At 70.5% G+C, this 458,874-nt stretch carries 414 protein-coding genes, 4 tRNA genes, 3 rRNA genes, 10 pseudogenes and 1 riboswitch (2 of these 432 cut by a window edge); of the genes and pseudogenes, 282 read left to right on the top strand and 149 right to left on the bottom strand.

Annotation, left to right across the window (positions count from 1 at the left end; translation table 11 throughout):
* Both AC6F7H_RS11525 and AC6F7H_RS11520 read right to left on the bottom strand, forming a co-directional pair.
* Positions 1-1,659, bottom strand: the 5' portion of a protein-coding gene (locus tag AC6F7H_RS11525; protein ID WP_500756886.1) for a bifunctional 3'-5' exonuclease/DNA polymerase. Its footprint begins 48 nt before the window's first position; the window shows 1,659 of its 1,707 coding nt (coding positions 1-1,659); its start codon is at positions 1,657-1,659; its stop codon lies off the left edge, out of view.
* 75 nt (positions 1,660-1,734) lie between these two features.
* Complete coding sequence (locus tag AC6F7H_RS11520; protein ID WP_500756885.1) at positions 1,735-2,508, bottom strand: Clp protease N-terminal domain-containing protein; 774 nt, start codon at positions 2,506-2,508, stop codon at positions 1,735-1,737.
* Positions 2,509-2,614: 106 nt separating this feature from the next.
* Between AC6F7H_RS11520 and AC6F7H_RS11515 the strand changes: the two genes are divergently transcribed.
* Complete coding sequence (locus tag AC6F7H_RS11515; protein ID WP_500756884.1) at positions 2,615-3,805, top strand: DUF2786 domain-containing protein; 1,191 nt, start codon at positions 2,615-2,617, stop codon at positions 3,803-3,805.
* Between the two features lie 27 nt (positions 3,806-3,832).
* On the opposite strand, the gene AC6F7H_RS11510 is transcribed toward AC6F7H_RS11515, so the two are convergent.
* Both AC6F7H_RS11510 and AC6F7H_RS11505 read right to left on the bottom strand, forming a co-directional pair.
* Positions 3,833-4,381 (bottom strand): DUF4232 domain-containing protein, encoded by a 549-nt coding sequence (locus AC6F7H_RS11510; protein ID WP_500756883.1) that lies wholly within the window; start codon positions 4,379-4,381, stop codon positions 3,833-3,835.
* Positions 4,382-4,477: 96 nt separating this feature from the next.
* A complete protein-coding gene (locus AC6F7H_RS11505) occupies positions 4,478-4,972 on the bottom strand; it encodes a hypothetical protein (RefSeq protein WP_500761761.1) in 495 nt (164 codons plus the stop codon).
* Positions 4,973-5,418: 446 nt separating this feature from the next.
* Here AC6F7H_RS11505 and AC6F7H_RS11500 point away from each other — a divergent pair, with 446 nt between their 5' ends.
* Positions 5,419-5,718, top strand: a complete 300-nt coding sequence (locus tag AC6F7H_RS11500; protein WP_500756882.1) for a DUF397 domain-containing protein — start codon at positions 5,419-5,421, stop codon at positions 5,716-5,718.
* 99 nt (positions 5,719-5,817) lie between these two features.
* Here the strand turns inward: AC6F7H_RS11500 and AC6F7H_RS11495 are convergent, their stop codons facing one another.
* Positions 5,818-6,306 carry an ATP-binding protein gene (locus AC6F7H_RS11495; RefSeq protein WP_500756881.1) on the bottom strand — a complete coding sequence of 163 codons (489 nt, stop codon included), beginning with the start codon at positions 6,304-6,306 and terminating at the stop codon, positions 5,818-5,820.
* A 363-nt stretch (positions 6,307-6,669) separates the two neighbouring features.
* Here AC6F7H_RS11495 and AC6F7H_RS11490 point away from each other — a divergent pair, with 363 nt between their 5' ends.
* The 6 genes from AC6F7H_RS11490 (at position 6,670) to AC6F7H_RS11465 (ending at position 12,242) form a co-directional block, all read left to right on the top strand.
* Positions 6,670-7,506, top strand: coding sequence for a Sco1979 family transcriptional regulator (locus tag AC6F7H_RS11490; RefSeq protein WP_500761759.1), 837 nt, complete (start codon positions 6,670-6,672; stop codon positions 7,504-7,506).
* Positions 7,507-7,597: 91 nt separating this feature from the next.
* Positions 7,598-9,058, top strand: a complete 1,461-nt coding sequence (locus tag AC6F7H_RS11485; protein WP_500756880.1) for an aldehyde dehydrogenase family protein — start codon at positions 7,598-7,600, stop codon at positions 9,056-9,058.
* Positions 9,059-9,183: 125 nt separating this feature from the next.
* Positions 9,184-9,732, top strand: a complete 549-nt coding sequence (locus AC6F7H_RS11480; RefSeq protein WP_500756879.1) for a DinB family protein — start codon at positions 9,184-9,186, stop codon at positions 9,730-9,732.
* Positions 9,733-9,757: 25 nt separating this feature from the next.
* Entirely contained in the window at positions 9,758-10,399 is a 642-nt protein-coding gene (locus tag AC6F7H_RS11475) for a PadR family transcriptional regulator (RefSeq protein ID WP_500756878.1), read from the top strand.
* Positions 10,400-10,473: 74 nt separating this feature from the next.
* Positions 10,474-11,478 carry an ATP-binding cassette domain-containing protein gene (locus tag AC6F7H_RS11470; protein WP_500756877.1) on the top strand — a complete coding sequence of 335 codons (1,005 nt, stop codon included), beginning with the start codon at positions 10,474-10,476 and terminating at the stop codon, positions 11,476-11,478.
* Between the two features lie 35 nt (positions 11,479-11,513).
* Positions 11,514-12,242 carry an ABC transporter permease gene (locus tag AC6F7H_RS11465; protein WP_500761757.1) on the top strand — a complete coding sequence of 243 codons (729 nt, stop codon included), beginning with the start codon at positions 11,514-11,516 and terminating at the stop codon, positions 12,240-12,242.
* Here the strand turns inward: AC6F7H_RS11465 and gad are convergent.
* Positions 12,239-13,648: a glutamate decarboxylase gene (gene gad / locus AC6F7H_RS11460; RefSeq protein ID WP_500756876.1), complete on the bottom strand. Its 1,410-nt coding sequence runs from the start codon at positions 13,646-13,648 to the stop codon at positions 12,239-12,241. The two genes, AC6F7H_RS11465 and gad, sit on opposite strands and share 4 nt — an antisense overlap.
* A 62-nt stretch (positions 13,649-13,710) precedes the next feature.
* Positions 13,711-14,997, bottom strand: a complete 1,287-nt coding sequence (locus AC6F7H_RS11455) for an ion channel protein (protein WP_500756875.1) — start codon at positions 14,995-14,997, stop codon at positions 13,711-13,713.
* A gap of 130 nt (positions 14,998-15,127) precedes the next feature.
* Between AC6F7H_RS11455 and AC6F7H_RS11450 the strand changes: the two genes are divergently transcribed.
* Positions 15,128-15,898: a MerR family transcriptional regulator gene (locus tag AC6F7H_RS11450; protein WP_500756874.1), complete on the top strand. Its 771-nt coding sequence runs from the start codon at positions 15,128-15,130 to the stop codon at positions 15,896-15,898.
* A gap of 61 nt (positions 15,899-15,959) precedes the next feature.
* On the opposite strand, the gene AC6F7H_RS11445 is transcribed toward AC6F7H_RS11450, so the two are convergent.
* The gene (locus tag AC6F7H_RS11445) at positions 15,960-16,325 is read right to left on the bottom strand and encodes a YbjQ family protein (protein ID WP_457460503.1); all 366 of its coding nucleotides are present in this window, start codon (positions 16,323-16,325) and stop codon (positions 15,960-15,962) included.
* Between the two features lie 136 nt (positions 16,326-16,461).
* Here AC6F7H_RS11445 and AC6F7H_RS11440 point away from each other — a divergent pair, with 136 nt between their 5' ends.
* Positions 16,462-17,421, top strand: a complete 960-nt coding sequence (locus AC6F7H_RS11440; RefSeq protein ID WP_500756873.1) for a DedA family protein — start codon at positions 16,462-16,464, stop codon at positions 17,419-17,421.
* A gap of 59 nt (positions 17,422-17,480) precedes the next feature.
* On the opposite strand, the gene AC6F7H_RS11435 is transcribed toward AC6F7H_RS11440, so the two are convergent.
* Together AC6F7H_RS11435 and AC6F7H_RS11430 are read right to left on the bottom strand one after the other, a co-directional pair.
* On the bottom strand, positions 17,481-19,172 hold the full coding sequence (locus AC6F7H_RS11435; RefSeq protein ID WP_500756872.1) for a threonine/serine exporter family protein: 1,692 nt from the start codon (positions 19,170-19,172) through the stop codon (positions 17,481-17,483).
* A 160-nt stretch (positions 19,173-19,332) separates the two neighbouring features.
* On the bottom strand, positions 19,333-19,824 hold the full coding sequence (locus AC6F7H_RS11430) for an inorganic diphosphatase (RefSeq protein WP_064731883.1): 492 nt from the start codon (positions 19,822-19,824) through the stop codon (positions 19,333-19,335).
* 127 nt (positions 19,825-19,951) lie between these two features.
* Between AC6F7H_RS11430 and dacB the strand changes: the two genes are divergently transcribed.
* The 6 genes from dacB to folE all read left to right on the top strand — a co-directional run bounded on the left by dacB (position 19,952) and on the right by folE (position 27,662).
* The gene (gene dacB / locus AC6F7H_RS11425) at positions 19,952-21,514 is read left to right on the top strand and encodes a D-alanyl-D-alanine carboxypeptidase/D-alanyl-D-alanine endopeptidase (protein ID WP_500756871.1); all 1,563 of its coding nucleotides are present in this window, start codon (positions 19,952-19,954) and stop codon (positions 21,512-21,514) included.
* Positions 21,515-21,584: 70 nt separating this feature from the next.
* Positions 21,585-22,742, top strand: coding sequence for a zinc-dependent metalloprotease (locus tag AC6F7H_RS11420; protein WP_500756870.1), 1,158 nt, complete (start codon positions 21,585-21,587; stop codon positions 22,740-22,742).
* A 244-nt stretch (positions 22,743-22,986) separates the two neighbouring features.
* Positions 22,987-24,069 (top strand): tRNA lysidine(34) synthetase TilS, encoded by a 1,083-nt coding sequence (gene tilS / locus AC6F7H_RS11415; RefSeq protein WP_500756869.1) that lies wholly within the window; start codon positions 22,987-22,989, stop codon positions 24,067-24,069.
* Positions 24,070-24,130: 61 nt separating this feature from the next.
* The gene (gene hpt / locus AC6F7H_RS11410) at positions 24,131-24,691 is read left to right on the top strand and encodes a hypoxanthine phosphoribosyltransferase (RefSeq protein ID WP_109377267.1); all 561 of its coding nucleotides are present in this window, start codon (positions 24,131-24,133) and stop codon (positions 24,689-24,691) included.
* A 187-nt stretch (positions 24,692-24,878) separates the two neighbouring features.
* Complete coding sequence (gene ftsH / locus AC6F7H_RS11405) at positions 24,879-26,918, top strand: ATP-dependent zinc metalloprotease FtsH (RefSeq protein WP_500756868.1); 2,040 nt, start codon at positions 24,879-24,881, stop codon at positions 26,916-26,918.
* 138 nt (positions 26,919-27,056) lie between these two features.
* Positions 27,057-27,662 carry a GTP cyclohydrolase I FolE gene (gene folE, locus AC6F7H_RS11400; RefSeq protein ID WP_500756867.1) on the top strand — a complete coding sequence of 202 codons (606 nt, stop codon included), beginning with the start codon at positions 27,057-27,059 and terminating at the stop codon, positions 27,660-27,662.
* Positions 27,663-27,731: 69 nt separating this feature from the next.
* On the opposite strand, the gene AC6F7H_RS11395 is transcribed toward folE, so the two are convergent.
* From AC6F7H_RS11395 to folP, 5 genes are all read right to left on the bottom strand, one after another.
* Positions 27,732-28,226, bottom strand: a complete 495-nt coding sequence (locus AC6F7H_RS11395) for a DUF3180 domain-containing protein (RefSeq protein WP_500756866.1) — start codon at positions 28,224-28,226, stop codon at positions 27,732-27,734.
* 55 nt (positions 28,227-28,281) lie between these two features.
* Positions 28,282-28,893, bottom strand: a complete 612-nt coding sequence (gene folK / locus AC6F7H_RS11390; protein WP_500756865.1) for a 2-amino-4-hydroxy-6-hydroxymethyldihydropteridine diphosphokinase — start codon at positions 28,891-28,893, stop codon at positions 28,282-28,284.
* Positions 28,890-29,249 carry a dihydroneopterin aldolase gene (folB, locus tag AC6F7H_RS11385; protein WP_500756864.1) on the bottom strand — a complete coding sequence of 120 codons (360 nt, stop codon included), beginning with the start codon at positions 29,247-29,249 and terminating at the stop codon, positions 28,890-28,892. Before folB ends, folK begins: the two co-directional genes overlap by 4 nt.
* 297 nt (positions 29,250-29,546) lie before the next feature.
* Complete coding sequence (locus AC6F7H_RS11380; protein ID WP_500756863.1) at positions 29,547-30,077, bottom strand: nuclear transport factor 2 family protein; 531 nt, start codon at positions 30,075-30,077, stop codon at positions 29,547-29,549.
* Entirely contained in the window at positions 30,074-30,988 is a 915-nt protein-coding gene (gene folP, locus AC6F7H_RS11375; RefSeq protein WP_500756862.1) for a dihydropteroate synthase, read from the bottom strand. Before folP ends, AC6F7H_RS11380 begins: the two co-directional genes overlap by 4 nt.
* 337 nt (positions 30,989-31,325) lie before the next feature.
* Here folP and AC6F7H_RS11370 point away from each other — a divergent pair, with 337 nt between their 5' ends.
* Complete coding sequence (locus tag AC6F7H_RS11370) at positions 31,326-32,639, top strand: hypothetical protein (protein ID WP_500756861.1); 1,314 nt, start codon at positions 31,326-31,328, stop codon at positions 32,637-32,639.
* A 47-nt stretch (positions 32,640-32,686) separates the two neighbouring features.
* Here AC6F7H_RS11370 and AC6F7H_RS11365 read toward each other — a convergent pair whose 3' ends face one another.
* Complete coding sequence (locus AC6F7H_RS11365; protein ID WP_500756860.1) at positions 32,687-34,021, bottom strand: PH domain-containing protein; 1,335 nt, start codon at positions 34,019-34,021, stop codon at positions 32,687-32,689.
* Positions 34,018-34,539 carry a PH domain-containing protein gene (locus AC6F7H_RS11360; protein WP_500756859.1) on the bottom strand — a complete coding sequence of 174 codons (522 nt, stop codon included), beginning with the start codon at positions 34,537-34,539 and terminating at the stop codon, positions 34,018-34,020. Before AC6F7H_RS11360 ends, AC6F7H_RS11365 begins: the two co-directional genes overlap by 4 nt.
* A 63-nt stretch (positions 34,540-34,602) precedes the next feature.
* Here AC6F7H_RS11360 and AC6F7H_RS11355 point away from each other — a divergent pair, with 63 nt between their 5' ends.
* Positions 34,603-35,754, top strand: a complete 1,152-nt coding sequence (locus tag AC6F7H_RS11355; RefSeq protein WP_109377278.1) for an NADH-quinone oxidoreductase subunit D — start codon at positions 34,603-34,605, stop codon at positions 35,752-35,754.
* 29 nt (positions 35,755-35,783) lie between these two features.
* Here AC6F7H_RS11355 and AC6F7H_RS11350 read toward each other — a convergent pair whose 3' ends face one another.
* Positions 35,784-36,785 (bottom strand): SAM-dependent methyltransferase, encoded by a 1,002-nt coding sequence (locus AC6F7H_RS11350; protein WP_500756858.1) that lies wholly within the window; start codon positions 36,783-36,785, stop codon positions 35,784-35,786.
* A 118-nt stretch (positions 36,786-36,903) separates the two neighbouring features.
* Between AC6F7H_RS11350 and AC6F7H_RS11345 the strand changes: the two genes are divergently transcribed.
* The 3 genes from AC6F7H_RS11345 to AC6F7H_RS11335 all read left to right on the top strand — a co-directional run bounded on the left by AC6F7H_RS11345 (position 36,904) and on the right by AC6F7H_RS11335 (position 39,515).
* Positions 36,904-38,106, top strand: a complete 1,203-nt coding sequence (locus AC6F7H_RS11345; protein ID WP_500756857.1) for a sensor histidine kinase — start codon at positions 36,904-36,906, stop codon at positions 38,104-38,106.
* Positions 38,107-38,179: 73 nt separating this feature from the next.
* Positions 38,180-38,851: a response regulator gene (locus tag AC6F7H_RS11340; RefSeq protein ID WP_500756856.1), complete on the top strand. Its 672-nt coding sequence runs from the start codon at positions 38,180-38,182 to the stop codon at positions 38,849-38,851.
* A 31-nt stretch (positions 38,852-38,882) separates the two neighbouring features.
* Positions 38,883-39,515, top strand: coding sequence for an AAA family ATPase (locus AC6F7H_RS11335; RefSeq protein ID WP_500756855.1), 633 nt, complete (start codon positions 38,883-38,885; stop codon positions 39,513-39,515).
* Positions 39,516-39,546: 31 nt separating this feature from the next.
* On the opposite strand, the gene AC6F7H_RS11330 is transcribed toward AC6F7H_RS11335, so the two are convergent.
* A complete protein-coding gene (locus AC6F7H_RS11330) occupies positions 39,547-40,794 on the bottom strand; it encodes a threonine aldolase family protein (protein ID WP_500756854.1) in 1,248 nt (415 codons plus the stop codon).
* A gap of 226 nt (positions 40,795-41,020) precedes the next feature.
* Here AC6F7H_RS11330 and AC6F7H_RS11325 point away from each other — a divergent pair, with 226 nt between their 5' ends.
* From AC6F7H_RS11325 to AC6F7H_RS11280, 10 genes are all read left to right on the top strand, one after another.
* The gene (locus AC6F7H_RS11325; RefSeq protein ID WP_500756853.1) at positions 41,021-41,986 is read left to right on the top strand and encodes a Rossmann-like and DUF2520 domain-containing protein; all 966 of its coding nucleotides are present in this window, start codon (positions 41,021-41,023) and stop codon (positions 41,984-41,986) included.
* Positions 41,983-42,978: a pantoate--beta-alanine ligase gene (gene panC / locus AC6F7H_RS11320; RefSeq protein ID WP_500756852.1), complete on the top strand. Its 996-nt coding sequence runs from the start codon at positions 41,983-41,985 to the stop codon at positions 42,976-42,978. Before AC6F7H_RS11325 ends, panC begins: the two co-directional genes overlap by 4 nt.
* Positions 42,975-44,696, top strand: coding sequence for an L-aspartate oxidase (locus AC6F7H_RS11315; protein WP_500756851.1), 1,722 nt, complete (start codon positions 42,975-42,977; stop codon positions 44,694-44,696). Before panC ends, AC6F7H_RS11315 begins: the two co-directional genes overlap by 4 nt.
* Positions 44,697-44,701: 5 nt before the next feature.
* On the top strand, positions 44,702-45,694 hold the full coding sequence (gene nadC / locus AC6F7H_RS11310; RefSeq protein ID WP_500756850.1) for a carboxylating nicotinate-nucleotide diphosphorylase: 993 nt from the start codon (positions 44,702-44,704) through the stop codon (positions 45,692-45,694).
* A gap of 9 nt (positions 45,695-45,703) precedes the next feature.
* Entirely contained in the window at positions 45,704-46,501 is a 798-nt protein-coding gene (locus AC6F7H_RS11305; protein ID WP_500756849.1) for a type III pantothenate kinase, read from the top strand.
* 123 nt (positions 46,502-46,624) lie between these two features.
* The gene (locus AC6F7H_RS11300) at positions 46,625-47,329 is read left to right on the top strand and encodes a hypothetical protein (protein WP_500761755.1); all 705 of its coding nucleotides are present in this window, start codon (positions 46,625-46,627) and stop codon (positions 47,327-47,329) included.
* A gap of 64 nt (positions 47,330-47,393) precedes the next feature.
* On the top strand, positions 47,394-47,573 hold the full coding sequence (locus AC6F7H_RS11295) for a hypothetical protein (RefSeq protein WP_109377289.1): 180 nt from the start codon (positions 47,394-47,396) through the stop codon (positions 47,571-47,573).
* 236 nt (positions 47,574-47,809) lie between these two features.
* The gene (locus tag AC6F7H_RS11290) at positions 47,810-48,247 is read left to right on the top strand and encodes a BlaI/MecI/CopY family transcriptional regulator (RefSeq protein ID WP_109377290.1); all 438 of its coding nucleotides are present in this window, start codon (positions 47,810-47,812) and stop codon (positions 48,245-48,247) included.
* Between the two features lie 9 nt (positions 48,248-48,256).
* Positions 48,257-48,790, top strand: a complete 534-nt coding sequence (locus AC6F7H_RS11285; protein WP_109377291.1) for an amino-acid N-acetyltransferase — start codon at positions 48,257-48,259, stop codon at positions 48,788-48,790.
* A 287-nt stretch (positions 48,791-49,077) separates the two neighbouring features.
* Entirely contained in the window at positions 49,078-49,413 is a 336-nt protein-coding gene (locus AC6F7H_RS11280; RefSeq protein ID WP_109377292.1) for a histone-like nucleoid-structuring protein Lsr2, read from the top strand.
* Here AC6F7H_RS11280 and AC6F7H_RS11275 read toward each other — a convergent pair.
* On the bottom strand, positions 49,392-50,030 hold the full coding sequence (locus AC6F7H_RS11275) for an SCO3374 family protein (protein WP_500756848.1): 639 nt from the start codon (positions 50,028-50,030) through the stop codon (positions 49,392-49,394). The two genes, AC6F7H_RS11280 and AC6F7H_RS11275, sit on opposite strands and share 22 nt — an antisense overlap.
* Before the next feature lie 430 nt (positions 50,031-50,460).
* Between AC6F7H_RS11275 and AC6F7H_RS11270 the strand changes: the two genes are divergently transcribed.
* Positions 50,461-52,986, top strand: coding sequence for an ATP-dependent Clp protease ATP-binding subunit (locus tag AC6F7H_RS11270; protein ID WP_361460001.1), 2,526 nt, complete (start codon positions 50,461-50,463; stop codon positions 52,984-52,986).
* Between the two features lie 75 nt (positions 52,987-53,061).
* On the opposite strand, the gene AC6F7H_RS11265 is transcribed toward AC6F7H_RS11270, so the two are convergent.
* The gene (locus AC6F7H_RS11265) at positions 53,062-53,736 is read right to left on the bottom strand and encodes an HAD family acid phosphatase (protein ID WP_500756847.1); all 675 of its coding nucleotides are present in this window, start codon (positions 53,734-53,736) and stop codon (positions 53,062-53,064) included.
* Between the two features lie 443 nt (positions 53,737-54,179).
* Between AC6F7H_RS11265 and AC6F7H_RS11260 the strand changes: the two genes are divergently transcribed.
* Complete coding sequence (locus AC6F7H_RS11260; RefSeq protein ID WP_500756846.1) at positions 54,180-54,890, top strand: M23 family metallopeptidase; 711 nt, start codon at positions 54,180-54,182, stop codon at positions 54,888-54,890.
* A gap of 228 nt (positions 54,891-55,118) precedes the next feature.
* Here AC6F7H_RS11260 and cseC read toward each other — a convergent pair whose 3' ends face one another.
* The 5 genes from cseC to AC6F7H_RS11235 form a co-directional block, all read right to left on the bottom strand.
* Positions 55,119-56,585, bottom strand: a complete 1,467-nt coding sequence (cseC, locus tag AC6F7H_RS11255; RefSeq protein WP_500756845.1) for a two-component system sensor histidine kinase CseC — start codon at positions 56,583-56,585, stop codon at positions 55,119-55,121.
* A complete protein-coding gene (gene cseB, locus AC6F7H_RS11250; RefSeq protein WP_500756844.1) occupies positions 56,474-57,172 on the bottom strand; it encodes a two-component system response regulator CseB in 699 nt (232 codons plus the stop codon). Before cseB ends, cseC begins: the two co-directional genes overlap by 112 nt.
* An 11-nt stretch (positions 57,173-57,183) precedes the next feature.
* Positions 57,184-57,852, bottom strand: coding sequence for a hypothetical protein (locus tag AC6F7H_RS11245; RefSeq protein WP_500756843.1), 669 nt, complete (start codon positions 57,850-57,852; stop codon positions 57,184-57,186).
* Positions 57,840-58,379 carry a SigE family RNA polymerase sigma factor gene (locus AC6F7H_RS11240; RefSeq protein WP_279334609.1) on the bottom strand — a complete coding sequence of 180 codons (540 nt, stop codon included), beginning with the start codon at positions 58,377-58,379 and terminating at the stop codon, positions 57,840-57,842. The genes AC6F7H_RS11245 and AC6F7H_RS11240 overlap by 13 nt, the downstream gene beginning before the upstream one ends.
* Positions 58,380-58,673: 294 nt before the next feature.
* On the bottom strand, positions 58,674-59,642 hold the full coding sequence (locus tag AC6F7H_RS11235) for an iron-sulfur binding domain-containing protein (RefSeq protein ID WP_500756842.1): 969 nt from the start codon (positions 59,640-59,642) through the stop codon (positions 58,674-58,676).
* 334 nt (positions 59,643-59,976) lie between these two features.
* On the opposite strand from AC6F7H_RS11235, the gene AC6F7H_RS11230 reads away from it, so the two are divergent.
* On the top strand, positions 59,977-60,849 hold the full coding sequence (locus tag AC6F7H_RS11230) for a hypothetical protein (protein WP_500756841.1): 873 nt from the start codon (positions 59,977-59,979) through the stop codon (positions 60,847-60,849).
* 70 nt (positions 60,850-60,919) lie between these two features.
* Here the strand turns inward: AC6F7H_RS11230 and disA are convergent, their stop codons facing one another.
* Both disA and radA read right to left on the bottom strand, forming a co-directional pair.
* Entirely contained in the window at positions 60,920-62,044 is a 1,125-nt protein-coding gene (gene disA / locus AC6F7H_RS11225) for a DNA integrity scanning diadenylate cyclase DisA (RefSeq protein WP_457460540.1), read from the bottom strand.
* An 81-nt stretch (positions 62,045-62,125) separates the two neighbouring features.
* Positions 62,126-63,535 (bottom strand): DNA repair protein RadA, encoded by a 1,410-nt coding sequence (gene radA / locus AC6F7H_RS11220; protein ID WP_500756840.1) that lies wholly within the window; start codon positions 63,533-63,535, stop codon positions 62,126-62,128.
* Between the two features lie 174 nt (positions 63,536-63,709).
* On the opposite strand from radA, the gene AC6F7H_RS11215 reads away from it, so the two are divergent.
* Entirely contained in the window at positions 63,710-65,518 is a 1,809-nt protein-coding gene (locus AC6F7H_RS11215) for a BACON domain-containing protein (protein WP_500756839.1), read from the top strand.
* A gap of 96 nt (positions 65,519-65,614) precedes the next feature.
* Here AC6F7H_RS11215 and AC6F7H_RS11210 read toward each other — a convergent pair whose 3' ends face one another.
* Positions 65,615-66,472 (bottom strand): DUF3109 family protein, encoded by an 858-nt coding sequence (locus tag AC6F7H_RS11210; RefSeq protein ID WP_500756838.1) that lies wholly within the window; start codon positions 66,470-66,472, stop codon positions 65,615-65,617.
* 95 nt (positions 66,473-66,567) lie between these two features.
* Between AC6F7H_RS11210 and AC6F7H_RS11205 the strand changes: the two genes are divergently transcribed.
* The 4 genes from AC6F7H_RS11205 to ilvD all read left to right on the top strand — a co-directional run bounded on the left by AC6F7H_RS11205 (position 66,568) and on the right by ilvD (position 71,220).
* Positions 66,568-67,500 carry a Ppx/GppA family phosphatase gene (locus AC6F7H_RS11205; RefSeq protein ID WP_500756837.1) on the top strand — a complete coding sequence of 311 codons (933 nt, stop codon included), beginning with the start codon at positions 66,568-66,570 and terminating at the stop codon, positions 67,498-67,500.
* Positions 67,501-67,701: 201 nt separating this feature from the next.
* Positions 67,702-68,562 (top strand): sugar phosphate isomerase/epimerase family protein, encoded by an 861-nt coding sequence (locus AC6F7H_RS11200; protein WP_500756836.1) that lies wholly within the window; start codon positions 67,702-67,704, stop codon positions 68,560-68,562.
* Positions 68,559-69,206 (top strand): TetR/AcrR family transcriptional regulator, encoded by a 648-nt coding sequence (locus AC6F7H_RS11195; protein ID WP_500756835.1) that lies wholly within the window; start codon positions 68,559-68,561, stop codon positions 69,204-69,206. Before AC6F7H_RS11200 ends, AC6F7H_RS11195 begins: the two co-directional genes overlap by 4 nt.
* A 160-nt stretch (positions 69,207-69,366) precedes the next feature.
* Positions 69,367-71,220 (top strand): dihydroxy-acid dehydratase, encoded by a 1,854-nt coding sequence (gene ilvD, locus AC6F7H_RS11190; protein WP_500756834.1) that lies wholly within the window; start codon positions 69,367-69,369, stop codon positions 71,218-71,220.
* A gap of 69 nt (positions 71,221-71,289) precedes the next feature.
* Here the strand turns inward: ilvD and AC6F7H_RS11185 are convergent, their stop codons facing one another.
* Positions 71,290-73,497: a serine/threonine-protein kinase gene (locus tag AC6F7H_RS11185; protein ID WP_500756833.1), complete on the bottom strand. Its 2,208-nt coding sequence runs from the start codon at positions 73,495-73,497 to the stop codon at positions 71,290-71,292.
* A gap of 182 nt (positions 73,498-73,679) precedes the next feature.
* Between AC6F7H_RS11185 and AC6F7H_RS11180 the strand changes: the two genes are divergently transcribed.
* The 5 genes from AC6F7H_RS11180 (at position 73,680) to proC (ending at position 77,333) form a co-directional block, all read left to right on the top strand.
* Complete coding sequence (locus AC6F7H_RS11180; protein ID WP_500756832.1) at positions 73,680-74,009, top strand: SH3 domain-containing protein; 330 nt, start codon at positions 73,680-73,682, stop codon at positions 74,007-74,009.
* A gap of 97 nt (positions 74,010-74,106) precedes the next feature.
* Positions 74,107-74,619 carry an EamA/RhaT family transporter gene (locus AC6F7H_RS11175; RefSeq protein WP_500756831.1) on the top strand — a complete coding sequence of 171 codons (513 nt, stop codon included), beginning with the start codon at positions 74,107-74,109 and terminating at the stop codon, positions 74,617-74,619.
* Positions 74,620-74,808: 189 nt separating this feature from the next.
* Positions 74,809-75,612: an ABC transporter ATP-binding protein gene (locus AC6F7H_RS11170; RefSeq protein WP_500756830.1), complete on the top strand. Its 804-nt coding sequence runs from the start codon at positions 74,809-74,811 to the stop codon at positions 75,610-75,612.
* Positions 75,609-76,394 (top strand): ABC transporter permease, encoded by a 786-nt coding sequence (locus tag AC6F7H_RS11165; RefSeq protein ID WP_500756829.1) that lies wholly within the window; start codon positions 75,609-75,611, stop codon positions 76,392-76,394. The genes AC6F7H_RS11170 and AC6F7H_RS11165 overlap by 4 nt, the downstream gene beginning before the upstream one ends.
* Positions 76,395-76,520: 126 nt before the next feature.
* On the top strand, positions 76,521-77,333 hold the full coding sequence (gene proC / locus AC6F7H_RS11160; protein WP_363041126.1) for a pyrroline-5-carboxylate reductase: 813 nt from the start codon (positions 76,521-76,523) through the stop codon (positions 77,331-77,333).
* Between the two features lie 111 nt (positions 77,334-77,444).
* Here proC and trpS read toward each other — a convergent pair whose 3' ends face one another.
* Positions 77,445-78,449, bottom strand: coding sequence for a tryptophan--tRNA ligase (gene trpS, locus AC6F7H_RS11155; protein ID WP_500756828.1), 1,005 nt, complete (start codon positions 78,447-78,449; stop codon positions 77,445-77,447).
* A gap of 856 nt (positions 78,450-79,305) precedes the next feature.
* Here trpS and AC6F7H_RS11150 point away from each other — a divergent pair.
* From AC6F7H_RS11150 to AC6F7H_RS11100, 11 genes and pseudogenes are all read left to right on the top strand, one after another.
* Positions 79,306-80,833, top strand: a 16S ribosomal RNA gene (locus tag AC6F7H_RS11150).
* A 321-nt stretch (positions 80,834-81,154) separates the two neighbouring features.
* Positions 81,155-84,275, top strand: a 23S ribosomal RNA gene (locus AC6F7H_RS11145).
* Positions 84,276-84,361: 86 nt separating this feature from the next.
* Positions 84,362-84,478, top strand: a 5S ribosomal RNA gene (gene rrf, locus AC6F7H_RS11140).
* The 16S, 23S and 5S rRNA genes sit together here, the layout of an rRNA operon.
* A 60-nt stretch (positions 84,479-84,538) precedes the next feature.
* On the top strand, positions 84,539-85,183 hold the full coding sequence (locus AC6F7H_RS11135) for an HAD family hydrolase (RefSeq protein ID WP_500756827.1): 645 nt from the start codon (positions 84,539-84,541) through the stop codon (positions 85,181-85,183).
* A gap of 81 nt (positions 85,184-85,264) precedes the next feature.
* Positions 85,265-86,498 (top strand): annotated as a pseudogene (locus AC6F7H_RS11130) (MFS transporter).
* Entirely contained in the window at positions 86,449-87,621 is a 1,173-nt protein-coding gene (locus AC6F7H_RS11125; protein ID WP_500756826.1) for an acetoin utilization protein AcuC, read from the top strand. The pseudogene AC6F7H_RS11130 and the gene AC6F7H_RS11125 overlap by 50 nt, the downstream one beginning before the upstream one ends.
* Before the next feature lie 125 nt (positions 87,622-87,746).
* Positions 87,747-88,589, top strand: a complete 843-nt coding sequence (locus tag AC6F7H_RS11120) for a phosphatase (protein ID WP_500756825.1) — start codon at positions 87,747-87,749, stop codon at positions 88,587-88,589.
* Between the two features lie 129 nt (positions 88,590-88,718).
* Entirely contained in the window at positions 88,719-88,931 is a 213-nt protein-coding gene (locus AC6F7H_RS11115) for a helix-turn-helix domain-containing protein (protein ID WP_157842153.1), read from the top strand.
* A 155-nt stretch (positions 88,932-89,086) separates the two neighbouring features.
* Entirely contained in the window at positions 89,087-89,185 is a 99-nt protein-coding gene (locus tag AC6F7H_RS11110; protein ID WP_003948845.1) for a 30S ribosomal protein bS22, read from the top strand.
* A 186-nt stretch (positions 89,186-89,371) separates the two neighbouring features.
* Positions 89,372-90,436, top strand: a complete 1,065-nt coding sequence (locus tag AC6F7H_RS11105; protein ID WP_500756824.1) for an NAD-dependent epimerase/dehydratase family protein — start codon at positions 89,372-89,374, stop codon at positions 90,434-90,436.
* A 14-nt stretch (positions 90,437-90,450) separates the two neighbouring features.
* The gene (locus tag AC6F7H_RS11100; protein ID WP_500756823.1) at positions 90,451-91,581 is read left to right on the top strand and encodes a lysophospholipid acyltransferase family protein; all 1,131 of its coding nucleotides are present in this window, start codon (positions 90,451-90,453) and stop codon (positions 91,579-91,581) included.
* 101 nt (positions 91,582-91,682) lie between these two features.
* On the opposite strand, the gene AC6F7H_RS11095 is transcribed toward AC6F7H_RS11100, so the two are convergent.
* From AC6F7H_RS11095 to AC6F7H_RS11085, 3 genes are all read right to left on the bottom strand, one after another.
* Entirely contained in the window at positions 91,683-92,930 is a 1,248-nt protein-coding gene (locus AC6F7H_RS11095; protein ID WP_500756822.1) for a DUF5667 domain-containing protein, read from the bottom strand.
* Between the two features lie 252 nt (positions 92,931-93,182).
* The gene (locus AC6F7H_RS11090) at positions 93,183-93,992 is read right to left on the bottom strand and encodes an ECF subfamily RNA polymerase sigma factor, BldN family (RefSeq protein ID WP_500756821.1); all 810 of its coding nucleotides are present in this window, start codon (positions 93,990-93,992) and stop codon (positions 93,183-93,185) included.
* 446 nt (positions 93,993-94,438) lie between these two features.
* A complete protein-coding gene (locus AC6F7H_RS11085) occupies positions 94,439-95,350 on the bottom strand; it encodes an HAD family hydrolase (RefSeq protein WP_500756820.1) in 912 nt (303 codons plus the stop codon).
* Between the two features lie 626 nt (positions 95,351-95,976).
* Between AC6F7H_RS11085 and AC6F7H_RS11080 the strand changes: the two genes are divergently transcribed.
* From AC6F7H_RS11080 to AC6F7H_RS11060, 5 genes are all read left to right on the top strand, one after another.
* The gene (locus AC6F7H_RS11080; protein WP_500756819.1) at positions 95,977-96,255 is read left to right on the top strand and encodes a glutaredoxin family protein; all 279 of its coding nucleotides are present in this window, start codon (positions 95,977-95,979) and stop codon (positions 96,253-96,255) included.
* 349 nt (positions 96,256-96,604) lie between these two features.
* Positions 96,605-97,405 carry a redox-sensing transcriptional repressor Rex gene (locus tag AC6F7H_RS11075; protein ID WP_500756818.1) on the top strand — a complete coding sequence of 267 codons (801 nt, stop codon included), beginning with the start codon at positions 96,605-96,607 and terminating at the stop codon, positions 97,403-97,405.
* The gene (locus AC6F7H_RS11070; RefSeq protein ID WP_500756817.1) at positions 97,402-99,228 is read left to right on the top strand and encodes a glutamyl-tRNA reductase; all 1,827 of its coding nucleotides are present in this window, start codon (positions 97,402-97,404) and stop codon (positions 99,226-99,228) included. Before AC6F7H_RS11075 ends, AC6F7H_RS11070 begins: the two co-directional genes overlap by 4 nt.
* The gene (gene hemC, locus AC6F7H_RS11065; RefSeq protein ID WP_500756816.1) at positions 99,225-100,223 is read left to right on the top strand and encodes a hydroxymethylbilane synthase; all 999 of its coding nucleotides are present in this window, start codon (positions 99,225-99,227) and stop codon (positions 100,221-100,223) included. The genes AC6F7H_RS11070 and hemC overlap by 4 nt, the downstream gene beginning before the upstream one ends.
* Positions 100,220-101,935 (top strand): bifunctional uroporphyrinogen-III C-methyltransferase/uroporphyrinogen-III synthase, encoded by a 1,716-nt coding sequence (locus AC6F7H_RS11060; RefSeq protein ID WP_500756815.1) that lies wholly within the window; start codon positions 100,220-100,222, stop codon positions 101,933-101,935. The genes hemC and AC6F7H_RS11060 overlap by 4 nt, the downstream gene beginning before the upstream one ends.
* 145 nt (positions 101,936-102,080) lie before the next feature.
* Here AC6F7H_RS11060 and AC6F7H_RS11055 read toward each other — a convergent pair whose 3' ends face one another.
* The 3 genes from AC6F7H_RS11055 to AC6F7H_RS11045 are packed head-to-tail and all read right to left on the bottom strand — an operon-like array spanning position 102,081 to position 103,792.
* Positions 102,081-102,686, bottom strand: coding sequence for a nucleotidyltransferase family protein (locus AC6F7H_RS11055; protein WP_500756814.1), 606 nt, complete (start codon positions 102,684-102,686; stop codon positions 102,081-102,083).
* 60 nt (positions 102,687-102,746) lie between these two features.
* Complete coding sequence (locus tag AC6F7H_RS11050) at positions 102,747-102,962, bottom strand: DUF397 domain-containing protein (protein ID WP_500756813.1); 216 nt, start codon at positions 102,960-102,962, stop codon at positions 102,747-102,749.
* Positions 102,959-103,792, bottom strand: coding sequence for a helix-turn-helix domain-containing protein (locus AC6F7H_RS11045; protein WP_500756812.1), 834 nt, complete (start codon positions 103,790-103,792; stop codon positions 102,959-102,961). Before AC6F7H_RS11045 ends, AC6F7H_RS11050 begins: the two co-directional genes overlap by 4 nt.
* Before the next feature lie 163 nt (positions 103,793-103,955).
* Between AC6F7H_RS11045 and AC6F7H_RS11040 the strand changes: the two genes are divergently transcribed.
* The 3 genes from AC6F7H_RS11040 (at position 103,956) to AC6F7H_RS11030 (ending at position 105,356) form a co-directional block, all read left to right on the top strand.
* A complete protein-coding gene (locus AC6F7H_RS11040) occupies positions 103,956-104,381 on the top strand; it encodes an ATP-binding protein (protein WP_500756811.1) in 426 nt (141 codons plus the stop codon).
* Between the two features lie 257 nt (positions 104,382-104,638).
* Positions 104,639-104,851 (top strand): helix-turn-helix transcriptional regulator, encoded by a 213-nt coding sequence (locus tag AC6F7H_RS11035; protein WP_500756810.1) that lies wholly within the window; start codon positions 104,639-104,641, stop codon positions 104,849-104,851.
* Positions 104,844-105,356: a hypothetical protein gene (locus tag AC6F7H_RS11030; RefSeq protein ID WP_500756809.1), complete on the top strand. Its 513-nt coding sequence runs from the start codon at positions 104,844-104,846 to the stop codon at positions 105,354-105,356. The genes AC6F7H_RS11035 and AC6F7H_RS11030 overlap by 8 nt, the downstream gene beginning before the upstream one ends.
* A gap of 391 nt (positions 105,357-105,747) precedes the next feature.
* Here AC6F7H_RS11030 and AC6F7H_RS11025 read toward each other — a convergent pair whose 3' ends face one another.
* From AC6F7H_RS11025 to helR, 3 genes are all read right to left on the bottom strand, one after another.
* The gene (locus tag AC6F7H_RS11025; RefSeq protein ID WP_500756808.1) at positions 105,748-106,275 is read right to left on the bottom strand and encodes an SMI1/KNR4 family protein; all 528 of its coding nucleotides are present in this window, start codon (positions 106,273-106,275) and stop codon (positions 105,748-105,750) included.
* 75 nt (positions 106,276-106,350) lie between these two features.
* Positions 106,351-106,965 (bottom strand): RraA family protein, encoded by a 615-nt coding sequence (locus AC6F7H_RS11020; RefSeq protein WP_500756807.1) that lies wholly within the window; start codon positions 106,963-106,965, stop codon positions 106,351-106,353.
* Between the two features lie 76 nt (positions 106,966-107,041).
* Positions 107,042-109,174 carry an RNA polymerase recycling motor ATPase HelR gene (gene helR / locus AC6F7H_RS11015; RefSeq protein WP_500761753.1) on the bottom strand — a complete coding sequence of 711 codons (2,133 nt, stop codon included), beginning with the start codon at positions 109,172-109,174 and terminating at the stop codon, positions 107,042-107,044.
* A gap of 593 nt (positions 109,175-109,767) precedes the next feature.
* Here helR and AC6F7H_RS11010 point away from each other — a divergent pair.
* Complete coding sequence (locus AC6F7H_RS11010; RefSeq protein WP_500756806.1) at positions 109,768-110,406, top strand: lamin tail domain-containing protein; 639 nt, start codon at positions 109,768-109,770, stop codon at positions 110,404-110,406.
* 81 nt (positions 110,407-110,487) lie between these two features.
* On the opposite strand, the gene AC6F7H_RS11005 is transcribed toward AC6F7H_RS11010, so the two are convergent.
* Positions 110,488-111,822, bottom strand: a complete 1,335-nt coding sequence (locus tag AC6F7H_RS11005; RefSeq protein WP_500756805.1) for an NAD-dependent succinate-semialdehyde dehydrogenase — start codon at positions 111,820-111,822, stop codon at positions 110,488-110,490.
* A 108-nt stretch (positions 111,823-111,930) separates the two neighbouring features.
* Between AC6F7H_RS11005 and AC6F7H_RS11000 the strand changes: the two genes are divergently transcribed.
* Both AC6F7H_RS11000 and hemB read left to right on the top strand, forming a co-directional pair.
* Positions 111,931-112,581, top strand: coding sequence for a TetR/AcrR family transcriptional regulator (locus tag AC6F7H_RS11000; protein ID WP_500756804.1), 651 nt, complete (start codon positions 111,931-111,933; stop codon positions 112,579-112,581).
* An 82-nt stretch (positions 112,582-112,663) separates the two neighbouring features.
* Complete coding sequence (gene hemB / locus AC6F7H_RS10995; RefSeq protein ID WP_500756803.1) at positions 112,664-113,659, top strand: porphobilinogen synthase; 996 nt, start codon at positions 112,664-112,666, stop codon at positions 113,657-113,659.
* 142 nt (positions 113,660-113,801) lie between these two features.
* Here the strand turns inward: hemB and argS are convergent, their stop codons facing one another.
* A complete protein-coding gene (argS, locus tag AC6F7H_RS10990; RefSeq protein WP_500756802.1) occupies positions 113,802-115,559 on the bottom strand; it encodes an arginine--tRNA ligase in 1,758 nt (585 codons plus the stop codon).
* Between the two features lie 243 nt (positions 115,560-115,802).
* On the opposite strand from argS, the gene lysS reads away from it, so the two are divergent.
* The gene (gene lysS, locus AC6F7H_RS10985; protein WP_500756801.1) at positions 115,803-117,548 is read left to right on the top strand and encodes a lysine--tRNA ligase; all 1,746 of its coding nucleotides are present in this window, start codon (positions 115,803-115,805) and stop codon (positions 117,546-117,548) included.
* A gap of 88 nt (positions 117,549-117,636) precedes the next feature.
* Here the strand turns inward: lysS and AC6F7H_RS10980 are convergent, their stop codons facing one another.
* The 3 genes from AC6F7H_RS10980 to AC6F7H_RS10970 all read right to left on the bottom strand — a co-directional run bounded on the left by AC6F7H_RS10980 (position 117,637) and on the right by AC6F7H_RS10970 (position 121,084).
* Positions 117,637-119,040 (bottom strand): DUF2637 domain-containing protein, encoded by a 1,404-nt coding sequence (locus AC6F7H_RS10980; protein WP_500756800.1) that lies wholly within the window; start codon positions 119,038-119,040, stop codon positions 117,637-117,639.
* Between the two features lie 149 nt (positions 119,041-119,189).
* A complete protein-coding gene (locus tag AC6F7H_RS10975; protein WP_500756799.1) occupies positions 119,190-120,032 on the bottom strand; it encodes a DUF3558 family protein in 843 nt (280 codons plus the stop codon).
* 143 nt (positions 120,033-120,175) lie between these two features.
* Positions 120,176-121,084, bottom strand: coding sequence for a DUF3558 domain-containing protein (locus AC6F7H_RS10970; RefSeq protein WP_500756798.1), 909 nt, complete (start codon positions 121,082-121,084; stop codon positions 120,176-120,178).
* A 215-nt stretch (positions 121,085-121,299) separates the two neighbouring features.
* On the opposite strand from AC6F7H_RS10970, the gene AC6F7H_RS10965 reads away from it, so the two are divergent.
* Complete coding sequence (locus tag AC6F7H_RS10965; RefSeq protein ID WP_500756797.1) at positions 121,300-122,493, top strand: RtcB family protein; 1,194 nt, start codon at positions 121,300-121,302, stop codon at positions 122,491-122,493.
* 48 nt (positions 122,494-122,541) lie between these two features.
* Here AC6F7H_RS10965 and AC6F7H_RS10960 read toward each other — a convergent pair whose 3' ends face one another.
* The gene (locus AC6F7H_RS10960; RefSeq protein ID WP_500756796.1) at positions 122,542-123,318 is read right to left on the bottom strand and encodes an SDR family NAD(P)-dependent oxidoreductase; all 777 of its coding nucleotides are present in this window, start codon (positions 123,316-123,318) and stop codon (positions 122,542-122,544) included.
* Between the two features lie 103 nt (positions 123,319-123,421).
* Complete coding sequence (locus tag AC6F7H_RS10955; RefSeq protein WP_500756795.1) at positions 123,422-123,757, bottom strand: YnfA family protein; 336 nt, start codon at positions 123,755-123,757, stop codon at positions 123,422-123,424.
* Between the two features lie 106 nt (positions 123,758-123,863).
* Between AC6F7H_RS10955 and AC6F7H_RS10950 the strand changes: the two genes are divergently transcribed.
* The 8 genes and pseudogenes from AC6F7H_RS10950 to AC6F7H_RS10915 all read left to right on the top strand — a co-directional run.
* Positions 123,864-124,949: an LLM class flavin-dependent oxidoreductase gene (locus AC6F7H_RS10950; protein WP_500756794.1), complete on the top strand. Its 1,086-nt coding sequence runs from the start codon at positions 123,864-123,866 to the stop codon at positions 124,947-124,949.
* 5 nt (positions 124,950-124,954) lie between these two features.
* The gene (locus tag AC6F7H_RS10945; protein WP_500761751.1) at positions 124,955-125,638 is read left to right on the top strand and encodes a CE1759 family FMN reductase; all 684 of its coding nucleotides are present in this window, start codon (positions 124,955-124,957) and stop codon (positions 125,636-125,638) included.
* 213 nt (positions 125,639-125,851) lie between these two features.
* Complete coding sequence (locus tag AC6F7H_RS10940; RefSeq protein ID WP_500756793.1) at positions 125,852-126,679, top strand: response regulator transcription factor; 828 nt, start codon at positions 125,852-125,854, stop codon at positions 126,677-126,679.
* 123 nt (positions 126,680-126,802) lie between these two features.
* Positions 126,803-128,212 (top strand): HAMP domain-containing sensor histidine kinase, encoded by a 1,410-nt coding sequence (locus tag AC6F7H_RS10935; RefSeq protein WP_500761749.1) that lies wholly within the window; start codon positions 126,803-126,805, stop codon positions 128,210-128,212.
* 142 nt (positions 128,213-128,354) lie between these two features.
* Entirely contained in the window at positions 128,355-129,623 is a 1,269-nt protein-coding gene (locus AC6F7H_RS10930; protein ID WP_500756792.1) for an ArgE/DapE family deacylase, read from the top strand.
* A gap of 106 nt (positions 129,624-129,729) precedes the next feature.
* Entirely contained in the window at positions 129,730-130,443 is a 714-nt protein-coding gene (locus AC6F7H_RS10925; protein WP_500756791.1) for a hypothetical protein, read from the top strand.
* Positions 130,444-130,675: 232 nt separating this feature from the next.
* Entirely contained in the window at positions 130,676-131,314 is a 639-nt protein-coding gene (locus AC6F7H_RS10920) for a sigma-70 family RNA polymerase sigma factor (protein ID WP_500756790.1), read from the top strand.
* Between the two features lie 269 nt (positions 131,315-131,583).
* Positions 131,584-132,057: pseudogene (locus AC6F7H_RS10915) on the top strand (IS30 family transposase); the annotation flags it as partial.
* Positions 132,058-132,119: 62 nt separating this feature from the next.
* Here AC6F7H_RS10915 and AC6F7H_RS10910 read toward each other — a convergent pair.
* Together AC6F7H_RS10910 and AC6F7H_RS10905 are read right to left on the bottom strand one after the other, a co-directional pair.
* A complete protein-coding gene (locus AC6F7H_RS10910) occupies positions 132,120-133,091 on the bottom strand; it encodes a ferritin family protein (protein WP_500756789.1) in 972 nt (323 codons plus the stop codon).
* A gap of 41 nt (positions 133,092-133,132) precedes the next feature.
* Entirely contained in the window at positions 133,133-133,747 is a 615-nt protein-coding gene (locus tag AC6F7H_RS10905; RefSeq protein ID WP_500756788.1) for a hypothetical protein, read from the bottom strand.
* Between the two features lie 299 nt (positions 133,748-134,046).
* On the opposite strand from AC6F7H_RS10905, the gene AC6F7H_RS10900 reads away from it, so the two are divergent.
* Complete coding sequence (locus AC6F7H_RS10900; RefSeq protein WP_500756787.1) at positions 134,047-135,246, top strand: MFS transporter; 1,200 nt, start codon at positions 134,047-134,049, stop codon at positions 135,244-135,246.
* Positions 135,247-135,411: 165 nt separating this feature from the next.
* On the opposite strand, the gene AC6F7H_RS10895 is transcribed toward AC6F7H_RS10900, so the two are convergent.
* Together AC6F7H_RS10895 and AC6F7H_RS10890 are read right to left on the bottom strand one after the other, a co-directional pair.
* Positions 135,412-135,729, bottom strand: a complete 318-nt coding sequence (locus AC6F7H_RS10895) for a winged helix-turn-helix domain-containing protein (RefSeq protein ID WP_500756786.1) — start codon at positions 135,727-135,729, stop codon at positions 135,412-135,414.
* Positions 135,726-136,190, bottom strand: coding sequence for a hypothetical protein (locus AC6F7H_RS10890; protein ID WP_500756785.1), 465 nt, complete (start codon positions 136,188-136,190; stop codon positions 135,726-135,728). Before AC6F7H_RS10890 ends, AC6F7H_RS10895 begins: the two co-directional genes overlap by 4 nt.
* Positions 136,191-136,778: 588 nt before the next feature.
* Here AC6F7H_RS10890 and AC6F7H_RS10885 point away from each other — a divergent pair.
* Both AC6F7H_RS10885 and AC6F7H_RS10880 read left to right on the top strand, forming a co-directional pair.
* Entirely contained in the window at positions 136,779-137,324 is a 546-nt protein-coding gene (locus AC6F7H_RS10885; protein WP_500756784.1) for a GNAT family N-acetyltransferase, read from the top strand.
* 152 nt (positions 137,325-137,476) lie between these two features.
* Positions 137,477-137,962, top strand: coding sequence for a nucleoside deaminase (locus tag AC6F7H_RS10880; protein ID WP_500756783.1), 486 nt, complete (start codon positions 137,477-137,479; stop codon positions 137,960-137,962).
* Between the two features lie 70 nt (positions 137,963-138,032).
* Here AC6F7H_RS10880 and ccsB read toward each other — a convergent pair whose 3' ends face one another.
* From ccsB to hemL, 7 genes are all read right to left on the bottom strand, one after another.
* Positions 138,033-139,181 (bottom strand): c-type cytochrome biogenesis protein CcsB, encoded by a 1,149-nt coding sequence (gene ccsB, locus AC6F7H_RS10875; RefSeq protein WP_500756782.1) that lies wholly within the window; start codon positions 139,179-139,181, stop codon positions 138,033-138,035.
* Positions 139,178-140,956, bottom strand: a complete 1,779-nt coding sequence (resB, locus tag AC6F7H_RS10870; protein WP_500756781.1) for a cytochrome c biogenesis protein ResB — start codon at positions 140,954-140,956, stop codon at positions 139,178-139,180. The genes ccsB and resB overlap by 4 nt, the downstream gene beginning before the upstream one ends.
* Positions 140,957-140,961: 5 nt before the next feature.
* A complete protein-coding gene (locus AC6F7H_RS10865) occupies positions 140,962-141,756 on the bottom strand; it encodes a cytochrome c biogenesis CcdA family protein (protein ID WP_500756780.1) in 795 nt (264 codons plus the stop codon).
* Between the two features lies 1 nt (position 141,757).
* On the bottom strand, positions 141,758-142,387 hold the full coding sequence (locus AC6F7H_RS10860; protein ID WP_500756779.1) for a TlpA family protein disulfide reductase: 630 nt from the start codon (positions 142,385-142,387) through the stop codon (positions 141,758-141,760).
* Between the two features lie 156 nt (positions 142,388-142,543).
* Positions 142,544-143,884: a polysaccharide deacetylase family protein gene (locus tag AC6F7H_RS10855; protein WP_500756778.1), complete on the bottom strand. Its 1,341-nt coding sequence runs from the start codon at positions 143,882-143,884 to the stop codon at positions 142,544-142,546.
* 123 nt (positions 143,885-144,007) lie between these two features.
* Positions 144,008-144,655 carry a histidine phosphatase family protein gene (locus AC6F7H_RS10850; protein WP_500761747.1) on the bottom strand — a complete coding sequence of 216 codons (648 nt, stop codon included), beginning with the start codon at positions 144,653-144,655 and terminating at the stop codon, positions 144,008-144,010.
* A gap of 53 nt (positions 144,656-144,708) precedes the next feature.
* The gene (gene hemL, locus AC6F7H_RS10845; RefSeq protein ID WP_500756777.1) at positions 144,709-146,025 is read right to left on the bottom strand and encodes a glutamate-1-semialdehyde 2,1-aminomutase; all 1,317 of its coding nucleotides are present in this window, start codon (positions 146,023-146,025) and stop codon (positions 144,709-144,711) included.
* A 483-nt stretch (positions 146,026-146,508) separates the two neighbouring features.
* Here hemL and AC6F7H_RS10840 point away from each other — a divergent pair, with 483 nt between their 5' ends.
* On the top strand, positions 146,509-147,123 hold the full coding sequence (locus AC6F7H_RS10840) for a hypothetical protein (RefSeq protein WP_500756776.1): 615 nt from the start codon (positions 146,509-146,511) through the stop codon (positions 147,121-147,123).
* A 67-nt stretch (positions 147,124-147,190) separates the two neighbouring features.
* On the opposite strand, the gene AC6F7H_RS10835 is transcribed toward AC6F7H_RS10840, so the two are convergent.
* The gene (locus AC6F7H_RS10835) at positions 147,191-148,516 is read right to left on the bottom strand and encodes a tyrosine-type recombinase/integrase (protein ID WP_500761745.1); all 1,326 of its coding nucleotides are present in this window, start codon (positions 148,514-148,516) and stop codon (positions 147,191-147,193) included.
* A 1-nt stretch (position 148,517) separates the two neighbouring features.
* Positions 148,518-148,838, bottom strand: a complete 321-nt coding sequence (locus AC6F7H_RS10830; protein ID WP_500756775.1) for a helix-turn-helix domain-containing protein — start codon at positions 148,836-148,838, stop codon at positions 148,518-148,520.
* 386 nt (positions 148,839-149,224) lie between these two features.
* On the opposite strand from AC6F7H_RS10830, the gene AC6F7H_RS10825 reads away from it, so the two are divergent.
* The 4 genes from AC6F7H_RS10825 to AC6F7H_RS10810 all read left to right on the top strand — a co-directional run bounded on the left by AC6F7H_RS10825 (position 149,225) and on the right by AC6F7H_RS10810 (position 153,977).
* Complete coding sequence (locus AC6F7H_RS10825; RefSeq protein WP_500756774.1) at positions 149,225-149,461, top strand: helix-turn-helix transcriptional regulator; 237 nt, start codon at positions 149,225-149,227, stop codon at positions 149,459-149,461.
* Positions 149,462-150,158: 697 nt separating this feature from the next.
* Positions 150,159-151,424 carry a DUF3631 domain-containing protein gene (locus AC6F7H_RS10820; RefSeq protein WP_500761743.1) on the top strand — a complete coding sequence of 422 codons (1,266 nt, stop codon included), beginning with the start codon at positions 150,159-150,161 and terminating at the stop codon, positions 151,422-151,424.
* Between the two features lie 319 nt (positions 151,425-151,743).
* Complete coding sequence (mobC, locus tag AC6F7H_RS10815; protein ID WP_500756773.1) at positions 151,744-152,262, top strand: plasmid mobilization relaxosome protein MobC; 519 nt, start codon at positions 151,744-151,746, stop codon at positions 152,260-152,262.
* Complete coding sequence (locus AC6F7H_RS10810) at positions 152,259-153,977, top strand: relaxase/mobilization nuclease domain-containing protein (RefSeq protein ID WP_500756772.1); 1,719 nt, start codon at positions 152,259-152,261, stop codon at positions 153,975-153,977. The genes mobC and AC6F7H_RS10810 overlap by 4 nt, the downstream gene beginning before the upstream one ends.
* Here the strand turns inward: AC6F7H_RS10810 and AC6F7H_RS10805 are convergent.
* The 4 genes and pseudogenes from AC6F7H_RS10805 to AC6F7H_RS10790 all read right to left on the bottom strand — a co-directional run bounded on the left by AC6F7H_RS10805 (position 153,978) and on the right by AC6F7H_RS10790 (position 156,586).
* Positions 153,978-154,261: pseudogene (locus AC6F7H_RS10805) on the bottom strand (hypothetical protein).
* 45 nt (positions 154,262-154,306) lie between these two features.
* Positions 154,307-154,537: a DUF397 domain-containing protein gene (locus AC6F7H_RS10800; RefSeq protein ID WP_500756771.1), complete on the bottom strand. Its 231-nt coding sequence runs from the start codon at positions 154,535-154,537 to the stop codon at positions 154,307-154,309.
* A pseudogene (locus AC6F7H_RS10795) lies at positions 154,534-154,707 on the bottom strand (Scr1 family TA system antitoxin-like transcriptional regulator); the annotation flags it as partial. The gene AC6F7H_RS10800 and the pseudogene AC6F7H_RS10795, both read right to left, overlap by 4 nt.
* A 97-nt stretch (positions 154,708-154,804) precedes the next feature.
* A complete protein-coding gene (locus AC6F7H_RS10790) occupies positions 154,805-156,586 on the bottom strand; it encodes a PucR family transcriptional regulator (RefSeq protein ID WP_500756770.1) in 1,782 nt (593 codons plus the stop codon).
* A 222-nt stretch (positions 156,587-156,808) separates the two neighbouring features.
* Between AC6F7H_RS10790 and AC6F7H_RS10785 the strand changes: the two genes are divergently transcribed.
* From AC6F7H_RS10785 to AC6F7H_RS10740, 10 genes are all read left to right on the top strand, one after another.
* Positions 156,809-157,291, top strand: coding sequence for a general stress protein (locus AC6F7H_RS10785; RefSeq protein ID WP_500756769.1), 483 nt, complete (start codon positions 156,809-156,811; stop codon positions 157,289-157,291).
* A gap of 51 nt (positions 157,292-157,342) precedes the next feature.
* The gene (dnaK, locus tag AC6F7H_RS10780) at positions 157,343-159,247 is read left to right on the top strand and encodes a molecular chaperone DnaK (protein ID WP_500756768.1); all 1,905 of its coding nucleotides are present in this window, start codon (positions 157,343-157,345) and stop codon (positions 159,245-159,247) included.
* A gap of 8 nt (positions 159,248-159,255) precedes the next feature.
* Positions 159,256-159,867, top strand: coding sequence for a nucleotide exchange factor GrpE (locus AC6F7H_RS10775; RefSeq protein WP_500756767.1), 612 nt, complete (start codon positions 159,256-159,258; stop codon positions 159,865-159,867).
* A gap of 6 nt (positions 159,868-159,873) precedes the next feature.
* Positions 159,874-160,827 carry a DnaJ C-terminal domain-containing protein gene (locus AC6F7H_RS10770; RefSeq protein WP_500756766.1) on the top strand — a complete coding sequence of 318 codons (954 nt, stop codon included), beginning with the start codon at positions 159,874-159,876 and terminating at the stop codon, positions 160,825-160,827.
* Positions 160,824-161,231 (top strand): chaperone modulator CbpM, encoded by a 408-nt coding sequence (locus tag AC6F7H_RS10765; protein WP_500756765.1) that lies wholly within the window; start codon positions 160,824-160,826, stop codon positions 161,229-161,231. The genes AC6F7H_RS10770 and AC6F7H_RS10765 overlap by 4 nt, the downstream gene beginning before the upstream one ends.
* Positions 161,222-163,861, top strand: coding sequence for an ATP-dependent chaperone ClpB (clpB, locus tag AC6F7H_RS10760; RefSeq protein ID WP_500756764.1), 2,640 nt, complete (start codon positions 161,222-161,224; stop codon positions 163,859-163,861). Before AC6F7H_RS10765 ends, clpB begins: the two co-directional genes overlap by 10 nt.
* On the top strand, positions 163,858-164,316 hold the full coding sequence (trxA, locus tag AC6F7H_RS10755) for a thioredoxin (protein ID WP_500756763.1): 459 nt from the start codon (positions 163,858-163,860) through the stop codon (positions 164,314-164,316). The genes clpB and trxA overlap by 4 nt, the downstream gene beginning before the upstream one ends.
* A gap of 5 nt (positions 164,317-164,321) precedes the next feature.
* Positions 164,322-164,531, top strand: coding sequence for a hypothetical protein (locus AC6F7H_RS10750; protein ID WP_500762196.1), 210 nt, complete (start codon positions 164,322-164,324; stop codon positions 164,529-164,531).
* 195 nt (positions 164,532-164,726) lie between these two features.
* On the top strand, positions 164,727-164,990 hold the full coding sequence (locus AC6F7H_RS10745) for a UBP-type zinc finger domain-containing protein (RefSeq protein WP_109377547.1): 264 nt from the start codon (positions 164,727-164,729) through the stop codon (positions 164,988-164,990).
* A complete protein-coding gene (locus AC6F7H_RS10740; protein ID WP_500756762.1) occupies positions 164,990-166,744 on the top strand; it encodes an FAD-dependent oxidoreductase in 1,755 nt (584 codons plus the stop codon). Before AC6F7H_RS10745 ends, AC6F7H_RS10740 begins: the two co-directional genes overlap by 1 nt.
* Before the next feature lie 95 nt (positions 166,745-166,839).
* Here the strand turns inward: AC6F7H_RS10740 and AC6F7H_RS10735 are convergent, their stop codons facing one another.
* From AC6F7H_RS10735 to AC6F7H_RS10725, 3 genes are all read right to left on the bottom strand, one after another.
* Positions 166,840-168,015 (bottom strand): zinc-dependent alcohol dehydrogenase, encoded by a 1,176-nt coding sequence (locus AC6F7H_RS10735; RefSeq protein ID WP_500756761.1) that lies wholly within the window; start codon positions 168,013-168,015, stop codon positions 166,840-166,842.
* On the bottom strand, positions 168,012-168,950 hold the full coding sequence (locus AC6F7H_RS10730; RefSeq protein ID WP_500756760.1) for an SRPBCC family protein: 939 nt from the start codon (positions 168,948-168,950) through the stop codon (positions 168,012-168,014). Before AC6F7H_RS10730 ends, AC6F7H_RS10735 begins: the two co-directional genes overlap by 4 nt.
* Before the next feature lie 447 nt (positions 168,951-169,397).
* Positions 169,398-170,573 carry a glutathione-independent formaldehyde dehydrogenase gene (locus AC6F7H_RS10725; protein ID WP_500756759.1) on the bottom strand — a complete coding sequence of 392 codons (1,176 nt, stop codon included), beginning with the start codon at positions 170,571-170,573 and terminating at the stop codon, positions 169,398-169,400.
* Positions 170,574-170,985: 412 nt separating this feature from the next.
* On the opposite strand from AC6F7H_RS10725, the gene AC6F7H_RS10720 reads away from it, so the two are divergent.
* Positions 170,986-172,584: an IS1634 family transposase gene (locus tag AC6F7H_RS10720; RefSeq protein WP_500754409.1), complete on the top strand. Its 1,599-nt coding sequence runs from the start codon at positions 170,986-170,988 to the stop codon at positions 172,582-172,584.
* Positions 172,585-172,608: 24 nt separating this feature from the next.
* On the opposite strand, the gene AC6F7H_RS10715 is transcribed toward AC6F7H_RS10720, so the two are convergent.
* Positions 172,609-173,730, bottom strand: a complete 1,122-nt coding sequence (locus AC6F7H_RS10715; protein ID WP_500756758.1) for a hypothetical protein — start codon at positions 173,728-173,730, stop codon at positions 172,609-172,611.
* 592 nt (positions 173,731-174,322) lie between these two features.
* On the opposite strand from AC6F7H_RS10715, the gene AC6F7H_RS10710 reads away from it, so the two are divergent.
* Together AC6F7H_RS10710 and AC6F7H_RS10705 are read left to right on the top strand one after the other, a co-directional pair.
* Positions 174,323-176,059 (top strand): IS1634 family transposase, encoded by a 1,737-nt coding sequence (locus AC6F7H_RS10710; protein ID WP_500754414.1) that lies wholly within the window; start codon positions 174,323-174,325, stop codon positions 176,057-176,059.
* A gap of 730 nt (positions 176,060-176,789) precedes the next feature.
* Positions 176,790-177,557: a CDP-alcohol phosphatidyltransferase family protein gene (locus tag AC6F7H_RS10705; RefSeq protein WP_500756757.1), complete on the top strand. Its 768-nt coding sequence runs from the start codon at positions 176,790-176,792 to the stop codon at positions 177,555-177,557.
* Positions 177,558-177,614: 57 nt separating this feature from the next.
* Here AC6F7H_RS10705 and AC6F7H_RS10700 read toward each other — a convergent pair whose 3' ends face one another.
* Both AC6F7H_RS10700 and AC6F7H_RS10695 read right to left on the bottom strand, forming a co-directional pair.
* Entirely contained in the window at positions 177,615-179,021 is a 1,407-nt protein-coding gene (locus AC6F7H_RS10700) for a condensation domain-containing protein (RefSeq protein WP_500756756.1), read from the bottom strand.
* 162 nt (positions 179,022-179,183) lie between these two features.
* Positions 179,184-179,543 (bottom strand): PLD nuclease N-terminal domain-containing protein, encoded by a 360-nt coding sequence (locus AC6F7H_RS10695; protein ID WP_500756755.1) that lies wholly within the window; start codon positions 179,541-179,543, stop codon positions 179,184-179,186.
* Positions 179,544-179,630: 87 nt separating this feature from the next.
* Here AC6F7H_RS10695 and AC6F7H_RS10690 point away from each other — a divergent pair, with 87 nt between their 5' ends.
* Both AC6F7H_RS10690 and mqnP read left to right on the top strand, forming a co-directional pair.
* Positions 179,631-181,082, top strand: coding sequence for a menaquinone biosynthesis decarboxylase (locus AC6F7H_RS10690; RefSeq protein WP_500756754.1), 1,452 nt, complete (start codon positions 179,631-179,633; stop codon positions 181,080-181,082).
* Positions 181,079-181,984 (top strand): menaquinone biosynthesis prenyltransferase MqnP, encoded by a 906-nt coding sequence (gene mqnP, locus AC6F7H_RS10685; RefSeq protein WP_500756753.1) that lies wholly within the window; start codon positions 181,079-181,081, stop codon positions 181,982-181,984. Before AC6F7H_RS10690 ends, mqnP begins: the two co-directional genes overlap by 4 nt.
* Before the next feature lie 199 nt (positions 181,985-182,183).
* Here mqnP and AC6F7H_RS10680 read toward each other — a convergent pair whose 3' ends face one another.
* Positions 182,184-182,789 (bottom strand): rhomboid family intramembrane serine protease, encoded by a 606-nt coding sequence (locus AC6F7H_RS10680; RefSeq protein ID WP_500756752.1) that lies wholly within the window; start codon positions 182,787-182,789, stop codon positions 182,184-182,186.
* A gap of 91 nt (positions 182,790-182,880) precedes the next feature.
* Between AC6F7H_RS10680 and AC6F7H_RS10675 the strand changes: the two genes are divergently transcribed.
* The 9 genes from AC6F7H_RS10675 (at position 182,881) to AC6F7H_RS10635 (ending at position 191,406) form a co-directional block, all read left to right on the top strand.
* On the top strand, positions 182,881-183,567 hold the full coding sequence (locus tag AC6F7H_RS10675) for a UbiX family flavin prenyltransferase (protein ID WP_500756751.1): 687 nt from the start codon (positions 182,881-182,883) through the stop codon (positions 183,565-183,567).
* Positions 183,568-183,728: 161 nt separating this feature from the next.
* Positions 183,729-184,187 carry an Lrp/AsnC family transcriptional regulator gene (locus AC6F7H_RS10670; protein WP_109377535.1) on the top strand — a complete coding sequence of 153 codons (459 nt, stop codon included), beginning with the start codon at positions 183,729-183,731 and terminating at the stop codon, positions 184,185-184,187.
* A 110-nt stretch (positions 184,188-184,297) separates the two neighbouring features.
* Entirely contained in the window at positions 184,298-185,461 is a 1,164-nt protein-coding gene (mqnE, locus tag AC6F7H_RS10665) for an aminofutalosine synthase MqnE (RefSeq protein ID WP_500756750.1), read from the top strand.
* 15 nt (positions 185,462-185,476) lie between these two features.
* Complete coding sequence (locus AC6F7H_RS10660; RefSeq protein ID WP_500756749.1) at positions 185,477-186,001, top strand: GNAT family N-acetyltransferase; 525 nt, start codon at positions 185,477-185,479, stop codon at positions 185,999-186,001.
* Positions 186,002-186,094: 93 nt separating this feature from the next.
* Positions 186,095-186,433, top strand: coding sequence for a DUF4229 domain-containing protein (locus AC6F7H_RS10655; protein ID WP_500756748.1), 339 nt, complete (start codon positions 186,095-186,097; stop codon positions 186,431-186,433).
* Positions 186,434-186,604: 171 nt separating this feature from the next.
* Positions 186,605-186,706 carry a putative leader peptide gene (locus AC6F7H_RS10650; RefSeq protein ID WP_375231937.1) on the top strand — a complete coding sequence of 34 codons (102 nt, stop codon included), beginning with the start codon at positions 186,605-186,607 and terminating at the stop codon, positions 186,704-186,706.
* A gap of 137 nt (positions 186,707-186,843) precedes the next feature.
* A complete protein-coding gene (locus AC6F7H_RS10645) occupies positions 186,844-188,166 on the top strand; it encodes a dicarboxylate/amino acid:cation symporter (protein WP_500756747.1) in 1,323 nt (440 codons plus the stop codon).
* A 119-nt stretch (positions 188,167-188,285) separates the two neighbouring features.
* The gene (locus AC6F7H_RS10640) at positions 188,286-189,020 is read left to right on the top strand and encodes a TetR/AcrR family transcriptional regulator (protein ID WP_500756746.1); all 735 of its coding nucleotides are present in this window, start codon (positions 188,286-188,288) and stop codon (positions 189,018-189,020) included.
* Positions 189,021-189,426: 406 nt separating this feature from the next.
* Entirely contained in the window at positions 189,427-191,406 is a 1,980-nt protein-coding gene (locus AC6F7H_RS10635; protein ID WP_500756745.1) for an AMP-dependent synthetase/ligase, read from the top strand.
* A gap of 29 nt (positions 191,407-191,435) precedes the next feature.
* On the opposite strand, the gene AC6F7H_RS10630 is transcribed toward AC6F7H_RS10635, so the two are convergent.
* Positions 191,436-192,080: a class I SAM-dependent DNA methyltransferase gene (locus tag AC6F7H_RS10630; RefSeq protein WP_500756744.1), complete on the bottom strand. Its 645-nt coding sequence runs from the start codon at positions 192,078-192,080 to the stop codon at positions 191,436-191,438.
* 142 nt (positions 192,081-192,222) lie between these two features.
* On the bottom strand, positions 192,223-192,426 hold the full coding sequence (locus AC6F7H_RS10625) for a cold-shock protein (protein ID WP_003992177.1): 204 nt from the start codon (positions 192,424-192,426) through the stop codon (positions 192,223-192,225).
* Positions 192,427-192,836: 410 nt separating this feature from the next.
* Between AC6F7H_RS10625 and AC6F7H_RS10620 the strand changes: the two genes are divergently transcribed.
* From AC6F7H_RS10620 to AC6F7H_RS10585, 8 genes are all read left to right on the top strand, one after another.
* Positions 192,837-193,685 (top strand): menaquinone biosynthetic enzyme MqnA/MqnD family protein, encoded by an 849-nt coding sequence (locus AC6F7H_RS10620; protein WP_500756743.1) that lies wholly within the window; start codon positions 192,837-192,839, stop codon positions 193,683-193,685.
* A gap of 81 nt (positions 193,686-193,766) precedes the next feature.
* Complete coding sequence (locus AC6F7H_RS10615; protein WP_500756742.1) at positions 193,767-195,530, top strand: serine/threonine-protein kinase; 1,764 nt, start codon at positions 193,767-193,769, stop codon at positions 195,528-195,530.
* Positions 195,531-195,661: 131 nt separating this feature from the next.
* Positions 195,662-196,252: a hypothetical protein gene (locus tag AC6F7H_RS10610; protein WP_500756741.1), complete on the top strand. Its 591-nt coding sequence runs from the start codon at positions 195,662-195,664 to the stop codon at positions 196,250-196,252.
* 356 nt (positions 196,253-196,608) lie between these two features.
* The gene (locus AC6F7H_RS10605; RefSeq protein ID WP_500756740.1) at positions 196,609-196,848 is read left to right on the top strand and encodes a hypothetical protein; all 240 of its coding nucleotides are present in this window, start codon (positions 196,609-196,611) and stop codon (positions 196,846-196,848) included.
* Between the two features lie 984 nt (positions 196,849-197,832).
* Positions 197,833-198,561, top strand: a complete 729-nt coding sequence (locus AC6F7H_RS10600) for a prepilin peptidase (protein ID WP_500756739.1) — start codon at positions 197,833-197,835, stop codon at positions 198,559-198,561.
* Positions 198,562-198,649: 88 nt separating this feature from the next.
* Complete coding sequence (mqnC, locus tag AC6F7H_RS10595) at positions 198,650-199,849, top strand: cyclic dehypoxanthinyl futalosine synthase (protein ID WP_500756738.1); 1,200 nt, start codon at positions 198,650-198,652, stop codon at positions 199,847-199,849.
* A 7-nt stretch (positions 199,850-199,856) separates the two neighbouring features.
* The gene (locus tag AC6F7H_RS10590; protein WP_500756737.1) at positions 199,857-200,456 is read left to right on the top strand and encodes a hypothetical protein; all 600 of its coding nucleotides are present in this window, start codon (positions 199,857-199,859) and stop codon (positions 200,454-200,456) included.
* Between the two features lie 136 nt (positions 200,457-200,592).
* A complete protein-coding gene (locus AC6F7H_RS10585) occupies positions 200,593-201,288 on the top strand; it encodes a demethylmenaquinone methyltransferase (RefSeq protein ID WP_500756736.1) in 696 nt (231 codons plus the stop codon).
* Here AC6F7H_RS10585 and AC6F7H_RS10580 read toward each other — a convergent pair.
* Both AC6F7H_RS10580 and AC6F7H_RS10575 read right to left on the bottom strand, forming a co-directional pair.
* On the bottom strand, positions 201,275-201,571 hold the full coding sequence (locus AC6F7H_RS10580) for a PASTA domain-containing protein (RefSeq protein WP_500761741.1): 297 nt from the start codon (positions 201,569-201,571) through the stop codon (positions 201,275-201,277). The genes AC6F7H_RS10585 and AC6F7H_RS10580 overlap by 14 nt on opposite strands.
* 298 nt (positions 201,572-201,869) lie before the next feature.
* Positions 201,870-202,376, bottom strand: coding sequence for a GNAT family N-acetyltransferase (locus AC6F7H_RS10575; protein WP_500756735.1), 507 nt, complete (start codon positions 202,374-202,376; stop codon positions 201,870-201,872).
* Positions 202,377-202,474: 98 nt separating this feature from the next.
* Between AC6F7H_RS10575 and AC6F7H_RS10570 the strand changes: the two genes are divergently transcribed.
* Positions 202,475-203,758 carry a geranylgeranyl reductase family protein gene (locus tag AC6F7H_RS10570; RefSeq protein WP_500756734.1) on the top strand — a complete coding sequence of 428 codons (1,284 nt, stop codon included), beginning with the start codon at positions 202,475-202,477 and terminating at the stop codon, positions 203,756-203,758.
* Positions 203,759-203,895: 137 nt separating this feature from the next.
* A complete protein-coding gene (locus tag AC6F7H_RS10565) occupies positions 203,896-205,590 on the top strand; it encodes a hypothetical protein (protein ID WP_500756733.1) in 1,695 nt (564 codons plus the stop codon).
* 298 nt (positions 205,591-205,888) lie between these two features.
* Here the strand turns inward: AC6F7H_RS10565 and AC6F7H_RS10560 are convergent, their stop codons facing one another.
* Positions 205,889-206,758 (bottom strand): C40 family peptidase, encoded by an 870-nt coding sequence (locus AC6F7H_RS10560; protein ID WP_500756732.1) that lies wholly within the window; start codon positions 206,756-206,758, stop codon positions 205,889-205,891.
* Positions 206,759-207,554: 796 nt separating this feature from the next.
* On the opposite strand from AC6F7H_RS10560, the gene AC6F7H_RS10555 reads away from it, so the two are divergent.
* From AC6F7H_RS10555 to recQ, 15 genes are all read left to right on the top strand, one after another.
* Complete coding sequence (locus AC6F7H_RS10555) at positions 207,555-207,914, top strand: NADH-quinone oxidoreductase subunit A (protein ID WP_055570452.1); 360 nt, start codon at positions 207,555-207,557, stop codon at positions 207,912-207,914.
* 13 nt (positions 207,915-207,927) lie between these two features.
* Entirely contained in the window at positions 207,928-208,482 is a 555-nt protein-coding gene (locus tag AC6F7H_RS10550; protein WP_363033953.1) for a NuoB/complex I 20 kDa subunit family protein, read from the top strand.
* On the top strand, positions 208,479-209,231 hold the full coding sequence (locus tag AC6F7H_RS10545; RefSeq protein WP_500756731.1) for an NADH-quinone oxidoreductase subunit C: 753 nt from the start codon (positions 208,479-208,481) through the stop codon (positions 209,229-209,231). The genes AC6F7H_RS10550 and AC6F7H_RS10545 overlap by 4 nt, the downstream gene beginning before the upstream one ends.
* The gene (locus tag AC6F7H_RS10540) at positions 209,228-210,577 is read left to right on the top strand and encodes an NADH-quinone oxidoreductase subunit D (protein WP_500756730.1); all 1,350 of its coding nucleotides are present in this window, start codon (positions 209,228-209,230) and stop codon (positions 210,575-210,577) included. The genes AC6F7H_RS10545 and AC6F7H_RS10540 overlap by 4 nt, the downstream gene beginning before the upstream one ends.
* A complete protein-coding gene (gene nuoE / locus AC6F7H_RS10535) occupies positions 210,574-211,434 on the top strand; it encodes an NADH-quinone oxidoreductase subunit NuoE (protein WP_500756729.1) in 861 nt (286 codons plus the stop codon). The genes AC6F7H_RS10540 and nuoE overlap by 4 nt, the downstream gene beginning before the upstream one ends.
* On the top strand, positions 211,431-212,783 hold the full coding sequence (gene nuoF, locus AC6F7H_RS10530) for an NADH-quinone oxidoreductase subunit NuoF (RefSeq protein ID WP_500756728.1): 1,353 nt from the start codon (positions 211,431-211,433) through the stop codon (positions 212,781-212,783). The genes nuoE and nuoF overlap by 4 nt, the downstream gene beginning before the upstream one ends.
* Entirely contained in the window at positions 212,780-215,305 is a 2,526-nt protein-coding gene (locus AC6F7H_RS10525; protein WP_500756727.1) for an NADH-quinone oxidoreductase subunit G, read from the top strand. Before nuoF ends, AC6F7H_RS10525 begins: the two co-directional genes overlap by 4 nt.
* Positions 215,302-216,675 carry an NADH-quinone oxidoreductase subunit NuoH gene (gene nuoH, locus AC6F7H_RS10520; RefSeq protein ID WP_500756726.1) on the top strand — a complete coding sequence of 458 codons (1,374 nt, stop codon included), beginning with the start codon at positions 215,302-215,304 and terminating at the stop codon, positions 216,673-216,675. Before AC6F7H_RS10525 ends, nuoH begins: the two co-directional genes overlap by 4 nt.
* Complete coding sequence (gene nuoI / locus AC6F7H_RS10515) at positions 216,668-217,318, top strand: NADH-quinone oxidoreductase subunit NuoI (RefSeq protein WP_500756725.1); 651 nt, start codon at positions 216,668-216,670, stop codon at positions 217,316-217,318. The genes nuoH and nuoI overlap by 8 nt, the downstream gene beginning before the upstream one ends.
* On the top strand, positions 217,315-218,184 hold the full coding sequence (locus AC6F7H_RS10510; protein WP_500756724.1) for an NADH-quinone oxidoreductase subunit J: 870 nt from the start codon (positions 217,315-217,317) through the stop codon (positions 218,182-218,184). Before nuoI ends, AC6F7H_RS10510 begins: the two co-directional genes overlap by 4 nt.
* Positions 218,181-218,480: an NADH-quinone oxidoreductase subunit NuoK gene (nuoK, locus tag AC6F7H_RS10505; RefSeq protein WP_003974374.1), complete on the top strand. Its 300-nt coding sequence runs from the start codon at positions 218,181-218,183 to the stop codon at positions 218,478-218,480. The genes AC6F7H_RS10510 and nuoK (AC6F7H_RS10505) overlap by 4 nt, the downstream gene beginning before the upstream one ends.
* A gap of 14 nt (positions 218,481-218,494) precedes the next feature.
* On the top strand, positions 218,495-220,468 hold the full coding sequence (nuoL, locus tag AC6F7H_RS10500; protein ID WP_500756723.1) for an NADH-quinone oxidoreductase subunit L: 1,974 nt from the start codon (positions 218,495-218,497) through the stop codon (positions 220,466-220,468).
* Between the two features lie 5 nt (positions 220,469-220,473).
* Positions 220,474-222,045, top strand: coding sequence for an NADH-quinone oxidoreductase subunit M (locus AC6F7H_RS10495; RefSeq protein WP_500756722.1), 1,572 nt, complete (start codon positions 220,474-220,476; stop codon positions 222,043-222,045).
* Positions 222,042-223,691, top strand: coding sequence for an NADH-quinone oxidoreductase subunit NuoN (nuoN, locus tag AC6F7H_RS10490; protein WP_500756721.1), 1,650 nt, complete (start codon positions 222,042-222,044; stop codon positions 223,689-223,691). Before AC6F7H_RS10495 ends, nuoN begins: the two co-directional genes overlap by 4 nt.
* A gap of 229 nt (positions 223,692-223,920) precedes the next feature.
* On the top strand, positions 223,921-225,897 hold the full coding sequence (gene recQ, locus AC6F7H_RS10485) for a DNA helicase RecQ (protein WP_500756720.1): 1,977 nt from the start codon (positions 223,921-223,923) through the stop codon (positions 225,895-225,897).
* Between the two features lie 29 nt (positions 225,898-225,926).
* Here the strand turns inward: recQ and AC6F7H_RS10480 are convergent, their stop codons facing one another.
* Together AC6F7H_RS10480 and fahA are read right to left on the bottom strand one after the other, a co-directional pair.
* On the bottom strand, positions 225,927-226,865 hold the full coding sequence (locus AC6F7H_RS10480) for a M56 family metallopeptidase (RefSeq protein WP_500756719.1): 939 nt from the start codon (positions 226,863-226,865) through the stop codon (positions 225,927-225,929).
* A gap of 229 nt (positions 226,866-227,094) precedes the next feature.
* Positions 227,095-228,309, bottom strand: a complete 1,215-nt coding sequence (gene fahA / locus AC6F7H_RS10475) for a fumarylacetoacetase (RefSeq protein WP_500756717.1) — start codon at positions 228,307-228,309, stop codon at positions 227,095-227,097.
* A 361-nt stretch (positions 228,310-228,670) separates the two neighbouring features.
* On the opposite strand from fahA, the gene AC6F7H_RS10470 reads away from it, so the two are divergent.
* From AC6F7H_RS10470 to AC6F7H_RS10450, 5 genes are all read left to right on the top strand, one after another.
* Positions 228,671-229,921 (top strand): DegT/DnrJ/EryC1/StrS family aminotransferase, encoded by a 1,251-nt coding sequence (locus AC6F7H_RS10470; protein ID WP_500761739.1) that lies wholly within the window; start codon positions 228,671-228,673, stop codon positions 229,919-229,921.
* The gene (locus AC6F7H_RS10465) at positions 229,914-232,445 is read left to right on the top strand and encodes a lipopolysaccharide biosynthesis protein (RefSeq protein WP_500756716.1); all 2,532 of its coding nucleotides are present in this window, start codon (positions 229,914-229,916) and stop codon (positions 232,443-232,445) included. The genes AC6F7H_RS10470 and AC6F7H_RS10465 overlap by 8 nt, the downstream gene beginning before the upstream one ends.
* A 223-nt stretch (positions 232,446-232,668) precedes the next feature.
* The gene (locus tag AC6F7H_RS10460; RefSeq protein ID WP_500756715.1) at positions 232,669-234,585 is read left to right on the top strand and encodes a glycosyltransferase; all 1,917 of its coding nucleotides are present in this window, start codon (positions 232,669-232,671) and stop codon (positions 234,583-234,585) included.
* Positions 234,582-235,007 carry a hypothetical protein gene (locus AC6F7H_RS10455; RefSeq protein WP_500756714.1) on the top strand — a complete coding sequence of 142 codons (426 nt, stop codon included), beginning with the start codon at positions 234,582-234,584 and terminating at the stop codon, positions 235,005-235,007. Before AC6F7H_RS10460 ends, AC6F7H_RS10455 begins: the two co-directional genes overlap by 4 nt.
* A complete protein-coding gene (locus AC6F7H_RS10450; RefSeq protein ID WP_500756713.1) occupies positions 235,004-236,209 on the top strand; it encodes a glycoside hydrolase family 26 protein in 1,206 nt (401 codons plus the stop codon). The genes AC6F7H_RS10455 and AC6F7H_RS10450 overlap by 4 nt, the downstream gene beginning before the upstream one ends.
* A 73-nt stretch (positions 236,210-236,282) precedes the next feature.
* Here AC6F7H_RS10450 and AC6F7H_RS10445 read toward each other — a convergent pair whose 3' ends face one another.
* The 3 genes from AC6F7H_RS10445 to AC6F7H_RS10435 form a co-directional block, all read right to left on the bottom strand.
* Positions 236,283-237,095 (bottom strand): polysaccharide deacetylase family protein, encoded by an 813-nt coding sequence (locus AC6F7H_RS10445; protein WP_500756712.1) that lies wholly within the window; start codon positions 237,093-237,095, stop codon positions 236,283-236,285.
* Positions 237,092-238,441 (bottom strand): glycosyltransferase family 2 protein, encoded by a 1,350-nt coding sequence (locus AC6F7H_RS10440; protein ID WP_500756711.1) that lies wholly within the window; start codon positions 238,439-238,441, stop codon positions 237,092-237,094. Before AC6F7H_RS10440 ends, AC6F7H_RS10445 begins: the two co-directional genes overlap by 4 nt.
* Before the next feature lie 68 nt (positions 238,442-238,509).
* A complete protein-coding gene (locus AC6F7H_RS10435) occupies positions 238,510-239,583 on the bottom strand; it encodes a GNAT family N-acetyltransferase (protein ID WP_500756710.1) in 1,074 nt (357 codons plus the stop codon).
* Between the two features lie 320 nt (positions 239,584-239,903).
* On the opposite strand from AC6F7H_RS10435, the gene AC6F7H_RS10430 reads away from it, so the two are divergent.
* Complete coding sequence (locus AC6F7H_RS10430; RefSeq protein WP_500756709.1) at positions 239,904-240,779, top strand: HAD family hydrolase; 876 nt, start codon at positions 239,904-239,906, stop codon at positions 240,777-240,779.
* 38 nt (positions 240,780-240,817) lie between these two features.
* Here AC6F7H_RS10430 and AC6F7H_RS10425 read toward each other — a convergent pair whose 3' ends face one another.
* Positions 240,818-241,309 (bottom strand): transglycosylase SLT domain-containing protein, encoded by a 492-nt coding sequence (locus AC6F7H_RS10425; RefSeq protein ID WP_109377639.1) that lies wholly within the window; start codon positions 241,307-241,309, stop codon positions 240,818-240,820.
* 12 nt (positions 241,310-241,321) lie between these two features.
* Positions 241,322-241,485, bottom strand: a riboswitch (cyclic di-AMP (ydaO/yuaA leader).
* Between the two features lie 630 nt (positions 241,486-242,115).
* On the opposite strand from AC6F7H_RS10425, the gene AC6F7H_RS10420 reads away from it, so the two are divergent.
* Positions 242,116-243,126, top strand: coding sequence for a polyprenyl synthetase family protein (locus AC6F7H_RS10420; protein ID WP_500756708.1), 1,011 nt, complete (start codon positions 242,116-242,118; stop codon positions 243,124-243,126).
* A gap of 235 nt (positions 243,127-243,361) precedes the next feature.
* Positions 243,362-244,590: pseudogene (locus AC6F7H_RS10415) on the top strand (LolA family protein).
* A gap of 77 nt (positions 244,591-244,667) precedes the next feature.
* On the opposite strand, the gene AC6F7H_RS10410 reads toward AC6F7H_RS10415, so the two are convergent.
* Entirely contained in the window at positions 244,668-245,939 is a 1,272-nt protein-coding gene (locus tag AC6F7H_RS10410; protein WP_500756706.1) for an amidase, read from the bottom strand.
* Positions 245,940-245,984: 45 nt separating this feature from the next.
* Here AC6F7H_RS10410 and AC6F7H_RS10405 point away from each other — a divergent pair, with 45 nt between their 5' ends.
* Positions 245,985-246,527: a MarR family winged helix-turn-helix transcriptional regulator gene (locus AC6F7H_RS10405; protein ID WP_500756704.1), complete on the top strand. Its 543-nt coding sequence runs from the start codon at positions 245,985-245,987 to the stop codon at positions 246,525-246,527.
* Positions 246,528-246,548: 21 nt separating this feature from the next.
* Here AC6F7H_RS10405 and AC6F7H_RS10400 read toward each other — a convergent pair whose 3' ends face one another.
* Entirely contained in the window at positions 246,549-246,902 is a 354-nt protein-coding gene (locus tag AC6F7H_RS10400; RefSeq protein WP_500756703.1) for a hypothetical protein, read from the bottom strand.
* 349 nt (positions 246,903-247,251) lie between these two features.
* Here AC6F7H_RS10400 and AC6F7H_RS10395 point away from each other — a divergent pair, with 349 nt between their 5' ends.
* Positions 247,252-248,532, top strand: coding sequence for a tetratricopeptide repeat protein (locus AC6F7H_RS10395; RefSeq protein ID WP_500756701.1), 1,281 nt, complete (start codon positions 247,252-247,254; stop codon positions 248,530-248,532).
* Positions 248,533-248,552: 20 nt separating this feature from the next.
* Here AC6F7H_RS10395 and rarD read toward each other — a convergent pair whose 3' ends face one another.
* Entirely contained in the window at positions 248,553-249,641 is a 1,089-nt protein-coding gene (gene rarD, locus AC6F7H_RS10390) for an EamA family transporter RarD (RefSeq protein WP_500756700.1), read from the bottom strand.
* A 153-nt stretch (positions 249,642-249,794) separates the two neighbouring features.
* Positions 249,795-250,649 carry an SDR family oxidoreductase gene (locus tag AC6F7H_RS10385; protein WP_500756699.1) on the bottom strand — a complete coding sequence of 285 codons (855 nt, stop codon included), beginning with the start codon at positions 250,647-250,649 and terminating at the stop codon, positions 249,795-249,797.
* A 90-nt stretch (positions 250,650-250,739) separates the two neighbouring features.
* Between AC6F7H_RS10385 and AC6F7H_RS10380 the strand changes: the two genes are divergently transcribed.
* Complete coding sequence (locus AC6F7H_RS10380; RefSeq protein ID WP_500756697.1) at positions 250,740-251,138, top strand: winged helix-turn-helix transcriptional regulator; 399 nt, start codon at positions 250,740-250,742, stop codon at positions 251,136-251,138.
* Between the two features lie 59 nt (positions 251,139-251,197).
* Here AC6F7H_RS10380 and AC6F7H_RS10375 read toward each other — a convergent pair whose 3' ends face one another.
* The 5 genes from AC6F7H_RS10375 to AC6F7H_RS10355 form a co-directional block, all read right to left on the bottom strand.
* Positions 251,198-252,277: a 2-oxoacid:ferredoxin oxidoreductase subunit beta gene (locus AC6F7H_RS10375; protein WP_500756695.1), complete on the bottom strand. Its 1,080-nt coding sequence runs from the start codon at positions 252,275-252,277 to the stop codon at positions 251,198-251,200.
* Positions 252,270-254,201 carry a 2-oxoacid:acceptor oxidoreductase subunit alpha gene (locus tag AC6F7H_RS10370; protein WP_500756694.1) on the bottom strand — a complete coding sequence of 644 codons (1,932 nt, stop codon included), beginning with the start codon at positions 254,199-254,201 and terminating at the stop codon, positions 252,270-252,272. Before AC6F7H_RS10370 ends, AC6F7H_RS10375 begins: the two co-directional genes overlap by 8 nt.
* Before the next feature lie 256 nt (positions 254,202-254,457).
* Positions 254,458-255,129, bottom strand: coding sequence for a response regulator transcription factor (locus tag AC6F7H_RS10365; protein WP_500756693.1), 672 nt, complete (start codon positions 255,127-255,129; stop codon positions 254,458-254,460).
* 253 nt (positions 255,130-255,382) lie between these two features.
* Positions 255,383-256,768, bottom strand: a complete 1,386-nt coding sequence (locus AC6F7H_RS10360) for a sensor histidine kinase (RefSeq protein ID WP_500756692.1) — start codon at positions 256,766-256,768, stop codon at positions 255,383-255,385.
* 144 nt (positions 256,769-256,912) lie between these two features.
* On the bottom strand, positions 256,913-258,118 hold the full coding sequence (locus AC6F7H_RS10355) for a sensor histidine kinase (RefSeq protein WP_500756691.1): 1,206 nt from the start codon (positions 258,116-258,118) through the stop codon (positions 256,913-256,915).
* A 165-nt stretch (positions 258,119-258,283) separates the two neighbouring features.
* Here AC6F7H_RS10355 and AC6F7H_RS10350 point away from each other — a divergent pair, with 165 nt between their 5' ends.
* The 13 genes from AC6F7H_RS10350 (at position 258,284) to AC6F7H_RS10290 (ending at position 270,493) form a co-directional block, all read left to right on the top strand.
* On the top strand, positions 258,284-258,706 hold the full coding sequence (locus tag AC6F7H_RS10350) for an NADH-quinone oxidoreductase subunit A (protein ID WP_500756690.1): 423 nt from the start codon (positions 258,284-258,286) through the stop codon (positions 258,704-258,706).
* Positions 258,697-259,428, top strand: a complete 732-nt coding sequence (locus AC6F7H_RS10345; RefSeq protein WP_500756688.1) for an NADH-quinone oxidoreductase subunit B — start codon at positions 258,697-258,699, stop codon at positions 259,426-259,428. Before AC6F7H_RS10350 ends, AC6F7H_RS10345 begins: the two co-directional genes overlap by 10 nt.
* Positions 259,425-260,621, top strand: coding sequence for an NADH-quinone oxidoreductase subunit C (locus tag AC6F7H_RS10340; RefSeq protein WP_500756686.1), 1,197 nt, complete (start codon positions 259,425-259,427; stop codon positions 260,619-260,621). Before AC6F7H_RS10345 ends, AC6F7H_RS10340 begins: the two co-directional genes overlap by 4 nt.
* Positions 260,621-261,589 (top strand): complex I subunit 1/NuoH family protein, encoded by a 969-nt coding sequence (locus AC6F7H_RS10335; protein WP_500756685.1) that lies wholly within the window; start codon positions 260,621-260,623, stop codon positions 261,587-261,589. Before AC6F7H_RS10340 ends, AC6F7H_RS10335 begins: the two co-directional genes overlap by 1 nt.
* A 2-nt stretch (positions 261,590-261,591) precedes the next feature.
* Positions 261,592-262,224 carry a NuoI/complex I 23 kDa subunit family protein gene (locus AC6F7H_RS10330; RefSeq protein WP_500756683.1) on the top strand — a complete coding sequence of 211 codons (633 nt, stop codon included), beginning with the start codon at positions 261,592-261,594 and terminating at the stop codon, positions 262,222-262,224.
* Complete coding sequence (locus AC6F7H_RS10325) at positions 262,221-262,802, top strand: NADH-quinone oxidoreductase subunit J family protein (RefSeq protein ID WP_500756682.1); 582 nt, start codon at positions 262,221-262,223, stop codon at positions 262,800-262,802. The genes AC6F7H_RS10330 and AC6F7H_RS10325 overlap by 4 nt, the downstream gene beginning before the upstream one ends.
* Complete coding sequence (gene nuoK / locus AC6F7H_RS10320) at positions 262,802-263,200, top strand: NADH-quinone oxidoreductase subunit NuoK (protein WP_109381559.1); 399 nt, start codon at positions 262,802-262,804, stop codon at positions 263,198-263,200. Before AC6F7H_RS10325 ends, nuoK (AC6F7H_RS10320) begins: the two co-directional genes overlap by 1 nt.
* Positions 263,197-265,191 carry an NADH-quinone oxidoreductase subunit 5 family protein gene (locus AC6F7H_RS10315; protein ID WP_500756681.1) on the top strand — a complete coding sequence of 665 codons (1,995 nt, stop codon included), beginning with the start codon at positions 263,197-263,199 and terminating at the stop codon, positions 265,189-265,191. The genes nuoK (AC6F7H_RS10320) and AC6F7H_RS10315 overlap by 4 nt, the downstream gene beginning before the upstream one ends.
* Positions 265,192-265,197: 6 nt before the next feature.
* Positions 265,198-266,796: a complex I subunit 4 family protein gene (locus AC6F7H_RS10310; protein ID WP_500756679.1), complete on the top strand. Its 1,599-nt coding sequence runs from the start codon at positions 265,198-265,200 to the stop codon at positions 266,794-266,796.
* On the top strand, positions 266,793-268,292 hold the full coding sequence (locus AC6F7H_RS10305) for an NADH-quinone oxidoreductase subunit N (RefSeq protein WP_500756678.1): 1,500 nt from the start codon (positions 266,793-266,795) through the stop codon (positions 268,290-268,292). Before AC6F7H_RS10310 ends, AC6F7H_RS10305 begins: the two co-directional genes overlap by 4 nt.
* A gap of 261 nt (positions 268,293-268,553) precedes the next feature.
* Positions 268,554-269,417, top strand: a complete 864-nt coding sequence (htpX, locus tag AC6F7H_RS10300) for a zinc metalloprotease HtpX (RefSeq protein ID WP_500756677.1) — start codon at positions 268,554-268,556, stop codon at positions 269,415-269,417.
* On the top strand, positions 269,414-269,809 hold the full coding sequence (locus AC6F7H_RS10295) for a YccF domain-containing protein (protein ID WP_500756676.1): 396 nt from the start codon (positions 269,414-269,416) through the stop codon (positions 269,807-269,809). The genes htpX and AC6F7H_RS10295 overlap by 4 nt, the downstream gene beginning before the upstream one ends.
* Positions 269,810-269,926: 117 nt before the next feature.
* Entirely contained in the window at positions 269,927-270,493 is a 567-nt protein-coding gene (locus AC6F7H_RS10290; RefSeq protein ID WP_500756675.1) for an SMI1/KNR4 family protein, read from the top strand.
* Positions 270,494-270,561: 68 nt separating this feature from the next.
* On the opposite strand, the gene AC6F7H_RS10285 is transcribed toward AC6F7H_RS10290, so the two are convergent.
* Positions 270,562-271,821 (bottom strand): APC family permease, encoded by a 1,260-nt coding sequence (locus AC6F7H_RS10285; protein ID WP_500756673.1) that lies wholly within the window; start codon positions 271,819-271,821, stop codon positions 270,562-270,564.
* Between the two features lie 137 nt (positions 271,822-271,958).
* On the opposite strand from AC6F7H_RS10285, the gene AC6F7H_RS10280 reads away from it, so the two are divergent.
* On the top strand, positions 271,959-272,225 hold the full coding sequence (locus AC6F7H_RS10280; RefSeq protein WP_109381552.1) for a GlsB/YeaQ/YmgE family stress response membrane protein: 267 nt from the start codon (positions 271,959-271,961) through the stop codon (positions 272,223-272,225).
* A gap of 151 nt (positions 272,226-272,376) precedes the next feature.
* Here the strand turns inward: AC6F7H_RS10280 and AC6F7H_RS10275 are convergent, their stop codons facing one another.
* Positions 272,377-272,865 (bottom strand): YajQ family cyclic di-GMP-binding protein, encoded by a 489-nt coding sequence (locus AC6F7H_RS10275; RefSeq protein WP_109381551.1) that lies wholly within the window; start codon positions 272,863-272,865, stop codon positions 272,377-272,379.
* A gap of 253 nt (positions 272,866-273,118) precedes the next feature.
* On the opposite strand from AC6F7H_RS10275, the gene AC6F7H_RS10270 reads away from it, so the two are divergent.
* Both AC6F7H_RS10270 and AC6F7H_RS10265 read left to right on the top strand, forming a co-directional pair.
* Positions 273,119-273,200 (top strand) — tRNA-Tyr (locus AC6F7H_RS10270).
* Between the two features lie 98 nt (positions 273,201-273,298).
* On the top strand, positions 273,299-273,511 hold the full coding sequence (locus AC6F7H_RS10265; protein ID WP_500756671.1) for a hypothetical protein: 213 nt from the start codon (positions 273,299-273,301) through the stop codon (positions 273,509-273,511).
* Positions 273,512-273,543: 32 nt separating this feature from the next.
* Here AC6F7H_RS10265 and AC6F7H_RS10260 read toward each other — a convergent pair whose 3' ends face one another.
* Both AC6F7H_RS10260 and AC6F7H_RS10255 read right to left on the bottom strand, forming a co-directional pair.
* A complete protein-coding gene (locus AC6F7H_RS10260) occupies positions 273,544-274,200 on the bottom strand; it encodes an NAD(P)H-binding protein (RefSeq protein ID WP_500756669.1) in 657 nt (218 codons plus the stop codon).
* An 87-nt stretch (positions 274,201-274,287) separates the two neighbouring features.
* A complete protein-coding gene (locus AC6F7H_RS10255) occupies positions 274,288-275,565 on the bottom strand; it encodes an amidohydrolase family protein (RefSeq protein ID WP_500756667.1) in 1,278 nt (425 codons plus the stop codon).
* A 241-nt stretch (positions 275,566-275,806) separates the two neighbouring features.
* On the opposite strand from AC6F7H_RS10255, the gene AC6F7H_RS10250 reads away from it, so the two are divergent.
* The 9 genes from AC6F7H_RS10250 (at position 275,807) to AC6F7H_RS10210 (ending at position 281,125) form a co-directional block, all read left to right on the top strand.
* A tRNA-Thr gene (locus AC6F7H_RS10250) sits at positions 275,807-275,879 on the top strand.
* A gap of 46 nt (positions 275,880-275,925) precedes the next feature.
* A tRNA-Met gene (locus AC6F7H_RS10245) sits at positions 275,926-275,998 on the top strand.
* Between the two features lie 87 nt (positions 275,999-276,085).
* On the top strand, positions 276,086-276,250 hold the full coding sequence (gene rpmG / locus AC6F7H_RS10240) for a 50S ribosomal protein L33 (RefSeq protein WP_003948671.1): 165 nt from the start codon (positions 276,086-276,088) through the stop codon (positions 276,248-276,250).
* 130 nt (positions 276,251-276,380) lie between these two features.
* On the top strand, positions 276,381-276,833 hold the full coding sequence (locus AC6F7H_RS10235; protein ID WP_500756666.1) for an FAS1-like dehydratase domain-containing protein: 453 nt from the start codon (positions 276,381-276,383) through the stop codon (positions 276,831-276,833).
* A gap of 8 nt (positions 276,834-276,841) precedes the next feature.
* A complete protein-coding gene (locus AC6F7H_RS10230) occupies positions 276,842-277,276 on the top strand; it encodes a MaoC family dehydratase (protein ID WP_500761736.1) in 435 nt (144 codons plus the stop codon).
* Between the two features lie 174 nt (positions 277,277-277,450).
* Entirely contained in the window at positions 277,451-278,020 is a 570-nt protein-coding gene (locus AC6F7H_RS10225; RefSeq protein ID WP_500756665.1) for a TetR/AcrR family transcriptional regulator, read from the top strand.
* A gap of 90 nt (positions 278,021-278,110) precedes the next feature.
* Positions 278,111-279,553 carry an MFS transporter gene (locus tag AC6F7H_RS10220; protein WP_500756663.1) on the top strand — a complete coding sequence of 481 codons (1,443 nt, stop codon included), beginning with the start codon at positions 278,111-278,113 and terminating at the stop codon, positions 279,551-279,553.
* Positions 279,554-279,615: 62 nt separating this feature from the next.
* Positions 279,616-279,996, top strand: coding sequence for a DUF3291 domain-containing protein (locus tag AC6F7H_RS10215; protein ID WP_500756661.1), 381 nt, complete (start codon positions 279,616-279,618; stop codon positions 279,994-279,996).
* A 73-nt stretch (positions 279,997-280,069) separates the two neighbouring features.
* Positions 280,070-281,125 (top strand): UDP-N-acetylmuramate dehydrogenase, encoded by a 1,056-nt coding sequence (locus AC6F7H_RS10210; RefSeq protein WP_500756660.1) that lies wholly within the window; start codon positions 280,070-280,072, stop codon positions 281,123-281,125.
* 35 nt (positions 281,126-281,160) lie between these two features.
* Here AC6F7H_RS10210 and AC6F7H_RS10205 read toward each other — a convergent pair whose 3' ends face one another.
* The gene (locus tag AC6F7H_RS10205) at positions 281,161-282,201 is read right to left on the bottom strand and encodes an adenosine deaminase (RefSeq protein WP_500756659.1); all 1,041 of its coding nucleotides are present in this window, start codon (positions 282,199-282,201) and stop codon (positions 281,161-281,163) included.
* A gap of 184 nt (positions 282,202-282,385) precedes the next feature.
* Positions 282,386-283,612 (bottom strand): pyridoxal phosphate-dependent aminotransferase, encoded by a 1,227-nt coding sequence (locus AC6F7H_RS10200; protein WP_363041013.1) that lies wholly within the window; start codon positions 283,610-283,612, stop codon positions 282,386-282,388.
* A gap of 270 nt (positions 283,613-283,882) precedes the next feature.
* Here AC6F7H_RS10200 and AC6F7H_RS10195 point away from each other — a divergent pair.
* The 17 genes from AC6F7H_RS10195 (at position 283,883) to AC6F7H_RS10115 (ending at position 304,850) form a co-directional block, all read left to right on the top strand.
* Positions 283,883-283,955 (top strand) — tRNA-Trp (locus AC6F7H_RS10195).
* A 108-nt stretch (positions 283,956-284,063) separates the two neighbouring features.
* Entirely contained in the window at positions 284,064-284,351 is a 288-nt protein-coding gene (secE, locus tag AC6F7H_RS10190) for a preprotein translocase subunit SecE (RefSeq protein WP_500756657.1), read from the top strand.
* Between the two features lie 81 nt (positions 284,352-284,432).
* Positions 284,433-285,242, top strand: a complete 810-nt coding sequence (gene nusG, locus AC6F7H_RS10185) for a transcription termination/antitermination protein NusG (protein WP_500756655.1) — start codon at positions 284,433-284,435, stop codon at positions 285,240-285,242.
* Between the two features lie 207 nt (positions 285,243-285,449).
* On the top strand, positions 285,450-285,884 hold the full coding sequence (rplK, locus tag AC6F7H_RS10180; RefSeq protein WP_006130605.1) for a 50S ribosomal protein L11: 435 nt from the start codon (positions 285,450-285,452) through the stop codon (positions 285,882-285,884).
* 84 nt (positions 285,885-285,968) lie between these two features.
* Positions 285,969-286,694, top strand: coding sequence for a 50S ribosomal protein L1 (gene rplA, locus AC6F7H_RS10175; protein ID WP_109381538.1), 726 nt, complete (start codon positions 285,969-285,971; stop codon positions 286,692-286,694).
* Positions 286,695-286,862: 168 nt separating this feature from the next.
* Positions 286,863-287,813, top strand: a complete 951-nt coding sequence (locus AC6F7H_RS10170; protein ID WP_500756654.1) for an SCO4651 family lipoprotein — start codon at positions 286,863-286,865, stop codon at positions 287,811-287,813.
* A gap of 136 nt (positions 287,814-287,949) precedes the next feature.
* Positions 287,950-288,783: an SCO4651 family lipoprotein gene (locus AC6F7H_RS10165; RefSeq protein WP_500756652.1), complete on the top strand. Its 834-nt coding sequence runs from the start codon at positions 287,950-287,952 to the stop codon at positions 288,781-288,783.
* Between the two features lie 324 nt (positions 288,784-289,107).
* Positions 289,108-289,638: a 50S ribosomal protein L10 gene (gene rplJ, locus AC6F7H_RS10160; protein WP_457460707.1), complete on the top strand. Its 531-nt coding sequence runs from the start codon at positions 289,108-289,110 to the stop codon at positions 289,636-289,638.
* 114 nt (positions 289,639-289,752) lie between these two features.
* The gene (rplL, locus tag AC6F7H_RS10155) at positions 289,753-290,139 is read left to right on the top strand and encodes a 50S ribosomal protein L7/L12 (RefSeq protein WP_363041002.1); all 387 of its coding nucleotides are present in this window, start codon (positions 289,753-289,755) and stop codon (positions 290,137-290,139) included.
* A gap of 626 nt (positions 290,140-290,765) precedes the next feature.
* Positions 290,766-294,251, top strand: coding sequence for a DNA-directed RNA polymerase subunit beta (rpoB, locus tag AC6F7H_RS10150; RefSeq protein WP_109381535.1), 3,486 nt, complete (start codon positions 290,766-290,768; stop codon positions 294,249-294,251).
* Between the two features lie 111 nt (positions 294,252-294,362).
* The gene (locus AC6F7H_RS10145; RefSeq protein WP_500756649.1) at positions 294,363-298,262 is read left to right on the top strand and encodes a DNA-directed RNA polymerase subunit beta'; all 3,900 of its coding nucleotides are present in this window, start codon (positions 294,363-294,365) and stop codon (positions 298,260-298,262) included.
* A gap of 227 nt (positions 298,263-298,489) precedes the next feature.
* The gene (locus tag AC6F7H_RS10140) at positions 298,490-299,062 is read left to right on the top strand and encodes a DUF1707 and DUF4190 domain-containing protein (RefSeq protein ID WP_109381566.1); all 573 of its coding nucleotides are present in this window, start codon (positions 298,490-298,492) and stop codon (positions 299,060-299,062) included.
* 328 nt (positions 299,063-299,390) lie between these two features.
* Positions 299,391-299,762 (top strand): 30S ribosomal protein S12, encoded by a 372-nt coding sequence (rpsL, locus tag AC6F7H_RS10135; protein ID WP_003948652.1) that lies wholly within the window; start codon positions 299,391-299,393, stop codon positions 299,760-299,762.
* Between the two features lie 2 nt (positions 299,763-299,764).
* Complete coding sequence (rpsG, locus tag AC6F7H_RS10130) at positions 299,765-300,235, top strand: 30S ribosomal protein S7 (protein WP_003992340.1); 471 nt, start codon at positions 299,765-299,767, stop codon at positions 300,233-300,235.
* A 39-nt stretch (positions 300,236-300,274) separates the two neighbouring features.
* Entirely contained in the window at positions 300,275-302,401 is a 2,127-nt protein-coding gene (gene fusA, locus AC6F7H_RS10125) for an elongation factor G (protein ID WP_500756647.1), read from the top strand.
* Between the two features lie 155 nt (positions 302,402-302,556).
* The gene (tuf, locus tag AC6F7H_RS10120; RefSeq protein WP_363040992.1) at positions 302,557-303,750 is read left to right on the top strand and encodes an elongation factor Tu; all 1,194 of its coding nucleotides are present in this window, start codon (positions 302,557-302,559) and stop codon (positions 303,748-303,750) included.
* 209 nt (positions 303,751-303,959) lie between these two features.
* Positions 303,960-304,850: a hypothetical protein gene (locus tag AC6F7H_RS10115; protein ID WP_500756646.1), complete on the top strand. Its 891-nt coding sequence runs from the start codon at positions 303,960-303,962 to the stop codon at positions 304,848-304,850.
* A gap of 41 nt (positions 304,851-304,891) precedes the next feature.
* On the opposite strand, the gene AC6F7H_RS10110 is transcribed toward AC6F7H_RS10115, so the two are convergent.
* The 3 genes from AC6F7H_RS10110 to AC6F7H_RS10100 form a co-directional block, all read right to left on the bottom strand.
* Complete coding sequence (locus AC6F7H_RS10110; protein WP_500756645.1) at positions 304,892-305,176, bottom strand: hypothetical protein; 285 nt, start codon at positions 305,174-305,176, stop codon at positions 304,892-304,894.
* Positions 305,177-305,441: 265 nt separating this feature from the next.
* Positions 305,442-306,473 carry a response regulator gene (locus tag AC6F7H_RS10105; protein ID WP_500756644.1) on the bottom strand — a complete coding sequence of 344 codons (1,032 nt, stop codon included), beginning with the start codon at positions 306,471-306,473 and terminating at the stop codon, positions 305,442-305,444.
* Positions 306,470-306,838 (bottom strand): PadR family transcriptional regulator, encoded by a 369-nt coding sequence (locus tag AC6F7H_RS10100; RefSeq protein ID WP_500756643.1) that lies wholly within the window; start codon positions 306,836-306,838, stop codon positions 306,470-306,472. Before AC6F7H_RS10100 ends, AC6F7H_RS10105 begins: the two co-directional genes overlap by 4 nt.
* 351 nt (positions 306,839-307,189) lie before the next feature.
* Here AC6F7H_RS10100 and AC6F7H_RS10095 point away from each other — a divergent pair, with 351 nt between their 5' ends.
* From AC6F7H_RS10095 to AC6F7H_RS10085, 3 genes are read left to right on the top strand one after another with little or no spacing between them, the layout of a single operon-like run.
* Positions 307,190-307,594: a GntR family transcriptional regulator gene (locus tag AC6F7H_RS10095; protein ID WP_500756642.1), complete on the top strand. Its 405-nt coding sequence runs from the start codon at positions 307,190-307,192 to the stop codon at positions 307,592-307,594.
* Positions 307,591-308,487, top strand: coding sequence for an ABC transporter ATP-binding protein (locus tag AC6F7H_RS10090; protein WP_500756641.1), 897 nt, complete (start codon positions 307,591-307,593; stop codon positions 308,485-308,487). The genes AC6F7H_RS10095 and AC6F7H_RS10090 overlap by 4 nt, the downstream gene beginning before the upstream one ends.
* A complete protein-coding gene (locus tag AC6F7H_RS10085; RefSeq protein WP_500756639.1) occupies positions 308,484-309,491 on the top strand; it encodes an ABC-2 membrane transporter-related protein in 1,008 nt (335 codons plus the stop codon). The genes AC6F7H_RS10090 and AC6F7H_RS10085 overlap by 4 nt, the downstream gene beginning before the upstream one ends.
* Before the next feature lie 91 nt (positions 309,492-309,582).
* Here the strand turns inward: AC6F7H_RS10085 and AC6F7H_RS10080 are convergent, their stop codons facing one another.
* On the bottom strand, positions 309,583-310,866 hold the full coding sequence (locus AC6F7H_RS10080) for an FAD-binding oxidoreductase (protein ID WP_500756638.1): 1,284 nt from the start codon (positions 310,864-310,866) through the stop codon (positions 309,583-309,585).
* Between the two features lie 453 nt (positions 310,867-311,319).
* Here AC6F7H_RS10080 and gdhA point away from each other — a divergent pair, with 453 nt between their 5' ends.
* Together gdhA and AC6F7H_RS10070 are read left to right on the top strand one after the other, a co-directional pair.
* Positions 311,320-312,678 (top strand): NADP-specific glutamate dehydrogenase, encoded by a 1,359-nt coding sequence (gene gdhA, locus AC6F7H_RS10075; protein WP_500756637.1) that lies wholly within the window; start codon positions 311,320-311,322, stop codon positions 312,676-312,678.
* A 111-nt stretch (positions 312,679-312,789) separates the two neighbouring features.
* On the top strand, positions 312,790-313,122 hold the full coding sequence (locus AC6F7H_RS10070) for a cupin domain-containing protein (protein WP_500756635.1): 333 nt from the start codon (positions 312,790-312,792) through the stop codon (positions 313,120-313,122).
* Positions 313,123-313,150: 28 nt separating this feature from the next.
* On the opposite strand, the gene AC6F7H_RS10065 is transcribed toward AC6F7H_RS10070, so the two are convergent.
* Positions 313,151-313,366 carry a hypothetical protein gene (locus AC6F7H_RS10065; protein ID WP_500756633.1) on the bottom strand — a complete coding sequence of 72 codons (216 nt, stop codon included), beginning with the start codon at positions 313,364-313,366 and terminating at the stop codon, positions 313,151-313,153.
* Between the two features lie 590 nt (positions 313,367-313,956).
* Here AC6F7H_RS10065 and rpsJ point away from each other — a divergent pair.
* The 31 genes from rpsJ to truA all read left to right on the top strand — a co-directional run bounded on the left by rpsJ (position 313,957) and on the right by truA (position 331,769).
* A complete protein-coding gene (gene rpsJ / locus AC6F7H_RS10060; protein WP_003948644.1) occupies positions 313,957-314,265 on the top strand; it encodes a 30S ribosomal protein S10 in 309 nt (102 codons plus the stop codon).
* Positions 314,266-314,283: 18 nt separating this feature from the next.
* The gene (gene rplC, locus AC6F7H_RS10055) at positions 314,284-314,928 is read left to right on the top strand and encodes a 50S ribosomal protein L3 (protein ID WP_500756631.1); all 645 of its coding nucleotides are present in this window, start codon (positions 314,284-314,286) and stop codon (positions 314,926-314,928) included.
* A gap of 7 nt (positions 314,929-314,935) precedes the next feature.
* Positions 314,936-315,595, top strand: coding sequence for a 50S ribosomal protein L4 (gene rplD, locus AC6F7H_RS10050; RefSeq protein WP_500756630.1), 660 nt, complete (start codon positions 314,936-314,938; stop codon positions 315,593-315,595).
* Complete coding sequence (rplW, locus tag AC6F7H_RS10045) at positions 315,595-316,014, top strand: 50S ribosomal protein L23 (protein WP_500756629.1); 420 nt, start codon at positions 315,595-315,597, stop codon at positions 316,012-316,014. Before rplD ends, rplW begins: the two co-directional genes overlap by 1 nt.
* Positions 316,015-316,066: 52 nt before the next feature.
* Positions 316,067-316,903 carry a 50S ribosomal protein L2 gene (rplB, locus tag AC6F7H_RS10040; protein WP_109381515.1) on the top strand — a complete coding sequence of 279 codons (837 nt, stop codon included), beginning with the start codon at positions 316,067-316,069 and terminating at the stop codon, positions 316,901-316,903.
* 12 nt (positions 316,904-316,915) lie between these two features.
* Positions 316,916-317,197, top strand: a complete 282-nt coding sequence (gene rpsS / locus AC6F7H_RS10035) for a 30S ribosomal protein S19 (protein ID WP_003948639.1) — start codon at positions 316,916-316,918, stop codon at positions 317,195-317,197.
* Between the two features lie 41 nt (positions 317,198-317,238).
* Positions 317,239-317,586: a 50S ribosomal protein L22 gene (gene rplV / locus AC6F7H_RS10030; RefSeq protein WP_363040971.1), complete on the top strand. Its 348-nt coding sequence runs from the start codon at positions 317,239-317,241 to the stop codon at positions 317,584-317,586.
* On the top strand, positions 317,586-318,413 hold the full coding sequence (gene rpsC, locus AC6F7H_RS10025; RefSeq protein ID WP_004927271.1) for a 30S ribosomal protein S3: 828 nt from the start codon (positions 317,586-317,588) through the stop codon (positions 318,411-318,413). The genes rplV and rpsC overlap by 1 nt, the downstream gene beginning before the upstream one ends.
* Positions 318,414-318,418: 5 nt before the next feature.
* Positions 318,419-318,838, top strand: coding sequence for a 50S ribosomal protein L16 (gene rplP / locus AC6F7H_RS10020; protein WP_406726006.1), 420 nt, complete (start codon positions 318,419-318,421; stop codon positions 318,836-318,838).
* Complete coding sequence (gene rpmC, locus AC6F7H_RS10015; protein WP_030831683.1) at positions 318,838-319,062, top strand: 50S ribosomal protein L29; 225 nt, start codon at positions 318,838-318,840, stop codon at positions 319,060-319,062. Before rplP ends, rpmC begins: the two co-directional genes overlap by 1 nt.
* Positions 319,062-319,349 (top strand): 30S ribosomal protein S17, encoded by a 288-nt coding sequence (rpsQ, locus tag AC6F7H_RS10010; protein WP_202275757.1) that lies wholly within the window; start codon positions 319,062-319,064, stop codon positions 319,347-319,349. Before rpmC ends, rpsQ begins: the two co-directional genes overlap by 1 nt.
* Positions 319,350-319,505: 156 nt before the next feature.
* The gene (gene rplN, locus AC6F7H_RS10005; RefSeq protein WP_003992364.1) at positions 319,506-319,874 is read left to right on the top strand and encodes a 50S ribosomal protein L14; all 369 of its coding nucleotides are present in this window, start codon (positions 319,506-319,508) and stop codon (positions 319,872-319,874) included.
* A gap of 2 nt (positions 319,875-319,876) precedes the next feature.
* Positions 319,877-320,200: a 50S ribosomal protein L24 gene (rplX, locus tag AC6F7H_RS10000; protein ID WP_109381511.1), complete on the top strand. Its 324-nt coding sequence runs from the start codon at positions 319,877-319,879 to the stop codon at positions 320,198-320,200.
* Positions 320,200-320,757 (top strand): 50S ribosomal protein L5, encoded by a 558-nt coding sequence (gene rplE, locus AC6F7H_RS09995; protein ID WP_109381510.1) that lies wholly within the window; start codon positions 320,200-320,202, stop codon positions 320,755-320,757. Before rplX ends, rplE begins: the two co-directional genes overlap by 1 nt.
* A gap of 5 nt (positions 320,758-320,762) precedes the next feature.
* The gene (locus AC6F7H_RS09990) at positions 320,763-320,948 is read left to right on the top strand and encodes a type Z 30S ribosomal protein S14 (protein WP_003948630.1); all 186 of its coding nucleotides are present in this window, start codon (positions 320,763-320,765) and stop codon (positions 320,946-320,948) included.
* A 239-nt stretch (positions 320,949-321,187) separates the two neighbouring features.
* Positions 321,188-321,586 carry a 30S ribosomal protein S8 gene (rpsH, locus tag AC6F7H_RS09985; RefSeq protein ID WP_055592171.1) on the top strand — a complete coding sequence of 133 codons (399 nt, stop codon included), beginning with the start codon at positions 321,188-321,190 and terminating at the stop codon, positions 321,584-321,586.
* A 24-nt stretch (positions 321,587-321,610) separates the two neighbouring features.
* Positions 321,611-322,150, top strand: coding sequence for a 50S ribosomal protein L6 (gene rplF / locus AC6F7H_RS09980; RefSeq protein WP_500756624.1), 540 nt, complete (start codon positions 321,611-321,613; stop codon positions 322,148-322,150).
* A gap of 3 nt (positions 322,151-322,153) precedes the next feature.
* Positions 322,154-322,537 carry a 50S ribosomal protein L18 gene (rplR, locus tag AC6F7H_RS09975; protein ID WP_109381508.1) on the top strand — a complete coding sequence of 128 codons (384 nt, stop codon included), beginning with the start codon at positions 322,154-322,156 and terminating at the stop codon, positions 322,535-322,537.
* A gap of 39 nt (positions 322,538-322,576) precedes the next feature.
* Entirely contained in the window at positions 322,577-323,182 is a 606-nt protein-coding gene (gene rpsE, locus AC6F7H_RS09970) for a 30S ribosomal protein S5 (protein ID WP_500756623.1), read from the top strand.
* Positions 323,183-323,184: 2 nt separating this feature from the next.
* A complete protein-coding gene (gene rpmD, locus AC6F7H_RS09965; protein WP_109381506.1) occupies positions 323,185-323,367 on the top strand; it encodes a 50S ribosomal protein L30 in 183 nt (60 codons plus the stop codon).
* A 2-nt stretch (positions 323,368-323,369) separates the two neighbouring features.
* Positions 323,370-323,825, top strand: a complete 456-nt coding sequence (gene rplO / locus AC6F7H_RS09960; RefSeq protein ID WP_109381505.1) for a 50S ribosomal protein L15 — start codon at positions 323,370-323,372, stop codon at positions 323,823-323,825.
* 241 nt (positions 323,826-324,066) lie between these two features.
* Entirely contained in the window at positions 324,067-325,380 is a 1,314-nt protein-coding gene (secY, locus tag AC6F7H_RS09955) for a preprotein translocase subunit SecY (protein WP_500756620.1), read from the top strand.
* Complete coding sequence (locus AC6F7H_RS09950) at positions 325,380-326,033, top strand: adenylate kinase (protein ID WP_361449922.1); 654 nt, start codon at positions 325,380-325,382, stop codon at positions 326,031-326,033. Before secY ends, AC6F7H_RS09950 begins: the two co-directional genes overlap by 1 nt.
* 132 nt (positions 326,034-326,165) lie before the next feature.
* Positions 326,166-327,002 (top strand): type I methionyl aminopeptidase, encoded by an 837-nt coding sequence (map, locus tag AC6F7H_RS09945; protein ID WP_500756618.1) that lies wholly within the window; start codon positions 326,166-326,168, stop codon positions 327,000-327,002.
* 361 nt (positions 327,003-327,363) lie between these two features.
* Positions 327,364-327,585: a translation initiation factor IF-1 gene (gene infA / locus AC6F7H_RS09940; RefSeq protein ID WP_004927214.1), complete on the top strand. Its 222-nt coding sequence runs from the start codon at positions 327,364-327,366 to the stop codon at positions 327,583-327,585.
* Positions 327,586-327,650: 65 nt separating this feature from the next.
* A complete protein-coding gene (gene rpmJ / locus AC6F7H_RS09935) occupies positions 327,651-327,764 on the top strand; it encodes a 50S ribosomal protein L36 (RefSeq protein ID WP_003974245.1) in 114 nt (37 codons plus the stop codon).
* 207 nt (positions 327,765-327,971) lie between these two features.
* Positions 327,972-328,352 carry a 30S ribosomal protein S13 gene (gene rpsM / locus AC6F7H_RS09930; protein ID WP_004927207.1) on the top strand — a complete coding sequence of 127 codons (381 nt, stop codon included), beginning with the start codon at positions 327,972-327,974 and terminating at the stop codon, positions 328,350-328,352.
* A 65-nt stretch (positions 328,353-328,417) separates the two neighbouring features.
* Entirely contained in the window at positions 328,418-328,822 is a 405-nt protein-coding gene (rpsK, locus tag AC6F7H_RS09925) for a 30S ribosomal protein S11 (protein WP_003948617.1), read from the top strand.
* Between the two features lie 273 nt (positions 328,823-329,095).
* On the top strand, positions 329,096-330,118 hold the full coding sequence (locus tag AC6F7H_RS09920; protein ID WP_202275769.1) for a DNA-directed RNA polymerase subunit alpha: 1,023 nt from the start codon (positions 329,096-329,098) through the stop codon (positions 330,116-330,118).
* A 185-nt stretch (positions 330,119-330,303) separates the two neighbouring features.
* Positions 330,304-330,831: a 50S ribosomal protein L17 gene (gene rplQ, locus AC6F7H_RS09915; RefSeq protein WP_109377684.1), complete on the top strand. Its 528-nt coding sequence runs from the start codon at positions 330,304-330,306 to the stop codon at positions 330,829-330,831.
* A gap of 77 nt (positions 330,832-330,908) precedes the next feature.
* On the top strand, positions 330,909-331,769 hold the full coding sequence (truA, locus tag AC6F7H_RS09910) for a tRNA pseudouridine(38-40) synthase TruA (protein ID WP_500756616.1): 861 nt from the start codon (positions 330,909-330,911) through the stop codon (positions 331,767-331,769).
* 24 nt (positions 331,770-331,793) lie between these two features.
* Here the strand turns inward: truA and AC6F7H_RS09905 are convergent, their stop codons facing one another.
* Positions 331,794-332,612, bottom strand: a complete 819-nt coding sequence (locus tag AC6F7H_RS09905; protein ID WP_500756615.1) for a hypothetical protein — start codon at positions 332,610-332,612, stop codon at positions 331,794-331,796.
* A 200-nt stretch (positions 332,613-332,812) separates the two neighbouring features.
* Between AC6F7H_RS09905 and AC6F7H_RS09900 the strand changes: the two genes are divergently transcribed.
* The 5 genes from AC6F7H_RS09900 (at position 332,813) to AC6F7H_RS09880 (ending at position 339,916) form a co-directional block, all read left to right on the top strand.
* The gene (locus AC6F7H_RS09900; RefSeq protein ID WP_500756614.1) at positions 332,813-333,988 is read left to right on the top strand and encodes a CapA family protein; all 1,176 of its coding nucleotides are present in this window, start codon (positions 332,813-332,815) and stop codon (positions 333,986-333,988) included.
* Positions 333,989-334,195: 207 nt separating this feature from the next.
* The gene (locus tag AC6F7H_RS09895; protein WP_500756612.1) at positions 334,196-336,490 is read left to right on the top strand and encodes a cache domain-containing protein; all 2,295 of its coding nucleotides are present in this window, start codon (positions 334,196-334,198) and stop codon (positions 336,488-336,490) included.
* A gap of 6 nt (positions 336,491-336,496) precedes the next feature.
* Positions 336,497-338,269 carry a poly-gamma-glutamate synthase PgsB gene (gene pgsB / locus AC6F7H_RS09890; RefSeq protein WP_500756610.1) on the top strand — a complete coding sequence of 591 codons (1,773 nt, stop codon included), beginning with the start codon at positions 336,497-336,499 and terminating at the stop codon, positions 338,267-338,269.
* Between the two features lie 54 nt (positions 338,270-338,323).
* Positions 338,324-338,806 carry a poly-gamma-glutamate biosynthesis protein PgsC/CapC gene (locus AC6F7H_RS09885; RefSeq protein WP_109377689.1) on the top strand — a complete coding sequence of 161 codons (483 nt, stop codon included), beginning with the start codon at positions 338,324-338,326 and terminating at the stop codon, positions 338,804-338,806.
* Between the two features lie 21 nt (positions 338,807-338,827).
* Positions 338,828-339,916 (top strand): C40 family peptidase, encoded by a 1,089-nt coding sequence (locus AC6F7H_RS09880; RefSeq protein ID WP_500756609.1) that lies wholly within the window; start codon positions 338,828-338,830, stop codon positions 339,914-339,916.
* A gap of 272 nt (positions 339,917-340,188) precedes the next feature.
* Here the strand turns inward: AC6F7H_RS09880 and AC6F7H_RS09875 are convergent, their stop codons facing one another.
* The gene (locus tag AC6F7H_RS09875; RefSeq protein WP_500756607.1) at positions 340,189-341,073 is read right to left on the bottom strand and encodes a hypothetical protein; all 885 of its coding nucleotides are present in this window, start codon (positions 341,071-341,073) and stop codon (positions 340,189-340,191) included.
* Between the two features lie 467 nt (positions 341,074-341,540).
* On the opposite strand from AC6F7H_RS09875, the gene rplM reads away from it, so the two are divergent.
* The 3 genes from rplM (at position 341,541) to glmM (ending at position 344,305) form a co-directional block, all read left to right on the top strand.
* Positions 341,541-341,984, top strand: coding sequence for a 50S ribosomal protein L13 (gene rplM, locus AC6F7H_RS09870; RefSeq protein WP_109377692.1), 444 nt, complete (start codon positions 341,541-341,543; stop codon positions 341,982-341,984).
* Positions 341,985-342,026: 42 nt separating this feature from the next.
* Positions 342,027-342,548: a 30S ribosomal protein S9 gene (gene rpsI, locus AC6F7H_RS09865; protein ID WP_500756606.1), complete on the top strand. Its 522-nt coding sequence runs from the start codon at positions 342,027-342,029 to the stop codon at positions 342,546-342,548.
* A 398-nt stretch (positions 342,549-342,946) separates the two neighbouring features.
* Complete coding sequence (gene glmM, locus AC6F7H_RS09860; protein ID WP_500756604.1) at positions 342,947-344,305, top strand: phosphoglucosamine mutase; 1,359 nt, start codon at positions 342,947-342,949, stop codon at positions 344,303-344,305.
* A gap of 396 nt (positions 344,306-344,701) precedes the next feature.
* On the opposite strand, the gene coaA is transcribed toward glmM, so the two are convergent.
* Positions 344,702-345,691 (bottom strand): type I pantothenate kinase, encoded by a 990-nt coding sequence (gene coaA, locus AC6F7H_RS09855; protein ID WP_500756603.1) that lies wholly within the window; start codon positions 345,689-345,691, stop codon positions 344,702-344,704.
* Between the two features lie 356 nt (positions 345,692-346,047).
* Here coaA and AC6F7H_RS09850 point away from each other — a divergent pair, with 356 nt between their 5' ends.
* The 9 genes from AC6F7H_RS09850 to AC6F7H_RS09810 all read left to right on the top strand — a co-directional run bounded on the left by AC6F7H_RS09850 (position 346,048) and on the right by AC6F7H_RS09810 (position 354,550).
* Positions 346,048-346,845 carry a hypothetical protein gene (locus AC6F7H_RS09850; protein WP_500756602.1) on the top strand — a complete coding sequence of 266 codons (798 nt, stop codon included), beginning with the start codon at positions 346,048-346,050 and terminating at the stop codon, positions 346,843-346,845.
* Between the two features lie 118 nt (positions 346,846-346,963).
* Positions 346,964-348,811 carry a glutamine--fructose-6-phosphate transaminase (isomerizing) gene (glmS, locus tag AC6F7H_RS09845; protein ID WP_500756601.1) on the top strand — a complete coding sequence of 616 codons (1,848 nt, stop codon included), beginning with the start codon at positions 346,964-346,966 and terminating at the stop codon, positions 348,809-348,811.
* 37 nt (positions 348,812-348,848) lie between these two features.
* Positions 348,849-349,220, top strand: coding sequence for a holo-ACP synthase (locus tag AC6F7H_RS09840; protein WP_109377859.1), 372 nt, complete (start codon positions 348,849-348,851; stop codon positions 349,218-349,220).
* Positions 349,221-349,222: 2 nt separating this feature from the next.
* A complete protein-coding gene (locus tag AC6F7H_RS09835; RefSeq protein ID WP_500756600.1) occupies positions 349,223-349,393 on the top strand; it encodes a hypothetical protein in 171 nt (56 codons plus the stop codon).
* A 159-nt stretch (positions 349,394-349,552) separates the two neighbouring features.
* Entirely contained in the window at positions 349,553-351,025 is a 1,473-nt protein-coding gene (locus AC6F7H_RS09830; protein WP_500756599.1) for an NAD(P)H-hydrate dehydratase, read from the top strand.
* A 127-nt stretch (positions 351,026-351,152) separates the two neighbouring features.
* On the top strand, positions 351,153-352,325 hold the full coding sequence (gene alr, locus AC6F7H_RS09825) for an alanine racemase (RefSeq protein ID WP_500756597.1): 1,173 nt from the start codon (positions 351,153-351,155) through the stop codon (positions 352,323-352,325).
* An 89-nt stretch (positions 352,326-352,414) separates the two neighbouring features.
* Positions 352,415-353,656 (top strand): alpha/beta fold hydrolase, encoded by a 1,242-nt coding sequence (locus tag AC6F7H_RS09820; RefSeq protein WP_500756596.1) that lies wholly within the window; start codon positions 352,415-352,417, stop codon positions 353,654-353,656.
* Entirely contained in the window at positions 353,622-354,182 is a 561-nt protein-coding gene (tsaE, locus tag AC6F7H_RS09815) for a tRNA (adenosine(37)-N6)-threonylcarbamoyltransferase complex ATPase subunit type 1 TsaE (protein WP_500756594.1), read from the top strand. The genes AC6F7H_RS09820 and tsaE overlap by 35 nt, the downstream gene beginning before the upstream one ends.
* A 179-nt stretch (positions 354,183-354,361) precedes the next feature.
* On the top strand, positions 354,362-354,550 hold the full coding sequence (locus AC6F7H_RS09810) for a hypothetical protein (RefSeq protein ID WP_500756592.1): 189 nt from the start codon (positions 354,362-354,364) through the stop codon (positions 354,548-354,550).
* Between the two features lie 41 nt (positions 354,551-354,591).
* On the opposite strand, the gene AC6F7H_RS09805 is transcribed toward AC6F7H_RS09810, so the two are convergent.
* Positions 354,592-355,176 carry a hypothetical protein gene (locus AC6F7H_RS09805; RefSeq protein WP_500756590.1) on the bottom strand — a complete coding sequence of 195 codons (585 nt, stop codon included), beginning with the start codon at positions 355,174-355,176 and terminating at the stop codon, positions 354,592-354,594.
* 152 nt (positions 355,177-355,328) lie between these two features.
* Between AC6F7H_RS09805 and tsaB the strand changes: the two genes are divergently transcribed.
* The 5 genes from tsaB to AC6F7H_RS09780 all read left to right on the top strand — a co-directional run bounded on the left by tsaB (position 355,329) and on the right by AC6F7H_RS09780 (position 359,205).
* Positions 355,329-355,982: a tRNA (adenosine(37)-N6)-threonylcarbamoyltransferase complex dimerization subunit type 1 TsaB gene (gene tsaB, locus AC6F7H_RS09800; RefSeq protein WP_500756589.1), complete on the top strand. Its 654-nt coding sequence runs from the start codon at positions 355,329-355,331 to the stop codon at positions 355,980-355,982.
* Between the two features lie 38 nt (positions 355,983-356,020).
* Complete coding sequence (locus AC6F7H_RS09795; RefSeq protein ID WP_500761734.1) at positions 356,021-356,605, top strand: GNAT family N-acetyltransferase; 585 nt, start codon at positions 356,021-356,023, stop codon at positions 356,603-356,605.
* Entirely contained in the window at positions 356,598-357,713 is a 1,116-nt protein-coding gene (tsaD, locus tag AC6F7H_RS09790) for a tRNA (adenosine(37)-N6)-threonylcarbamoyltransferase complex transferase subunit TsaD (protein ID WP_500756587.1), read from the top strand. The genes AC6F7H_RS09795 and tsaD overlap by 8 nt, the downstream gene beginning before the upstream one ends.
* Positions 357,710-357,970: a hypothetical protein gene (locus AC6F7H_RS09785; RefSeq protein WP_500756586.1), complete on the top strand. Its 261-nt coding sequence runs from the start codon at positions 357,710-357,712 to the stop codon at positions 357,968-357,970. The genes tsaD and AC6F7H_RS09785 overlap by 4 nt, the downstream gene beginning before the upstream one ends.
* 173 nt (positions 357,971-358,143) lie before the next feature.
* Positions 358,144-359,205, top strand: coding sequence for a LacI family DNA-binding transcriptional regulator (locus AC6F7H_RS09780; RefSeq protein ID WP_500756585.1), 1,062 nt, complete (start codon positions 358,144-358,146; stop codon positions 359,203-359,205).
* A gap of 27 nt (positions 359,206-359,232) precedes the next feature.
* On the opposite strand, the gene AC6F7H_RS09775 is transcribed toward AC6F7H_RS09780, so the two are convergent.
* A complete protein-coding gene (locus tag AC6F7H_RS09775) occupies positions 359,233-360,459 on the bottom strand; it encodes a class I SAM-dependent methyltransferase (protein ID WP_500756584.1) in 1,227 nt (408 codons plus the stop codon).
* 157 nt (positions 360,460-360,616) lie between these two features.
* Between AC6F7H_RS09775 and AC6F7H_RS09770 the strand changes: the two genes are divergently transcribed.
* From AC6F7H_RS09770 to groL, 3 genes are all read left to right on the top strand, one after another.
* Positions 360,617-361,504: a polysaccharide deacetylase family protein gene (locus AC6F7H_RS09770; protein WP_500756583.1), complete on the top strand. Its 888-nt coding sequence runs from the start codon at positions 360,617-360,619 to the stop codon at positions 361,502-361,504.
* Between the two features lie 310 nt (positions 361,505-361,814).
* Positions 361,815-362,123, top strand: coding sequence for a co-chaperone GroES (gene groES / locus AC6F7H_RS09765; protein WP_109377710.1), 309 nt, complete (start codon positions 361,815-361,817; stop codon positions 362,121-362,123).
* Positions 362,124-362,241: 118 nt separating this feature from the next.
* A complete protein-coding gene (groL, locus tag AC6F7H_RS09760; protein WP_500756581.1) occupies positions 362,242-363,861 on the top strand; it encodes a chaperonin GroEL in 1,620 nt (539 codons plus the stop codon).
* A gap of 76 nt (positions 363,862-363,937) precedes the next feature.
* On the opposite strand, the gene AC6F7H_RS09755 is transcribed toward groL, so the two are convergent.
* The 5 genes and pseudogenes from AC6F7H_RS09755 to AC6F7H_RS09735 form a co-directional block, all read right to left on the bottom strand.
* Positions 363,938-366,103 carry a DEAD/DEAH box helicase gene (locus AC6F7H_RS09755; protein WP_500756580.1) on the bottom strand — a complete coding sequence of 722 codons (2,166 nt, stop codon included), beginning with the start codon at positions 366,101-366,103 and terminating at the stop codon, positions 363,938-363,940.
* On the bottom strand, positions 366,100-367,455 hold the full coding sequence (brxD, locus tag AC6F7H_RS09750) for a BREX system ATP-binding protein BrxD (RefSeq protein ID WP_500756578.1): 1,356 nt from the start codon (positions 367,453-367,455) through the stop codon (positions 366,100-366,102). Before brxD ends, AC6F7H_RS09755 begins: the two co-directional genes overlap by 4 nt.
* A complete protein-coding gene (gene pglZ / locus AC6F7H_RS09745; protein WP_500756576.1) occupies positions 367,452-370,199 on the bottom strand; it encodes a BREX-2 system phosphatase PglZ in 2,748 nt (915 codons plus the stop codon). Before pglZ ends, brxD begins: the two co-directional genes overlap by 4 nt.
* Positions 370,199-374,230 carry a DUF6079 family protein gene (locus tag AC6F7H_RS09740; RefSeq protein ID WP_500756574.1) on the bottom strand — a complete coding sequence of 1,344 codons (4,032 nt, stop codon included), beginning with the start codon at positions 374,228-374,230 and terminating at the stop codon, positions 370,199-370,201. Before AC6F7H_RS09740 ends, pglZ begins: the two co-directional genes overlap by 1 nt.
* A 285-nt stretch (positions 374,231-374,515) precedes the next feature.
* Positions 374,516-374,968 (bottom strand): annotated as a pseudogene (locus tag AC6F7H_RS09735) (ATP-binding protein); the annotation flags it as partial.
* Positions 374,969-375,369: 401 nt separating this feature from the next.
* Between AC6F7H_RS09735 and AC6F7H_RS09730 the strand changes: the two are divergent.
* The gene (locus AC6F7H_RS09730) at positions 375,370-377,454 is read left to right on the top strand and encodes an FG-GAP repeat domain-containing protein (protein WP_500756572.1); all 2,085 of its coding nucleotides are present in this window, start codon (positions 375,370-375,372) and stop codon (positions 377,452-377,454) included.
* Positions 377,455-377,578: 124 nt separating this feature from the next.
* Here AC6F7H_RS09730 and AC6F7H_RS09725 read toward each other — a convergent pair whose 3' ends face one another.
* Together AC6F7H_RS09725 and AC6F7H_RS09720 are read right to left on the bottom strand one after the other, a co-directional pair.
* A complete protein-coding gene (locus tag AC6F7H_RS09725; RefSeq protein ID WP_500756571.1) occupies positions 377,579-378,610 on the bottom strand; it encodes a hypothetical protein in 1,032 nt (343 codons plus the stop codon).
* A 212-nt stretch (positions 378,611-378,822) separates the two neighbouring features.
* Complete coding sequence (locus AC6F7H_RS09720; RefSeq protein ID WP_500756570.1) at positions 378,823-379,590, bottom strand: BRCT domain-containing protein; 768 nt, start codon at positions 379,588-379,590, stop codon at positions 378,823-378,825.
* A gap of 129 nt (positions 379,591-379,719) precedes the next feature.
* Here AC6F7H_RS09720 and AC6F7H_RS09715 point away from each other — a divergent pair, with 129 nt between their 5' ends.
* The 3 genes from AC6F7H_RS09715 to AC6F7H_RS09705 all read left to right on the top strand — a co-directional run bounded on the left by AC6F7H_RS09715 (position 379,720) and on the right by AC6F7H_RS09705 (position 381,059).
* The gene (locus AC6F7H_RS09715) at positions 379,720-379,869 is read left to right on the top strand and encodes a hypothetical protein (RefSeq protein ID WP_500756569.1); all 150 of its coding nucleotides are present in this window, start codon (positions 379,720-379,722) and stop codon (positions 379,867-379,869) included.
* A 150-nt stretch (positions 379,870-380,019) separates the two neighbouring features.
* Positions 380,020-380,862 carry a helix-turn-helix domain-containing protein gene (locus AC6F7H_RS09710; RefSeq protein ID WP_500756568.1) on the top strand — a complete coding sequence of 281 codons (843 nt, stop codon included), beginning with the start codon at positions 380,020-380,022 and terminating at the stop codon, positions 380,860-380,862.
* Complete coding sequence (locus tag AC6F7H_RS09705) at positions 380,859-381,059, top strand: DUF397 domain-containing protein (protein WP_500756566.1); 201 nt, start codon at positions 380,859-380,861, stop codon at positions 381,057-381,059. Before AC6F7H_RS09710 ends, AC6F7H_RS09705 begins: the two co-directional genes overlap by 4 nt.
* Before the next feature lie 75 nt (positions 381,060-381,134).
* Here the strand turns inward: AC6F7H_RS09705 and pglX are convergent, their stop codons facing one another.
* A complete protein-coding gene (gene pglX / locus AC6F7H_RS09700) occupies positions 381,135-384,851 on the bottom strand; it encodes a BREX-2 system adenine-specific DNA-methyltransferase PglX (protein ID WP_500756565.1) in 3,717 nt (1,238 codons plus the stop codon).
* A 663-nt stretch (positions 384,852-385,514) separates the two neighbouring features.
* Here pglX and AC6F7H_RS09695 point away from each other — a divergent pair.
* The gene (locus AC6F7H_RS09695) at positions 385,515-386,366 is read left to right on the top strand and encodes an IS5 family transposase (protein WP_500756564.1); all 852 of its coding nucleotides are present in this window, start codon (positions 385,515-385,517) and stop codon (positions 386,364-386,366) included.
* A gap of 27 nt (positions 386,367-386,393) precedes the next feature.
* On the opposite strand, the gene AC6F7H_RS09690 is transcribed toward AC6F7H_RS09695, so the two are convergent.
* From AC6F7H_RS09690 to AC6F7H_RS09675, 4 genes are all read right to left on the bottom strand, one after another.
* Positions 386,394-387,208, bottom strand: a protein-coding gene (locus AC6F7H_RS09690) for an IS5 family transposase (RefSeq protein ID WP_500756563.1) whose coding sequence is annotated in 2 segments (ribosomal slippage) — positions 386,394-386,851 and positions 386,851-387,208 — 816 coding nt in all. Because the reading frame shifts where the segments join, the coding sequence is not laid out codon by codon here.
* Positions 387,209-387,434: 226 nt separating this feature from the next.
* The gene (locus AC6F7H_RS09685) at positions 387,435-388,709 is read right to left on the bottom strand and encodes an ISL3 family transposase (protein WP_500756561.1); all 1,275 of its coding nucleotides are present in this window, start codon (positions 388,707-388,709) and stop codon (positions 387,435-387,437) included.
* 145 nt (positions 388,710-388,854) lie between these two features.
* Positions 388,855-389,865, bottom strand: a complete 1,011-nt coding sequence (locus tag AC6F7H_RS09680; RefSeq protein WP_500756559.1) for an endonuclease/exonuclease/phosphatase family protein — start codon at positions 389,863-389,865, stop codon at positions 388,855-388,857.
* A gap of 67 nt (positions 389,866-389,932) precedes the next feature.
* Positions 389,933-391,252, bottom strand: a complete 1,320-nt coding sequence (locus AC6F7H_RS09675) for an ISL3 family transposase (protein WP_500756557.1) — start codon at positions 391,250-391,252, stop codon at positions 389,933-389,935.
* 309 nt (positions 391,253-391,561) lie between these two features.
* Here AC6F7H_RS09675 and AC6F7H_RS09670 point away from each other — a divergent pair, with 309 nt between their 5' ends.
* Positions 391,562-392,089 (top strand): SMI1/KNR4 family protein, encoded by a 528-nt coding sequence (locus AC6F7H_RS09670; RefSeq protein ID WP_500756556.1) that lies wholly within the window; start codon positions 391,562-391,564, stop codon positions 392,087-392,089.
* Positions 392,090-392,176: 87 nt separating this feature from the next.
* On the opposite strand, the gene AC6F7H_RS09665 is transcribed toward AC6F7H_RS09670, so the two are convergent.
* From AC6F7H_RS09665 to AC6F7H_RS09640, 6 genes are all read right to left on the bottom strand, one after another.
* Positions 392,177-393,088, bottom strand: coding sequence for a hypothetical protein (locus tag AC6F7H_RS09665; RefSeq protein ID WP_500756554.1), 912 nt, complete (start codon positions 393,086-393,088; stop codon positions 392,177-392,179).
* Between the two features lie 223 nt (positions 393,089-393,311).
* Positions 393,312-393,590 carry a GlsB/YeaQ/YmgE family stress response membrane protein gene (locus AC6F7H_RS09660; protein ID WP_500756552.1) on the bottom strand — a complete coding sequence of 93 codons (279 nt, stop codon included), beginning with the start codon at positions 393,588-393,590 and terminating at the stop codon, positions 393,312-393,314.
* 353 nt (positions 393,591-393,943) lie between these two features.
* Entirely contained in the window at positions 393,944-394,420 is a 477-nt protein-coding gene (locus AC6F7H_RS09655) for a hypothetical protein (protein WP_500756551.1), read from the bottom strand.
* 127 nt (positions 394,421-394,547) lie between these two features.
* Positions 394,548-394,862 (bottom strand): hypothetical protein, encoded by a 315-nt coding sequence (locus AC6F7H_RS09650; RefSeq protein WP_500756549.1) that lies wholly within the window; start codon positions 394,860-394,862, stop codon positions 394,548-394,550.
* A 291-nt stretch (positions 394,863-395,153) separates the two neighbouring features.
* Entirely contained in the window at positions 395,154-395,363 is a 210-nt protein-coding gene (locus AC6F7H_RS09645; protein ID WP_500756548.1) for a hypothetical protein, read from the bottom strand.
* Between the two features lie 14 nt (positions 395,364-395,377).
* On the bottom strand, positions 395,378-395,860 hold the full coding sequence (locus tag AC6F7H_RS09640; RefSeq protein WP_500756546.1) for a DUF3293 domain-containing protein: 483 nt from the start codon (positions 395,858-395,860) through the stop codon (positions 395,378-395,380).
* Positions 395,861-396,304: 444 nt separating this feature from the next.
* On the opposite strand from AC6F7H_RS09640, the pseudogene AC6F7H_RS09635 reads away from it, so the two are divergent.
* A pseudogene (locus tag AC6F7H_RS09635) lies at positions 396,305-396,898 on the top strand (IS3 family transposase); the annotation flags it as partial.
* A gap of 484 nt (positions 396,899-397,382) precedes the next feature.
* On the opposite strand, the gene AC6F7H_RS09630 reads toward AC6F7H_RS09635, so the two are convergent.
* Positions 397,383-397,766: a DoxX family protein gene (locus tag AC6F7H_RS09630; protein WP_500756544.1), complete on the bottom strand. Its 384-nt coding sequence runs from the start codon at positions 397,764-397,766 to the stop codon at positions 397,383-397,385.
* An 80-nt stretch (positions 397,767-397,846) separates the two neighbouring features.
* On the opposite strand from AC6F7H_RS09630, the gene AC6F7H_RS09625 reads away from it, so the two are divergent.
* Entirely contained in the window at positions 397,847-398,728 is an 882-nt protein-coding gene (locus tag AC6F7H_RS09625) for a sigma-70 family RNA polymerase sigma factor (protein WP_500756543.1), read from the top strand.
* Between the two features lie 16 nt (positions 398,729-398,744).
* Here AC6F7H_RS09625 and AC6F7H_RS09620 read toward each other — a convergent pair whose 3' ends face one another.
* Together AC6F7H_RS09620 and AC6F7H_RS09615 are read right to left on the bottom strand one after the other, a co-directional pair.
* On the bottom strand, positions 398,745-399,839 hold the full coding sequence (locus AC6F7H_RS09620) for an IS630 family transposase (protein ID WP_500756541.1): 1,095 nt from the start codon (positions 399,837-399,839) through the stop codon (positions 398,745-398,747).
* 217 nt (positions 399,840-400,056) lie between these two features.
* Positions 400,057-400,425, bottom strand: a pseudogene (locus AC6F7H_RS09615) (IS701 family transposase); the annotation flags it as partial.
* Positions 400,426-400,591: 166 nt separating this feature from the next.
* On the opposite strand from AC6F7H_RS09615, the gene AC6F7H_RS09610 reads away from it, so the two are divergent.
* Positions 400,592-400,996, top strand: coding sequence for a type II toxin-antitoxin system PemK/MazF family toxin (locus AC6F7H_RS09610; protein ID WP_376505212.1), 405 nt, complete (start codon positions 400,592-400,594; stop codon positions 400,994-400,996).
* Positions 400,997-401,111: 115 nt separating this feature from the next.
* Here AC6F7H_RS09610 and AC6F7H_RS09605 read toward each other — a convergent pair whose 3' ends face one another.
* The 3 genes from AC6F7H_RS09605 to AC6F7H_RS09595 form a co-directional block, all read right to left on the bottom strand.
* The gene (locus tag AC6F7H_RS09605) at positions 401,112-401,501 is read right to left on the bottom strand and encodes a hypothetical protein (RefSeq protein WP_500756539.1); all 390 of its coding nucleotides are present in this window, start codon (positions 401,499-401,501) and stop codon (positions 401,112-401,114) included.
* 105 nt (positions 401,502-401,606) lie between these two features.
* Complete coding sequence (locus AC6F7H_RS09600) at positions 401,607-402,137, bottom strand: RloB family protein (protein ID WP_500761732.1); 531 nt, start codon at positions 402,135-402,137, stop codon at positions 401,607-401,609.
* 55 nt (positions 402,138-402,192) lie between these two features.
* Complete coding sequence (locus tag AC6F7H_RS09595; RefSeq protein ID WP_500756538.1) at positions 402,193-403,560, bottom strand: AAA family ATPase; 1,368 nt, start codon at positions 403,558-403,560, stop codon at positions 402,193-402,195.
* Between the two features lie 825 nt (positions 403,561-404,385).
* Here AC6F7H_RS09595 and AC6F7H_RS09590 point away from each other — a divergent pair.
* A complete protein-coding gene (locus tag AC6F7H_RS09590) occupies positions 404,386-404,982 on the top strand; it encodes a hypothetical protein (RefSeq protein WP_500756536.1) in 597 nt (198 codons plus the stop codon).
* Between the two features lie 48 nt (positions 404,983-405,030).
* On the opposite strand, the gene AC6F7H_RS09585 is transcribed toward AC6F7H_RS09590, so the two are convergent.
* The 4 genes from AC6F7H_RS09585 to pglW all read right to left on the bottom strand — a co-directional run bounded on the left by AC6F7H_RS09585 (position 405,031) and on the right by pglW (position 411,707).
* Positions 405,031-406,278: a hypothetical protein gene (locus tag AC6F7H_RS09585; protein ID WP_500756534.1), complete on the bottom strand. Its 1,248-nt coding sequence runs from the start codon at positions 406,276-406,278 to the stop codon at positions 405,031-405,033.
* A 74-nt stretch (positions 406,279-406,352) separates the two neighbouring features.
* Positions 406,353-406,883: an RloB family protein gene (locus tag AC6F7H_RS09580; RefSeq protein WP_500756532.1), complete on the bottom strand. Its 531-nt coding sequence runs from the start codon at positions 406,881-406,883 to the stop codon at positions 406,353-406,355.
* A 55-nt stretch (positions 406,884-406,938) separates the two neighbouring features.
* A complete protein-coding gene (locus AC6F7H_RS09575; RefSeq protein ID WP_500756530.1) occupies positions 406,939-407,229 on the bottom strand; it encodes an AAA family ATPase in 291 nt (96 codons plus the stop codon).
* Positions 407,230-407,285: 56 nt separating this feature from the next.
* Positions 407,286-411,707, bottom strand: a complete 4,422-nt coding sequence (pglW, locus tag AC6F7H_RS09570; RefSeq protein ID WP_500756528.1) for a BREX system serine/threonine kinase PglW — start codon at positions 411,705-411,707, stop codon at positions 407,286-407,288.
* Positions 411,708-411,958: 251 nt separating this feature from the next.
* Here pglW and AC6F7H_RS09565 point away from each other — a divergent pair, with 251 nt between their 5' ends.
* Positions 411,959-412,408: an ankyrin repeat domain-containing protein gene (locus AC6F7H_RS09565; RefSeq protein ID WP_500756526.1), complete on the top strand. Its 450-nt coding sequence runs from the start codon at positions 411,959-411,961 to the stop codon at positions 412,406-412,408.
* 47 nt (positions 412,409-412,455) lie between these two features.
* Here AC6F7H_RS09565 and AC6F7H_RS09560 read toward each other — a convergent pair whose 3' ends face one another.
* The 3 genes from AC6F7H_RS09560 to AC6F7H_RS09550 all read right to left on the bottom strand — a co-directional run bounded on the left by AC6F7H_RS09560 (position 412,456) and on the right by AC6F7H_RS09550 (position 415,821).
* The gene (locus AC6F7H_RS09560) at positions 412,456-413,229 is read right to left on the bottom strand and encodes an SDR family NAD(P)-dependent oxidoreductase (protein WP_500756524.1); all 774 of its coding nucleotides are present in this window, start codon (positions 413,227-413,229) and stop codon (positions 412,456-412,458) included.
* 112 nt (positions 413,230-413,341) lie between these two features.
* Positions 413,342-414,928, bottom strand: coding sequence for a multicopper oxidase family protein (locus AC6F7H_RS09555; protein ID WP_500756523.1), 1,587 nt, complete (start codon positions 414,926-414,928; stop codon positions 413,342-413,344).
* Positions 414,929-415,140: 212 nt separating this feature from the next.
* Positions 415,141-415,821: an MOSC domain-containing protein gene (locus AC6F7H_RS09550; protein ID WP_500756521.1), complete on the bottom strand. Its 681-nt coding sequence runs from the start codon at positions 415,819-415,821 to the stop codon at positions 415,141-415,143.
* Positions 415,822-415,902: 81 nt separating this feature from the next.
* Between AC6F7H_RS09550 and AC6F7H_RS09545 the strand changes: the two genes are divergently transcribed.
* Positions 415,903-416,799: a LysR family transcriptional regulator gene (locus tag AC6F7H_RS09545; protein WP_500756520.1), complete on the top strand. Its 897-nt coding sequence runs from the start codon at positions 415,903-415,905 to the stop codon at positions 416,797-416,799.
* A 122-nt stretch (positions 416,800-416,921) separates the two neighbouring features.
* Here the strand turns inward: AC6F7H_RS09545 and AC6F7H_RS09540 are convergent, their stop codons facing one another.
* Entirely contained in the window at positions 416,922-417,338 is a 417-nt protein-coding gene (locus AC6F7H_RS09540) for a WhiB family transcriptional regulator (RefSeq protein ID WP_500756519.1), read from the bottom strand.
* A gap of 379 nt (positions 417,339-417,717) precedes the next feature.
* On the opposite strand from AC6F7H_RS09540, the gene AC6F7H_RS09535 reads away from it, so the two are divergent.
* From AC6F7H_RS09535 to AC6F7H_RS09520, 4 genes are all read left to right on the top strand, one after another.
* Positions 417,718-418,329, top strand: a complete 612-nt coding sequence (locus AC6F7H_RS09535) for a response regulator transcription factor (RefSeq protein ID WP_003948568.1) — start codon at positions 417,718-417,720, stop codon at positions 418,327-418,329.
* Between the two features lie 489 nt (positions 418,330-418,818).
* Entirely contained in the window at positions 418,819-419,406 is a 588-nt protein-coding gene (locus AC6F7H_RS09530) for a sigma-70 family RNA polymerase sigma factor (protein WP_279334388.1), read from the top strand.
* A 175-nt stretch (positions 419,407-419,581) separates the two neighbouring features.
* Positions 419,582-421,084 (top strand): IMP dehydrogenase, encoded by a 1,503-nt coding sequence (gene guaB, locus AC6F7H_RS09525; protein WP_500756518.1) that lies wholly within the window; start codon positions 419,582-419,584, stop codon positions 421,082-421,084.
* 127 nt (positions 421,085-421,211) lie between these two features.
* Positions 421,212-422,336, top strand: a complete 1,125-nt coding sequence (locus tag AC6F7H_RS09520) for a GuaB3 family IMP dehydrogenase-related protein (RefSeq protein ID WP_109377721.1) — start codon at positions 421,212-421,214, stop codon at positions 422,334-422,336.
* Positions 422,337-423,081: 745 nt separating this feature from the next.
* Here the strand turns inward: AC6F7H_RS09520 and AC6F7H_RS09515 are convergent.
* Positions 423,082-424,290 carry a nucleotide sugar dehydrogenase gene (locus AC6F7H_RS09515; protein ID WP_500756517.1) on the bottom strand — a complete coding sequence of 403 codons (1,209 nt, stop codon included), beginning with the start codon at positions 424,288-424,290 and terminating at the stop codon, positions 423,082-423,084.
* Positions 424,291-424,563: 273 nt separating this feature from the next.
* On the opposite strand from AC6F7H_RS09515, the gene AC6F7H_RS09510 reads away from it, so the two are divergent.
* Complete coding sequence (locus tag AC6F7H_RS09510; RefSeq protein WP_500756516.1) at positions 424,564-426,270, top strand: glycerol-3-phosphate dehydrogenase/oxidase; 1,707 nt, start codon at positions 424,564-424,566, stop codon at positions 426,268-426,270.
* Between the two features lie 87 nt (positions 426,271-426,357).
* On the opposite strand, the gene AC6F7H_RS09505 is transcribed toward AC6F7H_RS09510, so the two are convergent.
* Complete coding sequence (locus tag AC6F7H_RS09505) at positions 426,358-427,398, bottom strand: serine hydrolase domain-containing protein (RefSeq protein ID WP_500756515.1); 1,041 nt, start codon at positions 427,396-427,398, stop codon at positions 426,358-426,360.
* Positions 427,399-427,569: 171 nt separating this feature from the next.
* Here AC6F7H_RS09505 and AC6F7H_RS09500 point away from each other — a divergent pair, with 171 nt between their 5' ends.
* From AC6F7H_RS09500 to AC6F7H_RS09470, 7 genes and pseudogenes are all read left to right on the top strand, one after another.
* Positions 427,570-429,684 carry a serine/threonine-protein kinase gene (locus AC6F7H_RS09500; RefSeq protein WP_500756513.1) on the top strand — a complete coding sequence of 705 codons (2,115 nt, stop codon included), beginning with the start codon at positions 427,570-427,572 and terminating at the stop codon, positions 429,682-429,684.
* A gap of 152 nt (positions 429,685-429,836) precedes the next feature.
* A complete protein-coding gene (locus AC6F7H_RS09495) occupies positions 429,837-432,443 on the top strand; it encodes a serine/threonine kinase C-terminal domain-containing protein (protein ID WP_500756512.1) in 2,607 nt (868 codons plus the stop codon).
* A gap of 194 nt (positions 432,444-432,637) precedes the next feature.
* Positions 432,638-434,278, top strand: coding sequence for a serine/threonine-protein kinase (locus tag AC6F7H_RS09490; protein WP_500761730.1), 1,641 nt, complete (start codon positions 432,638-432,640; stop codon positions 434,276-434,278).
* Between the two features lie 63 nt (positions 434,279-434,341).
* Positions 434,342-435,703, top strand: a pseudogene (locus AC6F7H_RS09485) (serine/threonine-protein kinase); the annotation flags it as partial.
* A gap of 147 nt (positions 435,704-435,850) precedes the next feature.
* On the top strand, positions 435,851-437,650 hold the full coding sequence (locus AC6F7H_RS09480) for a serine/threonine-protein kinase (protein ID WP_500756511.1): 1,800 nt from the start codon (positions 435,851-435,853) through the stop codon (positions 437,648-437,650).
* Positions 437,651-437,771: 121 nt separating this feature from the next.
* Positions 437,772-439,388 carry a succinic semialdehyde dehydrogenase gene (locus AC6F7H_RS09475; protein WP_500756510.1) on the top strand — a complete coding sequence of 539 codons (1,617 nt, stop codon included), beginning with the start codon at positions 437,772-437,774 and terminating at the stop codon, positions 439,386-439,388.
* A 66-nt stretch (positions 439,389-439,454) separates the two neighbouring features.
* On the top strand, positions 439,455-441,332 hold the full coding sequence (locus AC6F7H_RS09470; RefSeq protein ID WP_500756509.1) for a GMC family oxidoreductase N-terminal domain-containing protein: 1,878 nt from the start codon (positions 439,455-439,457) through the stop codon (positions 441,330-441,332).
* Between the two features lie 138 nt (positions 441,333-441,470).
* Here the strand turns inward: AC6F7H_RS09470 and AC6F7H_RS09465 are convergent, their stop codons facing one another.
* Complete coding sequence (locus AC6F7H_RS09465; protein ID WP_500756507.1) at positions 441,471-442,589, bottom strand: LAETG motif-containing sortase-dependent surface protein; 1,119 nt, start codon at positions 442,587-442,589, stop codon at positions 441,471-441,473.
* Positions 442,590-442,902: 313 nt separating this feature from the next.
* Between AC6F7H_RS09465 and AC6F7H_RS09460 the strand changes: the two genes are divergently transcribed.
* On the top strand, positions 442,903-444,072 hold the full coding sequence (locus tag AC6F7H_RS09460; protein WP_500756505.1) for a hypothetical protein: 1,170 nt from the start codon (positions 442,903-442,905) through the stop codon (positions 444,070-444,072).
* A 342-nt stretch (positions 444,073-444,414) separates the two neighbouring features.
* On the opposite strand, the gene AC6F7H_RS09455 is transcribed toward AC6F7H_RS09460, so the two are convergent.
* Positions 444,415-444,714: a chorismate mutase gene (locus tag AC6F7H_RS09455; protein ID WP_500756503.1), complete on the bottom strand. Its 300-nt coding sequence runs from the start codon at positions 444,712-444,714 to the stop codon at positions 444,415-444,417.
* A gap of 349 nt (positions 444,715-445,063) precedes the next feature.
* Here AC6F7H_RS09455 and guaA point away from each other — a divergent pair, with 349 nt between their 5' ends.
* Complete coding sequence (guaA, locus tag AC6F7H_RS09450) at positions 445,064-446,644, top strand: glutamine-hydrolyzing GMP synthase (RefSeq protein ID WP_500756501.1); 1,581 nt, start codon at positions 445,064-445,066, stop codon at positions 446,642-446,644.
* 33 nt (positions 446,645-446,677) lie between these two features.
* On the opposite strand, the gene AC6F7H_RS09445 is transcribed toward guaA, so the two are convergent.
* Complete coding sequence (locus AC6F7H_RS09445; RefSeq protein WP_500756500.1) at positions 446,678-447,166, bottom strand: pyridoxamine 5'-phosphate oxidase family protein; 489 nt, start codon at positions 447,164-447,166, stop codon at positions 446,678-446,680.
* A 287-nt stretch (positions 447,167-447,453) separates the two neighbouring features.
* On the opposite strand from AC6F7H_RS09445, the gene AC6F7H_RS09440 reads away from it, so the two are divergent.
* Positions 447,454-448,746: a hypothetical protein gene (locus AC6F7H_RS09440; RefSeq protein ID WP_500756499.1), complete on the top strand. Its 1,293-nt coding sequence runs from the start codon at positions 447,454-447,456 to the stop codon at positions 448,744-448,746.
* A gap of 160 nt (positions 448,747-448,906) precedes the next feature.
* Positions 448,907-449,437 carry a DoxX family protein gene (locus AC6F7H_RS09435; protein WP_500756498.1) on the top strand — a complete coding sequence of 177 codons (531 nt, stop codon included), beginning with the start codon at positions 448,907-448,909 and terminating at the stop codon, positions 449,435-449,437.
* A gap of 51 nt (positions 449,438-449,488) precedes the next feature.
* On the opposite strand, the gene AC6F7H_RS09430 is transcribed toward AC6F7H_RS09435, so the two are convergent.
* Entirely contained in the window at positions 449,489-449,722 is a 234-nt protein-coding gene (locus tag AC6F7H_RS09430) for a hypothetical protein (RefSeq protein ID WP_500756496.1), read from the bottom strand.
* Positions 449,709-451,091, bottom strand: a complete 1,383-nt coding sequence (locus tag AC6F7H_RS09425; RefSeq protein ID WP_500756494.1) for a PspC domain-containing protein — start codon at positions 451,089-451,091, stop codon at positions 449,709-449,711. Before AC6F7H_RS09425 ends, AC6F7H_RS09430 begins: the two co-directional genes overlap by 14 nt.
* Before the next feature lie 178 nt (positions 451,092-451,269).
* On the opposite strand from AC6F7H_RS09425, the gene AC6F7H_RS09420 reads away from it, so the two are divergent.
* On the top strand, positions 451,270-452,562 hold the full coding sequence (locus AC6F7H_RS09420; protein WP_500756493.1) for an ATP-binding protein: 1,293 nt from the start codon (positions 451,270-451,272) through the stop codon (positions 452,560-452,562).
* Positions 452,559-453,281 carry a LuxR C-terminal-related transcriptional regulator gene (locus tag AC6F7H_RS09415; RefSeq protein WP_500756492.1) on the top strand — a complete coding sequence of 241 codons (723 nt, stop codon included), beginning with the start codon at positions 452,559-452,561 and terminating at the stop codon, positions 453,279-453,281. The genes AC6F7H_RS09420 and AC6F7H_RS09415 overlap by 4 nt, the downstream gene beginning before the upstream one ends.
* A 144-nt stretch (positions 453,282-453,425) precedes the next feature.
* On the opposite strand, the pseudogene AC6F7H_RS09410 reads toward AC6F7H_RS09415, so the two are convergent.
* Positions 453,426-453,824 (bottom strand): annotated as a pseudogene (locus AC6F7H_RS09410) (ATP-binding protein); the annotation flags it as partial.
* A 131-nt stretch (positions 453,825-453,955) separates the two neighbouring features.
* Between AC6F7H_RS09410 and AC6F7H_RS09405 the strand changes: the two are divergent.
* The 4 genes from AC6F7H_RS09405 (at position 453,956) to AC6F7H_RS09390 (ending at position 455,548) form a co-directional block, all read left to right on the top strand.
* Positions 453,956-454,117: a helix-turn-helix domain-containing protein gene (locus tag AC6F7H_RS09405; RefSeq protein ID WP_500756491.1), complete on the top strand. Its 162-nt coding sequence runs from the start codon at positions 453,956-453,958 to the stop codon at positions 454,115-454,117.
* 114 nt (positions 454,118-454,231) lie between these two features.
* Complete coding sequence (locus AC6F7H_RS09400) at positions 454,232-454,774, top strand: DUF5753 domain-containing protein (protein ID WP_500756490.1); 543 nt, start codon at positions 454,232-454,234, stop codon at positions 454,772-454,774.
* Positions 454,771-455,019, top strand: coding sequence for a DUF397 domain-containing protein (locus AC6F7H_RS09395; RefSeq protein ID WP_500756489.1), 249 nt, complete (start codon positions 454,771-454,773; stop codon positions 455,017-455,019). Before AC6F7H_RS09400 ends, AC6F7H_RS09395 begins: the two co-directional genes overlap by 4 nt.
* A gap of 175 nt (positions 455,020-455,194) precedes the next feature.
* Positions 455,195-455,548 (top strand): hypothetical protein, encoded by a 354-nt coding sequence (locus tag AC6F7H_RS09390; protein WP_109377742.1) that lies wholly within the window; start codon positions 455,195-455,197, stop codon positions 455,546-455,548.
* Here the strand turns inward: AC6F7H_RS09390 and AC6F7H_RS09385 are convergent.
* Positions 455,526-456,539, bottom strand: coding sequence for a tellurite resistance/C4-dicarboxylate transporter family protein (locus tag AC6F7H_RS09385; protein WP_500756487.1), 1,014 nt, complete (start codon positions 456,537-456,539; stop codon positions 455,526-455,528). The two genes, AC6F7H_RS09390 and AC6F7H_RS09385, sit on opposite strands and share 23 nt — an antisense overlap.
* A gap of 75 nt (positions 456,540-456,614) precedes the next feature.
* On the bottom strand, positions 456,615-457,820 hold the full coding sequence (locus tag AC6F7H_RS09380) for a C40 family peptidase (protein WP_500756486.1): 1,206 nt from the start codon (positions 457,818-457,820) through the stop codon (positions 456,615-456,617).
* A gap of 356 nt (positions 457,821-458,176) precedes the next feature.
* On the opposite strand from AC6F7H_RS09380, the gene pcrA reads away from it, so the two are divergent.
* Positions 458,177-458,874 carry the beginning of a DNA helicase PcrA gene (gene pcrA / locus AC6F7H_RS09375; RefSeq protein ID WP_500756484.1) on the top strand. 1,786 nt of this gene lie beyond the right edge of the window, so only the first 698 of its 2,484 coding nucleotides appear in the window; the start codon lies at positions 458,177-458,179; the stop codon falls past the right edge of the window.

Raw genomic sequence — 458,874 nt, 5'->3', positions numbered from 1 at the left:
CCGCACCGGTGTCCGCCCGAACGTCAGCCGGCCCGCCAGGGTGGCGGCGTCCCGGATCGCCGCCACCACCGTCTGCGCCTCCTGCTCGGGGCAGTGCACGATCACCTCGTCGTGCTGGAAGAAGACCAGTTCGGCGGCCATGTCCGTCAAGGTCTGCCGCAGTGCGGCGAGCAGCAGCAGGGTCCAGTCGGCGGCGCTGCCCTGGACGACGAAGTTGCGGGTGAAGCGGCCCCGCGCGCGGGCGTCGGTCGAGGCGTAACCCGGCACCCACTGCCGGGTGGCGTCGGGGTCCTCCTCCGTGGCCGGGGCGCCCGCCGCGACCGGGATGCCCGCCTCCTCCACCGCGTCGTCCGTCGCACGGGCCGCGGGCGGGCAGGTGCGGCCCAGCCAGGTCCGTACGAGCCTGCCCTCCTCGCCCGCGCGGGCGGCCTCGTCGACGTAGGCCACCGCCTTGGGGAAGCGGCGCCGGAGGGCGGCGAGGTTCTTCAGGCCGTCGCCGGAGGTCTGGCCGTAGACCGCGCCGAGGACGGCGAGCTTCGCCTGCGCGCGGTCGCCGGAGAAGACGCGGTCGGACACCGACTGGTAGAGGTCGGTCTCCCGGCCGGCCACCTCCATCAGCCCGGGATCGCGGGAGATCGCCGCCAGGACCCGTGGCTCCATCTGGGCGGCGTCGGCGACGACCAGCCGCCAGCCCGGGTCGGCGACCACCGCGCGGCGGATCACCTTGGGGATCTGCAGCGCGCCCCCGCCGTTGGTCACCCAACGGCCCGTCACCGTCCCGCCTGCCAGGAACTCGGGGCGGAAGCGGCCGTCGCGCACCCAGTCCTGGAGCCAGGACCAGCCGTGGGCGACCCGGATGCGGTACAGCTTCTTGTACTCGATCAGCGGCTCGACCGCCGGATGGTCGATCGACTCGAGCTCCCACCGGCGGGTCGAGGAGACCTTGATCCCGGCCTGCGCGAACGCCTTGACGACGTCGGCGGGCAGGTCGGGCCGCACCCGGCGGCCGAAGGCGGCGGACACCTCGTCGGCGAGTTCGACGAGTCTGCGCGGTTCGCCGCCGCCCGCGTACCGCTCGCCGAGGAGGTCGTGCAGGACCGCGCGGTGCACGTCCGCCCGCCAGGGCACCCCCGCGCGGTTCATCTCGGCGGCGACGAGCATCCCCGCCGACTCGGCGGCCACGAGCAGCCGCATCCTGTCCGGATGCGCGGTCGCCCCGATCCGGCGCTGCTGCTCGGCGTAGACCGCGACGAGGTCCTCCAGCGGTACGTGCGCGTCCCGGGGTTCGAAGAGGGACGGCTGCGCGCCCGGCTCGGCCGAGCGCTGCGGCGGATCGGGCGGTACGGGGCCGCCGCGCAACCGGGCCAGGGCGGCCGCGGCCGAACGGGGCTCCCCGTACCGCCCCTCGTGGCCGAGCAGGAGCGTCTCGGCGGTCTCGACGTCGTGGCACCGCGCCACTCGCACCCCCGCGGCGAGCAGGCGCGGATGGACCTCGGCGGTGGACCGCCACACCCACCGCGTGACGCCGGGACGGCTCCGCACGGCCTCGGCGGGATCCGCCTCCCGCCGCACCGGAGCGGCGGGCAGCCCGTCCGGGCCGAGGGGGGCGACGTCCACGCCCCCGTCCTCGGCCGGAGCGAGTGCCCACCGGTCGGCCATGCTGCGAGTGTGGCAGAGGGGTCTGACAACGGTCTGGCGACGCCCCTGTGCCCGGATGCCCTTCGGATGCCCGGGTCAGCCCTGGTCGGGCTCGGGCTTCGTGGGCCGGCCGTCCGCCGCCTCCGGTTCCCGGGTCTCCAGGAACTGCGCCAGCATCTCGGTGACGTACCGCTCGGTGGTGGTCTTGTCGATGCCGAGGCCGCTGAGGACGCCCTCGCCGTTCTCGTGCTCCAGCAGGGCGAGCAGGAGGTGTTCGGTGCCGACGTAGTTGTGGCCGAGGCGGAGGGCCTCGCGGAAGGTGAGTTCCAGGACCTTCTTGGCCGCCGCGCCGTACGGCACCAGCTCGGGGGCCTCTTCGACGGGCGGCGGGAGCAGCGCGGCCGCGGCCTCGCGGACCGCCTCCAGGGTGACGCCCTGCTCGGTGATCGCCTTCGCGGCCAGGCTGCCCGGCTCGGCCAGCAGGCCGAGGACCAGGTGCTCGGGCAGGCCCTCGGCGTTGCGCGCGGCCTTGGCCTCGTTGTGCGAGGCCATCACCACGTTGCGGGCGCGGGGCGTGTAGCGGTGGAAGCCCTCGTTCGGGTCGAGCGGGGCCGAGTCCTTCGTCACGAAACGCTTCTGGGCCGCCTGCCGGGTGACGCCCATGCTCTTGCCGATGTCCGTCCAGGAGGCGCCCGAGCGCCGGGCCTGGTCCACGAAGTGGCCGATCAGGTGGTCCGCCACGTCGCCGAGGTGCTCTCCCGCGAGCACCGCGTCCTGAAGCTGCCGGAGGGGCTCCTCGTGGACCTTCTTGATGGCCGCGATGAGGTCGTCGAGGCGTACGGATGACTTGATGCCGGGGTTCGTCGTCATGTGTCAACCGTAGGTTGACAGTAGGGGGGTGTCAACCGCGAGTTGACAAGCGGGTGCGTCAGGTCGTGGGTTCGGCGGGGAGAGGGGGGCATGGCACGATCGGCCCGTGAGCACGTCCAGCACCGTCGACCGCGCCTTCCGGGCCGCCCTGTACGCCACCACCGACGACGCCCTCGACACCGGCGCGTCCCTGCTCGCCTCCGATCCGGCGGCGGACGCCGAACTCGCGCGGCGGGGCGAGGAGTTCGTGGCGACGGCCTGGCGGCGCGGCTGGCAGCCCGCCGACGTCGTACGGATCGTCCGGCGAGAACTGGACGACGTACACGTACGGCTGGTCTCGGAGCTGATCCGCGCGCAGGCGCCGCACGACCGGCCCCGCGGCCCCCGCTGGCACGCCCAGCTCGGCGATCTCGGCGGTCGTCTCGGCGACCGCGGCGACCGGGAGGCCGCTGCCGCGCGGCGCGCCGACCGCTTCTCGCACGCCACCGCCGTACTGGAGCTGTACCGGCTGCTGCTGCGCCTGCCCGCCCTCGAACCCCTCGACGAGCCCGACGGGGACGCGGCGGGGAGCGAAAGAGCCGGGGGTGCGGGCTCGCCCGCGCGGGAACGGCACCCGGAGTCCCGCATGCTGGGCCGCATCCGCGCGCTGCTGGCCAAGGCGGAGGCGACCGGGTTCCCGGAGGAGGCGGAGGCCCTCACCGCCAAGGCGCAGGAGCTGATGGCACGGCACAGTGTCGACGAGGCGCTGCTCGCGGTGCGGGCCCCTTCGGCGACGGCTCCGGGCGCGTGCCGGATAGGGGTGGAGCCGCCGTACGAGCAGACCAAGGCCGTGCTGCTGGACGCGATCGCCACCGCGAACCACTGCCGGGCCGTGTGGAACGAGGCCCTCGGCTTCTCCACCGTGGTCGGCTTCGCCTCCGACCTGGAGGCGGTCGAACTCCTCCACACCTCAATGCTGGTGCAGGCCGGTACGGCCATGGCGAAGGCGGAGGCGGCTCAGCGGGCCGGGGGACGCAAGCGGACCAAAACCTTCCGGCAGTCCTTCCTCGCGGCGTACGTCCACCGTGTGGGCGCACGTCTCGCGGCTGCCGCCGAGAGCCAGTTGACGGACGACTCGCTCCCGGTGCTCGCCTCCCGCGACGTCGCGGTCACCGAGCGGCTGGACCGCCTGTTCCCGGAGACGACGACCACCCGGCTGCGCGGGGTGAGCGACGCGGCGGGGTGGGAGGAGGGCGCGCGGGCGGCGGACGCCGCCCAGGTCGAAGCGCGCGGACGGCTTCCCGGACGGCGTCCCTGAACCGGTGCCCGATCGGTCACCGCCCGCTCAGTCCCCCGACCGCTGGAAGGCGCTCACGGTCGCGTCGGCCGCGCCCGTCCCCGTTGCCGTGCCCTCGCCCTGGTTCGCCACCGGGCCGTACGACCAGCGGAATTCGCGGGTGGCGGAGTCGCCGGGGAGGCCGATCTCCAGGGTCTTCGCGTCCAGGCTCCGGCCGGCGCCCTCCGGTCCGCGCACGTAGGTGATCGTGAAGGAGGCGGACCCGCCCTCGGTCAGGGTCAGCTTCTGGGCCGTGGCACCGTCCGTCGGTGCCAGCGCGACGGGCTCGCCCCCTGCCGCCACCAGGCTCGCCGCGGGGAAGCCGTCCAGGATGCAGGAGGGGCCCTGGTTGACGAGGTTCACGGGGACCTCGCCGGTGTCACCGGCGGCCGGGGCCTCGCTCGCGGGGCCGACTTCCATGCTCACCGTCGCGGTCGAACAGGCCCCGCTCTCCTGCTTCGCGTCGTCCTTCGCCCCGTCACCACCGCCCTCGCCGCCGCAGGCGGTCAGCAGGAGGAGGGCGGTGACGGCGATGACGGTGGTCTGCATGGCGCGCATGAGGATTCCCCTGGGGTCGTGGAGCAGCCCCCAGATCATCACACCCCGGGAGGCCCTCTCGGCGCATCCGGAGGGCGGGGTCCCGCACGGCGGGTCCTATGCCGGCCCCGCGGTCGGCAGCCCCGCCGGCAGTCGGCCGCCCTCGGCCTTGGTGAACGTCTCGGTGCCGAGGGAGCTCTCCCAGGTGACCTTCAGGGTGGACCCGCTCACGGAGTCGACCGTGCCGCTGGCCCGGTCCGCCTTGCCGTCCGGGCACTTCAGACTGATCGTCGAGGCCCCGGCGCCCTCCCGCGCGGTGCCACTGCACACGGTGCCGCCCGTGGCGAAAAGGGCCGCCTGGTCGCCGGTGAACACCAGGGCCACGGCCTTGCCCCCGGCCGTGGTGAACCAGCTGCCCTCCAGCGTGCCCGCGGGGGCGCCGGTCGCGTCCGAGCCGCCGGACCCGGACCCGGTGCCGCCGCCGGACCCGGGGGCGGTCGTGGTGGACGGTGTGGCGCCGGTCGCGGAGTCGTCGCGGGAGTCGCCGTCACCGCCGCACCCGGCGAGCACCAGCGCGCCGGCCAGCCCCATGGCCGCGTACGCGATCCGCATGCGCCGGCCCGCCGCGGTGCACGCCCCCGCGATCCCCTGATCCACCGATGTCACCGCAAGCCCCCTAGATGTCACCGCAAGCCCCCTAGCCGTAGTCGGCAGCTGCAGTCGGCCCCGTCGGCCGGAACGGCCGGAGCCAGCTAACAGGACGTACCCGGCACCCCACCAGCCCCGGTGACACCGCGCACCGAAAAAAGAGACCGCTTGCAGGACCAAGTGGAGAACCGAAGGACACACGAAGGCACACGAGGGAACAGGAGAGCCCCCGTGTGCGTCTCACTTCCAGGCGGGGGTTCGGCGGACCCGGCGGCAATGCTGTAACCGCAGGAGCACCCCACGTGCACGTGCATCTGCCCATGCATTTGCACATGAACAAAGCTATGATCCGGATCAGTTGACCACTGCATCAATGGCCACACCAGCCAGTGCACACCGGGGAGCGACCTGTGGACCACGACGTGTACGACGGCGACGTGTACGAGGGGGACGTGTACGACGGCGCCGGCGCGTCCCGCGTGTACAACGGCATGGCGGCCACCGGGCTGGACGGCGTGGCCTGGCAGAAGAGCCGGCACAGCAACTCGCAGGGATCCTGCGTGGAGTTCGCCCGGCTGCCCGGGGGCGAGGTGGCGGTGCGCAACTCCCGCTTTCCCGAGGGGCCCGCGCTCGTCTACACCCGCGCGGAGATCGAGGCGATGCTGCTCGGCGTCAAGGACGGCGAGTTCGACCATCTCGTCGTCGGCTGACCCGGTGGCCTCCCGCACCCCGGTTCCGGGGCGGTGACGCGCGTAGAGAGAACGCGGTGCCCGCGCGCGGCACCGTGCCGCGTCACGTCGTACGTCATGTCACGTCATGTCGTACGACGGACCGCGGAGCCGGAACAGGGCCCAGACCACCTTGCCGCCGAGTGCCCCCCTCATCGGCTGCCAGCCCCAGCTGTCGCTGAACGATTCGACCAGCAGCAGTCCGCGGCCCGACTCGGCGGAGAAGTCGCCCGCCTCGCCGGTGACGGGACTGTCGTGGCCGGGGTCGCGCACCGCGCACACCAGCCGCCCGGTCCACCGCATCAGATGCAGCCGCACCGGCGGTTCCTGCCCCCTCGGCCGTGGCACTTCGGCCGGCAGGCCGTGCCGCAGGGCGTTGGTCACCAGCTCGGAGACGACCAGGCACACATCGTCGAAACGGTCGCCCACGTCCCACTGGTCACAGGTCTTCCGGGTGAACCGGCGGGCCTCGCGCACCGCTTCGTGGCGGGCCGGGAGGGAGCAGGATGCGGCGTCGGACACGGCCGCGGGGTCCAGCGGCGGAAGGCCCTGCCGTAACGGCTCGAGCATGGTTGATCCATTCGTCCCCATGCGAGGCACTCCCGGAATTCGCGGTCGTAGCGATACGGCGGTGGTGCGAAGGCCATGGTTTCCGATGCGCAAGGCAGATGCAAGGGCAGATGCACGTGCAGCTGACCGAAATCGTCCCGCCCGTACCGCTTGTTGGTCAATTTTTCCGTCACCTTTCCTTCGTCTTTCTGCCTCATCGGCCTCTCCTGTTGTCTGAACCGTGCTCCTTCCCGAGCGAAACCCCTGGCTCGATTCCGTTTCCGTAACCGGTCGAGTACTGCTCGGAGTGTTTTAGTGGCAGACTTCGGGCCCTGACAGACGTTGGGGAGGCTGGCGAACGTGAGCGCGGGAGAGCCGGGATCGGTGGTGCGGCGCATGCTGCTCGGATCACAACTCAGGCGACTGCGTGAGGCTCGGGGAATCACGCGAGAGGCCGCGGGTTATTCGATCCGCGCCTCCGAATCGAAGATCAGCCGGATGGAGCTGGGCCGGGTGAGCTTCAAGACCAGGGACGTGGAGGACCTGCTGACGCTGTACGGCATCGCGGACGAGCAGGAGCGCGCCTCGCTCCTCTCCCTGGCCCGGGAGGCCAATGTCGCGGGCTGGTGGCACAGTTACTCGGACGTGCTGCCCAGTTGGTTCCCCACCTACGTGGGCCTCGAGGGCGCCGCCGCGCTGATCAGGGCGTACGAGGTGCAGTTCGTGCACGGCCTGTTGCAGACCGAGGAATACGCGCGCGCGGTGGTCCGGCGCGGCATGCAGGGCGCGAGCGAGGCCGACGTCGAACGGCGGGTGGCGCTGCGCCTGGAGCGGCAGAAGTACCTGGTCTCCGAGAACGCCCCCGAGTTCCACGTCATCCTCGACGAGGCCGCGTTGCGCCGCCCGTACGGGGACCGCGAGGTGATGCGGGGCCAGCTCCAGCATCTGATCGAGGTGTCCGAACGGCCCCATGTCCGGCTGCAGGTCATGCCGTTCGGCCTCGGCGGCCATTCCGGCGAGTCCGGCGCGTTCACCATCCTCAGCTTCCCCGAGTCCGATCTGTCGGACGTCGTCTACCTGGAGCAGCTGACGAGCGCGCTGTACCTCGACAAGGCCGAGGACGTCGCCCAGTACGAGAAGGCGCTCAAGGAGCTCCAACAGGACAGTCCGGGGCCGTCGGAGAGCCGGGACCTTCTCCGTGGACTCATCCAACTCTCTTGAAACAGAAGTACGATGACGATCGATCAGAACCGTGGAGCCGGTCGGGGCGGGCCCGATCCGGCAGCGAGGGATCGAGGGGTTGAGGGATCACATGTCGTCGTACTTCACCGACCTGGCTCAGCAGTACATCGACGGTGAGTGGCGCCCGGGAACCGGTTCCTGGGACATCATCGACTTCAATCCGTACGACGGCGAGAAGCTGGCGTCGATCACGATAGCCACCGTCGACGAGGTCGACGAGGCGTACCGCGCGGCGGCCCGCGCGCAGAAGCAGTGGGCGGCGACCAACCCCTACGCCCGCCGTGCGGTGTTCGAGAAGGCGCTCAGACTGGTCGAGGAGCGCGAGGAGGAGATCTCCGACGCGATCGTCGCCGAACTCGGCGGTACGCGCCTGAAGGCCGCCTTCGAGCTGCACCTCGCCAAGGAGTTCCTGCGCGAGGCGGTGCACCTGGCGCTGCGCCCGGAGGGCCGGATCATCCCCTCGCCGGTGGACGGCAAGGAGAACCGTGTCTATCGCGTGCCCGTCGGCGTCGTGGGCGTGATCAGCCCCTTCAACTTCCCGTTCCTGCTGTCGCTGAAGTCGGTCGCCCCGGCGCTGGCGCTCGGCAACGGCGTGGTGCTCAAGCCCCACCAGAACACCCCGATCGTCGGCGGCTCGCTGATCGCCAGGATCTTCGAGGACGCCGGCCTGCCGGGCGGCCTGCTGAACGTCGTGATCACGGACATCGCGGAGATCGGCGACGCCTTCCTGGAGCACCCGGTCCCGAAGGTCATCTCCTTCACCGGCTCCGACAAGGTCGGCCGCCATGTCGCCACCGTCTGCGCCTCCCTGTTCAAGCGCTCGGTCCTCGAACTCGGCGGCAACAGCGCGCTCGTGGTCCTCGACGACGCGGACGTCGACTACGCCGTCGACGCGGCCGTCTTCAGCCGGTACGTCCACCAGGGGCAGGTCTGCATGGCCGCCAACCGGGTGCTGGTGGACCGCTCGGTGGCCGACGAGTTCACCGAGAAGTTCGTCGCCAAGGTCACGTCCCTCAAGGTCGGCGACCCGCGCGACCCCGAGACCGTCATCGGCCCGGTGATCAACTCGCAGCAGGCGGACGCCCTGGCCGGTGTCGTCGAGCAGGCGCTCGCCGAGGGCGCGACCGCGCTGGCGCACGGCACGCGGACCGACAACCTGCTCGAGCCGTCCGTGCTCACCGGTGTCCCCGCCGACTCGGCCCTGCTCCAGCAGGAGGTGTTCGGCCCGGTCGTCTTCCTGGTCCCCTTCGACGGGGAGGAGGAGGCCGTCCGCCTCGTCAACGACACCCCGTACGGCCTGAGCGGGGCCGTGCACACCGGTGACATCGAGCGCGGGGTGAACTTCGCCAAGCAGATCGACACCGGCATGTTCCACGTGAACGACGGCACCGTGCACGACGAGCCGATCGTCCCCTTCGGGGGCGAGAAGCACTCGGGCATCGGGCGGCTGAACGGCGACACGATGCTGGACGCGTTCACCACGACGAAGTGGATCTCGGTCCAGCACGGCAGGAGCGGCTTCCCGTTCTGACCCCCCTCTCCTTCCGCCCGGGCCGATGAGGACAGCTCCTGTCCTCGTCGGCCCGTAGCGTCGTCGGTGTCAGCCGGCAGGGGCCACCTGCGGCGGAACGACGGAACGACGGAAGGCAGCCGGTCATGGTCATTCACGTGGGTCCCGAGGAGCGGGGCGACGAGCGCGGAGCGCTCCTGGCCTTCATCGCCGAGCAGCGCGGTGGCGTCCGGCGGGCGCTGCTCGGCCTCACGGAGGAGCAGGCGTCCTCCCGCCCCAGTGCCAGTGAGCTGTCCCTGGCCGGACTGCTCAAGCACGTCGCCGAGGTCGAGCAGGGCTGGATCGCCCGGGCCAAGGGTGAACCGCCGGCCGTCCACCGGGACGAGTCGAACTGGCACGAGTGCTTCGTGCTGGTCGGCGACGAGACCGTGGAGTCCACTCTCGCGTCCTACGGGAAGGTGTCCGCCGAGACGGAGTCGTTCGTCCGCTCGGTGCCCAGCCTCGACGACACCTTCCTGCTGGCGAAGACGTCCTGGAACCCGAAGGACGAACGGCTCTCGATGCGCTGGCTGTGTCTGCACCTGATCCGCGAGACCGCCCGGCACGCCGGCCACGCCGACATCATCCGCGAATCCCTGGACGGGGCCACGGCCTTCGAACTGGCCGCCAAGGAGCAGGGCAGCTCCTGGGAGTGAGCCGCGGCGTCCTACGCTGGACCGCATGTCAGCGATCCGTCTCCTCGTGCTCGGCGCGGTGCGCCAGCACGGGCGGGCCCACGGCTACCAGGTGCGCAACGACCTGGAGTACTGGGGCGCGCACGAGTGGTCCAACGCCAAGCCCGGCTCGATCTACCACGCCCTGAAGCAGATGGCGAAGCAAGGACTGCTGCACGCGCACGAGATCGCGCCCTCGACGGCCGGCGGCCCCCCGCGCACCGAGTACGAGATCACCCCGGCGGGTGACGAGGAGTACTTCACGCTGCTGCGGGAGGCGCTCGTCGCCTACGACCAGAAGACGGACGTGAAGTCGGCGGCCATCGGCTTCGTCGTCGACCTGCCGCGGCAGGAGGCGACGGCGCTGCTCGAGGAGCGGACCCGGCGCATCGAGGAGTGGCGGGCCGCGGTCACCGAGCACTACGTGCCCGAGGGCGGACCCGAGCAGCTGGGGCACATCGGCGAGATCATGAACCTGTGGGTGCACACGGCCGACGCCGAGGCCGAGTGGACCAGGGGGCTGATCGGGCGGATCGAGGCCGGGGCCTACACCTTCGCCGGGGAGGGCGAGCCGTTCGTCGGCGTCCTGGCCGAGGACCAGGAGAACCCGTACGCGACGGGGGAGCGGCACCCCGGAGACTCTCGCTAATCAAGTTTGACCAATGGGCGGTCCGGTTGTACGGTCCGGGCTGCTAGTCAAGTTTGACTAGCAAGGGAGTTTCTGTGTCCGACGCGGCGATCACCGTCGAGGAAGCACGCAAGACATACAGGGGCGGCAGCAGTGGCCCCGCGCTGGACGGGCTCGACCTCACGGTCGCGCGCGGCACGGTGCACGGAGTGCTCGGCCCGAACGGCGCGGGCAAGACCACCCTGGTCCGGATCCTGGCCACCCTGCTGCGGCCCGACGCGGGCCGGATCGAGGTGGCGGGCCACGACGTGGTGCGCGAGGCGTACGCGGTACGCCTGCGCATCGGCCTGCTCGGCCAGCACGCGGCACTCGACGAGGAGCTCGGCGGCCGGCAGAACCTCGAACTGTTCGGCCGCCTGCACCACCTGGGCGCGCGACGCGCCCGCGCGCGGGCCGACGAACTCCTGGCGCGCTTCGACCTCGCCGACACCGGCAGCAAGGCGGTACGGCAGTACAGCGGAGGCATGCGGCGCCGACTGGACCTCGCCGCCTCCCTGATCACCGAACCGGAGGTGCTCTTCCTGGACGAACCGACCACCGGCCTGGACCCTCCCCCAAGCTCTCGGCTTCGCTCGAGCAGGGGGTACCCCCATGGCCGCGCGGAGGTGTGGGACTCGGTCCGTTCCCTGGTCGACGGCGGTACGACCGTCCTGCTCACCACCCAGTACCTGGAGGAGGCCGACCAGCTCGCCGACCGCGTCTCGGTCGTGGACGCCGGCCGGGTCATCGCCGGCGGCACGGCGGACGAGCTCAAGGCGGCCGTCGGCGGCGACCGCGTCGACGTCGTCCTGCGCGACGCCGGGCAGTTGGGCACGGCCGTCGCCCTGCTGCCCGTACCGAAGGACGCGGTCACCGTGGACACCGACCGGCGGCTGCTGAGCGCCCCGGCCACCGACCGCGCGGCGGCCCTGGCCGGGATCGTCCGCGCACTGGAGGAGGCGGGCGTCGAGGCCGAGGACATCGCCCTGCGCAGGCCCACGCTCGACGAGGTGTTCCTGCGCCTGACCGGCCGCGACGAGCGAGTGAAGGAGGCCGCGTGACCACCACGACGTACGCCCTGACCGACTCCTGGACCATGACCCGCCGTGAACTCGCCCGCTGGGGACGGCAGCCGGTGGCGGTGGTGGTGAACCTGGTCTTCCCGGTGATGCTGCTGCTGATGTTCGGCCACCTGGTCGGCGGCAGCCGGGGCGTGAGCGGCGACTACCTCGACTACCTGGTCCCCGGCATGCTGGCGCTCACCATGGCCTTCGGCCTGGAGGGCACGATGGTCGCCGTCACCCAGGACCTGAACAAGGGCGTCGTCGACCGCTTCCGCTCGATGCCGATGGCCGACGGCGCGGTCCTGGTGGGCCGTGCCGCCGCCGACATGCTCCAGTCGGCGATCGGCCTGGTGGTGCTCCTGGCCGTCGCCGCCGCGCTCGGCTGGCGCACCGACGGCGGCCCGGCCGGATTCCTGGGTGCCGTGGGACTGCTCCTGCTGTTCCGGTTCGCGATGCTGTGGATCGGCATCCACCTGGCGCTGGTGGCGGGGAAGCCCGAGCTGGTGCAGGCGGTGCAGATCCTGGTCTGGCCGGTCGGTTTCCTGTCCAACGCCTTCGCCGCGCCCGAGTCCATGCCCGGCTGGCTCGGCACGGTCGTCCAGTGGAACCCGATGTCCCACACCGCCACGGCCGTACGCGACCTGTTCGGCAGCCCCGGCGGCGAGCCGGGGCACGTGTGGGCGGCCGTCGCCTGGCCCCTGGCCCTGCTCGCCGTGTTCTTCCCGCTGGCGGTACGGAGGTTCGCACGGCTCAGCCGCTAGTGGTGGAAGCCGGTGGCCGCGTTCCTGTCGTGGGTGAGGGGGTGCGGCTGCCGGCGCAGCTCCGGGAGGATGCGGATCAGGTCCTGGGCGAACATGTCGGCGAGGTCCTCGGAGAAGCCGTTGCGGCACACCACCCGCAGCACCGACAGGTCCTCGCGGTTCGCCGGGAAGGTGTACGCGGGCACCAGCCAGCCGTTCTCCCGCATCCGCCGGGACACGTCGAAGACGTCGAACGCCGTCACCTCCGGCGCGGTCGTGAACGCGAACACCGGCAGCTCGTCGCCCCGGGTCAGCAACCGGAAGTCGCCGAGTGCCCCGATCCGGTCGGCGAGGGAGCGGGCCACGTCCCGCGCGGCCTGCTGCACGGCCCGGTAGCCGTCGCGGCCCAGCCGCAGGAAGGTGTAGTACTGCGCGACGACCTGGGCGCCCGGCCGGGAGAAGTTCAGCGCGAACGTGGGCATGTCGCCGCCCAGGTAGTTCACCCGGAAGACCAGTTCCTCGGGCAGGGCGTCCGCGTCCCGCCAGAGTGCCCAGCCGACGCCCGGGTAGACCAGCCCGTACTTGTGCCCCGAGGTGTTGATCGACGCCACGCGCGGGAGGCGGAAGTCCCACGCCAGGTCCTCGTCGAGGAAGGGCGCGATCATCGCGCCGGACGCCCCGTCGACGTGCACCGGGACGTCGAGGCCGGTGCGCTCCTGGAGTTCGTCCAGCGCCGCGCACAGGTCCGCGATCGGCTCGTAGGACCCGTCGAAGGTGGAGCCCAGGATGCCGACGACGCCGATGGTGTTCTCGTCGCACAGTTCGGCGGCGGCCCGCGGGTCGAGGTGGAACCGGTCACCCTCCATGGGCACCTGACGGGCCTCCACCTCCCAGAAGGAGCAGAACTTCTCCCAGCAGACCTGGACGTTGACGCCCATGACGAGGTTCGGCCGGGCGTCCTTCGACGGGTACCGGTCGGCGTTGTTCCGCGCCCAGCGGCGCTTGAGCGCCATTCCGGCGAGCATGCACGCCTCGCTCGAACCGGTCGTCGAACAGCCCACGGCGGCCGCCGGGTCGGGCGCGTGCCACAGCTCCGCGAGCATCGACACGCAGCGCCGCTCCAGTTCGGCGGTGCGCGGGTACTCATCCTTGTCGATCATGTTCTTGTCCCGGCACTCCGCCATCAGGGCGCCGGCCTCCGGCTCCATCCAGGTGGTGACGAAGGTGGCCAGGTTCAGCCGTGCGTTGCCGTCCAGCATCAGCTCGTCGTGCACCAGCTGGTACGCCGTCGAGGGCGCCATCGGCGCGTCGGGCATCCGGTGCTTGGGCGGCGCCTCGGTCATGTCCCCGACGGGGTTCGCCGCCCCCAGGAAGGGGTTGACGGACAAGGGGCGCTCGTCGCGCCGGGGTTCGGTGTGCAGCGGCATGGATGCCTCCGGGGGTCCGTGCGGTGGGGATGCGGGAAGCGGGGGAAACGCAGTGAGTGGGGTCATCGGACCGAGGTCCCGTCCGTCCGCAGCTGCATCAGGGGGCGTCCCGTCACCAGCAGCCAGGCCGGGAGCGACGCGATGCACAGGAGGGCGAGGACGCCCGGCGAGGCGACCAGGAGGGCGGCGACGAACAGGCTCACCCAGCCTTGGCGAGTGACGGCCAGCAGGACCCCCAGCACCCCTGCCGACACGCCGACCGCCGGATGCACACCGGGCACCAGGGCGTGTGCGCACAGCCCGAGCGCGGTGCCGACGAACACGGCCGGGAAGATCCGCCCACCCCGGAACCCGCAGGACGCGGCGACGAGCAGCGCGGCCAGCTTCACCACCGTCATCGTGGCGAACTGGCCCGCCGACCAGCCCCCGGGGTCGGCCGCCAGCTCGGCGAGCTCGTCGAGCCCCTTGAACAGCGTCAGATGCCCGCCCAGGGCCGCCAGCGCGCCCAGCACCACCCCACCGGCCGGAAGCATCAGCATGGGATGCCGCAGCCGCCGGAACGCCCCGTGGACGTACGGGAGGGCTCGGACGGCGCACATGCCGAGCAGTGCGCCCACCGAGGCGATGACGAGCGACGACAACAGGTCCGCCCAGCCGGGCCGGCCGAACGGCGGCAGGTGCAGGTCGAAGCTCGGCCGCGACACCAGGGTGACGGTGAGCGCACCGGCCCCCGCGGCGACCAGCGGCGCGAAGAGACTGTCCCAGAGCTGTCCCTTGATCCGTCGGCCCGCCAGCGCCTCGGAGACGACGAGCGCCGCGGCCACCGGCGTACCGAACAGCGCGCCGATCGTCGCCGCCTCCGCCAACACCACCCAGCCGCGCTCCGGGGTCCGGGGGAACGCCCTGGTGCCCAGCAGGACCGCCAGGGAGACGTTCACGGCGATGATCGGGTTCTCGGGCCCGAGGCTCGGCCCGCCGGCCAGCATCAGGGCGGTGGCCAGCAGCAGCCCCGGCAGCACCACGGGCGGCAGCACGGGGGCGTCGAGGCCGGTGGTCGCCGGATCGGGGCCGGCGTGACCCGGCACCTTCCACACCACCAGACCGACCGCGACCCCGGTGGCGACGAGCACGGCGAACATCCACGGCACGGAGTACCCGCCGACCCCGAGCGCGTCCGGCAGGTCCTGCCACAGCACGTCCTGGAGCTGCCCGGCCGCCGAGCTCACGCCCACCAGCAGCAGGCTCGCCACCACCCCCACGATCAGCGCGGGCACGACGGACGGCAGCAGGGTGCGTGCCCGGGGCGCCGGGGTGGCGGAGGGTTCCTGCTGCGCGCTGTCCTGGGCCACGCGCACACGATAGTCGGATAAAGCGTTCCCATATGGACAAAACGGTTGTGGCGCCAGAAGTGGGAAACCGGCTTGCACCTCACGTGGCGTGAGGTCCCAGGGTGGAGTGCGTACCGAGAAGGGAGCGGAAGTGAGCTACTCCGTGGGACAGGTCGCCGGTTTCGCCGGGGTCACGGTGCGTGCCCTGCACCACTACGACGGCATCGGCCTGCTCACCCCGAGCGAGCGCAACCGCGCGGGGCACCGGCGTTACAGCGACGCAGACCTCGACCGGCTGCAGCAGATCCTGTTCTACCGGGAGCTCGGCTTCCCGCTCGACGAGGTCGCCGCCCTGCTCGACGATCAGGCCACCGGAAAAGCAGACCCGCGCGCACACCTGCGCCGGCAGCACGACCTGCTGACCGCCCGGATCGAGAGGCTGCGGAAGATGGCGGCGGCCGTGGAGCACGCCATGGAGGCACGCGACATGGGCATCGATCTCACGCCCGAGGAGAAGTTCGAGGTGTTCGGGGACTTCGACCCGGACCAGTACGAGGACGAGGTGCGGGAGCGCTGGGGCGACACCGACGCCTACCGGCAGTCCCGGCAGCGGACCGCGTCCTACACCAAGGACGACTGGAAACGCGTCACCGAGGAGTTGAACGCCATCCATCTGCGCATGGCCGACCTGATGTCGGCCGGCACCCCGGCCGACGCCGAGGAGGCGATGGACACGGCGGAGGAGCACCGGCGGTTCATCACACGCGCGTACTACGACTGCGGGCACGAGATGCACACCTGCCTGGGCGAGATGTACGTCGCCGACCCGCGCTTCACCCGGACGTACGAGGACATCCGGCCCGGTCTGGCGGCCTACCTGCGCGACGCGATCGTCGCGAACGCGGCCCGGCACGGCGGCTGAGCCCGTACGGGTGCGGAGCACCGTCCGACTCCTGCCGGGGAGCGGGCGGTGTGCCGCGCGGTCATTCGCGGACGAGCACCACCGCGGTGCCGTACGCGCACACCTCGGTGCCCACGTCCGCCGCGTCCGTGACGTCGAAACGGAACGCCAGTACGCCGTTGGCGCCCCGTGCGCGGGCCTGCTCGATCAGGCGCTCCATGGCCTGGTTGCGGGTCTGCACGAGCGTCTTGGTCAGCCCCTTGAGCTCGCCGCCGACCATCGACTTCAGGCCGGCGCCGATCTGGCTGCCGATGTGCCGGGACCTGACGGTGAGGCCGAAGACCTCACCGATGACCTCCTGCACCCGGTGCCCCGGCACGTCGTTCGTCGTGACCACCAGGACGTCGGGCCCGGGGCCCTGCCCACCGCCGTACTCTTCGATGCCCATGGCCCCAGCTTCGCCGGGGAGGAGGCACGGTGCAATCCTGGATACGCCCCGTGGAACCTGGGCCGGGACGGCTGCGTTGATAAGTTTTGGCAGCCAGCCTCGCCCGTCCCCCTCAAGCAGCAGGAGCCACAATCCCGTGACCACCCTTGCGCTCGGCCCCGAGTGGCTGAGCCCGGACTATCTGATCGAGACCTTCAGCCTTACCGGCATCCTGCTGATCGTCTTCGCCGAGTCCGGATTCTTCGCGTTCCTGCCCGGCGACTCCCTGCTGTTCACGGCGGGCCTCTTCGTGGCGGAGGGCAACTACATCAGTCAGCCGCTGTGGCTGGTGTGCACGCTGATCGTGATCGCCGCCGTCCTGGGCGACCAGGTCGGCTTCATGATCGGCAAGTTCTTCGGACCCAAGATCTTCAATCGCCCCAACTCCAAGCTCTTCAAACAGGAGAACCTGGAGAAGGCCCACGAGTTCATGGAGAAGTACGGTCCCAAGGCGATCGTCCTGGCCCGCTTCGTGCCGATCGTGCGCACCTTCGCCCCCATCACGGCCGGCGCCGGCCGTATGAAGTACCGCACGTTCCTCACGTACAACGTCATCGGCGGCGTCGCCTGGGGCTCGGGCATCACGGTCGCCGGCTACTGGCTGGGCCAGATCTCCTTCATCAAGAACAACGTCGAGTCGATCCTCATCCTGATCGTCTTCCTCTCGGTGGTCCCGATCATCGTCGAGTACCTGCGGGAACGCGGCAAGAAGAAGCGTGCCGCCGCCGAGGACCCGGCCGCCCCGCAGCACCACCAGTACGACCGGCGGACCCCGTACGACCGGCCGCCGGTCATGGACGACGCCACGACCCAGCTGCGCCGCATCACCCCGGCCGGTCAGCCGCCGCAGCGGGCCCGGCAGCCCCAGCAGCCCTACGGCGACCAGGGCTACCCGCAGCAGCAGAACCCGCAGCCCCAGCGCCCCCAGCCGCCGTACGGCAACGGCCAGGGCGGCTACGACCCGTACTTCGACCAGCGGTACCCCCAGGGGCAGGGGCACCCCCAGGGCCACGGCCCGGACCACGACCAGCAGCAGCCCTACGACCGGGGCTACTGAGCCGCACCGCCGAGTCCGCTTCCGGATGCCCGGGTCCTCGAGGGCCCGGGCATCCGGCGTCAGAAGCCGCGGGTCCGCTTCGCCGCTCTGCGCTTCTCGGCGGAGCCGATCCGCAGGAACAGCCGGGAGATCTCCGAACCGAGGTTCACCCCGATCGCGATGGCCAGCGCGAGCGCCACGGCCTTCGAGAGGGACACCAGCCCCGCGTCCACCTTGTTCTGAGCGATCGCCAGCAGACCGAAGTACGTGGCGGAACCGGGCAGCAGGGGCCCGATGGCCGCCGTGGTGTAAGGCAGCGCCGAAGCGAACCGGTACCGGGCCAGCAACTGCCCGAACAGCCCCACGAGCCCCGCCGCCACGGCCGTGGAGGCCACCGGTGAGATGTCGCCCACGTTGTGCATCGCGCCGTACACCACCCAGGCCACCCCGCCGTTGAGGGTGACCAGCAGCACCGTGGACCGCTCCTGCTGGAGCAGCACCGCGAAGGCCAGCGACAGCCCGAGCGACGCGGCGATCTGCCACAGCGGCCGCTCGGTGAGGACGAGTGCCGCGTCGGGGCTCAGCTGGGCGCCCAGCTGAACCCCGAAGTAGAGCACCACCAGCACGCCGGTCACGATGCCCACGAAGAAGTACAGGACCTCCAGGAGCCGCGCGGAGGCGGTGATGTAGAAGCCGGTCAGACCGTCCTGCACACCCGCCACGAGGGCCCGCCCGGGCAGCAGGGCGAACAGCCCACCCGTGATCACCGCCGAGGCCTTCACGTCCGCGTGGGCCAGGGTCAGCGCGACACCCATCGCGGCCGGCGGCATCGCGGCCGCCGTGAACTGGTAGAACTCCGGCAGCCCGCGCTCGGCGAACAGCCAGGCCAGCCGGTCGCCGAGCATCGCGCCGACCGCGGCGGCGACGAACACCAGGAACCCACCGCCCACCAGCATCGAGGCCGAGCCCGCCAGCAGCCCGCTCGCCGCGTTCAGCACCCAGACGGGGTAGGGGTGCCGGTTGCGGCGTATCTCCGCGAGGCGCCGGTAGGACTCCTCCAGGGAGATGTGCGTCTCGTCGTCGCTGAGGTCGTCCACCAGCTGGTACACGGCCGCGAGGCGGGTGTAGTCGGTGCCGCGACGGCGCACCGTGCGCGACGCGGTCACCGGGTCCTCCACCAGGGACGGCTGATGGGAGATCGACAGCAGGGTGAAGGTGACGGTCGGTTCGCAGCGGTCCAGGCCGTAGGAGCGGCAGACGGCGAACATCGCCGCCTCCACGTCCTCCGCGCCCTCACCGCCCGCCAGCAGCAACTCCCCGATACGCAGCGTCAGGTCGAGTACGCGCGGCACGGCCGGCCCCGTGTCGTCGTGCCGCTGCACCTGCTCCGGTGCCGGACGCTCGGTCACCGGCATGCGCAGCATCGTGCGCATCCGGTCCTGCCAGGGCACGTCCCGGTGCAGGGCGACGGACGGCATCCCGCTGGGCGGGGTGAAAGCCGCCCGCCCCTGCTGGGCGCTGTACGTGCTCGGCGGGTTGAACGCCGACCCCTCCACCTCGGTCGGCTGCGGGGCGGTTTCCAGCCCTTCCGGGAGGGCGAACTCGGAGGTCGTCTCGGACTCCGTGCCGACCGGGGAGAAATCCAGTCCCTCCGGAACGGCGAACTCCGACGTCGCCGACTCCGTGTCGGCCGGAGCCGCCAGCCCGACGGGAGCGCTGAAGGCACTCCTCGCCTCGTCCGACTGCGGCTTGCGCTCCTCCGTGTCCCTCACCTGCGCTGCGCTCCCTGTACGACGCCGTCCGTGGGCCTTGCCTCCCCGTCGGGGCCCGGTGCACAGACCCACATACCCCAAGGGCCAGTATGCGCACGGAGACGCGCGACGGGGCGCACGCGTCCGCGTGCGCCCCGTCGCGCGTCTCGTGAGAACGGGCTCAGTGGCCGCCCTGCTCCTTGAAGCGCTTGTAGGACCGCTCGATCTCGATCTCGGCGTCGGTCCGGCCGACCCAGTTGGCGCCCTCCACCGACTTGCCCGGCTCCAGGTCCTTGTAGACCTCGAAGAAGTGCTGGATCTCCAGACGGTCGAACTCCGACACGTGATGGATGTCGCGCAGGTGCTCCACGCGCGGGTCCGTCGACGGGACGCACAGCAGCTTGTCGTCGCCGCCGGCCTCGTCGGTCATCCGGAACATGCCGATCGCGCGGCAGCGGATCAGGCAGCCGGGGAACGTCGGTTCGTCGAGAATGACCAGCGCGTCCAGCGGGTCGCCGTCCTCGCCGAGGGTGTTCTCGACGAAGCCGTAGTCGGTCGGGTAGGCGGTCGAGGTGAAGAGGCGACGGTCCAGGCGGATCCGACCCGTCTCGTGGTCCACCTCGTACTTGTTCCGCGAACCCTTCGGGATCTCGATCGTGACGTCGAACTCCACCGGTGGCTCCTCCATGATCAGCACATAGTTCTGGTGGTTAAGTGTCCCTCACGCAGGTGTGTGATCGCGAAAGGGGCTGGTGGTCGTGCCAGAGCTGAGGCCTTGGCGGGCCGCGAGACCGCATGTCGTGCGGGTCGCGGACGCCGTACGACCGCGTCTCGCACGGGCCGCGGCGACCGTACGGCCGCGTCTGGCGGGTGTCGCCACGGCCGCCGGGCCACGGATCGCGCGGCCGGCGGCCCGGCCGGGCACCTGGTCGAAGACCTGGCGGTTCACCGTGGTCGCGGCCGCCACCGGGATGGCACTGGCCGCCGGTGCGGTGACCGCCGCGGGTCCCTGGGACTCCACAGGCCAGCGTACGGCCGAGCGGGACCGGGCCGTGGCCCTGGAGTCCGCGCGTGGCACAGATCACGGCGGCACCCGCGGCAACGCCGGCACGCCGCCCCGTGGCCCCCGGGCGGCCCCCAGCGCCCCCTCCGTGCTCACCGGTCTCGGCGACGGCGCCACCACCGTGCGGTCGGCGCCCGGCGGCAAGGCCCTCGCGGGCACCCTCACCCCGCTGCTGAAGGCCCCGGAGCTCGGCCGCCACTCCGCCGCCGTGGTCGACGTGTCCACCGGCAGAAAGCTGTACGCCCACGGCTCCGGCGACGCGCTCACCCCCGCCTCCACCACGAAGATCGTCACCGCCGCGGCCGTACTCACCGCCCTGGGCCCCGACCACCGCCTGACCACCCGCACCACCTTCGAACCCGACACGAAAGAGGTCATCCTCGTCGGCGGCGGCGACCCCACCCTCACCGCCCGGAAGAAGAACGACACGGGCTCGGCGAGCCTGCGCGACCTCGCCGAGCGGACCGCCGCCGCCCTGGCCGAACGCGGCGTACGGGAGGTGACCCTGTCCTACGACACCACCCTCTACGCGGGCGGCGACAGGCACCCGATCGGGGTCAACCCCAACCTCGCCGCCGTCGTCCCCCTGATGGCCGACGAGGCCCGTGCCGACGACTCCGACAGCGGCCCCGCGGACCGCGTCGCCGACCCCGCGGCCGACGCCGCGCGGAAGTTCGGCGAGTTCCTGAAGGAACGCGGCATCAAGGCCACGCCGCCCGGCCCGTCGAAGTCCACGACCCGCGCCGGCACCCTCGCCACGGTGTCCTCGCCCCCGCTCGCCACCCTGGTCGAACGGATGCTCACCGACAGCGACAACGACCTCGCCGAGGCCCTCGCCCGCCAGACCGCGATCGCGACCGGCGAACGCGCCGACTTCGCGGGCGCCGCCGCCGCCCTCCGCACCCAGCTCGAGAAGCTCCGGGTCCCCCTGGAAGGGGCCGTGCTCAAGGACGGCAGCGGACTCAGTCGCGACAACCGGCTCACCGGCGACCTCCTCACCGCGCTGCTGGTGAAGTCCGGCGACCCCGCCCACCCCGAGCTGCGGTCCGTCCTCACCGGTCTGCCCGTCGCGGGCTTCACCGGCACCCTCACCGGCCGCTACGCCGACGGCGCGGCCGGCCTCGTCCGCGCCAAGACGGGCACCCTCACCGGCGTCAACGCCCTGGCGGGCACCGTCGTCGACAAGGAGGGGCGACTGCTCGCCTTCGCCTTCCTGGCGACCGGCACCAGCAGCCCCACGGCGGCCCAGACGGCCCTGGACAAGGCGGCCACGGCCCTGGCGGCGTGCGGCTGCCGGTGACCTGCGGGGCGGCCGGAACGGCCGCCCCGTCGCCCTGCCCCGCGCCGCCGTACTCACGTACCGTTGCAACATGACGAGTTTCGGTGGTGCTGCCTCTTCCGGGATGGTCGACTGGGATCTCGCGGTCGCGACCGCGACCCGGCTCATGCGGCCGGGCCCCGATGTGAGCCGGGACGACGCCAGGGCCGTGGTCTCGGAACTGCGCCGGCACGCGAAGGCGTCCGAGGAGCACGTCCGGGGCTTCACCCGGCTGGGCACCGAGGAGATCCACGACACCCCGGTCCTCGTCGTCGACCGCCCGGGCTGGGTGCGGGCCAACGTCGCAGGTTTCCGTGAACTCCTCAAACCGCTGCTCGACAAGATGCAGGAGCGGCGAGGCAGTTCCCCCGGAGGGGCGCTCCTGGGCACCGTCGGCGGCAAGGTCACCGGCGTCGAACTGGGCATGCTGCTGTCCTTCCTGGCCTCACGCGTCCTCGGCCAGTACGAGACCTTCGCCCCCGCCACCCGCGACCTGCCGGCCGGTGGCCCGGCCGACGCCCCGAACGGCGGCGGCCGGCTGCTGCTCGTAGCCCCCAACATCGTCCACGTCGAACGCGAGCTCGACGTGCACCCGCACGACTTCCGGCTGTGGGTGTGCCTGCACGAGGAGACGCACCGCACCCAGTTCTCCGCCGTGCCCTGGCTGCGCGACCATCTGGAGGGCGAGATCCAGTCGTTCCTGGCGGAGACCGACGTCGACCCGATGACCGTTCTGGAGCGCGTCCGCGAGGCCGTCCAGTCCTTCGCCGGAGGCCGGCCCGAGGGCGAGGAGGGCGAGGCGGCCGACGAGGGACGCTCCCTGGTCGAACTCGTGCAGACCCCCGCCCAGCGGGAGATCCTCGGCCGCCTCACGGCGGTGATGTCCCTGCTGGAGGGGCACGCCGACTTCGTGATGGACGGCGTCGGCCCCGAGGTCGTGCCGAGCGTCGCCGAGATCCGCGAGAAGTTCCAGCAGCGCCGCGCGAAGGGCGCCTCCCGCCTGGACCTGGCGCTGCGCAAACTGCTCGGCCTGGACGCCAAACTCCGCCAGTACCGCGACGGCGAACGCTTCGTCCGCGCGGTCGTCGACGAGGTCGGCATGGACGGCTTCAACCGGGTGTGGACCTCGCCCAACACCCTCCCCACCAAGGCGGAGATCGCCGAACCGGCGGAATGGATCACGCGTGTGCACCGCAAACCCGAGTCCTGAACCCGGCGCGCGCGCCCAGCGTGAAGTCGGCGCGCGCCCGGCATCGTGAAACCGGCGCGTGTCCACCATGAAGCCGATCCGGCCGACGGCAGACGGATGACCCTGTAATCACCCGTCCGAGGGACCGTGAGCGAAGAGTAAGCGTGCAATGCTCGGGTAACGGCCCGACTCTGTCACCATTTACACACTCTGAGTGACCGACTCGAGCCCACGCCCCCTGACAACTTCATGAAGGGAACCGGACATGGGTCCCCATCCTGCGGTCGCGGCGATACGCCTGGCGGTGCGCCGCGTACTCCACGACATCCTCGACGAACACAGCCGAATCCCCGACGAAGTCGGCCGCACTCCCGGTCGGCCCCCGCACGACCCCCGGCACGACTCCCCGCACGACTCCCCGCACGACCGAGAGTCGTCCCCCCTCGTGCTCGTGGCCTGCTCCGGCGGCGCCGACTCCATGGCCCTCGCCTCCGCCCTCGCCTTCGAGGCCCCACGGCTGGGCCTGCGGGCCGGCGGTGTCACCGTCGACCACGGCCTCCAGGCCGACTCCGATCTGCGCGCCGCCGAAGTGGTCCTGCGCCTGCGCGAACTGGGCCTCGCACCCGTGGAGTCCGTCGCCGTCAGCGTCGGCCGCGAGGGCGGCCCCGAGGCCGCCGCCCGCGACGCCCGCTACGCCGCCCTCGACGCCGCGGCCGAACGGCACGGGGCCGCCGCCGTCCTGCTCGGACACACCCGCGACGACCAGGCGGAAACCGTCCTGCTGGGCCTCGCCCGCGGCTCCGGCATCCGTTCCCTGTCCGGAATGGCCGCGGTCTCGGGGGCCGCCGGCCGTTACCGCAGGCCGTTCCTCCGGCTCGACCGGCAGACGGCCCGCAAGGCCTGCCTGGTCCAGTCCCTCCACGTCTGGGACGACCCGCACAACACCGACCCCACCTACACCCGTTCCCGGCTGCGCCACGAGGGCCTGCCCGCTCTGGAGAAGGCGCTCGGCAAGGGCGTCGTCGAGGCGCTCGCCCGGACGGCCCAGCTCTCCCGCGACGACGCCGACGCCCTCGACGCCTGGGCCGGCCGGGCCGAGGCCGGCGTCCGCGACGCGGACGGCCGCCTGGAGTGCGCCGGGCTCCACGCGCTTCCGCCCGCCGTGCGCCGCCGTGTGCTGCGCCGCGCCGCCATCGACGCGGGAGCCCCGGCCGGTTCGCTGTTCGCCCGGCACATCGAGGAGGTCGACCGGCTGATCACCGGCTGGCGCGGCCAGGGGGCCATCAATCTGCCCGGTCGGGTCGTCGCCCGTCGCCAGGGTGGCAGACTGGTGATTCGGCAAGGCTGAAAAACGTGCCCTCGGCAGCGCCGCGGACGGCACGGGACAGCCGCTGGGACGACCGAAAGTGATGCGGGTGGACGCGAAAGACATGGGTGCCGACCTCGAGAAGGTGCTCATCAACAAGGAAGAGATCGACGCCAAGCTGGCTGAGCTGGCCGCGAAGATCGACGCGGAGTACGCGGGCAAGGAACTGCTGATCGTCGGAGTCCTCAAGGGCGCCGTGATGGTCATGGCCGACCTCGCCCGGGCGCTGTCCACCCCCGTCACCATGGACTGGATGGCCGTATCCTCGTATGGGGCGGGCACCCAGTCCTCCGGTGTGGTGCGGATCCTCAAGGACCTCGACACCGACATCAAGGGCAAGCACGTCCTGATCGTCGAGGACATCATCGACTCCGGCCTGACCCTGTCGTGGCTGATCTCGAACCTCGGCTCGCGCGAGCCCGCCTCCCTCAAGGTGTGCACACTGCTGCGCAAGCCCGAGGCCGCCAAGGTCAACATCGATGTGGAATGGGTCGGTTTCGACATTCCCAACGAGTTCGTCGTCGGATATGGCCTCGACTACGCCGAGAAGTACCGCAACCTCCCGTTCGTCGGTACGCTCGCGCCTCACGTCTACGGCGGCTGAGTCACCCGGCCCGGAGCGCCGTATGTGATCGGGAACCCCGGCGGGTCCCGCTCCGTTGGAGCATGCGTGGACGCGATTGCCAGCAGTCCCACGCAGCTTCGGCGGGCGATGCTGGGGTACCGTCCGAAGAACAGTCTTTATCAAACTCACTATGGCAGGAGGGACGGGGCGACACCGCTCCGTATGGATGGACGTGAAGCGATACTTCCGTGGGCCGGTCATGTGGATCGTGCTGGCCGTCCTCGCCGTGGTCGTGTTGATGCAGGTCGTCGGCTCGTCCGGCGGCTACAAGACGGTGGACACCGGCCAGGTGGTCCAGGCGATCAACCAGAACAAAGTCGAGTCGGCCAAGCTGACCACCGGCGACGAGCAGATCATCAAGGTCGAGCTCAAGCCCGGTGAGAAGATCAAGGACAGCTCGAAGATCCAGGCGAGCTACATCGGTGACCAGGGCGTCACCATCGCCAACACGCTGCAGGACAAGTACCAGAACAAGCAGATTCCGGACGGTTACACGGTTTCGCCGTCCAAGCAGAACCCGTTCGTGAGCATTCTGCTGTCGCTGCTGCCCTTCGTCCTCATCGTCGTGGTCTTCCTGTTCCTGATGAATCAGATGCAGGGCGGCGGCTCCCGCGTCATGAACTTCGGCAAGTCCAAGGCGAAGCTCATCACCAAGGACACCCCGAAGACGACGTTCGCCGACGTCGCGGGATCGGACGAGGCGGTCGAGGAACTCCACGAGATCAAGGAGTTCCTGCAGGAGCCGGCGAAGTTCCAGGCCGTCGGGGCGAAGATCCCCAAGGGCGTGCTGCTGTACGGCCCGCCCGGAACCGGCAAGACCCTGCTCGCGCGTGCCGTCGCGGGCGAGGCCGGAGTCCCCTTCTACTCGATCTCCGGTTCCGACTTCGTCGAGATGTTCGTCGGTGTCGGTGCCTCCCGGGTCCGTGACCTGTTCGAGCAGGCCAAGGCCAACGCCCCGGCGATCGTCTTCGTCGACGAGATCGACGCGGTCGGCCGCCACCGCGGCGCCGGCCTCGGCGGTGGTCACGACGAGCGCGAGCAGACCCTGAACCAGCTCCTCGTCGAGATGGACGGCTTCGACGTCAAGGGCGGCGTGATCCTCATCGCCGCCACGAACCGCCCGGACATCCTCGACCCGGCCCTCCTGCGCCCCGGCCGCTTCGACCGCCAGATCGCGGTCGACCGCCCGGACATGCAGGGCCGGCTGGAGATCCTCAAGGTCCACCAGAAGGGCAAGCCGGTCGCCCCGGACGTCGACCTGGCGGCCGTCGCCCGCCGTACCCCCGGCATGACCGGTGCCGACCTGGCCAACGTGCTGAACGAGGCCGCGCTGCTGACCGCGCGCAGCGATCAGAAGCTGGTCGACAACCACATGCTGGACGAGGCGATCGACCGTGTGGTCGCGGGCCCGCAGAAGCGGAGCCGGATCATGTCGGACAAGGAGAAGAAGATCACCGCGTACCACGAGGGCGGACACGCCCTGGTCGCGGCGGCCTCACCGAACTCCGACCCCGTCCACAAGATCACGATCCTGTCCAGAGGCCGTGCCCTCGGCTACACGATGGTGCTGCCGGACGAGGACAAGTACTCGACCACGCGCAACGAGATGCTGGACCAGCTGGCCTACATGCTGGGTGGCCGGGCGGCCGAGGAGCTCGTCTTCCACGACCCGACCACCGGTGCGGCCAACGACATCGAGAAGGCCACCGGCCTGGCCCGCGCGATGGTCACGCAGTACGGCATGACCGAGCGTCTCGGCGCGATCAAGTTCGGCGGCGACAACTCCGAACCGTTCCTCGGACGTGAGATGGCTCACCAGCGCGACTACTCGGAGGAGATCGCCGCGCTGGTCGACGAAGAGGTCAAGAAGCTCATCGAGACCGCGCACAACGAGGCGTGGGAGATCCTGGTCGAGAACCGCGACGTGCTCGACAACCTGGTCCTCGCCCTCCTGGAGCGGGAGACGCTGGGCAAGGAGGAGATCGCCGAGATCTTCGCGCCGATCGTCAAGCGCCCGCCCAGGCCCGCCTGGACCGGTTCCTCCCGCCGTACGCCGTCCACCCGCCCGCCGGTGCTCTCCCCCAAGGAGCTGGCACTGACGAACGGGGCGAACGGCGCGACGCCGGCCATCTCCACCGTGAAGAGCACCGCCGCGGAATCCGCGCCGGCGCCCGAGCGGACCCCGGAGGACCGCCCCGAGAGCTGACCGGCTCTCCCGGTGGCCCCGCCGGGCCCGGAATGAACGCCGCGCCCCCCAGGTTCTAGCCTGGGGGGCGCGGCTTTTGTGTATCCGCAGTCGAGACGCGTACCCCTGACGCGCGCAGGCACAGGAACGAGGCACCACATGACCGACCCCGTGACGCTGGACGGCGAGTTCACCTTCGGCGAGTTCGACGAGAAGCGAGCCGAGAACGCCGTACGCGAGCTGCTGATCGCGGTCGGTGAGGACCCCGACCGGGAGGGGCTGCAGGAGACACCGGCCAGGGTGGCACGGGCGTACAAGGAGATATTCGCCGGCCTGTGGCAGAAGCCCGAGGACGTGCTGACGACCACGTTCGACATCGGTCACGACGAGATGGTGCTCGTGAAGGACATCGAGGTGTACTCGACGTGTGAGCACCATCTGGTGCCGTTCCGCGGCGTGGCCCACGTCGGCTACATCCCGGCCACCAGCGGCAAGATCACGGGGCTGTCGAAGCTGGCCCGGCTCGTGGACGTCTACGCCCGGCGACCGCAGGTGCAGGAACGGCTCACCACCCAGATCGCGGACTCCCTGATGGAGATACTGGAGCCGCGCGGAGTGATCGTGGTCGTGGAGTGCGAGCACATGTGCATGTCGATGCGGGGCATCCGCAAGCCCGGCGCGAAGACCCTCACGTCGGCCGTGCGCGGCCAGCTGCGGGACGCGGCGACGCGCAACGAGGCGATGAGCCTGATCATGGCGCGCTGACCGGGGACGGACCCGCGCGGGAACGGTCCCGGGGACCGCGGTCCCCGGAACCGGACCCTGGAATGCGTCTCAGGCCGCCGGGGCCGTGCCCCTGCCGTTGCGGTGGTCGTCGTCGTCCTCCGGGAGCCTGCAGACCCGCTCCAGGAAGAGGGCGGCCGCTATGACGGCGATCCCCGCCAGGACCGAGGCGCCGGCGTAGATGGCCTGGTCGCGGCGGGCCGGGATGTCGAGGGACTCCAGGAGGAAGACGCCGGTGCCGCCGTACATCCCGGCGACCAGGGCGGCGACCAGGGCGCTGGCCTGGCCGAAGACGACCGCGCGGGCCGCCATCATGGGGTCGACGCCCTTCGCTTCGGGACGGCGCTCGCGCTGGGCCTTGAGACGGGCGCGGAGAGAGAGCGCCGTGGCCGTGAGGACCACGGCGATCAGGGCGAGGACGATGGGCGCGGCCACCGGGACGCTCGGCAGCGTGCCGAAGGAGTTCCAGAGGCGGGCGACGGCCCAGGACAGGATCCCGGCCACGACGAAGACGCCGGCCAGCACCCTGATGCGCAGCTCTCTCACGGTGTCCCCTCGGTTCCCCCGGTGCCCCGGAATGCGGTCGTGTCGACCTTAACGGCTATTCGGGCAGCCGAAGTTCCAGGTCGGCCCGGGGCAGGACGCCTTCTCGGCCGACCGCGCCCAGCAGGGCGGCGACGGGGCCGCGTCCGGGGAGAACGGCCTCGGGGTCGACGTCGTGCCAGGGGGCCAGTACGAAGGCGCGCTCGTGGGCGCGGGGGTGGGGAAGGGTCAGCCGCGGGTCGTCGGACAGGAGGTCCGCGTAGGCGACGATGTCCACGTCCAGGGTGCGCGGACCCCAGCGCTCGTCGCGGACCCGGTGGAAGGCCTCCTCGATCGCGTGCGCCCGCTCCAGCAGGGAGGACGGGGGGAGGGTGGTCCTCAGGGCCACGACCGCGTTGAAGTACGAGGGCTGGCTGCCGGGCTCGACACCCCACGGCTCCGTCTCGTACACGGGGGACACCGCTTTGACGCGGACGCCCGGGGTGTCCTCCAGGGCGTCGACGGCCCCCTGAAGGGTCTCCAGCCGGTTGCCGAGGTTGGCGCCGAGGGCGATCACGGCCTGCTTCGGGTTCTGCAGGGTGCTGTCGGCGGCGTCGACCCGCTCCGTCACGGAGGCGGGGACCGGCTGAACGGTCGGGTCGGTGTGGCCCTGGGCGGAAGGCCTGGTCATACGCGGCTCCGGGTGATGGTGATGGTCACGTCGTCGAAGGGCACGGTGATCGGCGCGTCCGGCTTGTGGACGCGGACCTCGACCTCCCGGACCATGTCGTGCTCGAGGCAGACCCGGGCGATGCGCTCGGCGAGCGTCTCGATGAGGTTCACCGGCTCGCCCTCGACGACCGCCACGACCTCCTCCGCCACGATCCCGTAGTGCACGGTCTTCGTCAGGTCGTCGTCGGTCGCGGCCGGTCGGGTGTCCAGGCCGAGGACGAGGTCGACGACGAAGGTCTGGCCCTCCTCGCGTTCCTTGGGGAACACACCGTGGTGCCCACGGGCCTTCAGGCCGTGCAGCGCGACACGATCCACACGAATCCACTCCTGTAGTCGGTCAGTCGGTCAGTCGTCCAGCTCGTCGGTCCGCCGGTCGATGCCGTGCGGGCGGCACACCTGCCTCGGTCGAATCTACCTGCGGGCACCGACAGGACCGGCCATGAGGGGGCGCCGGTCCGGGCTGTACCAGGAGGATTCACCCTGTGTTTTCCCGGTTTTCCCGGGAAGACCCGGGGCTCACGGGTCGGTGGCGGCCCCTACCCGCACGGCCGTGATTCCGGCCACTTCCCGGTGGCCCCGGTCGTGAGTGGTGACCGGCTGCCTGCCGGGGCACTAGGCGGGGGAGTCGGTGTCGTCCGGGGTGTCGGTGTCGTCGGGGGGTTCGTCCTCGCCGTTCTCGGCGAGGACGGGGGAGGCGTGGTGGGACCAGAGCTTCCAGCCCGCGGGGGTACGCCGGTAGATGTTGGTGGCGACGACCAGCTGGCCGACCAGGGGGCCGAGCTCCTCGCCCACCTTCGGCGCGGGACCGCCGCTGAGGATGTTCTCGGTGCAGGTCACCAGGGCGGTGTCGCCGGTGACGGAGACATGCACGTCGGTGAGGAAGAACTGGATGTAGTCGGTGTTCGCCATGATCAGGGCGTACGACCGGAGCACCTCGCCGCGGCCGGTGAGCACCGGCCAGCCGGGGTGCACGCAGGAGACCACTCCGGTGTCCGCCGGGTCGTGGTAGGTCTCGTCGACACCCAGGTCGGCCGGGGTGAGCCAGAGCGACGCCACCTCCTCGAAGTCACCCTGCTCGAGTGCCTCGTAGAAGGCGGCGTTGGTGGCCTCGACCTGCTCGACGTCGGTGTGAGGCGCGCTCACCGGGCTCCTTCCGCACCGTGCGGGGCGGGCTCGGGGCGCGTGCCGTCCGGGGTGCGCGCCTGTTCGACGGCGCGTACGACCCGTACGGCGTCCGCGGTGGCGCGCACCTCGTGCACGCGGACTGCCCAGGCGCCGCCCTGCGCGGCGAGGGCGGAGACGGCGGCGGTGGCCGCGTCACGTTCCCGGGCGGGCGGGGGCGTGCCGTCGGGCCCGGCCAGGACCTGGCCGAGGAACCGCTTGCGGGACGCGGCCACGAGCAGCGGGTGACCGAGCGCCCGGAGGCGGTCGAGCCGGGCGAGGAGGGCGAGGTCGTGGCCGGTGTCCTTGGAGAAGCCGAGTCCGGGGTCGACGATCACGCGGTCGGCCGCGACGCCGGCCTCCAGCACCGCCGCCACGCGCGCGTGGAGCTCGTCGACGACCTCGGTGACGATGTCGTCGTACGCGCCCTTGACGTTGCCGCCCTCCAGCAGGCCGCGCCAGTGCATGACGACGAAGGGGGCGCCGGCGGCGGCGACGACACGGAGCATGTCGGGATCGGCGAGACCGCCGCTCACGTCGTTGACGAGCGCGGCGCCGGCCGTGAGGGACTGTTCGGCGACCGAGGCGCGCATGGTGTCGACGGAGATCGTGACGCCCTCGGCGGCGAGGCCGCGGACCACGGGGATGACGCGCTTGAGTTCCTCGGCCTCGTCGACGCGGGTGGCGCCGGGGCGGGTGGACTCGCCGCCGACGTCTATCAGGTCGGCACCCTGGGCAACCAGGTCGAGGCCGCGTTTGACGGCGGTCGTCGTGTCGAACCAGCGGCCACCGTCGGAGAAGGAGTCGGGGGTCACGTTCACCACGCCCATGACCGCGCAGCGGTCCCAGTGGGGAAGGCCCGCGACGTGGAGATGTCCGCTGCTGTTGCTCATATGTTCAGCGTATGCCCCGGGCGCGGCCCGGGAGACCCGGACCCTGGGGGACCTGGACCCGGAAGACCCGGAAGATCCGGAAGATCTGGAAGACCTTAAGGGGAGCGGGGCCCGTGCCTCCGTCCGAACCTCCGGCCGGTATTTCCTCAGCGGATCTCGTCGGTCTTCCCGGAAAGTGGTGACCCGCCCCTTCTCGCGAAAATGATCTTGCATATTCGCGTGCCGGGCCTATTCACGGTTCGGCGGAGTTCCCTGACGCCCTGTGAAAGCCTCGGTGTGGCTTTGTTTTTACGGGGCGGGGCTCCATCATTCGCCTACGCGCGGTAAGTTTCTGGCCATGCCACGTGGACGTCACCGCCATTCCCCGCCCCTGCACAGGATGCTGCCCCCGTCGGCGATCGCAGGCGTCTCCCTCGTCTGCGCCCTGGGGCCCTGGGTGTTCACACAACCGATGACGCTTCGCCTCCTGGCCGCCGCCGCGGCGGCCACGGCGATCATCGGTGCGGTCGTCATGCGGCACTGGGACATCCTGGCCGGCAAGCAGGTCGCCGACCTCACGCGCGCGCGGGCCGGTGACGAGTGGCGGTTCGAGGAGCGGATCGCCGAACTGGAGGCCGACCTCGACGAGTCGCGCGAACTGCGCGTCAAGCTGGAGCAGCGGCTGCGCGCCAAGCGCGCGGAGCTGGCCGGGCTGCGCAACGAGCACGCGGCACTGCTCCGGCGGTACGCCGCCGCGGAGACCGAGCGGGCGAGCGTTCTGGAGGAACGCCGGGTGCTCGAGATCGAGGCGGCGGTACCGGCCCGTGCGCTGCCGGCGGGGCCTTCGGCGCGGTCCGGTGACGAGACCGCCGGGACGGTGTCCGTGCCGGCGGCCAGGAGCGAGGATGGAACCGCGGGCGGGGCCGCGGTGCAGGAAGCGACCGGAGCGGAAGCGGTCGGGGCGGAGCCGACGGCTCCCGCGGTCTTCTCGCCCGAGGGCTCCAAGCTGTTCCTGCGGGCCGAGGCGGCGCTGGCCCGGCTCGGCGACGACGCACGGGAGGAGCACCACGACACTCCCGAGGGTGACGCCTCCGAGGACGACTCCCCCAAGGGCGACGGCCCCGAGCCCGCGAGGAAGCGGAAGCCGGAGCAGCCGCGGAAGGACGGGACGGAGGGGCAGCCGAGGGCGGTCGGCGAGCACGAGCGCGCGGCTTCCTCCGGCCCGGGTACCGACACCGGCACCGGCACCGCGCCCGAGGAGCCGTCCCAGCCCGAGCAGTCGGCTCCGTCGGCCCCGCCGGGCCGCTCGGTGCAGCCCTCCGGGCACTTCACCGTGCCGACCGCGGTCGCGGTCGTACCGCCGACGGAGCCCGTCCGGCGTCCGGTGACCGGCGGCGGGTTCGACTTCTTCGGTACGCAGAAGGACGAGGGACCCGGCCGGGAGGGCGTCCAGAACGAGGACCTCGCCGATGTCGTCGGCCAGGAGGCCCTGGCCCTGCACAAGCCCGAGGACGACGGAGAGTTCAAGCCGGCCGATGAGGACGCACGGGCCGTCGGCCAGGTCATTGATCTGACGGCGCACGACGAGCCGGAAGAGGACGGCACGGCCGGCCCGGACGGCACAGCCGACGCGGCGGTCGGCACCGAGGGACTGCGCAGCGCGGTCTCCTGAAGCACCGCACGCGTTTCCGGGGGTTTTCCGGGTTCCGGGGTTCGGAGTCAGGCCATCCAGCGGTCCGGGAGGGCGTCCCTGCGGCCGGTCCGGGAACGTTCCGCCTGGGACCGCAGCAGCTCCGCGGCCTCGCCGGCGTCCCGGAGCCGGGCCGTCACGGACTCGTCGGCCCCGGTGTCCACATGGACGTCCGCGACGCCCCGGGCGCGCTGCCAGGGCCCCTTGACCAGCCGTACGCTCTGCACCTTGGCGTGCGGCACCAGGGCGACGGTCCGGCTCAGCAGGCCGTGCCGCGCGGCGAACACGGCGTCGGTGACGGCGAGCCCGTAGCCGCGCCACCACACCGGCACGCACCACCGGGCGCGCCGCGGCGGCCGGGACAGTTCCGCGTGCGACGGCACGTGGACGCCGGGGAGCACGCGCGCGACGACGGACTCGGCGATCTCGCGCGGAGCGACCGGCAGCAGCAGGGAGTTGGACGAGCCGGCCACGTCGAGTTCGACCCGTACCCAGCCCAGGCGCCGCCACAGCAGCGGCTCCACGAGCCGCACGGTCTGCACCCGTCCCGGCGGCACCGTCTCGTGCGCCCGGTCCAGCAGCCCGTGGTCGATCCGCAGTCCGTCGGGCGACTCGCCCAGGGTCCAGTCGTACTCGGTGACGAACCGGCCGACGCTGCTCGCACCCGCCGCGCCGAACAGCGGTACCACGGCGGCGAGGACCGTCCACAGGCTGTGGGTGGCCATCCACAGCAGCGGCACCACGACGAGGGCGGCGATCAGCCAGACCCAGGTCGAGGCGGTCAGCACGAGGGAGAGGGCGAGGACGCCGGGCGGCACGCGCAACAGCTGCCGGGACGGCGCCTCGCCGACCTCATGTGCCGTCTCGGGTGCGAAACCCGCCGCCCGCGCGAGCAGTTCGGCGCGCAGTGCGCGGGCGTGATCGGCACCCAGGAAGGCCAGTTCGTCCTTCTTGTCGGTGCCGATGACGTCGAGTCTGAGTTTCGACACGCCCGCGATCCGCGCGAGCAGCGGCTGGGTGACGTCGATGGCCTGGATCCGCTCCAGCCGGATGTGCGCGGTGCGGCGGAACAACAGCCCGGTGCGGATGCGCAGTTCGCTGTCGGTCACCGCGAAATGGGTGAACCACCAGGTCAGGAAGCCGTAGAGGGCGGCGGCCGGGATGAGGACGCCGAGACCGATCAGCAGGGTCGTCGTGGTCAGCCGGGTCAGCTGACGCTGCGCCTGGTCCGGGTCGTGCAGCGCCCACCCGATGACGACCGCTATGGGTGCCCACGCCCGCCTGAGCGGCGTGACGGGGTGCAGCCGGCGCTCGATCACCGGGCGTCGCCCGCGTACGTCCTCGTGGACCTCCGGGGCCCTCACAGCCCCGCCGATCGGGCCTCGCCCAGCTCCGTGAGCCGGTCGCGCAGCCGTTCGGCCTCGGCCGGGTCGAGGCCGGGGATGGTGGCGTCGGTCGCCGCGGCCGCCGTGTGCAGCTGCACGCTGGCCAGCCCGAAGTGCCGTTCGACGGGACCGGAGGTGACCTCCACCAGCTGCATCCGCCCGTACGGCACGACCGTCTCCTCGCGCCACAGGACGCCCCGGCTGATCAGCAGGTCGTCGGCGCGCTCGGCGTACCGCCAGGAGCGCCAGTTGCGCTCCAGCATCACCCAGCCCCAGGCCAGCACGGCCAGCGGCAGCACGGCGAAGCCGGCCCAGCCGGGCCCGGCCAGCAGTCCCGGGACCAGCCCGGCGGCCAGGGCGAGCGACCCGAGCCACACCACGAGCATCAGCCGGCGCAGCTTCAACAGCCCCGGTGGCAGCGCGATCCACTGCGGTCCGTCGCCGGGGCTCACCGGCTCCACCGCTGTCCCCGTGTCGTGCGGGTTCCCCGTCTCCATGGGCCCAGCGTACGTAGGCCCCGGTGTGCGCAGGCCCCTGCGTGCGTGGGGGAGACTGTGGTCATGACTCCTACGACGGAGACCACGGTCGGCATCGGCGGCGCCGCGGAGAGCACCGACATGGTGCTCAACATCGGGCCCCAGCATCCGTCCACGCACGGCGTGCTGCGGCTCAAGCTCGTCCTGGACGGCGAGCTCATCAACCGCGCGGAGCCCGTGATCGGCTACATGCACCGGGGCGCGGAGAAGCTGTTCGAGGCGCGTGACTACCGCCAGATCATCATGCTGGCCAACCGTCACGACTGGCTGTCGGCGTTCTCCAACGAGCTGGGCGTGGTCCTCGGGGTGGAGCGGATGCTCGGCATGGAGGTCCCCGAGCGCGCGGTGTGGCTGCGCACGCTGCTCGCGGAGCTGAACCGGGTGCTCAACCACCTGATGTTCCTCGGTTCCTATCCGCTGGAGCTCGGCGGCATCACGCCGATCTTCTACGCCTTCCACGAGCGCGAGGAGCTCCAGCACGTCATGGAGGAGGTCTCCGGCGGCCGCATGCACTACATGTTCAACCGCGTGGGCGGCCTCAAGGAGGACCTTCCGGCGGGATGGACCACACGCGCGCGAGCCGCGGTCGCCGACGTGCGCTCCCGCATGGACCGCTTCGACGACCTGGTGCTCGGCAACGAGATCTTCCGGGGCCGCACCCGCGGGGTGGGCGTCCTCTCCGCGGACGTCGTGCACGCGTACGGCGTGAGCGGGCCGATCGCCCGTGCCTCGGGCGTCGACTTCGACCTGCGCCGCGACGAGCCGTATCTCGCCTACGGCGAACTGGGTGACGTCCTGAAGGTCGTGACCCGTGAGGAGGGCGACTGCCTCGCCCGCTTCGAGTGCCTCCTGGAGCAGACCTACAACTCCCTCGACCTCGCCGACGCCTGCCTCGACCGGCTCGCCGACCTGCCGCCGGGACCGGTCAACCAGCGGCTCCCGAAGGTCCTCAAGGCGCCCGAGGGGCACACCTACGCGTGGACCGAGAACCCGCTCGGCATCAACGGGTACTACCTGGTCAGCAAGGGCGAGAAGACGCCGTACCGGCTGAAGCTGCGCTCGGCGTCGTACAACAACATCCAGGCGCTCACCGAACTGCTGCCGGGGACGCTGGTCTCGGACATGGTGGCGATCCTGGGGTCGATGTTCTTCGTGGTGGGAGACATCGACAAATAGGTGTCGGTCCGCGGGGCCGGTCCGCGGGGTCACTCCGTGAGGACGTCCGGGATGCCCACGGGCTGCAGCAGCCAGCCGAAGTCGCCGAGTCCGCCCGTCGCGATGAGTTCGGCGGCCTGGGAGGCGCCCGCGAGGGCGCGTACGTAGCCGGCGGGGTCGGCGGACGCCAGAGTGAGCGGGGGGCGCGCGCCCGTGATGCCCAGGGAGCGCAGGGCCGCCCGCTGGGTGAGCAGGCGGGCGCCGGGGAGCGCGCAGGCCGCCGCGCAGGAGTCGAGGGCGACGTGCGCGGTGATGTCGCACGACCCGTCCGGTACGGGCGTCGTCTCCCGCCCTTCCCGGAACCCCGTGAGGGTCCCGAACGGCGGGCGCGCGTCCGCCGAGTGCGCGTAGTCCACGGCGACGGCGAGCCCCCGCTCGAGCGTCCCGACCGCCGACGCCCACGCCACGTCCCGGGGCAGCCCGATCTCCGCCCGCAGCCCCTCCCCGGCCGGCAACGGCCACCACCGGGCCAGCCACTCGGCCTCCGGGCCCGTGACCGGCGCCCCGAGCCGTTCCGTGCCGTCCTCCCGGACCAGTACCAGGCGCGAGGCGCCCGCCGGGTCCACCTCGGCGACCTCCAGGGGCACGTTGTCCAGCCACTCGTTGGCGAACAGCAGTCCGGTGATCCGTTCCGGGGGCTCGGTCCGCCACTCGATCCCGCGGTCGAGTCCGCCGGGACGGCCGGCGAGTTCGACGGCGTACGCACGCACGCGCGCCGCCACCTCGGCGGGCAGTGCGGCGAGCACCCCCGTGACCAGTTCGCCCCGGCCCGCCCCCATGTCCACGAAGTCGAGCACCGAGGGCCGCCCCAGCGCCTCGTCGACCCGGCACAGCAGCCGGGCCACGGCCCCCGCGAACAGCGGTGAGGCGTGCACCGACGTACGGAAGTGCCCGGCGGGGCCCTCCGGCCGACGGTAGAAGCCGTCCGGCCCGTACAGGGCGGTCCGGGCCGCCGCCCGCCAACCGCGCCACCCGCTCGTCGTCGCTGTCACGGGGCCAGGTTAAGGGCGCGGATATGCCGGGTCTCCACCTTGCGGAGTACGCGTGCCGACCGGGGATCGGCCCTCCGGTTGACCCCTGCACGCATTTTGCTTCCCTACGCTGGGTCACGTGCAGCGCTTCTATGATTTTCTCCGCAGACACCCGACAGGGGTCGACTGCTTCTGGGCCGTGGTCCTGTTCGGGATCTCGGTGCTGGGCGGAGCGAGCGCGCAGAAGGTCGAGGGGACCGATCTGCCGGCCCTGACCGTGCCGGTCATGCTGCTGCTGTCGCTGGTCGTGGCGCTGCGCCGGCGGATGCCGGAGCGGATGCTGGTCCTGGCCGTCGTGGTGGGCGTGCTCCAGGTGATCCTCGACGTGGCGACGATGCCCGCCGACTTCGCGCTGCTGGTGATCGTCTACACGGTCGCGACCGTCGGCGCCCGCCGGGCCTCCCGGCTGGCGCTGGCCGTCGGCCTGTGCGCGGCTCCCGTGGCGCAGGCGCGCTGGCCGGTCGAGGACGTGAGCGTGGCGGGCAACATCGCCATGGTGATATTCCAGACCGTGCCCTTCGCCCTCGCCTGGGTGCTCGGCGACTCCATGCGCACCCGGCGTGCCTACTTCGCCCAGCTGGAGGAGCGCGCCGCCCGGCTGGAGAAGGAGCGCGAGGCGCAGGCCAAGGTCGCGGTCGCCGCCGAACGCGCCCGCATAGCGCGTGAACTGCACGACGTCGTCGCCCACAACGTGTCGGTGATGGTGGTCCAGGCCGACGGCGCCGCCTACGTCCTCGACGCCGCGCCCGACCAGGCGAAGAAGGCCCTGGAGACCATCTCCTCCACCGGCCGCCAGGCCCTCGCCGAGATGCGCCGCCTGCTCGGCGTACTGCGCACCGGCGAGCACGAGGAGGCAGGCGAGTACGTGCCGCAGCCCGACGTGCAGCAGATCGAGGACCTCGTCGAGCAGTGCCGGGAGTCCGGACTGCCGGTGGACTTCAAGGTCGAGGGCACCCCGCGTCCGCTGCCCAGCGGCGTCGAACTCACCGCGTACCGCATCGTGCAGGAGGCGCTCACCAACACCCGCAAGCACGGCGGGCCCGACACGGGCGCCAGTGTGCGCCTGGTGTACTTCGACGACGGTCTCGGCCTGCTGGTCGAGGACGACGGCAAGGGCGCCCCGCACGAGCTGTACGAGGAGGGCGGGTACGACGGCCAGGGCCACGGTCTGATCGGCATGCGCGAGCGGGTCGGCATGGTCGGCGGCACCCTGGACGCGGGTCCGCGGCCGGGCGGAGGATTCCGCATCAGTGTCCTGCTGCCGCTCAAGCCCGGCCCCTGACACCCGGACGCTTGCGCACGCCCGTTGTTGATACCTGTAACACTGGCCTGGAACCGGACTGGAAGAGGACCCGATGGCGATCCGCGTGATGCTCGTCGACGACCAGGTGCTGCTGCGCACCGGGTTCCGGATGGTGCTCGACGCCCAGCCGGACATGGAGGTCGTGGCGGAGGCGGGCGACGGCGTGGAGGCCCTCCAGGTGCTGCGCGCCACCGCCGTCGACGTGGTGCTCATGGACGTCCGGATGCCGAAGCTGGACGGGGTGGAGACGACCCGCCGGATCTGCGCGGACACCGACCCGCCGAAGGTGCTGATCCTGACCACCTTCGACCTCGACGAGTACGCCTTCTCCGGGCTGAAGGCCGGCGCCTCCGGCTTCATGCTCAAGGACGTGCCCCCGGGCGAACTGCTCGCCGCGATCCGCGCGGTGCACAGCGGTGACGCCGTGGTCGCGCCGTCCACCACCCGCCGGCTCCTGGACCGCTTCGCCCCCATGCTGCCGTCCACCGCCGAGCAGCCCCGGCACAAGGGGCTGGAGCGGCTCACCGAGCGGGAGCGGGAGGTCATGGTGCTGGTCGCGCAGGGCCTGTCCAACGGCGAGATCGCGGCCCGGCTGGTGCTGTCGGAGGCGACGGTGAAGACGCACGTGGGCCGCATCCTGACCAAGCTGGGGCTGCGGGACCGGGTGCAGGTGGTGGTCCTCGCCTACGAGACGGGACTGGTGCGGGCCGGCGGACACGGCTGACCGTGGGCCCCGGCGTCGGTAGGGTCGGCGCATGCTGCTGTGGATCAACGGCCCTTTCGGGGGCGGTAAGACACAAACCGCGTACGAGATACACCGTCGTCTCCCGGGCAGCGTCGTCTGTGACCCGGAGCACGCCGGATTCGGGCTGCGCCGCATGCTGCCGCCCGAACTGCGGGGAGACTTCCGGGACCTGACCTCCTGGCGGCAGGGCGTCGTCGAGGTCCTCGACCTCGCCCTGACCCGGCACGACGGCGTCGTGATCGCGCCGATGACGGTCACGGACTCCGGTCACTTCGCCGAGACGGTCGGCCGGCTGCGCGAACTCGGCCACGGCGTACACCACTTCGCCCTCCTCGCCGAACGGGAGACGGTGCTGAGGCGGCTGCGCGAACGCGGCCTCGGACGCCTGCTGCGCTCCGCCGCCGGGAAGAACGCCGTTACCCGCCAAGAGAGTCGGGCCGTGCAGCAGCTCGACCACTGTCTGGAGCGGCTCGCCGGGCCGGAGTTCGCCGAGCATCTGTGGACGGACCACACCACCGTGCCGAAGACGGCGGACCGCATCGCCGTACTGGCGGGGCTGGAACTGCGCCCCAACCGTGAGGGCCCGCTGCGCACCCGGCTGCGGCAGGCGCGCGTCGGACTCCGGCACATCCGCTTCGACTGAGGCCCCGCCGAGGCTGCCGACCCCGCGGGCGCTACCGCCCGGCCGTCCTCGTCCCTGTCCCCGTCCCCGTCCCCGTTGCCGTTGCCGTCTCCGTCAGCCGGTTCACGAAGTCCGCGGCCGCCGTCCGCACGTCGTCGGGGGTCCACTCCAGGCCGGCCGCCCGCACGTACACCTCGGTGAGCGCCAGGCCCGGGCCCTGCTGATCCCAGCCGTTGGCGAACAGCATGGTTCCCGTCTCCTCGGCCGTGCGGATCGCCGCCTGTGCGAGGGCCTCCGCGTCGTACGGCAGCCACACCTGGAAGTCGTGGGTGTGCGGCACCTCGGGATGGACGCGGGCCCACGGCACCCCGGCCGCGGCCAGGCCCTCGCGCAGCGCGGCGGCCACCACGCGCGCGTGGGTGACGTACTCCGGCAGCCGGGGAAGCTCCCGCTCCAGGCCGATCAGGGCCGACAACGCGGTCGGGAACTGCTGGAAGGCGGTGCCGCCGTACCGGTGCCGCCAGGCCTTCGCCTCCGCCACCAGGGCCCCGGGACCGGCGAGGGCCGCGCCGCCGAAGCCGTCGAGCGACTTGTAGAACGACACGTAGACGCTGTCCGCCAGGCCGGCGATCTCGTCCAGTGGCCGGCCGAAGTGGACGGCGCACTCCCACAGCCGGGCCCCGTCGAAGTGCACCACGGCCTCGCGCTCCCGCGCGGCGTCCACCACCTCGGTGAGCTCCTCCCAGGTGGGCAGCAGGAAACCGGCGTCCCGAAGGGGAAGCTCCAGCATCAGCGCGCCGAAGGGCTCCTCGAAGTCCCGCACCTCGGCGGCGGTCGGCATCCTGGGCTCGCTCGTCACCCGCACCGGACGCAACCCGGCGACCCGGCTGAACGCGTTCCGCTCATGGACCTCGGGGTGGCTGAGCCCGTGCAGAGCGACGACGGGGTTGCCGGTACGGCCCGCCCAGCAGCGCAGAGCCACCTGCTGGGCCATCGTGCCGGTCGGGAAGAACGCTGCGGCCTCGGTGCCGAGGAGCCCGGCGACCCGCTCCTCCAGCGCCTCGACGACACCGTCGCCGTACAGGTCGGACGCCTCGTCCAGGTCGTACCGGCCGTCCGCCTCCGCCAGCAGTGCCAGCCGTTCCCGGAGCGTGCCCAGGAACCCGAGGCGGGCGAGGACGCGCGGAGCACCGCGATAGGCGGCGACCCGCCGTGCGCGCAGCTCCCGGCGCCCCTCCTCGCCGGTGCGCCGCTCGTCCTGTTCCGCTTCCGCCGTGCCGTTCCCCGCCGTATCGCTCATGCCCGGGATCATCCCCCGTGCGGGTGAGCGAGGGCATCGGAGTTTTCGTTCTGCGTTCTGCGTTCTGCGTTGCGCGTTCCGCACACGGCGGCGCAACGCGCAACGAAAAGGGCGCAGCGGGCACAACGGCGACGGCGTGACCGAACACCCGGAGAACCGATCGCGTTAGCATGACGAGAAATCGTCCGGTACCCCGAGCGGACTGGAACGGGAAGGCCGCCGTCGCGTGAACACAGCCCCACAGCCGGATCCCAGGGACCGCCCCGCGCGGCTCACCGTCGGCGTCGTCGGCGCCGGGCGCGTGGGCCCGGCCCTGGCCGCGTCCCTCCAACTCGCCGGACACCGCCCGGTGGCCGTCTCCGCCGTCTCCGCCGCGTCCAGGAGGCGCGCCGAGCAACTGCTCCCCGGCGTACCCGTGGTCCCGCCCGCCGAGGTGCTGGAGCGGGCCGAGCTGGTGCTGCTGACCGTCCCGGACGACGCGCTGCCCGAGCTGGTCTCCGGGCTCGCCGGGACGGGCGCGGTACGGCCGGGGCAACTCCTCGCACACACCTCCGGGCGGTACGGCGCGAAGGTGCTGGACCCCGCCCTGCGGGCCGGAGCGCTGCCGCTGGCCCTGCACCCGGCGATGACGTTCACCGGCACCCCCGTGGACGTGCAGCGGCTCGCCGGGTGCTCCTTCGGCGTCACCGCGCCCGAGGAGCTGCGGCTGGCCGCCGAGGCGCTGGTGATCGAGATGGGCGGCGAGCCGGAGTGGATCGCCGAGGAGAACCGCCCGCTCTACCACGCGGCCCTCGCCCTGGGCGCCAACCACCTGGTCACCCTGGTCGCGCAGTCCCTGGAACTGCTGCGCACCGCCGGGGTCGAGGCACCCGACCGGATGCTCGGCCCGCTGCTCGGCGCGGCCCTGGACAACGCCCTGCGCTCCGGCGACGCGGCCCTCACCGGCCCCGTCGCGCGCGGTGACGCCGGCACCGTCTCCGCGCACGTCGCCGAGTTGCGCCGGCACGCCCCGCAGGCCGTCGCCGGCTACCTGGCGATGGCCCGCGCGACCGCGGACCGCGCCCTCGCCCACGGCCTGCTGAAGCCGGAGCTCGCCGAGGACCTGCTCGGGGTACTCGCCGGCGGGACGACGGGCACCACCGGCGAAACAGGCGCCCCCGGCGAAGGCAAAGGCGAAGGGGAATCCCGATGACCACCACCCTGCTGCGCACCGCCGGGGAACTGCACGCACGCGCGCGTACGGGCCGCCGCGCCGTGGTGATGACCATGGGCGCCCTGCACGAGGGCCACGCCACCCTGATCCGCGCCGCACGCGACATCGCGGGCGCCGACGGCGAGGTGGTGGTCACCGTCTTCGTCAACCCGCTGCAGTTCGGCGAGGGCGAGGACCTCGACCGGTACCCGCGCACCCTGGACGCCGATCTCGACGTCGCCGGACAGGCGGGCGCCGACGCCGTCTTCGCCCCGTCGGCCGACGAGGTCTACCCGGGCGGCGAGCCCCAGGTCCGGATCAGCGCCGGACCCATGGGCGAACGCCTGGAGGGCGCCGCCCGCCCCGGTCACTTCGACGGCGTGCTCACCGTCGTCGCCAAACTGCTGCACCTCACGCGCCCCGACGTCGCCCTGTACGGCCAGAAGGACGCCCAGCAGCTCGCCCTGATCCGCCGCATGGTGCGCGACCTGAACTTCGGCGTCGACATCGTCGGTGTCCCCACCGTCCGCGAGGACGACGGACTGGCCCTGTCCAGCCGCAACCGCTACCTCTCCGCCGCGGAGCGGCGCACCGCCCTCGCACTGTCCGGCGCGCTGTTCGCCGGCCGGGACCGGCACGCCGCGCAGGAGGCGCTGCGCGCGCGGGCCCGCGAGGTGCCCTCCACGCGCGCGCGCGTCGAGGCGCTCAACGCGCTGGGCGAGTCCCGCGCGGCGGCCGACGCGCACGCCGTCGCCACGGCGGCCGGTCCGGCGGCCGTCCGTGCAGCCGCCCGCCAGGTCCTCGACGGAGCCGCCCGCCTCACCCCGCCGCTCACCCTGGACTACCTGGCCCTGGTCGACCCCTCGGACTTCACCGAGATCGGCGACGGCTTCACCGGCGAGGCCGTCCTCGCCGTGGCCGCCCGGGTCGGGACGACCCGCCTGATCGACAACATCCCCCTGACCTTCGGCACCCTCGGAGCCGCCTCGTGACCAGCACAGGCATACGACTGCACGCGCCCGCGCCCGGGTGGTCCATCGACGCGGACGTCGTGGTCGTCGGCTCCGGTGTCGCCGGACTGACCGCGGCGCTGCGCTGCGAGGCCGCCGGGCTGGCCACCGTCGTGGTCACCAAGGCCCGGCTCGACGACGGCTCCACCCGCTGGGCCCAGGGCGGCATCGCCGCGGCACTCGGCGAGGGCGACACCCCCGAGCAGCACCGGGACGACACCCTGGTGGCCGGCGCGGGCCTGTGCGACGAGGAAGCGGTCCGCATCCTCGTCACCGAGGGCCCCGACGCCGTACGCCGTCTCATCGCCACCGGCGCCCACTTCGACGAGACCTCCGAGGGCGGCCTGGAACTGACCCGTGAGGGCGGTCACCACCGGCGGCGCATCGCGCACGCGGGCGGGGACGCCACCGGCGCGGAGATCTCCCGCGCGCTGGTGGAGGCCGTGCGTACGCGCGGGATGCGCACCATCGAGAACGCGCTCGTCCTGGACCTGCTGACGGACGTCGAGGGCCGCACCGCGGGTGTGACCCTGCACGTCATGGGGGAGGGCCAGCACGACGGCGTGGGGGCCGTGCACGCCCCCGCGGTGGTGCTCGCGACCGGCGGCATGGGCCAGGTGTTCAGCGCGACCACGAACCCCTCCGTCTCCACCGGCGACGGTGTGGCGCTGGCCCTGCGCGCGGGCGCCGAGGTCAGCGACCTCGAGTTCGTCCAGTTCCACCCGACCGTCCTGTTCCTCGGCCCCGACGCGGAGGGCCAGCAGCCCCTGGTCTCCGAGGCGGTACGCGGCGAGGGCGCCCACCTGGTCGACGCCGACGGCGTGCGCTTCATGGTCGGGCAGCACGAGCTCGCCGAACTCGCCCCGCGCGACATCGTCGCCAAGGGCATCATGCGCCGGATGGGGGAGCGGGACGCCGAGCACATGTACCTCGACGCCCGCCACTTCGGCGCCGAGATGTGGGAGCACCGCTTCCCGACGATCCTCGCGGCCTGCCGCGCCCACGGCATCGACCCGGTCACCGAGCCCGTGCCGGTCGCCCCGGCCGCCCACTACGCCTCCGGCGGCGTCCGCACCGACTCCCGGGGCCGCACCACCGTCCCCGGTCTGTACGCGTGCGGGGAGGTCGCCTGCACCGGCGTGCACGGCGCCAACCGGCTCGCCTCCAACTCCCTCCTGGAGGGCCTGGTCTACGCCGAGCGCATCGCCGCCGACATCGCCGCGAGCCGGACCGGGGACACCCTCCACGCGCGCGTGCCGCAGCCCCTCCCGCAGGCCGACCGCCCCGGGCACCCCCTGCTCCCCCCGGAGGCCCGCTTCACCATCCAGCGGATCATGACCCGGGGAGCCGGCGTGCTGCGCTCCGCCGACTCGCTCGCCCAGGCCGCCGACGGGCTCCAGCGGCTGCACGCCGACGCCCGCGACGCCCTCGACGAGAACGGCAAGACCGCCGAGCCCGGCGTCGACACCTGGGAGGCCACCAACCTCCTGTGCGTGGCCCGCGTCCTGGTCGCCGCCGCGCGGCAGCGCGAGGAGACCCGCGGCTGCCACTGGCGCGAGGACCGGCCCGAGCGCGACGACACCGCCTGGCGCCGGCACATCGTCGTACGGCTGAACCCGGACCGCACGCTGGCGGCGCACACCACCGACGCCACAGACTTCCCCCCGACCCTCCCCCTTCAGGCCTCCCAGGAGCAGTGACTGCCGTGACCACCCCAGATCTTCCCCTCGTCCCGTCCGGTGGCTGCGGCGACGGCTGCGCCTGCGGCGCGGACTCCGACGGATACGACGGCTACGACGATTACACGGAGTGCGGCCTCGACCCCGCGCTCGCCCAGCTCCTGGCCGACGCCGGCCTGGACCCGGTGGAGGTCGAGGACATCGCCCAGGTCGCCATCCAGGAGGACCTGGCGGGCGGCGTGGACGTGACGACGGTCGCGACCATCCCGGAGGACGCCGTCGCCACCGCCGACTTCAGCGCGCGGGAAGCGGGCGTCGTGGCGGGCCTGAGGATCGCCGAGGCCGTCATGTCGGTGGTCTGCACGGCGGAGTTCGAGGTCGAACGACACGTGGAGGACGGCGACCGGGTGGAGGCCGGCGACACGCTGCTCTCCGTCACCGCCCGCACCCGGGACCTCCTCACGGCGGAACGCAGCGCCCTGAACCTCCTGTGCCGTCTGTCGGGCATCGCGACGGCCACGCGCGCGTGGGCGGACGTCCTGGAGGGCACCCGGGCCGAGGTCCGCGACACCCGCAAGACCACCCCGGGCCTGCGCTCCCTGGAGAAGTTCGCCGTGCGCTGCGGCGGCGGCGTCAACCACCGCATGTCGCTCTCCGACGCGGCCCTGGTCAAGGACAACCACGTCATCGCCGCGGGCGGTGTCGCCCAGGCCTTCCAGGCGGTCCGGGAACGCTTCCCCGACGTGCCGATCGAGGTCGAGGTCGACACCCTGCACCAGCTCCGTGAGGTCGTGGACGCCGGTGCCGACCTGATCCTGCTGGACAACTTCACGCCCGGTGAGTGCGAGGAGGCCGTGGCCGTCGTCGCCGGCCGGGCCGCGCTGGAGGCGTCCGGCCGGCTCACCCTCGGCAACGCCAAGGCGTACGCCGACACGGGAGTCGACTACCTCGCAGTGGGAGCCCTGACCCACTCCTCGCCGATCCTGGACATCGGCCTGGACCTGCGGGCAGCGGAGTAGGGGCCGGCCATGCTGCTGACGATCGACGTGGGCAACACGCACACCGTCCTGGGTCTGTTCGACGGCGAGGACATCGTCGAACACTGGCGGATCTCCACCGACCCGCGCCGCACGGCCGACGAGTTCGCGGTCCTGCTCCAGGGCCTGATGGGCATGCACCCCCTGCTCGGCGACGAACTGGGTGACGGCATCGACGGCATCGCCATCTGCGCGACGGTCCCCTCCGTCCTGCACGAGCTCCGTGAGGTGACCCGCCGCTACTACGGCGACGTGCCCGCGGTACTGGTCGAGCCGGGCGTGAAGACGGGCGTGCCGATCCAGTTCGACAACCCCAAGGAGGTCGGCGCCGACCGCATCATCAACGCGGTCGCGGCGAACGAGCTCTACGGCGGTCCGGCGATCGTCGTCGATTTCGGCACCGCCACCACCTTCGACGCGATCTCGGTGCGCGGGGAGTACGTCGGCGGGGTCATCGCTCCCGGCATCGAGATCTCGGTGGAGGCCCTCGGGGTCAGGGCCGCGCAGCTACGCAAGATCGAGGTGGCGCGGCCCCGGAGCGTGATCGGCAAGAACACGGTCGAGGCGATGCAGTCCGGCATCGTCTACGGCTTCGCCGGCCAGGTGGACGGCGTGGCCCGCCGGATGGCCCGCGAGCTCTCCGACAATCCCGACGAGGTGACCGTCATCGCGACGGGCGGGCTGGCGCCGATGGTCCTGGGCGAGAGCGCGGTCATCGACGAGCACGAGCCCTGGCTGACCCTCATCGGCCTGCGCCTGGTCTACGAACGGAACGTGTCGCGGATGTGACGGAGCGGGCGGACGCCTTCCACCCGGGTGGACGCCCCACGCCACACCCGTCCGCTATGCGGGGTTTGTCTGATTAGCGCGTATCGTCACGGCATGCCCACGCCCTACGGAACGCGCGGCGGCATGGTGTTCGGCGCGGAGGAGCTGCGTGTGCTCCGCCGCGCCCTCGCCCTCGCCCTGCACCCCACGTCCGCCTCGGCCGAAGACGTCCAGGACTGCCTCCGCCTCGCCGACTCCCTCGACGAGGCGATGCGGGAGTACGCCAGGCTGCGCGCCTTCCTGGTGGCCGACCTCGGCCGCTACCGCGCCGCCCTCCCCGGCACAGCCGCCGGCTATCTCGCGCTCCTGGAGGAGGCGCTGGGCGCCGGGTACCGCCCCGACCCCGACGACCTCGCCGCGCTCCGGGCGCTGCGCGGCAACTCCACCGCCGCCGCCCTCCTGGACCGCTGCCGGCTCCTCGCGGAGCAGGACGTGCGCGCCCGCCTCGCCGGCCGTACGGTCCCTGCCGCCGCACCCCTGCCCGGCGTCCCGGTCTCCCGCACCCGGCTCCTCGCCCTGCCGGGCGGCCAGGCTCAGGACGCCGAGGGTGCCGAGGGCTCGGAGGGGCAGGAGGGGCAGGAGGGGCCGGAGAGGCCTGCGGAGGCCGAGAAGCCCGAGAAGAAGCCGGAGCGTGGGCCGTCCGCCCCGCGGCCCGAGCCCGCGCCGAACCCGGCTCCCGCCCCCGGCGCGCCGACGAAGCCCGGCCGTCCCTTTCCCACCCCGGGCGAGGTCTTCCCCCGCCGCAAGTCGGCTCCGCCCCCGTCGGGCCGGCGGCTGGCCGTGGGCTGAGAAACCCGCCGCCCCGCGCCCACCCCCGCCCGGCCGTCCGTCGCGCCCTGGCTACCCTGGACCCATGGAATACGTCGCCGCGTTGCTGCCCTCGGCCGTCATGGCCGCCCTCTTCATCGCTGTGATCCGGGTGATCGTGAAGACTCAGGGCGGCGCCAACAAGGCCAAGGAGGACGCCGCCGTGGACGCGGCCCTCGCCCGCGCGGAGGGTGCCCGGCAGCCCTCCGCCAGGGCCGACGGCTGACCGGAGGCAACGGCAGGACAGGCACGGCAGCCGGTCCGGACGCACGGCTCGAGCGTGGCCGAGCACGGCTCGTGTGCCCTTTTTCTGTGTTTGTTGGCGTTTGCCGGTGTTTGCCGACGCTTGCCGGCGTTTGCCGGTGTTTACGGATGTTCGAGTGCGTTCGGTGCGCAGCGGGCAGTATTTCCCACTATTGTGCAGTTGTGCCTCGCCCATTGGGAGAACTCGAAGACGCGGTCATGACGCGGGTGTGGAAGTGGAACCGCCCGGTGACCGTTCGGGAAGTCCTGGAAGATCTGCAGAAGGAGCGGTCCATCGCGTACACCACGGTGATGACCGTTCTGGACAATCTCCATCAGAAGGGCTGGGTGCGCCGTGAGGCGGAAGGCCGGGCCTATCGATATGAGGCGGTCTCCACCCGCGCCGCCTACGCCGCCGCGCTGATGAACGAGGCGTGGTCGCAGAGCGACAACGCCGCCGCCGCACTCGTCGCCTTCTTCGGCATGATGAGTGAGGAACAGCGTCAGTCCCTCACGGACGCGGTACGCGTTGTCGGGCTGCCGGAAACGAGGGAACAACCCCGCCCGACCGAACAACCCGGATCTGCTCGACAACCCGGCCCGGCGGAACCTCCGGGGGAGAGCCCCGCCTCCGCAGAGGGCCGCGGCGGGCGATAGCGTCCGCTCATGTCAGCAGACAGCCCCGATGTCACCGCAAAAGCCATCACCGTCCGCCGGGCCCGCACCAGCGATGTCCCGGCCGTGCGCCGCCTCCTTGACGCCTACGTCCGCAAGGGCATCCTGCTCGACAAAGCAACGGTGACGCTTTACGAGGCGATCCAGGAGTTCTGGATCGCGGAACGGGACGACAACGCCGAGGTGGTCGGCTGCGGCGCGCTGCATGTGATGTGGGAAGACCTCGCGGAAGTCCGTACTCTCGCCGTGAAGCCCGGTCTGAAGGGTGCCGGCGTGGGCCACCACTTGCTGGAGAAGTTGCTGCAGACCGCCCGCTGGCTAGGTGTTCGCCGGGTTTTCTGTCTGACCTTCGAAGTCGAGTTCTTCGGCAGGCACGGCTTCGTGGAGATCGGTGAGACGCCGGTCGACACCGATGTGTACGCCGAGCTGCTGCGTTCCTATGACGAGGGAGTCGCGGAGTTCCTGGGTCTCGAACGAGTGAAACCGAACACCCTGGGCAACAGTCGGATGCTTCTGCATCTGTGATCGTCGCCGTTCCGTACCGTGTTCCGTGCCCGATGTCATGCGGCGGAGGGCCCCACGCGCAACGCCAAGGAATATTCTGCATCGCGCCCTTGCCGTCGTTCCCTATGTCCGAAACGCGCACGTTTCCGGGCTGTGGGCGGGCGTCGGCCCTCTCCCCGGGGTTTGTGTTTTTTCGTCAAAAGCGGTTTGCTTTCCGAGGTACTGCAGTAGTTCATATAACAAGGGGACGGCGATACGGCGGATGCCGGTACATCCCGGTCCTCAAGTTGTCGATGAAAGGAAATCCGGTGGCACAGAAGGTTCAGGTCCTTCTTGTCGACGACCTCGACGGCGGCGAGGCGGACGAGACCGTGACGTTCGCGTTGGACGGCAAGACATACGAGATCGATCTCACCACCGCCAATGCGGACAAGCTCCGTGGCCTTCTCGAGCCTTACGTGAAGGGCGGCCGTCGTACGGGAGGCCGTGCTTCGGGTGGGCGCGGAAAGGCCCGCGCCTCTGCCGGCGGCAACCAGGACACCGCGGCGATCCGCGCTTGGGCGAAGGCGAACGGTCACGAGGTCAACGACCGCGGCCGTGTTCCCGCGGCCATTCGCGAGGCCTACGAGCGGGCGAACGGCTGAGCGTCGGTTCGACCGGCCTCGCGCATGCCGGCCGGCGGTCGGTCGCAGGCGCGCAGCAGTCGAACGCGGTGGCACTCGGTGGCCACCGTGCTCACCAGTCGTACGAGATCGGGGGCGTCGCCCCGGCCCCCCGTCGCCGACAGCGTCGGCAGCGAGGCCTCGACCTCGCGCCCCGGCCCGGGGGGTCGCAGCCAGACGGCGGCCCCCTGTGAACCGGCGCGGCCCGCAGGGGGCCGGAGGGCGCCGCGGCCGGCCGCGGGGGGCGGCGGAGCGTCGATGAGACCGCCCGCGCCGATCGCGGCGAGATCGAGGGCCAGCGTGCCCCACTCCAGCCAGTCGAGCAGTCCCGGCAGTTCCTCCGCGCTGCCCGCGGCCACCAGCAGCAGCATCCGGCCGCGCTGCAGGGCCACCGGGAACCCCGCGGCAGCGGGTCCTGGCCGCGGCCCCGCCCGCCCGTCACCCCGCAGACGCTCCAGTGCCGCGTGTCCCGCCTCGACGGGTACGTCCAGGACGTCGAAGCGCACCCCCACCGACAGACGCACCGGGTCCCCGGGCACCGTCGGCCAACCCTGTTCGTTCTCGTACCAGTGCCGGATCGGATCGATCGGGTCGGCCATGCCAAGTGCAACCGCCGGAAGGCCATTCGGGTTACGCTAGGTGTATACGCGTGCGCATGGAGTGTCGAACAAGAGGGTGCGGGGGGTACGAGGAGACGCAAGGCTGTTCGCCCGTAGCGGAGGGAACCCCTGGACTCGGCATGGATTGTCGGTGGCAGCGGGTAAGACATCCCTAGTGGGAGGGGGCGACACGCAGGACGGGGACGTATTCCGTTCGCCGTGGGCGTACTGGAGATAGGGGTAACTACCTGGCCTGCGGGAACATCGTCTCGCACCATCGGGTTGGAGCATATGTCGGCGTTCGGGGTCAGGAGGCCATCGAGGGTGTCGGCAGTCGGAATGAGCGGTCCCCGCTCGCGGGACTAAGCTGCGGAAGGACAGGGAGGGGAAGTTCCCCCCACTGCCTGACCGCTCTGAGGAGCGATTAACGATGTTCGAGAGGTTCACCGACCGCGCGCGGCGGGTTGTCGTCCTGGCTCAGGAAGAAGCCCGGATGCTCAACCACAACTACATCGGCACCGAGCACATCCTCCTGGGCCTGATCCACGAGGGTGAGGGTGTCGCCGCCAAGGCCCTTGAGAGCCTCGGGATTTCGCTCGAGGCGGTCCGCCAGCAGGTGGAGGAGATCATCGGCCAGGGGCAGCAGGCGCCGTCCGGCCACATCCCCTTCACCCCCCGTGCCAAGAAGGTGCTCGAGCTGTCGCTCCGCGAGGCGCTGCAGCTGGGTCACAACTACATCGGTACGGAGCACATCCTGCTCGGCCTGATCCGTGAGGGCGAGGGCGTCGCCGCCCAGGTCCTGGTCAAGCTGGGCGCAGATCTGAACCGGGTGCGGCAGCAGGTCATCCAGCTGCTCTCCGGCTACCAGGGCAAGGAGACCGCCACCGCGGGCGGTCCTGCCGAGGGCACTCCCTCCACGTCCCTGGTCCTCGACCAGTTCGGCCGGAACCTCACCCAGGCCGCTCGTGAGTCCAAGCTCGACCCGGTCATCGGGCGCGAGAAGGAGATCGAGCGGGTCATGCAGGTGCTGTCCCGCCGTACCAAGAACAACCCGGTGCTGATCGGTGAGCCCGGCGTCGGCAAGACCGCCGTCGTCGAGGGCCTCGCCCAGGCCATCGTCAAGGGTGAGGTGCCCGAGACCCTCAAGGACAAGCACCTCTACACCCTGGACCTCGGTGCCCTGGTCGCCGGCTCCCGCTACCGCGGTGACTTCGAGGAGCGCCTGAAGAAGGTGCTCAAGGAGATCCGCACCCGCGGCGACATCATCCTGTTCATCGACGAGCTGCACACGCTGGTCGGTGCGGGTGCCGCCGAGGGCGCCATCGACGCGGCCTCCATCCTGAAGCCGATGCTGGCCCGCGGTGAGCTGCAGACCATCGGCGCCACCACGCTGGACGAGTACCGCAAGCACCTGGAGAAGGACGCGGCCCTGGAGCGCCGCTTCCAGCCGATCCAGGTCGCCGAGCCGTCCCTGCCGCACACCATCGAGATCCTCAAGGGTCTGCGCGACCGGTACGAGGCGCACCACCGCGTCTCCATCACCGACGAGGCGCTGGTCCAGGCGGCCACGCTGGCCGACCGGTACATCTCGGACCGCTTCCTCCCGGACAAGGCGATCGACCTGATCGACGAGGCCGGTTCCCGGATGCGCATCCGTCGGATGACCGCGCCGCCGGACCTGCGCGAGTTCGACGAGAAGATCGCCGGTGTCCGCCGGGACAAGGAGTCCGCGATCGACTCGCAGGACTTCGAGAAGGCCGCCTCGCTGCGTGACAAGGAGAAGCAGCTCCTGGCCGCCAAGGCGAAGCGGGAGAAGGAGTGGAAGGCCGGCGACATGGACGTCGTCGCCGAGGTCGACGGCGACCTGATCGCCGAGGTCCTCGCCACGGCCACCGGCATCCCGGTCTTCAAGCTGACCGAGGAGGAGTCCTCGCGTCTGCTGCGCATGGAGGACGAGCTCCACAAGCGGGTCATCGGCCAGATCGACGCCGTCAAGGCGCTGTCCAAGGCGATCCGCCGCACCCGCGCGGGGCTCAAGGACCCGAAGCGCCCCGGTGGCTCGTTCATCTTCGCCGGTCCGTCCGGTGTCGGTAAGACCGAGCTGTCCAAGGCCCTCGCCGAGTTCCTGTTCGGTGACGAGGACGCGCTGATCTCCCTCGACATGTCGGAGTTCAGCGAGAAGCACACGGTCTCGCGCCTCTTCGGTTCGCCCCCCGGCTACGTGGGCTACGAGGAGGGCGGTCAGCTGACGGAGAAGGTGCGCCGCAAGCCGTTCTCGGTCGTCCTCTTCGACGAGGTAGAGAAGGCCCACCCGGACATCTTCAACTCGCTGCTGCAGATCCTGGAGGACGGTCGCCTGACCGACTCCCAGGGCCGGGTCGTGGACTTCAAGAACACGGTCATCATCATGACGACCAACCTCGGCACCCGGGACATCTCCAAGGGCTTCAACCTGGGCTTCGCCGCCGCGGGCGACAAGAAGACCAACTACGAGCGCATGAAGAACAAGGTGTCGGACGAGCTCAAGCAGCACTTCCGCCCCGAGTTCCTCAACCGTGTCGACGACGTGGTCGTCTTCCCGCAGCTCACGCAGGAGGACATCCTCGCGATCGTCGACCTGATGATCCACAAGGTGGACGAGCGCCTGAAGGACCGGGACATGGGCATCGAGCTCTCCCAGTCCGCCAAGGAACTGCTGTCCAAGAGGGGCTACGACCCCGTGCTGGGCGCCCGGCCGCTGCGCCGGACCATCCAGCGCGAGATCGAGGACTCGCTGTCGGAGAAGATCCTCTTCGGCGAGCTGCGCCCCGGCCACATCGTGGTCGTGGACACCGAGGGCGAGGGCGAGACCGCCACCTTCACCTTCCGCGGTGAGGAGAAGTCGGCCCTGCCCGACGTCCCGCCGATCGAGCAGGCGGCCGGTGGAGCCGGCCCGAACCTCAGCAAGGAAGCGTAAGCGTCACGGCAGCCGAAAGGGGCCGGTGCCCGGGCAGGGCACCGGCCCCTTTCGGCTGCCCGGACGGCCCCGGGCCTACGACAGCTGACCGTCGTAGTCCGGCAGCTTGTAGGTCCTCTCGGTATGGCCGCCCGACAGGTCGGTGGCGCTGTTGCCGATGTTGGCGATGATCGTGTAGCCCTTCGACTCGATGTCGACGCGCTGTGCCGTCTTGTACTCGGCCACGTTCCGGAACAGGTCGAAGAAGCCGCGGACGTAGAGCCCGGCGGACTCGTATCCGGCGTGGTCGAGGTTGAAGGCGGTGGGGGCGTGGACGATGCCCGGCCGGGCGGTCACGAAGAACACCGCGACACCGCGCTCCTGGGCGTACTCGGCGACCTCCAGGACCGGCTCGTTGGCCGGCTGCGGGAAGCTGAACCCGAAGTCGGTCTCCAGCGCGGTGTTGTCGATGTCGAGGACGATGGCCTGCTTCTCGCCCGGCCGCGGGGCCGCGATGCGCTGCTTCAGTTGGGGCAGGGCCTGGTCCATGACCGCCCGGCAGTCCCGCTGCCAGGTCGCGTAGTCGACGGCCACGGCTGCTGCTGCGGCTGTCGTGGTCGTCGTGGTGGTCGTCGTGGTGGTGGTCGCGGGGGTGGTCGCGGGGGTGCCGGAGGTGGTCGAGGCCTGGGCGGGGACGGCCAGGGCCATCAGAGCCGCGGCGGACACAGCGGTCACCGATGCACGGCACAGCCAGGGGCGTCGGCTTCTCATGTGGTGGGGGGTCCTCTCACGCTCATAACGCTGCCAACATGACGTGTGCATGTTCGTCTGCGAGGGTGGCGCGAGGTGAACCGTAGGGTTACCGGACGGTAGGCGGCTAGAGGCGCACGTCACATTTATGGAACGTCCGCCCCGGCCTCTCGGTGACATGCTGCACAGGCGTTTTGTCCGTTACTAGCCGAAATAGTGGCAAAAAGCCCAGGGGTAAAGCGGACATTCAGCTTAAAAGCCTTACCGATCAGCCTCAAACGGGGCTTTCGCCCCGTCTGTCAGCTGTGTCAAGAGACGTGCATCTCATGAAGGAAGTACGAACTTCTGTCGTAGATGCACCCCTTTGTGCCTTTGTGGGTGGACGGGTTACCAAGGAATGGCCACTGCGGCGCGGACCTGTTCGCCGGGTGGTTTTCCTCTGCCCCCTCCCCCATGAGGTTTCGATGTTCCAGCGCGTCACGTCCCGTTCCTTCCTCGCGTCCCACCTCCGCACCCGTGCTGCCGTGCTGGCCGCCGGTGTCGGGGTCTCGGCCGTCGCGGGAGTCGGGATCGCGGCTGCCGCCAACGACACGGCCGCCACCACCGCCACCACCGCCACCAGCACCACCGCCGTGCAGGACCAGGCGGCCGCCCAGGCCAAGGCCACGCAGACCAAGGCCGTCGAGGCGAAGAAGGCGGCCGAGACGAAGAAGGCCGCCGAGGCGAAGAAGGACGCTCAGCCCGCCAAGAAGGCCGCGTCCTGGGTCAGCCCGGTGAAGAACTACACGCCTTCCGCGAGCTTCGCCCAGGCCGGCGGCATGTGGCAGTCCGCCCACAGCGGTCAGGACTACGCTGTGCCGAACGGCACCGAGGTCGTGGCCACGCACGGCGGCACGGTCGTGAAGGCGGGCGGCAACGGCGCCGGCGACGGTCCGGCGTACGGCAACGCCGTCGTCGTCAACCACGGCAACGGCAAGTACTCCCAGTACGCCCACCTCTCCCAGGTGAACGTGCAGCCCGGCCAGGTCGTCAAGACCGGTCAGAAGATCGCCCTGTCCGGCAACACGGGCAACTCCAGCGGTCCCCACCTGCACTTCGAGATCCGGACCAGCCCGAACTACGGCTCCGCCATCGACCCGGTGAAGTTCCTGAGCGGCAAGGGCGTCCAGCTCTGAGAACCCGCCCCGAGAGCCGGCCCTGGGTGCCCAGCGTCGTGTACCCAGTGCTGCGAACTCTCCGAAGGGCCCTGACGGGCCTGAGTGACCGGATCGAAGGACGGCGATCCGGTCCCGGCACCGCGATGAGCGATCCGGCCTGACCGTCCGTGCATGTCTCCCAAGCCCTCCGTCGGGTTCTCCCGGCCGGAGGGCTTTCGGCGCCCGCGTGCCCGCCGCGGCGGTTCCTCACTGGGGCAGCATCGGGTAGCTCCCCGTGTCCGTCGGCGCGTGTTCCGGCAGCCACAGCACGGCGAGTGCGCCCTCGGCCGGCGTGTCCTTCGGAGCGCCGGCCGGCCGTACGTTGCGGAAGGTGAGCCGTGCCCCCAGCACCCGGGCCTGCCCGGCCGCGATGGTCAGGCCCAGGCCGTGACCGCGGCCGGCCCGGTCCGCGCTGCCGGTGCGGAACCGGCTCGGCCCCTCGGCGAGCAGGTCCGCGGGAAAGCCGGGCCCGTGGTCGCGGACCCGGACGACCCGCCCCTCGACGGAGACCTCGATGGGCGGCCTGCCGTGCCGGGCGGCGTTGGCGAGGAGGTTGAAGAGCACCCGCTCCAGCCGTCGCGGGTCGGTGGTGACCTCCGACTCGTGCACCACGCGCACCGTGACGTCCGGGTCCTTCGCCGCGATCCGCCGGGTGACGAACTGGGCCAGCAGTATGTCCTGAAGTTCGGCCCGCTCGGAGGCGCCGTCCAGCCGGGCCACCTCCAGGACGTCCTCGACCAGGGTGCGCATGGCCTTCGCCCGGTCCAGCACCAGTTCGGTCGGCCGGCCCGGCGGCAGCAGTTCGGCGGCGGTCAGCAGGCCGGTCACCGGGGTGCGCAGTTCGTGCGCGATGTCGGCGGTGACCCGGCGCTCGGCCTCCAGCCGCTGCCGCAGCGCGTCCGCCATGGCGTCCACCGCGCTGGCCAGGTCGTCGGTCTCGTCCAGGACGACCCCGCCGATGGCCTCGCGCACCCGGACGTCCGTCTCGCCCTTGGCGACCCGGTGGGCGGCGCTCGCCGCGTTGCGCAGCCGACGGGACAGATGGCCGCCGATCAGCACCCCGAGCGCGCTGCCGCCCAGGACGACCGCGATGGAGCCGATCACCAGGGCCTGGTCGAGGTCCTTGAGGATGTTCGAGCTGCGGTCGGTGAAGCCCGAGTGCAGGGACATGACATGCCCGTTCTTCAGCGGTACGGCCGCCCAGATGTCCGGCGTCCCGCCCGGCCGGTCGGCCACGTACGTCGCGCGCCGGCCCGCCTCGACCTTCGCCCGCAGCTCGGCCGGCAGCTCGGGGTCGTCGATCCTGGTGTTGGGGAAGTTCAGCCGCCCGGACAGCTCGTAGTTGCGCTGGGCGATCATGATGCGTTCGTCGGCGAGGTCGCGCGCGTTGTCCAGCATCGACACCCGGGCCGCGTTGTGCACGACCAGGCTCAGCGCGATCGCCACCAGCGCGCCGACCAGGGCGATGGCGGCACTGAGCTTCCACCGCAGACCGGTCCGGATGCCCGCCCGGTCGAGAAACGCTCGCACCGGGCGCCGGAAGTACCCCCGCATACCCGTGATCAGGCCTTCAGTTTGTAGCCGAAGCCGCGGACCGTTTCGAGGCGGTCCTGGCCGATCTTCCCGCGCAGCCGCTGCACATGGACGTCGACGACCCGGGTGTCGCCGCCCCACCCGTACTCCCACACGCGTTCGAGCAGTCTGTCGCGGGAGAGCACGGTGCCCGGCGCCGACGAGAACTCCAGCAGCAGCCGCATCTCGGTCGGTGTCAGCGACACCGGCTCCCCGGCCCGCCGCACCTCCATGCCCACGGTGTCGATCTCCAGCTCGCCGAAGGTCAGCAGGCCCCCACCGTCCGTGGAGGCCGGATCCTGTCGGCCGCCGTTCGCCCGGTCGAAGCGGCGCAGCACCGCACGGATGCGGGCGACCAGGACGGCACCGTCGAACGGCTTGGTCACGTAGTCGTCGGCACCCGCCTCCAGGCCCAGGACGACGTCGATGGAGTCCGCGCGCGCCGACAGCATGATCACCGGAACCGTCGACTCGTCGCGGATGCTCCGGCACAGACTGACACCGTCCAGGCCGGGGACCATGACGTCCAGCAGTGCGATGTCGGGCCGGTCCGCCCGGAACGCCTCGAGGCCGGACAGCCCGTCGGGCATCGCGGTGACCGTGAAGCCGTCCCGCTCCAGGGCGAGTTGGGTGGCCTCACGGATGACGTCGTCGTCCTCGACGAACAGCACGTGGGTCTGGTCTGCCATACCGGTGCTCCTCAGCTGTCGGGCGCCGGCGTCGGCTCCGTGCCCGCCACCTTGCCGTAGTCGTTGTGGGTGCGGAACTTCTCGGCGAACCGGCCCGCGGTCCAGCGGTAGGTGATGACGTTCTCGCCGGAGGGACTCGACACCGGGTCGCCCCGCTCGTACACCTGCATGGTCACCACCAGGTCCCCGCGGTCGATCTCCGCGTACACGGGCGGTTCCTCGGTCCTGAACACGTTCACGTACGCGCCACCTCGGTCGCGGTACACGTACGAGCCGACGCCCACCGCGTCGCCGCAGGTCAGCACGTTGACGACGACATCGTCCGCGGTCCCCCCGGTGAGGTTCCCGTAGCTCACGTCGACGGGGTACTCGTCGGCCACGCACGGCTTCAGCTCCCGCTTGACCGCGGCCGAGACCGTCGGATCGCCCTTGACCAGCCGCACCGCGTCCACGCGGGCGCCGGCCGTGACCGGCATGCGCGAGGCCGCGTAGGACGGAGCGGGCGACCGGGCGTCGGCCGCCGACTCCGCGTGCGCGGGCCCCTCGTCCCGTGCGCCGGTGCCGCTCGTACCGCAGGCGGTGGCGACAAGGCCGAGGGCGGCGAGCACGGACGTCACCGTGGTCGCCGCCCGGGCGGTTCTCCGGGCCCGGTCGGGCCCCGCGCCGGTCAGGCCGCGCAACGCTCCCGCTCCTCATGCTCCAGCGCGCGTGCGTTCAGTTCGCGGGCCTCCAGCTCCTCGCGGAGCCGGGCGAGCGCCCGGTGCAGCGTGCTCTTGACCGTTCCCGCCGACATGCCGAGGGCGGCGGCCGTCTCCTCCGTGGACATCTGCTCCCAGTGTCGCAGCACCACCACACTGCGCTGTTTCGGGGCGAGCACCTTCAGCACGTCCATCAGGAGCGCACGGTCGGCGTGCTGCTCGGTGGCGTCGTCCACGCGGGCGTCCGGGAGTTGCTCGGTCGGCACCTCCTCCAGCTTGCGGGCGCGCCACCACTCGGTCCGCGTATTGATCATGACACGGCGCAGGTAGGCGTCGGCCAGCCGCTTGTCGGCGATGCCGTCCCAGCGGCCGTAGGTCCGAGCCAGCGCGGTCTGCAGCAGGTCCTGCGCCTCGACGGGGTCCGGCACCAGACGGCGGGCGCTGCGCAGCAGCGCGTCCTGCCGGGTGCGGACGTACTCCTCGAACCCGAGCACCTCGCCCTGCGTCATGGTGATCCGCCCTTCCGCTCCCCGCACCGGCCCGCCCGTGCGTTCCGGTCCCCACCGCTGTGATCCGTGGTCGTCGTGTCCCTGACTGGAGGGCACGGACACGAAGTTACGGAGGTGTTGTCACGGCACTGTGCGGGGAAGCCTGCGGTCGGCCGTCGGCTGGCCGTCGGTTGTGTAACGGAAGTAGGGACGAGGTGAAACGGTGGGACGGTTGGGGGACTGTGGGGCGATATGGCCGCACCGGGGGTGCCGGCGGACACCCGTACGCGGGGGAGCGGGCGACCCGCCGGCGCGTCAGGTCAGCGGCAGCCGGTACAGCCCGCCGGGCAGGGGCTCGACCAGGCCGTCGGCGACGAGGCTGTCCAGCGCACGCGCGCGCTGCACCGGTTCGTGCCACACCCGGTCCAGGGCCCCCTGCGGGACAGGACCGTGTGCCTCCCGCAGCACGGCCAGCAGCCGCCCGCGGACCTGCCGGTCCGTGCCCGCGTACGTCTGGCCCCGGCGCGGCGGTCCCTCGTGCGCCGGCTTGTCCGCGAGCCGCCAGGCGCACTGCGCGGCGATCGGGCAGCGGTGGCACGCCTCGTTCTTCGCCGTGCACACCAGCGCCCCCAGCTCCATGGAGGCGGCGGCCCACCGCGCGGCGGTCGACTCGTCCTCGGGCAGCAGCGCGCGGGCGAGCCGGCGCTCGGCGGCGGTGGTGGCGTTCGGCGGGTACTGCACACCGGTGACCGCGCGGGCGAACACCCGGCGGACGTTGGTGTCCAGCACCGCGTGCCGCTGCCCGTACGCGAACGACGCCACGGCGGCCGCCGTGTACTCGCCGATGCCGGGCAGCGCCAGGAGCTGCGCGTGGTCGGTGGGTACGTCGCCGCCGTGCCGTTCCGTTATGGCGGCGGCGGCGCCGTGCAGCCGCAGTGCGCGGCGCGGGTAACCGAGCCGGCCCCAGGCGCGGACGGCCTCACCGGGAGCCTCGGCGGCGAGGTCGGCGGGGCGCGGCCAGCGGGCCAGCCACTGTTCGTAGACGGGCAGGACCCGGTTCACCGGGGTCTGCTGGAGCATGAACTCGCTGACCATCACCCCCCACGCGCCGGCCTCCGGGCGCCGCCACGGCAGATCCCGGGCGTGCTCGTCGAACCAGTCGATGACGGGGGAGTGCAGCGGCTCTCCGGGAGCACGCTGTGGCGCTGTGTCGTCGGCGGAGGTGTCGGTGGGCTCGGTGGGCTCGGCGGTGCCGCTGTGCGGGGGCTTGGTGGGAGCAGTCATGGCACCTCGATCCTGCCACGACCACCCACGGGAACGGGCACTCCGCCACCCCGTCAAGCGGGCGACAGGGCTCTGGCCAGAGGTGCAAGCGCCACGATCGCGAACGTGTGGGCGTCGGAGCGCCGCGTCGGCGGTGCCGCTCGCCGCCCGGGAAACCCGCGGTCACGGATCGTGTACAGGATGCGGAAATGATCACACTGTGCGATCATCGCGTGCCGTGCCTGGCGAGAGGTGGGGACAGAGGACGGTTTCCGGGATGATGATCCGGAAAAGTTGTGGCTCTCGGCGGCGGGTGGGGCCGGTGACGGCCCGGATCTCTCGTACAGTTTGCGCCGTGGGATCTCTGCGCAATCCGGTCGGGCCGCTTCCCTCCTCCATCTATTGGCGTAGGAGGGCAGTACTGCTGTCCCTGCTGGGGGTGTTGGCGTTGCTCGTCACCTGGATCGTCGTCTCCGGCGACGGGGGTGACGGCGGACACGGCAACGGGGCCAGCGGCAAGAGTCCCGCGCCGTCCACCATCGCTCCGGGACCGTCGAGTTCGGGGCCGGCGATCAGTCAGGCGCCGGGCGGACGCGACGAGTCCGGCGGCGAGGACTCGGGCGGCTCCTCGTCCGGGACCGGCGCGGAGGACGACGGGGCGAACGGCGACCGCGGTGACTCCGGCGGCGGCTCGGACGGCGGTGCCGGTGGTGGCGACGGCGGTGGCGACGGTGGCGACGCCGGCGGCAGCGATGCCGACGGATCCGAAGGCGGTACCTCGGCGGGGGTCGGCGCGGGTGACGCGCTGCCGGCCGGGTCCGGACTGCCCGACTGCACCCCGAGCGCGGTGAAGTTCAGTCTGCGCAGCGTCCGCAACGCCTACGAGCCCGATGCGACGCCCACCTTCCGGCTGACCGCGCGGAACATCTCCGGCAGCGACTGCAAGGTCGATCTCGGACCGGAGAGCGCCGTGCTGACGATCACTCAGGCGGACGGCGACGACGCGTACTGGGCGTCGGACGACTGTCCCAAGGGCCCGGGGAGCCTCGTCTTCCGGGTGCCCGCCGGTGACAGCATCACGTACGGCGTGAAGTGGGACCGCAAGCCGAGCGCCGCGCAGTGCGCGACGCCGCCGGCGGGGTCGGCGAAGGCCGGTACGTATCTGGTGGAGGCGAAGGCGCCGGGGTTCGCGAAGGTGCAGACGTCCTTCGTGCTGGAGAGCGCCTGAGGCCCACCCGGACCGGAGCGGCCGGGAGCGGGCCGGACCGGACGGGGGCCGGACCGGGTCGGGCGAACCGCTAGACGTACCGCTCCAGGATCGAGCTCTCCGCCAGCCTCGACAGGCCCTCCCGGACGCTGCGGGCACGGGCCTCGCCGACGCCGTCCACCGTCTGGAGGTCGTCCACGCTGGCGGCGAGCAGCTTCTGCAGGCCGCCGAAGTGCTCCACCAGGCGGTCGATGATCGCACCGGGCAGCCTCGGCACCTTGGCCAGCAGCCGGAAGCCGCGCGGGGAGACCGCCGAGTCCAGCGTCTCGGGGGATCCGGTGTACCCGAGGGCGCGGGCCACCGTCGACAGTTCCAGGAGCTCGGCCTGGGGGAGCGCGTTCAGCTCGTGCAGGGCCTGGTCGACGGTGCGGGAGCGCTTGGCGGTGGGCTCGGGGACGTAGTCCCGCACGACCAGCTCGCGCTCCGGTTCCACTCCCGCGATCAACTCGTCGAGCTGGAGGGCGAGGAGGCGGCCGTCGGTGCCCAGTTCGACCACGTATTCGGTGATCTCGGTGGCGATGCGGCGCACCATCTCCAGCCGCTGCGCGACCGCCGACACGTCCCGCACGGTCACCAGGTCCTCGATCTCCAGCGCCGACAGGGTGCCAGCGACCTCGTCGAGGCGGAGCTTGTAGCGCTCCAGCGTCGCGAGTGCCTGGTTGGCGCGGGACAGGATCGCCGCCGAGTCCTCCAGGACGCGGCGGTGGCCGTCGACGTACAGCGCGATCAGGCGCATCGACTGGGAGACCGAGACGACCGGGAAGCCGACCTGCTTGGAGACGCGGTCGGCGGTGCGGTGCCTGGTGCCGGTCTCCTCGGTCGGGATCGTCGGGTCCGGCACCAGCTGGACGCCGGCCCGAAGGATCTTCGACAGGTCGGACGACAGGACGATGCCGCCGTCCAGTTTGCACAGCTCGCGCAGCCGGGTCGCGGTGAACTCGACATCCAGGACGAAGCCGCCACTGCACAGCGTCTCGACGGTCTTGTCGGAACCGAGCACGATGAGACCACCGGTGTTGCCCCTCAGTACGCGCTCCAGGCCGTCACGGAGGGCGGTGCCGGGTGCCACGGCACTCAGCGAGGCGCGCATCTGGCGATCGGAGCCGGCGCTCCCGCCGGACTTTCCGGGAGCTGCTGCCCGGTCGTTGGCTGCCACTGCACTCCTCCGGTCGCGATGTCTGGGGCGCCCCCGCTTCTCGCACTCGGTTCGTACGGACGGGCGAGACCAGGGCAAAGTCTACCGGCGGTCCTCCTCGTCCCGTGGGGCCTCTCGGCGACGGGAGCGCGGAAGGACGCGCAGAGCGTCCCCTATGTCCGCGACTTCCAGAACCTTCATTCCCGCCGGAATCCTGCCCGGATCGCCCGGCACGAGCGCGTGCGTGAAGCCCAGCCGGTGCGCCTCGGCGAGTCTGCGCTGAACGCCCGTGACCCGCCTCACCTCGCCCGCGAGGCCGACCTCGCCGATCGCGACCAGGTTCTTGGGCAACGGGGTGTCGCTCGCCGCCGATGCCAGGGCGAGCGCGACGGCCAGATCCGCCGCCGGCTCGGAGAGTTTCACCCCGCCGACCGTCGCGGAGTAGATGTCGCGCTTGCCCAGGGCGCTGATGCGGCCGCGCTGTTCGAGGACCGCGAGCATCATCGAGACGCGCGAGGTCTCCAGTCCGGACGTGGTGCGGCGGGGGGAGGGGATCTGCGAGTCGACCGTGAGCGCCTGCACCTCGGCGACCAGGGGGCGGCGGCCCTCCAGTGTCACCGTCAGACAGGTCCCCGGGACCGGCTCCGCACGGCGGGTGAGGAACAGTCCGCTGGGGTCGGCCAGACCCGTGATGCCCTCGTCGTGCAGCTCGAAGCAGCCGACCTCGTCGGTCGTGCCGTAGCGGTTCTTGACGCCCCGGACCAGGCGCAGGCGCGCGTGCCGGTCTCCCTCGAAGTGCAGGACCACGTCCACCAGGTGCTCCAGCAGCCGCGGGCCCGCGATCGCGCCGTCCTTGGTGACGTGGCCCACCAGGAGGGTGGACATCCCGCGCTCCTTGGAGGCCCGGATCAGCGCGCCGGCCACCTCACGGACCTGGGCCATGCCGCCCGGCGCCCCGTCGATCTCCGGGGAGGCGATCGTCTGCACCGAGTCGAGGATCAGCAGGGACGGCTTCACCGCGTCCAGATGGCCGAGCACGGCGGACAGGTCCGTCTCGGCGGCGAGGTACAGGTGGTCGTCGATGGCGTGGATACGGTCGGCCCGCAGCCGGACCTGGCTCGCCGACTCCTCGCCCGTCACGTAGAGCGTGCGGTGCTCGTCGCTCGCCGACTTGGCCGCGACGTCCAGCAGGAGCGTGGACTTGCCGACGCCCGGCTCGCCCGCGACGAGGACGACGGCACCCGGGACCAGGCCGCCGCCGAGCACCCGGTCCAGTTCGGGGACACCGGTGGAGCGGGCCGTGGCCTGGCGGCCGTCGACCTGGCCGATGGGCAGGGCGGAGGTGGTGACCCGCCCCGGGGTCGTCGTACGGACCGCGGGCGCGCCGTACTCCTCGACCGTCCCCCAGGCATGGCACTCGGGGCAGCGGCCGAGCCACTTGGCCGTCTGCCAGCCGCACTCGGTGCAGCGGTAGGACGGTCGGTCCTTGGTGGTCTTGGTACGGGCAGCCATGTCGAAACCGTAGCTCCCGCCACTGACAGCGAGGACCGGAGCCCGCCATGCGGGAGTCGTGCCGGCCGTGAGGCGAAAGGTTCCTGTCCCCGATTGATGGATCGTTTCACCCGTATGGATTAAAACTGCGCAGGGCTCCGGAAGGGGCCGCCCGCGGCCGCCTACGGTCGCCGAATGACGAGCAGTGGCCCGGAGATCCCGACCCGCATGACCGGCGTACACCGGGCGCACCGGGAGGTGCGTGACCGGGGGGCCGCCCGCACGCTGGCGCACCGGCCGCCGGTGTGCCGCGAACCGTACCTGGACGGCCTGTTCACCTACTGCCTGTCCGTGCTGTGCGACCACGAGGCGGCGACCGCCGCCCTGGCCGAGGTCCTCACGCTCGCGGAGCGCCGCGGCCGGCAGGTGCCGGACGCGGCCGGGGACCGCAGGGCCTGGCTGTACGCGCTGGCCCGCTGGGCGTGTCTGCGCAAGCTGACCGAGGCCCGGCAGAAACGGCAGGTCACCCATGCGGCGGGCCGCGGCCGAAGACGGCCGGCCCGGACCGCCACCGCCCCGGCCGCCTCCGAGGAGGTCCAGGAGCAGCGGCGCGGTGAACTGGCCCTGCTGGCCTGGCCGGAGGCCGCGGGCACCACACCGGAGCAGCGCGAGGCGCTCGAACTCGCCGTCCGCCACCACCTCGGTGCCCACGAGGTCGCCGCCGTGCTCGGCATGGAACCCGTCGCCGCCCGCGACCTGCTCGCCTCCGCCGCCTGCGAGGTCGAGCGCACCCGCGCGGCGCTCGCCGTCGTCGAGGCCGGTGCCTGCCGGGGCGTGGCGCACCTCACCGGCGACAACCGGCTCGTGCTCAGCAGCACGCTGCGCCGCGAACTCGTCCGGCACGTCGACGACTGCCCGCGCTGCCGCCGTACCGCCGAGCACGCCGTCCCCGGCCGCTGGCCCGGCACCAGCGTCACCCCCGACGAACTGCCCGTCCTGGCGGTTCCCGACGCCGCCCTGCGCGCGGCGATGGCGCGGCACTCACGCGCGCGTGGTGCCGCGCCCCGCTTCGACCGGCGCGGCTTTCCGATGGATCCCAAGGACCGGATCGCGCGAAGAGAGCGGCTGCGCGCGCGTGCCGTCACGACGACCGTCGTCGCCACCGTCGTCGCGGCCCCCGTGCTCGCGCTGTGGGCCGCCTACCGGGGCACCCCCGTGGGCGAGGCAGGGGACGGCCGCTCCGCCTCCGCGCGGGAGGCCGACACGCCCGTCGACCTCGACGGTGAGGGAGCGGGCGGCTACGAGAACGCCGGCAACGCCAGCACCCGGCCGGGCGGCCCTTTCGGCAAGGACGGCAAGGACGGCAAGGCCGGCAAGGACAGCGAGGCCGACGTGTCCGTGGAGGTCGTCGGTGTCCCCGGGGCCGGCCACGGGGGCGTCGCCGCACTGGGCGTCACGGCCGGTCACAGCGGTGACACCACGCTGATCACGCTGACCGCCACGGGCTCCGCCCCGGTCCGCTGGTCCGCGTCGACGGGTGTGTCCTGGCTGTATCTGAGCCGGTCGTCGGGGACGCTCCGACCGGGCCGGTCATTGACGATCAAGGTGTACGTCGACCAGTTGCGCGAGCCGTCCGGCCACTGGAGCGCGTGGGTGGCGGTCTCACCCGCCGGCGCCGTGGTGGCCATCGAGGGGCACGGCCCGGCCCCCGGCCCCTCCGTTCCCGGCGGCTCGCACTCCGGTCGTCCCGGAAGCCCGGGGACCGCGCACCCCGGCTCCCCGAGCACCCCTCCGCCGAGCTCCGGCGAGCCGGGAGGACCGCCGCCGTCGTCCCAGGCCCCGGATCCGACGCCCACGTCACCGGCCCCCTCGGAGTCCGACCCGGAGCCCACCGACCCGACACCGAGCGACCCGACCTCGACGGACCCGTCCCCCACCGTCCCCGCGGACTCGACGGCACCGTCCGCCGACGACGGCGGCGAGGCGAGCCCGTCCGCCTCCTGACGCGTGCATCGTGCTGTGGGCGCTGTGCGCGCCGTGTGTTCTGCGGGCTCCGTGCCGCATGTCCGGAGCCCGGCGCCCCGGGAGACGTGGCGAGGATCAGGCGGGATCCGCCGGGTGCGGTGCCACCAGCGGCAACTGCGCGGCCAGCCGTTCCTCGCACAACTCGGCCAGCCGGTCGTAGCCGGCCTTGCCCATCAGCTCGGTCAGCTCCGCCCGGTAGGAGACGTACACCGGATCGCCCGCGCCGTGCGCCGAGGTCGCCGACGTGCACCACCAGTGCAGGTCGTGGCCGCCCGGCCCCCAGCCGCGGCGGTCGTACTCGCCGATGGAGACCTGCAGCACGCGCGTGTCGTCGGGCCGGTCGATCCAGTCGTAGGTCCGCCGGATCGGAAGCTGCCAGCACACGTCCGGCTTGGTCTCCAGCGGCTCGCGGCCCTCCTTAAGGGCGAGGATGTGCAGCGAGCAGCCCATGCCACCGGCGAAGCCCGGCCGGTTCTGGAAGATGCACGAGCCCTGGAACGGTCGGGTCTGACGGTCGCCGTCCTCGTCCTCGGAGACCCAGCCGTTCCGGGTGCCCTCGGCGTGGTGCTGCCAGATGTCCGGAGTGAGCCGCGCCACATGCCCTGCGACCCGCTTCTCGTCGTCCTCGTCCGAGAAATGTGCGCCCAGGGTGCAGCATCCGTCGTCCGCGCGGCCCGCCTGGATGCCCTGGCAGCCGCTGCCGAAAACGCAGTTCCAGCGAGAGGTCAGCCATGTCAGGTCACAGCGGAACACCTGCTCGTCGTCCGCCGGATCGGGGAACTCCACCCACGCCCGCGCGAAGTCGAGGCCCTTCTCGTCGTTCGGCGGAACATCCGACGGCACCTGCGAAGGACCGACGGCCGATTTGGCCTTCTTGGTCCTTTTGTCCGCCTTTTCGGCCTTCTCGGTTTTCGCCTTTTTCGTCTTTGGCACCCGTCCAGGGTAAGTCGCCCATCTCACTGCCCGGCACCGGCTCGAGTTCCGTGGAGCGGGGTTCACGCCGCCCGGCGGGCAGTAGCGTGCCGTACATGAGACTCGGTGTCCTCGACGTGGGTTCGAACACGGTGCATCTGCTGGTGGTGGACGCGCACCCCGGGGCGTGCCCGCTGCCCGCCCACTCGCACAAGGCGGAGCTGCGCCTCGCCCAGCTGCTGGACGCCGACGGAGCGATCGGTTCCGACGGGACGGACATGCTGATCTCGGTCCTCCAGGGAGCGCTCCGGGCCGCCGAGGACAAAGGTGTCGAGGAACTGCTGCCGTTCGCGACGTCGGCGGTGCGTGACGCCCGCAACGCCGACGACGTCCTCGCGCGCGTGCGTGAGGAGACCGGCGTCAAGCTCCAGGTCCTCACCGGCGCGGAGGAGGCCCGGCTCACCTTCCTCGCCGCCCGCCGCTGGTTCGGCTGGTCGGCGGGAAAGCTGCTGGTCGTCGACATCGGCGGCGGCTCCCTGGAGGTCGCCTTCGGTATCGACGAGGAGCCCGACGCCGCAGTGTCGCTGCCGCTGGGCGCCGGCCGTCTCACCACCGCCCGGCTGCCCGGCGACCCGCCGGCACCGGACGACGTCCGTGCGCTGCGGCGGCACGTCCGCGCGGAGATCGCCCGCACGGTCGGCGAGTTCAGCCGCCTCGGCCGGCCCGACCGCGTGGTGGCCACCTCCAAGACCTTCAAGCAGCTCGCCCGCATCACGGGCGCCGCCCGCTCCGCCGAGGGCCCGTACGTCCCGCGTGAGCTCAAGCGCCAGTCCCTGGAGGGCTGGGTGTCGCGGCTGTCCGGCATGACCACCGCCGAGCGTGCCGGGCTTCCCGGCGTCTCCGAGGGCCGCGCGGGCCAGCTGGTGGCCGGGGCCCTGGTGGCGGAGGCCGCGATGGACCTGTTCGACGTGGAGTGCCTGGAGATCTGCCCCTGGGCCCTGCGCGAGGGCGTCATACTGCGCCGCCTGGACCACATGGGCCCGGCGTAGCGACGTCCGCGCGGCGGGTGGGTGCGGGGCGGCCGCGTTCGGTCAGGTCGATCACACGGCGGGCGCCCGGACCGGCGGCCGGGGGCGCCGGGCAAGCGCCCCGTGCCCTGCGGACACGCCGTTCCGGCGAGGGCGAACGGCCCCGGCCGAAGCACGTCGCTCGCGTCCCGCCCGTCGAACGCACCCCGTACGCTGTCCCTCGTGGCAGAACCAGCGGTGCGCATCCCGGATGCGAAGGTCGCTCTGTCGACGGCCTCCGTCTACCCGGAGTCGACGGCGACGGCCTTCGAGATCGCCGCACGCCTCGGGTACGACGGCGTCGAGGTCATGGTGTGGACCGACCCGGTCAGCCAGGACATCGAGGCACTGCGCAGACTCAGCGACTACCACCGGGTCCCCGTCCTCGCCGTGCACGCCCCCTGCCTGCTCATCACGCAGCGCGTGTGGTCCACCGACCCCTGGACCAAGCTCCAGCGGGCCCGTTCCGCCGCCGAGCGGCTCGGGGCCACCACGGTCGTCGTCCATCCGCCCTTCCGCTGGCAGCGCCACTACGCCCGCGACTTCGTCGACGGGATCTGGCGGATGGCGAACGAGACGGATGTGCGGTTCGCTGTGGAGAACATGTACCCCTGGCGCTACCGCGACCGCGAGATGCTCGCCTACGCACCCGACTGGGACGTCACCAAGGACGACTACCGCCACTTCACGATCGATCTCAGCCACGCCTCGACCGCCCGCACCGACGCCCTGGGGATGCTCGACCGCATGGGCGACCGCCTCGGTCACGTCCACCTCGCCGACGGCCGGGGTTCGGCCAAGGACGAGCACCTCGTGCCCGGCCGCGGCGACCAGCCGTGCGCCGAGGTGCTGGAGCGCCTCGCGGCCGACGGCTTCGACGGCCATGTCGTCATCGAGGTCAACACCCGCCGCGCCATGTCCAGCGCGGAGCGCGAGGCCGACCTGGCGGAGGCGCTCGCGTTCACCCGCCTGCACCTGGCGTCCGGGTCCACAGGGGCCACAGGGCCCACAGGATCTTCGGCGCTCTGGGCGCCGCGGCGATGACCGGCGTCGGCGTGCCCGGCGGCCCGGACGCGTCCCCCGGCGGCCACGGCACCGCCCGGCGCCGCGGCCGTCCCCCGCGTACGGAGTCGGCCGGCACCCGCGACCGCATCCTGGACGCCGCCCGCGAGGAGTTCTCCGAACGCGGGTACGAGAAGACCTCCGTGCGGGGGATCGCCAAGTCGGCCGGCGTCGACTCCGCACTGGTCCACCACTACTTCGGCACCAAGGAGCAGGTCTTCGAGGCGGCCGTCGAGGTCGCCTTCGCCCCCGCGCTCAAGGGCCGGGACGCCGTCCTCGACGCTCCCGTCGAGGAGGTCGGCGAGCGGATGACCCGGATGATCCTCGATCTGTGGGAGAACCCGGTGACCCGGACCCCGCTGCTCGCGATCGTCCGGTCCGCCGTCAACAACGAGGCCGCGGCCGGCGTCTTCCGCCGCCTGGTCGCCAGCCAGCTGCTGCGCCGGATCGCGGGGCAGCTCGACCTGCCGGACGCGGAGCTGCGCGCCGAGCTCGCCGCCGCCCAGCTGGTCGGGATCGCGATGATCCGGTACGTGATCAAGGTGGAGCCGCTGGCCTCGGCGGACCCCGAGCAGATCGTCAGGCGGGTGGCACCGGTGGTGCAGGGGCATCTGACCGGTCGGTGACCGGCCCCTGACGCACCCGCGGCCCACCGCTCCCGCGCCGAGACACGTATCTCGCAATCCGGACACCCTGTCCCGATCCCTGGATGACCGGCGTACGCTCGACCGGGGTCAGAACTCTCTGGCCCCGGCACCCTGAGAAGGTCTGAAGGAGCGAGCGACGATGCCCGAGCTGAGGTCCCGCACAGTCACCCACGGCCGCAACATGGCGGGCGCACGTGCCCTGATGCGAGCCTCCGGTGTACCGGGCGCGGACATCGGCCGCAAGCCGATCATCGCCGTCGCCAACAGCTTCACGGAGTTCGTCCCCGGCCACACCCACCTCGCGCCGGTGGGCAGGATCGTCAGCGAGGCGGTAGTCGAGGCCGGTGGCATCCCGCGCGAGTTCAACACGATCGCCGTCGACGACGGCATCGCGATGGGCCACGGCGGCATGCTGTACTCGCTGCCCTCCCGCGACCTGATCGCGGACAGCGTGGAGTACATGGTCGAGGCGCACCGCGCGGACGCCCTGATCTGCATCTCCAACTGCGACAAGATCACCCCGGGCATGCTCAACGCCGCCCTGCGGCTGAACATCCCGACGGTCTTCGTCTCCGGCGGCCCGATGGAGGCCGGCCGGGCCACCCTGGTCGACGGCACGGTCCGCACACTGGACCTGATCGACGCGATGGTGGACGCCGCCAACGACCAGATCTCCGACGCCGACGTCCTGCGCATCGAGGAGAACGCCTGCCCGACCTGCGGCAGCTGTTCCGGCATGTTCACCGCCAACTCGATGAACTGCCTCACCGAGGCCATCGGCCTGTCCCTCCCCGGCAACGGCTCGGTCCTCGCCACCCACACGGCCCGCAAGGCGCTCTACGAGAACGCCGCCCGCACGGTCATGGACATCACCCGCCGCTACTACGAGCAGGACGACGAGACGGTCCTGCCGCGCGGCATCGCCACCGTCGCGGCCTTCGAGAACGCGATGGCGCTGGACATCGCCATGGGCGGCTCGACCAACACGATCCTGCACCTGCTGGCCGCCGCCCAGGAGGCGGAGGTCCCGTTCGGCCTGACCGAGATCGACGCCCTCTCGCGCCGCGTGCCCTGCCTGGCGAAGGTGGCGCCCAACGTCGCCAAGGACCGCACGTACTACATGGAGGACGTGCACCGCGCCGGCGGCATCCCCGCCCTGCTCGGCGAACTGCACCGCGCGGGCATGCTGAACGAGGACGTGCACTCGGTCCACAGCCCGTCCCTGGCCGACTGGCTGAAGACCTGGGACATCCGCGGCGGCTCCCCGTCCCCGGAGGCGGTGGAGCTGTGGCACGCGGCACCCGGCTGCGTCCGCTCCGCCGAGGCGTTCTCCCAGTCCGAGCGCTGGGACGCCCTCGACGAGGACGCCGAGGGCGGCTGCATCCGCTCCGCCGAGCACGCCTACTCCAAGGACGGCGGCCTGGCCGTGCTGCGCGGCAACCTCGCCGTCGACGGCTGCGTGGTCAAGACGGCCGGCGTCGACGAGTCCATCTGGACCTTCGAGGGCCCGGCGGTCGTCTGCGAGTCGCAGGACGAGGCCGTCGAGAAGATCCTCACCAAGCAGGTCGAGGAGGGCGACGTCGTCGTCATCCGCTACGAGGGTCCCAAGGGCGGCCCCGGCATGCAGGAGATGCTCTACCCGACGTCGTACCTGAAGAGCCGCGGCCTCGGAAAGGCCTGTGCCCTGATCACCGACGGCCGGTTCTCCGGCGGCACCTCCGGCCTCTCCATCGGCCACGCCTCCCCGGAGGCGGCGTCGGGCGGCACCATCGCCCTGGTCGAGGAGGGCGACCGCATCCGCATCGACATCCCGAACCGCTCGATCGAGCTCCTGGTGGACGACGCCGAGCTGGCCCGCCGCGAGCGGGAACTGAACGGCACGTACGCGCCGAAGAACCGCGACCGCAAGGTCTCGGCGGCTCTGAAGGCGTACGCGGCCATGGCCACGAGCGCCGACAAGGGCGCGGTGCGGGACATCTCGAAGCTCGCCTGACACCGGCCCGGCACCACCACCACCACGCGCGCGTGGCCCCTCATCCGTGGGGCACGCGCGCGGGGTGCTCTACCAGTCCGCCGGGTCCCGGCCGTCCACGGCGAAGACCGTGCCGTCGGGGGCGGCGGCGTAGACGTGGCCGTCGGCGAGCACCGGCTCGGGCAGCACGGCGACGACCCGGTCGGAAGCGGCCGCCATCCGGGGCTCCGTCTGCCCGACGAGGTGCCCCACCCGCGCGTCCACGGCGAGCAGCCGCCCGTCGGGCGCCGTGAGGAAGACGTGTCGCGCGTCGGCCACCGGCGCGGAAGTACGGGCCACACCGGTTTCCAGGCTCCACCGCTGCCGCAGCGCGCCCATGTCGACGGCCACGACCCGGCCGCCGGCCCCCGTCAGATGGGCGACCTCCCCGTGCACGGTTCCCTGAACCTGCGCCAGCGGGACGGACAGCGCCACCCGTCGTACCTCCTGGCTGTCCGGCGTGTAGTGGACCAGGGCCTTCGCCTCGCCGTAGACCGGGTCCGAGGAGGTGAGGACGACCGACCCGCCCGTGGTGCCGACCGGCTTCAGCATCCCCGTCAGTCGCGCGTCCCACCGCACCTCACCCGTCCGCGGATCGACGGCCGTGACCCGTGTGCTCGAACCGTCGCCGGAGGTGCTCGTGGCGTACGCCAGCGGATCTCCCGTGAACGACTCGAAGAGCGGGACGTCGTGTCCCGGTATCCGCCCGGTCCACCTCGTGTCGCCCGAGGCGCTGTCCACGCCGGTGACCGTGCCGTCGTCACCGGTGAGCACGAGCGTGTCGCCGGTGACGGCCAGGCCGCCGTACTCGGCGACGTCCTGCCGCCACACCGGCTTCCCCGAGGCCGGGTCGAGCGCCGCCGGTCCGTTGCCCTGGCTCGGCGCGGGCTGTACGAGACCGCCCGACACGACCGGCGGGCCGCCCGGCACCGACCGTGCGACGGTGCGCCGCCACAGCGTGCCGCCGCCGTCGGGATCGAGGGCGAACACCTGCCCCGGCAGGGCGCAGAACAGCCGGCCGGCTCCGTACGAGCACTGCGGGGTGCCCGGCTTCCCCGACGGCGCCACCTCCCACGCCTGGAACGCGGCCGCCGTGGTCCGCACACCGGTGGTCCGTCTCTCCGGGGCTTCGTCGCCGAGCAGTTGGACGGAGAACAGCGTGCCGAAGACGGCGAGGGCGAGCGCCCCGCCCCCGAGCAGCGCCCGCTTGCTCAGCGGAGGCCGCGCGGAGCGCCGGACCGCCACCTGCCCGGCGGGGGGCTCCCCGGCGTCCGTCCCGGGGCCGGAGCCGTGCTCTGCTGTTTCGGGTTCTTCAAGTTCTTCGGGTTCCGGTTCCGCCTGGTGGCCGGGCACGGCGCCCGTCGAGGCCGTCGGCTCCGTCCGCTGTGCCGGTATGAAGGCCTCGGCCAGGAACGCCCGGGTGTCGTACGAGGCCGCGACGGACCGCAGCTCCCGCATCAGCTCGTCCGGGGAGGGCCGGTCCTCGGGCTCCTTGGCCAGGCAGCGCACCACCAGCGGGGCGAGTTCCTCCGGCACGTCGGTCAGGTCGGGCTCGTCGTGCACGACCTGGTAGGCGACGACGTACGGGCTGTCGGAGTCGAACGGCCCGCGCCCGGTGGCCGCGTGCACCAGGAGCGAACCGAGCGCGAAGATGTCGGCGGAGGGCCCCACTTCACGAGGGCGCCGGAACTGCTCGGGCGCCATGAAGGGCGGGGTGCCGATCAACTTCCCCGTCTCGGTCCGCAGTTCGCTGTCCTTTGGCCGAGAGATACCGAAATCGATGACCTTCGGCCCGTCCTCGGCGAGCAGTACGTTGCTGGGCTTCAGGTCGCGGTGCACCACTCCGACGCGGTGGATGTCCCGCAGGCCCTCCGCGAGTCCGGCCATCAGCCTGCGCAACTGGGGCGAGGGCATCGGGCCGTTCCGCTTCACATGCTCGGCGAGGGTCGGCCCGGGGATGAACAGCGTTGCCATCCAGGGACGTTCGGCCTCCGGGTCGGCGTCGACGACCGGCGCGGTGAAGGCGCCGCTCACCCGCCGGGCCGCCGCCACCTCCTGCCGGAAACGCCCTCTGAACTCGCGGTCCCGCGCCAACTCGGCGTGCACGACCTTCACCGCGAGCTTCAGCCCGGACGTACTCCGGGCCAGATGCACCACGCCCATTCCGCCGGAGCCGAGGCACGACTCGAGACGGTAGTGACCGGCGTACTCGGGAAGTTCCGCTTCCGCGCCCGCTCCGACGTTCCGCTGTGGCGCCATGGGACCACCCCCGTGCTGTTCGTCCGCGCGCGCGACGCACGGAGCCTAGTCGATGATGCGTACGAGACCGAGGAGGCGTGCCCGCGTCCATGTTCAAACAACGCACAGGTGTGCGTGGCGTGATTCCGGGGAATGAACGGGACCCCATGACAGGCATGGGGGCACAACGGGGGAGGGTTTCCATGGCAGTCGACCACGTCGGAGAAGTCGGAGAAGTCGGAGAAGCAGAGGGCACCGTCGGAGCGGAATCGGCCGCGGCGGCCGTGCGCTACTACCCGGTCGCGCCGGGCCACCGGCTCAACGTCCGCAGCGGTCCGGGCACGAACTACACCATCGTCCGTACGCTGCCCGAGGGCGCGAAGGTGCCGATCTCCTGCCAGCGTCCGGGCACGACCGTCACCGGCCCCTACGGCACGTCGAACATCTGGGACAACATCGGCAACGGTGAGTACGTCTCGGACACGTACGTGCTGACCGGCAGCGACGGCTACGTGGCCCCGCGCTGCGGCTGACCCGGCCCGGGTCCCCTTCGTGGTCCGCCGGGGCCCGCTCGGGGTCGGCCCGGAGCCCGCCCGGGGCCCGCGGTGCCGCCGGAGCCATAATCGATGCGTGAGCGCAGAGAACGGCACCCCGGACAGCACCGCGGGCTCCCCGGGAACCCTGGCGGGTCCCCGCCCCGAGCCCATCCGCTTCTTCGGCACGACCTGGGTCGACCGCGACAACGGCTACGCGGCCCGCCGGGTCGGCGTCGCCGTCGGCGCACTCGCCGCCGCGGCCGTCTCCTGCATCGTCCTGCGCATCGCCTACCAGGGCCTTCGGATCGCCGAGGTCGGCGGCTTCGTCGGGATCCTCGCGGTCGGGATGTTCGCGGTCTGCAGCGCCCTCGCGTTCGGGCACACCTGGGAGGCGTTCAAGCGCCGCCCCGACCCCGACCGGCAGCGGTCCCTCCGCGGTCTGCTCAGCGTCGGCTTCGTCGGCTCCCTCCTCGCCTACTTCTTCCGTTCCCTCACCGAGGCCCCCGGTGAGAAGCTCCACCGCGAGGAGTACCGGACGGCCCGCGAGCAGTACGAGAGGCGGATCTCCCGCCGCTCCGGAAACCCCAGGAAACGCCGCCGCCCGTAGGGCCCGTCTCCGCAGTACGGGACCCGCCCCGCCCGACAACCCCTCAGACGCGTTCGACGACCTCGACATGCCAGATGTCAGGCGCCGGCGCGTCCCTTCGGCATGCCCGGATCCGCCGAGCCCGTGCCGCCCTCGTCCTGCGCCCGCCGCCGCTTGACGTGTCCCGACCCCGAGAGGATTATTCATCACATGATGAATTACTCCTCCGGTCCCCCACGCCCGGACGACGACACCCCCGCCGTCCGCGCCCAGGACCTCACCGTCGTCCGAGGCCCCCGCACCGTCCTGCACGGCCTCGACCTCACCGTCCCGCGCGGCCAGGTCACCGGCCTCCTCGGCCCCTCCGGCTGCGGCAAGTCGACCCTGATGCGGGCCGTCGTCGGCACCCAGGCCAAGGTCACCGGCACCCTGGACGTCCTCGGCCTCCCCGCGGGCCACTCCGCCCTGCGCACCCGCATCGGCTACGTCACCCAGGCGCCCTCGGTCTACGACGACCTGTCGGTCCGGCGGAACCTCGACTACTTCGCCGCGATCCTCGACCCGGGCCGGGCGGCCGCCGACCGCCGCCACGAGAACGTCACCCGCGCGATCACCGACGTCGACCTCACCACTCACGCCGACGCCCTCGCCGGAAACCTCTCCGGCGGTCAGCGCAGCCGCGTATCCCTGGCCGTCGCCCTCCTCGGCACCCCCGAACTGCTGGTCCTCGACGAACCCACGGTCGGCCTCGACCCCGTCCTGCGCCGCGACCTCTGGCAGCTCTTCCACGACATCGCCGCCGAACGGGGCGCGAGCCTGCTGATCTCCTCCCACGTCATGGACGAGGCCGAGCGCTGCCATCGCCTCCTGCTCATGCGCGCGGGCGAGATCCTCGCCGACGACACCCCCGACGCCCTCCGCACCCGCACCGGCTCCGAAACCGTCGAAGGCGCCTTCCTGCACCTGGTGGACGCGGCGGTCGCGGCAAGCCGCACGAAGGAGACCTCACGATGAGCACCCCCCGTACGACGACACGCCCCTCCGCCCCGACGAGCGCCCTGAACGCCTCCCGCACCCTCGCCACCGCGGCCCGGGTCCTGCGCCAGCTCCGCCACGACCCGCGCACGATCGCGCTGATGCTGCTCGTCCCCTGCCTGATGCTGCTCCTGCTCCGCTACGTGTTCGACGGCAGCCCGCGCGTCTTCGACAACATCGGCGCCTCGCTCCTCGGGATCTTCCCGCTGATCACGATGTTCCTGGTCACCTCCATCGCCACCCTGCGCGAGCGCACCTCCGGCACCCTCGAACGCCTCCTCGCCATGCCCCTCGGCAAGGGCGACCTGATCGCCGGCTACGCCCTCGCCTTCGGCGCGATCGCGATCGTCCAGTCGGCCCTGGCCACCGGACTGGCGGTCTGGTTCCTGGGGCTCGACGTCGTCGGCAGCCCATGGCTGCTCCTCCTGGTGGCCCTGCTCGACGCCCTCCTCGGCACGGCCCTCGGCCTCTTTGTCTCGGCCTTCGCGGCCTCGGAATTCCAGGCGGTCCAGTTCATGCCGGCAGTGATCTTCCCCCAGCTCCTCCTCTGCGGGCTCTTCACCGCACGCGACAACATGCACCCCGTCCTCGAGGGCATCTCCGACGTCCTCCCCATGTCCTACGCCGTGGACGGCATGAACGAGGTCCTCATGCACACCGACATGACCACCGTCTTCGTACGCGACGTCCTGATCGTCACCGGCTGCGCCCTGCTCGTCCTCGCCCTGGGCGCGGCGACCCTGCGCCGCAGGACCGCCTGACACCACGGACCGCCCACCCGGGCGGCTCACCCGGCCGTCCGCCCAGCGGACACCACCCCACCCCGGGCCGCCCGAGTGCGAGGATGAACCAGGACGACGCGCACACCCCGGAAGGCACCCCCAGCCATGGCTCAGAAAGTCGCAGTCCTCGGCACCGGCAAGATCGGTGAAGCCCTGCTCAGCGGAATGATCCGCGGCGGCTGGGCCCCCGCCGACCTCCTGGTCACCGCCCGCCGCCAGGAACGGGCCGACGAACTCCGCGCCCGCCACGGAGTCACCCCGGTCACCAACCTCGAAGCCGCCAAGACCGCCGACACCCTGATCCTCACGGTCAAGCCGCAGGACATGGCCGCCCTCCTCGTCGAACTCGCCCCGCACGTCCCCGCCGACCGTCTCGTCATCAGCGGCGCCGCCGGTATCCCCACCTCCTTCTACGAGGAACGCCTCGCCGCCGGCACCCCGGTGGTGCGCGTCATGACCAACACCCCCGCCCTGGTCGACGAGGCCATGTCGGTCATCTCCGCCGGCAGCCACGCCACCCCCGAACACGTCGCCCACGCCGAGGAGATCTTCGGTTCCGTCGGCAAGACCCTCCGCGTCCCGGAGTCCCAGCAGGACGCCTGCACCGCCCTCTCCGGCTCCGGCCCGGCGTACTTCTTCTACCTGGTCGAAGCCATGACCGACGCCGGCATCCTGCTCGGCCTGCCCCGCGACAAGGCCCACGACCTGATCGTCCAGTCCGCGATCGGCGCCGCGACCATGCTCCGAGACAGCGGCGAGCACCCCGTGAGGCTCCGCGAGAACGTCACCTCCCCGGCCGGCACCACCATCAACGCCATCCGCGAGCTGGAGAACCACGGCGTACGGGCCGCTCTCATCGCCGCCCTCGAAGCAGCCCGCGACCGCAGCCGCGAACTGGCCTCCGGCACCAAGGACTGAGGACCCGGGGCCCCCGGTGGTCACCCCGTCGGTCCAGGACCTCCTCCCGGAAGCGCGAAGGTCCTGGACCGACGACTGACCGCCGATCACCGTCGAGCGGGGCGGCCCGCGCTACACCCCGGCCGCCGGGAGCAAGCCGATCGCCCGATGGGCGGCATCCACGGTCGGCCGAGCCATGCCCCTCGCCCGCTCCGCGCCGTCCCGCAACACTCCCTCCACATAACCGGGATCCGCGCACAACTCCTTGTGTTTCTCCTGCACCGGCCTCAACACCTCGACCACGGCCTCCGCGGTGTCCTTCTTCAAGGCCCCGTACGACTCGTACGCACCGGCCAACGACTCCGGGTCCCCACCCGAGCACGCAGCGAGGATCTCCAGCAGATTCGCCACCCCCGGCCGCGCCTCCCTGTCGTGCACGACGTCGTGCCCGCTGTCGGTCACCGCTCGCGCGACCTTCTTCCGCACCACGTCCGGCTCGTCCAGCAGATAGACGATCCCCGGCCCGACGTCGTCGCTCTTCCCCATCTTCGACATCGGGTCCTGCAGATTCATCACCCGTGCCGCCACCGCGGGATGCGTGGCCCGGGGCACGACGAAGGTGTGCCCGTACCGCTGGTTGAACCGCACGGCCAGATCCCGAGCCAGCTCCACGTGCGGCCTCTGGTCGTCACCCACGGGCACCTCGTCCGTCCCGTACGCCAGGATGTCCGCCGCCATCAGCACGGGATACGTCAGCAACGACAACCGCACGCTCCCGCCCCGCCGCTGCTCCCGGGAGGCCTTCTCCCTGTACTGGATCATCCGCCGCATCTCGCCGTCGGTCGCCACGCACTCCAGCAGGTACGACAAACGGGCGTGTTCGTCGACATGGCTCTGCACGAACACGGTGCACGACTCCGGATCCAGCCCGGTGGCCAGCAACAGCGTCGCCGCCTGCCGGCTCAGTCTGCGTACCCGTGCCGGATCGTGGTCCACGGTCAGTGCGTGCAGATCGACGACGCAGAACACCGCGTCCGCCCGGTGCTGGTCGACCGCGGCCCACCGCCGCATGGCCCCCAGGTAGTTCCCCAGCGTCAGATGGCCGGTCGGTTTGATCCCGCTGAAGACCCGTGTCATCTCTTCCCGTCTCCGTCTCCCGGTCGTGCCCGCCGCCTCGGCCGGCCGCCTCCGAGTCCTGGATGGAGAGACGAGAACGGCCACCTGAGCGGCGGCCGTTGAGTGCATACGTAGGACGGCCGCTGTCAGGCGGCCCACCAGAACTGGCTGTACGTACGCGTGGTCATGCGGGCCAGGCTACGCCCTGGAGCCGGCCCGCGGGGGCGGATCGGAGCGCGAGTTGACATGCTCCGGCGTGATCCGTACTGTTCTCCGAGTTGTCCGACGTGAGCACCGACTCCGGTCGGTCCCCGGGCAACCATCCCGCAAGTACCGCAACTGCTCGACGGCAGTCTTCTGTCTGCCGTCATGCCATTGGTGCGTGTATTCGTGGAATGAGGAATCCGCGTTCGAAAGGACGCAGGCCCCCGATTAGCTCGGGAGCCAGGAATCCGCTAGAGTCTCACTCGTCGGAACGGCCCAACGGCCGGAAAGACAAACCCCGCTGACCGGGGGTCAGGTCGAAGAAAAAGATCTGATAGAGTCGGATCCGCCGGAAAGGGAAACGCGGAAAGCGGGAACCCGGAAAGCGAAACCCGAGGAAATCGGATCGGAAAGATCTGATAGAGTCGGAAACGCAAGATCGAAGGGAAGCGCCCGGAGGAAAACCCGCAGGGGTGAGTACGAAGGAAGCGTCCGTTCCTTGAGAACTCAACAGCGTGCCAAAAATCAACGCCAGATATGTTGATACCCCGTCTCCGGTCATCAGGCCGGGACGAGGTTCCTTTGAAGAATCACAGCGAGGACGCTGTGAACCGCCGGACTATTCCTCCGGTGGTTCCGCTCTCGTGTGTGTCACCGGGACATCCCGGAAGCATTCACGGAGAGTTTGATCCTGGCTCAGGACGAACGCTGGCGGCGTGCTTAACACATGCAAGTCGAACGATGAACCACTTCGGTGGGGATTAGTGGCGAACGGGTGAGTAACACGTGGGCAATCTGCCCTCCACTTCGGGACAAGCCCTGGAAACGGGGTCTAATACCGGATACCACCCCCGCCCGCATGGGCGGGGGTCGAAAGCTCCGGCGGTGGAGGATGAGCCCGCGGCCTATCAGCTGGTTGGTGAGGTAACGGCTCACCAAGGCGACGACGGGTAGCCGGCCTGAGAGGGCGACCGGCCACACTGGGACTGAGACACGGCCCAGACTCCTACGGGAGGCAGCAGTGGGGAATATTGCACAATGGGCGCAAGCCTGATGCAGCGACGCCGCGTGAGGGACGACGGCCTTCGGGTTGTAAACCTCTTTCAGCAGGGAAGAAGCGCAAGTGACGGTACCTGCAGAAGAAGCGCCGGCTAACTACGTGCCAGCAGCCGCGGTAATACGTAGGGCGCGAGCGTTGTCCGGAATTATTGGGCGTAAAGAGCTCGTAGGCGGCCTGTCGCGTCGGTTGTGAAAGCCCGGGGCTCAACCCCGGGTCTGCAGTCGATACGGGCAGGCTAGAGTTCGGTAGGGGAGATCGGAATTCCTGGTGTAGCGGTGAAATGCGCAGATATCAGGAGGAACACCGGTGGCGAAGGCGGATCTCTGGGCCGATACTGACGCTGAGGAGCGAAAGCGTGGGGAGCGAACAGGATTAGATACCCTGGTAGTCCACGCCGTAAACGGTGGGCACTAGGTGTTGGCGACATTCCACGTCGTCGGTGCCGCAGCTAACGCATTAAGTGCCCCGCCTGGGGAGTACGGCCGCAAGGCTAAAACTCAAAGGAATTGACGGGGGCCCGCACAAGCAGCGGAGCATGTGGCTTAATTCGACGCAACGCGAAGAACCTTACCAAGGCTTGACATACACCGGAAAACCCTGGAGACAGGGTCCCCCTTGTGGTCGGTGTACAGGTGGTGCATGGCTGTCGTCAGCTCGTGTCGTGAGATGTTGGGTTAAGTCCCGCAACGAGCGCAACCCTTGTCCCGTGTTGCCAGCAGGCCCCTCCGGGGGTGCTGGGGACTCACGGGAGACCGCCGGGGTCAACTCGGAGGAAGGTGGGGACGACGTCAAGTCATCATGCCCCTTATGTCTTGGGCTGCACACGTGCTACAATGGCCGGTACAATGAGCTGCGATACCGCGAGGTGGAGCGAATCTCAAAAAGCCGGTCTCAGTTCGGATTGGGGTCTGCAACTCGACCCCATGAAGTCGGAGTTGCTAGTAATCGCAGATCAGCATTGCTGCGGTGAATACGTTCCCGGGCCTTGTACACACCGCCCGTCACGTCACGAAAGTCGGTAACACCCGAAGCCGGTGGCCCAACCCCTCGTGGGAGGGAGCCGTCGAAGGTGGGACTGGCGATTGGGACGAAGTCGTAACAAGGTAGCCGTACCGGAAGGTGCGGCTGGATCACCTCCTTTCTAAGGAGCACTTCTCACCGATCCCCTCGGGGTGAGGTCAGGGGCCAGTACATCGGCGAACGTCCGATGCTGGTTGCTCATGGGTGGAACGTTGATTATTCGGCCGGCCGTCTCGGGCCGGAGACTGCAAGTACCGCTCCCCGGAGCGTGGAACGCATGATCTCCGGACGGACGCCGGCCGGGCACGCTGTTGGGTGTCTGAGGGCACGGCCGCACGGCCGGGAAGCCTTCGGTGCCGGCCCCGGTGCACCCGAGCCTCGGCTCGGGGTGACGGGTGGTCGGTCGTTGTTTGAGAACTGCACAGTGGACGCGAGCATCTGTGGCCAAGTTTTTAAGGGCGCACGGTGGATGCCTTGGCACCAGGAACCGATGAAGGACGTGGGAGGCCACGATAGTCCCCGGGGAGCCGTCAACCAGGCTGTGATCCGGGGGTTTCCGAATGGGGAAACCCGGCAGTCGTCATGGGCTGTCACCCATACCTGAACACATAGGGTATGCGGAGGGAACGCGGGGAAGTGAAACATCTCAGTACCCGCAGGAAGAGAAAACAACCGTGATTCCGGGAGTAGTGGCGAGCGAAACCGGACGAGGCCAAACCGCAGGCGTGTGAGACCCGGCAGGGGTTGCGCATGCGGGGTTGTGGGATCTCTCTTCCACGGTCTGCCGGCCGTGGGACGAGTCAGAAACCGTATGGATAGGCGAAGGACATGCGAAAGGTCCGGCGCAGAGGGTAAGACCCCCGTAGCCGAAATCTGTACGGCTCGTTGGAGAGACACCCAAGTAGCACGGGGCCCGAGAAATCCCGTGTGAATCCGGCGGGACCACCCGCCAAGCCTAAATATTCCCTGGTGACCGATAGCGGACAGTACCGTGAGGGAATGGTGAAAAGTACCCCGGGAGGGGAGTGAAATAGTACCTGAAACCGTGTGCCTACAAGCCGTGGGAGCGTCGCATGCAGGCTTGCCTGCATGTCGTGACTGCGTGCCTTTTGAAGAATGAGCCTGCGAGTTTGCGGTGTGTTGCGAGGTTAACCCGGGTGGGGAAGCCGTAGCGAAAGCGAGTCCGAACAGGGCGTTTCAGTAGCACGCTCAAGACCCGAAGCGGAGTGATCTAGCCATGGGCAGGTTGAAGCGGCTGTAAGAGGTCGTGGAGGACCGAACCCACCAGGGTTGAAAACCTGGGGGATGACCTGTGGTTAGGGGTGAAAGGCCAATCAAACTCCGTGATAGCTGGTTCTCCCCGAAATGCATTTAGGTGCAGCGTCGCGTGTTTCTTGCCGGAGGTAGAGCACTGGATAGGCGATGGGCCCTACCGGGTTACTGACCTTAGCCAAACTCCGAATGCCGGCAAGTGAGAGCGCGGCAGTGAGACCGTGGGGGATAAGCTCCATGGTCGAGAGGGAAACAGCCCAGAGCATCGACTAAGGCCCCCAAGCGTACGCTAAGTGGGAAAGGATGTGGAGTCGCACAGACAACCAGGAGGTTGGCTTAGAAGCAGCCATCCTTGAAAGAGTGCGTAATAGCTCACTGGTCTAGTGATTCCGCGCCGACAATGTAGCGGGGCTCAAGCGTACCGCCGAAGTCGTGTCATTGCGATATGTACCCCCAACGGGGATCGTGATGGGTAGGGGAGCGTCGTGTGCCGGGTGAAGCAGCCGCGGAAGCGAGTTGTGGACGGTTCACGAGTGAGAATGCAGGCATGAGTAGCGATTCACACGTGAGAAACGTGTGCGCCGATTGACCAAGGGTTCCTGGGTCAAGCTGATCTGCCCAGGGTAAGTCGGGACCTAAGGCGAGGCCGACAGGCGTAGTCGATGGACAACCGGTTGATATTCCGGTACCCGCTGTGAAGCGACAGACATCGAACCAGGCGATGCTAAGTCCGTGAAGCCGCCCCGGATCCTTCGGGTGAAGGGGAGTGGTGGAGCCGACGGACCAGACCTGTAGTAGGTGAGTGATGGGGTGACGCAGGAAGGTAGTCCAGCCCGGGCGGTGGTTGTCCCGGGGTAAGGGTGTAGGACGTCAGGCAGGCAAATCCGCCTGACATGTGTCTGAGACCCGATGCCGAGCCGATTGCGGTGAAGTGGATGATCCTATGCTGTCGAGAAAAGCCTCTAGCGAGTTTCATGGCGGCCCGTACCCCAAACCGACTCAGGTGGTCAGGTAGAGAATACCGAGGCGTTCGGGTGAACTATGGTTAAGGAACTCGGCAAAATGCCCCCGTAACTTCGGGAGAAGGGGGGCCACGCCCGGTGATGAGCTTCGCGCTCTGAGCTGGGGGTGGCCGCAGAGACCAGCGAGAAGCGACTGTTTACTAAAAACACAGGTCCGTGCGAAGCCGTAAGGCGAGGTATACGGACTGACGCCTGCCCGGTGCTGGAACGTTAAGGGGACCGGTCAGTCAGGATTCGTCCTGGCGAAGCTGAGAACTTAAGCGCCAGTAAACGGCGGTGGTAACTATAACCATCCTAAGGTAGCGAAATTCCTTGTCGGGTAAGTTCCGACCTGCACGAATGGCGTAACGACTTCTCGACTGTCTCAACCATAGGCCCGGTGAAATTGCATTACGAGTAAAGATGCTCGTTTCGCGCAGCAGGACGGAAAGACCCCGGGACCTTTACTACAGTTTGATATTGGTGTTCGGTTCGGCTTGTGTAGGATAGCTGGGAGACCGTGAAACCGCCACGCCAGTGGTGGTGGAGTCGTCGTTGAAATACCAGTCTGGTCGTGCTGGATGTCTAACCTGGGTCCGTGATCCGGATCAGGGACAGTGTCTGATGGGTAGTTTAACTGGGGCGGTTGCCTCCTAAAGGGTAACGGAGGCGCCCAAAGGTTCCCTCAGCCTGGTTGGCAATCAGGTGGTGAGTGTAAGTGCACAAGGGAGCTTGACTGTGAGACCGACGGGTCGAGCAGGGACGAAAGTCGGGACTAGTGATCCGGCGGTGGCTTGTGGAAGCGCCGTCGCTCAACGGATAAAAGGTACCCCGGGGATAACAGGCTGATCTTCCCCAAGAGTCCATATCGACGGGATGGTTTGGCACCTCGATGTCGGCTCGTCGCATCCTGGGGCTGGAGTCGGTCCCAAGGGTTGGGCTGTTCGCCCATTAAAGCGGTACGCGAGCTGGGTTTAGAACGTCGTGAGACAGTTCGGTCCCTATCCGCTGCGCGCGCAGGAACATTGAGAAGGGCTGTCCCTAGTACGAGAGGACCGGGACGGACGAACCTCTGGTGTGCCAGTTGTTCTGCCAAGGGCATGGCTGGTTGGCTACGTTCGGGAGGGATAACCGCTGAAAGCATCTAAGCGGGAAGCCTGCTTCGAGATGAGTGTTCCCACCCACTTGATGGGGTAAGGCTCCCAGTAGACGACTGGGTTGATAGGCCGGATCTGGAAGCCTCGTAAGGGGTGGAGGTGACCGGTACTAATAGGCCGAGGGCTTGTCCTCAGTTGCTCGCGTCCACTGTGTTGGTTCTGAAACCACGAACGACCCCGCGCCCGTTGGGTGTGGTGCGGTTGAGTGTTTCATAGTGTTTCGGTGGTCATAGCGTGGGGGAAACGCCCGGTTACATTCCGAACCCGGAAGCTAAGCCTTACAGCGCCGATGGTACTGCAGGGGGGACCCTGTGGGAGAGTAGGACGCCGCCGAACAAATCGTGGGAGAGCCCCGCACCGACAGGTGCGGGGCTTTCTGCGTTTAGGGTCGAGGTCATGCACTATGATCTGGTCATTTTTGACAACGACGGCGTGCTCGTCGACAGCGAGCCCATTTCCAACCGGCTGCTGGCCGGCTATCTCACCGAGCTCGGGCATCCGACGTCGTACGAGGACTCCATCCATGACTACATGGGGTCCGCCATGCATCGGGTGCACGACCTGGTGGAGGAGAGGACCGGGCAGCGGTTGCCGGCCGACTTCGACGACGTGTTCCACGCCCGCGTCTTCGCAGCGTTCGAGCGGGAGTTGAAGCCGATCACCGGTGCCGTGGACGTACTGGAGCGGCTGGCCGCCGACGGTGTGCCGTACTGTGTCGCCTCGTCCGGGAGCCATGAGCGGATTCGGGTGGGCCACCGCACGACCGGGCTGGACCGGTGGTTCGAGGACGAGCGGATCTTCAGCTCGCAGGATGTGGGACGGGGCAAGCCGGCACCGGACCTCTTCCTGCACGCGGCCGAGCGGATGGGTGTCGCACCGGAGCGGTGTGTCGTGGTCGAGGACAGCCCTCTTGGCGTCCAAGCCGCGGTCGCCGCGGGGATGGACGTGTACGGGTTCGCCTCGATGACGCCGGCGGAGAAGCTCGCCGGGGCCACTCGACTCTTCGCCGACATGAGGGAGTTGACGGAACTGCTCCGCTGAAACCGAGTCCGCTGAGACCGAGCGGAATTCACCTTCGGCCGGACCTACCCACCAGTACACCGGGGCCCTACGCTCGCCGCCATGACTGATGTGCTGCGGCGCGGCAGGGCCTCGTTGGCGTTCGGCTTCCTCGTGCAGGGCGTCGCCTTCGCTCTGCTCGTGACGCGGATTCCGGCCATCCAGGACCGGTACGGGGTCTCCGACGCGTTGCTGCCGGTTTTTCTCGCCGCGGTGCCCGTCCTGGCCGGTATCGGGAGTGTGACGACGGAGCGGCTGGTGCGGCGGGTGCCGGCGAGCCGGGTGCTGCGGTGGTCGCAGCCGGTCGTGCTGCTGGCGCTGCTCGGGGTCGGGACCGGGGAGCAACTGGCCGGGCCGGCTGTGGCGCTGGCCGTGTTCGGGCTGGCGGTGGGGGCGCTGGACGCCTCGATGAACATGCTGGGGGTGAGTCTGCAGCGGGCGTACGGGCGCAGCATCATGCTGAGTTTCCATGCCGCCTACAGCCTGGGCGGGATCGCCGGGGCGTCGCTCGCGTGGGTGGGGGCGCACTGGCAGTGGGCGCTGTGGGTGTCGTATCTGCCGGTCGTGCTGGTGCTGATGCCGGCGGTGTCGGTCGGGAGCCGGTGGTACGTCGACGGTGAGGGCGGCGGGGAGGGCCGGGGGCGCGGGCGGGGCCGTCACCTTCAAGCTGCTGTTGCCGCTGTGTGTGGTGATGACGGTGGCGTACATCGGGGACTCGACGGTCTCGAACTGGAGCACGAAGTACCTCCAGGACGTGCTGGGGAGTTCGGAGCAGTTGGCGACCGTTCCATACAACGTCTACATGGTCACCACGCTGCTGGGGCGGACGCTCGGCGACTTCGGGGTGCGGCGGTTCGGGGCCGTGGTGGTGGTGCGGGCCGGGGCGCTGTCGGCGGCGGTGGGGTTCGCCGTGGTGGCCGGGGCGCCCGGGGAGCGGGTGGGGATGCTGGGGTTCACGCTGCTGGGGCTGGGGCTGGGGCTGGGGCTCTGCGTGCTGGTGCCGCAGACCTTCGCGGCGGCGGGGCGGCGCGCTTTCGCGCAGGGCGGCCCGGGGGCTTCGGACGTGGCCGTGGCACGCCTCAACGTCTTCAATTATGTGGGGTTCCTGATCGGTTCCCCGTTGGTCGGGGCGCTCGGGGACGCCTGGAGTTATCGCGGGGCGATGCTGGTGCCGATGGTGTTGGTGCTGGTGACGCTGGTGTACGCCAGGTCGTTCGCGCCCGAACCGGACCGGTACGGTGGCGGGCATGAGCGGCCGCACACAACTGATGTGGGACGAGGCAGTAACGGGCTATGACTTCGGCCGGGACCATCCGATGGACCCGGTGCGGCTCGCGCTGACCCGGAGCCTGGTGGGCGCGTTCGGGCTGGATCGCGAGGTGGCGGTGGTCGCCGCGAAGACGGCCGGGGACTCGACGCTGCGGCTGGTGCACCGCGAGGACTACATCCGCGCGGTGCGGGCGGCCTCGGCGGACCCGGGGACGGCGGACCCGTCGTACGGGCTGGGGACGATGGACGATCCGGCCTTCACCGGGATGCACGAGGTGTCGGCGCTGATCGCGGGGCAGTCGGTGGGCGCGGCGGAGGCGGTGTGGCGCGGGGATGCGCTGCACGCGGTGAACTTCACGGGCGGACTGCACCACGCGATGCCGGGGGCGGCCTCGGGCTTCTGCGTGTACAACGACGCCGCGCTGGCCATCGCCCGGCTGCTGGAGCTGGGGGCCGAGCGCGTCGCGTACGTGGACGTCGACGTGCATCACGGGGACGGCGTGCAGGCCGCGTTCTGGGAGGACCCGCGGGTGCTGACGGTGTCGTTGCACGAGCATCCCCGGACGCTGTTCCCGCAGACCGGATGGCCGGAGGAGACGGGGGCGGACAGCGCGGAGGGCAGCGCGGTCAATGTGGCCCTGCCGGCCGGGACCGGGGACGCGGGATGGCTGCGGGCGTTCCACGCCGTGGTGCCGGAGCTGCTCGAGGACTTCCGGCCGCAGGTGCTGGTGACCCAGCACGGCGCCGACACGCACTTCGAGGATCCGCTGGCGCATCTGGCGGTGTCGCTGGACGCGCAGCGCGCGGTGCAGATGGCGTGCCACGAGCTGGCGCACGAGTACGCCGACGGGCGCTGGGTGGCCCTGGGCGGCGGTGGTTACGCGGTGGTGGAGGTCGTGCCGCGGTCCTGGACCCATCTGGTGGCGATCGCGGCCGAGCGGCCGGTGGATCCGGCGACGGTGATCCCCGAGAGCTGGCGGCAGGAGGTGTACGCCCGGACCCGGCGACTGGGGCCGGCACGGATGACCGACGGCCGGTGGCCCGTTTCCTGGGCGCCCTGGGAGGCCGGCTACGACCCGGCGGACCGGCTGGACCAGGCGGTACTGGCGACCCGCCGAGCGGTGTTCCCGCTGCGGGGGCTGCTGGCGTGAACGGGCCGGAGCCGGGCTTCGCGGCCCGGCTCCGAAGCGGGTCCCGCTCGTTGTGCTTACGCCAACCGTGCGGTGTTTCCCGTTTCCCGGGGCGCCCGCGCTCCGGGTCGCGCACCATCGCTCCCGTGCCGACCACAGCTGACCCCGCCGGCCCCGCCGACCGCGTAGGCCTTCGTAGGCATCTGCTGGCCGCCCGGCTGGCCGGGGTCGTGGCCACCACGCGGGAGGAGAGCCTGCGGAGTTACCGGCTCTTCGCCGCCCGGGATCCGCGCCTGCTGATCGGCCTGGACCCGGAACGGGTGTGGAGCCAACGGGAATTGATCGAGTTGATGGCGGACAGGTGTGGTGTTTCGGCCGATCCACACCATGTTTCCGGGCATGATGTGATCGACCCGGAGCGGACCCTGGCGGCTCTGGACGCCTGTGCGGAGCGTCTCGCGGTCGCCGCCCGAAGAGGTGTGCCCGTGCTGCTCGGCACCGGCCACCCGCACCGGCTGCTCGGTTTCTACGCCGCTCTGGCAGACGCCCTGTCGGCGGCGGGATGTGACGTCCTCACCCCGGCGCGGGGTCGCTCTGTCGACATAACGACCCGGTTCGGTCTACGTACGTACCGCCTCGACTACGTGCGAGGAGTCGCGCTCGTCCGGGGCGCGGTTCCCGAACGCCCCGGTGGTGAGCCCGGCGCACACACGCACTCCCCGCTCCCGGTTCGGACCGCGCTCGCCGGGGCCGCCGAGGCCGGCGGGCCGCTTCCCGGGCTGGTGATCGGAGACCACGGCTGGGTCTGCGGCGCAGGTCAGCTGGGGTTCGAGGCCATCGCGCTGGCCGATGTGAACGACCCCGCCCCGTTCGTGGGGGAGGTCGAGGGGTGTGTGTCGGTGGTGGTTCCACTTGATGACGGCGTACGGTCCGATCACTATGCGCCGCTGACCCGCTACGTACTCAATCGAGCCCGTCTGTCACAGTAGGCCGCCGATGGGTACACCTCTTCCCCACTCGCATCACCCGCCCCTACATTGGGGAGTGAGCACGCAGCGACGAAGAGTCACCGGAAGGGGAAGCCGGTGGCCGTCGAGTGCGGAAGGTTCAGGTGTGTCATGGCTGCAGCTGGCGAAAGGCCTCTGAACGAGGTTCAGTTCCTTACCGTGGCGGAGGTCGCCTCGGTGATGCGAGTGTCGAAGATGACCGTGTACCGGCTGGTGCACAGCGGTCATCTGCCCGCGATCCGGGTGGGGCGGTCCTTCCGCGTCCCGGAGCAAGCGGTTCACGAGTACCTCCGCGAGAGCTACGTGGGGGTGGACACCGCCTGACGGCGAACCGGGGAGGACCCGTACAGGACACTCGCGGGCCTCCCTGATCTCCTCGATTACGACCTCAGCGCTCGGGCGGGTAGGCTGGCCCCTCGTAGGTCGTGTGGGCCCATGGCGCCCAAACACCGAGTGATGAGAAGTGAGCGAGGGTAGTCGTGGGCTCTGTTATCAAGAAGCGGCGCAAGCGGATGGCCAAGAAGAAGCACCGCAAGCTGCTCAAGCGCACGCGCGTTCAGCGTCGCAACAAGAAGTAAGCGGCGTCGCGGAACCGTGTCCAGTGGCCCCCCACCGGTGAGGTGGGGGGCCACTGTCTTTACGTGTGGCCGGGTCTGTTCGCCTTTCCCCGATTGCCGTCACTTCAGGTATCGAGTGGGCACCACAGAGCGACCGTGACCCGTTAGGTTGGCGGGCAGGACGTAGGCAAGAGGAAGGCACTGGTCTTGGGAAAGGTCGTGCTCGTGACGGGAGTGGCCCGCCCTTTGGGGGGTCGTTTCGTCCGACGGATCCAGCGTGACCCGGATGTGGAACGGGTCGTCGCCGTGGACGCGGTCCGGCCCGCGCACCATCTGGGCGGTGCCGACTTCGTCCAGGCCGACATCCGGCAGCCCACCGTCGCGCGCGTGCTCGCGGAGGCCGGTGCCGACACCGTCGTGCACCTGGACGTCACGGGCACGCCGCTCGGCAGCGGCAGCAGCCGGACGGCACTCAAGGAGACCAACGTCATCGGCACCATGCAGCTGCTCGGCGCCTGTCAGAAGTCCCCGCGCGTCGAACGCCTGGTGGTGAAGTCCAGTACGAACGTCTACGGCTCCGCGCCCCGCGACCCGGCGGTCTTCACCGAGACGACCCCGCCCAAGTCCCTGCCCAGCGGCGGGTTCGCGAAGGACGCGGTCGAGGTCGAGGGCTATGTGCGTGGCTTCGCGCGCCGCCGCCCGGATGTCGCCGTGTGCGTGCTCAGGTTCGCCAACATCCTGGGCCCCGCCGCGGACAGCCCGCTCGCCGCGTACTTCTCGCTGCCGGTCCTGCCGACCGTGTTCGGCTACGATCCGCGGCTGCAGTTCGTGCACGAGGACGATGTGATCGAAGTGTTGCGCCTGGCCGCGCACGAACCCCGGCGCGGCACGCTCAACAGCGGCACCTTCAACATCGCCGGCGATGGTGTCCTGCTGCTGTCCCAGTGCTCGCGGCGGCTCGGCCGGCCCACCGCGCCGCTACTGCTCCCGGCGGTCACCTGGGCGGGCTCGCTGGTGCGTACGCTGGGAGTGTCGGACTTCTCACCGGAGCAGATCCGGCTGCTCACACACGGCCGGGCGGTGGCGACGGACCAGATGCGCGAGACACTGGGCTTCACACCGAAGTACACGACTGCAGAAACGTTCACGGACTTCGTGCGCAGCCGTGGCCCCGGACTGCTTCCGCCGGAGGTCCTCGCGAGGACCGTCGACCGGATCGCCGCACTGCCCCTGCCGGGCAGCGATCACCCCCCGAAGCAGAGCGCCAACTGAGGAGCGCAGCAACGATGGCGGACGCCAAGGTCATTCCGTTCGACGACGACCGTTCCCGCGGGGGTGCGGGGGGCGCAGGCGGTGCCGGGGGGGCGGGGCAGCGCCCGTCGCGCCGCCGTGGCGCGGGCAGCCGGCGCAAGGGCGGCGGGGCCGCCTCGATGGGCGAGGTCCAGTCCCTGCCCGGCCGGGCGCACGCGAAGGACGACGCTCCGGTGCCTGGTGAACCCCGCGAACACCGGCTCCAGGAGCCGGTCACGGGCGGCGGTGACGCGGGTGGCGGCGCACGCCCGGACGCAGGCGACGGAGATGGCCTGGACCGGCGTGTCGCCAGTGGCCTGGCCTTCCTGCGCCGTCGGCTCACGGGGGACTACGCGGTCGACGACTTCGGCTACGACGAGGAGCTCACCGACCAGGTCCTGATGTCGCTGCTGCGCCCGGTGTACGAGAAGTACTTCCGGGTCGAGGTGAAGGGCATCGAGAACATCCCCTCGGAGGGCGGCGCCCTGATCGTCGCCAACCACTCCGGGACGCTGCCGATGGACGGCCTGATGATGCAGGTCGCCGTCCACGACAACCACCCGGCCGACCGGCATCTGCGGCTGCTCGCGGCGGACCTGGTGTTCATGCTGCCGGTGGTCAACGAGCTCGCCCGAAAGCTCGGCCACACCCTGGCCTGTGCCGAGGACGCGGCACGGCTGCTGGAGCAGGGGGAACTGGTCGGGGTGATGCCGGAGGGCTTCAAGGGCCTCGGCAAGCCCTTCGCCGACCGCTACAAGCTCCAGCGCTTCGGGCGCGGCGGTTTCGTGTCCACGGCACTGCGCGCGCGGACGCCGATCATCCCGTGCTCGATCGTCGGGGCGGAGGAGATCTACCCGATGATCGGCAACGCCCGTACCATCGCCCGGCTGCTCGGCTTTCCGTACTTCCCGCTGACGCCGACCTTCCCGTGGCTCGGCCCGCTCGGCGCGATCCCGCTGCCGACGAAGTGGACGATCCAGTTCGGCGAGCCGATCCACACGGAGAACTATCCGCCGGAGGCGGCCGAGGATCCGATGCTGATGTTCAACCTGACCGACCAGGTCCGGGAGCAGATCCAGCACACCCTCTACAAGCTGCTGGTCCAGCGAAGGTCGGTGTTCTTCTAGAGAGCGACGGACGGACGTACGTGGTCGGGGTGCCCCCTCGTCGTAAGGAGACACCCCGACCACGTACGGCCTGCCGTTCAGTCCGGCTCCGGTCGACGGTCCTAGTCGACGGTCTCGCTGTCGATGCCCAACCCCGGGAGCAGGCCGGGCAGGAGGGGCGGGAGGGTGACGTCGGGCTGGGCGGGCGGGGTGGTGCCGCCGGTGGACGGCGGTGAGGTGCTGACGCCGGTCTCCTCCGGTGGGCCGAGCAGCCCGCCGTTGTCGCCGCCGAGCAGGCTGTCGCTCTCGTCCCCGGAGTCGGCGGACCGGCTGGGGTCGCTGCTGCTGGTGCTGTCCTGGTCGGGGCTGTCGGTGCCGGTGCCGGGCGTCTGGGAACGGCCGACACCGGACGGGGCGCCGGGTGTGGCCCCGGAGTCGTCCTGCGGCTCGCCGTTGTCGCCGCTGTCCCCGGCCGGTGGGCGGGGGAGCAGGGACTGCAGCGGGGCGACGTCCTCGTCTATGGCGTCGAACACCGACGACACCTGCCGGCTGACGTCCCCGAGCTGCGCGGGCAGTCTGTCGCGCAGGGAGCCCCAAGCCTGCCGGTGCGAGTGGGAGAAGGAGGAGAGGGCCTGCATGGGACCCAGGGAGTCCGGGTCGATGCGGTACGCCTCGCGCAGCAGCCGATGGCCCTCGGACGCGTCGTGCCGCATACCGGACAGGGCGCGGCGGATCTCGCCGACCGATTCGTGGTCGAGGGGGCCGCCGCGGTCGCGCTCCATCAGCCGACGGGCCTCGCTGAGCCGAGTGGAGGCGTGGTCGAGGAGGACGCGGCCACGCTCGTCGTTGCCGTCGGCCAGGCCGAGCTTGACGTCCTCTATGCCGCGCTTGAGGCCGTAGAGCGAGTCACCGGGCAGGGCGTCGGAGCTGGCGACGGAGACTCCGCCGAGGGCACCGGCGGCCACGGTGACGCCGAGGCCGCCCGCGGTGAGCCCCTTGGCCAACCGTGAGCGCGGTCTCAGCTTCCCCAGGGGGGTCGCCCGGTGAGCGCCCCGGGCACGGCGTGAACGCTGTTCGGGTGCGGACGGATCCGCTGCCTCGCCCGCGGCGGTGCCTTCCTGGAGCATGGCCTCGAACGCGGCCACCAGTCGGGCCCGCTGGACGACCTTGACCTCGGGATCAAGCTCCGGCTTGGGCAGCGCGTCGAGACCGGCGGCGAGCGTGAGCAGCCGCTCCTGTTCCGTCTTCGCGGCGGCCGGTCCCGGTGCCGATCCTTCGGGCTGCTCGGCCGCTGTGACCCGGTCGGACTGCTCCTCCAGGGCCTGGGCGAAGGCGCTCGCCCGCCGGTGCGCCGATACGTTCGCGATCACTGGCGGCACCTCCTCTCGTCATGACGATCGACTCCCCAGGGGGTCCTGAGGGTTCCACCCCCTGACCATGTCCACACGATCGGGTGATCGGAGTCGGTGGGGAGTGACCACAGGGAGCCTGCATCCCGCACAACGAGCGGCGCGGTACTTGGGTTACGCGTGCCGAAGGATCGGTTGGGGGAGTCAACGGAGTTTCACCTAAGGTGAGTTGGCTGTCACGGAGGGTGTGTCGTCGGTGCGGGTCCGTTCCGCTCAGCGTGCGTCCTCCGGGAGGAGCCGGGCGAGGGTGCGGACGGCCCGGTACTGGAGGGTCTTGATCGCCCCCTCGTTCTTTCCCATCGCGCGGGCGGTCTCCGCGACGGAGAGGCCCTGGAGGAAACGGAGCGTGACGCATTCGCGCTGTTGGGGGTTGAGTCGTCGTACGGCGTCGAGGAGGGCGGCGTTGGAGAGGTATTCGAGGACGGAGTCCTCCGGGGACCGCTCGACCTCGTTGGCGTCGAGCATCTCCCCGGTGGTGACTTCGAGGCGGAAGCGGCTGGACTTGAAGTGGTCGGCGACCAGGTTGCGGGCGATGGTGACGAGCCAGGCGCCGAAGTCACGCCCCTGCCAGGTGAAGGTGCCGATGCGGCGGAGCGCCCGCAGAAAGGTCTCGCTGGTGAGGTCCTCGGCGGTCGCCTTGCTGCCCACCCGGTAGTAGATGTAGCGGTACACGGTGTCGCTGTACTGGTCGTAGAGCCGTCCGAAGGCGTCGGCCTCGCCGGCCTGGGCGCGCTCCACGAGGTCCATCATCCGGGCGCTGTCGCTGTCCGCGGCGGGGCGGCGCGCGGTGGCCGCGCCGGACGAGCGTCCGCGCCTGGCCACCGCGGCGCTGTCGTCGGTGAGGGCGTAGCTGGGGCCGACGGGTGGGTCGGCGATGGCGTAGCAGGGGCCGACGGTGGCGGTGGCGAAAGCGGGGACGGCGTACGCGGTGGGGACGAAGCCGCGCAACAACTCCCGGGCCGTGACGACTGCGGTGCGCAGTGCGGTCAGGCCCGAGTCGTCAACCCCGACGTGTGGGTACACGGGACTCCCAGAGGCAGAGCTTCCATCACGTGCAGTACGGGCCGTTCACCCGTCGTAGCGACGGCGGGGTGCCCGAATGCGTCTGAGGAGAATAACGCTTCGTGCAGGCACTGCTACACCGAGTTGCTCAAATCACCGATTACGTCGCTTCCGTGACCTGTTGACGCACATTCAAGTAACGGATGTTGATCGAATGTTGACCGAAAAGCTTCGCTTCCCGGTTCGGTACAGGGCGTGTTGTGGCCGTGTGCAGCCAAGAGGACTGGACAGCGGGGTTGCGGGGTACGCCAGCTGGATTGGCCGGGTTGAGGGCGGGGCGCCACTTTTGTTCCCCGCTGATCAGGCCTGCGGCCGTACGGGTGTCCGTCGCCGCCGAGTTGACTGGTCACCCGGCGTGCGCGGGAGCGCCGCCGAGCTCAGGGCCGTCAGGTTCAGCGCGGCCGGGTTCAGCGCCGGCGGCGGTGCATCGCGATGGCCGCCGCCGTGCCGCCGGCCACCGCGCCCACGCCCGCGGCCGCCGGGATGCCGACCTTCGCCGCCTTGCGGCCCGTCCGGTAGTCGCGCAGGCGCCAGTCCATCGCGCGGGCGTGCTTGCGCAGCTTGGAGTCCGGGTTGATCGCGTACGGGTGCCCGACCAGCGAGAGCATCGGGATGTCGTTGTGCGAGTCGCTGTACGCGGCGCAGCGGTCCAGGTCCAGGTCCTCCGCCGTCGCCAGCGCGCGTACGGCCTCCGCCTTCGCCGGGCCGTGCAGCGGTTCGCCCACGAGTTTGCCGGTGTACACGCCGCCGATGGACTCGGCCACCGTCCCCAGCGCCCCGGTCAGGCCCAGGCGCCGCGCGATCACCTGGGCGATCTCCACCGGCGCCGCCGTGACCAGCCACACCCGCTGCCCGGCGTCCAGGTGTGCCTGCGCCAGTGCCCGCGTACCCGGCCAGATCCGCCCGGCCATGTACTCGTCGTAGATCTCCTCGCCGATGGACTTCAGCTCGGAGACCCGGTGGCCCTTGACGATGGAGAGCGCCGAGTCGCGCGCGTCCTGCATGTGCTCGGGGTCCTCGACGCCGGCCAGCCGGAACCACGTCTGCTGCCACGCGAACCGCGCGAGGTCGCGCGTCTCGAAGAACTTCCGCTTGTACAGACCCCGCCCGAAGTGGAACAGGGCCGCGCCCTGCATCACCGTGTTGTCCAGGTCGAAGAACGCGGCGGCCCGGTCGTCGCCGTGAACCGGGAACTCCGGTTCACGGGCGGAAATTTCCTGAGTGGATTTGCGGGCAGCCTCCGCCGAGGCCTCGCCTGCCAACACGCTCCGCGCCGTGGCGGAGCGCCTACGGGGGGTGAGCCATCCGAGAGCGGCCATGGCGTCGAGCATAACCAGTCCGGTCGGCGGTTCCGGACCCGAGAGGTTTGGACACCGTGAACTCTGCACGTCCGTGTCGTTAAAGTGCCGCCCCTCCGGGCTGAGCAGGAGTGAGTCCGTTCGGCCGCACGCCCCGAACGGCCTTGGGTGCTCCCCCACTGCCTCAAGGGCGTGGGAGGTGCCCCCGGGTCCCTGGCGTACTCGACTCCGGGGCGGCGACACGCGTCCGGCGCGTGGTCCGGGCCCGGGAGGCCCCGCGGCCGGAGGCCGCTAGGGACACTGCCCCGCGCGACCTGGCCACATGGGTGTGGCCGGAGGCGACGGGGAGGCCCTGAACCATCACTTCGGTGGAGCGGGTGCCCCGCTCCACCGGCGCCGTACCCGGCGTCCCGGACCGCACGTTCACGTCGACCCGCACGGTCCACGACACCGCAAGCCCGGAAGCCGACCATCGCACGATCGAGTCGCACCACTCTCGTGCACGCTCCCGGCAAGCAGCTGACGGTCCCTTCCGGCGGGCGGGGCCGGTCCGGCGCGGGAGGACGGGTCCGGGACACAGGCCCCGGCACGGCACTGAGCGTCACAGCGGTCGCAGAGGGGTTCCCTCGTACCGCCGCAGGGCGAGAATGGCTGACATGAGTCCGCTCTTTCGCCGTGAAGCCCCGCAGGATCGTCTCGTCACCCTCATCCGTAAGCCCGGCTGTCACCTGTGCGACGACGCGCAGGCCGTGGTGGAGAAGGTGTGCGGTGACCTCGGGGTCGCGTGGGAGGGCAAGGACATCACCGAGGACCCGGACCTGCACGAGCGGTACTGGGAGCAGATCCCCGTCGTTCTCGTCGGCGGCCGCCAGCACACGTTCTGGCGCGTCGACGAGGGCCGCCTTCGCAAAGCCCTGGCCGGCTGACCGGTCGGCCAGGCGCCTGGCCGACCGGGTGGGTGGTCAGGACCACTGATCCATAACTGACCAACCAGTCCAAAGTGGCGGAAAAGTCGCTTAGAATCGATGGCGGCTTGGTCTCGGGGGCGGGATGCACAGAGGAGAGTGTGCTGTTTTGCCCTCAGAACAAAGGGAGCGATGGTGCTCGTGCGCCGGTTCCGCACGGCTGCGCCGGGGGCGCGTGACCCCGGTCACGTTGGGTGGGCAAATCGGACACCATCTTTGTGCACGCGTTCACAAAGACATAGCCTGCATTCGACGGGGCGGTCCGGGGACGTATGACCGCCTGAAGCCCCGCTCTACCCGCAGGAGCACCGTGGCAACTGGCCGATCTCACCGACCGGCGACCCGTAGCCGAGGGATTCCCGAGGCCACCGTCGCCAGGCTTCCGCTGTACCTCCGCGCCCTCACCGCGCTCTCCGAGCGCTCGGTGCCCACAGTCTCCTCGGAGGAACTGGCGGCGGCCGCGGGCGTCAACTCCGCGAAGCTTCGCAAGGACTTCTCCTACCTGGGTTCCTACGGGACCCGGGGTGTGGGCTACGACGTCGAGTATCTCGTGTACCAGATCTCGCGTGAACTCGGCCTCACCCAGGACTGGCCGGTTGTGATCGTCGGTATCGGTAACCTCGGTGCCGCGCTCGCCAACTACGGCGGGTTCGCCTCCCGCGGATTCCGGGTCGCCGCGCTCATAGACGCCGACCCCGCGATGGCCGGAAAGCCCGTCGCCGGCATCCCGGTGCAGCACACCGACCAGCTCGAGGAGATCGTCCGGGGCGAGGGTGTGTCGATCGGCGTGATCGCGACCCCCGCCGGTGCCGCGCAGCAGGTCTGCGACCGGCTGGTGGCCGCCGGTGTCACCTCCATCCTGAACTTCGCGCCGACCGTGCTGTCCGTCCCGGACGGTGTCGACGTGCGCAAGGTGGACCTCTCCATCGAGCTGCAGATCCTCGCCTTCCACGAGCAGCGCAAGGCCGGCGAGGTGGCCGCCGGGACCGTCGTCCCGCCTGTCGGCTCCCGCCCGGAGCCCGTCGCCGCGCGCCAGGCGCCCGCCGGCGGACAGGAGTCCGCCGCGGACCAGGGGCCCGACGGGGACGTGCCCGCGGTGATGCCGACATGAGTCTTCTCGTCGTCGGGCTGAGCCACCGCAGCGCGCCGGTCAGCGTGCTGGACCGGGCCTCGCTGAGCGTGGACGCGCAGGTCAAGCTGCTGCAGGACACGGTCGCCGCCGAACCGGCCGGCGAGGCCGCGGTGCTCGCCACCTGCAACCGCATCGAGCTGTACGCCGACGTGGACAAGTTCCACGCCGGTGTCGCCGAGCTGTCCACGCTGCTGGCCCAGCACAGCGGGGTCGGCCTGGAGGAGCTCACGCCCTATCTCTATGTGCACTACGAGGACCGCGCCGTCCACCACATGTTCTCGGTGGCCTGCGGACTGGACTCGATGGTGGTGGGCGAGGGGCAGGTCCTCGGCCAGATCAAGGACGCCCTGGCGCGTGCGCAGGAACTGCACACCGCCGGGCGGCTGATGAACGACGTGTTCCAGCAGTCGCTCCGGGTCGGCAAGCGCGCCCACACGGAGACCGACATCGACCGCGCCGGGCAGTCCCTGGTCACCTTCGGCCTGGAGCAGCTGGCCGCCGGCTCGCCCGTCGACAGCTGGGCGCGGGGCAAGAGGGCACTGGTCATCGGCGCCGGATCTATGTCCTCGCTGGCCGCGGCCACGCTCGCGCGGGCCGGTGTCGCCGAGATCGTGATCGCCAACCGCACCGCCGACCGCGCCGAGCGCCTCGTGCAGATCCTCAACGAGGCCGAGAACGCCGAGAACGCCGAGAACACGGAGGTGCTGGCCCGCGCGATACCGATGGGATCGGTGGCGGATGAACTGACACGTGCAGACGTCGTCGTCTCCTGCACCGGTGCGACCGGCCTCGTCCTCACCGCCGACGCGATCGCCGCCGGTGTCGAGGGCCGCGTCGGACAGCAGCCGGAGACGGTACGCACCGGAGTCACCGGGGCCCTCGGAGCCACGGAGGCATCGGCGCACGACGCGCGCAAGACGCCGACCGCGCGGCCGACGCCCCTGCCCCCCGCCCCCGTGGCCGCCACCAGCACCGACGAGGACTGCCCGCTGGACCTGGCCTCCGTACCGCCCGGTTTCTCCGTGATGGGCGAGGCGGCCGTCGCCGGTATGGACGCGGCGACGCTGGAGCAGCACGCGGCATGGGCCGTGAGCGGCACCGTCGACCGCCGCCAGGGCGGCCGGCGTGGCGCCGAGGTGGACACCGAACTGATCGGCGCGCTGGCCGCGACCGCGGCGAGCGCCGGCCGGATCCCCGAGCGGCGCCGTCCGGAGCCGGTGGCCGAGCCGCCGCGCCCGGAGCCCGTGCTCTTCCTGCTGGACCTCGCGATGCCGCGCGACATCGACGCGGCCACGCACCGCATCCCCGGGGTGCGGCTGGTCGACATCGAGGCGCTCGCGGAGGCGTCGGCGGACGCTCCGATGGCTGCCGACGTGGACCAGGTCCGGCGTATCGTTTCCGACGAGGTCGCGGCATTCGGCGCGGCCCAGCGGGCCGCGCACATCACGCCGACCGTGGTCGCCCTGCGCACCATGGCCGCGGACGTGGTGGCCGGTGAGATGGCCCGCCTGGAAGGGCGGCTGCCCGGCCTGGACGACAAGCACCGCGCGGAGATCACCCAGACCGTGCGGCGGGTGGTCGACAAGCTGCTGCACTCGCCGACCGTGCGGGTCAAGCAGCTCGCGGCCGAACCCGGCGGCGCCGGGTACGCGGACGCGCTGCGCACCCTGTTCGACCTCGACCCGGAGACGGTGGCCTCCGTCTCCCGCGCCGGGGAAAGCACCGAGAAGAGCGCGAAGACCGCGAAGACTGCGAAAACCGCAGCGAACGCGGCCGACGCAGAAAACCGAGGGCCGGCATGACTGAGAAGGCACTGAGGCTCGGGACCAGGCGGAGCAAGCTCGCCATGTCCCAGTCCGGGCAGGTGGCGGATGCCGTGAGCCAGGTGACCGGACGGCCTGTCGAGCTCGTTCCGATCACCACGTACGGCGACACGTCACGCGAACATCTCTCGCAGATCGGCGGCACGGGCGTCTTCGTCGCCGCGCTGCGCGAGGCACTGGTGCGCGGCGAGGTGGACTTCGCGGTGCACTCGCTGAAGGACCTGCCGACCGCACCGCACGACGAGCTGGTCCTGGCCGCCGTACCGGAGCGCGAGGACCCGCGGGACGTGATCATCGCGCGTGACGCGCTCAAGTTCACCGACCTGCCGCGCGGCGCCCGCATCGGCACCGGTTCGGCGCGTCGCATGGCCCAGCTGAACGCGTACGCACGCGGCCACGGCATGGAGATCACGACCGTGCCGATCCGCGGCAACGTCGACACCCGGATCGGGTACGTCACGAGCGGTGAGCTGGACGCCGTCGTGCTGGCCGCCGCCGGGATGAACCGGGTCGGACGCAGCGACGAGGTGACCGACTTCCTGTCGGTCGACACGATTTTGCCCGCTCCCGGCCAGGGGGCCCTGGCGGTCGAGTGCACCGTGCGCAACACGGAGCTGACCGCCGCGCTCGCCGAACTCGACGACCCGTTCACCCGGGCCGCCGTGACGGCGGAGCGGTCACTGCTCGCCGCCCTGGAGGCCGGCTGCACCGCCCCTGTGGGGGCGCTGGCCGACCTTCCCCCAGATCTCGGCTTCGCTCGAAGCTGGGGGGACCCCCAGGCGGACGGGCCGATTGTCAAGGAAATGCGCCTGCGGGGCGTCGTCGGCACGACCGACGGCACCACGCTGGTGCAGCTGTCCACCACCGGTCCCGTGCCCGAGACGCACGAGGCGGCGATGGCGCTCGGTCGCGAACTCGCCACCGAGATGCTGGCGCAGGGCGCGGCCGGTCTGATGGGGGAGCGAGCACATTGAGCCCCACCACCCTTCCACCCCCTCCGGAACACGGGCACGTCACCTTCCTCGGTGCCGGACCCGGGGATCCGGGACTGCTGACTCTGCGCGCCGTGGAGGCGCTGGCGAACGCGGACGTTCTCGTCGCCGAGCACGATGTGCTCGACGTCGTACGCCGGCACGCCAGGCAGGGCGTTGCCGAAGTGCCGACGGACACGGACCCGGCGGGTTCCTCCGCGGCGTCCGCTCCGGGCACAGGCACGCCTCAGCTGAAGGTTGTTGACGGCACGTCAACAACCGTTGGCGCACCCGCGGTGCGGGATGCCGCACATCTTGTCATGGAGGCCGCGCGGGGCGGCAGGCGGGTCGTGCGTGCGGTGTCCGGTGATCCCGGGCTCGACGCGTACGCCGCCGAGGAGATGCTGGCGTGCGTGGCGGCCGGGGTGACCTTCGAGGTCGTCCCCGGTATCGCGGCCGCGGTCGGCGTGCCCGCGTACGCCGGTGTGCCGCTGCGGGACGCCGAGGGCGCGGACGTGCGGTTCGTGGACGCGCGTACCGCGTCGGACCGGTGCTGGACCGAGCTCGGGGCGTCGGACGGCACGGTGGTCGTCTCCACCACGCTCGACTCGGTGGCCGCCGCGGCGGGCGAACTGGTGTCCGCCGGTCGCAAGCCCGACACCCCCCTGACGGTGACCGTCGCCGGTACGACGACCCGGCAGCGGACCTGGACGGCGACGCTCGGCACGATCGCGCAGACGCTGAAGCAGGCGAAGGTGCTGCCGTCGCCCGACGGCGGCCGGCCGGTGATAGCCGTGGTCGGTGAGCGTTCCGCCCCCGCCCAGCGCGACCGGCTCGCGTGGTTCGAGTCCAAGCCGATGTTCGGCTGGAAGGTGCTCGTGCCGCGTACCAGGGAGCAGGCGGCGTCGCTCTCCGACCAGCTGAGGTCTTACGGCGCGGTGCCGCACGAGGTGCCGACCATCGCCGTCGAGCCCCCGCGCACCCCGCAGCAGATGGAGCGCGCGGTCAAGGGCCTGGTGACGGGCCGCTACGAGTGGATCGCCTTCACCTCGGTCAACGCGGTCAAGGCGGTGCGGGAGAAGTTCGAGGAGTACGGCCTCGACGCCCGTGCCTTCGCCGGGATCAAGGTCGCCGCGGTCGGCGACCAGACCGCCAAGGCGCTGATCGACTTCGGCGTGCGGCCGGACCTGGTTCCGAGCGGCGAGCAGTCGGCCCGCGGGCTCGTGGAGGACTGGCCGCCGTACGATCCGGTCTTCGACCCGATCGACCGCGTCTTCCTGCCCCGCGCGGACATCGCCACCGAGACGCTGGTGGCCGGTCTCATCGACCTGGGCTGGGAGGTCGACGACGTCACGGCGTACCGGACCGTGCGCGCCTCGCCGCCGCCCGCGGAGACGCGGGAGGCGATCAAGGGCGGTGGCTTCGACGCGGTGATGTTCACGTCGTCGTCGACGGTCCGGAACCTGGTCGGCATCGCGGGCAAGCCGCACAACGTGACGGTCATCGCCTGCATCGGTCCGGCGACGGCGAAGACGGCCGAGGAGCACGGGCTGCGTGTCGACGTCATGGCCCCGGAGCCGTCGGTGCACAAGCTGGCGGAGGCCCTGGCCGACTTCGGCGCGCGTCGCCGGCTGGCGGCGATCGAGGCGGGCGACCCGGTGACCCGGCCGAGCGAACGGCGCCCGGGGGCGCGCAGGCGCCGGTCGACGACCTGAGGTCGTGCGACGGCGTCGTGTAGTACGCGTGTGAGGTGGTGGCGGTGCGCGCCGTGGGCTGCGCACCGCCACCGCGCGTTGCGGCCGGGCCCGGGCGCCGGCCGCATGGCGGTGGGACATGCCGAGCGCGGTTCTGCCCCCGGGCTCAGTCCGAGGGCCACTCCAGCACGGTCAACCCGGGCCACTGCCGACGCCAGCGTGCCGCCTTGGCCTCGTACACGGCACGCGGCGCGAGCACCGGATTGGGGCGCACGACGAGTCGGAACACGTCGGAGAGTCCGTGCGGCGCGTAGACGCGCCACCGGCCACCGGGCTCCAGACGCACGCCCAGGCAGCAGGTGGTCGCGGCGAAGCTGTCGATCGCTGCCTCGGTCGACGTGTGCGGGGGACACGGGACGCCGAACTTCTGCTCGTACCAGAGGTGGACGCGGGCCTCGTTGCGGATCTCGACCTCGGCCTTGGCCGGCAGGTCGGCGAAGGCCTGCGCCGCCGCGCTGATCACCGCGTCCTCCGCCTCCCACGACAGGTCGCGATCGTCGAAGTAGAAGACGTCGTAGTCCTTGATCCCCTCGGTGGGAGGCCTGCCCGTGACCACGTTCCACACGGTCTGGAAGAGGCAGCCCGCTGTCAGGTACCAGCCGGGCAGATTCAGCGCCGCGGTCCGGTCGAGCACCTCCAGCAGGGTCTCGTTGCGGGACAGCGTGGTTCTCAAGGCAGCGAGTTGCTCGTCCAAGGGAAGGCGACCGATCACCGCACACGCCTACCACGACGAAAGCGGGTGCCCTGCGGGCGGCAGGGCGGCCCGTGCGCGTCAGCCCTCCGAGGCATCCGAGGCGTACGGCAGGAAGGTCGCCCAGGTGGTGGGGGCGAGGGCGAGGCGGGGGCCGTTGGGGTTCTTGGAGTCGCGGATGTGGATCGTGCCAGGGGCGGCGGCGACTTCTACGCATGAGGGGCCGTCGTCCGAGCTGTAGCTGCTCTTTATCCACTCCAGCTTGCTATCGGCTCCGTCAGAGGGCTTGAGGATCATGACTCTCCCAGCACTTTCTCGATGAAGGCCAGCGACTCCCGTGGTGTGAGAGCCTGCGCCCGGATGATCCCATAGCGCATGTCGAGGACCGTGGTTTCTTTCGGGTCGGTGATCACTCGGTTGGTGAGCTGGACTTCGTTCAGACCCACGGCCGCTCCGTCCTTGAGCTTGAGCAGTCGGAAGGGGCCGCCGAGGCCCGAGTTCTCCTCCCGGCTCAGAGGCAACACCTGTAGGTCGACGTTCCGTAGCCGGGCCACTTCCGACAACCGTTCGAGCTGGTTGCGCATCACCATCTTGCCCCCGATCAAGCGGCGCAGTGTTGCTTCGCACAGCACAAAGCTGAAGAGAGGGCGAGCCGTTGGGGCACAGAAGATCTCCTGACGATCCAGTCGAGCGGCTACCCGCTGTTCCAACTCTTCTTCCGGGAACTGCGGTCGCCGAGAGCCGAACACAGCCCGCGCGTACGCCTCGATCTGCAACAGTCCATCGATGACGCAGTTGTTGTAGGAGCAGATCTCGACGGCTTCCGCCTCCAGGCGCTTCACGTCCCGTACCTTCTTCGGGTACCGGGCTTCCGTCACGTCCCCCTTCATCGCGGCGATCCTGCCGCCCGCGCCCAACACCTCGTCTGCCGCGTCCAGGTACTCCGGCCGGGGAATCCGTCGCCCCCGCTCCACCGAGGAGACCAGTTCTTCCCCGTACCCGATGGCCGTCCCGAACTCGGCCTGGGTGAGGCCGGCCGCTTCCCGCCACAGCTTCAACTGCCGTACGACCGTCCGCATCACGGCCCCGGCCTCTTCGTCGTCCCGTCCCGCTTCCCACCCGTTCATGCCCGTCGTCCTCCCGCCGTGCGCCCTTCCCCGGACCAACTCCGGCCGTCCGCGCACGGTCACCCCGGGCAGCCCGGACGGAACCGGGCACTTCACGGACAGCCGCTGGTCGCACGGGCCGTCCGCCTTCACGCGGTACGCATGCGTGAACACGCTGGGTGATGTGAATCAGGAAATCACCGCATCGAGCACCCCGCTCCACCAGTTCACCGTCCCGCTCTCCGCCACCCGCCGGGGCGCCCGTCTCGCCCGCCTGCTCGCCACGGAGCAACTGCGCTCCTGGGAACTCCCGTTGGACCCAGCCCGGTTGATCGTCGCCGAACTCGCGACGAACGCCGCCGTGCACGGCCGCGTCCCCGGCCGGAGCTTCCGCCTCACTCTCGCCGTCATGGCGTCGGCCGTCCTCCGCGTCGAGGTGGCGGACACGCGTGGCGACCGGCTGCCCGTCAGCCCTCGGGTGGCCGCTGACGTCCACACGGAGTCGGGCTATGGGCTCCTCCTGGTCCAGGAGTTGGCCGACCGCTGGGGTGTGCGAGGCGGCCCGGTGCCGGTCAAGACGGTGTGGGCGGAGCTGGACCTCGCCCGGTGACGGCCGCTCGGCCGCCCGTGGGGAGAGTTCTGCCGGGTCGGTGAACCGCACCGCCCCTTGCGCGGCGCCGGAGCACCGTGGTCGCGGCACGCCATGGGCACGGGTTCCGGGCCCGGACCTGTCGCCTGCGGTTCCGTGACGGCATCCGACTGCGTGACCACCCCGGCCCGTCCTCAAGGAGTGTCTTGTATATACGACATCGTGTCGGGTATACATGACACATGGCCGCGACTCGAAGCGCCCGCGAACCTCGGCGTGTGAACACGCGCATGAAGCTCAAGCGGGTGGCACTCGGCATGACCCAAGCAGACCTGGCCGGACAGGTCGGGGTCACACGGCAGACGATCTCCATGATCGAGGCGGGTGCTCACAACCCGACCCTCAGCTTGTGTGTCGCCATCTGCCGGGCACTGGAGACCGATCTCAACTCCCTGTTCTGGGAAGAAGGAGCGCACGGACACCATGGATGAGCGTCAGCACCTCAAGGTGGGCAGGTCAGCTCTCGTCGCCCTGGGCGCCGTCATGTTCGCGGCCCTCGGGGTGCTCGTCTGGGAGTACATCCAGACCAAGGAGGTGACGAACACCGCGGCGATCCTGGTCCTCGTCGGTGGCGCGGGCGTGTTCGCGCTGGTGCAGCGCGTGCTGGGCGCCGAGGCCCCCCGGTCCCTCATGGGGGTCGAGCTTCCCACCGGCGCGGACGCATCAAGCCGTCGCCAGAGGCGGCGCGCCTACCTGCGCGGGGCGCTCCTGTTCTCCGTGGTTCTCACCGGCCTCAGCCTTGTCGGCCTCGCGCTCGGGGACACGCAGGAGCTGACCTCCGGCCTCCCCTTCGTGGTCCAGGGCACGCTCGGGCTGGTGGCCCTCCTCGGCGCCGAGTTCCTGGCACTGTTCGCGGTTTCCTATGCGATCGACTGGGTGCTGGGAGAGTGGAGTTCGAAGGCCGTCGAGCGGCAGTACGCGCGTCTGGAGGGCTGACCGCCGAGCCCGTCGCCCACGTCGTCGTCGAGTTGCCGCTCGGCCCGGCCGCCGGCGGCCACTGCATCAGCCGCCTCGCCACCTGGGCCGAGGGACCCTGACACCGACGTGTACGGCCGGAGGGGAGTACCTCGTTGAAAAGCGTGAGCAGTTGGCGGGAGAGTGTTGCATGAGCGCTCAAACGAGCGGCATCCGGACACTGGCGGCCGAAGTGCTCACGCTTTGGGGCGGGTGTTCCCGCCCGGGGGCGCGAGCGTCCGCCTCGACACCGCTCACCGCGAGGCCGCGTCCACCGAGCGGTCACGGCCGTCGCCCTTCTTTACGAGGTGCACTCATGCGAACGCCTTTGAACGGTGACTCTTCTGTGTCTTACTCGGTCTTACTCGGCGGCTCAGCGGCAGAGTTCGTCGATGTCGTCGGTGAAGGTGGGGAATTCGGCGCGGGCCTCGGTGATGATGTCCCGGGCCGGGCGGCGCGGGGTGGTGGCGTGGCGCTCGGCGAGCTGCGTGAGTTCCGCGTCCGGGCGCGCCTCGTGCTCCTCGTACAGCACGGACTCCAGCGGTCCGATGCCGTCGGCCAGCACCCACAGGAAGTCGGAAAGGTTCCCGGCCACCACGCCGCACTCGCCCTCCGAGCCCATGAACACCACGGGCTGCTCGGTGAGGGGGCGACCGGACCGTCCGTACCAGACGGCCGCGAGACCACCGGCGCCGTTCTGGCCGAAGACCCGGTAGGCGTCGCCGTCGACATCGGGGTTGCCGGTCCACTGGCGTAGCCAGTCGGTGGTCTCCCCAGCCGAGTAGAAGGCGCCGTAGGGCTCGAAGTCGATGCCGTCACCGTCGGCGTAGTCGAACTCGACGCGGGCCATGTCGGCGAGGGTGGGTGGAAGGCGGCGGTCGTCACCGGTCGTCTCGTTCACGGGCGTACCGTAGCCGCCCGCACTGACATTCGACCTTCGCGTCGGCGTTCCGGACAGGCGGCCCATCGGCGCCGGTCAGCCGGTGAAGCCCTGGTCGGTCAGGGCTTTCTCTATGCGTGCGCGGTGGTTCTTCTCCCAGGTGTCGAGGGATTCCTCGGCCTCCTTGGTGAGCCTGGACCGGGCGGCCGTGAGGATCTCCTCCTCGCGCGCGGCGGGGACGACGACGATGCCCTCCTCGTCGGCGACCACGATGTCCCCGGGGTGCACCAGGACACCGCCGACCCGGGCCGGCTCACCGAGCGCGCCGATCTTCTCCTTGGTGCCGGGGATCGGGATGACACCGCGCGCGAAGACCGGAAAGCCGACCTCGCGCACCTCGCCGAGGTCGCGGATGACGCCGTCGACCACGAAGGCCGCGACGCCCCGGCGCTGGGCGACGGCACAGACGTTGCCGCCGGCGAGGGCGTGGTCCACGTCGCCCGACTCCACCACGATGACCGAGCCCGGCTCGGCCCGGTGGATCGCGGCGTGCAGCATCAGGTTGTCGCCGGGCTCGCACCGCACCGTGTACGCGGGTCCCGCGACGCGCGGTGCGTCCCACAGCGGACGGATGCCGATGTCCATGACCTGCGCGCGGCCCAGCAGGTCGGCGAGGGTGGTGGGGGGAACGTGCGCGAATGCCTGGTTCATCGCTTCCTCTTTTCCGAAGACGTGTTTCGAAGACGCCGCGGTCAGGGGTCGGAGCGTACGGGAACCGGTGACGGCGTCAGGTGAGGATGACGAGTTGCCGGGTCGCCCTGGTCATCGCGACGTAGCGGTCGACGGCTCCCTCGACGCCCTCGCCGAACGAGGCCGGGTCGACGAGGACCACCAGGTCGAACTCCAGGCCCTTGGACAGTTCCGGGGCCAGTGACCGGACGCGGGGCGTGGACCGGAACACGGGGTGGCCGATGACGCAGGCGATTCCGTCCTCGTGGGTGGCGAGCCAGGTGTCGAGGATCGAGTCCAGGTCGCAGAGCGGTCCGTGGACGACGGGGATGCCGTTGCTGCGGATGGAGGTCGGGACGTTGGCGTCCGGGAGAGCGGCGCGGATCATCGGCTCGGCCTCCGTCATGACCTCTTCCGGCGTGCGGTAGTTGATGTTCAGGGTGGCCACGTCGACGCGGTCGAGGCCGACTCGTCGGAGTCGTTCCTGCCAGGACTCCGTGAAGTCGTGCCTGGCCTGGGCGCGGTCGCCGACGACGGTGAAGCTGCGGGACGGGCAGCGCAGGAGCAGCATCTGCCATTCGGCGTCGGTCAGTTCCTGGGCCTCGTCCACGACGACGTGCGCGAACGGGCCGGCGAGCGCGTCCGGTTCGGGGGTGGGCAGGGCGCTCTCGTCGATCAGGGTGTCCTGGAGGTCCCGTCCGTGCAGCATGGTCACCGCGCCCTCGCCGTCGTCGTCGGAGGCGATGACGTTGTCGATGACGGCGGCCATCCGCTCGCGCTGGGCGGCGACCGAGGCGTCGTGGCGGCGCTTGCGCAGGGACGCCTTCGGGTCGCCGAGCCGCTGCCGGGCCGCGTCCAGGAGGGGCAGGTCGGACACCGTCCAGGCCTGGGCTTCCTCTCGCTGGAGTGCGCGCACCTCGTCGGGGGCGAGCCAGGGGGCGCACATGCGCAGGTAGGCAGGGACCGACCAGAGGTCGGAGACGAGGTCGGTGGGTTCGAGGAGCGGCCAGGCGTCGTTGAGGGCGGTGAGCAACTCCTTGTTCTGGGACAGGGCCTTGCGGAACAGAGTGGGGGAGACGTCGTCGCCGCTCTGCCTGTCCAGCAGCATCGTGACCAGCTCGTCCCAGATCCGGTCGCGTGCCTCGTTGTGCGGGGTGCCCGGTTCCGCCGCCTCGAAGGCCTCGGCCCAGTCGTCGGCGGTCAGGCGGACGTCCGACCAGGGGGTGGTGACCGTCATGGCCCGGGTGGGCGGCTCCTCGTAGAAGCGGACGGCGGTCTCGATCGCCTTCACCATGTCCGCGGACGACTTCAGGCGGGCCACCTCCGGGTCGGTCTCGGTCGTTGCCGTGGCTCCCTCGGGGACGAGGTCCCGCAGGGTGCAGGTCCGCACGCCGTCCTCGCCGAGGCTGGGGAGGACATCGGCGACGTAGGCCAGGTAGGGCTGGTGCGGGCCGACGAACAGCACGCCGCCCCTGCGGTGGCCGAGGCGCGGGTCGGAGTGGAGGAGGTAGGCGGAGCGGTGCAGGGCGACGACGGTCTTGCCCGTACCGGGGCCGCCGTCGACGACGAGCGCGCCGCGCGAGCCCGCGCGGATGACGGCGTCCTGGTCGGCCTGGATGGTGCCGAGCACGTCCCGCATCCGGGCCGACCGGTTGCCGCCCAGACTGGCGATGAAGGCGGAGTGGTCGTCGAGCGCGGCGTGCCCCTCCAGCCCGTCGGCGGTGAACACCTCGTCCCAGTAGTCGCTGATGCGGCCACCGGTCCAGCGGTACCTGCGGCGGCTCGCGAGCCCCATCGGGTGGGCGTGGGTCGCCGCGAAGAACGGTTCGGCGGCGGGGGAACGCCAGTCGAGCAGCAGGCGACGGCCCGTGCTGTCGGTGAGGCCGAGCCGTCCGATGTACACGGGCTCGCCGTCGTCCGCGCCGACGATGTGCCCGAGGCACAGGTCCAGGCCGAAGCGGCGCAGGGCGCGCAGGCGGGCGGCCAGCCGGTGCACCTCGATGTCCCGGTCCATCGCCTCCCGGCCGACCCCGCCGGGCGCCCTGAGTGTGGCGTCGCGGCGGTCGGACAGCTCGGCGATCGTCTGCTCGAGGCTCTCCGCGAGGGCCGCGAAGTACTGTTCGTCCTCGGCGATCAGGTGCGGGTCGGCCTTGGCGGAGAGACGTTCGGGAAGGGCGAACACGCTGGTCATCGGGTGGTTTGTCGAAGTCACGGTCAGTGATTCTGCGCCCTGCAGGGGGCCTTGCCGCAAGCCCCCCGGTGCGCTATACGTTGAGAGTGGCAAGGAGTGGGTTCGCCTCCTTGCCTTCTCGCAGCCCTCTCATGGCGCTCCCTCGCCGGCCCTCGTCGCCGCCTCGATCGTCACCGCGAGTGGGCAAGCCCCTCTTCGCCATGACGCGGCGCCTCGGACGCGCCTCCTGTGCTCACGTCCTTCACCCCCTGTGCGCTGTCGGCCCCGTTACCCACTTTCGGGCGAAGGGTGGGGTGGCGCGTGTGGTGGCGTGCCGGGGCGCGACCCTGGCTGAACGGTGACGGACCCGGACACGCCATAGGTCGATGCACGGTGCATCGATTTGGGCCCCGTATTCGAACGGTATGTGTGCATCTGACAACCGACTGTTGCGGACATATCCGTATTACGTCATCCGTAGGGGGACTTCCCGCGAAAGGGCCTGTCGCGGCGGCAGGGTGTGAGACCTCGGCAGCCAGCCGGGACGTACCACTCGGAGAGCGCCGCCCGTCCCTGTGCGGGGTGGGCCGGTGCACGAACGCGAAGGGGACCACGTGTCTGCTTCTTCCGCCGCTCGCCGTCTGACCGCTGTCGCCCTGGTGACCGGTTCCGTCGTGGCGGCCGCCGCCCTGCCGGCGTCCGCCGTCCAGGACAGGAACCCCGATCGCCGGCAGGTCGTCATCAGCGACGTCCAGTACAACGCTCCCGGCCCGGACACCCGCAGCAACCGTTCGCTGAACGGCGAGTGGGTGAACATCACCAACCGGTCCCGTCACAGCGTCGACCTGAGGGGCTGGACCCTGCGCAACAGCAAGGGCGACAAGTACACCTTCCGCCACCTGCGGTTGAACGGCCGCTCGACGGTCACGGTGCACACGGGATCCGGCCGTGACACCCGCCATGACGTCTACCAGGACCGCCGCCACCACATCTGGGACAACCACTCCGACCGGGCCACCCTGTCGGACCGCCGTGGCTCGGTCGTCGACACCGAGAGTTGGGGTCGTGGCCACGACCGCGACCGGGACCATGGCCGTGACCGGGACCATGGCCGCGACCGCGACCGCGACCGCGACCGCGACCGCGACCGCGACCGCGACCGCGACCGGGGCCACGACCGGGACCGCGGTCACGACCGCAGCAACAACCAGGCCGACGAGCGTGGTGACGACCACGGGCGCCACCAGCGCTGACTCACCGTCCCGAGGGCGTGTCACGGCAGCAGGCCGTGACACGCCCTCGGGCGTTCCCCGGGCCCACGGCCGGCCGTGTGGCTAGGCCACCGTGCGGATCAGCTTCTTGTTGACGAACTCCTCGGTGCCCGGGCGGCCGAGTTCGCGGCCGAAGCCGGAGCGCTTGATGCCGCCGAAGGGGAGCTCCGCGCCCTCGGCGCCGACGCCGTTGACGAAGACCATGCCGGCCTCGATGCGGTCGGCGACGCGTTCGGCCTGGGCGGGGTCGGTGGTGAAGACGTAGGAGCCGAGGCCGTAGGGGGTGTCGTTGGCGATGCGCAGGGCGTCGTCCTCGTCGGCGGCCGGGAAGACCATGGCGACCGGGCCGAAGAGTTCCTGGCGGGCGGCGGTGTGGTCGGTGGTGAGACCCGTGAGGACTCCGGCGGGGAAGTACGCGCCGTGCCGCTCGCCCTCGGTGTGCAGGGTGGCGCCCTGGGCGACGGCCTCGTCGACCTGGCGGCCCAGGTTCTCGGCGGCGGCGGCCGACGACAGGGGAGCGCCCGTCGCGCCGGCGAGCAGACGGGCGGTGAACTTCTCGACGAACGCGTCGTGGAGGTCCTGGACGACGACGAACCGCTTGGCGGCGTTGCAGGCCTGGCCGGTGTTGTCCAGGCGGGCGGCGACGGCGGCGTCGACGACCGCGTCGAGGTCGTCGGTGGACAGCACGACGAACGGGTCCGAGCCGCCCAGCTCCAGCACGACCTTCTTCAGGTGGCGCCCGGCGATCTCGGCGACGGCGGAACCCGCCCGCTCCGAGCCGGTGAGCGAGACGCCCTGGACGCGCGGGTCGGCGATCACCTCGGCGATCTGCTCGTTGGTGGCGTAGACGTTGACGTAGGCGCCGGAGGGGAAGCCCGCCTTGGTGAACAGCCGCTCCAGCAGCGCCGCGGTGGCCGGGCACTGCGGGGCGTGCTTGAGGACGATGGTGTTGCCGAGGGCGAGGTTCGGGGCGGCGAAGCGGGCCACCTGGTAGGCCGGGAAGTTCCACGGCATGATCCCGAGCAGGACGCCCAGCGGGCTGCGCCGGATGACGGCGCTGCCCGGGCCGGAGGTGACGTCGAGCGGTTCGTCGGCGAGGAACTCCTCGGCGTGGTCGGCGTAGTAGCGGTAGATGTCGACGCAGAAGTCGACCTCGCCCTCGGCCTCCGCGAGCGGCTTGCCCATCTCGCGCACGATGCTCGCCGCCAACTCGGCCCGGTGCTCCGTGTGGAGGTCGCCGAGCCGGCGCAGCAGGGTGGAGCGTTCGGCGACGGTGCTCGTACGGCCCCACGCGGTGGCGGCGTGGGCGGCGGTGACGGCCGCCTCGACCTCGGCGTCACTGGCGGTCGGGTAGAGCTCGGCGACTTCGCCGGTGGTGGGGTCGGTGACGGCGTACATCAGTGCTCCGGGGGTGGGTGCGGGCGGGGCTCTGAAGCGGCTGAGGCCGCACATATTGGATGTATGCCCCATTGTCTTATTGGTCGCTCACTCAATAGCATCCCCGGCATGACGTCAAGGGGTCCGGAAAAGCGTGTCCGCAAGGCGCCGGCCGAGCGCCGCGGCGAGATGGTCACCGCCGCCGCGCGGGTCGGGCTCACCGAAGGGCTGGAGTGCGTCACCCTGCGCCGGGTCGCCGACGAACTCGGTGTCCGGCCCGGGCTCGTCGGCCACTACTTTCCCGCGGCCGACAGACTCGTCGCCGAGGCCTTCACCAGCGCCACCATGGCGGAGCTCGACAGCCTGCTGCCGGAGATGCCCACCGACGCCGACGCCGACGCCGACCCCGGCGGTGCGGTGCGTGCATTGCGGAGGCTCTTCTCGCTCACCTCGAACGCCGACTTCGACGATGTCAGCAGGCTCTGGCTCAACGCCCGGCATCTGGCGCGCTACCGGCCCGTGCTCCGCGAGCACGTCGTCGAGCAGGACCTGCTCTGGTGCCGGCGTATCGAGCGGGTCGTCGCAGCCGGGGTGGCGGCGGGGGACTTCCGCTGCGCCGACCCCTGGGCGGCGGCCGTCCGCATCCACGTCGCGATCGACGGGACCAGCGCCTACGTCAACACCGGCGTGGGGCACCGCGCCGCCCCGATCGCCGACATGGCCCGTACCCTCGCGGAAGCCGAGCTGGGGCTGGCGTCCGGAGCCCTCGAACCGAGCTGACGGCGAGCCGGCCCGGCCCCCGGGAGCCGGTCCGACTCGGCGTCGGTAAAGGCACGGGGCGGGCGGGCGTAGCGTGGGAGGTATGACGACGTACGGATCTTTTCCCGGTACCCGGCCCCGGCGTCTGCGGACCACCCCCGCCATGCGTCGGATGGTCGCCGAGACGCGGTTGCACCCCGCCGACCTCATCCTCCCGGCCTTCGTCCGCGAGGGGGTCACCGAGCCGGTGCCGATCGAGGCGATGCCGGGCGTGGTGCAGCACACGCGCGACACCCTGAAGAAGGCGGCGGCCGAGGCCGTGGCGGCCGGGGTCTCCGGGATCATGCTGTTCGGGGTTCCGGAGGAGTCGAAGAAGGACGCCCTGGGCACGGCGGGCACCGACCCGGACGGGATTCTCCAGGTCGCCCTGCGGGACGTGCGGGCCGAGGTCGGCGACGACCTGCTCGTCATGTCCGACCTGTGCCTCGACGAGACGACGGACCACGGGCACTGCGGGGTGCTGGACGAGCAGGGGCGGGTCGACAACGACGCGACGCTGGAGCGGTACGCCGAGATGGCTCAGGTGCAGGCCGACGCGGGCGCCCATGTCGTGGGGCCCAGCGGGATGATGGACGGGCAGATCGGCGTCATCCGTGACGCCCTCGACCAGATCGGCCGCGAGGACGTCGCGATCCTCGCCTACACCGCCAAGTACGCCTCCGCCTTCTACGGGCCGTTCCGCGAGGCCGTCGGCTCGTCGCTCCGGGGCGACCGCAAGACGTATCAGCAGGACCCGGCCAACGTCCGTGAATCGATGCGGGAGTTGGCGCTGGACCTGGCGGAGGGAGCCGACCTGGTGATGGTCAAGCCGGCCGGGCCCTACCTCGACATCCTCGCCCGGGTCGCCGACGCCGTGGACGTGCCGGTGGTCGCCTACCAGATCTCCGGTGAGTACTCGATGATCGAGGCCGCCGCCGAGAAGGGCTGGATCGACCGCGACCGGGCGATCCTGGAGACCCTGACCGGCATCAAGCGGGCCGGCGCGCAGAACATCCTCACCTACTGGGCCACCGAAGTCGCCCGGAAGCTGGGGGAGTAGCTCAGCCCACGGTGGCCTCGAGGCAGGACCGGCTCCGCTGCGTCCGGCCGGACGCAGCGGCCGATCGATCGCGTGAACGGCCGCGGCCCGTCCTCTTTTTCCGAGGAGAGGACGGGCCGCGGCCGTCGTGTCTTCCGGGCGGTCAGAGCCGCTCGGGCGTCCGGATGCCCAGCAGGGCCATGCCCCGGTGCAGGGTGCGGGCCGTGAGGTCGCACAGGAACAGGCGGTTGGCCACCTGCTCGGGGGACTCGGCCTTCAGCACCGGGCACTTGTCGTAGAACGACGTGTACAGGGAAGCCAGTTGGTACAGGTAGGCGGCCAGCTTGTGCGGGGCGTACTCCCGCGCCGCGTCCGCCACCGTCTCCGCGAACGCGTCCAGGTGCAGGCCCAGCGCCCGCTCGGCCTCGTGCAGGGCCAGCTCCGGGTGCGCCGAGGGGCGTACGCCGTCGGGGGCCTTGCGCAGGATCGACTGGATACGGGCGTAGGCGTACTGGAGGTAGACCGACGTGTCGCCGTTCAGGGAGACCATCTGGTCGAGGTCGAACTTGTAGTCCCGGTTCGCCGACGTCGACAGGTCCGCGTACTTCACGGCTCCGATGCCGACCTGCGCGGCCCGCTCCCGGATCTCGTCCTCGGTGAGGTCCCGCGCCTTCTCCCGTACGACCTCCGCGGCCCGCTGCACCGCCTCGTCCAGCAGGTCCTCCAGCCGCACGGTCTCGCCCTCACGCGTCTTGAACGGCTTGCCGTCCGCGCCGAGCACCGTGCCGTAGCCCATGTTGTGCGCGGTGACGTCGTCGTTCAGCCAGCCGGCCCGGCGGGCCGTCTCGAAGACCATCCTGAAGTGCAGCGACTGGCGCACGTCGACGACGTACAGCAGCGTGGTCGCGTGCAGGTCGACGACGCGGTCGCGGATCGCCGTCAGGTCCGAGGCCGCGTAGCCGAACCCGCCGTCGGCCTTCTGCACGATCAGCGGGACCGGCTGGTCGTCCTTGCCGCGGATCTCGTCGAAGAACACCACGAGCGCGCCCTCGGAGCGCACCGCGACGCCCATCTCCTCCAGGAGCCGGGCGGTCTCGGGCATGCCCTCGTTGTACGCGGACTCCCCGACGATCTCCTCGTCGCGGATCTCCATGTCGAGCTTCTCGAAGACGGAGTAGAAGTAGACCTTCGACTCGTCCACGAACTGCTGCCACAGCTCGAGCGTCTCCTTGTCACCGGACTGGAGGGCGACGACCCGCTTGCGGGCCCGCTCCTTGAACTCCTCGTCCGAGTCGAAGAGCACGCGCGACGCCTTGTACACGCGGTTCAGATTGCTCATGGCCTGCTCGCCGTCGACCTCGCCCGCGGGGGCCAGCTCGCCCGGGTGCTCGAACAGGTACTGGATGAGCATGCCGAACTGGGTGCCCCAGTCGCCGATGTGGTGCCGGCCGATCGTCTTCTCGCCGGTGAAGTCGAGCATGGCGCGCAGGGCGTCGCCGATGACCGCCGACCGCAGGTGACCGACGTGCATCTCCTTCGCCACGTTCGGCTGGGCGTAGTCGACGACCGTGACGCCCGCGTTCTCCTTCAGCGGCACGCCGAGGCGCTCGCCGTCCGCGTGCCGCGCGGCGAGGTTCGCGGTGATCGCCCGGTCCGCGATCGTGATGTTGAGGAAGCCGGGCCCGGAGACCTCGACGTCCTTGATCAGGTCACCGGTCGTGATGTGCGCGACGACCTCGGCGGCCAGCTCCCGCGGGTTCGCCTTCGCCTTCTTGGCCAGCGCCAGGATGCCGTTGGCCTGGTAGTCCGCCCGGTCGCTTCGTCGCAGCAGCGGGTCCGCGGACGCCTCCGGCCGGGTGGCGGAGATGGCGGACGCGAGCTGCTGGTTGACGAGATCGGTGAGCGATGTGACCGAGGCCATAGGAGTGGGTGCCGTTCTCCTCGTGGGTTCAGATAGACCCGCCCAGTATCCCACGGGTGGCAAAGCGATTTCCTGGCCGCGGGCCGGTGGGGCTCGTCGGGCCCGTGCGGCGGAGCCGTATGTCGACACGGCCCGGCGTCCCGGGGCGCCGGTGAAAAGCGGTTTTCGCGGATGCGGTCCGGGCTGGGAGAATGGAGGGGTCAGCCGTGCGACCGTACCGGCTGCCCGAGCAGAAAGAAGGACGTGCCGATCGTGGCTCAGAGCACCGAGACCACCGACTGGGTCTCCCGTTTCGCGGATGACGTCATCGAGGAATCGGAGCGTCGGGCCCCGGGCAAACCCGTCGTCGTCGCGTCCGGACTGTCCCCGTCGGGCCCGATCCACCTCGGGAACCTCCGCGAGGTCATGACCCCGCACCTGGTCGCCGACGAGATCCGCCGCCGCGGCCGCCAGGTGCGGCACCTGATCTCCTGGGACGACTACGACCGGTACCGCAAGGTCCCCAAGGGCATCGACGGCGTCGACGAGGAGGAGTGGGCCGGGCACATCGGCAAGCCGCTCACCTCGGTCCCGGCCCCCAAGGGCTCGGCGTACCCGAACTGGGCGGAGCACTTCAAGGCCGCCATGATCGAGTCGCTCGCCGAGCTGGGCGTGGAGTTCGACGGGATCAGCCAGACGGAGCAGTACACCTCCGGTGCCTACCGCGAGCAGGTCCTGCACGCCATGAGGCACCGCGGCGACATCGACGCGATCCTCGCCCAGTACCGCACCAAGAAGGCCCCGGCGAAGAAGCAGCAGCAGAAGCCGGTCGACGAGGCCGAGCTGGAGGCCGCCGAGGGTTCCGGCGCCGCCGCCGAGGACGACGGCAGCCTCGGCTCCGCCGGCTACTTCCCGTACAAGCCGTTCTGCGGCAACTGCGAGAAGGACCTCACCACCGTCACCGCCTACGACGACGACTCCACCGAGCTGACCTACGCCTGCACCGCGTGCGGCTTCTCGGAGACGGTCCGGCTGAGCGAGTTCAACCGCGGCAAGCTGGTCTGGAAGGTCGACTGGCCGATGCGCTGGGCGTACGAGGGCGTGGTCTTCGAGCCGTCCGGCGTCGACCACTCGTCCCCGGGTTCGTCGTTCCAGGTCGGCGGGCAGATCGTCGGGATCTTCGGCGGCAAGCAGCCGATCGGCCCGATGTACGCGTTCGTCGGGATCAGCGGCATGGCGAAGATGTCGTCCTCGCGCGGCGGTGTGCCGACCCCCGCCGACGCGCTGAAGATCATGGAGCCGCAGCTGCTGCGCTGGCTGTACGCCCGGCGCCGGCCCAACCAGTCCTTCAAGATCGCCTTCGACCAGGAGATCCAGCGCCTCTACGACGAGTGGGACCGGCTCGACGCCAAGGTCGCCGAGGGCACCGCGTTGCCCGCCGACGTCGCCGCGCACTCCCGCGCGGTGGGCACGGCGAGCGGCGCGCTGCCGAGGACGCCCCGGCCGCTGCCGTACCGCACCCTCGCCTCCGTCGCCGACATCACCGGCGGGCACCCGGACCAGGCGCTGCGCATCCTCAGCGACTTCGACCCGGCGAACCCGCTCGCCTCCCTCGACGAGGCGCGGCCGCGTTACGACAAGGCCGAGGCGTGGATCTCCCTCCACGTCCCGGCCGACCAGCGCACCATCGTCCGTACGGAGCCGGACGAGGAGCTGCTGAAGTCGCTCGACGAGCAGGGCAGGGAGTCGCTGCGGCTGCTGGTCGACGGGCTGGCCGACCACTGGTCGTTGGACGGGCTCACGCACCACGTGTACGGGGTTCCCAAGGTGCAGGCCGGTTTCCCCGCCGACGCCACGCCGAAGGAGCTGCCGCCGGAGATCAAGACCGCGCAGCGGTCGTTCTTCGCGCTGCTGTACCACCTGCTCGTCGGCCGTGACACCGGTCCGCGTCTGCCCACCCTGCTGCTCGCGGTGGGCCAGGAGCGGGTGCGGAGGCTGCTCGGTCACTGACCGGCACATCGACGTGTACGACGACGGGGGCGCCCGGTGTTTCACCGGGCGCCCCCGTCGTCGTACCGCGCGCTCGCCTGCGTGCGGGTCACGCGATGTGGTCTTCCTCCAGCTCGACGGAGTGGCGGTTCTGGAACTCCAGGACCATGCGCTTGGCGTCGGCGTCCGGCAGGGAGCGGCTGTACGTCGCCTCGACGTATTCGCCGAACTCTCGCGGAGTCGGGTAGCCGCTGTCGCCTATCGACTGCTTGAACAGCCTGTAGTACTCCTCCTCGTCCGGGGCCGGGGGCTCCGGAGGGCCGCCGCCCTCGCCCAGCTCACGGGTGCGGCCCGGACCGACCGGGATGGGGAAGGTGCCGGTGTCCTCCGGGGACGGCTCCTGCAGCGGGGGCGCCTCCTCGAACCGCCGGCGGTACTGCTCGGCCTGCTCCTGCTCCGCGTACCACTGGGCGTACGCGGCGTCCGGGTCGTACGCGGGGTCGTAGCCGCCGCGGTACTCGACGGTCTGCGGGTGCCGGGAGTGCAGCCACTGGTTCTGGTCCGGGGCGGGCTGCTGGTCGTACGGGGGCTGCACCGTGGTCTCCTCCGCGTCCGGGGACTTGCGGAGGTCCTGGGGGGCCTGGGAATTCCGGGGGTCCCGGGAGTCCTGGGGATTTTGAGGGTCCGCGGTGGCGGGGTCGCCCGTCAGCTCGGGGCGCTGCTCGGCGGGAGGGGCCGCCTGCTCCAGGGCGGGCGCCGACGACGCCACGGCCGGGCCGTCCACGGCCGTCCGGTGCTCGGGGGCCGGCGGGAGCACAGCCGGTTCGATGCCGGCCGCCGCCAGGCCCGCCGGGGCCGTCTCGGCGAGGGGGACGCCGTACTTGGCCAGGCGCAGCGGCATCAGGGACTCCACCGGGGCCTTGCGCCGCCAGCTCCGGCCGAAGCGGGAGCGCATCCGGGCCTGGTAGACGAGACGTTCCTGCTCCAGCTTGATGACCTGCTCGTAGGAACGCAGCTCCCACAGTTTCATCCGCCGCCACAGCAGGAACGTGGGGATCGGCGACAACACCCACCGGGTGAGGCGGACGCCCTCCATGTGCTTGTCCGCGGTGATGTCGGCGATCCGGCCGACCGCGTGCCGGGCGGCCTCCACCGCCACCACGAACAGGACGGGGATCACGCTGTGCATCCCCACGCCGAGCGGATCGGGCCAGGCCGCCGCGCCGTTGAAGGCGATCGTGGCCGCCGTCAGCAGCCACGCCGTCTGACGCAGCAGCGGGAAGGGGATGCGGATCCAGGTCAGCAGCAGATCCAGGGCCAGCAGGACGCAGATGCCGGCGTCGATGCCGATCGGGAACACGTAACTGAAGTTCCCGAAGCCCTTCTGCAGGGCCAGCTCACGGACGGCCGCGTACGAACCCGCGAAGCCGATCCCGGCGATGATCACGGCTCCGGCGACGACCACGCCGATGAGAACCCGGTGCGTCCGTGTCAGCTGAATGGGCGCGGCCACCCGTACTCCCCTCCTCTTGCGTGTTGTTGCGCGCAACAGAGTGGCACATGTGTGCGGAGGACGGGTGGCCGGTTCCGTGTCAGAGCCTCACCGCACGTTCCCGTGTACGCCTTCGGGTACGTCTCCGTGCACGCTTCTGTGCCTGTTCGTCAGCTCTTCGACTCCAACGGCGCGCCGCTCCCGGGGGCACCGCCGTCTCCGTCGGCCTTGGAGTCCTTGTCGTCCTTGCTGTCCTTGCTGTCCTTGCCGTTCTTGGTCCCGGTCACGGACGTCACCGCTTCCGCGGCCGCCTTCTTAGCGTCCTTCATCAGATCGTCGGCGCTCGGCGTCTTGTCCCCGGCGAGGCCCGCCCCGTTGTAGTCGAGGGTGACCACCACGTTCTCGACGCGCGCCACCACCGTCTGCTGCTTGAAGGCGCCTTCCTTCTTCTTCAGGTCGTAGCGCACGGCCGTCGCCTCGTCGCCGGTGCCGGAGAGCGGCTCCGCCTCGACGCCCTTGGCGCCGTCGGTGGCCTGGACGTCCTTGACCTGCTTGTCGTAGTACTTCTTGGCCAGTTCGTCGCCCGCGCCGCGTGCGACGTCCGAGTCGAAGCGCAGCATCGACACGTTCAGCCAGCGGAACTGAGAGCCGTCCACACCGTTGTCGGCGAGGCTGCTCCAGGAGCAGCCGGCACGCGTGGCGATGTCGTCGGACTGGCTCTCCTTGCCCGACTTCGCCTTGGGCACGAGGTCGCCCAGGGTCTTCTCCGACAGGACGCCGCACGCGTCCGGGAGGTCCGTGTACACCGCCGCCCGCACCGTCGGGGACGGGCTCGCGGACGCCGACGCGGAGGTGTCGGCCGCCTTGTCCTCGCCGCCGTCGGAGCCGGAGTCCGAGGAGCAGCCGGCGGCGATCAGCATCGCGGGGACGGCCGCCGCGCAGACAAGAACGCGGTTGAGGCGCTTGGCTCGGTGGTCACGCTGTGCTCGTCGCTGCATGGTTCCTTCACTCATGACGCTCGTGTTCCCTGCGGTCGGACCCGTGGTCGAACCTGCGGTCGAAAAGGAGTCCGAGGGGTCACCGTACGCGGTGCGCCGTTCGTGTGGTCGTCCTTCGGGTGCTTTGCGCAGGGCGGTGGAGGGAGTGTGAGCGAGGCTCAGCCGCTCAGCGAATCGGCCAGCAGGGACGCCAGTTTCCTTGCCCTGTCCTGCATTTCCCTGCTGTCCGGGACGGCACCGACGGTCGCCGGCTGCTCCGTGTACTCGATCGTCACGATCACGTTGGACGTGCGGAACGCCACAGTCACCGTGCGCTGCTCGGCGGTCGAACCGGAGTTGCTCAGCTCGTCGTCGATGAAGGCCTCGTCGCCGAACTCCTCCAGGACGCGGGGCTGGAGGCCGGAGGGTGAAGTGGAGGGCGACGCGGTGGAGGAGTCGCCGGCGGACGGTGAGCCGGAGGCCGAGGACGCGGCGTCGGACGGTGCGGAGGAATCAGGGGAATCAGGGGAACCGGAAGAACCGGAAGAACCAGAAGGATTGGGGGAGTCGGGTGAATCGGAGGAAGTGGACGAGGGTGATGTGTCCGGGGCGGTGGAACCGGACTCCGTGACCGTCGGCTTCGGAAGGCCGGCCGCCTCCTGCTTCGTCGCGAAGAGTTGCTGGGCCTGGTTGTCGTCGCTGACGGCGTTGTCGTAGGAGACGACCCGCTCGAGGTCGATCACCAGGCGATCGGTGGCCTGGGACGACTCCACCTTCCAACGGCAGCCCACCTTGCGGTCGGTGTCGTACGTGAGGGCCGCCTCGCCCGCGTACGCCTTCTCGCGCTGCGCCTGGTCGGCCATCTCCTCGATGCCGGGCAGGAGTTCGTCGAGCGTCTTGGCGCCGACCGTGCCGCAGGGCTCGGGGAGTGTGGCGTACCTGCCCGGCTGGGCCGCCGGGGAGGCGGTGCCGGCACCGCCCGGGTTGGAGTTGCCCGACTGGCTTCCGCTGCCCGAACTGCCGGTGCATCCGGCCAGCAGGGCCGCGAGGAGCGCGGCGACGCCGGGTACGTATGCCCTCCGCTGCACGGCCGGGCTCCTCTCGACGGGCGGGTGCGGGCCGCAGCCCGCCGGGTCTCTCAGTGTCCCCGCTGGTTAATCGCTTGCCGCACGGGGGCACCCCCGGCAGACAATGTGTATCGCACGCACTGCCGTGAACGCCGGTCCGAAGTCCTTTTCGTCGACCTGAGCGACGGTTTTTGCTCTTTTACTCTTATGTTGCCGTTCGGGGGAATGAGGAAGACATGTCGTACGTGGAAATGCCGGGTGCGAGGGTGCCGATCCGTATGTGGACGGATCCGGCGACGGTGGAGGAGGGTGCCCTCCAGCAGCTGCGGAACGTGGCGACCCTGCCCTGGATCAAGGGCCTGGCCGTGATGCCGGACGTGCACTACGGGAAGGGTGCGACGGTCGGCTCGGTCATCGCGATGCGGGGTGCGGTGTGTCCGGCGGCGGTGGGGGTCGACATCGGCTGCGGGATGTCGGCGGTGAGGACGTCCCTGACGGCCGGCGACCTGCCGGGCGACCTGTCCCGGCTGCGCTCGAGGATCGAGCAGGCGATCCCGGTCGGGCGCGGGATGCACGACTCCCCCGTGGACCCGACCCGGCTGCACGGCTTCGCGACCGGCGGCTGGGACGACTTCTGGGGGAGCTTCGACGGAGTGGCGGAAGCGGTCAGGTTCCGTCAGGAGCGGGCCACGAAGCAGATGGGAACGCTCGGATCGGGCAACCACTTCGTCGAGGTCTGCACGGACACGACCGGTGTGGTCTGGCTGATGCTGCACTCCGGTTCCCGGAACATCGGCAAGGAACTGGCCGAGCACCACATCGGGGTGGCGCAGAAGCTCCCGCACAACCAGGGCCTGGTCGACCGTGACCTCGCCGTCTTCGTGGCGGACACCCCGCAGATGGCGGCCTACCGGAACGACCTGTTCTGGGCGCAGGAGTACGCGAAGCGAAACCGTTCGATCATGATGGCGCTGCTGAAGGACGTGATCCGCAAGGAGTTCAAGAAGGCGAAGCCGGCCTTCGAGGCGGAGATCAGCGCGCACCACAACTACGTGGCCGAGGAGCGCTACGACGGCATGGACCTGCTCGTCACCCGCAAGGGGGCGATCCGTGCGGGCTCCGGCGAGTTCGGGATCATCCCGGGCTCCATGGGAACGGGCTCGTACATCGTCAAGGGCCTCGGGAACGCCGATTCGTTCAACTCGGCCTCGCACGGCGCCGGCCGGCGCATGAGCCGCAACGCGGCGAAGCGGCGCTTCTCGACGAAGGACCTGGAGGAGCAGACGCGCGGCGTGGAGTGCCGTAAGGACTCCGGTGTCGTGGACGAGATCCCGGGAGCGTACAAGCCGATCGAGCAGGTCATCGACCAGCAGCGGGACCTCGTGGAGGTCGTGGCGAAGCTGAAGCAGGTCGTCTGTGTGAAGGGCTGACCTGAAAGGCCGACCTGGAGGGCCGCCGCGTCGCGCGCGGCGCGGCCGTCACGGCTCCCGGTGGACCTTCGTGTTCGACGCCTGGGCCCGGGGGCGTACGACCAGCAGGTCGATGTTGACATGGCTCGGGCGGGTCACCGCCCAGGTGATGGTGTCGGCGACGTCGTCCGCGGTGAGCGGCTCGGCGACGCCCTCGTACACCTTGGCGGCCTTCGCCGCGTCGCCGTCGAAGCGGGTGAGGGCGAACTCGTCGGTCTTCACCATGCCCGGCGCGATCTCGATGACGCGCACGGGCCGGCCGACGATCTCCAGGCGGAGGGTCTCGGCCAGGACGTGCTCGGCGTGCTTGGCGGCGACGTAGCCCGCGCCGCCCTCGTAGGTGGCGTGGCCGGCCGTCGAGGAGACGATGACGACCGTGCCGTCGCCGCTCGCCTCCAGCCGGGGCAGCAGGGCCTGGGTGAGGTGGAGGGTGCCGATGACGTTCGTCTCGTACATCCGGCGCCAGTCGTCCGGGTCGCCGGTCGCGACCGGGTCGGCGCCCAGCGCGCCGCCCGCGTTGTTGACCAGGACGCCGATGGTCCTGAACGCGGTGGCGAACTCGTCGACGGCCGCGCGGTCGGTGACGTCGAGCGGGTACGCGGTCGCCGCGTGGCCGGCCGCGTTGATCTCCTCGGCGAGCGCCTCGATACGGTCCTTGCGGCGGGCGGTGAGGACGACGCGGTAACCGGCCTCGGCGAGCCCGCGGGCCGTGGCGGCGCCGATGCCGCTGCTCGCGCCGGTGACGACGGCGATACGAGACGCTGCGGACGGTGCGGCGGTGGCCATGGGCTGCTCCTCCGGGTGGATCCATGTGGGCGGTGCCGTGCCGGGCCAGCATATGCGGGCCACCCGGGCGTGTCCGGGCCCGTCCGGGCGCGCGGGAGCGTGGTCAGCCGTTGCGCGGCGCCCACATGATCACGGCCATTCCGGCCAGGCAGATCAGGGCGCCGGTGATGTCCCAGCGGTCCGGGCGGTAGCCGTCCGCGAGCGCGCCCCACAGGATCGACCCGGCGACGAAGATGCCCCCGTACGCGGCGAGCACGCGGCCGAAGTGCGCGTCGGGCTGGAAGGTGGCGACGAACCCGTACGCGCCGAGGGCGAGGACGCCGCCGGCCGCCCACATCCAGCCGCGTTGCTCCCGCACGCCCTGCCAGACCAGCCAGGCGCCCCCGATCTCCAGGATCGCGGCGAGGACGAACAGGGCGGCGGAACGGGCGATCGGCATGCGGGCAGCTTCGCAGACCGGATGCGGGATACCGGAATAAGGGGGGAGGGGGAGCGGTTGAGCCGGTTATAGTTGAACCGTCAACCAATCCGGAAGGTGAACGGCCATGCAGTTCGGGATCTTCAGCGTCGGCGACGTCACGCCCGACCCCACGACGGGGCGTACCCCCACCGAGCGCGAGCGGATCAAGGCCATGGTCGCCATCGCGCTGAAGGCCGAGGAGGTCGGCCTGGACGTGTTCGCCACCGGCGAGCACCACAACCCGCCGTTCGTGCCGTCCTCGCCCACGACCATGCTCGGCTACATCGCCGCGCGCACGGAGCGGCTGGTCCTCTCCACCTCCACCACCCTCATCACCACCAACGACCCGGTGAAGATCGCCGAGGACTTCGCCATGCTCCAGCACCTGGCCGACGGCCGGATGGACGTGATGATGGGGCGCGGCAACACCGGACCGGTCTATCCCTGGTTCGGCCAGGACATCCGCCAGGGCATCAACCTCGCCATCGAGAACTACGCCCTGCTGCACCGACTGTGGCGCGAGGACGTCGTCAACTGGGAGGGCAAGTTCCGCACCCCGCTGCAGGGCTTCACCTCCACGCCCCGCCCACTGGACGACGTACCGCCGTTCGTCTGGCACGGGTCGATCCGCTCACCCGAGATCGCCGAGCAGGCCGCCTACTACGGTGACGGTTTCTTCCACAACAACATCTTCTGGCCGGCCGACCACACCAAGCGGATGATCGAGCTCTACCGCACCCGGTACGCGCACTACGGGCACGGCACGGCCGAGCAGGCGATCGTCGGCCTCGGCGGGCAGGTGTTCATGCGGAAGAACTCGCAGGACGCCGTGCGCGAGTTCCGTCCGTACTTCGACGTCGCCCCCGTCTACGGGCACGGGCCCTCGCTGGAGGAGTTCACCCGGCAGACCCCGCTGACCGTGGGTTCCCCGCAGCAGGTCATCGAGAAGACGCTGTCCTTCCGTGACTACGCGGGCGACTACCAGCGCCAGCTGTTCCTCATGGACCACGCGGGACTGCCGCTGAAGACGGTGCTCGAGCAGCTGGACCTGCTCGGCGAGGAAGTGGTGCCGGTGCTGCGCGAGGAGTTCGCCAAGGACCGCCCGGCCGACGTGCCGGACGCGCCGACGCACTCCTCGCGGCTGGCCGGCCGGGAAGTGAGCAAGGCGTGAACGCCATGAACGCCAAGAACATCGTCGTCGTGTCGGCCGGGCTGAGCGTGCCGTCGTCCACCCGCCTGCTCGGGGAGCGGCTGGCCGCCGCGGCCACCGGGCAGGCCCCGTCCGACGTGCCGGTGATCGAACTGCGGGACCTCGCGGTGGACATCGCGCACAACTTCACCAGCGGTTTCCCGGCTCCGGCGCTCGCCGAGGCGATGGACGCGGTGACCGGGGCGGACGGGGTGATCGTGGTCACGCCGGTGTTCTCGGCGTCGTACAGCGGGCTGTTCAAGTCGTTCTTCGACGTGCTCGGCGCACGGGACCGGGAGGCCCTGGCCGGCAAACCGGTGCTGATCGCCGCGACCGGGGGCACGCCCCGGCACTCGCTGGTGCTGGAGCACTCCCTGCGGCCCCTCTTCGCCCACCTGCGCGCGGTCGTCGTCCCCACGGGGGTCTACGCCGCGTCCCAGGACTGGGGCGACAAGGGCCTGGACGCCCGGATCGACCGGGCGGCGGGCGAGCTGGCCGCCCTGGCGGGCGCTCTGCCGGCCGTCGGCGACGGGACGGTCGACGGCGACGGCAGCGAGGCGGGCGGCGACGCGATCCGTGTCACACGCGGGGGCGCCGTCGACGACAAGTTCGACGCGCGCAACGTGGTGCCGTTCGAGGAGCAGCTGGCCGCCCTGCGGTCGGCCGGCTGAGGGCGCCCCACAGCCCCCACGACTCCCGGCGGTCTTACAGGGACAGCGGCCGCCGGGTGAGACGACCGTCCAGGACGGCCGGTCGTTCGCGAGGATCCGGTCGCGGGAAGGGACGCCCGCGACCGGACCGCGGCGGGGTGAGAGCGAGGTAAGAAGGAGCCTCTTCGGTCACTGCTCCGTCCGCCGGATGGCGGTGCTTGGCACACTGGCACCGTGTCCCCTACCGCGCCCCGCACCCACACCGTGCTGCTCGCCGAAGACGACCGCGCCATCCGCAACGCCCTGGAGCGCGCCCTGACCCTGGAGGGCTACCGGGTCACGGCGGTCGCCGACGGCGTCGAGGCGCTGGCACAGGTCCACCGCAGCCGGCCCGACGTCCTCCTGCTGGACGTGATGATGCCCGGCATCGACGGGCTCCAGGTGTGCCGGGTGCTGCGAGCCGAGGGCGACCGCACCCCCGTGCTGATGCTGACGGCGCTGGTGGAGACCGCCGACCGGATCGCCGGACTGGACGCGGGCGCCGACGACTACGTCGTCAAGCCGTTCGACGTCGAGGAGGTCTTCGCCCGGCTGCGAGCCCTGCTCCGCCGGGCAGCACCCGAGCCCGCGTCGGCCTCCGCGCCCGACGGGACACCGACGTCGCAGGAGCAGCCGGACACACGGAGAACACAGAAGACGCGGGAGGCGGGGGGCCCGGAGGAGTCGCGGGAGCCGGGGAAGACCCCGCACGCCGCTCCGGGGCGGCACATCGCCGCGGCCGGGGTGCGCATGGACCCGCAGGCGCGCCGGGCCTGGCGTGGGCAGCGGGAGCTGGAGCTGACCCGCACCGAGTTCGAACTGCTGGAGCTGCTGATCCGCAACGCGGGCATCGTCCTCGACCACTCCACCATCTACGACCGTATCTGGGGCTACGACTTCGGCCCCGGCTCCAAGAACCTCGCCGTCTACGTCGGCTACCTGCGCCGCAAACTAGACGAGCCCGGCGCGCCGCAGCTGATCCACACGGTGCGCGGGGTGGGTTACGTGCTGCGGGAGGACTGAGTGGCATCGGGCACTTCGGATACCTCGAGCACCTTTGACACCTCAGGCACTTCGGGCGTGCGGAACACCTCACGCGTCCCGGACCGTGCGCACCGGCCCTCACCGCGGGTCCGGCGGTGCCGGCTGCCGCTGCTGTCGCTGGGCACCAAGTTCGCGGTGGCGTTCGCCGCCGTGACGGCCACGGTCACCGTGCTGGTCGGCATCCTGTCGTACAGCGCCGCCGCGAGACTCGTACGGGTGGACCAGCAGAGCGTGTTCGACGAGGTCGTGGAGGACCTGCGCGGCGAGGTCAGGTCGAACCGGATGACACCGCTCGACTTCTCCTCCGCCGCCCCCGGCCACGATCTGGTGCGGCCCGCCCGGACGGACGTCCAGGTGCTCGGGCCGGACGGCCGGATCGTCGACCCGGGCGACCCGGGGCTGCCGGTGGTCGACGCCGACCGCGTGGTCGCGGGGGCCGCCGCGGCCGGACGGGTGGTCGAGCACGCGGACGTCGACGTCGGCGACGACATCTACCGCGTCGCGACCGTCGCGCTGGGCGACGGTCGGGGCGCGGTCCAGATCGCGCAGGAGTTCAGCGACACCGAGGACCTGCTGCGGGCCCTCCAGCAGCGCACCCTCGTCCTGATGGCGGCGGTGGTGGTCGGGGCCGGTCTCTTCGGCTGGTGGCTGGCCCGGCGCATCACCCGCCGCCTGGTCGTCCTCACCGATGCCGCCGAGGACGTCGCCCGCACCCGCAGGCTCGGCATCCAGGTGCCCGTCGCGGGCCGGGACGAGGTGGGGCGGCTCGGCCGCGCCTTCGACCGGATGCTGGGCCGGCTCGCCCAGTCCGAGGACGACCAGCGCCGGCTCGTCCAGGACGCGGGGCACGAACTGCGCACCCCGCTCACCTCGTTGCGGACCAACATCTCCCTGCTGCGCCGTATCGACGAACTCCCGCCGGACACCCGTGAGGAACTCGTCGCAGACCTCTCCCAGGAGGCCCGTGAGCTGACCGACCTGGTCAACGAGCTCGTCGAGCTGGCGGCCGGTCAGTCCGACACCGAGCCGTCGCGGCGCGTCGACCTCGCCGACATCGCCGAGGACGTGGCGGGACTGGCCCGGCGCCGCAACGGACGGAAGATCGTCGTCCGTGCGAGCGGCGACACCACGACCGACGGACGGTCCGGGATGCTCACGCGGGCGGTGTCCAACCTGGTCGAGAACGCGGTCAAGTTCGACCGGGACGGCACGGCGCCCATCGACATCACCGTCGCGGGACCCGCGCGACCGGGCACGGTGCGGGTGGAGGTCCGCGACCGGGGGCCCGGTATCGCGGCCGCCGACCTGATCCACGTCTTCGACCGCTTCTACCGAGCCGCCGACGCCCGCTCCCTGCCCGGTTCGGGCCTCGGCCTGTCCATCGTCCGCGAGGTGGCCCTGGCCCACGGGGGCGCACCGTACGCGGTACGCCGGGCCGGCGGCGGCACGGTGATCGGCTTCACGGTGGGCGGCGTTCCCCTGACGCACCACGACACGGAACCGGGACCCTGACGGACGACGAGCGGCGAGCGACGGGCGACGGGCGACGAGTGATCGAGATCGCCCCCCGTCGCCGCGTACCGGCGGCCGGGGACGAGCATGTATGCGGTCGGGGGTGCGCCGCACGCGCTCCCGGGAGGGGAGGAGCGGCAACGTGCTGACCGACGAGGAGGCCGCCGCGCTGGCGGCGATCGACGAGGCGGCCCTGGGGCGGACCCTGATGGAGCTGATCGCGGCGCCGAGCGTGACCGGGAGCGCCGCCGAGTCCGAACTCCAGCACCAGCTGGCCGGCCGGCTGGAATGGCTGGGACTGGAGGTCGACCTGTGGTCCATGGACCTGCCCGCGCTGCGGGCCCATCCCGGTTTCCCGGGCATGGAGGTGCCCCGTGAGGAGGCGTGGGGACTGGTCGGAACCACGCAGGACGGCGGCGACGGGCCCACCCTGATCCTCCAGGGCCACGTCGACGTCGTACCGCCCGGCGACCCCGAGGCGTGGGGGGACGGCGACCCGTTCGTACCGCGGGTGACCGGGGACGTGGTGCACGGGCGCGGCGCCTGCGACATGAAGGCGGGGCTCGCCGCGCACCTCGCCGCGCTCGCCGCGATACGGACGGCCGGGATACGGCTGCGCGGCCGGGTCGCGGCCCACTTCGTGGTCGGTGAGGAGGACGGCGGCATCGGCGCGTTCGGCACCCTGGAGCGCGGACACCGGGGCGACGCCTGCGTCATCGCCGAGCCCACCGGGTCCACCCTGATCACCGCGAACGCGGGCGCGCTGACGTTCCGTCTCGCCGTGCCCGGCAGGGCGGCGCACGGCAGTGCGCGGGAGCAGGGAGTCAGCGCCGTCGACGCCTACCTGCCCCTGCACCGGGCGCTGGCCGCCCTGGAGACCGAGCGGAACCGGAACCCGTCCCCGCTGCTCGCCGAGTACCCGATCCCGTACGCCCTGTCGGTGGGCACCGTGCGCGCCGGGGACTGGGCGAGCAGCGTGCCGGACCTGCTGGTCGCCGAGGGCCGGCTCGGCGTACGCCTGGACGAGGACCCGGCCGAGGCGCGGGCCGACCTGGAACGGTGCGTGGCCGAGGCCTGCGCCGCCGATCCGTGGCTGCGCGACCACCCGGCGACGGTGACCTGGCCGGGCGGCCAGTTCGCGAGCGGCCGCCTGCCGGAGGGCCACCCCCTGCCGGACGTCGTCGGCGCCGCCCACAGCGACGCGACGGGCGCCCCGCCGCCCCTACGGCGGGGCGCGACCTACGGCAGCGACCTGCGCCACTACACCGGCGCGGGCATTCCGACGCTGCAGTTCGGGCCGGGAGACATCGAGGTGGCCCACAGCCCCCGCGAACAGGTCTCCCTGCGGGAGACGGTGGCGGTGGCCCGGACCATGGTCCTCACGGTGCTGCGCACGGTGGGCACGAAGTGAGGTGGCGTCAAGTGACGTGAATCACCGGGGCAGTGCTGAGTGCCGGGCCGGGGAAGTTTCCGTACCCCCTCATGACAGCGAGGCCGGAATGCGAGGATGAGCCGCCATGACTGCCGGGTGGTGCTTCCGCACGACACGGGCCGCGGTGTTCGCGGTCGTCTGCGTGCTGCTCGCCGCCCTGGGGCATGTCCTGATGTCGGGCACCGGAGTGCCGTGGTGGTCCCTCGCCGCCGGAACGGCGGTGACCGGCGGCGCGGCGTGGTGCCTGGCCGGCCGGGAACGCGGGCTCGTCCTCGTCCCCTCCGTCGTGACGACCGCGCAGGCGGCACTCCACCTGTGGCTCTCGTACGCGCAGGAGCTCGCGACACCGTCCGCCACGGACGGCACGACCGCCGGCGCGCACTCCATGGCCCATAGGGCTCATATGGGCCATGGAGTGCGCGCAGCCCATGGAGGCTCCGTCGCGGAGCCGGTGGGCCCCATGGACGCGATGGACTCCATGGTGGGGACGGGCCACACGGTGGGCCACACCGTGGACGGGATGTCCGTGTCCTCCGCGGGCATGCTCGCCGCCCACCTGCTGGCCGCGCTCCTGAGCGGCCTGTGGCTCGCGTACGGCGAACGCGCGGCCTTCCGCATCCTGCGGGCCGTCGCCGGATGGCTGGCCGCCCCGCTGCGGCTGCCGCTCACTCCCGCCGTACCACCGCGTCGCCCGCGCGTCACCACCCGCCACAGCCGCACGGCCCACCGGCCGCACCGGCTGTTCCTCGTGTACGCGATCACTCCTCGGGGCCCGCCGGCGGGGACCGCTGTCGTCTGAGACAGCCGGTTCCCCGAGACCGCCCAGGGCGCCCCGCGCCCGGACGGCGGCTCGGGCAACGGACGTACGCCGCCATGCGTGCTGTGCGTAGGTCCGCCACCCCACGCCACCACCGGATCCGCCGCGCGCCGTGCGCGGCCGGTCTGCATGTCGGACCTCCGCTCTGCTCGCGGGGTTCCCGCATGCCGGACCTCCGGACTCCCGAGAAGGACATCAGGTGACCAGTCCTGCCATGTTTGTCGCAGCGTTTGTCGCATCCGACACGACGCCGCACACCGCGAGAACACGTGACGAGAGGACGGCCCTCGACGAGTCGACCACGACCTGGGCACTCGCCGCCCGCGCCGGCGACCCGGAGGCCGTGGAGAACTTCGTCCGCGCCCTGCACCGGGACGTCCGCCACTTCGTCACCTACCTCAGCGCCGACCCCCAGGCCGCCGACGACCTCGCCCAGGACACCTTCCTGCGGGCCCTCGGCAGCCTGCACCGCTTCGAGGGGCGTTCCTCCGCCCGGACCTGGCTGCTGTCCATCGCCCGGCGCGCGGTGATCGACGACTACCGGCACGCGTCCGCCGGCCCCCGTCTCCTCGACACCGACGACTGGCAGGCCGCCGCCGAGTGCGCCCAGGAGCGCGGACTGCCGGGCTTCGACGACGGCATCGCGCTCACCGAACTGCTGGACGCCCTGCCCGAAGAACGCCGCGAGGCGTTCGTCCTCACCCAACTCCTCGGCCTGCCCTACGCGGAGGCGGCCGAGCTCAGCGACTGCCCGGTCGGTACGGTCCGTTCCCGCGTGGCTCGGGCCCGCTCCGCACTGATCCAGTCCCTGCACGACGCCGACCGAGCCGAACCGACGGGCGCGGCGGCCTGACGGAGGGAGCCCCGGAGCGGACGGCTTGGGTTCCAGTAGTCGTTGCGACACCCCGGTTCAGGGGGTGCGACGGACTTCGAGATCCGCAAGGTCCGTACAGCGCGGGGACCCAGGAAACCTCACGCCGAGCGGGCGGGACACTTCCGGCTCGTGAAAGCGGACTGCAGAAACAAGGAAGCGTCCGCGCTCGTCGGCGTGAACGAGCGCACCGGCCGTGAGTGGTAACGGCCGGTGCGACCCACAGCGGATCAGACCACCGGTGGCCCCGCTTCACCGAGCCGATGGTGATGATCAGCGAGTGGCCCGCCGAAGCGGACGACCGGGCCGTGCCCGGCCACTGGGAAGGCGACCTCATCATCGGCAAGGACAGCGGCTCGGCGATCGGCACCCTCGTCGAACGCGGCACCCGCTACGTGATGCTCCTTCACCTTCCCCCGACCACACCTCAGTCGGCGTCCGCGACGCCCTGGTCGAGACCGTTCGGACGATGCCCGCCCGCTCACCTCGAACGGTCCCTGACCCGGGACCAGGTCAGGGAGATGGCCTCGCACGGCTCCTTCACCGTCGCCACGGACATCCCGGTCTGCTTCTGCGCCCCGACCGGCCCCGGCAGCGCGGTTCGAACGAGAACACGAACGGCCTGCCCAGCTTGCGACGTCGTCGGACGGGCAGGGTCCGTTCGTCCCCCCGGCAACGCCGCCCGGGTCGTGCTCCCCACCCTGACGGCGGGGGTGATGCCGTGACCGGCCGGGCGGACCACGGTCCGCCCGGCCGGTCACACCGGGATCCCCTGGGTGGGGAGCGGTCAGCCCATCTGGTCGAGCGCCTTCTGGAAGGCGGCCCCGTGCCGGGTTTCGTCCGCGGCGGTGTCGCGGAAGAAGCGGGCGGCGGCGGTGTCACCGACGGCGGTGGCCCGCTCGGCGAACCCCGGGTACACCATGGTCGCTCCGTGGCGCTCACTGGTGACGGCCTCGCGCAGGTTGTCCTTGGTGCTGCGCACCAGACCGGCCAGCACCGCCTCGCCGGCGAAGTGCTCCCGCAGTTCGACCTCGGCCGTGCCCTCCCACAGGCGGGCCAGCGCGGCGTTGCCGGACTGCTTGGCGTGGGCGGCGAAGAGCATGTACTTGGCGTGGGCGAGCGCCTCGCCGTGCAGGGCGGTCTCCAGGTTGGCCTTGGTGCGAGCGGCCTTCACCTTCGGCAGCCCGGCGGGCACCGGCACCATGTCGGCCTTCGGCGGTGCCGGGATGGTGCCCTGGCCGGCGGTCACGGCCGCCAGGGCCGTGCGGAAGGCGTTGCGGTGGCGGCCCTCGTCCGCGGCGATCTCGCTGAAGAGCTTCGCGGCCTCGAGGTCCCCGTCCTGCCGGGCCTGGTCGGCGAAGCGGCGGTACATGACCTCGTGCTCGTAGGTCTCGCCCTCGATGGCCTGGCGCAGGTTGGCGGCGTTGTCGCCGACCATGCCGATGAGGGTGGCCGCCTCGTGCAGGTGCTCGTTCAGCTCGGTCTGCGCCGTGGTGCGGAAGAGCTGGGCGACGGCCGGGAGGTCCTGGCGGTCGGCCTCGGCGGCGAAGAGGTCGTAGACGGCGTGGGCGTACGCCGCGCCCTTCATGGTGGTGGTCAGGTCGGCGAGCGTCTGCGCGTGCAGGGCCCGGCCGGCGGTGTGCGGTGTCGGTTGCCCTCCGGTCGGGACGGCCAGTGCCAGGGCCGGCGCCGCCGGCGCGGCGGTGGCGGCCAGCGCGCACAGACTCACTACGAGCGTACGTATCGAGCGATGGGACACGATCTCCTCCTTTGGAGGTTTTTCGGGTGACATCCCCTGCCTCATACGACCCGCACTCGTACTGCGCTGCCCCTTTGGGGTAGCCCCTTCGGGTGACTCACGGAGCGTGTCCGGGACTTGGCGCGCGGCATGCTCCGCGGGCGTGATATGGGAGCGCCCCGGAGGCGCCGGGCACAGACCCGATGACCCGCTCCGGCAGTGGATTCGGCGGACCGGCAGCCTCCGGCCTCGAGCAAGATCGGCCCCGGTGCCCTGGCGAACCGACGGGCTGCCCCACGAGAAGCACCCTCGCTGCCATCCGGCGAGACCCGCTCCCGCGAGGCGATCGACGACGCCTTCACCGAAGCCGAGGCGGAAGAGGAAGGCGGCGTCCGCAGGCCGGCACCCGGTGCGGTGACGCCTCCGTCGTCGGACAGCACACGGGCGTCGGCGCGTTCCTCGGGGGGCGGAGAGGCGCGGCCGGCCATGACGCCGCCGTCGATGTCCTGGACCGCGCCGGCGACCCGGTCCGTCTGCTCCGACAGCAGGAACGCCACGGGGGCGGCAACGTCGTCGGGCGTTCCGGTACGCCCCGGCGGACGGAACGGGTGGAACCCGTCGAGTGCGGAGTCCGGGTTCGCCTCGGGGATGGACTCCCCGTGGACGGGGGTCCGCACGACAGCCGGGGCGACGGCGTTGACGCGGATGGTGCGGGGCGAGTTCCATGGGCCAGGTGCTGCGTGAGGGAATGCACCCCGGCCTCGGCCGTTGGGTACGCCGAAGACGGCGTCGCGGCGACTCGAGCCCCCGGGATGCGATGCCGCTGACGCGCTGGGAGTCGGCGCGTCACCTTCCGGACGGCAGGCTGCCGAGCGGGGAGCGAACCGGGCTCACGGGCCCGGGGTGATCAGGGTCGGCTTTCGGCCGTGGCGCACGAGAGCAGAGGAACAAGACCTTGGTCCTGAGGGGGGCAGTTGTGAACGTCGGTGTGCAACGCGGAGCGATCGCTGCCGTGCAGGTGCTCGGTCTCGCCGTGTGGTTCTCCATGTCGGCGGTGGTGCCCAGCCTGCGGAACGACTGGGGGCTCACCGCCGGCGGCGCGGTATGGCTGACGGCCTCCGTGCAGTTCGGCTTCGTCGCCGGGGCCGTGGCATCGACCGCCCTGAACCTGGCGGACCGCGTTCCGCCCCAGCGCCTGCTCGCCGTCAGTGCCGCGGCAGCCGCCGTCTGCACCGTGGTGCTGGCCCTGTTCGCCGACCGGCCGGCCGTCGCCGTCCCGCTGCGACTCATGACCGGGATGTTCCTGGCCGGGGTCTACCCCACCGGCATGAAGCTCATGGCCTCCTGGTCCGGCAGCGCCGGACGGGGCAGGACCATGGGCGTCCTCATCGCCGCCCTCACCCTCGGCTCCACTCTTCCCCATCTCATGGCCGGCGTGGGCTCACTGCCCTGGCGCGGTGTTCTGCTCGCCGCAGCGGCAGCCGGGCTCCTGGGTTCCGTCATCTCACTGGCCCTCATCCGGCCCGGCCCCCACGCGGCACCGACCGCACCCGCCCGCAACCCCCGGTACGCGCTGACCATGTTCACCGAACGCGGGCCGCGCCTGGCCAATCTCGGCTACTTCGGACACATGTGGGAGCTCTACGCCCTGTGGACCTGGATCCCGTCCTTCCTGCTGGCGGCCTCCGCCGCGAGAGGACTCCCGGGCTCGGTGGGGATCACGGTGTTCCTCACCATGGGGATCGGCGGGGCGGTCGGTTGCCTGCTCGGCGGCTGGGGCGCGGACCGCTTCGGCCGCTCTCCCGCCGCCCTGGCGGCGCTGCTCCTCAGCGGCCTGTGCTGCCTGGTCTCCCCGCTCTTCTTCCACGCTCCGCCGCTGCTCCTGTTCGCCTTCTGCACGCTGTGGGGTGCTGCCGTGATCGCGGACTCAGGGGTGTTCTCGACATCGCTGAGTGAGGTCGCCGACCACCGCTACATCGGGACGGCGCTCACCGGCCAGACCGCGATCGGCTTTGCCCTCACCGTCGTCAGCATCCAGCTCACCCCCCTCCTGGCCGAGGCCATCGGCTGGGAGTACGCCTTCCTCCTTCTCGCGCCCGGCCCCCTCGCCGGCGCCCTCGCCATGCGTGCCTTCGGCAGAGCCACCACCTCCGCTCCCTCCCCGCAGGTCACCTGACGGCCTGACGGCCTTTTCCCGGCACTGGAGAGGGCCGGACCCGAAAGCCCCGCCCGAACCCTGCGGGATCCCAGGTTCACGTGCCCTGGATGTGCCTCCCGGGCACGTGCCCGGGAGGCGGAACAGCCGACCGGGGCCAGTTCCGACGAGCGGGCGCAGACGGCTTCACGCCGGAGGGCTTTCGGACGGGGGTGCGGCGTCGGCGACGATTGCCCGCAGTGCCGCGATGTGACCGTCGAAGGCATCCCGGCCGGCGCCGGTGAGCCGGGCGCGTACCTTCCGGCGGCTGCCGCTGAGGCGGCGTTCCGTGGCGACGTACCCGGCTTCTTCGAGCGTCGTGAGCTGCTTGGACAGTGCCGAGTCGGACAGTCCCAACCGGTCCTTGAGGAAGGCGAACTCGGCCCAGTCGGCCGCTGCCAGTGTCGCCACCAGGGACAGGCGGGTGCTGGGATGGATCAGCTCGTCGAAACGCGCTTTCGTCATGCCCGCACCCAACGACGCAGAACGCGCAGGATCTCCGGCCCACCGAACCCGACAACGACCGCGACCAGCACCGCCGCCCAGACGCCCGCGTGGTCCGCGCCGTCGGCGTCGAGCGTGAGCGCCGCGAGGACGGTGACCCCGATGAGCCCGAGCAGCATGCCGACCACGACCAGTGGGATGCGGCGGCCGGCGACCGCCGCGCTCACCCGCAGCCGATCCGTGCGCCGGCGTCCGTCGAGCAGACGTGACGCGAGCACCGCGTGCCCCATGCCGAAGCCCACGGTCGCGGTCCCGGCCAGCCACGGTGGCGCCACGCTGCTGAGCACGCCCAACAGGATCCAACCGGCCGCCATCGCCCACCAGTAGCCGCGGGGCAAGCCGACTTCCTCGGCCACCTGGCGTCGAGCACGGTCAGCTGCGTCGAGGGCGGTGCGAGCCTGGTCCGGAGCGATGTCGTCCACAGCGACACCTCACTTTCCTAGTGGGAAAGTGAGAATCCCACTTTCCTGGTGGGAAAGTCAAGAGTCGAGGGGAGCGACGTCATTTCTCGGGTTCTGCTCAACCTCTGCGGCGCTGTCGCACCGGGTGATCCGGATGGTGTCCCTCCGGTTGGTGCGAGGGACCTGAAGGCGGCCTCGCGGGTCGGGGCCGGTCGCGCTGCCCGGCGGGGCGTGAGGTCGGGTGACGGCGTATCGGGCCCTGCCGGGGGCGGTCGGCTGCTCGTGCGGGCGGTGTTCCGCGACCGTCCGGTGGGGCGGGGGCCTCGACATGGCGATGCCGGGGCACGCGTCCGTGTCCTGGGGAGGACACACCGTCCCGAAGTCGTGAGCACTTTGACCGCCACTGTCCTGATGCCGCTCGTTTGAGTGCTTGAGTGACCCATGCCCGCCGACTGCTCACGGTTTTCCGCAAGGCATCCGCCTCCGGCCCCGCAGCCCCGGGACCGCGGGGATCCCTCACACCACATGGCGGGACATGACCCATCGGTGTCCCTGGGCGGTTGGGGAAACCGACGTGACAGGCGGTGCCTGCTGAGGAGGACTCGCGTCGTGCGCGATCGTGTGGACGCCTCCTCCGGCCTGGTGCTGCGGAGATGGAGGGCCGAGGACGCCCGGGCGGTGATGACCGCGTTCGCGGATCCGCTCATGCGTGGCCAGGCCGGCGAGCCGGTTGACTCCGTCCAGGCAGCCGAGCAGTGGACAACGGCTCGCGGTGACCAGTGGGCCGCGGACTCCGCCTGCTCCTTCGCCGTCGTCGACGGCGGTGGCCTCGTTCTCGGTCAGGTGTGTGTCGGCCCGGTGGATCGGCGCGATGCCACTGGATGGGTGTCCTACTGGACGACGGCAACGGCTCGTGGCAGAGGCACAGCTTCCCGTGCCTGCAGTGCTGTGGCCCGCTGGGCTTTCGACGACGCGGAACTCTTCCGGCCGGAGCTCGGGCACCGGGTGAACAATCCCGCCTCGTGCAAAGTGGCGCGCGCCGCCGGCTTCGCGGTGGAAGGACGGCAACGACAGAAGCTCGGATACGACGGTGTCCGCCACGACGTGGAACTCCATGCCCGCCTGGCGACGGACAGGGAGCCCGTGTCGTGGTGAGGCCGGCTCGGGGTGCGACGGCGCTCTCCTCACCGTCCAGGTGCCGCATCAGGCAACGTTCGCCCCGTGAGGCGTGTGACGGATTCGACGGGGCGCCGTTCCCTCGCCGGAGCCGTCCGTGGGACCACGCGGGTTCGCGGGAGACTGGCCGCATGGAGTCGATCGATCGGGAAACGGCCCGTGCCTGGCTCGCCACCGCCCTCGCGGAGGCCCGCGCGGGGCTCGCCGAGGGTGGTGTCCCCGTCGGCGCCGCGCTGTACGGCGCCGACGGGACCCTGCTCGGCCGGGGCCGCAACCGCCGTGTGCAGGACGGTGATCCGTCCGTGCACGCGGAGACGGCCGCCTTCCGGGCGGCGGGACGGCAGCGCTCGTACCGCGGTACGACGATGGTGACGACCCTGTCGCCCTGCTGGTACTGCTCCGGGCTGGTCCGGCAGTTCGGCATCTCCCGGGTGGTGATCGGCGAGGCGGTCACCTTCCACGGCGGTCACGACTGGCTGGCCGAACACGGCGTGGAGATCGTGCTGCTGGACGATCCGGAGTGCGCGGCGATGATGCGGGACTTCGTCGAACGGCATCCGCGGCTGTGGCACGAGGACATCGGAGACGTCAGAGACATCGGAGACGTCGGGAAGTGACGACGGCCGGTTGCCGTGGCCCGGGGATCGGGGCGCGGCAACCGGCCGTCGTGGGGTGCGTCGGGGGCGCTCAGAAGCCGACGGAGGCCAGGACGCCCAGGCCGACGTCGGCGTAGGAGTGCTTGCCGGAGACGAAGATGTTCACGCCGTAGTAGTTGAACAGCCAGCAGGCGAAGGCGGCCAGCGCCAGGTAGGCGGCCTTGCGGCCCTTCCAGCCTGCGGTGGCGCGGGCGTGCAGGTAGCCGGCGTAGGCGACCCAGGTGATGAAGGACCAGGTCTCCTTGGGGTCCCAGCCCCAGTAGCGGCCCCAGGCGTCGCCGGCCCAGATGGCGCCCGCGATGATCGTGAACGTCCACAGCGGGAAGACGGCCGCGTTGACGCGGTAGGCGAACTTGTCGAGCGAGGCGGAGGCGGGCAGCCGCTCCATGACGGAGGTGGCGAAGGCGCCGGGCTTGCCGCCGCGCGCGAGCTTGCCCTCGTAGGAGTCCTTGAACAGGTACAGGATCGTGCCGACCGCGCCGACGTAGAAGACCGCGCCGCACAGGATCGCGGTGGAGACGTGGATGTACATCCAGTACGAGTCGAGCGCGGGAACCAACTGGTCGCTCTCGGTGTACAGGACGGTGACGGCGAGACCGAGGTCGAGAAGCACGGTCGTGGTCAGGAACAGCCCGAGCCAGCGCACGTTCTTCTTCAGCGCCAGCAGCAGGAGGTACACGCCGACGGCGGTGGTGGTGAAGGTGATGTTGAACTCGTACATGTTGCCCCAGGGCGCCCGCTGCACGGACAGCGCCCGGGTGAGCACACCACCGAACTCGATCGCGAAGGCGAGCACCGTGAAGGAGACGGCGATCCGCCCGAAGAGGTCGCCCTGCTCGTCCCCGCCGTGCGCCCCGGGCCCGTCGGGCACGTCACGGGTGCCGGCCCCGGCCCGTACGACGACCTTCGGCCGCTCCAGCACGGCGGTGCCGCCCGCCTTGCCGACGGTGACGGCCGGGGTCTTCCCGGCCGCCCCTGCCCGGGGGGTGAGCGCGGCGGCGGTGCGGGCGACCTTGCTGCGGCTGCCGAAGATCCATTCGGCGATGTACGCCAGGAAGGCCAGGGTGTAGACCGCCATCGCGGAGTAGATCAGCACGTTGCTGATCTCCGCGAGGTTCTCGTTGTTCGCGGCGGCCAGGCTCGTGGCGGTGGCCAGATCGGTTGCGGCGGCGAGAGTCAAGGCTTCTCAGCCCCTTCGGCAGATGCGGCTTGGGGGTCGGGGGAATCGGCGGATGCCGCGGGTGCGGCGTCGTCGGCGGCGTCATCGGCGTCGGGGACCCCGGGAGCCTGGTCGTAGAGGATTCCGGCCAGGTCGCCGAGTTCCTCGGGCACCTTGGCGGACTCGCTGCGGCCGAGCCCGGCCATCTCGACGACGGTGACGCCGTCGGGGCCCTCGACCGCGCGCACCCACACGCGGCGCCGCTGGACGAACAGGGAGCAGACGAGACCGCCGATCGCGAAGAGGGAACCGGCGAGGGCCCAGCCGCCGCCCGGCTCCTGGACGACCTGGAAGCCGGCCCACTCCCTGATCTCCTTCTCGAAGGTGACCGAGCCGGCACCGTCCGGGAGGGTCATGGTCTCGCCGGGCATCAGCAGCTTCTTGAACAGCTCGCCCTCGGAGTCCTTGAACTCCTTCATCTTGGTCTTGTCCATCTGGTAGACGCTCTGCGGAATGCCGGCGTCGGCCTTCAGGTCGCCGTGGTAGGCGGAGAGTGCGAGCACCGGGTAGCCCAGTGCCGGGAACTGGGAGAGCATCGTGCCGGTGGCCGAGCCGCCGAAGGTGGGCACGAAGAAGGCGTTGAAGCCGAGCTGTTCCTTCTCGCCCTCGGGGTTGCGGTAGCCGTCGAGGACCTTGACCACGCCGGAGGAGGTGACGTTGGCGTCGAGCGGCAGCAGCGGCACGGCGTCCTTGAAGACGACCTCGCCATCGCCGTCGCGGACGGTGACGACGGGCGCGTAGCCGTGGCTGACGAGGTAGACCTTGGCGTCGCCGACCTTCAGCGGCTTGTTCACCTCGACCTTGGTCGTCTTCTCCTTGCCGTAGGCGCCCTCGCTGTAGACCAGCTCGGTCTCGTACGTGCGCGGGGTGCCCTTGTTGGGGCCGGAGGGCTCGTACGTGCCGGTGAAGGACTTCACGGTGAAGCTGAACGGCTCCAGGTCGGCGACGTCGAAGAGGTTGCCGGACTTGAAGTCGTCGTACTGCGTGAGCGTGTTGGCGAAGCCCTGGCCCTCGACGATCAGCTTGTTGCCCTCGTACTTGAACAACTGGCCCCAGGCGAAGGCGATCAGCATCACGATCAGGGCGATGTGGAAGGTGAGGTTGCCGACCTCCCGCAGATAGCCCTTCTCGGCGGCGACGGCGTCACCGGCCCGGTGGGCGCGGAAGCGGCGCTTCTTCAGCAGCGCCAGGGCGGCCTCACGGACCTGCTCGGGTTCGGCCTCGGTGCGCCAGGTGGTGTAGGCGGGCAGCCGGGTCAGCCGCCGGGGGGCGCCCGGCGGACGGCCGCGCAGCTGGCCGACGAACTGCCAGGTGCGGGGCACGATGCAGCCGATGAGGGAGACGAACAGCAGGATGTAGATCGCCGAGAACCACACCGAGCTGTAGACGTTGAACAGGCCGAGCTTGTCGTAGATCGGTGCGAGGACGTCGTGCTGCTCGCGGAAGTCGTCGACCCGGGTCCTGTCGATGCCGGTCTGCGGGATGAGCGAGCCGGGGATCGCGGCGAGCGACAGCAGCAGCAGCAGCAGCAGCGCGACCCGCATGGACGTGAGCTGCCGCCAGAACCAGCGGGCCCAGCCGATGACGCCCAGGGCGGGCAGGTTCAGCGGCTCCTCCGCGGGCGCGGTGGACAGCTGGGAACCGGCGGCGCCCAGCTCCTGGTCGCCGGTGCCGCCCGCGGCCTCTTCGGGCCCCGCCGGGGTTTTTTCGGACCCGGTTCTGGAAGTCGTGCTCATCGCCGTCAGATCCCCACAGTGAAGCCGTTGGACCAGGTCTGCATCTGCGTCACGAGGTTGTCCCATATGCCGGTGAGCAGCAGCACTCCGGTCACGATCATCATCGTGCCGCCGATCCGCATGACCCATGCGTAGTGCCGCTTGACCCAGCCGAAGGCGCCGAGCGCCTTGCGGAAGGCGACGGCCGCGAGGACGAAGGGCAGACCCAGCCCCAGACAGTACGCGACGGTCAGCACGGCCCCGCGTCCGGCGCTCTCCTGTTGCGCGGAGAGCGTCAGTACGGAGGCGAGGGTGGGGCCGATGCAGGGGGTCCAGCCGATGCCGAACAGGGCACCGAGGACGGGCGCGCCGGCCAGGCCGGCCGCCGGCCGCTTGCGGAAGCGGAACTCGCGCTGGGTGAGCCAGGGCATCATCCCCATGAAGAAGACGCCCATGAGGATCATGAGGACGCCGAGCACCTTGGTCAGGATGCCGGACTGCTCCTGCAGCGTCTGGCCGAAGTAGCCGAAGAAGGCGCCGCCGGAGACGAAGACGACGGTGAAGCCGAGGACGAACAGCGAGGCGCCGGTGACCATCCGGCCGCGCCGGGCCTCGGCCAGATCGGTGCCGGACACGCCGGTGACGTAGGAGAGGTAGCCGGGGACCAGCGGCAGGACGCAGGGTGAGAAGAAGGAGACGAGCCCGCCGAGCAGGGCGATGGGCAGTGCCACCAGCAGGGCGCCGTTGAGCACCGTGTCGTTGTAGGCCGGGTCGGCGGCGAGGGAGGCAGTGCCGGCGGCGAGCGTGGTGAGGGTGGTCACGTCACTTCTCCGCGAGGACCGGCTTGAGCATCTTCAGCAGCCGTTCCTCGCTGAGCGCGGTCAGCGAGCGGGACGCGATCTTCCCCTCGCGGTCCAGGATCAGGGTGGAGGGGATCGCCTGCGGGTTGAGGGTGCCCTTCTCGAAGCGGAGCATCAGCTTGCCCGTGGGGTCGTACAGGCTCGGGTAGGTGATGCCGAAGTCCTTCTCGAAGGCGAGCGCCGAGCCGGCGCTGCCGTCGCGGGTGTTGATGCCGACGAACTGCACGCCCTGGTCGGCGTACTCCTCGGACACCTTGGCGAAGTACTTGGCCTCCGCGCGGCACGGGTTGCACCAGGAGCCCCAGACGTTGAGGACGACGACCTTGCCCTGGAAGTCGGCGACGTCGAGGGGCTCGCCCTCGAGCGTCTCGCCGGACAGGTCGGGCGCGGCGACGCGCTCGCCCTTGGCGACGGTGGAGATGCCGTCGGTGCCGGTGACGAAGTTGGTGTTGCCGCCTCCGCCCGAGGTTCCGCCGGAACCGCACGCGGAGACCAGCAGGGCGGCCACGGCGGTGCCGACGGTCAGGACGGCACGGCGGCGGACGCGGGCGGCGCGACTCGAGCGCTGGGGGGCACGGCTGGCGGCACTCATGTGAAAAGTTTCGCATGCCCGTTCTGGGGATCTTGCCCGCCCCCCTCGCGGACGGAAACCCGCATATCGGCGCGGCTCGGATGCCCTGTCGGACGCCGCTGGGTTCTCCGGCCGGACCCCGCTCGGTTCCTCTGCCCGGTGCCGCCGGCTCTTCGGTCAGGCGCCTTCCGTTCCTTCTGTCCCGGTGCCGCTCGGGCCACCGGTCCCGGCGGTGCCACCGGTGTCCTTCAGGAAGCCTTGCCAGCCACCGGCCGGTTCCTGCCCGACGTCCAGGGTGCGCAGCCGCCCCAGCACCTCGGGCCGCTGGGCGTCCAGCCAGTCGGTGAACTGCCGGAAGGAGACGATGCGTACGTCGCCGCCCTTCTCCTTCGCCCGCGCGATGTGCTTGAGGGCCTCCTCCACCGCGTCCATGTAGATGCCGCCGTTCCACTGCTCGAAGTGGTTGCCGACGAAGAAGGGTGCCCGGTTCGTCCCGTACGCCCGCTCGAAGCCCGATATGTACGCCTGGGTCGCCTGCTTGCGCCAGCCCGGGTGGTTGTGGGCGGGCGCGTTGGTGGAGTTGACGGACTGGTTGGCGAGGATGTTGTAGTCCATCGACAGGACCTCGAAGGAGCGTCCGGGGAAAGGTATCTGCTGCAGCGGGAGGTCCCATATGCCGTCCCGCTTCGACGGCCAGACCTGACGGCCGCCGGGCGAGGAGGCGTCGTAGCGCCAGCCGAGCTCGCGGGCGGTGGTCAGCAGGTTGTCCTGGCCGAGCAGACAGGGCGTACGGCCGCCGACGAGTTCCTTGTCGTAGTCGAACGGCAGCGACGGCAGGTCGGTCCAGCCGGAGTTGGTCCGCCACTCCTTCACGAACGACTTCGCCTGGTCTATCTCGCTGCGCCACTGCTGCGGCGTCCAGTTGCCGACGCTGCCGGAGCCGGCGCAGAAGTGGCCGTTGAAGTGGGTGCCGATCTCATGGCCCTCGAGCCAGGCGCGGCGGACGTTCTTCAGCGTGTCCTTGACGTGGTCGTCGGTGAGGTAGCCGATGTCGGAGGCGCCGCGCGGGTTGTTCGGCGGGTCGTACAGCCGCTTCTTCGACTCGGGCAGCAGATACAGCCCGGAGAGGAAGAACGTCATGTGCGCCTCGTGTTCCTTGGCGAGGTCCAGGAAGCGCGGGAAGAGCCCGTTGCCGACCTCGCCGGCCCCGTCCCAGGAGAAGACGACGAACTGCGGCGGGGTCTGACCCGGCTCCAGCGGCACCGGCCTCGCGGGCTGGTGGGGCTGCTTGCCGGTGAAGGCGGTGGAACCGTCGCCGATCGGCCGGGCGGTCTTCGTCGGCTTCGGCGTGCCCGTACGGCCGCCGTCGCCGGAACCGCCGCTCCCGTCGGAACCGCCCGGACCGTCGGCACGGCTCGTACCGCTCGGGCCGGTGGCGCCGCCGCAGCCGGCCAGCGACACCGCCGCGGCGGCCCCCGCGCCGAGCCCGAGCATTCCCCTGCGGGTGAGAGTGCGCATGGCATCCCCGATCGTCACGTCCTCTGGTGGTCACTCACTCAGAGGACGTGACGCGAACAGGGGTTCCCGCGTAGTGCGGAGGTTTGGCAACGATCGTCACGGGGGTGCCATGCGGCCGCCTGACTAGGCCCCGAAGGCCTTCTCCTTCCCCTTCACCGGCTTGGCACCGGCGAGGAGATGGGCGGGGACGAGATCGCGGGCCGGCTCGCTGTAGCCGACGGAGACGATCCTGTCCCCCCGGTAGGTGAAGGTGGTCAGCGAGGCGAGCGTGCACTGCCGCTTGCGCGGGTCGTGCCACAGCCGCCGCTTCTCGACGTAGGACCGCACGATCCAGATCGGCAGCTGATGGCTGACCAGCACCGCCTCGTGACCGCGTGCCGCGTCCTTGGCCGCGTCCAGCGCGCCCATCATGCGGACGACCTGCTCGATGTACGGCTCGCCCCAGGACGGCTTGAACGGGTTGACGAGGTGCTTCCAGTTCTCGGGCCGGCGCAGCGCGCCGTCGCCGACGCCGAAGGTCTTGCCCTGGAAGACGTTCTCGGCCTCGATCAGCCGCTCGTCGGTGGCGATGTCCACACCGTGTGCCTTGGCGATCGGCTGGGCCGTCTCCTGCGCCCGCTCCAGCGGGGAGGCGCCGACATGGACGACGTCCCGGGAGGCGAGGTGCTCGCCGACCCGCTCGGCCATCCGCCGGCCCAGCTCGGAGAGCTGGTAGCCGGGGAGCCGGCCGTAGAGGACGCCGTCCGGGTTGGCGACCTCGCCGTGCCGCATCAGGTGGACGACGGTGAGGTCGTTCTTCTTCCCCGTGTTCACGTTCTCCGTGCTCACGCCGTCGCCTCCGCCGCCGCTCGGGCCGCCGCCGGGAGGGCGTCGGCGATCCGCTGGACGGCCCGGTCGTCGTGCGCGGTGGACACGAACCAGGCCTCGAAGGACGAGGGCGGCAGGTGGACGCCGTTCGCGAGGAGGGAGTGGAAGAAGGCGGTGTAGCGGAAGGACTCCTGCGCCTTGGCGTCCTCGTAGGTGCGCACCGGCCGGTCGGTGAAGAACACGGAGAACATGTTGGAGGCGTTCTGCAGTGTGTGCGCCACGCCCTCCTTGGTCAGCGCCTCGGTGACGAGGGACTGGATCCGCGCGGAGACGGCGTCGACCTTGGCGTAGGCGGCGTCGTCGAGCAGCCGGAGCTGGGCGAGCCCGGCGGCGGTGGCGACGGGGTTGCCGGAGAGGGTGCCGGCCTGGTAGACGGGCCCGGCGGGGGCGAGGTGCGCCATGACGTCGGCCCGCCCGCCGAAGGCCGCGGCCGGGAAGCCGCCGCCCATCACCTTGCCGAAGGTCATCAGGTCGGGCCGCACACCGTCGACGCCGTACCACCCGGCGCGGCTGGTGCGGAACCCGGTCATCACCTCGTCGGAGATGTACAGCGCGCCGTCCGCGGCGCAGGCGTCCTTGAGCCCCTGGTTGAACCCGGGCAGCGGCGGTACGACGCCCATGTTGCCCGGGGACGCCTCGGTGATCACACAGGCGATCTCGCCGGGGTGCGCGGCGAAGGCGGCGTGCACGGCGTCGAGGTCGTTGTACGGCAGGACGATCGTGTCGCCGGCCTGGGCCCCCGTGACGCCGGGGGTGTCCGGCAGCGCGAACGTGGCGAGACCCGACCCCGCCGCGGCCAGCAGCGCGTCGACGTGGCCGTGGTAGCACCCGGCGAACTTGATCACCTTGGCGCGCCGCGTGAAGCCGCGGGCGAGCCGGATCGCCGACATGGTGGCCTCGGTGCCGCTGGACACCAGCCGGACCTGCTCCAGCGGCTCGACCCGGGCGACCATCTCCTCGGCGAGCGCGACCTCGCCCTCGCCGGGCGTGCCGAAGGAGGTTCCGCGCGTGACGGCCTCCTGCACGGCGGCGACCACCTCGGGGTGCGCGTGCCCGAGGATCATCGGCCCCCAGGAGCAGACCAGGTCGACGTACTCCCGCCCGTCGGCGTCGGTCAGGTACGGGCCGGTGCCGGACACCATGAACCGGGGCGTGCCGCCGACGGCGCGGAAGGCACGCACCGGCGAATTCACGCCACCGGGAGTGACGGCCGCGGCACGGTCGAACAGCGCCTGCGAGGCTTGGGCTTCGTATGGGTATGGCAGTTCGCTCATGACCTGCGACTTCTCCGACCTCTCCGACATCTCGGACTCGGGGTGCGAGTGACCTGTTCAGGGTAGGCCAGGCGGGGGCGGGGGGCCGGAGGCCGGGGGCGGGGCGGGTCCGGGGCGGCGGGGGCGACCACCGGCCGAGTGGCCGGTCGAGCCGTCGGCGGACCCGTCGGCTGAGTCATCCGCCCTGCCCGTTCGTACAACCATTTCGTACGCCTGTTTCGTGTGGTCGCCCCACACGGCCGGCCACGGGCTCGGGTATCCAGCCACCTGCGGGGACATCCGGTCCCGGATCGCCCGTGATCTGCGAAACTGGCGTCCGAGTAGACACAGCTCACCCGGCCCGGAGCGGCCGGACGCTGGGAAGGTCCCCCGGGCAGATGCAACACCGCACGTTTCGGCGGGCGGCCGTGGGGGAGGTCACTGACACGATGATCGGGTTGCGCGGCGGCGCCACGCGGCCTAGAAAAGCAGTCGGGTGGAGATATGCATCGCGGTGGCGGACTGGGCGAGGGGACTGACGATCTCGGTCCTCGACGTTCCCGGCGGGGAAGGCACCGGCGCGAGGCGGAAGAGGTGGACAAGGCCCGTCGGGCACACGGTGCTCCGGGCGAGGCCGAGTCGATCGACCTGTCGAGCGCGGGGAGCAGGAATGGTGGTCGAGTGGGGGTGACCTACAAGTATTTCGGCGCGCCGGACGGCGCCACCGCCGCCCGCGTCCCGATCTCGATGCGCCCCGAGGAACTCGGCGGCGACGAGCTCGGCATGGGCGGAATGTTCACCAAGATCAAGCCGGAGACGATGGCCGCCATGGTCCTCACCGGCATCGAAGGTGTCCCCCTGCACAAGGTGCCGCCCCTGGAACTGGTCGTCCTGCACCCCGACTACGCGGTCGTGAAACTCCCCATGACGGTCGTCGACCCGCTCCGCGGCATAGGCGAGGAGGCGGTGGGCGCAGCCGCCTTCATCTGGTCCACGGTCCCCGACCGCGGCGGCCCCAACGACGCCTTCAACGTCTACCGGCTGCTGCACGAGTGGCAGGACTTCTCGCACCGGCTGCACGAGGCGGGGCACCAGGCTTACTGCCTTGTGTGGCCCTGACCTGGGGTTTTACTGGCGTTGGGCGGGGTCTTCGGGCCTCGCCCTTCTCAGTGTCGGAGAGGGGCCGTCAGGCGGCCAGGGCACATTGAGGGCACATGGGTTTTGCTGGGGGTTCTGATGTGCCCTGGGCGGCGGGCGGAGCGCCGTCGTCTTCGGCTTCGGTGAAGGCGTCGTCGATCGCCTTGCGGGTGCGGGTCTCGCTGGACGGCAGAAGGTGCGTGTACGTCCGGAGCGTGAAGCCGGGGTCCGAGTGGCCGAGGTACTCGGAGAGCGCCTTGATGCTCTCCCCCGCGTCCAGGAGCACGGAGGCGTAGGCGTGCCGGAGGGCGTGCATGCCGTCGTCCGGCGCCGCCTGAAGGTACCTCGCCCCACGCTCGCGGGGAGGGATCACGCCGGCGGCGGCCAGGGCGAGCTTCCAGGCACCCATGTTGAAGACGCTGCGGTTGTAGGCCCGGTCCTTCTCGTCGACGAAGAGCAGGCGGAAGGTCTTGGGCTCGCCGTCGGGCTTCGCCCAGGGCAGAGTGACCGCCGTCGGCGGGAATTGCCTCATGTGGGCCTTGAGGGCAGCCGCCAGCTGAGTCGGCAGCGGCACTGACCGGATCTTGTTGCCCTTGGGCAGGGAGAAGACGGGCTTCGTGCCGACGAGTCGCACTTGCCGGTTGACGTGGATCCAGCCGCCCTTGAAGTCGATGTCCTCGACGGCGAAGCCGAAGACCTCGCCCTGGCGCAGACCGCAGCCGAAGGCGAGCTTGCCGCCGGCCTGGGAGCGTTTGGGTAGCCCGGCTATGACGGCGCGTACGCGATCCATGGACCAGGGGACGATCTTCTTCTTGGTCGCGGTCGGCAGCTTGACCGCCTTCGACTTGCACGGGTTCTTGGGCAGCAGCCCGTCCTCCACGGCCATGCCGAGGATGCTGGAGAGGATGTCGAAAATGCCCTCGATCGTCGACACCTCGAAGCCGCCGTCCTGAAGCGTGCGGACCCAGCCCTGAATGACCGAGGGCTTGTTCAGGGACCGCAGCTCGCGCCGGCCGAGGTGGGCGACGATGTGGTTGCGGACGATGGCCTCGTAGCGGAGGGCCGTGGTCGGGCCCACCGAGTTCGAGTCGAGCCACTTCTGGGCGTAGGCGCCGAGCGTCTGCTTCGTCTCGGCGGGAACGACGTAACTGCCGCTCCGGATCTCGATGTCGACCTCGGCCGCCCGCTTGTCGGCTTCGGCCCTCGTGTGGAAGTTCTCCTTGCGCTGGTGGCCGTCCAGGTCGCGATACCGGACCTGCCAGCGCTTGCCGATCCCATGATCCGATGTCGGCACCATTCGCCGGGTGCGGCTCTTGTGCTCGCCGCACTGGGTCTCGTCCGGCTTGGGGTGGGACTTGTGCCAGCGGTCGTACACGTCAGCCAAGAAGGGCCTCCTGAGCTCGGCCGCGGGCACCTGCGCCGACGTGGCGAGGATGGGCGTCGGGGCGGGCCCCAAGTGGCAACAGAGCCGTCGGAGGAACACCAAGGGCTGCAGCGATCATGACGAGGTCGTCGATGTCGCAACGCCGATGGGCGCGTTCGGTACGGCTGAGTGCGGTGTTGGTCATCGGGCGTCCCATCGCGGTGCAACGGGTGGCCAGTTGATGCTGGGTGAGGCCGAGCGCCAGCCGTATGTGCTCGATGGCGCGGGCGGCGTGGAGGCCGGCGGGGCCTATTTCAAGAGGTCGAGTTGCCATGACAGGTAGCAGTAACTTGCAGCCGGCCCCTTTGGCAATAGTTGGTTCACAAACTCTAAAGAAGTCGTCGCCCGCCGGGTCTCGAATTGGTCCGGATATTTCCCGAAGTGGGGCGCCAGAAAGTCGCGCTTCTGTTTTGGCGTACGTCGGAAAGTGAACGCAGTGTAGCTTGCGTAGTCCCTGCAGGGGGCTGCCACCTGCTGTTACGCGCTGCCCATCGTGCCAGCGCTAACTTTTTGGCCGACCGGCGATTTGCCCTTACGGTTATGGATCTCGCGCTCACCAAAGGGAACTTCTGGAGAGTTCTAGAACCAACTCTGGACTTCTCCGTCCAGGGTGTTGCTGTGTTGTCCACGCTGTTGTCCGAGACCGAAAAAGGGAGCCCTGTGCCGAGCCTTTCTCCCCGTCCTGCCCACACCGCCGCCGACGCCTCCCGACGCGGCCCCCTGGCCACCCCGGCGGAAGTCGCCGAGTACCTCGGGGTACCGGTGAAGACGCTCTACCAGTGGAAGTACCGGGGCATCGGCCCCAACGTGCACAAAGTCGGCCGCCACCTGCGCTACCGCTGGCACGAGGTCGACGCCTGGCTCGACCGACAGACTGCGTACGACCTCATGGCATGACTCACGGGGGAACAGAGCGGCCCCCAGCGCGCCAACGCCGAGGGCCGGAGATTCCCCTGCGCATCGCCCATCCCTGAACGAACGAACCGGTGAGGGGCGGGACCCAGTCCGTCCTGCCCCTCACCAGAAAGGAACGCCTATGGAGGACGCTACGTCCTCGGACGCGGCGAGTGCGTCCGCCGGCGCGGAGGCCGGGCCCAAGGTCGTCTGGCCGCCCGTAACAGTCCCCGGGCAGGGGACGGTCCCGCGCAACGGGGACCGGGCCGAGTCACGGTCCCCACGTCAGGGGACCGGGGACGGCCCCCGCGTCGAATCCGAAGACGGTCCCCGCAGTGGGGCCCGTCCCTTGGGACCGAACCCCGGGGACCGACCGCACCATGGTGTTGCTCCGGGGCCGCCGGAGGGTGCGGTCCCGTCCCGCGACCGGGCACGGGCCGGGGACCGGATATCCGTCGGTGTAGGAGAGATGCAGGCCGGCGGCGTGGGGACCGGACCGCAGGATGGGGACCATGCCGGTCCGGGCGGACCGGTCCCGGCCCCGGAGCGGGACCAAGAGCCCGGTCCCGCTCCCTTGGTCCTCGACGTGGGGACCGGTCCCCAGGATGCGGGCATCGCCCGGGGGGACCGTGCGGCAGGGGACCGTGGCTCCCGAGAGACCGACGGTCCCGTGGGGACCGGACAGATACAGGGCGGGACCGTGGTCCCGGACGACGGTGCGGGGGCCGGGGACCGTGGAAGCGCCGGCGGCGGGGCGGCGGAGGACGGGGCCGTACTGCTGGACGAGGTGCGGGCGGCGATCGGCCGGTACGTGGTGCTGTCGAGCGAGGAGGCGCTGACCGCGGTCACGCTGTGGGTGGCGGCCTCCCATATCCAGCCCGCCCTGCAGCACGCGCCGCGTCTGGCGGTGGTCGGGCCGACCAAGGGGTGTGGCAAGTCCCGTGTCCTGGACGTGCTCCACGAGACGGTGCACCGGCCGATGATGACGGTGAACACCTCCCCCGCGGTGGTCTTCCGCGTCATCGGCAAGAACCCGCCGACGCTGCTGGTGGACGAGGCCGACACCATCTTCGGCCCCAAGGCCGGCGACAAGGAGGACCTGCGCGGTCTGCTGAACGCCGGGCACCAGCGCAACCGGCCCGCCTGGCGGATCTCCGGGCCGGAGCACAAGCCGACCGCGTTCCCCACCTTCGCCATGGCCGCGCTGGCCGGGATCGGCGACCTGCCCGACACGATCATGGACCGGGCGGTCGTGCTCCGCATGCAGAAGCGCAAGCCCGGCGAGCGGATCACCCCGTTCCGCTCGCGGTACTCCGTGCCCGAACTGAACGCACTGCGCGACCGGCTGACCGCCTGGCTGACCCCGCTGCGCGGCACGGCTGCCGCTCTGGTGCCGACGATGCCGGTCGAGGACCGGGCCGCGGACACCTGGGAGCCGCTGGTCATCGTCGCCGACCTGGCCGGCGGCCACTGGCCCACCAGCGCCCGTACCGCCTGCCTAGCGATGACCCGGCACGAGGCCGTCCAGGACGAGCAGACGACCCTGAAGACGCGACTGCTGCGCGACATCCGCCGCATCTTCGAACAGGAGGGCAACAAAGAGGCCCTGCGCTCGCAGGACCTGCTCGCCGCGCTGCTGACGGACGCCGAGTCCCCATGGCCGGACTACGGCTCCAAGGGGCTGAACGCCTACCACTTGTCGGCGCTGCTCAGGGACTTCGGCATCCGCCCGGCCAACTACCGCTTCGAACAGGGCCGTCAGGCCAAGGCATACGCCCGCAACCAGTTCCTCGACGCCTGGGCCCGCTACTGCCCCGACCCCACCACCGCTCCCGCGCAGCCGGCCCACGCAGGTGGGCACGAGTTCATGCCCGCACGTCCGGCCCCGGGTAAACCGCCCACTCCTCCGGCCGGGTCGCTGCCCATCGGCCTACCCGGCGCCACCGGCCCCAAGCACGCCCGCTGACCCGCCTCCCTCTGGGACCGTCTCAGTCCGTCCCATCCGTCCCCGCGCAGGTCAGCGCGGGGACGGACTTCCTCGCCGCAACGGATCGATCCGTACCTGCATGCCGGTCCGTACCTGTCCTGACCAGCCATGGGACGGATGCGACGGACGTGACGAAGCCCTGCCCACACACCACTGGAGCACGACTGTGCACGATGACCCCGCAGACGACGCCCCCTTCCGCCCCCGCGGAGAGCTCCTCGGGCCCGCCCACCGAGCAGCAGCAAGGTATGCCGTTGGACCGTCCAAGGGCCGGCCCAACGGGAGTCCCGCCCCGGGGGTGGCGGAGATCCTCGGGCACCAGGGGGCGCCCGAGGAGGAACAGCACGCCAAGGCCGCGACCGTCGTCCTGCCGCGCGCCGCCGAAACCGCCGTCCTGCACCGCATCGCCCGTCGCCGCAAGCGCAAAGACACCCAGCGCAAGGAACGCGTCGACGTGCGCTACAGCGTCGAAGAGAAGACCGCCATCCTCGCCAGGGCCCGGTCGCTCAACATCGCCGGCGCCCACTACGTGGGCGCCGTCGTCATGGCCCACATCCACGGCGACCTCGCCCTGCCAGGCCAGCGCACCCCGCTGGACGACTACATCGACGAGCTGACCGCCCTGCGTGAGCAGGTCGCCAAGATCGGCAACAACGCCAATCAGATCGCCCGGAAGCTCAACTCCGGCGGCCATCCACGTCCTGGGGATACCGCCACCCTGGCCCAGACCGAACGCACCCTGGGCGCGGTCCGGGCTGCCATCAGCGAGATCGCGACAGCCGCGAACCAGACCGTCACCACCAAGGCCGCCCGGTGATCGCCAAGATCAGCAACGGCAAGGACACCGCCGGCCTGATCCGCTACCTCTTCGACACCACGAAGGCCAAAGACCACACCGACCCCCACCTCGTCGCCTCCTGGGACGGCTTCGCCCCCGACCCCGGCCGCACCGACGACTTCACCGCCACAAGGAAGCTCCTGGTGGCCGACCTCGACCTGCGCGTCAAGCAAGCCCGCCGACTCGGCCGAGCACCCGAGCGGCACGTCTGGCACTGCTCCCTCCGCGCCGCCACAACCGACCGCCACCTCAGCGACGAGGAGTGGGCCGACATAGCCCGCCGCGTCGTGGCCGCCACCGGCATCGCGCCCCAGGACGACCCGGACGGCTGCCGCTGGGTCGCCGTCCGCCACGCCCCCGACCACATCCACATCGCCGCCACCAAGGTCCGCGGCGACCTACGCCCCGCACGCCACTGGAACGACTACCTCACCGCCGACCGCGAACTCGCCACCATCGAGAAGGAATACGGCCTCTTCCAAGTCGTCCGCGGAGACCGCACCGCCGCCAAGCGCCCCACCCGCGCCGAACAGGAAAAGGCACGCCGCCAAGGCCAGAGCAAGCCGGCGCGCGAACGCCTGCGCGCCATCGTCCGCACCGCCGTGGCCGCCACCACCGGCACCGAGGAGTTCATCCGCCTGCTCAGCGACACCGATGGCGTACTGGTCGAAGTCGTGTACTTCCCCTCCGGCGACGTGCGCGGCTACAAGGTCGCCAGCGAAGACACCACCACCGCCGGCAAGGAACCCGTCTGGTTCTCCGGCTCCGAACTCGCGCCGGACTTGTCCTTCCCCAAGATCCGAGCACGCCTGGAGGCCGTCGGCCCGCAGCCGACCATCCAGCCGGGCAGGCGCAGGCCCAACCCTTGGCACCAGGCCACCGCCGCCGCCGAACGCATCCCCCAGCACCTCATCGGAAGCGACGACCGAGCCTCCCAGGCCCACCTCGCCGCCTTCGGTGAAGCCCTCGACGCCCTGCCCCTCCTCGCCGCCGCACCCCTCCGCGCCCAGCTCCGCGCAGCAGCCTCCGCCTTCGAGCGCGCCACCCGCTCCCGCATCCAGGCCGAACACCACCATGCCCGCGCCCTGCGAGGCGCCGTACGGGCGATGCTCCGCGAGCCCGCACCCAGGGACGGCACGGCTCTGGCGATGTTCCTCGATGCCGCGATCCTCGTCGCCATCGCGGCCACCCGCTGGCACCAGCTCCGCCACCACGACCAGCAGGTCGCCGCCGCCCAGCAGACCCTGCTCCACCTCCAAGCCGCCTACGACCAGGCAGCAGCCGCGCCCCTGGCCGCCCTCATCCAGCGCCGACCGCCCCAACAGACAGTGGACCGGCACATCCGCCACATCCGTCGAGCCGTACCTGAGCACGCGGAGCAGCTCCTCGAAGACCCCGCTGTCGACGCCCTCACCGCCGCACTCGCCGAAGCGGAAGCACTGGGGCACGACCCGGAGCGGCTCCTCAGGCAGGCCGCCGACCAACGTGCCCTGGATGACGCCCGCTTCCCCGCAAGGACCTTGGCCTGGCGTATGCAGCGCTTCAGCGCACGGCCCGCGCTCAGCTCACGCGCCCGCGCAGCCCAGGCCCGCAGCGAAGCACGGCCCGAAGAGACACCACAGCGCCCCAACACGCCGACCCACGAAGCAGCCGCGGCCTCGCTCCCGCGCCCGCCCCAGGCACGGCGGCGCTGATCACGATGGCACAGACAGCCTGGAAGCAAGCAGCTCCAGCACTCCCTCCCAGCGGTACCGGTCGGCCCCGCCGCCGGCCTTCGGCCGGTGAGGCTCGTAGGAGCCGATCAGGACGCCCATGGCGGGCGCCTCGTGCAAGATGCCCAGCGCGAAGTTACCGAACCGACGTCCCAGTGCCGCTCCTGTGCCGCGGTGATCAGCAGGCCGACGTCGGCTGCGACCCCGGCCGCGCAGGCCACGATCCGGAGGAACGGCTTGTCGTGCTGATCACTCGCGCGGGGCACTCCTACTTGGCGGCTGGCATGTGCACGTGCGGCTCGGGCAGGGTCTCAGCCGACGCGAGTCTCGCCGTCGGTGTAATGGCCCAGCAGATCACCCAGGGCGGAGCGGCTGAGGATCACAGGTGACCGGCCGAGGTCCTTGGAATCGCGCACCGCCGAGTATGCACCGAGGTCGGCGATCTCCACGCAGTCGTTGGCGCCTCCGCTGTAGGAGCTCTTGCGCCAGCGCGCCTTGTGAAGGTCCTCTGCGCGGGGGCGGCGGGGCGGGGTCGTGCTCATGGTTCGAGCTCCTCGGCAGTGCGGGTGAGGTGGGTACGGGTCTCGGCCGGGCTCAGGGCAGAAGCCCTGAGCTGGTCGAAGATGTCCGTGTAGTTCTGGATGTCGCTCTCGGACTCCAGGTACACGGAGTTGTTGGGATTCTCCAGCCAGACCAGCGGGGCCGTGGGCTGGGGGAACTGGAGTCTCCTTGATCATCAGATCCGCCGTTGACCAGACACTCCCACCAACTGCCGCCGGCGCTGTCCGCATAACGGTTCCATCGGGGCATCAGCCGGGTCCGCCCAGCACGATCTTCCATACTCGGGTCGCCACCTGGAGGTTGAGCCGGTCCTCGACGTTCGCGAGGTCGTTGCCGCTGATGTCGCGGATGCGCTGGAGCCGGTAGCGCAGCGTGCTGCGATGGATCGCGAGGGATTCGGCGGTCTCGTCGTAGTTGCCGCCGCAGTCGAAGTACCGGGTCAGGGTCTCCACCATGGTCGCGTGGTGCAGGGAGTCGTAGTCGATGAGCTGCCCGATCCACTCGTGGACGAACGTCTCCAGTTCCCGGTAATCGTTGCCGGGTCCCAGGATGCGGTAGAGGCCAAGCTCGTCGAAGAACGTCGTGCCGTAGCGCTCGCGGGAGTGGCGGCGCACTTCCAGGGCGCGCTGCGCCTCCTGGTAGCGGTGGGGGATGTCGTCCACGGAGTCGGAAGGGGCGCTCACCCCGATCGTCCCGGACCGTGTCCCGGTCTCCCGGGCGAGCGCCTCGTACAGCGCGCGGGCGTGCGGCCTGTCGTCGGCGACCAGGACCACGTGGTCGGAACGTCGGGTCAGCAGCGCGCGCATGCCCACGGCAGAGGCCGCCCGGCCCACGGTTTGCGCGAAGGAATCGTCCGCAGTCCGGTTCGACCACTGCACCACGACGATGTAGTGGCTGCGGTGCAGGTCGTGTCCGACTGCCTCGGACCGAGCGTAGGCGCTCGCCTCGTCCGTCCCTGCCAGGAGGTCGTCGGCCAGTTCGCGGTGCAGCCTCAGCTCCACTTCGGCCAGATTACGCAGGTGCGCCAGCTCCAGGGCGAGCGACATGGCGGCGTGTTCCAGCGCGAGCACGGTGTGCTCGTCGGCCTCGTTCCGGGCATCGACCAGGGCCAGCACGCCCAGGATCTCGCCGTGCGGGCGGACCAGGGTGATCAGCCGGTCCTTTATCCGCACCGGCCCGACCTCCCGGGCGACGGCGTGCAGCATTTCTTCCTGGCGCACGGGGTCCGGTTCCGGATAGGGGTCGGGGCGGCTGGGGCCGGTCCAGGACCTCAGCCGACCGAAGCGGTCCTCGACCAGCGCGGGGAGTCCGGTGAGCCCGTGCAGTGCGCGGGTGATGGCTTCCTCGCCGCCGCCCGAGGCAGCGATGTCGACCATGAGCGCGTGAACGGCCCGCAGGTACCCCAGCTCAGCCACGACGGAGATCAGCTGCCGCTGGAGGGCTGTGCGTTCCGCCCTGAGCCGGTGCAGCTCCAGCGCGTCCTCGCGTTGGCGGCGGTGTGCGAAGGCGACTGACAGTGCAGCAGCGGTGTGCCGGACGAGCATGGCGAGCAGGGAGCGCTCGGCCTCGGTGGGCCGGGAGCGGGACGTCACCACGAGGTAGCCGTGGAGTCCCTCACGTCCGCGCAGCCCCAGGGCCCGGCCCCAGGGCCGGCCGGGTACGGTCACAGGGCCGTCGTGCCCGGCCAGCTCCCGCACCCTGCGGGCCACGGTCAAGTCATGGATCTGCCCGACCCTCGGGCTGGGAACCAGGTCGCCGTCCACCCTGAGGTATCCGGCCTCGGCGCTGTATGGCCCTGCGGCGGCTATGTGGTCCATGGCCAGGCGCAGGATCTCGCCTTCGTCCCGGGTGTCGAACAGGGCGCGGGAGAGCGCCATCAGTGCGTGGAGGGCATGGTCGGCCGGGATTGGAACGGGTGGGCGGGGCCCTCTCCGCGCGGCCGTGAGCTGCCGCCCGGCGCTGCCCCGCGGAAGGCTGCTCTCCCGGTCGGAGCGGCGGCGGTACAGGTGGTGCGCCCGGCTGCCGGCCATGGGATCACTCCGTTCTCGCCGAGCCTTCAGGGGGCGAGCGGTGTTCCGGGTACCCGCTCGCGGGCCGGCTCATCCGAGATGTTCGGATTCTTCCTCTCGTGCTCGTGGGGCGACCGGACCCGTGCATTTCTGACTCGCCAGGCGCAGGCGTGGAGCCACTCGGCTGGCCACTCTGGGGAGTGTTCGGAACCCTCCGTGCGCACCGGCAGGAAGGACTGGGCGATGACCGAGCAGCATCGCAGGCCGGTTGCCTCGTACGAGACGTACGGGGAAGCCGAACGCGCCGTTGACCATCTCTCCGACCATGGGTTTCCCGTGGAGAGGGTGGCGATCATCGGCCAGGACGTGCGCCTGGTCGAGCAAGTGATCGGCCGGATGGGCTACGGCAGGGCCGCCCTTCACGGAGCGGCGAGCGGTGCGCTCCCCGGTGTCCTGATCGGCTGGCTGTTCGGCCTTGTGAACTGGCTCGACCCCGTCGTCTCCGTCCTGCTCCTCGCCTTGTACGGGCTGATCTTCGGAGCGATCGTCGGCGCGCTGTTCGGCATGCTGCTGCACGCCCTGCAGGGCGGTCGCCGGGATTTCGCCTCGCTCCGCTCGATGCAGCCGAGCCGGTACGAGGTCGTCGTGGACGAGGCGGTCGCCGACGAGGCTGTACGGCTGATCGGCGCGCTGCAGACCACCGGCGGAGGTCCCACTCGTACCTGAAAAACGTGATCCGGAAAGTCGGCGCAGGCGCCGGACCGGGAGGAGTTCCTCATGGCGAAGGCAGTGGGCATCGACCTGGGCACCACCAACTCGGTGATCGCCGTGTGGGAGGGCGGCGAGCCGTCCGTCGTGCCCAACAGCGAGGGCAACCGCACGACACCGTCCGTGGTGGCCTTCACCGACACCGGCGAGCGTCTGGTGGGCCAGCTGGCCCGGCGCCAGGCGATCCTCAACCCGAAGGGCACCATCTACTCGGCCAAGCGGTTCATCGGCCGGCACTTCGACGAGATCCCCGACGAGGCCAGGGCGGTGGCGTACGACGTCGTCGAGGGCGACGGCGGGGCGGCCCGCTTCAAGGTGCGCGACAAGCTGTACGCGCCTGAGGAGATCAGCGCCCAGGTGCTGCGCAAACTCGCCGACGACGCCTCCAAGCAGCTGGGGGAACGGGTCACGGAGGCGGTCATCACGGTACCCGCCTACTTCAACGACGCTCAGCGCACCGCCACCAAGGACGCCGGACGGATCGCGGGACTGGAGGTGCTGCGGATCATCAACGAGCCGACGGCGGCCGCCCTCGCGTACGGCATGGACAAGAAGCAGCACGAGACCGTCCTCGTCTTCGACCTGGGCGGCGGCACCTTCGACGTGAGCATCCTCGACGTCGGCGACGGCGTGGTGGAGGTGCGCTCCACCGCCGGCGACAGCCACCTGGGCGGCGACGACTTCGACCGGCGTCTGGTGGATTACCTCGCGGACGACTTTCAGAAGGAGAACGGCATCGACCTGCGCAAGGACCCGCAGGCGCTGCAACGACTGTTCGAGGCGTCGGAGAAGGCCAAGACCGAGCTCAGTTCGGTGACGCAGACGCAGGTCAGCCTGCCGTTCATCACCGCCGACGCCTCGGGCCCCAAGCACCTCACCAACTCGATCATGCGGTCCACGTTTGAGCAGATCACCGGCGACCTGGTGGAGCGTTGCCTGGGACCGCTCCAGCAGGCACTGGCCGACGCCAAGGCCGGCGAGAGCGACATCGACGAGGTCATCCTCGTAGGCGGCTCCACACGTATCCCGGCGGTCCAGGCCCTGGTCCGCCGGCTGACCGGCGGCAAGGAACCCAACATGAGCGTCAACCCCGATGAGGTCGTGGCCCTGGGCGCCGCGATCCAGGCCGGGGTGCTCAAGGGCGAGGTCAAGGACGTCCTGCTGCTCGACGTCACACCCTTGTCGCTGGGCATAGAGACGCGCGGCGGAGTGATGACGAAGATCATCGAGCGGAACACCACCATCCCGGTGCGCCGTACCGAGACCTTCTCCACCGCCGAGGACAACCAGCCGGCCGTCGATGTGGTGGTCCTCCAGGGCGAGCGCGAGCGGGCCGCCGACAACCGGGTGCTCGGCCGGTTCCAGCTCACCGACATCCGGCCGGCGCCGCGGGGCGAACCACAGATCGAGGTCACCTTCGACATCGACGCCAACGGCATCCTCAACGTCAGGGCCCGCGACCGGGACACCGGCAAGGAGCAGGGCATCACCATCAGCGAGAGCTCCAACCTGGACCGCAGTGAGGTCGAACGCATGGTCCAGGAGGCCGAGCGCAACCGGGGCCAGGACCAGGCACTCCGCGAGGCCGTCGACGCCCGCAACGAGCTCGACGCCGTCGCGTACCAGGTCGAGAAGCGCCTCGCCGAACTGGGTGACGCAGCGCCCACGCACGAGAAGGCACGCGCCGAGATGCTCGTGTCCGACGCCCGGGCGGCGGTCAAGGAAGAGGCGGGTGTGGAGCGCGTGCGGCCCCTGGCCTCCGAACTCCAGCAGGTGCTCGCCGGGCTGGCGGCCCATCAGGCCGCCGCCACGGGCGGTTCCGGCCAGGACGCCACCGGGGGCGGCGCGACCGGTGGCCCGAGTGGCGGTGGCGGTGACGACGACGTCATCGACGCCGAGTTCGACAAGGACTGAGGTGCGCCATGCCCAGCCACCCCCAGGAACCCGACCGGGCCGCGTCGGATCCGGTCGAACCGGTCCCGGAAGGCGCCGTACGCCCTCCTCGCGGGGATTTGCCGCAACCGGGCCCGCCGCCCCGGCCGGAAGCGGCGCACGACGAACCGGGACCCGACGCCGCCGGCCCCGCGCCTGCCGAGGACGAGTACACGACCGCGATCCAGGAACTGGAGGACCGCTGGCGGCGCGCGCTCGCCGACCTCGACAACCTCCGCAAGCGCCACGCCAGGGAACTGGAGCGGGAGCGGACGGTCGAGCGTTCCCGCACGGCCGCCGCCTTCCTGCCCGTCCTGGACAACCTCGAGCTCGCCCTGACCCATGCCGGAGCCGACCCCGGCGCGATCGTGGAGGGCATCCGGGCGGTCCACGACCAGGCGGTGAACGTCCTCGAACTGCTCGGCTACCCGCGGCACGCGGAGACCGGCGTCGCCTTCGACCCGGCCCGGCACGAGGTGGTCGGCGTCGTCCAGGACCCCGACGCCCCACCGGGAACCGTCGTCGAGGCGCTGCGCCCGGGCTACGGGGACGGCGAACGGCAGCTCAGGCCCGCCGCCGTGACGGTCGCGAAGCGGGAGTGACCGGTCATGGCACGGGACTTCTACGAGGTGCTGGGCGTGTCGCGGACCGCGAGCCAGGACGAGATCCAGCAGGCATATCGCAAGCTCGCCCGCAAGTACCACCCCGACGTCAACAAGGACCCGGGGGCGGAGGAACGCTTCAAGGACCTCAACGAGGCATACAGCGTCTTGTCGGACCCGAAGACCCGGGCCCGTTACGACCGCTTCGGCGAGGACTTCCGCAAGATCCCCGAGGACTTCGACGAACGGGTCGCGGCCGGAGCGGGCGGCGGCTTCCGCGCTCGGAGGACCGCGGGCGCGGGCGGCCCCCGCGTCCGGTACACCACCGGCTTCGGCGACGACTTCGCAGCGGAGGGCATCGACATCGAGGACCTGCTCGGCTCCATGTTCGGAGCCGGCGCCGCCCAAGGCGGCGTCCCCGGAGCGGACCAGGAGGCCGAACTGCCGCTCACCGTCGAGGAGGCGTACCGAGGCGGCCGTCGCACCGTCACGCTCGCCGGTCCCACGGGGCAGCCGCGGCGGTACGAGGTCGTCGTGCCGCCGGGCGTCACCGACGGGCAGCGCATCCGGCTGGCGGGGGAGGGCGGCCGGGGCAATGGTGACGCCCCCGCGGGCGACCTGTACCTGCGGGTGCGTATCCAGCCCCACCCCCGGTTCCGGCTGGACGGCCGCGACGTGTACGTCCAGGTCCCGGTCGCCCCCTGGGAGGCGGCCCTGGGTGCGACCGTGCCGGTGCCCACCCCCGGCGGCGGCACGGCCAAGGTCACGGTGCCCGCGGGCTCGTCCAGCGGCCGGCGGCTGCGGCTGCGCGGCGAGGGCATGCCGAACCCGCGCGGCGCGAACGGCGACCTGTACGCCGAACTCCGCGTCATGGTGCCGCCCGCCCTCGGCGACCGGGAGCGCGAACTGTTCGAGGAGCTCGCCGCCACCTCCTCGTTCGACCCCAGGAGGACGCGATGAACGACCGACCCGCGGGAGCGGCAGGCATCGGCCGGGACGGCGTGGGCGCCCGTCCGGTACGGACGGGCGCCCACGTCACCGCCTCGGCGACTGTCCGGTACGCGCTCGTGCCTGTCCCCAGGCTCTCGTTGGACGCCGTGGCCCGTCGCTCGGGCCTCCACCCCGATCTGATCCGCCGGTTCGTCGCCCTCGGCCTGGTCGACGCCGAGCGCGATGCAGCGGGGCACCTGGTGTTCGACCCCACGGCGCCGGCGGTCCTCGCCCGCATCCAGCGGCTGCGCTCCGGACTCTGCCTCAACTACGCATCCATCGGCCTGGTGCTCGACCTGCTCGACCGCATCAGCCTGCTCGAAGCCGCACTGCGCGACCGCGGCACGAGGAGTGAAACACCCCCATGGACATGAACCGTCTCACCCAGAAGTCCCAGGAAGCCCTCCAGGAGGCCCAGACCGCGGCCGTCCGCATGGGACAGACCGAGGTCGACGGGGAACACCTGCTGCTCGCACTTCTCGATCAGGAGGACGGTCTGATCCCGCGGTTGCTGCAAGAGGCCGGCACCGAGCCGAAGGAACTGCGCGCGGCCGTGCGCGAGGAACTCTCCCGCCGCCCGAAGGTCACCGGCCCCGGCGCGGCACCCGGCCAGGTCTTCGTCACCCAGCGCCTCGCCCGCCTGCTCGACGCGGCCGAAAGGGAGGCCAAACGCCTCAAGGACGAGTACGTGTCCGTGGAGCACCTCCTGCTCGCCCTGGCTGAGGAAGGCTCTTCAACCGCCGCCGGGCGGCTGCTCAAGGAGGCCGGCATCACCCGGGACTCGTTCCTGAGCGCGCTCACCCAGGTCCGAGGCAACCAGCGCGTCACCTCGGCCAACCCCGAAGTGGCCTACGAGGCTCTGGAGAAGTACGGCCGCGATCTCGTCGCCGAGGCCAGGGACGGCAGGCTCGACCCGGTCATCGGCCGGGACGCCGAGATCCGCCGCGTCACCCAGATCCTCAGCCGCAAGTCCAAGAACAACCCGGTCCTCATCGGCGACCCCGGCGTCGGCAAGACCGCCATCGTCGAGGGTCTCGCCCAGCGCATCGTCCGCGGCGACGTGCCCGAAGGACTGCGCGACAAGACTGTGTTCGCCCTCGACATGGGCTCCCTGGTCGCCGGCGCCAAGTACCGCGGTGAGTTCGAGGAACGCCTCAAGGCCGTGCTCAGCGAGGTCAAGGCCGCCCAGGGGCGCATCCTGCTCTTCGTCGACGAACTGCACACCGTCGTCGGCGCGGGCGCCGCCGAAGGGGCCATGGACGCGGGCAACATGCTCAAGCCGATGCTCGCCCGCGGCGAACTGCACATGATCGGCGCCACCACCCTCGACGAGTACCGCAAGCACATCGAGAAGGACGCCGCCCTCGAACGCCGCTTCCAGCAGGTGCTGGTCGACGAGCCGAGCGTGGAGGACACCATCTCCATCCTGCGCGGACTGCGCGAACGCCTGGAGGTCTTCCACGGCGTGAAGATCCAGGACACCGCGCTGGTCTCCGCGGCCACCCTCAGCCACCGTTACATCACCGACCGGTTCCTGCCCGACAAGGCCATCGACCTCGTCGACGAGGCGTGCGCCCGGCTGCGTACCGAGATCGACTCCATGCCCGCCGAACTCGACGAGATCACCCGCCGCGTCACCCGCCTGGAGATCGAGGAGGCGGCCCTGTCCAAGGAGACCGATCCCGCCAGCAAAGCCCGCCTGGAGGAACTGCGCAGGGAACTGGCCGACCTGCGCGGCGAGGCCGACGCCAAACACGCCCAGTGGGAGGCCGAACGGCAGGCGATCCGCCGCGTGCAGGAACTGCGCCAGGAACTGGAGCAGGTCCGCCACGAGGCGGAGGAGGCCGAACGCGCCTACGACCTCAACCGCGCCGCCGAACTCCGCTACGGCCGCCTCCAGGACCTGGAGCGCCGACTCGCCGCAGAGGAGGACCAACTGGCCGCCAAACAAGGGCAGAACCGGCTGCTGCGCGAGGTCGTCACCGAGGAGGAGATCGCCGAGATCGTCGCCGCCTGGACCGGCATCCCGGTCGCCCGCCTCCAGGAGGGCGAACGCGAGAAACTGCTGCGCCTCGACGAGATCCTGCGCGAGCGCGTCATCGGCCAGGACGAGGCCGTCAAGCTCGTCGCCGACGCCATCATCCGCGCCCGCTCCGGCATCCGCGACCCTCGCCGCCCCATCGGCTCGTTCATCTTCCTCGGCCCCACCGGCGTCGGGAAGACCGAGCTGGCCAAGACCCTCGCCCGGGCCCTGTTCGACTCCGAGGAGAACATGGTCCGCCTCGACATGAGTGAGTACCAGGAGCGGCACACCGTCAGCCGGCTCATGGGCGCACCGCCCGGATACGTCGGCTACGAGGAAGGCGGCCAGCTCACCGAGGCCGTACGCCGCAAGCCGTACTCGGTTGTGCTGTTCGACGAGATCGAGAAGGCGCACACCGATGTCTTCAACACCCTGCTGCAGATCCTCGACGACGGCCGCATCACCGATGCTCAGGGCCACACCGTCGACTTCCGCAACACCGTGATCATCATGACGTCCAACATCGGCTCCGAGCACCTCCTCGACGGCGCCACCGCCGAGGGTGAGATCAAGCCGGACGCCCGCGCCCTGGTGATGGGCGAGCTGCGCGGGCACTTCCGCCCGGAGTTCCTCAACCGCGTCGACGACATCGTGCTGTTCAAACCGCTCGGTGAGCGCCAGATCGAGCGGATCGTGGAGCTGCAGTTCGACGAGCTGCGGCAGCGGGTCGCCGAACGCCGCATCACCGTCGAACTCACCGATGCAGCACGCGAGTTGATCGCCCACCAGGGCTACGACCCGGTGTACGGGGCCCGGCCGCTGCGGCGCTACATCTCCCACGAGGTCGAGACACTGGTCGGACGCGCCCTGCTGCGCGGCGACGTCCAGGACGGCGCGACGGTCCGCGTCGACGCCGAGCACGGAGAGCTGGTGGTCACCTACGACCAGCAGGAGGGGGCCCGGGAAGCGAGGGCGGCGTGAACACCACCCGGACGACGACGGTGACCTGCCCGAAGTGCGGGCGCGGCAACCGGATTCCCGTGGCCGCCGAGGGCCGCCCCCAATGCGGCCACTGCAAGCAGCCCCTGCCCTGGATCGTCGACGCGGGCGACGACGACTTCGCCGAGGTAGCCGACAACGCCACCCAGCCCGTCGTCGTCGACCTCTGGGCCACCTGGTGCGGCCCCTGCCGCATGGTCAGCCCCGCCCTCGAACAGGTCGCCCGCGACCTCGCCGGACGGATCAAGCTCGTCAAGGTCGACGTCGACAAGAACCCGCGGCTCAGCCGGCGGTTCGAGGTGCAGGCGGTGCCGACCCTGCTCGTCCTGGACCAGGGCGAGACGGTCGCCCGGCAGGCCGGGGCGGCACCCGCGCACGTCCTGCGCTCGTGGGTCGAGCAGGCGATGGCGAGCCGGCAAACCACTGCAGGAGGGTGAACACGATGGACCGGCCACCGCGGGAGCTCCACGAAACCGCAGTACGGAACTGCACGTCCCTCGGGACCGGACTGCCCGGGGCCTTCGCGGCGGGCGACGTCCGCCGCGGCTCCGCGAAGCGGGTCGCCTCCGCGGTCGGCGAGGGAGCGATGGCCGTCCATCACGTCCACGAACACCTCGGCCATACCGCCGCCGGCTCGGCGATCGAGGCGTGAACCATGACCGCCTCCACGGAAACAGGCACCTTCGCCCGGCCAGTCCGCCGCGCCGGGCGAAGAAGGCGGTACTGCCGCGAACCCACGAAAAGACGGAGGTGATGGGCGATGACCTTGCCCGTCCGGAGCCACCGCAGTGGAGGAGATCATCGCGGGCCGCGGCTGAGTAGTCCCATCCACGGAAGGAGAACCCTCATGGCCACGATTCCCGACCCGCACCTGGCGATGGTGCGCCCAGTGACGCCGCGTACCCCGGAGGGCTGCGAGGAGTGCCTCATGGAGCATTCCCCGTGGGTGCACCTGCGGCTCTGCCTCACCTGCGGGCACGTCGGCTGCTGCGACTCCTCGCCCCTCAAGCACGCCAGGCGGCACGCGGGCAGCGCCGGTCACCCCGTCGTGCAGTCCTTCCAGCCGGGAGAGGACTGGCGCTGGTGCTACGTCCACGAGGTCCTGGTCTGATGAGCGCGGCCGAGCACAAGCATGGTGCGGTCCGCGAGACACCGGACCGGTACGGGGCGTTCCCGCGCCTGACACCGGAGCAGCTCCAGCACCTGACCGCGCACGGTGAGCGCCGCAGGACCGCCGAGGGCGAGGTGCTGTACCGGGAGGGCGAGCCGTTCCGGGAGTTCCTCGCGATCCTCAGCGGGACCGTCGAGATCCTCCACGACCACGGCGGGCCCGACGAGCGCACGGTGGCGGTGCACGGACCCGGCAGGTTCCTGGGTGAACTCGGGCTGCTGGAGGGCCAAGCGGCGTTCGACACCGCCGTGGTGCGCGGGGCGGGCGAGATCCTGGCCGTACCGGTGGAGCGGCAACGCGCCCTGGTCGGCCGCGACCCCGTCCTCGGCGACCTGATCCTCCGCGCTTACCTGGGCCGCAGGTATCTGCTCATAGGCCTCGGCGCCGGCTTCCGGATCCTGGGGTCGTGTTATTCACCGGACACGCTGCGGCTGCGTGAGTTCGCCGCCCGCAACCGGCTGCCCCACCGCTGGGTGGATCTGGAGAAGGACAAGGAGGCGGAGGCGCTGCTGCGTCGGTTCGCCATCCGTCCCGAGGAGACTCCGGTAGTCCTTTGGAAGGGCGAGCGGGTGCTGCGCAATCCGAGCAACGCCGAACTCGCCCGGCTCATCGGGCTGCCCGCCCCCTCGCCGGAGGCCGGGCGGTGCGACGTCATGGTGGTCGGTGCGGGCCCCGCGGGACTCGCCGCCGCCGTGTACGGTGCCTCCGACGGCCTCACCACGGTCACCGTCGACGCCGTGGCCACCGGAGGCCAGGCCGGTACCTCGTCTCGAATCGAGAACTACCTTGGCTTCCCGTCGGGCATCTCCGGGGGCGAGCTCATCGAACGCGCGGTGCTCCAGGCCCACAAGTTCGGCGCCCGCCTCATGGTGCCGGCCCAGGTCAGCGGGCTCACCCCGCAGGACGACGAGTACGTAGTCACCTTCACAGACGGGTCCCGGGCCCGGGCGGGCGCCGTGGTGCTCGCCTCGGGCGTGTGGTACCGCAGGCTCGAGGTGCCCGGCATCGACCGCCTGGAGGGTATCAGCGTCTACTACGCGGCGACGGTCCACGAGGCCAGTCTCTGCCAGGCGGACCCGGTCGCCGTGGTCGGCGGCGGGAACTCCGCCGGGCAGGCGGCGCTGTTCCTCGCGAACCACGCGTCCAGGGTCCACCTCCTCGTCCGGGGCGGTGACCTCAACGCGGACATGTCGCGCTACCTGGTGGACCAGGTGGAACGGCACCCGAAGATCGAGGTACTGCTCCACACCGAAGTCCGGGGCGTCTTTGGGGAGGAGAAGCTGGAGTCGCTGATCGTGGAGGACAACGCAAGCAGTGAGCGCCGGGAGCTGCGGGCCGCGGCGCTGTTCGTGTTCATCGGGGCCCGGCCGCGCACGGAATGGCTCAGGGGCGTGCTGGCCCTGGACGAGAAGGGCTTCGTCCTCACCGGCGCCGACGCCCAGGCGGCGGCCGACGCGACCCGGTGGGCCTCGCTCGGCCGTGGTCCTTTGCTGCTGGAGACCACCCTTCCCGGGGTCTTCGCCGCCGGCGACGTCAGGAGCGGCTCGGTCAAACGGGTGGCCTCGGCGGCCGGTGAGGGTGCCATGGCTATCCGCCTCGTGCACGAGCACCGGGAGCAGACGGGCAACCTGGTTCGCACCGCTGGCCCCGAGGGGCGTCGGCCGGTGGCGGGCCAGTCCGTGTCCTGGCGCTGACCCTCCCCCTGACGGACCCCGGAGGCGGCCCGACCCACCACACGGTCGTCCTCCCAGCCGGCGCCCAGCGCACCGCTGACGGTTCCGCGCGGCCCTCACGGCGTGAGGACGACCTTCTCGCAGCGGTCCTTCTTGTTCTTGAACAGGTCGTAGCCGGTCGGTGCCTCGCTCAGGGGCAGCCGGTGGGTGATGACCCGGGTGGGGTCGATCTTGCCCTGCTCGATCAGACCCAGCAGCGGTTTCATGTACTTCTGCACATGGCACTGCCCGGTGCGCAGGGTCAGGGACCTGTTCATCCAGGCACCCGCCGGGAACTTGTCGATCAGCCCGCCGTAGACGCCGATGACCGACACCACGCCGCCGCTCCGGCAGGACAGGATGGCCTGGCGCAGCGCGTGTGGCCGGTCGGTCTCGGAGCGGACCGCCTGCTTGGCCCGGTCGTAGAGGTGGACGTGGGAGGCACCGTGTGTGGCCTCCAGCCCGACCGCGTCGATGCACTTGTCGGGGCCCCGGCCGCCGGTGAGTTCGAGCAGTGCCGACCGTACGTCGGTGTCCTCGAAGTCGATGGTCGTGTACCCCTGGGCGGCGGCCATGTCGAGCCGGTAGGTCTCCTTGTCGATCGCGATGACCTTCTCCGCGCCCAGGACCCGGGCGCTGTCCATGGCGAACTGGCCGACCGGCCCGGCGCCCCAGACGGCGACGACGTCACCTTCCTGGATGTCGCACATGTCGGCGCCCATGTACCCGGTCGGCAGGATGTCGGACAGGAACAGCACCTGCTCGTCGCTGAGGTCCGACTCGATTTTGAGGGCGTTGGCGTCGGCGAGCACCACCCGGGCGTACTCGGCCTGGCCGCCGGCGAAGCCACCGGTGAGGTGGGAGTAGCCGTAGATGCCGGCGGTGGGGTGACCGAAGAACTTCTCCGACATGCCGGCGTTGGGGTTGCTGTTCTCGCAGCACGAGTACAGCTCCGTGCGGCACGCCCCGCAGGCGCCGCAGGCGATCGGGAAGGGCACGACGACCCGGTCGCCGACGCGCAGTTTGTCGTCGCTGATGCCGGGGCCGACCTCGACGACCTCTCCCATGAACTCATGGCCCATGATGTCGCCCTTTTCCATGGTGGGGACGTAGCCGTCGAGCAGGTGGAGGTCGGAGCCGCAGATCGCCGTCGAGGTGATCTTCACGATGGCATCGCGGCTGTTCAGGATCGACGGTTCGGGGACGTCCTGCACCTCGACCGAGTTGCGTCCCGTCCAGCAGTTCGCCTTCATGCCAGGGCCTCCTTCAGTTCGTCCTCGGTCAGCGGTCGGGCCGGGTGCTGCGGGAACTCCCCGCGGGCCCGCTTGCCGCCGGGTGCGCCCTCGGAGCGGACGACCTCGCCGGTCTCCGCGATCTGCTTGAAGCGGCGCAGGTCGTCGTCCAGCTGCTGGTGCGGTTCCTCGCCGAAGTAGCGCGCCGCGGCCTCGCCCAACGCTCCCCCGGGCAGGTCGTAGCGCAGGGTCACCCGGATCTCCGTGCCCCGGCCGCCGGGAGCGGGCACGAAGCGGACCTCGCCGGAGTTGCCGATGTCGGCACCGTCCACCGACCGCCAGGCGATCAGCTGGCCGGGGACGTCCTGAGTGGTCTCGGCGTCCCATTCGACCGCCTTGCCGAACGGCGCGCCGGCCCGCCAGTGACTGGTGCGCGGGCCAGTGACGCGCACCTCGTCCAGGTGCGCCATGAAGTCCGGCAGTCGCTCCAGGTCACTCCAGAGGCCGTAGGCCTCGTCCGGGGATTGGGTGACGGTGGTGGCCGCGGTCAGTTCCATAGGGGTGCTCCTACGGGTGCGGGTCACGGCCGCGTAGACGTCCGTGGCCGTGATGGCGGTGACCGCGGCGGTCGCGGCGACGGTGCGGCCGAGGCCGCGGCCGCTGTGGTTCCTCAGGGCCCGGGCCAGCGCCGCCAGGTCCATGAGGTCGCCGCCGACGCGGCCCCAGAGCCAGGCCGGATGGGGCCGCCCCAGCAGCCCGGTCGCCGCCGCCAGCTCGCGCACTCCGACGGCGGTCGTGGCCGAGCGGTGCCGGGAGGTGTCGCCCACACCCAGTGCCCGGGCGAAGCCCGCCGGGGCGACGACCTGGGGCACGCCCAGGAGCGCGCTGGCCCAGCCGAGGCCACGTACGAGCGGATCGTGCCGGAGGCGGGAGGTGGAGCGGATGTCTGTCTTCATGAGTGCTCCCCACGTGCGGTGAGGTGAACGGAAGGCGTCGGGCCACTCGAGCGAGAAGGCGAAGCGCGCATAGCGGACAACGCCGGAGTTTCCGCTTGGCCCGCATTCAATCCTCAACTCCCGTCACCCGAACCGGCGCAGCCGTCCGGTCGCGGCGTGGACGTGACGCGCGCCAGGGGCTTGACGGGCGTTATCACCGGCGAATCCATGGCTTTGACTTCAGGAGCGGGTTCAGACCCGGCCTGTCGAGTACGCGCCCGTCAAGCTGGGCGGGCGGGGTCCGCCATCCGTCCTACCGGGCCGGACGCGGCCGATCGCCGCTGGTTCAGGTCCGACCGGGGCCCAGGCGACAACTGCCCGTCCAACCCCGGCCGAAGCCAGGGCCGACCGCCGCCCGCCGGCCGGACCGGTCCGGGGGAGCAAGGCGGACGGCGGCCCTCGGGTCCCTCACCGCTTGTGGCCGTTCCCGTGTCCGTCGGGATGCAGGACCACCTTGGTCCAGCCCTCGTCACGGGCGTCGAAGTGCTCGTAGGCGGTGGGGGCCTCGTCCAGGCTGAGCTCGTGGGAGACGACGAAGCTCGGCTTCGCCTTCTCGCCGGCGATCAGGTCCCGCAGCGCCCGGTTGTACTTCTTCACCGGCGCCTGCCCGGTGCCCATGCGCTGGCCCTTGAACCACATCATGCCGAAGTCGATCGGGACCTTGCCCTGTGCCTCCAGCTCGCCCTGGGCCTCCGCGCCGCCGGGGTCCTGGGGCAGGAACACGCCCACCACGCCGATGTCGCCGGTGAACCTGACCGAGTCGATCAGGCCGTTGAGCGTGAGGCTGGCGTCCTCGTGTCCCTGGGGGTCGTGTGCCTGGTAGCCGACGCATTCACAGCCGTTGTCGGCGCCCAGACCGAGGGTGGCCTCCTTGACGACCTCCGCCGGGTTTTGCTCGGCGGTGTTGATCGGGATGGCCCCGATCTCCTCCGCCTTGCGCAGCCGGTCGGGCTGGTGGTCGGCCGTCCAGACGCGGCCGGCGCCCTTGAGGAGGGCCGAGTAGGTCGCCATCAGCCCGACGGGACCGGCCCCGAAGACGATGGTCTGGTCGCCCGGCTTGACGTGGGCCATCTCGGTGGCGTGATAGCCGGTGGGGAAGATGTCGGCGAGCATCACGTAGTCGGTCTGCCGCTCGGCGGCGTCCTCGCCCAGACGCAGCGCGTTGAAGTCGCCGTAGGGCACGCGCAGCAGCTCCGCCTGGCCGCCCTGGTAGGGGCCCATGTCGGCGAATCCGTAGGCGGCTCCGGCGAGGGCCGGTTCCGGCTGCATGGTCAGGCAGTAGTTGGTCAGACCCCGCTCGCACTGCTTGCAGAAGCCGCAGGCGATGTTGAAGGGCAGGACCACGTACTGGCCGACCTGGACCTTGCGGACGGCCGAGCCGACCTCCACGACCTGGCCCATGTTCTCGTGTCCCAGGGTGCGGCCGGACTCGAACGAGGTGCGGCCCTCGTACATGTGCAGGTCCGAACCGCAGATGTTGGTAGTGGTGATCTTGACGATGATGTCGCAGGGGTGTTCGATCTTCGCGTCCGGTACGTCCTTCACCGTGACCGTTCGCGGTCCTTCATATACCGCTGCTTTCATGATTGCTTCCTTCGGTGCCCCGGCATGACCGCGACACGGCGGCGATGGAGGCGGCGCAAAGAGCCCAGCTCCCGGAAGTTGGTACGACGGGGTCCGCGGCTCCGGCACGCCTCTGCGGGCCGTTCACCCGGATCAGGTGGAACGGTGGTGCCGCCGCCGGCCCGCCAGGCGGAGCTCTGGCGGCGTAGCGTCCGGGTCCCCGTCGGCCCCCGACGCGAAACGACTACGCACCGATCGATCAGCTGATGAAAACGAACTAGTCCCGTACTTCGCGGGTCGTTGATTCGCATGACGTGACCGGTCCGGGGGTGTCCTGGGCCGGTCGTGTGGCGTTGGGTGGGGTGTGTCGATGACTTCCCGGTCTCCGCGGCCTCGGTCTCAGCGTCAGCGCCTTGATGTGGTGGTGACGTCCGTGGTGGAGAAGCGTCTGGGCGCTCTGCCTGTCGCTGCCGAGTTTCTGCGCCGGCTGGATGTCGCCGGGATCGTCGACGAGGTGTGTCCGGGAGGCGCGAGCGCGCATCTGACCCATGGGCAGGTGATCGAGGCGCTGGTGGTCAACCGGCTGACCTCGCCCGCGCCGCTGGTGCGGGTCGGTGACTGGGCCCGTACCTGGGCGGTGGAGGAGGTGTTCGGCATCGAGCCGGCCCTGCTCAACGACGACCGTCTGGCCCGGGCCCTGGATGCGATCGCGCCGGAGCTGGACAGAATCGCGGGGACGGTCGGCGCCCGGGCGATCGCCGAGTTCGGGATCGACGTGTCGAGGCTGCACTGGGACATGACCAGCATGTCTGTCCATGGTGCCTTCCCTGCCGAGGACCAGGACGAGCAGTACCCGGTCATCAGCTACGGGCGCCCCAAGGACCGGCGGGTGGACCTGAAGCAGGTCCAGGCCGGACTCGCGGTGTCCGCCGACGGCGGCATTCCTGTCCACGCCCGTGTCTTCGACGGGGGTGCGGCCGAGGTCAGCCAGGTCGTCGGCGCGATGAAGGACCTGCAAGGCATGGCTGGTGCACGGGAGTTCTTGCTGGTCGCCGATTCCAAGCTGGTGTCCTATACGAATGTCGCCGCCCTGCTCGCGGCCGGGGTGGATTTCATCGCGCCGGTCCCGGCTGCCCAGGTCAAGGACGAGGTCTACGCGGCCCTGGACGTTGCACGGGCACAGGCGGTGGACTGGCTGCCCGAGCGGGACGTGGACAAACCGGCCGCCGCGCGGGAGAGCTACCGGGTGCTGGAGGACGTCCACACCATGGCCGGGCGCCGCAAGCGGGATCCGGTGCACCGGGTGCGCCGGATCCTGGTGCACTCCACCGCCGTCGCGGCGGGCCAGCGCCGGGCCCGCGAGAAGCGACTGGCCCGGGCCGGCGAGGAGATGGACAAGCTCGCCGGCGCGGCGGGCGGCCGGCACTACGGCACCCAGCAGAAGATCATGGCCCGGATCGGGGTCATCGCAGCCAAGCGGCACGTCACCTCCTGCCTGCGCTGGACGATCACCGGAGGCGAAGGCGAGCCTCCCGCCCTTCGGTGGCACTTCGACCAGGACGTTTTGGCGGCCGAGGCTGCGGTGGACGGCTGGTGGGCGCTGCTGACGAGCATCCCGGCCGAGCAGGCCGGCCCGGGCCAGATCCTTGTCCACTACAAAGGCCAGGGCGCGGTCGAACGCCGGTACCACGACTTCAAAGGCCCCCTGGCGGTCGCGCCGGTCTTCGTGCAGCACAACCGGCGTGTCGCCGCTCTCATCCAGGTCATCTGCCTGGCCCTGCTCGTCTTCAGCCTGATCGAACGGCAGGTCAGACGCGCTCTGGGATCCGAGCAGACCATGGTCGGCCTCTACCCGGACCAGCGCCGGGTCCGCCCCACCGGCCGCATGATCTTCTACCATCTCGGCGAACTCACCCTGCGGATCGGCAACACCACCGATCCGCCCACCGTCCAGATCACCCGCGGTGTCCAACTCCACCTCCTCGATCTCCTCGAAACAGACATCACGCAAACCCGCTGGCCACAGACCTGAAACGACGACCCGCGAAGTACGGGACTAGTCACCGTGGTCGTCCTGCAGTACGCGGCGACGTTCCTGTTCGCGCTTGGAGTAGGCGGCTGCCCGGATCGCTTCGTCGCTCTCCAGGCTTGATCCGAGCGCGCCGCCCACCGTGGCGACCGAAGCGACGAACCAGGACAGCGTCAAGTACTCCGTGGCGTGCAGCGGGGTCCGTGTCATGGAAGCGAACACTTGGTCGTTGAGGATGAACAGCGCCCACACCAAGTTGATGACCATCAACCCCACGTAGCAGACGAGCACCCCGATACCCACGGTCACGACCGTCGAGGCGTTGTAGAGCCGCGCCCTCAGCCTCGCCTCCCGTGAAACCTCTGTCGAGCGGTCCCACAGCTGCGCGTCCACGATCAGCCAGCCGATCATGAGCCCGACCGACCCGACCATGGCGATCACGAGGCGTGGCGCGCTCAGGGCCTCAGCGAGGCTCCAGGTGGTGGAGTCCAGGGTGGCGATGGCCCCCGTGGCGAGTGCGGCCGCCAGGGCTTTCGACAGACCCGGCACCAACCGCCACGGCCGGTTGGCGCGGACCATACCGACGAGCACTCGCAGGTAACCGCGTGGCCCGCTGACGACGTACCGCAGATCGGCGGTCTCCTGTTCACCGACCGGGCCCGGATGGATAGGCACAAGACGACCGGCAAAGGGCCCCAGAAGCGGCTGACTCTGCGGAGGTCCTTCAGCCCCAGTGGCTCGCGGACCCGCCAAGCTGAGCACGGCTTCTTCCACCGCCCGCCGGGCCCTCGTCTGCAGACGCAGGCCCCCCAGCGAAGGGAGGGAGAGCAGCGCCAGGCCGTGTTCGTGACTCAGATCCACAGCGAGCTTGCGCCCGTGTGAGTGCAGCGGAAGGTCGGTGAGGGCCACGACGATGTCCCAGTTCTCCGCACCTCCGCGGTCCATCATCCGGCGCATCAAGGTGGGCGGGTCCTCCGTCCCCGAGGTGAAGGGCTCACTGACCACCTCGACCTCGAACCGTCGCCCCTGGCCCGACTTGTCGGCGAGCCGATCAGGAAGTGTCCGGGCCATGCGCTGCGCGATCTCCGTCGGCGCGTCCGGATCCGCCAGGAGAGCCACGACCGTAACGCCCTGCGACGACACCCGCATGACCGGACCCTTCTCGTCGGCTGCCCCCGCGATCGCAAGTGCCTACAGGATGCCCCCGGGGTGGCGTCGGCGCCGCGTGACACGCTGGCCTCCGCCGGCAGGTGCGGGCGGTACGTCCGGATCTCCTCGTCCTCCCAGCACAGGGCCTGCTCCCACCACCGGGCCGCGATCGCGTCCGCCACCGCGAACACCCGCTCAGGCGCCACCCCGGCCCGCACCACACGCTGCGCCACCGGCCGCCCGTTCGGTGTCCAACCCGGAAGGACGGATCGGTCCGTGCCCACTGCACGTCAGACAACGGCACACCCGAACCAACGACCGGCTGATCCAAACGAAACGGCCCAGCCGCCCAGCTCGAACGTATTCAGCACACACGAGGTCGAGAAAGCTCGTGCACACGTGAGAACTTGGGAGCACCTTTTCGCAGCCCACGCGCCCCCGAGTTCGACAGTTGGTAGGCATGCAGGGCGGGTCGGCCGCGGATCTCTGCAGGTGAGAGGGCTGGCACCCGCCTGAGACTGCCCAGAGGTGTGGGCAAACGGATTTGTCATGGGTCTTGCTCTGATCTGGCCTGTTGCTCGATCATGCGGGCATGTACTTGCGGAAGATCCAGCGGCGGAACAAGGACGGGTCGGTGGTCCGCTACCTCCAGCTCGCCCACAACCGGCGGGTCGGCGGCACCACCCAGGCCGAGGTGCTGGTCAACTTCGGCCGCGAGGACCGCCTGGACGTCGAGGGCCTGCGCCGCCTGGTCGCCTCGATCAACCGCTACCTCGGCGACGAGGACGAGGTCGCCGCGCCACTGGGAGTCGAGGATGCCGGGCCGCTGACGGTGGAGTCCTCCCAACCGCTCGGGGCGAGCTGGCTGCTCGACGGGCTGTGGAAGCTCCTGGGCATCGACACGGCCCTGGCCTCGCGCATCGACGGGCGGAAGTTCCGCACCGACATCGAGCGCACGATCTTCGCACTCGTCGCCAACCGGGCCATCGCCCCTGCGTCCAAGCTTGCCGCCGCCGAGTGGGCCACCTTCGACCAGGTGATCCCCGGCCTGGACGCCCTCGCCGAGCAGCACGCCTACCGGGCCATGGACCTGCTCGTCGATGCCGACACCCAAGGAACGGTGCAGGAAGCGGTGTTCTTCTCCGCCGCCCACCTGCTCAACCTCGAAGTCGACCTGGTCTTCTTCGACACCACCTCGACCTACTTCGAGCGCGACGAGGCGGATGCCCCGGACGGCGCGGGCTCCAGCCTGCGGCAGTACGGACACTCCAAGGACCACCGCCGGGACCTCCCGCAGATCGTCATCGGACTGGCCGTCACCCGCGAAGGCATCCCGGTCCGCTGCTGGACCTGGCCCGGCGGCACCAACGACCAGACCGTCATCACCGAGGTCAAGGACTCCCTGCGCGACTGGCGGCTCGGCCGGGTCGTCACCGTGACCGACACCGGCTTCTCCTCCGAGGCCAACCAGGCCTACCTGCGCCGGGCCGGCGGCCACTACATCACCGGCGCCAGGATGCGCGAAGGCTCGCACCGAGCCGACCAGGCCCTGGCCCGACAGGGCCGCTACCAGGAAGTGCGTGACAACCTGCGCGTCAAGGAGGTCCGCCTCGACGGTGACGGCGGCAGACGCTGGATCATCTGCCACAACCCCGCCGAAGCCGAGCGCGATGCCGCCCGACGGGAAGATCAACTCAACGCCATTCGTGAGGAGTTGGCGCGCATCAAGACGGCCCGGGAAGCGGACGCGAAGAAGGCGAAGGCCAAGGCCGCCCAGACCGGCAAACGCGCCGCGGCCCCCTCGGACACGCCCCACCGCAAGGCCGAGTGCGCGCTGCGCGACCACCCCGCGCTGGGCCGCTGGCTCAAGCAGCACCCCAGTACCGGGCGGCTGTCCATCGATGCCGCCAAGGTCGCCGCCGAGGCCCGGCTGGACGGCAAGTACCTGCTGGCCACGTCCGATCCCGACCTGTCCGCCGAGGACGTCGCGCTCGGTTACAAGAACCTGCTGGAAGCCGAACGCGCCTTCCGCACCATGAAGTCCACGCTCGATCTGCGGCCGGTCTACCATCGGCTGGACGAACGGATACGCGCCCACGTGCTGCTGTGCTGGCTCGCCCTGCTGCTGATCCGCGTCGCCGAGCGCCGCACCGAGCAGACGTGGCCCAAGATCGCCGCCGAGCTCGGCCGGGTCCACCAGGTCACCCTCTCCGGCCCGGCCGGCAGCCTCCAGCAGACCACCCGCCTGACTGACACCCAGACCAAACTCTTCAAGAACTGCGGAGTGCCCCTCCCGCCGAAGATGAGCGGCCTGAAGACCCCCGAATAGCCCCTGAGCTGGGAAAACACGCTCCGGAGCCGTGGGCAAACGGCCCCGGAGCCTCATCATGCCCATCGCCCCAGGTCAGCCCGCAGAATCGACACCACCGTATGCCCACCAACTGTCGAACTCGGGGCGCCCCATCGCCGACGTTACCGCAGGTCACGACCCTCACCTGGGGAAACTCCTTGAAGCGGGTGTCGCAGACAGGGCGCTTCGACAGCGCAGGCGACCTCGGCCACGCAGTAGGTGCGGCTCGGCCGCTCCAGGGCACATCCAGGGCACATGAGCCTGGAAAACGGCGTTGACCGGTGAGAACTACGTAGAAAAGTTTTCCCAGGTCAACGCACATTCCCCCATAAGGCCCCAGGTCAGCGCCCCGCCCCTCCCATTCGCTGCACGAGTGGCAGGACTTCAGCCACCGGCTGCACGATGCGGGGCACCAGGCGTACTGCCTGGTCTGGCCCTGAGCCGGGGCTCCTCAGTCTTCGGGCGGGGTTTTCGGACCCCGCCCTCCGCATGCCCCGAAGGGACCCGTCGGGCGACCGGGGCGCACCGGGGTACAACCGAGGACGCATGGGTCCGGCAGAGACGCCGATATGCCCCCGTTCGTGAGGACGAGTCACGCCGGGCGAGCGCCTTGACGCTCCCTCCCGCGTCCAGGAGAGCACGGAGGCGTAGCCTGCTGGCTCGATCATCGCCGCGTGAGCGGCAGTTGGGCCCGGGTGGGAGGAACGTCATGGGTGCTGCTCCGGCGTTGGAGGAGCTGCGGGAGGTCTGCCAGCCGCAGGCCAAGCTGGCGAGCCGCAACGGCGAACACTGGGCGGGCCGCCTCTACATGCGCAAGATATCCCTGCGCGCGACCCGCCAGCTGGTGCGCACCCCGGTCACCCCGGACCAGCTGACCTGGACCATGGTCGTGTGCGGGGTCGCCGCCGGCGCCGCGCTGATGGTCCCCGGCCTGACCGGTGCGGTCCTCGCCGTGGTCCTCATGCAGCTGTTCCTGCTCTTCGACTGCGTGGACGGCGAGGTCGCCCGCTGGAAGGGCCAGAACAGCGCGACCGGCATCTACGTCGACCGGCTCGGCGCGTACCTCGCCGACGCGGCACTGCTGGCGGGCGCGGGCTACCGGGCCGCCGAGTCAGGCGTCGGCGGCTGGCTGTCGGTGGGCATCGCCACCGCCCTCGGGGTCGTCCTGCTCAAGGCCTCCACCGACCTGGTGGACGTCGCCCGCGCCCGGCGCGGACTGGCCGTCGCCGACGACGAGTCGGCCCGTCCGCGCTCGCAGGGCGTGGCCACCGTGCGCCGCGTCGCCGCCGCCTTCAAGATCCACCGGGTGACCAACGGCATCGAGGCATCCCTCGTCCTGCTGGTCGCGGCGGTCGCCGACGCGGTGACCGGAGGCATCGAGCCGACCCGCTGGGCGCTGGGCGCGCTGGCCGTGATCACCTGGCTGATGGTCCCGGCCCACCTGCTGTCGATCCTGTCCTCGTCGCGCCTGCGCTGACGTGCTCCGAGACGTACTCGGGCTCGTCGAGGCCCGGACCGTCCGGGAGGGCGGGGCTCAGGCAGGGCCCCGCTCCCGGGCGGCGCTCGTGACGACGTCCCGCAGCCGCTCCAGGTACAGCCGCAGGTTCTTGTGCGCCATCTCGGTGTCCGGGTAGCGGCTCGCGAACCACAGGCCCTCCCGGAGCCGGGTGACCCATGCGCACACCTGGTCGCCGTACGACACCCTGAGCAGCCCGTACGCGTTCAGGTCGGTCCAGCGGTCGGAACCGGGGATGTCGCGGGAGTCCGCGTACGAGACGATCGAGTACAGGTCCGGGGACGTGGGGCGGAAGTCCGTGCCGAGCAGGCGCAGCACCCGGTCGATGGGCATGCGGGACAGCCGCCGGTTGGCGTGCAGCGCCTCGCGCACGGTGCGCAGCGCGCTCGGGAAGTCGGTCGCCCGCTCCACGGGGATCTCGATCGGTGCGCCGCCGACGTACCAGCCCACGGACCGCGACCACCGGGACCTGGTCCGGGTGTGGAACGGCACGACCGTGCGGTAGACGGGCTCCCCACCGATCTCGTGGACGATGAGCGCGGTGGCGGCCAGGACGCCGACCAGGCTGCCGCCCTGGGGACGGCAGTACGCCTCGAACCCGGCGGCGTCGGCCGCGCCCACGAGCGGCTCCCGCATGAGCTTCTGCTCGGGCAGCCCGCCACCGGGCGTCAGACCCAGGTCGACGGGGAAGGAGGGCAGCCGCCCGTCGCACCGCTGGATGAACTCCCGCCAGCGGCCGACGATGTCGTGGGTCCCGTCGATCCGGTCCGCCTCCGCCCGCTCGGCCTCGCAGAAGTCGACGTAGCTGCCGACCGGGGGATGCTCCACGGCCCGGCCCGTGAGGCCGGCCGCATACAACTCGTGGATCTCGGCGGGGATGCGGTAGATGGAGTAGGCGTCGACGTTGCTGTGGTCGAAGGCCATGTACACGCTGGTGCCGTCGTCGCGGACGACCGCCGTGTAGATGAGGTTGGGCCAGCGCAGCGCGTCCGCCGTCGCGTCGAAGCGGTCCTGGAGGTGGCGGGCCAGTTCCGTCGCGTCCGGGAAGTCGCCGACGTCCTCGCGGTGCAGCGACACCGCCTCCGCGTCGAGCGTGAACCGGCGCAGCGGGGCGCCCGCGTCACCGGTCCAGCGGAAGCCGCTGCGCAACGTCTCGTGCCGCAGCGTCCAGCCGCGCAGGGCCTCCTGCAGCACGTCGAGGTCGACCGGGCCCGGGATGTCGAAGGCCGCGCCGATCCAGGTCGGCACGAACAGGCCGTCGTCACGGACGGACCGGGCCGTCCTGATGTGGGACTCCTGGATGTATGCCGGTGGGCGGGCGTCCTCCGGCAGCACGGCGGCGATGTCCAGGGTCCTTGGACCGAGTGTCCACTCGACGAGCCGTCCCGGCCGGATTCCGCACCGTTGGATGTCGGTCATTCGCACGGGGGCGTCTCCGTTCGCAGATAGGACAGACCCGATCAGGGGAATGCCGTTTCCACGAGCTGATACGCGGCGTGTCGACGCTTTTCGGTGAAACGGATGGTTTCCCGAACGACGGTGCTAGGAGCGCCCGATGCCGTCGGCCAGGCCCTGGCCGTCCGTGCTCTAACCGTCCGTGCCCTTGCCCTTGTCGCCGTCCCTGTCGCCCCGGCTGTCGTCCGGGTCCCGGTCCTTCTCCTCGTTCAGCGACTTGAGGAACTCGGGGTTGTCGTCCGGGGCGACCCACTGCTGCCGGCCGCCGCCCCGGCTCCAGGCGGAACCGACCTGGTCGCCCGCGCCCATCGGATGCCGCTTCTTGCCCGCGATGATCCAGGAGATGGAGCCGACGAGCGGGAACAGCAGCACGAGGATCGCCCACAGCGGTTTGGGCATGTGGCGAATGTCCTCGTCCTTCGTGCTGATGCAGTCGATGAACGCGTAGACGCTCAGCGCGAGGGGGACGATGAACATCAGCACCCGGAGCATGGGCCTCTCCAGAGAAGGGGTCGTCGGGGACGTCGGCACAGCCCCCAGGTACAGGCCCAGGGTAACCGTTCGGGGATACTTGACCCCATGGCTTACGACGATCTTCGCTCCCTGCTCAGGGCCCTGGAGCGCGAGGGCGACCTCAAGCGCGTCAAGGCAGAGGTCGACCCGCATCTCGAGGTCGGTGAGATCGTCGACCGGGTGCAGAAGGCCGGCGGTCCCGCACTGCTCTTCGAGAACGTGCGCGGCTCGAGCATGCCCCTCGCCATGAACGTGTACGGCACCGACCGCCGGCTGCTGAAGGCGCTCGGACTGAAGTCGTACAGCGAGATCAGCGAGAAGATCGGCGGTCTGCTCAAGCCCGAGCTGCCCCAGGGCTTCATCGGCGTGCGGGAGGCGTTCGGCAAGCTCGGCGCGATGACCCACGTACCGCCGAAGAAGGTGAAGGACGCCCCGGTGCACGAGGTCGTCCTGCACGGTGACGACGTGGACCTCGACCGGCTCCCCGCCCTGTTCACCTGGCCCAAGGACGGCGGCTCCTTCTTCAACCTGGGCCTCACCCACACCAAGGACCCCGAGACGGGCATCCGCAACCTCGGCCTGTACCGGCTCCAGCGCCACGACAAGCGCACCATCGGCATGCACTGGCAGATCCACAAGGACAGCCGCAACCACTACCAGGTGGCGGCCCGGCGCGGGGAGCGGCTCCCGGTCGCCATCGCCTTCGGCTGCCCGCCCGCCGTGACGTACGCCTCCACGGCGCCGCTCCCCGGCGACATCGACGAGTACCTGTTCGCCGGGTTCGTGCAGGGCAGGCGGATCGAGATGGTCGACTGCAAGACGGTCCCGCTCCAGGTCCCGGCACAGGCCGAGGTCGTCATCGAGGGCTGGCTGGAGCCGGGGGAGATGCTCCCCGAGGGCCCGTTCGGCGACCACACCGGCTTCTACACGCCGCAGGAACCGTTCCCCGCCCTGAAGATCGACTGCGTCACGATGCGCAAGCGCCCGCTGCTCCAGTCGATCGTGGTCGGCCGACCGCCGACGGAGGACGGCCCGCTGGGCCGCGCCACCGAGCGCTTCTTCCTCCCCCTCCTCAAGATCATCATCCCGGATATCGTGGACTACCACCTCCCCGAGGCCGGCGGCTTCCACAACTGCGCGATCATCTCGATCGACAAGAAGTACCCCAAGCACGCCCAGAAGGTGATGCACGCGGTCTGGGGCGCCCACATGATGTCGCTGACCAAGCTGATCGTGGTCGTTGACTCCGACTGCGACGTGCACGACCTGCACGAGGTCGCCTGGCGTGCGCTCGGCAACACCGACTACGCCCGCGACCTCAGCCTCGTCGAAGGCCCCGTCGATCATCTCGACCACGCCTCCTACCAGCAGTTCTGGGGCGGCAAGGCGGGTATCGACGCGACGAAGAAGTGGCCCGAGGAGGGGTACACGCGCGACGGCGGCTGGCCCGACATGGTCGAGTCCGACCCGGCCACGGCGGCGCTGGTCGACCGCCGCTGGAAGGAGTACGGACTGTGACGTCGGCCTCCGCCGCGCTCCCGCGGCAGCCGGGGCGCACCAGGGCGTTCCTGCGCCTGGTGATGATCGAGCACTCGGTCTTCGCCCTCCCCTTCGCCTACATCGCGGCCCTCACCGCGATGTACGAGTGGGACGGGAACATCCACTGGGGCCGGCTGCTCCTGGTCACGATCGCCATGGTCGGCCTGCGCACCTTCGCGATGGCCGCCAACCGGATCATCGACCGCGAGATCGACGCCCGTAACCCGCGCACCGCGCACCGCGAGCTGGTCACCGGCGAGGTGTCGGTGAGGCACGCGTGGACCGGCGCGCTGATCGCCCTCGTGGTGTTCCTGGTCGCGGCGGCCCTGCTCAACCCGCTCTGCCTGGCCCTCGCGCCGATCGCGGTGATCCCGATGGTGGTCTATCCGTACGGCAAGCGGTTCACCAACTTCCCGCAGGCCATACTGGGCCTCGCCCAGGCCATGGGGCCGGTCGGCGGCTGGCTGGCGATCACCGGCGCCTGGTCCTGGGAGGCGGTCGTCCTCGGCCTCGCGGTCGGCATCTGGATCGGCGGCTTCGACCTGATCTACGCCTGCCAGGACGTCGACACCGACCGAGAGGTCGGCGTGAAGTCGGTCCCGGCCCGCTTCGGCATCCCGGCCGCCATCTGGGGCGCCCGCGCCTGCCACGCCGTGACGACGGCCCTGTTCGTCTGGTACGCGGTCCTCACCGATGCCGGAGCCTTCTTCTGGCTCGGCCTCCTGATCGTCGCGGGCGCCTTCGTCTACGAACACACCATCGTCCGCCCGACCGACCTGACCCGTCTGAACCGGGCGTTCTTCAGTGTCAACGGCTTCATCGGCATCGCGCTTTTCGTCTGCGCGCTGCTCGATCTGCTGGTGCGAGGGCTCACCTTGTAGTCCTTCCAGGTGGTCGTGCTCGATTTTCGGCTGCGGGAGAGGGAGCGGACCGTAGGCGCCCCTCGTGCTCCCCGCTCCGGGAATGTTCCGAGGGCCATGCCCATGAAGAACCCGTTCACGCTCACCTGCTCCCCGCGCACGCGGGGACGACCGTTCGGAGCCGCCGGTCCGGGCAGGGCGCGCACACCGGGCCCCGGCCTCACACGGTGAGCGCGCCCCGGTGTTCGGGTGTGCGGCGGAACAGGAAGGCCGCGGCCACGCCGGCCAGCAGGCCGATGAGGTGGCCCTGCCAGCTGACGCCGGTCTGGCCGGGGGCGATGCCCGCGAGGACCGAGCCGCCCCAGACCGCGCCGACCAGCACCCCGACGACGGCGCCCATCGGCCGGCGCTCCACGAAGCCACTGCACAACAGGAAGCCGAAGAGGCCGAAGATCAGGCCGGAGGCGCCCGCGGTGTTGGTGTGCGCCGGGGCTATGAGCCACACACCCAGCCCGTCGGCGACGATGACCAGCGCGCACACGGCGGCGAACCGGCGCAGGCCGCCGAGGGCGGCGAGGAAGCCGAGCACCAGCAGCGGCACGCTGTTCGCCGCGACATGGGCGAAGCCGAAGTGGATGAAGGCGGAGGGGACGACGTCGGCCAGCTCCGAGGCCGTGCGCGGCACGACGCCGAAGTCGTCCAGAGCATGACGGGAGACCGTGTCGGCCACTTCCAGCAGCCACAGCAGCGCCACCCAGGCCGCCATCACCACGGCCGCCGTCTTCGCCCGCTCGCGTCCCGACCACGGTGAACCGGTGTTGGACACGGCAACCCCCTCCGTCTGGATCGTCCGCCTGGGGAACGGACCGGCCCCCTTGCCCGGTTCCCACCCCACCATGCCGGATAGGCTCGGTGCCGTGAACCATCTCAAGCCAGGAGAGACGACCCGGACGCCTTGGATCCTGGGGGTGTCCGGCGCTTCCGGCACGCCGTATGCGGCTGCCGTGCTCCGTGCGCTCCTCCAGGCGGGAGAGAGCGTCGACCTCGTCGTCAGCCGTGCCTCGCGGCTCACCCTGCTGGACGAGACCGGCATCGCCTTCAGGGACGCCCACTGGCGCGACGACCTGCGGGAATGGCTGTCCCGGGGTGCGGACGGCAAGCCCGGCACCTTCGCCGTGGACCTCGACGGCGTACGGCACTGGGCCGCCGGTGACCTCGCGGCGGGCCCCTCCTCCGGCTCGTACCCGAGCAAGGGCATGCTGATCGTGCCCGCCTCCACGGCCTGTGTGGCCGGGGTCGCGCTCGGGCTGTCCAAGGACCTGTTGCAGCGGGCGGCGAGCGTGACCCTGAAGGAGGGGCGCAAGCTGGTCGTGGCCGTCCGGGAGACCCCGCTGAACGGCCAGACCCTGCGGCACCTGGTCACCCTCGACGACGCGGGCGCGGCCGTGGTGCCCGCCTCGCCGGGCTTCTACGCGGGCGCGACGCACATCCAGGACCTGGTGGACTTCGTCGCCGGACGCGTGCTCGACGCGGCGGGCGTCGAGCACCGGCTCTACCGCCGGTGGAAGGGCGAACTCGGCGGCGGGTCCACCCGCACCGAGTGAGCCCGAGGAGGCCGGGGGTCCCCAGAGCCCTTCGAGTCCGTGGAGCCCGTCGCGGCACCAGCGCCCGCAGCAACACCAAGAGCACCAGCAGTAGCACCAGCACCACCACCCGAACCACCTCTCAGCAGACTCCAGACTCTTCAGCGGAAGGCTTCGATCGCATGGACGCGGTGGACAGGCAGCTCATCCAGGCCCTGAGAGAGAACGGCCGGGCCTCCTACGCCGAGCTGGGGCGCCTCGTCGGACTGTCGGGCCCCAGCGTCACCGACCGCATCAACCGGCTGGAGGCGGCCGGCGTCATCACCGGCTACCGCGCCACCGTGGACGCCGCCTCGCTCGGCCTCGGGGTGACGGCCCTGATCGGCATCTCGCTCTCCGACGCCGCCGACCACGAGGACGTGGCGCAGCGGCTGAAGGACCTGAGGGAGATCGAGGACTGCTGGTTCATCGCCGGCGAGGACTCCTACATGCTCAAGGTGCGGGCGGCCGACGTGGACGGGCTGGAGCGGACCATCCGCCGGCTGTCCGGCACCAAGGGCGTCTCCCGGACCCGTACCACCATCGTGCTCTCCACGAAGTGGGAGAACCGCGTCGGTGAGCTGCCCGAAGAGGTCCGGTAGCCGGGACGTTACGGTGGGCGGAGTCTGTCTCAGGGTCCGTCTCGGGGTCTCTCGGGAAAACCCAGGGAAACCCAGGAAAACCCAGGAAAACCCAGGAAAGAGGTATCGGCATGGACGTCGGGCTCAAGCGCGAGCTGGAGGAGAAGGTCCGCTCCGGTGAGCGGCTGTCCCGCGAGGACGGCATCGCGCTGTACGAGTCGGACGACCTGGCCTGGCTGGGCGGGCTGGCGCACGAGGTGCGGACGCGGAAGAACGGCGACGTCGTCCACTTCAACGTCAACCGCCACCTCAACATGACCAACGTGTGCACCGCCTCCTGCGCCTACTGCTCCTTCCAGCGCAAGCCGGGGGAGAAGGACGCGTACACGATGCGCATCGAGGAGGCGGTGAAGCTCGCGAAGGAGATGGAGGCGGAGAACCTCACCGAGCTGCACATCGTCAACGGGCTCCACCCGAACCTGCCGTGGCGCTACTACCCGCGTTCCCTGCGCGAGTTGAAGGCCGCCCTGCCGGACGTGTCCCTGAAGGCGTTCACCGCCACCGAGATCCACCACTTCGAGACCATCTCCGGGCTGTCCGCCTCCGAGATCCTCGACGAACTGATCGACGCCGGGCTCGAGTCCCTCACCGGCGGCGGCGCGGAGATCTTCGACTGGGAGGTCCGGCAGCACATCGTCGACCACCGCACCCACTGGGAGGACTGGTCGCGGATCCACCGGCTGGCGCACGAGAAGGGGCTGAAGACGCCCTGCACCATGCTCTACGGCCACATCGAGGAGCCCCGCCACCGCGTCGACCACGTGCTGCGGCTGCGTGAACTCCAGGACGAGACCGGCGGTTTCCAGGTCTTCATCCCGCTGCGCTACCAGCACGACTTCGTCGACATGAAGGACGGCAAGATCCGCAACCGCCTCCAGGCCAGGACGCAGATGGCGACCGGCGCCGAGGCGCTGAAGACGTTCGCCGTCTCCCGTCTCCTCTTCGACAACGTCCCGCACGTGAAGGTCTTCTGGGTGATGCACGGCGTCAACACCGCCCAACTCACCCTCCAGTACGGCGCGGACGACATGGACGGCTCCGTCGTCGAGTACAAGATCACCCATGACGCGGACGACTTCGGCACGCCGGACAAGCTCACCCGCGAGGACCTGCTGGACCTGATCCGCGACGCCGGCTTCCGTCCGGTGGAGCGCAACACGCGGTACGAGATCATCCGCGAGTACGACGCCGCCGACCCCGCCCGCCGCGAGTCGCCGCAGCCGATGCGGGTCTGAGGGAGAATCCGTACCGTGCCTCTCGTCTTCACCCTGGATCCGCCCGTCACTCCGGAACTCCGGGACGGCATCCTGGAGTTGTGGGTCGACGTCACCGACGCGGGCGGTGCCGTCGGCTTCGTGCCGCCGGTGACGCGGGACGACGTCCGCCCGGAGCTGGTGCGGCAGTTCGTGGCGATGGCCGAGGAGCGGTCCCGGCTGCTCGTCGGGTACGACGAGCAGGGGCGGGTGGCCGCGACGGCGTTCCTCACCCTCAACGCCCATCGGCTGATGACCCACTGGCTCTGGCTGTACACGGTGATGGTCCACCCCCGCCACCAGGGCAAGGGGTACGGCCGTGACCTGCTCGCCGCCGCGGAACGGGCCGCCCGCACCCTCCCCGGCATCGAGGGGATACGGCTCACCTGCCGCGGCGGACTCGGCCTGGAGCGCTTCTACGGCTCCTGCGGCTACAAGGAGGTCGGCCGGATCCCCGGCGCGATCCGGGTGGCCCCGGGCGACGAGCGGGACGACGTCGTCATGCTGCTGCCGCTCGCCTGACCCCCCGCCCGGGGGCTTCGGGGGCGGGCGTGCTTCACTGGAGGATGTCCCATTGGGACACGTTCTGACCGTTCGTCCGGGAGAGTGGATGAGATGCTCCGCTACACGTTGATGCGCTTCGGGATCTTCGTGGGCTGCCTCCTGGTCGTCTGGGGCCTCGTCTACACCGGCCTCGCCCCGCGCGGCCTCGGCGACTCCAACGGTCTGTGGATGATCCTGCTCGCCATGCTGCTCTCGGCCCCGATCAGCCTCGTCGTGCTGCGCAAGGAACGGGACCGGGCCTCGGAGCGGATCGTGCGGCGGGTCGACCGGGTGAAGGCCAACCTGGAGGCCAACCGCAACCAGGAGGACGTGGCCGACGACGCCGCCCGCACCCGGACGCAGAACCAGGCCCAGCCCCAGAACCAGCAGGGGCAGGCGCAGACCTCGTAGGCGGTGTGAGTTCCCCCACCCGTGCGCCGCTCCACCCCTCGTCGTCCGACACCCCGGTTTCCGTAAAACCCATGGAAACCGGGGCGCTTTGCGTTGTGCGGGTGCTTTTCGATCTCTGCCTCTCAAAGTAAGGCTATGGGAGTCTCAAAGGGCAGGTGTTAAGGTCGTGGGGTGAAGTCAGCAGCCGTGTTCCCCGCACCCCGGAGGGCCCCCCTCGTGGCACGCCTGCACGTGGACCTCTGCCGGGTCACCACCGCGAACTGTCGCCCCTGACGTTCCCGACGCCCTGACGTCCTGACGCCTGCGGAGGCCCGGCCCTTCCGCGTGCGGCGCTTCCCACGTCCTCGGTGTCCCGCTCTGCCCTGGCGCTACGTCCCGTCCTCACGCATTCCCCCTCCCCACACCGGAGCATGTCCGTGTCCACGAACACGAAGTCCTTCAAGCTGCCCATAAGGGCCCCCTTCTGGGCCCAGATACTCGCCGGCCTCGTCCTGGGCGTCCTGCTCGGCTGGCTCGGCCGCAGCCAGGACGTCACCTGGCTGGTCACGGCCCTGGAGAAGACCGGCGGCATCTTCATCGGTCTGCTCAAACTGGCCGTGGCGCCGCTCGTCTTCTTCGCGATCCTGGTCTCCATCACCAACCTGCGGAAGGTCAACAACGCGGCCCGGCTGGCCTCGCGCACCCTCCTCTGGTTCCTGGTCACCTCGCTGATCGCGGTGACCATCGGCCTCGTGATCGGCCTGGTCACCAACCCCGGCGCGGGCACCGGACTCACCCCCGCGGACGGTGGGAAGCCCGAGAAGACCGGCTCCTGGCTCGACTTCCTGACCGGCATCGTGCCGACCGACGTGATCACACCGTTCACCGAGCTGAACGTGCTGCAGATCGTCTTCCTGGCCGCCGTCGCCGGTATCGCCGCCCTCCAGCTCGGAGAGAAGGCCCAGCCGATCCTCACTCTGAGCGAGTCCGTCCTCGAACTCCTCCAGAAGGCCCTGTGGTGGGTCATCCGCCTCGCCCCGCTCGGCACCCTCGGCCTCATCGGAAACGCCATCGCGACCTACGGCTGGGACCTGATCGGCCAGTACGCGACCTTCACCGCCGACGTCTACATCGGCTGCCTGATCGTCCTGTTCGGCGTCTACCCGGCGCTGCTCGCGGGCGTCGCCAGGGTCAGCCCGGTCCAGTTCTTCAAGGGTGCATGGCCCGCGATCCAGCTGGCCTTCGTCTCCCGTTCCTCCGTCGGCACCATGCCGCTCACCCAGAAGGTCACCGAGCGCCTCGGCGTGCCCAAGGAGTACGCGTCGTTCGCCGTCCCGTTCGGGGCGACCACGAAGATGGACGGCTGCGCCGCGGTCTACCCCGCCATCGCCGCGATCTTCGTCGCCCAGATCTTCGACGTCCCGCTGGGCGTCGGCGACTACCTGCTGATCGCCTTCGTCTCGGTGGTCGGATCCGCCGCCACGGCCGGCCTCACCGGCGCGACGGTCATGCTGACCCTCACCCTCTCCACGCTCGGCCTGCCCCTGGAGGGCGTCGGCCTGCTCCTCGCCATCGACCCGATCGTGGACATGATCCGCACCGCGACCAACGTCGCCGGGCAGGCCCTGATCCCGGTCGTCGTCTCCGCACGGGAGGGGCTGCTCGACCGCGACGCCTACGACTCGGCCCACTCCTCGCCCGTCGACACCGCCCCGGCCGAGGATTCCCGGAGGGTGCCGGTCGCCGTGGCCTGACCGGCACCGGACGCCCCGCACGTCGGGCACGTCGCGACGCGCCCGGGGCGTCCGTCGCGCCTCCGTGGCGTCCTCCCGGCGGGGCCGGGAGGACGCCACGGGCCCGTAGGCTGACCCGTATGGGTGCCGTGAAGAGCAAGCGGATGCCGCGGGCGGTCCGCGAACAGCAGATGCTGGATGCCGCTGTGCGGACCTTCGGTCGACGCGGGTACACGGCCGCGTCGATGGACGAGATCGCCGAACTGGCTGGTGTGTCCAAGCCGTTGGTCTACCTGTATCTGAACTCGAAGGAAGAGCTGTTCACCGCGTGCATCCGCCGTGAGGCGACGGCGCTCGTCGAGGCGGTGCGCGCGGGCGCGGGTCCCGGGCTGCCCGCGGACCGCCAACTCTGGTCGGGCCTGACGGCGTTCTTCACCCATACCGCGCGGCACCCGGACGCCTGGGCCGTGCTGCACCTCCAGGCCCGCACGCACGGCGAGGTCTTCGCCGCCGAGGTCGCCACGATGCGCGCGGAGGTCGTGGCCTTCGTGACCGAGCTGATCCTCGCCGCCGCCCGCGAAGCGCACCAGGACCCCGATCTTCCCGAGGACGAGGTCTCCGGGCTCGCGGAGGCCCTGGTCGGCGCCGCCGAGGCGCTCGCCGACTGGGCCAACGCCACCCCCGGCGTCACGGCCCGGCAGGCGTCGGCCACCCTGATGAACTTCTCCTGGGAAGGGCTGGGCGACCTGATGGCGGGCCGCCGCTGGTCACCGCCCGACGGTACGGAGGGTGCGGAGGGCATGGAGGGCATGGAGGGCAGTACCGCCGACGTCGGCCCGGTCTCTCACGCCGGGTGGACCTCCCCGGTCAGGTGAAGGCGCTCGACGGGGCCGCACAGCTCGGAGCGCCCGTCCTGAGTCCCGGAGGGCTCACTCGCTACGGATACCTTGCTCACCCTGGAGTGAAGTTACCGTAGGTAACGCCGTGTTGCAGGGAGGGGTGGGCCGAGATGAGCACCCAGAGGGCGGACAAGGGGTCGGTGGCGGTTCCGGAGCGAACGTGAATTTCCGTCAGGTAACCCTCGACGTCGCACATCCCCGGCCCCGGATCGCCCCCGAACCCGCACGAACCCGCCACAGGCGGGCCGTACGATCCCGAGTCTGAACCGGTGGTGACTCCCGATCCCGGAAAGCGCGTCGGCGACGCCGGTGAGCGCCTCGGTGTGCGAGGCACGTACGTCATCGCAGCAAGCAGTTCCGCTGCACGCCCGAGGAGTCGCCCGTGTCCGCTGTTCCTTCCTCCGCCGTTCCCCTCTCCTCTGCCGCATCCTCTGCCGCATCCTCCACCGCCACCGGTGCCGCCCACGGCGCCCCCGTCCTGGTCGAGCCGGAGACGCGGTGGCTGGACGGGGTCGTACGGGAGGCGGCGGTACCGCCGTTCGCGAAACCGGTACGGCACGGATCGCTCGCCGACCTGCCCTTCGACAACGCGCACGCGGTCCCGGACGCGGTGGTCCTGAGCCGCCGCACCGGACGGACCAAGGGCGCGGGGGAGGGCAGTTGGACGGACGTGACGGCCGCCGAGTTCGCCGGCCAGGTCATGGCGGTGGCCAAGGGTCTCATCGCCGAGGGCCTGACTCCGGGCGACCGGATCGCCGTCATGGCCCGCACGATCTACGAGTGGACGGTCCTCGACTTCGCCGCATGGGCGGCCGGACTGGTCACCGTCCCCGTCTACCCCACGTCCTCCGTCTTCCAGACCCGCTGGATCCTGCACGACTCGGGCGCCGTCGCCCTGATCACGGAAACGACCGCCCAGGCCGCCGCCATCGGCCCCGAACTGGAGCACCTCCCCGACCTCCGGCATCTGTGGGTCGTGGAGAAGGGCCACGTCGAACGGCTCGCGGAGGCCGGCCCGCACCTTTCGGACCAGGAGGTGGAGGTACGCCGGGGAGTCCTCGGCCCGGGCAGCCTCGCCACCCTGATCTACACCTCCGGCACCACCGGCCGGCCCAAGGGCTGCGCCCTCACCCACGGCAACTTCTTCGCCGAGGTGGACAACGCCATCGAGCTGCTCTACCCGGTCTTCAAGGCCCGGACCAGTGAAGAAGCCTCCGTCCTCCTCTTCCTCCCCATGTCCCACGTCTTCGGCCGTATGGTCGCCGTCGCCTGCGTCCGGGCCCGGGTGCGGCTGGGCCACGCGCCGAGCCTGAAGGCCGAGGAACTGCTCGAGGACCTGGCGAGCTTCCGGCCCACCTGCCTGCTGGCCATCCCGTACATGCTGGAGAAGATCTTCAACACCGCCCGCGCCGGGGCGGAGGCGGGCAGGAGGGCCCCCGCCTTCGACCGCGCGGCCTCGGTGGCACGCCGCTACGGAGAGGCGGTCGACGCCCACCACACCGGTGTGGGCCAGGGCCCGAGCGGCTCACTGAAGATCGCCCGCGCCTTCTACGACCCGCTGGTCTACCGCCGCATCCGCAACGCCATGGGCGGCAGGGTCCGCTACGCCATCTGCGGCGGCTCCCCGCTCGGCCGCCGCCTGGCCGCGTTCTACGCCGGCGCCGGCATCGAGATCTTCGAGGGCTACGGGCTCACCGAGACCACGGGCGCGTCCACGATCACGCCGCCGCTCCAGCCCCGCCTCGGCACGGTGGGCTGGCCGCTGCCCGGCACCCGGATCCGTATCGCGGCGGACGGCGAGATCCTCGTCGCGGGCGAGCACGTACTGCGCGGCTACTGGGACCCCCAGGCCGGCGGAGTCGTCCCCGCGGCCCCCGACGGCTGGCTCGCGACGGGCGACCTCGGCCGGCTGGACGACGAGGGCTACCTGATCATCACCGGCCGCAAGAAGGAGATGCTGATCACGGCGGGCGGCAAGAGCGTCGCCCCGGCACCGTTGGAGAACTGGCTCCGCTCCCACCCCCTGATCTCCCAGTGCCTGGTCCTGGGCGACGGCCGCCCCTACGTCTCCGCGCTGGTCACCCTGGACCTCGACGGCATCACCCACTGGTGCCGGATGAACGGCAGGCACCCGGTCCCGGCCGAACTCCTGGTGGACGACGAGGAGCTGCGCGCGGTCCTGCAACGTGCGATCGACGAGGCCAACAGGATGCTCTCCCGCCCCGAATCCATCCGCCGCTTCGCCGTCCTTCCCCACGACTTCACCGAGGACACGGGCCATCTGACCCCGTCCATGAAACTGCGGCGCGACGCGATCCTCCGCGACTTCGCGGAGGAGGTGGAGGGGCTGTACAGGGGGTAGTGGGAAGGGGGAAGAAAGGGGAAGACGGCTCACGAGCCGTCGGCGGGCGGCGTGCGGGCGATCAGGAAGGCCTGAGGGGTCGACTCGCCCTGCGCCTCGTCCGCCGCGCGTTCGGAACGCAGGACGAGGGTGAACCCGGCCTCCTCCAGGAGGTCCGCCATCCGGTCCGGGCGGCGGCGCAGGAAGTCCAGGACGACCGGGTGACCGAACGGACGCTCGAGGCGTCGGGCTTTCTCGCCGGCCTGGAAGGCGAGCAGCAGATGTCCCCCGGGTGCCAGGATCCGGCGGAATCCGGCGAACAGGGCCGGCAGGTCGTCCTGCGGGGTGTGGATGCTGGAGTACCAGGAGACGACGCCGGCCAGGCTGCCGTCGGGGAGGCCCGGCTCCAGCATCGAGCCCTGTTCGAAACGCAGGCCCGGGTTCTCGCGGCGGGCGATCCCGATCATCGATTCCGACAGGTCGAGGCCGAAGGCGTCCAGGCCGCAGGAGGCCAGGTGGGCCGTCACCCATCCGGGGCCGCACCCCAGGTCGGCGACCTCACCGCCGGCCCCGACGAGCCCGGCGAACCCGGTCAGCAGCGCCAGCTCCAGCGGCTGTGCGGCGAAAACGTCACGGAAGTGGTCGGCGTAGTCCTCGGCGATGGCGTCGTAGAAGGCGCGGGTGGCATCGGTCACGGGCAGGGAGCCTAGCCGCCGCCGCTGGCAGGGGGTGTGCGCGTGGTTCTGACGCGGGGGGCCGGGGAAAAGGCAGGAGCCCCTTTCGCCTGACGGCGAGGGGCTCCTTGGGTACTGCTAGTCGTTCCCGGATCGGCGAGGATCAGACCGGGGTGACGTTCTCCGCCTGCGGGCCCTTGGGGCCCTGAGTGACGTCGAAGGACACCTGCTGGTTCTCCTCGAGGGAGCGGAAGCCGCTCGCGTTGATCGCGGAGTAGTGGACGAAGACGTCGGGGCCGCCGCCTTCCTGGGCGATGAAACCAAAGCCCTTTTCGGCGTTGAACCACTTCACGGTTCCGGTAGCCATAAGCCCTCCTTGGGCCCAAAGGGTTGCCCTGCTCCAGAACCCAGCAAGTGTGAAGACCAATTCCGCACAATCGCATCCGTCTGAGAACGACGAGAGCCCGCGGTCACATGCTCCGCAGGCTCTGTACTGCAAGGGAAACCAAACTGCAACTTGCGGACGAGCCTAGCACGCGACCGCCCGCGCGCAATAGAGGTCAAGATCACGTCACCCGAATGTTTCAACGTCACTGCCGTCCCGCGCGTGGGGGCGGATGTCGAACGGTTGTCGGGCAGCTGTCGGGCGGATGCCGAGGTGATGGCGGATCGATGTCAGGTATATGCCGGACCGGTGCCGGCATATGCCCGACGGGTGCGGAGCCGATGTCGGGGCCCGGAGCGTCCACTCCACGGCGTGAGGGCTAGCCTCGCGATGTGGACAATCCTCGCACCCGGCCGCGCGTCGGACACATTCAGTTCCTGAACTGCATGCCCCTCTACTGGGGGCTCGCGAGAACGGGCACTCTCCTCGACTTCGAGCTGTCGAAGGACACCCCCGAGAAGCTCAGCGAGAAGCTCGTACAGGGAGATCTCGACATCGGGCCGATCACCCTGGTCGAGTTCCTCAAGCACGCCGACCAGCTGGTCGCCTTCCCCGACATCGCCGTCGGCTGCGACGGCCCGGTGATGTCGTGCGTGATCGTCTCGCAGGTCCCACTGGAGCGGCTGGACGGCGCCCGGGTCGCTCTCGGCTCGACCTCGCGCACCTCCGTACGCCTCGCCCAGCTCCTGCTCGCCGAGCGGTACGGCGTGAAGCCCGACTACTACACGTGCCCGCCCGACCTCAGTCTGATGATGCAGGAGGCCGACGCGGCCGTCCTCATCGGCGACGCGGCACTGCGCGCGAACATGGTCGAGGGGCCCCGCTACGGGCTCGACGTGCACGACCTGGGCGCGCTGTGGAAGGAGTGGACGGGGCTGCCGTTCGTGTTCGCCGTCTGGGCGGCGCGCCGCGACTACCTGGAGCGCGAGCCGGTCATCACCCGCCAGGTGCACGAGGCCTTCCTCGCCTCCCGCAACCTCTCCCTGGAGGAGGTCGGCAAGGTCGCCGAGCAGGCGGCCCGCTGGGAGGCCTTCGACGAGAAGACCCTGGCCCGGTACTTCACCACCCTCGACTTCAGCTTCGGGTCCCCGCAGCTGGCGGCGGTCACCGAGTTCGCCCGCCGGGTGGGGCCGACGACGGGCTTCGCGGCGGACGTGAAGGTCGACCTGCTGCAGCCGTGAGGCCGCGGCGACGGCCCGTTACCCTGCTGGCAGACGCCTGGGTACGGGCGGCACGGGGGAGGGGTGGACGGGGTGGACTCCATGCGGCCGCTCGATGACGACGAGCCCGCGGCCGTGGGGCCGTACCGGCTGCTCGGCAGGCTCGGCGCGGGCGGCATGGGCCGGGTCTACCTGGGCCGCAGCGCCGGCGGCCGTACGGTCGCGGTCAAGATCGTGCACCCGCACTTCGCGCTGGACGAGGAGTTCCGCGCCAGGTTCCGGCGCGAGGTCGAGGCCGCGCGCCGGGTGGGCGGCGCCTGGACGGCCCCCGTCCTGGACGCCGACCCCGACGCCCGGGTGCCGTGGGTCGCCACCGCCTACGCCGCGGGCCCGTCCCTCACGGCGGCGGTCACGCACGGCGGCCCCCTGCCCGCCCACACCGTACGGGTGTTGGGCGCGGGCCTGGGCGAGGCGCTGGCGGCGGTGCACGAACTGGGCCTGGTGCACAGGGACGTGAAGCCGTCGAACGTCCTCCTCACCCTGGACGGCCCGCTGTTGATCGACTTCGGCATCACCCGGGCGATGGACGGTACGGCCTCCCTCACCTCGACCGGCGTGTCCATCGGTTCGCCCGGTTACATGTCGCCCGAGCAGATCCTGGGCAAGGGCGTCACGGGCGCGGCGGACGTCTTCTCGCTGGGAGCCGTGCTGGCGTACGCGGCGACGGGTGAGCCGCCGTTCCGCGGCGACTCCTCGGCGGCGCTGCTCTACAAGGTCGTCCACGAGCCTCCGGAACTGGGCGACTTGGGCGACTTGAGCGGATGGGACGGCTCGGGCGACCAGGTACGGGAACTGGTGGCCGCCTGCCTGGACAAGAACCCCGGAGCCCGCCCGGCCCCGGCGGAGGTGGCCCGGCGGCTGGCCCCCGAGGGCGGCGCGGCCCGGCTGGTGGCGGGCGGGTGGCTGCCGGGGGCGCTGGTCGAGCAGGTGAGCCGGTCGGCGGTGCGGTTGCTGAACCTGGAGGCGGGACGGGACGACGAGGCGACGGCCGACCCGGAGTCCGGCCCCGTGGACTTCAGCAGCCCGTCGGTGGACGGCACCGGACCGGCGGGGGCCCGGGCGCCCGGCACCTCGGGTGCGTCCGGTGCGTCCGGTTCCGGGACGTTCGGCCCGCCGCCGGTGATGCCGGGGCAGCCGGTGCCCGCGGCGGTGTCGGACACATCGGCTGCCCCCGCCCACCCGCCGGCCCCCGCTGCCGTACCCGGCCCCCGGGACCCGCACCCGCCCACCCGGCCCGACGGCGGACACCGCCCCGGCCGGCTCTCGCTCTCCGTCGCGGCCACCTCCGACAAGGGGCAGGCCGACCGGGGGCGCCGGATGAGCTGCACGGTGGCCCTGGCCGTGGCGGGGGCGCTGGCCGCGGTGACCGTCGGATCGGTGTTCGTGCTCGACCTGCTGCCGGGCGACTCCGCCGATTCCGACCGCGGCGCCCAGTCGGAGGCGCCGGCCGCCGCGGTCCCCACCGCCTACCTGGGCACCTGGGAGGGCCAGGCCGACTCGCGGGAGGGCATCGCCATTCCCCTGGGCACCTTCCGGGTGACGGTCAGGCAGGCGGAGGTCGGCGAGCAGGTGGCCACGCTCCGGCACACCGACATCTTCGGCGGCGTCTGCGACGACGTCCTCACCCTGAAGCAGGTCACGAAGAAGCGGCTCGTCGCGACCTCCGTCGGCGCGAAGTCCAACCGCGACGTCTGCAACCAGGCCCGCCACACGGTCCACCTCACCCCGACCGGCGACGACCTCGTATACGAGTCCGACAGCAAGGACTCGGGCAGCCCGAAGGCACGGCTGTCGAAGATCGGGTAGCTGCCTCCCCGCTTTTTCCGGCCGCTTTCCGTCGCGGGCACGACGGCATACCCGCCCCTCACCTTTTCCACCCCGGAGCCGACCGCCGACGCGATCGCCGGCTCGCTGACCTGGACGGAGTGACCACGGAGATGACCGACGACCTGTCGAACCTCGGTCTGGAGTGCTCGGAGGACTGGGTGCCGTTTCCCGTGTCCGGCACGCTGGACCTGGACCACTGGGCCAAGTACCGGGCGAAGGACCTTGTCGAACGGTACGAACGCGACGGGGAAAAGGGCAACGCCCGCCTGCTGGCCCGCGACCTCAAGCGCGCGGCGGCCGACTGCCGTACTCGCGACCCCCTCGGAGCCTTCGGCTGGTACGTCAGCGGGTATCAGTCGGTGGCCGCCGTCTTGGAGCTCGACGCCATCCGGCCGGACGACACCTACCCCGAGGTGACCCTCTCCCTGCTCACCGAGTCCATGTCGGCGCGGGACTTCGGCGAACCGGACGTCCGCGAGACGCGGCTGCCCCTCGGTGATGCCGTGCGCATCCGCCAGAACGTCTTCGAGGACGGGAAACGCCTCCTCGGACCGCGTCCCGTGATCCGCACCCTCTTCTACGGCGTCCGACCGGAGACAGCGGAGGCGGCCGTCACCCTCCTGGTGTCCTGGAAGGAGCCGGTCCTGGACGAGCCCCTGGAGGGCATCGTGGACGGCATCGCGCGGACGCTGTCGCTCTGACGCGCGTTCCGGGGTTGCCCGGTTCTGGAACATCCCGAGGATCTGCACACCGTTCACAGTGGAGCCGTATGACGGGCACGAGTGCCGGGAAAGCCCTCTCGCATTCCCTTCCAGAGCCGCCGACGGGCTGCTTACGGGCGAGTACGAGTGAAGGAAGTGGGGGGCTCGGCGGACTGCTTCGCCACACTCGTGAATTCCGCGACGATCGGCTGGGGAATATGGTTCGCGCGCCGCTGGTCACCTCATTCCTCGCATGCTTTGATCAGGTCGTGCGGTTCGCCGGAAGATAATCCCGGGTTCGGGAATCCGGAGAAATCCGCCCCTGCTCATTGTTGATACGAAGGGAAACGCGCGCCATGAACCTCGTCCCCCAGGTCGCGACCGCCGAAATCTCCGACGCCGATCTGGACTCCGTCTCCGGCGGTCAGGCGGGCGTCGGCCCCGCGGCCGACCCCGGTCTCGGTGTCCACGCCGGGGCGGGCGCCCTCGGTGTCCACGCCGAGGTCGGCGACATCGGCGTCACCGCAGGCCTGGGTGCCTCCGTCTCCCCCGAGGGCCTCTCTGCGGCCGGCGCCCTCGCCGTCACCCGGTACTGACAGAACACGCCCCGTGTGGGCCCCGGTTCCGTCCTGGAGCCGGGGCCCACGGCGCATCTGCGGGGCGGTGCGCCACGGATACGGCGAAGGGGCGCTGTTCATCGCCCATACCGCCCCGCTCGTCCTTGACCTTCGTTTTGTCCTTGACCTGCTTGGTGAGTTCATCACTTCGTTTTCCGAGGTTTGCAGAGGTGGGCGGGACTGTTCCTGCGCGGGGAGCCGTTCACTCCCGGCGACTTGACGGGCTGGAGTATTCCCGAGGCGGCCGACGGCGCCCCCGGATATCGTCACCTTCTCTTCCGGGCAAGGCGGGGAGGGCTTCCAGGAGGAGCACGGCTGCGCTCTCGACACCTCGGGACAAGGGCCGTACGCGGTCTTCTGCCGCCTCCACGCGCAGCCGCTGCACGTGACGACGGTGTCCGGGGTGCGAACCGGGTCGACGGAGTCCGAGACCTCCGGGGTCGGCAGCCGTCGGCCAGGGGCGGCAACCGGGTCGATCTCGTGTGGTGTGACCTTGTGGCGGGGTGACGTGTTGATCATGCCGACCGGGAAGGGGAGCCGGTGGTCGGCTCGTCGCAGACGGGACCTGATGCGGACGGTGTCCCGCCGGGTGGTGTGGGGGACCTTTGCGGTCCCTGCGCTGCGGGGCCGGAGACGGGTGCCGTGCCGAGAGGCCGCCGTCCCACCGGGCGGTCGCGGAACACCGTCCGCACGAGCAGCTGACCGCCCCCGGCACGGAGGGCTTTGAGCAGAGCTGCCGTGAAGGGTCGGCGCAGAGCGTCATTCTGCGGCTGTTCCCTTGGCGTGGGATCGATGCGCCGGATAACGTCCGCGGGGGGCGGGCCAGTGGGGACCTCGGCGACCCGGAACGGCTCACCGCCCTCGCCGCCGACCTCATGGGCCGCAGCGGCGGGACGAGCGCGGAGGCACGGGTGCGGAGGGGATGAGCAGGGTGGGGACGAGCGCGGCGGGGACGAGTACAGGGTGACGACCGGTCTGCTGGTCGCGGCCGCCGCGCTGTGGGGCGCGGCGGCGGGTGCGCTGCTGCCGCGGGCGGCCTACCGGTTCGCCGTACCGGCGGGGGAGGAATGGCGGGCGGTCTGCCCCGCGGACCACCCCCTCGCGGGCTGGCTCGGAGCGGCCCGGTGCGGGCGGTGTGCGACGGCGCCCCCGTACGGCTCGAGCACCGCCCTCGTCGTCGTCACCGCCCTTGTCTGCGCCGCCCTCGCCGCCGCCACCGGCACGCGGCCCGAGGTGGGCGTCTGGCTGCTGCTCGCGCCCGTCGGTGTGCTGCTGGCGGTCGTCGACTTCCGGGTCCAGCGGCTGCCCGACCCGCTCACCCTCCCGTTCGCCGGAGCCGCCCTCGCCCTGCTCGGTCCGGTCACCCTCGTTCCCGAGCACGCGGGCGAGTGGACGACTGCCCTGCTGGGCGCCCTCGCGCTCGGCGCCGGCTACTTCGTCCTGTTCCTCGTCAACCCGGGCGGCATGGGTTTCGGCGACGTGAAGCTCGCCCTCGGCGCGGGGGCCGTCCTCGGCTGGTACGGCTGGCCCACCGTGCTGCTCGGCACCTTCGCCGGGTTCCTGTTCGGGGCGCTGTACGGCGGCGCCCTCGTCGTCGCGCGGCGGGCGGGGCGCAAGACGGCCATACCGTTCGGGCCGTTCCTGATCGCCGGCGCGTTCGCCGGGTTGCTGATCGGCGCGTACACGGCCTGACGTCGGGTGCCGTGGACCGCTGGCGTAGGCTGGTCCAGCCCGTCTGCAACCCTTACGAACCTTACGAACCTTACGAAAGGGACGCCCGGTGACCGAGAAGGCCGACCTTCAGCCCATCCTCGACCGTGCTGCCGCAGGTGGGCGGATCACCCCCGAAGAGGCGCTCGACCTCTACCGCGACGCCCCGTTGCACGCGCTGGGCGCCGCCGCCGACGCCGTACGCCGCCGCCGGTACGCCGGGACCGAGCACATCGCGACGTACATCATCGAGCGCAACATCAACTACACGAACGTGTGCGTCACGGCGTGCAGGTTCTGCGCCTTCTACGCCGCGCCCAAGGACACCGCCAAGGGCTGGACCCGCGACCTCGACGACATCCTGCGGCGCTGCGCCGAGACCGTCGAACTCGGCGGTACGCAGATCATGTTCCAGGGCGGCCACCACCCGGACTACGGCGTCGAGTACTACGAGAAGCACTTCGCCGCCATCAAGAAGGAGTTCCCGCAGCTCGTCATCCACAGCCTGGGGGCGAGCGAGGTCGAGCACATGGCCCGGATCTCGAAGGTGTCGGTCGAGGAGGCCATCACGCGCATCCACGCGGCCGGGCTCGACTCCTTCGCCGGGGCAGGCGCCGAACTGCTGCCCGAGCGGCCGCGCAAGGCCATCGCGCCGCTGAAGGAGTCCGGCGAACGCTGGCTGGAGATCATGGAGATCGCGCACGGGCTGGGCGTCGAGTCGACGTCCACCATGCTGATGGGCACCGGCGAGACCAACGCCGAGCGCATCGAGCACCTGCGCATGATCCGGGACGTGCAGGACCGCACGGGCGGCTTCCGCGCCTTCATCCCGTACACCTACCAGCCCGAGAACAACCACCTGAAGGGCCGCACCCAGGCCACGATCTTCGAGTACCTGCGGATGATCGCCATCGCCCGGCTGTTCTTCGACAACGTCGCCCACATCCAGGGCTCCTGGCTGACCACGGGCAAGGAGGTCGGCCAGCTCTCGATGCACTACGGGGCGGACGACCTCGGCTCGATCATGCTGGAGGAGAACGTCGTCTCCTCCGCCGGCGCCAAGCACCGCTCCAACCGACTGGAGATCATCGACCTGATCCGCAAGGCGGGCCGGGTCCCCGCGCAGCGGAGCACGACGTACGAGCACATCGTGGTGCACGACGACCCGGCCGACGACCCGGTCGACGAGCGCGTCGTCTCACACATCTCGTCCACGGCGATCGAGGGCGGCACGGCCCACCCGGAGCTGAAGCTGCTCCCCGCGAACTGACGCGACCGTGCTCACGATCCACGTCGCCGAGGCCACGCCCGAACTGGCCGTCCTGATCGACGGCGCGCTCGTCGCCGCCGTCGGCCCGTACGAGGAGCTGGCCGCCGCCCGTCCGCAGGCGCGGGTGCGGCGGTGGCCCGGCATCCTCACCCCCGGGTTGCTCAACCCCTACGGGCCCGAGCTGCTCGAAGGGACCTACCACCCGGACCCGCGCGAGGCCGGCGAGTTCGGCACCGAGCCGATCACCGGGGAGCGGGCGCAGGCGATCTTCCGCGCCGACGAGTCACGGCGCGGCGCCAGTGCGCGCCGCGGGGTGCAGCGGCTGCTGGCGCACGGAACGGTCGCCGTCGCGGGCGAGCTGCGCAGCCGACCGGTCCTGGACGCCGTTCGCCGGGCCGGACTCGTGGTGGGCGCTCGCCCGGCGCACCTTCCGGGGCCGCCGTCCTTCTCGCCGGTGCCGCTCGTCCTGCTGCCGAGGCCGGTTCCGGGCGGCCCTGCCCGGTTCGCGGTGTTCGACGTGGCGGACCGGGCCGAGCTGGTCCGCCACGGGGCGTCGACCTGCGTGGCCACCGTCGTCGGCGGCCGGCTGGTGCACCGGCGCCGCTGACGGGCCGACCGAGGCCGGGGGACCCACCGAGGCAGCGAGGCAGCGAGGCAGCGAGACAGAGGGGACCGACTGAGACAATGACATACACACCGCTCCTGAGACAGCCCCGTACCCGGACAAGTGAGGCCGAACGACCGTGACCCGCGCATCCCTGGACAAGCAGCCGCACGAAGTCGCCTCGATGTTCGACGACGTGGCGGAACGGTACGACCTGACGAATGACGTGCTGTCGCTCGGTCAGGACCGGATCTGGCGCAAGGAGGTGGCGAAGGCGGTCGACGCGCGTCCCGCGCAGAAGGTCCTGGACCTGGCGGCCGGCACGGGCACGTCCTCGGAGCCCTTCGCGCGGACCGGCGCCTACGTCGTCCCCTGCGACTTCTCCCTCGGCATGCTCCGGGTCGGCAAGCAACGCCGGAACTGGCTGCCCTACACCGCCGGCGACGCGACCCGGCTGCCGTTCAAGGACGACGTCTTCGACGCCGTCACCATCTCCTTCGGGCTGCGCAACGTCCAGGAGACGGACGCCGCGCTGCGCGAGATGCACCGGGTGACCCGGCCCGGCGGGCGGATCGTCATCTGCGAGTTCTCGCACCCCACGTGGGCGCCGTTCCGCACCGTCTACACCGAGTACCTGATGCGCGCGCTGCCGCCGGTCGCGCGGTCGGTGTCGTCGAACCCCGACGCGTACGTCTACCTCGCCGAGTCCATCCGGTCCTGGCCCGACCAGCCCGCCCTGGCCGAGCGGCTGCGGGGCGCCGGCTGGACGAAGGTGGCGTGGCGCAACCTCACGGGCGGTGTGGTCGCGCTGCACCGGGGCTTCAAGGCCGGCTGAGGACGGCCGCGCAGGGGGCGGCCGGCTCACGGGGTTCCTCCAGTTCGCGCCGGAGGCCGCCGCCGGGCGGTACGGGTGCGCGCGGCTCGCGCACCCCTCCTCCGCCCTCTCCCTCACCGAAGTCGAACCACACATGGACCAGGGAACCCCTGGGCACCTCGACGCCCGGCTGCGGATACTGGCGTACGACGTGGTCGACGACGGTGCGGCGGAAGTCCAGCCGGTCCGGCGCGTCGAGGTACAGGCCGTGTGCGCGGGCGGACTCGCGCGCGTCCACGGCCATCAGGCCGACCAGGCGCGGAACGCGCACCTCCGGTGTCCTGTCGGATGTCCTGGGTGTCACACGCACGGACGTCACCCCCCAGCGGTACCGGCAGGGTAGACCCGGCCACGCGCCGACAGGAAGCAGTGCGTGGCTATCTGTGACAATCAGTCACGGTGGGTGGTTGAAGTGGGAGTTCAGACTTCCGGTTTCCTCCGGGCCTCCGGTTTCCTCCGGGCCTCCGGTTTCCTCCGGGCCTCCGGTTTCCTCCGGGCCTCCGGTTTCCTCCGGGCCTCCGGTTTCCTCCGGGTCTCCGGTTTCAGAGGGCCAGGCGGTAGCAGTGTCCCTCCCGGCGCGAGACCGGGGTGGTGAACGTCCCGGCGAGACGCATGCCGAGCCGCCGGGTGACCGCTGCCGAGCGGGTGTTGCGGGCGTCGACCATGGCGACCACGTCCGAGACGCCCGTGGCGCGCACCCGCTCCAGGGTCTGCCGGGCGGCGGCGGTCGCGTAGCCCCTGCCCCAGTGCTCCCGGCCGAGGCGCCAGCCGATCTCGATCTCGCCCGTCGGGCCCCAGTCCTGTTCCCAGGGCTGGGCGCCCGTGAAGCCGAGGACGCGGTCCGTCTCGTCGACCATGGTCCACAGGCAGAACCCGCGCTCGGCGTCGTGCCGCCGCTGGCGGGCGGTGAGTTCCTCGTAGACCGACGGCTCCGCGGCCTCGCCGCCGTGGAACTCCATGACGTCCGGATCGGCGAAGATCCGGTGCCAGGCGAAGGCGTCCTCGTGGGTGGGCACACGGAGCCGTACAGCGGGCAGAGCTCGGTTCACGGAGGCAGCCCTTCAGCCGGGTGATCAATTCTCCTGCATAGACTGCCCGTGTCCAGTGCCTGTCGGCACGCAGATATCGAACTTGGGGAGATCCCGCCGTGACCGAGCCCCTCTCCGACAACACCGCCGACGTGATCGTCGTGGGCGCGGGGCCAGCCGGCTCCACCACCGCGTACCACCTGGCCAGGTCCGGTCTCGACGTGCTCCTGCTGGAGAAGACCGAGTTTCCGCGGGAGAAGGTCTGCGGCGACGGCCTCACCCCGCGCGCCACGAAGCAACTCGTCGCGATGGGCATCGACATCTCCGAGGAGGCGGGCTGGCTGCGCAACAAGGGCCTGCGCATCATCGGCGGCGGTGTCCGCCTCCAGCTCGACTGGCCGGAACTCGCCTCCTTCCCCGACTACGGTCTGGTCCGCAAGCGCGACGACTTCGACGAGCAGCTCGCCCGGCAGGCCCAGAAGGCCGGCGCGCGGCTGTACGAGCGCTGCAACGTGGGCGCGCCGATCATCGACGACCGCACCGGACGCATCACCGGCGTGAAGGCCAAGCTCGGCGAGGAGAAGCGGGAAGTCACCTTCCACGCCCCGCTGGTGGTGGCCGCCGACGGCAACTCCACCCGGCTGTCCCTGGCGATGGGGCTGCACCGACGCGAGGACCGCCCGATGGGTGTCGCGGTCCGTACGTACTTCACCTCGCCCCGCCACGACGACGACTACCTGGAGTCCTGGCTGGAACTGTGGGACCGCCGCGGCGCGCAGGACCGGCTGCTGCCCGGCTACGGCTGGATCTTCGGCATGGGCGACGGGACGAGCAACGTCGGCCTGGGGGTGCTCAACACCTCGGCCTCCTTCAAGGAACTGGACTGGCGCGAGATCCTGAAGGCCTGGTGCGCCTCGATGCCCGAGGACTGGGGCTACACCCCGGACAACATGACCGGCCCGATCCGCGGCGCCGCGCTCCCGATGGCCTTCAACCGCCAGCCGCACTACACGCGCGGGCTGTTGCTCGTCGGTGACGCGGGCGGTCTGGTGAACCCCTTCAACGGCGAGGGCATCGCCTACGCCATGGAGTCCGCGCAGATCGCCGCCGAGGTCATCGTCCAGGCGCACGCCCGGACGACGCCGGCCCAGCGGGAGATCGCCCTCCAGCGCTACCCGCGCGTCCTGAAGGACACCTACGGCGGCTACTACACGCTCGGCCGCGCGTTCGTGAAGCTCATCGGCAATCCGAAGGTCATGCAGATCGCGGCCCAGCGCGGGCTGACGCACCCGATGCTGATGAAGTTCACCCTGAAGCTGCTCGCCAACCTGACGGACCCGACGGGCGGCGACGCGATGGACCGCGTCATCAACGGTCTGAGCAAGGTGGCGCCGAAGGCGTGACGCGGCGGCGGTGACCGGCGCGGTATGCGTGATCGTGATCACTGCGTGACGCGTTCGTGGACAACTGATCGACAGCGGCCGGTGTCGAACGGGACGTAACCGCTACAGGATCGTCCCGTTCGACGAAAGAGCCTTCCATGACACAGCAGGCAAGACGGCGGCTCGGGCCGCTCAGAGCCCTGGGGCTGATGGCCGCCACGAGTCTGATCGCGGTCGGTGGCACCGGCACCGCCCAGGCGGCCGATCCGCCCCTTCCCGTGACGATCACCGGCAAGGACCGGGTCGAGCTGTCGTTGCAGTCCGACAACGGCGACCCCTCCGAACCGCAGGTCGATCTGCGGCTGAACGCCCCGGGAGAGGAGTTCGAGGGCGACGGCGTCGTCCCTCCCGTGTTCACCGGCGACTACACGGTCCGCATCGACGCCACCGAACTGGCGGGCGTCGCCTCGGTGAAGCTCCCCTGCGACGCCGACGGGCTCGTCGCCGTCTGTACGGGCCGCGAACTGTACGCCGGCCAGCAGTACAACAAGGTTGGCGGCATCCGGCTCGACATCGACGACGCCAGTGAGGCCGGGGACTTCGGCAGCATCACCGTCACCGGTGAGGGCGAAGGTCTGGCCTTCACCCCGCTCAGCATCGATGTGCTCGTCGGTGGCCCCGAGTTCCTGAACCACAAGCTCTCGCTGCCCGAGGACCTCCGGGCGGGCGGCACCTACGAGGCGCCCGTGGGCCTGCGCAACGTCGGCAGCCTGGACGCCGAGGGCGCGGTGCTGCGGTTCCACGGCTCCCGCGGGGTCTCCTTCCCCGACTCGTTCGGCAACTGTGCTTACGCCGAGGTGACCACCGGCCCTCTGCTGCACCAGGGCACCGATGCGCTCTGCACCTTCCCGGACACCATCGAGGCCGGGACGGCGTACGCGTTGGCCGAGCCGCTGAAGGTACGGACCGCGGACTTCGCGCTGCACGACATCTTCACGTACTCCTTCACGGCGGTCGGCCCTGGCGAGGCGGACGGCCTGCGCGCGGCCAAGGACTACCGGCCGGGTACCGGAGCGGACCTGGAGCTGAAGAAGGTGCCCGGTGCCGCCCCCACGGACTACACCCGGTACGCGGACCTGGACCTGCCGACGACGAACACCTACGACCTGGAACTGACCGGCGCCTCGGCGGACGGTGCGGCCGGCGACACCGTCACGGCGGAGATCGGCTTCCGCAACAACGGCCCGGCCTGGATCAGCGCCCTGCGTTCCGGCGGTGAGCCCCTCGGGTTCACGGTGGCGGTTCCCGAAGGGGCGACCGTCACCAAGGCCCCGGAACGCTGTGGGAAGAGCACCCTCGCCGATGGCGAGGAGGGCTACCTCTGCTGGGTGAGCACCCCGCTGCTGGAGGACGCCGAGCTCCGCTTCCCGTTCGAGCTCCGCGTAGACCGGGTCGTCGAGGGCGCCAAGGCCGAGGTGGCGCTGCCCGAGTGGGACAACCCCTGGGACTCCGACCACGCGAACAACTCCGCTTGGATCGTCCTCAACGGCGCTGACGACGCGACGGGCGGCGACACGGGCCGGACCGACGGCGGCACGCCGGACGATTCCTCCTCCGGATCCGACCAGAAGGGCGGTTCCGACTCCACAGGCGCCGGCGCGAAAGGCGCCGACGGTACGAGCGGGGTGTCCGGCGACGACACGGGAGCCGACCCCCAGGGCGGTCTCGCCCTCACCGGCGCCGGTGGGGCGGCGCTGATCGGCGGGGCGGCGCTGCTCGCTCTGGGCCTCGGCGCGGTCCTGGTCGTGTCCCTGCGTCGCCGCGCGCGGCAGACGGACGGCGCCACCGCCTGAGGCGTGAAGCCGTGAGGGGCGCTGTGGGCGGCCGGGGCCGGATGGGTGGGGTCTCGGGCCGCCGACGAGTGTCCGGGGCACTGTGAGGGGGCGCCACGGCGCCGCACGGCGCTCGGCCGAGAAGTTGTCACCCCGTCAACGCACGCCGTCCGGGTGACAATCCGGGCATGCGGGCCATCCTGGCCGGGGTGAACGGGGAGCGCGTGAACGGGAGGGCCGCTGCCATCGAGTGGCAGCGGCCCTTCAGTCCCGTGGGGACCGAGCCCGTGCGGGCCCGGTCCGTCCGTGCGCACGCGGCTCAGAGCACGCGCACGGCACCCGAGGCGGGGTAGCCGGAGAGATCCTGGATGACGACGCCCTTGGACGGGTTGGCGGCGTCCAGGTACTGGCCGTTACCGATGTAGACGCCCGTGTGGTACGCGGAACCCTTGCCGCCCCAGTACAGGATGTCGCCGACCTGGAGGTTGGACAGCGAGACGTCGGTGCCGACGGTCGACTGGTCCTGCGAGACGCGCGGCAGGTCGACGCCGACCTGCTTGAACGCGGCCTGCACCAGGCTGGAGCAGTCCCAGGCGTTGGGGCCCGTGGCGCCCATGACGTAGGCGTCGCCCACCTGCGCCTTGAGGAAGGCGATGACGGTCGCGACGCTGCCGCCGGCCGGCGCGGAGGCGGTGGCCGGTGCGGAGGCGGTGGCCGCGGTGGCCACCGCGCTCGTGGCGCCCGCGTCGGCGGTGAGGACGGCGCGCTCCGCGTCGCGCGTGGCGCGCTCGGCGGCGGCCTTGCGGGCCTCCTCGGCGGCCTTCTTCTTCGCCTCGGCCTTCTTCTTGGCCTCGGCGAGGTCGGCCTTCGCCTCCTTGGCGGCCTCGGCCGCGGCGGCGTCCCGCTCGGCCTGCAGTTGGTAGTTCGCGGCGGCCTGCTGGGTGGCCTGCGCGGACTGGGCGACCTGAGTGGACAGGTCGGCCGTCAGGGTGGGCAGCTCGAGGGTCTGCGTCACCGGCTCGGCGGCGTTCGCCGCCGACGCCCCGGCCACTGCCAGAGTGCTGAGAACACCACTGGCGACTCCGGCCCGCATCGCCATCGTGGACGACGCGGTGCGGCGGGGTTTCCGGTGGCTGCGTATGTGAGCGGTGTGGGACATGGGAACAACCGGTACCAGGGGCTCCTTCATATCCACAAGAAACGTGTGCTGCGCCACAGTTGTTCAACGGCAGCCGAGAATCCCGGGCGTGTCGCTCTTTATTGACGCCGTAACGGACATTGCGGGCGGGCCGTAATGGGCTCGTGATCACGGTCTTTCATCTTTACGTCCGAATTGCCCCGGCACCTACCACCGCTTGGAGTGATTGGCCAAGCCCCCTTCCCTCGTCGCCCCGAGGGGTGTGGCGGAGGTCACGGAACGGTCGCCCGTCCCGACGCGTCCGGAATGTGCGCCGCGACAGGGTTGCGGCCGGGTTGTGGCGAGATCGCGAACGGATCGCGGGTGGGTCACGGCCGGATCGCGGCCCGATCGCGGCCGGATCGGGCCGCCGGGACTTCGTGAACGCGTGCACGCGTCCACGTCGCGCCTCGCGTCCCCCTGATGTGTGAACGCCTCCTCTAACAAGGGAACGAGTCCAGCACCAATTTGCATGCAGGGGAACCTTCTTGATATTGAGGCGACCCCTCTGACCTGCACTGACGTGGCAAATTGTCACTTCTGGTGACCGCGCGGACGCTTCGCGTGTGAAGATCACCGCTCATCCGGCTTCATGATCGTTCGTCAGGTGGTGGAGATCACAAAGCTTTGGCAATACCCCGTGTCGCAGATCACAGACCTACGGGCATAGGATGCGGAGCGGTTGGGCTTGTGACCCGCTTCACATGTTCTCGATCTCCGCCGGGGCGGGCGTGGTTCGGGGGACGCGTGGGGCGGAAGTGAGCTCGACTCGCCAGCAGTCAGTGCCGACTGAGAGGAGCGAGGAGCGGTGAACGCGTATGCGCCCATCCTCGTACTGGGAGCCCTCGGGGCAGGCTTTGCGATCTTCTCCGTGGTCATGGCCACGCTGATCGGTCCGAAGCGGTACAACCGCGCCAGGCTCGAGGCCTACGAGTGCGGTATCGAGCCGACCCCCACGCCGGCCGGCGGCGGGCGCTTCCCCATCAAGTACTACCTGACGGCGATGCTCTTCATCGTCTTCGACATCGAGATCGTCTTCCTTTATCCCTGGGCCGTCAGCTTCGACGCGCTGGGGATTTTCGGGCTCGTGGAGATGCTGCTCTTCGTGCTCACCGTCTTCGTCGCATACGCGTACGTGTGGCGGCGGGGCGGCCTGGAATGGGACTGAAGGGCCTTTGACCATGGGACTCGAAGAAAAGCTGCCGAGCGGATTCCTGCTGACCACCGTCGAGCAGGCCGCGGGCTGGGTGCGCAAGTCGTCCATGTTCCCCGCCACGTTCGGACTCGCCTGCTGTGCCATCGAGATGATGACCACCGGCGCCGGCCGCTACGACCTGGCGCGTTTCGGCATGGAGGTCTTCCGCGGCTCGCCGCGGCAGGCGGACCTGATGATCGTGGCCGGCCGGGTCAGCCAGAAGATGGCGCCGGTGCTGCGGCAGGTCTACGACCAGATGCCGAACCCCAAGTGGGTGATCTCCATGGGGGTCTGCGCCTCCTCGGGCGGCATGTTCAACAACTACGCGATCGTCCAGGGCGTCGACCACGTCGTCCCGGTCGACATCTACCTCCCAGGCTGTCCGCCCCGGCCCGAGATGCTGATGGACGCCATCCTCAAGCTCCACCAGAAGATCCAGAGCTCCAAGCTCGGTGTGAACGCCGAGGAAGCGGCCCGTGAGGCGGAGGAGGCGGCGCTCAAGGCACTGCCCACCATCGAGATGAAGGGGCTGCTGCGATGAGTGACGCGAAGAACGCCGCGGGTGACGGCGGCGTGAACCCGGAGAAGGACCTCTCGGCGGAGAACCTTCCCGGCAGGCGCGGCGAGGGCGGTGAGGAGATCCGCGTCCAGCGCGGCATGTTCGGCGCCGCCAACGGCGGCGACACCTCCGGTTACGGCGGTCTGGTCCGCTCGGTCCGGCTCCCGGGACCGTCGAACCGCCCCTACGGAGGCTGGTTCGACGAGGTCGCCGACGAACTGGAGGGCGCGCTGGAGGAGCAGGACCTGCTTCCACAGAACGCCATCGAGAAGACGGTCGTCGACCGCGGCGAACTCACCTTCCACATCGAACGCGAGCACCTGGTCCGGGTCGCGAGGACCCTGCGGGACGACCCCGCGCTGCGCTTCGAACTGTGCACCGGTGTCAGCGGCACCCACTATCCGAACGACAAGGGCCGCGAACTGCACGCCGTGTACCACCTGCGCTCGATCACCCACAACCGGTTGATCCGCCTGGAAGTCAGCGCCCCCGACAACGACCCGCACATCCCGTCGCTGGTCTCCGTCTATCCGACGAACGACTGGCACGAGCGCGAGACGTACGACTTCTTCGGCATCGTCTTCGACGGCCACCCGGCCCTGACGCGGATCCTGATGCCGGACGACTGGCAGGGCCACCCGCAGCGCAAGGACTATCCCCTCGGCGGCATCCCCGTCGAGTACAAGGGCGCCCAGATCCCGGCTCCGGACCAGCGGAGGTCGTACTCATGAGCACGTCGAACGCATCCGCGGAGTCCGCGGCCTCCGCCGCCTCCGCGCGCGAGACCACGGAAGGCACCGTCTACACCGTCACCGGTGGCGACTGGGACGAGGTCGTCCAGACGGCGAGCCGCAGTGACGACGAGCGCATCATCGTCAACATGGGCCCGCAGCACCCGTCCACGCACGGCGTGCTCAGGCTGATCCTGGAGATCGACGGCGAGACCGTCTCCGAGGCCCGCTGCGGCATCGGCTACCTCCACACCGGCATCGAGAAGAACCTCGAGTACCGGACCTGGACCCAGGGCACCACGTTCGTGACGCGCATGGACTACCTGACGCCGTTCTTCAACGAGGCGGCGTACTGCCTCGGCGTCGAGAAGCTCCTCGGCATCGAGGACCAGATCCCCGACCGCGCCTCGGTCATCCGCGTGCTCCTGATGGAGCTGAACCGGCTCTCCTCCCACCTGGTGTGCATCGCGACCGGAGGCATGGAGCTCGGCGCCACCACCATCATGATCTACGGATTCCGCGATCGTGAACTCATTCTCGACGCCTTCGAGCTCATCACGGGCCTCAGGATGAACCACGCGTACATCCGCCCCGGCGGACTCGCCCAGGACCTGCCGCCCGGAGCGGTGGACCAGATCCGCGAGCTCGTGAAGACGCTGCGGAAGAACCTCCCGGAGTACGACGCGCTCGCCACCGGGAACCCGATCTTCAAGGCCCGTATGCAGGACGTCGGTTACCTGGACCTGGCCGGCTGCATGGCCCTCGGGGCCACCGGTCCCGTCCTGCGCTCCACCGGCCTGCCGCACGACCTGCGCAAGGCGCAGCCGTACTGCGGGTACGAGACGTACGACTTCGAGGTCCCCACCGCGGACACCTGCGACTCCTACGGCCGCTTCCTGATCCGGCTGGAGGAGATGCGCCAGTCGCTGCGCATCGTCGAGCAGTGCCTGGACCGGCTCCAGCCCGGGCCGGTCATGGTGGCCGACAAGAAGATCGCCTGGCCCGCCCAGCTCGCCATGGGGCCGGACGGACTGGGCAACTCCCTCGACCACATCAAGCAGATCATGGGCACCTCCATGGAGGCCCTGATCCACCACTTCAAGCTGGTCACCGAGGGTTTCCGCGTGCCGCCGGGACAGACGTACACGGCGGTCGAGTCGCCCAAGGGCGAGCTCGGGGTGCATGTCGTCTCCGACGGCGGCACCCGTCCCTACCGGGTCCACTTCCGCGACCCGTCCTTCACCAACCTGCAGGCCATGGCGGCGATGTGCGAGGGCGGCCAGGTCGCCGACGTCATCGTCGCCGTGGCATCCCTCGACCCCGTGATGGGAGGCGTCGACCGGTGACCACCTCATCTTCGGAGCGGGGCGTCAGCCTGGGCATGCCCCAACTGCCCGCGCCCGCCTACCCGGACGAGGTCCGGGCCCGGCTGGAGACCGACGCGCGCGAGGTCATCGCCCGCTATCCGGACTCCCGGTCCGCCCTCCTGCCGCTGCTGCACCTCGTGCAGTCGGAGGAGGGCCACGTCACGCGCACCGGAATGCAGTTCTGCGCGGACGTGCTCGGCCTGACCACGGCCGAGGTCACCGCCGTCGCCACCTTCTACACCATGTACCGGCGCCGGCCGAGCGGTGACTACCAGGTCGGGGTGTGCACCAACACCCTGTGCGCCGTCATGGGCGGCGACGCCATCTTCGAGGAGCTCCAGGAGCACCTCGGCGTCGGCAACGGCGAGACCACCGAGGACGGCAAGGTCACCCTCGAACACATCGAGTGCAACGCGGCCTGCGACTTCGCACCCGTCGTGATGGTCAACTGGGAGTTCTTCGACAACCAGGACCCCCAGAGCGCCAAGCGCCTGGTCGACGACCTGCGGGCCGGCCGCCCGGTCTCGCCCACGCGCGGGGCGCCGCTGTGCACGTTCAAGGAGACCGCCCGGATCCTGGCCGGTTTCCCCGACGAGCGGGAGGGCGCCGTCGCGGCCACGGGCAGCGCGGGACCCGCTTCCCTGACCGGCCTGAAGCTGGCCAAGGGGGAGGCCGCCCCCGCGCGCGTGGTGCACCCGCGCGGCGAGGCGCCCACGGGCACCCCGCCGCACGAGCCGTCGCCGACGGAGCACCTCAGCTCGCACGACGCGCCGCAGGACACATCGGCCTCCGACCCTTCGCACCCGGCCGGACCCGTCGCAGAGGAGGGGGAGTGATGACCTTGGCACCCGCCGAACTCAAGGACATCGGTCCGGAGAAGCTGCTCGCACCCGTGCTGTCGGCCTTCTGGGACGAGGACGAGTCCTGGACCCTGGACGTCTACCAGAGGCACGAGGGGTACGAGGGGCTCCGCAAGGCCCTCGCCATGTCACCGGACGACGTCATCGCGTACGTCAAGGAGTCCGGTCTGCGCGGGCGCGGCGGCGCCGGCTTCCCGACGGGGATGAAATGGCAGTTCATTCCCCAGGGAGACGGCAAGCCCCACTATCTGGTGGTCAACGCTGACGAGTCGGAGCCCGGGACGTGCAAGGACATTCCGCTCCTCTTCGCGAACCCGCACAGCCTCATCGAGGGCATCGTCATCGCCTGCTACGCCATCAGGTCGTCCCATGCCTTCATCTATCTGCGTGGTGAAGTCGTCCCCGTGCTGCGGCGGTTGCACGAGGCCGTGCGCGAGGCCCGTGCGGCGGGCCTGCTCGGCGAGAACATCCTGGGCAGCGGACTCGACCTCGAACTCACCGTGCACGCGGGCGCCGGCGCGTACATCTGCGGTGAGGAGACCGCACTGCTCGACTCGCTCGAAGGCCGCCGTGGCCAACCGCGGCTCCGTCCTCCCTTCCCCGCCGTCGCGGGCCTCTACGCGTGCCCCACTGTGGTGAACAACGTCGAGTCGATCGCCTCGGTTCCCGCCATCATGAACCGGGGCAAGGAATGGTTCCGCTCGATGGGCAGCGAGAAGTCACCCGGCTTCACTCTCTATTCCCTCAGCGGCCACGTCGCACGCCCCGGGCAGTACGAGGCGCCGATGGGCATCACGCTGCGCCAGCTGCTCGACATGAGCGGCGGCATGCGGCCGGGGCACCGCCTGAAGTTCTGGACGCCGGGCGGCTCCTCGACGCCGTTGCTCACCGAGGAGCACCTCGACGTCCCCCTGGACTACGAAGGGGTGGGCGCCGCCGGTTCCATGCTCGGCACGAAGGCGCTCCAGTGCTTCGACGAGACGACCTGCGTCGTACGGGCCGTCACCCGCTGGACCGAGTTCTACGCCCACGAGTCCTGCGGCAAGTGCACGCCGTGCCGCGAAGGGACGTACTGGCTCGTGCAGCTGATGCGCGACATCGAGGCCGGCAAGGGCCGGATGTCCGACCTCGACAAGCTGAACGACATCGCCGACAACATCAACGGCAAGGCGTTCTGCGCCCTCGGCGACGGCGCCGCCTCGCCGATCTTCTCCTCGCTGAAGTACTTCCGTGAGGAGTACGAGCAGCACATCACGGGCCGCGGCTGCCCGTTCGACCCGGCCAGGTCGACGGCCTGGGCCGACCGTACGGAGGTGCACGCATGACTGTGACCACCAGCTCTCCCTCCGGTGGGGGAGAGGCGGCGGTCCCGCCCGAGGACCTCGTGACGCTGACGATCGACGGCGTCGAGATCAGCGTGCCCAAGGGCACCCTGGTCATCCGGGCCGCCGAACAGCTCGGCATCGAGATCCCCCGGTTCTGCGACCACCCCCTCCTCGACCCGGCCGGCGCCTGCCGCCAGTGCATCGTCGAGGTCGAGGGCCAGCGCAAGCCCATGGCCTCCTGCACCATCACCTGCACCGACGGGATGGTGGTGAAGACCCAGCTGACCTCGCCCGTCGCGGAGAAGGCCCAGCACGGGGTGATGGAGCTGCTGCTCATCAACCACCCGCTGGACTGCCCGGTCTGCGACAAGGGCGGCGAGTGCCCGCTGCAGAACCAGGCGATGTCGCACGGCAACCCCGAGTCCCGCTTCGAAGGAAAGAAGCGGACCTACGAGAAGCCCGTCCCGATCTCCACCCAGGTGCTGCTCGACCGTGAGCGGTGCGTGCTGTGCGCCCGCTGCACCCGGTTCTCCAACCAGATCGCCGGCGACCCGATGATCGAGATGGTCGAGCGGGGCGCGCTCCAGCAGATCGGCACCGGCGAGGGCGATCCCTTCGAGTCGTACTTCTCCGGCAACACCATCCAGATCTGCCCGGTCGGCGCGCTCACCTCGGCGGCCTACCGGTTCCGCTCCCGCCCCTTCGACCTGGTCTCCTCGCCGTCGGTGTGCGAGCACTGCTCCGGCGGCTGCGCCACCCGTACCGACCACCGGCGCGGCAAGGTCATGCGGCGGCTGGCCGCCGACGACCCCGAGGTCAACGAGGAGTGGGTGTGCGACAAGGGGCGCTTCGGGTTCCGGTACGCGCAGCAGCGGGACCGGTTGCAGACCCCGCTCGTGCGCAACGCCGAGGGTGAGCTGGAGCCCGCCTCCTGGCCCGAGGCACTGCAGATCGCGGCTCAGGGGCTGCTGGCCTCCCGCGGCCGCACCGGCGTCCTGACCGGCGGCCGGCTCACCGTCGAGGACGCCTACGCGTACAGCAAGTTCACACGCGTGGCGCTCGACACCAACGACATCGACTTCCGCGCGCGCGTGCACAGCGCCGAGGAGGCCGACTTCCTCGCCGCGCGGGTCGCGGGTCGCGGACACGACCTCGGGGACGCGTCCGGCCCGCACTCCGGGGGCGGTGTCACGTACTCCTCGTTGGAGAAGGCTCCCGCCGTCCTGCTGGTCGGGTTCGAGTCGGAGGAGGAGGCGCCCGGCGTCTTCCTGCGGCTGCGCAAGGCGTGGCGTACCCACGGGCAGCGGACCTTCGCCCTGGCCACGTACGCCACGCGCGGCCTGGAGAAGGCCGGCGGCACGCTGCTGCCGGCGGCCCCCGGCACCGAGACCGAATGGCTGGACGCGCTCGCGAGCGGCGTCGGTCTGGAGGGCGACGGGGCCAGGGCGGCCGAAGCGCTGCGGACCGAGGGCGCGGTGATCGTCGTCGGTGAGCGGCTCGCCGCCGTCGAGGGCGGTCTCACCGCCGCCGTACGGATCGCCACCGCGACCGGCGCCCGGCTGGTGTGGATCCCGCGCCGGGCCGGGGAGCGGGGCGCCGTCGAGGTGGGCGCGCTGCCGTCGCTGCTGCCGGGCGGGCGCCCGGCGACCGACCCGCGCGCGCGGGAGGAGGTCGCCGCCGTCTGGGGCGTCGCCGCTCTCCCGCACCGCTACGGCCGCGACACCGGCGAGATCGTCGAGGCCGCGGCGACCGGCGAACTGCAGGCGCTGCTGGTCGCGGGCGTGGAGGTCGCCGACCTGCCCGACCCGTCGCGCGCGCGTGCGGCACTCGCCGAGGCCGGGTTCGTGGTCTCCCTGGAGCTGCGGCCCGGTGAGGTCACCGAACTCGCCGACGTGGTGCTGCCGGTGGCGGCCGTCGTCGAGAAGGCCGGTGCCTTCCTCAACTGGGAAGGCAGGGTCCGGCCCTTCGAGGCGGCGCTCAAGCCCGACCAGATGACCCGTCCCCTCCCGCCGACCGACGCGCGCGTGCTGCAGATGCTGGCCGACGCCATGGACGTGCACCTGGGCCTGCCGGATCTGCGCACGGTACGCGCGGAAATCGAGCGGCTCGGCACCTGGGACGGCCCGCGGGCCACCGAACCGCTGCGGACCGCGGGCGCGCTGCCCCGGCCGGCCGCCGGGGAGGCGGTGCTGGCCGGACACCGGCTGCTGCTGGACCAGGGGCTCCTGCAGCAGGGCGACGAGGCGCTCGCCGGCACCCGGCACGCCGCGCACGCGCGGGTGTCGGCCGCCACGGCCGTCGAGGTCGGCGTCGAGGACGGCGGCCTGATCGCGGTGACCGGCACCGCCGGAACGGTCGAACTTCCCCTGAGCGTCACCGAGATGCCCGACCGCGTGGTGTGGCTCCCGCTGAACTCCGCGGGCGGCGGTGTCGCCTCCGACACCGGGGCGCTGCCCGGCTCCCTCGTCCGTATCGGCCCGGCGGCACTCGCCGGCGAAGCCCCCGAGGAGGTGGAGGCATGAGCCTGTACTTCGCCGCTGAAGACCTCTCGATGTTCGGCCGCGACCCCTGGTGGCTGGTCGCCCTCAAGGCGGTGTTCTGCTTCGCCTTCCTCATGGTGACGGTGCTGATCGCCATCGTGATGGAACGCAAGATCGTCGCCTGGATGCAGCGGCGCGTCGGCCCCAACCGGAACGGCCCCTGGGGCATGCTCCAGTCGCTCGCCGACGGCGTGAAGCTGATGCTCAAGGAAGACGTCGTCGTCAAACGCGCGGACAAGGCGGTGTACGTCCTCGCGCCGATCGTCGCGGCCGTTCCGGCCTTCATGGCGATCGCGGTGATCCCCTTCGGGCCGTCCGGCAACGAGATCTCGATCTTCGGTCAGCGGACCACGATGCAGCTCACCGACCTGCCGATCGCCCTGCTCTACATCCTCGCGGTCGCCTCGATCGGCATCTACGGCATCGTCCTGGCGGGCTGGAGCTCCGGATCCACCTACCCGCTGCTGGGCGGTCTGCGCTCCTGCGCGCAGATGATCTCCTACGAGATCGCCATGGGCGCCGCGTTCGCCTCCGTGTTCCTCTACTCGGGCTCGATGTCGACGTCGGCGATCGTCGAGCAGCAGGCCGACCGCTGGTACATCCTGCTGCTGCCGGTCTCCTTCCTCATCTACATCGTCACGATGGTCGGCGAGGTCAACCGCGCCCCCTTCGACATGCCGGAGTCCGAGGGCGACCTGGTCGGCGGCTTCAACACCGAGTACTCGTCGATCAAGTTCGCGATGTTCATGCTCGCCGAGTACATCAACATGGTGACCGTCTCGGCCGTCGCCACCACCCTCTTCCTGGGCGGCTGGCGCGCTCCGTGGCCGATCAGCACCTTCTGGGAGGGCGCGAACCACGGCTGGTGGCCGATGCTCTGGTTCGTCGTCAAGGTCCAGCTGCTGCTGTTCATGTTCGTCTGGCTGCGCGGCACGCTCCCGCGGGTCCGCTACGACCAGCTGATGAAGCTCGGCTGGAAGGTCCTGATCCCGGTCTCCCTGGTGTGGCTGATGCTCGTCGCCACGGTGCGGGCCCTGCGGAACGAGAACTACGGGTTCACCGACATCGCCCTCTACGTCGCCGCGGCCGTCCTCACCCTGCTGGTGCTGTCCTTCGTCGTCGACATGTTCCGGGCGAAGGGCAAGAAGGCCGAGGAGGCCGAGGAACCCGGCGAGGCCCCGGCCGCCTTCGATCCGATGGCGGGCGGATTCCCCGTACCGCCGCTGCCCGGACAGGAGCTTCCGCCGGTGCCGCGACGGCCCTCGCGCCAGGAGCGGAAGCTCGTTGCCAGTGGCGGAACCGATACTCAAAGTGACGGATCTCTGGATGGAAAGGAGGCGTCCGATGGCTGAGGAATCCAAGGAGGCCGGGCAGACGAAGCCCGGTTTCCTGAACCCGGTGGCCGGCTTCGGCGTGACCTTCAAGGCCATGTTCAAGAAGCGGCTGACCGAGCAGTACCCCGAGCAGCCGAAGACCACGGCCCCGCGCTTCCACGGCAGGCACCAGCTCAACCGCCATCCGGACGGTCTGGAGAAGTGCGTCGGCTGTGAACTGTGCGCCTGGGCCTGTCCCGCCGACGCGATCTACGTCGAGGGCACGGACAACACCGACGAGGAGCGCTACTCCCCCGGCGAGCGGTACGGCCGCGTCTACCAGATCAACTACGCCCGCTGCATCCTGTGCGGTCTGTGCATCGAGGCGTGCCCCACGCGCGCGCTCACGATGACCAACGAGTTCGAACTGGCCGACTCCAGCCGCGCCAACCTCATCTACACCAAGGAGCAGCTGCTCGCCGGTCTGGAGGAGGGCATGGTCGACAGCCCGCACGCCATGTACCCGGGCACCGACGAACAGGACTACTACCGGGGCCTGGTCACCGAGGCCGCGCCCGGCACGGAGCGGCAGGTCGCCCACTCCAAGGGCGAGGTCGTGCAGGAGGCGGACTCGACCTTCGGCGAGGACGAACCGGCCTCGGAGAAGGTGATCCGGGGATGACCGCGTACACCGCGTCCACCGAGTATCTCGCCGCCTACTCCACCTCCACCGGAGAGGCCGTCCAGTTCTGGATCCTCGGCACGGTCGCCGTGATCGGCGCGCTGGGCACCATCCTGATGCGGCGTGCCGTGCACAGCGCGCTCTGCCTGGCCGGAACCATGATCGTCCTGGCGGTGTTCTACCTCGCCAACGGCGCCTACTTCCTGGGCATCGTCCAGATCATCGTCTACACCGGCGCGATCATGATGCTGTTCCTGTTCGTGGTGATGCTGGTCGGCGTCACCGCGGCGGACTCCCTGAAGGAGACCATCAAGGGCCAGCGCTGGCTCGCCCTGCTGTGCGGGCTCGGCTTCGGCATCCTGCTGGTCGGCGGCATCGGCAACGCCGCGCTCACCGAGTTCAACGGCCTCGGCCAGGCGAACGCGAACGGCAACGTCCCGGGCCTCGCCGCTCTCATCTTCACCCGGTACGTGTTCGCCTTCGAGATCACCGGTGCCCTGCTCATCACGGCCGTCGTCGGCGCCATGGTGCTCACCCACCGCGAGCGCACCGAGCGTGCCCGGACCCAGCGGGAGCTCTCCGAACAGCGCGTCCGCGAGGGCAAGCACCTCCCGCCGCTGCCGGCCCCGGGCGTGTACGCCCGGCACAACGCGGTGGACATCGCGGGCCTGCTGCCCGACGGCACACCGTCCGACCTCACCGTCAACAAGACGCTGCGCGAACGGGGTCAGATCCGGGACGTGTCGCGGGAGGCGCTCAACGACCTGCGGGCGCTGGAGCAGCGCGCGGAGGAGCGTCTTGAGCGCGTGGCGGTCGAGCCGACGTTCAAGTCGGCGTACGAGCGGGCCGAGGAGGCATCGAAGTGAACCCGGTCAACTACCTGTACCTCGCTGCCCTGCTGTTCACGATCGGCGCCACCGGTGTGCTCATCCGGCGCAACGCGATCGTCGTCTTCATGTGCATCGAGCTCATGCTCAACGCCTGCAACCTCGCGTTCGTCGCCTTCTCCCGTATGCACGGCAACCTCGACGGCCAGATCATCGCCTTCTTCACGATGGTCGTCGCCGCGGCGGAGGTCGTGGTCGGGCTGGCGATCATCGTGTCCCTGTTCCGTTCCCGCCACTCGGCCTCGGTCGACGACGCCAGCCTGATGAAGCTGTGAGGGGTCGGTAGACCGTGACTAACACAGAGAATCTGATCGCGCTGCTGGTGGCGGCGCCTCTGCTCGGAGCGGTGGTCCTGCTGTGCGGCGGCCGCCGGCTGGACGCCGTCGGCCACTGGGTCGGCACGGCGCTCGCTGCCGCGTCCTTCGTGATCGGCCTCGTCCTCTTCACCGACATGCTGGGCAGCGCCGCCGACGACCGCACCCTGACGCAGCACCTGTTCAGCTGGATCCCGGTGGAGGGCTTCCAGGCGGACGTCGCCTTCCAGCTCGACCAGCTGTCGATGACGTTCGTCCTGCTGATCACCGGCGTCGGCTCGCTCATCCACCTGTACTCGATCGGGTACATGGAGCACGACGAGCGGCGCCGCCGCTTCTTCGGCTATCTGAACCTGTTCCTCGCGGCGATGCTGATCCTCGTCCTCGCCGACAACTACCTGCTGCTGTACCTGGGCTGGGAGGGCGTCGGTCTCGCCTCCTACCTGCTGATCGGTTTCTGGCAGCACAAGCCCAGCGCCGCGACCGCGGCGAAGAAGGCATTCCTGGTCAACCGTGTCGGCGACATGGGTCTGTCGATCGGGATCATGCTGATGTTCCTGTGGTTCGGCACCTTCGCCTTCGGGCCGGTGCTCGGCAGCCACGGGGAGGCCGGGCTCGCCGGTGCCGCCGGCGAGGGCAAGCTCACCGTGATCGCCCTCATGCTGCTGCTCGCGGCCTGCGGCAAGTCCGCCCAGGTGCCGTTGCAGTCCTGGCTCGGGGACGCGATGGAGGGCCCGACCCCGGTCTCGGCCCTGATCCACGCCGCGACCATGGTCACGGCGGGCGTGTACCTGATCGTCCGCTCCGGGGCCATCTTCAACGGCGCTCCCGACGCGCAGCTGGTCGTCACCATCGTCGGCGCGGTCACGCTGCTGTTCGGTGCGATCGTCGGTTGCGCGAAGGACGACATCAAGAAGGCGCTGGCCGGTTCGACGATGTCGCAGATCGGCTACATGGTGCTCGCGGCGGGCCTCGGCCCCATCGGCTACGTCTTCGCGATCATGCACCTGGTGACGCACGGCTTCTTCAAGGCCGGCCTGTTCCTCGGCGCCGGTTCGGTCATGCACGGCATGAACGACGAGGTCGACATGCGCCGCTACGGCGGACTGCGCAAGTACATGCCGGTCACCTTCATCACCTTCGGCCTCGGGTACCTCGCGATCATCGGCTTCCCGGGCCTGTCCGGCTTCTTCTCCAAGGACATGATCATCGAGGCGGCCTTCGCCAAGGGCGGCACCGAGGGCTGGATCCTCGGCGGCGCGGCCCTGCTGGGCGCCGCCATCACCGCGTACTACATGACGCGCGTGATGCTGATGACGTTCTTCGGCGAGGAGCGCTGGCGCAACGCCCCGACGCCGTCCCCGGCCGCACCCGACGTGGAGCTCGCCGCCGAGACGCGCGGCGAATACACTTCGCCCGACCCGCACGAGTCGCCGAAGGTCATGACGATCCCGATGATCGTGCTCGCCTTCGGGTCGGTGTTCGCGGGCGCGTTCTTCGGCATCGGAGACCGGTTCCTGAACTGGCTGGAGCCCGTCACCGGGTACGACCACGGCCACGCGCCGATCAGCGCCCTGACGGTCACGATCGCCACGGTGACCGTGATGGTCGTCGGCGTGGCGATCGCCTGGGGCCAGTACGGGCGCCGCCCGGTCCCGGCCGTCGCCCCGCGCGGGTCGCTGCTCACCCGGGCCGCCCGGCGCGACCTGCTCCAGGACGACTTCAACCATGTGGTCCTGGTACGTGGCGGCGAGCACCTCACGCGCTCCCTGGTGTACGTCGACCACACACTGGTCGACGGGGTCGTCAACGGGACGGCGGCCTCGTTCGGCGGTCTGTCCGGACGGATGCGCAAGCTGCAGAACGGCTTCGCGCGGTCGTATGCGGTCTCGATGTTCGGCGGCGCGGCAGTCCTGGTCGCCGCGACCCTGCTGATGAGGGCGGTCTGATACCGATGTCCTTTCCTCTGCTGACAGCGACGGCGGCGCTCCCGGCCATCGGGGCGATCGCCACGGCCGCCGTACCGGCCGCGAAGCGCACCGCCGCCAAATGGCTGGCCCTGCTGGTCTCGATCGCCACCCTGGTGCTGGCGATCGTCGTCCTGGTGCGCTTCGACCCGGGCGGCGACCGCTACCAGCTCACCGAATCGCACGCCTGGATCGCGGAGTTCGGCGTCCGCTACGAGCTCGGGGTGGACGGCATCGGGGTCGCGCTGATCGCGCTGACCGCCCTGCTGATCCCGTTCATCATCCTCGCGGGCTGGCACGACGCCGACCCCCTGGAGACCGGCAGCAAGCGGTGGCGGCCGACGCAGGGCTTCTTCGCCCTGATCCTGGCCGTCGAGGCGATGGTGATCCTCTCCTTCGAGGCCACCGACGTCTTCCTCTTCTACATCTTCTTCGAAGCCATGCTGATCCCGCTGTACTTCCTGATCGGCGGCTTCGGGGACCGGGCCCACCAGCACGGCGAGCAGGCGGCCACGACGCAGCGTTCGTACGCGGCGGTGAAGTTCCTGCTCTACAACCTGGCCGGCGGTCTGGTCATGCTGGCCGCGGTGATCGGGCTGTACGTGGTCGCCGGGAACTTCTCCCTCACGGAGATCGCCGAGGCGCGGGCGAACGGTTCGCTCCAGATGTCGGCGAGCACCGAGCGCTGGCTGTTCCTCGGGTTCTTCTTCGCCTTCGCGGTGAAGGCGCCGATGTGGCCGCTGCACACCTGGCTGCCCAACGCCATGCAGGAGTCCACCGCTCCGGTCGCCGTGCTCATCACGGCCGTCGTGGACAAGGTGGGCACCTTCGCGATGCTGCGCTTCTGCCTCCAGCTGTTCCCGGAGGCGAGCAAGTGGGCGACGCCCGCGATCATGGTGCTGGCCGTCATCAGCATCATCTACGGGGCGCTGCTCGCGGTGGGCCAGCGCGACATCAAGCGGCTGATCGCGTACGCGTCGATCTCGCACTTCGGCTTCATCATCATGGGCATCTTCGCGATGACCAGCCAGGGCCAGTCCGGGGCGACGCTCTACATGGTCAACCACGGGATCTCGACCGCCGTCCTGCTGCTGGTGGCCGGGTTCCTGATCTCGCGGCGCGGCTCCCGGCTCATCGCCGACTACGGCGGGGTGCAGAAGGTCGCGCCGGTCCTCGCCGGCACGTTCCTGATCGGCGGTCTGGCGACGCTGTCGCTGCCGGGACTGGCGCCGTTCGTCAGCGAGTTCCTGGTCCTGGTCGGCACGTTCACGCGCTACCCGGTGATCGGCGTCATCGCCACCTTCGGCATCGTGCTCGCCGCGCTCTACACCCTCGTCCTCTACCAGCGGACGATGACGGGCCCCCTCAGGCCCGAGCTTGCCAAGATGCCCGACCTGCGGGTGCGTGAGATCGCCGTGGCCGCGCCGCTGATCGTGCTGCTGGTCTTCCTGGGCGTCTACCCGAAGCCCGTCACGGACATCGTGAACCCGGCGGTGAAGCAGACCATGTCCGACGTACAGAAGAAGGACCCCCAGCCCGAGGTGGAGGCGGCCAAGTGAGCACATCAGCCGTCCACAGCCTGTGGACAACGGCGGCCGACCCGATCTCGAAGATCGACGCGCCGAAGATCGAGTACGCCCAGCTCGCCCCTGTCATGATCATCGTCGGCGCGGCGGTCGTCGGGATCCTGGTCGAGGGCTTCGTACCGCGCAGGTTCCGTTACTACGCACAGATGTTCGTCGCGACGTCCGCAGTCGTCGCCGCGTTCGCCGCGGTGGTGGCGCTCGCGGCCGCCGGGTACGGCACGACCAAGGCGGGCATCGCGGCGATGGGCGCGATCGCCGTCGACGGCCCGGCCCTGTTCCTGCAGGGCACGATCCTGCTGACGGCCCTGGTCGGCCTGTTCACCTTCGCCGAGCGCAGGCTCGACCCGGAGGTGCAGGGCAACCGCGTCGACTCGTTCGCCGCGCAGGCCGCGGCCGTGCCGGGCAGCGAGAACGAGAAGAAGGCGGTCAAGGCCGGGTTCACCACCACCGAGGTGTTCCCGCTGCTGCTCTTCGCCGTCGCCGGCATGCTGGTCTTCCCGGCGGCCAACGACCTGGTGACGCTCTTCGTGGCCCTGGAGGTCCTCTCCCTCCCGCTGTACCTGCTCTGCGCGCTGGCCCGCCGCAAGCGGCTGATCTCGCAGGAGGCCGCGGTCAAGTACTTCCTGCTCGGCTCGTTCGCCTCCGCGTTCCTCCTCTTCGGCATCGCGCTGCTGTACGGCTACGCGGGCTCGATGTCGTACGCGAGGATCGCGCAGGTCGTCGACGGCACGATCCAGGAGGTCGACCCGGCCCTCGTCAACACCATGGGCAACGACGCGCTGCTGCTGGTGGGCGCGGGTCTGCTGATCATGGGCCTGCTGTTCAAGGTCGGTGCCGTCCCCTTCCACATGTGGACGCCGGACGTGTACCAGGGCGCGCCCACCCCGGTGACGGGCATGATGGCGGCGGCGACCAAGGTGGCGGCGTTCGGCGCCCTGCTGCGGGTGCTGTACGTCCTGCTCCCCGGCCTGCGCTGGGACTGGCGGCCGGTCATGTGGGCCGTGGCCATCGTCACCATGCTGGGCGGCGCGATCTTCGCGATCACCCAGACCGACATCAAGCGGCTGCTGGCGTACTCGGCGATCTCGCACGCGGGCTTCGTCCTCGCGGGTGTCATCGCGGCCACGCCGGCCGGCATCTCGTCCGTCCTCTTCTACCTGGCGGCGTACTCGTTCGTGACGATCGGCGCGTTCGCGGTGGTGACGCTGGTGCGGGACGCCGGAGGTGAGGCGACGCACCTGTCCAAGTGGGCGGGGCTCGGTCGCCGTTCGCCCCTGGTGGCGGCGGTGTTCGCGGTGTTCCTGCTCGCCTTCGCGGGCATTCCGCTGACCTCCGGCTTCGCCGGGAAGTTCGCCGTGTTCAAGGCGGCGGCGGAGGGCGGCGCGGTGCCGCTGGTCGTGGTCGGTGTGATCGCGTCGGCGATCGCGGCGTTCTTCTACATCCGGGTGATCGTCCTGATGTTCTTCAGCGACCCGCGGCCCGAGGGCCCGACCGTCGCGGTGCCGTCGCCGCTGACGATGACGGCGATCGGACTGGGCGTGGTGGTCACGGTGGTGCTCGGTGTGGCACCGCAGTACTTCCTGGAGCTGGCGGGCGACGCGGGAGTGTTCGTGCGCTGACCGGGCATCCGCCGACGACAGGGCGGCCCGGTACCCGCTCGGGGGGTACCGGGCCGCCCTGTCATGGCAGGGACGGGCCGACGGGGCCTGTGGACAACTCCGGGGTTGTCGGTGCGGGCACCTATGGTGGGCGCAGTGGGCGCAGCGGATGTAGTGGACGCAGTGACCGAGAGTGAACGAGCGCGTTGTACGGGGCGGGACGATGGGCGGGACAGGCGGTAGTGGTGGGATGGCAGTGATGGAGAGCGAGGCGCGGGCCACGCTGCAGCGGGTGTTCGGGTTCGAGGCCTTCCGCGGTGAGCAGGAAGCGGTGACCGAGCATGTGATCGCGGGCGGGGATGCCGTGGTCCTCATGCCGACCGGTGGCGGCAAGTCCCTGTGCTACCAGATCCCGGCCCTGGTCAGACCGGGTACGGGGGTCGTCGTCTCCCCGCTGATCGCGTTGATGCAGGACCAGGTGGACGCGCTGCGGGCGCTCGGTGTGCGCGCCGGGTTCATGAACTCCACGCAGGACTTCGACGAGCGTCGTGTGGTGGAGGCAGAGTTCCTGGCGGGCGAGCTGGACCTGCTGTACCTCGCGCCGGAGCGGCTGCGGCTGGACAGCTCGCTGGAACTGCTCTCGCGGGGGAAGATCTCCGTCTTCGCGATCGACGAGGCTCACTGCGTGTCCCAGTGGGGACACGACTTCCGGCCGGACTACCTCACGCTGTCACTGCTCGGGGAGCGCTGGCCGGACGTGCCCCGGATCGCGCTCACCGCGACGGCCACGCACGCCACGCACCGGGAGATCACCGAGCGGCTGGCCATGCCGGACGCCCGGCACTTCGTGGCGAGCTTCGACCGGCCCAACATCCAGTACCGGATCGTGCCGAAGGCCGACCCCAAGAAGCAGTTGCTGGGCTTCCTGCGCGAGGAGCACGCCGGCGACGCGGGCATCGTCTACTGCCTCTCCCGCAACTCCGTCGAGAAGACAGCCGAGTTCCTCAGCCGCAACGGCATCGAGGCGGTGCCCTACCACGCGGGGCTGGACGCGGGGACGCGCGCCGCGCACCAGGCCCGTTTCCTTCGGGAGGACGGCCTGGTCGTGGTGGCGACCATCGCCTTCGGGATGGGCATCGACAAGCCGGACGTCCGGTTCGTCGCCCATCTCGACCTGCCCAAGTCCGTCGAGGGCTACTACCAGGAGACGGGCCGCGCCGGCCGCGACGGGCTGCCGTCCACGGCCTGGATGGCGTACGGCCTGGGCGACGTCGTGCAGCAGCGCAAGCTGATCCAGTCCGGCGAGGGGGGCGAGGCCTTCCGGCGGCGGGCCGCCCAGCATCTGGACGCGATGCTCGCACTGTGCGAGACGGCCGGATGCCGGCGTGCCCGGCTCCTGGCCTACTTCGGCCAGGACGACGCCGCCCCGGCGGGCTGCGGCAACTGCGACACCTGCCTCACCCCGCCGGAGACCTGGGACGGCACCGTCGCGGCCCAGAAGGTGCTGTCGACGGTGGTCCGGCTGCAGCGGGAGCGCGGGCAGAAGTTCGGCACGGTGCAGATCGTCGACATCCTGCTGGGGAAGCGCACCGCCAAGGTCATCCAGTTCGACCACGACCAGCTGTCCGTGTTCGGGATCGGTGAGGACCTCAGTGAGGGCGAGTGGCGGGGCGTCGTCCGGCAGTTGCTGGCCCAGGGACTGCTGGCGGTCGAGGGCGACTACGGCACGCTGGTGCTGACCGAGGCCAGCGGGGCGGTGCTGCGTCGCGAGCGTGAGGTGCCGCTGCGCAAGGAGCCGAAGAAGCCGGTGACTTCCCGGTCGGGGGCGTCGGGAACGTCGGGTTCCGGGCGGGGCAAGGCCAAGGCCGCCGCGGCCGAGTTGCCCGAGGAGCTCGTGCCGGCCTTCGAGGCGCTGCGCGCCTGGCGTGCCGAGCAGGCCCGCGAGCAGGGTGTCCCCGCGTACGTCATCTTCCACGATGCCACGCTCCGGGAGATCGCCACGGTCTGGCCCGGTTCGGTGGCCGAGCTCGGCGGGATCAGCGGGGTGGGCGAGAAGAAGCTCGCGACGTACGGGGAGGGTGTGCTGACGGTGCTGGGGGAACTGGGCGGGCGGCCGGGGGCCGAGGCCCGGGCCGGATCGCAGGGCGCGGCCGCGGACGCCACCGGTTCCGCGTCGGACGACTGGCCCGAGATGGACACCGAACCGGAGCCGGACGACTGGATGTAGTCCGGCACCGGCCTTTCCGGACAACACGCTCAGGGCAGGGCGGTGAGGCCCGGGGCGAAGGTGATCAGCAGGGGGAGGAGGGGGACCAGGGCCGCCGCTGTCGTCGTCAGGGCGCGGTCACGGCGGCCGAGGCGGGGCGGGGGCTTCAGCAGGCGGTCGACGCGCTCGCCGAGCAGGCGGTGGCTGGAGGCGCAGGACAGGACGCCACGGTGCTGGTTGAGCTCGATCAGCGCCAGTGCCGTGGTCAGGTGGCCGCAGCGGCGGGAGGCGGTGTCGTCGGCGGCCAGTTCGACCAGGCGGTGGGTCTGGTCGCAGAAGTGGGTGAACAGCGGGACGCGGGGGAAGCCGGTGGCCAGAGCGGTGGAGAGGTGCAGCAGCCAGTCGTGGTGGGCGCGGGCGTGGCCGCGTTCGTGGGCGAGGACGGCGTCGATCTGGTGGTCGGTGAGGCGGCGCAGGGCACCGGTGGTGACGATCAGCTGGGGCGGGCTGCCCGGCATCCACCAGGCGTCGGGGTACTCGTCCTCCAGCACCAGCAGGGGGCCGCGGGCGGCGGGGAGACCGGCGGGCAGGTCGGGGGCGCGTTCCAGCAGATGTGCGCGGGCCTGGGCGCGGCGTCGGCGGGCGTCGACCAGTTCCCGTACGAGCATGGCCGTGGTCCAGGCGGCGCCGCAGGCCAGCAGCAGGGGGAGGGCGGCCATCCACGGCGGGGCGGCGGACAGGTCGTACGCCGCGGTCACCGCGGGCGGGGCCGGCGCGAAGAGCTGGGCGCGGACGGTGCCGAAGACGGCCGCGGCGCCCAGGGCGAGGGCGGTCACGCAGCACAGCAGGACCGTGGCGACGAGACACTGCCAGACCCACAGGGCGACCACCGGTTCCCGCTCCGGCCAGTCGGCCCGGGTCAGCGCGCGAGGGACGGGCCCGGCGGCCGTCACGGCGACAACGCTCAGCAGGAGCAGGCAGAGGGTCATGCCAAGGGCTCCGGATCCTGTCGGCAGAGGGGGACTTCGGATCGTGCGGGACATGCGGGAGCCGCACACCGCCCGACGCCAAGTATGGCGGTGAAGGGCGGTGTGCGGCAGGGGGGCGACGGAGATCGGAGGGCGCGCGGAGGGACGCCCTGCGGGAGGCGACCCCGGAATCGACGGGATTGACGGGATCGACGGGATTGGTGGGATCGACCCGGCCCGGTCGCCGGGGTCAGCCCGCGGGTGTCACCCGTCCCGTGACCTCGCCGAGGCCGACGCGGACACCGTCCGGTCCCGGGGCCCAGGCCGACAGGGTAACCACGTCGCCGTCCTCCAGGAACGTCCGCTTTCCGTCGGGGAGTTCGAGGGCGTCCCGCCCGTTCCAGGTCAGTTCCAGCAGAGACCCGCGTTCCTGCTCGGCTGGGCCGCTCACCGTGCCGGAGCCGTAGAGGTCGCCGGTGCGCAGGGAGGCGCCGTTCACGGTCATGTGGGCGAGCTGCTGGGCGGCCGTCCAGTACATGGTGGAGAAGGGGGGCTCGGAGACGACGTGGCCGTTGACGGCCACGGAGATCCGCAGGTCGTAACCGCCGGGTTCCTCGTCCGTGTCGTCCAGGTACGGCAGCAGCTCGTGCGTGCGCTCCGGTGGCGCCACCCGGGCCTCTTCCAGGGCGTCCAGGGGGGTGATCCAGGCCGACACCGAGGTGGCGAAGGACTTGCCGAGGAACGGGCCGAGGGGGACGTACTCCCAGGCCTGGACGTCGCGTGCGGACCAGTCGTTGAGGAGGCAGAGACCGAAGACGTGGTCACGGAAGCCGCCGAGCGGTACCGGCCGGCCCCGCTCGGACGGCGCCCCGACCACGAAGCCGACCTCGGCCTCGATGTCCAGCCGGACCGACGGGCCGAAGACCGGGGCCGGGTCGGTCGGCGCCTTGCGCTGCCCCGAGGGCCGTACGACGTCCGTGCCGGACACCACCACCGTGCCGGAGCGGCCGTGGTAACCGATCGGCAGGTGCTTCCAGTTCGGGGTGAGGGAGTCGGCCGCGTCGGGGCGGAAGATCCGGCCGACGTTCCGTGCGTGGTTCTCGGAGGCGTAGAAGTCGACGTAGTCCGCGACGTCGAAGGGAAGGTGCAGGGTTACCGAGGACAGCGGACGGAACAGCGGCCCGACGGTCTCCCGGTGCGCCGGGACGGTCACCCAGGCCGTGAGCGCCCGCCGCACGTCGGACCAGGCCGTCCGGCCCGCCGCCAGCAGCGGGTTGAGGGTCGGGCGGGCGAGCAGGGAGGCGTACGGGGAGCCCAGGGCGTGGGCTGCCGCGCCGGCGTCGAGGACGTGGTCGCCGAGTCGGACGCCCACCCTCTGCTCCGTCGAGCCGGGGGGAGAGAACACGCCGTACGGCAGATTGTGCGGGCCGAAGGGATCGCCCTCGGGGACATCGAAGGGGGGCATCGGGTGCTGCCTCGCTCTCGTGTGCGCAGGTGCTCTGGTGCTTCACGTGTCCGTGGTCGTGCCACACGTTACGGGTGCCGCGGTGGTCTTGGGCAGAGGCGAAGGGGCGGGTCCGGGGCGACGGGCGGCGGGGCGGCGGGGCGGCGGGTCCATGTGCTGCTTCCCCTTGCGTACCGGAAGTTATCCACAGGACGCGACGCAATCTTGACGGAGCGGTGCGAACGGGGTGACTCTGGGCGGGTGCCGGAAGGCCTCGGGGAGGGGGCGTTCCGATGGCACATCAGGGGGACGGATGGCCATAGGGGAGGCCGGTCCGGGCTCGGCGCGCTCTGGCTCGCAGTCGAAGAGGCTGGAAGAGGTCATGCGCGGCCGGCTCGGCCGGGAATGTGTGTACGTGCCGTCGTGCAGGTTCGGGCTGTTCGTGGCGTTGCGCCACTGGTGCCCGCCCGGCGGCAGGGTGTTGATGTCGCCGGTCAACGACGACGTCATCTTCTTCGTGGTGCTCGCGGCGGGGCTGCGCCCGGTGCAGGCGCCGCTGAACCCGCTCGACGCGTCCATCGACACCGGTGCCGTGCCCGACGAGGTATGGGGCTCGCTGTCCGCCGTACTGACCACGAACCTGTACGGCAACCCGGATCCGGCACCGGAACTGCGGGCCCGCTGCGATGCGTTGGGCATCCCGTTGTTCGAGGACGGGGCGCACGCCATCGGCAGCGAGGTCGGCGGTCGGCCGGTCGGCGCCTGGGGCGATGCGTCTGTTTTCAGCCTTTCCAAGCACGTCGGCGCCCAGACGGGGGGCATCCTCTCGCTGGCCGACCCGGGCCGGAGCGCAGCGGTGCGGGAGGCCTGCGCCGAACTGCTCGCCCCACGCCGGATGGCGTCCGAACTCACCTATGCGGTGCGGCCTTACGCGGAGGCCGCCGTGCGGGGGCTCGGGCTGCGCCGGGCGGCCTGGGCCGCGATGGGGCTGTTGGGGCTGACGGAGCGTGAGGGGATCCGCATGCCACTGCGTCCGGACGCGCTGGCCGACGCCGTGCGCTCCGCCCCGGATCTGGCCGCGCACGATCCCTGGGTCAGGGTCGACATGCACGACTACCGGCTGGAACCCGGCCCCGTGCGCCTGCGCCGGGTCCGGCGCGGGCTCGGGCGGCTGGACGACGTACTGGCGGCCTCCCGCGCGGGTACGGAACTGCTGCTGTCGACGCGGTGGGCCCGGCCGCGTCCGGGCGGTGCGGCGCAGCCGCTGTTCCGGGTGCCGCTGCTCGTGGCGGACCGGGACGCCGCGATCGAGGCGCTGGCACGGCGCGGCATCGTCGTCGGCTACCTCTACGATCCGCCCCTGGACGACTACGCGGGAGCGGCGTTCACGGACATGTCGCCCGCGCCCGAGGGCGCTCGCTGGTTCGCGCGGCACGCTCTGCCGGTGGACCCGCTGCGGGCACGGGAGGCCGTCGAGGTGCTGGAACGGTCCGGGGCACGGCCGGCCGAGCCGCCCGAGGCACGGGCCGAACCGGAGGCGCGGGCCGAACCCGAGGCACCGGAGGGGCCGGAGGGGCGCGGGGCGGTACGGCCGGGGAACACGGCGAGAGGGTTGGGGCCGCCCCGTGACTGAGATCCAGGTGCACGAGCCCGCCGTGGTGCGCAGCGGCGGCGGCCCCGAACCTGCCGACCACGAACCCGGCTCCGACTCGCTGTTCAAGAACGCCTACTTCCTGATGCTCAGCACCGGCGTGTCCGCGGTCCTCGGACTGGGCTTCTGGCTCGTGGCCGCGCGCTACTACGCCGAGGAAGCGGTCGGCGAGGGCTCCGCCGCCATCGCCGCGATGCGGCTGCTCGCCAGCATCACCGCGACCACGATGATCGGCGCCGTGGTCCGCTTCGTGCCGCGTGCCGGCCGCGAGACCGGGCGCCTGGTGTGGGGTGTGTACGGGGCGAGTTCGCTGGTCGTCGCCCTGGCCGCGGGCGTCTTCCTGCTCACGCTGGATCTGTGGGGCGCGTCGTACGAACCCCTCGGCACACCGCTGGCGGGCGCGCTGTTCGTCGCGGCGTGCGTGGCGTGGGCGCTGCTCACACTGCAGGACGGGGTGCTCACGGGCCTGCGGAAGACGGAGTGGGTGCCCGTCGGGAACGCCGTCTTCTCCACCGGGAAGCTGGTCCTGCTGGCCGTCTTCGCGAGCGCGCTGCCGGTGCTGGGCATCTTCGTGTCCTGGGCCGTCGCGATCGCGTTCTCCACGCTGCCGCTCGGCTGGCTGATCTTCCGCCGTCTCATTCCGCGCCAGGCCGCCGCCGACCGTGACCGGGAACCGCCCAAGGTCCGGGACATGGGCCGTTTCCTGGCCGGAGACTCGCTCGGCGCCCTGTTCAGCCTGGCGATGATCAACCTGCTGCCGGTGATGGTCGCGGTGCGCTTCAGCGCCGCCGACAACGGCTACTTCTACGTGGCGTACACCGTCGGCGGCACCATGGAGTTCATGGCCATCAACATGGCCTCGTCGCTCACCGCCCACGCCTCGCACGACCCACGGCAACTCACGGACGGCGTCCGGGGGGCACTGCGCCGGATGGCTTTGCTGCTGGTGCCGGTGGTGCTGGTGCTCGTGGTCTTCGCGCCGCAGATCCTCACCCCGTTCAGCGCGGACTACGCCGAGCACGGCTCGGCCGTGCTGCGGCTGCTCGCGCTCGGGGCGCTGCCCCGGGTGGTGGTGGAGCTGTACATCGGGGTGCTGCGGGTGCAGGGGCGCACCGGTGTGCTCGCCGCCCTCCAAGGGGCCATGTGCGTGCTGGTACTGGGCAGCGCGGCCGTGCTGTTCAGCCCCGCGGGGATCGCGGGGGCCGGGTGGGCGGTGCTGATCAGCATGACGTTGATCGCCGTCGTCTCGGTCTTCGGACTGCGGTCGGCGCTGCGCGGCACGCGCGGCGGGTCCCTGGAGCAGGACGGGCCGGACCGGGCCGGCCGGGCCCCCGCCAAGTCCGCCTACGGCACCCGCTGGGCGAAGCTGAACGCCACCGCCGGGTACGGCACGGGTTGGGCCCGCCGGGCCGTCTACGAGGACAGGGAGGATTCCGGGCAGGGCGGCGACGACACCGTCACGTTGTTCATCGGCCGCCCCGGTTACGAACGGGAGGCGCTCCAGGCGGACACGCTGGCGTTCATCGTGCGGTCCCGCCCCGCGGACGCGCAGGCGCCTGGGGACGCGGAGGAGGACACCGGTCCCGGGGCGGGGGAGGGGGGCGGGGAGCCGCCCACTCCACGGGACGCACCGGGCCGGGACGACGAACCGCGTGAGCCGGAGGAGCACGAGGAGCAGAAGAAGTACGAGGAGCCGGAGGAGTACGAGGAGCCAGAGGAGCACGAGGAGCCGGAGGAGCAGAGGGAACGGTCTGCGGGAGACGCGCCGCGGGACGGCGTGGAGGACGCTCGCCCCGTCTGGTCCGGCGCACACCGTGTGGTCCCGTCGTCGTCGACCGGTGACGAGACCGAGCGGCGCCTGCGTGACGTCCTCTGGGTGCTGCTCGGACTCGCCACCGTCGTCTTCTGGGTGTCGGTGCGCTCGCTGCCCTGGTTCGGCGGATCCGGGCGGGAGGAACCGGGGGAACTGACGGGGCGCCTGTTGCTGGAAGGGCTGCCGCTTTCGGCGCTCGCCGCCGGGGGAGTGCTGCTCCTGGTCTTCGTCGCCTCGGTGACGCTGTGCACGCGACCCGACCCCTGGCTCCCCGGCGCCGCGCTGGGCTCCGCCCTGCTCGCCCTGTACGCCGCACCTGTCACCCTCGGCTGGCAGCCAAGGCCGTTGGACGGGGCGTTGTACTCGCAGACGGCCACATTCCTCGCGGACGCGATGGGACTCGCCGGCCCCGAGCCCCTGCTGCGCTGGACACCGCCGGTCTGCCAGTTGCTGTGTCTCGTCCCGCTGTGGCTGTTGTCGGCGCGCGCGGGCAGCAGGCCGTCCTGGCCGGGACGCTGGGGGGCGCTGTATCTCGTCGCCGTGGCCGGCTGGGTGTGGCGGGACGCGCTCGCACCGGCGGCCCCGCCCCTGCTCGCCGGGCTGCTCCTCCTGCTGCCGCTCCTCCACCTTCCGCCGCTGCGCCGTGCCGTGTCGGCGACGCGCCCGCCCGACCGTGGACAACCGAACGGCTGAACCGACGACCGACCGAAACGACCGACACGTTCCGGAGCCGAACCGCCAGGGGGGAACCACCGTGCGTCCGCCAGCCACTCCACGCGAGAGAGCCGTGTCCGAGCCCGCGCCCGAGAGCACACCGGCGTCGGTCGCCCCCGCTGAACCGCATGCGCGGGCCGAGTCACGGACCGATGCGCGGACCGATCCTTCCTCGGAGTCGTCGACCCCCGCCCATGAGCCCGTGACGGATCTTTCCGACCTGCCGCCCCTCTGGTCCGTGCCCCGTGTCCTCGCGCTCCGGCCCGCGGTACCGCTGGTGACGGCGCTGGCGCTGTGGCTGTACGCGGTCCGGCACACCGACGTGTCGCACCTCGACGACTACGGACTGGTCACCGCGCTCCACCCGACCTTCTGGGCCGGTCTCGCCGTACTCACCGCCGGCTTCTGGTTCACGGCCCGCGACCGGCGGCGGCCCGGCGGCTGGCCGGCCGCGTACGTGCTCGGCCTGCTGGTGATGGAGCGGGCCACCCAGGCCGTGCTCTACCCGACCCCGCTGTACGCCTGGGCGTGGAAGCACGACGGCGTCGTCGACCACCTGCTGACGGCCGGCGGACTCCAGAACGCCGACCGGATCGGTGACATGGCGGTCTACGACCAGTGGCCGGGCTTCTTCGCCGCGCAGGCGGCGTTGGTGCGGCTGCTGGGCGTGGAGTCGGCGGCGATGTACATGGCGTGGTGGCCGCTGGCGTCCAACCTGATGCTGCTGCTCCCGCTGCTGCTGATCTACCGCACCTTCACCGAGGACCGGCGACTGATCTGGACCGCGGTCTGGCTCTTCTACGTCGCCAACTGGGTGGGCCAGGACTACTTCTCCCCCCAGTCCGTCGCCTTCGCGCTGCATCTCGGCGTGCTGGCCGTGGTGCTGCGCAGGTACGGCCGTTCCGGCGCGGACGGCGGGCGGCGCGGGCAGGCCGTCTGGACCGTCCTCGTCACCCTGCTGGTGACGGCGATCGTCATCTCGCACCAGCTCACACCCGGCATGCTGGTCGTGTCACTGCTCGCGCTGTGGCTGCTGCGCCGCCACCGGGACTGGGTTCCGGTGGCCACCACGGTGGTCATCTTCCTGGCCTGGTGTCTGACGGCCGCGCTGCCCTTCCTGTCCGCCGCGCTGCCGGACATGATCCGCGCGGTGGGCGACATCGGCGGCAACGTCGAGACGGGGTACGGCGCCACCCCGACCGGCACCGGGGCGGTGGCGACCTCGTGGGCGGCCCGGCTGCTGTCGGGTTCGGTCCTGCTGCTGGCGGCGATCGGAGTGTGGCGGCAGCCCGTGCTGCGGTACCGCGCGATGCCGTTGCTGGTGATCGCGGCGGCGCCGCTGCCGATGTTCGTGGCGAGCAGCTACGGCAGCGAGATGATCTTCCGGGTGCTGATGTTCATGCTGCCCGGCGTCGCCTTCTTCGGCGCCGCCGCACTGCTGCCCAAGGTGCGTACCCTCGCCGCCACCGAGGCGGCGGCGGAGGCGACGGCCGAGGCCCGTCGGAAGGGCGAAGCCCGTGCGCGCCACGGCTTCGGCTTCCGTACCGGCTTCGGCGTCCGGGTCTGGGGCCCGCTGCTGGTGCTGCTCGCCGGGACCCTGGCGTTCGTCCCGAGCTACTCGGGCAAGGACAGGATCAGCTACTTCCCGCCGCAGGAGGTGGCCCTGGTGCGGCAGCTCTTCGACGAGGCGCCCGAGGACTCGCTGGTCGTCGCCGCCAACCGCAACTACCCGCTCGCCTACGCCTCGTACGGGAGTGTCGACCACTACTGGTTCCTCGAGGACGACCGGAGGCACGTCGACGAGATCGTGCGGGACCCGGCCCGCACCCTCGCCACCGACATGGCCGGGGTGGAGCGTCCCGCTCGGGCCTACTTCCTGTTCACCCGGAGCCAGTTGGCCAACTCCGAGATGAACGGGCAGCTCACCGGGGCCCAGCTGGACCGTGTCCGGGAGTCCGTCGCCGCGTCGTCGCGGTTCCGGCTGGTGGCAAAGACCGGTGCGGGAGTGGTCTACGAGCTGAGACAGGGGGAGGCCGGAGCGGGGGAAGACAGAACAGGGGAAGACAGAGCAAGGGGAGACGGAGCAGGGGAAGCCGGAGCAGAGGGGGCGGAGCGATGACACCGCAGGACTTCGTGATCAGGATGCTCCCGCCGTTCGGCGGCTGGCTGGCGCTGGCCGCGCTCGCCCTCCCCGGCGGATCGCCGCTGCGGGGTGCGGCCGTCGTCGTCTTCCTGGCGGCGGGGCCCGGCGCCGCCCTGGTCGGCCTCTGCGGTCCAGCCCTGCGCATACGCGCGGCGCGGGGACCCGTCGAGCGGCGCGCCCCCGACTTCGCCCGCCACTCCGACCTGCTGGAACGACTGATGCTGGTCGTGTTCGTCAGTATCGGCGCGGTGATGATCGTGGCGACGGTGCTGATCGCCACCCATGCCTTCAGCGCGCAGCGCGTGCTGTTGGCCCTGACGCTGCTGACCACGCTCGCCGCGTTCTTCCCGCGGCTGCGTGCCTCCCCGCCGAGGACACGGAAGGGTTCCGTCCTGTGAGGTTCGCCCGTCCCTTTCACCGTTCAGCCGCCGCCCTGCACCGCGCCCTGCACCGTGCCCGGCGCTCCACCGGCACGAACACCACCGCGCGCCCGGGGCCCGGCCCCGGCACCGGTCGGCACCGCACACCCGGAACCGGACCGGCCGCGAACCGCCGGCGGCCGTTGATCACCTCCGCCGTGGTCGTCTGCGCGGTGCTGGTCGCCGTGCTCGCGCTGCGCAACGCCTCCGGGCCGTCCGGCTCGGAGCCCTCCGGAATGGGCGAGGAGTGCCGGCCCACGGAGTTGCTCGAACCGCCGTGCGGCGCCTGGTTCGGGGCGTTCGTGCCGCACGAACGGGCCGACCTGGGGGACAGGGTGAAGGCCTACGAGCGACGAGTGGGCCGCAAGCTCGACATCGTGTACACGTACCACGACATGTCCCTGCCCGAAGGCACCCGCAGGGAGGGGCAGTTGCTGAGCCCGGAGGAGCAACGGGTCGGCAAGGACCGCATGCTGCTGCTGTCCTGGGAGAGCAAGTGGTGGGGCGGCACGAAGGGACAGCAGCCGACGTGGCAGGAGATAGCCGACGGCGACCTGGACGCGACCGTGATCGACGTCCAGGCCCAGCGCGTCAAGGACTACGGGCAGCGCACCGGGAAGAAGGTCTTCCTCTCCTTCGACCTGGAGATGGACACGCGCACCCCGGACAACGGCACGCCGGCCCAGTACGTGAAGGCGTACCGGCACATCCACGACCGGTTCCGGGAGTTGGGCGTGGACAACGTGGTGTGGACCTGGATCATCACCGGGTACCTGAGTCATGGTGACCTGTTCAAGGGGATGTACCCGGGGGACGAGTACGTCGACTGGATCGGCTACAACCAGTACAACTACTACCGCTGCCACAGGACGAAGTGGCTGACCTTCGAACAGACCCAGACGGCCACGCACGACTGGATACGCGCGAACATCTCCGCCGGCAAACCGCTGATGCTCTCCGAGTTCGGCTCGGCGTCCGACGACTCGCGGCCGGAGCGGCAGGCCGAGTGGTATGCGCGGGTACCGCCCGTACTGAAGGGGCTGGACGGGGTCAAGGCCGCGCTCCAGTGGAACCACCGTGATCCCGGACCGCACTGCGATCTGGCCGTGGCCAACGAGGCGGCGTGGGAAAGCCTGCGCGAGGTGGTGTCCGACCCGTACCTGAACCAGCCGACGAAGTGACGTGACCGGGCGGTCGCCCCGACACGGCCGGAGCGACCGCCGCAGCGACGGCCGGGGCGACTGCCCGGTCCGTTCAGCCCGCGAACTCCGGTCCGCGCAGGGCCGCTCGGGCGTGCCGGTACCAGCGCCAGCCGATCGTCTTCGGGCCGTCGCGGTAGGGGGCGACCCGGGCGCCGCCGCCCGCCAGCCAGGCGGCGACGTCGGCGACGGTGTGGCCGCGGCGGACGATGAGGCGGGCGATGCGGTAGCGCTCGTCGCGGTCCGAGCTGAGCGCGTGCCGTACCGCGGTCGCCGTCTCGTAGCCGGCGCGGGACGCCATGGCCCTCACCCGAGGGCTGTTGTAGCCGTGCGGGTAGGCGAGGTGGGGGACAGGATGGCCGAGAGTGTCCTCCAACACGGCCCTGGAGTCGACCAGTTCGGCGCGCAGCCGCCCGGCGGTCAGTGTGTCCAGTTGGGCGTGGCTGACCGTATGGCTGCCGATCTCCATGCCGGAACGTTCCAGCGCCGCCACCCGGTCCAGGGTCATCATCGGCGCCGGCGGGAGCAGGCTGCGGCCGCCCGGGGTGATGGCGCCGGTGGTGAGGTACGCGGTGGCGGGCAGGGCGCGTTCGGCCAGTGCCTCCGCGGTGGGGCCGGGCAGGTCCGCGAAACCGTCGTCGAAGGTGAGGAGCACCGGCCGGGGCGGCAGCGGCGCGCGCCCGGCCAGATGGTCGGCGAGAGCGCTGATGGTGACGGGCGTGCGGCCGCTGTCCACGACGGCGTCCAGATGGGCCGCGAACTCCCGGGGCGTGACGGTGAACTCGGCGATCCAGCCGGGCGGATCGTCCATCACGGCGTGGTAGAGGAACACGGGGATGGCCGCCAGGCCCTGCGACGACGCCGTCATCTCGTGCCCCTCCCAGTCCGGTTCCTTGCCGCCCGCCGGGCTCGCAGGTAGCCGACCGGGCCGTACAGCATCCCCTTGCGCTGCAGACGCGAGAGGCGACGTGGCCATGGATGCGTGCGGGCGTCGTGGTCGCCCGGCGCGGCCCCCCGGTCACCGGGGACACCGCCGTCACCCCCGCCGCCGGTGTCCCGTACGGCGGTCAGCCCGCGGGCGTGGGACAGTCCGCGGGGCACCCGGGCGAGGAACGCCGGCAGCAGCGCGGGCCGGTTGACCAGGATCGCGGTGAGGTAGGCGGTGAGTCCGGCGCCGTAGCCGAACGCCTGGGTCTCCAGGTCGGCCCAGGTCTCCCGGTGGTGGTGCCACACCAGCGCGCCGGGCGTGTAGTGAAGCCTGTGTCCCTGGGCGAGGACCCGGACGAACCCGTAGAGGTCGTCGCCGCCCCGGGCGGGCGTTCCGGCCCCGGTGGCCGGGTCGAAGCCGCCGACCCCGCGCAGCACCTCCGCACGGAACGCCATGTTCGCGCCGGAGCCGAACCGGCCCGCGGTGAAGGGGAACAGCGGCTCGTCGCGGGGCGGGTCCTTCGGGTCGTACGTCGTCGGGGTGAACCCCTTCGCGAAACCGCCGTGGCTCTCCAGCAGGACCTGGGCCGGGGTGCGGAGCCGGGCGGGCAGGATCAGGCCGGTGGCACAGCCGAGCCCGGGGTCGGCGGCGAAGGGCGCGGTCAGCTCGGTGAGCCAGCGGGGGTCGGCGACGACGTCGTCGTCGGTGAACGCGATCACCTCGCCGCGGGCGGCGGCGAGCCCGGTGTTGTGCGCGGTCGCGAGCCCGGGGACCGGCTCGCACACGTACCGCACGCGCTCCCCGTACTTCCGCTCCACCAGGTCACGCGTCTCGTCCGACACGGGCGCGTTGTCGACGACGACGACCTCGAAGCCCGGATGGTCCTGCGCGAGGAGCGAGTCGAGCGCGCGGGCAAGCTGTCCGGCCCGCTCCCGGGTGGCCACGACGACCGAGGTGTGGGGCGGCGGCGGTCCGGCGGCCACGGACCTCTCCGCGCCCTGCCCCTGTCCTCGCCCCTCCGCCGGCTCCTGCCCGTGCTCCCGCCGTGCGAGCGCCGCCAGGACCGTTGCCGGATCGGCCCCCTCCGGCACCTGCCCCAGCAGCGTGCCCACCGGCCGGCCAGCCTGCCTGACCAGTACGAACACCTCTCCGTGCGTCACCGGTGGGCTGCCCGGACCGGGTCTGAGGACGGTCTCCTCACCGTCCAGGTCCAGTTCGGCGACCTGAACCGCTCCGATGTCCAGGAACCGCCGTATCTCCTCCTGCGTACGTGCCGTGCGGGCCACGAGCCCTCCCCCTTCTCATGAACGGTCCTCATGAACGGTCCTCGCGAACTGTCCTTACAAGCGGCCCCTCATGACCGGCGCAGCCGCCCCGCACCCTTCAGCGCCCGCGACGCCAGCGACGCGAGGCGCGGGTGGGCGCGGACGAAGCCGTGCGCACGGCGTACGGGCTCGCGGCGCAGCAGGTGCAGCGCGGCACCCAGGCCCGGACGTATCGCCTCCCCTTCGTAGACGGCGAGTTCGCCCGTCTTCAGCGAGTCCTTGTACTCGGCCGGGCCACGCCCCATGTCGAGCAGGCCGATGCCCTCGCCGGCCGCCGCCTCCGCCATGCGCAGATGCAGCACGAGCCCCGGCGAGTACTTCGCGAACTCCACGTCGTACGCCGGGAACCAGCAGGCCAGGACCGAGGCCGAGCGCAGGCCGAAGTGTGCGGCGACGGGGCGGTCCCCGGCGTACAGGACGGACAGCGTGCCCGTGCACTCCGGTGCCCGGGTCTCGGCCAGGCGGCCCACGAGCCGCGTGATCCACTCCTGCGCGAACCGGTCGCGCCGCCCGGTCCTGCGGTACTGGGCCGACTTCCACTCGATGAGAGCGCGCAGCGCGGCCGGTTCGCGTTCGTCGAAGACGAACCGCACCGGTCCGGCCGCCTGGCGGCCGAGCCTGCGCTCCTTGGCCAGTGTGGTCTTCAGGAACTTCGGCGACTGGGTGCGCAGTACGGACTCATAGGTCTCGTAGCCCTTCTCCACGTCGATGACGTAGGTGGCGTGCTCCTCGGCCGCGTGCGGGACGAACAGGGCCTGGTTCGCCTCCAGGTTGTCGAAGGCGAAGCTCGACACCGAGCAGGCGCGCAGCAGTTCACCGGTCTCCAGGGCGAGGCCCGGACGCAGGACGGCGCCCTGGCAGTCCGACACCCCGAGCCCGATCGCCCTGCCCTGCCCCAGCGCGCCCCGCTCGTAAGGCAGGAAGCCGGCCGGTTCGGCGGACGTCCCCTCGTACAGGACCGCCACCCGGGCCTGCGGCCGCACCCGGGACACGGCGGTGGCGAACTCCGGTTCCATGAAAGGGCTGCGTGGTGCGTCCGTCGCGGCGCGCAGCTCACGCCAGCGTTCCCGCTCCCCCTCGCCGAGCTCCTCGAGCCTCAGCACACGTGTGCGTCCCCTGCTCACCTGACCCCCCGATCAAGTCCCCCTGGACTCTTGGAAGGTACCGCCCGGGACCACCAGGACGGTAGGTAGCGGACCATGTTGTTGCCAAGTGGTGCAGAGGCCTTTAACAGGTCCGTACCCGGTGATGACGGAAGCGGCGGGGCGCGCGGCTGTGGCGAGGCGGACGCGCGGTCGTGGTGAAGCGGGCGCGTGGCGACGGCCCGGCGGTGTGGCGCGAAGGATAAGGGGTGCGGGCGTGCGGACGGAGATGTTCCGGGTGAGGGTGAGTTGTGTGGGCGTGGTGTCCGTATTCTCTGATCATGGCCGCACCCACCGATTGTTCACTCATCGCCACCGACCTGGACGGGACGCTGCTGCGCGGCGACGACTCTCTCTCCGGCCGGTCTCTCGCCGCACTGGCACTGGCGACGCGGGCCGGTGCCCGGCATCTCGTGGTGACGGGCCGTCCGGCGCCCGGCGTGCGGCCGCTCCTGGAGCGGCTGGGGAGCACGGGGCTCGCGGTGTGCGGACAGGGCGCGCAGGTGTACGACGCCGGCGCGAACCGGCTGCTTCACTCCGTCACGCTGGACCGGGAACTGGCGGAGACCGCGCTCGGCAAGATCGAGGCCGAGGTGGGGGAGGTGTACGCCGCGGTCGACCAGGACGGGATCGACGGACTCACCCTGATCGAGCCGGGCTATCGGATGCCGCACCCGACGCTGCCCGCCGTGCGGATCGGGCGACGGGACGATCTGTGGGTCCTGCCGATCACCAAGGTGCTGTTGCGCCACCCCTTCCTGAGCGACGACGAGTTGGCGGCGACGGCGCGTTCGGTGGTCGGTTCGCTGGCCACGGTCACCATGTCGGGACCGGGCACCGTGGAGCTCCAGCCGTGCGGTGTCACCAAGGCGACGGGGCTGGCGCTGGCCGCCGAACACCTGGGGCTGAGCCGGGAACGGACCGTCGCCTTCGGCGACATGCCCAACGACATCCCGATGTTCCACTGGGCGGCCCACGGTGTCGCCATGGCCAACGCGCATCCCGAGCTGAAGGCGGTGGCCGACGAGGTCACCACGACGAACGAGGACGACGGCGTGGCCGTCGTCCTCGAGCGGTTGTTCGGCGGAACGGACGGGGCGGGACGGGGTGGCACGCGCTCCGACACGTGCCGTCCCGGCCTCCGCCCCGACGGGTGACCCCGTGGGCCGGGTGTGCCCCGGTGCGCCCGGACGTCTCAGTAGGCGCCGAAGACGTTGTCGATCGAGCCGTAGCGGTCCGCCGCGTAGTTGCAGGCCGCCGCGATGTTCGCGACCGGGTCGAACGGGTCGAAGGCCGTGCCGGGCACGTGGTACGCCTGGAAGGTCGGGTCGATGACCTGCAGCAGGCCCTTCGACGGGGTGCCGGCGACGGCGTTGGAGTCCCACAGGTTGATGGCCTGCGGGTTGCCGGAGGACTCGCGCATGATGTTGCGGTGGATGGAGTCGTAGCTGCCGGGGATGCCGTGCTGCGCCATGATCGACAGCGACTCGCGGATCCAGCCGTCGAGGTTGTCCGGGTACGCCGTCTCGGTGCCGGCGGCGGCCGGGGCGGACGACACGGGGGTGGCGGGAGCTGCGGAGGCGCTGGTGGCGCCGAACACCGGAAGGGCGATCGCGGCCACGCCGGCGACGGCGAGGGAGCGGACGAGGCGGGTGCGGCCGAAGCGGCGCTGACCGGATGCGGGCATGGCGGGCATGTGTGCGTTCCTCTCCTACGCCTACGAGGTGAGCTGTCGGGTTCGGGCGGAAGAGTGCCCGGCCGCGCCCCTGAGGGCATGGCTTCACCCCGAGCCGTCCCGGTGCGAACCGGTCCGGCGACTTACCTGGGTCCCCCGCTCCTGCCGTGCGTGAGTGAGTTGATCGACGGGTGGCGCGGGCGGCGGCAGGATTCGGCGTCCGCCCGACAGGCCGGGAACGTATGCGAGAGCACATGTCGGGAACAAGTGCGAGCGTCACGTATGACGCCGTTTGATCTTGTCTTGGGCTGTTTGGGGTACTTGATCCTTTGCGGGTGCCAACGGTCAACTCGCGTTCGATGGAAGGGAAAGCGCCCGCGCGGGGAGTCGTGGACGTGTCGGGGTGCGCGTGACCGACCTCACTGGCCGCATCGCGCGGGCGCATTTGCCGCCAAAGGGAATCCATTTGGCAATTGCGGCAAATCGGGCACCAGGACGGGCAGGATGGACCGCGCGCCGAGATGCGGCTCGGGGCACGCCCGGCGCGTGGACGGGATACGTCCGGAAAGTTGGCAAATGTCCCTTGTTGTCAACTGATCGGAAACGATCTGATGGTGATCCGATATCGGAGGGCGCCGTGAGGTGCCGTCCGCGCGTGCTTGGGTGAGTTTGGGGAATGTGGGTGCTGGCGGTGATCGAAACATGACCGGATACGCTGACTCGAGTGATGTCAGCGACCTATCGACAACCAGCGACCTCTCGGTAAACGGTGCAAGACGTCTGAGCGCCAGTGGACACCAGCAGACAGGAGACCCCTCGTGACCGTCGTCGGGCCATTCGGGCTGAGCGTGCGGGACCAGGCTCTGGAAGCCGATGTCCGGGCCGGGATGACGGCTGTCGAGGAAGGGCTGCTCGAGGCCACCAAGAGCGAGGTGCCCTTCATCACGGGTGCCGCCCAGCACCTGGTGCGGGCCGGCGGCAAGCGGTTCCGGCCGCTGCTCGTGATGCTCGCCGCCCAGTTCGGCGACCCCTACGCGCCCGGCGTCGTACCGTCCGCCGTGGTCGTGGAGCTGACCCACCTGGCCACGCTGTACCACGACGACGTGATGGACGACGCGGGTGTGCGGCGCGGGGTGCCCAGCGCGAACACCCGCTGGGGCAACTCCGTCGCGGTCCTCACCGGCGACTTCCTCTTCGCGCGCGCCTCGCACATCCTGGCCGACCTCGGGCCGGAGGCCGTACGGGTACAGGCGGAGGCGTTCGAGCGGCTGGTCACCGGTCAGATCCTGGAGACCGCGGGGCCGCAGGACGGCCGCGATCCGGTCGACCACTACCTGGACGTCCTGGGTGGCAAGACCGGCTCACTGGTCGCCGTCTCGTGCCGGTTCGGCGCCATGATGTCCGGCGCGGACGACACGGTCGTGGACGTGCTGACCCAGTACGGCGAGCGGCTCGGGATCGCCTTCCAGCTCGCCGACGACGTGCTGGACATCGCCTCCGACTCCCACGAGTCCGGCAAGACCCCGGGCACCGATCTGCGCGAGGGCATTCCGACCCTGCCCGTGCTGCGGCTGCGCGAGCGAGCGGCCCGGCTGGGCCTGCCCGAGGACATCGCGCTGTGCGAGCTGCTGGACTCCGACCTCAGCGACGACGGCCGGCACGCCGAGGCGCTGCGACTGCTGCGCGCGCACCCCGCGCTGGAGCAGGCCCGCCGGGACACCGTGCGCTATGCGCAGGAGGCGCGCGCGGTGCTGGCACCGCTGCCGGAGTGCGAATCGAAGACGGCCCTGGTCGAACTGTGCGACGCGGTGGTGCACCGGGCCGGCTGACTCGCCCGCCGCCCCCGACCCCTACTGGTCGGGGGCGGAAACACCTCCTCGTGTCATACCGCAGCAGTACACGGAGTTGAGTCCGGGGTCTGACGCTTCCTCTCGCGGTGTTTGGTCAGATGGACCATGACGGACACCACTCCTCACCGATTCGGGTGAGAATGGCGGCTCAGGGTGTGACCGGTGTGAGGAACACGAGACGCGGGCCGCCGCCGACCACGGAGGTAAGGCACACATGGCACCGTACGAATCCGACGACACGACGACCGCGGGGACGACCCGCGAGCCGGGCTCGGGCCGGCGCAGGGCCGCGCGGTACGTCGTCCCGGTCACGGTGATGGGAGTGGCGGCCGCGACCATCGGGCTCGTCCCCGCGATCGCGAACTCCGGCGACCCGGACCTGCCGGAGATCACCGCCGCGCAGCTCATCGAGAAGATGGCCGAGTCGGACACCGAGCGACTGTCCGGCACCGTGAAGATCACCACCGACCTCGGACTGCCGGACCTCGGCGGCCTGGAGAGCAGCCTGGCCTCCGGCGCCCTGGACCGCGGCGAGGGCGGCTCGTCCGCCGACCCGTCGGCCAAGCTCACCGAGCTGGCCTCCGGTACGCACACCCTGCGCGTCGCGGTCGACGGCCCCGACCGGCAGAAGGTGTCGCTGCTCGAGAGCGCCGCCGAGTACAGCCTGATCCGCAACGGCAAGGACGTCTGGGGCTACGACAGCGCGTCCGACGAGGTCTACCACGGCACCGTCGACGAGTCCGCCGAGGGCGAAAGGGGGAGCAGCCCCCGGCCACGCCGAAGGACTTCGCCGAGGAGGCACTGAAGGCGGTCGACGACACCACGTCCGTCACCGTCGACGGCACCGCGCAGGTGGCCGGCCGCGACGCCTACAAGCTGGTCGTCAAGCCCAAGCAGTCCGGTTCCACGGTCGGTGCGATCAGCATCGCGGTGGACCACCGGACCGGGACGCCGCTGAAGTTCACGCTGACCCCGGCGAGCGGTGGTGCCGCCGTCGTGGACGTCGGCTTCACCAAGGTCAGCTTCGACCGGCCGGCCGCGTCGACCTTCGACTTCACCCCGCCCAAGGGCGCCAAGGTGACCGAGGAGGGCGCCCTGGAGGACGGGAAGAAGGGCGGGGAGCCGACCGGCAAGCCGGAGGGCGCCCCGAAGTCCGAGGAGGACCTCTCCAAGGGGCTCGACGGGCTGAAGGTGCTGGGCGAGGGCTGGAACTCCGTCGCCACCTTCGACACCGGCGCCGAGGGAGGTCTGCCGACCGGCTCCGAGGGCGGTGACCTCGGCGGTTTCCTCGGCTCGCTCGGCGACCGGGTGAAGGGCGAGTTCGGCACGGGCACCGTGTTCAGCACCCGCCTGGTCAACGCCCTGTTCACCGAGGACGGCAAGGTCTACGTCGGTGCCGTCACGAAGGACGCGCTGGTGAAGGCCGCCAACGAGGCGAAGTAACGGGGGAGGCAACGGGGGGAGCGGGTCCCGGGGCGGCGGCACACATCCTGTGCGTGGTCCGGCCCGGAAGCCGAGCATCACACGATCGGGTCAACCCTCCCCCGGGCACGCTCCCGGCAAGCAGTTGACGACCCCACCGCGCCGAGCGCCTGCCGTCGCTCCGCCGCCCGTGCCACGGCGAGCAGCAGCGCCTCCCGCCCGTGCGGCGCCACCAGTTGGAGCCCGGCCGGGCAGCCGTCGCTGCCGAACCCGGCGGGGAGGCTCAGCGCGGGGTGCCCGCTCACGTTGAACGCCCAGGTGAGCGCGGTGGAGTAGACGTCACCGGGCCCCTCGTGGCCGTGCGGCGCGGTGGGCGCCGTGGGCGTCAGCAGCAACTCGGCGTGGGCGAAGAGGCGGGCCAGGCGCCGGTCGTTCGCCACCCGAATGCGGTGGGCGTCGGCGAGGCCGGGGCGGGACCCGCCGGGCGCGCGCAGGGCGAGCCAGGCTGGCGCGGGGTCCAGGAGCAGCGGAGGCTTCGCCGACTGTGCGGGCCGTACGGCCCGCGGGGGCCTCAGGAGCCGTACGACTCCGGCGTCGACGAGCCGGTCGACCGCGGCGCGGGCCAGCGCGACGGGCTCCTCGTCGGGATCGGCGAAGCCGAGGTCGGGGGACCAGATCGCGGTGCGGGGGACGGGCGGCGGCGCTTCGACGGCGGTGGGCGGCGACACCGCCCGCCACCAGACCGCCGCGTCCGCTGCCGTCCGGGTGAGGACGCCGGGTGCCGCGAGACCCGTGCGGTCGGACGACGAGAGGCGGCCGTTGGTGACCTTCAGACCGACGACCCCGCACCACGCCGCCGGGATGCGTACCGACCCCGCACCGTCGCTGCCCGTCGCCAGCGGCACCAGCCCCGCCGCCACCGCGACCGCGGCCCCGGCCGAGGAACCGCCCGGAGTGCGGTCCGCCCGCCACGGGTTGACGGTCCGTCCGCGCGCCCCGCGCCCCCAGGTCTGCCAGGGGGTGCCGGGCCCGGGTACGGCGGTGGCGCCCACGGCGACACCACCGGCCGCGAGCAGCGGACCCGCCGTCCGGAGCCCGTACCGCCCCTTCACGGCGATCGGCACCCCGGCCAGCGGCAGCCACTCACCCGAGCCGGGTGGACCCGCATCGACCCGGGCGTCCACCTCGGCCGCCCGCCGCAGTGCCTCCTCGGCCCACACCTCGGTGAACGCGCACAGCACCGGATCGGCCCGCTCGATCCGCGCCAGCGCCTCCGCGACCACCTCGACGGCCCGCAGCCTCCGCGCGCGCACCGAGGCGACGATCTCCGCCACCGCCTCGGACGGAGCGGCCCCCACCGGTCTCCTCACGCCTGGCTCCTTCCCTGCTCGCGCTGCGGATACGCTGGAGCCGAGATGCGTGAGGACGAAGAGACCGAAGCCGCCGTCGACGGCGACAGTGTGGACACGATGCTGGCCGAGTGGCGCAGCGAGTGGCCCGAACTGGACGTCTCGTCCACCGAGGTGATCGCCCGTCTGATGCGTACGGCCCGACTCCTGGAAGAACGGTTCGTGGCGCAACTGCGCCGCGCCGGCGGCGTGCCCATCGCCAATCTCGGGGATTTCGACGTGCTGCACGCCCTGCGCCGCAGCGGCCCTCACTACGCGTTGACGCCGGGGCAACTGCGCCAGGCGCTGATCGTGTCGTCCGCCGGTCTCACCGGGAGGTTCAACCGGCTGGAGCGGGAGGGCTGGATCGAGCGCGGCCCGTCCCCCGACGACGGCCGAAGCACTCTGGTCCGTCTGACGGAGGAGGGGCGGGCGAGTGTGGACCGCGTGCTGGAAGCGCACTTCGGCCTGGAGCGGGAGGTGCTCTCCGTGCTGGACCCGGAGGAACGCGCGGCGATCAGGGGCAGCCTGCGCAAGCTACTGGTCTCCCTGGAGGACGAGACCCGCTGACGGAACGGCGGCGGGGTGCCGTCAGGGCGCGCCCGACGCCGTCCCCAGGATCACCGCGATGCAGAGACCGATCAGACCCATGGTGACCACGGCCATGGCAACGGCGGTGTCCCGCGTGAACCGGCGGTGGCGGGTCGCGTACTGAGCCTCGACCTGCTGTATGCGCTCCGCGATGCGGCGCGTCGTCTCGCGGGCGTACGCCACCTGCTCCTGGGCGTACGCCTCCTCGACCACGAGGCGCTGGTCCGTGGTGAGGCCGGGCAGCGCCCAGGCGAAATCGTGCGCTTTGCGGTGTGCCTCCAGGCGGTGGGCCTCTTGGTGGAGGAACCCCTCGAGCTGATGCAGGCCGAGAGCGGCTTCATGACGGGCATCCATGGACGGCTCCTGAACGTTCTCGATCCGAAAGGACGACAGAGCGGGCAGAGCCACGGCAATCCTCCATGCGTGCGAGACCTCCGGGCGGTGCGGTACCCGCGGGGCACCGGGACCCGGCCATCACCAAGGTATCTCTCTCGCGAGAGAAATAAATACCGGGGTGTGCGTGACGGCTCAGGAGCTGGTCAGTGCGGACCGACCGCGGTTCACCCGGGTCTCCTCATGCCGGCCGACAGGCGCGGAACCGGGCGGACGGCCGTTGGGACGAGCCTGTGACAACGCGGTGACGTGAGAAACGGGGATATGCGGACAGACTCGTCGGTAGGTTCACGACCCGAATGAGGGGACGATGGCGCGACTCAGCCGCGAGCAGAAGTGGGAACAGCAGCAGGCCGCACGTGCGGCGGACCGTGCGGCAGTGCCGATCGACGTCCATGTCCCCGCCCCTGCGACGGGTGCCGGCTCACGGAAGGCGTCGGTCGGCGGGGTGCTGGTGGTCGCCGGACCCGACGAGGAGGTGCAGCAGGCGGTGCTGAACCGCCTCCACCGCATCGCCGTCGCCTCGGGACACACCGTCCTCGCCACCATCCACGACGAGCGCACCGGGTACGTCGTCCCGCTCCGGGTCGACCCGGACGGTGCCAGCCACTTCGCCGGAGAACCGGTCCCCATGGAGCCGGCAGCGCCGACCCCGGCTCCGATGCAGACCCCGGCTCCGGTGCCGGCTCCGGTGCCCGTGCGCGACAGCGCACCCACCTTCCGGCTGCGGCCGGTGCCCGAGTCGGTGGAAGCCGTACCTCCCGGCACGGTCGTGCCGCCGATGGGCGAGTTCGGCCCGCCTCCACTCATGGACACGAGGCCGCACCCCGCCCCCGAAGCCGACCACGGCAGGCACCCGGCACCCGCTCGGACACCGCGGACGCCTCAGGCACCCCTGATACCTCCGGCGCCCTCAGCCCCTCCCATACCCCCGGCCGGCCGGACGCCGGACCCGCTGCCCTCGGCCGGCCGGACACCACCCCCGGCACCGGGAGCTGCCCCTCCCCCCACCCCCGAACCGGCTGCGGAGGCCGAGCCCGAACCCGCTCTCGCCCCCGACCTCAAGCCGGCCCCGCCCCGAGGTTTCGACGCCGTGGCGGAGGCGGTGCTCGGGGACGAGCCGCCCGCCGCCCCGGGCGAGACCCACCTGGCCGAGCCCATGGGACGGATCAACGAGGCAGTTCGGGCGGGCCGGATCGACACGGCGGCGCGACTGGCCGGGGAGACGGTGACCGAGGCGTCGCGGACGCTGGGGCCCGAGCACCCGGAGGTGCTCAAGCTGCGCGAGCTGTCCGCGTACATCGCCTACCTGGGTGACGAGCCGCTGCACGCCTTCCGGCTCTCCCTCGACCTCGCCGGGATCCACCGCAGGGCGGGCGACGCGGAGGCCGCCTACGGCAACGTCCGCAGCGCGGCCACCGCCTGGCGCGCGGTGCGCGATCCGCTGCGCGGGCTGGAGCTGGGACGCGGGCTGATCGAGCTGTGGACCGAACTCGCCGCCGAGGACGGCCCGGCGGCCGACGAGATCGAGGAACTGGAGTCCGCCCGCTCCCGCATGGGCCGGCTGACCGACCGCGCCCGGCACGGGTGAGTGGGCGTGGACGGAGCCGTTCAACGCGCTGAGGAGCGCTCCGGCCCGGCCTTCGGCGCGTCCACCGCGTCCACGGTGTCCCTGGTGTCCCCGGTGTTCGCCGTATTCACGGTGCTCACCGCTTCCGCCGGGTTCGCTACGACCACCGGGGCCACCGGGCTCATCGCCGCGCCGGCCACGGCCGCCGCCCTCGCGCGCTCGGTGGTGAGTACGCGGGCGGACCGGCGGGCGGTGCGCAGTGCGTCCCAGGTCAGCAGCATGAGCGCCAGCCACACCAGCGCGAATCCGGCCCAGCGCTCGGGCGGCATGGCCTCCTTGAAGTAGAGGATGCCGAGCAGGAACTGGAAGACCGGGGCCAGATACTGGAGCAGCCCCATCGTGGACAGCGGTACGCGGATCGCGGCGGCGCCGAAGCAGACCATGGGGAGCGCGGTGACGAGGCCGGTGGCGGCCAGCAGCACCGCGTGTCCCGCACCCTCGGCACCGAAGGTGGACTCGCCACTGCTGCCCAACCAGAGCAGATAGCCGAGCGCGGGGAGGAACTGGACGGCCGTCTCGGCGGCCAGTGATTCGACGCCGCCGAGGTTGACCTTCTTCTTCACCAGTCCGTACGCGGCGAAGGAGAAGGCGAGGCAGAGCGAGATCCACGGCGGGCGACCGTAGCCGATGGTGAGGACGAGCACCGCCGCGAAGCCGACCCCGACCGCCGCCCACTGCGCGGGCCGCAGTCGTTCCTTCAGCAGCAGGACGCCTATGGCGATGGTGACCAGCGGGTTGATGAAGTAGCCGAGGGAGGCCTCGACGACGTGCCCGGAGTTCACCGCCCAGATGTAGACGCCCCAGTTCACGGTGATGACCGCCGCGGCGACGGCGATCAGGGCCAGCCTACGCGGCTGCCGCAGCAGTTCGCCGAGCCAGGACCAGCGACGTATGACGAGCAGGGCGGCGGCCACGAAGAGCAGCGACCAGACCATCCGGTGGGCCAGGATCTCCATGGCTCCGGCGGGCTGCAGCAGTGGCCAGAAGAGGGGGACGAGCCCCCACATACCGTATGCCGCGAAGCCGTTCAGCAGTCCTGTACGCCGCTCGCCGTCCGACTTCTCGGTCACGGGCCGCCCTCCTTCTCGCCTGACGCGTGTCCGGGCGAGCGACGCTCGCCCGGACGACCGTAACGCCGGACGCCCGGCTCGTCATTCCCATACTGGAATACGGTCATGACGAGCGGGGGCGTCCAGGCCCGGGTCAGGCATTCAGGCCCCGGGTCAGGCCTTCAGTGCGGCGGCGATGGCGTCCGCGATCGGGGTGGCCGGGCGGCCGATCAGGCGGGCCAGGTCGCCGCTGGTGACGACCAGCTCGCCCTTCTCGATGGAGGCGTCCGTGCCCGCGAAAATGGCGGCCACCGGCTCGGGGAGCCCGGCGCCGGTCAGGATGCCGGTGAGCTCCTCGACGGTGACCGGCTTGTAGGCGATCTCCTTGCCGGTCTGGCGGCTCAGCTCGGCCGCGTACTCGGCGAGGTCCCACGACTCGTCGCTGCCCAGCTCGTACGTCTTGTTCTCGTGGCCCTCGCCGGTCAGTACGGCGACGGCGGCCGCCGCGTAGTCGGCGCGCGCGGCGGAGGAGAGGCGGCCCTCACCGGCGGCGGAGACGACCGCGTCGTGCTCCAGCACGGGGGCGAGGTTCTCGGTGTAGACCTCGTGGTACCAGCCGTTGCGCAGCAGGACGTACGGGAGACCGGAGGCCAGCAGGGCCTTCTCGGTGCCGCGGTGGTCGTCGGCGAGCGCGGCGGTCAGCGTTCCGGGGGCGCTGGTGTAGGCGAGCAGGGAGACGCCGGCGGCCTTGGCGGCGTCGATGACGGCCGTGTGCTGTCCCACCCGGTCCGCGCCGACCTCGCTGCTGGAGATCAGCAGCACCTTGTCGCCGGCCGTGAACACGCCGTCGAGGGTTTCGGGGGCGCTGTAGTCGGCGACCGCGATCCGCACCCCGCGCTCCGCCAGGTCCGCGGCCTTCTCCGCGCTGCGTACGACGGCGGTGACCTGCTCGGCCGGAACCTTCTCCAGGAGCTGCCCCACGACGTGGCGGCCCAGGTTTCCGGTGGCTCCGGTGACGACGATGCTCATGATCAGAACTCCTTGTGGGGGGCGTATGGCACTAACCCTAGGAGTTGCGCTAACTAATGGAAAGTACCCACTTTGAAGTAAGGTACTGGCATGACGGTAAGTGATGTGTCCGTACGGGACGGCGAGGGCCGGCGGAGCGAGCGTGAGGCGCTGTGCCCGCACCGCCTGGTCCTGGAGCATGTGACCAGCCGCTGGGGAGTGCTCGTGCTGATCCGGCTCCAGGAGCGGCCCCACCGCTTCAGTGAGCTGCGTCGCGCGATCGGCAGGGTCAGCGAGAAGATGCTCACCCAGACCCTGCAGACGCTGGAGCGGGACGGGCTCGTCCACCGTGACGCCAAGCCGGTGATCCCGCCGCGGGTCGACTACTCCCTCACCGACCTGGGGTGGGAGGCGGCCGAGCAGGTGAGCGCGCTGGCGCTGTGGACCGAACGGCGCATGGACGACGTGCTGACCGCCCGTAAGGCGTACGACGAGGCCCGGACGCTCTGAGGCGTCCGGGCCTCGGGCCCCTGAGGGGCGGGTGGCCGAAGACGGTCAGCCGGCGGTGCTCATCCGACGACCGTCCAGGTGTCGTTGCCCGCGAACAGCGCGCCGAGCTCGCCCTTGCCGTGCTGCTCGACGGCGTTGTCCAACTGCTCGGCCATCAGCGTGTCGTACACCGGGCGGTCCACGGAGCGGAAGACGCCGATCGGGGTCTGGTGCAGGGTGTCCGGATCGGCGAGCCGGGACAGCGCGAACGCGGTGGTCGCCGACGCCGAGTGCGCGTCGTGGACCAGGATCTCCGCCTCGTTCTCCGGCGTCACCGCGACCACCTTCAGATCGCCGGTGGCCCGGTCCCGCACGACGCCCTTCGCGTGGTCGGTGCCGAAGCGGATCGGACTGCCGTGCTCCAGCCGGATCACCGCTTCCTCGGCCTGTCGGCGGTCCTTGAGGACCTCGAAGGCGCCGTCGTTGAAGATGTTGCAGTTCTGGTAGATCTCGACCAGCGCCGTGCCCGGATGGGCGGCGGCCTGCCGCAGTACCTCGGTGAGGTGCTTGCGGTCCGAGTCGACCGTGCGGGCCACGAAGGACGCCTCCGCGCCGATGGCCAGCGACACCGGGTTGAACGGCGCGTCCAGCGAGCCCACCGGCGTCGACTTGGTGATCTTGCCGATCTCGGAGGTCGGCGAGTACTGCCCCTTGGTGAGGCCGTAGATCCGGTTGTTGAACAGCAGGATCTTCAGATTGACGTTCCGGCGCAGTGCGTGGATCAGATGGTTGCCGCCGATGGACAACGCGTCCCCGTCACCCGTGACGACCCACACGCTCAGGTCGCGCCGGGACGTCGCCAGGCCCGTCGCGATGGCGGGGGCGCGGCCGTGGATGGAGTGCATCCCGTAGGTGTTCATGTAGTACGGGAAGCGGGACGAGCAGCCGATGCCGGAGACGAAGACGATGTTCTCCCTCGCCAGTCCGAGCTCGGGCATGAAGCCCTGCACGGCGGCGAGGACCGCGTAGTCACCGCAGCCGGGGCACCAGCGCACTTCCTGGTCGGACTTGAAGTCCTTCATGGACTGCTTGCCCTCGGCCTTGGGCACCAAGGAGAGCGCGTCGACCGCGCCCCTGCCTTCCGTGGACGTCTCAGCCATCGATGGCCTCCTTCAGAGCCGTGGCGAGCTGTTCGGCCTTGAACGGCATGCCGTTGACCTGGTTGTACGAGTGCGCGTCCACCAGGTACTTCGCCCGCACCAGCGTGGCGAGCTGCCCGAGGTTCATCTCGGGGATCACCACCTTCTCGTAACGCTCCAGGACCTCCCCGAGATTCCGCGGGAAGGGGTTGACATGGCGCAGATGGGCCTGGGCGATCGCGCCCCCTGCGCCCCTGATGCGCCGTACGGCCGCGGTGATCGGCCCGTAGGTGGACCCCCAGCCGAGGACCAGCACCCTGGCGTCGCCGTCCGGGTCGTCGACCTCCAGGTCGGGGACCTCGACGCCGTCGACCTTCGCCTGCCGGGTACGCACCATGAAGTCGTGGTTGGCCGGGTCGTAGGAGATGTTGCCCGTGCCGTCCTGCTTCTCGATGCCGCCGATCCGGTGCTCCAGACCCGGGGTGCCCGGGACCGCCCACGGCCGGGCCAGGGTGTGCGGGTCCCGCTGGTACGGCCAGAACACCTCGGTGCCGTCGTCCATCGTGTGGTTGGGGCCGCGGGCGAACCGCACGCTCAGATCCGGCAGCTCCTCCGTGTCCGGGATGCGCCACGGCTCGCTGCCGTTGGCCAGATAGCCGTCGGAGAGCAGGAAGACCGGGGTCCGGTAGGTCAGCGCGATCCGGGCCGCCTCCAGGGCCGCGTCGAAGCAGTCGGCCGCCGTGCGCGGCGCGACCACCGGGACCGGGGCCTCGCCGTTGCGCCCGTACATCGCCTGGAGCAGGTCCGCCTGCTCGGTCTTGGTGGGCAGGCCCGTGGACGGGCCGCCGCGCTGGATGTCCACGATCAGCAGCGGCAGCTCCAGCGACACCGCGAGACCGATCGTCTCGGACTTCAGGGCCACACCGGGGCCGGACGTCGTCGTCACGGCGAGCGACCCGCCGAAGGCCGCGCCCAGCGCGGCGCCGATGCCGGCGATCTCGTCCTCGGCCTGGAAGGTCCGCACACCGAAGTTCTTGTGCCGGCTCAGCTCGTGCAGGATGTCCGAGGCCGGCGTGATCGGGTACGACCCCAGGAACAACGGCAGGTCCGCCTGCCGGGAGGCCGCGATCAGGCCGTACGCCAGGGCCAGGTTGCCGGAGATGTTGCGGTACACGCCCGGCGGGAACGCCGTGGCGGCCGGGGCCACCTCGTAGGAGACGGCGAAGTCCTCCGTCGTCTCGCCGAAGTTCCAGCCCGCCCGGTACGCGGCGATGTTGGCCGCCGCGATGTCCGGCTTCTTGGCGAACTTCGAGGTCAGGAACTTCTCCGTGCCCTCGGTGGGCCGGTGGTACATCCAGCTCAGCAGCCCCAGCGCGAACATGTTCTTGCTGCGCTCGGCCTCCTTGCGGCTGAGGTCGAAGTCCTTCAGCGCCTCCACCGTCAGGGTCGTCAGCGGCACCGGATGGAGGCTGTAGCCGCCGAGCGAACCGTCCTCCAGCGGGTTGCTGTCGTACCCGACCTTCTGCATCGCCCGCTTGGTGAACTCGTCCGTGTTGACGATGATCTCCGCGCCGCGCGGCAGATCCCCGATGTTCGCCTTCAACGCGGCCGGGTTCATCGCGACCAGCACGTTCGGCGCGTCACCGGGGGTGAGGATGTCGTGGTCGGCGAAGTGGAGCTGGAAGGACGAGACACCCGGCAGGGTGCCGGCCGGGGCGCGGATCTCGGCCGGGAAGTTCGGCAGTGTCGACAGGTCGTTGCCGAACGACGCCGTCTCCGAGGTGAAGCGGTCACCGGTGAGCTGCATGCCGTCGCCCGAGTCCCCCGCGAACCTGATGATCACCCGGTCGAGGCGACGGACGTCCTTCGCTCCCGCCGGTTTGCGCTGCTCTCCCAGGACTGTTCCGTCGGCCTGCTCCGCTGGGCTGCTGACCTGGCTGGTCACTGAACTGGACCTCCTCGAGGCGCTGTCCGGGACCGGCCCTCCCGCAGGCCGTCCCTGGATCAACCCTACGTCCGTAAGGGGCGCCTTCCTCAGGTCATTCGCATCTTGGACACGACTTCGAGATCCGGGTGTGCCGATGTGTCCCGCCTTTTACCCGGATTCCCTCCGGTCCCCGAGTCCGGCTGCCCGCCCCCGGCCCTTCACTCCGAAGGACGCCGTCCGCTCGCCGGCGGTTCGGCCGGGGGCAGACCTGCGGTCAGGAGTTGAGATAGGTGAGCACGGCCAGCACCCGGCGGTGATCGCCGTCGCTCGGCGACAGGCCCAGCTTCATGAAGATGTTGCTGACGTGCTTCTCCACGGCCCCGTCGCTCACCACCAGTTGCCGGGCGATCGCCGAGTTCGTCCGCCCCTCGGCCATCAGCCCCAGGACCTCCCGCTCGCGCGGGGTGAGCCCCGCGAGGACGTCCTGCTTCCGGCTGCGGCCGAGCAGTTGGGCGACCACCTCCGGGTCCAGGGCCGTACCGCCCTGGGCCACGCGCACCACCGCGTCCACGAACTCACGCACGTCGGCCACCCGGTCCTTGAGCAGATAGCCGATGCCGCGGCTGGAGCCGGCGAGCAGCTCCGTGGCGTAGCGCTCCTCCACGTACTGGGACAGCACCAGCACTCCGACATCCGGATGCGCCTTGCGCAGCTGGATGGCGGCCCGCACCCCCTCGTCGGTGTGCGTCGGCGGCATCCGGACGTCGGCCACCACGACGTCCGGGAGCTCGCCCTGACCGTCCAGCCCGGTGATGGTCTTGAGCAACGCGTCACCGTCGCCGACCCCGGCCACGACCTCGTGCCCCCGGTCGGTCAGCAGCCGGGTCAGGCCCTCCCGCAGCAGCACTGAATCCTCGGCGATGACCACGCGCACCCTGTCCTCCATGACTTCTCGGCCCCCACCCCTCCTCCGCGCCCGCCCGTACGGCAGGCCCGGCTGACGGGACCAGCATTCCAGTATCGGGCGGGCGATGCGGAGGGGGTGACGCGAGAAGGTGCGGGGCCGGGCCCACCGCCCGTCCCCGCACACCTGCCGTCCGGTTCTTTTTCGGCGCTCCCGGCGCCCTCGGCCACTGCTCGGCCGTGCCTTGTTCGCGCCTCATTCTCAGCTCAGCCGCTGCTCACCGCTCACCGTCGGCTCATCGCGTCCGCTCGGCCCGCCACGGCAGCTCCGCCGTCACCAGGGTCGGACCGCCGACCGGTGAGTTCACCACCAGAATTCCGTCCACCGCGTCCAGCCGCTCCGCCAGCCCGGCGAGTCCGGAGCCCCCGGACGCATCGGACAGGTCGGCACCACCCACACCGTTGTCCTCGACCTGCACCATCAGCCGGTTCTCCGTCCGCCACACCTCCACGGACGCCCGGGTCGCCCGCGCGTGCTTGCTGATGTTCTGCAGCAGCTCCGAGACCGTGAAGTACGCGATGCCCTCGATCGCCGGCGCCGGGCGCTCGGTCAGATCCACCTCCACCCGCACCGGGACCGTGCACCGGGAGGCGACCGAGGAGAGGGCCGCGTCCAGTCCCCGGTCGGTCAGCACGGCCGGGTGGATGCCGCGCGCCAGATCCCGCAGCTCCTGCAGCGCCGTCTTCACCTCGCCGTGCGCCTCGTCCACCATGTGCGCCGCGGCCCGCGGGTCCTCCCGCAGCTTCTCCTTGGCCAGCCCCAGATCCATGGCCAGGTTGACCAGCCGGGCCTGCGCCCCGTCGTGCAGATCGCGCTCGATGCGCCGCAGATCCGCCGCGGCCGTGTCGAACACGGCCCCCCGGTCCGACTCCAGCTCCACCACCCGCGTCACCAGCCGCGACGGCCCGAGCAGGCCGTGCACCAGCAGCCGGTCCACCATGGTCAGCGCGCGCACGATCCACGGCGTGGCGATGGTGAACAGCAGCCCGAGCAGCGCGGTCACCGTGATCTCGAAGGAGTTGTCCAGATAGATCCGGTGCTCTCCGTCGCCGTACAGCTGGATCCCACCCTGGCCGGCGTACATCGGGAACACCCAGAACCACAGCGGATACGTCAGCAGCGACCAGCCGATCGTCCAGACGGTCACCGAGACGACGAAGGAGAACGTCGCCCACGGCAGATGCAGCACCGCGTACAGCAGGGCCCGCCACGAGGCGCCACTTTTCAGCACCGCCCCCATCCAGGCCGTGAACCCCTGCCGCTTCATCCGCAGCGGCTCCGGCTCGGCCACCTCCAGGCCCAGCAGGCCCCGGGCCCGCGTCCGCTCCAACGCCCCGAACCCGCGGCATCCGGCGAGCCCGGCGGCCAGCACCGGCACACCGAGGAAGGTCACCAGCAGACCGGCGCCCAGCGACACCATCGTGACCGCGTAGGCGAAGAGCAGAATGCCGATCGGCAGACTCAGCAGTACATATCCCAGCTCGCGCCAGGCCCGTCCCTCGACCGGGGCCCGCAGTACGGCCGGCAGCCGGCGCCGTCGCTCACCGGCCCTCCCGGGGTGCCCGGGATGCCCGGCGGGCGTGCTGTCGAGCCCGTAGCCCTGTCCGTACTCCGTGGCCATCGGCGTCGTCCTTCTCCTCGTCCGGCGGCGGTGCTGTCGTATCTCCAGACTGCTGGGCCGCAGGTCTGCGGACCATGGAGTACGTCGCAGTCTTGGACGGGGGGTTTTCCCCACCCCTCTCGGCCCACGACCGCGGGTCTCCGCCTACGACCGCGGGTGGGCCGTCCGCGCCTCCTCGGCGAGGGCGCCTGAGCGGTCCCGCCACGGCAGCTCCGCCGTCACCGTCGTCGGGCCGCCCTCCGGCGACTCCACGACGAACAGGCCGTCCACCGCGCCCAGCCGGTCCGCGAGACCCCGGATCCCCGTACCGCCGTCCAGACTCGCGCCCCCGCGGCCGTCGTCCTCCACCTGGATGAGCAGCCGGCCGTCCGCCCGCCACACGTCGACCGTGGCCGAACGCGCCGCGCTGTGCTTGCTGACGTTCTGCAGCAGCTCCGAGACCGTGAAGTACGCGATGCCCTCGATGGCCGCGGCCGGCCGCTCGGCGAGATCGACCGTCACCTTCACCGGCACCGTGCAGCGCGAGGCGACCGACGACAGGGCCGCGTCCAGCCCCCGGTCGGTCAGCACGGCCGGGTGGATGCCGCGCGCCAGGTCCCGCAGCTCCTGCAACGCCAGCTTCACCTCGCCGTGCGCCTCCGCGACCATCGACGCCGCCGCGTCGGGGTCCTCCAGCAGCTTCTCCTTGGCCAGCCCCAGCCCCATGGCCAGGTTGACCAGCCGGGCCTGCGCCCCGTCGTGCAGATCGCGCTCGATGCGCCGCAGATCCGCCGCGGCCGTGTCGAACACCACCCCCCGGTCGGACTCCAGCTCGGCTATGCGCCGCTCCAGTTCGTCGGAGGGGGAGAGCAGACCGCGCACCATGGCCCGGTCCGCGTTGGCCAGCCCCCGCGCGATGAACGGCAGCACTGGCCACAGCACGAACAGCGAGGTCAGGGTGACGGTGAAGGTGACGATGCCCCACGGCAGCCGTATCGCCCCGTAGAGCATCGTGCGCCAGCCCACCGGGTCCTTCAACGCCATCCACACCCGTGGCAGAAACCCTCCGGCACTACGCAGCGGCAGTCGGCTCGGCTCCTCCACCCGCACCCCGAGCAGCGCCCTGGCCCGTGCCCGCTCCGCCCTGCCCAGCCACCGCGCGCCCGCCAGACCGGCCGCGAGCAGCGGGAACCCGACCACCGTGACCGTCAGCCCGAGGCCGGTGAACAGCACGGTCACGACATAGGTGAAGCCCACCAGCGCCGCCGGAAGGTTCGCCAGGAGGTGGGCGATCTCCTTCCAGGTGTGCCGGTCGTAGGCGAGGCGGGCCGGCGGCGGACGGTCGTCGGGAGCGGGGAAAGGATCGGTCATGGGTCTTAGCGTGCCCGGCCGCGGGAACCCGCGCCATGAGGTGGGCCCCTGAGATGCACGGGGGAAATCCCCACCTCTCGTATCCAGGGGCGACGGGCTGCTTACAGCCTCCTTATAAGGGCCTAGACTCCCGTGCGTACAGATCGTCGACAGCGAGGGGCGGACGTGCGGGAACCGATCGGCGTCGAGCCGACCGTGATCGCTTCGCAGTACGTCGCGGCGGAGTACTTCCATGCGTATTCGGTCGTCGGGCTGATCGCCGTCGTCGGTGTGCTGTTCGTCGCTGTCGCCTTCGGTGCGGGACGCCTGCTGCGGCCGGTGGTCCCCACCCCCGAGAAGCTCATGACGTACGAGTGCGGAGTCGACCCCGTCGGTGAGGGCTGGGCCCACACCCAGGTCCGCTACTACGTCTATGCCTTCCTCTACGTGATCTTCGCGGTCGACTCGATCTTCCTCTTCCCCTGGGCCACCGTCTTCGCCGCCGACGGTTACGGCGCGACCACCCTGGTGGAGATGTTCATCTTCCTCGGCTTTCTCGCCGTCGGCCTGCTGTACGCATACAAGAAGGGCGTCCTGACATGGACGTGACCCCCGCCAACCCGACGGGCATCGGGGCGGGCCCCGGGACGGCACCCGGGGCGGGCGCCGAACCGGTGCTGCTGCCGGATCCCGCCGTACTTCCCGCCGTACTTCCCGCCGAGGGCGGGGGGAAGCTCGGCGCGCTCTCCCGACTCGCCCCCGAGCCGATGAAGGTCATCCTCAACTGGGGCCGCCGTTATTCGCTCTGGGTCTTCAACTTCGGCCTCGCCTGCTGCGCGATCGAGTTCATCGCCGCGTCGATGGCCCGCCACGACTTCATCCGCCTCGGTGTCATCCCCTTCGCGCCGGGGCCGCGCCAGGCGGACCTGATGGTCGTCTCCGGCACGGTCACGGACAAGATGGCGCCCGCGGTGAAGCGCCTGTACGAGCAGATGCCCGAGCCGAAGTACGTCATCTCGTTCGGCGCGTGCAGCAACTGCGGCGGCCCGTACTGGGACTCCTACTCCGTCACCAAGGGCGTCGACCAGATCATCCCGGTCGACGTCTACGTTCCCGGCTGCCCGCCGCGGCCCGAGGCGCTGCTCCAGGGGGTCCTGAAGCTCCAGGAGAAGATCGCGCGGGAGTCGCTGGGAGAGCGGTACGGGGCGGGCGAGCGGGGCGCCCCGGGCACGCGGGGTGCGTCGGTGGCGGCGCTGCGGAGCGGATTGGTGAAGCCGCCGACGCCGGGGGAGTCCGGTGCGGCGACGTCCGGCGAGGGGGAGGACCGGTGACCGCGGTCGGCTGGCTCCCCGCCGACGTCGAGGAGCTGTTCGGTACGGAGGCCACGGCCGAGGAGTCGTACGACGTCCTGACCGTCGACGTCCCGCCGGCCTCCTGGATTCCCGCCCTGGAGGCCGCCCGTGACCGGCTCGGCTGCACGTACTTCGACTGGCTGAGCGCGGTCGACGAGCCCGGCACGGGCTTGTGCGTCACCGCGCACGTCGTCGCCCTCTCCCCGGTACGCCGCCTGCTGCTGCGGACGACGGTCCCGCACGACGCCCCGACGCTGCCTTCCGCCGTGGACGTCTACGCGGGGGCCGCCTGGCACGAGCGCGAGACGTACGAGATGTTCGGCGTCGACTTCACCGGCCACCCGGCCCTGGAGCACCTGCTCCTGCCGGACAACTTCGAGGGCCACCCGCTGCGCAAGGACTTCGTCCTCGCCGCCCGCGTCGCCAAGGCCTGGCCGGGCGCCAAGGAGCCAGGGGAGCCTGCGGCGGGTGCCGAGCACGGCGGTCCGAAGCGCCGCCAGATGCTTCCCCCGGGCGTCCCCGACCCGAACGAATGGGGTCCCCTGAAGGGCAGACTCCCCCAGACTCCCTCCCGTCCTGCCCGCGGCGCGGGCCGGACGGGAGCCGGCACGGGACGCACTCCCGGCGAACGCCCGGTGCGCCGCACCCGTACGGCGGCGCAGGGCTCGGCGAGCCAGGCCGACCCGGCAGGAACCGAGGGTGGCTCCGAGGACCGGACCGAGGGCCGGACCTCACCGTCGCCGCGCCGCACCCGCTCGGCCGCCGAGGGTTCCGCGAGCCAGCGGGCCGGCCGGGCCGCCCCCGAAGCACCGGCCGCCGACACCGCGGCACAGCCCGAAACGGTGACGCCGACCGCGCCTCCCGTCCGTCCCGCGCGGCCCCCGCGTCGTGCCCGCAGCGCGAGCGAGGGTTCGGCGTCCCAGCGCGCCGAGGCGTCGCCGCCGGAGCCCACCGAAACAGAGGCGCCGGACGAGTCCGGGGAGTCGGGCACCGAGCCCGCTGCCGCACCGCGCAGCCCGGACGCACCCTGGCACCACGCCCGTCCCGCCTTCACCCGACCCGGACGCGACTCCGAGCCCCGCCCCGGAGGCGACCCCGAGCCCGACTCGGAACCGAAATCGGAATCGGGCCCCCCGGCCCCCGATGACCCCGACCCCTCAGGAGGTTCGTAGTGAACGACGCACTCGACGTCGCCCTGCGACTCCTGGTCGTCTTCGTCGTCTTCCTCACCTTCCCCCTGATCGTCGGGCAGACCGAGCACAAGGTGATGGCCCACATGCAGGGTCGGCTGGGCCCGATGTACGCGGGTGGCTTCCACGGCTGGGCCCAGCTCATCGCCGACGGCGTGAAGTTCGCGCAGAAGGAGGACGTGGTCCCGACCGGTGCGGACCGCCGTGTCTTCCAACTCGCCCCGGCCGTCGCCCTCCTGCCGTACCTGCTGGTCCTGCTCGCCATCCCGATCGGGCCGGGCGAGGGCGCCGTCGGGCAGGTGCTGGACGCGGGTGTGTTCTTCGTGCTCGCGGTGATGGGCGTCGGTGTCCTCGGCTCGCTCATGGCCGGGTGGGCCTCCGCCAACAAGTACTCCCTCCTCGGCGGCCTGCGTACCGCCGCCCAACTCCTCGCCTACGAACTGCCGATGCTGCTCGCCGCCGCCTCGGTGGCGATGGCGGCCGGCACCGTCTCGCTCGTCGGTATCCTCGACGCCTTCGCGTGGTGGTGGCTGCCCTGGCAGATCGTCGGCGCGATCGTCTTCTTCGTCGCCGGCCTCGCCGAACTCCAGCGTCCGCCCTTCGACATGCCCGTCGCCGACTCGGAGATCATCTTCGGGGCGTACACCGAGTACACCGGCCTGCGGTTCGCGCTCTTCCTGCTCGCCGAGTACGCCGGGATCATCGTCCTGTGCGCCCTGACCACCGTCCTCTTCCTGGGCGGCTGGCACGGGCCGTGGGGCGCCGACGGCCTCGGCTGGGTCTGGACCCTGCTGAAGACCGCGGTCCTCGCCTTCGTCGTCATCTGGCTCCGTGTCACCTATCCCCGGCTGCGCGAGGACCAGTTGCAGAAACTCTCCTGGACCCTCCTCGTCCCCCTCGCCCTCGCCCAGATCGCCCTCACCGGCGTCGTCAAGGTGGTGATCTCCTAGCCATGGCTTCCCTTTCCGGCTTCCCCGGCTCCGGCCTGGCCAAGGGCCTGGCCGTCACCCTGCGGACGATGACGAAGAAGTCCGTCACCGGCCAGTACCCGGACACCCAGCCCGACCTCGCGCCCCGCACCCGCGGTGTGATCGGTCTGTTCGAGGAGAACTGCACGGTCTGCATGCTGTGTGCCCGCGAGTGCCCGGACTGGTGCATCTACATCGACTCCCACAAGGAGACCGTCCCGGCGACGACGACCGGCGGCCGTGACCGCAGCCGCAACGTCCTCGACCGCTTCGCCATCGACTTCTCCTTGTGCATGTACTGCGGTATCTGCATCGAGGTCTGTCCTTTCGACGCCCTGTTCTGGTCACCCGAGTTCGAGTACGCCGAGACCGACATCCGCGAACTCACCCACGAACGCGACAAGCTCCGTGAGTGGATGTGGACGGTCCCGGCCCCGCCGGCCCTCGACCCAGCCGCCGAGGAACCGAAGGAACTCGCCGCTGCCCGCAAGACGGCCGACAAACTGGCCGCCACCCAGGCAGCCGCGGAGACCGACTCGCAGACCGATCCGCAGACCGATCCGCAGACCGGGCCGCCGACCGCCGGCCCGACCGAGCCGAAGGGGGAGGAGCCGTGACCCTCGCCGCAGCCGCCGGCACGGCCTCGCAGGGTTTCCTCTCCCCGACCGGTGTGGAGATCGCCTTCCTCCTCGTCGGCCTGGTCACCTTCGGCGCCGCCGTCGTCACCGTCACCACCAGGCAGCTGGTGCACGCCGCCCTGTGGCTGGTGGTGGCCCTCGGCGGACTCGCCGTCGAATACCTCCTGCTCACGGCCGAGTTCATCGCCTGGGCGCAGGTCCTCATCTACGTGGGTTCGGTCATCGTCCTCCTGCTGTTCGGTCTGATGCTCACCAGAGCCCCCATCGGCCGCTCCCCGGACGCCGACTCCGGCAACCGTTGGGTCGCCCTCGCCGTGGCCGTCGCCGCCGCTGCCGCCCTGGTCTGGGTCGTCGTCGATGCCTTCCGCACCACCTGGATCGATCTGGACGGCGCGCCCGCAGGCTCCACCGATGTGACGGGCGCGAGCCTCTTCCAGCACTGGGTCCTCCCCTTCGAGGCCCTCTCCGTCCTCCTCCTGGCCGCCCTCGTCGGCGCGATCGTCCTCTCCCGCAGGGCGAGGGCGGGCACCCCGGGCGACACGGAGGGGAGCCGCTGATGCACCTCGCCTATCCCGCCGTACTGTCCGCCCTCCTGTTCTGCACCGGCCTGTACGGAGTCCTCGCCCGCCGCAACGCGATCCTGGTCCTCATGTCGGTCGAGCTGATGCTCAACGCCGTCAACCTGAACCTGGTCGCCTTCGACGTCTGGCTCAGCAAGGCCGCTGAGGAGACCCTGCACTCCGGTCAGGCCCTCGCCCTGTTCACCATCGCCATCGCCGCCGCCGAGATCGGCATCGGTCTGGCGATCGTCCTCGCCGTCCACCGCAGCCGCGGGACCGCGGACATCGACAAGCTCCGCGACACCGCCGAGGGCCACGACCCCGACGACCCCGACAGCGACGCCGACGCCCCCACGACCCGGGCGGCCGTCACGAAGGCTGAGGCCACCGCGTGACCACGACCACCCTCGCCGTCCTCGTCCCCCTCCTTCCCTTCCTCGGCGCGATCGCCGGACTGCTCCTGGGCCGCACGGCCCCCGGTTTCGTCCGCCCGCTCGCCGTCCTGCCGACCGTCGCCTCCCTCGTGCTGGCCGCCGCGGTCGCCGCGCGCCAGGGGGGCGGCCAGGCCGTCGACGCCGCCACCGAGCTGACCCCCACCGGTTCGGTCCCCATCGAACTCGCCCTGTACATCGACGGCTTCGCCGCCCTCACCGCCGTGCTCGTCGGTGTCGTCGCCACCTGCGTGCAGATCTACTCGACCGGCTACCTCCGCGACGACCCGCGCTATCCCTCCTACGCGGCTCTCGTCTCCCTGTTCACCTCCGCGATGCTCCTCGTCGTCTACTCCGGCGACCTGATGGTGCTGCTGGTCGGCTGGGAAGTCATGGGCATCTGCTCCTACTTCCTGGTCGGCCACTACTGGGAGACCCCCGAGGCCCGCGCCGCCTCCCTCAAGGCATTCCTGGTCACCAAGCTCGGCGACGTCCCCTTCCTCATCGGCCTGTTCGCCCTGGCCACCGACGCCGGGTCGTTCCGCATCACCCGCATCCTCGGCGCCGTCGCGAACGGTGGCATCGAACACCCCACGCTGATCGCCCTGCTGCTCCTGGCGGGCGTGGCCGGCAAGTCGGCGCAGTTCCCGCTGCACACCTGGCTCCCCGACGCGATGGCGGGCCCGACCCCCGTCTCGGCGCTGATCCACGCCGCGACGATGGTCGCCGCCGGTGTCTACTTCGTCGCCCGTCTCCTCCCGCTCTTCGAGGCATCCCGGGCCGCGATGACCGTCCTCGCCGTCATGGCCGCCGTCACCATGGCCGGGTCGGCGCTCGCCGCTCTCGCCCAGGACGACATCAAACGGGTCCTCGCCTACTCGACGATCGGCCAACTCGGCTACATGACCGGCGCACTCGCCCTCGGCGACCGCGGAGCCGCCGTCTTCCACCTCCTGTCCCACGGCGCCTTCAAGGCGCTCCTGTTCCTCGCCGCCGGCGTGATCATCCACGCCGCCGGCACCAACTCGCTGGCCGCCATGTCCCGCATGAGCCACCTGCGCGACCGCGTCCCGGACGCCTACTGGACGATGACCGTGGCGCTCCTCGCGCTCGCCGCGATCCCGCCGTTCAGCGGCTTCTTCTCCAAGGAGGCCGTCCTCGGAGCCGCCGAACACGTCGTCACCGGCCACACCGAACAGGCCCCCACCGCCGCGGGCTGGATCGTCCTCCTCGCCGGCCTGGCCACCGCCCTGCTCACCGCGGCGTACGCGGTGCGCCTGTGGCTACTGGCCTTCCGCGGACACGGCACCGAGGCCCCCGACCACGGCAGGCAGCCCCTCACCATGACCGCCGTGCTGTGGGTGCTCGCCGTCCCGTCCCTCGCGCTCGGCGGCTTCGCCTTCCGCGCGCTGCCTGACTGGTTCGGCGGCCACGACCTGACCCCGACCCTCACCACCTCCGTGCTCGGCACGGGCGTGGCCCTGGTCGGCGGCATCGTCACCTATGCCACCTGGCGCCACACGGCCGCATACGCCGCCCGCATCCCCCTCGGTGCCGTCGCCGCCCACCCGCACGGCGACGCCGGGCAGGTCGAGGCGGAGGCCGTCGCCAGTCACGAACCCGCCTACGGGGACATCGCGTACGCACCGGACCCCTCGGACCCCGGACGGCTGCTGCTCGGCCCGCTGCACCGCCACGCGGCCGTCGGCTTCCACCTCGACGCCGTGTACACGACCCTCTTCGTCCGCCCCGTCCAGGCCGCGGCCTCTCTCGTCAGGTTCCTCGACCGTGAGGTCGTCGACACCTATGTACGCGGAGCGGGAACGCTGCCCCGGTGGCTCGGAACCGCCGTACGACGCGCCCAGACCGGCAATCTGCAGACCTATGTGAGCGCGCTGCTCGCCGGCACCGTCGTCCTCGCGGTCGCCGTCGTCCTCGCCGCGACGGGAGCGTGAGCAGACGTGATCGATATCAGTGAGTCCGTGATGCAGTTCCTTCTGGCGTTCCTCGTCGTCGGCCCGCTCCTCGGCGCCGCCGCCGCTCTCCTGCCTGCTCCGCCCGGACTCAAGGGCACATCACCCGACCAGGCCGTGCTCCGGCACGGTGTGACGGTCACCGGCGCCGTCCTCATCGCGGCGATCGTCCTCGCGCTCGGCTTCGACCACGACCAGCCGTCGAAGATGCAGGCCACGACCGACATCACCTGGATCCCCGCACTTGACGTACGGATCCACCTCGGCACCGACGGCATCTCCCTCCCCCTTCTGGTCCTGACCGCGCTGCTGACCTTCCTCAGCGCGCTGTACACCTACTTCAAACCGCCCGCGGGCCCGTCCCCGAAGGCATTCGTCGCCCTGCTGCTCGTCCTCGAATCCGGCACCCTCGCGGCCTTCGCCGTCCTGGACCTGATCCTTTTCTTCCTCGCCTTCGAGATGGTCCTGATCCCGATGTACTTCCTCATCGCCCGCTGGGGCGGCGAAGGCCGGGCCGAGGCCGCCTGGAAGTTCATCCTCTACACGCTGCTCGGCTCCGTGGTCATGCTGCTCGGCCTGCTCCTGATCGGAATCAAGGCGGGCACATTCGACATGGTGGCACTCGCCACTGACAACGGCCGGTCACTGACCGTATCCGTGCAGGTCATCGCCGTTCTGGCGATCGGGATCGGGCTCGCGGTCAAGGCCCCGATGTGGCCGCTGCACAGCTGGCTGCCCGACGCCCACACCGCCGCCCCCACCGTCGGCTCGGTCCTGCTGGCCGGCGTCCTGCTGAAGATGGGCACATACGGGTTCGTACGGATCCTGCTCCCCGTCGCACCGGACGGTTTCCGCACCTTCGCGCCCTACCTCGGCGCCTTTGCCGTCGTCGGCATCATCTACGGGTCCCTCGCCTGCCTGGCCCTCGCCAAGGAAGGCGCCAAGGGCGACCTCAAACGCCTCATCGCCTACTCCTCCGTCGGCCACATGGGCTTCGTCCTCCTCGGTATCGCCACCATGACCCCGACCGGTGTCAACGGCGCCCTGTTCGCCAACATCGCCCACGGCCTCGTCACCGGCCTGCTCTTCTTCCTGGTCGGCGCCCTCAAGGAGCGCACCGGCACCGTCGACCTCGACACCTTGGCCCGCCCGTCGCCCGACCGGCACGCCCCAGCGGCCGGCGCCGCCCTCTACGGCAGGGCACCGCGCCTCGGCGGACTGCTCGCCTTCGGTGCCGTCGCCTCCCTCGGCCTGCCCGGCCTCGCCGGATTCTGGGGCGAGATGCTGGCCCTCTTCGGCGCCTTCGAACCCGCCGCGGGGCTCAGCCGCCCCGCCTTCCTCACCTTCATGTCGATCGGCGCCTTCGGCACCCTGCTGACCGCCGCATACCTGCTGATCGTGGTCCGCAGGGTCTGCATGGGCGCCAAGCCGCAGCACGCCCCGGCCCTTCCCGACGTCCGCGGCTACGAGTTCGCGGCCTGGACCCCGCTCGTCGTCCTCACCGTCGTCACCGGACTGTGGCCCGGCGCCCTGATCGGACTGACCGACCCGGCCGTGCAGCAGCTCCTCGCAGGAGGCACCCGATGAGCTCCCTCGTCCAGTCCGTCGACTGGCTGGCCATCGCACCGCCCACCATCGCGGCCGTCGTCGGACTCGTCGTCCTCGTCACCGACCTGTTCGTCAGCGAGGCCAGGAAACAGCTGCTCGGCGGGCTCGCGGTCGCCGGACTCGCCGCCGCCACGCTCATGCTGCTGCCCCTCCTCGACGCCGACCGCAGCACGTTCTGCCTGGTCGGCGACCCCGGAGTGTGCAGCTACACCGCCGACCGCTTCACCCTCGTCATCCAGTTCCTGGTGCTCGGCGGCGCGCTCCTGACCGCCCTCCTGTCGGCCACCGTCCTCAAGGACGCCGACAAGCGGCTCCCCGAGGGCGAGTACTGGTTCCTGCTCCTGTCCTCCGCCGCGGGCGCCGCCCTCCTGCCCGCCGCCCGTGACCTCGCGACCCTCGTCGTCGCCCTGGAGGTCGCCTCCCTGCCCGCCTTCGCCCTGGTCGGCCTCCGCCACGGCAACCGGAAGTCGTCCGAAGCGGCCCTGAAGTTCTTCCTGTCCTCCGTCACCGCCACCGCGGTCAGCCTCCTCGGCATCAGCTTCCTCTACGCCGCCACCGGGACCCTCCACCTCACCCTGGTCGCCGAGCGCGTCCAGACCGTCGACGGACAGCTCCACACGCTCGCCCAGACCGGTGTCGTCCTCACCCTCGTCGGCTTCGCCTTCAAGACGGCCGCCGTCCCCTTCCACTTCTGGGTGCCCGACACCTACGTCGGAGCCCCCCTGCCCATCGCCGCCTACCTGTCCGTCATCGGCAAGGCGGTCGGCTTCACCGGCCTGATCCTCGTCACCGTCGTCGCCCTCCCGTCGTACGCCGACGTCTGGGGCCCGGCGCTCGCCGTGCTGGCCGCCCTCACCATGACCGTCGGCAACGTCGGCGCCCTCGGACAGCAGGCCACGCGCGCGTACAGCGCGGTACGCCTCCTCGCCTGGTCCTCCGTCGGCCAGGCCGGCTACCTCCTCGTACCGATCGCCGCCGCCGCGTACTCCGGCGACGCCGAGAAGTCGATCGGCTCCACGCTCGCCTACGCCCTCATGTACGGCGCGGTGAACCTCGGAACCTTCGCCGTCGCCGCCCTCGTCGGCCGCACGCGATCCCTCAACCGGGTCTCCGACTACCGCGGCCTGTACGCCGCCACCCCGCTCACCGCCCTGCTCCTGGCCTTCTTCCTGCTGTGCCTCGCCGGACTCCCGCCCGGCATCATCGGCCTCTTCGCCAAGGTCACCGTCTTCTCCGCGGCCGTCGACGCCGGACTCGGCTGGCTCGCCGTCGTCATGGCCGTCAACGTCGTCATCGCCCTGGTCTACTACCTCCAGTGGACGGCACTGCTGTTCCGCGCCCCCGAGGGCGAACCGGCCGAGCACCGCTTCCCGGTTCCGCTCACCGCTGCGATCACCCTCACCGGAGTCCTAGGCATCGCACTGTCCGGCGCGCCCCAGCTGATCCTGCGCCTCACCGACACCAGCCTCTTCTGACGCTCCGGGCGCCCGGAGACCACCGGTTTCGGCCACCGGACCGAGCGGCGAGTACGGCGTCACAGCCGTCGTCACAGTCGCCGTCACCCGGACGGTTTACACGCGCCACCGCGCGCACAAGGGAACCAGAGCCCCCCGCCTGGCGTTGACGAATACGGGAGGGTCCACTGGACGTGAGGTCAGGACACCCGGGGCCCTCGCAGGTCAGAAGGAAGATCAGCGAACCGGGGTCCCCCCGCCGCACGACTTGGAGGACGCAGCGTGCACCGCCGGCACAACGGGCTCAGGACCGCGGTTCTCCTCGGGGGACTGTCCGCGCTCATCATCGTCATCGGCAGCTTCTTCGGCCGCATGGGGCTCATTGTCGCCGTCGTGATCGCCCTGGGCACCAACGCCTACGCGTACTGGAACAGCGACAAGCTCGCCCTGCGCGCGATGCGCGCCCGCCCGGTGAGCGAGTTCGAGGCCCCGGGGCTGTACCGCATGGTCCGCGAGCTCTCCACCCAGGCCCGCCAGCCCATGCCACGCCTGTACATCTCCCCGACCGAGGCGCCGAACGCGTTCGCCACCGGCCGCAACCCGCGCAACGCCGCCGTGTGCTGCACCGAAGGCATCCTGCGCCTGCTGGACGAGCGCGAACTGCGCGGCGTCATCGGCCACGAACTCAGCCACGTCCACAACCGCGACATCCTGATCTCCTCGGTCGCCGGAGCCCTGGCCTCCGTGATCATGTTCCTGGTCAACTTCGCCTGGCTGATCCCCGTCGGCCGCTCCGACGACGACGACGGCCCCGGCCTCCTGGGCATGCTGCTGATCATGATCCTGGGCCCGCTCGCCGCCTCCCTCATCCAACTGGCCATCAGCCGCTCCAGAGAGTACGAGGCCGACGCCTCCGGCGCCCAGCTGACCGGCGACCCCCTTGCCCTCGCCAGCGCACTGCGCAAACTGGAACTGGGCACCAAGCAGCTTCCCCTGCCGCCCGAGCCCCGCATCGAGACAGCCAGCCACATGATGATCGCGAACCCGTTCCGCCCGGGGCAGGGAATCACGAAGATGTTCTCCACCCACCCGCCCATGGCCGAACGCATCGCCCGACTCGAGAAGATGGCAGGTCGCCCGCAGTGAAGACCATCCTGAACATCATTTGGCTCGTTCTGAGCGGCTTCTGGCTGTTCCTCGCCTACCTGCTCGCGGGCGTCCTCCTGTGCATCACGATCATCGGCATCCCCTTTGGCCTGGCTGCCTTTCGTATCGGCGTCTACGCCCTCTGGCCCTTCGGGTACACGACGGTCGAGCGCAGGGACGCCGGCGCCGCCTCCTGCATCGGGAACGTGCTGTGGCTGGTGCTCGCCGGCTGGTGGCTGGCCCTCGGCCACATCGCCACCGGTATCGCCCTGTGCGTGACGATCATCGGCATCCCGCTGGGCATCGCCAACTTCAAGCTGATCCCCGTCTCGTTGCTCCCGTTGGGCCGCGAGATCGTACGGACCGACCAGCCGTTCTCGGCCCGCCTGTAGATCGGTGGGGCGGTACGGCGGGGAGCGGGCCGGACGGGAAGCCGAACCGGATGTCCACAACCTGGAGGTTGTCCACAGGCCGCCCCGGATGTCAGTGCCGGCCCGCATGATGAACGCATGACCGAGCACGAGCAGTTGCTGACACAAGTGGCGGCCAAGGCCCGCGAGACCCGCCCGTGGGGCCGGCCCACCCTCCCCGAGCCCGTGGACGCGGCCATACTGGCCCGAGCCGAAGCCGCCCTCGGATTCGAGCTGCCCCCACTGCTCGCCGAGCTCTACCTGCGGACGGCGGACGGCGGATTCGGCCCCGAGTACGGCCTGCTGTCCCTGCTGGACGGTCCGCCGTCCGACGAACCCGCCGCCGTCGTCCAGTACCTCGCCAACCGCGAGAGCGGCCGTGAGGATCCCGACTGGCCCTGGCCCGAGGGCGTGCTGCCGATATCCCACTGGGGCTGCGGGATGTACGCGTGTGTGGACTGCCGTTCCCCACAGGCCACCGTCCTCCTCTTCGAGCCCAACACGGACGACCCCGACCACGCCTGGTTCGTCGACGCCCCGGGCCTCGCGGACTGGCTGCGCTCCTGGATCGACGGCACGGGCTGGTACGAGGAGGAGAACGAGGGGACGGACCTCGCCCTGTGGGCGGACTACTCCCACCGTGTGACGGCGGCGCACACGTCCTGAGCGACTCCGGCCGACCGCGGGGCGGTGGGCACTGCCGTACTCGCTGTACTCGCCCTGATCGTGGTGCCCTACCGCCCGGCGGCCCCCCACCCACGCCACCGCCGCACCCCGTAGGCCGCCGCACCAACCGCCAGCACTCCCGCGCCGACGGCCACGGAGACCCCGGGCAGTGAGAACGCCAGGACCAGGCACCCGGCCAGTCCGAGAGCAGGCAGCACTCGGGCCGCCGGCTCCGGACGAAGAGTCCAGGCCGACGCGTTGGCCACCGCGTAGTACGCCAGCACCCCGAAGGAGGAGAACCCGATCGCACCCCGCACATCCACCGTCGCGGCCAGGACGGCGACCACCACTCCCACGGCCAGCTCCGCCCGGTGCGGCACCTGGAACCGGGGATGGACGGCGGCCAGGGAGCCCGGCAGATGCCGGTCCCGGGCCATGGCCAGTGTGGTCCGCGAGACGCCCAGGATCAGGGCGAGCAGTGACCCCAGCGCGGCCGCGGCCGCCCCCACCCGTACCACCGGCGCCAGTTCCGCGGCCCCGGCCGTCCGCACCGCGTCGGCCAGCGGCGCCCCGGCGTCGCCCAGTCCCTCTGCTCCCAGCACCGAAAGGACGGCGATCGCGACAGCCGCGTACACGACCAGTGCGATACCCAGTGCCAGCGGGATCGCACGCGGGATGGTGCGCGCCGGGTCCCGCACCTCCTCACCGAGGGTCGCGATCCGGGCGTACCCGGCGAAGGCGAAGAACAGCAGGCCGGCCGCCTGGAGCACCCCGCCCACGCCGCCCGACGCCCCGACGGTCAGGCGCCCGGTATCGGCCTGCCACGAAGTCAGGGACACGACGACCACGAAAGCGAGGACAGCCAGGACCACGGTCACGATCACCCGGGTCAGCCACGCCGACTTCTGCACGCCGCCGTAGTTCACCGCGGTCAGCGCCACGACGGCGGTGACCGCCACGGCGTGAGCCTGGCCCGGCCAGACGTACGCGCCGACGGTGAGTGCCATCGCCGCGCAGGAGGCGGTCTTCCCGACCACGAACGCCCAGCCCGCGAGATAACCCCAGAATTCCCCCAGCCGTTCCCGCCCGTAGACGTAGGTGCCGCCGGAGGCCGGATACAGGGCGGCGAGGCGGGCCGACGACGTGGCGTTGCAGTAGGCGACCACGGCGGCGAGCGCGAGCCCGAGGAGCAACCCGGATCCGGCTGCCTGTGCGGCGGGCGCCAGGGCGGCGAAGATCCCGGCCCCCACCATGGAGCCGAGACCGATGACGACGGCGTCGCCCACGCCGAGCGTGCGGCGCAGTTCGGAACCGGAGTGGGCAGTCATGGGATCGCACCCTACTGACCACAGCAACCGTCACATATATGCGCGTCGTCCTACGCACCAAGACAGCACGAACACCTGGACCGGAAGCACCGGTCGGGGCAGGTGAGAGCACGGCGAGAGAGGGCAGGGTTCACGGTATGACGATCATCAGTTGGATCATTCTGGGACTGTTGGCCGGAGCGATCGCGAAGTTCCTGCTGCCGGGCCGCGATCCGGGCGGCTTCATCGGCACGACCCTGATCGGCGTCGCCGGTGCGTTCATCGGTGGCTGGATCTCGGCCCGTTGGCTCGACCACCCGATCACCAAGGACTTCTACGACGGCGCCACCTGGGCCGCCGCGATCGGCGGCTCACTGGTCCTCCTGGTCGCGTACCGCCTCCTGTTCGGCCACTCACGCAACTGACCGCGCTCCGGAATCCCGGCCGACGGACGAGGAGGGCGGGCGCACCAAGGCGCCCGCCCTCCTCACACACGCGGTGCGCGAGGCGCACGCGTCGACCACGGACGTCACCGGCGAGAGCCCACACCCATCCCCACGCCCATGGCCCTTCCGCCTAGCGGTAGTTGACGAACTGCAGGGCGAAGTCGAAGTCCTGTCCCTTGAGCAGGGCGATGACGGCCTGCAGGTCGTCACGGCTCTTGGAGCTGACTCGCAGTTCCTCGCCCTGCACCTGGGCCTTCACGCCCTTGGGGCCCTCGTCGCGGATGAGCTTCGCCACCTTCTTCGCGTTCTCCTGGGAGATGCCCTCCTGGATCGACGCGAAGATCTTGTACTCCTTGCCCGAGAGCTGCGGCTCGCCGGCGTCCAGGGCCTTCAGTGAGATGCCCCGCTTGATCAGCTTGGACTGGAAGACGTCGAGGACAGCCTTCACCCGGTCCTCGGAGTTCGCCTCCAGGAGGATCTTCTCCCCGGACCACGAGATCGAGGCACCCACGCCCTTGAAGTCGTAGCGCTGCGAGATCTCCTTGGCGGCCTGGTTGAGGGCGTTGTCGACCTCCTGCCGCTCGACCTTCGAGACGATGTCGAAACTGGAGTCGGCCATGTCCTGTGGCTCCTTGTATCAGGGTCCGTATCGGGCCGCGATCGGGCTGCGACCCGGATGCGTACCGGCTACCGGCATACGTGGGCGGCCCTCGGGCCCGGCATCGGTCCCGGGCCGCCATCCGCACAAGCCTAGTCACCCCCCGGGCCTCCGGGCGGCGATCAATCGGGTGGCGAAGCACCCCTGCTCATCAGGTATCGTTTACGTCGTTGCCACGGAGCGCCACCGCAAGGCGGTTCGAAGCGGCAATCTTGGCGGTGTGCCCGAGCGGCCAAAGGGAGCAGACTGTAAATCTGCCGGCTCAGCCTTCCCAGGTTCGAATCCTGGCGCCGCCACAAGGGGAGACCCCCTCCGGACTGCGGAAACGCGGTGTGGAGGGGGTCTTCGTCTTATCGGGTGTGCTGTGGGGCGAAGGGCGGGGGACACTGGCGCCATGTCGTCCCGTCGTAGGCAGTGCCCCGAGTGCCGTCGTGAGATCGCCGTCGTGGCCGGGCGGTACGCGCGTCACGATCCGCCCGGCGCCCGGGGGAGCGGGGAACTCACCTCGTGCACGGGGTCCCGTCGATACGCCGTGCTCGGTGCCGAGCAGCCCGCGTTGGACGGGTACGTCGTACCGGAGTTCCCAGGGCAGATGCCTCTGTTCTAGCCGACCCGGGAAGCCTTCCAGCACTGAGTGGCTCAGTTGCCCGCGACCGACTTCACCGCCACCGAGACCGGTACGGACCCGCTGATCAGTTCCAGGGTCAGGCCCGTTGTCGCGGCGTTCTCCACCAGCTCCGCCAGGACGGCGGCCACGTCGTCCCGGGGGATCGGGCCGCGGCCGGTGTGGGCCTCCAGGCGGACCAGGCCGGTGCCGGCGTCGTCGGTGAGCATGCCGGGGCGCAGGATCGTCCAGTCGAGGGCGTCCAGGCCGCGTACGTACGCGTCGGCCTCGCCCTTCGCGCGCTGGTACACGTCGAAGACCTCGTCCCCCTCGTGGGCGGGGTCCGCGCCCATGGACGAGACGACCACGAACCGCCGTACGCCCGCACGGACCGCGGCGTCGGCGAAGAGGACCGCCGCGGCCTTGTCCACCGTCTCCTTGCGTGCCGCGCCACTGCCCGGACCGGCGCCCGCGGCGAACACCGCGGCGTCCGCGCCCCGGAGTTGCTCCGCGACCTCCTCCACCGACGCCGACTCCAGGTCGAGTACGACCGGTTCGGCGCTGAGTTGCCGCAGCGCGTCGGCCTGTTCGGGCTTGCGGATGATGCCCGCCGCCTCGTCCCCGCGCGCGGCGAGCAACCGCTCCAGCCGCAGTGCGATCTGACCATGACCACCAGCGATGACAATGCGCATGTCTTCGACCGTACGCCGTGGCGATCGCATCCGCCCGCGACGTACCGGACACGACGTCCTGAACGCGACGGGCCGAACGCGACGGACCTACGACGTTTCACCACGTCCCTGCCGGGGCAGCCCCCGTCCCGGCTCCGCGGGCGGTGCCGTCGTCGAACCGCAGTACTCGCGTACCGCGCTCGTGCGGGTCACCACACGCCCCCGGTGCACCACGATCCGGCTGTACGCCAGTGACAGAGCCGTCGGCAGCCGGTCGCCGCGGACCGCGAGGAGTTCGGCGGGGAAACCCGCCTCCACCCGTACCTCGGGGAGTCCCAGGGCCGCCCGTGCCGAGGTGCTCACCGCGTCGTAGGCGTCCTCGGGGGGCAGTCCGTGACGGGAGGCCAGCAGGTACGCCGCCTCCAGCGGGTCGCCTCGGCCGACCGGGTTCGACACGTCCCGCAGGGCGCCGCTCCCGGCCGCCACCCGGACGCCTGCCGCGCGCAGCAGCCGTACGGGAGCCGTGCCCCGGCGGTCGACGCCGCCGCAGCCGCCCTGCGGCAGGCACACCACGGTCACCCCGGCCGCCGCCAGTTGGTCCGCGGTCCGCGAGGCCGCTTCGGCGGGCAGCCGTCCGAGGCCGCCGCACGGGCTGAGCGTCACCCCCGGTCGCAGCCCGCCCGCCATCGCCGCGAGTCGGGCCAGGCGGGCGGGGTCGGCGGTGTCGGTGTGCAGGTCGACGGGGACGCCGTGCTCGGCGGCGACCTCCAGGACCGTCTCCATGTACCCCGTGGGATCGGGGTCGACGTCCGGACAGCCGCCCACCACCGACGCGCCCATCTTCACCGCGTCCCGCAGCATCGCGAGCCCGTCCGCTCCGGCCGCTCCGGTCAGCACGCGCGGCATCGCCGCCGTCGTCAGCTCGGTCAGCCCGCGCAACGCATGTTCGACCTGCAGTACGGCGGTCAGTGCGTCGAGCCCGGTCACGTCGTCCACGCGCACATGTGCCCGCAGTGCCGTCGCCCCGTGCCCGAGTTGGAGCAGCGCGGCCTCCGTCGCCCGGCGCCGGACGTCCTGGGGCTCGTAGGAGACGGGGCCGTCGGCGTCGGCGGAGAGGGCGGTGTCGGCGTGGCTGTGCGGCTCGACAGGGGCCGGGAGGAGCAGATGGCCGGTGAGATCGACCTGGGTGCCGCACCCGCGGGCGCCGTCCCCGGTCAGACTGCCGGCCGTACCGACCGCCTCGATGCGTCCGCCGCCCAGCCGTACGTCCACGGTCCGGCCGTCGGTGAGCCGCGCGCCGCACAGCAGGAGCGGCTCCGGGGCGGCCGGGCCGAAGGGTGACGAGGGCGACGAGGGGGGCGGCGGCTGAGGCCGGCTGTCGGGCATCGCGCTCCTGGGGCTCGGACTGCGCGCGGTCGTCGCAGGATCACACAGAGAGAAGATCACGCAGAGTGAGTCGAGCCTAGGACGGTGGTCCGCCCCTCGCCGGGAGGAGCGCAATAGTCGTACCGGCATGGTCGGGTGGGAACTGCTTCGCTCCCGGGAAGGGTGCCGCCACAGGGTGGGACAGGGGCCGCGAAACGGATTTGGGTGAACGGCGGCGGAGCGTGTAATGTCTTCATCGCTCGCCCCAATAGCTCAGTCGGCAGAGCGTCTCCATGGTAAGGAGAAGGTCAACGGTTCGATTCCGTTTTGGGGCTCTGGTGTGTGAGGTTCCCGCTGCGAGGCGGGGCCCGACCGCATCGCAGCGGTGTAGCTCAGTCGGTAGAGCAAGCGGCTCATAATCGCTGTGTCACCGGTTCAAGTCCGGTCACCGCTACACACAGTAGCCGATTGCGGGGTCGGTCCTTCGGTCGGCTACTCTTTCTGTGTTCATTCGTCTATCCGTTCGTCAAGGAGCACTCACGTGGCTGCCACCGACGTCCGCCCAAAGATCACGCTGGCCTGCGTGGAGTGCAAGGAGCGGAACTACATCACCAAGAAGAACCGGCGTAACAACCCGGACCGTCTTGAGATGAAGAAGCACTGCCCGCGTTGCAATGCGCACACCGCGCACCGCGAAACGCGATAAATCAGGCTCGTATGCGAGGCCGTCCCCGTGGTCAGGGGGCGGCCTCGCGTCGTTCTGCTCACCGGCCGACCGTGGCCGTACCGGATTCAGGCCGACCAGGGCCGGACCAGACACAGGAGGTGCCGCGCGCATGGCGCTCGACCAGTCCTTCGTGGGGCGGAGCTACCCGCCCACCGATCCCTATGAGGTGGGCCGGGAGAAGATCCGCGAGTTCGCCGAAGCGGTGGGGGACGCCAACCCGGCGTACACGGACGTGGAGGCCGCCAAGGCGCTCGGCCACCCCGATGTGATCGCCCCGCCGACCTTTGTGTTCGCGATCACCTTCAAGGCCGCGGGCGAGGTCGTCGCCGATCCCCGGCTCGGTCTGGACTACAGCAGGGTGGTGCACGGCGACCAGAAGTTCGCCTACCGCCGCCCGGTGCGCGCTGGAGACCGGCTCACCGTCACCTCGACCATCGAGGCGGTCAAGTCGATGGCGGGCAACGACATCCTGGACATCCGCGGCGAGGTGCACGACGAGGCCGGCGAGCACGTCGTGACCGCCTGGACCAAGCTGGTGGCCCGTGCCGCCGAGGAGGCGTGAGCAGCATCATGACGGCGAAGATCTCCTACGCCGACGTCGAGGTCGGCACCGAGCTGCCCGCACAGACGTTTCCCGTGACCCGGGCCACCCTCGTCCAGTACGCGGGTGCCTCCGGCGACTTCAACCCCATTCACTGGAACGAGAAGTTCGCCAAGGAGGTCGGCCTGCCCGACGTCATCGGGCACGGCATGTTCACCATGGCCGAGGCGATCCGTGTGGTCACCGACTGGGTGGGCGACCCGGGTGCGGTCGTCGAGTACGGCGTTCGCTTCACCAGGCCGGTCGTCGTCCCCAACGACGAGCAGGGCGCCACCATCGAGGTCAGCGGCAAGGTCGCGGTCAAGCTCGACGACCACGATCGCACGGTCCGCGTCGACCTCACGGCGACCAGCGCCGGGCAGAAGGTGCTGGGGATGTCCCGGGCGGTCGTACGGCTCGCCTGACCCGCAGATCTCCAAGCCCTGCAGATCCCCGAGTAAGGGGCGTTCTCCATTGAAAGATCGAGAGCGCCCCTTACATCGTCCCGGGGTGCCCGGCGCCAGGGGCCCGCCGTTTCGTTTCCTCCAGCCGCGTTTCACCTCTTGACGCAGTTAGTGATTGAGCACTAACTTCGTTGCATGGCCAGGATGAGTGCGGAGGAGAGGCGCAAGAGCATCGTCCGTGTGGCGAGCGCCGAGTTCGCCCGCGGCGGCTACCACGGCACGTCGACCGAGGCGATCGCCAAGCGGGTCGGTGTCTCGCAGCCGTACCTCTTCCGGCTCTTCCCGGGGAAGAAGGCCATCTTCCTGGCGGCGGCGGAGCGCTGCGTGGCGGACACCATTCGCATGTTCACGGAGGCCGCCGAGGGGCTGGAGGGCGAAGAGGCCCTGCACGCCATGGCGAGCGCCTACACGAGGACCATCGCAGAACGCCCTGAGCTGCTGATGATGCAGATGCAGATGTACCTCGCGGTGGCGGCCGCCGAGCAGGAGGGCGATCACGAGTTCGGCGAGACGGTGCGCGCCGGCTGGCTGCGACTGTGGGACGTCGTCCACCTCGCGCTGGGGGCGGATGTCGGCGGGACGACGGACTTCATGGCGCACGGCATGCTCATCAACTGCCTGGCCGCCATGGGGTTCCCGGCCGGGCACCGGGTCTGGGAAGGGCTCGATCTGTCGGCACGGCTCGAGGGTGCGCCTGAACAGTAGCGGAGGGGGGAAGGGCGGATGTCGACGCCCTTTTTCATGAACATGAAAGTTAGTAATCAATAACTAACAGCATCATCTCCTGGGGGAGCGATGACACAACAGACCACCGCACGCGGCGGGCCGGCCGTCTGGGCCCTCGTCATCACCAGCGTCGCCGGCTTCATGGCGGCCCTCGACAACCTCGTCGTCACCACCGCACTGCCCTCCATCCGCGAGGACCTGGGCGGCGCCCTGCACGACCTGGAATGGACCGTGAGCGCCTACACGCTCACCTTCGCCGTCCTGCTGATGTTCGGCGCGGCCCTCGGCGACCGCTTCGGCCGCCGCCGGCTCTTCATCGCCGGAATCACCGTCTTCACCGCGGCCTCCGCCGCAGCGGCCATGGCACCCGGCATCGAATCCCTGATCGCCGCCCGCGCGGTGCAGGGCGCCGGCGCCGCGGTCATGATGCCCCTCACCCTCACACTGCTCACGGCGGCCGTGCCCGAAGCCCGGCGCGGCATGGCGTACGGCATCTGGGGTGCTGTGAACGGCCTCGCCGTGGCCTCGGGGCCGCTGGTCGGCGGCAGCCTCACCGAGCACATCTCCTGGCAGTGGATCTTCTGGCTGAACGTCCCGCTCGGCCTGATCCTCATCCCGCTGGCCCGCCTGCGCCTCGCCGAGTCCCACGGCACCGGAGCCCCGCTCGACCTGCCCGGCACCCTGCTCGCCAGCGGCGGACTCTTCGGCATCGTCTACGGCCTGGTCCGCGGGCCCGTCGACGGCTGGACCGGCACCGTCGTCCTGACCGGCCTGTTCACCGGGACGGCGCTGCTCGTCGGTTTCGTCCACTACGGCATCCGGGCCGAGAACCCCATGCTGCCGATGCGGCTGTTCCGCTCCCGCGCCTTCTCCGGCATCAACGCGGCGAGCCTGTTGATGTTCCTCGGCATGTTCGGCTCGATTTTTCTACTCAGCCAGTACATGCAGGGCGTACTCGGCTACTCGCCCACCGAGGCGGGCCTGAGGATGCTGCCCTGGACCGGCATGCCGATGCTCGTCGCCCCGATCGCCGGCATCCTCTCCGACCGTGTCGGCGGCCGTCCGGTCGTCGCCACGGGACTGTTCCTGCAGGCGCTCGGTCTTGCTTACCTCGCGGTGGTGGCGACGGCCGACGCCACCTACACCGCCCAACTGCCCGCCCTGGTCATCAGCGGCATCGGCATGGCGCTGTACTTCGCCCCGGCCTCCAACCTGGTGATGTCCAGCGTCCGCCCGAAGGAGCAGGGCATCGCCTCCGGAGCCAACAACGCCCTGCGCGAGGTGGGCGGCGCACTCGGCATCGCGATCATGGCGTCGATCTTCGCGGCCCAGGGCGGCTACGAGTCCGGCCGGGCCTTCGTCGACGGCATGCGGCCGGCGCTGGTCACCGGCGCCGCGGCAGTCGCCCTCGCGGGCATCGCGACCCTGTTCATACCGGCCCACAGGCCCGCCGCTCCCCGCCCGCCCTCGGCCGCTCCGACGCCGGAGACGGCGCTGGAAACGGTCTCCTGAACGCCTCGAAGCGCCACTCACCGGCGCACACGCGCCCACTCCCACCACGGAAGGACCCGGTCATGCCCACCCTCCCCTGGACCGTCCCGAACACCCCGTCGCCCCACACCGAAGTGCACGTCTTCGCCTCCCGCTTCGAGACCCGCACCCTCTGGGGAGCCCTGCGCTTCCTCCTCAGGACGCCCGGCGTGTGGCGGCAGGTCAGCAGGGCCCCCGGCGCGTACGGAGCCTCTTTGAAGGCGGAGCCGCTGCGCCGGACCTTCTGGACCCTGTCCGCCTGGGAGTCCAAGAAGGCCCTCGGCGAGTTCGCCCGCACCGGCCCGCACGGGCCGACCGCCCGAGGGCTCGCCGTGCAGATGCGCGACGCCGAGTTCGCCGGCTGGACCGCGAAGAGCGAGGACCTCCCCGTCGACTGGCCCGAGGTGCGGCGCCGCCTCTCCTGAAGGCACGCGCGCGAAGGCACGCGCGCGTACCGCCCCCGCCGGCCCGTCCCGGCGGGGCCTTAGTCTTGAGCCCGTGCAGGAACTCCACGACGCCTCCCTCGCCCCGCTGACCACGTTCCGCCTGGGCGGACCCGCGACCAGGCTGGTCACCGCGACGACCGACGACGAGGTGATCGGCGTCGTCCGCCAGGCCGACGCCGACGGCACGCCCCTGCTGCTCATCGGCGGCGGCTCGAACCTGGTCGTCGGCGACAAGGGCTTCGACGGCACCGCGCTCGTCATCGCCACCAAGGGCGTCGCCCTCGACGGCACCCACCTGGAACTGGCGGCGGGCGAGGTGTGGACCGACGCCGTCGCCCGCACCGTGGAGGCCGGCCTGGCCGGCATCGAATGTCTGGCCGGCATCCCCGGCTCGGCGGGCGCGACCCCGATCCAGAACGTCGGCGCGTACGGCCAGGAGGTCTCCTCCACGATCACCGAGGTGGTCGCCTACGACCGCGCCACCGGTGAGACGGTCACCCTGGCCAACGAGGAGTGCGCCTTCTCCTACCGCCACAGCCGTTTCAAGGCCGACCCCGAGCGGTACGTCGTCCTGCGGGTCCGCTTCGAGCTGGAGGACGCCGGCGGCCTCTCCGGCCCCGTCAAGTACGCCGAGACGGCCCGCGCCCTCGGCGTGGAACAGGGCGACCGCGTCCCCCTGGCCGCGGCCCGCGAGACGGTGCTGGGGCTCCGCGCGGGCAAGGGCATGGTCCTGGACCCCGAGGACCACGACACCTGGTCGGCCGGCTCCTTCTTCACCAACCCCATCCTGACCACCGCGGAGTTCACGGCCTTCCGGACCCGGGCGCGGCAGCTCCTCGGCCCCGACACGGAACCCCCCGCGTACCCCGCGGGCGAGGGCCGCACCAAGACCTCCGCCGCCTGGCTGATCGACAAGGCCGGCTTCACCAAGGGCTACGGCGACGGCCCGGCCCGCATCTCCACCAAGCACACCCTCGCCCTCACCAACCGCGGCGACGCGACCACCGAGGACCTCCTGGCCCTGGCCCGCGAGGTCGTGGCCGGCGTCCACCGGACCTTCGGCATCACCCTCACCAACGAGCCGGTGACCGTGGGCGTCACCCTCTGACCGACGGCCCCTCCGCCGACGCGCCTACGACGCCCTCACGCCCCCGGCCCCACCAGCCATGCGTCGATCCCTGCCAGCAGTTCCGCCTTGACGTCCTCCGGCGCCACCGACCCCCGCACCGACTGCCGCGCCAGCTCTGCCAGCTCCGCGTCCGTGAACTCGTGGTAACGGCGTGCGATCTCGTACTGCGCCGCCAGCCGCGAGCCGAACAGCAACGGGTCGTCCGCCCCCAGCGCGAGCGGCACGCCCGCCTCGAACAGCCGACGCAACGGCACGTCCCCCGGCTTCTCGTACACCCCCAGCGCCACATTCGACGCCGGGCACACCTCGCAGGTCACCTGCCGGTCCGCGAGCCGCTGCAGCAGCCGCGGGTCCTCCGCCGCCCGCACCCCGTGCCCGATCCGGTCGGCCTCCAGATCGTCCAGGCAGTCCCGCACGGACGCGGGCCCGGTCAGCTCACCCCCGTGCGGCGCCGACAGCAGCCCGCCCTCGCGTGCGATGGCGAACGCCCGGTCGAAGTCCCGGGCCATTCCGCGCCGCTCGTCGTTGGACAGGCCGAACCCGACGACCCCCCGGTCGGCGTACCGCACCGCCAGCCGGGCCAGGGTGCGCGCGTCCAGGTGGTGCTTCATCCGGTTCGCGGCGACCAGCACCCTGATCCCGAGCCCGGTGTCCCGCCGCGCCACGTCGACCGCGTCCAGGATGGTCTCCAGCGCCGGAATCAGCCCGCCCAGCCGCGGTGCGTACGACGTGGGGTCCACCTGGATCTCCAGCCAGCCCGAGCCGTCCTTCAGGTCCTCCTCCGCCGCCTCCAGCACCAGCCGGTGGATGTCCTCCGGCTCCCTCAGACAGGAGCGGGCGGCGTCGTACAGCCGCTGGAACCGGAACCAGCCCCGCTCGTCCGTGGCCCGCAGACTCGGCGGTTCCCCGCTGGTCAGCGCGTCGGTCAGCGTCTCGGGGAGGCGCACGCCGTACTTGTCGGCCAGCTCCAGCACGGTGGCGGGCCGCATCGAACCGGTGAAGTGCAGGTGCAGGTGGGCTTTCGGCAGCAGGGAGACATCACGTACACGTTCCATTCCAGGATCGTGCCGCACGTCCCGGCAGCCCCGGTAGCGCTTTCCCTGAACGTGGTCTTGCTCGCACGTCAGCACGAGGGAACACAAGGGGATGCGAAAAACACCAGGGAACACCAGGGAAACGGAAGCGGGCCGCCTCCCGCGATGGGGAAGCGGCCCGCCGAGGCACTCACGGTGCGTGGGTTCAGTCCCGCGCCTCCGCCAGCAGCTTCTGGATCCGGCTCACGCCCTCCACCAGGTCCTCGTCGCCCAGCGCGTAGGACAGCCGCAGGTACCCCGGAGTGCCGAAGGCCTCGCCGGGTACGACCGCGACCTCGACCTCCTCCAGGATGAGCGCGGCCAGTTCGACGGAGTTCTGCGGCCGCTTGCCCCGGATCTCCTTGCCGATCAGGGCCTTCACCGACGGGTAGGCGTAGAACGCGCCCTCGGGCTCCGGGCAGACCACGCCGTCGATCTCGTTGAGCATCCGCACGATGGTCCGGCGCCGGCGGTCGAAGGCCTCACGCATCGTGGCGACCGCGTCCAGGGAGCCGGAGACCGCGGCCAGCGCCGCCACCTGGGCGACGTTCGACACGTTCGACGTGGCGTGGGACTGCAGGTTGGTCGCCGCCTTCACGACGTCCTTCGGACCGATGATCCAGCCGACCCGCCAGCCGGTCATCGCGTACGTCTTGGCGACGCCGTTGACCACGATGCACTTGTCCCGCAGCTCGGGCAGGACGGCGGGCAGCGAGGTGAAGGTGGCGTCGCCGTAGACCAGGTGCTCGTAGATCTCGTCGGTCAGCACCCACAGCCCGTGCTCGACCGCCCAGCGGCCGATCGCCTCGGCGTCCTCGGCGCTGTAGACCGCTCCGGTCGGGTTCGAGGGGGAGACGAACAGGACGACCTTGGTCTTCTCCGTCCGCGCGGCCTCCAACTGCTCCACGCTGACCCGGTAGCCGGTCGTCTCGTCGGCGACGACCTCGACCGGGACACCGCCGGCCAGCCGGATCGACTCCGGGTACGTCGTCCAGTACGGCGCCGGGACGATGACCTCGTCGCCCGGGTCGAGGATCGCGGCGAAGGCCTCGTAGATGGCCTGCTTGCCGCCGTTGGTGACGAGAACCTGGGCGGGGTCCACCTCGTAGCCGGAGTCGCGCAGCGTCTTCGCGGCGATCGCGGCCTTCAGCTCGGGCAGCCCGCCGGCCGGCGTGTACCGGTGGTACTTCGGGTTCCTGCACGCCTCGATGGCGGCGTCGACGATGTAGTCCGGGGTCGGGAAGTCGGGTTCACCGGCGCCGAAGCCGATCACCGGACGTCCGGCGGCCTTGAGGGCCTTGGCCTTGGCGTCCACGGCGAGGGTGGCGGACTCGGAGATCGCACCGATCCGGGCGGAGACCCGGCGCTCGGTGGGAGGGGTTGCAGCGCTCATGGACCCATCGTTCCAGACTGGAAACCCGTCCGGCACGGTGGTTTCACAGACTGAACAGGTACCGGCAAACCGTTGAACACCAGTCCGTATTCGCTCTTCCGAAGTCCCGCGGCCTGGACGATCTTGCATCGGAAGACCCGTCACGGGCGCTTTCTGTTCGACGCCCGGCGCCGGAACACGTACACTCACACCTCGTTGGCCTTCTCCGGCCGCGCTCGCCGGGTGCACACCAAGCATCCGTGTGAATGCGGTACGTTGGGGGACACACAAAGGGTCGTAGCTCAATTGGTAGAGCACTGGTCTCCAAAACCAGCGGTTGGGGGTTCGAGTCCCTCCGGCCCTGCTGCACACACCTCAGCCAGGATGTGTACGCATGTACGTACAGCAATGCATCGCCGTGCGGCTCATACCGGGCGCGGCACGGCCACGACCCGGAATCAGGTGAGGACGAGTGACGGACGCCGTGGGCTCCATCGACATGCCTGATGCCGAGGACGAGACGCCGGACGCCAGGAAGAAGAACCGCAAGGGCGGCAAGCGGGCCAAGAAGGGCCCACTGAAGCGTTTGGCGCTCTTCTACCGGCAGATCGTGGCGGAACTTCGTAAGGTTGTCTGGCCGACACGTAACCAGCTGTCGTCGTACACCACCGCAGTGATCATCTTCGTGATCGTCATGATCGGCCTGGTCACTTTGATCGACTACGGTTTCGGTCACGCCGCCAAGTACGTCTTCGGCTGAGTCGCCAGCGAAGAGCGCCGAGGTACCCGGCGCTCATTTTCGCGTGTTCCACCCCTATGTATCCAGGAAGAAGCAGCCACCGTGTCTGACCCGAACGTGAACGACGCCGTTGAGCCTCGCGGCGAAGGGGCCGAGTCCGTCGAGGACGAGCTCGACGCCGTCGAGGTCGAGGCTGCCGACGCCGCGGACGAGACCGAGGAACTCGGGGAGCCCGGGGAAGAGGCCGACGGGACCGCCGATGCCGGGGAAGCCGCCGAAGAGGCCGAGGAAGTCCGCGACCCGGTCGAGGAGCTCCGCGAGGAACTGCGGACGTTGCCCGGCGAGTGGTACGTCATCCACACCTACGCGGGCTACGAGAACCGGGTGAAGACCAACCTGGAGCAGCGCGCCGTCTCGCTGAACGTCGAGGAGTTCATCTTCCAGGCCGAGGTGCCGCAGGAAGAGGTCGTCCAGATCAAGAACGGCGACCGCAGGACGATCAAGCAGAACAAGCTCCCGGGCTACGTCCTGGTCCGCATGGACCTGACGAACGAGTCCTGGGGCGTCGTCCGCAACACTCCCGGCGTCACCGGCTTCGTGGGCAACGCCTACGACCCGTACCCGCTGACCCTGGACGAGATCGTCAAGATGCTCGCGCCGGAGGCCGAGGAGAAGGCCGCCCGTGAGGCCGCCGAGGCCGAGGGCAAGCCGGTCCCGCAGCGCAAGGTCGAGGTCCAGGTGCTGGACTTCGAGGTCGGCGACTCGGTCACCGTCACCGACGGCCCGTTCGCCACGCTCCAGGCGACCATCAACGAGATCAACCCGGACTCCAAGAAGGTCAAGGGCCTGGTGGAGATCTTCGGCCGCGAGACGCCGGTCGAGCTCTCCTTCGACCAGATCCAGAAGAACTGACCCACCCCGAACCGTCGGCTCTGCCGGCTCCGCTGGGCAGAGTTCAGGACAAACGCTTCCGCGCAGGTCAGGCGAACGCTCAGGCGCCCGCCTGACCTGCTCGGTTTTTGGCCGCACATCCATACCCGCTATCGTTGTGCGGTATGCCTGCGTCCGGGCTGGTCCCGTCGCGCAGGCAGGACCCGAATGGAAAGGACCCGGAGAGCCATGCCTCCCAAGAAGAAGAAGGTCACGGGGCTCATCAAGCTCCAGATCCAGGCCGGTGCCGCCAACCCGGCTCCGCCGGTCGGCCCCGCGCTGGGTCAGCACGGCGTCAACATCATGGAGTTCTGCAAGGCCTACAACGCCGCGACCGAGTCGCAGCGTGGCTGGGTCATCCCGGTGGAGATCACGGTCTACGAGGACCGTTCCTTCACCTTCATCACCAAGACCCCGCCGGCCGCGAAGATGATCCTCAAGGCCGCGGGCGTGGAGAAGGGCTCCGGCGAGCCGCACAAGACCAAGGTCGCGAAGATCACGCGTGACCAGGTCCGCGAGATCGCCACCACCAAGATGCCCGACCTCAACGCCAACGACCTGGACGCCGCCGAGAAGATCATCGCCGGCACCGCCCGTTCCATGGGCGTCACGGTCGAGGGCTGACCTCCACCTCCGTAAGCCAAGCAGAAGTGTGGAAGGGCCCGCTCGGCCCGGACCACGACTCCTAAGAACCCACAGGAGCTTTAAGTGAGCAAGCGCAGCAAGTCTCTCCGCGCTGCGGACGCCAAGATCGACCGGGAGAAGCAGTACGCCCCGCTCGAGGCCGTCCGTCTCGCCAAGGAGACCTCCACGTCCAAGTTCGACGGCACCGTCGAGGTCGCCTTCCGTCTGGGTGTCGACCCGCGCAAGGCCGACCAGATGGTCCGTGGCACCGTGAACCTCCCGCACGGCACCGGCAAGACCGCCCGGGTCCTGGTCTTCGCGACCGGCGACCGTGCCGAGGCCGCGCGTGCCGCGGGCGCCGACATCGTCGGCGCCGACGAACTGATCGACGAGGTGTCGAAGGGCCGTCTGGACTTCGACGCCGTCGTCGCCACCCCGGACCTCATGGGCAAGGTCGGCCGCCTCGGTCGCGTGCTCGGTCCCCGTGGTCTCATGCCGAACCCCAAGACCGGCACCGTGACCCCGGACGTCACCAAGGCTGTCAACGACATCAAGGGTGGCAAGATCGAGTTCCGCGTCGACAAGCACTCGAACCTGCACTTCATCATCGGCAAGACGTCCTTCGACGAGACCAAGCTGGTGGAGAACTACGGCGCCGCGCTGGACGAGATCCTCCGTCTGAAGCCGTCCGCCGCGAAGGGCCGCTACATCAAGAAGGCCTCGATGACGACCACGATGGGCCCGGGCATTCCGCTCGACCCGAACCGCACCCGCAACCTCCTCGTCGAGGAGGACCCGGCGGCGGTCTGAGCCTGACGGCTCGTCCAACCGGTCACGGGCCCCGGGCCCGCAGCATCCCTGCTGCGGGCCCGGGGCCCGTTCCGGTTCCGGCACGTGTGCCGGGTGGTCTGCGCTACGGTGCGGCCAGGGGGTTCGCACGGGAGAGGGCGGGGGCGCGTACGGGTGGGACCGGGACCGATGACGATCACGACCGTGCGCCGTACGGGCCTCACGCTCGCGGCGACGATCGCGCTCACGGCGCTGACCACGCTGACCGCGATCTCCGCCTGCACCTCCTCGGACCCCTCCGGTTCCGCCGGCCCCTCCGGCGGCCGTGGTGCCGGCGCCGGCGCCGGACAGCGGGACGAGGCGTCGCGCCTGCGGTCCGTCACGGCGCTGCGGTCCGCCGAGCGCTCCACCGCCGGCGCGGGCTCCGCCCGCGTGGAGTCCACCACGGCCATGGGCTCGCTGATGTCCATGACGGCCCACGGCACCCTCGCCTGGGGCGACGACCTCATCGGCACCCTGACCATCACGTACACGGACGGCGCGGTGGCCGACGCCATGCGCCGCCTCGGCAGCGCGTCGATGGAGGCCCGCTACCTGCCCGACGCCTACTACGCGCGCGTGGGCGACACGTTCGCCGCGCGGACGGGCGGCGGGCCCTGGCTCCGGTACGGCCACGACGACCTCGAGGACATCGCAGGCGGCGGAGCCGCCGGTCTCGGCGACCAGGTCCGCGGCTTCACGCCCCAGCGGTGCGTGAAGCTGCTGCTGGCCTCCGGCGACGTGCGGAGGGTCGGTGAGGAACAGGTGCGGGGCACGCCCGCCACGCGCTACTCCGGCACGGTGGAGCCGACCCGTCTGAAGACCCGGGACCCGGGCCCCGGAACGGGACGGTCTGCCGAACTGGCGGATCTCAAGGAGCAGTTGATCAGGGCCGGGGTCACCACCCAGACGGTGGACGTCTGGGTCGACGACCGGGACCTGCTGGTGAAGAAGGTGGAGCGGGCAGAGACGGCGACAGGCCGGCTCACCCAGACCGCGTACTACGCCGACTACGGCGTGCAGGTGACGACCGAGGCTCCCCCCGCCGCCGACACCCAGGACGCCACGAACGTGCTGGACGGCCGGCGTGCCGCCCCCTGAGCCGCCGCCCGCACCCTTTGCCAAGGCCCTCCGGCGGAACTCGAAGACCGCTGTCAGAGGTGTGGGATAGGGTCAAAATCCTTGTTGTACAAGCCATGTGTTCCCTGGGGGGAACCGAGGACCTGGGGGGGATTCGATGAGAACTTCCATACCTGCCGCCGGACTCACCGCACTCGTTCTTGCGGCCGGCGCGGTCGGCTGTTCCAGTGGCTCCGAGGAGTCGCCCGAGATGACGCCGGCGGCGGCCGTGGCCAAGGCGGCGAAGAACACCGAGGACATCACGTCCTTCCGGTACACGATGACCGGTGAGGTACCGGCGCAGGGCAAGATCGAGGCCGAGGCCTCGATGCGGCTCAAGCCCGATGTCGCCATGAGCATGCAGATGACGGCGCCCGACGCGGGTGCGCAGGACAAGGTGGAGATCCGGCTCGTCGACAAGGCCATGTACATCGGCGGCGGCGCCGAGATGGCCAAGGAGATGGACGGCAAGAGCTGGATGAAGTTCGACATGGCCGAGCTCGGCGCCGACGGGGAGCTGAACGAGCTCGGCGCCCCTGGCCAGGCCGAGCAGAACCCGGCGGCCGAGTCCACCTTCCTCACCGGCGCCAAGGACGTGAAGAAGGTCGGGACCGAGAAGATCGACGGGGTCGAGACCACCCACTACTCGGGCACCGTCACCCTCGACGCCCTGCGTGACTCGCTCAAGGACAAGGACGCCAAGGCCGCCGAGACCGGCGAGAAGAGCATCGAGCAGTACGAGAAGATGGGCATCAAGTCGCTCACGATGGACATGTGGGTCGACGGCGAGGACCACACCAAGCAGTTCCGGATGCGCAGCAAGGCCACCGAGGGCCCGCTGGACATGACCATCAAGTTCCTCGACGTCAACAAGCCGGTGACGGTCGAGGCCCCGCCGGCCGAGGAGACCGCCGACCTGGCCGAGATGATGAAGGAAGCCGAGCAGGGCTGACCGGACCGGTCCGGACTGGACCGGCGAGCTGGTCCCGGGGAGCGGATTTGCCTCGCGGCGATCCGTTCCCCTATCCTCCTGAAGAAGCCAAAGACCGCTGGTTGTTGCCGTGCGCTCGTCAGAGAGTGCGGTGGCCGAAGGATCCGCTGAACTGCGGACGACCCGCGCAGGTGACAGTGGAAGAGTTCCCGGAATTCGCTGCCGTGAGGATGCGAATCATCGGTTGAGCCTCGCCCCGTGCGCCTGCGCCCGGGGCGTTTCGTTTTTCCCAGTCCTCCTTCGGGTCCGCGCGGTCCGAATCACCCGGAAGGAGGCCGAGGCTCTATGGCGAGGCCCGACAAGGCTGCTGCGGTTGCCGAGCTGACGGACAAGTTCCGCAGCTCCAACGCCGCCGTGCTGACCGAGTACCGCGGTCTCACCGTGGCGCAGCTCAAGACGCTGCGTCGTTCGCTCGGTGAGAACGCCCAGTACGCCGTGGTGAAGAACACGCTGACCAAGATTGCGGCCAACGAGGCCGGGATCACGCTGGACGACCAGCTCTTCGCTGGTCCGACGGCGGTCGCCTTCGTCACCGGTGACCCGGTGGAGTCGGCGAAGGGTCTCCGTGACTTCGCCAAGGACAACCCGAATCTCGTCATCAAGGGCGGTGTCCTTGACGGCAAGGCGCTGTCCGCCGACGAGATCAAGAAGCTCGCGGACCTCGAGTCCCGCGAGGTTCTGCTCTCCAAGCTGGCCGGTGCCTTCAAGGGCAAGCAGTCCCAGACTGCTCAGCTCTTCCAGGCGCTGCCGTCGAAGCTCGTCCGCACCGTGGACGCGCTCCGTGCCAAGCAGGACGAGCAGGGCGGTGCCGAGTAATTCGGCTCGCTTTCCGATCCTCACCGCATGAGGTGAGGGTCGATGCGGGCCCGACGTACGCCCGCCTCACCCAGTACATCCGGCACCTGCCGATTTAGTGGAAGGACCGCCATCATGGCGAAGCTCACCCAGGACGAGCTGCTGGCCCAGTTCGAGGGCATGACCCTCATCGAGCTCTCCGAGTTCGTGAAGGCCTTCGAGGAGAAGTTCGACGTCACCGCCGCTGCCGCGACCGTGGCCGTCGCGGGCCCGGCCCAGGGTGGCCCGGCCGCCCCGGCCGAGGAGGAGAAGGACGAGTTCGACGTCATCCTCACCGGCGCCGGCGACAAGAAGATCCAGGTCATCAAGGTCGTGCGCGAGCTGACCTCCCTCGGCCTGAAGGAGGCCAAGGACCTGGTCGACGGTGCGCCGAAGCCCGTCGTCGAGAAGGTCAACAAGGAAGCCGCCGACAAGGCCAAGGAGGCCCTCGAGGGCGCCGGCGCCTCCGTCGAGGTCAAGTAAGACCTTCCGGGTCCGACAGGACTCCAGCGGCCCGGCTGAGCCGGATCCGCACCGCGTCCGGCAGGACGTGTAACGCGTAAGCGCCGAGGAGCGATCATCCATCCGGGTGGTCGCTCCTCGGTGTGTCCGGGGCCCGGCGGCGGCTGCCTTGCCCCTGGGACGGCGGGGGGTATGGTGATCTTCGATGCGGCCCTCCGCGGGCCGCGAGGAGTCGCCTGTTGAGAGGCGGTTCGGGCAAGGGGGGCCTTGACGAACCGCACGCAGCGCGCAATTCTCAGGACGCGTCGTCACAAGGATCCGAATCCGAGGCATGGATCGGCGGCGAAGAGGGCAGTATCACGGTGCGTCGAGGGCACGACTGTGCCGCAGGAGTTGAGAACAACGAGGGCCTCTGAGGGTCTCGAAAACCCGCACTGGACATCAGTGTGCCAAGTGGCTACACTGACCCTTTGCGCTGCCTGTTAGCTGTCCCCTGCCCGTCACCAGGGGTCTGCCCTCACTTGAGCACAGACGATCAGACCTCTCCGACCTGGCCTTTCCCGGTCGGACGGAGAAGCGTCCGACACCGTGTCCCGTGGGGGGCCGGCACGCGCGTAGTGAGTCCGAGCCCTCGGAAGGACCCCCTCTTGGCCGCCTCGCGCAATGCCTCGACCGCGAATACGAACAACGCTGCCAGCACCGCCCCGCTGCGCATCTCCTTTGCAAAGATCAAGGAGCCCCTCGAGGTTCCGAACCTTCTCGCGCTGCAGACCGAGAGCTTCGACTGGCTGCTCGGCAACGACGCCTGGAAGGCTCGCGTCGAGGCCGCTCTGGAGAACGGTCAGGACGTCCCCACCAAGTCCGGTCTGGAGGAGATCTTCGAGGAGATCTCCCCGATCGAGGACTTCTCCGGGTCGATGTCGCTGACCTTCCGCGATCACCGCTTCGAGCCGCCGAAGAACTCCATCGACGAGTGCAAGGACCGTGACTTCACGTACGCGGCGCCGCTCTTCGTCACCGCCGAGTTCACCAACAACGAGACCGGCGAGATCAAGTCCCAGACCGTCTTCATGGGCGACTTCCCGCTCATGACGAACAAGGGCACCTTCGTCATCAACGGCACCGAGCGTGTCGTGGTGTCGCAGCTGGTCCGTTCGCCGGGTGTCTACTTCGACTCCAGCATCGACAAGACGTCCGACAAGGACATCTTCTCCGCCAAGATCATCCCGTCCCGGGGTGCCTGGCTGGAGATGGAGATCGACAAGCGCGACATGGTCGGCGTCCGCGTCGACCGCAAACGCAAGCAGTCCGTCACCGTCCTGCTCAAGGCGCTCGGCTGGACCACCGAGCAGATCCTCGAGGAGTTCGGCGAGTACGAGTCCATGCGCGCCACCCTGGAGAAGGACCACACCCAGGGCCAGGACGACGCGCTGCTCGACATCTACCGCAAGCTGCGTCCGGGCGAGCCCCCCACCCGCGAGGCCGCGCAGACGCTGCTCGAGAACCTCTACTTCAACCCCAAGCGCTACGACCTGGCCAAGGTCGGCCGCTACAAGGTCAACAAGAAGCTGGGTGCCGACGCGCCGCTCGACGCGGGTGTGCTGACCGTCGAGGACGTCATCTCGACGATCAAGTACCTGGTGAAGCTGCACGCCGGTGAGATCGAGACCGTCGGCGACAGCGGCCAGACCATCGTCGTCGAGACGGACGACATCGACCACTTCGGCAACCGGCGCCTGCGCAGCGTCGGCGAGCTCATCCAGAACCAGGTCCGTACGGGTCTGGCCCGGATGGAGCGCGTCGTGCGTGAGCGCATGACCACGCAGGACGTCGAGGCGATCACGCCGCAGACCCTGATCAACATCCGGCCGGTCGTCGCCTCCATCAAGGAGTTCTTCGGCACCAGCCAGCTGTCCCAGTTCATGGACCAGAACAACCCGCTGTCCGGGCTGACGCACAAGCGTCGTCTGTCCGCGCTCGGCCCGGGTGGTCTCTCCCGTGAGCGGGCCGGCTTCGAGGTCCGTGACGTGCACCCCTCGCACTACGGCCGCATGTGCCCGATCGAGACGCCCGAAGGCCCGAACATCGGTCTGATCGGCTCGCTCGCATCCTACGGCCGGGTCAACGCGTTCGGTTTCGTCGAGACCCCCTACCGCAATGTGAGCGACGGCCAGGTCACCGACGACGTCGACTACCTGACCGCAGACGAGGAGGACCGCTTCGTCATCGCGCAGGCCAACTCGCCGCTCACCGACGACCTGCGGTTCGCCGAGCCCCGCGTGCTGGTCCGCCGCAAGGGCGGCGAGGTCGACTACGTCAGCCCCGACGAGGTCGACTACATGGACGTCTCGCCGCGCCAGATGGTGTCGGTCGCGACCGCCATGATCCCCTTCCTCGAGCACGACGACGCCAACCGTGCCCTCATGGGCGCGAACATGATGCGTCAGGCCGTGCCGCTGATCAGGTCCGAGGCCCCGCTCGTCGGCACCGGCATGGAGTACCGCTCCGCCGCCGACGCCGGTGACGTGGTCAAGGCCGAGAAGTCGGGTGTGGTCCAGGAGGTCTCCGCGGACTACATCACCACCACCAACGACGACGGCACGTACATCACGTACCGCCTGGCCAAGTTCGCCCGCTCCAACCAGGGCACCTCGGTCAACCAGAAGGTCATCGTCAACGAGGGCGACCGCGTCGTCGAGGGCCAGGTCCTCGCCGACGGTCCGGCCACCGAGAACGGCGAGATGGCGCTCGGCAAGAACCTGCTGGTCGCGTTCATGCCGTGGGAGGGTCACAACTACGAGGACGCGATCATCCTGTCGCAGCGCCTCGTGCAGGACGACGTCCTCTCCTCGATCCACATCGAGGAGCACGAGGTCGACGCCCGTGACACCAAGCTCGGCCCCGAGGAGATCACCCGGGACATCCCGAACGTCTCCGAGGAGGTCCTCGCCGACCTCGACGAGCGCGGCATCATCCGCATCGGTGCCGAGGTCGTCGCCGGCGACATCCTCGTCGGCAAGGTCACGCCCAAGGGCGAGACCGAGCTGACCCCCGAGGAGCGCCTGCTGCGCGCGATCTTCGGTGAGAAGGCCCGTGAGGTCCGTGACACCTCGCTGAAGGTGCCGCACGGCGAGATCGGCAAGATCATCGGCGTGCGCGTCTTCGACCGCGAGGAGGGCGACGAGCTTCCCCCCGGTGTGAACCAGCTGGTGCGCGTCTACGTCGCGCAGAAGCGCAAGATCACCGACGGTGACAAGCTCGCCGGCCGCCACGGCAACAAGGGCGTCATCTCGAAGATCCTGCCGATCGAGGACATGCCGTTCCTGGAGGATGGCACCCCGGTCGACATCATCCTCAACCCGCTGGGTGTGCCGTCCCGAATGAACCCGGGGCAGGTACTGGAGATCCACCTCGGCTGGCTCGCCAGCCGCGGCTGGGACGTCTCCGGCCTCGCCGAGGAATGGGCCGAGCGTCTGCGGGCCATCGGCGCCGACCGCGTCGAGCCCGGCACCAACGTCGCCACCCCGGTCTTCGACGGTGCGCGCGAGGACGAGCTGGCCGGTCTGCTGCAGCACACCATCCCGAACCGCGACGGCGAGCGCATGGTGCTCCCGAGCGGTAAGGCGCGGCTGTTCGACGGCCGCTCCGGTGAGCCGTTCCCGGAGCCGATCTCGGTCGGCTACATGTACATCCTCAAGCTGCACCACCTGGTCGACGACAAGCTGCACGCCCGCTCGACCGGTCCGTACTCGATGATCACCCAGCAGCCGCTGGGCGGTAAGGCCCAGTTCGGTGGCCAGCGCTTCGGCGAGATGGAGGTGTGGGCGCTGGAGGCGTACGGCGCCGCGTACGCCCTCCAGGAGCTGCTGACCATCAAGTCCGACGACGTCACCGGCCGTGTGAAGGTCTACGAGGCCATCGTCAAGGGCGAGAACATCCCCGAGCCGGGCATCCCCGAGTCCTTCAAGGTCCTCATCAAGGAGATGCAGTCCCTGTGCCTGAACGTGGAGGTGCTGTCCAGCGACGGCATGTCCATCGAGATGCGTGACACCGACGAGGACGTCTTCCGCGCTGCGGAGGAGCTCGGCATCGACCTGTCCCGGCGTGAGCCGAGCAGCGTCGAAGAGGTCTGACGGGAGTTTCGGTCCGGAGGTTCAGCGATGAAGATCCCTGAACCTCCGGCCGACCCCAGGACCCCCGTTTCAGACCCCACGACTTACGACCCTGAGAGGGATTGACGCATAGTGCTCGACGTCAACTTCTTCGACGAGCTCCGGATCGGCCTGGCCACCGCGGACGACATCCGTCAGTGGAGCCACGGCGAGGTCAAGAAGCCCGAGACCATCAACTACCGCACCCTCAAGCCCGAGAAGGACGGACTCTTCTGCGAGAAGATCTTCGGTCCGACCCGGGACTGGGAGTGCTACTGCGGCAAGTACAAGCGCGTCCGTTTCAAGGGCATCATCTGCGAGCGCTGTGGCGTCGAGGTCACGCGCGCCAAGGTGCGCCGTGAGCGGATGGGCCACATCGAGCTGGCCGCGCCCGTCACGCACATCTGGTACTTCAAGGGCGTTCCGTCGCGCCTCGGCTACCTGCTCGACCTCGCCCCGAAGGACCTGGAGAAGGTCATCTACTTCGCGGCGTACATGATCACGTACGTCGACGAGGAGCGCCGCACCCGCGACCTGCCCTCGCTGGAGGCGCACGTCTCCGTCGAGCGCCAGCAGGTGGAGAACCGTCGCGACGCCGACCTCGAGGCCCGCGCCAAGAAGCTCGAGATGGACCTCGCCGAGCTCGAGGCCGAGGGCGCCAAGGCCGACGTGCGCCGCAAGGTGCGCGAGGGCGCCGAGCGCGAGATGAAGCAGCTGCGCGACCGCGCGCAGCGCGAGATCGACCGTCTCGACGAGGTGTGGAACCGGTTCAAGAACCTCAAGGTCCAGGACCTCGAGGGCGACGAGCTGCTCTACCGCGAGCTGCGTGACCGCTTCGGCACGTACTTCGACGGCTCGATGGGTGCCGCGGCGCTGCAGAAGCGCCTGGAGTCCTTCGACCTCGAGGAGGAGGCCGAGCGTCTCCGCGAGATCATCCGCACCGGCAAGGGCCAGAAGAAGACCCGTGCGCTCAAGCGCCTCAAGGTCGTCTCCGCGTTCCTGCAGACCAGCAACAGCCCCAAGGGCATGGTGCTGGACTGCGTGCCGGTCATCCCGCCGGACCTGCGTCCGATGGTGCAGCTGGACGGTGGCCGCTTCGCGACCTCCGACCTGAACGACCTGTACCGCCGCGTGATCAACCGCAACAACCGCCTGAAGCGGCTTCTCGACCTCGGCGCGCCCGAGATCATCGTGAACAACGAGAAGCGCATGCTCCAGGAAGCCGTCGACGCGCTCTTCGACAACGGCCGTCGTGGCCGCCCGGTGACGGGCCCCGGCAACCGTCCGCTGAAGTCGCTGTCCGACATGCTCAAGGGCAAGCAGGGCCGCTTCCGTCAGAACCTGCTCGGCAAGCGCGTGGACTACTCCGCGCGTTCCGTGATCGTCGTCGGTCCGCAGCTGAAGCTGCACCAGTGCGGTCTGCCGAAGGCGATGGCGCTGGAGCTGTTCAAGCCGTTCGTGATGAAGCGCCTGGTCGACCTGAACCACGCGCAGAACATCAAGTCGGCCAAGCGCATGGTCGAGCGCGGCCGCACCGTGGTGTACGACGTCCTCGAAGAGGTCATCGCCGAGCACCCGGTGCTGCTGAACCGTGCGCCCACGCTGCACCGCCTCGGCATCCAGGCCTTCGAGCCGCAGCTGGTTGAGGGCAAGGCCATTCAGATCCACCCGCTCGTGTGCACCGCGTTCAACGCGGACTTCGACGGTGACCAGATGGCCGTGCACCTGCCGCTGTCCGCGGAGGCGCAGGCCGAGGCCCGCATCCTGATGCTGTCCTCGAACAACATCCTCAAGCCGGCCGACGGCCGTCCGGTGACGATGCCGACCCAGGACATGGTCCTCGGTCTGTTCTTCCTCACCACCGACGGCGAGATGCGAGACCTCAAGGGCGAGGAGCGTTCCTTCTCCTCGGTCGCCGAGGCGATCATGGCCTTCGACGCGGGCGAGCTGTCGCTCCAGTCGAAGATCGACGTCCGCTTCCCGGTCGGCACCATCCCGCCGCGCAGCTGGACGCCGCCGGCGCGTGAAGCGGATGAGCCGGAGTGGCAGCAGGGTGACAGCTTCCGGCTGAGCACCACCCTGGGCCGTGCGCTCTTCAACGAACTGCTGCCCGAGGACTACCCGTTCGTCGACGACGAGGTCGGCAAGAAGCAGCTCTCCGAGATCGTCAACGACCTCGCCGAGCGCTACCCGAAGGTCATCGTGGCGGCGACGCTCGACAACCTGAAGGCGGCCGGCTTCCACTGGGCGACCCGTTCCGGCGTCACCGTCGCCATCTCCGACGTCGTCGTTCCCGAGGCGAAGAAGGCGATCGTCCACGGCTACGAGGCGCAGGACGAGAAGGTCCAGAAGCAGTACGAGCGCGGTCTGATCACCAAGGACGAGCGCACGCAGGAGCTCATCGCGATCTGGACCAAGGCGACCAACGAGGTCGCCGAGGCGATGAACGACAACTTCCCGAAGACCAACCCGATCTTCATGATGGTGAACTCGGGCGCACGAGGCAACATGATGCAGATGCGTCAGATCGCCGGTATGCGTGGTCTGGTGTCGAACGCGAAGAACGAGACGATCCCGCGGCCCATCAAGGCCTCGTTCCGTGAGGGTCTGTCCGTGCTGGAGTACTTCATCTCCACGCACGGTGCCCGTAAGGGTCTGGCGGACACCGCCCTGCGTACCGCCGACTCGGGTTACCTCACCCGTCGTCTGGTCGACGTCTCCCAGGACGTCATCATCCGCGAGGAGGACTGCGGCACCGACCGCGGTCTGAAGCTGCGGATCGCCACGCGGGAGGCCGACGGCACCCTGCGCAAGGCGGACGACGTCGAGACCAGCGTCTACGCCCGCATGCTCGCCGAGGACGTCGTCATCGACGGCAAGGTGATCGCGCCGGCCAACGTCGACCTCGGTGACGTGCTCATCGAGCAGCTGGTGCACCACGGCGTCGAGCAGGTCAAGACCCGTTCGATCCTGACCTGCGAGTCCGCCGTCGGCACCTGCGCCATGTGCTACGGCCGTTCGCTGGCCACCGGCAAGCTGGTCGACATCGGTGAGGCGGTCGGCATCATCGCCGCCCAGTCCATCGGTGAGCCCGGTACCCAGCTGACGATGCGTACCTTCCACACCGGTGGTGTGGCCGGTGACGACATCACCCAGGGTCTGCCGCGTGTCGTCGAGCTCTTCGAGGCCCGGACCCCGAAGGGTGTCGCCCCGATCTCCGAGGCCGCCGGCCGCGTCCGGATCGAGGAGACCGAGAAGACGAAGAAGATCGTCGTCACCCCGGACGACGGCAGCGACGAGACGGCGTTCCCGATCTCGAAGCGCGCCCGTCTGCTGGTCGGCGAGGGCGATCACGTCGAGGTGGGCCAGAAGCTCACCGTGGGTGCCACCAACCCGCACGACGTGCTGCGCATCCTGGGTCAGCGGGCCGTCCAGGTCCACCTGGTCGGCGAGGTCCAGAAGGTCTACAACTCGCAGGGTGTGTCGATCCACGACAAGCACATCGAGATCATCATCCGGCAGATGCTCCGCCGCGTGACGATCATCGAGTCCGGCGACGCCGAGCTGCTGCCCGGCGAGCTGGTCGAGCGCTCGAAGTTCGAGACCGAGAACCGTCGTGTGGTCCAGGAGGGCGGTCACCCGGCCTCCGGTCGTCCGCAGCTGATGGGTATCACCAAGGCCTCGCTGGCGACCGAGTCGTGGCTGTCGGCGGCGTCCTTCCAGGAGACGACCAGGGTCCTCACGGACGCGGCGATCAACGCCAAGTCCGACTCCCTGATCGGCCTCAAGGAGAACGTCATCATCGGTAAGCTCATCCCGGCCGGTACGGGCCTGTCCCGTTACCGCAACATCCGGGTCGAGCCGACCGAGGAGGCCAAGGCCGCGATGTACTCGGCCGTCGGCTACGACGACATCGACTACTCGCCGTTCGGCACGGGCTCCGGCCAGGCCGTTCCGCTGGAGGACTACGACTACGGTCCGTACAACCAGTAGGCGAGTCGGCTGAAGTACCGCAGGGCGGTCACCCCGTACACCATGGGGTGGCCGCCCTGCGGCGTTCCGCGATCCGTATCCGCGATCCGTATCCGCGATCCGTATCCGTGAGCTGTACGAGTGACCTGTACCGGTGACCTGTACCGGTTTCGTGACGTGTAGCCCATGCCGTAAGGCTTTGCGTGGGCGCATGATGGAATGACGTGTGCAGTCGGGGGAGGTACCTGGTGTCGCAGTCGCCGTATCCGTCGTGGCAGCCCTGGCAGGGGCGAGGCGCTCCACAGCCGTGGGGTGGACCGGGCGGGCCGCAGCAGGGCGGGCCCCCGATGCTGGCCTCGCACGCGGACCGGGAGCGCACCGTGGACGTGCTCCGGGCCGGGTACGCGGAAGGCCGTCTGGACCAGCAGGAGCTCGAGCGGCGGGTGGCGCGGGCCTACCAGGCCCGTACGGTGGCGGATCTCTCGCTGCTGGTGGCCGATCTGCCGCAGGGCCCCGTGCCGCAGACCGCGGTGGTGCAGCAGCACGCCGTCCCCATGGCGCCGGCGACGTTCCTGCCCCGGCAGAAGACCAACGAGAAGGCGATCGGGTCCATGGTGTGCGGGGTGCTGTGCCTGGCGACGGGCGGGGTGACCGGCATCCCGGCCGTGGTGCTGGGGCACATGGCCCGTGCGGAGATCCGGCGCTCGGGGGATCAGGGGGACGGGCTCGCGGTGGCCGGGCTGGTGCTCGGCTGGCTGTCCGTGGCCGGCTGGGCCGCTTTCCTGTTCCTGTTGGTCATGTTCGGTATCGCGGCGGTGTGACGCGTGGGGGAACGGAAAGGGGCCCGAGCCACCCTTTCGAAGATCATTCCCTTTCACGGGCTTCACTCGCTCCGCGCGGAGGCGGGGTGACGGCCCATTTGTTTTGACCGCAGCCAATGCTATAGGTACGCTCAGACCTTGTGCCTGGGGTGTGCCCTGGCCTCCGCGTGTGCCGTCAGACCGCGCCGGGGGCTGTGAACGGCCACCGCGATCATGCGCTTCTTTCTGCCTTGCGGCGGGAGTCCGCGGGATTCGACACACCCGACCGCGTGGGTCGGTGGCGTTCCAGGTTAGCTGTACCTATCGGCACACAGAAACCGGAGAAGTAGTGCCTACGATCCAGCAGCTGGTCCGTAAGGGCCGGCAGGACAAGGTCGAGAAGAACAAGACGCCCGCACTCGAGGGTTCCCCTCAGCGTCGTGGCGTCTGCACGCGTGTGTTCACCACCACCCCGAAGAAGCCGAACTCGGCCCTCCGTAAGGTCGCGCGTGTGCGTCTGACCAGCGGTATCGAGGTCACTGCTTACATTCCGGGTGAGGGACACAACCTGCAGGAGCACTCCATCGTGCTCGTGCGCGGCGGCCGTGTGAAGGACCTGCCGGGTGTTCGTTACAAGATCATCCGTGGTTCCCTCGACACCCAGGGTGTCAAGAACCGCAAGCAGGCCCGCAGCCGCTACGGCGCCAAGAAGGAGAAGTAAGAATGCCTCGTAAGGGCCCCGCCCCGAAGCGCCCGGTCATCATCGACCCGGTCTACGGTTCTCCTCTGGTGACCTCCCTGATCAACAAGGTGCTGCTGAACGGCAAGCGCTCCACCGCCGAGCGCATCGTGTACGGCGCCATGGAGGGTCTGCGTGAGAAGACGGGCAACGACCCGATCATCACGCTGAAGCGCGCGCTGGAGAACATCAAGCCGACCCTCGAGGTCAAGTCCCGCCGCGTCGGCGGTGCGACGTACCAGGTGCCGATCGAGGTCAAGCCCGGTCGCGCCAACACGCTCGCGCTGCGCTGGCTCGTCGGTTACTCCCGCGCCCGTCGCGAGAAGACCATGACCGAGCGTCTGCTCAACGAGCTCCTCGACGCCTCCAACGGCCTCGGTGCCGCTGTGAAGAAGCGCGAGGACACGCACAAGATGGCCGAGTCCAACAAGGCCTTCGCGCACTACCGCTGGTAGTCGCTACCCACATCGAGACCGAGAGAAGACTGAAGCCTTATGGCTACCACTTCACTTGACCTGGCCAAGGTCCGCAACATCGGGATCATGGCCCACATCGACGCGGGCAAGACGACCACCACCGAGCGGATCCTGTTCTACACCGGCGTGTCGTACAAGATCGGCGAGACCCACGAGGGTTCCGCCACGATGGACTGGATGGAGCAGGAGCAGGAGCGTGGCATCACGATCACCTCTGCTGCGACGACCTGTCACTGGCCGCTCGAGGACAACGACTACACGATCAACATCATCGACACCCCGGGGCACGTCGACTTCACCGTAGAGGTGGAGCGTTCCCTGCGCGTGCTCGACGGTGCCGTGACCGTGTTCGACGGTGTCGCCGGTGTCGAGCCGCAGTCCGAGACGGTGTGGCGTCAGGCCGACCGTTACGGTGTGCCGCGTATCTGCTTCGTCAACAAGCTGGACCGTACCGGCGCGGAGTTCCACCGCTGCGTCGACATGATCAAGGACCGCCTGGGTGCGCAGCCGCTGGTCATGCAGCTGCCGATCGGTGCCGAGGCCGACTTCAACGGCGTCGTGGACCTGGTCCGCATGAAGGCGCTCGTGTGGTCCGCCGAGGCCGCCAAGGGCGAGATGTACGACGTCGTCGACATCCCGGCCACGCACACCGAGGCCGCCGAGGAGTGGCACGGCAAGCTGATCGAGGCCGTCGCGGAGAACGACGAAGAGATCATGGAGCTGTACCTGGAGGGCCAGGAGCCCACCGAGGAGCAGCTGCACGCCGCGATCCGTCGCATCACCATCGCGTCCGGCAAGTCCACCGACACCACGGTCACCCCGGTGTTCTGCGGCACCGCGTTCAAGAACAAGGGCGTTCAGCCCCTGCTCGACGCGGTCGTGCGCTACCTCCCGACCCCGCTCGACATCGAGGCCATCGAGGGCCACGACGTCAAGGACCCCGAGGTCGTGATCAAGCGCAAGCCGTCCGAGGACGAGCCGCTGTCGGCCCTCGCGTTCAAGATCATGAGCGACCCGCACCTCGGCAAGCTCACCTTCGTCCGGGTCTACTCGGGCCGCCTGGTGTCCGGCACCGCCGTGCTGAACTCCGTCAAGGGCAAGAAGGAGCGCATCGGCAAGATCTACCGCATGCACGCCAACAAGCGTGAGGAGATCGAGTCGGTGGTCGCCGGTGACATCGTCGCCGTCATGGGCCTGAAGCAGACCACCACCGGTGAGACGCTGTCCGACGACAAGCAGCCGGTGATCCTGGAGTCCATGGACTTCCCGGCGCCGGTCATCCAGGTCGCCATCGAGCCCAAGTCGAAGGGCGACCAGGAGAAGCTGGGCGTCGCGATCCAGCGCCTGGCCGAGGAGGACCCGTCCTTCCAGGTCCACTCGGACGAGGAGACCGGCCAGACCATCATCGGTGGTATGGGCGAGCTGCACCTCGAGGTGCTGGTCGACCGTATGCGCCGTGAGTTCAAGGTCGAGGCCAACGTCGGCAAGCCGCAGGTCGCCTACCGCGAGACGATCCGCAAGGCCGTCGAGCGCGTGGACTACACCCACAAGAAGCAGACCGGTGGTACCGGTCAGTTCGCCAAGGTGCAGATCGCGATCGAGCCCATCGAGGGCGGCGACACCTCGTACGAGTTCGTGAACAAGGTGACCGGTGGCCGTGTGCCGAAGGAGTACATCCCTTCGGTGGACGCCGGTGCGCAGGAGGCCATGCAGTTCGGTATCCTCGCCGGCTACGAGATGACGGGCGTCCGCGTCACGCTTCTCGACGGTGGCTACCACGAGGTGGACTCCTCCGAGCTCGCGTTCAAGATCGCCGGTTCGCAGGCCTTCAAGGAGGCCGCGCGCAAGGCTTCGCCCGTGCTCCTCGAGCCGATGATGGCCGTCGAGGTCACCACGCCCGAGGACTACATGGGTGAAGTCATCGGCGACATCAACTCCCGCCGTGGCCAGATCCAGGCCATGGAGGAGCGGGCCGGTGCTCGCGTCGTGAAGGGCCTCGTGCCCCTTTCGGAGATGTTCGGCTACGTCGGGGACCTCCGCAGCAAGACGTCGGGTCGCGCAAGCTACTCGATGCAGTTCGACTCCTACGCCGAGGTTCCGCGGAACGTCGCCGAGGAGATCATCGCGAAGGCCAAGGGCGAGTAACGGACTCCGTTCACACGCTTTAGGCTTGACCCCGGAGCCTGCTTGGGGCATTCCGCCGCAAACCCGGTGGAATGCCCCCGGCCCCGGGCTTTCCAGCAAAGATCACCTGGCGCCGATGAGTAAGGCGTACAGAACCACTCCACAGGAGGACCCCAGTGGCGAAGGCGAAGTTCGAGCGGACTAAGCCGCACGTCAACATCGGCACCATCGGTCACATCGACCACGGTAAGACGACCCTCACGGCCGCCATTACCAAGGTGCTGCACGACGCGTACCCGGACCTGAACGAGGCCTCGGCCTTCGACATGATCGACAAGGCGCCCGAAGAGCGCCAGCGTGGTATCACGATCTCGATCTCGCACGTCGAGTACCAGACCGAGCAGCGTCACTACGCCCACGTTGACTGCCCCGGTCACGCGGACTACATCAAGAACATGATCACGGGTGCCGCCCAGATGGACGGTGCCATCCTCGTGGTCGCCGCCACCGACGGCCCGATGCCGCAGACCAAGGAGCACGTGCTCCTGGCCCGCCAGGTCGGCGTTCCGTACATCGTCGTCGCCCTGAACAAGGCCGACATGGTGGACGACGAGGAGATCCTGGAGCTCGTCGAGCTCGAGGTCCGTGAGCTCCTCTCCGAGTACGAGTTCCCGGGCGACGACGTTCCCGTCGTCAAGGTCTCCGCTCTGAAGGCCCTCGAGGGCGACAAGGAGTGGGGCAACACCGTCCTCGAGCTGATGAAGGCCGTGGACGAGTCGATCCCGGCTCCCGAGCGTGACGTCGACAAGCCGTTCCTGATGCCGATCGAGGACGTCTTCACGATCACCGGTCGCGGTACGGTCGTCACCGGCCGTATCGAGCGTGGTGTCCTCAAGGTCAACGAGACCGTCGACATCATCGGCATCAAGCCGGAGAAGACCACCACCACGGTCACCGGCATCGAGATGTTCCGCAAGCTGCTCGACGAGGGCCAGGCCGGTGAGAACGTCGGTCTGCTGCTCCGCGGCATCAAGCGCGAGGACGTCGAGCGCGGCCAGGTCATCATCAAGCCCGGTTCGGTCACCCCGCACACCGAGTTCGAGGCCCAGGCCTACATCCTGTCGAAGGACGAGGGTGGCCGTCACACCCCCTTCTTCAACAACTACCGCCCGCAGTTCTACTTCCGTACGACGGACGTGACCGGCGTCGTGACCCTCCCCGAGGGCACCGAGATGGTCATGCCGGGTGACAACACCGAGATGAAGGTGGAGCTCATCCAGCCCATCGCCATGGAAGAGGGCCTGAAGTTCGCCATCCGCGAGGGTGGCCGGACCGTGGGCGCCGGCCAGGTCACCAAGATCAACAAGTAAGCTCCGGCTGCTTGCTGATCCGACCTGGTAGCTCCACCGCGAGCACCTGAGAGGGCCCGCACGACTTCGGTCGTGCGGGCCTTTTCGTATTTTGGCGGACGCGCAGGCGGGCGGGCCGACGTCAAGTGCCGGACCCTGTCCGTCACCCGATCGCGGGAAGTACTGGCATATGCGGGTCATGGGCCGAGGAACGTCCCTAGTTTCGGATCATGGTCAGCTCATTCCACGAGGCCCTGCACCGGATCTTCCAGGAAGATCCGGGCCTCTTCGCGCGTGCCGTCAAAGGGCTCGGAGTCCTCTTCGCCACCCCGCTTTCGGCCTCCGCCCTCTCCACCGACCTCACCGAGAACCGCCCGGTAGAGCGCAGGGTGGACACGCTGCTGCGGATGGACACCGCCGACAACGGCAGCTTTGTCCTGGCCATTGAGTCACAGGGCAAGCGGGACCCCGACAAGCCCGCGAGTTGGGCTTATTACCTCTCGCATCTGTACACGAAATACCGTTTGCCTCCGGTTCTCCTCGTCGTCTGTGCGGACCGGCGCACCGCTTCCTGGGCGGCTCGGCATGTCGACATCGGCCCGCCGCAGTGGCCCTCACTCACGTTGCGTCCCCTGGTCCTCGGGCCGGATGAGGTGCCCGTGGTCTTCGACCCCGACGAGGCCGCTCGTGACATTCCGCTCACGGTTCTCTCAGCGGCTCTGCACCGCCGTGACCCGGATGCCGATGTGATACTGAAGGCACTGGCCGTGGCACTGAAAGGCCTGTCGGCCGACGACGAGAGCACCGCAGGTAAGTTCATCGAGCTCACGGAACAAGGCCTCGGCAAGGCGCCGGCCGCGGATTTCTGGAGGCAACTCATGTCCGTAGACCTCTCCTTTTTCCAGTCACAGACCGCCCAGAACCTTCGGGCGGAGGGCAAGGCAGAGGGCAAGGCCGACGACATCCTGCTTCTGCTGGAGCGCCGGGAGGTCGAGGTCTCCGAGGCGGAGCGTGAGCGAATCCTCGGGTGCACCGACCTCGACACGCTGAGCCTCTGGTTCGTGCGTGCCATCACGGCCATGTCGGCGGCGGAGGTCTTCGCGAGGGGTGAGGCGGGCTGAGCCGGTTCGGCGGCGCGGCAGCGACGCGTCGGGAAGGGTGGTCATGTGCGGATGCCCGTGAGTTCCACCGCACGGCGCCGTAGGGCCAGGCCGGCCGGGGCGACCGAAGCGAGTGCCGCGAGGAGCGTCCAGGCGCCGACGACCGCGCCGATCGTCGGCCACGGCAACACGGGTGTGGGGTGCACCGCGAGCAGGCCCAGCGCCGCCCACGTCCCGGTCAGGTCGCGCGCGGCGACGACCAGTCCCAGCAGTGCTCCGACCGCGACGACCAGCAGCGACCCGGCACACACCAGCCGCAGTACCTGCCCGTTGGTGGCTCCGGCCATCGCAGCACCGCCAGGTCACGGACCCGGTCGGAGATGGCCATCACCATCGTGTTGACCAGGGAGACGCCGATGCGGAGCAGGGCGATGCCGAGCACCAGCAGAAGGCCGAGCCGGGTCGAACGGTCGGTCTCCGGGCAGGTGGCCGCGACCCACTCGTCCTCGCCGAGCACCTGACCGCCTGCCGACCGCACCGCCTCGCGCAGCCCGGCGGCCACGGCCCCGCTGCGGACCTTTTCGCATGACCGTCGAAGACGGCCCGCGTGGGTCACCGGACCCTCGTCCTCCGGAAAAGGACGATCGTCCAGGCGGTGGCGCAGACGAAGAGCACCGCGTGGACCCAGGGCGCCGCGCCGCCGTTGTCGGAGTCCAGCAAGGTGAGGGTGAACAACACGGCGAAGACGGCCATGGCGGAGAGTGCGCCGAGGAACTGGTGGCGGAGCCGCTGGACGTCCCGGCCCGGGCCGTCGGTCAGGTCCATGGCGTAGACCTCCACCTGGCCGAGTTCCTGCTGTGCGCCGAGTCCGGTGGCCGCCAGGTGTTCCCGCGCCTCGGTCACATGCCGCTGTGCGGTGCGCAGGGGGAGGCCGTGCCGCCCGTACAGCAACTCGCCCAGTCGGCGCAGCCATTGCTCATCATCGAGCCGTCGGCCTTCGCCGGGGGAGAACCACCGGTTCACCACCCGCGCGGGTATGGCCGGCCCGAGGGCCCCGAGCAGTACCCCGCACCCTGCCGCCGCGATCGGGGGGAACGGGAAGGAGTGCGCGTCCCGGATCGCGGGGAGGGCTGCGAGGTAGACGCCGGCCACGGTGATGACGCCGGCGACGGCGCCGTAGAGCCAGGCGGCCCGGGTTCGTCCGGCCGCGCGCAGGGCGGGGAAGACCGCGAAGCCGACGGCCACGAACACGGACGTGGAGAGGGACAGGAGGAGAGTCGAGGCGCCGGACAGTTCCTCACCGTTGAACGTTCCCACCGCGGCCATGATCAGGACGGCGATGCCTCCGGCCACCATGCCCTGCCGGAAATGTGTGGCCGGTGTCCTGCCCTCGAAGTCGCGTGTGCTGCGGTGCCCGGCGTCGACCCGTTCGGCGGCCACCACGGCGGCGTACTCCTCGGCGGGGCCGAAGAGTTCCTCCGCCGGCTGTCCCGTCTCGGTGACCGCCTCGGCGACCTCCTCCAGCACACGGTTCACCAGCTCGCGCGACACGTTGTGCACGAGGGTGAGTTCCAGTCCCAGCTTGTCGGTCCAGGCGGCCCGGTCGCTGTGACCCGGCCGGGTACCGGCGGCGGCCTTCGTCATCGGTCTTTCTCCTGTTCATGAGGTGTGGCGGTGGAGCCGGCCGGGAACGCCGCCACCGTGTCGACCGCCGTGCGGAACTCCTGCCATGCCTGGCGCTCCCGTGCCAGCCGGCCTCGCCCCGCATCGGTCAGCCGGTAGTACTTCCGGCCGGGGCCGCCCTCTCCCGGGGCCCAGCGGACCTCGACCGCACCCTCGTCGGCGAGCCGCGTCAGTGCCGGGTACAGCACGGCGCCCTTGACCGTGCCGAGTCCCGATTCCGCGAGCTGTTGGAGCAGCGCGTACCCGTAACTCTCTCCGCGCTCCAGCGTGGCCAGAAGGCACAACGGCAGGACGGCGCGGAGCCATGCGGGCTGGATGTCGCCCATGCATCGACCCCTTCTCGATCAAGACTAGTCTGAAATTCAGAATAGTCGGGTGTCAAGAGTATGTGGTGAAGGGTGACCTGGAGTTCCACGGGACGGGCTTGCACGTGCGGCAGGCGCTCGGCCTCGCCGTCCGGGCGGAGTGAGGGTTCGCGTCGAGGTGTCCGTACGCCGTCGATCGCGGCGCATCGAACAGGTCGCCACCGGCCTGCGGGTTCGTGATCACGGTGGTGGGTGTCGGCAGGCGATGGCGAGCTCGAGCGACGCGCTGCGAGGCCGGTTCCGGCTGCCGGCGCATCGCCTTCCTTGACTTGTGATTACTCTAGGAGACTAAAGTGCTAGGCAGCTAGACGAATGGAGGAACCGGTGATTGAGTTCCACCTCAACAGCCAGTCCGGTCTGTCTCCGTACCAGCAGGTGGTGCAGCAGGTGCGGCATGCGCTGCGTCTGGGCCTGCTGAAGGAGGGGGACCGGCTTCCGACGGTCAAGGACGTGGCGGGACGGTTGGCGATCAACCCGAACACCGTGCTCAAGGCGTACCGGGAGCTGGAGCACGACGGGCTGGTGGCCGCCCGGCCGGGCGTCGGGACGTTCGTGACCCGGACGCTGGCCGACGCATCGCTCGCCGCGCACGGACCGCTCCGCAAGGACCTGCGCCGCTGGCTGACCAAGGCGCGCCTTGCCGGGCTCGACGAGGAGAGCATCGAGGCGCTGTTCATGGACACCTTTCGTAACGCCGCCGGAGAGGACGTAGCGTGAGCGCTGTCTTACGGGCCCAGGGTCTGGGCAAGAGGTACAAGCAGCGGTGGGCGCTGCAGAACTGCGACTTGGACGTCCCGGCCGGGCGCGTGGTCGGCCTGGTCGGCCCCAACGGGGCCGGCAAGTCGACCCTGTTGCACCTGGCTTCCGGCATGCTCACCCCGACGGCCGGCGCCATCGAGGTGTGCGGCGGCCGACCCGCCGCGGGTGTGGAGCAGCTGGCCAAGGTCGGTTTCGTCGCCCAGGACACCCCCACCTACGCCACGCTGAGCGTCGCCGACCACCTGGACTTCGGCAGGCGCCTCAACGCGAACTGGGACGACGTCGTGGCGCGCGAGCGGATCCGTCGCCTCGGCCTGGACCCCAAGCAGAAGGCCGGCAAGCTGTCCGGTGGCCAGCGCGCGCAGCTCGCCCTCACCCTGGGCATCGCCAAACGCCCGGAGCTGCTCATCCTGGACGAGCCGGTCGCGGCCCTCGACCCGCTCGCCCGGCGGGAGTTCATGCAGGACCTGATGGAGGCCGTCGCCGAGCACGAGCTGAGCGTCGTGCTCTCCTCCCACCTGGTCTCCGACCTGGAGCGGACCTGCGACTACGTCATCGTGCTGGTCGACTCCCACGTGCGGGTGGCCGACGACATCGACGACCTGGTCGCCCGTCACCACCGGCTCACCAGCCCGCGCCGGAACCCGGCCACCCTTCCGGCCGGTCAGCACGTCATCACCGCCAGCCACACCGACCGCCAGACCACCCTCCTGGTGCGCACCGAGGCTCCCGTCAACGATCCCTCCTGGACCGTCAGCCCCCTCGGTCTGGAAGACATCGTCCTGGCCTACATGGCCCGACCCGCTGATGCGGTCCGCGACACCCGACCCGCGCTGGAGGCCCTCCGATGATCTGGCTGACCTGGCGCCGGTTCCGCACCCAGGCCGCCGTGGTGTTCGCCGTCGTGGCCGCCCTCGCCGCCGCCCTCGCGGTCACCGGCCCGCAGCTGGCCGACCTCCACCGAGCCACCGGCAACAGCCTGGCGGACCGGATCTCCAGCTCGGACCAGACCCTCTACTACGCCGGACTGATGGTCGTGCTCGCCGTGCCGGCGGTCATCGGGATGTTCTGGGGCGCGCCGCTGATCGCCCGTGAACTGGAGACCGGCACCCACCACCTCGCGTGGAACCAGGGCGTCACCCGCACCCGCTGGCTGGCGACCAAGCTGGGCATCGGCGCGGCGGCCGCCATGACCGCCGCCGGACTGGCCGCACTCGCGGTGAGTTGGTGGAGCAGCCCCATCGACCGGGCCGTCGACGGAGGTGGCCCGACGGACACGTACTTCTCGCGGCTCGACCCCGTGGCCTTCGTCGCACGGGGTGTCGTCCCCGTCGCCCATGCCGCCTTCGCCTTCGTCCTGGGCGTCGCCCTCGGCCTCGTCATCCGCCGCACCCTGCCCGCGATGGCAACCACGCCCGCCCTCTACGCCGCCGTCCAGATCACTGTGCCGATGTGGGTCCGACCTCATCTGATCAGCCCGGACCGGACCACCGTGCCGATCGAGCCCGGCATCCCCATCAGCATCCAGGACGAGAGCGCCAAGGAGATCGTCGTGCACCCCGATCTGCCCGGTGCCTGGATCACCTCCCAACAGACACTGAACGCCGCCGGTCAGCCGTCCTCCCCGCCGTCGTCCTTCGGCGACTGCCTGTACGGCGAGTCGGACGTCCCCAGCCTGCAGCACGTCGAGCGCTGCATCGCCGACCTCGGGGCCCAGGGCTACCAGCAGCAGGTGACGTACCACCCCGCCGGCGACTTCTGGGCCCTGCAATGGGCCGAGACCGGGATCTACCTCGGCCTCGCCCTGGCCCTGACCGGGTTCTGCGCCTGGTGGATCCGCCGCCGACTGAACTGACAGACGCCCCCGACACGGGACGGCCGGCGAGTGGGCAGCCGGGTCCCGGCTGCCCACTCGCGACGCTGCTGCCAGACGTGAGCGGTGTCGATCAACTCTTCGGCTTGATATTGGCGTTGAGGTGGAAGAGGTTCGCGGGGTCGTACTTCGCCTTGACTGCCGAGAGGCGTTCGTAGTTCATGCCGTAGCCCTGGCGCAGGAGTTGCTCGCCCTCCTCGAGGAAACCGGGGAAGTTGAGGTAGACGCCTCCGGCGGAGAACGATTTCAGGTCGGCGAAGGTGCCGCGCACCCAGGTCATGTTCTCGGCCGAGTCGGCCTCCGCCTCCCAGTTCGCCTCGATTCCGAGCAGGTAGGGGGCGTCGCGGTTGGCGAAGGCGGTCTCCTCCTCGCCGACGCGGGCCATGGCGCCGCCCTGGTACCAGACGTCGATGGTGCTCCGGGGCGAAGGCGCCGCGGCGGCGCGCTCGGCGAGCCGCTCGATCAGCTCGTCGCTGAGCTCGGGCACGTTCACGGACTTCCAGTAGTAGTGCAGGCCGTCGGGGTAGTCCGCGTCCAGGATCGCCTGGACTTCCGTGTAGGGCATGGGGCCGCTGAGGTCGCAGATCGGGTCGGCGATCTCTCGCAGCGGCTGGAGCAGTCGCTCGCCGTCCGCCGGGTCGCCCGGGTACGGCGCGAGCAGGGCTGTGAAGTCCTTCCCGTGTGCCTCTGGCGGGAAGGGCTCCACCGGTGGGACCTTCCCGAGGACTCCGATCGGGGCGAAGTCGTCCGGCCGCTGGGACAGGTAGTGCTCGCAGGCCCGCAGCACCTCCTTGGTGCGGTCTGCGGGGTAGAGCACGAAGCAGAGGAAGACCTCCGGCCCGAGGGGGTGCAGGCGGTACTCGAACGAGGTGACGACGCCGAAGTTGCCGCCACCGCCCCGGACCGCCCAGAAGAGGTCCTGGTGCTGGGTCTCGTCGGCGACCAGGAGGCGCCCGTCAGCGGTGGCAACCCGTACGGACAGGAGATTGTCGCAGCTCAGCCCGTGTTTGCGCCGGAGCCAGCCTATTCCCCCGGACAAGGTCAGGCCGGCTGCTCCCGTCTCCGTCACCACGCCCAACGGAGTGGCGAGCCCATGGCGCTGGGTCTCCCGGTCGATGTCCCCCAACGTGCAGCCACCCTGCGCGACCGCCCTTCGCCCCTCCGGGTCGACATCGGCCCCTCGCATCTCCGACAGGTCGATGACCAGACCACCGTCGCAGACCGCCTGACCGGCGACGCCGTGTCCGCCCCCGCGCACGGCGACGAGCATCTCGTTGTCGCGGGCGAAGTCGACCGCGGCGACCACGTCCTCGTCGCCCGCGCACCGGGCCACCAGTGCCGGACGCCTGTCGATCATGCCGTTCCAGAGTTTTCGTGCCGGCTCGTAGTCGGCCTCCCCGGGCCGGACGATCCGCCCCCGCAACCTGGAGGCGAACGCGTCCACGAGAGAACTCGGAACATCCGCCTCCCTGCCACGCCGTCCCTCCTCCCTCCGGACCGGCGTGCCGCTGTGGCTGTGACTCCCGCTCATGGGGATCACCTCCCGGTTTTCAGCATCACGCCTGGCGGGAGGAGGTGCCATTCGGGCTCTCTGCGCACCGTGCCGACCGTCCCGCGCTTCGTACGAAGAGTCTCGAATGGCGGACAATTGTGCGAGGCCCTTGGCCTTCCGCTTAACACATGAGTAACACTGAAGGGTCGACTGCTGTATCGAAAATCCACGAGGCGGTCGCCGTCCTGCGCGAGGCAATGGCGCCGCGCGCCCATCACCGGGCCTGTTCCGGTGTCAGCCGCGCCAGAAAGGGACCCCGTGACTTCACGACCCGAGTTCACCTCCTCGCTCGAGCACCTGCGTACCGAGATCCTGCGTCGCAATCCGGCCGAACCCGAGTTCCACCAGGCCGCGCGCGAGGTGCTGGACACCCTCGGGCCGGTGCTCAGGGCGCGTCCGGAGTACGCGGAACCGGGGCTCGTCGAGCGGCTCATCGAGCCGGAGCGGCAGATCATCTTCCGGGTGCCGTGGCAGGACGACCAGGGGTGTGTTCACGTCAACCGGGGGTTCCGGATCGAATACAACAGCGCCCTCGGCCCGTACAAGGGCGGTCTGCGCTTCCACCCCTCGGTGAACCTCGGGATCATCAAGTTCCTCGGCTTCGAGCAGGTCTTCAAGAACGCGCTGACCGGGCTCGGCATCGGCGGTGGCAAGGGCGGCAGCGACTTCGACCCGCAGGGCCGCAGCGACGCGGAGGTCATGCGCTTCTGTCAGTCGTTCATGACGGAGCTGTACCGGCACATCGGTGAGTACACCGACGTACCGGCGGGCGACATCGGTGTCGGCGCCCGCGAGATCGGCTACCTGTTCGGCCAGTACCGGCGGATCACCAACCGCTGGGAGGGCGGCGTCCTGACCGGCAAGCGCGCCGGCTGGGGCGGCTCGCTGATACGGCCGGAGGCGACCGGGTACGGCAACGTGCTGTTCGCGGAGGCGATGCTGCACGAGCGTGGTGAGGAACTGGAGGGCCAGACCGCGGTCGTCTCCGGATCCGGAAACGTCGCGATCTACACCATCCAGAAGCTGACGGCCCTCGGCGCCAACCCGGTGACCTGCTCCGACTCCAGCGGCTACGTGTTCGACGAGAAGGGCATCGACCTGGAGCTGCTGTGCCAGATCAAGGAGGTCGAACGCGGCCGGGTGAGCGCGTACGCCGAGCGGCGTGGCGCCTCCGCGCGGTTCGTGCCCGGCGGGCGGGTCTGGGAGGTCCCGGCCGACATCGCCCTGCCGTCGGCGACGCAGAACGAGCTGAACGCGGACGCCGCCGCCGTACTCATCCGTAACGGCGTGAAGGCGGTGTCGGAGGGCGCGAACATGCCGACGACGCCGGATGCCGTGCAGCTCTTCCAGAAGGCCGGAGTCGCCTTCGGGCCCGGCAAGGCCGCGAACGCGGGCGGGGTCGCGGTCAGCGCGCTGGAGATGACGCAGAACGCGTCGCGCACGACGTGGAAGGCCGACCAGGTCGAGAACGAGCTGGCCCGCATCATGATTGACATCCACAACACGTGCGCCGAGACCGCCGACCGCTACGGTGCCCCCGGCGACTACGTCGCGGGCGCGAACATCGCCGGCTTCGAGCGGGTCGCGGACGCGATCCTGGCGCAGGGCGTCATCTGACGGTGCCGGTGCCGGGCGGGGAAGGGCGAGGGCCCTTCCCCGCCCGGGCTGAGGAGGGGTGCCCCACATGGCCCTGGTGTGCGCCTCGCGCGGCCGGGGAGACTGGGACGCATGCAGAAGCTCTCCCTCGACGCCCTCGCCCGTGAGCACCTCGAACGCGCTGCCGCCGGCTCCACCGGCCGCAGCGCGAGCACGGTCTACGGCGGCCACGAGCACACCCTGCGCCAGACCCTCCTCGCTCTGACCGCCGGCACCTCCCTCGCGGAGCACGACAGCCCCGGCGAGGCGACCCTGCTGGTCCTGAGCGGTAGCGTCCGCCTCACCAGCGGCGGCGCCTCGTGGGAGGGCCGGACCGGCGACCTGCTCGCCATCCCACCGGCCCGCCACGCCCTGGAAGCCCTGGAGGACGCGGCGGTGATCCTCACGGTCGCCAAGAAGGCCTGACCGGATGGCCCCACGGCATGGGGACAGGTCACCCGACGGCCGCGATGGCGATGTCTGCCAGGAGACCGCCGGCCAGGCGGTTCACAAGCCGGCCCTTGCCGTTGTGGAACGACGGGACGAGGACGCATCCGCCGTCCGTGTCGAGGGCGTTCCACGGCAGCTCTTCGACCGCACCCACCGGATCCCGTAGACGTGCCAGCTCGGCCACAGGCTCACGGCTGGTCTCCAGCCTCACCCTGACCATGATCGGGCCCTCCCGGCGTCCGTGATCCGTGAGGGGGCAGTCTGCCCTGCTCATACCGCGCTGTGTGCTGCAACTCATCGGGATCACCCGACGGGAGAATGATCCATACCCAAAGGATCTGTAAGTCACCCGGCGGCGCGGTTCCGAGGCTGCGAGCCGGGGCCCGGATGCTCCCGTGTTTGACCTACGTCTCACCCGGGGTATTCTCATCCGCCCGATTGGCCAGCCCCCTGCCCTCTGTGGCAAACTAGCGGGGTTGCTCGGTCGAGTGCCGATGCTGCGCGTCTCCCGCCGGGAGGACCGGAAGCGAGTCCCACAGTACTCGTCGTCCCATGCATTGCACCGAGAGGTGCAGGGGCGGACGTACGGGAATCTTCCGGGAAGCGTCAGCGGGGTGCAGGCCAGGCGCCCGGTGGGCCTCTCGCCCCCAGCCGCGGTTCCGGAAGGGTCCGCACTCCCCATGCAGGGAAGTTCCGACAAGGGACATCCGTGTCAGCGGGAGCGCGACACGCCCGACCGCGTGGGTCGGAGGGGAGGGCGGGAACACCGGGTTCCGGAGCGTTTACGAGAGACAGGACTACGAAGTAGCCATGGCGGGACAGAAGATCCGCATCCGGCTCAAGGCCTACGACCACGAGGTCATCGATTCCTCGGCGAAGAAGATCGTCGAGACGGTGACGCGTACTGGTGCGTCGGTCGCGGGCCCGGTGCCGCTGCCCACTGAGAAGAACGTGTACTGCGTCATCAAGTCGCCGCACAAGTACAAGGACTCGCGCGAGCACTTCGAGATGCGCACGCACAAGCGCCTCATCGACATCCTCGACCCGACTCCCAAGACCGTTGACTCTCTGATGCGACTCGACCTCCCGGCCGGTGTCGACATCGAGATCAAGCTCTGAGGGCCGGTGATCTGAGAGATGACCAAGCAGATCAAGGGCATCCTGGGCGAGAAGCTCGGCATGACGCAGGTGTGGGACGAGAGCAACCGCGTTGTTCCCGTCACCGTCCTCAAGGCCGGGCCCAACGTCGTCACCCAGGTCCGTACGAACGACGTCGACGGCTACGAGTCCGTGCAGATCGCCTTCGGTGAGATCGACCCGCGCAAGGTGAACAAGCCCCTCAAGGGCCACTTCGCGAAGGCCGACGTCACCCCCCGTCGCCACCTCGTCGAGCTCCGTACCGCGGACGCCTCCGAGTACACGCTGGGCCAGGAAGTCACCGCTGAGGTGTTCGAGGCCGGCGTGAAGGTCGACGTGACGGCGAAGAGCAAGGGCAAGGGCTTCGCCGGCGTCATGAAGCGCCACAACTTCAAGGGCAACAACTCCTCGCACGGTGCCAAGCGCGTGCACCGCATGCCCGGCTCCATCGGCGGTTGCGCCACCCCGGGTCGTGTGTTCAAGGGCCAGCGCATGGCGGGCCGCATGGGCAACGAGCGGGTCACCACCCAGAACCTGACCGTCCACGCCGTTGACGCGGAGAAGGGTCTGCTGCTCATCAAGGGCGCGGTCCCCGGTCCGAACGGCGGCCTCGTCCTGGTCCGCACCGCGGCCAAGGGGGCCTGAGGTAACGATGAGCACTGTTGACATCCTTTCGCCGGCAGGCGACAAGGCCGGTACCGTCGAGCTCCCCGCGGAGATCTTCGGCGTGGAGAAGGTCAGCGTTCCGCTGATCCACCAGGTCGTCGTCGCTCAGCTGGCCGCTGCCCGCCAGGGCACGCACAAGACCAAGACCCGCGGTGAAGTCCGCGGTGGCGGCAGGAAGCCGTACCGCCAGAAGGGCACCGGCCGCGCCCGTCAGGGTTCGACCCGTGCACCGCAGTTCGCCGGCGGTGGCGTCGTCCACGGCCCGCAGCCGCGCGACTACTCGCAGCGGACCCCGAAGAAGATGAAGGCCGCGGCCCTGCGCCACGCCCTCACCGACCGGGCCCGCCACGACCGCATTCACGTCGTCACCGGCGTGATCGAGGGCGAGACCCCCTCCACGAAGGCCGCCAAGACGCTGTTCGGCAAGATCTCGGAGCGCAAGAACCTGCTCCTGGTCGTCGACCGCGCCGACGAGGCCGCGTGGCTGTCCGCCCGCAACCTGCCCCAGGTGCACATCCTGGAGCCGGGCCAGCTGAACACGTACGACGTTCTCGTCTCGGACGACGTGGTCTTCACCAAGGCCGCTTTCGAGTCCTTCGTCGCCGGCCCGAACAAGGCCAACGACAACGAAGGGAGCGAGGTCTGATGGCTGTCCGTCACCCCTCCGTCGCCTCCAAGGCGGCGAAGAAGGCCAAGGAGGCGCGCCTCAAGAAGGCACGCCGCCACGCCACCGAAGGCAAGAACACCGTCATCACCCCGGCGAGCAAGTCGTTCACGGACCACCGTGACGTCCTGATCAAGCCGGTCGTGTCGGAGAAGAGCTACGCGCTCATCGACGAGAACAAGTACACGTTCATCGTCGCTCCTGGCTCCAACAAGACGGAGATCAAGGAGGCCGTGCAGGCGGTCTTCTCGGTCAAGGTCACCGGCGTCAACACGATCAACCGCCAGGGCAAGCGCAAGCGCACGCGCACCGGCTTCGGCCAGCGCACGGGCACCAGGCGCGCGATCGTGACCCTCGCCGAGGGCGACCGTATCGACATCTTCGGCGGTCCGACCTCCTGACGGAGGTCGGAACGTCCAGATTTCGGAACAAACTTCCGAGGACTGAGAGACAATGGGTATCCGCAAGTACAAGCCGACGACCCCGGGCCGTCGTGGCTCCAGCGTCGCCGACTTCGTCGAGATCACGCGGTCCACGCCGGAGAAGTCGCTGGTCCGTCCCCTGCACAGCAAGGGCGGCCGTAACAATTCCGGTCGTGTGACCGTCCGCCACCAGGGTGGCGGACACAAGCGCGCCTACCGCGTGATCGACTTCCGTCGTCACGACAAGGACGGCGTGCCGGCGAAGGTCGCGCACATCGAGTACGACCCCAACCGCACCGCGCGCATCGCGCTCCTGCACTACGCGGACGGCGAGAAGCGCTACATTCTCGCGCCGCGTGGCCTGAGCCAGGGCGACCGCGTCGAGAACGGTCCCGGGGCCGACATCAAGCCGGGCAACAACCTCGCCCTGCGCAACATCCCGGTCGGTACGACGCTGCACGCCATCGAGCTGCGTCCCGGCGGCGGCGCCAAGTTCGCCCGCTCCGCCGGCGCCTCGGTGCAGCTGCTCGCGAAGGAGGGCCAGATGGCCCACCTGCGCATGCCGTCCGGTGAGATCCGCCTGGTCGACGTCCGCTGCCGCGGCACCATCGGCGAGGTCGGCAACGCCGAGCAGAGCAACATCAGCTGGGGCAAGGCCGGTCGTAAGCGCTGGCTGGGCGTCCGCCCGAGCGTGCGTGGTGTGGTCATGAACCCGGTGGACCACCCGCACGGTGGTGGTGAGGGCCGTACCTCCGGTGGTCGCCACCCGGTGTCCCCGTGGGGCCAGAAGGAAGGTCGTACTCGGGCGCCCAAGAAGGCGTCGAACAAGTACATCGTCCGCCGCCGCAAGACGAACAAGAAGCGCTAAGGACGGGTTGAGATGCCTCGTAGCCTGAAGAAGGGGCCCTTCGTCGACGACCACCTGATCAAGAAGGTGGACGTCCAGAACGAAGCCGGCACCAAGAACGTCATCAAGACCTGGTCCCGTCGCTCGATGATCGTCCCGGCCATGCTCGGCCACACGATCGCGGTGCACAACGGCAAGACCCACATTCCGGTGTTCGTCACCGAGTCGATGGTCGGCCACAAGCTCGGCGAGTTCTCGCCGACGCGCACCTTCCGGGGTCACGTCAAGGACGACCGGAAGTCGAAGCGCCGCTAAGGCGGGGTGGAATGACCATGACAGACACTGGAAGGACAACCATGGAAGCCAGGGCCCAGGCGCGGTACATCCGCGTCACGCCCATGAAGGCCCGCCGCGTGGTGGACCTCATCCGTGGCATGAACGCCACGGAGGCTCAGGCGGTCCTGCGTTTCGCCCCGCAGGCCGCGAGCGTGCCGGTCGGCAAGGTGCTGGACAGCGCCATCGCCAACGCCGCGCACAACTACGACCACACCGACGCCGACAGCCTCTTCGTTTCCGAGGCGTACGTCGACGAGGGTCCGACCCTGAAGCGGTTCCGTCCGCGCGCCCAGGGTCGTGCCTACCGGATCCGCAAGCGGACCAGCCACATCACCGTGGTCGTCAGCAGCAAGGAAGGAACCCGGTAATGGGCCAGAAGGTAAACCCGCACGGGTTCCGGCTCGGTGTCACGACCGACTTCAAGTCGCGTTGGTACGCCGACAAGCTGTACAAGGACTACGTCAAGGAAGACGTCGCCATCCGTCGGATGATGACGTCCGGCATGGAGCGCGCCGGCATCTCGAAGGTGGAGATCGAGCGCACCCGTGACCGTGTGCGGGTGGACATCCACACCGCGCGTCCGGGCATCGTCATCGGCCGCCGCGGCGCCGAGGCCGACCGCATCCGCGGCGACCTCGAGAAGCTCACCGGCAAGCAGGTCCAGCTGAACATCCTCGAGGTCAAGAACCCCGAGACGGACGCTCAGCTCGTGGCCCAGGCCGTCGCCGAGCAGCTCTCCTCCCGCGTCTCCTTCCGCCGCGCCATGCGCAAGAGCATGCAGTCGGCGATGAAGGCGGGCGCCAAGGGCATCAAGATCCAGTGCGGTGGCCGTCTCGGCGGCGCCGAGATGTCCCGCTCGGAGTTCTACCGCGAGGGCCGCGTGCCCCTGCACACGCTCCGCGCGAACGTGGACTACGGCTTCTTCGAGGCCAAGACGACCTTCGGCCGCATCGGCGTGAAGGTCTGGATCTACAAGGGCGACGTCAAGAACATCGCCGAGGTCCGCGCCGAGAACGCCGCTGCCCGCGCCGGCAACCGCCCGGCCCGTGGCGGTGCCGACCGCCCGGCCCGTGGTGGCCGCGGTGGCGAGCGTGGCGGGCGCGGTCGCAAGCCGCAGCAGGCTCCGGCTGCCGAGGCCCCCAAGGCCGAGGCACCCGCCGCCGCTCCGGCTGAGAGCACCGGAACGGAGGCCTGACCGACATGCTGATCCCCCGTAGGGTCAAGCACCGCAAGCAGCACCACCCCGGCCGCAGCGGCATGTCCAAGGGCGGAACGCAGGTTGCGTTCGGCGAGTACGGCATCCAAGCGGTGACCCCGGCGTATGTGACGAACCGCCAGATCGAGGCGGCTCGTATCGCCATGACCCGCCACATCAAGCGTGGTGGCAAGGTCTGGATCAACATCTACCCGGACCGCCCGCTGACGAAGAAGCCGGCCGAGACCCGCATGGGTTCCGGTAAGGGTTCTCCGGAGTGGTGGATCGCCAACGTCAAGCCCGGACGCGTCATGTTCGAGCTGTCGTACCCCAACGAGAAGATCGCCCGTGAGGCGCTGACCCGTGCGGCCCACAAGCTGCCGATGAAGTGCCGGATCGTCAAGCGCGAGGCAGGTGAAGCGTGATGTCGGCCGGTACCAAGGCGTCCGAGCTGCGCGAACTGGGTGACGAGGAGCTTCTCGCGAAGCTCCGCGAAGCCAAGGAAGAGCTGTTCAACCTCCGCTTCCAGGCGGCGACCGGACAGCTCGAGAACCACGGTCGGCTGAAGGCCGTCCGCAAGGACATCGCGCGGATCTACACCCTGATGCGCGAGCGCGAGCTGGGCATCGAAACGGTGGAGAACGCCTGATGAGCGAGAACAACGTGACTGAGACGAACACTGAGGCTCGGGGCTTCCGCAAGAGCCGTGAGGGCATCGTCGTCAGCGACAAGATGGACAAGACCGTCGTCGTCGCCGTCGAGGACCGCAAGAAGCACGCGCTGTACGGCAAGGTCATCCGCAGCACGAGCAAGCTCAAGGCCCACGACGAGCAGAACGCCGCCGGCGTCGGCGACCGCGTCCTCCTGATGGAGACCCGGCCGCTGTCCGCGACGAAGCACTGGCGCATCGTCGAGATCCTCGAGAAGGCCAAGTAGGTAATTCCCGCAAGGGAATTCCAAAAAGTACGTTCCTGCGGGGCACCCCTCGCAGGACAGTTCCGCCAGGCTCCAACGGGGCTACCGCGCTCGACTGAGTTCGACTGAAAGCGCGTCAGCCCCGTTGGGGAACCGGCAGACATTCAGGAGATAGACGTGATCCAGCAGGAGTCGCGACTGCGCGTCGCCGACAACACGGGGGCGAAGGAAATCCTTTGCATCCGTGTGCTCGGTGGCTCCGGTCGCCGCTACGCGGGCATCGGTGACGTCATCGTCGCCACCGTCAAGGACGCGATCCCCGGCGGCAACGTGAAGAAGGGTGACGTCATCAAGGCGGTCATCGTTCGCACCGTCAAGGAGCGCCGCCGTCCGGACGGCTCGTACATCCGCTTCGACGAGAACGCCGCCGTCATTCTGAAGAACGACGGCGACCCCCGTGGCACCCGTATCTTCGGCCCGGTCGGCCGAGAGCTGCGCGAGAAGAAGTTCATGAAGATCATCTCCCTCGCGCCGGAGGTGCTGTGAGCATGAAGATCAAGAAGGGTGACCTGGTCCAGGTCGTCACCGGCAAGGACAAGGGCAAGCAGGGCAAGGTCATCGCCGCTTACCCGCGCGAGGAGCGCGTCCTGGTCGAGGGCGTCAACCGGGTCAAGAAGCACACCAAGGCCGCCCCGACCGCCGGCGGTTCGCAGGCCGGCGGGATCGTGACCACCGAGGCCCCCGTCCACGTGAGCAACGTTCAGCTCGTCGTGGAGAAGGACGGCAAGAAGGTCGTGACCCGCGTCGGCTACCGCTTCGACGACGAAGGCAACAAGATCCGCGTTGCCAAGCGGACGGGTGAGGACATCTGATGGCTACCACCACCACTCCGCGTCTGAAGACGAAGTACCGCGAGGAGATCGCGGGCAAGCTGCGTGAGGAGTTCTCCTACGAGAACGTCATGCAGGTTCCCGGCCTCGTCAAGATCGTGGTCAACATGGGTGTGGGCGACGCCGCCCGCGACTCCAAGCTGATCGAGGGCGCCGTGCGCGACCTCACCACGATCACCGGTCAGAAGCCGGCCGTCACCAAGGCCCGCAAGTCCATCGCGCAGTTCAAGCTGCGTGAGGGACAGCCGATCGGTGCCCACGTCACGCTCCGTGGCGACCGCATGTGGGAGTTCCTGGACCGCACCCTGTCGCTCGCGCTGCCGCGCATCCGCGACTTCCGCGGTCTGTCCCCCAAGCAGTTCGACGGCCGTGGCAACTACACCTTCGGTCTCACCGAGCAGGTCATGTTCCACGAGATCGACCAGGACAAGATCGACCGTGTCCGGGGTATGGACATCACCGTGGTCACCACGGCGACCAACGACGCAGAGGGCCGTGCCCTTCTCCGTCACCTCGGCTTCCCGTTCAAGGAGGCGTGAGCGAGATGGCGAAGAAGGCTCTCATCGCGAAGGCTGCTCGCAAGCCCAAGTTCGGAGTGCGCGGCTACACCCGCTGCCAGCGCTGCGGTCGTCCGCACTCCGTGTACCGCAAGTTCGGCCTGTGCCGCGTGTGCCTTCGTGAGATGGCTCACCGTGGCGAGCTGCCGGGCGTGACCAAGAGTTCCTGGTAATCCGGTAGTTCCGGACTCCCAGGGCTCTCGGTAAGCAACGGGAATCGGCGGGAGGCCCGCTCCACATGGCTTAGGCTTGTGGGGTTGGGCACCTGCCGTGCCCCGAAGCACGCGGGCGACAACCCGCTCATGTTTGCTTACTACGCCGTAGGTCCACCGCGCCGCACCCGTCCCGTCTCGGATCGGGGAGAGGGATGGCGCACCAGGAAACCACGGCGAGAGAGGCCGAAGGCCAATTCATGACCATGACTGATCCGATCGCAGACATGCTGACGCGTCTGCGGAACGCGAACTCGGCGTACCACGACTCCGTGACGATGCCGGCGTCCAAGATCAAGTCTCACATCGCGGAGATCCTCCAGCAGGAGGGCTTCATCACGGGCTGGAAGACCGAGGACGCCGAGGTCGGCAAGAACCTCGTCCTCGAGCTGAAGTTCGGCCCGAACCGTGAGCGCTCCATCGCGGGCATCAAGCGGATCTCCAAGCCCGGTCTCCGGGTGTACGCGAAGTCCACCTCCCTGCCGAAGGTGCTGGGCGGCCTCGGCGTGGCGATCATCTCCACGTCGCACGGGCTCCTCACCGACAAGCAGGCCGGCAAGAAGGGCGTGGGTGGGGAAGTCCTCGCCTACGTCTGGTAGCGGAAGGGAACGGAGGAAACAGCTATGTCGCGCATCGGCAAGCTCCCCATCGCGGTTCCCGCCGGCGTGGACGTCACCATCGACGGCCGTACGGTCGCGGTCAAGGGCCCGAAGGGCTCGCTGACCCACACCGTGGCGGCGCCGATCGAGGTCGCCAGGGGTGAGGACGGCGTGCTCAGCGTCACCCGCCCCAACGACGAGCGTCAGAACAAGGCCCTGCACGGCCTGTCCCGCACGCTGGTGGCGAACATGATCACCGGCGTGACCCAGGGTTACGTGAAGAAGCTCGAGATCAGCGGTGTCGGTTACCGCGTGCTCGCCAAGGGTTCGAACCTGGAGTTCTCCCTCGGCTACAGCCACCCGATCCTGATCGAGGCCCCCGAGGGCATCACCTTCAAGGTGGAGTCCCCGACCCGTTTCTCGGTCGAGGGCATCGACAAGCAGAAGGTCGGCGAGGTTGCGGCGAACATCCGCAAGCTGCGCAAGCCCGACCCGTACAAGGCCAAGGGCGTCAAGTACGAGGGCGAAGTCATCCGGCGCAAGGTCGGAAAGGCGGGTAAGTAAGCCATGGCATACGGGCAGAAGATCCTCAAGGGCGACGCCTACAAGCGTGCCGCGATCAAGCGTCGTCACCTTCGGATCCGCAAGAAGGTCGCCGGTACCGCCGAGCGTCCTCGCCTGGTCGTGACCCGCTCCAACCGCCACATCGTGGCGCAGGTGATCGACGACCTGAAGGGCCACACCGTGGCGTCGGCGTCCACCTTGGACGCGTCGATCCGCGGCGGCGAGGCCGACAAGTCCGCACAGGCCAAGCAGGTCGGGGCCCTGGTCGCCGAGCGTGCCAAGGCCGCCGGTGTCGAGGCCGTGGTGTTCGACCGTGGTGGCAACCAGTACGCGGGGCGCATCGCCGCCCTGGCGGACGCCGCCCGCGAAGCCGGGCTCAAGTTCTGAGCCTGCCGTAGCTAGCGGAAACAGAGAGAGGTAATTCCAATGGCTGGACCCCAGCGCCGCGGTGGCGGTGCCGGTGGCGGCGAGCGGCGGGACCGGAAGGGCCGTGACGGCGGCGCAGCTGCCGCCGACAAGACCGCATACGTTGAGCGCGTCGTCGCGATCAACCGTGTCGCCAAGGTTGTGAAGGGTGGTCGTCGCTTCAGCTTCACCGCGCTGGTCGTGGTGGGCGACGGTGACGGCACCGTGGGTGTCGGATACGGCAAGGCCAAGGAGGTGCCGGCCGCCATCGCCAAGGGCGTTGAGGAGGCCAAGAAGCACTTCTTCAAGGTCCCCCGCATCCAGGGCACCATCCCGCACCCGATCCAGGGTGAGAAGGCTGCCGGTGTCGTGCTGCTCAAGCCGGCTGCCCCGGGTACCGGTGTTATCGCCGGTGGTCCGGTGCGTGCCGTGCTCGAGTGCGCCGGTATCCACGACATCCTGTCGAAGTCGCTCGGCTCCGACAACGCGATCAACATCGTGCACGCGACCGTGGCGGCCCTCAAGGGCCTGCAGCGTCCCGAGGAGGTCGCGGCCCGCCGCGGTCTGCCGCTCGAGGACGTCGCCCCCGCGGCTCTCCTCCGTGCACGTGCCGGGGCGGGTGCGTAATCATGGCGCAGCTCAGGATTACGCAGGTCAAGTCCTACATCGGCAGCAAGCAGAACCACCGTGACACCCTGCGTTCGCTTGGCCTGAAGAAGGTCAACGACGTGGTCGTCAAGGAGGACCGCCCCGAGTTCCGCGGAATGGTGCACACCGTCCGCCACCTCGTGACGGTCGAGGAGGTCGACTGATCATGGCGGAGCAGAACCCGCTCAAGATCCACAACCTCCGTCCCGCCCCGGGCGCCAAGACCGCCAAGACCCGTGTGGGTCGTGGTGAGGCGTCCAAGGGTAAGACGGCCGGTCGTGGTACGAAGGGCACCAAGGCCCGTTACCAGGTTCCGGAGAACTTCGAGGGTGGCCAGATGCCGCTCCACATGCGTCTCCCGAAGCTGAAGGGCTTCAAGAACCCGTTCAAGACCGAGTTCCAGGTCGTGAACCTCGACAAGCTGGCCGCGCTCTACCCCGAGGGTGGCGAGGTCACCGTCGAGGGTCTGGTGGCCAAGGGGGCCGTTCGCAAGAACAGCCTCGTCAAGGTCCTCGGCCAGGGCGAGATCTCCGTGGCGCTGCAGGTGACGGTCGACGCCGTCTCCGGCTCCGCCAAGGAGAAGATCACCGCCGCCGGCGGTACCGTCACCGAGCTCGTCTGAATCACTCAGGCGTGCCGATGACCTGAACGATCCCGACCGGGGATACCCCACATTTGGGGTATCCCCGGTTGGTCGTTCCAAGGGCGGTGGTCTCGCCGGTAAGGTGGCCTGCACTGCCCACTTTCCTCGGGCGCCCCACTCGGGCACTCCGGAGGGAAGTTGTCCGTTACGTATTCGTCCCTCATCGGAATCTCACGACCATCACCCTTGACGCGGTTGCGCGGGGGTCGCAGGAGGCACCGTGCTCACCGCGTTCGCCCGGGCGTTCAAGACGCCCGACCTGCGCAAGAAACTGCTGTTCACACTCGGCATCATCGTGGTGTACCGGATCGGTACGAACATCCCGATTCCCGGTGTCGACTACCGCAACGTGCAGGCCTGTATCGACGCGGCCCAGGCGAACCAGGGCCTGTTCGGACTGGTCAACATGTTCAGCGGCGGCGCGCTGCTGCAGATCACGATCTTCGCCCTGGGCATCATGCCGTACATCACGGCGAGCATCATTCTGCAGCTGCTGACCGTGGTGATCCCGCGCCTGGAGGCCCTGAAGAAGGAGGGCCAGGCCGGCACCGCCAAGATCACGCAGTACACGCGTTACCTGACGGTGGCGCTCGCCGTCCTGCAGGGCACCGGCCTGGTGGCCACCGCCCGCAGCGGCGCCCTCTTCCAGGGCTGCCCGGTGGGGAACCAGATCGTCCCCGACCAGTCCATGTTCGTGACCATCACCATGGTCATCACCATGACCGCCGGTACGGCCGTCGTGATGTGGCTCGGTGAGCTCATCACCGACCGCGGCATCGGCAACGGCATGTCGATCCTGATGTTCATCTCGATCGCCGCGACCTTCCCCTCCGCCCTGTGGGCCATCAAGGAGCAGGGCGACCTGGCGGACGGCTGGATCGAGTTCGGCACGGTTCTGCTCGTCGGTCTGGTCATGGTCGGCCTGGTCGTCTTCGTCGAGCAGGCCCAGCGCCGGATTCCCGTGCAGTACGCGAAGCGCATGATCGGCCGCCGGTCCTACGGCGGTACGTCCACCTACATTCCCCTCAAGGTGAACCAGGCGGGCGTCATCCCCGTCATCTTCGCCTCGTCGCTGCTCTACATTCCGGCGCTGATCGTCCAGTTCTCCAACTCCACCGCGGGTTGGGCGGTCTGGATCACGAAGAACCTCGCCGACACCGGGGCCACGCCGCACATCATTCTTTACTTCTTCTTGATCGTGTTCTTCGCGTTCTTCTACGTGGCGATCACCTTCAACCCCGAAGAAGTCGCCGACAACATGAAGAAGTATGGTGGCTTCATCCCGGGCATCCGGGCTGGCCGACCGACCGCTGAGTACCTCAGCTACGTACTCAACCGGATCACCTGGCCGGGTTCGCTGTACTTGGGGCTGATCGCTCTCGTGCCGACGATGGCGTTGGCCGGTTTCGGGGCAAACCAGAACTTCCCGTTCGGCGGGACCAGCATCCTGATCATCGTGGGTGTCGGTCTCGAGACGGTGAGGCAGATCGAGAGCCAGCTCCAGCAGCGCAATTACGAAGGGTTCCTCCGCTGATGCGAATCGTCCTCGTCGGGCCGCCCGGTGCTGGCAAAGGCACCCAGGCCACCCGCCTTGCCGAGAAGCTGAGCATCCCCCACATCTCCACGGGCGACCTGTTCCGCGCCAATATCAGTCGGCAGACCGAGCTGGGCAAGCTCGCGAAGTCGTACATGGACGAGGGCAACCTCGTACCGGACGAGGTCACCATCGCCATGGCGAAGGACCGTATGGAGCAGCCCGACGCCGAGGCGGGCTTCCTGCTGGACGGGTTCCCGAGGAACGTCTCCCAGGCGGAGTCGCTCGACGAGCTGCTGGAGTCCGAGGGCATCACGCTGGACGCGGTGCTCGACCTGGAGGCCCCCGAGGCCGAGGTGGTCAAGCGGATCGCCGGGCGGCGGATCTGCCGCAAGGACTCCAGCCACGTCTTCCACGTGACGTACAGCAAGCCGAAGCAGGAGGGCGTCTGCGACGTCTGCGGCGGCGAGCTGTACCAGCGCGACGACGACGCCGAGGAAACGGTGCGCACCCGGCTGGAGGTCTACCACACGCAGACCGAGCCGATCATCGACTACTACCGGGCCCAGGGCCTCGTGGTGACGATCTCGGCGCTGGGTCCGGTCGACGAGGTCACCGGGCGTGCGCTGGAGGCGCTCAACCGCGATCAGTGACGGTGCGCGTCCGGCCGCGGTTCCCTGCGGGGGCCGCGGCCGACGTGTGCGCGGGGGGGGAGGGGCGGACGGCCTCCCCCGTATCGTTGACGGTGTCCGTAACCTCTCCGGTCCAGAAAGGCCGTAGCCCTCATGGTGCAGATCAAGACCCCCGAGCAGATCGCCAAGATGCGTGAGGCGGGGCTGGTGGTCGCTGCCATCCACGCGGCCACGCGTGAGGCGGCCGTGCCCGGGGCCACGACGAGGGATCTGGACCAGGTCGCCCGCAAGGTGCTCGCCGAGCACGACGCCAAGCCGAACTTCCTCGGCTACGGCGGCTTCCCCGCGACGATCTGCACCTCCGTCAACGAGGTCGTCGTCCACGGCATCCCCTCCGACGAGGTCGTCCTCAAGGACGGGGACATCATCTCCATCGACTGCGGCGCCATCATCGACGGCTGGCACGGCGACGCGGCCTACACCGCCTTCGTCGGGTCGGGGCACGCGCCGGAGCTGGTCGAGCTGTCCCGGGTGACCGAGGAGTCGATGTGGGCCGGCGTCGCGGCCATGAAGCAGGGCAACCGGCTGGTCGACGTCTCCCGCGCCATCGAGACCTACATCCGCCGGCAGCCGAAGCCCGGCGGCGGGCGCTACGGGATCATCGAGGACTACGGCGGCCACGGCATCGGCACCGAGATGCACATGGACCCGCATCTGCTGAACTACGTCGACCGCCGCCGGGGCAAGGGGCCCAAGCTGGTCCCGGGCTTCTGCCTCGCCATCGAGCCGATGGTCTCGCTGGGCACCGCGAAGACGCAGGTGCTGGAGGACGACTGGACCGTCATCACCACGGACGGCACCTGGTCCTCGCACTGGGAGCACTCGGTCGCACTGACGGAGGCGGGGCCGCTGGTGCTGACGGCGCCGGACGGGGGGAAGGCGAAGCTCGCCGAGTACGGGGTGACGGCGGCTCCGGACCCGCTCGCCTGACGGAGGGCTTCGCCGCGACCGCCGGTCGGAGGCCGGCGCAGCCGCTCGAAGCCTGTGAGGCGCCCCGGACGCCGAGCCCGCGAGAGGGGCGGCGGGGCCGCTGGTGCTGACGGCGCCGGACGGGGGGAAGGCGAAGCTCGCCGAGTACGGGGTGACGGCGGCGCCCGATCAGCTGGTGCGAGCCCGGGGCTCGGCGGAAGCCCGCGGGTTAAGGATCTCGAGGGTGGGGCAGACTTTCTCGATTCGTCTTTCGGGGTGCCCTGACGTAGACTGACTCGTCGGCTCTTGTGCATCCGCATGCCTGCATGTGATCACGGTGCGCAGCGGAGTCGATCAAGGTAGTCGATTCGAAGGGCGAAGCGTGGCCAAGAAGCAAGGTGCCATCGAGATCGAGGGCACTGTCGTCGAGTCTCTTCCGAACGCCATGTTCAGGGTCGAGCTCCAGAACGGCCACCAGGTCCTGGCACACATCAGCGGCAAGATGCGTATGCACTACATCCGCATCCTCCCTGACGACCGGGTCGTGGTGGAGCTCTCTCCGTATGACCTGACCCGGGGCCGGATCGTCTACCGGTACAAGTGAGCAAGTAGATCTTGCCCCCTCCCCTTGTGGTGCGGGGGCACTGAGCCCGGAGAACTTCACATCCCATGAAGGTCAAGCCGAGCGTCAAGAAGATCTGCGACAAGTGCAGGGTGATCCGCCGTCACGGCCGGGTCATGGTTATCTGCGACAACCCGCGCCACAAGCAGCGCCAGGGCTGACCCGCACGATCCACCCTCTGCGACTTTCCCGCAGAACTTCGCGCGACGCGAGCAACATGTTCATACGCAGAGCCCGAGCCGCACGGCTCGACACCCCCGGTCTCGGAGGCTGGGGACCCGGTTCGTACCAAATCGCCGCAACAGGCGAGGACGGCGGCCGGGGGACGGCTCTGCGGAAGACCTCCGACAACTAACTGGAGCCATTGAATGGCACGCGTTTCCGGTGTTGACATCCCGCGCGAAAAGCGCGTGGAGATCGCCCTCACCTACGTGTTCGGCATCGGCCGAACCCTTTCGCAGCAGACGCTGGCCGCCACCGGCATCGACCCGAACACCCGCGTTCGCGACCTCTCCGAGGAGCAGCTCGTCGCGATCCGCGAGTTCGTCGACAACAACATCAAGACTGAGGGTGACCTCCGTCGCGAGATCCAGGCCGACATCCGCCGCAAGGTCGAGATCGGCACCTACCAGGGTCTGCGTCACCGTCGCGGTCTGCCCGTCCGCGGTCAGCGCACCAGCACCAACGCGCGTACCCGCAAGGGCCCGCGTCGCGCCATCGCCGGTAAGAAGAAGCCGGGCAAGAAGTAGTCCGCAGCGGACACCTGTCCACGGTCTTCGCTGTAGGACCGACCACCTCCCGTAGGAGTTTGTAGATGCCCCCCAAGGGTCGTCAGGGCGCTGCCAAGAAGGTGCGCCGCAAGGAAAAGAAGAACGTCGCTCACGGCCACGCGCACATCAAGAGCACGTTCAACAACACGATCGTGTCCATCACGGACCCGACCGGCAACGTGATCTCCTGGGCCTCCGCCGGCCACGTCGGCTTCAAGGGCTCCCGGAAGTCCACGCCGTTCGCCGCGCAGATGGCCGCCGAGTCGGCTGCCCGTCGCGCGCAGGAGCACGGCATGCGCAAGGTCGACGTGTTCGTCAAGGGCCCGGGTTCCGGTCGTGAGACCGCCATCCGTTCGCTCCAGGCGACCGGTCTCGAGGTCGGCTCCATCCAGGACGTCACCCCGACCCCGCACAACGGCTGCCGCCCGCCGAAGCGCCGCCGCGTCTGAGTCGCCGGTTCGGTCGGTCGGCCTCCTGCTGGGGGTGCGGGGGTCGTCCCCCGCACTGTCGCAGCACGGCTGCCGCCCGCCGAAGCGCCGCCGCGTCTGAGTCGCGTCGCCGCGTCCGAGCCGTCGGTTCGGTCGTAGTGGTTTTTTCGGGCGGTACGCTCCGTGTTCGGACCGTACCGCCCGTACCCTTGCAGTACCCGCACCTTTCACCGGGTGCGGTTTCCGTCGGGCGTCAAATAGCGGGCGTCCACGAGAGAAGGATTTGATCCACACATGCTGATCGCTCAGCGTCCTTCGTTGACCGAAGAGGTCGTCGACGAGTTCCGCTCCCGGTTCGTGATCGAGCCGCTGGAGCCGGGCTTCGGCTACACCCTCGGCAACTCCCTCCGCCGCACCCTCCTGTCGTCGATTCCCGGTGCCGCTGTCACCAGCATCCGCATCGACGGCGTCCTGCACGAGTTCACCACCGTGCCGGGCGTCAAGGAGGACGTCACCGACCTGATCCTCAACATCAAGCAGCTGGTCGTGTCCTCCGAGCACGACGAGCCCGTGGTGATGTACCTGCGCAAGCAGGGCCCGGGCCAGGTCACCGCCGCCGACATCGCGCCCCCGGCCGGTGTCGAGGTGCACAACCCCGACCTCGTCCTCGCCACGCTCAACGGCAAGGGCAAGCTGGAGATGGAGCTGACCGTCGAGCGCGGCCGCGGCTATGTCTCCGCCGTGCAGAACAAGCAGGTGGGCCAGGAGATCGGCCGTATCCCGGTCGACTCCATCTACAGCCCCGTGCTGAAGGTCACGTACAAGGTCGAGGCGACCCGTGTCGAGCAGCGCACCGACTTCGACAAGCTGATCGTCGACGTCGAGACCAAGCAGGCCATGCGTCCGCGTGACGCCATGGCGTCGGCCGGCAAGACCCTGGTCGAGCTGTTCGGTCTGGCCCGTGAGCTGAACATCGACGCCGAGGGCATCGACATGGGTCCGTCCCCGACGGACGCCGCTCTCGCCGCCGATCTGGCGCTGCCGATCGAGGAGCTGGAGCTCACCGTCCGGTCGTACAACTGCCTCAAGCGTGAGGGCATCCACTCCGTGGGTGAGCTGGTCGCGCGCTCCGAGGCGGACCTCCTCGACATCCGCAACTTCGGTGCGAAGTCGATCGACGAGGTCAAGGCGAAGCTGGCGGGGATGGGCCTTGCGCTCAAGGACAGCCCGCCCGGATTCGACCCCACCGCCGCCGCGGACGCCTTCGGCGCGGACGACGACGCGGATGCCGGGTTCGTGGAGACCGAGCAGTACTGAGCTCGGGCTCGACGGTTCGTTTTTGGCTGCGGGCCCACTGTGGCTGGTCGCGCCCACGCGACGGAGTCGCATATCGACACCTCCCCGCGCCCCTTCGGGGCGCGGGGTCTCCGACAGGCGACCGCCTGCTCGGATACTGACTTCGGTACCTGATACGGCCGGGGCAGACACCTAGGAGATACACCATGCCGAAGCCCGCCAAGGGTGCCCGTATGGGCGGCAGCGCCTCGCACGAGAAGCTGATGCTCGCGAACCTCGCGAAGTCGCTCTTCGAGCACGGGCGCATCACCACCACCGAGGCGAAGGCGCGCAGGCTGCGCCCGTACGCCGAGCGTCTGGTCACCAAGGCGAAGAAGGGCGACCTTCACAACCGCCGTCAGGTGCTCCAGGTGATCACGGACAAGAGCATCGTCCACACGCTCTTCACCGAGATCGGCCCGCGGTACGAGAACCGTCCCGGTGGCTACACCCGTATCACCAAGATCGGTAACCGCCGTGGCGACAACGCGCCCATGGCCGTCATCGAGCTGGTCGAGGCCCTGACGGTCGCGCAGCAGGCGACGGGCGAGGCCGAGGCCGCGACCAAGCGCGCGGTCAAGGAAGACGCCCTCAAGAAGGACGAGGCCGCCGAGGCCCCGGCCGAGGACGCCAAGGCCGACCTGACCAAGGACGAGGCCGCCGAGGCCCCGGCCGAGGACGCCAAGGACGCCTGAGGCAGCGCTGCTTCACGTTGAGCGGGTCCGCCCTTGTGGGGGCGGGCCCGCTTTCGCGTGCCTGAGAGGATCTGTACGTGAGTGACGAAATAGAGCCCGGACACGTTCGTATCCGTCTCGATCTCTCCTACGACGGGACCGAGTTCTCCGGCTGGGCCAAGCAGGCCGGGGGCAGGCGGACCGTGCAGGGGGAGATCGAGGACGCCCTGCGGACCGTCACGCGGTCCGGGGAGACGACGTACGAGCTGACCGTGGCCGGCCGGACCGACGCCGGGGTGCACGCGCGCGGCCAGGTGGCCCATGTCGACCTGCCGGTCGAACTGTGGGCGGAGCACCGGGAGAAGCTGCTCAAGCGGCTCGCCGGACGGCTCCCGCGCGATGTGCGGATCTGGTCCCTCAGCGAGGCCCCCGTGGGCTTCGACGCCCGGTTCTCCGCGGTCTGGCGGCGCTACGCGTACCGCGTCACCGACCACCCCGGCGGGGTGGACCCGTTGCTGCGCGGCCATGTGCTGTGGCACGACTGGCCCCTTGACGTCGACGCCATGAACGAGGCCGCCCGGCGGTTGCTGGGGGAGCACGACTTCGCCGCGTACTGCAAGCGGCGGGAGGGCGCCACGACCATCCGTACGCTCCAGGAGCTGAGCCTGCTGCGCGACGCGGACGGGGTGATCACGGCGACGGTCCGGGCCGACGCCTTCTGCCACAACATGGTGCGCTCGCTGATCGGGGCGCTGCTGTTCGTCGGCGACGGGCACCGCGAGCCCGACTGGCCGGGCAAGGTGCTGGCGGCGGGCGTAAGGGACTCGGCGGTGCATGTCGTACGTCCGCACGGGCTGACCCTGGAGGAGGTCGGCTACCCGGCCGACGACCTCCTGGCCGCCCGCAACAAGGAGGCCCGCAACAAGCGGTCGCTGCCGGCGACGGTGCGGTGCTGCTGACCCGCACCGCACCCGCCTCGCCGCTCAGCGATCTGCTCCTTCCTCCGCCCAGGTCGTGAGCAGGCCCGACAGGGCGGCCACGACCCCCGCGGCGTCCGGGCCGTCACCGCGGCCGTCCGGGGCCAGTTCCAGGTGCAGGAAGGTCGCGTGGTGCTGCTGCGCCGCCCTGCCCTGGACGTTGGTGGCGCCCTCCAGGGGGCAGCGGGCCGACCAGCCCCGGCAGACCCGCAGTCCGTCCGCCTCCAGCCGGTCGGCCAGGACGGAGGCCTCGCCGGGTGCGCTCTGCGCGGCGCCGCCGGAGAGGACGGCGTCGTAGCGCTTCGCGGAGGACTCGGCGAAGCCGTGCAGCTGGATGCCGGGCACCCCGCGCTTCTGCAGTTCCACGACGATCAGGTGGAAGGCGCTGTCCTCGCGGTGGGCCACATCGGCGTCGCCGTCGCCCGCCCGGCGGTGGGCGCCGGCCAGGATCAGCGCGCCACCCGGGTTGTCCTCCAGCAGCCGTAGGCCGAGCGCCTCGGTCTTTCGGTCGGAGACGGGGTGCGGCACCTGGGCGTTCCAGCGGACGGTGGAGTCCGCGTTCAGGTACAGGCGCCCCCAGCCCGTGCTCGGGCCCTTGCCCGAGGCCGCGACCTCGTCGTAGCGGCGGCCGGTCGCGGTGTCGGTGAGGCGGGTCACGCGCAGGCCGATCGGGGCGAGGATCTCGTCCGCCTCGCGTGCGTCCCGGTCGAGGAGCCGTCCGATGCCGCGGGCGAGCCGGTCGCGCTGGTCGGCGTCGGGGGGCGTGTAGGGGCCGTCGCGTTCGATGGCCTCCGTGTAGGTGAGGACACGGCCGCGAAGGTCCACCAGTTCCCGGGATGTCGGAACAGTTTCCTCAGATTTCAGCTCCGGGTCAGCTTGGCAACCCGTCAACGACAGAAAAAGGAGCAACAGGGCGAGAATCGAAGAGAAACGTGACTGTCTCGTAATGGATATTGGCGTGATGGCCGTGTGGACCGTGTGAACATGACCGAGTGACACAGCGTAAGTCTCTCCCTAAGGTTCGGGTGGCCGCCACCCTGATCGCGCTGACCGGCCTGCTGGCCTCGTGCGGCACGGCCGACGGCTCCGTGGAGCCGCAGGCCAAGCCGGGGGGACGTTCCTTCACCGTCGCGGCCACGGGTGACGTGCTCATCCACCCCGAGCTGGTCGATCAGGCCGCCAAGGACGCCAAGGAGACCGGTGAGGGAGAGAAGGGGCTGGACTTCGGGCCGCTGCTCGCCGGGGTGAAGCCTGTCATCAGTGAGGCGGATCTGGCCATCTGCCACATGGAGACACCCGTGGGCAAGCCGGAGGGCCCCTTCGAGGGGTACCCGGAGTTCCTGGTCCCGCCGCAGGTCCTGACATCGCTGAAGGACGTGGGCTACGACACCTGCTCGACGGCCTCCAACCACACGTTCGACCACGGGCTGGACGGAGTGCGGCGCACGCTGGACGTCATGGACGAGGTGGGCCTCGGGCACGCCGGATCGGCGCGGTCGGCCAAGGAGGCGGAGCGGATCAACATCCGCGACGTCGAGGGCGTCAAGGTCGCGCACCTCTCCTACTCCTGGGAGTCGTTCGTCCACCCGGTTCCCGAGAAGCAGCGCTGGGCGTTCAAGGGGACCGACCTGGCGGAGATCAAGAAGGAAGAGGCCCGGGCCCGGGAGCAGGGCGCCGAGGTGGTGCTCCTCTCGATCCACTGGGGTGCGGAGCACTACAACGAGCCGGGTATCGCGCAACTGCGGCTGGCGGAAAGTCTCGCCGAGGACACCGGGATCGACCTCGTCATCGGCCATCACGCCCACGTCGTCCAGCCGATCCAGAAGGTGAACGGCACCTGGGTCGCCTACAGCCTCGGCAACCATGTGGCCCGGCACTCCTCGCCGACCGGACTGACCGAGGAAGGTGCCATCGGCTGGTTCGAGTTCCAGGAGACCACCGAGGGCTGGGACGTCACCGCGCGCTACCGCACCACGCTGGTGGACATTCCGCCCAAGGTGGAGGACGAGGAAGAGGTGCCCGAGGGCGCGGTGCGGGACCTCCGGCTGGTGGACGCCCAGCAGATGCTCGACGAGCCGAAAGACCTGTCCGAGGAGCGGCTCGCCCGCTACCGGCTGGCGATCGACCGGACCCGGGGCTTCCTCTACAACCGGGGCGCCCCCGGCGGCGACGGCCTGGAGCAGCTTTCGCTGGAGAAGTGACAGGACCCACACCCGAAGTCCGAGCCGGGGATACAACCATGTCGGCGTTTATCAGTCTATTCAGTGACGACGTCGCACGGCCGAGGTAGTGGTGCCCCGGCGTACGCCCGGCACTCGCGTCAAGACCAAGGAAGACCACCGGTGACATCGAGCCATGTCGCGCCGCCCTCAGCGCAAAGACAGCGCCGCAGTCGCAGACGGGCGGACATGCCCCTGCTCGGCGGCATCCGCCCGCCGATCGCGGTGCTGTGCGTACTGATCCTCGCCCTGGCCGGGCTGACCGCCAAGGTGCTCGGTCCCGGCGGCGACCCCGTCGTACCCAAGGCGGTGCTCTCCTCCCAGCAGCACTTCGCCGAGGACGGGGCGATCGCCCTGCGCGCCTCGATCGACGAGCGGGTCACGGACCTGCGGCGCACCGCCACCGCGCTGAACGCCGGGAAGCCGGCCGAGCCGGAGGACGTCCTGTCCGACCTGGGCAGGACGTACCAGAAGTGGACCGGCACCACGGTGGTGGACCTGGAGAGCGGGGACGTGCTCGCCGCGCGGGGCGAACGCATCCCGCTCGCCTGGCTGGACAAGGAGGTCCTCACCGGAAAGACCGCCCTCGTCCCGCGCATGGTGCGGCTGGAGACCGGTGACGTCCGGCTGATGACCATGGTGGTCCTCGACTGGAAGGACCGTCCGCAGCAGCTGCTGATCGCCTCCAACAGCCTGTCCGTGCCACCCATCACACTGGGCCCGTTCCGCACCATGGCGGTCGTGGCCAAGGACGGTGAGGTGCTGGCGACAGCCGGATTCGAGCAGTCGGAGGCACTGAACTCCGACAAGCAGCGCGAGGAACTCGATTTCCTCCAGAAGCAGATGTCCGGCCTGTCCGGCCAAGCCGCCGAGCGGGCGGAGCAGCACCCCGTCACCGCCAAGGAGCCCGGTTCCCGCGGCTACCCCGGCGTCAGCGGGACCCTGGTGGGCGACGACTACAACGGTCGCGTCGCCACCGCCGGCTATGCCTCCCTGGCCTCCTCCGACCCCGAGGAGAAGGACAGCGTCGCGGCGGGCCTCGGACTCACCGTCGTGGCCATGCTGCCCGTGGTCGCCGAGCAGAGCGCCGGCGCGGCGGACCGGGAACTGTACGGGCTGATCGCGGCCGGTGCCCTGGTGGTGCTCGGGCTGCTGGCCGCCGCGGTGCTGTGGACGCGGGTGCAGCGTCCGCTGCTGCGTCTGTTCCTGGAGTCCCGCAGGCTTGCCCGGGGTGACCTGACCCGTCCCGTCGGCACCTTCCGCGGCGGCGAGGCCGCTCGTATCGGCTCCGCCCTGGAACGGCTCCGGGGCCAGCTCGGCGGTCCGGGCGGCCCCGGTGACCCCGGTGGGGCGAGCGGCGGGAAGCCGGGCGGCCGGCTCCGGTTCGGCATCCGGGCGCAGCTCGTGGTGACCGCGGTGCTGCTGCTCCTGTGGTGCCTGCCGGTCGGCCTGCTGCTGAACCGCACCGACGACTCGGTCAGCGTGCCCGCGACCATGGTCAACGACCAGCGTGACCGTACCGACCTGGTGTCCGACCGGGTCCGCCGGGCGCTGAACGAGGCCCAGGCGGACCTGGTCTCCACCTCCCGCCTCGTCGACGTGGCCGACCGGGACGCCACCGAGAACGTGCTCAAGGACGCCCTGCGCAAGCACACCCGGTACGCGGCGCTGTACGTCGTCGACGCCAGGGGCGAGGTCGTCGCCCGCGCCGGTGGCGACCCGCACGACTGGAGCGACGACAAGAAGCTGCCCCTGGTCAGGGTGTCCGGGGAGGGCGGCAAGAAGCCGGTGCTCCAGGCCGGCGCCCCCGTGCCCGAGGAGAAGGGCGTCACCCTGGTGGGTGAGGTGCGGATCGAGTTCCTGAACTCACTGCTGAAACGTCCCGGCCTCGGTGAGGTCCGTGTGGTGGACCCCAAGGGCCGCACCCTCGCCGCCAGCAACGGCTTCCTCGCCTTCGAGGACCTGCCCCGCGAGGCCCTGACCGACCTGGTCCGGGCGGGCAGCGTGCAGGTCGGCGCCGGACCCGTCGAGAACGGGCTGCTCATCCGTGACGGCGGCAACGTCACCGTCGCCGCCGCGGCTCCCTTCTCCGGTGGCGGTGTCGCCGCCGACGTCGGCTGGACCGTGGTCAGCTGGCAGAACGCCGACCGCTTCCAGATCACCGCGTACGAGCGGGAGGACCGCAGTGTGCTCGCCGGCCTGCTCGGTCTCGCCGCGATCGTGGTCTGCCTGGGCTGGGTGCACCTGGTGGTCGCCCGGCCGCTGCGGAACCTCGCCGCCAGCGCCGAGGAGCTGGCCGACGGCGACCTGAAGTCGGTGCTCTACCCCACGTACCACGACGAGGTGGGAGCGGTCGTCCGCAGCCTCGAACTGATCCGTCAGCAGCTCCAGGCCCGCAGACAGAACCAGTCCCGCCGCCCCGCCGAACCCCGGCCGACCGAGCCCCGACCCGGTGAACCCCGGCTCGGCGCCGGAGGAAGGTGACCCGCCGTGCTCTACCTCTACTCCGCCCTGCTGGTCTGCTGCGTGCTCCTGCTCGTCGCGGGCATCGTCGAGCAGCGCCGGCACTACGCCGCCCTGCACTCCATACCGTCCCGGGTGCTCGTCAACGGCATCCGGGGCAAGTCCTCCATCACCCGGCTGTGCGCCGGCGCCCTGCGCGGCGGTGACCTGACCACGGTCGCCAAGACGACCGGCACGGCCGCCCGCTTCATCCACCCGGACGCGACCGAGGAGCCGGTCTACCGCAAGTTCGGCATCGCCAACGTGGTGGAGCAGATCGGTATCGTCCGCCGGGCCGCCGCGTACCGGCCCGACGCGCTCGTCATCGAGTGCATGGCGGTCATGCCGGCCCTGCAGGAGGTCAACCAGAGCAAGCTGATCCGTTCGACGATCGGCGTGCTGTGCAACGTACGTGAGGACCACCTCGCCGAGATGGGCCCCACGCTCGACGACGTGGCCCGCTCGCTGTGCCGTTCCATGCCCCAGGACGGCATCTGCGTCACCGCCGAGAAGGATCGTTTCGACATCCTTCAGGAGGAGGCCGACGCCCGGAACTGCAAGCTGATCTACGCGGACCCCGAGACGGTGACCGACGAGGAGCTGCGCGGCTTCAGCTGGTTCACGTTCAAGGAGAACGTCGCGATCGCCCTGGTCGTGGCCGAGCTGCTCGGCGTGGAACGCGAGGTCGCCCTGCAGGGCATGTACGACGCCCCGCCGGACCCCGGTGTGCTCTCCGTCGAGCGGTACGTGACCGAGGAGGGCAAGCGGCTCGCCTTCGCCAACGTCTTCGCGGCCAACGACCCTGAGTCGACGCTGATGAACATCAACCAGCTGCTCGACCTCGGCGCGATCAGCCGTCCGCTGAACGTCGTCATCAACTGCCGCCCGGACCGCGTGGAGCGCAACGGGCAGATGGGCGAGATCGTCCCCGACCTCCAGCCGGACAACGTCTTCGTCATCGGGCACCCCGCCAAGAGCGCCATCGACGCCATCCCCGCCGAGTGGCGGGACCGCGCGGTGGACCTGGGCGGCGACCGCCGGGACGCGCACGAGTTCATGCCGGAACTGCTCGGCCGCATGTCCGACGGCTCCTCCCTCGTCGCCATCGGCAACATCCACGGCCAGGGTGAGGAACTCCTGGAGTACCTGGCCGAACTCCCGGCGGACGAGACGCCCGACGCGGAGCAGCCGGCCGCCGCGGAGCGGAGGCCGGACCCGGCCGCCGCCGTTCCCGCGCAGCAGGCGCCCCGCCTGGACCCGTTCGCCGCCTACCCGACGGCGTACGAGGAGCGCTACCAGGCCTCCCAGACCCAGGAGATCCCTGTCATCCGCCGCAACCTCCTCGCCCAGCAGGCGGCGCTCCAGGAGCAGCAGGGCCGGCAGGCCCAGCAGGGCCGGCACGAGCAACACGCCCAGCACGCCCAGCAGGGCCAGGGTGGCCAGTACGAGCAGCACACCCAGCACGCCCAGCAGGGCCAGGGTGGCCAGTACGAGCAGCACACCCAGCACGCCCAGCAGGGCCAGGGTGGCCAGTACGAGCAGCACGCCCAGCACGCCCAGGGTGGCCAGTACGAGCAGCAGGGCTGGTTCGCGCAGCGGCCCGTACAGGGTGTTCCGCAGCAGGGTCAGCGCGCTCCGCAGCACGGGCAGTACCAGGAGCACGTACCCGAGCAGGGACACCGGCCGTACTACGACGGGCCCGACGGCGGGCCCTGGCACCCGACCGACGAGGACAGCGGTGGACCGCCCCCGCGCCGCTGACCTCCCGCGGGCCGACCGCCCTCCTTCCTTCCGCACACCTGCCCGGAGACCCCGTTGATCACCGCCGCCCTGACCCCCGAGATGGCCGCCCTGGGCATCGCCATAGGCCTGTTCTTCTCACTGCTGTGCTACCTCACCACCAACCTGTCGCCCGGCGGCATGATCACCCCGGGCTGGCTGGCGCTCACCCTCATCGAGGACCTGCAGCGCGCGGCGATGGTGGTGGGTGTGACCGCCCTGACCTACGCGGGCACCAAGGTGATGCAGCGGCTGGTGATCCTCTACGGCAAGCGGCTGTTCGCCGCGGTGGTGCTGCTGGGCGTGCTGCTCCAGGCCACCGTGATGATCGTGCTCTCGCTCGAGTTCCCGCTGCTGTACGGCAACCAGACCCTCGGGTTCATCGTGCCCGGTCTGATCGCCTACCAGATGGTGCGCCAGCCCAAGGGACCCACTCTGCTGGCCACGGGCACCGTCTCGCTCATGGCCTACATCGTCATCGCCGCCGGCCTGTTGCTCGGCGTCATGCCCACTGTCTGACAACAACCGAGGAGCATTTCGATGGCTGGGAAAGGGAAGAAGAAGACGCGCCACATCGTCCCCGGGCTGGTGGTGCTCACGCTTGTCGCGGGGTCCGGCTACCTGACCGTGGAGCTGCGCAAGCAGGAGGCGCCCGCGGTCACCGAGGTCCGCAACGTCGGTGTCCTGGACGGCAACCGCGGCTCCGGGAGCGGGTCGGACGACGACAGCAAGGCGACCTGGTCCCGGCTGGAGAACCCGGCGCGCTCGGTGCTGCGCGGTGGTGACGGGCAGATCATGGCGGTCCTCACCGACGGGTCGCGCACCGCGACGCTGACCGGGAAGGCCCGCACCTTCGAGGAGCCGACCTCGACCAAGTCCAAGGTGTCCACCCGGGACTGGGTCCGGCTGCTGCCCGAGGAGTGGAAGAAGGGCGCGGAGAAGGAGCAGTGGTTCAAGGACTGGTACGCCGAGAACAAGGACAGCGAGGAGGACGACCTCTTCGCGTTCGCCTTCCAGTACGTGGCCGGCGCCCCGGACAAGAAGGACGAGCAGGGCACGATCTACGCCGGTGACGCCGACTTCGGCCCGCTGAACACCACCGGCGCGGAGGGCGGCGACCTGCGCCTGGAGCAGTCCGACTTCTACGACTTCCTCGGCATCCAGTACCCCTTCCGGGACGGTGCCGTCGGGACGCCGGAGGCCATGCGGGCCAGGGCCCTGGACTGCTCCGGCTTCATCCGCATGGTGCTCGGCTACCGCGCCCGCTACCCGCTGATGTCCCTGGACAGTGCCTCCGGCGACGGACTGCCGCGTACCGCCAACGGCATGGCCCGCTCCAAGCTGGGCGCCGACGTGCTCCCGCTGACCGGGATCTCCGCGGAGGACCGGCCCGCCAACATCGACCAGCTCCAGCCCGGTGACCTGGTCTTCTTCAAGCTCGACACGCGGACCAAGGAGCGGCTGGACCACGTGGGCATGGTGCTCGGCTACGACACCGAGGGCCACCTGATCTTCGTCTCCAGCCGTGAAGAGGTGAACGGCCCGACCATCGGCGACATCGGCGGTGTCTCCCGGCTGGACGGCAACGGGTACTACGCGAAGACGCTGCGCAGCGCGAAGCGGCTGTGAGACGGCTGTGAGGCAGCCATGAGGCGGGGGGTGCGGGGCCGGTCGGAGACGCGGTCGGCCCCGCGGGTGGTCGTCGCCGTCGAGGGCCTGTCCGGCGGATCAGGTCGCAGGAAGTCGACGGCGCCTCATCGGCGCGGGTGAGCGAAGCCGAGAGTGGGGGAGTCGGCGACCGACGACAACGCCGCTGGGGACCCCTGCTCGAAGAGCTCGGGGGAGGGCGTGCCGGCCCCCGCGTCCGCGGCGTGATCGGCCGGACGGGCCCCGGGGCGCCGTCACTCGTTCGCGGCGGCTGATGCCTGGGCCTCGCCGCGGCGGCGGATCTGGCGGAAGGTGAACTCGGCGAGATCGTTGCCGGTGGTGAAGACGGCCTTGTCCTGCTCCGTCACGTCCTTGGCGGAGGTGAAACCGGACAGGGTGAAGTAGGCGTAGCGGCCGTAGGAGTTGGTGGTCGAGCGGCAGACCGCGCCGTCGCAGAACTCCTTGACGCCGCCGCCCGCGAGGGACTTGATGATGCTCCTCGTGTCGGCCTGCTGCTTGGCCTTGGCGGCCTGGGCCTCGGTGTCGAAGACGGCCACGCCCACCGTCACCGCGACGTCGTCCTTGGTATAGGTGACCCGGAGCAGGCGGCTGCAGCCGTTGTCGGTGAGGACCTTGGGCAGCGTGGCCTTCGCGGCCGAGGCGCAGTCACGGGTGTCGGCCGTCGGGCCCTTCTTGTACACCGTCTCGCCCATGGTGAGCTGCGTGCCCGGGAAGAGGACGTCCGGGGCCAGCGGCGCCCGGTCCTTCTTCACGTTGGAGATGAAGTCCTTCGGGTCCAGCGGCGGCGGGGCGCTCGTCGGGGCGAACGACGGAACCGTGCCGGTCGGGCTCGGCAGGTCGGCGGTCGCCGGCACCTGGGAGGACGGCCCGCCCGCGGCCTGGTCGCCGCCGTTCGCCGAGACGACGGCCACCGCCACGGCCGTGCCTATCGCGACGGTGGCGATCGCGCCGCCGCCGATGAACAGCAGCCGGCGCCGCTTGTGACGTGTCTCGGACGCCTCGGCCAGTGCGGCCCAGTCGGGTGACTGGCTGTCGCCGCCCCCGCTGTTCCAGGGCTGCTGAGACTGCGGTTTCCAGGGATCCCACTGCGAAGGAGGTCCCCCCTGCCCATAACTCATGGGGCGCATCTTAGACGGGGCGCGGGGTGCGCCGGACCGCCCCAACCCCGCGCGCTGGTCCTGGCGTTGCCGCCTTGGCGATGAGCAAAAGCGACATCTCCGGGTGGTTCGGTGCGACCCGTGGACCGTGGCGTGGACGACGCCGTCGTCGTGGAGGCGGGCGAACGGGGGACGCGTGGGGGATGGGCGGGAGGGAGGGGATGGGTGGCGGCGGACGGCTGTAGAGTCGGGGTGGCCCACGCCCGGCGGACTCGTTTTGACCCGTCCGGCCGAGGGCGGGTATTCTGCATGTTTGTTATGTGTATTGGCTTGCTCATTCTCACGTGAGGGGCCCTTACACCGGTCCACCGGGCCGATGACCAGCGACCAGCACGCGGTTTGCGTCACCGCGGTGCGGTCAGGGCTGTCGTGATCGTCTTCGGTGACCATGTCAGGACCACTCACTGAAGAAGCGAAGGCTACGAACCGTGCGTACGTACAGCCCCAAGCCCGGCGATGTGACGCGCCAGTGGCACGTCATCGACGCTCAGGACATCGTCCTGGGTCGTCTGGCCTCCACTGCGGCCTCCATCCTGCGCGGCAAGCACAAGCCGATCTACGCCCCTCACGTCGACACCGGTGACTTCGTCATCATCATCAACGCCGACAAGGTGCACCTCTCCGGCAACAAGCGGACCCAGAAGATGGCGTACCGCCACTCGGGCTACCCGGGCGGTCTGCGCTCCGTCCGCTACGACGAGCTGCTGGAGAAGAACCCCGAGAAGGCCATCGAGAAGGCCGTCAAGGGCATGCTTCCCAAGAACACCCTGGGCCGTCAGATGCTCTCGAAGCTGAAGGTCTACGCAGGCGACCAGCACCCGCACGCTGCCCAGCAGCCGGTGCCGTTCGAGATCACCCAGGTCGCGCAGTAAGTCCGGCCACCCCCTAAGACTGAACAGAATCTGAGGAGCATCGTGGCCGAGACCACTGCCGAGCAGCCGCTCGAAGAGACCGACATCGTCGACATCGACAGCTACACCACCGAGTCCGAGGTGCCCGTCGAGGGCGAGTACACCTCGGAGTCCATGGCCTCCCGCTTCGGCGAGCCGCAGCCGGCCGCCGGCCTGGGCCGTCGCAAGAACGCCATCGCCCGCGTCCGGATCATCCCGGGCTCCGGCAAGTGGAAGATCAACGGTCGCACCCTCGAGGACTACTTCCCGAACAAGGTGCACCAGCAGGAAGTCAACGAGCCCTTCAAGGTGCTCGAGCTCGAGGGTCGCTACGACATCGTCGCCCGCATCTCGGGTGGCGGCGTCTCCGGTCAGGCCGGTGCGCTCCGTCTCGGTGTCGCCCGTGCGCTGAACGAGGCGGACGTCGACAACAACCGCGGCGCGCTCAAGAAGGCCGGCTTCCTGCGCCGCGACGACCGCGCGGTCGAGCGGAAGAAGGCCGGTCTGAAGAAGGCCCGCAAGGCCCCGCAGTACAGCAAGCGCTGATTGCAGCTGCCCCTGCATGTACTCCGAACGCCCCGGCGGCACGCCACAGTGCCGCCGGGGCGTTCGTTTTCTCACTGCGACGGGCGTATAACGACACAGGGCGCTCGAAGGCTAATGTGATCGGATGGTCGGGTAGCGCTTCTCTTGGACCGCAGGTGCGGGAGCCGCCAGGGCAGCGCAACCGCCGAAGGCCTCGCACACCTCGAACACCGCACCGGTGGCGCAACCGTCGAACGCGTCGACCGGTCAGGCCTCTCGGTACAGCTCACAACGCCTCGGCCGACACCACGGCACCGTTTCCGGCACCGTCCCCGGTTCCGCCTTCGGTACCTCTTTCGACATGGCCGTCGACATGGTTTCGACACGGCTTCGATACTGACGCTTCCTCAGGAGGACAAGTGGGACGACTCTTCGGCACGGACGGTGTGCGCGGTGTCGCCAACGCGGACCTGACCGCCGAGATGGCACTGGGTCTCTCCGTGGCCGCCGCGCACGTACTGGCCGAGGCGGGCACGTTCGAAGGGCACCGGCCGACCGCCGTGGTCGGACGCGACCCGCGGGCGTCCGGTGAGTTCCTGGAGGCCGCCATGGTCGCCGGGCTGGCGAGCGCCGGCGTGGACGTCTTGCGGGTCGGCGTGCTGCCGACGCCCGCCGTGGCGCACCTCACCGGAGCGCTCGGCGCGGACCTCGGTGTGATGCTGTCCGCGAGCCACAACGCGATGCCCGACAACGGCATCAAGTTCTTCGCGCGCGGCGGCCACAAGCTCGCCGACGAGCTGGAGGACCGGATCGAATCCGTGTACGAGGAGCACCGCACCGGCGCCCCCTGGGATCGCCCGACCGGAGCCGGTGTGGGCCGTGTGCGGGACTACGAGGAGGGGCTCGACACCTACGTCTCCCATCTCGTCGGCGTCCTGCCGAACCGGTTGGACGGTCTGCGCATCGTCCTCGACGAGGCGCACGGCGCCGCCTCCCGGGTCTCGCCGGAGGCGTTCGCGCGGGCCGGGGCCGAGGTCGTCACCATCGGTGCCCAGCCGGACGGGCTGAACATCAACGACGGCTGCGGTTCCACCCACCTGGACCGGCTGAAGGTCGCGGTCGTCGAGCACGGGGCCGATCTCGGCATCGCGCACGACGGCGACGCCGACCGGTGCCTGGCCGTCGACCACACCGGTGCCGAGGTGGACGGCGACCAGATCCTCGCCGTGCTCGCCCTGGCGATGCGGGAGCGCTCCGCACTGCGCTCCGACACCGTCGTCGCGACCGTGATGTCCAACCTCGGCTTCAAGCTCGCCATGGAACGCGAAGGCATCCACTTCGTCCAGACCGCGGTCGGCGACCGGTACGTCCTGGAGCAGATGAAGGAGAAGGGCTACGCCCTCGGCGGCGAGCAGTCCGGCCACGTCATCGTCCTCGACCACGCGACCACGGGTGACGGCACGCTCACCGGTCTGCTGCTGGCGGCGCGCGTCGCCGAGACCGGGCGTCCGCTGCGCGAGCTGGCCTCGGTGATGGAGCGGCTGCCGCAGGTGCTCATCAACGTGCCGGACGTGGACAAGTCCCGGGTGAAGACGTCCGCGGAGCTCTCCGCGGCCGTGACGGAGGCCGAGCGCGAGCTGGGCGAGACCGGCCGGGTGCTGCTCCGCCCCTCGGGCACCGAACCGCTGGTCCGCGTGATGGTGGAGGCCGCCGACATCGATCAGGCCCGCACGGTCGCGGGACGCCTGGCGGACGTGGTGAAGTCGGAGCTGGGTTAGTCCTGCCCGGCGGTTCCGGTCGCAGGGGGATCGGCGGCGCCTTGTCGGCGCGGGTGAGCGGGGGCGATGGGGGTCCCTCCCGCTCATGGGGGTCCCCTGCTCGAAGAGCTCGGGGGAGGGCGTGCCGGAGCCCGCGTCTGCGGCGTGATCCGTCGGCCCAGGGCCTGGACCCTGGGTCGGGACGCGGGGTCTGTGCAGGCGGTCCTGCCGGCTGGTCCGGAAGCGTTTCTGGGCCAGCAGGGTCAGGGTGCCGGCGACGGTGATGCTCAGCAGGTCGAGCAGGAGCTGTTCGGCGGAGCTCCAGGTTCGGGCCGTCTCGCCGTGGCTCAGGGCCACGGCCGCGTCCTTCTCGACCGGCGTGTCAGGCGCGGGTGCGGCACGGCGGCGGCGCGGCCGTCACAGCTTGCGCAGCCGGAGACGCTGGACCTTGTGGTCCGGGCCCTTGCGGACGACGAGGGTGGCGCGGCCGCGGGTGGGGGCGATGTTCTCCACCAGGTTGGGCTTGTTGATGGTGCGCCACATCGTTCCGGCGTACTCGAGTGCCTCCGCCTCCGAGACCTGCGTGTACTTGCGGAAGTACGAGGACGGGTCCTGGAAGGCGGTCGCGCGCAGCTTGCGGAAGCGGTTGAGGTACCAGCGTTCGATGTCCTCGGTGCGGGCGTCCACGTACACGCTGAAGTCGAAGTAGTCGGCGAGACCGACGCGCGTACGGCCGTCCTTGCCGGGCAGCGCCGGCTGCAGGACGTTCAGCCCTTCGACGATCAGGATGTCCGGGCGGCGCACGGTGAGCAGCTCGCCGGGGGCGATGTCGTAGATGAGGTGGGAGTAGACCGGGGCCGTCACCTCGTCCTTGCCGGCCTTGACGTCGGCGACGAAACGGGTGAGCGCGCGGCGGTCGAACGACTCGGGGAAGCCCTTGCGCGACATCAGGCCGCGTGCCTGGAGCTCCTTGGTGGGCAGCAGGAACCCGTCCGTGGTCACCAGCTCGACGCGCGGGTGCTCGGGCCAGCGGGACAGCAGGGCCTGGAGCAGACGGGAGACGGTGGACTTGCCGACGGCGACGGAACCGGCGACCCCTATGACGAAGGGAGTGCCGGACTGGGAGCCCTGTTCGCCGAGGAAGGTGTTCAGCGCGCCGCGGAGTCCGTCGGTGGCACCGACGTAGAGATTGAGCAGCCGGGACAGCGGGAGGTAGATGTCCCGCACCTCGTCGAGGTCGATGACGTCACCGAGACCGCGCAGCCGTTCCACCTCGTCGGCGGAGAGCGGCAGCGGCGTCTTGTGGCGCAGGGCGCTCCACTCGGCGCGGGTGAGGTCGAGGTAGGGAGTCGCCTCCGGCCGCTGCCGGTGGGCGCTCCGGGACGTCGAGGAGGCCGGTGAGATCACGGTCCATTGTTAACGGAGTTTGAACGAGGTGGTGCGTGGGCTGTGTCACGCGGTGAGCGGTAGCGGGGGAAACCGAGGGGAGTCGTGAGAAGTCGCGCGTCCCGTGTCCGGCCTTTCTTTGCCTCGGGTGCGGCGTTTCGTGGCGACTCGGGCCGCTGTCGGGCCCACAGCCACAGCCGGGGGCGCGGTGTGAAGCGCGCCAGGTCCGGAACGGCGGACGCACGAGGTGAGATCACGTGACTGTCACGGTTCCCCTACGAGTGATCTTCCGATGATCACTTGGGAAGGGGTTGTGTCTATATTCCGTGCACTCTGCCGCGAACTCCTCCGCGCCTTCGAAGAAAGAGTCTTCCCACATGAGAACCACCGTCGTCCGCCGCTCCGCTCTCGCCGCCTCCGCCGCCGCACTCGCCCTGCTCGTCACCGCCTGCGGCGGCTCCGCCGACAGCGGCAGCGACAGCGGCAGTGGCAAGGGCGACGGGGGCAAGGCCGACTCCTCCGCCTCCGCCGCGCCCGCGGCCAAGGCGCTGACCGCGGCCGAACTGGAGAAGGCCGCGCTGGTCCAGGCCGACGTGAAGGAGGGCAAGGTGGTCACGAAGGTGCCCGCGACGGACGACCTGAGCGCCGACAAGGTCAAGGCGGATGACGAGGCGTGCCAGCCCCTCGCCAACCTGCAGGTCGCGGTCCCGGTCGGCTCGCCCGCCGCCACCGTCAAGCGGTCCTGGACCGGTGAGGCGAAGAAGCCCGCCAAGGACGCGAGCCCGCAGGAGGCCCTGCTCGCCGGCCTCGACGTGGACAAGGTCTTCGTCACGCTCGCCTCCTACGAGGACGGCGGTGCCGAGCAGGTCATGAAGGACGTCGACGCCGCTGTCGAGAAGTGCGCCGGGGGCTTCACCGCCACCGCCGCCGGCGAGAAGCTCGAGTTCCTGAAGGCCGCCAGGGCCGAGGGGCCGAAGGGCGCCGACGAGTCCGTCGAGATCACCCTGACGATGGCCGCCGACGAGGGCGTCGAGGCGCCCGTCAAGATCGTCGTCGCGCGCACCGGCGCCACCGTCGCCGGCTTCTCGGCGATCAACTTCGGCGCGATCACCGCCGGCGAGGAAGCCCCCTTCCCGACGCAGCTCTCCGACGCCCAGCTCGCCAAGCTCGGCTGACCTCTCGCTGCTGTGATTCCCACCGGTGCCCGGACGTTGTCCGCGCACCGGTGGGAATTTCCGGTTTCGGACAAGCGGCGGCCGTTCTCCGAACCTGACGGACCGTAAGCTGCCGGGTATGTGCGGAATCGTGGGATACGTGGGGCCGCAGTCGGCGCTGGACGTCGTGACGGCCGGACTGAAACGGCTGGAATACCGGGGCTACGACTCGGCGGGCGTGGCCGTCCTCGCGGACGGCGGGCTCGCCACGGCGAAACGGGCCGGGAAACTGGTCAACCTGGAGAAGGAACTGGCCGCCCGGCCGCTCCCCACCGGGGCGACCGGCATCGGCCACACCCGCTGGGCCACGCACGGCGGCCCCACCGACGCCAACGCCCACCCGCACCTCGACAACGCGGGCCGGGTCGCCGTCGTCCACAACGGCATCATCGAGAACTTCGCCGAACTGCGGACCGAACTCGCCGAGCGCGGCCACGACATGGCCTCCGAGACGGACACCGAGGTCGTCGCCCACCTGCTCGCCGAGGAGTTCTCCTCCTGCGCGGACCTCGCCGAGGCGATGCGCCTGGTCTGCCGCCGCCTGCTCGGCGCCTTCACCCTGGTCGCCGTCCACGCGGACGCACCGGACACGGTCGTCGGCGCACGCCGCAACTCGCCGCTCGTGGTGGGCGTCGGCGCGGGCGAGTCCTTCCTCGCCTCGGACGTCGCCGCGTTCATCGACCACACCCGCTCCGCGATCGAACTGGGCCAGGACCAGGTCGTCGAGCTGCGCCGGGACGGAGTCACGGTCACCGGCTTCGACGGCGCACCGGCGGACGTCCGCACGTACCACGTCGACTGGGACGCCTCCGCCGCCGAGAAGGCCGGCTACGCCTCCTTCATGCTCAAGGAGATCGCCGAGCAGCCGAAGGCGGTCGCCGACACCCTGCTGGGCCGCATCGACGGCTCCGGCACCCTGTCCCTGGACGAGGTGCGGATCCCCCCGGAGGCGCTGCGCGAGGCCGACAAGGTCGTCATCGTCGCCTGTGGCACGGCCTTCCACGCCGGGCTGATCGCCAAGTACGCCATCGAGCACTGGACGCGGATTCCCTGCGAGGTCGAGCTGGCGAGCGAGTTCCGCTACCGCGATCCGATCCTGGACCAGCAGACCCTGGTCATCGCCGTCTCCCAGTCCGGCGAGACCATGGACACGCTGATGGCCCTGCGGCACGCCCGCGAACAGGGCGCCCGGGTCCTGGCCATCTGCAACACCAACGGCTCGACCATCCCGCGCGAGTCGGACGCCGTGCTCTACACCCACGCCGGCCCCGAGGTCGCCGTCGCCTCGACCAAGGCCTTCCTGACCCAGCTGGTCGCCTGCTACCTGGTCGCCCTGTACCTGGCCCAGGTCCGCGGCACGAAGTACGGCGACGAGATCCGCGCCGTCGTCCGGGACCTGTCCGCCATCGCAGGGTCGGTGGAGCGCGTCCTGGGGACGATGGAACCGGTACGGGAACTCGCCCGCACCCTCGCCCACAAGGACACGGTGCTGTTCCTGGGCCGGCACGTCGGCTACCCGGTCGCCCTGGAGGGCGCGCTCAAGCTCAAGGAGCTCGCCTACATGCACGCGGAGGGCTTCGCCGCGGGCGAGCTGAAGCACGGCCCGATCGCCCTGGTCGAGGACGGCCTGCCGGTCGTCGTGGTCGTCCCCTCACCACGCGGCCGCTCCGTCCTCCACGACAAGATCGTCTCCAACATCCAGGAGATCCGCGCCCGGGGCGCCCGCACCATCGTCATCGCCGAGGACGACGACGACGAGGTGACCCCCTACGCCGACCACCTCATCCGCATCCCGTCGACCCCGACCCTCCTCCAGCCCCTGGTCGCCACGGTCCCCCTCCAGGTCTTCGCCTGCGAACTCGCCACCGCCCGCGGCAACGAGGTCGACCAGCCCCGCAACCTGGCGAAGTCGGTCACGGTCGAGTGAACCCGCCGGGATCCGGTGGCGCCGTAAAGTGCTCGGCATGAGCATCATCGGGGTCGGGATCGATGTGGCCGAGATCGAGCGGTTCGCGGCGTCGTTGGAGCGGACGCCCGGGCTCGCGCGGCGGCTGTTCGTGGAGGGTGAGCTGCTGCTGGCGAGCGGGGAGCGGCGGGGCGTGGCCTCGCTGGCCGCGCGGTTCGCCGCCAAGGAGGCGCTGGCCAAGGCGCTCGGGGCGCCCGGCGGGCTGTACTGGACCGATGCCGAGGTGTACTGCGAGGACAGCGGGCAGCCCCGGCTGCGGGTGAAGGGGACGGTCGCGGCGCGGGCCGCCGAACTGGGCGTGCGGTCGTGGCACGTCTCGCTCAGCCATGACGCCGGCGTGGCCTCGGCGGTCGTGGTCGCGGAGGGGTGACGGTGGCCGCCGCGGACCGGAGCCCGCTGGGGTTTCCCGGGGTCGGGGGAGCAGGGGTCGAGCTGCCGGTGTGGGGCCAGGTGCTTCTCGGTGTCGCGGCCCTGCTCGTTGTGGTGTTCGCGCTGGTGCGGATGGCCCGGCTGCTGCGGCAGGGACGTGAACGGCGCCGGTGACCGGCCGGACGGGGAGGTGCCCGGTCGGTCGGCGGCACGGCATGCCGTCGACGGACGCGACGGGTATGCGGGCCTCGACGGCTTCCGACCGGCCTCCGAGACGCGGGGCGGCTTCCCGGATACGGGAGTTGGGACGTTTCGTGCGGGACACTCGGACGTATGCGTACTGCGTACAGCGTGGAGACGGTCAGGGCGGCGGAGCGGGAACTGATGGCGCGACTGCCGAAGGGCGCGCTGATGCAGCGTGCCGCCGCCGGGCTCGCCGCGGCCTGCGCGGAGCTGCTGGGGCGGGGCGCCCCGGGCGGACGGGTCTACGGAAGCAGGGTCGTCCTGCTGGTCGGCAGCGGGGACAACGGCGGCGACGCCCTCTACGCCGGTGCCCGGCTGGCCCGGCGCGGCGCGGGCGTCACGGCGGTGCTGCTCGCGCCGGAGCGCGCCCATGCCGCCGGGCTCGCGGCGTTGCGCCGGGCGGGGGGCCGGGCCGTGGGGACCGGCGGCGCCGAGGCGTTGATCCGGCGGGCCGATCTCGTCGTGGACGGCATCGTCGGGATCGGCGGCAAGGGCGGGCTGCGGCCGGACGCGGTGCCGCTCGCCGAGGCCGCCGAGCGGTCGCGCGGCGCGGTCGTCGCCGTCGACCTGCCGAGCGGTGTCGACGCGGACACCGGTGAGGTCCGCGGCACCGCGCTCCGGGCCGACCTCACGGTGACCTTCGGGACGCACAAGCCGGGGCTGCTCGTCGATCCGGCACGGGAGTACGCGGGGTCGGTACGGCTCGTCGACATCGGGCTGGAACTGCCGGCCGAGCCGGTGCTGGAGGCGCTCCAGCACGCCGACGTGGCACGGCTGCTGCCGGTGCCCGGCGCGGAGAGCGACAAGTACCGGCGTGGCGTCGTCGGGGTCGCCGCCGGGTCCGCCCGCTATCCCGGCGCCGCCGTGCTCGCGGTGTCCGGCGCGCTGCGGGGCGGCGCCGGGGCCGTGCGGTACGTCGGTCCCGCCGCCCGGGACGTGATCGCCCGCTTCCCCGAGACGCTGGTGTCCGACCGGGGGCCGAAGCACGCCGGGCGGGTGCAGGCGTGGGTCGTCGGGCCCGGGGCCGGTGACGACGCCGGGCCCGTGGCGGAGGTCCTGGCGGCGGACGTACCGGTGCTGATCGACGCGGACGGACTGCGGCTGGCCGACGCCTCGGCCGTACGGGCACGCCGGGCGCCCACACTGATGACCCCGCACGCCGGCGAGGCCGCCGCGCTGCTCGGCGTGGAACGGGAGGAGGTCGAGGGCGGCAGGCTGGCCGCGGCGCGTGAACTGGCCGGACGCTACGGGGCGACCGTGCTGCTCAAGGGCTCCACGACGCTGGTCGCCGACCCGGGCGCCGGGATCGGCGACGGGACGGCGACGGCCGTGCGGGTGAACCCGACCGGCACGTCCTGGCTGGCCACGGCCGGGAGCGGGGACGTCCTGTCCGGACTGGCGGGCTCGCTGCTGGCGGCCGGGCTGGCGCCACTGGACGCGGGCAGCGCGGCGGCCTACCTGCACGGCCTCGCCGGACGATGCGCGGCGGACGGCGCGCCGGTGGGGGCGCACGACGTGGCGGAGGCGCTCCCGGCGGCCTGGCGGGACGTCGTGCGCGTGTGAGGACGGGGAGGCCGGGGAGGCCGGGTGAGGACGGAAGGCCGGGGGAGGAGGCGGCCGGGGGAGGCCGCCCGGTGGTGCAGTACCGCTCCCTGTGGGGTCTCGTACCGCTCTGAGACACTGGGGCGCGATGAACGAGACAGATGCTGTGCGGGGCGCGACGCTGCGGGCCCGCGCCGAGATCGATCTGGCCGCGCTGCGCGCCAACGTGCGGAGCCTGCGTGCCCACGCGCCCGACGCCGCCTTCATGGCCGTGGTCAAGGCGGACGGCTACGGGCACGGCGCGGTGCCGTGCGCGCGGGCGGCCGTCGAGGCCGGGGCGACCTGGCTCGGTACGGCCACCCCGCAGGAGGCCCTGGCGCTGCGCGCGCCCGGCGCCGGGGTGCCGGACGACGTGCGCGTCATGTGCTGGCTGTGGACGCCCGGCGGGCCCTGGCGGGAGGCGATCGAGGCCGATCTCGACGTGTCCGTCAGCGGCCTGTGGGCGCTGGAGGAGGTCACCGCGGCCGCGCGTCTCGCCGGGCGGCCCGCGCGCGTCCACCTCAAGGCCGACACCGGCCTCGGGCGGGGCGGCTGCGTGCCCGGGGACTGGGCCGAGCTGATCGCCGGGGCGCTGCGCGCCGAGGCCGACGGACTGCTGCGCGTCGTCGGCCTGTGGTCGCACCTCGCCTGCGCCGACGAGCCGGGGCACCCCTCCATCGAGGCCCAGCTCACCCGCTTCCGGGAGATGGTGGCGCGGGCCGAGCAGCAGGGCGTCGACCCCGAGGTCCGGCACATCGCCAACTCGGCAGCCACCCTCACCCTCCCCGAGAGCCACTTCGACCTCGTCCGGTCCGGCATCGCGCTCTACGGCGTCTCGCCCAGCCCCGAGATCGGCACCCCCGCCGACTTCGGGCTGCGTCAGGTGATGACCCTGACCGCCTCCCTCGCCCTGGTGAAGCACGTCCCGGGCGGAGAGGGCATCGGGTACGGCCACCACTACGTCACCCCGGGCGCGACCACCCTCGGCCTCGTCCCGCTCGGCTACGCGGACGGCATCCCGCGGCACGCCTCCTCCGCCGGTCCGGTGCTGGTCGAGGGCAAGTGGCGCACGGTCGCGGGGCGGATCGCGATGGACCAGTTCACCGTCGACCTGGGCGGGGACGAACCCCGGGCGGGCGCCGAGGCGGTCCTCTTCGGCCCCGGCGACCGCGGCGAACCCACCGTCGAGGACTGGGCGCAGGCCGCGGGCACCATCGGGTACGAGATCGTCACCCGGATCGGAACCCGCGTTCCGCGCGTCCATGTGAACGCGACGACGTAGACGCGACGACGTAGACGTGAGTCCGTGGGCGTGGGTCCGTGGACGCGACGCCGCAGACGCAGGCACGGAAACATACAGAGGAGCCGTACGTGGGGGAGAGCAGTGCGGAGGCCGCCCTGGCGGCTGCCGACTCCGTTGCCGCGGCGTCCGGCGGCTGGCGCCGGGCGACCGGTGTCGCCGGTTTCGCGATAGGCGTGCTCGCGACGGGCGCCGCCGCCGGCGTCGCCATAGAGCGGATGACGGTCGGCCGGGGCATGCGCAAGAAGGCCCGGCTCGCCCTCGACTCCACGGGCCCCTACGGCTCGCTGCGCGGCACCCCCGGCAAGGCGTACGCCGAGGACGGCACCGAGTTGTACTACGAGGTCGACGACCTCGACCCCGACCCCGCCGCCGCTCCCGCACGGCGCCGCCGGCTGTTCGGCCGCAAGTCACCCGCCCCCGTCACCGTCGTCTTCAGCCACGGCTACTGCCTCAGCCAGGACTCCTGGCACTTCCAGCGGGCCGCGCTCAGGGGCGTCGTACGGACCGTGCACTGGGACCAGCGCAGCCACGGCCGCTCCGGGCGGGGCGCGGCCCAGACCGAGCGGGGCGAGCCGGTCACCATCGACCAGCTCGGACAGGACCTCAAGGCCGTCATCGACGCCACCGTCCCCGAGGGGCCCATCGTGCTGGTCGGGCACTCCATGGGCGGGATGACGGTGATGGCCCTCGCCGACCGGTACCCCGAGCTGATCCGCGAGCGGGTCGTCGGTGTCGCCCTCGTCGGTACGTCGTCGGGGCGGCTCGGCGAGGTCAACTTCGGGCTGCCCGTGGCCGGGGTCAACGCGGTGCGGCGGGTGCTGCCCGGGGTGCTGAAGGCGCTGGGGCAGCGGGCCGAGCTGGTGGAGAGGGGGCGCCGGGCCACGGCGGACCTGTTCGCCGGAGTCATCAAGCGGTACTCGTTCGCGACCCGGGACATCGACCCGGCCGTCGCCCGCTTCGCCGAGCGGATGATCGAGTCCACTCCGATCGACGTCGTCGCCGAGTACTACCCGGCGTTCAGCGACCACGACAAGACCGAGGCCCTCGCCCACTTCGCCGATCTCCCGGTGCTGGTGCTGGCCGGGGTGCGGGACCTGGTGACGCCCAGCGAGCACAGCGAGGCCATCGCCGACCTGCTGCCGGACGCGGAACTCGTGCTGGTGCCCGACGCCGGGCACCTGGTGATCCTGGAGCATCCGGAAGTGGTCACCGACCGTCTCGCGGACCTGTTGGCCCGCGCGGGAGCAGTGCCCGCAGGAGCTACCGTGGGTGCCTATGGAAGCACCAGCAGCACCGGACAACCCGGCTGAGCAGCCGCAGCCGCCCGAGTCCTCCACGTCGGCCGCGCGCTCCGTCGGGCTCGAGCTCACCGTCACCTCGGCCGAACAGATGCGGGAACTGGGCCGCAAGCTCGCCAAACTGCTGCGCGCCGGCGACCTCGTGATGCTCACCGGTGAGCTGGGCGCGGGCAAGACCACGCTGACCCGCGGGCTCGGCGAGGGGCTCGGGGTGCGCGGTGCCGTCACCTCGCCGACGTTCGTGATCGCCCGCGTCCACCCGTCCCTGGGGGACGGCCCGCCGCTGCTCCACGTCGACGCGTACCGGCTCTCCGGCGGGCTGGACGAGATGGAGGACCTCGATCTCGACGTCTCGCTGCCCGAGTCGGTGATCGTCGTGGAGTGGGGCGAGGGCAGGATCGAGGAACTGACCGAGGACCGGCTCCAGCTCGTCATCCACCGCGCGGTCGGCGACACGACGGACGAGGTACGGCACGTGACGCTGACCGGCCTGGGCGACCGCTGGGCGGGCACCGACCTGAGCGTGCTGTCGGCCTGAGCCGGGAGGCACCGGTCCGGGGAGGCCGGGTGGGGGCCGCTTCCCCCGTATGTTCTCCATGCGTTCCGACAAGGTGTCGGCAAAATGTTGCGTTCGGTGTCCCGGACGTGGTCACATGGTGTCCAGCTCGTAGTTAGGTCTACCTAACTACGTCCGCCCCCGACCCCCAGGAGGCGTCCATGCCGGCCATCGAGAGCTCTTGCCGGACGACCGGGACACGGTCGCAGTCGTCCACCGGGGTTTCGATGCGGGACCTGCTGGCCGCCGGTGCGGCCGCCGCCGCGGTCTCCACCCCGCCCCGCGCCCCCGAGCCGCTGCCGCAGTCGCGGCCCGCGGAGCCGACCGGCACCCACCGTGACGCCGCCTGACCTGTAGACGCCGCCTGACCTGTGAGGGCAGGCTCCGGCGGCTACCGGACGACGACGACCTTGCGGCCGATCGTCGCGAACTTCCACATCGCCCTGCCGTCCGCCCGGGTCTCGCGGACACCGCCCGTGCGGACCTTCGGGTCGACTTCCGGGACCGAGCCGTCCACGGCCGCGCTGAAGCCGATCACCGTGCCGTCGCCGTCGGCGAAACGGACGACGTGTTCGACCGGGACGCCGTCCGATCCGGTGATCTTCCCGGAGCGGGAGGTGACCCGGTAGGTGCCCGGCTCCGGGTCCACCGTGCCGGGCTTGACCGTGAAGGTGCGCTCGACCTTGCCGCTCTCTTCGACGAGCCACACCCGGTCGGCGTCCAGCGCGTACACGACCCGGGCGCCCCGGCCGGAGCCTCTGGGGGGTGCGGTGAGGGTGCCGGCGTCGTGGGTGCCGTCCGTATCGTCTGCGTCGTCGGTACCTCGGCCCGCCTGCGCGGCACCCGGCGCGGTGCCCGCGCGGGTGGCGTGTGGGCGGGCCGAGGCGTTCGACGCCGCCTGGTGACCGAGGAAGGCGATCGCCGCGAGGGCGGCCGCGGTCAGTCCCGCCACGATCGCCGAACTGCTGCCTGCCACCGCCCTCACCTCAGCCCCACGTCTACCGTTGCGTCTGTCATCGAATGTCAGAAATGATCCATAATTGCGCGTACGCCGATGTGACGGTAGCAGTACGTAGCCGTTCGACCGGGTCGTCCGACACGGGCCGTGGGGAGCCGTAGGCTGTTTGTGTGCTCTTGCTCGCTCTGGATACCGCCACCCCCGCCGTCACCGTCGCGCTGCACGACGGCGACGACGTCATCGCCTCCTCGAGCCAGGTGGACGCCCGCCGACACGGCGAGCTGCTGCTCCCGGCGATCGACCGGGTGCTCGACGAAGCCGGTCTGAAGACGGGCGCCGTCACCGGGATCGTCGTCGGCATCGGTCCCGGTCCGTACACCGGGCTGCGGGTCGGCCTGATGACCGCGGACACCTTCGGGCTCGCGCTCGGCGTCCCCGTGCACGGTGTGTGCACGCTGGACGGCCTCGCCTACGCCGCCGACCTGGAGGGCCCCTTCGTCGTGGCGACCGACGCCCGCCGCAAGGAGGTCTACTGGGCGCGCTACGCCGACTCGCGCACCCGCCTCACCGACCCCGCCGTCGACCGCCCCGCCGACATCGCCGGGCGGGTCGCGGGGCTGCCCGCGGTCGGCGCCGGTGCGCTGCTGTACCCCGAGACCTTCCCCAGGGCGCACGAGCCGGAGCACGTGTCGGCCGCCGCCCTCGCCCGGCTGGCCGCCGAGCGGCTGGCGGCGGGGGAGGAACTGCCCGCGCCCCGGCCGCTGTACCTGCGGCGGCCCGATGCCCAGGTCCCCAAGAACTACAAGGTGGTCACCCCCAAGTGACAGGACCCGAGAACCCCGAGAGCGTCGTACTGCGTGAGATGCGCTGGTGGGACATCGAACCCGTGCTCCAGGTGGAGCGCGAACTGTTCCCCGAGGACGCCTGGTCACGCGGGATGTTCTGGTCCGAGCTGGCCCATGCGCGCGGGCCCGCCGCGACCCGCAGGTATGTGGTCGCCGAGGAGGGCGACCGCCTCGTCGGGTACGCGGGGCTCACCGCCGCGGGTGCGCAGCCCGACGGTGACGGGGCGTCCGGTGACGGGGCGTCCGGCGGGGACGACGCCGGTGTGGCCGACGTCCAGACCATCGCCGTCACCCGGGACCATTGGGGCACCGGCCTCGGCTCGCGGCTGCTGACGGAACTGCTGCGGGCGGCCACCGCGTTCGAGTGCGCCGAGGTGTTCCTGGAGTGCCGGATCGACAACGTCCGTGCCCAGAAGCTGTACGAGCGCTTCGGCTTCGAGACCATCGGGGTCAGGAAGGGCTACTACCAGCCGGGGAACGTGGACGCCCTGGTGATGCGGCTGGCCGACCCGGCGACCTCTGTGAGTCCGGCGAACCCGATGAGCGCGACGAACCCGACGAACCCCGTGAACGGCGTAGAAGGAACCGAGACCCATGGCTGACGAACCCCTGGTGCTGGGGATCGAGACCTCCTGCGACGAGACCGGTGTCGGAGTCGTCCGGGGCACCACCCTGCTGGCCGACGCCGTCGCCTCCAGCGTCGACGAGCACGCCCGCTTCGGCGGCGTCGTCCCGGAGGTCGCCTCCCGGGCGCACCTCGAGGCGATGGTGCCGACGATCGGCCGCGCGCTGAAGGAGGCGGGGGTGAGCGCCCGGGACCTGGACGGCATCGCCGTCACCGCCGGTCCGGGCCTCGCCGGCGCGCTGCTCGTCGGCGTCTCGGCGGCCAAGGCGTACGCCTACGCCCTCGGCAAGCCCCTCTACGGCGTCAACCACCTCGCCTCGCACATCTGCGTCGACCAGCTGGAGCACGGACCGCTGCCCGAGCCGACGATGGCGCTGCTGGTGTCCGGCGGACACTCCTCGCTGCTGCTGTCCTCGGACATCACCTCCGACGTCCGCCCCATGGGCGCCACCATCGACGACGCGGCGGGCGAGGCCTTCGACAAGGTCGCGCGCGTGCTGAACCTCGGCTTCCCCGGCGGTCCGGTCATCGACCGGTACGCGCGCGAGGGGGACCCGAACGCGATCGCGTTCCCACGCGGGCTCACCGGTCCGCGCGACCCGGCGTACGACTTCTCCTTCTCCGGCCTCAAGACGGCCGTGGCCCGCTGGATCGAGGCCAAGCGGGCGGCGGGGGAGGAGGTCCCGGTGCGCGACGTGTCGGCGTCCTTCCAGGAGGCGGTCGTGGACGTGCTCACCCGCAAGGCCGTACGCGCCTGCAAGGACGAGGGTGTCGACCATCTGATGATCGGCGGTGGAGTGGCCGCCAACTCCCGGCTGCGGGCGCTGGCCCAGGAGCGCTGCGAGGCGGCCGGTATCCGGCTGCGCGTGCCACGCCCCAAGCTGTGCACGGACAACGGCGCGATGGTGGCCGCCCTGGGTGCGGAGATGATCGCCCGGGGCCGGGCCGCCTCCGACTGGGACCTGTCCGCCGACTCGTCGCTCCCGGTGACGGAACCCCATGTCCCGGGCGAGGCCCACACCCGCAGCCACAGTCATGACCACGACCACGTTCATGAGGTCGGCAAGGAGAACCTGTACTCATGACCGTCGCGTTGATGTGGGAGGCGCGGGCGGTGCCGGACCGGGGCGAGGACCTGCTGGCCTGGGCGCGGACCCAGGAGTTCGACGGCGATCCGCCCCTGCGCCGGGAGACCTTCCGCGCCCCGCAGGACCGCGTCCTGGTCATCACCTGGTGGGACGCCCCGTACGACGCCGACCTCCCCGAACTCCCCGAACCAGCCGCTGAGTTGATCACCCGCCCGGTCCACCGCTGGCGCTTCGAGTCGGTGGCGGCGGACTGACCGGCGTCCCGCGCGGGCGACCGACCGTGGTTCCAGGGCGCCCGGGGTCCGACCAGGCGACGGCCTGCTCGATCGACGAAAACCGAATGTTTCGGACCCTGTGTCGAATGTTCTGGGATTCAGTGGTGCGGGAGAGGCTCCGCCAAGGAGGTCCCGGGGATACGATCGCCGCCATGAATTCCTCGCAGCCCGCTGAGAACCGGACGCGAGGGCGCAGTGCGCAGACTGCGACCCTCGCCGAGATCGCCCGCGAGGCCGGTGTCTCGGCACCGACTGTTTCGAAGGTCCTCAACGGCCGTGCCGATGTCGCCCCCGCCACCCGCAGCCGGGTCGAGGAACTGCTGCGCGCCCACGGCTACCGGCGCCGACGTGCCGAGGCCACCCGCTCGCCGCTGATCGACCTGGTCTTCCACGAGTTGGAGAGCGCCTGGGCGATGGAGGTCATCCGGGGCGTGGAGAACGTGGCCAGGGACGCCGGACTGAGCGTCGTGCTCTCCGAGAGCGCGGGGCGGCTCACGCCGGGGCGCACCTGGGCCGACCAGGTCGCCGCGCGCCGTCCGCACGGGGTGGTCCTCGTCCTGTCCGGTCTCGACGAGTCCGGGCGGGCGCTGCTGACCAGCCGTTCCATCCCGTTCGTGGTGATGGACCCGGCGGGCGACCCGGGCACCGACGTGCCCTCCATCGGCGCGACCAACTGGCAGGGCGGCCTCGCCGCCACCCGGCATCTGGTCGAGCTGGGGCACACCAGGATCGGGGCGATCAGCGGCCCCTCGCAGATGATGTGCAGCCGCGCCCGCATCGACGGTTACCGGGCGGCGCTGGAGACCGGCGGGCTTCCGGTGGACCCCGGGCTGATCATGCCCGGCGACTTCCATCACGAGACCGGTTACCGCCAGGGCCTCGCCCTGCTGCGCCGCGAGGACCGGCCCACGGCGGTCTTCGCCGGCAACGACCTCCAGGCGCTCGGTCTCTACGAGGCCGCGCGTGAGCTGGGTCTGCGGATCCCCGAGGACCTGAGCGTGGTCGGGTTCGACGATCTGCCGGTGGCCCGTTGGGTGGGGCCGCCGCTGACGACCGTACGGCAGCCGCTGACCGAGATGGCCGAGGCGGCGGCCAGGCTGGTCCTCGACCTGGGCAAGGGCGAGGGCGCGGCGGCCGCGACCCGGGTGGAACTGGCCACGAGCCTGGTGGTGCGCAGCAGTACGGGAGCGCCGCCGGCCGGGCGAGGGCGTTAGGGCGTCGAGGACTGCCGCCCGCGGGCCTCACCGCACCGGGTGCCCCAGCAGCATCGTCGGGGCGCCTGCGACGCGGGTGAGGAAGACCGTGACGGACTCGGGGCCGTGGGGTTTGGGCAGGGCCTTGCGGCGGAGTTCCTCCGGTTCCACCGCCGAGCCGCGCTTCTTGACGGTCAGCGTGCCGATCCGGCGCTCACGCAGCAGCGCCTTCAGCTTCTTGACGTTGAAGGGGAGCCGGTCGGTGATCTCGTAGGCGGTGGCGTACGGGGTGGGGCGGTGCTCGTCGGCGGTGACGTAGGCGATGGTCGGGTCGATGAGCCCGCCGTCGAGCTGTTCGGCGACCTCGGCGACGAGATGGGCGCGGATGACGGCGCCGTCGGGCTCGTACAGGTATCGGCCGGGCGGGCGCACCGCGGGGTCCGGCAGCCCGCGGGAGAGGAGCGTGCGCGGGCCGGGCAACAGGGTCGCCCGGATCGCCGGCGCCGCACTCCCCGATCCGGCGGCGGCCGTCCGCCCGTTGCCGAACCACAGCACCGCCTCCTTCACCTCCCCGCCGTCCGAGATCCACTCGGCCTCCGCGTCGGTGGGGACGGCCTCGTGAGGGATGCCCGGGGCGACCTTCAGCGCGGCGGCGCGGGGTGCCTTGCGGGCCGCCTCGATCGCCCAGGACAGCGGAGGTGAGTAGGCCTCGGGATCGAAGACGCGACCGCGGCCGCCACGCCGGGCCGGATCGACGAAGACGGCGTCGTAACCGGCCGGGTCCACCTCCGTGACGTCGGCCTCCCGCACCTCGATCAGCCCGGCCAGACCCAGCTCGTCCGCGTTCGCGCGGGCCGCCGCCGCGGTGAGCGGGTCCCGGTCCACCGCCAGCACCCGGATCCCGGCGCGGGCCAGCGCGATCGCGTCCCCGCCGATCCCGCAGCACAGGTCGGCCACCGAGGTCACGCCCGACTCCTTCAGCCGCCGCGCCCGGTACGCCGCCACGCTCGCCCGGGTCGACTGCTCGACCCCGTTCGGCGTGAAGAACATGCGCGCGGCGTCCTGGGCCCCGAACTTCGCCACCGCCCGCTGCCGCAGGCGAGCCTGGCCGAGCGCCGCCGAGACCAGTTCGGCCGGATGCTCACGGCGCAGCCGGGTCGCGACGGCGAGCTCCCGCGCCGGGTCGGTGTCGCGCACCTCGTCGAGGAGGGCGCGGCCCTCGGGGGTGAGGAGCGGGGCGAGGGGTGAGGCGGAGAGCGGGGTGCGGTCGTTCACCGGCCCATTGTGGGTCAGGTGCGGGCCGGCTGTGGGCCAGTCGGTGGACGGTGCGCCGCCGGCCGCGGTGTCGGGCCGGCTCCGGGGCGGTGGACTGCGAGGATCCGGCTCCATGCGACTAGTAGGACAAAACGATAAAAGGCGGTCAAGGTGGGGTGTGCGGGCCGGTGCCGCCGTACTCACCCTCGCGGCCCTCGCCCCTCTCGTCGCGGGCTGCGGAAAGAACTCCACCGCTCCGGGCCCGGCTGCGGGCGGACAGCAGCCCCTCGGTGCGCCCCCGGCCCGCGCGCCCGACTCCTACGCCCCCGAACTGCGCGCCGCGCACGCCGCACGGGTGGCCGCCGCGAAGCGCTGGGGGCTCAAGCTGGTGCCCCGGACCGCTCCGCCGGCGCCCGAGAAGAAGCCGAGGATCACCACCCGTAAGGGCTTCGAGGTCGACGGCCACCGGAAACTGGGCCTTCCCCCGGTCTTCACCACCGTCCCCACGGACGAGAGGGTCGTCTTCCTCACCATCGACGACGGCGCCGAGAAGGACCCGGAGCTCCTGCGCATGATGAGCGAGTTGGAGATCCCGTACACCGCGTTCCTCAGCGACTACGTCATCAAGGGGGACTACGGCTACTTCGAGGAGATGCAGGACCTGGGTGTCGGCCTGAACAACCACACCCTGAACCACCCGTCCCTGCGCGGCCTGTCCCGCGCCCGTCAGAAGCGCGAGATCTGCGGCATGCAGGACGTCCTCGAGGAGCGGTACGGCCGTCGCCCGGTCCTGTTCCGCCCGCCGTTCGGCAGCTACGACAAGAACACCCTGCGCGCGGCCGAGTCCTGCGGCATCGAGTACGTCCCGCTGTGGAACGAGGAGGTCTTCGTCGACCGCTGGGAGTACCGAGAGGGCGACCGGAAGCTGCACCCCGGCGACATCGTCCTGACCCACTTCCGGGGCCGGAACGAGTGGAAGGGCACGATGCCCGACATGATCCGCCGCTTCCTGGACAAGGTCACGGCCGAGGGGTACGCGGTGGGGCGCCTGGAGGACTACCTGTGATTCGGCGGGGGGCGGCCGTGGCGGTTCAGGCTGAAGCGGGCGTCCGGGGGTGGCAGCCCCGGGGATGATCACCCGAACAGGGGCCGGCTTTCCGGACCGGCGTACGCGGGAACTCCGGCGACGCGAACGCGGTGAATTGGCACTCCGCTTGACCGAGTGCTAATCGCGGTCATAGTCTCGGGTCTGGCACTCCCCCCTGGAGAGTGCCAACACACGCGACGGGCAGGTCCGGCACCCGCGACGACGGATCGACCTGGTCGCCACCTCAGACAGTTAACCCCGTGAGATCTCCGAAGGGGGAGGTCGGATCGTGACGACCGCCAGCTCCAAGGTTGCCATCAAGCCGCTCGAGGACCGCATCGTGGTCCAGCCGCTCGACGCCGAGCAGACCACGGCTTCGGGCCTGGTCATTCCGGACACCGCCAAGGAGAAGCCCCAGGAGGGCGTTGTCCTGGCCATCGGTCCGGGCCGCATCGAGGACGGCAAGCGCGTCGAACTCGACGTGAAGGTCGGCGACGTCGTGCTCTACAGCAAGTACGGCGGCACCGAGGTGAAGTACAACAACGAGGAGTACCTCGTTCTCTCGGCCCGCGACGTTCTCGCGATCATCGAGAAGTAAGTCACCTCGTAGCACATTTGCTCCGAAACTGCGCCCCTGGTCCCGATACGCTCACCGAGCCGGGCGCCCGGGGCGCAGTGATTTTTCACCCCTGATTTCCGAGAGGGCTCCCGCTGCCATGGCGAAGATCCTGAAGTTCGACGAGGACGCCCGTCGCGCCCTTGAGCGCGGCGTCAACAAGCTTGCCGACACGGTGAAGGTGACGATCGGCCCCAAGGGCCGCAACGTCGTCATCGACAAGAAGTTCGGCGCCCCCACCATCACCAACGACGGTGTCACGATCGCCCGCGAGGTCGAGGTCGAGGACCCGTACGAGAACCTCGGCGCCCAGCTGGTCAAGGAGGTGGCGACCAAGACCAACGACATCGCGGGTGACGGTACGACCACCGCGACCGTGCTGGCCCAGGCCCTGGTCCGCGAGGGCCTGAAGAACGTCGCCGCCGGCGCCTCCCCGGCCGCCCTGAAGAAGGGCATCGACGCCGCCGTCGCCGCGGTCTCCGAGGACCTCCTCGCCTCGGCGCGCCCGATCGACGAGAAGTCCGACATCGCCGCCGTCGCCGGGCTGTCCGCCCAGGACCAGCAGGTCGGCGAGCTCATCGCCGAGGCGATGGACAAGGTCGGCAAGGACGGTGTCATCACCGTCGAAGAGTCCAACACCTTCGGTCTGGAGCTGGACTTCACCGAGGGCATGGCCTTCGACAAGGGCTACCTGTCGCCGTACTTCGTGACGGACCAGGAGCGCATGGAAGCCGTCCTGGACGACCCGTACATCCTCATCACGCAGGGCAAGGTCGGCTCCATCGCCGAGCTGCTGCCGCTGCTGGAGAAGGTCATCCAGGCCAACGCCTCCAAGCCGCTGCTGATCATCGCCGAGGACGTCGAGGGCGAGGCCCTGTCGACCCTGGTCGTCAACAAGATCCGCGGCACGTTCAACGCCGTCGCGGTCAAGGCCCCCGGCTTCGGCGACCGCCGCAAGGCGATGCTGCAGGACATGGCCGTCCTCACCGGCGCCACGGTCGTCTCCGAGGAGGTCGGCCTCAAGCTCGACCAGGTCGGCCTGGACGTGCTGGGCTCCGCCCGCCGCGTCACCGTCACCAAGGACGACACCACGATCGTCGACGGTGCCGGCAAGAAGGAGGACGTGACCGGTCGCGTCGGCCAGATCAAGGCCGAGATCGAGACCACCGACTCCGACTGGGACCGCGAGAAGCTCCAGGAGCGCCTCGCGAAGCTGGCCGGCGGCGTGTGCGTGATCAAGGTCGGCGCCGCCACCGAGGTGGAGCTGAAGGAGAAGAAGCACCGTCTGGAGGACGCCATCTCCGCGACCCGCGCCGCGGTCGAGGAGGGCATCGTCTCCGGTGGTGGCTCCGCGCTCGTCCACGCCGTCAAGGTCCTCGAGGACAACCTCGGCAAGACCGGCGACGAGGCCACCGGTGTCGCGGTCGTCCGCCGCGCCGCCGTCGAGCCGCTGCGCTGGATCGCCGAGAACGCCGGCCTCGAGGGCTACGTCATCGTCTCCAAGGTCGCCGAGCTCGAGAAGGGCAGCGGCTACAACGCCGCCACCGACGAGTACGGCGACCTGGTCAAGGCCGGCGTCATCGACCCGGTCAAGGTCACCCGCTCCGCCCTGGAGAACGCCGCCTCCATCGCCTCCCTGCTGCTCACGACCGAGACCCTGGTCGTCGAGAAGAAGGAAGAAGAGGAGCCGGCCGCCGCGGGCCACGGCCACGCCCACTGAGCATCCCGCTCGTAGAAGGCCCCCGTTCCACCCCGGACGCAAGGTCCGGTCCGGAGCGGGGGCCTTCCCCGTGCGGTCAGCCGTCCTGCCGCAGCAGGAACCGGACCGGCTCCGCCAGCGCCGCCCGCGCCCCTTCGGCGTCACCCAGCCGTGCGGCGAGGGTGGCCTCCGCGAGCCGCGCGGGCAGCGCCTCGGCGAACTTCAGGCCGCGCACGGCGTGCGGGTCCACCTCGGGCAGGGTCAGACCCGTCCCGGCGTCCGCCACCGCCGCCCGCCACGACTGCGGGGTCACGTCGTCCCGCAGCCGGACGAAGCGGTCGTCGACGACCCGGTGCCGCAGGACGACGGACGGAAGCGACGCGGCCAGGGTGGCGTTCGCCCGGTGCCCGGCCCAGGTCCACCAGCGCACGTCGTCGGCGCCCCGACGGGTGATGACCGTGCCCGCCGGACGCACCACGTCCAGGTAACTCTCCCGGGCGGCCGCGAGCTTCGCCTCCGCCCGCCGGGTCAGGGACACGGGCGGATCGCCCCCGAGCAGCACGTCGCGTACGGCACGGGCCAGGGTGAACGACCGGACGCGATGCGCCCCGAAGCCGCTCCACTTGGCGCGCCCGCCCTCGTCCACGGGCTCCACGAAGCAGCGCCTGCGCCGCCAGTCGATGTACGTCACCAGCCAACTGCGGCCCGCCAGAAGCAGTTTGCGCGGGCCGTCGGTCTCCTCGGTGAGCAGGTCCGGGTCGGTGCGGCCGATCTCCGTCCGCCCGCTGAGCACGGTGAACTCGGGGGGCGCGGTGAACGAGGCCGTCAGGTTCACGAAGTGCCGGTGTCCGAAGCGGCGTTCGGCCTCGAGCCCGATGAACAGGGTGCCCGAGTCCCGCTCCAGGTAGCCCTGTTCCACCAGGTGCCGTACGACGGGTTCGGCGGCGGCACCGAACACGCCGAGGCCGCCCCACCACTCCTGCCACAGGTTCTCCCCGACCCGGTGCTCCTGGAGGCACAGCGCGAGCAGTTGCTGGGCCACGAGGTGCCGCGGCTCGGGGGGCGCGGTCACCGGTTCCACCCAGCCGCGCGACCAGGCCAGCAGCAGGGCCGCGGCGTCCAGGAAGCCCTCGTCGTCCAGGGCGAGGAAGAGGCAGTTGCGGTGGGTGCCGGGGCGGCGTCCGGTACGGCCGAGGCGTTGCAGGAACGAGGCGACCGTGGCGGGCGCGTCGAGCTGGACCACCCGGTCCAGGTCGCCGACGTCGATGCCGAGTTCCAGGGTGCTGGTGGAGACGATCACGCAGTCCCGGGCCTCGGCGAACGCCTCCTCCGCGCGCCTCCGTTCGTCGGTGGAGAGGGAGGCGTGCGAGAGGAAGGTGGTCACGCCGCGCAGCCGGAGCTGCTCGCCCAGTTCCTCGACGGTGCGCCGGCTCTCGCAGAAGACCAGGCGCTTCTCTCCCCTGTGCAGGGCGGAGATGACGGTGGCCGCGTTGGCGACGGAGCCCACGTAGTCCAGTTCGACGTCGCCGGGCGGCGGACTCGCGCCCGGGGCGTCCGGCGCGGACACCCCGGCCCGCACTCCCGGTTCGGGCAGCGCGACACCGGGCGCGACGACCTGCCCCGGCCGCCGCCCCCGCCCCGACCCCTGGAGCCAGTCCAGCAGTTCGCGCGGATTGCCGACGGTGGCGGACAGCCCCACCCGCTGCACCGGCCGCCCGACGATCCTCTGGAGCCGTTCCAGCACGGCGAGCAGGTGCCAGCCGCGGTCGTCGCCCGCGAACGCGTGCACCTCGTCGACCACCACGCTGTGCAGCCCGGAGAAGAACACCCGGTGGTCCACATGCGTGCTGACCAGCATGGCCTCCAGCGACTCGGGCGTGGTGAGCAGGAGGTCGGGGCGCCGGGACAGGATGCGCCGGCGCCGGCTCGAGGCGATGTCGCCGTGCCACAGCTCCGCGGTCCGCCCCACCCAGCCCGTGTACGTCTCCAGCCGGGGGTGCAGGTTGTTGAGGAGGGCCTTCAGCGGGGTGACGTACAGGATGCCGGTGCCCTTCCACCCGTGCCGCCCGGCACGGGTGAGCAGGGGGAAGGCGGCGGCCTCCGTCTTGCCGCCGGCGGTCGGCGCCAGCAGGACGGCGTCCCGCCCGGACAGCAGGGGCTCGATCGCCTCCTCCTGGAGCGGTCTGAGGGAGCGCCAGCCGAGCGAGTTGACGATGTGATGGGTGAGGATCGGGTCGAGCAGGTCCAGCGCGTCGGCGCTCACGGCAGCTCCAGCTCCACGTCCCCGGCGCTCGCGGCCGCGTTGCGTTCCACCTCGTCGAGTTCCGAGGCGTTCACGGTGAGCGTGTAGTGGGCGCGCGGGTCGAAGTCGTCGAAGGTGTCGATCCGGTCGAGGACGTCGGCGACCAGTTTCCGCAGGTACAGCCGGGGCGCGATGCCGGCCTTGCCGCCGAGCGAGCCGGTGACGGCACGGGCCAGCTCGTCGAGGTAGGCGTCGTCGGCCCGCGCGGTGATCCGCTCGGGGTGGCGGGCCGTGGCCTCGTACACACCGCGCACCTTGCGGCCCAGCTCCCCGAGGGAGGCCAGGTCGAAGCCGGTCAGGCGGAGTTGGACGGCGCGCGGGGAGTCGAAGCGCGGGTCGGTGGTGAAGTCCGTCGCCAGCCGCTGGGCGAGCGGTGCGAGGCGCTGCACGCCCTGCTGCCCGTCGTAGAAGGCGGGGGTGCCGGTGATGACGAGGAACAGGCCGGGGAAGCGGCCCGCGTCGATCTCGTCGAGGAGCTGACGCAGGGCGTTCAGCGACTTCTCCCGCACGTCGCCGCGCACCCGCTGGAGGGTCTCCACCTCGTCGAGCACGAGCAGCAGCCCGGGGTGCCCGCAGTCCCGCAGCACCGTCAGCAGGCCCTGGAGGAAGCCGAGGGCGCCGAAGTGGTCGAGGTCGCCGCGCACTCCGGCGGCCCGCTTGGCGGAGGCGGCGACGGACTTCTGCCCGCCGAGCCAGGCGATCAGCGCCTCGGCCCGCGCGCCGTCCCCGGCCGCCACCGCCTCGCGGTAGCCGCGCAGCGCGGCGGAGAAGGCGGGCGTGGTGCGGGCCACGTCCGCGAGCCGCCGCTCCAGCAGTTCGTCGACGGCACGGGCGAGTGAGGCCTCGTCGTCCTCGTCGGCGTCTCCGGCGTCGAGGACCTCCTCCTCCAGCGCGTAGAACCAGGAGTCGATCACGGCGCGCAGCGCGGACGGCTGATGGGTGGACGTGGTCAGCCGTTCCGTGAGCCGTCGGTAGACGGTCTCCAGGCGGTGCAGCGGTGTCTCCGTCTCGGAGATCTGCACCTCGCTGACGGCCAGCCCGCGCCGCTTGGCCCGCTCGGCGAGCCACCGCGCGAAGAACGTCTTGCCGGAGCCGTACTCACCGCGCAGCGCGTGGAAGGCGGAGCCGCCCCGCACGACGGTGGCGAGGTCGTCGTCGAGGGCGTCCGCGAACCGGTCCAGGCCGACGGCGAACAGCCCCAGCCCCTGCTGCGGCACGGTGCCGCGGCGCAGCGCGTCGACGACGTCGCGGGCCCGGGCGGCGCTGATGCCGGGGGTGCCCGGTGCGTGCGGGTGCGGGATCGGGGTGCTCACGGGGCGGTGCTTTCCGGGAACTGCTGGCGCAGCAGTTCCCTGTCGAGGTGGACGGTGCGCCCGGACTCCACCAGTTGGAGCACGGGGTAGCCGTCGATGTTGAGGAGCCGTTCGAGCATGGTGACGAACCGCTGGGGGTTGCGTTCCGACTTGCCGGTGGCGGCCTGGGCGGCGGCGGCGACGGCGGGCGGGGAGAGCTTGCCGCCGGCCGTGAGCAGCGCGTCGAGCGCGGCGGCCACCGCCGTGTTGCCGGGCGCGTTGCGCACGAACTCGCGCTGCGTCTCGAACGGCTTGCTGCGTACGGTCTGTTCGCCGAGCGTGCCGCGCCCCGGCTGGGGGAACAGGCTTTCGTGCTGCGGCTGTTGCTTGCGGCTGCCGCCGCCCTTGCCGCGGGAGGCCGGTGCGGATTCCCGCGGCTGTGCCGTTTCGGCGTCCCCGCGCCACCACTCGGGGGCGGTGTCCTCCGCGGGCAGGGCGGTCCAGCCGGCCGGGATCTCGCTGCCGGCCGGGACGAACGCCAGGACGGGCACGGTGACTTCGGCGAGCGAGGCGCCTCCGTGGTATCCGGCCTGGCGGGCGGTGTAGCGCAGGTCGTCGCGCCAGGCGGCGGTGATCCGCCCGCCCGCGGTCCGTACCCGCGGCCCGGTGAGCTCCACCTCCCCGGGCCCGGCCGGGCCGGTGCGCCAGCGGGCGCCCCGCACGCCCTCGGCCGCGGTGGGACCGGACTCGCGCGGGCTGCGGTCCAGGATGTGCCCGTGGTCGGAGACGAGCAGGACCGGCCGGCCCGCGCCGAGGGCGGCGTCGAGCAGGTCGGCCAGCTTGGCGATGTCGCCCGTGCGCCAGCGGGCGCGCCCGTTGTCGCGCCCGTCGGCGAGTGCGTCGTCGATGGTGTTGACGATCACGCCGACGACGTGTCTTTCGTCGGCGAGGGCTTCGAGGAGCGCGGGGGCGAGCCGGTGTCCTGCCTTCCCTTCGTAGCCGCCCTTGTGGAAGAGCACCGCTTCGCGGTGCCGCTTCTTCCAGAAGGCGGTGAACCCGGCGCGTTCGGTGTCCTGCCCGCCCTCGGCGGGGGCTCCGCTCAGCAGCGAGGCCCGGCTGATCCGGGTGAGGGTGGGCAGCATGGCGACGGCGGCGAGGCGGCCGGGGCGGTGGCCCGCGGGTGCGGTGGGCACGATCTCGGTCCAGGTCCGCGGGGCGAGCCCGGCGGCGAGTTCCACGGCGACGTCGGCGCTCATCCCGTCCAGGACGAGCACCAGCGGCCGACCGCCGTCGCGGGCCAGCGGAGCGGCGGCCCGGGCGAGCACGTCCTCGATCAGCAGCGCCCCGTGCGGTGCCTGCTGCGAGGCGGCCTCGGTCCAGACGGCCAGGGTCGCGGCGAACGACTCGTCGAGCTGCCGGCGCCGGTCGCGGACGCGGCCGATCAGCCGGTGGTACGCCTCCCCGATCCCGCTGTCGCGTGAGGCGTCGCCCTCGGCGAGGACGCCGGTCGCCAGGTCCACCCAGCCGGTGGACTCCAGGTGCCGGCGCACGCTCCTGCCGACCGATTCCTGCGTGGCCTGCACGGCCTGCGGCCCGTCGAGCCAGCGCAGCAGGCGGACGGCGGTACGGGCGCGCTCGGTGGAGTCCGCGTGGAGGGCGGCGAGCTGGTGGCCGGCGAGGTCGCGCAGCGCGGCCTGTGCCGGTCCGGGCCGTCCGTCGAGCGCGGTGGCGAGGGTCCGCAGCCGGGCCCGGTAGCCGGAGGGCAGCAGCCGGTCCCCGGCGAGCAGCCCGGTCAGGCGTGCGGTGTCGGCGAGCTGGTCGGCGCGTTCCAGTACGGCCAGGACCCGGGCCCGCGCGTCGGTGCCCGCGCCGCCGCCCGCTTCCGCCTGGGCGATCCACCGGGTCAGGACGCCGGTGGCGGCCGACGCGTAGGGGGCGAGTGCGTCGAACGAGCCGAGGGCGTGCCCGAAGAGCGTGCCGAGGGCGAATCCGGCGTCGGCGGCGGCCGGGCAGGCCAGGGCGGCCGACGCCAGCGCGCCCAGCGGCAGGGCGTCGGCGCCGCGCCCGTCGGCGGCGAGCGCGAGCAGTGTGGGCGCGGCGGGGCCGGTCACCTGCTCCAGCCAGGTGGTCAGACCGGAACGCTCCTGCTCCGGCAGCTCGGCGAACCGCCGGGGCCCGGCCGGTGTGCGGCTCCAGTCGAAGAGCGTGTCGGCGTCCAGGTCCAGCGACTCGTCGCTGGTGTCGCCGAGGCCGACGCGGGCGGCGAGCAGGGCGCGCAGGGCCCGGTCGCGGGTCAGGACGGAGCCCGCCCGGGGCCAGCCGCCGGACGGTTCGGCCTCCAGGAGGGCGTCGAGGAGCCAGTTCTCGCGCACCATGCGGGTGTCCAGGTCGCCCGCCCCGAACAGCTGCTTGACGATGTCGGCCCGCTCCACGGCCAGCGGCCTGCGGCGCACCGCGTGCCCGCGCAGGTCCCAGCCGAGCTGGTCGGCGGGGACCAGGCCGGTGACGACGAGGACGCTGTCGCCGTCCGGGTCGACGGCGGTGGTGTGGTGCCGCCAGGCGTCGGCGATGCCGAGCGGCGAGTCCTGGTCGGTGACGTGCACCCGGCGGGCGACGCCGTCCACCTGGACCGTGAACTCCCGCTCCTGATCGCCGCCCGCCCACACCGCGTCGACCAGCACCAGCCGGCGTCCCTCGGCACGGGGCAGCTCCGCCTCCAGCAGCACCTCGACGGCACGCCGCCCGGCGGCGGGCCGGGCCGCCATCAGCGGGCCTCCCCGTCGCCGTCGGCAACGTCGTACCCGTCGGCCTCGCCGGAGCCCCGGGACGTGTCCGCCCCGCCGGATGCTTCTGTCCCGCCGCGCCCGCCGGTCGCACCGGGAAGGCCGGACGCGTCGACCGCACCGGCTCCGTCGGCGCCGTCGGCCGCCACCGGCTTCCAGCCGACCTCCACCGTGGCGCCCGGGTGGGCGGCGAGGTAGGCGCGGATGTCGTCCCGGACGCCCGCCAGTTCGTCGGCCAGCCGCTCCTCCAGCGGGGTGGCGCCGACGGCGGAGACGAGCCGGCGGCCCGCCCGCCGGGTGCGGCCCGGACCGTCTCCCCCAGCGGCGGAAGCCGACGGGGAGGTCCGGGCGTTTGACGCCTCTTCGCCGGCCTGCCCCGCCCCCGGATGGTGCGTGGCCACCTCCGGCTCGGTGACCCGCACGTCCCGCGGCCCCGGCACAGGATCCTGCCGGGTGGTGAACACGTTCTCCACCCGGAGCGCGGCGTTGATGATCGCGTTGGCCCGCTCGCCCGCCTCCGCGAGCACCGGCACCAGCGACCGCTCGAACTCCGAGGCCCGCGCCGCCAGCGCGATCTCGTCGAAGAGCCGCCGGGCCCGGTCGCCCACCCCGTCCTCCCGGCCGGTCAGGCCGCGCACGTTGTCGAGGACGGGCCAGGGGGCGTCGTCGAGGGCCCGCAGCACCTCGCCCGCGCTGCCCATCGCGGTGTTCAGGTCGCGTTCGGTCGCGGTGTACGACGCGGCGGCCAGTTCGCGCACCAGCGCGGTGGCGTCGCCGCCGTGCCGCGTCAGCCGGGCCAGCAGGGCGGCGGCCTCCCGCAGGATCGCGGTACGGGGCGAGCCCTGACCCGGGCCGTCGAGACCGAGCAGCGCGGCATGGCGGTCCAGCGAGGCCCGCACCCCCGCCACGTCCTTCTCCCAGGCCTCCGCCCTGGCGCGGACGTCGTCGGCGAGCCGGTTGACGTTGCGCGCGTACATGTTCGGCTTGGCGGAGACGCCGAGCAGCCGGGCCGCCCGCTCGCGGGCCGCCGCGTACTCCTCGTCGCCGGGCAGCGGCTGCGCGCGCAGCGACCAGCCGGGCCCGATCTCGTGCAGCGCGGGCGCCTCCCGCTCCGGGCCGCCCTGGAACACCCAGGCCCGGTCGTCGAGCAGCGCGTAGGCGGCGATGAGGAGGTTCCCGGTGAGCTTGTCGAGACCGCCGTACCCGAGGTCCTTGGTGATCCAGCCGCGGATGTCCTCGACGGCGAGGTCACCGCGCTGCTTGTGGGCGGACGCGGCCTGGTTGATCCGGGTGCGCCAGTCCTGCCGCATGACGAGCGGCCCGTCGTGGACCGTGCCCAGTTCCAGCGGTTCCACGATCCGCTTGACGGTCTTCAGGTGGTGGCTGTCGACGTTCTGGGCGCGCCCGCCCTCGTCCATGGCGCGGGTGATCCACTCCAGGGCCGTGCGCAGCTCACCGGCCGTCACCGCCTTGCGCTGCCCGTTGCGGTCCGGCCCGAAGTCGGGGTGCTTGGCGTACAGGGCGGAGAACATGCCGTCGGCGAGGTGCTGCACGTTCGCCTCGAACCCCTTGCCGCCCTCCTCCCGCGGCTGCGCGAACTCGGGCTGGAGCGACAGCACATGGCGCCCGTCCGGCACCTCGGGCCCGGGGTTGGAGTCGGTCGGCCGGGCCAGCCCGTACACCTCGGCGAGCGCGCCGGTGAGCTGGTCGGTGAGGGTGTCGCGGGCGACCTCCAGCTGCCGCCTGACCTTGGCCCGGTCGTCGGGCGGGAAGGTCCCGGTGTAGTCGGCGAGCCGGTCGCGTTCCAGCAGGAAGTTGATCCGCATCAGCCGGCCGAGCTGTGCCCTGCGCTGGTCGGAGAAGAAGTCGGTGAGCCACACCAGGGTCGGGGCGGTGACCCCGTCCTTCCGCAGCTCCTCGACGCGGTGGAAGTCGTCACTGGGGTAGTGGTCGCCGTCGTCGAACGGATAGTCCACGACGAACCGCACATGGCCCGCCGTGGCGGGCGTGAACTGCTCGTCCGGCAGGTCGGCCCGGTCCCGTACGTTACCGAAGACGAACTCGGCGATCCGCCGCGTGCCCCGCCAGACGATCTCCTTCTCGGCGACGAACTGCCCGTCGCGCACCCCGGCCGCCTCCCACAGCCGGTCGCGCAGCCACACCCGGCGCACGCCCGCCTTGTCCTCGTCGGCGACGGCGTCCAGCAGCGGCTCGATGTCGAGGTCGGACAGGTGCAGCGAGAACACCGGGTCGGCCTCGCCGTCGGACCGCACCTCGGAGGGGAACGCGGCCTGGAGGTCCCGCATCCGCCGGACGACCACGTCACCGGCGGGCACGGTCCGCGAGCGCACCGAGCCGTGGTTGAGGGCGGCCAGCCGAGCCCCGGTCAGCCGCCGCAGCGCGGGCACGTCGGGGGCGAGCGCGCCCAGCAGCAGCGTCTTGACGAACCGGTCGTCGGCCCGGAACTCGGCGTGCGTGTCGGAGCCGTACTTGTCCAGGAGGTGGGTGCGCGCCTTGGCGTAGAACTTCACGGCGGCCTCGGACTCGCGCTTCAGCTTGTCGGTGAAGGCGGCCCCGGTGCCGTCGACGAGGACGTCCCACAGGTCGCCGAGCGGGATGAGCTGCCCGACGGCGGCGTCCGCGTTCTTCTCCAGCAGCTGCTGGACCAGCTTGAGACCGGTCCGCTCGCGCTGGAGGGCGCCGGAGAGGGCGACGAGCACGTTGAGCAGGGCGGGGGAGAGCGGGTAGACGGCCCGGAAGCCGGTCCAGTCGGCGTGGGTGGCGCCGCCGCCGTCCAGCAGGATGTCCTTGACCTGCTGGTTGGACCGGTCGACCCCGGCGAAGGCGTTCTCCAGCACCGCCTCCTTGCCGGGCCGCGGCTTGAGCACCCGCTCCTTGATGATCTCCGGGAGGTTGCGGTCCTCCAGGTCGACGGTGGTGAACCGCTCGTTCAGGTACTCGAGCGCCTGCTCCATCGCCTTCACGTCGGCGCCGAGCACGTCGGCCCCGACGAGCTGCGACAGATCGCGCTGCCGGGAGATCAGCGACACGATCGGCACCGGCCGGTCCGCGTCGCCGGACTCGATCAGTTTGACCAGCTTCTGGATCTCGTTGTTGACGAAGGTGCGGTCCCGCATGTGCGCCTGGAGCCACAGCACCAGCTCGTCCAGGAACAGCACCACACCGTCGTACTCCAGCGACCGGGCGTGCCGGCTGATCGCGGCGAGTCCGTTCTCCAGCGGCACGTACTTGGCGGCGTCGCCGCGCGCGCTCTCGGCGTACGAGCGCAGGGGCCCGGTGAGCAGCGTGGACTCCAGCCGCTCCCGGCGCGGGTCCCCGGCGGGCGCGGCGAAGGCCTCGTCCAGCTCGGCGGAGGTCCAGGACCCGCCGGTGCCGATCACCTGGAGTTCGTCGTCATCGTCGTCCCCGCCCCCGCCCGCCGGGGCGCCGTCGGGCAGCAGCTTGACGAACGCCTCGTCGCCGAGCTGCTCCCGCATCCGGCGGGCGTCGGCGAGCAGGGCGTCCGAGCGGAACACGGTCGGCGTCGGCGCGTTCGGATGCAGCTCGCGTACGGTCCGCACGTACCCGCCGAGCAGTGCCTCGTCCAGGTTGGCGGCGCCGACGAGGTGGTACGGCACCATCAGGAACCGCTTGCCGCGCATCCACTCGTCGTGCTCGGCGATGACCTCCCGCAGCCGCGGCTTGGCGCGGGCGGCCGGCTCGCCGTTGAGGACGGCGTGCAGCACGGTCAGGAAGTGGCTCTTACCGGCACCGAAGGACCCGTGCAGGTACGCCGCCTCGGAGGACCCCTTGCGCACCGCGCCCCGCACCAGCTTCAGCGCGCTGCGGAACTGCTCCTGGAGCTGCGGGGTCACCACGTACTCCTCGACCCGCCCGGCCGAGTCGCCCCGGAACCCCTGGGACAGCTCGATCTTGAAGTCCCCGGCGGTGACGTCCTCCTTGATGTCGAGGACGTCCCTCAGCACGACGGTGTCGCCGCCACCCCTGGCCATATACCGCTCCCGATCCCCATGGCATCCCGCACAAGTCCCCCCAATCCTGCCAGGCCGCACAAGGGCACCGGGGCGGGGCGACGGGATCGGGGCCGGACGGGAGCGGAGGGCGAGGTGAGGCGGGTGGCGGGGCGGCGATGGGGGCGGGGCGCGCGGGGATCAGGCCCGCGCCGCGTCCGAGGGAAGGGCGACGGGCGGCGCCGGGGCGAGGACGGGGCCGGGCGCCGGACAGCCGACCGGGCCGGGAGCCCGGCCGGGTACGGGATCGGCCGCCGGGCCGGTGGCGACCACCGCCCACACGGTCTTGCCGGGTGCCCCCGGACGCTCGGCGACGCCCCACTCCTCGGCCAGCCCCGCGACGAGGGCGAGCCCCCGGCCGCCCTCCGTGAGCGGTCCGTCCTCCGGCGCCGGGACGGGCAGCCGCTCACCGCGCACGTCGCTCACCTCCACGCGCACCCGGGCCCCGTCCGCGTTCCTGCCGAGCCGCAGCTCGGCGTCCCGGCCGGGGACCCGGCCGTGGGTGACGGCGTTCGCGGCCAGCTCCGCGACGACCAGCTCGACGGTGTCGTGCACCGGGCTGCCGTAGGGCCAGCCCCAGGCGTCCATCTGCTGGGAGGCGAGGCGCCGGGCGAGCCGGGCGCCGCGTGGGGTGGCGGAGAAGCGGAGGGTGAAGACCCTCTGTTCGGCGAAGAGGAGGGCGGAAGCGGCCGGTCGCCGCCGCCGGGGGGAACTCGTCATGCCTCCGAAGATCCCGTGGCGGCACCCCGTTCACCAGCTCCGACGCCCCCACGGCGGCGCTCTGTAGGGGCGTCGGGCGAGGGTGTCGGACGTGTCGGGGCGACCGCCCGCCGCCCGCGCCGCTCGTTCCGGAACTCCTGTGATCACATCGGAATGACTCGTGCCGGCGTCTTGGTGGACTTGAAGGGGCACCCGCCGTCCAACGGCCGCTGCCCTTCAGGGGCCGCGCGTGCTGGACGAGCCGGCCGAACTCCTCTGAGCAGGGGAGGGAGAACCCTCCACGCGAGCCGGATCTTGGCTGATATACCCTGCGCCTAAATTATTCGAACAGTCCGGCGAATCCGTGCCATCGGATACGCCCTGCCCGGGGGGGGCATTCCATCACTTCACAGTTCCGTGCGGTGCTCGGCATCGCGCTCACTCCCGTCCTCACCCTGGCGGCCGTGGCTCCGGCCGCCGCCGCCCAGACCACCGCCACAGCCGCGGCCACCGGCACCACCACCACGACCACCGTCGAGAAGCGTGCGCCGGGCGCGTGGGCCACCCGCACCGCGCACGCACCGAGTAGCTTGCGGGCCCTGGTGTCGGCCCGGAACGGCACCCTCGTCTCCCTCGCGGACGGCACCCGGATCCGGCCCGCCGGCAGCACCCGCTGGCTCGCCCCGCAGGCCTGGCCGGACGCCGGCGGGTACAACACCGAGCTGGTCTCGCTCGGCGACGGCTCGGTGCGCCTGGTCTGGCGGGCCGCCGACGAACACAACGACTACTGGCTGAAGATGGCCACCCTCGCGCCCGGCGCGACCGCCTTCTCCGAGCCCGAGGACATCGCCGTGGTCCCCAGGAGTGGCTACCACCACCTGGCGGCGACCCCCGACGGCCGGGTGACCGTCGCGTGGGCGGACAGCGGCGTCGTGATGACCGCCGAGAAGGCAGGCCCGAAGGCCGCGTGGACCGCTCCGGTCGGCCTCAACGCGCAGCCGCCGAGCGGCAGCCGGAACATCTCCGGCATGGAGCTGGCGGTCGCCAAGGACGGCACCGCCCTGCTGGTGTGGCAGGCGTCGAAGACCAAGGTCGTCACCGCCATGGAGAAGGCCCCCGGCGCGTCCGGCTGGACCACGGCCAAGAACTTCCCGGTCTCGAGTGCGGACCGGACGCAGCCGAAGGTGTTCGCCGATCCGCAGGGCGGCTTCGAGCTGTTCTACAACGACGCCGGACACGTCATGCACACGCGCCGGTCCGCCGGCGCCACGAAGTGGAGCACCCCGCGGTCCTCTTCGGCCTCCGGCAGCACCTACGGGATGACGGCGCCCGTCCACCTGCCCAACGGCGACCTCTTCGTCGCCGGCGGGGGGCCCGGCTCGACCAGCTCCTGGTACGCGGTGCGCTCGGCGGCCACCGGCGCCTGGCTGCCGTACAAGCAGTCGTTCTCCACGACCCGGGCGCAGGCGGTCGGCGCGGTCGCCACCTCGGGCGGCACGGTCACGGTGACGTGGCGGGCGGGCTCCTCGGGTCGTGAGTACGTGATGGCCGCCGTCTTCAAGGGCGGCACCTGGTCCACGGCGCGGCGGCTGAGCGCGACGAGCGCCACGGCCACCGGCGCGCCCCGGGCGGCCTCCGACGCGCTCGGGCGCCCCGTGGTGCTGTGGGACGAGTACACGGTGAACAAGTCCGCCTACATTCTGGGCGGGGCCTACCAGACCACCACCACCGGCCGGGCGCTGCCCAAGTGGCGGGACTACACGGACGACGGCAAGGCCGACCTCTTCGGCCGGAGCGGCAGCGGGCTGAAGGTGTACGCGGGCGGCGCGACGAAGCTGTCCGCCCAGAAGCGCGCGAGCAGCTGGCCGACGGGCACGCTGGTGCTGCCGTTCGGCGACCTCGACGGCGACCGCTGCAACGACGTGTTCGTCCGCCACCCGAAGGGCGAGGCCCGCATCTACAAGCCGGTCTGCGGCGGGCTGCCGGACCAGCAGACGTCCTCCGTGAAGGTCTCCTCCGACTGGAGCGGGTACAACGCGGTCCTCTCGCCCGGCGATGTGACCGGCGACGGCCGGGCCGACCTGCTGGCCCGGTCCACCTCGACCGGGAAGCTGTACCTGTACGCGAACAACGGCAAGGGCGGCTTCAAGGCCCGGAAGCTCGCCGGGTCCGGCTTCGGCGGCTACAAGAAGCTGATCGCCGCCGGCGACCTCAACCGCGACGGCAGGAACGACCTGCTGGCCCTCGACAAGTCGAACGAGTTGTGGCGGTTCAACGGGACCGGCAAGGGCACCTTCAAGCCCCGGGCGCTGGTCTTCAAGAACTGGGGCACGTCCTACAAGGACGTGGTCGGCGGGCTCGACCTGTCCGGGGACGGTCGGGCCGACCTGATCTCGCTCGACAAGAACGGCCGCGCCTGGCTGAACCGGGGCGACGGCCGCGGCGGCTTCGGCAATCGGTCGCAGGTCGGCAAGACCACGAACTGGTCGGGCATCCGCATCTCCTGACGGCGCGGACCCGGGGCCCCTCGGAGACACGGGGGGCCCATCCGGCCGGGCGTCCGGTTCCGACGGGTCCGTCCGGACCACCTCGCCCCGTCGACGCCGGCCATGGACTCGACCACCGGTTCGTTCATGTCGCGGATGGGACGGGTGCGCGCGAAGGCCTCGCGTCGGCACAGCCCGGGCAGAGCCTCTCGTCACCGGACGGACGGAACAGCGTGGCCTGGACGTGCTCGCCCTCGCATTCCCGGAGGGAGGCGAGTCGCGCGGACAGGCGAGGGGAGGCGGGCCGCTCGTGGTCCGTCACCGGCTGGTGCGTGCCGTCGGCGGAGGGTCGAGGATCCGGCGGCGGTACGTCGCGCAGGAGGTAGCGCAGCAGGCCGCCGGGGCGGTGGACGGGGCTGCCGTCGTCGGGGAGACCGCGCAGGATGTGCAGCCGGACGGCGGTGGCCGGGTGCCCGGCGGCGAGCCAGCGGGCGGTGAGGTCGGCCAGTTCGGCGTGCATGGCGCGGGGGATGTGGCGCAGGGCGGGGGAGAGGCCGGGGAACGCGGAGACGAGGGCGCGGGCCTCTTCGAGGAGGGGCGGGGCGGTCGCCGTCTCCGGCTGCGGTTCTGTCCCCGTCCCCGCCGTCGCTGTGGCCGTCTCTGACTCCGGTTCCGCTGTCGGGCCGGGGGGTTCGGGGGGTAGGTGGGAGGTGTTCTCCCATGAGTCTTTCTTTGGATGACCGTCGGTGGGCGGACTGGTCGGCTCACCGACGGCCGGAATCCGGGGACTCGGTGCGAGCTGCGGCGCCACCCGCTCGGTGGTGGTTCCTCCGACCGGGCCCACGGGCATCCGCGCGAGCAGCTTGGCGGCCTCGGCGGCGCTCAGCGGGGTGCTGGAGACGAGCTGTTGGGTGGCCCAGAGGCCGCCGGGCCCCTGGACGCGCCGCTCGTGGACGAAGCCCTCGTCCTTGAGCTGACGCTTGGCCCGAGTGAAGGCGCTCCCGCCGATATGGGTGCGTTCGGCGGTGCGCGAGAGGGACTCGCGCGCCCCGTCGGGGAGGGAGAGCTGCCAGATCAGCAACCGCACGGCGTCGGAGGACAGCCGGGGGTGCCGGATGAGGTCGTGGGAGAACTGCGTGAAGGCGCGCGGGGGCGCGATATGGTGCCGGTAAATCACGGTGGAGTTCCGTTCCACTGGTGGTTCAAGGCCCTCGCGGACGGCTGCAACCGCTGCGGGGGTCGCCTTCGTTCCGTGCCCGACGGGGCACGCGGAAGACGTGATGTCGAGGCGACGCTACCGTACGTAGCGTGCGCATATGAACGCGTTGAGTGAAGAGCGTCCTCGTGTGGGGGTGATCGTCCTGTCGGTGCGGCCGCTCGGTCCCCGTTTCACCGGGGGACATCCTTGATTTTCCCGATCAGAACGCCGAACGCTTCTGCCTTCTCCCTCAGCCCGGAGCTGAGGTCTACGGAATCCTCCAGCACCACCACCCGCTGGACCTGGCCGTGACGAGGAGCGGACTGGGCCGACCTGTGAACGTACTCGACGGCTTCTGCGAGGCGGCTCGTCTCTTCGGCGACTGAGTGCTGGGGGGCCACGACCCACGCGCCGTACGCGGTCCGTTCGCTGACCCAGCCGAGGTCGAACTGCGGGCCCCGTCGCGCCGGAGCGCGAACGTCGCGCGTCGCTCGTCCGGTGACCCGCTCGATGAGGCGTGACAGCAGTTTCTCGTGTGCTGGCGTGCCCCGGCCCAGCACACCGGCCTCGAACCGGCTGATGCCCCGAGTGCGCAGCCGAAGCCTGTCGAACGGGCCGCCGAGGAACCCTTCCCCGATCTCAGACATGACGGTCACGTGCTCGCCCTGCACCTTGAGGTCCCGGCATCGGGCCGGAGCTCCGAACAGAAGATCCGAGTAGCCGGCATTGTCGACCACGTGTATGTGTCGACCTGCTCGTCGTGACTCGATGACTGTCAGCAGTTTTCTGCTCAGCTCCCGGTCCGCGTCCTTGACGTTGCCTGTCAACTCTCCATGGACGACGAGGGTCACCTTCCTGGAGAAACTGTTCTGGCAGACAGCTCCTAACGCCTGCGCACGAGAGAAGCAGTTCTTACGGACAACCCATTCACCGTCCACCCGGGTTTTGCCGGTGAACATGATGGTCTGCCCTCGGAGTTCGTGTATCCAGCCAGTGCACCGTGCGGACACTCTCGTCGACCTCCCGCCGGGTTCCAATATGTCTTGTTACGCAGGGTACTTCGGGCGCTACGGGGAAGGAGGAGCATCTTGAGGATCGACCTCCACTCCCTTTTCAACTGCCCGGCTCAGGAGCGGCGCAGTCGACTTGCGCCACTGCACACCGACGTCACGTATGCCCGCCCGCTCGGCGACGGGACCTGGCTCACCTACGACGCGGAGGGCGAGACGCCCTGCTGATGGCCGCTGATGACGGCACCCGGGACGAGGTGACCTGCTCGTTCACTCTTCCGGCGCAACTTGTTTCGGTCTCGGCGTGGTTGACCCGGGCGCGTCCTACGGTGCGAGCACGGGTGATCGGCGGACGGATGTGCTGAGGGGGCTGGTGCGATGGAGTCGGGAGCGGACTCGGGTGCGGGCGTGGAGAGCGCGGACTCGAATGGGGAGTTCCTGCGGTGCTTCGGGCGGCAGATGAAGCTGCTTCGGGAGGCTGCGGGGTTGACGCAGGCGCAGTTGGGGGAGCGTGTCAGCTACGGCGAGGCACTGATCGCGGCGGTGGAGCAGGGACGTCGCATTCCCAAGCCGGAGCTGGTGGACACGGTCGATCGGGAGGTGGGTGGGCGGGGGCTGCTGGTGGCGATGAAGGGGGAGGTGGCGAAGGCACGGTATCCGTCGTTCTTCCGCGAGTTCGCGGCCTTGGAAACCGACGCTGCCGAACTTCACGCCTACGACGCCCATGTCGTCAATGGGTTGCTGCAATGCGAGGAGTACGCGCGCGCAGTCTTCAGCATGTGGCGACCACTATTGGATGCGGAGACCATCGAGCAGCGGGTGTCTGCGCGTTTGGACCGGCACAAGTTGTTGGCGCGGCGGCCCAAGCCGCTGCTGAGCTTTGTGATCGAGGAGACCGTCCTGCGTAGACCCCTCGGCGGCGCGGAAGCCATGCGAGCCCAGTTGGAGCACCTGTTGCTCGTCGGGCACGAACGCAATGTAGAGCTACAGGTGATGCCGACCGGACGCGATGAGCATGCTGGAGTAGCAGGCCCTTTTACGTTGATCCTCACGCGGCAACAACGGAGGATGGCGTATACGGAGGTGCAGAGCAGCAGCGCCCTGCATGCGATGCCAGCGAAGGTCCAGGGGTTCGAGTCCACGTACGGAGTCCTGCGAGCACAAGCGATGACCCCCAGGGAGTCGCTGGCCTGGATCGAGAAGCTCTTGGGAGAGTTGTGAACGCCAACGACGATCAGGCATCCGAGCTGACCTGGGTGAAGAGCAGCTACAGCGCTGGTGATGGTGGCCAGTGTGTCGAGATCGCGGACGCCGGTACGGCCGTACTGGTCCGCGACTCCAAGCGTCCGGATGTGGCGATCCTCAACGTCTCCACTGCCCAGTGGACGGCGTTCGTGCGGATGGCCGCAGGCGTCTGAGACGAACGAGGGGTGGTGGGGAGCCGTTGACGCTCCCCGCCACCCCTCACTCATGCCCGAAGGGCACTACCCTGCTCACTCGCTCTTCTTCTGCCGTCCGCGCGTCTTCTTCTCGGGGCGCCAGGCGACGAGGTCGTTCTCGGACAGCTCCGCGTCCGCGCGGCCCGAGTCGAGGGCGGCCTGGAACTCCTCGGCGGGGTTGCCCTCCCACTCCTCGTCGTACTCGCCGTACCACTGGTGCACCCAGGGCAGTACTTCCCGCAGTCCGGCGAGCAGCGGTACGAGTCGGGGGTCCTTCTTCTCCCAGCCGCCGTCTTCGACGCGGCTGCGGACGAGTCCGACGAGGGCGTCGGCCTGGTCGCGGTGGTTCCAGCCGGCCCAGCCGAGGAGCAGGGAGGTGTCCGACTCCAGGGAGGCGCCGGGGTAGGAGATGAAGCGCTCCTTGGGCACGTCGAGCTTGCCGCGGTGGGACCAGTAGGAGTGCTTGAGGAAGTCCGCGCCGGTGTACTTCGGCGGCACCTTGATGTCGAGCCGCTTCCCGGTCCGGTCCTCCTCGCGCTGCTGCTCCCACACCTGTTCCCACTGCGCCCGCTTGCGCAGGCCGGAGTCCTTGTAGCGGAGCGCGGCGAGGTACGGCACGTGCTCGGCTTCGATGACGGAGGCGAGGACGGTGGCGAGGGAGGCGTCGCGCTTGCCGAGGTGGTCGGCGGCGTACAACTCGGCGACGGCCTGTACGTCACCGTCGTGGCGCAGTTCGTCGGCGAGCTGGTTGACGGTGAGCGGCCGGGGCACGGTGAACCCGTCCCGCTCCTCGAACCACAACTCCTCACGTTCGGCGGCATCGAGCAGCCAGTTCCGCAGGGCAGCGGCTTCCCGCTTCTCCCAGGGCTCGGTGGACCAACGGCGCTTGTACTCGGGGCGCTCGATGAGGCGGATGTCCTTGTTGGCCTCGATGAGGTCGATCCGGGCCTGGACGACCTTGCGGTAAGCCTCCGGCCAGTGGGCGGGGATCTCGGTGACCGGGGCGGACCCATGCCGCTCGAACCACTTACTGCCCACTTCACCACTGCGTGCTTTCCTGGCCCACACAATCTCGAAGGCCCTCTGTCCGAGGGTCACTTCAGGGAGTTCGGCACTGGTGGTCTGCGCGACCTCGTCTGCGGTGAGCAGTCCGTACGCTCCGTAGACGGTCCAGTCCAACTCCTCCTGCAACGCGATCATCCGGGCTCGGAGCTGTTCCTGGCTTCGACGAGCTTCGTGGAGGGCCTCGCGGGTGGGTACGGCGCGACGGGCAAGAGCATAAGGCTCATGCTTTCCCAGTTCCTGGGCCAGTGCGTCCAAATCTCGGCTGAGTTTTTTGGGGAGCTGTTCGGGTAGCGGGAATTCTTGGAGTTTGGTGCCAGTGAACTCGTAGCGGAACTCCCAAGGCTCGTCTGCGTCCCCACGCTCAGCTCCGGGGCGACCCTTGTTGTGACTCACTTGCTTGAGCCAGAAACAAGCAGCCGAAGAATTCAGCACCCCCAGCAACTCCAGATGCCGTTCCTCGCTCGTCCCCTCTGGCAACTTGATCACGGGTGCAGTGCGGATGCATGCGATCTCGTCACGTACAAGCGCCATGTGGTTATGGGTCGCCACAAACGGATAGGTTAGAAACAGGGGCGGCTTCAGCCTACGGGAATAGAACTCGCGGAACTCTGTCCACAAAAGCCCGTCGATGTCTCGCACCGGAATGCCGAAGCGCTTGCGTTCCTGAAGGTACAAGCGGGTGCGCCACAGTCTGCGCGTCATGGGATGGTCGGAGCTGAAGGCAATCGGCTTGAGGTCCTTGTCGTAGGGCCACAGCACTGCCTCCCGGTCGTGGACGGAATAATCGCGTACAACTTCCCCCGCGACCAGGGGTCGGGTAGTCAAACGACCTTCGCGTGCAGTTACGTGCGGCGGCACCACAAAGGAGTCGTCATCACCCGTGATACTGACGAAACCAAGGTCGGCATCCCAGTCCAAGAGTCGAATGCGCTGCTCATCGACCTTGCTGAAGGTCGCTCCTGCCCCGCCGCCTGACAGGGACCACGGGAATCCGCTCAGCTGACTCCGTTTGCGTTCCTCGACTGACACCCAGTCCGAATCGCTCCCAGCCACCCCAACCTGCTTGACGATCGCCCGCCATACCTGCCCATCCTCAGGCCTATCCGGTCGGCTTCCCTCCCCCCGCACCCCCAAAACAGCCCGCACCGGCTCACTCTGCCGAGCTACCTGATTCCGCCCCGCCAAAATCACGGTAGGCGTCCCATGCCCCGGAATGAACGCCCCGGACGTATCGATCACATGCGTCAGGTCGACCCTTGGGAAGAACTCCTCAATCAGCTTCTTCCCGAATTCACGCTTCATGAAGGAATTGGCAGTGATCTGCCCGGTGAACCCACCGTCCCGATGGTCACCCCCCGCCCGAACCGCCAACTCGAAGATCCGCTGAGCGAACGGCACCGACAACGCGTACTGCCGATAACAGGCGTCGTACGCAACCTTGTAGTTCTTGTTCTCGTTGGCGTCCTTGACGGTGATGTACGGCGGGTTCCCCACCACCACGTGATACGACCCCCGCCCGAGAAGATCCACCTCCCGCGCGTACCCCTCCACATCCTCCGTGCGGTAGTAGAACTGCTCGTTCTCCGCGAACAGGGTGTCCAGGGCCTCCGTGACCGTCTCCGCACCCCGCCCGTGCAGCAGCGAGTCCGCCACCGCCACCCGAATGGGGAAATCAGGAGCCGCACCCAACTCCCGTACCCCACACGCCTTCAGCGCGGCCACCAGCAATCGGAACCGTGCGATGGCCACGGCGAACGGGTTCTTGTCGGCGCCGTGGACGGACTCCAGGGCCCGCCGGACCAGTACCCACGGCTCGGTGCCGGGCTCGGCCTCCCGCCACTTCACCAGCAGCCGCTCGAAGAGCCCCAGCAGGAAGTGCCCGGAGCCGCACGCGGGGTCGATGCACCGCAGCCCCCGGACGACATCCGCACCGCCGGGACCGTCGGCGAAGACCTCCCCGTCCCACCCGGAGGGCCGGTGCTTCCACGCCGGCGTCAGGCCGAACTCCTCCACGGCCGGTTCCAGCGTCAGGTCGAGGATGAACTCCTCCACGAACACCGGCGTCTGGAGCAGCGCGTACGTCTTCCGCGCGTGCTCCGACAGGTCCTGGTACAGGTCGCCGAGGAACCGCGTGTCCAGCTCGGGGTCGGTGAAGTCGTGGACGATCTCGCCGTCCGCGCCCCGCTCACGCCAGAAGGCCAGCAGGGCCGTCGCCGCCTCGTAGGAGGGCGTCACCTCGTACAGCGGGTTGTGGGCGCGGTCGAACAGCCCGGCCACCGTCCGGTGCGACGTGGCCAGCGCGTCGAAGGAGTCCAGCAGCCAGTCCCGGTCGTTCTTCGACGGGTTCGCCCGGAAGTACGCGTCGTGCCGGTCCTGCGCCTCCGCCAGCCGTTCGCCGGGACCGGAGAGCCACGGGTCCGCGATCAGCCCGTTGTCCTCGCTGAACCGCACGAACACACAGGCCAGCACCCACGCCGCCGCGATCTGCACGACCCGGTCGTCCCGCCACGTCTCGTACATCGCCGCCGTACGCTCCGCCGCGACGGCCTTGTCGTACTCGACCCGCAGCGCGTCCCGGAACTCCGGCTCGCCGTCCGTCCGCCTGCGGAGGTCGTCCTCCAGCAGACGCGCCTGCGCCTGGAGATCCTTCAGCAGCCGCGTCCGGTCCAGCGCGGACCCCACACCCTCAGCCGTAGTAGCCGCCACCCCGGCCCACTCCTTCACCGCTCGCCCACGGGCCCCCACGGCCCACACACCATCCTGCCAGCCCGCTCCCCTCGACCCACCAGATCCACGTCAAGGGGGGATTTCCGGGTCTTCGAAGTTGAGCGGTGTGCCTCATCAGGGTCCCTGACGATCTGTCACCGTGCGTGAAGCTGCGGCCCTGCCCCGGACGCAGGATGCCCGTGGTTCTCCGTGATCATTTGGCCTTGGAGGCCTACGACGAGGCCATCGGCCTGGACCTCGAGAATCTCGTGGTGGACGGCCGAAGGGACCCACGTAGCAGGCCTTCAGGAAGGCAATGGCCTGCTCAGGGCTGGCGGGCAGGGTGCGTCCCTGGATGATGTGGTGGGTTGTGCTGCTCGGCAGCTCGCCGGGGCCGCACATTTGCTCCATATCACCAGGGCTGGGGTAGCTGGCCCACACGTCATCGCCATCTTTGTCGCCCCTCCCGGCGCCGGCGGGTCAGCCTCGTCGGCGCGGGTGTGTGCCCCGGGCCAGGCAGCTTCGATGGCGCGCGACGTTTCCGCTGACTTAGACCGACCGGCGAATGGTGGGCTGCCTGACGGCCGGACGCACTGGGCACGAGACAGGCACGGGCCTGAGTGATCATGGAGTTCTCTACGCTCAGTGATCACTGGAGGGCCCGTGCCTGCTGTGCCATCTTGCCTGCTCGAACCCCTGTGGGACCAGTTCGCCGCCCTGCTGCCCGTACGGGACGACTATGCGCCGACCCACCCGCTGGGCTGTCACCGCCGCCGGGTCCCGGACCGGATCGTCTTCGAGCACATCGTGCAGGCCCTGGTCCACGGCAGCGGATACGAGCGGATCGCCAGTCCGGGCTGCTCGGACTGCACCATCCGACGCCGCGTCAAACTCTGGTCACAGATGGGCATATCAGAGGAGGTTCACGCCCTGGCGCTCCAGGCGTACGACCGGATGATCGGCCTCGGACTGGCCGAGATCTCCGTGGACGGCTGCATCACGAAAGCCCCCTCGGGGGGCGAGAAAGCCGGACGCTCCCCGGTCGACCGGGGCAAGCGGGGACTGAAGCGATCGGTGGCCTCCGACGCGGCCGGGGTCCCTCTGGGGATCGTCTCCGCAGGCGCCAACCGGCACGACTCACCGCTCCTCGGCCCCACCCTCGAAGCAACGAAAGCCCAGGTGGGAGCGCTTCCCGAGCAGGTGAACATCAACCTCGACCGCGGCTACGACAGCGCCAGGACCCGTGCCTTGCTCGACGAGTTCGGCTTCACCGGCGAGATCGCCCGTAAGGGCGTGCCCGCACCGATCCAGGCTGGCAAGCGGTGGGTGGTCGAGCGTTCGCACTCGTGGATGAACGGCTACGGCAAGCTGCGGCGCTGCACCGAGAAGGACGGCAGCGCCGTGGACTTCTACCTCTACCTCGCCGCCGCATTCGTCACGCTCCGCATGCTCATCCGACGCTCGACGAGCCGCTACCGCTGGGACGGCCGCCCCACCACTCGACGTCTCAAGTGATCCATTTGCCGGTCGGTCTTAGAGGTCCTAACAGAGTGCTCGGACGCGCCGGTACAGGATGAGGCAGACCGCCAACTGCAGGAAGCCGTCGTGGATGTCGTCCCGGCGCTCCCAACGGATCCTCAGATGCCGGAAACCGTGCAGCCACGACAGTCCACGCTCGACCACCCACCGGTGGACGCCCAGGCCCGAGCCGTGGGATTGCCCCCGGCGGGCGATGACCGGGGTGATGCTCAGGGTGCGGACCATGCTGCGGTAGCGGTCGTGGTCGTAGCCGCGATCCGCATACAGACGCCGCGGCCGGAACCGGGGACGCCCACAGCGGCCGCGGACCGCGGGAATCGCCTTGAGCAGCGGCATCAGCTGGGTGACGTCGTTGCGATTGCCGCCGGTGAGCGAGACCGCGAGCGGAGTGCCGCGCGCATCGGTGATCAGGTGGTGCTTCGAGCCCGGCCGGGCGCGGTCGACCGGGCTCGGGCCGGTTTTGGGCCGCCCCGCAGGGCACGCACGTGAGAGGCGTCGATGGCGGCGCGGGAGAAGTCCAGCTGGTTCGCGCCGCGCAGCTTGGCCAGCAGGATGGCCTGCAACTGCTGCCAGACACCGGCCTGGTTCCAGTCCCGCAGCCGACGCCAGCAGGTCATGCCCGAGCCGAAGCCCAGTTCCTGTGGCAGCCACTCCCACTGGATGTCGGTTGCCAGCACGAACAGGATGCCCTGCAGGGCCTTGCGGTCGTCCAGTCGCTTGCGGCCCGGATGGTCGGGCCGGCGCTCGACCACGGGTAGCAGCGGCTCGATCAGGGCCCACAGGTCGTCGTCGATCTCCCAGGGCTTGGGGCGGGACATCGCGCACCTCCTGGTCAGAGCGGATCCGCACCGACATCTCCAGATTAGCGCAAACGTTCTATTTTGTTAGGTCCTCTTACTCCATATGACGCAGGGCCGCGAGGCGCCGACGCACCTCGCGGTCCAACTGGGGTTCACTCACCCGGATCTCCGTATGATCACCAGGCCCGGGTGTCAACCATCTCCGTCAGTTTTATAGGCTCTCCTGTCGCTTCCGTGGGTGGGATTATGCGAGTTGACGGCCTGGTAGCTGCGGGCGGTGTCCGCCGAGGCTGAGCATCGCCAGGGCGATCAGGGCGTCGGGGCTCTTGAACCCGAAGGCCAGGCGGGTGATGAGGCGGATCTTGGTGTTCGTGGACTCGATCAGCCCGTTGCTCAGGTTGTGCTCGGCCGCGGCAATGATGGCGTCCCAGTGCCGGACGATGGCGCGCTGGAGGTCGACGAAGGCGGGGATGCGACAGCGTCGGGCCCAGATCACCCAGTCCCACAGCACCTCGGCGGTGTCCTTGCCCTGTTTCAACGCCATGCGCAGGCCCTCCTTGAGGAGGTAGGCGCGGTGCAGCAGCGGGTGGGCTGCGGCGATGAAGGCGAGCTGAGCCTGCTGGCCGGCGGTGAGGTCCTCGGGGTTCTTCCAGAGTGCGAAGCGGGCCTTCTTCAGCGACTTCGAGCCGCGGGTGGTCCGGCCCTTGCCGCCGCGCTCGGCGTTCCACACGTTCCGGCGGACGACGTCCAGGGCGTCGGTGGCCCACTTCACGACGTGGAAGGGGTCCATGCAGCGCACCGCGTTCGGGCAGCGGGCCGCGACGACGGCATCGATCCACTCGGCGCCGTCCGCCGACACGTGCGTGATCTGCGCGGTGCGCTCGGCGCCGAGGGCGTCGAAGAAGGCGTGCAGGGTGTCCTTGTCCCGGCCGGCCGCCGCCCATACCAGGCGCCCGGAATCGTGATCGACCACGATGGTGAGGTACTTGTGCCGCTTCTTGTAGCTGATCTCGTCGATGCCGATCCGCCGCAGTCCGGCGAACAGGTCCACCGACGCTTCGACGTCGGCCCAGACCCGCTCGCAGATGTTGCCGACGGTGCGCCAGCCGATCCGCAGCAGCTGGGTGACGGTGGTCTTGCTGCAGCAGGTGGCCAGCCACGCGGCGGTGGCGTCGAAGGCGTGGGTGTGTCCGGCGCTGTGTCTGGCCCAGGGCACCGCCGCGACCGTCACGCCGTGCTCGGGGCAGGCCACCCGCGGCGCGTCGGCTTCGATCACGGCTTTGAGGGTGCCGATGTCCAGGGCCCGCCAGCGGCGGCCGCCCTCACCGGCGTCGTACTTCGCGCACGTGCGGCTACAGATGCCGCACCGCTGCCGCCGGCCCTTCGCGGGCCGGGCGCAGACCACGATGACGCGCTCGCCGTCGTCCCCCTCGCCGGGCTCGGCCTCCTCCACACTGACCTGCTCGATCACCGTGTTCTCGACATCGAGCAGCCGAGTCCATACCCTTGCACTTCGCACGCCGTATCCGGGTTCTTCCGTTTCGTACCTTCAGCAGTCGAAACGTATCCCGGATACGGCGTGTTCTACGCATCAGCCCAGGTCAGACACCCACGGAAGCGACAGGAGAGCCGTTTTATATCGGCTCTGGTTCAGCGAACCGTCATCACTTGATGCGCACGTCCGAGACGACCGCCGAGTGGTCGGAGTAGAACTGGTCGCCCAGGTCACCGGGCAGCCGGTCGGCGATGGTGTAGGAGTTCTTGACCTGGACCGTCTGGCCCTTGGCGTAGATGAAGTCGATCCGATCCGCGGTGGTCATGCCCAGCCGGGGGCTCCATGTCATGCCGGGGGCCCGGCAGACGTTGGGGTTGGCGGCCCGGTAGGTGTCGACGAAGCCGGCATCGGTGAACTGGTCGGTAGCAGCCAGGTCATAGGACAGGCCGAAGTGGTCGGCGCAGCGGGCCCATTTCGAGGTCCAGTCAGATGCGGGCATCGTGTTGAGGTCACCACCCATCAGGACCGGCTCGTCGGCGGGGGCGTGGATGTCGACGTAGTCGAGGAAGTCGGAGACGTACTGCGTTTGGCGGCGGTCGGCGTCGACGATCTTCTTGGCGGGGACCTGCGGCTCGCGGCCGGCGGCGACGTCCAGGGCGTTGGCCTCGATCAGGTCGCCGACCCAGGGGTTGGTGTAGTTGCTCCACATGGTGAACGTGTTGATGGCTCGTCCGTCGTCGGCGATCACCCGGGCGCCGCCGATATGGAATGCGCCGGTCTCCTTGTAACCGGTCGGTGCGGGGAACACCTTGTCGATGTCGTAGTGGGTGAAGAGCCACAGGTTGTCGTTGCCGGTCGAGCTGGGTGTGATCTGGACGCCGGTCCAGTCTTCTCCGGTGGCCGCCTCGAGTCCGGCGACGATCTCGTCACCGGCGCCATAGGTTTCGACGGAGAAGAACACATCCGGGTCCGCCTCGACGATCTGGTGGATGACGTCCTGGCGGTTGTCGACATCGTCCCAGTTGTCGTCCAGACCGCCGTGGTAGATGTTCCAGGCCAGGACCCGCACATCGGTCGGCTTGCCTGCGTGAGCGGAAGGTGTTGCCGCGGCGGGGCTGGCGGCGAGTAGGGCAGCGCTGGTGATCAGGCTGGCGAGAACACGTTTCCGGTAAGTTGCCATGTCGCCAACGTAGTGATATTGGGTGAACGGTCAACTAGTGGCTATTTGAACACCGTTCGACGGGACTTCAAAGTTGAGCGGTGCGAAGGTGTCCGCGGGCTCGCCGGGTGGTGACGCAGCGTGTCCGTAGCCGCTGGTTCTCGGCGTTGTGGAAGCCGAACGCGTTGCGGGCGACGAGCTTGATCACGCGGTTGATGCCCTCGCTCTTGGCATTGCTGTGCCCGGTGTCGATGAAGGCCCCGATCTCGGGCCACCAGCGGTCGACAGTGACGGCGAGCTGCCGCACCTCGGGAATGTCGGAATCCGCGCACCAGGTGAGGAACTTCCAGCGAGCCTGCCCGACTTGGTGCCGATCCGCGCTGGTGCGGGCCAGGGCGAGGAGGTTGCGCAGATTCTCCTTGGCGATCCATGCCGTCAGCAACTCCTGCCCGATCTTTCCCTCATTCAGCAGCGCATTCCACATGTGCGTGAACTGTTCGTCGGTGAGGTCCTCGCGGTTGCGCAGCAGGCGCCGCCTGGCTTTCCACTCCGGGTCACTGGCGCGTCCGCGTCGGCCGCGGATCTCGGCGGTGGTGCGGCGCCGAACCATGGAGAGCATCTTGTTGGCGAGCTGGACGACGTGGAAGTGGTCGACCACGACGGTGGCGTGCGGCAGGGCGGTGCGCACGGCCGCGCGGTAGACGGTGGACATGTCGATGGCGACGTATGCGATGCTCTTGCGCCAGTTCAGCGGGGTGGTGGCGAGCCAGGCGAGCACGTCGGCGACCGTGCGGCCTTCGACCTGGCCGAGCAGTCCGCCGGTGCCGAGGGCGTCGACGAAGCCGGTGTGCCACCTCTCGCGTACCAGGTGCCACTTGCCGGTGTCCGGGTCCTGTTCCCAGCGGGGCCGTCCGCGCCGGGTCTCGTCGATGCCCAGCACCTGGACCTCGGGAAGGGGTGCTTCGGTGACCTCGCAGGCGGCGGTGCGGAAGGTGTCCATCACGGTGGGCCAGGACAGGTTCAGGTCACGGGCGGCCTGGATGACGGTGGACCCGGCGTCGCGTATCCGGCGTCCGGCGGCACTGCGTAGCCGCATGGTGATCCGTGCGCCGGCCGGTATCTGCGGGATCTGCTCGGTGAACGACCGGCGCGGGCAGCCGGGCTCCCGGCACCACCAGCGGCGCTTGTGCCAGCGCAACTCCAGCCCGCTCTCGCCGTAGGGCAGATCGCGGGGCCGAGTCGTCGCGGAGCCCTTCACCCGCGTGGCAAACACCCCGCACTCGGGGCAGGCCCGCGCCTGCTCATCGGCGGTGATCAGGTGCACCCGGCGGGTGCCGTCCTCCAGCCGCTCCACCCGGGCGACGGCCAGGCCGTCCAGGTCGAGCAGCAACGTCGTATCGTTGTCCAAGCCCGTGGTTTCTGGGTGATTGTTCTGCGTCGAGAACAGAAATGATCACCCATGGCCACGGGCATCCTGCTGCCAGGACCGTCCCCACTACCCTTGGTCCTCACGCAACGTGACAGCCAGACAGTCAACTCGGGACGCCACACCGCTCAAGTTCGAAGACCCGGATTTCCGGCGAAGAGGCTCCCGAGGCAGGGCACGCGGGGCCGCCGTCGTCGGAGCCGCGGAGAGACGTCCGGTCACGTGAGCATCGCGCTCGTCCAGCCGAGGTCGAACGGTGAACTGTCGAGACCGGCTCCTACGATGCCGGTCATGGCACGCTTCGAGGCTCTTCAGCCCTCCTTCTGGGACACCAGGAGCGACCACGGAGTGCAGCCGCCCCTGACCGACCGGATGGTCGAGGAGGCCGAGCGGCTGTTGGACGTCATACTCCCCGACTCACTGGTGACCCTGCTCCGCGATCAGAACGGCGGCCAGGTCGGCGACAGCCGGAACGCCTTCCCCACCGGCCGGGCGACCTCATGGAGCGCCGACCACGTCCCCTTCGACAGCGTGATGGGCATCGGTCACCGTGAGCGGACGCTGTCCCTGCTCGACAGCCCGTACCTGGTCGAAGAATGGGGCCTGCCCACGGCAGTGGTACTGGTCTCGGGTGACGGACACCACTGGATCGGGCTCGACTACCGGACCTGTGGCCGACACGGGGAACCGTCCGTCGCCTGGTTCGACGCGGACGACGACTCGGAACTGGCCCTCGCGCCGGACTTCCGCTCCTTCGTCGAGGGGCTCACCTCCGCCCGCGATGCCGAGAGCGAGCGGAGCGAAGGCTCCCCCGGCTGACCTCCCCGGCGAAGCGCCCACCGGCCGGGGCCGGTTCCCCTTCATGGGCCCCCTCACCGGGGCGGACGTCGCCTGATGCGGCACCGGTCAGTACAGCGGTGTCTGCGGCATGTGGTGCTCCGGCCAGAAGGGGTCGTGCGGAGGCTGGGGCGGGTTGGCCCGGGCCTCCGCGACGGCCTTCGCGAGACGGCTCGGCCATTCCGCTACCCACATCAGGGCGACCGTCCCGACGAGGGGCCAGAAGCCGTCGACCCGCAGCAGGCCGGTGAGCCAGACGATGAGCCAGAGCACCAGCGCGTTGACCGACACGAGGACCAGCGAGGCCACTCCGGGTACGGGCAGCGTCAGGGTCAGGGAGAACCGCAGCTGGAACAGGGCGACGACGACGGCGAGCGTCAGCCACTGCGTGCCCGTCGCTTCCACGCCGTCCAGCCACGCCACCGCGAGCGCCAGGCCCGCCCCGCACAAGAGGTAGCCGGCCAGCGAACGCAGGGCCCCGGGACGGCGGTGCTTCACCGGCACGGCGAGCACGAGCAGCAGCACCGTCTCCACGGCGGCGACGACGAGTGCGGCGGTGACGAGGGACTTGAGCCCACCGCCGAGCTCAACGGCCAACCCCAGCGCGGCACCCAGCTCCACCCCGGCCCACAACCCCGCAGGCCCCACCACCGTCAGGACGACGGCCGACAGCACCATGCCCAGCCCGACATGGACCATATGCCTGCGCAGCGGCGCGAAGAACTCCCAGTCGGAGCCGTCCCCATCGGGCTCCTCCGCCATGCGCCGCTGATTCCGCACCACGGCCCGCCCGAGCATCCGCCTCAGGGGCATGGGCACGAGGGTGACGACGGCGGTGAACACCGCGGCGAGGACGGCCACGGACCCCACCCGCTCGCCCACGGTGCCGCCGACCTGTAACCGGCCCACCACCTCGGAGGCCACCCACACCCCGACGGCCACGCACCCCGACTTCCTGATGACCCGCCCCGTTGTCTTCATGGAGACAGGGTCCCGCCCGGAACGCCGCGGCGGAACCCCACCGGCACACAGTCGCCGGCGCACCCGGCCGCAACCTCGACGACGGCTCCTCCCACTGGTGCCCGACCCCTGGCCTCACGACAGGCACGGCCGCCGAGCGGGCCTCCGGTGCCCGGTCCGTACACGCCGGACGGCTCCCGCCCTGCGAGCAAGGGGGGAGCCGTCCGGAGGCACCATCAGGGGGTCAGGCGTGACGGTGGGAATGCCGGTTGCCGGTGATGAGGCGGTACAGAGCGAGCAGGATGAGGGAACCGACGATCGCGGCGATCCAGGTGGAGAGTTCGAAGAACCCGTCGATGGAGTCGACGCCGAAGATCACCTTGCCGAGCCAGCCGCCGAGCAGACCGCCGGCGATGCCGATGAGCATGGTGATGACGATGCCACCGGGGTCCTTGCCCGGCATGATGAACTTGGCGATGGCGCCGGCGAGCAGGCCGATGACGATCCACGCGATGATGCCCATTGTTGTCTCCGTCCTGTCGTGAAGACTGTGTCAGGTCATCGTCTGTACCGTCCGCGCCCGGACAAACCTGCTCTTCGGACCGCGACCCCGACCTCGTCACCGGCGGCTCCGGTACAGCCCGGGCCCTGATCGTGGAGCCGGCCTCCGCCCGGCTCGCACGCGAATTGAACCGGCTGCCCGACACCACGGCTCGGCGGAAGCCCGCACCGCCCCGCCACCCCGGCGTCGCGCCCGCCGACACGCGGCTGAACCCCGATGAGGCACAACGACGAACCCCGCTGTCCGGCTCACGGTGTCCTGCGGGGTGGTGGCCCGGGCCGGATCGTCGGACCGGGCCACCACGACGGTGGTCGTCAGGAACGCGGCGTGTCGGTCGCAGAGGTTTCCTTGCCCGACCCGCCGGGCTGGTCGGTGAAGACCGTCAGGTGCCAGGTGCCGTTCTCCCGCGTGGCGGTGAAGGTGTCCTGGAGGGGCCTGCCCGCCTTGTCCTCGGCCAGGAGGCGGGCCGAGCCGACGTCCGGGCCCATGTCGTGCTGGATCCGCGCGTCCTTGATCTTCCACCCCCGTCCGCCCCGGTCGGCGAGGATCCGCTCGGCCTCCTGCCGGGACCACTCCTCGTCCTTGACGCCCCCGACCGACATCAGCCCGGCGGCGCTACGGGAGTTGAGGGCCCGCACGTAGGCTTCGACGGCCGCGCGGGCTCCGTCGGAGGATGCCGAAGCCGAGGACGAGGGTGCCGGAACACCCGGCGGCGCTTCATCCTCCTGGGACGAGCAGCCGGATGCGACGACCAGAGCGGCCGCCACGGCCAAGAGGCGTCGACGTTGCACAGCACACTCCTGTTCTCCGGTGAGGGAACGGGCGACCTGTCAGGTGCGGTGCGCTACCACCAGGTGCGCGGGTGGTCGGAGAGGATCTTCTTCAGGCTTTTGTCGTGGGTGTCGCTGGTGTGGCGGGTCAGAGCGGGCAGCGGTTCGACACGGCGGCGTCGACGTCCACGCCGGCCACCTGGGCCGTCATGGAACGAGTCGCCTGAACCTGCCCGCGAGCGGACTTCACCGCCGGACGGGCCGTTGTCAGCAGGTCGGCCCGCTGCTGAAGGCAGCCGTCGGCGAGCTGGGCGAGTTCGGTGGTGTCGGCGCTCGCCGACGGCGTCACCGTGGGCGAGGACGTCTGAGCGTGTGCCGGTGTGCCGATGAACGTGAGCGTCGCCGCCGCCGTGGTTGCGGCTGCGGTTGCGGCGATGACACGTCTGTGCCCCGTGGTGCGCATGAATCCCCCTGCATGAGCTGACGGGTCGGCCTCAGCCTGTATGTCAGGAGATCGAATGCGGACACGTCGTTCCCGTGTGGCGGGTTCCGGATCCAGGAATGGCCGGTTCCTGTTTGAGGTGTTTTCGATGTGAACCGGATCTGGTCCCGCTGGGGCATGCCGGCAAGGGTCTTGCGGCCCACCGGGCTCACGTCGTGCCTGCTGAGGAGCGCGGCAACACGCGAGAAGCTGCCCGGGGAGGACGATCTGTGAGGAGCGCCGCCGCTCGAGTCGCCCCGATGTGTGGTGACGTCATCCCGTGCCGTCCACATGGGGGCGTGCCGGGCGGCGCAGCGGGGACGTCCTGTCCCACACGTGCCAGCGCCCACCGCACACCGGGTCCGTCGCGTACGTCACCTCGGCCGGGAAGCCGTCGACTGCGACCCGCTCGGCCGGCGGATCGCCGAGGCGTCTGCCGCAGCGGGGGCAGTGGTCCGGGGTGCGCATGGGATACATGCCCATGGTTCTTCTCCCGCCTACGCCGGCGCCGACTGCGCGGACGCCGTCCACCCGCTCACCGCCACGGCGCCGGTGTCGCACGCCAGGACCCGCCAGGCGTCGGGGGTCCAGGCGAAGACAGCGTCCTGGCCGAAGCGGCGTCCCAGGTCACGCGCCGCGGTGTCGCTCAGACCGACGACGGCGACGCTCTCCTCGCGATGCGTGCCGCACGCGTCGCTTCCCTCCGCGGGCCACCAGGTGAGACCACGGCGACGGATCTCGTCGAGCAGCAGGCGCTGGGCACGGGCGTTGGCGTCGTCCGACGCGGTACGGCCACGGGGGTTCCAGGCGGTGATCACATGGACGACGGCGCCGCCGTCCTGCACCGGGAAGAAACCCTCGGCCGTGCCCCGAGGACGTGGTTCGACTCGAACGGCCCGGTCCCCGAACCGGATGTCGACGACGGCCGCCCGGTAGAGATCCCAGTTGAGGGGCGTACCGGCTGCGTCGGGAGCGTGCACAAGGGCCTCCTGTGGAACGAAGACCCCCTTACACCTCGTGCAGGGAGATCGGTGCTCGCCCCCACGGGATCACGGGGGCATCGGCCGCAAGATTTCATGATCCGGGCCCCGAAGCAAGAGTGTCGTGAAGACATTGCGGAAGATCGGCGCGGGTGTTGGCTTCCCGTCCGGCCGTGTGGTGGCCGACCCGCGCGAAGTGCGCGGAAAGCACAGATCACCGGGGTGCGGCAGCGCGCTACCGGGGTCCTTCGACTCCGGGAGGCTGCCCGACATGCCCGTACCCTCCGAGACGGATCCGGCCCGCGCGGGCCTGCCGGGGACCGACGCGGCCGAGGACGCGGACGGCGTCACGGTGTGCTGCATGCCTGGCCTTTGCTGGGGCTGTGGGGCGGACAGAGAGCGGTACGCGAAGGTGGACGGCCCTGAGGACGACGAGGGCGAAGACGACGACTCTCGCGTCCTGCACATCGTGGACGAGTACACCGGAGGGATGTCGGCCGCGATTTCACCGCGAGCGCGCCGAACCTGCGCTGGAGTGCGGACATCACCTACGTCCCCACCGAGGAGGGCCGGCTCTACCTCGCCGTCGTCCTGGACCTGTTCTCCCGCCGTATCGTCGGCTGGGCAATGGCCGACCGCATGCGAACCGAACTGGTCACCGACGCGCTCGCCATGGCGGTCACGGCCCGCAGACCCCGCCCCGGCCTCGTGCATCACAGCGACAAGGGCTCCCAATACACGAGTCTGACGTTCGGTCAGCGATGCGACGAGGCGGGGATCCGGCCCTCTACCGGCCGTACCGGCTCGTGTTTCGACAACGCCGTCACCGAGAGCTTCTTCGCCTCCTTGGAGACCGAACTCATCGACCGGACCGCCTTCCCCACCCGACACCACGCCGAGCAGGCCCTTTTCGCCTACATCGAAGGCTTCTATAACTCCCGGCGCCGCCATTCGGCGAACGGCCAGCTCAGCCCGGCCGAGTACGAACGTCGTCACGCCGCGAAGACACCACATAGAGTGCTCTACGCGGCCGCATAGCTCGCAAGCCCATCAGTGTCTGTCAGACCGGGACAACTCCATCTGGAACGCTGGCTATTCCAGGGCCTACGCGACCTTCCGGTACGTAGGACTGATGGCGGCGTGGATGGGAGCCGTTTTCGCTGTGGGAGCCACAGCCCTCGTGATCTTCATCTACGCGAGGTAGTAGCACCCTGCAAGAGAGAGTCGGTCGGTTGACATCAGCGGCTGACACCAACAGGCGCGGACAGCGCCGACCAACGCCGGATGGCAACGGATGGTCAGCCAAGGAAACCGGGCGGTTGGCCGACGTTGCCGACTCCCCGTGATCGACCTGATAAAGATGAGGCTCGAACCTGTCCCAGGCGGGGCGCCGCCCTCAACCGGTGGGCGACGCCCCGCCGGCTTGACTGGGTCATTGGTACTCCACCGACCGCGTGGCCTGCTCGATCTAGGCCACCACCACGTCGGCCGCTACATCAAGACCTCCACTTCACATGGGAGATCACCCGAAGGACTCGGGGCCGAAGCGGCCGATCGCCACGAAGACGATCGGGGCGAGATAAAGCAGGTCCAACAGCATTGCCTTGGGTTCGTGGCGTCGGATGCGCAGGATCACCGCACCTATCATGATCGCCGCCAGACCTACGGCAGACAGTGGCACCAGGATCGGCGCGATGTCGAGCAGGGCGGGCAGGATCAGGCCGATCGCGCCCAGGACCTCGAGTGCTCCGAGGGCTCTGACGAAGCCAGGGTTGACGTGGTTGACCCATCCCTGGGCGCCACGAGCCTCGGCCAGCTTTTCCTTGCTAACGAACAGCTTGCCGCCCCCAGCAAGCAGGAAGAGTGCGGCCAGGAGGCCGGCAACAATCCACAGCGCAGTGTTCATGAGGTTCTCCTTGACGGTTACCTTGGCCCTTCCGGGCCCGTCATCACCCATGACGGAACTCGCTTGTGGGAGGTAACAGCATGGCCGGATCCGGTCCGGAGGAAGCTGTCGCAGAGGCGTTCGAGGAGCAGCGTGGGCGCCTTGTGGCGGTGGCCTATCGGATGCTCGGATCGCGGGCGGACGCTGAGGACGCGGTGCAAGAGACATGGCTGCGGCTGGCGCGCCAAGACGCGGCCACGATCGACAACCTCGCCGGCTGGCTGACCACGGTGGTGGGCCGAGTGTGCATTGACGTGCTGCGCTCGCGCACGGCCCGGCCGGAGGCGTCCTACGAGGACCGGCTGCCCGAGTTGATCGTGACCGACGACGGCGGCGGAGCGCCCGAGGACGACGCGCTGCTTGCCGAATCGGTCGGGCTGGCACTGCTGGTGGTGCTCGATTCCCTCCGGCCTGCCGAGCGGCTGGCGTTCGTCCTGCACGACATGTTCGCGGTGCCGTTCGAGGAGATCGGTCAGATCATCGGCAGGTCCACCGACGCTGCCAAGATGCTCGCCAGTCGGGCCCGCCGGAAGGTACAGGACACGCCTCGCCCAACCGATGAACGGCAGCAGCGCGCAGTGGTCGATGCGTTCATCTCTGCAGCGCGGAGCGGAGACTTCGAAGGGCTCCTGCGGGTGCTCGACCCGAGCGTGACCTGGCGCACCCACACCGCTCGCGGCGTGGTCGTCAGGCTGGGGGCGACCGAGGTGGCCGGTAGGATGCAGCGCGCGGCTCACGTGAAGGCAACTGCGCGCCCCGTCCTCGTCAATGGTGAACCCGGGATCATGGCGTGGGACGTGAATGGCAAGCCGGCGGGCGTCATGGCCTGCACTGTGGTCGATGGACGGATCGTCGAGATCCTGTCGGTGACCGATCCGGAACGCCTCGCGTCCATGTACCTCCCGGAACGGGCCGACTACTGACTTCGGCGCTTTGAGGTCACGGTGGTGACAGCCCGGTCCCGGCCATGAAGCCGTCGAGTGTCGTGGGCCGGTACTGCAGGCTCTTGAGCCGATTACGGACCAAGGCCACGAGCCGGCCGACCGTTCCAGAGGTGAGGTTGGCCAGGCTTCCCTTGCACTGCGACCACACCCCCTCCACCGGATTCAACTCCGGCGCATAAGCGGGCAGCAGGAAGACCGTCAACCAAGTTCGTGCGGCGACCAGTTGCCGCATCGCCTTTGAGGTGTGGGTGCCCAACCGGTCCCAGACCAGGACGATCGGCGCCTTCACCAGCTGATGCGCGCTGTCGATCAGCCGGATGTAGTCGTCCTCCGACAGGCTGCGCCGCTCGCCCTTGCGGCCGCGGTGGACCCGCAGGCGGTAGCACAGCCGGGTCCGCGACCCGGGCCGCAGCGCGACCAGTCCCGCCATGGAGATCCGGCCCGGGCTCCGGCGGCCGGACACCCTCACCAGCGGGGTGTGTCCGCGCCGGCCCCTGGGGGCACCCCCGGGCGGAGCCTGGGGGAGTGCGCCCCTTGGGCGGCCGCTGCTGCCGGCCGGCCTCGTCCTCGAAGCAGATCCAGCCGCCGACGGCCGCCCTGGTCCTTTTACCTCCGGCCAGATGTCTTCCTTCCCGGCGGTGATCGCCGCCTCGTCGCGCTCGGCCGCCCGGCGGGCGGGCATCTGCGGGGTGAAGCCGAGCCGGCGCATCAGCCGGGTCGCCCCGGAGACGCTGTAGGAGATGTGAAACGTGCGGCCGATCAGCGTGGCGACCCGGGCGCCGGTCCATACCTGGTCCTCATCCCAGCCGTGCGCGGCCGGCCCCTGCTCCAGCATCGCGGCCAGCTTCCCGCACAGCGCCGGGCGGAGTCTGCAGCGCTGCCCACCGGGCCCCCGGGAGGCCAGCGCCGCCGGCCCTCCATCGGACCAGGCACGCCGCCACTGGTAGGCGGACTTCGATGTCACCCGCAGCAGCCCGGCGACCTCCGGCGCACTGGCCCCGGCCGCGAACAGCTCGGCGGCCCGCAGACGCAGCGCCTCGCGCCGCGCGCGTTCCTGGGCGGTCATCCCGCCGCTGTCTGCGTACCTCATACCTTCCGGTGTAGCGCTGTCGCCGCGTACCGCCACCCAGGCGGGCCGTCACCGGTCAGACCTCAAAGCGCCGAAGTCAGTAATGGGCAGTGGAGGAAGGGGGGGCAGACGGCGGTATCGGGAACCGCACCGTAGACCAGGTGTCGGGGGACGGGGTTTTCTCCCCAACCAGGTACACGCGAACGTGGCCAGCTGCGCGGTCGCCACAGGGCCAGGGCCGCCCGGCGTAGACCAGGTAGACGGCGACCTGGGCGTTTTCGATCCTGCCTGCGGTGCCGGTGTACTGGCGCTGGACGCCGACGGTGTCAGTGCCCTTCTTCACGTCCCCGGTCTCGTCGACCACCAGTACTGCCTGGTCGTCGTGCAGGTGCTCCACCACGTACTGGCGCAGGTCGTCGCGTACCTGGTCGGCGTCCCACTTGGCCCGGCCGAGCAGATGCTGCATGCCGTCCGGGGTCTTGTCCCCAGCCCACTCGGCGATGGTCCAGCAGTTCTTGCGCGGCAGATCCGACAGCAGTCCGAGCACCAACTGCCTCACCCTGCGCCGGGGCTCGACCCGTGCGAACCGTCCCGCGATCCGGCTCATCAGGCCCTCGAACGCCTCCTGCCAGCGGGCAGGGTCTACGCTGTGACCTGCGGCCACCGCATGATCTTCAGTCTTCACACGCCGATGGTCAACGGTGGCCGCATCCGTCTCCCCAACGCGTCAGGGTCGCGCAGCGTCCGCCTGCCGTCCTGTGTCAGGAGGACATGTGCAACGTGGCGAGGTCTGGTGGGCCGCGTTCGACGAGCGGCGGCCGGTCGTACTGCTGTCGGGAGACGACGCGTCCGGGATCCGGGTGATGCAGGTCGTCGCTCCAGCGGGCGTCGACATCAGCGGTCTGGGCATCGAAGTGGCAGTAGGAGCCGTGGAAGGACTGCCCTTTGAAGGCGTGCTGCGGATCGCGTTCCCTCGTCCAGGCTTTACCCCTTGCACGTGGCTGACCACAGTGTCCCGGGACGACCTGATCGAACAAGCGGGCATCCTGTCCTCCGCGAAGCTCAGCGAGATTGAGGATGCCCTCCGTCTCGGTGAGCAGGCGAAGGAGCGGACCCCAGCGACGACCGCGAAGCTCAGCGAAATCAGGGACGCCCTCCGTCTCGGTCGACTCGGGTAGGCGGAGAAGGAACGGACGCCCCTGATGACGTGGTCGATCTCGTCCAGATGATCGACGCTGGCCACCTGTCTCCTCGGCGCCCTCACGATCGAGATCACGATCTACGGCTGGAGTACTAGGCCAGGATGCGAGCCGGGAAGGACCTGCGGGAAACCAGCGGCAACTGCCCGTTCGGTCCCGATATCCTGAGCTGCCTGCCTTGGCGCGCCGCGACCCTGACGGTCGAGGAGGCAGAGGTGGTGAGGGAGATGAGCTGTGCCAGTTCGTCCCGCGCGATCCCTGTGACCACCTCGTTGCCACAGACGAGAACGGCGAACACCAAGGGCGCCGGTTCGGATCTGATTCTCTTCTTGTCCTCGCCGGAGAAGGTGAAGAAATAGTCTCCGGGGCCCCTGCCGTCGTTGTACTTGATGAACAGGTGGCGGTCGTGGTTCACCACGTAGTGTCCGTACTTCACGCTGGCTCGGTTGAGCGCGGTGAACTTCTCCGAGTCGGCGATCGACACCAGTGCGGCACCGTGCATGAAGTCCTTGTGATCAATCACTGTTGTCCCCCTCCGGCCAACGATGGATCGATGAGCGGTCGTCAGGCAGACGTGCCGGTGCGGAAGTCAGCGCTGACGATGTACCGGAACAATTTCCCGGACCAGTCGCCACACTCCGCTCGACGGGTTCACCTTGGCCTCCTCACCCGTCTTCGCGAGTTTCCGCGCACGCTCGGTAGCGTCCGGCCAACCCTCTCGGTAACGGGCGAAGTCGAACTCGCCAGCTGCCTTGCTGTAGTGGGGGTGGTGAGCAGAGAGGTGCCTCTTCGCCTGCGGGTATCCGGTGACTGCGGCACGGTGGTCACGGAAATGCAGGAGCAGCCATAGTTCGAAGCAGGGGTTCGACAAGGCGACTTCGACGCCCTCGTCCGCAGCCAGCCCCAGGGCCTCGTCCAAGTGTGCGAACTCGTCCACGTCCAGCACACACCAGGCCTGGTGGTAATGGTCGCCGGCCTTGTCGCGTTCGGCGACGGTATGGCGTACCACCGAAACGGGATCCTGAGCACAGATCTTGATCTTCACCGCAACCGCACGGTTGTCCACGGACGCCAGCAAGCCCTTCAAGTAGGCCGGCTCGGTGTTCATCGCCCCGCACACCACCAGGATGGGCGGCAGGGGATCCCGGTGAGCGGGCCTGCGGCGCAGAGTGGACTCACGCCTCGGTGTCTTCCTGCCGTCCGCTTTCGGCTGCCTCGCCACCCGCTCCCCCTCGCTCGGCAATCGCCAATGCGAAGGTATCGTCGATCACTGGTACCGCACCATAACTTCCGCTCAGATAACGCCTCTCCCGGTTCTCGTCCTGCCGCGGCCGGAAGTCGGACAGCGGGTAGAGAGAGGTCTCGCCGAACTCGTTCTTCGACGCGAACCAGATCTGGTCCCGTTTGAGAATGTCCTCACCGGCCTTGCGGCCCAGCAGGCTCACGTCATGACTGGTGAACAGGAGTTGGGCGCCGTGCGGATTGCGTTCCGGGTCCTGGAAGAGGCCGACGAGGAAAGCGCTCAGGCGGGGATGCAGGCTGCTGTCCAACTCGTCGACGACGAGGGTGCCGCCCCTGCGGGTGACGCGCTCCAGCGCGAGTGCGTACTCCACGATCGCCCTGGTGCCCGAAGACTCCGCGGACAGAGGAAGTTCGAAGGAGCCGTTCCTGCCGGTGTGCCGCAACCAGATTTCGTACCGAACGCGGCGGGGGCTGCGCTGCGTGACGAGCAGTGCCCTCGCCGCTTGCGTGTCCACGGACGGCTCTCCCTTGGGCTGGGCCCGGCCGTCCTCGTACAGGTCCTCTTCCACACTCTCCACCCGGAAGTCCTCGATACCGAGATCCGCAGCGCGCAGAAGATCCCGCAGATGCGTCGACTCGCCCGTCCTGTCCAGACGCCACGCCAGATCCCGCGTCAGCAGGTGTGGACGACGGATGGAATGGCCCAGCACGGGACCACCGAACACCAGCTCATCGCGGAACCAGCGGTACACCCGACTGAGTGAGGTCGCGAACGTTTTGGACCGGGCCGCCATGGAGAGGAAAAGAGCGCTTGGCGCGGTCACTTCCGCCACTGTGGTCAACGCCTTGGCATCCCGCTCCGAGCTGCCGACACGGAAGTCCTCGCCGTCCCGCTCGAACACCACCCGTTTGCGGCCCGTCGGATAGGCGTAGAGCCATTCGCCGACGACGCTCTCGTCGTCGACCTCGAAGCCGTAGCTGTACCGCACTCCGTGCAGCAGGAGATCGGCGACGTACCAGGAGGACTCCGAGGGTGCCACGGTGTCCAGTAAGAAGGGCTGCCTGCGCATTCCCTCGCCGTCCTCCGCCAGGAGCGGAGAGCGGATCACCATGGTCGCCATGTAGCGCAGCGCGTCCACGACATTCGACTTGCCGGCCGCGTTCGACCCGAAGATCCCCGCCACGGGAACCGCGTGCCAGGACGTACCCGTGGGCCGGTCCCCGTCGTACACCGGATGAAGCTGCCACTCCAGCTCGTCCCTGATCGACCGGTGATTGGCCACCCGGAAGTTGAGAAGCACCTCGTACCCCCTTCCAGAACCTGGTTTCACCGGACTTCGTGCAAGTGAATCGTCGGTAATGAGACTTGGCAAGCCGAAATCGGTAATCAGGTGGGTGAACGAACCGTTCTGACAGTGTTCTCGAAACTTTGAGGAACAACTCGTCCGGAACCTCCGCCGCCCGTCTGCCCAGGGCGGGCGTGATGCGCGGTTCCTGTGTCGGCAGCGGGAACGAGCGGGGCTCGAGCCCTCCGTGACGTCCACGACCCGCCGATGTCGAACCCCTCCCTGGCCGGCCGACGGGGACGTACGCCGGCCTGGGGGTTCCGCTGTGATCACCGGGGGCGGTGGGATGCGGCGGAACAAGGAGGGGCACCGAGAAGGCCGGGCAGGGGCACCCGTACGAGCCGGAGAGCGCGTCGACGTCGCTCGCGGCGACCCGGGCCGTGCCGTACCCGGCCGGGGAAGGGACATGAACCGCTGGGTCGGCATCGTGGCGCTGCGGGACACCGCGGCGCCGACGCCCGTACACCGCATCGCGCTCGCCATCGAGGCCGCGCGGAAGCGGATGTCGTACCAGCTCAATGGCCGCGAGGTGTCCTATGCGCGGATGCGGGCGGCATTGCGGACGCTCGGTCAGGAACACGCGCGCCGCCACGAGTGGGATCGATACACCTACTGTCCTGCTCTCCCACGCCCTCCCGTACCCCGACTGCCTCGTCACCGAGGACCACGTGCTGTTGCGGCTGCACGGGGAACCCGACACAGCCGTTCTCTCCCCGTTGACCGCAGCGGGCATGGACGCTTACCTGTCCGATCACACCGCGATGAAGGAGCCGACCTCCAGTGGCACCCCGTAAGTCATCCCGCACCGCTCCCGAACACGGCGACTGGGCGGTTCCGTACCAGCCCGCCGACGTGGCCGACCTCGACCCGGCGACCGCCGACCGACGTGGCGGGATACCGAACCCACCGCTGACGGAGGCCGTGTACCGGGTCGTCGAGACCGAGGGGCCGATCCACCGGCAGGTCCTCCTCCGGCACCTGGGTGAGCTGTTGTACAAACCCAGGCCGACGAAGGCCCGAGTGGACACCGCGGTGGATCGGCTGCGGGACGAGGGCCGGATCGCCGAGGCGGACGACTTCCTCGACGTTCCCGGCCGGCCGTGCGCACAGGCCCGCTGGCCGCTGCCAGGCCTCATCCCGCGGCCCGTCGAGCACATCGCACCGGCCGAGCGCCGACGCGCGCTGCTCGGCCTCGTCGAAGACCGGCCGCGCACCCTCGGAGCGGAGGAGGCCGTCGCCGAAGCCCTGGCGCTCTTCGGCTGGTCCGCACGGAACGGAGCAGCACGGGCCAAACTCATGGCGGACCTGTACCGACTCCGCGACACCGGTGCGGTCACCGGCTGGCCGGACAAGCTGGAACCGGCTGAGGAAAGTTGAACGTGGCCCTCGGCCGGGGCCCCGACCGAGCACGTGAACGAACGCTGCTCAGACCCCCCGCTCGTGCTCACGTACGTAGGTGTAACCGCGGGGCAGTTCGTGCGGCCCGGCCAGGCCGGCTCTCCTGTGGTCTTCTCGGTAGGCGGCTTCCGCCTCAGGGCTTGCTGCTTTGCCGAGGTGGCCTATGCGCATCAGGTGCCCCGAGACGCGATGGGCGCTCGTGCCGTACGCAGCGCCGGTCGCCCCTTCCCGAAGATCCTCGTGTTCCGCCACCCGTAGCGTCGGGGCGTAGCAGAGCAGCGGAACCGGTGTCTCTCCGGTCCGTGCGGGATAGTGCAGCACGGCTGCCCCGTTGACGCTGCCCTGCTCCCACGTGAGGACCCCGCGTGCGAGCAACCGTTCGATCGCCCCACGGATCTTCTCCGTCGGAGGCCGTTCCGTCTGCGCACGCTCGATGGTGTTGCGGACCAGCGCCTCCTGAGGGAGCAGAGCCCGGCCCTTCTCGTCGAGGTAGCCGAGTTCACGCAGTGCGCTCAGCACGAGCTCCTCCACCCGGTCCACGCGGGCGTCGAACGCCGCGAGTTCACGGGTCATGATCCTCGGGTCGTAGTCGTAGTGGACCACGGTGCCGCCGAAGACAACGGGCTTGTCCAGCGGGGTGTAGGTCAAACGGAGCTTCCCCCACGTCTCCCATCGCGCCGACACACGCGTTCCGGGAAGGACAAAGGACTGCCACGTCACTCCTGTCAGCAGTGGTTCAGCACTCTCCACCCGGAGCCTGGCCCCCTCCTGCTCGTCCAGGACCCCGATGCGGCGACGCCCTCGCAAAAATATGAGGTCCAGCGGCTCATGAGGGGAGGCCCGGTCAGCCATCTCGGCCGGCACAGGGATGGTGCCGTGCAGGAGATGCCCGGCACGCACGTGGAACTTCCACTCGACGGTGCGCCCGGTGTTGATCACCGAGTAGGGCAGCCCACCGTCATGTTCCTCTACGACGACCCGCGCGAGGTCCTCGGACTGAAGGGACGACTCCCGAGTATCCGCGACCACCGACGGCCCACCGGCGCCTTTCCACGCTTGCTGATCGCTCTCCGCAGCCGAGGCGGCAATGCGTCCGTAACAGCCGTTGCACAGAAGAGAGTCACCGCGGACGGCGACAAGACGTGCGGTCTTTGCCGAGGTGCACCGCGAGCAGGTGAAGGTCGCGACCGACTCCAACCGGACGAAGTGGATGTCGCCACGAGGTGGGTAGGTCTTGGCGATCCTCTTGCCGAGAAGCTCTTCACCGACGTTCATGTCCGCCCGTCCCCTGGATGCCCTGCCGTCCCGATTCTTCCTCAGCTGCGGCAGGGTTTGAAGACGGGTACGGCTCAGGTCTGCGGATACGCCGGCACGATGTGCTCGACCAGGCGCCACATTCCGGTCGATGGATTCCTCTTGTGCTCCTCACCCGGCTTTGCCAGCTCTCGTGCGCGTTGCACGGCCTGCGGCCAGGACTCCCGGTAGAGGTGGAAGGCGAACCGGTCCGCGGCCTTGCTGTAGCCGTGGTGGTGGGGGACGAGGTGCCGCTCGGCTTGCCGGAAACCGTCGACCGGGGCACGGTGGTCGCGGAAGTGGAGCAGCAGCCACAGCTCGAAGCACGGGTTCGACAGGGCGACGTCGATGTGTTCGGCACGGGCCAGCCGCAGCGCCTCGTCGAGATGCGCGAAATCGTCCACGTCGAGGACGCGCCAGGTGTGGTCGTAGTGGTCGTCCGCCCGTGTACGCTCACCGGCCGCGTGCCGGACCACGGACACCGGGTCCTGTGGACAGACCTTGACCCGTACGTCCACAGCACGGTTGTCGACCGACTTCAAAAGACCTTTGAGACAAGCCGGTTCCGTGTTCTTGGCTCCGCACACCACCAGGATCGTCGGTAACGCGTCCCGGTACGCAGGCCTGCGGCGCAGCGTGGACTCACGCCTCGGAGTCTTCCGCCCGTCCCGTTTCGGATCCCTCGCCACCCGTCTCCCCCCGCCCGGCGATCGCCAGCGTGAACGTGTCGTCGATCATGGGCACCGCGCCGTAGCTTCCATCGAGATAGCGCCGCTCCCGGTTCTCGTTCTGGCGCGGTCGGAAGTCGGACAGCGGGTACAGCGAGCTCTCCCCGAACTCGTTCTTCGTCACGAACCAGATCTGGTCCCGCTTCAGGATCTCCTCCCCGGCCCTGCGGCCCAGCAGGCTCACGTCATGGCTGGTGAACAGCAACCGGGCACCATGCGGGTTGCGTTCGGGGTCCTGGAAGAGAGCTACGAGGGAGGCTGTCAGGGCCGCGCCGGGGCGGGCCGGAGGTGCTTCACGAAGAGGCCGTCCAGGACCTCCCACTCGCTGGCCCGGTCCACCACCTCCACGGTGCGCCCGTCCAGGGTGGGCGTGGCGCGCGGGTCCTCGGCCGGCAGCAGGAGCCACAGACCGTGCGGGGTGTCGGCGGGGCGGCGCGCCGACTGCTGGAGAGCGGCCAGGAGTTCACGGCCGCCGGCCTCCCAGTAGCGGGCGATCAGACCGGCCTCGTGGGCGAGCAGGACGGTGCGCGGACCGGAGCGTTCCGCAAGGTCCACCACGCGCTGTCGGACCCGCTCGGCCGCCGACCGCGTGTACGAGGCGAGCGCCGCGCCCAGCAGGCCGGTCGCCGTGAACTTGGCGTCCGCCTTCAACAGGGCCTGCCAGCGCACGGACTGCTCCTCGGCCAGCTCCTTCAACGCGTCCAGGAACAGGGTGTTCAGCGGGACATCGGTCATCTCGAACCGCTCCGCCAGCGCCCGCGCGGTCCCCGGCAGCTCGGCGCCCTTCAGGGTCAGGGCCACGAAACCGCCCCGGCGGCGGGCCTCGCTCAGCCGCGCGGACAGCACCTCACGCGGATCCCTGCCCTCGGCGATACGGCCCTGCGCGGCGGCGTAGAGGGAGCTGGTGCTCGTCAGGACCGAGGAGGGCAGTCCCAGCCGACTGGCCGTACCGTCCTGGACCCGTGGGAAGAAGCGGCGCCGTTCCTGGTCGTGGACCAGGGGGAAACCCGCATCCGCGAGAGCCTCGGCCAGCTCCACGTACGTCGTCTCGTCCAGCACCGCGAGGCCGGGGAACCTCGCCCGGACCCGCGAGAGCAGGTCCGATGTGGTGATGCCGGTGTCGGGGCGGACACCCGCCGGTGCCTGCGAGATGCGCAGGGCACGGTCCAGGCCGAGGGAGAGCGGGAACAGCTCCAGCCGGGGGGAGAAGGCCACACCGCCCGCCATCGACGCGGCCAGCTCCACCAGCCGGGTGTCGGCGAGCGGCGCCATGCCCTCCGGTGCCGGTACGGAGCGCAGCTCCCTCAGCACGGTGGCGCGGCCGGGCAGCGGGTCGCGCCCGGCCAGATCGGTCGCGTGTTCGCCCACCAGGGCCGCGTAGTCGGCGAGCTCGGCGGGCGTCGGATCGTCGGCGCCCGGCTGGTCCTCCAGCGCGATGACGACCCGACCGCCACGACGCTGCACGGCGAACCGCGGTGGGAGTTCGGACCCGTCAGCGGACCCGGCGCCGGACTGCTCCTCGTCCCGCTTGCGGATCTCCGCCTCGACCGCGGCCCGCACCACGGCCAGCGCCTTGGCCTGGGCCTCGGCCGGATCACCCGCGCCCGCGCCGTGCCGGACGCGCAGTTCCGAGGCCAACTCCTCGGCCGTGGACACCCGGTCCCGGTCGGTGAGGATCGCCACCAGCTCGTCGCGCACCCTGCCCAGCCACGGCAGCTCGGCCCACGCCGCGATCGCCACCTGCTGGTTCTGCGAAACGGTCGGCTGGCTGACGCCCAGGGCCTTCGCGATCAGACTCTGTGCCGGCCACGGCTCCATCGCCTCCCCGGCCTCCAGTACTCCCGGAAGCTGCAAGGTGGCCCGCACCACGTCCGGACGGGGGCGTGTGCGGCGCTTGCCCGCCGGAGGCGTGAGGCGCGCGGCCAGCGTGTCGACCGACTCCAGTACCTCCTCCTGCGCATCGGGCGGGATCTCCGCGGGCTTCTTCGCGGCGGGCCGCCGGCGCAGCGCCTGCGTCCACTGGCGGTGGCGGCGGTTCAGCTCCTTGCGGATCGCGTTGCCGGCACCACGGGCCCGGGAGATGTAGTGCGGCGGGATGTCCAGGAGCTGCTCGACGGTCTGGGCCTTGAGGCTCTCGGCGACCGACACGGCCCGCGGGGACAGGCCCGCCGCCGCCAGCGGCGTCTTCAGGTCGGCCGCCTCGGCAGCCTGCTCGCGAGCGTCCTCCAGATCCTCCGCACCGATACCGACCGTGGCCGGAGTCGTCGCGGGAGGCGCCGCGTCCGCCCTGCGGAAAACCTGCCGCCACGCCTCCTGCACCTGCCGCAGACTGTCGTACCGCTGTTCCACGTCCCGGTGCAGCGCCCGCTCGAAGAAGCCCTTCAGACCCTCGCTCAGGGCCTGCGGGAAGAGTTCGGCCGACACGTGCAGCTCCGCGTCGGTGACCAGTCGCGGGTCTCCCTGGCCGTCCCCCCACACGGGCCGCTCACCGGAGGCCATCTCGTGCAGGGTGACCGCGGCGGCGTACCACTCGGCGTGATCGTCGTAACGCGAACGGCCCACCCCGCCGAGGAACGGATCGAGATACCCGCGCGTACCCGCGTGCACGTCCTGGTCCGGGGCGTCGGCCAATGAGAAGTCGAACAGCATCAACTGCCAGGAGCCGTCACTGCGCTTGAACAGACCGAGGTTGTCCGGCTTGACGTCCCGGTGTCGCACCCCGCGCGCGGCGAGGGCGTCGAGAGCGTCGAACAGGTCGTTGCCGAACCGCTCCAACTGGTCGTATCCCAGGGGGCCCTGGTCACGGAGCCGCGATCCGAGACTCACCGGCTCCCGGTCGTCCCCGCTGCGGAAGCCACCCGCGTACTCGATCTCCAGGACCGTGTGACCGGCCAGCTCACGCGGCTCGGCGAGCAGCTTCACGATGCGGCCGCCGCCGACCTCCTTCAGCGCCTTCGCCTCCGCGTGCAGACGGGCTTCCTTCTCCTGGTCCAGGGCCACCTTGAACACACGGAGGGAGTCCTCGCCGTCCTCGGCGGAGGTACGGCGGACCAGGAGCGCACGAGCCGTGGCGCCGGTGCCGAGCACGCGCGCCACCGTCCAGGTGCCGTCCAGCGGCTGTCCCGGCTGCACCGTGAGCGGATCGACGGCCGGGCCGCCTGCGGGCTGCGGCGCCGCCGCGTCCGCCTCGGCGGCGGCCAGCAGTTCCAGGAACTCGTCGACCGACGCCGGACGGTCCCTCACATCGGCGGCCGTGGATCGGAAGACGAGAGTGTCGAGAGCAGCCGAAACGGAATCGGAGACGGCGTACGGATGCAGGCCCTTGTCGCTCTGCAGCCGCTCCAGCATGGCGCTGCGCCGGTCGGCCGGGGGACGTCCCGTGAGCAGCAGATAACTGAGCGAGCCGAGACCGAAGACGTCCAGGTCGACCGGATCGGCGAACTCCTGGTCCGTCTCCGGCGCCAGATAGACCTGTGCCGTGTCCGCGATCAGCCCCGCGTCCAGCGGTGTGTCACCGAGCGAGCGGTGCATGGTCGTCTCGAAGTCGCGTGCCGCGGTCTGCCAGTCGGCGATCCGCAGGACGGGCTCACCGCCGTCCTCGCGCGCCGAGACGTAGACCGAGCGGGCGGACAGTGCCCGGTGGTACAGGGAACGGTTGTGCGCGTAGCGCACCGCTTCGGCGAGCTGACGTACCAGATCGAGGCGCTGAGCGGGGGCGAGCTGCCCGCCGTACGCATCGAGGTAGGCGTCCAGCCGGAGATCCGACTCACGGTGCCGGAAGAGGATCGCCGGGCCACCCTGGTGCTCGCGGATCTGCGCCGCCTGCACGATGCCGCGGTGGTTGATGCCCTGCAGCACCTGGTACTCGCGGCGGGCGGCCCGGTCCACCTTCGCTCGTTGCTCGTCGGACGCGGCGGCACCGGACAGGTATATGCGGACACGGCCGCTCTCCTGGACGAGCCCGTCGTCGCGCACCGCCAGCCGGTCCTCCCAGCCCGGTCCCGCGTCGAGCGCGCGGGGCTCGAGCTTCCAGTCGTCCCCGAAACGCAGGTGCGCGGTGGAGTGGCTGATGCCGATCTTCTGCATCAGCCGTTCCAGGCGCTCGCTGATCACCGGAGTGACGCGCCAGCTCTCCCGCTCCGGCGGGCGGCCCAGCAGGTCGTCCCAGATCTTCGGCAGGCCGCTCGCGCCGTCGTTGCGACCGAAGACGGATGTGCGCTGGAACTCGTCCAGCCCGCTCACCAGACCGGGGTCGTGGAGGAAGACCGCCGGCTTGATGAACGGGACGTCCCGGGGAGCCAGACCGAGTGTCCGGGCGGCGCGCTCCAGCTGCCCCTTCAGCTCCTTGGCCTTCAGGTCGGTCAGATGAAGGGGGTTGCGCAGCGTGCGGACCCGATCGCCGTGGAACTGCCAGGTGTCACCGTGGTTCACGACCCGGCCGGGGTGCCCCTTCAGCTCCAGCAGGTACAGGCCACCGGGCACGGCGATCAGCACGTCGCACTCGTTGGTCCTGCCGGACGCCGCGGTGAACTGGAACGTCGCCCACGCCCGGTACGGCTCGGTGCGCGGCATCAGACCGCGAACGTGGTCCAGCCCATCCTGCTCCCACCGGAATCCCGACCGCCGCGGCTGGAACCAGCGCTCACGGGGAGCGGGGGCAGCCGGTTTCGGGGCAGCGGACACCGAGCACCTCCAGGAGACGGCGGAAGCGGGGAGACCCACGCCGCAGCGTGCTGAGCCTCCTCTGACGACAGGACCAAAATCCTAGTCGCCCCCTCTGACAGAGTTAGGGGCCGTTCTCTGCGGGGGCGGGTGTCGGAACACGGCTCCGGCGCTCGCTCGTCGAATCCCCCGAGGCGTGCGGACGTGGGGCCGGTGCCGACCGGTGAATATGGCTGGCTTCACCGCGTCCGTGATCGCTAGCCTCGCCCACCATGAAGCGGCGCCGGCAGAAGAAGCTCTCCCATCAGCTCTTCGAAGCGACTCTGGCAGCAGACACCGCCCGCGTGCAGGCACTCCTGCGGGCAGGAGCAGACCCGGAGCGAGGAGACAGCGACGGAACCACACCTCTCTGTCTGGCGTCTGTGCAGGGGGAAGCCGAGGTCGCACGCCTGCTCCTGGAAGCCGGGGCCTCCCCCGACACCGAGAGCCGGGGAGTCGGCTCGGAAGGCACACCGCTGTGCGCGGCCGCGTGCTGGGGGCACACCGAGACCGTGCGTGAGCTGTTGGCGCACGGCGCCGACCCGAACCTTCGTGAAGACCGCGGAACGGGCTGGTCTCCCTTGGACTGGGCGAACAACGGCCCCCACCCCGCGACTGCCGGACTGCTCGTCACAGCGGGAGCGAGACCTTACGTGGGAGCCGTTCGACAGCCCATGACCTGACCGTTGAACCACCGAGGTCACCTTTGCGACAGGGCCCGTCCGTGCCGTCATTGCGGCCCGTACTTGCGGCCCGTTCGTGAGGAGAAGCCGCCCAGGGCGCCGCGTGGGACCAGCTTCGCCGCTCCCATCAGGGCCTTGTACCGCGGATCAGGGATCGACACCGACTTGCCGCGGGCCAGGTCTGCGAGGGCTGCCTCCGCCACCTTGTCCGCGTCGAGCCACATCCAGTTCGGGATGCTGTCCGTCCCCATCCCCGCCCGCTTGTGGAACTCGGTGCGGACGAAGCCGGGGCACAGCGCCATCAGGCGTACGCCGTTGCCCGCCAGGTCCTGTGCCGCGCCCTGGGTGAACTGCACCACCCACGCCTTGGAGGCCCCGTAGGTCCCGCGAGGCACGAACGCGGCGGTCGAGGCGACGTTCACGACGCCTCCGCGTCCGCGCTCCCGCATCGCCTCCGCCGCCGCCGACGTCAGCCGCAGCACCGCCTCGCAGTGGACCTTGAGCATTCTCAGCTCGTCCGCCATCGAGACCTCGAGGTACCGGCCCTTGTTGCCGAAACCCGCGTTGTTGATCAGCAGGTCGACGGGGTTCCTGCGGTCCCCCAGCCGCTCGGCCACCACCTCGATGCCCTTGTCCTCCGCGAGGTCGGCCCTCAGCACCTCCGCCTCGATGCCGTGGCGGTCGTGGAGCTCGGTCGCCTGCTCGCGGAGCCGGACGATGTCGCGGGCCACCAGCACCAGATCATGCCCGTCGGCTGCCAGCTTCCGCGCGAACGCGGCACCGATCCCAGCCGTCGATCCCGTAATCAGAGCGGTTGTCATGGCGCAAGACTAGTTACCCGGAGTGCGGGCGTCCGCCCGGCGTCGCCGCCCCGACCGGTGCACTGAAGCCCGACCGGATCAGTCACCCGAGTGCCCGCCCCTTTGGGGCCTGTCAGGCCCCGTGCTCCCCGTGCTCCGCGTGATCCGGCGGGGTCCCCGCGGACCGGCCCTTCTCGACCACCACGAACTGACCCATCATCCCCTCGTCCTCGTGGTACAGCAGATGGCAGTGGTACATGTAAGGGACGTCAGGATCGGCCGGTCCGGTGAAGCGCAGTGCCAGCTTCATCGTCGTGCCGTGCGGGACGAACACCGTGTCCTTCGGCCCGCGCAGCGCCGACGGCGGCGGCGAGCCGTTCACCTCCACCACGCGGAACTGCACATCGTGCACATGGAAGTTGTGCGGCATGCCGTTGGTGTTGCGTACCGTCCACAGCTCCGTCGTCCCGCGGGTGACGGTCTCGTCGATGCGGCCCATGTCCATCGACCGGCCGTTGATCCCGGACAGTTTCAGATCGAAGTGCCGCCCGCGCACCGCCTCGGCACCGTCGGGAAGCTCCGGCTCGGTGAGCGTGGCCGGCAACCGCGGCGACGGCCGCAACCGCCCGGCCGCCCGCAGCTCCAGTACGTCGAAGGAGTCGTCGCCCCCGCCGAACCGCCGCTGCCAGAAGCCGCCGTAGTTGTCCTGTGGGAAGCTCCGGAGCATCACCCGCTCCCCGGCCTCGACCCGTACGACGATCTCGGCGCGCTCACCCGGTGACAGCTGTATCCGGTCCGTCATCGCGGGCCGCGCCAGCAGTCCGCCGTCCGTCCCGATCAGCGAGAAGTCACGGTCGTCCGGGAAACCGAAGGCGTAGGTACGGGCGGTGGAGGCGTTGACCAGCCGCAGCCGTATCAGTTCGTCGTGGACCTCCCGGTAGGGGCGCAGGGTGCCGTTGACCATGGTCCGGTCACCCAGGAAGCCCACGTTCTGCATCAGCCCGCGGTCGCCGGACAGCCGTGAACCGTCGAAGCGGACGTCCTGCACGACGACCGGAAGATCGTCGACGCCGTACCGCTTCGGCAGGGGCAGGCGAGCGGACTTCTCGTCGTCGAGGAGGAACAGGCCGGCGAGACCACGCCTGACGTGCTCCTCGGTCTTGCCGTGCGGATGCGGGTGGTACCAGAGCGTCGCCGCCGGCTGGTCCACCGTCCAGTGCGGGGTCCAGGTGGCACCCGGGGCGATCATCTGGTGCGGGCCGCCGTCCATGCGGGCCGGCAGGTGCATTCCGTGCCAGTGCACGGAGGACGCCTCGTCCAGGTCGTTGCCGACCCGTACGCGCACCTTCTCGCCGCGCTTCGCCCGAAGCGTCGGGCCGAGGTAGGAACCGTTGAACCCCCAGGTCGTGGTCCTCCTCCCCTCCTGGAACTCCGTCTCGCCCGCCTGCATGCGCAGGTCGAATACCCGTGTGCCGTCCTTCTCCACGGTCGACTCGGCCTGCGGAGGTATCGCCAGCGCGTTGTCGAACGGTGCCTTGCCCGCCGTGCTGACCGTGGCGCCGGTCCACAGCCAGGTGAACAGGGCGCCGACGGCCACGGCGAGCGCGGTGACCAGGGAGCCGAGCACGATGACAAGGCGCTTCCAGCGGAATGCGCGGCGGGTGGTGCCGGGCGGGCTCTCCCCGTCCGGCACCTCGCTCTTGGGCGTATGGCGAGACATGCTTCGAGCGTCGCGGGTCATGGTCCGCAGGACATCGGGGACCTCCCCGGAACCGGCCCTGAGCCAACCCTCGCTCGGCATCAGGGATTTCCCCCTGGAACCGGCTGAGCAAATGCAGGAGAACCGCGCGGGCAAGTGAGGGGGGAATAGAAGGGGGAGAAGGAGAAGAAGGGGAGAAGAGGGGAAGCGGTGCGGTGCCCCGTGGCCCTTCGTCAGGCTCCCCGGTCCGCTCCGTACTTCGTCTCGTACTGCCGCGCCTTGGCCAGTGTCTCCGGGTGCAGCGCGTCTGCCGCCGCCAGCAGGCGGGGCAGCAGCGTCCGCTCCGTGGTCACCGCCCGGAACTGCAGCGCGACCGTCACCTCGTGGTCCGGCCGGTGCACCATCCGTATCGCGTCGCCCGCCCGGACCTCACCGGGCTGGACAACCCGCAGATAGGCACCCGGCGCGCCCCGCTGGGTGAACCGCTTCACCCAGCCCTTCTCACCCAGATGGCCCTGGAAGGTGCGGCAGGGAATGCGGCCGGAGGTGACCTCCAGCACCACCTCGGACCCGATGCCCCAACGCTCACCGATCAGGGTGCCGGACAGGTCGATCCCCTCCGTGGTGAGGTTCTCGCCGAACGAGCCGTTCGGCAGCGTGCGGCCCAGCACGCCCTCCCACTCGTCGAGGTCCTCGCGGGCCATCGCGTACACGGCCTGGTCATTGCCTCCGTGGTGCCGCGTCTCGCACACCGCGTCCCCGGCCAGCCCGCTCGCGCCGACCCCCTTCGGCCCCGGCGCCGTCACCCGTACCGGCCCGTCCACCGGCCGCTTGTCGATGCCGGTCACGCCCTCGGGCTGATCCGTGTACGGCACGGCCTCGGGGCGGCCCAGGTTCACAGACAGAAGCTTCATGAGCTGCACGGTAAGCGATACGGGTCAAAGTATCGAAGCGGTATTCGGCATTACGTCAAAGGGCGGCTTATCCTTGAGGGCGTGATCGAAGCCCGTCATCTCCGTGTGCTGCGCGCCGTGGCCACCACCGGTTCGTTCTCCGCGGCGGCCCGGGAACTGGGCTGCACCCAGCCCGCCGTCAGCCAGCAGATGAAGGCACTGGAAGGGTCCGTGGGCACGCCGCTGCTCGTCCGTACCGGGCGCGAGATGCGCATGACGCAGGCCGGAGAAGTGCTGGTGCGCCATGCGGCCGGCGTTCTCGCCGGGCTGACCGCCGCCGAGGAGGAGGTCGCCGCCATCGCCGGGCTGCGGGCGGGGCGGGTGCGGCTCGTGTCCTTTCCCAGCGGCAGTTCGACGCTCGTTCCGACAGCTCTCGCCGCTCTGCGCGACGCCCACCCCGGCACCCGTGTCTCCCTGGAGGAGGCCGAGCCGCCCCGGTCCGTCGAGATGCTGCGCGAGGGCGACTGCGACATCGCTCTCGCCTTCCGTTACGAGGGGGCGGCGGGCGCCGAGGAGTGGGACGACCTGGTCGTGCGCCCGCTGCTCACGGACCGGCTCGTGGGGCTGGTGCCCGAGCGGCACCGGCTGGCGCATGCGAAGTCCCTCGCCATAGGCGAACTCGCCGGGGAGCCGTGGATCGCGGGCTGCCCGCGTTGCCGTGGTCAGCTGGTAGAGGTGTGCGAGACGGCAGGCTTCACCCCGCGTATCGACTTCGCGACCGACGACTACCCCGCGGTGGCCGGCCTGGTCGGTGCGGGGCTCGGGGTGGCCGTCCTGCCCCAGCTGGCCCTCGAGTCCGTACGGCCCAGAGGGGTGCGCACGGTAGCCCTGGAGCCCGCGGTGCGGCGGGAGATCGTCGCACTGACGCTTCCCGACCTCGCCCAGGTGCCCGCGGTCGACGCGACACTCGACCAACTGGCGCGGGCGGCCGGACGGTAGGCCGGGCCCGGCGGGGCCGTCTGGCCGACTGGCCGACTGGCTGTCCGTCGGTGGGGGCGGTGGAGCGCCCTCCTGCGAAAAAACAAGGGCACACGTGTACCCGATGGTGAAGAAACGTTACTTCAGTTGTTCGAAGCGGCGTGCTCGCCGGTGGTCGAGACCGATGCCGGGACCGGCGCCGATACGGCTGATGCCCCCGGTGGGCCCGGTGGTGGGCCCGGTGGTGGGCCCGGTGGTGACGCCGAGGACGACACCAGCCGGTGGCGCGCCCTGCCCATCAGCTCTTCGCGTTCGTCCTCGGTCAGTCCGCCCCACACGCCGTACGGCTCGCGTACGGCCAGTGCGTGGGCGGCGCACTCGGCGCGTACCGGGCACCTCATGCAGACCTCTTTGGCCGAGTTCTCGCGAGCACTTCGTGCCGCCCCGCGCTCGCCCTCGGGGTGGAAGAAGAGCGAACTGTCCACCCCGCGGCACGCGGCCAGGAGCTGCCAGTCCCACAGGTCCGCGTTCGGCCCTGGAAGGCGGGAGAAATCTGCCATTTCGTGACCCCTTGTAGCCATTCTGGGCGGATCCGTATCCACGACCGTACAACTACGATCAAAGGAGATGAAAATATGACCCATTGCGAATCTAGCCTCAGACACCAGCAAATGGGAAGAAAAGGGTCTAAACGGGGCATAGGTTGTGATGAAAGTTCGAGGGTCTCCCGCGCGTGCCTCCATCGTGTCCGTCCCCTCACGTAGAGTGCCGAAGACAGCGAACGGCCCCGTAACTCTTTCGAGTGACCGTCGTTGAGAGTGCGAGGCGGTTGAAGGAACAAGCGCTCGGGCAGGTGTCCGAAGCGGTCGACCGCACAGGTGACGATTTCGTACCAGCCTGGAGGCACAAGGTGACGCGCATCAGCTGCGGAGGGCGGCCATGACTTCCGTCCTCGTCTGCGACGACTCCCCGCTTGCCCGAGAGGCGCTGCGCCGCGCGGTCGCGACCGTGCCCGGCGTCGAGCGCGTGACGACGGCCGCCAACGGCGAGGAAGTCCTCCGCCGCTGGGGCGCCGACCGCTCGGACCTGATTCTGATGGACGTACGCATGCCCGGCCTGGGCGGTGTCGAGACCGTCCGACGGCTGCTGTCCGCCGACCCCGGTGCGCGCATCATCATGCTCACCGTCGCCGAGGACCTCGACGGTGTGGCACTCGCCGTGGCCGCCGGCGCCCGCGGCTATCTGCACAAGGACGCCTCCCGCGCGGAGTTGCGCGCGACGGTCACACAGGCACTCGCCGACCCGACCTGGCGGCTCGCCCCGCGACGGCTGCGCTCGGCGGAGATGGGTGCCGCGCCCACGCTCACCGCGCGTGAGATCCAGGTCCTCGAAGGCATGAGCCACGGCCGCTCCAACGCCGAGATCGGCCGCGAGCTGTTCCTCTCCGAGGACACCGTCAAGACGCACGCCCGGCGGCTCTTCAAGAAGCTCGGCGCGTCGGACCGGGCCCACGCGGTGGCGCTCGGATTCCGGTGGGGCCTGGTGCGCTAGGGCCTGTCCTTCGGATCGGACCGGCTCCGGTGTACGACATCGAGCGGCGGCCCGCGGGTGCGCGGATGCCCCGCGGGCCGTTCCCGCCCGGACCGCACCCGCGTGGGGCCGCACCGATGACGGGCGGCGCCACCGGTGCGAACCGCCGCCGCGCCGCCGGGTGCGACACGCGGTTCGGCGGGGCGGGCGCGCGGCTCGACCGCCCCGGACCGATCCGGACGACAGGTCCTACGGCCGTCCGCTCATGCCTCGTCGGCAGAGGCGCGGAAAGCCCGGCCCACCAGGGCACCGAAGCCGACCGCCGGGTGCCCTGTGCCTGTTTCGCCGCGGATGACGCATCCTTGAGGTGTGGAGTTCCTCGGGGACGAGTCGGTCGAGCGGGAGGGGAGGGCGCAGGGGATGAGTTCCGGCGCACCTGCTCATAACGCTTCGGTGCACAACAAGGGACGTGGTGCCGCGGAGCAGAGGCCCGCAGGGCACCATGGACCGATGCGCGACGACGAGGCGGGCACTGCCCAAGGGGCGATCGGTGCGCTCGTTCACCGCGCTGTCGACGGGGACGAGCAGGCGACCCACGATCTGCTCGCCCATGTTCACCCCCTGGCGCTCCGGTACTGCCGCACCCGCCTGTCCCGGCTCCCGGGTGACGCCCGGCACTTCGTCGAGGACCTCGCCCAGGAGGTCTGCGTGGCGGTGCTCCTCGCGCTGCCCCGCTACAGGGACACCGGCCGTCCCTTCGAGGCGTTCGTCTTCGCCATCGCCGCGCACAAGGTGGCCGACCTGCAGCGCGCGGCGATGCGTCATCCCGGTCTGACAGCCGTGCCTTCCGACGAGATGCCCGAGCGTCCCGACGATTCCCTCGGCCCGGAGGAGCGCGCTCTTCTCAGCAGCGACGCCGCATGGGCCAAGAAGCTGCTGGCCAACCTGCCCGAGAACCAGCGCGAGCTGCTTCTGCTGCGCATCGCCGTGGGCCTCACCGCGGAGGAGACCGGCCAGATGTTGGGAATGTCACCCGGTGCCGTCCGGGTCGCCCAGCACCGTGCGCTGAGCAGGCTGCGAGCTTTGGCGGAGCAGTGACCGCCACTGCGGAAACCATCCGCCGCCCGGCGCGCCCTTGGGTGGTGAACGGGCACCCGGACGATTCCGTACGAACATACGAAGACCGGAGCCGTGTGGAACCATGGAATGAGACACCCCCACTTCCCGTTAGCATGGACATCCGCACCGATCAAGGCCATTTGGGGAAGGTGTCATGACTGCAAACGTCGACGGAGTGCCCGGAAAATTCGCGACACTCGGGCTGACCTACGACGACGTGCTGCTGCTGCCGGGCGCATCCGAGGTGCTCCCCAACGCGGTCGACACCTCGTCCCGTATCTCGCGCAACGTCCGTGTGAACATCCCGCTGCTCTCGGCGGCCATGGACAAGGTGACCGAGTCCCGCATGGCGATCGCGATGGCCCGCCAGGGCGGTGTCGGCGTCCTGCACCGCAACCTGTCCATCGAGGACCAGGCCAACCAGGTCGACCTGGTGAAGCGCTCCGAGTCCGGCATGGTCACCGACCCGATCACCATCCACCCCGACGCCACGCTTGCCGAGGCCGACGCGCTGTGCGCCAAGTTCCGCATCAGCGGCGTCCCGGTCACCGACGGCAACAAGAAGCTGCTCGGCATCGTCACCAACCGTGACATGGCCTTCGAGACCGACCGCTCCCAGCAGGTACGCGACGTCATGACGCCGATGCCGCTGGTCACGGGGCAGGTCGGCATCTCCCGCGTGGACGCCATGGAGCTGCTGCGCCGTCACAAGATCGAGAAGCTTCCCCTGGTCGACGACGAGGGCGTCCTCAAGGGCCTCATCACGGTCAAGGACTTCGTGAAGGCTGAGCAGTACCCCCATGCCGCGAAGGACTCGGAGGGCCGCCTGATCGTCGGTGCCGCCGTGGGCGCGAGCCCCGAGGCACTCGAGCGTGCCCAGGCGCTCGCCGAGGCCGGCGTGGACTTCCTGGTCGTCGACACCTCCCACGGCCACAACAGCAACGCTCTCAGCTGGATGTCGAAGATCAAGTCGAGCGTCGACATCGACGTGATCGGCGGCAACGTCGCGACGCGTGACGGCGCCCAGGCGCTGATCGACGCCGGTGTCGACGGAATCAAGGTGGGTGTGGGCCCCGGATCGATCTGCACCACCCGTGTGGTCGCCGGCATCGGCGTCCCGCAGGTCACCGCCATCTACGAGGCATCCCTCGCGGCCCGCCCGGCCGGCGTGCCGTTGATCGGTGACGGTGGTCTGCAGTACTCCGGCGACATCGGCAAGGCACTGGCCGCCGGTGCCGACACGGTGATGCTCGGCAGCCTCCTCGCTGGCTGCGAGGAGTCCCCCGGCGAGCTGCAGTTCATCAACGGCAAGCAGTACAAGTCGTACCGCGGCATGGGCTCGCTCGGCGCCATGCAGTCGCGCGGCCAGGCCAGGTCGTACTCGAAGGACCGCTACTTCCAGTCCGACGTCGCCTCCGACGACAAGCTCGTCCCCGAGGGCATCGAGGGCCAGGTGCCCTACCGCGGTCCGCTGGCCAACGTGCTGCACCAGCTCGTCGGCGGTCTGCGTCAGACCATGGGCTACGTGGGCGCCGCCACCATCGAGGAGATGGAGACCAAGGGCCGCTTCGTGCGGATCACCTCCGCGGGTCTCAAGGAGAGCCACCCGCACGACATCCAGATGACGGTCGAGGCACCGAACTACAGCCGCAAGTAGGCAGCGGCCTCCCGAGGGCGGCCCCGGAGTGTCCGGGGCCGCCCTCGCCGTATGTCCGGCGCGCTGATTGCCACGGCCGTCGGGGATACTGGAAGGCGCTGCAACGCATCAGGGAAAGGCCACAGACGTGACTGAGATCGAGATCGGGCGAGGCAAGCGGGGCCGCCGGGCGTACGCCTTCGACGACATCGCCGTCGTCCCCAGCCGCCGTACGCGGGACCCGAAGGAGGTCTCGATCGCCTGGCAGATCGACGCCTACCGATTCGAGCTGCCCTTCCTGGCAGCCCCCATGGACTCGGTCGTCTCGCCGGCCACGGCGATCCGCATCGGCGAGCTCGGCGGCCTCGGTGTGCTGAACCTCGAAGGGCTGTGGACGCGGTACGAGGACCCGCAGCCGCTGCTCGACGAGATCGCCGAACTGGACGCCGAGTCGGCCACGCGCCGTTTCCAGGAGATCTACGCCGCCCCCATCAAGGAGGAGCTGATCGGGCAGCGCATCAAGGAGGTGCGTGACTCCGGCGTCGTCACCGCGGCCGCGCTCTCCCCGCAGCGCACCGCCCAGTTCTCCAAGGCCGTCGTCGACGCGGGCGTGGACATCTTCGTGATCCGCGGGACGACGGTCTCCGCGGAGCACGTCTCCAGCTCGCACGAGCCGCTCAACCTGAAGCAGTTCATCTACGAACTCGACGTCCCGGTGATCGTCGGCGGCTGCGCCACCTACACCGCGGCCCTGCACCTGATGCGCACCGGTGCGGCCGGCGTCCTGGTGGGCTTCGGCGGCGGTGCCGCACACACCACCCGCAACGTGCTGGGCATCCAGGTCCCGATGGCCACCGCGGTCGCCGACGTGGCCGCCGCCCGCCGTGACTACATGGACGAGTCCGGCGGCCGGTACGTGCACGTGATCGCGGACGGCGGCGTCGGCTGGTCGGGCGACCTGCCCAAGGCGATCGCCTGCGGCGCCGACGCGGTGATGATGGGCTCCCCGCTCGCACGCGCCACCGACGGCCCGGGCAAGGGCAACCACTGGGGCATGGAAGCCGTCAACGAGGAACTGCCCCGTGGCAAGAAGGTCGACCTGGGCACCGTCGGCACCATCGAGGAGATCCTCACCGGCCCGTCCCACACGTCCGACGGATCGATGAACCTCTTCGGCGCCCTGCGCCGCGCCATGGCCACCACCGGGTACAGCGAGCTGAAGGAGTTCCAGCGCGTCGAGGTGACGGTGGCGGACTCGCAGCACAGGCGATGACGTGATGCCGCGCTCGCCCTGAGCGCGGCGGACGCCCTTGAGAGTGACGAAGGGGCCCGGCCATCCTGTGGGTGGCCGGGCCCCGTTGCGTGTCCGGGTGGGGAGCGGTGAGGGGCGCGTGGGGCGGTAGGGGGGCGTGCGGTTGCTTTCGGGGTGAATACCGGGGGAGAGGCCGTTTCGAGTCGATAGTGTCCGTGTTCGGCGGCTCAGTTCTCGGGGTCGCCCCCTTCCAAGGACACGTTCCGGACCTCGCCCTTCGGGGCCCGGACCGATTCCGAACGGACCGCCCAACCGGGCTGACGGGCGGCCTCGTGGAAGGGGGCGTGCCCATGGGTCGCCACCGCAAGCCCACCCGCTGGGACCGGATCCGTCTGTGGACGGTGAAGTGCCGGAGGAGGTGGATCTTGCGGATTTTTGGATGGTGAGCGGCCACCCCTAAGAGGAATAGGGGTGGACACTCCGTGATCCATTCGGAGCCTGCCGCAGTACCCGCTGCGGTGGGCTCCATCTTTTTGTACGGTACCGGATTCGCCGATGGCTGGTCCGGTGCCGGGGGAGGTGGGTCTTGCGGATTTCTGGTTGGTGAGCGGCCACCCCTACGAGAATTAGGGGTGGACACTTCGTGATCCATCCGGAGCCTGCCGCAGTGCCTCCTGCGGTGGGCTCCACCTGAATCCCAAGGTACCCACGCCTAGTGCCGCCCACCACCAGCCCTTGGAGCGCGAGGCGTCGTGGGCGCCCCCTCTCACAACCGGTGCGCCGCCCCCGTCGGGGTGGCCCCGCGCGTGTCCAGCAGCAGCTGGGCCTTCACCGACAGGCCCTGCAGGTCGTACGTGCGGTGCTGCTGGAGCAGGATCGTCAGGTCGGCGTCGGCGGCGGCCTCGTACAGGGAGTCGGCGCGCGGGAGGGGGCGGTCGAGCACGCTCCAGGACGGGACGTGCGGGTCGTGGTAGCTGACGGAGGCGCCCAGCTCCATCAACCGCGTCGCGATCTCCTGCGCGGGGCTGCCCTGCTGGTCGGCCAGGTCGGCCTTGTAGGTGACGCCGAGGAGCAGCACGCGTGCGCCGCGTGCCGACTTGCCGTGTTCGTTGAGGAGTGCGGCGGCACGCTGGACGACGTAGTGGGGCATCCGTCCGTTGACCTGCTGGGCGAGTTCTGCCATCCGCAGGGTGCGGCCGGTGTGGGCGGTCAGGTCCTGGGCGACGGCGTGGCCGCCGACGCCGGGGCCGGGGCGGAAGGCGTGGAAGCCGAAGGGTTTGGTCTCCGCGCAGCGGATGACGTCCCACAGGTCGACGCCCAGATCGTGGCAGAGCACGGCCATCTCGTTGACGAGGGCGGTGTTGACGTGCCGGAAGTTGGTCTCCAGCAACTGCACGGTTTCCGCTTCCCGTGGGCCACGCGCGCGTACGACCTTGTCGGTGAGCCTCCCGTAGAACGCGGCGGCCGACTCGGTGCAGGCCGGGGTGAGTCCGCCGATGACCTTCGGGGTGTTGGCGGGGGTGAAGTCGCGGTTGCCGGGATCGACGCGGCTGGGGGAGTAGGCGAGGTGGAAGTCGCGGCCCGCGCGGAGCCCGGATCCGGATTCGAGCAGGGGGCACAGGAGTCCCTCGGTCGTCCCGGGTGGGGCCGGCGACTCGAGGATCACCGTGGTGTGCGGGCGCAGTCGCGCGGCCAGGGTGCGGGCGGCCGTCTCCACCTGGCTGAGATCCAGCCCGCCTTCCGCGCCGGGTGGGGCCGGTGCGCAGATGACCGCCGTCCGTACCCGGCCGAGTTCGACCGGGCTGGTCATCACCCGGAATCCCTGCGCGACCATGCGGCGCAGTTCGGCGGGGCTGAGGGAGGCGGCCTCCGGGCCGGTCCGGTAGCCGATGGTGGGGATGCCGGCGGCGACGGCGGCCTGGGCCAGGGGCAGGCCGTACGGGCCGAGTCCGATGACGGCGAGATCTGCGGGCATGGCGTGGGCCGTCCTTCCCAATAACCGAAGTGGGACAGGCGCGCAAGCCCTGTGGACAGAACGAGCGAGCGCAATGTCAGACTAGGAGTAAATATGACCGATTTGCTGTATTGATCGGTCGAGTTCCGGCGAGTCGCCGCGAGGGTTGTCCACAGGCTGGGAGCGCGCGGTGGCTGCGGTCGGGCAACCCGGCCAGAATTTGGGCATGAGGGAGGGGGAACCGGGCTTCGCCCCACGGGTGCGGCCGATGCGACCGACGAGCGGGAGGCAGCGGTGAGGACAGCGACACTGGGACCGGCGGAGCGCGCCGAGTCACTCGGATCCATGGCCGAGCGTGAGCTGGACGTCCTGGTGGTGGGCGGCGGTGTGGTGGGTGCCGGCACCGCGCTCGACGCCGTGACCCGCGGTCTGTCCACGGGACTGGTCGAGGCGCGTGACTGGGCGTCGGGTACCTCCAGCCGGTCCAGCAAACTGATACACGGCGGTCTGCGCTACCTGGAGATGCTCGACTTCGCCCTCGTACGGGAGGCGTTGAAGGAGCGTGGCCTGCTGCTGGAGAAACTCGCTCCGCATCTGGTGAAGCCGGTGCCGTTCCTCTACCCGTTGCAGCACAGGGGCTGGGAGCGGCTGTACGCCGGAGCGGGCGTCGCGCTCTACGACACGATGTCGATGGCCCCCGGGCGCGGACGCGGGCTGCCCGTGCACCGTCACCTGAGCCGTCGTCACGCACTGCGTGTGGCACCGTGTTTGAAGAAGGACGCCCTGGTCGGGGCGTTGCAGTACTACGACGCCCAGATGGACGACGCCCGGTTCGTGGCGACCCTGGTGCGCACCGCGGCGGCGTACGGCGCGCGCGTCGCCAACCGTGCCCGGGTGACCGGGTTCCTGCGCGAGGGCGAACGGGTCGTCGGTGCCCGGGTGCGGGACGTCGAGGGAGGCGGGGAGTACGAGGTCCATGCCAAGCAGGTCGTCAACGCCACCGGAGTGTGGACCGACGACACCCAGGCGATGGTGGGCGAGCGGGGCCAGTTCCACGTACGGGCCTCCAAGGGCATCCACCTGGTCGTCCCCAAGGACCGCATCCACTCCACGACCGGGCTCATCCTGCGCACGGAGAAGTCCGTCCTGTTCGTCATCCCGTGGGGCCGGCACTGGATCGTCGGGACCACGGACACCGGCTGGGACCTCGACAAGGCACACCCGGCCGCGTCCAGCGCGGACATCGACTACCTGCTCGAGCATGTGAACTCGGTGCTCGCGGTCCCGCTCACCAGGGACGACGTCCAGGGCGTGTACGCCGGCCTCCGGCCGCTGCTCGCAGGGGAGTCCGACGCCACCAGCAAGCTGTCGCGGGAGCACACCGTGGCGCATCCCGTCCCCGGACTCGTCGTGGTCGCGGGCGGCAAGTACACGACGTACCGGGTGATGGCCAAGGACGCGGTGGACGAGGCCGTGCACGGTCTCGACGCACGCGTCGCCGCCTGCGTCACCGAGGACATACCACTGGTGGGCGCCGAGGGGTACCGGGCGTTGTGGAACGCGCGGGCGCGGATCGCCGCGCGCACCGGACTGCATGTGGTGCGGGTCGAGCACCTGCTGAACCGGTACGGGACGCTGGCGGAGGAGGTCCTGGAACTGGTCGCCGAGGACCCCTCGCTGGGCGAACCGCTGCAGGCGGCCGACGACTACCTGCGCGCCGAGATCACCTACGCCGCCTCGCACGAGGGGGCGCGCCACCTGGACGACGTGCTGACCCGGCGCACCCGCATATCGATCGAGACGTTCGACCGGGGTACGCGCAGCGCACGGGAGGCCGCCGAGCTGATGGCGCCGGTGCTGGGCTGGGACAAGGACCGGATCGAACGCGAGGTGCGGCACTACGAGAAGCGGGTGGAGGCCGAACGGGATTCACAGCGCCAGCCGGACGACCTGACGGCGGACGCGGCACGGCTGGGAGCGCCGGACATCGTTCCGATGTAGGCCGGCGCGAGTCGGGGTGCTTCCGCCCGACTCTCACTCGAACGAGTGTCGCGAACTGGGATCTCTGTCCGGAACCCGGGCGTTGTATCAGGTGCGGGGGCAGAACTCGGCCGCGAGTACCGCGGGGACGAGACCGGGGTCCGCCAGCGCGTCCGTGTTCACCCGGAGGGTGAGGACATGCCCGCCGTCGGCGGTGGCTGCGGTGCGCACGTAACTGCCGGAGATGTGTCCGTTGTGCCCCCACACAGTGGTGCCGCACGGAAGCTTCACGGGGAACAGGCCCATGCCGTACGAGCCGTGTGCGGCGCGGGTGTCGAGCATCTCGCGCAGTTGGCGCGGGGGCAGCAGTTCACCGCCGAGCAGACTCGCGTAGAAGCGATCCAGATCGGTGAGCGTGGTCACCAACTCGCCCGCGGCGCCGGCCACCCGCGGGTCGAGTTCGGTGACGTCGGTTCCGTCGGTGGCGTAGGCGCGGCCGTGCGGAGAGGGCAGAGAGGTGCGGGAGCCGGGAAAGGAGGTGCCCGTCAGACGCAAGGGAGAGATGATACGCCGCTCGGCCTCGGCGGCGTACGAGTGGCCGGTGACGTGTTCGATGACCAGGCCGAGCAGGACGTAGTTGGTGTTCGAGTAGGCGAAGTGGCCGGGGGCGGCCGGGGAGTGGGTGAGTGCGATACGCAGTGCCTGACGCGGAGTGACGGGGACGGTGCCACCGGTGTCCTTGGCGAAGTCGTACAGGCCGCTGGTGTGATTGAGCAGGGAACGCAGGGTCAGCGCGCGGCCGTCGTTGCCCGCTCCTCGCACCAGTCCCGGAAGATGTTTCTCCACGGTGTCAAAGAGCGACAGGCGGTGCTCGTCCGCCAGTTGCAGGACGACCATCGCGATGAACGTCTTCGTGACGCTGCCGGCGCGGAAGTGGTCGGCCCGGGTGATGCCCTCGCCGGCGGAGGCATAACGCGGGCCGGTCTCCCCCAGGGCGAGGAGGGCCGCCGCCGGGGCTCCAGCCTGTGTGGCCAGCAGTGGGAGGAGCGCGTCCGCCGGCGGGACCGGCAGAGTCGGGGAAGCGGTCGGGGTCAGGGCGAGCGAAGCCACGGACACAGCGATGGCCAGTAGCGTCCGAGGCGGCGGCATCCCGGTTCCTCTCTCGTCGGAGGAACATCATGCAAGGCCGCGGAACATGTCCTTCACCCGGGTTCCGGGTGCGCCGGACGTGAGGCGTCGCCAGGGGCACCCTGGGCGTGGAGCACTTGTCGGGTGAGGGACAATGAAGTCTCTGTCAGGGCGGGTTGCATGAGGGGACGCATGTCGGAGCCGGAGCGGGCGGGGACATCCCGTCAGGACGAGAGCGCACGTCTCCTCGCCGGGCGGTACCGGCTGGGAGATGTGCTCGGCCGCGGCGGCATGGGGACGGTGTGGCGAGCCGTGGACGAGACCCTGGGGCGGACGGTCGCCGTCAAGGAACTCCGGTTCCCGTCGAGCATCGACGAGGAGGAGAAGCGGCGGCTGATCACACGGACACTGCGCGAGGCCAAGGCGATCGCGCGGATCCGCAACAACAATGCGGTGACGGTCTTCGACGTGGTCCAGGAGGACGACCGGCCCTGGATCGTGATGGAGCTCGTCGAGGGCAAGTCGCTCGCCGAAGCCATCCGGGAGGACGGCCTGCTGGAGCCCCGGCGTGCCGCCGAGGTCGGGCTCGCGGTGCTCGACGTGCTGCGCTCCGCGCACCGAGAGGGCATTCTGCACCGGGACGTGAAGCCGTCGAACGTGCTGATCGCCGAGGACGGCCGGGTCGTGCTCACCGACTTCGGCATCGCCCAGGTCGAAGGCGACCCGTCCATCACCTCGACCGGCATGCTCGTCGGCGCCCCCTCCTACATCTCTCCGGAGCGGGCACGCGGGCACAAGCCGGGGCCGGCGGCCGATCTCTGGTCACTCGGCGGGCTGTTGTACGCGGCGGTGGAGGGTACGCCGCCGTACGACAAGGGTTCCGCGATCGCGACGCTCACGGCGGTGATGACCGAGCCGCTCGAGGAGCCCAGGAACGCGGGACCGCTCAGGGACGTCATCTACGGGCTGCTCAACAAGGACCCTGCCCAGCGGCTCGACGACACCCGCGCGCGAGCCATGCTGAGCGCGGTGATCCACGCACCCGGGGGCAAACGGAGCGATCCGGAACCGGCGGACGCGACGAAGGTCGTGCCGCTGCCCGAACAGCCCGATGGGCGTGCTGGTGGCGGAAGCAGGCGGGGCGAGGAGGCCGGGGAGCGGCTGCGCGGTGCGATGCGTTCCGTGCGGAAGGCCGCGGTGGCCGCCGGCTCGGCCGGTGCCGCAGCGGCGACGCGCTCCAAGTCCGGCAGTGGCAGCGGCAGTTCGGCGGCCGACGCGGCCCCTGCGGCCACGGTGTCCGGAACCCGGGCTGAGGGACGGCCGACTGTGGGGTCCCCCTCGGGTTCCGGGTCGGCCTCGACACCGGGTTCGACCCGCGGCTCCGGTGCGGGCTCGGGCCCGACGCCGCCCCCGGCACCCGGCGGACCGTCCAACCGGGCTCCGGGAGAGCGGAGTTCGGGATGGCCCGTGATGACGCCGCCGGATCTGCCGACGAGGTCCGCGCCGAAAGCGTCGCTCACCGACGTGGTGCCGCGGCGGACACTGGTCGTCATCGCGGTGGTCGTGGTGCTCGCCGTGCTCGGTACCGTGCTGGCCGTCGTGCTCAGCAGCGATGGCGACGAGAACGGCGCGGGGGCGAAGGGCGGCGGCACGGACAAGGTCGCCTCCAGCCAGGTGCCCAGCGCCGACACCAAGAACGCCGAGGGCACCGAGGCCGAGGCCGACACCGAGAAAGCCGAGGACGGTACCGATACCGACGGTGCGGCGATCGAGTCGGCGGACTCGGGAACCGGCACGGGAAGGGAAGCGGAATCCGGCGACGCCGGTTCGGAGGAGAGCGGGGCGGACGACCCGGCGGGGGGCGACGACGCCTCGGCGGTGGAGTCGACGCACAACGGGAGCCAGGGGTACTCGATCGGTCTGCCCGAGGGCTGGAAGTACCGGTCGACGGGCGGGGCCGGGGACCGCTTCACCGGGCCCGACGGGCAGAGGCTGCTCGTCGCCTGGACGTCCACGCCGAAGGGCGACCCGGTGGCCGACTGGAAGAACCAGGAACGCGGCATGGTGCGTCCGCAGTACAAGAGGATCCGCATAGAGGCGGTGGACTACCGGGGGTGGAACACCGCCGACTGGGAGTTCACCTACGCGGACGGGGGGACGAAGTACCGGACCATCGACCGGGGGTTCGTCGTCGACGGCCGGTACGGGTATGCGCTGATGTACTCGGCGAAGGCCGCCGAATGGGACGGCGAGCAGCGCAAGGAGACGTGGCAGGTGCTGACGCAGTCCTTTGAACCCAAGTCCTGAGCACGGGTGACCGCTTGATCGGGGGTGAGATGTGGCATCCCCTCTCTGCGGATTGCCTCCGGCACGTATCGTGAGTGTTCGCGGGCCGTACGCAGCCGGAACGGGGCGCTGGGCGAGCGGAACCGACCGACCGTACTGCCGGGGGAGGCGCAGTGGACGAATACGCGGGACGAGTTCTCGCTGATCGCTACCGCCTGCCGCTGCCGCCCTCCGACGAGTACGAACTGACCGAGACCCGCGCCTTCGACACCTACAGCGGGCAGGAAGTCCTGGTCAGGCAGGTGCCGTTGCCGGAAGTCGTCGAGGCCGAGGTGCTCGACGCGGAGGGGCTGCCCGACGGTTTCACGGCGCGTGACGGAGGCGTCCGGTGGGCCGCCGGACGTACCGGCGACCGCGCGGGCGCACGACGGCCCACCGACCCCGTGGCGCGGCGCGCGGTCGAGGCCGCGCAGGCCGCGGCGGCCCTCCCCGACCATCCGCGGCTGGACCAGGTCTTCGACGTGTTCGCGGAGGGCGGTTCCCTGTGGATCGTCAGCGAACTGGTGTCCGCCCGACCACTGGCGGCGCTGCTGGCCGAGCAGCCGTTGACTCCGTACCGGGCGGCCGAGGTCGCCTCGGACGTCCTGATGGCGGTGCGGGTCCTGCACGCCCATGGCTGGGTGCACCGGAACATCACCCCGCGCACGGTGCTGGTCTGTGACGACGGCCGGGTGATGCTCACCGGCCTTGCCGTCGGCGCGGCGGAGGAGGCGCTGTGCGGGTACGACCCGGTGCCTGCTGAGGACCCCCTCGTCGCGCACACTCCCGCCCCGGGTACTCCCGTTCAGGGTGCCGTCGTTCCGGATGTCGCGGTGCCGGGGGCGGGAGCGATCGGGGAGCTGGGACCGGTGGCGCCCACGGGTACGGGCATGGGCATGGGCGCTTCGGCTGCGCAGCGCACTCCGTCGTGGCCTCCCGGCTTCACGGCCGACTCGGACCCGAACCCCGACGCCGTGCGGCGGGCCGCCATCGAGGCGCGGGCCGGCCGGTTGCCCGGTGGCGGGACGGCGAACCCGGCCGACGGCGCCTCCGCCGCGGCGGCCCCACGGCCCGTCGACAGCGCCGAAGACGTCAGGGCCGCGCGCGCGGGGGCGATCGCCGCGTACCGGGCGGGCACCCGCGCCGCCGCCCGGGTGCAGGAGGCACAGCAGACAGGCCGGGCCGCCCTGCCCGGCGCCGGGCAGAGCGGCGGGACCGGTGCGCGGGCCGGGGCGGTTCCGCCGGGGCAGATAGCCGACCCCTACGGTGTGGGAACCACCGGCAGGCCCGGCGCCGCCCCCCGTGGCGGGCCCGGCGCCGCGTTGCCGCCCGGCGGTTCCACGTCGGCGCCCGCGCTCAGCCCCGCGACCGGCGCGGCGGACTCGGGAGGCTTCGCCCCGTCCGGCGGAGCCACCCCGCCCGCCCGCTGGGACGATCCGGCGGCCCACACACCCGCGCGCCGGGTCCCCGCGACCGCGCTGGCCGCCGAGCGGGCACGACAGGCGCGGATGGCCGTCGTCGGCCCCGTGACGGAGCGGTGGGCACCGGAGCAGGCCGGGCCCGTGCACGAGAACTGGCAGCTGGCCGCGCCCATCGGCCCCGCGACCGATCTGTGGGCGCTGGGCGCGCTCCTGTTCCGGGCCGTGCAGGGCCACGCGCCCTACCCGGAGGATTCGACGGCCGAACTGGTGCAGATGGTGTGCGCCGAACCCCCCGCGTTCGCCGAGGAGTGCGGGCCGCTCAGGCCGGTCGTGGAGTCGCTGCTGCGTCAGGATCCCACCGAGCGGCTGGACTTCGAGGAATTGCGCGGCTGGCTGCGTTCACTGGTGCGGTCGGCGCCCGAGCCGGAGGCCGGCGTACACGTCATAGCGGCACCACCGGTCGACACCAGCCGCCTGCCCGTCGTGCGGCGCCGGGGCGAGCTGGTGCGCAGACGCCGCGCCGCACTGCCCGCGCACCACGGACGGCACAAGCGGGCCAAACAGGAGTCGGGTTCCCCGCGCCGACTGGGCCGCACCCTGCTCCTGCTGGTGCTGTTCGCCATGGCCGCGGCGATCGCGTACGCCGTCCTGTTCATGCCGAAGGCCGGAGAGGAGACCGGGGGCGCGGGTGCGGCCGACCGTACCGGCGTCGCCGGAGAGGTCGGTGAGGCGTCTCCGTCGCCGGAGGCCGGCGGAGCGCCGGGCGCCGACGACTCCTCGACGAAACCGGACGACTCGAAGAACCCGGAGGGCGGCGCCGAGGAGTCGGCCGTGTCCAACGAGACGCAGACCACCGGCCCCGGCGCCGCCGAGGGCTTCACCCTGCGCGAGGACCCGGAGGGCTTCCGGGTCGCCGTCGCCGAGGGCTGGCAGCGCACCGGGAAGAACGGCAGCGGCCAGGTCGTCTACTCCAGCGGCGACTTCGAACTGATCGTCGTACCGGGCCGGGACGGTGCCTCGCGGTACGGCGACGACCCGATGGCCTATCAGCGCGACGACGAGCGTGAGCTCCAGCCGTACCGCGATTCCAGCTGGGCCACGTCCACCGGGCTGAAGACCATCGAGGTGGGCGGACGGACCATGGCCGAGGGACAGTTCACATGGACCGGCGGCGACGGGGGCGAGCTGTACGTCCGTAACCTCGCGACGCTGATCGACGGTCGGTACCACGTCGTGCAGGTGCGTGGCCCGGAGGGCGAACGGGACGAGGTGAGCCGGTTGTTCGAGCAGGCGTCGACGACGTACCGGTTCACCGGCTGACCGGGGGGAGTGGCGAGGAGGCGGCAAGGAGGCCCCCGAGGGCCGTGCGCCTCCGCAGGCGCTTCGGTTGCCTCCCGTCCCCGCACAGCGACAACCATCACAGTGCGGTCTCCATGGCCCCCCTTCGGTTCCCAGGGCCGACCCGGGTACCTACCCTGACGTTGTCAAGACCATTGCGGGGCAAGGTGAATGAGATACAGGATCGGCTCGTCGCGGGCCGCTACCGGCTGGGCGAAGCCATCGGCAGCGGCGGCATGGGCCGGGTGTGGCGCGCGCATGACGAGGTGCTGCACCGATCCGTCGCGGTCAAGGAGCTGACCGCCGCTCTCTACGTCTCCGACAGCGAGCAGGCCCCGCTGCTGGCGCGCACCCGCGCCGAGGCGCGCGCGGCGGCACGGATCAACCACTCCGCGGTCGTCACGGTGCACGACGTACTGGAGCACGACGGCCGCCCGTGGATCGTCATGGAGCTGGTCGAGGGCCACTCGCTCGCCGACGCCGTCAAGGAGCGGGAGCGTGTCGAGCCCCGCGAGGCGGCACGGATCGGTCTGTGGGTGCTGCGTGCCCTGCGGGCCGCGCACGCCGCCGGTGTGGTGCACCGTGATGTCAAGCCCGGCAACGTGCTCCTCGGCGGCGACGGACGCGTGCTGCTCACCGACTTCGGCATCGCGCAGATAGAGGGTGACACGGCGATCACCCGGACCGGAGAGGTCGTCGGCTCGGTCGACTATCTCGCACCCGAGCGCATCCGCGGCCAGGATCCCGGACCCTCCTCCGACCTCTGGGCGCTCGGCGCCACGCTGTACACGGCGGTGGAGGGCAGATCACCGTTCCGCCGGACGTCCCCGTTGACCACCATGCAGGCGGTCGTCGAGGAGGAGGCCGGTGAGCCGCGGTACGCCGGCCCGCTCGCGCCCGTCATCAGTGCACTCCTGCGTAAGGATCCGGCCATGCGGCCCGACGCGGCGGCGACCGAGCAGATGCTCGCCGAGGCCGCGGAGGGGCGTCGGCCGAACTCGGCGCAGATGTACGTGCCGACGCAGGCCGTCGGCACACCCGTGCCTGCACCCGCGCCCGTGACGGTGCCGACGCCGTACGGGCCCGAGGCGGGTGTGGGTGCCACGGCCGTTCAACCGCCTTCCGCAGCCGTGGCCGCCGGAACCCGGTGGCGCGGACGCCCGCGCCTGATCGCCCTGGTCGTGGTCCTGGCCGCACTCGTCGGCGGGAGCGCCGCGGTGCTGCTGCACGAGGGCGAGGGCAACGCACAGGGCGGTGGTGGTACTTCGGCGGGACCTTTCGACACGACCACGACCACGCCCGACGCGACCAGTGGTACGGGCGACGACACCGAGCAGACGGACGGCCTGCCGGAGGGCTGGGTGCGCCGCACCGATCCCTTCGGCTTCAGCGTCGTCCTGCCCGGTGAGCACTGGGAGCGGGTCGTCTTCGACGAGGAGACCCGCCAGGTCGACTACACGCCCGACGGCGGCAAGCACTTCATCCGTATCGCCGCCGACGACTCCCCCGACTTCGACGATCCGTACGAGCACCTGAGAGACCTGGACCAGCAGATAGGACAGCGGCTGGTCGACTACCGGCAGGTGGGTCTGGAGCGCCGCGTCTACCGCGACCGCAAGAGCGCGCGACTCGAGTACTCCTGGACCGCGCTGCCCAAGGACACGGAGTTCCCGGGGCCGTACCGGGCCGTCGACCAGATGTACCTCTCGCGCGACGGGGTCGAGTACGCGCTCTACATGGCGGCCCCGGCCGAGGACTGGGCCACGACGAGCAAGCAGTTCGAAACGATCCTGCAGGGGTGGCGCGAACCTCAGTAGCCGGGCGCGCTTGGCTGAATAGGCCTACCGGAGGGAACACATCCGGTGGGGCATGATGGGCCCATGGGGACCGAGGGGGAGCCCGGAAACGGGGCGGCGCGGAACAACGCCCGTGTCATAGCGGGCCGTTACCGGCTGGAGGAGAGACTCGGCCGCGGTGGCATGAGCGTGGTGTGGCGGGCGACCGACCGATTACTCGGGCGTGACGTCGCGGTCAAGGAACTCCCCCTCGACGAGACGCTCTCCGCGGCGGAGGCCCGGCGGCAGCGGGACCGTACGCTCCGTGAGGCACGCGCGCTCGCCCAGCTGAGCCACCCGCACATCATCGTCGTCCACGATGTCGTCGAGGACGACGAACGTCCTTACATCGTGCTGGAGTTGATCGACGGCGGATCGCTGGCCGACCGTATCGCCACGCGGGGCCCGGTCGACGCCGCGGAGGCCGCGCGCATCGGCATCGACCTGCTCGGCGCGCTCCGTGGCGCCCACACGGCGGGTGTCCTGCACCGCGACCTCAAACCCGCGAACGTGCTGCTGGAGCGCGGCACCGACCGGGTCGTCCTCACCGACTTCGGGATCGCCCAGGTGGCGGGGGCCACCACGCTCACCGAGTCCGGTTCCTTCGTCGGCTCGCCCGAGTACACCGCCCCCGAGCGGATGTCCGGGGCCAGGACCGGCCCCGAGTCCGACCTGTGGTCGCTCGGCGCCCTGCTGTGCACGGTGCTCAGCGGTGAGTCGCCGTTCCGCCGGGACTCGATCGGCGGGGTCGTGCACGCGGTCGTGACCGAGGAGATACGGCCACCCGCGCAGGCCGGGCCGATCCTGCCCGTCGTACGAGGCCTGCTGGAGCGCGACCCCGACCGACGGCTGGACGCGGACCGGGCCGAGAGGATGCTGCGGGCCTTCCGCGAGACGGGCCGCACACCGGAACACCCGCCGCTCGGGCACGCCGTGGCGGCGGAGGCCGAAGGACGGGCGGCCGGCGGGGCAGGGGCGGCTGGAGGAGGCCGGGCCGGGGAAGGAGTTGCCGGAGGGCGGGCCGGGCGCCCCCGCCCGGCCGACGGCCTCGCCGGGGAACGCCCGGCCCGACAGCCCACGCGGAGCGTGCTCGTGGCCGCGCTGGCCGTCGCCGCGATGGCGGGCGCCGGGGTGTCCGCGGCGGCGCTGCTCCTGGACCATGACGGTGACGGGAGCGGAGGCGGAGGAGGTGGTACGCCGTCCAGCACGGGACCGCGGACACCCGCGAGCCAGTCCCCCGAACCCCGGTCGTCCGATACACCGCGCCCGTCCCGCACGGGCCACCCGTCGGCCACGGTGTCCCCCACAGCGGTGCCTCCCACGGCCGTCCCCCCGGCTCCCGGCGCGTCCGTCACGTCCGGTGCGCCGTCCGATACGTCGCCCGATGCACCATCCGATACGCCGTCCGATACGCCGTCCGGTGTGACGTCCGACGCGGCGTCACCGGCCGCATAGTGGCGTAAACAGGAGATAAGTCGCAGACAGAGTCACGGGTCTGTGACCGGACGGTGTTCGAAGTGGCTCCGTGAGGGGTCGGCGCGATATGGATGGAGCATGAGCAGCCACGGGGGAGCCCGCCACGGCGGAGTAGACGAGCCGACGAGTTTTGATCTGCAACCGCCGACCCCGAACCCGGGCCGGGTTCCGAACCCGACCGCGCCCATGCCGCATCCCGGCAACCCGTACGCGTCCCCCACGCAGGTGGTGCCGCCGCAGGCGCACACCCGGCAGGGACCGCCGCCGCAGCCGCCCCACTCGCCGTCGCCCTCCTCGCAGCCGTCGCAGGACCCCGGCGTCGGTCGGCTCATCGCCGGTCGTTACCGGCTGCTCTCCAAGCTCGGGCACGGCGGCATGGGCACGGTGTGGCGGGCCGCGGACGAGACGGTGGACCGCGAGGTCGCCGTCAAGGAGCCCCGTGTCCCGGATCATCTTCCCGAACGCGAACGTGCCAACGCCTTCGAACGGATGCGCCGCGAGGCCCGTGCCGCGGCCCGGCTCGACCACCCGGCGGTGGTCAACGTCCATGACGTCGCGGTCGTGGACGGACAGCCGTGGATCGTGATGGAACTGGTCCCGGGCCGCTCGCTGGGTGCCGTACTGCAGGAGGAGGGCACCCTCTCCGCGCGCGAGGCGGCCAGGGTCGGCCTGGAGGTGCTCGGCGCGCTGGAGGCCGCGCACGCGGCCGGCATCCTGCACCGGGACGTGAAGCCGGACAACGTGCTGCTCGGCCGGTACGACCGGGTCGTCCTCACCGACTTCGGCATCGCCCAGATCGAGGGCGAGACCAACCTGACCGACACCGGCGGCTTCGTCGGTTCGCCCGAGTACATCGCGCCGGAGCGGGTGCTGGGCCAGCGCCCCGGTCCCGCCTCCGACCTGTGGTCCCTCGGCGTCGTGCTGTACACGGCCACGGAGGGGGTCTCGCCGTTCCGCCGCAGCAACACACCCGCGACACTCCAGTCCGTCCTCAATGCCGCGCCCGCGCCGCCGGCCGCCGCGAAGGGGCCGCTGGCCGAGGTCATCACCGGACTGCTGCAGAAGGACCCGGTGCACCGCCCGAACGCCGCGCAGGTCCGAGTGCTGCTGGAAGCAGTCGTCAACCCGCCCGTGCCCCCGCCCACGCAGGTCGTCCACTCCCCGGGCTTCGACAACGGGTCCGGGCCCGCGTCCGGCGGCAAGGGCGGTGTTCGAATCGGTTACAAGACGCTGGCCGGTCTGGGTGCGGCGGTCGTCGCCGGAGCGGTGGCCGCGTACCTGGTGATCGCGGACCCCTTCGCGGGGCCGCTGCCGGACGGCTGGGAGACCCACAAGGAGGAGGACGTCGCGGCCTCCGTGTCGGTGCCGAAGGGCTATCAGAGGTCCGTGCCCGACCGGAAGACGGACCAGGACCACTGGGTCAGGTACACGGACCACAGCGGCAGCATCTGGGTCGGTCTGACACTCGAGCGGAAGGCCGAGGACACCGGTAACAACATCGAGGGTTCCGCCGACGCCGAGATGTACGACGACAACAAGCGCTTCAAGGAGACCGGCGACTACTCCCTCGACATGCCGGGGGACCCGACGACGCACCCGAAGTCCAACCTCACCCACAAGGGAAAGCAGGCCGCGGAGAACACCGTCGTCTACACCACGGACGACAGCCAGAACCCCCGTCCGCGCGAGATGCGGATCTTCTACTACATGACCTCCGCCGAGGACATGTACAAGCTCACCATCAGCTACCCGGGCAAGGGCGACTTCACGGAGCGCGGGCGTGAGGTGGCGCAGACCGTGATCGACAACCTGGACATCGAGGAGTCCGCCAAGAAGTCCGTCAAGGAGTCCGCCGAGGATCCGGTCGACGAACCCTGAATCGATCAATGCCCTGATCAGCGGCTTTGTTGCCAGCGTTCACTGGCGTGGTGTGTGAGCGGTCCGTGAATCTGTTACCGGCGGGTACACAAAGCGTCCGCGTGGGCATACCCTGCGGCTCATGACGGACGTGCAGACCACCCGGGACACCACCGGTACCAACCCTCTCGCCCCCGCCCCGGCGGGCGCCCGCACCGCGGCCGACGTGGTCACTTCCGAACTGGTCGCCCAGCTCACCAAGGGCGTCGTCGGTTCCGGCCGGACCGCCAACCACACGCCCTTCACCGGCGAGAAGCTGGCGGACCTCCCCGAGTCGACCCCCGAGGACGTGGCGCGGGCCTTCGAGGCGGCCCGCACCGCCCAGGCCGTGTGGGCGCAGATCCCGGTACGGCGGCGCGCCGCCGTTCTGCTCCGGTTCCACGACCTGGTGCTCGAACGCCAGGCCGAGGTGCTCGACCTGATCCAGCTGGAGACCGGCAAGGCCCGCCTGCACGCCCACGAGGAGGTCCAGGCCGTCGCCGTCGCCGCCCGCCACTACGGCCGCCGGGCCGCCGCGTATCTGCGGCCCAAGCGCCACGCGGGTGCCGTGCCGGCCCTCACGCAGGTCACCGAACTGCGTCACCCGCGCGGTGTCGTCGGCCAGATCGCGCCCTGGAACTACCCGCTCGAACTGTCCGTCGGCGACGCGCTCCCGGCGTTCGTCGCGGGCAACGCGGTCGTGATGAAGCCCGACACGGGGACCTGCCTCACCGCGCTCTGGGCCCGTGACCTGCTGATCGAGGCCGGACTGCCCGCCGACGTCTTCCAGGTCGTGCTCGGTGAGGGGCCGGTCGTCGGTCCGGAGGTCGTCCGGCACGCCGACTACGTCTCCTTCACCGGCTCCACCCGCACCGGCCGCGAGGTCGCCCGGAGCGCCGCCGCCCGCCTGGTCGGCGTCTCCCTCGAGCTCGGCGGCAAGAACGCCATGCTGGTCCTGGAGGACGCCGACCTGGACAAGGCCGCCGCCGGCGCCGTCCGTGCCTGCTTCTCCTCCGCGGGTCAGCTCTGCATCTCCATCGAGCGGCTGTACGTCCACGAGTCGGTCGCCGACGCCTTCCTGGAGCGCTTCGCCGCCCGGACCCGCGCGATCCGCCTCGGCACCTCCCTGAGCTACGGCGCCGACATGGGCTCCCTGGTCGGCGAACGCCAGCTGGACGCCGTCACCCGGCACGTGGAGGACGCCGTCGCCAAGGGAGCCAAGGTGATCGCGGGCGGCACGGCCCGTCCGGACGTCGGGCCGTACTTCTACGAGCCGACCATCCTCGACGGCGTCGAGGAGTCCATGACCGTCTGCGCGGAGGAGACCTTCGGCCCGGTCGTCTCCCTCTACCGCTTCGGCTCCGACGACGAGGCCGTCGAACGCGCCAACTCCACCCCGTACGGCCTGAACGCCTCGGTCTGGACGAAGGACGCCCGGCGCGGCCGCGAGGTGGCCGGCCGGCTGCGCACCGGCACGGTCAACATCAACGAGGGGTACGCGCCCGCCTACGGCAGCGTCCAGTCGCCGATGGGCGGCATGAAGGACTCCGGCCTCGGCCGCCGGCACGGCTCCGAGGGCATCCTCAAGTACACGGAGGCCCAGACCGTCGCGCACCAGCGGCTGCTGCCGATGGCTCCCTCCCTCGGCCTGGACGACGAGCGGTACGCGGAGTTCATGAGCCGGAGCCTGCGCCTGATGAAGGCATTCCGTTTCCGCTAGCCCGCCCCGCCCCACCCCGCCCTGCCCGGGCCGAGCCGGCACCGCAGCTTTCGACGAGGAGAGCACGTGTCACAGGAGAACTCCGTCCAGGAACGGAACGACGAACGCGAGGACGACACGCCGCACGGCACACCGCACGACACGGCGTCGTGCACCGCGTACGACGCCGTGTACGACTACGACGTCCTCGTCGTCGGCTCGGGCTTCGGCGGTTCCGTCACGGCCCTGCGCCTGACCGAGAAGGGCTACCGCGTCGGCGTACTGGAAGCGGGCCGCCGCTTCACCCGCGACTCCCTGCCGAAGAACTCCTGGGACCTGAGGAACTACCTGTGGGCCCCCAGGCTCGGCATGTACGGCATCCAGCGCATCCATCTGCTGGGCAACGTGATGGTCCTGGCCGGCGCGGGCGTCGGCGGCGGCTCCCTCAACTACGCCAACACCCTCTACGTGCCGCCCAGACCCTTCTTCGACGACCCGCAGTGGCGCGACATCACCGACTGGCAGGACGAGCTGAAGCCGTACTACGACCAGGCGCGGCGCATGCTGGGCGTACGGCTCAACCCGACGACGACCCCGTCCGACGTGCACCTGAAGGCGGCGGCCGAGCGGATGGGCGTGGGCGACACCTTCCACATGGCCCCGGTCGGCGTCTTCTTCGGCGACGGCGAGGACGCCGACGGCACGGTGCGGGCGGAGCCGGGGCGGGAGGTGGCCGACCCGTACTTCGGTGGGGCGGGGCCCGCGCGCCGGGCCTGTACCGAATGCGGCGAGTGCATGACCGGTTGCCGGCACGGCGCGAAGAACACCCTCAACGAGAACTACCTCCACCTCGCCGAGAAGGCGGGCGCGGTCGTCCACCCCATGACGACGGCCGTGTCGGTGACGGAGGACTCGCAGGGCGGATTCGCCGTCGCCACGTTCCCCACCGGCAACCGCAGCAAGGGCGGCGGGCGGACCTTCCGGGCCCGCCGCGTCGTGCTGGCCGCCGGCACGTACGGCACCCAGACACTGCTGCACCGGATGAAGGCCGACGGCCGGCTCCCGCACATCTCGGACAGGCTGGGCGAGCTGACCCGTACCAACTCCGAGGCGCTGGTCGGCGCGCAGACCGACAACCGCCGCTACCGCAAGGCGACAGGGTCGCCCAAGGTCGACTTCACCCGCGGTGTGGCCATCACCTCGTCGATCCACCCCGACGAGAACACCCATATCGAACCGGTCCGTTACGGTCGCGGCTCCAACGCGATGGGCGGCCTGTCGATCCTCCAGGTCCCGTACGCGGGCGGCGGTTCGGGCGCGGCCAGGGTGCTGGGCTGGCTGGGCAACGCGGCGAGGCACCCCTGGCTGATGATGCGTTCGCTCTCCAACCGGCGCTGGTCGGAGCGGACCATCATCGGCCTGGTGATGCAGTCGTTGGACAACTCCCTGACGACGTACCTGAAACCGTCCGGGGCGGGCCGCGGGCTGCTCACCGCGCGGCAGGGCCACGGTGCCGCCAACCCCAAGCAGATCAAGGCGGCCACGGAGGGCGCGTCCGCCCTGGCGGCCGAGATCAACGGGTTCGCCGGTTCCAACATCGGCGAGCTGTCGGGCATGCCGCTCACCGCCCACTTCCTGGGCGGCTGCACCATCGGCGGCACCCGGGACACCGGCGTGATCGACCCGTACCACCGCCTCTACGGTCACCCCGGCATCTCGGTCGTGGACGGGGCGGCGGTCTCGGCGAACCTGGGTGTGAACCCTTCCCTGACGATCACGGCACAGGCCGAGCGGGCCATGTCGTACTGGCCCAACAAGGGCGAGCCCGACCCTCGTCCGCAGCAGGGGGCGGCCTATGAGCGGCTCCAGCCGGTCGAGCCGAAGTCGCCGGCGGTCCCGGCGGACGCGTTCGGCGCGCTGAAGCTGCCGTTCCTGGGGATGCCGGCGGTGCCGCCGAAGAAGTAGCCGCGGCAGCCGGGCGGTCCGAACAGGCCGGACGGGCCGGGTGATCCGGGAAAGGAAAGAGGACCTGCGCCCCCCTCCGAGCGCAGGTCCTCTTCTCTTTGTCTGCGGCGTGCTCACGCCACCTTGCGCACGGCGTGCTTACGCCACGACACCGGCCTTGCGCCGACGCACCACGAACACCGCACCCGCACCGGCCACGACGGCGGCACCGCCGAGGAGTCCGATCATCGGAAGCGCGGAGTTGGAGCCGGTCTCGGCCAGGGTGCCCGTGGCCTCGACCGTCTTGACCTGGCTGATCGGCTTCGTGCCACCGGTCTGCGGCTTGGCGTCCGACGGCTTGCCCGGCTCGGAACCGGCGGCCAGGACGTCGAAGAAGTAGATCCAGCCGTTCGGGTCGTTGGCGACCCAGCAGCCGCCCTCGTCCGAGTACTGGGCGAAGCCGCCCGTCACGCCCAGCGAGTCGGGCACGTTGCCGCTGACCCGCAGCCGCAGCTCGTACGAGGTCGACTTGTTGGCGCCCAGCGAGAACGAGGTGAACGTGCCGCCCTCACCGGCGGCCCCGGCGACCTCGCGCCAGGTGCCGCTCGACTTGTCGAGGACCTGCACGCTGATCTCGCCGGAGTAGTCCTCCATGTCCTCCCAGCCGATGGCCGCCACACCGATCAGCGGAGCGATGTCCGTGATGTCACGGTCGCCCGTGTTGGAGACGTTGAACCGGAAGTTGGTCCAGCCGCTGCCCGCGACGATCGTCTCGGGCAGGCCCGACAGGCTGCTCGTCAGGTCCTCGCTCAGCTCGACGACCTCGTTGCCGTCCTCGTCGACGCACAGCTGGGCGTCGTCCTCGGGAGCTTCCTCGCCCTCGTCCTCGTCCTTGCCCTCGTCCTCGCTCGGGCTCGGCGAGGTGGCGGGGCTGCTCTCGTCGGTGACCGGGTCGCCCTCCTCCGGGGTGGTTTCGTCGGCGGAGGGGCTGGTCTCCTCACTGTCCTCCGGGGTGGTCTCCTCCGTGTCCGTGGAGGGGGCGTCCTGCTTGTCGTCCGGGGTGGTTTCGTCGGCGGAGGGGCTGGTCTCCTCGCCGTTCTCCGGGGTGGTCTCCTCTGTCTCCGTGGAGGGGTTGTCCTGCATCACGTTCACGGAGGAGCTGCTGGTCGAGGCGCTCGGCTGCTCGCCCGTCGCGAACGCGACGGGGGCGGAGAGCAGGGCGAGCGGGGATATGACAGCCGTCGCGGCCGCGGTGACCATGGCACGGCGGAGCTTCATGAAGACCTCGAGAAGTCAGGTGTACCGCCGGTTGCGGTACGCGTCAGGGGGGAGGCCTCCGCGGTGGGGCGCGGGGTGTGGCCCTTGGTTCTGCTGGGTTTGATCACCGAACCCTGTGAATGGTTGTCCTGACTCTGACAGGAATTTCATGTGAGGTGGATCACTCGCATGGGGTGATCGGTGCGGGCGTACGCTCACCCTTCGATCCGCGTTGACGGAACCCGACTCCCCATGACAGAAAGCGCGTCACCCAGTGCCCGAGCAGCAGTCCGAAGAACCCGCAAGACCGGAATCCTCCAACCCGCCTGGCGATGTGTGGGACAAATTCTTCGAGGACAGCGAGCGCGACATCCGCGCCTCCGCCCCGAAGGAACCGTCCGCGCGGGCGCGGATGGTGACCGAGCGGCTGCGCGCCATGGACGAGGCGCAGGCCAGGTCGAGCGGCGGTGGCGGGAAGCGCCGTTGGGGCCGGAACGAGCCCGCCGCCCCGCCCGCTCAGCCCGAGGGATGGCGCACCGGGCCAGCCTGGCAGGAGATGAGCGGCCGCACCACGCGCCGGCGCACGGGCTGGAGCGTCGTCGGCGTGCTGGTGGCCGTGGCGGTGGCCGTGGTCGCCGTCAATCCGTCCGGCGCGCTCTCCTGGCTGCCCGGCGATCTCGGTGGCGGTGCGGACGCGTCGGACGGGACGAACGGCGCACCGCTGGCCCCCGAGACCGCCCGCCCCACGAGCGCCCCCTCCGCGGAACTCACCGTCATGCCCACCCGGGAGCGGCCGTTCGCCGGATCTCCGGCCGCGCGGTGGGAGTCGGGAGCGGAGGCGATCCGGTTGCCGGAGGGGAAGACGAAGGCCGTCAACGGCGTCTCCGCAGCCGCCGTCGAGGCGACCCTGGAAGGGGCGAGGGACTTCCTGATCGCCGCGAACCTCGACCGTGAGGTGATCATGGGGGCCGAGCCGAAGGAGGCGCTGGCCCTCCTCGACCCGTTGATGAAGGACTACCTCGCCGAGCTGCGCGCGGGGCTGCGCAAGCCCACGGTGAAGAACGACCCGGTGTGGACGTTCACCCGGTTCGACCCCGATGAGGTCGAACTGCTGGACGATGTGAGGGTTCGTGGCCGTCTGACGGTCGAGCCCGTGCGCGGAACCGCCGGGAAGGCCGTGGTCAAGGGTGACTACACCTTCGTGTACGCGCTCGCCCGCCAGGGTGGGGGCGAGGTGGCCCGGGTGATCGCGCGCCGGGTGATCGAGGTGGAGGCGGTGGACCCCGCCAGGTTCCAGGCGACCGACGGACGCATCTGGCTCGGCGACATCAACAGCGAGATCAGCAACGACGACTGCCGGGACGGCGACGGAGTGATCCGTCCGCAGTTCCTCGCCGACCTGGAAGACGGTCCCGTACCGACGGGGGAGGCGCGGGATCCGTACGACCGGAGCCAGGGGTTGGAGGGGGCCGCCGAGGAATGCGGCGTCGTGTCCCGCACCTGACACCACGTCCCGCACGGGAATCGGCCGCGGGGGAGGGGCCCACCGGTCGGCCCCGAGCGTCCCCGGGGCCGACCGTTCTCTTGGGTGACCGGGCTGCTGTCCCCTGCCGTCCGGTCACCTGTCCGGAACGAGGTCCCACGACGTACGGCACGATCCGTACGTCTCATCGCTCCGGCGAGCCACGCGTGGTTCTTTCGAGCCCGCCCCTGGCTGACACGGACACCCGTACCAACGGCGCGACCGCGGCTCCGGTCACGCGCCGTACGGGTGAGGGGGAATGCGTACGTGTGTGCCTGGAACGCGGATTCAGTCACCGGTCTCCGGCCCCGGTGTCCGGCCGGTTCAGATCCTGCCGCGGCTCAGCTCCAGCAGGGTCATCGCGAGCGCGGTGCCCGACTTGCCCAGGGCGTCCCTGTAGCGGCTGAGGATCTCCATCTCGCGGGAGAGGTTCACGCGCCGGCCGCCGGAGGTGATCCGCTCCCGTTGGATGACGGCCGACACGGCCATCCGTTCCTGGACCAGGCCGATGATCCGATCGTCGAGGGCGTCGATCCGCTCGCGGGCGCCGGTGATCACGTCGGCGGCCTCGACGGTGCGGGCGCCGGTCCTCTCGGCGGCGGTGATGTCGGTGGTGGTGGTCATGGCGGGGCTCCTCGCTGGATGTGTGGGGTGCCCTGGAGCGACCGGGTCCGAAAACGCCAGGCGCCCCGGACCTTGTCGGCCCGGGGCGCCTGGGAAGTCGCTTGTCAGTTGCTCAAGCAGCACGACCATGGCAGCCGGTGGGCCGGTTGCCATAGGTAAAGAGGAAAGCCGAGAAGGCCGCGTGCGTGAACATGGGTCCCAGTATGCCGCCCTCGCCCCGGCCCGCCAACACGGGTCGCATGGTGAGACGGGCCCCTGCCGTGCGCGGCTGCGGGAGCCAGGAGGGGACCGCACGTCCACCGGCTAGACTCGGAAGACACCAGACCCGCCCACCGCCGGAAGGCACCTCGTGTCATCAGCGACTTCCGCTGCCAACGCGCCCGACACCGTCCTGGTCGTCGACTTCGGCGCGCAGTACGCCCAGCTCATCGCCCGTCGCGTCCGCGAGGCGCGGGTCTACAGCGAGATCGTGCCGAGCACCATGCCGGTCGCGGAGATCCTTGCCAAGAACCCGGCGGCGATCATTCTCTCCGGCGGCCCCTCGTCGGTGTACGAGGAGGGCGCCCCCACCGTCGACCGCGCGCTCTTCGAGGCCGGCGTCCCGGTCTTCGGCATGTGCTACGGCTTCCAGCTCATGGCGCAGACCCTGGGCGGCCAGGTGGACAACACCGGCGCGCGTGAGTACGGCCGTACGGACCTGCACGTCTCCAAGTCGTCCTCCACCCTCTTCGAGGGCACCCCGGACGAGCAGGCCGTGTGGATGTCGCACGGCGACGCCTGCTCCGCCGCCCCCGAGGGCTTCGCCGTCACGGCCTCCACGGAGGTCGTCCCGGTCGCCGCCTTCGAGAACGACGACAAGAAGCTCTACGGCGTCCAGTACCACCCCGAGGTGATGCACTCCACGCACGGGCAGCAGGTGCTGGAGCACTTCCTGTACCGGGGCGCGGGCCTGAGCCCGAGCTGGACCACCGGCAGCGTCATCGAGGATCAGGTCGCCGCCATCCGCGAGCAGGTCGGTGACCGTCGCGCCATCTGCGGTCTGTCCGGCGGGGTGGACTCCGCCGTCGCCGCGGCCCTCGTCCAGAGGGCCATCGGTTCGCAGCTGACCTGCGTGTACGTCGACCACGGCCTGATGCGCAAGGGCGAGACCGAGCAGGTCGAGAAGGACTTCGTCGCCGCGACCGGTGTGCAGCTGAAGGTCGTGGACGCGTCGGAGCGGTTCCTGACCGCGCTCAAGGGCGTCTCGGACCCCGAGGAGAAGCGGAAGATCATCGGCCGCGAGTTCATCCGGGTCTTCGAGCAGGCCCAGGCCGAGATCGTCGCGGACGCGGGCCCGGCCGTGGAGTTCCTGGTCCAGGGCACCCTCTATCCGGACGTCGTCGAGTCCGGCGGGGGCACCGGCACCGCCAACATCAAGTCCCACCACAACGTGGGCGGTCTGCCCGAGGACCTCGAGTTCAAGCTGATCGAGCCGCTGCGCCAGCTGTTCAAGGACGAGGTCCGGATGGTCGGCCAGGAACTCGGCCTGCCCGAGGAGATCGTCCAGCGGCAGCCGTTCCCCGGCCCGGGACTCGGCATCCGCATCGTCGGCGAGGTGACCAAGGAGCGGCTCGACCTGCTGCGCGAGGCCGACGCCATCGCCCGCGAGGAGCTCACTGCGGCCGGCCTCGACCGGGACATCTGGCAGTGCCCCGTGGTCCTGCTCGCGGACGTCCGCAGCGTCGGTGTCCAGGGCGACGGCCGCACCTACGGTCACCCCATCGTCCTGCGCCCGGTGTCCTCCGAGGACGCGATGACCGCCGACTGGTCGCGGCTGCCGTACGACGTCCTCGGGAAGATCTCGACCCGCATCACCAACGAGGTGCGGGACGTCAACCGCGTCGTCCTCGACGTGACCTCCAAGCCGCCGGGGACCATCGAGTGGGAGTAGTCCCCGTCCGGGTGGTCCCCGTTCGGAGAGGGCTCACGTCCGTTTGAGCGTGCGCACCGGCTCACCGGGCTTCCAGACCTGGAGGACGAGATACGTCTCGTCCTCCACGTAGGTCCGTACGACCTCCGTCAACTCGGTGCGGAAGAGGTGGAACGGCTCCGGCGGTTCCACCTTTTCGGCGTACTCGCTCCTGGTGTCCGCGTCGTCGACCTCGAACGCGCGTCCGCTGATCCGGACGTCCCCGCCGCCCATGCCCGTGCCCGTCCCCGGGTTCGCCTGGAGCGCGAAGCGCGGGTCGCGGCGCAGGTCGAGCGCCTTGAGCGAGTCCGGCATCATGCCGAGCCACAGCTCACCGTTCAGGAAGCGCACCTCCAGGCCGGTGGTGCGCGGCGAACCGTCCTTGCGCAGGGTCGCGAGGACGTGGTGGGTGTGCGCGCCGAAGCGCTCCTCCACGGTCTTCGCGAGAGCGGGTTCGGCGGAGGTGAAGGCCTCCCAGTTCGTGTGCACGGGATTCGTGTCCATGGGCCGAGTGTGGCGCGGATACCGGACGCCTTGTGTCGGGTATCCGCGGTGTCCTCCGGATGGAGCAGCGGGCGGCGTACGGCGGTCGGCCACGGTCGGTCACGGTCGGTCGTGGGGGGAATCTCATGGCCGGGTCAACATGACGCCTCGAACTTCACCCACTGACCGGACCTGCCGGGTGGGGAGGGTCGGACGTAGGGCACAATTCGCAGTCGTTGCCGGGGAGTTGCGGGCACCGATTGTGATCTTCAACGTGTGCGCGGACATGGGAAAGGCGGGCTTCGGGCGTGGCGGTGCAGGAGGCGAACCCCACCGGGACGGGGTATGGCGCGGACGTGGGCGCCCACGAGGGCGGCTGCGCCTGCGGGGACTGTCCGCACGGGGTGCGTGAGGGGCACCGGCGCGCGGTCGCCGCGTTCCTGCTGAAGCGGGAGGAGTTCGCGGCCGGGCAGGGGCTGCCGGTGGCGGTCGCCCACTCGGCGTCCGCCTCCCGCCAGTGGGTCTCGGAGGAGCTGGCGCAGGCCGCTGAACTCGTGGCCGAGCGCGGCCGGGCCGAGGGCGCGGCCTGGCTGGCGCGCCTGTGGCGTCGGACGGCGGTCGTGGTGTGGGCGGCGGTCGTGCTGCTGCTTCTGGGGCAGGCGCTCACGGCGATCGGCTCGGGCTGGAGTGCCGCGCGCACGGCCGGGTTGCTGGCCGCGCTGGTGGTGGCCGGCGCGCTGACCGCCGCTTCGTGGTTCCACCGGGCGCGGGGTGGGGTGCTGGCGCCGGTGATCGGGGAGGACAACCGTCTTTCCACCTCCCGCGCGGTGGCGGCCTCCTGGGTGCTGCTCCTGGCGTACGCGGTGCTGGTCCTGGTGGGGCAACTGGCGGTCGCCTCCGAGCACCGGGAACGCGACGCGCTGATCGCGGGGCTGGAACTGGCCCGCGGTGTGGGCGTGGTGACCGTACTCGCCGTGGTGTGCGGGATCGCCGTGGTGGTGCGGCGGGTGGTCGGACTGCGTGTGCAGGGGCAGCGGCTGCAGAAGGTACGTGCGGACCGGCCCCGGGCGGCCGATCTGCTGACCGACGACGCGGGACGGGGCTGCTTCGCCGACATCCAGTACGTCGTGATCAGCGCCGTCGCGCTGGTGTTCGCGGCGGTGCGACTGGCGCGGCGGCCGGACCAGTTGCCCGATCTGCCGTGGGGGCTCGCGGTGGTCGTGCTGGTGTCGGCGGCGACCTATCTCGCGGGCAAGTACGCGGAGGGCGGCCGACCGGTCATCCTTTCGGTGGTACGGGCGCGGGAGGCCGGGGACCTGGACGCGCCGATCCGGACCGGCGACGACATCGAGATCCGGGGCACCGGCTTCGTTCCGATGGGCGCGCAGGGAGCCGACCGGCTGGCCCGGATGGTGGTCCGGGTGGGAACGGTGCACGTCCATGTGCCGCTGGTGCCGGTGAGGGGCGGTTTCGACAACCCGACGGATGCCCTGCTGACCGTTCCGGTCCCGGTGGAGGTGGAACCGGGGCGGGTGGAGGTGCAGGTCGTCACGGCAGCCGGGGTGGAGACGAACCGGTACACGATCGACGTGACGGACTAGCCGGACCGGTCGGCGTGGCCGAGTGGTCGAGCCGAGTGGCCGAGTGGTCGAGGTGACGTTCCGAAAAAACAGGGCGGTAATGGATTGATCCGGCCTTGATTGTCATACGTATGGTCTGTTGAGGGGGTCTCGGTACGGCGGCGAGAGGCGGCAGGCGACGATGACTCAAGGTATGCGAACGGATACGTACAGTCCTTACTTCGATGGCAGCAGGAGCTGGCGGGACACCGCCACGCGGTACGCACTCCTGCCTCTGCGGATCTTTCTGGGCGTCACCTTCATCTATGCCGGACTGGACAAGCTCACCGACAGCGCGTTCATGAAGGACGCCGGGGCCGGGTCGATCGGCGACATGATGCGTGCCGTCCGCGGCTCCTCGGCCATTCCCGCGCTGGTCGACATGTCCCTGCAGAATCCCGTCGCCTTCGGTTACGCCATCGCCTTCGGCGAGTTGGCCGTCGGCATCGGAACCCTCATCGGTCTGCTCGCCCGGCTGGCCGCCCTCGGCGGCGCGCTGATCTCCCTCAGCCTGTGGCTGACGGTGAGCTGGGCCGCCGAGCCGTACTACTACGGCAATGACCTCCCGTACATGTTTTGCTGGGTACCTCTCGTGCTGGCAGGTGCCCCCCTGCTCTCCGTGGACGCCGTCCTCCGGGGGCGCCGGCGACGGCGGGTGAGCGACTACCGGTAGGGCCGCCCCCGTCCGCGGCGAAAGTGCGGGTCCGGCCACCGGCCGCCTTCGTCAGGTCGGTGACTTCGCGTGGCTCTCCCGGTCGCCGGACCGTCTGTTGCGGCGTATCAGGCCCGTCACGCTGCCCACCGCTGCGGCCAGGCACAGGCCGCCCGCGACGACGGGGAACACGACGAACCACGGGGTGTCCCAGGCGCCGTCCGCGTCTCCGGCGTAGAGCACGCCGGCGAGAGCGAGGAAGGCGCCGGCGACCAGCCTGCCGGGCTGGAACTCATGACGTAGCACGGCTCACCTCCGCCTGTCCGGCGCCGACCTGGAGGTCCAGGTCGAGCGTGCCCGCCTTCTTGACGCCCGCGGGTGGAGCCAGGGTCGCCTCCTTGCGCTTGTCGGGTGCCACGTCCACGTCCTTCCGCAGGTCGCCCGGCAACTGGATGTCGCCCAGCCCGACCTGGATGTTCAGCCGCACGGTCACGTTCTCAGGCACGATCACGTGGATGCGGCCCAGGCCGACGTTGGCCCGCGTCGACACGGTCTGTCCCTCGGCCACCCGCACCTTGGACAGATCGAGGGTGCCGCTCCCCGTGCCCAGGTCGTACGCCGGGCGTATCTGTGCGACAGAGGTGGGCTCCCAGCTGGTGCGCATCCACTCGGTGCCGATGCCCTTGGGCACGGCCGCGGAGGCGGCCAGCAGCCCTGCGGTGATGACCGCCAGGATGATCGACCCCGCCCCGGTGCGGCCCAGGAACGCGCTGACCGCCACACCGAGGCCGAAGGCGGCGAGCGCACACGCGAGACCGGTCTGCAGGCTGGTGCCGAGCGGATGCTCCTGCCATGTCAGGCCTGTGCCCAGACCGGCCGCGAGCAGGGCGAGCAGGAAGACCCAGCCGCCGATCCCGCGGGGCCCTCGCGGCTTGACCGGCCGCGGGTGCGGGGTGCGCGCGGCGCCGCGGCCGGAGCCGTGGGGGTCGAGGCGGACGTCGACCACTGAGGCGATGTCCAGGTCGCGGGAGTTCCCCGGGCCCCACAGATAGCCCGTACCGCCGATGTGTGTGCCGTCCTTGACGATGGGATCGCGCCACCAGGAGGAGTAGGAGGCGGGAACCGGCGGCGCCTGGGGCTCCGGCGGGGCGTCGGCGGCGGCCTGGGCGGCGAGGGGGTCGGGGCTGGGGGCGCTGCGCTGCCGGGACCAGTACCCGGCACCGGCGAGCAGCAGGGAGAGCATCACGGCGAAGCTCAGCACCCCGCCGTTGTTCAGCATGCTGAGGAAGACGCCGCAGCCGACCAGCGCGAAAAGTATCGCCGCCAGCGTGTGGCCGCCGACCCGGCCGGTCAGCAGTCTGCGCATCTCGTTCTCCTCCTCGCCCTCGTACGGGACGAGGAGCCAGGCGAAGCCGTAGAAGATGAGGCCGACGCCGCCGGTGGCGGAGAGCACCGCCAGCGTGATGCGGAAGATCACCGGGTCCATGTCGCACTGCCGGCCGAGCCCGGAGCACACTCCACCGATCATCTGGTGCCGGCGGTCGCGCCGGAAACGGTACGGGGGCTCGGGCACGCCCGCCTCGCCGGGCGGTTGCGGGGTCCCGCCGGAAGCGGCCTCTCCGACCGCGCCGGAGCCGGGCACCGGGCCCGGCGCGGCGTGCTGGTGATCTGTCATGACTCCATGGTGACGGGCGAGCCGCCGTGACGGCAGTCGGGACGACCCTGGCCGGACCCTGATATCGGCCCTGAGGGGTGCCCCGGGGACTGTCCGAGGGCCCGGATCCGGAGATCAGGGGAGTCTCCGGGATCGACCCTGATGCCCCGGAACCGGGGACCGTGTGACCATCATTGACATGTCGGAAGCCGCAGCAGCGTCACTCGTCGAGCCGCGGCCGCCGCGCAAGCTCTACCGCAGCGGTGATGGACGCTGGCTCGGTGGGGTGGCGCGGGGGCTCGCCGGACACCTCGGGCTGCCCGTGATCTGGGTACGGCTCATGTTCGTCGGCCTGTTCATGGCCGACGGCCTCGGCGCGCTGCTGTATGCCGCGTTCTGGTTCTTCGTACCGCTCGGCGTCGGCGGTGTGGACGCGCAGAAGCCGCACCCGCTGGTCGGGACCGAGACCTCACCGGACGGGCGGCGCAGACTCGTCACCCGCAGACCGGACAAGGGCCAGATCGTCGCCCTGCTCCTCATGGTCGTCGTGGCCCTGGGCTTCGTCGGCAATGTGAACCTGTCCAACGGCGCCAGGGCCTATCTCTGGCCGACGGTGCTGGTCGGCGCGGGCGTCGCCCTGGTCTGGCGGCAGGCCGACAACGCGCGCCGGGCCCGCTGGGTCGAGGTCGGCAGCCGCCGCCGTACGGTCACCCTGCTGCGGGGCGGCGCCGGCGTCCTGCTGGTCACGGCGGGGGCGTCGGGCATCTTCGTCCTGCGGGGCTCCGGTACTCACCTCGCGTCGGTGCTCCAGGCGGCCCTCGCGGTCCTCGTCGGGATCACACTCCTCGCCGGTCCCTACCTCGTGCGCATGACCCAGGACCTCTCCGAGGAACGGCTGATGCGCATCCGTGCCCAGGAGCGCGCCGAGGTCGCCGCCCACGTCCACGACTCGGTGCTGCACACCCTCACCCTGATCCAGCGCAACGCCGAGAGCCCAGGGGAGGTGCGCCGCCTCGCCCGCGCCCAGGAGCGCGACCTGCGCGCCTGGCTCTACAAGCCCGAGGGCACCGGCAAGGACGAGGCCGACGAGCCCACCACCCTCGCCGAGGCCGTGCGGCGCAACGCCGCCGAGGTGGAGGACAAGCACGGCGTCCCCATCGAGGTCGTCGTCGTCGGCGACTGCCCGCTGGACGAGAAGATAGGCCCGCAGATGCAGGCCGCGCGCGAGGCTATGGTGAACGCGGCCAAGTACGGTGGCGAGGGGGGTGCCGTACAGGTCTACGCCGAAGTCGAGGGAAGGACGGTCTTCGTGTCCGTCCGGGACCGCGGCCCCGGCTTCGACCTCGACTCGATACCCGCCGACCGCATGGGTGTCAGAGAATCGATCATCGGCCGCATGGAGCGCAACGGCGGCACGGCGCGGCTGCGCGCGGTGCCGGACGGCGGCACGGAGGTCGAGCTGGAGATGGAGAGGGCGGAGAAGACGTCATGAGCGAGCCCACCGAACCGACCGGGACGAACGGAACGGCGGGACCGGCCGACGGCGCCGGACGCCATGTGCGTGTCGTCCTGGTCGACGACCACCGCATGTTCCGCACGGGCGTCCAGGCCGAGATCGGACAGACCGAACAGACCGGCGTCGAGGTCATCGGCGAGGCCGCCGACGTCGACCAGGCGGTCACGGTCATCACCGCGACCCGGCCCGAGGTCGTCCTCCTCGACGTGCACCTGCCCGGTGGCGGAGGCGTGGAAGTGCTCCGCCGCTGCGCGCCGCTGATGGGCGACCCCGAGCGGCCGGTCCGCTTCCTCGCGCTCTCGGTCTCGGACGCGGCGGAGGACGTGATCGGCGTGATCCGGGGCGGCGCCCGCGGATACGTGACCAAGACGATCACCGGGACCGACCTGGTCGACTCGATCTTCCGGGTCCAGGAGGGCGACGCCGTCTTCTCCCCCCGCCTGGCCGGCTTCGTCCTCGACGCCTTCGCCTCCACCGACGCCCCTCCGGTCGACGAGGACCTCGACCGCCTCACCCAGCGCGAGCGCGAAGTGCTGCGGCTGATCGCCCGCGGCTACGCGTACAAGGAGATCGCCAAGCAGCTCTTCATCTCCGTGAAGACGGTCGAGTCCCACGTCTCGGCGGTCCTGCGCAAGCTCCAGCTCTCCAACCGCCACGAGCTCACCCGCTGGGCGACGGCGCGGCGCCTGGTGTGACCGTCCGGTAGGCACGCAAGCGCAGTGGCGCTCGACTGGGCAAAGGAATCGTTCGGTACCCGGTCCTGGCTCGTCTTGACCGGCCCGCTGCTCACAGCGCCGCGATGACAGACGGGTGGGCACGGCGAGTTCGAACCACACTGTCTTGCCGACCCCACAGGCCCTTCTTGCCGCATCCCAGTCGTCCGCCAGCGTCGCCACCAATTCGAGCCCTCGGCCGGACTCGTCGTCCAGGGCTGCCGTCCCCGGTGTCGGCAGCGTCTCGTCGGCGTCGGTCACCGTGATGCGGAGGCGGTCGTCCGTGAGTTCGCAGCGGGCCCGGATCTCACGGTCGGCCGGGACCTTCGCGTGGCGGTAGGCGTTGGTCATCAGCTCGCTGAGGAGGAGTTCCGCCGTGTCCGTCACGTCCTGCGGCAGCTCCCAGGACGCCGCCTGTTCGCGGAACAGCGCACGTGCCCTGCCCGCGCTTCTCGCGTGACGCGGCAGGCGCCACTCGATGTCCCTCGGGGCGGTCGTCGGCAGTGGAAGTCGTGGGCTCTGCATGCGCTGTTCATCCCTTGCGTCGAACTTCTGACGTTTCGTGGGATCACGGTCCCGGCCCGCGCATAGCCTCGCGAGGAGCGACGTGGGTACAGCACGCGGTTGTCCCCACCGTGGACCCGGCGGAGGTGCGTGTGTCGACCGAAGTGAACTCCCAGCCGCCCGTGGCCTGGCGGTACTGCGGCAGCCAGATCAAGATGTGGCGCGCGGAGGCCGGTGTCGGTCGGGACGCACTGGCCAAGGAGGCCGGTTACGACTACGAGTACGTCAAGTCGATGGAGAACGGCCGCCGTTGACCCACGCTGCGGTTCCTGCAGATCGCGGATCAGGTGTGCGGAGCGGGCGGGAAGCTGGTCGCGGCACAGGAGTACTTGAAGCCGGAGCCGTTCCCGGCGCGGTCGCATGAGTTCATGGCCATCGAGGCCGAGGCCATCAGCTTCTCCTGCTACGAACCGTTGCTCATCCCCGGCTTGTTGCAGACAGAGGCTTACGCGCGTGCGCTTATCGGTGGCAGCTCGCCTCCGCTGGATGACGAGACGGTTGACGAACGAGTGGCAGCCAGGCTGCACAGGGCCGAGGCGCTTCGACGCAAAGTCGGCGTGATGTACGGGTTCGTGATCTACGAAGCTGCACTACGCACCAACGTGGGCGGGACTGACGTAATGCGTGAGCAGTTGCAGCACCTCATGGAGGTGGGTGCGCTCCGCAATGTCTCGATCCAGGTCTTGCCGTTCGGCCGCTGTAGCGGCGTTTCCTTGAATGGCAGCATTGTTCTGCTGGAGACACCTGAGCATGAGCACTGTGGGTACATCGAGGCACCCGAAGTCAGCGTCCTGTACAGCAGCCCAGCCAAGGTGAGTGCTCTCACTCAGGCTCATGCGATGATCCGCATGCACTGTCTCAGCGTGGAGGAGTCGACTACGTTCATCAGAAAGGTGGCAGAGGACCGATGAGTGAACGCTTGACCTGGTTCAAGTCGAGCTACAGCGACAGCCAGGGTGGCAACTGCCTGGAGGTCGCCCTTGACTGGCGCAAGTCCAGCCACAGTGACAGCCAGGGCGGTGCGTGCGTCGAAGTTGCCCCCTGCCCCCACACCGTCCATGTCCGAGACTCGAAGCCAGGGTCCCGGAGTCCTCAGTTCGCCGTCGCCGGGGCCACTTGGACCGCGTTCGTCGCGTACGCGCGTACCGGCGCTTGAGCTTCGAGAGACGGGCGCCGGGATCCGAGCGGCGTTTGTGAGGAATGAGTGGTGGGGTTCAACCCGCCGCCCATTCCTCCCCTGGCGGCGATCCGTCAGGCCACAGCCCTACAGCCGTGGCCGTCGCGTCGGGCCGGTGTCGGGCGTGGGGTGGGGGCTGGTTAGGCTCCGGCTCATGGACGTACTCATCCACATATTTGTCGGACTGCACATCATCGGTATCGCGTCGCTGCTCGGCGGGTTCCTCACCCAGATGAAGGCCATGGGCCAGGGAACCGCCCGCTTCGTGCCCGCGATGCTGCACGGCGCGCTGACGATGCTGGTCACCGGTGTGGTCCTGGTCGGGCTCAACGAGGCGCAGAACCATTCCGTCGACCACATCAAGATCGGCGTCAAGCTGGCCCTGCTGATCGTGATCCTCGGCCTGGTCTACGTGAAGCGGGACGACGAGAAGGTGGACAAGGGCCTGTTCGGGCTGGTCGGGTTGCTGACCACGGCGAACATCTTCATCGCCGTGCTCTGGACCTGACAAAGGCAGACAGGGGGCCGGACGTGATCGCGGTCCGTGCGGAGGCCGCCGCGCCGACGGCGACCGCCAGCCAGACGACCACCGCGACCCACAGCAGCACCCGACCCAGGCCCTCGAGCCAGGGGACACCGAGGGCGGCGGACGCGGAGAGCGTCGCCGCCGCCGTCATGCCGAGGGGGAACACGGTCGCCCAGCGCCGTGTGTCGTAGGCCGGCCGCGGCCGGACGGCCTCGGCGGCCAGCAGCACCGCGTACCAGGCCAGGCCGAGCGCCAGCAGGACGAGGGTCGTCAGGCTCAGGACACCGCGGTCGTCGTCGTTCCACAGGTACAGCCGGGCGCTGTCGGCGGTGAGCAGCTTGGCCCCGGCGAGCGACGAGATGGCGATGGCGCCGCCCGCGACCCAGTGGTCCCCGGCCCCCTCGATCACCTGCCGCGGGTCGAAGCAGAACAGGGCGAGCCCGTAGAGCACCAGCCCGAACCAGAACAGCACCAGCGCCACCCGCGCGAGCCAGGCCGCCGACTCGGCCGCGGCGAGTGTGGCGCCCAGGACGGCGAGCCCCTGCGTGGCCACGCAGGCCAGGAAAACGGAGCCGGGCATGCGCGGCCGCCAGCGTCGTACGACGAGGACGAGCAGCGCCGGCCAGAGCACGGTGGCCAGCGCGAGCAGCGCTCCGGCCAGGGCGTCGTGACCGAGCGCGGACACCCGCGTGCCGAGCACGGTCGTCGCGGCGACCGCGGTGAGCGAACCCGGGGTCTCCGTCTCCGAGACCCACCGCTCCCGTTCCCGCAGCAACCGCAGGACGAACTGCGCCGCCAGCCCCAGCCAGGCGGCGCAGGCGAGCACGAGGAAGACCAGGGAGAGGGTCTCCCACCCCTCCGACTGCAGGGCCACGGACAGGATGCCGGTCGCCATCACGGCGGAACCGGCCGCCGGGGAACGCTGCGCCCACCAGGCGCGGAAGGGGGAAGGAGAGGGGGTAGGGGCGGGCATGGGGCGATGTTAGAAGAACCCGCCGCGCGCGAGGGCGCGCCAGGCCGTGGGTCGGACCGCGGGTCGGAGCCTGGGTCAGGCCGGGCGGACCACGCTGTGGATCGACGACTCGCCGTCGTAGAAGACCGACTCCTCGCGGACGTAGGTGCCGGGCTTCGGCGCGTGGATCATCATGCCGTTGCCGACGTAGACGCCCACATGCGTGATGTCGTCGTAGAAGAAGACGAGGTCGCCGGGCTGGGCCTGGGACAGCGGGACCGTGGTTCCGGCGTCGACCTGGTCGTAGGTGGTGCGGGGGAGGGTGACGCCGGCGGCCTTCCAGGCGGCCTGGGTGAGGCCGGAGCAGTCGTAGGAGCCGGGACCGGTGGCACCCCAGACGTAGGGCTTGCCGATCTGCGCGCGGGCGAAGGCGAGGGCCTTCTCGGCCTTGGCGGCGTACGAGGAGTCCGTCGGGGCCGACGGCGCCGTCGACGGCGGGGTCGACGGGGCGGTCGTCGAGCCGGATGTGCCGGCCGTGCCGGAGGCGCCGGACGCGTCGCTCTCCTGCTGGGCCTCCTCCTCGGCCTTCTGCTGCTCCGCCTGCTGCCGGGCGAGCTCGGCGGCCTTGCGGGCGGCCTCTTCCTGCTTCTTCTCCTCGGCCGCCGCGAGCCGCGCCTTCTCCTCGGCGTCCAGCTTCGACAGCAGCTCGCGCGCGGTGCTGAGCTTCTTCTGGACGATGGCCTTCGCGGTCTTCAGGTCGTTCTGCGACTCGGTGAGCGCCTCGAGGCTCTCGGTGGCCTCCTGCCGCTTCTCCATCGTCTCGGACTGCTGGGTGACGTAGTCGTCGACCGCTTCCTTCTGGCGGCCGGTCATCCGGTCCATCAGCTGGTTCTGGTCGAAGAAGTCCTGCGGGGAGTCCGCGAGCAGGAAGGTCGCCGTGTCCGGGACGCCCGTGCCGGTCCGGTACTGGGCGGCAGCGAAGGAGCCCAGCTTCTCCCGCGCCTCGTTGAGCGTCTGGGTCCGCTGGGCCACGTCGTCGAGGAGGGTGTCGACGCGCTTGCGCTGCTTGGTGGTCCTCTCCTTGGCCGCGTTGTACTTCTCGGTCGCCGACTCCGCCTGGCGGTACAGGTCGTCGACCTTCTTCTCGACCTCCTCCAGGCTCGGCCGGCCGTCGTCCGAGGGGGCGGCGTCGGCGGTCTGGGACAGCAGGGCGACGGAGGTCAGGGCCGCCGTGGCGAGGGCGGGGGTCCGTTTGCCGGCCACGCGCGTACCGGGGGTGCGCGACTTGCGGTGCGACGCCAAGGGAGGCGACTCCTTCCAACGTTCCGCCTGCGGGGCGGCGGCAGGGGGACTTCCAGGCCGTCATCGCTCCGGGGAGGGCCAGGGGCCGGCTGCCGCGACGGCGGTGACGGACTCGGCGGAGGCCGCTCGGCCCGGCGGGGTTCGCCGGTGGGGGACGCACGGCCCGCCCGAACCGTAGCCAACTCATGTGGCTCGTGTGAAGGTTGATGGGTGATATGCCCGATACGTTTTCGTGACCTTCTTCGTCACGTCACGCAGGGTGAGAGCGCGGTGCTGGAGGGTGGGGGCGCGGTGCGGGGGCGATGTTCTCGGGGTGGCCACGGCTTGTCGGTGGGGCGGCCTAGACTCGGAGAGCGATGAGCAGCCTCTTTGACGACAGCTTCCTGGCGGACCTCCAGGCCCAGCGGGGCCCCGCGGAGGAGCCCCCGCCGCCGCCCGAGGACGATCACGTGCCGGAGGAGGTTCCGGCCGATCTGTTCGGCGGTAAGTTCGACGTGCCGCCGGACCGGGACACCCACTACCGCGACGGTGCCCCGCGCCCGGTGCTGGACCCCGCCGCCCTCCTGGAGGGGCTGAACGAGAACCAGCGCGCCGCCGTCACGCACTCCGGCTCTCCGCTGCTCATCGTGGCCGGTGCCGGCTCCGGCAAGACCCGGGTGCTCACGCACCGCATCGCGCACCTGCTCGCCGCGCGGAGCGTCCACCCGGGCCAGATCCTCGCGATCACCTTCACCAACAAGGCCGCCGGCGAGATGAAGGAGCGGGTCGAGCAGCTCGTCGGCCCGCGCGCGCACGCGATGTGGGTCATGACGTTCCACAGCGCCTGTGTGCGCATCCTGCGCCGCGAGAGCAAGAAGCTCGGCTTCACGTCGTCGTTCTCCATCTACGACGCCGCCGACTCCAAGCGCCTGATGGCCCTGGTCTGCCGTGACCTGGACCTCGACCCGAAGCGCTTCCCGCCCAAGTCCTTCAGCGCCAAGATCAGCAATCTGAAGAACGAGCTGATCGACGAGGAGGACTTCGCCGCTCAGGCGAGTGACGGCTTCGAGAAGAC

The organism is Streptomyces sp. MMS24-W38, from assembly GCF_059889265.1.
This window is presented reverse-complemented; position numbering and strand designations above follow the sequence as displayed.

Bases quoted from the DNA above. Each gene is read 5' to 3' on its own strand.
- AC6F7H_RS11045 (WP_500756812.1), bottom strand. From the start codon at position 103,792: ATGAACGGGTGGGAAGCGGGACGGGACGACGAAGAGGCCGGGGCCGTG.
- AC6F7H_RS09560 (WP_500756524.1), bottom strand. From the start codon at position 413,229: ATGACAACCGCTCTGATTACGGGATCGACGGCTGGGATCGGTGCCGCG.
- AC6F7H_RS09810 (WP_500756592.1), top strand. From the start codon at position 354,362: ATGCCGGCCATCGAGAGCTCTTGCCGGACGACCGGGACACGGTCGCAG.
- AC6F7H_RS09840 (WP_109377859.1), top strand. From the start codon at position 348,849: ATGAGCATCATCGGGGTCGGGATCGATGTGGCCGAGATCGAGCGGTTC.
- AC6F7H_RS09650 (WP_500756549.1), bottom strand. From the start codon at position 394,862: ATGCGCACCACGGGGCACAGACGTGTCATCGCCGCAACCGCAGCCGCA.
- AC6F7H_RS09990 (WP_003948630.1), top strand. From the start codon at position 320,763: ATGGCGAAGAAGGCTCTCATCGCGAAGGCTGCTCGCAAGCCCAAGTTC.
- AC6F7H_RS10725 (WP_500756759.1), bottom strand. From the start codon at position 170,573: ATGAAAGCAGCGGTATATGAAGGACCGCGAACGGTCACGGTGAAGGAC.
- AC6F7H_RS10275 (WP_109381551.1), bottom strand. From the start codon at position 272,865: ATGGCCGACTCCAGTTTCGACATCGTCTCGAAGGTCGAGCGGCAGGAG.
- hemB (WP_500756803.1), top strand. From the start codon at position 112,664: ATGACGACGTACGGATCTTTTCCCGGTACCCGGCCCCGGCGTCTGCGG.
- folK (WP_500756865.1), bottom strand. From the start codon at position 28,893: ATGACCAGGCCTTCCGCCCAGGGCCACACCGACCCGACCGTTCAGCCG.
- AC6F7H_RS11330 (WP_500756854.1), bottom strand. From the start codon at position 40,794: ATGAGCGATACGGCGGGGAACGGCACGGCGGAAGCGGAACAGGACGAG.
- AC6F7H_RS10975 (WP_500756799.1), bottom strand. From the start codon at position 120,032: ATGAGTGAAGGAACCATGCAGCGACGAGCACAGCGTGACCACCGAGCC.
- AC6F7H_RS10095 (WP_500756642.1), top strand. From the start codon at position 307,190: ATGGAGGAACCGGTGATTGAGTTCCACCTCAACAGCCAGTCCGGTCTG.
- AC6F7H_RS10495 (WP_500756722.1), top strand. From the start codon at position 220,474: ATGTCCTTTCCTCTGCTGACAGCGACGGCGGCGCTCCCGGCCATCGGG.
- hpt (WP_109377267.1), top strand. From the start codon at position 24,131: ATGCGGGTGGACGCGAAAGACATGGGTGCCGACCTCGAGAAGGTGCTC.
- fusA (WP_500756647.1), top strand. From the start codon at position 300,275: ATGGCTACCACTTCACTTGACCTGGCCAAGGTCCGCAACATCGGGATC.
- pglZ (WP_500756576.1), bottom strand. From the start codon at position 370,199: ATGGCGGCCCGGCCCGCCGCCGGGCGGCGTGCCGTCGAGGTGCTGCTG.
- AC6F7H_RS11115 (WP_157842153.1), top strand. From the start codon at position 88,719: ATGGCTGCAGCTGGCGAAAGGCCTCTGAACGAGGTTCAGTTCCTTACC.
- dnaK (WP_500756768.1), top strand. From the start codon at position 157,343: ATGGCGAAGGCAGTGGGCATCGACCTGGGCACCACCAACTCGGTGATC.
- rpsJ (WP_003948644.1), top strand. From the start codon at position 313,957: ATGGCGGGACAGAAGATCCGCATCCGGCTCAAGGCCTACGACCACGAG.
- AC6F7H_RS11240 (WP_279334609.1), bottom strand. From the start codon at position 58,379: ATGACGCAGGGCGAGGTGCTCGGGTTCGAGGAGTACGTCCGCACCCGG.
- AC6F7H_RS09585 (WP_500756534.1), bottom strand. From the start codon at position 406,278: ATGAACGTCGGTGAAGAGCTTCTCGGCAAGAGGATCGCCAAGACCTAC.
- AC6F7H_RS09670 (WP_500756556.1), top strand. From the start codon at position 391,562: ATGGCACGCTTCGAGGCTCTTCAGCCCTCCTTCTGGGACACCAGGAGC.
- AC6F7H_RS10950 (WP_500756794.1), top strand. From the start codon at position 123,864: ATGCAGTTCGGGATCTTCAGCGTCGGCGACGTCACGCCCGACCCCACG.
- groL (WP_500756581.1), top strand. From the start codon at position 362,242: ATGGCGAAGATCCTGAAGTTCGACGAGGACGCCCGTCGCGCCCTTGAG.
- cseB (WP_500756844.1), bottom strand. From the start codon at position 57,172: ATGGCAGACCAGACCCACGTGCTGTTCGTCGAGGACGACGACGTCATC.
- AC6F7H_RS10510 (WP_500756724.1), top strand. From the start codon at position 217,315: ATGACCGCGTACACCGCGTCCACCGAGTATCTCGCCGCCTACTCCACC.
- AC6F7H_RS09505 (WP_500756515.1), bottom strand. From the start codon at position 427,398: ATGCCGCCGCCTCGGACGCTACTGGCCATCGCTGTGTCCGTGGCTTCG.
- AC6F7H_RS11270 (WP_361460001.1), top strand. From the start codon at position 50,461: ATGTTCGAGAGGTTCACCGACCGCGCGCGGCGGGTTGTCGTCCTGGCT.
- AC6F7H_RS10895 (WP_500756786.1), bottom strand. From the start codon at position 135,729: ATGACGAAAGCGCGTTTCGACGAGCTGATCCATCCCAGCACCCGCCTG.
- AC6F7H_RS09385 (WP_500756487.1), bottom strand. From the start codon at position 456,539: ATGCCCGCCCCTACCCCCTCTCCTTCCCCCTTCCGCGCCTGGTGGGCG.
- AC6F7H_RS10690 (WP_500756754.1), top strand. From the start codon at position 179,631: ATGGCTTACGACGATCTTCGCTCCCTGCTCAGGGCCCTGGAGCGCGAG.
- AC6F7H_RS11485 (WP_500756880.1), top strand. From the start codon at position 7,598: ATGTCGTCGTACTTCACCGACCTGGCTCAGCAGTACATCGACGGTGAG.
- rplK (WP_006130605.1), top strand. From the start codon at position 285,450: ATGCCTCCCAAGAAGAAGAAGGTCACGGGGCTCATCAAGCTCCAGATC.
- AC6F7H_RS10395 (WP_500756701.1), top strand. From the start codon at position 247,252: ATGGCGCGACTCAGCCGCGAGCAGAAGTGGGAACAGCAGCAGGCCGCA.
- recQ (WP_500756720.1), top strand. From the start codon at position 223,921: ATGGCAGTGATGGAGAGCGAGGCGCGGGCCACGCTGCAGCGGGTGTTC.
- AC6F7H_RS10705 (WP_500756757.1), top strand. From the start codon at position 176,790: ATGGGTGCTGCTCCGGCGTTGGAGGAGCTGCGGGAGGTCTGCCAGCCG.
- AC6F7H_RS10945 (WP_500761751.1), top strand. From the start codon at position 124,955: ATGAACGCCAAGAACATCGTCGTCGTGTCGGCCGGGCTGAGCGTGCCG.
- nuoI (WP_500756725.1), top strand. From the start codon at position 216,668: ATGGCTGAGGAATCCAAGGAGGCCGGGCAGACGAAGCCCGGTTTCCTG.
- rpsK (WP_003948617.1), top strand. From the start codon at position 328,418: ATGCCCCCCAAGGGTCGTCAGGGCGCTGCCAAGAAGGTGCGCCGCAAG.
- AC6F7H_RS09425 (WP_500756494.1), bottom strand. From the start codon at position 451,091: ATGACAGATCACCAGCACGCCGCGCCGGGCCCGGTGCCCGGCTCCGGC.
- AC6F7H_RS10065 (WP_500756633.1), bottom strand. From the start codon at position 313,366: ATGGTCAGGGTGAGGCTGGAGACCAGCCGTGAGCCTGTGGCCGAGCTG.
- AC6F7H_RS09435 (WP_500756498.1), top strand. From the start codon at position 448,907: ATGACTCAAGGTATGCGAACGGATACGTACAGTCCTTACTTCGATGGC.
- AC6F7H_RS10735 (WP_500756761.1), bottom strand. From the start codon at position 168,015: ATGAAGGCGAACTGCTGGACGGGACGCAACTCGGTCGAGGTGCAGGAC.
- AC6F7H_RS09630 (WP_500756544.1), bottom strand. From the start codon at position 397,766: ATGAACACTGCGCTGTGGATTGTTGCCGGCCTCCTGGCCGCACTCTTC.
- AC6F7H_RS11265 (WP_500756847.1), bottom strand. From the start codon at position 53,736: ATGAGAAGCCGACGCCCCTGGCTGTGCCGTGCATCGGTGACCGCTGTG.
- AC6F7H_RS10330 (WP_500756683.1), top strand. From the start codon at position 261,592: ATGGCTTCCCTTTCCGGCTTCCCCGGCTCCGGCCTGGCCAAGGGCCTG.
- AC6F7H_RS09660 (WP_500756552.1), bottom strand. From the start codon at position 393,590: ATGGGCATCATCGCGTGGATCGTCATCGGCCTGCTCGCCGGCGCCATC.
- rpsS (WP_003948639.1), top strand. From the start codon at position 316,916: ATGCCTCGTAGCCTGAAGAAGGGGCCCTTCGTCGACGACCACCTGATC.
- AC6F7H_RS10645 (WP_500756747.1), top strand. From the start codon at position 186,844: ATGTCCGTGTCCACGAACACGAAGTCCTTCAAGCTGCCCATAAGGGCC.
- AC6F7H_RS10695 (WP_500756755.1), bottom strand. From the start codon at position 179,543: ATGCTCCGGGTGCTGATGTTCATCGTCCCCCTCGCGCTGAGCGTCTAC.
- AC6F7H_RS09400 (WP_500756490.1), top strand. From the start codon at position 454,232: ATGGCCATCGAGGCCGAGGCCATCAGCTTCTCCTGCTACGAACCGTTG.
- AC6F7H_RS11165 (WP_500756829.1), top strand. From the start codon at position 75,609: ATGAGCACCCCCCGTACGACGACACGCCCCTCCGCCCCGACGAGCGCC.
- rplX (WP_109381511.1), top strand. From the start codon at position 319,877: ATGAAGATCAAGAAGGGTGACCTGGTCCAGGTCGTCACCGGCAAGGAC.
- AC6F7H_RS11180 (WP_500756832.1), top strand. From the start codon at position 73,680: ATGGCAGTCGACCACGTCGGAGAAGTCGGAGAAGTCGGAGAAGCAGAG.
- AC6F7H_RS11295 (WP_109377289.1), top strand. From the start codon at position 47,394: ATGGAATACGTCGCCGCGTTGCTGCCCTCGGCCGTCATGGCCGCCCTC.
- AC6F7H_RS10605 (WP_500756740.1), top strand. From the start codon at position 196,609: ATGAACCTCGTCCCCCAGGTCGCGACCGCCGAAATCTCCGACGCCGAT.
- AC6F7H_RS10220 (WP_500756663.1), top strand. From the start codon at position 278,111: ATGACACAACAGACCACCGCACGCGGCGGGCCGGCCGTCTGGGCCCTC.
- AC6F7H_RS10800 (WP_500756771.1), bottom strand. From the start codon at position 154,537: ATGAGCACGACCCCGCCCCGCCGCCCCCGCGCAGAGGACCTTCACAAG.
- AC6F7H_RS10205 (WP_500756659.1), bottom strand. From the start codon at position 282,201: ATGGAACGTGTACGTGATGTCTCCCTGCTGCCGAAAGCCCACCTGCAC.
- AC6F7H_RS09780 (WP_500756585.1), top strand. From the start codon at position 358,144: ATGAATTCCTCGCAGCCCGCTGAGAACCGGACGCGAGGGCGCAGTGCG.
- AC6F7H_RS10470 (WP_500761739.1), top strand. From the start codon at position 228,671: ATGCGCGGCCGGCTCGGCCGGGAATGTGTGTACGTGCCGTCGTGCAGG.
- alr (WP_500756597.1), top strand. From the start codon at position 351,153: ATGAACGAGACAGATGCTGTGCGGGGCGCGACGCTGCGGGCCCGCGCC.
- AC6F7H_RS11335 (WP_500756855.1), top strand. From the start codon at position 38,883: ATGCTGCTGTGGATCAACGGCCCTTTCGGGGGCGGTAAGACACAAACC.
- AC6F7H_RS10775 (WP_500756767.1), top strand. From the start codon at position 159,256: ATGCCCAGCCACCCCCAGGAACCCGACCGGGCCGCGTCGGATCCGGTC.
- AC6F7H_RS10745 (WP_109377547.1), top strand. From the start codon at position 164,727: ATGGCCACGATTCCCGACCCGCACCTGGCGATGGTGCGCCCAGTGACG.
- AC6F7H_RS11420 (WP_500756870.1), top strand. From the start codon at position 21,585: ATGACGAGTTTCGGTGGTGCTGCCTCTTCCGGGATGGTCGACTGGGAT.
- AC6F7H_RS10100 (WP_500756643.1), bottom strand. From the start codon at position 306,838: ATGGGCGACATCCAGCCCGCATGGCTCCGCGCCGTCCTGCCGTTGTGC.
- AC6F7H_RS11340 (WP_500756856.1), top strand. From the start codon at position 38,180: ATGGCGATCCGCGTGATGCTCGTCGACGACCAGGTGCTGCTGCGCACC.
- AC6F7H_RS11445 (WP_457460503.1), bottom strand. From the start codon at position 16,325: ATGGGCATCGAAGAGTACGGCGGTGGGCAGGGCCCCGGGCCCGACGTC.
- map (WP_500756618.1), top strand. From the start codon at position 326,166: ATGGTGCAGATCAAGACCCCCGAGCAGATCGCCAAGATGCGTGAGGCG.
- AC6F7H_RS11285 (WP_109377291.1), top strand. From the start codon at position 48,257: ATGTCAGCAGACAGCCCCGATGTCACCGCAAAAGCCATCACCGTCCGC.
- tilS (WP_500756869.1), top strand. From the start codon at position 22,987: ATGGGTCCCCATCCTGCGGTCGCGGCGATACGCCTGGCGGTGCGCCGC.
- AC6F7H_RS11185 (WP_500756833.1), bottom strand. From the start codon at position 73,497: ATGGCGCCACAGCGGAACGTCGGAGCGGGCGCGGAAGCGGAACTTCCC.
- rplF (WP_500756624.1), top strand. From the start codon at position 321,611: ATGTCGCGCATCGGCAAGCTCCCCATCGCGGTTCCCGCCGGCGTGGAC.
- AC6F7H_RS09395 (WP_500756489.1), top strand. From the start codon at position 454,771: ATGAGTGAACGCTTGACCTGGTTCAAGTCGAGCTACAGCGACAGCCAG.
- AC6F7H_RS10345 (WP_500756688.1), top strand. From the start codon at position 258,697: ATGGACGTGACCCCCGCCAACCCGACGGGCATCGGGGCGGGCCCCGGG.
- folE (WP_500756867.1), top strand. From the start codon at position 27,057: ATGACCGACCCCGTGACGCTGGACGGCGAGTTCACCTTCGGCGAGTTC.
- AC6F7H_RS11480 (WP_500756879.1), top strand. From the start codon at position 9,184: ATGGTCATTCACGTGGGTCCCGAGGAGCGGGGCGACGAGCGCGGAGCG.
- AC6F7H_RS10365 (WP_500756693.1), bottom strand. From the start codon at position 255,129: ATGGAGGACAGGGTGCGCGTGGTCATCGCCGAGGATTCAGTGCTGCTG.
- clpB (WP_500756764.1), top strand. From the start codon at position 161,222: ATGGACATGAACCGTCTCACCCAGAAGTCCCAGGAAGCCCTCCAGGAG.
- rplR (WP_109381508.1), top strand. From the start codon at position 322,154: ATGGCATACGGGCAGAAGATCCTCAAGGGCGACGCCTACAAGCGTGCC.
- AC6F7H_RS09415 (WP_500756492.1), top strand. From the start codon at position 452,559: ATGAGCGAGCCCACCGAACCGACCGGGACGAACGGAACGGCGGGACCG.
- AC6F7H_RS11355 (WP_109377278.1), top strand. From the start codon at position 34,603: ATGACTCCTACGACGGAGACCACGGTCGGCATCGGCGGCGCCGCGGAG.
- AC6F7H_RS10235 (WP_500756666.1), top strand. From the start codon at position 276,381: ATGGCGCTCGACCAGTCCTTCGTGGGGCGGAGCTACCCGCCCACCGAT.
- AC6F7H_RS09535 (WP_003948568.1), top strand. From the start codon at position 417,718: ATGACTTCCGTCCTCGTCTGCGACGACTCCCCGCTTGCCCGAGAGGCG.
- AC6F7H_RS10525 (WP_500756727.1), top strand. From the start codon at position 212,780: ATGACTGTGACCACCAGCTCTCCCTCCGGTGGGGGAGAGGCGGCGGTC.
- AC6F7H_RS10455 (WP_500756714.1), top strand. From the start codon at position 234,582: ATGACACCGCAGGACTTCGTGATCAGGATGCTCCCGCCGTTCGGCGGC.
- AC6F7H_RS09515 (WP_500756517.1), bottom strand. From the start codon at position 424,290: ATGCCCGCAGATCTCGCCGTCATCGGACTCGGCCCGTACGGCCTGCCC.
- AC6F7H_RS10860 (WP_500756779.1), bottom strand. From the start codon at position 142,387: ATGAGTGCCGCCAGCCGTGCCCCCCAGCGCTCGAGTCGCGCCGCCCGC.
- hemC (WP_500756816.1), top strand. From the start codon at position 99,225: ATGACTGAGAAGGCACTGAGGCTCGGGACCAGGCGGAGCAAGCTCGCC.
- AC6F7H_RS09645 (WP_500756548.1), bottom strand. From the start codon at position 395,363: ATGGGCATGTATCCCATGCGCACCCCGGACCACTGCCCCCGCTGCGGC.
- panC (WP_500756852.1), top strand. From the start codon at position 41,983: ATGACCACCACCCTGCTGCGCACCGCCGGGGAACTGCACGCACGCGCG.
- rplD (WP_500756630.1), top strand. From the start codon at position 314,936: ATGAGCACTGTTGACATCCTTTCGCCGGCAGGCGACAAGGCCGGTACC.
- AC6F7H_RS10480 (WP_500756719.1), bottom strand. From the start codon at position 226,865: ATGACCCTCTGCCTGCTCCTGCTGAGCGTTGTCGCCGTGACGGCCGCC.
- rpsM (WP_004927207.1), top strand. From the start codon at position 327,972: ATGGCACGCGTTTCCGGTGTTGACATCCCGCGCGAAAAGCGCGTGGAG.
- AC6F7H_RS11030 (WP_500756809.1), top strand. From the start codon at position 104,844: ATGGATGAGCGTCAGCACCTCAAGGTGGGCAGGTCAGCTCTCGTCGCC.
- AC6F7H_RS09895 (WP_500756612.1), top strand. From the start codon at position 334,196: ATGCCCCTGCTCGGCGGCATCCGCCCGCCGATCGCGGTGCTGTGCGTA.
- AC6F7H_RS11050 (WP_500756813.1), bottom strand. From the start codon at position 102,962: ATGATCCTCAAGCCCTCTGACGGAGCCGATAGCAAGCTGGAGTGGATA.
- AC6F7H_RS10550 (WP_363033953.1), top strand. From the start codon at position 207,928: ATGGGACTCGAAGAAAAGCTGCCGAGCGGATTCCTGCTGACCACCGTC.
- tsaE (WP_500756594.1), top strand. From the start codon at position 353,622: ATGGAAGCACCAGCAGCACCGGACAACCCGGCTGAGCAGCCGCAGCCG.
- AC6F7H_RS10255 (WP_500756667.1), bottom strand. From the start codon at position 275,565: ATGCCCGACAGCCGGCCTCAGCCGCCGCCCCCCTCGTCGCCCTCGTCA.
- ftsH (WP_500756868.1), top strand. From the start codon at position 24,879: ATGGACGTGAAGCGATACTTCCGTGGGCCGGTCATGTGGATCGTGCTG.
- fahA (WP_500756717.1), bottom strand. From the start codon at position 228,309: ATGCCCCCCTTCGATGTCCCCGAGGGCGATCCCTTCGGCCCGCACAAT.
- AC6F7H_RS11085 (WP_500756820.1), bottom strand. From the start codon at position 95,350: ATGGCCGCTCTCGGATGGCTCACCCCCCGTAGGCGCTCCGCCACGGCG.
- AC6F7H_RS09795 (WP_500761734.1), top strand. From the start codon at position 356,021: ATGCGCTGGTGGGACATCGAACCCGTGCTCCAGGTGGAGCGCGAACTG.
- AC6F7H_RS09550 (WP_500756521.1), bottom strand. From the start codon at position 415,821: ATGAAGCTTCTGTCTGTGAACCTGGGCCGCCCCGAGGCCGTGCCGTAC.
- AC6F7H_RS09740 (WP_500756574.1), bottom strand. From the start codon at position 374,230: ATGGCCAGGGGTGGCGGCGACACCGTCGTGCTGAGGGACGTCCTCGAC.
- AC6F7H_RS10380 (WP_500756697.1), top strand. From the start codon at position 250,740: ATGACGGTAAGTGATGTGTCCGTACGGGACGGCGAGGGCCGGCGGAGC.
- rplQ (WP_109377684.1), top strand. From the start codon at position 330,304: ATGCCGAAGCCCGCCAAGGGTGCCCGTATGGGCGGCAGCGCCTCGCAC.
- rplJ (WP_457460707.1), top strand. From the start codon at position 289,108: ATGGCGAGGCCCGACAAGGCTGCTGCGGTTGCCGAGCTGACGGACAAG.
- AC6F7H_RS10610 (WP_500756741.1), top strand. From the start codon at position 195,662: ATGACCGACGACCTGTCGAACCTCGGTCTGGAGTGCTCGGAGGACTGG.
- AC6F7H_RS09920 (WP_202275769.1), top strand. From the start codon at position 329,096: ATGCTGATCGCTCAGCGTCCTTCGTTGACCGAAGAGGTCGTCGACGAG.
- guaB (WP_500756518.1), top strand. From the start codon at position 419,582: ATGACTGCAAACGTCGACGGAGTGCCCGGAAAATTCGCGACACTCGGG.
- AC6F7H_RS10070 (WP_500756635.1), top strand. From the start codon at position 312,790: ATGCAGAAGCTCTCCCTCGACGCCCTCGCCCGTGAGCACCTCGAACGC.
- AC6F7H_RS11495 (WP_500756881.1), bottom strand. From the start codon at position 6,306: ATGCTCGAGCCGTTACGGCAGGGCCTTCCGCCGCTGGACCCCGCGGCC.
- AC6F7H_RS10615 (WP_500756742.1), top strand. From the start codon at position 193,767: ATGCGGCCGCTCGATGACGACGAGCCCGCGGCCGTGGGGCCGTACCGG.
- AC6F7H_RS11465 (WP_500761757.1), top strand. From the start codon at position 11,514: ATGACCCGCCGTGAACTCGCCCGCTGGGGACGGCAGCCGGTGGCGGTG.
- AC6F7H_RS10265 (WP_500756671.1), top strand. From the start codon at position 273,299: ATGTCGTCCCGTCGTAGGCAGTGCCCCGAGTGCCGTCGTGAGATCGCC.
- AC6F7H_RS10385 (WP_500756699.1), bottom strand. From the start codon at position 250,649: ATGAGCATCGTCGTCACCGGAGCCACCGGAAACCTGGGCCGCCACGTC.
- AC6F7H_RS10080 (WP_500756638.1), bottom strand. From the start codon at position 310,866: ATGATCGACAGGCGTCCGGCACTGGTGGCCCGGTGCGCGGGCGACGAG.
- AC6F7H_RS10710 (WP_500754414.1), top strand. From the start codon at position 174,323: ATGTACTTGCGGAAGATCCAGCGGCGGAACAAGGACGGGTCGGTGGTC.
- AC6F7H_RS11215 (WP_500756839.1), top strand. From the start codon at position 63,710: ATGACGAGCAGTGGCCCGGAGATCCCGACCCGCATGACCGGCGTACAC.
- AC6F7H_RS10200 (WP_363041013.1), bottom strand. From the start codon at position 283,612: ATGAGCGCTGCAACCCCTCCCACCGAGCGCCGGGTCTCCGCCCGGATC.
- AC6F7H_RS10655 (WP_500756748.1), top strand. From the start codon at position 186,095: ATGCTCCGCTACACGTTGATGCGCTTCGGGATCTTCGTGGGCTGCCTC.
- AC6F7H_RS09950 (WP_361449922.1), top strand. From the start codon at position 325,380: ATGCGAATCGTCCTCGTCGGGCCGCCCGGTGCTGGCAAAGGCACCCAG.
- ilvD (WP_500756834.1), top strand. From the start codon at position 69,367: ATGCCCGAGCTGAGGTCCCGCACAGTCACCCACGGCCGCAACATGGCG.
- AC6F7H_RS11520 (WP_500756885.1), bottom strand. From the start codon at position 2,508: ATGACGACGAACCCCGGCATCAAGTCATCCGTACGCCTCGACGACCTC.
- AC6F7H_RS10765 (WP_500756765.1), top strand. From the start codon at position 160,824: ATGAACGACCGACCCGCGGGAGCGGCAGGCATCGGCCGGGACGGCGTG.
- AC6F7H_RS10670 (WP_109377535.1), top strand. From the start codon at position 183,729: ATGGACGCGGTGGACAGGCAGCTCATCCAGGCCCTGAGAGAGAACGGC.
- AC6F7H_RS11290 (WP_109377290.1), top strand. From the start codon at position 47,810: ATGACGCGGGTGTGGAAGTGGAACCGCCCGGTGACCGTTCGGGAAGTC.
- AC6F7H_RS09500 (WP_500756513.1), top strand. From the start codon at position 427,570: ATGTCGGAGCCGGAGCGGGCGGGGACATCCCGTCAGGACGAGAGCGCA.
- AC6F7H_RS09710 (WP_500756568.1), top strand. From the start codon at position 380,020: ATGGAGTCGGGAGCGGACTCGGGTGCGGGCGTGGAGAGCGCGGACTCG.
- AC6F7H_RS10115 (WP_500756646.1), top strand. From the start codon at position 303,960: ATGGTCAGCTCATTCCACGAGGCCCTGCACCGGATCTTCCAGGAAGAT.
- AC6F7H_RS09480 (WP_500756511.1), top strand. From the start codon at position 435,851: ATGAGCAGCCACGGGGGAGCCCGCCACGGCGGAGTAGACGAGCCGACG.
- AC6F7H_RS10285 (WP_500756673.1), bottom strand. From the start codon at position 271,821: ATGACTGCCCACTCCGGTTCCGAACTGCGCCGCACGCTCGGCGTGGGC.
- AC6F7H_RS10955 (WP_500756795.1), bottom strand. From the start codon at position 123,757: ATGCCGATCGCCCGTTCCGCCGCCCTGTTCGTCCTCGCCGCGATCCTG.
- AC6F7H_RS11305 (WP_500756849.1), top strand. From the start codon at position 45,704: ATGCTGCTGACGATCGACGTGGGCAACACGCACACCGTCCTGGGTCTG.
- rplB (WP_109381515.1), top strand. From the start codon at position 316,067: ATGGGTATCCGCAAGTACAAGCCGACGACCCCGGGCCGTCGTGGCTCC.
- AC6F7H_RS11260 (WP_500756846.1), top strand. From the start codon at position 54,180: ATGTTCCAGCGCGTCACGTCCCGTTCCTTCCTCGCGTCCCACCTCCGC.
- AC6F7H_RS10405 (WP_500756704.1), top strand. From the start codon at position 245,985: ATGCGTGAGGACGAAGAGACCGAAGCCGCCGTCGACGGCGACAGTGTG.
- rplE (WP_109381510.1), top strand. From the start codon at position 320,200: ATGGCTACCACCACCACTCCGCGTCTGAAGACGAAGTACCGCGAGGAG.
- AC6F7H_RS09620 (WP_500756541.1), bottom strand. From the start codon at position 399,839: ATGAGGTACGCAGACAGCGGCGGGATGACCGCCCAGGAACGCGCGCGG.
- AC6F7H_RS10840 (WP_500756776.1), top strand. From the start codon at position 146,509: ATGCATCGCGGTGGCGGACTGGGCGAGGGGACTGACGATCTCGGTCCT.
- AC6F7H_RS11300 (WP_500761755.1), top strand. From the start codon at position 46,625: ATGGTGTTCGGCGCGGAGGAGCTGCGTGTGCTCCGCCGCGCCCTCGCC.
- AC6F7H_RS10920 (WP_500756790.1), top strand. From the start codon at position 130,676: ATGTTTGTCGCAGCGTTTGTCGCATCCGACACGACGCCGCACACCGCG.
- AC6F7H_RS10770 (WP_500756766.1), top strand. From the start codon at position 159,874: ATGGCACGGGACTTCTACGAGGTGCTGGGCGTGTCGCGGACCGCGAGC.
- rpsQ (WP_202275757.1), top strand. From the start codon at position 319,062: ATGAGCGAGAACAACGTGACTGAGACGAACACTGAGGCTCGGGGCTTC.
- AC6F7H_RS10375 (WP_500756695.1), bottom strand. From the start codon at position 252,277: ATGGCTGAGACGTCCACGGAAGGCAGGGGCGCGGTCGACGCGCTCTCC.
- radA (WP_500756840.1), bottom strand. From the start codon at position 63,535: ATGGCTGCCCGTACCAAGACCACCAAGGACCGACCGTCCTACCGCTGC.
- AC6F7H_RS11070 (WP_500756817.1), top strand. From the start codon at position 97,402: ATGAGTCTTCTCGTCGTCGGGCTGAGCCACCGCAGCGCGCCGGTCAGC.
- AC6F7H_RS11205 (WP_500756837.1), top strand. From the start codon at position 66,568: ATGAGACTCGGTGTCCTCGACGTGGGTTCGAACACGGTGCATCTGCTG.
- rplL (WP_363041002.1), top strand. From the start codon at position 289,753: ATGGCGAAGCTCACCCAGGACGAGCTGCTGGCCCAGTTCGAGGGCATG.
- AC6F7H_RS11000 (WP_500756804.1), top strand. From the start codon at position 111,931: ATGACGTCAAGGGGTCCGGAAAAGCGTGTCCGCAAGGCGCCGGCCGAG.
- AC6F7H_RS10305 (WP_500756678.1), top strand. From the start codon at position 266,793: ATGAGCTCCCTCGTCCAGTCCGTCGACTGGCTGGCCATCGCACCGCCC.
- rpsH (WP_055592171.1), top strand. From the start codon at position 321,188: ATGACCATGACTGATCCGATCGCAGACATGCTGACGCGTCTGCGGAAC.
- AC6F7H_RS10230 (WP_500761736.1), top strand. From the start codon at position 276,842: ATGACGGCGAAGATCTCCTACGCCGACGTCGAGGTCGGCACCGAGCTG.
- AC6F7H_RS10580 (WP_500761741.1), bottom strand. From the start codon at position 201,571: ATGGCCGTGGACGCGCGCGAGTCCGCCCGCGCACACGGCCTGTACCTC.
- AC6F7H_RS10165 (WP_500756652.1), top strand. From the start codon at position 287,950: ATGAGAACTTCCATACCTGCCGCCGGACTCACCGCACTCGTTCTTGCG.
- AC6F7H_RS09830 (WP_500756599.1), top strand. From the start codon at position 349,553: ATGCGTACTGCGTACAGCGTGGAGACGGTCAGGGCGGCGGAGCGGGAA.
- AC6F7H_RS10360 (WP_500756692.1), bottom strand. From the start codon at position 256,768: ATGGCCACGGAGTACGGACAGGGCTACGGGCTCGACAGCACGCCCGCC.
- AC6F7H_RS10855 (WP_500756778.1), bottom strand. From the start codon at position 143,884: ATGCGCACTCTCACCCGCAGGGGAATGCTCGGGCTCGGCGCGGGGGCC.
- rplW (WP_500756629.1), top strand. From the start codon at position 315,595: ATGGCTGTCCGTCACCCCTCCGTCGCCTCCAAGGCGGCGAAGAAGGCC.
- AC6F7H_RS11505 (WP_500761761.1), bottom strand. From the start codon at position 4,972: ATGCGGATCGCGTACGCGGCCATGGGGCTGGCCGGCGCGCTGGTGCTC.
- AC6F7H_RS11370 (WP_500756861.1), top strand. From the start codon at position 31,326: ATGCCACGTGGACGTCACCGCCATTCCCCGCCCCTGCACAGGATGCTG.
- AC6F7H_RS10565 (WP_500756733.1), top strand. From the start codon at position 203,896: ATGACACAGCAGGCAAGACGGCGGCTCGGGCCGCTCAGAGCCCTGGGG.
- AC6F7H_RS09880 (WP_500756609.1), top strand. From the start codon at position 338,828: ATGGCTGGGAAAGGGAAGAAGAAGACGCGCCACATCGTCCCCGGGCTG.
- AC6F7H_RS10105 (WP_500756644.1), bottom strand. From the start codon at position 306,473: ATGACGAAGGCCGCCGCCGGTACCCGGCCGGGTCACAGCGACCGGGCC.
- AC6F7H_RS10545 (WP_500756731.1), top strand. From the start codon at position 208,479: ATGAGTGACGCGAAGAACGCCGCGGGTGACGGCGGCGTGAACCCGGAG.
- AC6F7H_RS11170 (WP_500756830.1), top strand. From the start codon at position 74,809: ATGATGAATTACTCCTCCGGTCCCCCACGCCCGGACGACGACACCCCC.
- AC6F7H_RS10425 (WP_109377639.1), bottom strand. From the start codon at position 241,309: ATGCCCGCATCCGGTCAGCGCCGCTTCGGCCGCACCCGCCTCGTCCGC.
- trpS (WP_500756828.1), bottom strand. From the start codon at position 78,449: ATGACACGGGTCTTCAGCGGGATCAAACCGACCGGCCATCTGACGCTG.
- argS (WP_500756802.1), bottom strand. From the start codon at position 115,559: ATGGCCTCGGTCACATCGCTCACCGATCTCGTCAACCAGCAGCTCGCG.
- AC6F7H_RS10170 (WP_500756654.1), top strand. From the start codon at position 286,863: ATGACGATCACGACCGTGCGCCGTACGGGCCTCACGCTCGCGGCGACG.
- AC6F7H_RS10785 (WP_500756769.1), top strand. From the start codon at position 156,809: ATGACCGAGCAGCATCGCAGGCCGGTTGCCTCGTACGAGACGTACGGG.
- rpsG (WP_003992340.1), top strand. From the start codon at position 299,765: ATGCCTCGTAAGGGCCCCGCCCCGAAGCGCCCGGTCATCATCGACCCG.
- AC6F7H_RS10215 (WP_500756661.1), top strand. From the start codon at position 279,616: ATGCCCACCCTCCCCTGGACCGTCCCGAACACCCCGTCGCCCCACACC.
- AC6F7H_RS10540 (WP_500756730.1), top strand. From the start codon at position 209,228: ATGAGCACGTCGAACGCATCCGCGGAGTCCGCGGCCTCCGCCGCCTCC.
- rpsE (WP_500756623.1), top strand. From the start codon at position 322,577: ATGGCTGGACCCCAGCGCCGCGGTGGCGGTGCCGGTGGCGGCGAGCGG.
- AC6F7H_RS10225 (WP_500756665.1), top strand. From the start codon at position 277,451: ATGGCCAGGATGAGTGCGGAGGAGAGGCGCAAGAGCATCGTCCGTGTG.
- AC6F7H_RS11020 (WP_500756807.1), bottom strand. From the start codon at position 106,965: ATGAACCAGGCATTCGCGCACGTTCCCCCCACCACCCTCGCCGACCTG.
- AC6F7H_RS10290 (WP_500756675.1), top strand. From the start codon at position 269,927: ATGACCGAGCACGAGCAGTTGCTGACACAAGTGGCGGCCAAGGCCCGC.
- AC6F7H_RS10625 (WP_003992177.1), bottom strand. From the start codon at position 192,426: ATGGCTACCGGAACCGTGAAGTGGTTCAACGCCGAAAAGGGCTTTGGT.
- AC6F7H_RS10110 (WP_500756645.1), bottom strand. From the start codon at position 305,176: ATGGCCGGAGCCACCAACGGGCAGGTACTGCGGCTGGTGTGTGCCGGG.
- AC6F7H_RS10640 (WP_500756746.1), top strand. From the start codon at position 188,286: ATGGGTGCCGTGAAGAGCAAGCGGATGCCGCGGGCGGTCCGCGAACAG.
- AC6F7H_RS10730 (WP_500756760.1), bottom strand. From the start codon at position 168,950: ATGAAGACAGACATCCGCTCCACCTCCCGCCTCCGGCACGATCCGCTC.
- glmS (WP_500756601.1), top strand. From the start codon at position 346,964: ATGTGCGGAATCGTGGGATACGTGGGGCCGCAGTCGGCGCTGGACGTC.
- rpsC (WP_004927271.1), top strand. From the start codon at position 317,586: ATGGGCCAGAAGGTAAACCCGCACGGGTTCCGGCTCGGTGTCACGACC.
- AC6F7H_RS11360 (WP_500756859.1), bottom strand. From the start codon at position 34,539: ATGGAGACGGGGAACCCGCACGACACGGGGACAGCGGTGGAGCCGGTG.
- AC6F7H_RS11475 (WP_500756878.1), top strand. From the start codon at position 9,758: ATGTCAGCGATCCGTCTCCTCGTGCTCGGCGCGGTGCGCCAGCACGGG.
- AC6F7H_RS10790 (WP_500756770.1), bottom strand. From the start codon at position 156,586: ATGGCCGGCAGCCGGGCGCACCACCTGTACCGCCGCCGCTCCGACCGG.
- AC6F7H_RS10965 (WP_500756797.1), top strand. From the start codon at position 121,300: ATGTCGTACGTGGAAATGCCGGGTGCGAGGGTGCCGATCCGTATGTGG.
- AC6F7H_RS10280 (WP_109381552.1), top strand. From the start codon at position 271,959: ATGACGATCATCAGTTGGATCATTCTGGGACTGTTGGCCGGAGCGATC.
- AC6F7H_RS10850 (WP_500761747.1), bottom strand. From the start codon at position 144,655: ATGCGGCACGGCGAGGTCGCCAACCCGGACGGCGTCCTCTACGGCCGG.
- AC6F7H_RS09390 (WP_109377742.1), top strand. From the start codon at position 455,195: ATGGACGTACTCATCCACATATTTGTCGGACTGCACATCATCGGTATC.
- rplC (WP_500756631.1), top strand. From the start codon at position 314,284: ATGACCAAGCAGATCAAGGGCATCCTGGGCGAGAAGCTCGGCATGACG.
- AC6F7H_RS09455 (WP_500756503.1), bottom strand. From the start codon at position 444,714: ATGACCACCACCACCGACATCACCGCCGCCGAGAGGACCGGCGCCCGC.
- rpmJ (WP_003974245.1), top strand. From the start codon at position 327,651: ATGAAGGTCAAGCCGAGCGTCAAGAAGATCTGCGACAAGTGCAGGGTG.
- AC6F7H_RS10400 (WP_500756703.1), bottom strand. From the start codon at position 246,902: ATGGATGCCCGTCATGAAGCCGCTCTCGGCCTGCATCAGCTCGAGGGG.
- AC6F7H_RS09445 (WP_500756500.1), bottom strand. From the start codon at position 447,166: ATGGACACGAATCCCGTGCACACGAACTGGGAGGCCTTCACCTCCGCC.
- nuoH (WP_500756726.1), top strand. From the start codon at position 215,302: ATGAGCCTGTACTTCGCCGCTGAAGACCTCTCGATGTTCGGCCGCGAC.
- helR (WP_500761753.1), bottom strand. From the start codon at position 109,174: ATGACCAGCGTGTTCGCCCTTCCCGAACGTCTCTCCGCCAAGGCCGAC.
- AC6F7H_RS10830 (WP_500756775.1), bottom strand. From the start codon at position 148,838: ATGGCAACTCGACCTCTTGAAATAGGCCCCGCCGGCCTCCACGCCGCC.
- rpmD (WP_109381506.1), top strand. From the start codon at position 323,185: ATGGCGCAGCTCAGGATTACGCAGGTCAAGTCCTACATCGGCAGCAAG.
- AC6F7H_RS10925 (WP_500756791.1), top strand. From the start codon at position 129,730: ATGACTGCCGGGTGGTGCTTCCGCACGACACGGGCCGCGGTGTTCGCG.
- proC (WP_363041126.1), top strand. From the start codon at position 76,521: ATGGCTCAGAAAGTCGCAGTCCTCGGCACCGGCAAGATCGGTGAAGCC.
- AC6F7H_RS09420 (WP_500756493.1), top strand. From the start codon at position 451,270: ATGTCGGAAGCCGCAGCAGCGTCACTCGTCGAGCCGCGGCCGCCGCGC.
- rpmC (WP_030831683.1), top strand. From the start codon at position 318,838: ATGTCGGCCGGTACCAAGGCGTCCGAGCTGCGCGAACTGGGTGACGAG.
- AC6F7H_RS09565 (WP_500756526.1), top strand. From the start codon at position 411,959: ATGAAGCGGCGCCGGCAGAAGAAGCTCTCCCATCAGCTCTTCGAAGCG.
- AC6F7H_RS10430 (WP_500756709.1), top strand. From the start codon at position 239,904: ATGGCCGCACCCACCGATTGTTCACTCATCGCCACCGACCTGGACGGG.
- AC6F7H_RS10715 (WP_500756758.1), bottom strand. From the start codon at position 173,730: ATGCGGGTGTCGTCGCAGGGCGTTACGGTCGTGGCTCTCCTGGCGGAT.
- AC6F7H_RS10750 (WP_500762196.1), top strand. From the start codon at position 164,322: ATGGACCGGCCACCGCGGGAGCTCCACGAAACCGCAGTACGGAACTGC.
- AC6F7H_RS11275 (WP_500756848.1), bottom strand. From the start codon at position 50,030: ATGGCCGACCCGATCGATCCGATCCGGCACTGGTACGAGAACGAACAG.
- AC6F7H_RS11135 (WP_500756827.1), top strand. From the start codon at position 84,539: ATGCACTATGATCTGGTCATTTTTGACAACGACGGCGTGCTCGTCGAC.
- rplP (WP_406726006.1), top strand. From the start codon at position 318,419: ATGCTGATCCCCCGTAGGGTCAAGCACCGCAAGCAGCACCACCCCGGC.
- AC6F7H_RS09785 (WP_500756586.1), top strand. From the start codon at position 357,710: ATGACCGTCGCGTTGATGTGGGAGGCGCGGGCGGTGCCGGACCGGGGC.
- AC6F7H_RS09850 (WP_500756602.1), top strand. From the start codon at position 346,048: ATGAGAACCACCGTCGTCCGCCGCTCCGCTCTCGCCGCCTCCGCCGCC.
- AC6F7H_RS10445 (WP_500756712.1), bottom strand. From the start codon at position 237,095: ATGACGGCGTCGTCGCAGGGCCTGGCGGCCATCCCCGTGTTCCTCTAC.
- tsaD (WP_500756587.1), top strand. From the start codon at position 356,598: ATGGCTGACGAACCCCTGGTGCTGGGGATCGAGACCTCCTGCGACGAG.
- AC6F7H_RS11235 (WP_500756842.1), bottom strand. From the start codon at position 59,642: ATGACTGCTCCCACCAAGCCCCCGCACAGCGGCACCGCCGAGCCCACC.
- AC6F7H_RS09625 (WP_500756543.1), top strand. From the start codon at position 397,847: ATGGCCGGATCCGGTCCGGAGGAAGCTGTCGCAGAGGCGTTCGAGGAG.
- AC6F7H_RS11005 (WP_500756805.1), bottom strand. From the start codon at position 111,822: ATGTACGCCGTCACCGACCCCACCACCGGCGAAGTCGCCGAGCTCTAC.
- nuoK (WP_109381559.1), top strand. From the start codon at position 262,802: ATGCACCTCGCCTATCCCGCCGTACTGTCCGCCCTCCTGTTCTGCACC.
- rplV (WP_363040971.1), top strand. From the start codon at position 317,239: ATGGAAGCCAGGGCCCAGGCGCGGTACATCCGCGTCACGCCCATGAAG.
- AC6F7H_RS10260 (WP_500756669.1), bottom strand. From the start codon at position 274,200: ATGCGCATTGTCATCGCTGGTGGTCATGGTCAGATCGCACTGCGGCTG.
- AC6F7H_RS10560 (WP_500756732.1), bottom strand. From the start codon at position 206,758: ATGAAGGAGCCCCTGGTACCGGTTGTTCCCATGTCCCACACCGCTCAC.
- hemL (WP_500756777.1), bottom strand. From the start codon at position 146,025: ATGAGCGAACTGCCATACCCATACGAAGCCCAAGCCTCGCAGGCGCTG.
- AC6F7H_RS11100 (WP_500756823.1), top strand. From the start codon at position 90,451: ATGGCGGACGCCAAGGTCATTCCGTTCGACGACGACCGTTCCCGCGGG.
- AC6F7H_RS10085 (WP_500756639.1), top strand. From the start codon at position 308,484: ATGATCTGGCTGACCTGGCGCCGGTTCCGCACCCAGGCCGCCGTGGTG.
- AC6F7H_RS09465 (WP_500756507.1), bottom strand. From the start codon at position 442,589: ATGAAGCTCCGCCGTGCCATGGTCACCGCGGCCGCGACGGCTGTCATA.
- AC6F7H_RS09665 (WP_500756554.1), bottom strand. From the start codon at position 393,088: ATGAAGACAACGGGGCGGGTCATCAGGAAGTCGGGGTGCGTGGCCGTC.
- AC6F7H_RS09720 (WP_500756570.1), bottom strand. From the start codon at position 379,590: ATGTTCACCGGCAAAACCCGGGTGGACGGTGAATGGGTTGTCCGTAAG.
- folP (WP_500756862.1), bottom strand. From the start codon at position 30,988: ATGAGCAACAGCAGCGGACATCTCCACGTCGCGGGCCTTCCCCACTGG.
- AC6F7H_RS10880 (WP_500756783.1), top strand. From the start codon at position 137,477: ATGGAGTCGATCGATCGGGAAACGGCCCGTGCCTGGCTCGCCACCGCC.
- AC6F7H_RS10355 (WP_500756691.1), bottom strand. From the start codon at position 258,118: ATGACCGATCCTTTCCCCGCTCCCGACGACCGTCCGCCGCCGGCCCGC.
- AC6F7H_RS09540 (WP_500756519.1), bottom strand. From the start codon at position 417,338: ATGGCAGATTTCTCCCGCCTTCCAGGGCCGAACGCGGACCTGTGGGAC.
- AC6F7H_RS09530 (WP_279334388.1), top strand. From the start codon at position 418,819: ATGCGCGACGACGAGGCGGGCACTGCCCAAGGGGCGATCGGTGCGCTC.
- AC6F7H_RS09680 (WP_500756559.1), bottom strand. From the start codon at position 389,865: ATGGCAACTTACCGGAAACGTGTTCTCGCCAGCCTGATCACCAGCGCT.
- AC6F7H_RS11080 (WP_500756819.1), top strand. From the start codon at position 95,977: ATGGCTGACATGAGTCCGCTCTTTCGCCGTGAAGCCCCGCAGGATCGT.
- resB (WP_500756781.1), bottom strand. From the start codon at position 140,956: ATGAGCACGACTTCCAGAACCGGGTCCGAAAAAACCCCGGCGGGGCCC.
- gad (WP_500756876.1), bottom strand. From the start codon at position 13,648: ATGCCGCTGCACACCGAACCCCGGCGCGACGAGCGCCCCTTGTCCGTC.
- AC6F7H_RS09475 (WP_500756510.1), top strand. From the start codon at position 437,772: ATGACGGACGTGCAGACCACCCGGGACACCACCGGTACCAACCCTCTC.
- AC6F7H_RS11125 (WP_500756826.1), top strand. From the start codon at position 86,449: ATGAGCGGCCGCACACAACTGATGTGGGACGAGGCAGTAACGGGCTAT.
- mqnE (WP_500756750.1), top strand. From the start codon at position 184,298: ATGGACGTCGGGCTCAAGCGCGAGCTGGAGGAGAAGGTCCGCTCCGGT.
- AC6F7H_RS11510 (WP_500756883.1), bottom strand. From the start codon at position 4,381: ATGCGCGCCATGCAGACCACCGTCATCGCCGTCACCGCCCTCCTCCTG.
- AC6F7H_RS09555 (WP_500756523.1), bottom strand. From the start codon at position 414,928: ATGTCTCGCCATACGCCCAAGAGCGAGGTGCCGGACGGGGAGAGCCCG.
- AC6F7H_RS10740 (WP_500756762.1), top strand. From the start codon at position 164,990: ATGAGCGCGGCCGAGCACAAGCATGGTGCGGTCCGCGAGACACCGGAC.
- AC6F7H_RS11195 (WP_500756835.1), top strand. From the start codon at position 68,559: ATGACCGGCGTCGGCGTGCCCGGCGGCCCGGACGCGTCCCCCGGCGGC.
- AC6F7H_RS10960 (WP_500756796.1), bottom strand. From the start codon at position 123,318: ATGGCCACCGCCGCACCGTCCGCAGCGTCTCGTATCGCCGTCGTCACC.
- AC6F7H_RS09875 (WP_500756607.1), bottom strand. From the start codon at position 341,073: ATGAGTTATGGGCAGGGGGGACCTCCTTCGCAGTGGGATCCCTGGAAA.
- rplO (WP_109381505.1), top strand. From the start codon at position 323,370: ATGGCGGAGCAGAACCCGCTCAAGATCCACAACCTCCGTCCCGCCCCG.